This is a genomic window from Psychroserpens damuponensis, from assembly GCF_000826655.1.
GTDB classification, from domain to species: Bacteria; Bacteroidota; Bacteroidia; order Flavobacteriales; family Flavobacteriaceae; genus Psychroserpens; species Psychroserpens damuponensis.
In genome coordinates this window covers 115,344-532,260 of the sequence record NZ_JXJO01000017.1, presented here as the reverse complement: position 1 = coordinate 532,260, position 416,917 = coordinate 115,344, and the positions used below count along the sequence as shown (strand labels likewise).

Annotated in this window: 371 protein-coding genes, 3 tRNA genes and 1 pseudogene (1 of these 375 running past the window's edge); 226 read left to right on the top strand and 149 right to left on the bottom strand. The window is 32.8% G+C overall.

All coding sequences use genetic code 11. From position 1 onward, the window contains the following. Positions 1–3,438 (top strand): GEVED domain-containing protein (locus tag TD29_RS11145; RefSeq protein ID WP_040280675.1); only part of this gene is annotated, 3,438 nt, incomplete at its 5' end. A gap of 407 nt (positions 3,439–3,845) precedes the next feature. Beyond that, a complete protein-coding gene (locus TD29_RS17955) occupies positions 3,846–7,838 on the top strand; it encodes an immunoglobulin-like domain-containing protein (RefSeq protein ID WP_052467081.1) in 3,993 nt (1,330 codons plus the stop codon). Positions 7,839–7,910: 72 nt separating this feature from the next. Here TD29_RS17955 and TD29_RS11135 read toward each other — a convergent pair whose 3' ends face one another. Genes TD29_RS11135 through hemB form a run of 6 tightly spaced genes read right to left on the bottom strand, consistent with a single transcriptional unit; the run spans position 7,911 to position 12,937 of the window. After that, positions 7,911–8,624, bottom strand: a complete 714-nt coding sequence (locus tag TD29_RS11135) for a 3'-5' exonuclease (protein ID WP_040280674.1) — start codon at positions 8,622–8,624, stop codon at positions 7,911–7,913. A gap of 47 nt (positions 8,625–8,671) precedes the next feature. Then, positions 8,672–9,826 carry a serine hydrolase domain-containing protein gene (locus tag TD29_RS11130; protein WP_040280673.1) on the bottom strand — a complete coding sequence of 385 codons (1,155 nt, stop codon included), beginning with the start codon at positions 9,824–9,826 and terminating at the stop codon, positions 8,672–8,674. 14 nt (positions 9,827–9,840) lie between these two features. Next, entirely contained in the window at positions 9,841–10,359 is a 519-nt protein-coding gene (locus TD29_RS11125; protein WP_040280672.1) for a DUF4442 domain-containing protein, read from the bottom strand. After that, positions 10,359–10,832 (bottom strand): methylated-DNA--[protein]-cysteine S-methyltransferase, encoded by a 474-nt coding sequence (locus TD29_RS11120; protein ID WP_040280671.1) that lies wholly within the window; start codon positions 10,830–10,832, stop codon positions 10,359–10,361. Before TD29_RS11120 ends, TD29_RS11125 begins: the two co-directional genes overlap by 1 nt. A 3-nt stretch (positions 10,833–10,835) precedes the next feature. Continuing rightward, positions 10,836–11,918 carry a CNNM domain-containing protein gene (locus TD29_RS11115; protein WP_040280670.1) on the bottom strand — a complete coding sequence of 361 codons (1,083 nt, stop codon included), beginning with the start codon at positions 11,916–11,918 and terminating at the stop codon, positions 10,836–10,838. A 29-nt stretch (positions 11,919–11,947) separates the two neighbouring features. Continuing rightward, on the bottom strand, positions 11,948–12,937 hold the full coding sequence (gene hemB / locus TD29_RS11110; RefSeq protein ID WP_040280669.1) for a porphobilinogen synthase: 990 nt from the start codon (positions 12,935–12,937) through the stop codon (positions 11,948–11,950). A gap of 216 nt (positions 12,938–13,153) precedes the next feature. Here hemB and TD29_RS11105 point away from each other — a divergent pair, with 216 nt between their 5' ends. After that, complete coding sequence (locus TD29_RS11105; RefSeq protein ID WP_040280668.1) at positions 13,154–15,790, top strand: DEAD/DEAH box helicase family protein; 2,637 nt, start codon at positions 13,154–13,156, stop codon at positions 15,788–15,790. A gap of 19 nt (positions 15,791–15,809) precedes the next feature. On the opposite strand, the gene TD29_RS11100 is transcribed toward TD29_RS11105, so the two are convergent. From TD29_RS11100 to hemA, 8 genes and pseudogenes are all read right to left on the bottom strand, one after another. Beyond that, positions 15,810–16,196 (bottom strand): YchJ family protein, encoded by a 387-nt coding sequence (locus tag TD29_RS11100; RefSeq protein ID WP_040280667.1) that lies wholly within the window; start codon positions 16,194–16,196, stop codon positions 15,810–15,812. Between the two features lies 1 nt (position 16,197). Beyond that, positions 16,198–17,100 (bottom strand): oxygen-dependent coproporphyrinogen oxidase, encoded by a 903-nt coding sequence (hemF, locus tag TD29_RS11095; RefSeq protein WP_040280739.1) that lies wholly within the window; start codon positions 17,098–17,100, stop codon positions 16,198–16,200. 214 nt (positions 17,101–17,314) lie between these two features. Further along, positions 17,315–17,851, bottom strand: coding sequence for a GNAT family N-acetyltransferase (locus TD29_RS11090; protein ID WP_040280666.1), 537 nt, complete (start codon positions 17,849–17,851; stop codon positions 17,315–17,317). Further along, positions 17,851–18,618 carry an EI24 domain-containing protein gene (locus TD29_RS11085; protein WP_040280665.1) on the bottom strand — a complete coding sequence of 256 codons (768 nt, stop codon included), beginning with the start codon at positions 18,616–18,618 and terminating at the stop codon, positions 17,851–17,853. Before TD29_RS11085 ends, TD29_RS11090 begins: the two co-directional genes overlap by 1 nt. A gap of 136 nt (positions 18,619–18,754) precedes the next feature. Continuing rightward, the gene (hemE, locus tag TD29_RS11080; RefSeq protein WP_040280738.1) at positions 18,755–19,786 is read right to left on the bottom strand and encodes a uroporphyrinogen decarboxylase; all 1,032 of its coding nucleotides are present in this window, start codon (positions 19,784–19,786) and stop codon (positions 18,755–18,757) included. A 57-nt stretch (positions 19,787–19,843) separates the two neighbouring features. Next, positions 19,844–20,200, bottom strand: a pseudogene (locus TD29_RS11075) (four helix bundle protein). 94 nt (positions 20,201–20,294) lie between these two features. After that, positions 20,295–21,878 (bottom strand): hydroxymethylbilane synthase, encoded by a 1,584-nt coding sequence (hemC, locus tag TD29_RS11070; RefSeq protein WP_040280663.1) that lies wholly within the window; start codon positions 21,876–21,878, stop codon positions 20,295–20,297. Then, entirely contained in the window at positions 21,871–23,133 is a 1,263-nt protein-coding gene (gene hemA / locus TD29_RS11065) for a glutamyl-tRNA reductase (protein ID WP_040280661.1), read from the bottom strand. The genes hemC and hemA overlap by 8 nt, the downstream gene beginning before the upstream one ends. A 196-nt stretch (positions 23,134–23,329) precedes the next feature. Here hemA and TD29_RS11060 point away from each other — a divergent pair, with 196 nt between their 5' ends. Then, complete coding sequence (locus TD29_RS11060; protein WP_040280660.1) at positions 23,330–24,223, top strand: helix-turn-helix transcriptional regulator; 894 nt, start codon at positions 23,330–23,332, stop codon at positions 24,221–24,223. Positions 24,224–24,341: 118 nt separating this feature from the next. On the opposite strand, the gene TD29_RS11055 is transcribed toward TD29_RS11060, so the two are convergent. Continuing rightward, positions 24,342–24,764 carry a DUF6705 family protein gene (locus TD29_RS11055; RefSeq protein ID WP_316931855.1) on the bottom strand — a complete coding sequence of 141 codons (423 nt, stop codon included), beginning with the start codon at positions 24,762–24,764 and terminating at the stop codon, positions 24,342–24,344. A gap of 276 nt (positions 24,765–25,040) precedes the next feature. On the opposite strand from TD29_RS11055, the gene TD29_RS11050 reads away from it, so the two are divergent. From TD29_RS11050 to TD29_RS11010, 9 genes are all read left to right on the top strand, one after another. After that, the gene (locus TD29_RS11050) at positions 25,041–25,637 is read left to right on the top strand and encodes a hypothetical protein (RefSeq protein WP_040280658.1); all 597 of its coding nucleotides are present in this window, start codon (positions 25,041–25,043) and stop codon (positions 25,635–25,637) included. 24 nt (positions 25,638–25,661) lie between these two features. Further along, a complete protein-coding gene (locus TD29_RS11045) occupies positions 25,662–26,237 on the top strand; it encodes a hypothetical protein (RefSeq protein WP_040280657.1) in 576 nt (191 codons plus the stop codon). Between the two features lie 28 nt (positions 26,238–26,265). Beyond that, positions 26,266–27,312: a ferrochelatase gene (hemH, locus tag TD29_RS11040; protein WP_040280655.1), complete on the top strand. Its 1,047-nt coding sequence runs from the start codon at positions 26,266–26,268 to the stop codon at positions 27,310–27,312. Next, a complete protein-coding gene (locus TD29_RS11035) occupies positions 27,312–28,664 on the top strand; it encodes an MATE family efflux transporter (protein ID WP_040280654.1) in 1,353 nt (450 codons plus the stop codon). The genes hemH and TD29_RS11035 overlap by 1 nt, the downstream gene beginning before the upstream one ends. A gap of 48 nt (positions 28,665–28,712) precedes the next feature. Then, positions 28,713–31,811, top strand: coding sequence for a VPS10 domain-containing protein (locus tag TD29_RS11030; RefSeq protein ID WP_040280737.1), 3,099 nt, complete (start codon positions 28,713–28,715; stop codon positions 31,809–31,811). Next, complete coding sequence (locus TD29_RS11025; RefSeq protein WP_040280653.1) at positions 31,811–32,362, top strand: CopD family protein; 552 nt, start codon at positions 31,811–31,813, stop codon at positions 32,360–32,362. The genes TD29_RS11030 and TD29_RS11025 overlap by 1 nt, the downstream gene beginning before the upstream one ends. Before the next feature lie 72 nt (positions 32,363–32,434). Continuing rightward, positions 32,435–33,889 carry a sensor histidine kinase gene (locus tag TD29_RS11020; RefSeq protein ID WP_040280652.1) on the top strand — a complete coding sequence of 485 codons (1,455 nt, stop codon included), beginning with the start codon at positions 32,435–32,437 and terminating at the stop codon, positions 33,887–33,889. A 12-nt stretch (positions 33,890–33,901) separates the two neighbouring features. Next, the gene (locus tag TD29_RS11015; protein WP_040280651.1) at positions 33,902–34,684 is read left to right on the top strand and encodes an enoyl-CoA hydratase/isomerase family protein; all 783 of its coding nucleotides are present in this window, start codon (positions 33,902–33,904) and stop codon (positions 34,682–34,684) included. An 87-nt stretch (positions 34,685–34,771) separates the two neighbouring features. After that, positions 34,772–35,845, top strand: coding sequence for a PA0069 family radical SAM protein (locus TD29_RS11010; RefSeq protein ID WP_040280650.1), 1,074 nt, complete (start codon positions 34,772–34,774; stop codon positions 35,843–35,845). A gap of 58 nt (positions 35,846–35,903) precedes the next feature. Here TD29_RS11010 and TD29_RS11005 read toward each other — a convergent pair. The 3 genes from TD29_RS11005 to TD29_RS10995 all read right to left on the bottom strand — a co-directional run bounded on the left by TD29_RS11005 (position 35,904) and on the right by TD29_RS10995 (position 39,387). Continuing rightward, positions 35,904–35,977, bottom strand: a tRNA-Asn gene (locus TD29_RS11005). A gap of 88 nt (positions 35,978–36,065) precedes the next feature. Continuing rightward, positions 36,066–37,391 carry an RIP metalloprotease RseP gene (gene rseP, locus TD29_RS11000; protein ID WP_040280649.1) on the bottom strand — a complete coding sequence of 442 codons (1,326 nt, stop codon included), beginning with the start codon at positions 37,389–37,391 and terminating at the stop codon, positions 36,066–36,068. Positions 37,392–37,449: 58 nt separating this feature from the next. After that, a complete protein-coding gene (locus tag TD29_RS10995; protein WP_040280647.1) occupies positions 37,450–39,387 on the bottom strand; it encodes a M1 family aminopeptidase in 1,938 nt (645 codons plus the stop codon). 124 nt (positions 39,388–39,511) lie between these two features. On the opposite strand from TD29_RS10995, the gene TD29_RS10990 reads away from it, so the two are divergent. The 4 genes from TD29_RS10990 (at position 39,512) to TD29_RS18370 (ending at position 42,752) form a co-directional block, all read left to right on the top strand. Continuing rightward, entirely contained in the window at positions 39,512–40,180 is a 669-nt protein-coding gene (locus TD29_RS10990) for an SCO family protein (RefSeq protein ID WP_040280646.1), read from the top strand. 71 nt (positions 40,181–40,251) lie between these two features. After that, positions 40,252–40,485: a FeoA family protein gene (locus TD29_RS10985; protein ID WP_040280645.1), complete on the top strand. Its 234-nt coding sequence runs from the start codon at positions 40,252–40,254 to the stop codon at positions 40,483–40,485. Next, complete coding sequence (gene feoB / locus TD29_RS10980; RefSeq protein WP_040280644.1) at positions 40,478–42,577, top strand: ferrous iron transport protein B; 2,100 nt, start codon at positions 40,478–40,480, stop codon at positions 42,575–42,577. Before TD29_RS10985 ends, feoB begins: the two co-directional genes overlap by 8 nt. Positions 42,578–42,608: 31 nt before the next feature. Next, positions 42,609–42,752: a FeoB-associated Cys-rich membrane protein gene (locus TD29_RS18370; RefSeq protein ID WP_152611501.1), complete on the top strand. Its 144-nt coding sequence runs from the start codon at positions 42,609–42,611 to the stop codon at positions 42,750–42,752. A 48-nt stretch (positions 42,753–42,800) separates the two neighbouring features. On the opposite strand, the gene TD29_RS10975 is transcribed toward TD29_RS18370, so the two are convergent. Then, the gene (locus TD29_RS10975; RefSeq protein WP_040280643.1) at positions 42,801–43,457 is read right to left on the bottom strand and encodes a metal-dependent transcriptional regulator; all 657 of its coding nucleotides are present in this window, start codon (positions 43,455–43,457) and stop codon (positions 42,801–42,803) included. A 99-nt stretch (positions 43,458–43,556) separates the two neighbouring features. On the opposite strand from TD29_RS10975, the gene TD29_RS10970 reads away from it, so the two are divergent. The 5 genes from TD29_RS10970 to TD29_RS10950 all read left to right on the top strand — a co-directional run bounded on the left by TD29_RS10970 (position 43,557) and on the right by TD29_RS10950 (position 50,018). After that, positions 43,557–45,809, top strand: coding sequence for a TonB-dependent receptor (locus tag TD29_RS10970; protein ID WP_040280642.1), 2,253 nt, complete (start codon positions 43,557–43,559; stop codon positions 45,807–45,809). A 41-nt stretch (positions 45,810–45,850) separates the two neighbouring features. After that, on the top strand, positions 45,851–46,759 hold the full coding sequence (locus tag TD29_RS10965) for a metal ABC transporter solute-binding protein, Zn/Mn family (RefSeq protein ID WP_040280641.1): 909 nt from the start codon (positions 45,851–45,853) through the stop codon (positions 46,757–46,759). 99 nt (positions 46,760–46,858) lie between these two features. Further along, entirely contained in the window at positions 46,859–47,596 is a 738-nt protein-coding gene (locus tag TD29_RS10960) for a metal ABC transporter ATP-binding protein (RefSeq protein ID WP_040280639.1), read from the top strand. Positions 47,597–47,755: 159 nt separating this feature from the next. Next, on the top strand, positions 47,756–48,865 hold the full coding sequence (locus TD29_RS10955) for a metal ABC transporter permease (protein ID WP_394331535.1): 1,110 nt from the start codon (positions 47,756–47,758) through the stop codon (positions 48,863–48,865). Continuing rightward, positions 48,858–50,018 carry a metal ABC transporter permease gene (locus tag TD29_RS10950; protein WP_040280637.1) on the top strand — a complete coding sequence of 387 codons (1,161 nt, stop codon included), beginning with the start codon at positions 48,858–48,860 and terminating at the stop codon, positions 50,016–50,018. The genes TD29_RS10955 and TD29_RS10950 overlap by 8 nt, the downstream gene beginning before the upstream one ends. A gap of 83 nt (positions 50,019–50,101) precedes the next feature. Here TD29_RS10950 and TD29_RS10945 read toward each other — a convergent pair whose 3' ends face one another. The 3 genes from TD29_RS10945 to TD29_RS10935 all read right to left on the bottom strand — a co-directional run bounded on the left by TD29_RS10945 (position 50,102) and on the right by TD29_RS10935 (position 54,269). Beyond that, a complete protein-coding gene (locus tag TD29_RS10945) occupies positions 50,102–51,271 on the bottom strand; it encodes a hypothetical protein (RefSeq protein ID WP_152611500.1) in 1,170 nt (389 codons plus the stop codon). Between the two features lie 271 nt (positions 51,272–51,542). Continuing rightward, the gene (locus tag TD29_RS17950) at positions 51,543–53,714 is read right to left on the bottom strand and encodes an energy transducer TonB (RefSeq protein WP_052467080.1); all 2,172 of its coding nucleotides are present in this window, start codon (positions 53,712–53,714) and stop codon (positions 51,543–51,545) included. A gap of 12 nt (positions 53,715–53,726) precedes the next feature. After that, complete coding sequence (locus tag TD29_RS10935; protein WP_040280635.1) at positions 53,727–54,269, bottom strand: RNA polymerase sigma factor; 543 nt, start codon at positions 54,267–54,269, stop codon at positions 53,727–53,729. A gap of 169 nt (positions 54,270–54,438) precedes the next feature. Between TD29_RS10935 and TD29_RS18530 the strand changes: the two genes are divergently transcribed. Continuing rightward, positions 54,439–54,594 (top strand): hypothetical protein, encoded by a 156-nt coding sequence (locus TD29_RS18530; protein WP_161792619.1) that lies wholly within the window; start codon positions 54,439–54,441, stop codon positions 54,592–54,594. Here TD29_RS18530 and TD29_RS10925 read toward each other — a convergent pair. Further along, entirely contained in the window at positions 54,591–55,379 is a 789-nt protein-coding gene (locus TD29_RS10925; RefSeq protein ID WP_040280633.1) for a DnaJ domain-containing protein, read from the bottom strand. The two genes, TD29_RS18530 and TD29_RS10925, sit on opposite strands and share 4 nt — an antisense overlap. Positions 55,380–55,501: 122 nt before the next feature. Between TD29_RS10925 and TD29_RS10920 the strand changes: the two genes are divergently transcribed. From TD29_RS10920 to TD29_RS10900, 5 genes are all read left to right on the top strand, one after another. After that, positions 55,502–55,918 (top strand): hypothetical protein, encoded by a 417-nt coding sequence (locus TD29_RS10920; RefSeq protein ID WP_040280632.1) that lies wholly within the window; start codon positions 55,502–55,504, stop codon positions 55,916–55,918. Between the two features lie 138 nt (positions 55,919–56,056). Then, entirely contained in the window at positions 56,057–56,467 is a 411-nt protein-coding gene (locus TD29_RS10915) for a BrxA/BrxB family bacilliredoxin (protein ID WP_040280631.1), read from the top strand. Between the two features lie 124 nt (positions 56,468–56,591). Continuing rightward, entirely contained in the window at positions 56,592–57,332 is a 741-nt protein-coding gene (locus TD29_RS10910; protein ID WP_040280630.1) for a lysophospholipid acyltransferase family protein, read from the top strand. An 18-nt stretch (positions 57,333–57,350) separates the two neighbouring features. Continuing rightward, positions 57,351–58,340 carry an acyl-ACP desaturase gene (locus tag TD29_RS10905; RefSeq protein WP_040280628.1) on the top strand — a complete coding sequence of 330 codons (990 nt, stop codon included), beginning with the start codon at positions 57,351–57,353 and terminating at the stop codon, positions 58,338–58,340. Between the two features lie 72 nt (positions 58,341–58,412). After that, positions 58,413–59,069, top strand: coding sequence for an HD domain-containing protein (locus tag TD29_RS10900; protein ID WP_040280627.1), 657 nt, complete (start codon positions 58,413–58,415; stop codon positions 59,067–59,069). A gap of 57 nt (positions 59,070–59,126) precedes the next feature. On the opposite strand, the gene TD29_RS10895 is transcribed toward TD29_RS10900, so the two are convergent. Both TD29_RS10895 and TD29_RS10890 read right to left on the bottom strand, forming a co-directional pair. Beyond that, on the bottom strand, positions 59,127–59,900 hold the full coding sequence (locus TD29_RS10895) for a hypothetical protein (protein WP_040280626.1): 774 nt from the start codon (positions 59,898–59,900) through the stop codon (positions 59,127–59,129). A 90-nt stretch (positions 59,901–59,990) separates the two neighbouring features. Further along, complete coding sequence (locus tag TD29_RS10890; protein WP_040280624.1) at positions 59,991–60,863, bottom strand: AraC family transcriptional regulator; 873 nt, start codon at positions 60,861–60,863, stop codon at positions 59,991–59,993. Between the two features lie 201 nt (positions 60,864–61,064). On the opposite strand from TD29_RS10890, the gene TD29_RS10885 reads away from it, so the two are divergent. Next, entirely contained in the window at positions 61,065–61,643 is a 579-nt protein-coding gene (locus TD29_RS10885; RefSeq protein WP_040280623.1) for a hypothetical protein, read from the top strand. A gap of 74 nt (positions 61,644–61,717) precedes the next feature. Here the strand turns inward: TD29_RS10885 and TD29_RS10880 are convergent, their stop codons facing one another. After that, a complete protein-coding gene (locus tag TD29_RS10880; protein WP_040280622.1) occupies positions 61,718–62,680 on the bottom strand; it encodes an NAD-dependent epimerase/dehydratase family protein in 963 nt (320 codons plus the stop codon). A gap of 153 nt (positions 62,681–62,833) precedes the next feature. On the opposite strand from TD29_RS10880, the gene TD29_RS10875 reads away from it, so the two are divergent. The 4 genes from TD29_RS10875 to TD29_RS10860 all read left to right on the top strand — a co-directional run bounded on the left by TD29_RS10875 (position 62,834) and on the right by TD29_RS10860 (position 67,014). Continuing rightward, complete coding sequence (locus tag TD29_RS10875) at positions 62,834–63,358, top strand: hypothetical protein (RefSeq protein ID WP_040280621.1); 525 nt, start codon at positions 62,834–62,836, stop codon at positions 63,356–63,358. Between the two features lie 111 nt (positions 63,359–63,469). After that, complete coding sequence (locus tag TD29_RS10870) at positions 63,470–65,533, top strand: M13 family metallopeptidase (RefSeq protein ID WP_040280620.1); 2,064 nt, start codon at positions 63,470–63,472, stop codon at positions 65,531–65,533. A gap of 263 nt (positions 65,534–65,796) precedes the next feature. After that, a complete protein-coding gene (locus TD29_RS10865) occupies positions 65,797–66,360 on the top strand; it encodes a DUF6705 family protein (protein ID WP_152611499.1) in 564 nt (187 codons plus the stop codon). Between the two features lie 78 nt (positions 66,361–66,438). Further along, complete coding sequence (locus tag TD29_RS10860; protein WP_040280617.1) at positions 66,439–67,014, top strand: hypothetical protein; 576 nt, start codon at positions 66,439–66,441, stop codon at positions 67,012–67,014. 78 nt (positions 67,015–67,092) lie between these two features. Here the strand turns inward: TD29_RS10860 and TD29_RS10855 are convergent, their stop codons facing one another. Together TD29_RS10855 and TD29_RS10850 are read right to left on the bottom strand one after the other, a co-directional pair. Beyond that, the gene (locus tag TD29_RS10855; RefSeq protein WP_040280735.1) at positions 67,093–67,803 is read right to left on the bottom strand and encodes a tetratricopeptide repeat protein; all 711 of its coding nucleotides are present in this window, start codon (positions 67,801–67,803) and stop codon (positions 67,093–67,095) included. A gap of 71 nt (positions 67,804–67,874) precedes the next feature. Beyond that, a complete protein-coding gene (locus tag TD29_RS10850; protein ID WP_040280616.1) occupies positions 67,875–68,681 on the bottom strand; it encodes a Rossmann-fold NAD(P)-binding domain-containing protein in 807 nt (268 codons plus the stop codon). 120 nt (positions 68,682–68,801) lie between these two features. Here TD29_RS10850 and TD29_RS10845 point away from each other — a divergent pair, with 120 nt between their 5' ends. After that, positions 68,802–69,269 carry a CBS domain-containing protein gene (locus tag TD29_RS10845; RefSeq protein WP_040280614.1) on the top strand — a complete coding sequence of 156 codons (468 nt, stop codon included), beginning with the start codon at positions 68,802–68,804 and terminating at the stop codon, positions 69,267–69,269. A gap of 1 nt (position 69,270) precedes the next feature. Here TD29_RS10845 and TD29_RS10840 read toward each other — a convergent pair whose 3' ends face one another. The 4 genes from TD29_RS10840 to TD29_RS10825 are packed head-to-tail and all read right to left on the bottom strand — an operon-like array spanning position 69,271 to position 71,241. Then, on the bottom strand, positions 69,271–69,609 hold the full coding sequence (locus TD29_RS10840; RefSeq protein WP_040280613.1) for a hypothetical protein: 339 nt from the start codon (positions 69,607–69,609) through the stop codon (positions 69,271–69,273). 6 nt (positions 69,610–69,615) lie between these two features. Further along, the gene (locus TD29_RS10835) at positions 69,616–70,305 is read right to left on the bottom strand and encodes a GIDE domain-containing protein (RefSeq protein ID WP_040280612.1); all 690 of its coding nucleotides are present in this window, start codon (positions 70,303–70,305) and stop codon (positions 69,616–69,618) included. Between the two features lie 53 nt (positions 70,306–70,358). Beyond that, positions 70,359–70,709 carry a hypothetical protein gene (locus tag TD29_RS10830; RefSeq protein WP_040280611.1) on the bottom strand — a complete coding sequence of 117 codons (351 nt, stop codon included), beginning with the start codon at positions 70,707–70,709 and terminating at the stop codon, positions 70,359–70,361. After that, entirely contained in the window at positions 70,690–71,241 is a 552-nt protein-coding gene (locus tag TD29_RS10825; protein WP_040280610.1) for a GNAT family N-acetyltransferase, read from the bottom strand. Before TD29_RS10825 ends, TD29_RS10830 begins: the two co-directional genes overlap by 20 nt. A 164-nt stretch (positions 71,242–71,405) precedes the next feature. Between TD29_RS10825 and TD29_RS10820 the strand changes: the two genes are divergently transcribed. Then, entirely contained in the window at positions 71,406–71,738 is a 333-nt protein-coding gene (locus tag TD29_RS10820) for a single-stranded DNA-binding protein (protein ID WP_040280609.1), read from the top strand. Between the two features lie 73 nt (positions 71,739–71,811). Here TD29_RS10820 and TD29_RS10815 read toward each other — a convergent pair whose 3' ends face one another. The 9 genes from TD29_RS10815 to metG all read right to left on the bottom strand — a co-directional run bounded on the left by TD29_RS10815 (position 71,812) and on the right by metG (position 84,602). Further along, positions 71,812–72,198 carry a cupredoxin domain-containing protein gene (locus tag TD29_RS10815; protein WP_040280608.1) on the bottom strand — a complete coding sequence of 129 codons (387 nt, stop codon included), beginning with the start codon at positions 72,196–72,198 and terminating at the stop codon, positions 71,812–71,814. 39 nt (positions 72,199–72,237) lie between these two features. Further along, positions 72,238–72,786, bottom strand: a complete 549-nt coding sequence (locus TD29_RS10810) for a carboxymuconolactone decarboxylase family protein (RefSeq protein WP_040280606.1) — start codon at positions 72,784–72,786, stop codon at positions 72,238–72,240. A gap of 378 nt (positions 72,787–73,164) precedes the next feature. Next, positions 73,165–73,998 (bottom strand): helix-turn-helix domain-containing protein, encoded by an 834-nt coding sequence (locus TD29_RS10805; protein ID WP_040280605.1) that lies wholly within the window; start codon positions 73,996–73,998, stop codon positions 73,165–73,167. Between the two features lie 43 nt (positions 73,999–74,041). After that, a complete protein-coding gene (locus tag TD29_RS10800) occupies positions 74,042–76,429 on the bottom strand; it encodes a hypothetical protein (RefSeq protein ID WP_040280604.1) in 2,388 nt (795 codons plus the stop codon). Positions 76,430–76,446: 17 nt separating this feature from the next. Further along, positions 76,447–78,849: a carboxypeptidase regulatory-like domain-containing protein gene (locus tag TD29_RS10795; RefSeq protein ID WP_040280603.1), complete on the bottom strand. Its 2,403-nt coding sequence runs from the start codon at positions 78,847–78,849 to the stop codon at positions 76,447–76,449. 140 nt (positions 78,850–78,989) lie between these two features. Next, entirely contained in the window at positions 78,990–81,107 is a 2,118-nt protein-coding gene (locus TD29_RS10790) for a Tex family protein (protein ID WP_040280602.1), read from the bottom strand. A gap of 85 nt (positions 81,108–81,192) precedes the next feature. Continuing rightward, the gene (locus tag TD29_RS10785) at positions 81,193–81,900 is read right to left on the bottom strand and encodes an OmpA family protein (RefSeq protein ID WP_040280601.1); all 708 of its coding nucleotides are present in this window, start codon (positions 81,898–81,900) and stop codon (positions 81,193–81,195) included. A 2-nt stretch (positions 81,901–81,902) separates the two neighbouring features. Next, positions 81,903–82,376, bottom strand: coding sequence for a lipocalin family protein (locus TD29_RS10780; protein WP_040280599.1), 474 nt, complete (start codon positions 82,374–82,376; stop codon positions 81,903–81,905). A 123-nt stretch (positions 82,377–82,499) separates the two neighbouring features. Continuing rightward, on the bottom strand, positions 82,500–84,602 hold the full coding sequence (gene metG, locus TD29_RS10775; protein ID WP_040280598.1) for a methionine--tRNA ligase: 2,103 nt from the start codon (positions 84,600–84,602) through the stop codon (positions 82,500–82,502). Between the two features lie 248 nt (positions 84,603–84,850). On the opposite strand from metG, the gene TD29_RS10770 reads away from it, so the two are divergent. The 3 genes from TD29_RS10770 (at position 84,851) to TD29_RS10760 (ending at position 87,060) form a co-directional block, all read left to right on the top strand. Continuing rightward, a complete protein-coding gene (locus tag TD29_RS10770) occupies positions 84,851–85,861 on the top strand; it encodes a S66 peptidase family protein (protein ID WP_040280597.1) in 1,011 nt (336 codons plus the stop codon). Positions 85,862–85,867: 6 nt separating this feature from the next. Next, positions 85,868–86,632, top strand: a complete 765-nt coding sequence (locus TD29_RS10765; RefSeq protein ID WP_040280596.1) for a HEAT repeat domain-containing protein — start codon at positions 85,868–85,870, stop codon at positions 86,630–86,632. A gap of 68 nt (positions 86,633–86,700) precedes the next feature. After that, complete coding sequence (locus TD29_RS10760; protein WP_040280594.1) at positions 86,701–87,060, top strand: YraN family protein; 360 nt, start codon at positions 86,701–86,703, stop codon at positions 87,058–87,060. On the opposite strand, the gene TD29_RS10755 is transcribed toward TD29_RS10760, so the two are convergent. From TD29_RS10755 to TD29_RS10740, 4 genes are all read right to left on the bottom strand, one after another. Next, positions 87,057–87,395 carry a hypothetical protein gene (locus tag TD29_RS10755; protein ID WP_040280593.1) on the bottom strand — a complete coding sequence of 113 codons (339 nt, stop codon included), beginning with the start codon at positions 87,393–87,395 and terminating at the stop codon, positions 87,057–87,059. The genes TD29_RS10760 and TD29_RS10755 overlap by 4 nt on opposite strands. Before the next feature lie 125 nt (positions 87,396–87,520). Next, positions 87,521–88,099, bottom strand: coding sequence for a nicotinate (nicotinamide) nucleotide adenylyltransferase (nadD, locus tag TD29_RS10750; protein ID WP_040280592.1), 579 nt, complete (start codon positions 88,097–88,099; stop codon positions 87,521–87,523). Between the two features lie 3 nt (positions 88,100–88,102). After that, complete coding sequence (gene gmk, locus TD29_RS10745) at positions 88,103–88,693, bottom strand: guanylate kinase (protein ID WP_084203453.1); 591 nt, start codon at positions 88,691–88,693, stop codon at positions 88,103–88,105. 16 nt (positions 88,694–88,709) lie between these two features. After that, positions 88,710–89,567, bottom strand: a complete 858-nt coding sequence (locus tag TD29_RS10740) for a YicC/YloC family endoribonuclease (protein ID WP_040280591.1) — start codon at positions 89,565–89,567, stop codon at positions 88,710–88,712. Between the two features lie 105 nt (positions 89,568–89,672). On the opposite strand from TD29_RS10740, the gene TD29_RS10735 reads away from it, so the two are divergent. Continuing rightward, positions 89,673–90,149: an acyl-CoA thioesterase gene (locus tag TD29_RS10735; RefSeq protein ID WP_040280589.1), complete on the top strand. Its 477-nt coding sequence runs from the start codon at positions 89,673–89,675 to the stop codon at positions 90,147–90,149. Here TD29_RS10735 and TD29_RS10730 read toward each other — a convergent pair. Together TD29_RS10730 and TD29_RS10725 are read right to left on the bottom strand one after the other, a co-directional pair. Continuing rightward, positions 90,146–91,039 (bottom strand): DMT family transporter, encoded by an 894-nt coding sequence (locus TD29_RS10730; RefSeq protein ID WP_040280588.1) that lies wholly within the window; start codon positions 91,037–91,039, stop codon positions 90,146–90,148. The two genes, TD29_RS10735 and TD29_RS10730, sit on opposite strands and share 4 nt — an antisense overlap. Continuing rightward, positions 91,032–91,391: an arsenate reductase family protein gene (locus tag TD29_RS10725; RefSeq protein WP_040280587.1), complete on the bottom strand. Its 360-nt coding sequence runs from the start codon at positions 91,389–91,391 to the stop codon at positions 91,032–91,034. The genes TD29_RS10730 and TD29_RS10725 overlap by 8 nt, the downstream gene beginning before the upstream one ends. Positions 91,392–91,492: 101 nt before the next feature. On the opposite strand from TD29_RS10725, the gene TD29_RS10720 reads away from it, so the two are divergent. Then, complete coding sequence (locus TD29_RS10720) at positions 91,493–92,740, top strand: cation:proton antiporter (RefSeq protein WP_040280586.1); 1,248 nt, start codon at positions 91,493–91,495, stop codon at positions 92,738–92,740. On the opposite strand, the gene TD29_RS10715 is transcribed toward TD29_RS10720, so the two are convergent. Further along, positions 92,737–93,459, bottom strand: a complete 723-nt coding sequence (locus tag TD29_RS10715; protein ID WP_040280585.1) for a DUF3298 and DUF4163 domain-containing protein — start codon at positions 93,457–93,459, stop codon at positions 92,737–92,739. The genes TD29_RS10720 and TD29_RS10715 overlap by 4 nt on opposite strands. Before the next feature lie 106 nt (positions 93,460–93,565). Here TD29_RS10715 and TD29_RS10710 point away from each other — a divergent pair, with 106 nt between their 5' ends. Further along, a complete protein-coding gene (locus TD29_RS10710; protein ID WP_084203451.1) occupies positions 93,566–94,753 on the top strand; it encodes a cystathionine gamma-synthase in 1,188 nt (395 codons plus the stop codon). Between the two features lie 69 nt (positions 94,754–94,822). Here the strand turns inward: TD29_RS10710 and TD29_RS10705 are convergent, their stop codons facing one another. After that, positions 94,823–95,641, bottom strand: coding sequence for a THC0290_0291 family protein (locus TD29_RS10705; RefSeq protein ID WP_040280584.1), 819 nt, complete (start codon positions 95,639–95,641; stop codon positions 94,823–94,825). A 224-nt stretch (positions 95,642–95,865) separates the two neighbouring features. Between TD29_RS10705 and gdhA the strand changes: the two genes are divergently transcribed. From gdhA to TD29_RS10685, 4 genes are all read left to right on the top strand, one after another. Further along, the gene (gene gdhA, locus TD29_RS10700; protein ID WP_040280582.1) at positions 95,866–97,209 is read left to right on the top strand and encodes an NADP-specific glutamate dehydrogenase; all 1,344 of its coding nucleotides are present in this window, start codon (positions 95,866–95,868) and stop codon (positions 97,207–97,209) included. Between the two features lie 127 nt (positions 97,210–97,336). Beyond that, entirely contained in the window at positions 97,337–99,706 is a 2,370-nt protein-coding gene (porZ, locus tag TD29_RS10695) for a type IX secretion system anionic LPS delivery protein PorZ (protein WP_040280731.1), read from the top strand. A 13-nt stretch (positions 99,707–99,719) separates the two neighbouring features. Next, a complete protein-coding gene (gene recO, locus TD29_RS10690; RefSeq protein WP_040280581.1) occupies positions 99,720–100,439 on the top strand; it encodes a DNA repair protein RecO in 720 nt (239 codons plus the stop codon). 4 nt (positions 100,440–100,443) lie between these two features. Next, positions 100,444–102,852: a TonB-dependent receptor gene (locus TD29_RS10685; RefSeq protein WP_040280579.1), complete on the top strand. Its 2,409-nt coding sequence runs from the start codon at positions 100,444–100,446 to the stop codon at positions 102,850–102,852. 60 nt (positions 102,853–102,912) lie between these two features. Here TD29_RS10685 and TD29_RS17945 read toward each other — a convergent pair whose 3' ends face one another. Next, positions 102,913–108,576: a GEVED domain-containing protein gene (locus TD29_RS17945; RefSeq protein ID WP_052467079.1), complete on the bottom strand. Its 5,664-nt coding sequence runs from the start codon at positions 108,574–108,576 to the stop codon at positions 102,913–102,915. A gap of 113 nt (positions 108,577–108,689) precedes the next feature. Here TD29_RS17945 and TD29_RS10675 point away from each other — a divergent pair, with 113 nt between their 5' ends. After that, complete coding sequence (locus TD29_RS10675; RefSeq protein WP_040280578.1) at positions 108,690–109,163, top strand: regulatory protein RecX; 474 nt, start codon at positions 108,690–108,692, stop codon at positions 109,161–109,163. Between the two features lie 51 nt (positions 109,164–109,214). On the opposite strand, the gene TD29_RS10670 is transcribed toward TD29_RS10675, so the two are convergent. From TD29_RS10670 to TD29_RS10610, 13 genes are all read right to left on the bottom strand, one after another. Next, positions 109,215–109,703 (bottom strand): DUF6646 family protein, encoded by a 489-nt coding sequence (locus tag TD29_RS10670; RefSeq protein ID WP_040280576.1) that lies wholly within the window; start codon positions 109,701–109,703, stop codon positions 109,215–109,217. Between the two features lie 58 nt (positions 109,704–109,761). After that, the gene (locus tag TD29_RS10665) at positions 109,762–110,622 is read right to left on the bottom strand and encodes a cupin-like domain-containing protein (RefSeq protein ID WP_040280575.1); all 861 of its coding nucleotides are present in this window, start codon (positions 110,620–110,622) and stop codon (positions 109,762–109,764) included. A 142-nt stretch (positions 110,623–110,764) separates the two neighbouring features. After that, complete coding sequence (locus TD29_RS10660; protein ID WP_040280574.1) at positions 110,765–111,079, bottom strand: DUF3784 domain-containing protein; 315 nt, start codon at positions 111,077–111,079, stop codon at positions 110,765–110,767. Further along, complete coding sequence (gene bioB / locus TD29_RS10655) at positions 111,080–112,174, bottom strand: biotin synthase BioB (RefSeq protein WP_040280573.1); 1,095 nt, start codon at positions 112,172–112,174, stop codon at positions 111,080–111,082. 34 nt (positions 112,175–112,208) lie between these two features. Further along, a complete protein-coding gene (locus TD29_RS10650; protein ID WP_040280572.1) occupies positions 112,209–113,177 on the bottom strand; it encodes an alpha/beta fold hydrolase in 969 nt (322 codons plus the stop codon). 298 nt (positions 113,178–113,475) lie between these two features. Next, entirely contained in the window at positions 113,476–114,903 is a 1,428-nt protein-coding gene (locus TD29_RS10645; protein WP_052467078.1) for a flotillin family protein, read from the bottom strand. After that, a complete protein-coding gene (locus TD29_RS10640; RefSeq protein ID WP_040280570.1) occupies positions 114,875–115,504 on the bottom strand; it encodes a hypothetical protein in 630 nt (209 codons plus the stop codon). The genes TD29_RS10645 and TD29_RS10640 overlap by 29 nt, the downstream gene beginning before the upstream one ends. 60 nt (positions 115,505–115,564) lie before the next feature. Beyond that, the gene (locus TD29_RS10635) at positions 115,565–116,728 is read right to left on the bottom strand and encodes a beta-ketoacyl synthase N-terminal-like domain-containing protein (protein ID WP_040280569.1); all 1,164 of its coding nucleotides are present in this window, start codon (positions 116,726–116,728) and stop codon (positions 115,565–115,567) included. 103 nt (positions 116,729–116,831) lie between these two features. After that, positions 116,832–118,097, bottom strand: a complete 1,266-nt coding sequence (gene bioA, locus TD29_RS10630) for an adenosylmethionine--8-amino-7-oxononanoate transaminase (RefSeq protein WP_040280568.1) — start codon at positions 118,095–118,097, stop codon at positions 116,832–116,834. Between the two features lie 156 nt (positions 118,098–118,253). Next, positions 118,254–118,871: a dethiobiotin synthase gene (gene bioD, locus TD29_RS10625; RefSeq protein ID WP_040280567.1), complete on the bottom strand. Its 618-nt coding sequence runs from the start codon at positions 118,869–118,871 to the stop codon at positions 118,254–118,256. A gap of 6 nt (positions 118,872–118,877) precedes the next feature. Continuing rightward, on the bottom strand, positions 118,878–119,318 hold the full coding sequence (locus TD29_RS10620) for a putative signal transducing protein (RefSeq protein ID WP_040280566.1): 441 nt from the start codon (positions 119,316–119,318) through the stop codon (positions 118,878–118,880). A gap of 20 nt (positions 119,319–119,338) precedes the next feature. Next, on the bottom strand, positions 119,339–120,490 hold the full coding sequence (locus tag TD29_RS10615; protein ID WP_040280565.1) for an aminotransferase class I/II-fold pyridoxal phosphate-dependent enzyme: 1,152 nt from the start codon (positions 120,488–120,490) through the stop codon (positions 119,339–119,341). Positions 120,491–120,498: 8 nt separating this feature from the next. Continuing rightward, positions 120,499–121,026 carry a hypothetical protein gene (locus TD29_RS10610; RefSeq protein ID WP_040280564.1) on the bottom strand — a complete coding sequence of 176 codons (528 nt, stop codon included), beginning with the start codon at positions 121,024–121,026 and terminating at the stop codon, positions 120,499–120,501. A 143-nt stretch (positions 121,027–121,169) separates the two neighbouring features. Here TD29_RS10610 and TD29_RS10605 point away from each other — a divergent pair, with 143 nt between their 5' ends. The 3 genes from TD29_RS10605 to TD29_RS10595 are packed head-to-tail and all read left to right on the top strand — an operon-like array spanning position 121,170 to position 122,670. Further along, positions 121,170–121,646, top strand: a complete 477-nt coding sequence (locus tag TD29_RS10605; RefSeq protein ID WP_040280563.1) for a DUF2975 domain-containing protein — start codon at positions 121,170–121,172, stop codon at positions 121,644–121,646. Next, complete coding sequence (locus tag TD29_RS10600) at positions 121,643–122,461, top strand: DUF2975 domain-containing protein (protein ID WP_040280561.1); 819 nt, start codon at positions 121,643–121,645, stop codon at positions 122,459–122,461. The genes TD29_RS10605 and TD29_RS10600 overlap by 4 nt, the downstream gene beginning before the upstream one ends. A gap of 2 nt (positions 122,462–122,463) precedes the next feature. Next, positions 122,464–122,670 (top strand): helix-turn-helix domain-containing protein, encoded by a 207-nt coding sequence (locus TD29_RS10595; RefSeq protein ID WP_040280560.1) that lies wholly within the window; start codon positions 122,464–122,466, stop codon positions 122,668–122,670. Here TD29_RS10595 and dinB read toward each other — a convergent pair whose 3' ends face one another. Both dinB and TD29_RS10585 read right to left on the bottom strand, forming a co-directional pair. Then, positions 122,671–123,888, bottom strand: coding sequence for a DNA polymerase IV (gene dinB, locus TD29_RS10590; RefSeq protein WP_040280559.1), 1,218 nt, complete (start codon positions 123,886–123,888; stop codon positions 122,671–122,673). Next, positions 123,885–126,896 (bottom strand): DNA polymerase III subunit alpha, encoded by a 3,012-nt coding sequence (locus TD29_RS10585; RefSeq protein WP_040280558.1) that lies wholly within the window; start codon positions 126,894–126,896, stop codon positions 123,885–123,887. The genes dinB and TD29_RS10585 overlap by 4 nt, the downstream gene beginning before the upstream one ends. Before the next feature lie 146 nt (positions 126,897–127,042). On the opposite strand from TD29_RS10585, the gene TD29_RS10580 reads away from it, so the two are divergent. Further along, positions 127,043–127,810: an XRE family transcriptional regulator gene (locus TD29_RS10580; protein WP_040280557.1), complete on the top strand. Its 768-nt coding sequence runs from the start codon at positions 127,043–127,045 to the stop codon at positions 127,808–127,810. Positions 127,811–127,841: 31 nt separating this feature from the next. After that, a complete protein-coding gene (locus tag TD29_RS10575) occupies positions 127,842–128,279 on the top strand; it encodes a LexA family protein (protein WP_040280556.1) in 438 nt (145 codons plus the stop codon). Between the two features lie 69 nt (positions 128,280–128,348). On the opposite strand, the gene TD29_RS10570 is transcribed toward TD29_RS10575, so the two are convergent. The 7 genes from TD29_RS10570 to TD29_RS10540 all read right to left on the bottom strand — a co-directional run bounded on the left by TD29_RS10570 (position 128,349) and on the right by TD29_RS10540 (position 139,343). Continuing rightward, complete coding sequence (locus tag TD29_RS10570; RefSeq protein ID WP_040280555.1) at positions 128,349–128,624, bottom strand: F0F1 ATP synthase subunit epsilon; 276 nt, start codon at positions 128,622–128,624, stop codon at positions 128,349–128,351. 65 nt (positions 128,625–128,689) lie between these two features. Next, positions 128,690–130,198 carry a F0F1 ATP synthase subunit beta gene (atpD, locus tag TD29_RS10565; RefSeq protein ID WP_040280554.1) on the bottom strand — a complete coding sequence of 503 codons (1,509 nt, stop codon included), beginning with the start codon at positions 130,196–130,198 and terminating at the stop codon, positions 128,690–128,692. Positions 130,199–130,400: 202 nt separating this feature from the next. Continuing rightward, positions 130,401–132,020 carry an SGNH/GDSL hydrolase family protein gene (locus TD29_RS10560; RefSeq protein ID WP_040280553.1) on the bottom strand — a complete coding sequence of 540 codons (1,620 nt, stop codon included), beginning with the start codon at positions 132,018–132,020 and terminating at the stop codon, positions 130,401–130,403. An 11-nt stretch (positions 132,021–132,031) separates the two neighbouring features. Next, positions 132,032–134,821, bottom strand: a complete 2,790-nt coding sequence (locus TD29_RS10555; protein ID WP_040280552.1) for a TonB-dependent receptor — start codon at positions 134,819–134,821, stop codon at positions 132,032–132,034. 197 nt (positions 134,822–135,018) lie between these two features. Further along, positions 135,019–136,866, bottom strand: coding sequence for a glutamine--fructose-6-phosphate transaminase (isomerizing) (gene glmS / locus TD29_RS10550; protein WP_040280551.1), 1,848 nt, complete (start codon positions 136,864–136,866; stop codon positions 135,019–135,021). A gap of 6 nt (positions 136,867–136,872) precedes the next feature. Beyond that, positions 136,873–138,522 (bottom strand): DUF4270 domain-containing protein, encoded by a 1,650-nt coding sequence (locus tag TD29_RS10545; protein ID WP_040280550.1) that lies wholly within the window; start codon positions 138,520–138,522, stop codon positions 136,873–136,875. Between the two features lie 11 nt (positions 138,523–138,533). Then, complete coding sequence (locus TD29_RS10540) at positions 138,534–139,343, bottom strand: glycogen/starch synthase (RefSeq protein WP_040280549.1); 810 nt, start codon at positions 139,341–139,343, stop codon at positions 138,534–138,536. A gap of 109 nt (positions 139,344–139,452) precedes the next feature. Here TD29_RS10540 and panC point away from each other — a divergent pair, with 109 nt between their 5' ends. The 12 genes from panC (at position 139,453) to TD29_RS10480 (ending at position 155,946) form a co-directional block, all read left to right on the top strand. Beyond that, positions 139,453–140,304 (top strand): pantoate--beta-alanine ligase, encoded by an 852-nt coding sequence (gene panC / locus TD29_RS10535; protein ID WP_040280548.1) that lies wholly within the window; start codon positions 139,453–139,455, stop codon positions 140,302–140,304. 13 nt (positions 140,305–140,317) lie between these two features. Then, entirely contained in the window at positions 140,318–140,668 is a 351-nt protein-coding gene (panD, locus tag TD29_RS10530) for an aspartate 1-decarboxylase (RefSeq protein WP_040280546.1), read from the top strand. Between the two features lie 3 nt (positions 140,669–140,671). Next, positions 140,672–141,625: a lysylphosphatidylglycerol synthase transmembrane domain-containing protein gene (locus TD29_RS10525; RefSeq protein ID WP_040280545.1), complete on the top strand. Its 954-nt coding sequence runs from the start codon at positions 140,672–140,674 to the stop codon at positions 141,623–141,625. A gap of 36 nt (positions 141,626–141,661) precedes the next feature. Then, positions 141,662–142,804, top strand: coding sequence for an alpha/beta hydrolase (locus TD29_RS10520; RefSeq protein WP_040280544.1), 1,143 nt, complete (start codon positions 141,662–141,664; stop codon positions 142,802–142,804). Between the two features lie 89 nt (positions 142,805–142,893). Next, on the top strand, positions 142,894–144,075 hold the full coding sequence (locus TD29_RS10515; RefSeq protein WP_052467077.1) for an alpha/beta hydrolase: 1,182 nt from the start codon (positions 142,894–142,896) through the stop codon (positions 144,073–144,075). A gap of 196 nt (positions 144,076–144,271) precedes the next feature. Then, positions 144,272–145,630, top strand: a complete 1,359-nt coding sequence (gene radA / locus TD29_RS10510) for a DNA repair protein RadA (protein WP_040280543.1) — start codon at positions 144,272–144,274, stop codon at positions 145,628–145,630. Between the two features lie 425 nt (positions 145,631–146,055). Further along, entirely contained in the window at positions 146,056–149,898 is a 3,843-nt protein-coding gene (locus TD29_RS10505) for a LamG-like jellyroll fold domain-containing protein (protein ID WP_040280542.1), read from the top strand. 88 nt (positions 149,899–149,986) lie between these two features. Then, a complete protein-coding gene (locus tag TD29_RS10500; RefSeq protein ID WP_040280540.1) occupies positions 149,987–150,454 on the top strand; it encodes a hypothetical protein in 468 nt (155 codons plus the stop codon). 3 nt (positions 150,455–150,457) lie between these two features. Beyond that, positions 150,458–151,075 carry a hypothetical protein gene (locus TD29_RS10495; RefSeq protein WP_040280539.1) on the top strand — a complete coding sequence of 206 codons (618 nt, stop codon included), beginning with the start codon at positions 150,458–150,460 and terminating at the stop codon, positions 151,073–151,075. Positions 151,076–151,376: 301 nt separating this feature from the next. Beyond that, entirely contained in the window at positions 151,377–154,781 is a 3,405-nt protein-coding gene (ileS, locus tag TD29_RS10490) for an isoleucine--tRNA ligase (RefSeq protein WP_040280538.1), read from the top strand. A 4-nt stretch (positions 154,782–154,785) separates the two neighbouring features. Then, positions 154,786–155,166: a TraR/DksA family transcriptional regulator gene (locus TD29_RS10485; protein ID WP_040280537.1), complete on the top strand. Its 381-nt coding sequence runs from the start codon at positions 154,786–154,788 to the stop codon at positions 155,164–155,166. Positions 155,167–155,295: 129 nt separating this feature from the next. Beyond that, the gene (locus TD29_RS10480; protein ID WP_040280535.1) at positions 155,296–155,946 is read left to right on the top strand and encodes a lipoprotein signal peptidase; all 651 of its coding nucleotides are present in this window, start codon (positions 155,296–155,298) and stop codon (positions 155,944–155,946) included. Here the strand turns inward: TD29_RS10480 and TD29_RS10475 are convergent. From TD29_RS10475 to TD29_RS10460, 4 genes are read right to left on the bottom strand one after another with little or no spacing between them, the layout of a single operon-like run. Next, complete coding sequence (locus TD29_RS10475) at positions 155,943–156,506, bottom strand: 5-formyltetrahydrofolate cyclo-ligase (RefSeq protein ID WP_040280534.1); 564 nt, start codon at positions 156,504–156,506, stop codon at positions 155,943–155,945. The two genes, TD29_RS10480 and TD29_RS10475, sit on opposite strands and share 4 nt — an antisense overlap. Continuing rightward, on the bottom strand, positions 156,499–157,470 hold the full coding sequence (locus TD29_RS10470; protein ID WP_040280533.1) for a succinylglutamate desuccinylase/aspartoacylase family protein: 972 nt from the start codon (positions 157,468–157,470) through the stop codon (positions 156,499–156,501). Before TD29_RS10470 ends, TD29_RS10475 begins: the two co-directional genes overlap by 8 nt. A gap of 34 nt (positions 157,471–157,504) precedes the next feature. Then, complete coding sequence (gene rimK / locus TD29_RS10465) at positions 157,505–158,383, bottom strand: 30S ribosomal protein S6--L-glutamate ligase (protein WP_040280532.1); 879 nt, start codon at positions 158,381–158,383, stop codon at positions 157,505–157,507. Then, positions 158,380–158,805 carry an ATP-dependent zinc protease family protein gene (locus TD29_RS10460; protein WP_040280531.1) on the bottom strand — a complete coding sequence of 142 codons (426 nt, stop codon included), beginning with the start codon at positions 158,803–158,805 and terminating at the stop codon, positions 158,380–158,382. The genes rimK and TD29_RS10460 overlap by 4 nt, the downstream gene beginning before the upstream one ends. Positions 158,806–158,925: 120 nt before the next feature. Here TD29_RS10460 and uvrC point away from each other — a divergent pair, with 120 nt between their 5' ends. Together uvrC and TD29_RS10450 are read left to right on the top strand one after the other, a co-directional pair. Beyond that, the gene (gene uvrC, locus TD29_RS10455) at positions 158,926–160,719 is read left to right on the top strand and encodes an excinuclease ABC subunit UvrC (protein ID WP_040280530.1); all 1,794 of its coding nucleotides are present in this window, start codon (positions 158,926–158,928) and stop codon (positions 160,717–160,719) included. Then, positions 160,716–162,956 (top strand): patatin-like phospholipase family protein, encoded by a 2,241-nt coding sequence (locus TD29_RS10450; protein WP_316931854.1) that lies wholly within the window; start codon positions 160,716–160,718, stop codon positions 162,954–162,956. Before uvrC ends, TD29_RS10450 begins: the two co-directional genes overlap by 4 nt. Positions 162,957–163,500: 544 nt before the next feature. Here the strand turns inward: TD29_RS10450 and TD29_RS10440 are convergent. Next, on the bottom strand, positions 163,501–164,109 hold the full coding sequence (locus TD29_RS10440) for a glycine zipper family protein (protein ID WP_152611498.1): 609 nt from the start codon (positions 164,107–164,109) through the stop codon (positions 163,501–163,503). 705 nt (positions 164,110–164,814) lie between these two features. Between TD29_RS10440 and TD29_RS10435 the strand changes: the two genes are divergently transcribed. The 9 genes from TD29_RS10435 (at position 164,815) to TD29_RS10395 (ending at position 177,074) form a co-directional block, all read left to right on the top strand. Beyond that, entirely contained in the window at positions 164,815–165,975 is a 1,161-nt protein-coding gene (locus TD29_RS10435) for a homogentisate 1,2-dioxygenase (protein WP_040280524.1), read from the top strand. A 6-nt stretch (positions 165,976–165,981) separates the two neighbouring features. Beyond that, complete coding sequence (locus TD29_RS10430) at positions 165,982–166,485, top strand: CCC motif membrane protein (RefSeq protein ID WP_040280522.1); 504 nt, start codon at positions 165,982–165,984, stop codon at positions 166,483–166,485. A 60-nt stretch (positions 166,486–166,545) separates the two neighbouring features. Then, entirely contained in the window at positions 166,546–167,706 is a 1,161-nt protein-coding gene (gene hppD, locus TD29_RS10425) for a 4-hydroxyphenylpyruvate dioxygenase (RefSeq protein WP_040280521.1), read from the top strand. Between the two features lie 287 nt (positions 167,707–167,993). Next, positions 167,994–168,773 carry a DUF3108 domain-containing protein gene (locus TD29_RS10420; RefSeq protein WP_040280519.1) on the top strand — a complete coding sequence of 260 codons (780 nt, stop codon included), beginning with the start codon at positions 167,994–167,996 and terminating at the stop codon, positions 168,771–168,773. A gap of 5 nt (positions 168,774–168,778) precedes the next feature. Further along, positions 168,779–169,711, top strand: a complete 933-nt coding sequence (locus tag TD29_RS10415; RefSeq protein ID WP_040280518.1) for a tryptophan 2,3-dioxygenase family protein — start codon at positions 168,779–168,781, stop codon at positions 169,709–169,711. Positions 169,712–169,730: 19 nt separating this feature from the next. Beyond that, entirely contained in the window at positions 169,731–171,017 is a 1,287-nt protein-coding gene (locus tag TD29_RS10410) for a M23 family metallopeptidase (RefSeq protein ID WP_040280517.1), read from the top strand. Next, positions 171,017–172,663, top strand: coding sequence for a glucose-6-phosphate isomerase (pgi, locus tag TD29_RS10405; protein ID WP_040280516.1), 1,647 nt, complete (start codon positions 171,017–171,019; stop codon positions 172,661–172,663). Before TD29_RS10410 ends, pgi begins: the two co-directional genes overlap by 1 nt. A gap of 163 nt (positions 172,664–172,826) precedes the next feature. Continuing rightward, on the top strand, positions 172,827–175,409 hold the full coding sequence (locus tag TD29_RS10400; protein WP_040280515.1) for a TonB-dependent receptor: 2,583 nt from the start codon (positions 172,827–172,829) through the stop codon (positions 175,407–175,409). Positions 175,410–175,421: 12 nt separating this feature from the next. Continuing rightward, the gene (locus TD29_RS10395; RefSeq protein ID WP_040280514.1) at positions 175,422–177,074 is read left to right on the top strand and encodes a choice-of-anchor J domain-containing protein; all 1,653 of its coding nucleotides are present in this window, start codon (positions 175,422–175,424) and stop codon (positions 177,072–177,074) included. A 135-nt stretch (positions 177,075–177,209) separates the two neighbouring features. Here the strand turns inward: TD29_RS10395 and gldD are convergent, their stop codons facing one another. The 4 genes from gldD to mutY form a co-directional block, all read right to left on the bottom strand. Beyond that, complete coding sequence (gene gldD / locus TD29_RS10390) at positions 177,210–177,791, bottom strand: gliding motility lipoprotein GldD (RefSeq protein ID WP_040280513.1); 582 nt, start codon at positions 177,789–177,791, stop codon at positions 177,210–177,212. A gap of 15 nt (positions 177,792–177,806) precedes the next feature. After that, positions 177,807–179,114, bottom strand: coding sequence for a gliding motility-associated protein GldE (locus tag TD29_RS10385; protein WP_040280512.1), 1,308 nt, complete (start codon positions 179,112–179,114; stop codon positions 177,807–177,809). A gap of 25 nt (positions 179,115–179,139) precedes the next feature. Beyond that, on the bottom strand, positions 179,140–179,592 hold the full coding sequence (locus TD29_RS10380) for a single-stranded DNA-binding protein (RefSeq protein WP_040280511.1): 453 nt from the start codon (positions 179,590–179,592) through the stop codon (positions 179,140–179,142). A gap of 77 nt (positions 179,593–179,669) precedes the next feature. Further along, positions 179,670–180,716, bottom strand: coding sequence for an A/G-specific adenine glycosylase (gene mutY, locus TD29_RS10375; protein WP_040280510.1), 1,047 nt, complete (start codon positions 180,714–180,716; stop codon positions 179,670–179,672). Between the two features lie 133 nt (positions 180,717–180,849). Between mutY and TD29_RS10370 the strand changes: the two genes are divergently transcribed. Together TD29_RS10370 and TD29_RS10365 are read left to right on the top strand one after the other, a co-directional pair. After that, a complete protein-coding gene (locus TD29_RS10370; protein ID WP_028870804.1) occupies positions 180,850–181,140 on the top strand; it encodes an HU family DNA-binding protein in 291 nt (96 codons plus the stop codon). A gap of 388 nt (positions 181,141–181,528) precedes the next feature. Further along, on the top strand, positions 181,529–183,073 hold the full coding sequence (locus tag TD29_RS10365) for an Rne/Rng family ribonuclease (protein ID WP_040280509.1): 1,545 nt from the start codon (positions 181,529–181,531) through the stop codon (positions 183,071–183,073). 897 nt (positions 183,074–183,970) lie between these two features. Here TD29_RS10365 and TD29_RS10360 read toward each other — a convergent pair. From TD29_RS10360 to TD29_RS10350, 3 genes are all read right to left on the bottom strand, one after another. Beyond that, the gene (locus TD29_RS10360) at positions 183,971–185,008 is read right to left on the bottom strand and encodes an aldo/keto reductase (RefSeq protein WP_040280508.1); all 1,038 of its coding nucleotides are present in this window, start codon (positions 185,006–185,008) and stop codon (positions 183,971–183,973) included. 301 nt (positions 185,009–185,309) lie between these two features. Further along, entirely contained in the window at positions 185,310–186,269 is a 960-nt protein-coding gene (locus TD29_RS10355; protein ID WP_040280507.1) for an OmpA family protein, read from the bottom strand. A gap of 57 nt (positions 186,270–186,326) precedes the next feature. Next, positions 186,327–187,085, bottom strand: a complete 759-nt coding sequence (locus TD29_RS10350) for an exodeoxyribonuclease III (RefSeq protein ID WP_040280506.1) — start codon at positions 187,083–187,085, stop codon at positions 186,327–186,329. Between the two features lie 111 nt (positions 187,086–187,196). Between TD29_RS10350 and TD29_RS10345 the strand changes: the two genes are divergently transcribed. The 3 genes from TD29_RS10345 to TD29_RS10335 all read left to right on the top strand — a co-directional run bounded on the left by TD29_RS10345 (position 187,197) and on the right by TD29_RS10335 (position 192,348). Beyond that, entirely contained in the window at positions 187,197–190,607 is a 3,411-nt protein-coding gene (locus TD29_RS10345) for a hypothetical protein (RefSeq protein WP_040280505.1), read from the top strand. Positions 190,608–191,022: 415 nt separating this feature from the next. After that, positions 191,023–191,808 carry a hypothetical protein gene (locus TD29_RS10340; protein WP_040280504.1) on the top strand — a complete coding sequence of 262 codons (786 nt, stop codon included), beginning with the start codon at positions 191,023–191,025 and terminating at the stop codon, positions 191,806–191,808. 102 nt (positions 191,809–191,910) lie between these two features. After that, a complete protein-coding gene (locus TD29_RS10335; RefSeq protein WP_040280502.1) occupies positions 191,911–192,348 on the top strand; it encodes a hypothetical protein in 438 nt (145 codons plus the stop codon). 120 nt (positions 192,349–192,468) lie between these two features. On the opposite strand, the gene TD29_RS10330 is transcribed toward TD29_RS10335, so the two are convergent. Together TD29_RS10330 and TD29_RS10325 are read right to left on the bottom strand one after the other, a co-directional pair. After that, the gene (locus tag TD29_RS10330) at positions 192,469–194,007 is read right to left on the bottom strand and encodes a glycine--tRNA ligase (protein ID WP_040280501.1); all 1,539 of its coding nucleotides are present in this window, start codon (positions 194,005–194,007) and stop codon (positions 192,469–192,471) included. Between the two features lie 75 nt (positions 194,008–194,082). Continuing rightward, positions 194,083–194,967 (bottom strand): hypothetical protein, encoded by an 885-nt coding sequence (locus TD29_RS10325; RefSeq protein WP_040280499.1) that lies wholly within the window; start codon positions 194,965–194,967, stop codon positions 194,083–194,085. A gap of 69 nt (positions 194,968–195,036) precedes the next feature. On the opposite strand from TD29_RS10325, the gene TD29_RS10320 reads away from it, so the two are divergent. After that, entirely contained in the window at positions 195,037–195,717 is a 681-nt protein-coding gene (locus TD29_RS10320; protein WP_040280498.1) for a ComF family protein, read from the top strand. A gap of 94 nt (positions 195,718–195,811) precedes the next feature. Further along, on the top strand, positions 195,812–197,419 hold the full coding sequence (locus tag TD29_RS10315; protein WP_040280497.1) for an Ig-like domain-containing protein: 1,608 nt from the start codon (positions 195,812–195,814) through the stop codon (positions 197,417–197,419). Here TD29_RS10315 and TD29_RS10310 read toward each other — a convergent pair. The 3 genes from TD29_RS10310 to TD29_RS10300 all read right to left on the bottom strand — a co-directional run bounded on the left by TD29_RS10310 (position 197,403) and on the right by TD29_RS10300 (position 200,037). Next, positions 197,403–198,185, bottom strand: coding sequence for an amidohydrolase (locus TD29_RS10310; RefSeq protein ID WP_040280496.1), 783 nt, complete (start codon positions 198,183–198,185; stop codon positions 197,403–197,405). The two genes, TD29_RS10315 and TD29_RS10310, sit on opposite strands and share 17 nt — an antisense overlap. A 102-nt stretch (positions 198,186–198,287) precedes the next feature. Further along, a complete protein-coding gene (locus TD29_RS17940; RefSeq protein ID WP_052467076.1) occupies positions 198,288–198,830 on the bottom strand; it encodes a BAR domain-containing protein in 543 nt (180 codons plus the stop codon). Between the two features lie 64 nt (positions 198,831–198,894). Further along, on the bottom strand, positions 198,895–200,037 hold the full coding sequence (locus TD29_RS10300) for a methionine aminotransferase (RefSeq protein WP_040280495.1): 1,143 nt from the start codon (positions 200,035–200,037) through the stop codon (positions 198,895–198,897). Positions 200,038–200,120: 83 nt separating this feature from the next. Between TD29_RS10300 and TD29_RS10295 the strand changes: the two genes are divergently transcribed. Beyond that, complete coding sequence (locus TD29_RS10295; RefSeq protein WP_152611497.1) at positions 200,121–200,888, top strand: hypothetical protein; 768 nt, start codon at positions 200,121–200,123, stop codon at positions 200,886–200,888. Positions 200,889–200,936: 48 nt separating this feature from the next. Then, the gene (locus TD29_RS10290) at positions 200,937–203,009 is read left to right on the top strand and encodes a S46 family peptidase (protein ID WP_040280494.1); all 2,073 of its coding nucleotides are present in this window, start codon (positions 200,937–200,939) and stop codon (positions 203,007–203,009) included. 48 nt (positions 203,010–203,057) lie between these two features. Here the strand turns inward: TD29_RS10290 and TD29_RS10285 are convergent, their stop codons facing one another. Further along, the gene (locus TD29_RS10285) at positions 203,058–203,522 is read right to left on the bottom strand and encodes a DinB family protein (RefSeq protein ID WP_040280492.1); all 465 of its coding nucleotides are present in this window, start codon (positions 203,520–203,522) and stop codon (positions 203,058–203,060) included. 116 nt (positions 203,523–203,638) lie between these two features. After that, on the bottom strand, positions 203,639–204,955 hold the full coding sequence (ahcY, locus tag TD29_RS10280) for an adenosylhomocysteinase (RefSeq protein WP_040280491.1): 1,317 nt from the start codon (positions 204,953–204,955) through the stop codon (positions 203,639–203,641). 135 nt (positions 204,956–205,090) lie between these two features. On the opposite strand from ahcY, the gene TD29_RS10275 reads away from it, so the two are divergent. The 8 genes from TD29_RS10275 to TD29_RS10240 all read left to right on the top strand — a co-directional run bounded on the left by TD29_RS10275 (position 205,091) and on the right by TD29_RS10240 (position 212,504). Then, the gene (locus tag TD29_RS10275; RefSeq protein WP_040280490.1) at positions 205,091–205,717 is read left to right on the top strand and encodes a 4'-phosphopantetheinyl transferase family protein; all 627 of its coding nucleotides are present in this window, start codon (positions 205,091–205,093) and stop codon (positions 205,715–205,717) included. Next, positions 205,718–206,443 (top strand): geranylgeranylglyceryl/heptaprenylglyceryl phosphate synthase, encoded by a 726-nt coding sequence (locus TD29_RS10270; protein WP_040280489.1) that lies wholly within the window; start codon positions 205,718–205,720, stop codon positions 206,441–206,443. A 98-nt stretch (positions 206,444–206,541) separates the two neighbouring features. Then, entirely contained in the window at positions 206,542–206,802 is a 261-nt protein-coding gene (locus tag TD29_RS10265; protein ID WP_040280487.1) for a thiamine-binding protein, read from the top strand. Continuing rightward, complete coding sequence (gene pnuC / locus TD29_RS10260) at positions 206,786–207,496, top strand: nicotinamide riboside transporter PnuC (RefSeq protein WP_040280486.1); 711 nt, start codon at positions 206,786–206,788, stop codon at positions 207,494–207,496. Before TD29_RS10265 ends, pnuC begins: the two co-directional genes overlap by 17 nt. Next, a complete protein-coding gene (locus TD29_RS10255) occupies positions 207,457–208,026 on the top strand; it encodes an AAA family ATPase (protein WP_040280485.1) in 570 nt (189 codons plus the stop codon). The genes pnuC and TD29_RS10255 overlap by 40 nt, the downstream gene beginning before the upstream one ends. Continuing rightward, positions 208,023–209,585: a DUF4301 family protein gene (locus TD29_RS10250; RefSeq protein WP_040280483.1), complete on the top strand. Its 1,563-nt coding sequence runs from the start codon at positions 208,023–208,025 to the stop codon at positions 209,583–209,585. The genes TD29_RS10255 and TD29_RS10250 overlap by 4 nt, the downstream gene beginning before the upstream one ends. Beyond that, positions 209,586–209,993 carry an alternative ribosome rescue aminoacyl-tRNA hydrolase ArfB gene (arfB, locus tag TD29_RS10245; RefSeq protein WP_040280482.1) on the top strand — a complete coding sequence of 136 codons (408 nt, stop codon included), beginning with the start codon at positions 209,586–209,588 and terminating at the stop codon, positions 209,991–209,993. A gap of 231 nt (positions 209,994–210,224) precedes the next feature. After that, positions 210,225–212,504: a TonB-dependent receptor gene (locus tag TD29_RS10240; protein ID WP_084203440.1), complete on the top strand. Its 2,280-nt coding sequence runs from the start codon at positions 210,225–210,227 to the stop codon at positions 212,502–212,504. A 106-nt stretch (positions 212,505–212,610) separates the two neighbouring features. Here TD29_RS10240 and TD29_RS10235 read toward each other — a convergent pair whose 3' ends face one another. After that, positions 212,611–213,033, bottom strand: a complete 423-nt coding sequence (locus tag TD29_RS10235; protein WP_040280481.1) for a Rieske (2Fe-2S) protein — start codon at positions 213,031–213,033, stop codon at positions 212,611–212,613. Between the two features lie 339 nt (positions 213,034–213,372). Here TD29_RS10235 and greA point away from each other — a divergent pair, with 339 nt between their 5' ends. Both greA and TD29_RS10225 read left to right on the top strand, forming a co-directional pair. Next, on the top strand, positions 213,373–213,846 hold the full coding sequence (greA, locus tag TD29_RS10230; protein ID WP_040280480.1) for a transcription elongation factor GreA: 474 nt from the start codon (positions 213,373–213,375) through the stop codon (positions 213,844–213,846). 210 nt (positions 213,847–214,056) lie between these two features. Beyond that, entirely contained in the window at positions 214,057–214,446 is a 390-nt protein-coding gene (locus TD29_RS10225; protein ID WP_040280479.1) for an HIT family protein, read from the top strand. A 15-nt stretch (positions 214,447–214,461) separates the two neighbouring features. On the opposite strand, the gene TD29_RS10220 is transcribed toward TD29_RS10225, so the two are convergent. Next, entirely contained in the window at positions 214,462–214,818 is a 357-nt protein-coding gene (locus TD29_RS10220; protein WP_040280477.1) for a hypothetical protein, read from the bottom strand. 3 nt (positions 214,819–214,821) lie between these two features. Further along, on the bottom strand, positions 214,822–216,027 hold the full coding sequence (locus TD29_RS10215; RefSeq protein ID WP_040280476.1) for a sensor histidine kinase: 1,206 nt from the start codon (positions 216,025–216,027) through the stop codon (positions 214,822–214,824). A gap of 149 nt (positions 216,028–216,176) precedes the next feature. On the opposite strand from TD29_RS10215, the gene TD29_RS10210 reads away from it, so the two are divergent. The 3 genes from TD29_RS10210 (at position 216,177) to aat (ending at position 218,244) form a co-directional block, all read left to right on the top strand. Further along, complete coding sequence (locus tag TD29_RS10210; RefSeq protein WP_040280475.1) at positions 216,177–217,046, top strand: flavin reductase family protein; 870 nt, start codon at positions 216,177–216,179, stop codon at positions 217,044–217,046. Between the two features lie 40 nt (positions 217,047–217,086). Continuing rightward, a complete protein-coding gene (locus TD29_RS10205) occupies positions 217,087–217,458 on the top strand; it encodes a DUF3127 domain-containing protein (RefSeq protein WP_040280473.1) in 372 nt (123 codons plus the stop codon). 159 nt (positions 217,459–217,617) lie between these two features. Next, entirely contained in the window at positions 217,618–218,244 is a 627-nt protein-coding gene (gene aat / locus TD29_RS10200; protein ID WP_040280472.1) for a leucyl/phenylalanyl-tRNA--protein transferase, read from the top strand. A gap of 211 nt (positions 218,245–218,455) precedes the next feature. Here aat and TD29_RS10195 read toward each other — a convergent pair whose 3' ends face one another. After that, positions 218,456–219,019, bottom strand: a complete 564-nt coding sequence (locus TD29_RS10195) for a DNA-3-methyladenine glycosylase I (RefSeq protein WP_040280471.1) — start codon at positions 219,017–219,019, stop codon at positions 218,456–218,458. Positions 219,020–219,170: 151 nt separating this feature from the next. Here TD29_RS10195 and TD29_RS10190 point away from each other — a divergent pair, with 151 nt between their 5' ends. Then, complete coding sequence (locus tag TD29_RS10190; protein WP_040280470.1) at positions 219,171–219,791, top strand: thioredoxin family protein; 621 nt, start codon at positions 219,171–219,173, stop codon at positions 219,789–219,791. 34 nt (positions 219,792–219,825) lie between these two features. Here TD29_RS10190 and TD29_RS17935 read toward each other — a convergent pair whose 3' ends face one another. The 5 genes from TD29_RS17935 to TD29_RS10165 form a co-directional block, all read right to left on the bottom strand. After that, positions 219,826–220,575, bottom strand: coding sequence for a hypothetical protein (locus TD29_RS17935; protein WP_052467074.1), 750 nt, complete (start codon positions 220,573–220,575; stop codon positions 219,826–219,828). A 67-nt stretch (positions 220,576–220,642) separates the two neighbouring features. After that, a complete protein-coding gene (locus tag TD29_RS10180; protein ID WP_040280469.1) occupies positions 220,643–221,182 on the bottom strand; it encodes a hypothetical protein in 540 nt (179 codons plus the stop codon). 36 nt (positions 221,183–221,218) lie between these two features. Further along, a complete protein-coding gene (gene truB, locus TD29_RS10175) occupies positions 221,219–221,911 on the bottom strand; it encodes a tRNA pseudouridine(55) synthase TruB (RefSeq protein ID WP_040280468.1) in 693 nt (230 codons plus the stop codon). 4 nt (positions 221,912–221,915) lie between these two features. Then, positions 221,916–222,713 (bottom strand): undecaprenyl-diphosphate phosphatase, encoded by a 798-nt coding sequence (locus tag TD29_RS10170; protein ID WP_040280466.1) that lies wholly within the window; start codon positions 222,711–222,713, stop codon positions 221,916–221,918. A gap of 51 nt (positions 222,714–222,764) precedes the next feature. After that, positions 222,765–223,787: a LacI family DNA-binding transcriptional regulator gene (locus TD29_RS10165; protein WP_040280464.1), complete on the bottom strand. Its 1,023-nt coding sequence runs from the start codon at positions 223,785–223,787 to the stop codon at positions 222,765–222,767. Between the two features lie 121 nt (positions 223,788–223,908). Here TD29_RS10165 and TD29_RS10160 point away from each other — a divergent pair, with 121 nt between their 5' ends. The 4 genes from TD29_RS10160 to TD29_RS10145 all read left to right on the top strand — a co-directional run bounded on the left by TD29_RS10160 (position 223,909) and on the right by TD29_RS10145 (position 230,869). Further along, the gene (locus tag TD29_RS10160; RefSeq protein ID WP_040280462.1) at positions 223,909–226,503 is read left to right on the top strand and encodes a TonB-dependent receptor; all 2,595 of its coding nucleotides are present in this window, start codon (positions 223,909–223,911) and stop codon (positions 226,501–226,503) included. Between the two features lie 80 nt (positions 226,504–226,583). After that, positions 226,584–227,897 (top strand): MGH1-like glycoside hydrolase domain-containing protein, encoded by a 1,314-nt coding sequence (locus tag TD29_RS10155; RefSeq protein ID WP_040280461.1) that lies wholly within the window; start codon positions 226,584–226,586, stop codon positions 227,895–227,897. A 132-nt stretch (positions 227,898–228,029) separates the two neighbouring features. Next, entirely contained in the window at positions 228,030–229,736 is a 1,707-nt protein-coding gene (locus TD29_RS10150; protein WP_040280460.1) for a sodium:solute symporter family transporter, read from the top strand. 11 nt (positions 229,737–229,747) lie between these two features. After that, on the top strand, positions 229,748–230,869 hold the full coding sequence (locus TD29_RS10145) for a glycerate kinase (protein WP_040280459.1): 1,122 nt from the start codon (positions 229,748–229,750) through the stop codon (positions 230,867–230,869). Positions 230,870–230,876: 7 nt separating this feature from the next. Here TD29_RS10145 and TD29_RS10140 read toward each other — a convergent pair whose 3' ends face one another. From TD29_RS10140 to TD29_RS10125, 4 genes are all read right to left on the bottom strand, one after another. Then, positions 230,877–231,131, bottom strand: a complete 255-nt coding sequence (locus tag TD29_RS10140) for a DUF3098 domain-containing protein (protein ID WP_040280457.1) — start codon at positions 231,129–231,131, stop codon at positions 230,877–230,879. A gap of 27 nt (positions 231,132–231,158) precedes the next feature. After that, positions 231,159–231,518, bottom strand: coding sequence for a hypothetical protein (locus TD29_RS10135; RefSeq protein ID WP_040280455.1), 360 nt, complete (start codon positions 231,516–231,518; stop codon positions 231,159–231,161). Positions 231,519–231,609: 91 nt separating this feature from the next. Beyond that, positions 231,610–232,272 carry a hypothetical protein gene (locus TD29_RS10130; protein ID WP_040280453.1) on the bottom strand — a complete coding sequence of 221 codons (663 nt, stop codon included), beginning with the start codon at positions 232,270–232,272 and terminating at the stop codon, positions 231,610–231,612. Positions 232,273–232,282: 10 nt separating this feature from the next. Then, positions 232,283–233,161: a cell division protein FtsX gene (locus tag TD29_RS10125; protein ID WP_040280451.1), complete on the bottom strand. Its 879-nt coding sequence runs from the start codon at positions 233,159–233,161 to the stop codon at positions 232,283–232,285. 235 nt (positions 233,162–233,396) lie between these two features. Between TD29_RS10125 and leuS the strand changes: the two genes are divergently transcribed. The 7 genes from leuS (at position 233,397) to TD29_RS10090 (ending at position 240,282) form a co-directional block, all read left to right on the top strand. Then, complete coding sequence (gene leuS, locus TD29_RS10120) at positions 233,397–236,312, top strand: leucine--tRNA ligase (protein WP_040280450.1); 2,916 nt, start codon at positions 233,397–233,399, stop codon at positions 236,310–236,312. A 3-nt stretch (positions 236,313–236,315) separates the two neighbouring features. Continuing rightward, positions 236,316–236,615 (top strand): DUF6370 family protein, encoded by a 300-nt coding sequence (locus tag TD29_RS10115; RefSeq protein ID WP_040280448.1) that lies wholly within the window; start codon positions 236,316–236,318, stop codon positions 236,613–236,615. Next, complete coding sequence (locus tag TD29_RS10110; RefSeq protein WP_040280446.1) at positions 236,615–236,974, top strand: hypothetical protein; 360 nt, start codon at positions 236,615–236,617, stop codon at positions 236,972–236,974. The genes TD29_RS10115 and TD29_RS10110 overlap by 1 nt, the downstream gene beginning before the upstream one ends. Further along, a complete protein-coding gene (locus tag TD29_RS10105; protein ID WP_040280445.1) occupies positions 236,971–237,339 on the top strand; it encodes a hypothetical protein in 369 nt (122 codons plus the stop codon). The genes TD29_RS10110 and TD29_RS10105 overlap by 4 nt, the downstream gene beginning before the upstream one ends. A gap of 241 nt (positions 237,340–237,580) precedes the next feature. Then, entirely contained in the window at positions 237,581–238,666 is a 1,086-nt protein-coding gene (gene ald / locus TD29_RS10100) for an alanine dehydrogenase (protein WP_040280444.1), read from the top strand. A 99-nt stretch (positions 238,667–238,765) separates the two neighbouring features. Beyond that, positions 238,766–239,461, top strand: coding sequence for a zinc metallopeptidase (locus tag TD29_RS10095; protein WP_040280720.1), 696 nt, complete (start codon positions 238,766–238,768; stop codon positions 239,459–239,461). 95 nt (positions 239,462–239,556) lie between these two features. Next, positions 239,557–240,282, top strand: a complete 726-nt coding sequence (locus TD29_RS10090; RefSeq protein WP_040280443.1) for a Bax inhibitor-1/YccA family protein — start codon at positions 239,557–239,559, stop codon at positions 240,280–240,282. 70 nt (positions 240,283–240,352) lie between these two features. On the opposite strand, the gene TD29_RS10085 is transcribed toward TD29_RS10090, so the two are convergent. The 3 genes from TD29_RS10085 to TD29_RS10075 all read right to left on the bottom strand — a co-directional run bounded on the left by TD29_RS10085 (position 240,353) and on the right by TD29_RS10075 (position 242,860). After that, on the bottom strand, positions 240,353–241,030 hold the full coding sequence (locus TD29_RS10085) for a response regulator transcription factor (protein ID WP_040280441.1): 678 nt from the start codon (positions 241,028–241,030) through the stop codon (positions 240,353–240,355). Further along, on the bottom strand, positions 241,020–241,826 hold the full coding sequence (locus TD29_RS10080; RefSeq protein WP_040280440.1) for a sensor histidine kinase: 807 nt from the start codon (positions 241,824–241,826) through the stop codon (positions 241,020–241,022). The genes TD29_RS10085 and TD29_RS10080 overlap by 11 nt, the downstream gene beginning before the upstream one ends. A 617-nt stretch (positions 241,827–242,443) precedes the next feature. Then, positions 242,444–242,860: a hypothetical protein gene (locus TD29_RS10075; RefSeq protein ID WP_040280439.1), complete on the bottom strand. Its 417-nt coding sequence runs from the start codon at positions 242,858–242,860 to the stop codon at positions 242,444–242,446. A gap of 179 nt (positions 242,861–243,039) precedes the next feature. Between TD29_RS10075 and TD29_RS10070 the strand changes: the two genes are divergently transcribed. The 4 genes from TD29_RS10070 to TD29_RS17930 all read left to right on the top strand — a co-directional run bounded on the left by TD29_RS10070 (position 243,040) and on the right by TD29_RS17930 (position 246,370). Then, positions 243,040–243,588, top strand: a complete 549-nt coding sequence (locus TD29_RS10070; protein ID WP_040280438.1) for a phage tail protein — start codon at positions 243,040–243,042, stop codon at positions 243,586–243,588. Positions 243,589–243,636: 48 nt separating this feature from the next. Next, positions 243,637–244,188 carry a phage tail protein gene (locus TD29_RS10065; RefSeq protein WP_040280437.1) on the top strand — a complete coding sequence of 184 codons (552 nt, stop codon included), beginning with the start codon at positions 243,637–243,639 and terminating at the stop codon, positions 244,186–244,188. Between the two features lie 91 nt (positions 244,189–244,279). Further along, positions 244,280–245,251 (top strand): T9SS type A sorting domain-containing protein, encoded by a 972-nt coding sequence (locus tag TD29_RS10060; RefSeq protein WP_040280435.1) that lies wholly within the window; start codon positions 244,280–244,282, stop codon positions 245,249–245,251. 111 nt (positions 245,252–245,362) lie between these two features. Further along, positions 245,363–246,370, top strand: a complete 1,008-nt coding sequence (locus TD29_RS17930; RefSeq protein WP_052467073.1) for a T9SS type A sorting domain-containing protein — start codon at positions 245,363–245,365, stop codon at positions 246,368–246,370. 69 nt (positions 246,371–246,439) lie between these two features. On the opposite strand, the gene TD29_RS10050 is transcribed toward TD29_RS17930, so the two are convergent. Both TD29_RS10050 and TD29_RS10045 read right to left on the bottom strand, forming a co-directional pair. Continuing rightward, positions 246,440–246,910, bottom strand: coding sequence for an Lrp/AsnC ligand binding domain-containing protein (locus TD29_RS10050; RefSeq protein WP_040280434.1), 471 nt, complete (start codon positions 246,908–246,910; stop codon positions 246,440–246,442). 43 nt (positions 246,911–246,953) lie between these two features. Continuing rightward, positions 246,954–248,318 carry a saccharopine dehydrogenase family protein gene (locus tag TD29_RS10045; RefSeq protein WP_040280433.1) on the bottom strand — a complete coding sequence of 455 codons (1,365 nt, stop codon included), beginning with the start codon at positions 248,316–248,318 and terminating at the stop codon, positions 246,954–246,956. Between the two features lie 79 nt (positions 248,319–248,397). On the opposite strand from TD29_RS10045, the gene TD29_RS10040 reads away from it, so the two are divergent. Both TD29_RS10040 and pckA read left to right on the top strand, forming a co-directional pair. Beyond that, the gene (locus tag TD29_RS10040) at positions 248,398–248,793 is read left to right on the top strand and encodes a DUF423 domain-containing protein (protein ID WP_040280432.1); all 396 of its coding nucleotides are present in this window, start codon (positions 248,398–248,400) and stop codon (positions 248,791–248,793) included. 60 nt (positions 248,794–248,853) lie between these two features. Beyond that, positions 248,854–250,470, top strand: coding sequence for a phosphoenolpyruvate carboxykinase (ATP) (gene pckA / locus TD29_RS10035; protein ID WP_040280430.1), 1,617 nt, complete (start codon positions 248,854–248,856; stop codon positions 250,468–250,470). Between the two features lie 72 nt (positions 250,471–250,542). Here the strand turns inward: pckA and TD29_RS10030 are convergent, their stop codons facing one another. Both TD29_RS10030 and TD29_RS10025 read right to left on the bottom strand, forming a co-directional pair. Further along, positions 250,543–251,295: a uroporphyrinogen-III synthase gene (locus TD29_RS10030; protein ID WP_040280428.1), complete on the bottom strand. Its 753-nt coding sequence runs from the start codon at positions 251,293–251,295 to the stop codon at positions 250,543–250,545. Between the two features lie 15 nt (positions 251,296–251,310). Next, positions 251,311–251,964: a DUF4271 domain-containing protein gene (locus TD29_RS10025; RefSeq protein WP_040280426.1), complete on the bottom strand. Its 654-nt coding sequence runs from the start codon at positions 251,962–251,964 to the stop codon at positions 251,311–251,313. A gap of 163 nt (positions 251,965–252,127) precedes the next feature. Between TD29_RS10025 and TD29_RS10020 the strand changes: the two genes are divergently transcribed. From TD29_RS10020 to TD29_RS10010, 3 genes are read left to right on the top strand one after another with little or no spacing between them, the layout of a single operon-like run. Beyond that, the gene (locus tag TD29_RS10020; protein WP_040280425.1) at positions 252,128–252,853 is read left to right on the top strand and encodes a polyprenol monophosphomannose synthase; all 726 of its coding nucleotides are present in this window, start codon (positions 252,128–252,130) and stop codon (positions 252,851–252,853) included. Between the two features lies 1 nt (position 252,854). Next, entirely contained in the window at positions 252,855–254,201 is a 1,347-nt protein-coding gene (locus tag TD29_RS10015) for a dihydroorotase (protein ID WP_040280424.1), read from the top strand. After that, the gene (locus TD29_RS10010; RefSeq protein ID WP_052467072.1) at positions 254,198–254,614 is read left to right on the top strand and encodes a DUF4296 domain-containing protein; all 417 of its coding nucleotides are present in this window, start codon (positions 254,198–254,200) and stop codon (positions 254,612–254,614) included. Before TD29_RS10015 ends, TD29_RS10010 begins: the two co-directional genes overlap by 4 nt. A 12-nt stretch (positions 254,615–254,626) precedes the next feature. On the opposite strand, the gene TD29_RS10005 is transcribed toward TD29_RS10010, so the two are convergent. Next, positions 254,627–255,643, bottom strand: coding sequence for an NAD-dependent epimerase/dehydratase family protein (locus TD29_RS10005; RefSeq protein WP_040280423.1), 1,017 nt, complete (start codon positions 255,641–255,643; stop codon positions 254,627–254,629). Positions 255,644–255,732: 89 nt separating this feature from the next. Here TD29_RS10005 and tyrS point away from each other — a divergent pair, with 89 nt between their 5' ends. Beyond that, a complete protein-coding gene (gene tyrS, locus TD29_RS10000) occupies positions 255,733–257,037 on the top strand; it encodes a tyrosine--tRNA ligase (RefSeq protein ID WP_040280422.1) in 1,305 nt (434 codons plus the stop codon). Positions 257,038–257,217: 180 nt separating this feature from the next. Here the strand turns inward: tyrS and TD29_RS09995 are convergent, their stop codons facing one another. The 3 genes from TD29_RS09995 to TD29_RS17925 form a co-directional block, all read right to left on the bottom strand. Next, the gene (locus tag TD29_RS09995) at positions 257,218–257,667 is read right to left on the bottom strand and encodes a YHS domain-containing (seleno)protein (RefSeq protein ID WP_040280421.1); all 450 of its coding nucleotides are present in this window, start codon (positions 257,665–257,667) and stop codon (positions 257,218–257,220) included. A 30-nt stretch (positions 257,668–257,697) separates the two neighbouring features. Next, positions 257,698–258,678, bottom strand: coding sequence for a LuxE/PaaK family acyltransferase (locus TD29_RS09990; RefSeq protein ID WP_040280419.1), 981 nt, complete (start codon positions 258,676–258,678; stop codon positions 257,698–257,700). Between the two features lie 68 nt (positions 258,679–258,746). Beyond that, entirely contained in the window at positions 258,747–260,498 is a 1,752-nt protein-coding gene (locus TD29_RS17925) for a T9SS type A sorting domain-containing protein (RefSeq protein WP_052467071.1), read from the bottom strand. 244 nt (positions 260,499–260,742) lie between these two features. Here TD29_RS17925 and TD29_RS09980 point away from each other — a divergent pair, with 244 nt between their 5' ends. Further along, complete coding sequence (locus TD29_RS09980; protein WP_040280418.1) at positions 260,743–261,426, top strand: response regulator transcription factor; 684 nt, start codon at positions 260,743–260,745, stop codon at positions 261,424–261,426. Between the two features lie 11 nt (positions 261,427–261,437). Then, positions 261,438–262,481 (top strand): sensor histidine kinase, encoded by a 1,044-nt coding sequence (locus TD29_RS09975; RefSeq protein WP_040280416.1) that lies wholly within the window; start codon positions 261,438–261,440, stop codon positions 262,479–262,481. Here TD29_RS09975 and TD29_RS09970 read toward each other — a convergent pair. Continuing rightward, complete coding sequence (locus TD29_RS09970; RefSeq protein ID WP_040280415.1) at positions 262,464–263,522, bottom strand: glycosyltransferase; 1,059 nt, start codon at positions 263,520–263,522, stop codon at positions 262,464–262,466. The genes TD29_RS09975 and TD29_RS09970 overlap by 18 nt on opposite strands. 150 nt (positions 263,523–263,672) lie before the next feature. Between TD29_RS09970 and trmB the strand changes: the two genes are divergently transcribed. From trmB to TD29_RS09935, 7 genes are all read left to right on the top strand, one after another. Then, entirely contained in the window at positions 263,673–264,347 is a 675-nt protein-coding gene (gene trmB / locus TD29_RS09965; RefSeq protein ID WP_040280414.1) for a tRNA (guanosine(46)-N7)-methyltransferase TrmB, read from the top strand. A 1-nt stretch (position 264,348) separates the two neighbouring features. After that, entirely contained in the window at positions 264,349–264,984 is a 636-nt protein-coding gene (locus TD29_RS09960; RefSeq protein ID WP_040280412.1) for a LysE family translocator, read from the top strand. Then, positions 264,981–265,310, top strand: a complete 330-nt coding sequence (locus tag TD29_RS09955) for an MGMT family protein (protein WP_040280410.1) — start codon at positions 264,981–264,983, stop codon at positions 265,308–265,310. The genes TD29_RS09960 and TD29_RS09955 overlap by 4 nt, the downstream gene beginning before the upstream one ends. A gap of 289 nt (positions 265,311–265,599) precedes the next feature. Then, positions 265,600–266,736, top strand: a complete 1,137-nt coding sequence (locus tag TD29_RS09950; RefSeq protein WP_040280409.1) for an Mrp/NBP35 family ATP-binding protein — start codon at positions 265,600–265,602, stop codon at positions 266,734–266,736. Positions 266,737–266,739: 3 nt separating this feature from the next. Beyond that, entirely contained in the window at positions 266,740–266,982 is a 243-nt protein-coding gene (locus TD29_RS09945) for a NifU family protein (RefSeq protein WP_040280408.1), read from the top strand. A gap of 229 nt (positions 266,983–267,211) precedes the next feature. Next, positions 267,212–268,279: an NAD(P)/FAD-dependent oxidoreductase gene (locus TD29_RS09940; protein WP_040280407.1), complete on the top strand. Its 1,068-nt coding sequence runs from the start codon at positions 267,212–267,214 to the stop codon at positions 268,277–268,279. 79 nt (positions 268,280–268,358) lie between these two features. Beyond that, complete coding sequence (locus tag TD29_RS09935) at positions 268,359–268,691, top strand: 2Fe-2S iron-sulfur cluster-binding family protein (protein WP_040280406.1); 333 nt, start codon at positions 268,359–268,361, stop codon at positions 268,689–268,691. Positions 268,692–268,785: 94 nt separating this feature from the next. Here TD29_RS09935 and TD29_RS09930 read toward each other — a convergent pair whose 3' ends face one another. Further along, positions 268,786–269,685 (bottom strand): metallophosphoesterase family protein, encoded by a 900-nt coding sequence (locus TD29_RS09930; RefSeq protein WP_040280405.1) that lies wholly within the window; start codon positions 269,683–269,685, stop codon positions 268,786–268,788. A 125-nt stretch (positions 269,686–269,810) separates the two neighbouring features. Between TD29_RS09930 and TD29_RS09925 the strand changes: the two genes are divergently transcribed. After that, on the top strand, positions 269,811–271,229 hold the full coding sequence (locus TD29_RS09925; RefSeq protein WP_161792618.1) for a T9SS type A sorting domain-containing protein: 1,419 nt from the start codon (positions 269,811–269,813) through the stop codon (positions 271,227–271,229). Between the two features lie 96 nt (positions 271,230–271,325). On the opposite strand, the gene TD29_RS09920 is transcribed toward TD29_RS09925, so the two are convergent. The 5 genes from TD29_RS09920 to TD29_RS09900 all read right to left on the bottom strand — a co-directional run bounded on the left by TD29_RS09920 (position 271,326) and on the right by TD29_RS09900 (position 275,454). After that, positions 271,326–272,111, bottom strand: coding sequence for a DUF3050 domain-containing protein (locus TD29_RS09920; protein ID WP_040280403.1), 786 nt, complete (start codon positions 272,109–272,111; stop codon positions 271,326–271,328). Between the two features lie 80 nt (positions 272,112–272,191). Beyond that, positions 272,192–273,370: an acyl-CoA dehydrogenase family protein gene (locus tag TD29_RS09915; protein ID WP_040280401.1), complete on the bottom strand. Its 1,179-nt coding sequence runs from the start codon at positions 273,368–273,370 to the stop codon at positions 272,192–272,194. Between the two features lie 106 nt (positions 273,371–273,476). Next, positions 273,477–274,190, bottom strand: coding sequence for a tRNA1(Val) (adenine(37)-N6)-methyltransferase (locus TD29_RS09910; protein WP_040280399.1), 714 nt, complete (start codon positions 274,188–274,190; stop codon positions 273,477–273,479). A 90-nt stretch (positions 274,191–274,280) separates the two neighbouring features. After that, positions 274,281–274,811, bottom strand: coding sequence for a ribosome maturation factor RimM (gene rimM, locus TD29_RS09905; RefSeq protein ID WP_040280397.1), 531 nt, complete (start codon positions 274,809–274,811; stop codon positions 274,281–274,283). 145 nt (positions 274,812–274,956) lie between these two features. Further along, positions 274,957–275,454: a 30S ribosomal protein S16 gene (locus tag TD29_RS09900; RefSeq protein WP_040280396.1), complete on the bottom strand. Its 498-nt coding sequence runs from the start codon at positions 275,452–275,454 to the stop codon at positions 274,957–274,959. A gap of 176 nt (positions 275,455–275,630) precedes the next feature. Between TD29_RS09900 and TD29_RS09895 the strand changes: the two genes are divergently transcribed. The 10 genes from TD29_RS09895 (at position 275,631) to TD29_RS09855 (ending at position 287,851) form a co-directional block, all read left to right on the top strand. Continuing rightward, complete coding sequence (locus TD29_RS09895) at positions 275,631–276,320, top strand: DUF6252 family protein (RefSeq protein WP_040280394.1); 690 nt, start codon at positions 275,631–275,633, stop codon at positions 276,318–276,320. 190 nt (positions 276,321–276,510) lie between these two features. After that, the gene (locus tag TD29_RS09890; protein WP_040280393.1) at positions 276,511–276,960 is read left to right on the top strand and encodes a ferritin-like domain-containing protein; all 450 of its coding nucleotides are present in this window, start codon (positions 276,511–276,513) and stop codon (positions 276,958–276,960) included. Between the two features lie 219 nt (positions 276,961–277,179). Then, entirely contained in the window at positions 277,180–281,568 is a 4,389-nt protein-coding gene (gene dnaE / locus TD29_RS09885; protein WP_040280392.1) for a DNA polymerase III subunit alpha, read from the top strand. A 150-nt stretch (positions 281,569–281,718) separates the two neighbouring features. Beyond that, the gene (trxA, locus tag TD29_RS09880) at positions 281,719–282,036 is read left to right on the top strand and encodes a thioredoxin (RefSeq protein WP_040280391.1); all 318 of its coding nucleotides are present in this window, start codon (positions 281,719–281,721) and stop codon (positions 282,034–282,036) included. A 227-nt stretch (positions 282,037–282,263) separates the two neighbouring features. Then, positions 282,264–282,806 carry a ClpP family protease gene (locus tag TD29_RS09875; protein ID WP_040280390.1) on the top strand — a complete coding sequence of 181 codons (543 nt, stop codon included), beginning with the start codon at positions 282,264–282,266 and terminating at the stop codon, positions 282,804–282,806. A gap of 150 nt (positions 282,807–282,956) precedes the next feature. Continuing rightward, the gene (locus tag TD29_RS09870) at positions 282,957–283,886 is read left to right on the top strand and encodes a DUF58 domain-containing protein (RefSeq protein ID WP_040280389.1); all 930 of its coding nucleotides are present in this window, start codon (positions 282,957–282,959) and stop codon (positions 283,884–283,886) included. Positions 283,887–283,961: 75 nt separating this feature from the next. After that, a tRNA-Asp gene (locus tag TD29_RS09865) sits at positions 283,962–284,035 on the top strand. 823 nt (positions 284,036–284,858) lie between these two features. Next, positions 284,859–285,029: a hypothetical protein gene (locus TD29_RS18525; RefSeq protein ID WP_161792617.1), complete on the top strand. Its 171-nt coding sequence runs from the start codon at positions 284,859–284,861 to the stop codon at positions 285,027–285,029. 150 nt (positions 285,030–285,179) lie between these two features. Further along, positions 285,180–287,177, top strand: a complete 1,998-nt coding sequence (locus TD29_RS09860) for a tetratricopeptide repeat-containing sensor histidine kinase (RefSeq protein WP_152611496.1) — start codon at positions 285,180–285,182, stop codon at positions 287,175–287,177. A gap of 5 nt (positions 287,178–287,182) precedes the next feature. Beyond that, complete coding sequence (locus tag TD29_RS09855) at positions 287,183–287,851, top strand: response regulator (RefSeq protein ID WP_040280386.1); 669 nt, start codon at positions 287,183–287,185, stop codon at positions 287,849–287,851. Between the two features lie 246 nt (positions 287,852–288,097). On the opposite strand, the gene TD29_RS09850 is transcribed toward TD29_RS09855, so the two are convergent. After that, entirely contained in the window at positions 288,098–288,598 is a 501-nt protein-coding gene (locus TD29_RS09850; RefSeq protein ID WP_040280385.1) for a DUF456 domain-containing protein, read from the bottom strand. Between the two features lie 183 nt (positions 288,599–288,781). Here TD29_RS09850 and TD29_RS09845 point away from each other — a divergent pair, with 183 nt between their 5' ends. From TD29_RS09845 to TD29_RS09825, 5 genes are read left to right on the top strand one after another with little or no spacing between them, the layout of a single operon-like run. Continuing rightward, positions 288,782–289,648, top strand: coding sequence for a DUF4350 domain-containing protein (locus TD29_RS09845; RefSeq protein ID WP_052467070.1), 867 nt, complete (start codon positions 288,782–288,784; stop codon positions 289,646–289,648). 44 nt (positions 289,649–289,692) lie between these two features. Next, entirely contained in the window at positions 289,693–290,055 is a 363-nt protein-coding gene (locus tag TD29_RS09840; RefSeq protein ID WP_040280384.1) for a BlaI/MecI/CopY family transcriptional regulator, read from the top strand. Between the two features lies 1 nt (position 290,056). Next, on the top strand, positions 290,057–292,384 hold the full coding sequence (locus TD29_RS17920) for a M56 family metallopeptidase (protein ID WP_084203439.1): 2,328 nt from the start codon (positions 290,057–290,059) through the stop codon (positions 292,382–292,384). Then, positions 292,384–293,523: a tetratricopeptide repeat protein gene (locus TD29_RS09830; protein WP_040280383.1), complete on the top strand. Its 1,140-nt coding sequence runs from the start codon at positions 292,384–292,386 to the stop codon at positions 293,521–293,523. Before TD29_RS17920 ends, TD29_RS09830 begins: the two co-directional genes overlap by 1 nt. Before the next feature lie 51 nt (positions 293,524–293,574). Next, positions 293,575–294,051 (top strand): hypothetical protein, encoded by a 477-nt coding sequence (locus tag TD29_RS09825; protein WP_040280382.1) that lies wholly within the window; start codon positions 293,575–293,577, stop codon positions 294,049–294,051. Positions 294,052–294,195: 144 nt separating this feature from the next. On the opposite strand, the gene TD29_RS09820 is transcribed toward TD29_RS09825, so the two are convergent. The 4 genes from TD29_RS09820 to TD29_RS09805 are packed head-to-tail and all read right to left on the bottom strand — an operon-like array spanning position 294,196 to position 297,978. Then, on the bottom strand, positions 294,196–294,933 hold the full coding sequence (locus TD29_RS09820) for a Bax inhibitor-1/YccA family protein (protein WP_040280381.1): 738 nt from the start codon (positions 294,931–294,933) through the stop codon (positions 294,196–294,198). A gap of 12 nt (positions 294,934–294,945) precedes the next feature. Then, positions 294,946–295,818 carry an outer membrane beta-barrel protein gene (locus TD29_RS09815; protein ID WP_040280380.1) on the bottom strand — a complete coding sequence of 291 codons (873 nt, stop codon included), beginning with the start codon at positions 295,816–295,818 and terminating at the stop codon, positions 294,946–294,948. A 58-nt stretch (positions 295,819–295,876) separates the two neighbouring features. After that, positions 295,877–297,004 carry a glycosyltransferase gene (locus TD29_RS09810; protein WP_040280379.1) on the bottom strand — a complete coding sequence of 376 codons (1,128 nt, stop codon included), beginning with the start codon at positions 297,002–297,004 and terminating at the stop codon, positions 295,877–295,879. Further along, positions 297,001–297,978 carry a lysylphosphatidylglycerol synthase domain-containing protein gene (locus tag TD29_RS09805; RefSeq protein ID WP_040280377.1) on the bottom strand — a complete coding sequence of 326 codons (978 nt, stop codon included), beginning with the start codon at positions 297,976–297,978 and terminating at the stop codon, positions 297,001–297,003. The genes TD29_RS09810 and TD29_RS09805 overlap by 4 nt, the downstream gene beginning before the upstream one ends. Positions 297,979–298,032: 54 nt before the next feature. On the opposite strand from TD29_RS09805, the gene TD29_RS09800 reads away from it, so the two are divergent. From TD29_RS09800 to TD29_RS09730, 16 genes are all read left to right on the top strand, one after another. Next, the gene (locus TD29_RS09800; protein WP_040280712.1) at positions 298,033–298,665 is read left to right on the top strand and encodes an outer membrane beta-barrel protein; all 633 of its coding nucleotides are present in this window, start codon (positions 298,033–298,035) and stop codon (positions 298,663–298,665) included. Positions 298,666–298,668: 3 nt separating this feature from the next. Further along, positions 298,669–299,223: a crossover junction endodeoxyribonuclease RuvC gene (gene ruvC, locus TD29_RS09795; RefSeq protein ID WP_040280375.1), complete on the top strand. Its 555-nt coding sequence runs from the start codon at positions 298,669–298,671 to the stop codon at positions 299,221–299,223. Positions 299,224–299,246: 23 nt separating this feature from the next. Continuing rightward, positions 299,247–300,968, top strand: coding sequence for a hypothetical protein (locus TD29_RS09790; RefSeq protein ID WP_084203438.1), 1,722 nt, complete (start codon positions 299,247–299,249; stop codon positions 300,966–300,968). Continuing rightward, positions 300,968–302,131 carry a radical SAM family heme chaperone HemW gene (hemW, locus tag TD29_RS09785; RefSeq protein WP_040280372.1) on the top strand — a complete coding sequence of 388 codons (1,164 nt, stop codon included), beginning with the start codon at positions 300,968–300,970 and terminating at the stop codon, positions 302,129–302,131. The genes TD29_RS09790 and hemW overlap by 1 nt, the downstream gene beginning before the upstream one ends. Next, the gene (locus TD29_RS09780; RefSeq protein WP_040280371.1) at positions 302,128–302,877 is read left to right on the top strand and encodes a cyclase family protein; all 750 of its coding nucleotides are present in this window, start codon (positions 302,128–302,130) and stop codon (positions 302,875–302,877) included. Before hemW ends, TD29_RS09780 begins: the two co-directional genes overlap by 4 nt. Positions 302,878–302,980: 103 nt before the next feature. Further along, the gene (locus tag TD29_RS09775) at positions 302,981–303,592 is read left to right on the top strand and encodes a DUF4230 domain-containing protein (RefSeq protein ID WP_040280370.1); all 612 of its coding nucleotides are present in this window, start codon (positions 302,981–302,983) and stop codon (positions 303,590–303,592) included. A 167-nt stretch (positions 303,593–303,759) separates the two neighbouring features. After that, positions 303,760–303,930, top strand: a complete 171-nt coding sequence (locus TD29_RS18225) for a GNAT family N-acetyltransferase (RefSeq protein WP_084203437.1) — start codon at positions 303,760–303,762, stop codon at positions 303,928–303,930. Between the two features lie 56 nt (positions 303,931–303,986). Further along, complete coding sequence (locus tag TD29_RS09770; RefSeq protein ID WP_040280369.1) at positions 303,987–304,346, top strand: MmcQ/YjbR family DNA-binding protein; 360 nt, start codon at positions 303,987–303,989, stop codon at positions 304,344–304,346. A 566-nt stretch (positions 304,347–304,912) separates the two neighbouring features. Continuing rightward, entirely contained in the window at positions 304,913–305,323 is a 411-nt protein-coding gene (locus TD29_RS09765; protein ID WP_040280367.1) for a response regulator, read from the top strand. Next, entirely contained in the window at positions 305,323–305,862 is a 540-nt protein-coding gene (locus TD29_RS09760) for a heme NO-binding domain-containing protein (RefSeq protein WP_040280365.1), read from the top strand. Before TD29_RS09765 ends, TD29_RS09760 begins: the two co-directional genes overlap by 1 nt. After that, entirely contained in the window at positions 305,862–307,463 is a 1,602-nt protein-coding gene (locus tag TD29_RS09755) for a PAS domain-containing sensor histidine kinase (RefSeq protein ID WP_040280364.1), read from the top strand. Before TD29_RS09760 ends, TD29_RS09755 begins: the two co-directional genes overlap by 1 nt. Positions 307,464–307,467: 4 nt before the next feature. Continuing rightward, positions 307,468–308,601: an FIST signal transduction protein gene (locus tag TD29_RS09750; RefSeq protein WP_040280363.1), complete on the top strand. Its 1,134-nt coding sequence runs from the start codon at positions 307,468–307,470 to the stop codon at positions 308,599–308,601. After that, a complete protein-coding gene (locus TD29_RS09745) occupies positions 308,601–309,653 on the top strand; it encodes a sensor histidine kinase (protein ID WP_040280362.1) in 1,053 nt (350 codons plus the stop codon). The genes TD29_RS09750 and TD29_RS09745 overlap by 1 nt, the downstream gene beginning before the upstream one ends. A gap of 1 nt (position 309,654) precedes the next feature. Then, complete coding sequence (locus tag TD29_RS09740; protein ID WP_040280361.1) at positions 309,655–309,972, top strand: hypothetical protein; 318 nt, start codon at positions 309,655–309,657, stop codon at positions 309,970–309,972. A gap of 9 nt (positions 309,973–309,981) precedes the next feature. Next, positions 309,982–310,698: a LytR/AlgR family response regulator transcription factor gene (locus TD29_RS09735; RefSeq protein WP_040280360.1), complete on the top strand. Its 717-nt coding sequence runs from the start codon at positions 309,982–309,984 to the stop codon at positions 310,696–310,698. Positions 310,699–311,015: 317 nt separating this feature from the next. Next, a complete protein-coding gene (locus TD29_RS09730; protein ID WP_040280359.1) occupies positions 311,016–313,613 on the top strand; it encodes a T9SS type A sorting domain-containing protein in 2,598 nt (865 codons plus the stop codon). A 1,038-nt stretch (positions 313,614–314,651) separates the two neighbouring features. Here TD29_RS09730 and TD29_RS09725 read toward each other — a convergent pair. Then, positions 314,652–316,715: a tetratricopeptide repeat protein gene (locus tag TD29_RS09725; RefSeq protein WP_040280358.1), complete on the bottom strand. Its 2,064-nt coding sequence runs from the start codon at positions 316,713–316,715 to the stop codon at positions 314,652–314,654. 153 nt (positions 316,716–316,868) lie between these two features. Between TD29_RS09725 and TD29_RS09720 the strand changes: the two genes are divergently transcribed. The 3 genes from TD29_RS09720 to TD29_RS09710 all read left to right on the top strand — a co-directional run bounded on the left by TD29_RS09720 (position 316,869) and on the right by TD29_RS09710 (position 319,965). Next, positions 316,869–317,150, top strand: a complete 282-nt coding sequence (locus TD29_RS09720) for an STAS domain-containing protein (protein WP_052467068.1) — start codon at positions 316,869–316,871, stop codon at positions 317,148–317,150. Between the two features lie 32 nt (positions 317,151–317,182). After that, on the top strand, positions 317,183–318,430 hold the full coding sequence (locus tag TD29_RS09715; RefSeq protein WP_040280357.1) for an oligosaccharide flippase family protein: 1,248 nt from the start codon (positions 317,183–317,185) through the stop codon (positions 318,428–318,430). A 329-nt stretch (positions 318,431–318,759) separates the two neighbouring features. Then, positions 318,760–319,965, top strand: a complete 1,206-nt coding sequence (locus TD29_RS09710; protein ID WP_040280356.1) for a glycosyltransferase — start codon at positions 318,760–318,762, stop codon at positions 319,963–319,965. Positions 319,966–320,005: 40 nt separating this feature from the next. On the opposite strand, the gene TD29_RS09705 is transcribed toward TD29_RS09710, so the two are convergent. The 3 genes from TD29_RS09705 to TD29_RS09695 are packed head-to-tail and all read right to left on the bottom strand — an operon-like array spanning position 320,006 to position 325,826. Then, on the bottom strand, positions 320,006–321,523 hold the full coding sequence (locus tag TD29_RS09705) for a cellulase family glycosylhydrolase (RefSeq protein WP_040280355.1): 1,518 nt from the start codon (positions 321,521–321,523) through the stop codon (positions 320,006–320,008). Next, positions 321,517–322,737, bottom strand: coding sequence for a hypothetical protein (locus TD29_RS09700; RefSeq protein ID WP_040280354.1), 1,221 nt, complete (start codon positions 322,735–322,737; stop codon positions 321,517–321,519). The genes TD29_RS09705 and TD29_RS09700 overlap by 7 nt, the downstream gene beginning before the upstream one ends. Next, on the bottom strand, positions 322,737–325,826 hold the full coding sequence (locus TD29_RS09695) for a membrane protein (protein ID WP_040280353.1): 3,090 nt from the start codon (positions 325,824–325,826) through the stop codon (positions 322,737–322,739). Before TD29_RS09695 ends, TD29_RS09700 begins: the two co-directional genes overlap by 1 nt. Before the next feature lie 180 nt (positions 325,827–326,006). Here TD29_RS09695 and TD29_RS09690 point away from each other — a divergent pair, with 180 nt between their 5' ends. From TD29_RS09690 to TD29_RS18220, 5 genes are all read left to right on the top strand, one after another. Then, positions 326,007–327,188 (top strand): response regulator, encoded by a 1,182-nt coding sequence (locus TD29_RS09690; RefSeq protein ID WP_040280352.1) that lies wholly within the window; start codon positions 326,007–326,009, stop codon positions 327,186–327,188. A gap of 5 nt (positions 327,189–327,193) precedes the next feature. Continuing rightward, positions 327,194–327,688 carry a hypothetical protein gene (locus TD29_RS09685; RefSeq protein ID WP_040280351.1) on the top strand — a complete coding sequence of 165 codons (495 nt, stop codon included), beginning with the start codon at positions 327,194–327,196 and terminating at the stop codon, positions 327,686–327,688. A gap of 11 nt (positions 327,689–327,699) precedes the next feature. Then, on the top strand, positions 327,700–328,701 hold the full coding sequence (locus tag TD29_RS09680) for a type I phosphomannose isomerase catalytic subunit (RefSeq protein ID WP_052467067.1): 1,002 nt from the start codon (positions 327,700–327,702) through the stop codon (positions 328,699–328,701). A 62-nt stretch (positions 328,702–328,763) separates the two neighbouring features. Beyond that, entirely contained in the window at positions 328,764–329,342 is a 579-nt protein-coding gene (locus TD29_RS09675; protein ID WP_040280350.1) for a PhnA domain-containing protein, read from the top strand. Between the two features lie 4 nt (positions 329,343–329,346). Continuing rightward, on the top strand, positions 329,347–329,610 hold the full coding sequence (locus tag TD29_RS18220; protein ID WP_084203436.1) for a DUF1272 domain-containing protein: 264 nt from the start codon (positions 329,347–329,349) through the stop codon (positions 329,608–329,610). On the opposite strand, the gene TD29_RS09670 is transcribed toward TD29_RS18220, so the two are convergent. After that, entirely contained in the window at positions 329,607–330,932 is a 1,326-nt protein-coding gene (locus tag TD29_RS09670; RefSeq protein WP_040280349.1) for a S28 family serine protease, read from the bottom strand. The genes TD29_RS18220 and TD29_RS09670 overlap by 4 nt on opposite strands. A 340-nt stretch (positions 330,933–331,272) precedes the next feature. Here TD29_RS09670 and TD29_RS09665 point away from each other — a divergent pair, with 340 nt between their 5' ends. Next, a complete protein-coding gene (locus TD29_RS09665; RefSeq protein ID WP_040280348.1) occupies positions 331,273–331,551 on the top strand; it encodes an STAS domain-containing protein in 279 nt (92 codons plus the stop codon). A gap of 9 nt (positions 331,552–331,560) precedes the next feature. Here the strand turns inward: TD29_RS09665 and TD29_RS09660 are convergent, their stop codons facing one another. From TD29_RS09660 to TD29_RS09645, 4 genes are all read right to left on the bottom strand, one after another. Further along, entirely contained in the window at positions 331,561–332,022 is a 462-nt protein-coding gene (locus TD29_RS09660) for a YybH family protein (RefSeq protein WP_040280346.1), read from the bottom strand. Positions 332,023–332,104: 82 nt separating this feature from the next. Continuing rightward, complete coding sequence (locus tag TD29_RS09655; protein ID WP_040280344.1) at positions 332,105–333,205, bottom strand: DUF4407 domain-containing protein; 1,101 nt, start codon at positions 333,203–333,205, stop codon at positions 332,105–332,107. A 130-nt stretch (positions 333,206–333,335) separates the two neighbouring features. After that, the gene (locus TD29_RS17915) at positions 333,336–336,161 is read right to left on the bottom strand and encodes a M56 family metallopeptidase (RefSeq protein ID WP_084203435.1); all 2,826 of its coding nucleotides are present in this window, start codon (positions 336,159–336,161) and stop codon (positions 333,336–333,338) included. 72 nt (positions 336,162–336,233) lie between these two features. Then, entirely contained in the window at positions 336,234–336,605 is a 372-nt protein-coding gene (locus TD29_RS09645) for a BlaI/MecI/CopY family transcriptional regulator (protein WP_040280343.1), read from the bottom strand. 45 nt (positions 336,606–336,650) lie between these two features. Here TD29_RS09645 and TD29_RS09640 point away from each other — a divergent pair, with 45 nt between their 5' ends. Continuing rightward, the gene (locus TD29_RS09640; RefSeq protein WP_040280342.1) at positions 336,651–338,102 is read left to right on the top strand and encodes a M28 family peptidase; all 1,452 of its coding nucleotides are present in this window, start codon (positions 336,651–336,653) and stop codon (positions 338,100–338,102) included. A gap of 67 nt (positions 338,103–338,169) precedes the next feature. On the opposite strand, the gene TD29_RS09635 is transcribed toward TD29_RS09640, so the two are convergent. Then, complete coding sequence (locus tag TD29_RS09635; RefSeq protein WP_040280341.1) at positions 338,170–339,558, bottom strand: dipeptidase; 1,389 nt, start codon at positions 339,556–339,558, stop codon at positions 338,170–338,172. A gap of 192 nt (positions 339,559–339,750) precedes the next feature. Between TD29_RS09635 and TD29_RS09630 the strand changes: the two genes are divergently transcribed. The 13 genes from TD29_RS09630 (at position 339,751) to TD29_RS09565 (ending at position 352,368) form a co-directional block, all read left to right on the top strand. Beyond that, positions 339,751–339,832 (top strand) — tRNA-Leu (locus tag TD29_RS09630). 382 nt (positions 339,833–340,214) lie between these two features. Beyond that, positions 340,215–342,002 (top strand): ParB/RepB/Spo0J family partition protein, encoded by a 1,788-nt coding sequence (locus tag TD29_RS09625; protein WP_040280340.1) that lies wholly within the window; start codon positions 340,215–340,217, stop codon positions 342,000–342,002. Between the two features lie 438 nt (positions 342,003–342,440). Further along, positions 342,441–343,277 (top strand): DUF932 domain-containing protein, encoded by an 837-nt coding sequence (locus TD29_RS09620; protein ID WP_040280707.1) that lies wholly within the window; start codon positions 342,441–342,443, stop codon positions 343,275–343,277. Positions 343,278–343,410: 133 nt separating this feature from the next. After that, positions 343,411–344,178, top strand: coding sequence for a DUF6577 family protein (locus TD29_RS09615; protein ID WP_040280339.1), 768 nt, complete (start codon positions 343,411–343,413; stop codon positions 344,176–344,178). 85 nt (positions 344,179–344,263) lie between these two features. After that, positions 344,264–345,274: a nucleotidyl transferase AbiEii/AbiGii toxin family protein gene (locus TD29_RS09610; protein WP_241485267.1), complete on the top strand. Its 1,011-nt coding sequence runs from the start codon at positions 344,264–344,266 to the stop codon at positions 345,272–345,274. 17 nt (positions 345,275–345,291) lie between these two features. Then, positions 345,292–346,101, top strand: coding sequence for a hypothetical protein (locus TD29_RS09605; protein ID WP_040280337.1), 810 nt, complete (start codon positions 345,292–345,294; stop codon positions 346,099–346,101). Continuing rightward, complete coding sequence (locus TD29_RS09600; protein WP_206539798.1) at positions 346,094–346,633, top strand: adenine nucleotide alpha hydrolase family protein; 540 nt, start codon at positions 346,094–346,096, stop codon at positions 346,631–346,633. Before TD29_RS09605 ends, TD29_RS09600 begins: the two co-directional genes overlap by 8 nt. 67 nt (positions 346,634–346,700) lie before the next feature. Then, the gene (locus TD29_RS09595) at positions 346,701–346,886 is read left to right on the top strand and encodes a hypothetical protein (protein WP_040280335.1); all 186 of its coding nucleotides are present in this window, start codon (positions 346,701–346,703) and stop codon (positions 346,884–346,886) included. A gap of 1,062 nt (positions 346,887–347,948) precedes the next feature. After that, entirely contained in the window at positions 347,949–348,293 is a 345-nt protein-coding gene (locus tag TD29_RS09585) for a single-stranded DNA-binding protein (RefSeq protein WP_040280333.1), read from the top strand. Positions 348,294–348,363: 70 nt separating this feature from the next. Continuing rightward, positions 348,364–348,741, top strand: a complete 378-nt coding sequence (locus TD29_RS09580) for a DUF6876 family protein (protein WP_040280332.1) — start codon at positions 348,364–348,366, stop codon at positions 348,739–348,741. A 600-nt stretch (positions 348,742–349,341) separates the two neighbouring features. Then, complete coding sequence (locus TD29_RS09575) at positions 349,342–349,926, top strand: BfmA/BtgA family mobilization protein (protein WP_040280330.1); 585 nt, start codon at positions 349,342–349,344, stop codon at positions 349,924–349,926. Beyond that, a complete protein-coding gene (gene mobB, locus TD29_RS09570) occupies positions 349,889–350,923 on the top strand; it encodes a MobB family relaxase (protein ID WP_040280329.1) in 1,035 nt (344 codons plus the stop codon). The genes TD29_RS09575 and mobB overlap by 38 nt, the downstream gene beginning before the upstream one ends. Positions 350,924–350,967: 44 nt before the next feature. After that, a complete protein-coding gene (locus tag TD29_RS09565; protein ID WP_394331534.1) occupies positions 350,968–352,368 on the top strand; it encodes a type IV secretory system conjugative DNA transfer family protein in 1,401 nt (466 codons plus the stop codon). A gap of 102 nt (positions 352,369–352,470) precedes the next feature. On the opposite strand, the gene TD29_RS09560 is transcribed toward TD29_RS09565, so the two are convergent. Then, the gene (locus tag TD29_RS09560; protein WP_152611494.1) at positions 352,471–353,034 is read right to left on the bottom strand and encodes a hypothetical protein; all 564 of its coding nucleotides are present in this window, start codon (positions 353,032–353,034) and stop codon (positions 352,471–352,473) included. Between the two features lie 306 nt (positions 353,035–353,340). Between TD29_RS09560 and TD29_RS09555 the strand changes: the two genes are divergently transcribed. The 15 genes from TD29_RS09555 (at position 353,341) to TD29_RS09490 (ending at position 368,965) form a co-directional block, all read left to right on the top strand. Beyond that, a complete protein-coding gene (locus TD29_RS09555; RefSeq protein ID WP_040280326.1) occupies positions 353,341–353,976 on the top strand; it encodes a TetR/AcrR family transcriptional regulator in 636 nt (211 codons plus the stop codon). 133 nt (positions 353,977–354,109) lie between these two features. Then, positions 354,110–356,776 (top strand): hybrid sensor histidine kinase/response regulator transcription factor, encoded by a 2,667-nt coding sequence (locus tag TD29_RS17910; protein ID WP_052467065.1) that lies wholly within the window; start codon positions 354,110–354,112, stop codon positions 356,774–356,776. Positions 356,777–356,969: 193 nt separating this feature from the next. Then, positions 356,970–357,125: a hypothetical protein gene (locus TD29_RS18520; RefSeq protein WP_161792616.1), complete on the top strand. Its 156-nt coding sequence runs from the start codon at positions 356,970–356,972 to the stop codon at positions 357,123–357,125. 35 nt (positions 357,126–357,160) lie between these two features. Beyond that, entirely contained in the window at positions 357,161–358,459 is a 1,299-nt protein-coding gene (locus TD29_RS09545; RefSeq protein ID WP_052467064.1) for an IPT/TIG domain-containing protein, read from the top strand. Between the two features lie 188 nt (positions 358,460–358,647). Then, entirely contained in the window at positions 358,648–359,958 is a 1,311-nt protein-coding gene (locus tag TD29_RS09540) for an IPT/TIG domain-containing protein (RefSeq protein WP_084203432.1), read from the top strand. A 28-nt stretch (positions 359,959–359,986) separates the two neighbouring features. Continuing rightward, the gene (locus tag TD29_RS09535) at positions 359,987–361,279 is read left to right on the top strand and encodes an IPT/TIG domain-containing protein (protein ID WP_052467062.1); all 1,293 of its coding nucleotides are present in this window, start codon (positions 359,987–359,989) and stop codon (positions 361,277–361,279) included. Positions 361,280–361,297: 18 nt separating this feature from the next. After that, positions 361,298–362,344: a S41 family peptidase gene (locus tag TD29_RS09530; RefSeq protein ID WP_040280325.1), complete on the top strand. Its 1,047-nt coding sequence runs from the start codon at positions 361,298–361,300 to the stop codon at positions 362,342–362,344. Beyond that, complete coding sequence (locus TD29_RS09525) at positions 362,341–363,402, top strand: DUF5700 domain-containing putative Zn-dependent protease (RefSeq protein ID WP_040280324.1); 1,062 nt, start codon at positions 362,341–362,343, stop codon at positions 363,400–363,402. Before TD29_RS09530 ends, TD29_RS09525 begins: the two co-directional genes overlap by 4 nt. Before the next feature lie 11 nt (positions 363,403–363,413). Next, positions 363,414–363,869 (top strand): GNAT family N-acetyltransferase, encoded by a 456-nt coding sequence (locus tag TD29_RS09520; protein ID WP_040280323.1) that lies wholly within the window; start codon positions 363,414–363,416, stop codon positions 363,867–363,869. A gap of 21 nt (positions 363,870–363,890) precedes the next feature. Next, entirely contained in the window at positions 363,891–364,619 is a 729-nt protein-coding gene (locus TD29_RS09515; protein ID WP_040280321.1) for a DUF3667 domain-containing protein, read from the top strand. 14 nt (positions 364,620–364,633) lie between these two features. Next, positions 364,634–365,074, top strand: coding sequence for a DUF4395 domain-containing protein (locus TD29_RS09510; RefSeq protein ID WP_040280320.1), 441 nt, complete (start codon positions 364,634–364,636; stop codon positions 365,072–365,074). Between the two features lie 41 nt (positions 365,075–365,115). Continuing rightward, a complete protein-coding gene (locus TD29_RS09505) occupies positions 365,116–366,609 on the top strand; it encodes a serine hydrolase domain-containing protein (RefSeq protein ID WP_040280319.1) in 1,494 nt (497 codons plus the stop codon). A gap of 67 nt (positions 366,610–366,676) precedes the next feature. Beyond that, entirely contained in the window at positions 366,677–367,441 is a 765-nt protein-coding gene (map, locus tag TD29_RS09500; RefSeq protein WP_040280318.1) for a type I methionyl aminopeptidase, read from the top strand. A gap of 14 nt (positions 367,442–367,455) precedes the next feature. Further along, positions 367,456–367,998, top strand: coding sequence for a GNAT family N-acetyltransferase (locus TD29_RS09495; protein WP_206539797.1), 543 nt, complete (start codon positions 367,456–367,458; stop codon positions 367,996–367,998). Between the two features lie 52 nt (positions 367,999–368,050). Beyond that, positions 368,051–368,965: a M43 family zinc metalloprotease gene (locus TD29_RS09490; protein ID WP_040280317.1), complete on the top strand. Its 915-nt coding sequence runs from the start codon at positions 368,051–368,053 to the stop codon at positions 368,963–368,965. Between the two features lie 20 nt (positions 368,966–368,985). Here TD29_RS09490 and TD29_RS09485 read toward each other — a convergent pair whose 3' ends face one another. From TD29_RS09485 to TD29_RS09475, 3 genes are read right to left on the bottom strand one after another with little or no spacing between them, the layout of a single operon-like run. Beyond that, a complete protein-coding gene (locus TD29_RS09485) occupies positions 368,986–369,960 on the bottom strand; it encodes an alpha/beta hydrolase family protein (RefSeq protein ID WP_040280316.1) in 975 nt (324 codons plus the stop codon). Positions 369,961–370,000: 40 nt separating this feature from the next. Then, complete coding sequence (locus TD29_RS09480) at positions 370,001–370,456, bottom strand: BP74-related protein (protein WP_040280315.1); 456 nt, start codon at positions 370,454–370,456, stop codon at positions 370,001–370,003. Positions 370,457–370,467: 11 nt separating this feature from the next. Further along, positions 370,468–371,985: a choice-of-anchor Q domain-containing protein gene (locus TD29_RS09475; RefSeq protein ID WP_161792615.1), complete on the bottom strand. Its 1,518-nt coding sequence runs from the start codon at positions 371,983–371,985 to the stop codon at positions 370,468–370,470. 272 nt (positions 371,986–372,257) lie between these two features. Between TD29_RS09475 and TD29_RS09470 the strand changes: the two genes are divergently transcribed. The 18 genes from TD29_RS09470 to TD29_RS09380 all read left to right on the top strand — a co-directional run bounded on the left by TD29_RS09470 (position 372,258) and on the right by TD29_RS09380 (position 390,996). Continuing rightward, positions 372,258–373,682, top strand: coding sequence for an IPT/TIG domain-containing protein (locus TD29_RS09470; protein ID WP_084203431.1), 1,425 nt, complete (start codon positions 372,258–372,260; stop codon positions 373,680–373,682). Between the two features lie 18 nt (positions 373,683–373,700). Continuing rightward, positions 373,701–375,011 (top strand): IPT/TIG domain-containing protein, encoded by a 1,311-nt coding sequence (locus TD29_RS09465; RefSeq protein ID WP_040280310.1) that lies wholly within the window; start codon positions 373,701–373,703, stop codon positions 375,009–375,011. A gap of 26 nt (positions 375,012–375,037) precedes the next feature. After that, complete coding sequence (locus TD29_RS09460) at positions 375,038–376,345, top strand: IPT/TIG domain-containing protein (RefSeq protein ID WP_052467060.1); 1,308 nt, start codon at positions 375,038–375,040, stop codon at positions 376,343–376,345. 185 nt (positions 376,346–376,530) lie between these two features. Beyond that, on the top strand, positions 376,531–376,839 hold the full coding sequence (locus tag TD29_RS09455) for a hypothetical protein (protein ID WP_040280309.1): 309 nt from the start codon (positions 376,531–376,533) through the stop codon (positions 376,837–376,839). A gap of 277 nt (positions 376,840–377,116) precedes the next feature. Then, a complete protein-coding gene (locus TD29_RS17905; protein WP_161792614.1) occupies positions 377,117–378,355 on the top strand; it encodes a T9SS type A sorting domain-containing protein in 1,239 nt (412 codons plus the stop codon). 333 nt (positions 378,356–378,688) lie between these two features. Beyond that, positions 378,689–380,404, top strand: a complete 1,716-nt coding sequence (locus tag TD29_RS17900; protein ID WP_052467058.1) for a T9SS type A sorting domain-containing protein — start codon at positions 378,689–378,691, stop codon at positions 380,402–380,404. A 26-nt stretch (positions 380,405–380,430) separates the two neighbouring features. Further along, the gene (locus TD29_RS17895; protein WP_052467057.1) at positions 380,431–382,602 is read left to right on the top strand and encodes a T9SS type A sorting domain-containing protein; all 2,172 of its coding nucleotides are present in this window, start codon (positions 380,431–380,433) and stop codon (positions 382,600–382,602) included. A gap of 152 nt (positions 382,603–382,754) precedes the next feature. Then, positions 382,755–383,051 (top strand): Bor family protein, encoded by a 297-nt coding sequence (locus TD29_RS09435; RefSeq protein ID WP_040280308.1) that lies wholly within the window; start codon positions 382,755–382,757, stop codon positions 383,049–383,051. A 248-nt stretch (positions 383,052–383,299) separates the two neighbouring features. Next, on the top strand, positions 383,300–384,034 hold the full coding sequence (locus tag TD29_RS09425; protein WP_052467056.1) for a DUF3784 domain-containing protein: 735 nt from the start codon (positions 383,300–383,302) through the stop codon (positions 384,032–384,034). A 17-nt stretch (positions 384,035–384,051) separates the two neighbouring features. Next, positions 384,052–385,191: an FAD-dependent monooxygenase gene (locus tag TD29_RS09420; protein WP_040280306.1), complete on the top strand. Its 1,140-nt coding sequence runs from the start codon at positions 384,052–384,054 to the stop codon at positions 385,189–385,191. A gap of 194 nt (positions 385,192–385,385) precedes the next feature. After that, positions 385,386–385,574: a hypothetical protein gene (locus TD29_RS09415; protein ID WP_040280305.1), complete on the top strand. Its 189-nt coding sequence runs from the start codon at positions 385,386–385,388 to the stop codon at positions 385,572–385,574. Between the two features lie 56 nt (positions 385,575–385,630). Then, positions 385,631–386,464, top strand: a complete 834-nt coding sequence (locus TD29_RS09410) for an RteC domain-containing protein (protein ID WP_040280303.1) — start codon at positions 385,631–385,633, stop codon at positions 386,462–386,464. A 274-nt stretch (positions 386,465–386,738) separates the two neighbouring features. Further along, a complete protein-coding gene (locus TD29_RS09405; RefSeq protein WP_040280302.1) occupies positions 386,739–387,017 on the top strand; it encodes a helix-turn-helix domain-containing protein in 279 nt (92 codons plus the stop codon). A 6-nt stretch (positions 387,018–387,023) separates the two neighbouring features. Further along, positions 387,024–387,563 carry a hypothetical protein gene (locus TD29_RS09400; protein ID WP_040280301.1) on the top strand — a complete coding sequence of 180 codons (540 nt, stop codon included), beginning with the start codon at positions 387,024–387,026 and terminating at the stop codon, positions 387,561–387,563. Between the two features lie 26 nt (positions 387,564–387,589). Next, positions 387,590–388,252: a P-loop NTPase family protein gene (locus TD29_RS09395; protein WP_040280300.1), complete on the top strand. Its 663-nt coding sequence runs from the start codon at positions 387,590–387,592 to the stop codon at positions 388,250–388,252. 124 nt (positions 388,253–388,376) lie between these two features. Further along, on the top strand, positions 388,377–388,709 hold the full coding sequence (locus tag TD29_RS09390; protein WP_040280298.1) for a type II toxin-antitoxin system RelE/ParE family toxin: 333 nt from the start codon (positions 388,377–388,379) through the stop codon (positions 388,707–388,709). A 13-nt stretch (positions 388,710–388,722) separates the two neighbouring features. Further along, positions 388,723–389,820: a HigA family addiction module antitoxin gene (locus tag TD29_RS09385; RefSeq protein WP_040280297.1), complete on the top strand. Its 1,098-nt coding sequence runs from the start codon at positions 388,723–388,725 to the stop codon at positions 389,818–389,820. 21 nt (positions 389,821–389,841) lie between these two features. After that, complete coding sequence (locus TD29_RS09380) at positions 389,842–390,996, top strand: beta family protein (RefSeq protein WP_084203429.1); 1,155 nt, start codon at positions 389,842–389,844, stop codon at positions 390,994–390,996. A gap of 8 nt (positions 390,997–391,004) precedes the next feature. Here TD29_RS09380 and TD29_RS17890 read toward each other — a convergent pair whose 3' ends face one another. Together TD29_RS17890 and TD29_RS09370 are read right to left on the bottom strand one after the other, a co-directional pair. After that, on the bottom strand, positions 391,005–391,781 hold the full coding sequence (locus TD29_RS17890; RefSeq protein WP_052467055.1) for a sce7726 family protein: 777 nt from the start codon (positions 391,779–391,781) through the stop codon (positions 391,005–391,007). A gap of 188 nt (positions 391,782–391,969) precedes the next feature. Further along, positions 391,970–392,605: an N-acetylmuramoyl-L-alanine amidase family protein gene (locus TD29_RS09370; RefSeq protein WP_040280295.1), complete on the bottom strand. Its 636-nt coding sequence runs from the start codon at positions 392,603–392,605 to the stop codon at positions 391,970–391,972. 186 nt (positions 392,606–392,791) lie between these two features. On the opposite strand from TD29_RS09370, the gene TD29_RS09365 reads away from it, so the two are divergent. The 7 genes from TD29_RS09365 to TD29_RS09335 all read left to right on the top strand — a co-directional run bounded on the left by TD29_RS09365 (position 392,792) and on the right by TD29_RS09335 (position 399,626). Further along, positions 392,792–393,079, top strand: a complete 288-nt coding sequence (locus tag TD29_RS09365; protein ID WP_040280294.1) for a hypothetical protein — start codon at positions 392,792–392,794, stop codon at positions 393,077–393,079. A 270-nt stretch (positions 393,080–393,349) separates the two neighbouring features. Continuing rightward, on the top strand, positions 393,350–395,752 hold the full coding sequence (locus TD29_RS09360; RefSeq protein ID WP_040280293.1) for a TraG family conjugative transposon ATPase: 2,403 nt from the start codon (positions 393,350–393,352) through the stop codon (positions 395,750–395,752). 44 nt (positions 395,753–395,796) lie between these two features. After that, positions 395,797–396,366: a conjugal transfer protein gene (locus TD29_RS09355; RefSeq protein ID WP_040280292.1), complete on the top strand. Its 570-nt coding sequence runs from the start codon at positions 395,797–395,799 to the stop codon at positions 396,364–396,366. Then, positions 396,366–397,205 carry a hypothetical protein gene (locus TD29_RS09350; protein WP_040280290.1) on the top strand — a complete coding sequence of 280 codons (840 nt, stop codon included), beginning with the start codon at positions 396,366–396,368 and terminating at the stop codon, positions 397,203–397,205. The genes TD29_RS09355 and TD29_RS09350 overlap by 1 nt, the downstream gene beginning before the upstream one ends. A 13-nt stretch (positions 397,206–397,218) precedes the next feature. Then, positions 397,219–397,833 (top strand): conjugal transfer protein TraK, encoded by a 615-nt coding sequence (locus TD29_RS09345; protein WP_040280288.1) that lies wholly within the window; start codon positions 397,219–397,221, stop codon positions 397,831–397,833. Further along, positions 397,823–398,800, top strand: coding sequence for a conjugative transposon protein TraM (traM, locus tag TD29_RS09340; protein ID WP_040280286.1), 978 nt, complete (start codon positions 397,823–397,825; stop codon positions 398,798–398,800). Before TD29_RS09345 ends, traM begins: the two co-directional genes overlap by 11 nt. Positions 398,801–398,825: 25 nt before the next feature. Beyond that, a complete protein-coding gene (locus TD29_RS09335; protein WP_040280285.1) occupies positions 398,826–399,626 on the top strand; it encodes a DUF4138 domain-containing protein in 801 nt (266 codons plus the stop codon). Positions 399,627–399,710: 84 nt separating this feature from the next. Here TD29_RS09335 and TD29_RS09330 read toward each other — a convergent pair whose 3' ends face one another. The 6 genes from TD29_RS09330 to TD29_RS09305 all read right to left on the bottom strand — a co-directional run bounded on the left by TD29_RS09330 (position 399,711) and on the right by TD29_RS09305 (position 411,787). Next, positions 399,711–400,925: a site-specific integrase gene (locus TD29_RS09330; RefSeq protein WP_040280283.1), complete on the bottom strand. Its 1,215-nt coding sequence runs from the start codon at positions 400,923–400,925 to the stop codon at positions 399,711–399,713. 438 nt (positions 400,926–401,363) lie between these two features. Continuing rightward, positions 401,364–404,231 (bottom strand): alpha-amylase family glycosyl hydrolase, encoded by a 2,868-nt coding sequence (locus tag TD29_RS09325; RefSeq protein WP_040280282.1) that lies wholly within the window; start codon positions 404,229–404,231, stop codon positions 401,364–401,366. Between the two features lie 62 nt (positions 404,232–404,293). Further along, a complete protein-coding gene (locus TD29_RS09320) occupies positions 404,294–406,120 on the bottom strand; it encodes a SusE domain-containing protein (protein WP_040280281.1) in 1,827 nt (608 codons plus the stop codon). Between the two features lie 12 nt (positions 406,121–406,132). Further along, on the bottom strand, positions 406,133–407,266 hold the full coding sequence (locus tag TD29_RS09315; protein ID WP_052467053.1) for a SusE domain-containing protein: 1,134 nt from the start codon (positions 407,264–407,266) through the stop codon (positions 406,133–406,135). Positions 407,267–407,277: 11 nt separating this feature from the next. Continuing rightward, positions 407,278–408,807: a RagB/SusD family nutrient uptake outer membrane protein gene (locus TD29_RS09310; protein ID WP_241485265.1), complete on the bottom strand. Its 1,530-nt coding sequence runs from the start codon at positions 408,805–408,807 to the stop codon at positions 407,278–407,280. 76 nt (positions 408,808–408,883) lie between these two features. Beyond that, the gene (locus TD29_RS09305; RefSeq protein ID WP_040280280.1) at positions 408,884–411,787 is read right to left on the bottom strand and encodes a SusC/RagA family TonB-linked outer membrane protein; all 2,904 of its coding nucleotides are present in this window, start codon (positions 411,785–411,787) and stop codon (positions 408,884–408,886) included. 316 nt (positions 411,788–412,103) lie between these two features. On the opposite strand from TD29_RS09305, the gene TD29_RS09300 reads away from it, so the two are divergent. The 4 genes from TD29_RS09300 to TD29_RS09285 form a co-directional block, all read left to right on the top strand. Further along, positions 412,104–413,162, top strand: a complete 1,059-nt coding sequence (locus TD29_RS09300) for a LacI family DNA-binding transcriptional regulator (RefSeq protein WP_040280279.1) — start codon at positions 412,104–412,106, stop codon at positions 413,160–413,162. Positions 413,163–413,294: 132 nt separating this feature from the next. Next, the gene (locus tag TD29_RS09295) at positions 413,295–414,680 is read left to right on the top strand and encodes an MFS transporter (protein WP_040280690.1); all 1,386 of its coding nucleotides are present in this window, start codon (positions 413,295–413,297) and stop codon (positions 414,678–414,680) included. Then, a complete protein-coding gene (pgmB, locus tag TD29_RS09290; protein WP_040280277.1) occupies positions 414,673–415,353 on the top strand; it encodes a beta-phosphoglucomutase in 681 nt (226 codons plus the stop codon). Before TD29_RS09295 ends, pgmB begins: the two co-directional genes overlap by 8 nt. A gap of 30 nt (positions 415,354–415,383) precedes the next feature. Further along, on the top strand, positions 415,384–416,917 hold the 5' portion of the coding sequence (locus TD29_RS09285) for a glycoside hydrolase family 65 protein (RefSeq protein ID WP_040280276.1). The gene runs 773 nt beyond the window's last position; the window shows 1,534 of its 2,307 coding nt (coding positions 1–1,534); it begins with the start codon at positions 415,384–415,386; the stop codon falls past the right edge of the window.

The following is a 416,917-nucleotide window of genomic DNA, read 5'->3' as shown; positions in this document are numbered from 1 at the left end:
ACAGATGATGTTGCTATTATCAACTACGCCATAGATATCAATACTTTTAACTGCTCAAACATAGGTGCTCCTGTTGATGTCACTCTAACGGTTACAGATCAAAATAACCAAACGGATACTTGTGTTGCAACAGTGACTATTTTAGATCAAATAGACCCAGAATTTGTTAATGTGCCTTCAGATTTTATTCTCACTTGTGGAGACAACCAACCTACTTGGGTAGATCCAACAGTTACAGATAATTGTGCTATAGGATTAACGGCATCTAGAACAGATGGAACTGGTTTTAATAGTGGAGATGTTTTTCCTGTAGGAATAACAACAATTAGTTATCAAACAAATGATGGTAATGGAAATACTGCTACTACATCATTTACAGTTAATGTAGTGCAAGATGTAGAAAATCCTAATGCTATTTGTCAAAACATAACAGTACAATTAGATAGTTCAGGAAACGCGACCATTACAGCTTCACAAATAAATAATAATTCAACAGATAATTGCGGAATTTCAACGATTACGGCTTCGCAAACATCATTTACATGTGCTAACGAAGGCAATAACGATGTTACATTAACTGTTACTGATACCTACGGAAATGTTAACACTTGTATAGCTGTCGTTACTATCACACTTCAGGATGAACCAGCGACTTTAAATTGTTGGGAAACTACGTCTTATAATACGGCTACCTGTCAATGGGAAATTTTAGGTACACAGCCAGTAGAACCAACAGCAACCAACTGTTGGGATGATTACCAATTTAATACCGAAACTTGTGCATGGGAAAATCAAGTTACACAGCCAGCTGAACCAACAGTAGAATGTTGGGAAACTACAACGTTTAACTCAAACACATGCTCTTGGGATGTAACAGGTACGCAGCCAGTAGAACCAACAGCAACCAACTGTTGGGATGATTACCAATTTAATACTGAAACTTGTGCATGGGAAAATCAAGGTACACAGCCAACTGAACCCATAATCGAATGTTGGGAAACTACCACATTTAACTCAAACACATGTTCTTGGGATGTAACAGGTACACAACCAGCAGAACCAACAGCGATTAATTGTTGGGATGATTATCAGTTTAATACCGAAAATTGTACTTGGGAGAATCAAGGCGTATCTCCATATGAACCAACAAGTTTAAATGCAGAATCAATTACAGATACATCTGCTTTAATTAGCTGGAATGAATCATCTTCTTTTGATTTTGATTTAAGATATCGCGATGCTGGAAGTTCTACATGGCTCGATATCATTGATATTAATACAAATACGCAAGTCTTAAGTGGATTATCTCCATATACCGAATATGAAGTTGAAGTAAGAAGTAAATGCTCGGTATCTGAAACATCAAATTATTCTACCACATTAACTTTTGTGACTTTAGCTGAGTCTGTAGATTATTGTGATTCTGTTAGTAGTGATAATAGTTTTGAATATATAAGTAGGGTAGAGTTAAATACAATAGACAATAATTCAGGAGCCTCTTTCTATTCAGATTTTACAAATATTAGCACTGTGTTGAGGAAAAATCAGAATTATAATATTACTATAACACCAACATTTCTTCAAGGAGTAGATACTGAAGCGTATTCTGTATGGATTGACTTTAATGCAGATGGCGATTTTGAAGATGTTGGAGAACAGGTTTTTACATCAGGTCCAACAACTGATGCCACAGTAACAGGAGCTTTTACGGTTCCAGTAGCTGCTGAAGAAACAAAAACAAGAATGCGTGTTTCAATGCAATGGGAATCCATACCTACATCTTGTGAGGCCTTTACTTATGGAGAAGTTGAAGATTATACAGTGATTTTAGTAGGCTCAAATGACCTAATTTATACTAATAATGCTTGGTCACCTTATGCGCCATCACCAACAACAACTGCAGATAATGCATTTGTGTTAGATGGAATTTATACGGTTACAGATGATATTCAAATCAATAATATGAGCGTTTGTGATGGAGCAGGAATTGTAGTTGAAAAAGCAAAAGCGATGACTGTAAATGGCATTTTAAAAACGGGAGACAATGTCGTTTTAGAATCAGATTCAAATGAGTACTCAAGTCTATTTGTGGAGAACTTTATAGTGGGTACAGCGCAATATAAGCGTCACGTCAATGCTACAGCTAGTATTGGAGGCAATGATTTAATTGCACCACCAGTTTATGGAGAATCCTTTATTGATTTTAGGGCTCAAAACCCTAATATTTTAAGTAACTCAACAAATACATTATTCTTGTTTGGACCTTATGATAAAGCGATGGATGCGTATGTGCTGTATTCTGATATAGAAAATGCGCCATTAAGAGCAGGTATTGGTTACAGAGCAGCTTCAACAGATGCAAGTACTTTTACATTTACAGGTGATGTGAAAATTGGCGATTTAAGTGTATCAGTTGTAAATAATGGACCAACAATTTCAGAATGGAATCTAATTGGTAATCCATATCCTGCATATTTAGATCTTAATGAATTTTTAGCAACTAATAGTGCGCAATTTGCTATAACAAGAGCAGGAATTTATGGTTACGATGGTTATGCGTCTAATGGTTGGACTATTTGGAATCAGGCTTACGCTGATGCAAACCCAAATACGTTAATTACACCTGGTCAAGGATTTTTAATTGCTTCGGCAACTAATTATGGTCAAATTGAATTTACTGCGTCCATGAGACGTACGGGAAATGCTGATGATTTTATCCTTGGAAGAATGAACAATACTTCTACAATTAATCACTTACAATTACAACTAGAAAGTGCTCAAGGTGGAGCATATAAAACAGATTTCTATTTTACAGATAATGCTTCTAACGGACTGGATTTTAATTACGATGCTGCCATCTACGGAAATGTGGCACCTTCAAATTTCGCTATTTATTCACATCTCTTAGAAGAGCATTCCGGAATAGATATGGCAATACAATCGGTTGGGTATGATGCACTTTCAAATGCAATTATTCCCTTAGGAGTTCATGTTTCCGAAGCACAACAATTTACTATTAGTATTGCTGAAAGTGATTTACCTGAAAATATTCAAGTGTACTTGGAAGATACAGTGAATAATAGTTTCACGCTTTTAAACGATGTTGATTATACCATGACGTTAACTGAAAACTTGAACAGTATTGGACGTTATTATCTTCGTTTTGAACAAGAAACGTTAAGTACAGAATTAGAGACCTTAAATGATATACAGATATATACAACAACGCAGCCAGAACTATTATTCGTTAAAGGACAGTTGTTTGAAGATACAAAATTGATTATGTATGATCTTCAAGGAAGGCAAATTAAAACCTTAATTTTAAAGGCTAATGAAGCCACTCATCGTATTGATGTTTCTTCATTTCAAACAGGTGTTTATATGGTGTCGTTAAAAAATCAATTTCAAGAAAAAACTGAGAAAGTGGTGATTAATTAATTTAAAATAAAAGATGTTATGGATTATAAGAAGTAATTGTAATAATCTAAAAACGTTAACATTTATTAAAAGTAAAAAAAGCGACTGTAATAGTGGCTTTTTTACTTTCTATAAATTTGCTCTCCTAATTGTGTTTTTTCGGTTTCAATAGCTAAAACATTAATTTTATATGTTGCATACAAATAGTTAAAAATAGGATTGAAATGTAATAGAGCGCTATTACTAATGCTATATTTATTCTTCTTATTTGTAATCCTTTTCTTCAATAGTACTGTGGTAAAACCGTAACACGTTATAATTTGATTGTTATTTAGCGAAAACGTTATAGTAATATTTTATTTTTAACAATATTTTAATACTTTGAAAGCGTTTTCAGCAATAATTAACCTAAAAAACCATCAATTATCATGAAAAAAATCTATTTTAATAGTATTTGTGCATTATTAATATTGTTACCTTTTCTGACAGTAAATTCACAAACAAAACTTCAGAAAGAACAAATTACGAGTCGATACAACAAACAAGCGATTCAAGAATTAAGTAAAAAGTTAAATGAGCAATCCAAAGCACAAAAAGCCAGAGCTCAACAGATGGCATTAGTCAATGGCTGGCCACTGATTATTAAAACTGAAGATTCTTATATGGAACTTCAAAAAATTTCTTCAGAAGGAACACCAATTTATTACACGACATTTAATGTTGCTGCTGCGAGATCAACTAGAGCTAATCATTTAAATTCTGGTGGCTCATTAGGCTTAAATTTAGATGGTCAAAATATGATAGCTCATGTTTGGGATGGTGGATTAGCTAGAACAACACATCAAGAATACGATGGGCCAGGCGGTAATAATAGATTTTCAATTGGTGATGGTACAACAGCATTGCATTATCATTCTGCACACGTTACAGGAACTATAATCGCCTCTGGAGTTGTAGCTAATTCTAAAGGAATGGCTCCACAAGCAGATGCCGTTGGTTATGATTGGAATAATGACACGTCTGAAGCAACGTCTGCTGCTGGAAATGGTATGTTAATCTCTAATCATTCTTATGGCTATGCTGCTAGAAATTCGGCAGGACAGCCACAATTACCAGATTATTATTTTGGTGGTTATATTACAGATTCAAGAGATTGGGATGACATAATGTATAATGCTCCATACTATTTAATGGTGGTGGCTGCAGGAAATGATGGTTCAGATAATTCGGCAAATGGTGCGCCTTTAGATGGAAACTCATCCTATGATAAGTTATCGGGTCACGCAACTGCAAAAAATAATATGGTTGTTGCAAATGCTAATGATGCCAATATTGATAATAACGGAAATTTAGTAAGTGTAAATATTAACAGCAGTAGTAGCGAAGGGCCAACTGACGATTATAGAATAAAACCAGACATTACAGGTAATGGAACTTCTGTATATTCTACATTTGAATCTAGTAATACTGCATATAATAGTATAACGGGTACTTCTATGGCTTCCCCAAATGTGGCTGGTTCGTTATTACTATTGCAGCAACATGCTAACAATTTAAATGGGAGTTACATGAGAGCTGCTACTTTAAAAGGATTAGCGCTTCATACTGCAGATGACGCTGGTTCTAATGGACCAGATGCTGTTTTTGGTTGGGGTTTAATGAATAGTAAACGTGCTGCTGAAGCAATTACAAATGATGGTAATGAATCTAAAATTGAGGAGTTAACATTGTCAAACGGACAAACATATCAAATTACAGTAGATTCTGATGGTGTAAATGATTTGTTTGCTTCAATTTCATGGACCGATAGAGCAGGTACAGCTACAACTATTGCCAATTCTAATGCGTCAGTTTTGGTTAACGATTTAGATATTAGAGTCTCTAAGAGTGGTACAACATATACGCCTTGGAGATTAACAGGAGTTACTACAAACGGACAAGGAGATAATTCTAAAGACCCATATGAACGAGTTGATGTGGCAAACGCTTCAGGGACATATACAATTACCATAACTCACAAAGGATCATTAACAGGTGGAAGCCAAAATTATTCTTTAATTGTTACTGGATTATCAGGAACTCCAATAGTATGTAACGCTACAACACCAACCGGATTGTCAATTGATGGATTTGGTTCTTCTACAGCAACAGTATCTTGGGATGCCGTAACAGGAGCGTCATACGATTTTAGATATCGTCAGGTTGGAACATCAACTTGGACTACTTCGTTAGTTTCAGGAACATCAACTTCTTTATCTGGTTTATCTTCGGAAACATCTTATGAAGTGCAAGTAAGAAGTAATTGTACAGATGGTTCAACATCTTCTTATTCTAGTTCTGTAAACTTTACAACAACAGAAGTCCAACTTAACTACTGCACATCTACAAGTAGTAATGTTAATGATGAATATATAAGTAGAGTGCAATTAGGAACCATTAATAATACTTCTGGAGCTCAGTTTTATTCAAATTTTACTAATATTTCAACAAATTTAACCCAAGGTCAAAATTATACAATTACTGTAACTCCAACTTGGACAGGTACGACGTATTCTGAAGGCTATTCAGTTTGGATAGATTATAACCATGATGGTGATTTTTCAGACTCAGGTGAGCAAGTTTGGTCGCAAGCTGCGACGCAAACAACACCTGTGAGTGGAAGTTTTACAATTCCTTCTGGTGCTTATACAGGAGCCACGAGAATGCGAGTTTCAATGAGCTATAATGAAATACCTACAGCTTGTCAATCTTTTACTTATGGTGAAGTTGAAGATTATACAGTAAATTTAATAGGAGCTGCTGCTGATACTACTGCTCCAGTGTTAACCTTAAATGGTGCGTCAACAATTAACCTAGAAATTGGAGACACCTACAATGAATTAGGAGCCACTGCTACCGATAATTTTGATGGTAATTTAACCTCAAGTATTGTAATTACAGGAACGGTTAATACAAATTCTGCTGGAACTTATACGAGATATTATGATGTAAGTGATGCTGCAGGAAATGCAGCAGCACAACGTACTCGAACAGTAATTGTAACGCAACCTGCAGATACAACTGCACCAGTAATTACCTTAAATGGCGCATCAACAATTAATTTAGAAGTTGGTGACACCTACAATGAATTAGGAGCTACCGCTACCGATAATGTTGATGGTAATTTAACTTCAGGAATTGTTATTACAGGAAACGTAAACACCAACTTAGCAGGAACTTATACTAGGTTTTATAATGTAAGTGATGCCGCAGGAAATGCTGCAACACAACGTACGAGGTCAATAATTGTAACGCAGCCTTCAACAGGAAGTTGTACAGGTGATATTTCTTCTTTCCCATATTCCGAAAGTTTTGAAAACACATTTGGAGCTTGGTCTCAAGGTTCTGGTGATGATTTTAACTGGGCAACACGAAGTGGAAGTACACCATCTAGTAATACAGGTCCATCTAGTGCTGAATCTGGTTCTTATTATATTTATATGGAGTCATCTTCACCAAATTATTCAACCAAAAGAGCGATTTTGAATTCGCCATGTTTTGACTTAAGTAGTGCTACTCAAGCAACATTTGCATTTAAATATCATATGTATGGTACTGCTGCAATGGGAAGTTTAGCAGTAGAGTTAAGTAATGATAATGGTGCATCATGGACAAGTGTTTGGAGTGAGTCTGGTAACCAAGGAAACTCATGGTTAACAGCTAGTGTTAATTTAGATGCTTACGTTGGTAGTTCGGTTCAATTACGTTTTAATGGTGTCACAGGAACAACGTGGCAAGGTGATATGGCTGTTGATGCTGTAGAACTTACTACGAGTAGTGGATCTAGCGCATGTTCTAATGTTAGTTTATCAATTACCTTTGATAATTATCCAGAAGAAACAGCTTGGAGTATCGTTGATGCATCTGGTACAACTGTAGCCTCAGGAGGAACTTATGGATCTCAAGCAGATGGTTCTACTCTAAATATTAATGTTGGTTGTTTAGATACAGGTTGTTATGATTTTGTAATTACGGATGTTTATGGAGATGGTATTTGTTGTTCTTATGGTAATGGTTCTTATACATTAACCAATTCAGATTCTGGAATTATATTGGCTTCTGGAGGGCAGTTTACTAGTTCACAAACTACTAATTTCTGTTTAGGGAATTCAAGCTCTAATTTTGGTGTTAATTCTAGTACAATTTCAAATAATGAAGATCAATATTTTAAAATACATCCAAACCCAGTTAAACAAACACTTAGTATAGATTTGGTTGGGTATGAAGCACAGACCTTTGAAATTAAAAATATGCTAGGTCAAACTGTACTTAAAGGAAAATATACATCGTCTATTGATGTGTCTAGGTTTGATGAGGGTATTTATATTTTACAATTAAATATTGGTGAGAAAACCAAAACAAAACGATTTATTAAAGGTTAAAAACTTAATAAGTAGTGAACATAAAAAGTCCAGATTTTATATCTGGACTTTTTTATTTTACATTATAATTAATTAAACATGTACAATCTCATTGTCATGTAACAATGCGTCACCACGTAATCTTAAAAATATTTGAGCTACAGCAATCGTATCTTTTTCGCAATACACAATAATACGATCTACTTCTTTTTCTTGATAATATACACGATATACTTCACTACCATCAATGTCATCTTTTGGAGAAGGAATGCCTAGAACATTTGTTAATAATTTTAATGATGTGTAGGTTTTATAGTCTCCAAATTTCCATAGTTCTAAGGTGTCTAAATGTGGGACTTCCCACGGTTTTTTTCCGAAGAGATTCAATTTATAAGGTAATTCTATGTTATGAATTATCATACGACGAGCTATGTATGGGAAATCAAATTCCTTACCATTATGCGCACACAGTAAATGTTTGTTAGAGCTAAAGTGGGTGATTAGCATGTTTTTAAAATCTTTCAAAAGTTTGACTTCATCACCATAGAAAGAAGTGACTCTAAAGGTTCTCACGTCACCTTCCATTTTAAAATAGCCTACTGAAATACATATGATTTTACCAAATTCGGCCCAAATACCAGCGCGATCGTAGAATTCTTCAGCAGTAAACTCATCACGTCTTTGATATTTAGATTTACTCTCCCAAAGTTCTTGTTTAACATCATCCAATTGAGAAAAATGTTCCGTTTCAGGTACGGTTTCAATATCTAGAAATAGAATATTTTCTATATTTAATTTTGTAATCATGCCTTTTCAGTTTTAGTAATTAATCAAATTTTAGTTTACTGGAATTTTTAGTTTAGAGATTGTCCTAACATGTTATACCCTTCGTCAATATACAACGAAATATCGTTGCTAAAAACATGCGTATTATTATCTGGAGATTTACGATGACCTAATCTAACAATAATAACATTGTCTTCGGGTTGAACGATTACATATTGTCCTAAATGACCACGCATCATAAAAAACTCTTTTCCTTTGTAATCATAAATCCAAAATCCGTAACCATACACTGGATTTGCAGGAAAACGTGGTGTGATAGACTTAGCTACAAATGAAGAATCTAGAACTTGTTGCCCATTCCATTTTCCGAAGTCTTTATACAATTTACCAAAGCGTGCAAAATCTTTAGCATTACTACCAATACAACAAAATGCTTTGGCTAATCTATGATCTTCATCGTCTAATTGCCAAATGGCATTGTCCTTTGAGCCTAGAGGTTTCCAGAAGCTCTCAGATAAGTAATTAGACAGTGTTTTGCCTGTTGCTTTTTCAATGACCATGCCTAATAATTGAGTGCTGCCACTTAAATATTCGTATTCAACACCTGGTGTTTTAACCACTTTTTGGTTTAAAATAGTTTCGGCTAGGTCATCGTCATAGTTAGCTCTTGCAGTCACAGAAAACGGACTGGTATAACTTTCTACCCAATCCAAACCAGAGGCCATAGATGCCAAATCACCAACGGTTGTTTTTGCATAGCTATACTCTGGATAAAAATCACTTAAGGGTTGATCTAGACTTTTAATATGACCATCCATGATTGCTTTTCCTAATAAGCCAGACACATAACTTTTTGCCATAGAAAAGGAGTTTGTTTTTGAATTCTCATCAAAACCATCATAGTATTTTTCAAACCAAATACTATCATTTTTAATGATTAAATAAGCTACAGTTCCCCAATCTAGATTAGAAGTTTCTAATGCTGAGGTGGCATCAACTGTATTGTAGTTTTTATGAATTGCCCAAGCATCTGTTTTAGTTCCTTTTTGTATGGTATCATTTTCAAAATAAGGGAAATCATCAATAAATGCAGTGTTATGACCTGTAAAATAAACCACACGAACGCCTTTTAATATGTAATCATAATCAAAAACATAAAGTAATAAGACTAAAGTTAAAATGGTAATTGAAAACCACTTGAGGAATTTTTTTATAAATTTCATAGAGTACTAAGGTATTAATTAGCTTGACGTTGTTTAAGTTTTTCTTTGTAAAATTGTTTTTTGGCGACGTACATGGTTTTGTTAAACGTAGCTATAATTTGGCGCTTGTCGTCAACAAGATTCATCGATTTAACGAGGTCTATTTCATTCTTTTTTTCAAGATCTTGTTTTATAGTTATAATGTCTTCTTCGGAAAAGATAAACTCACCAAATATTTTACTTTTGGCAGGTTTTTTATAGCGTGCTTCAACAGCTTTGTCCCAAACCACATAATCGTCTCCTAATATTTGCATGAGCTGAATCATATAAATAGGATCGGTTGCAGATAACATGCTGCCTCCAAAAATTGAACCTACATAATTACGGTTTTTCCAACTCGGTTTCATTGTAATAACCACTTTATGCAAATCATCACTTACTTCTATAACTCTAGCAGTACTTCTACGATACATTGGTGACCAATTGAGCCCGTATTTATAGATAGTTGCAGGTTTAAAAAAGCGATTTAAAAAATTAGTTAATACTTTATACATTAAAAAAGTGATTGTTGTTTGTACGGGCTTTCATGCTCAATTAGCCATTGCTTTCGATGTATTCCGCCAGCATATCCTGTTAATTTACCATCACTACCAATCACACGATGGCATGGCACGATAATCCATAATGGATTTTTACCGTTGGCATTAGCAACAGCTCGTATGGCTTTAACATCGCCTAAACGTTTTGATAGCTGTAAATAAGAAATCGTTTTGCCGTAAGGTATTTCTTGAAGGAGTTCCCAAATAACATTTTGAAAAGCTGTGCCTTGCGCATTTAGTTTTAAATCAAAAGTGGTACGAGTACCTTCAAAATATTCTCTGAGTTGGATGACACAATCTTCTAATTGAGCGGGAATAATATCGGTTTCTTTGTCTTCAGAATTTAAAATTGTTACCTGAGAAATGCCATCATCATCACCACAAATTTTGGTAAAACCTAAAGGGGATTTAATGATGCAGGTTTCCATTATTTATTCGTTTTCTTCGGAAGGATTCTCGTCAATAATGCCTAGTTTTTTTGCTCTAGCTTCCCAGCTTTTTCTAGCCATATGTTGCAAGTCTGAAACATTATCGCTTTCGTCCATAATCTCCATACCTAATAACGTTTCAATAACATCTTCCATGGTAACAATACCGCTTACAGATCCATACTCGTCTACCACTAAAGCCATATGATTTCTGCTTTCTACAAGCTTTTCAAATAACTTAGGTATAGGTAAATTGCGCTCAACAACTATAATATCTCTTTTGAGTTCAGATAATCTTTTAGACCCATTATTTAAAGCCATTTCTTTAAAGATTTCATCTTTTAAAACAAGCCCTTTGATATTGTCAGGATTATCCACATAAATTGGAACTCTAGAAAAACGCAAATCCATATTTTTGCTAAAAAAGTCGGCAACCGTTGTATTATGATCTTCAGATTTCATAACCGTTCTTGGTGTCATTACATCTTTGGCTAGAACCTCTTTAAAGTTTAATAAGTTTTTAATGATTTTGCTTTCATTTTCTTGAAACACACCTTCTTCATGAGCCATATCTGCCATAACTAAAAAGCCTTCTCTACTTAGCACACTTCCGTGACCTTTACCGCCAATTAATTTTGTGGTGAGTTGCATGATCCATAATAAACCTGTCCATTTTAAAGGGAATATCAAAACCTTTAAGGCTTTGGTTGTGAAGTTAGCTAAGCTTTTCCAGTAAGTGGCACCAATGGTTTTTGGGATGATTTCCGAAGCCACTAATATTAAAATGGTCATCACTGCAGAGACGATAAATACACCATAACCATCACCACTTCCATAAAGACCTTCGGCTTCTTTACCAACGAGTATTGCGCCAACAGTGTGTGCAATGGTGTTTAAAGTAAGGATAGCAATTAAAGGTCTATCGACATCTTTTTTTAAGGCTTCTAAATCGTCTGCGTAGTGTTTGCCTTCTTGCTTTTTAACATTTATAAATGTAGGTGTAACACTTAAAAGAACAGCTTCTAAAATGGAACATAAAAAAGAGAAAAATATGGATATAACACCGTAAAATATAAGTAATCCCATGGATTTGTTTTGGTTTATTTGTGGCTAATTTACGATAATAATTTCACAACATCTTTAGCAAAGTAACTCGCAATTACATCTGCTCCAGCACGTTTAATGGCTGTAATTTGTTCCATCATCACTGCATCATGGTCTAACCATCCTTTTTCGGCAGCAGCTTTAAGCATGGCGTATTCTCCAGAGACTTGGTATACCGCAACAGGAACATCTACGTCGTTTTTAATTTCTCTAACAATATCTAAATAACACAATCCTGGTTTTACCATCACGATATCTGCACCTTCATCGATATCCATTTCGGTTTCTTTAAGCGCTTCAAAACGATTAGCATAATCCATTTGATATGATTTCTTATCTTTAGGTATATCCTTAACATCAGCAGGAGCAGAGTCTAATGCATCACGAAAAGGTCCATAAAATGCAGAGGCATATTTTGCAGAGTAACTCATAATACCAGTGTCTGTAAAACCATCATCTTCTAAAGCTTCGCGAATGGCTAAAATACGACCATCCATCATATCGCTTGGCGCAACAAAATCGGCTCCAGCCTGAGCGTGCGACAGGCTCATTTCAGCTAAAACATCAACCGTATCATCGTTAATTATTTTTCCTTCGGAAATTATACCATCATGGCCAAAAGACGAGTAAGGATCTAGTGCAACATCTGTCATAACTAACATTCCTGGACACACATTCTTTACCGTTTTGATGGCACGTTGCATGAGTCCGTTAGGATTTAAAGCCTCAGTGCCTTTATTGTCTTTTAAGTTATCAGGCACTTTTACAAATAATAAAACAGACTGTAAACCTAGTTTCCAAAGTTCTTTAACCTCGTGTTCTAGTAAGTCTAAACTAAACCGATAATAATTTGGCATTGATGGGATTTCTTGCTTTGTCCCTTTGCCCTCAACTACAAATAAAGGGACAAGAAAATCGTTAGGCGAAATGATGGTTTCTCTAACTAAGTTTCTTATAGATGCATTGGTTCTTAATCTTCGGTTTCTTCTTAATGGATACATTTTTTTCTTACTTTTATAGATTACAAAGTTAATGAATATACCAATTTTAGGATGAAAAGGAGCTAAAAAGAATTTGAATTATATTGTATTCGTATGAAATAGAAAATCTAAGCATAGCTTGGGTTGAGGTTATATTTTATATTGAAATAAGTAAGCAATAGAAACAAATTATTAGATTCTTTTTATTTAATAATTAGTATTATAACCATTTTTAGATTGATTAAATCACTAGATACTCTAGAATTTAAGTTTCCGTGGAGAAGTTATCAAGCCGAACTTTTAAAACATTTTAATAGTCATATTGCCGACAATCATTTTCATGTGATTGCACCTCCAGGATCTGGAAAAACAATTTTGGGCATTGAGATTTTGAGAAAACTTGGTAAAAAAACATTAATCCTGGCGCCAACATTAACCATTAGAAATCAATGGGAAAATCGTTTGCAATCTTTTTTTACTGAAACAGCTCACTTTAAAGCTTTGTCGTTTGATATAAAATCTCCAAGCGATATTACATTTTCTACCTATCAATCCTTACACGCATTTTATAAAACATTTGAAGACAAAAACGACTATTATCAATTTTTTAAAACGCATAATATTGAGACCTTGGTTTTAGATGAAGCACACCATTTAAAAAATGCGTGGTGGACGTGTTTAATGGATTTAAAACGCAATAGCCAATTTTACACAGTAGCGCTCACAGCAACACCACCTTACGATAGCAGTAGGGCTGAGGTGTCTAAATATTTTACATTATGTGGTGAGGTTGATGATGAAATTGCAGTGCCAGATTTAGTACGCGAAAGAGATTTGTGTCCGCATCAAGATTACGTGTTTTTCTCAAAACCAGAAGATTTAGAAATCAACTTTATTGTAGATTATAGACGTCAAATTGCTAATTTTCATGATGAAATTTTACAAGATGAGGACTTTATCTCGTTTATAACAACACATCGCTTTTACAAAAATCCTAATTGGCATCTAGACGAGTTGTATGCTAATACACCATATTTCTCAGCTATTTTGATTTTTCTTCATGCGTGCGGATTCGAAATCGATCATCAAAAGCTCGAAGTTTTAGGATTTGATCAGAGTGAAATGATCCAATTTCCAGAGCTAGATTTAACATGGCTAGCTGTGTTGCTTCAAAATATTTTAGTCACAGATAGAGAACAACTCATAGCGCACGAAGACTATATTTTAACCTTAGAAAAAAGATTAAGACGCCTCAATGTATTTGAGCGAAATACAATAGATTTTGTTGATGAGCAACTGCTTTATAAATCCTTATCAAACAGTCCTAGCAAACTTAAAAGCATTGTAAGTATTGTAAATGCTGAGCGCGAGAGTTTACAAGCAGATTTAAACTGCGTGATTTTAACCGATTATATTCGTAAAGAGTTTTTAAACATCCCTTCGGAAAAGATAAACGACATTAACAAAATAGGTGTCATTCCTATTTTTCAATATGTAAGATTGTATTGTGATCATCCAGAAGAATTAGCAGTGCTTTCAGGTAGTATAGTAATTATTCACAACTCTATTTTAAGTGCTTTTGAGTTGATTACAAGTCTTGAAAATTTTTCATTTTCAGAATTGGAAATTGATAACGCTTTTGTTTTAGTTACAGCGAAAGGAAAATCTAAAAACACTATAGTTAATATCATAACTCAACTTTTTGAAAACGGAAGTATTAAAGTTTTAATAGGTACAAAATCCTTACTTGGTGAAGGTTGGGATGCACCATCAATTAATAGTTTAATTCTCGCCTCTTTTATTGGTTCGTTTGTGTCATCAAATCAAATGCGAGGTAGAGCTATTAGAAAAGATGTAAATGCACCTCAAAAAACTGGAAACATTTGGCATTTAGCTTGTGTGGATCCAACAGATCGAGATGGAGGCAAAGAAGTAGATACCTTAAAACGACGTTTTGAAGCATTTGTTGGTGTAACTAATTCTACAATTCCTTATATATCTAATGGTTTTGATCGTTTAGATATACCTGAAGAAATCACAGTAGAATCTATAGAAACACTTAATGAAACTACCATAAAACAAGCAACAAACCGAAATGTAGTTTCTAAAAAATGGAATAATGCTATTGGTAAAGGTACCAAACTCACCAAAGAAGTCAAAATTATAAAACAGGATAGTTTACCTTTTAAAAAGCAGCACCAAATCTATTATTTTGATGCGTTAAAGTTTTTTATTGCAGAGTTGTTTTTTGCCATGATGCTTTTTTATGTTCAATTTGCTATAGAAAGCTTTCATCTTGTATTGCAGAGAGGAGTTGTCTATTTTATTTATGCGTTATTAGCTGCTTTTGTTGCCACATTTGGCTACAAGTTATTTAAGGCCGTAAAATTGTACATAAAACACGGTTATTTATATAAAAAAATAGGTAAAATGGGTGATGCAATTTTAGACACATTAAATGAGTTGGATTATTTGACGTCTCATAGAGATTCTATTACTGTACATTCTTATTTAGCTAATAAAGGCGATGTTGTTTGTAATTTAGTTGGTGCAAATGCTTTTGAAAACGCTTTATTTTCTAAGGCGCTAACGCAATTGTTAGAACCTATAGATTCGCCTCGATATTTAATAATTAAAACTAATGTGTTTAGAAAGCGTTTAGATCTTGAGAATTTCTATGCTGTACCCGAAATTTTTGGTGACAAAAAAGAAAAAGCATTAGTGTTTCAAAAGCATTGGAGAGATAATCTGGGTAGAAACAAACTAGTTTACACTAGAAGTATAGAAGGTAGAAAATTACTGCTCAAAGCAAGATTGTTTCACGTTTATAATGCATTTAAGGAAGTGACTAAAGAGGTGTTAGTTTGGAAGTAAAATAGAAAAGGGTATAATGTTATGAGCTTAAACCCAAATAAAACCATTGGTTATTTTCTTTAATAAATGCAGATTTTTCATGGATGGTATCTGCTTTACCGTTTTCAAAAAAATAGGCGTTAAAAGTGACTGTGCCTTCTGTGTCTTTTTCAGAGCCTTTAGTGGTTTCGATAACTTCCAATTTAATCCATTGCACAGATTTTGCCCATTTTACAATGGCTTTTTTTTCTTTAATTGGTCGTGTAGAGCTGTGATGTGTTGCCATTAAATAATCACCATCAGCTAGCACGAATGCGCTGTAGCGAGAACGCATAAGTTGTTCGGCAGTTTGTGTTTTTTTAGGATTTAAATGAAATACTTGGCAACAGGTTGTGTAGGTTTTAATATTTCCGCAGTAACAATTCATATTATACCCAATTTTTAGGGTTTTGTAATACTTGTACTAGCTTTTCTTCTTCGCTACCTGCTTCGGGATGATGATCATAAACCCATTGTACGTGAGGTGGTAAGCTCATTAAAATGCTTTCAATACGACCATTGGTTTTTAAGCCAAATAATGTGCCTTTATCATGTACCAAATTAAATTCTACATAACGACCACGTCTAATTTCTTGCCAATCGCGTTGTGATTTTGTGTATTCTAAATCTTTGCGTTTTTCAACAATAGGGATGTAAGCTTCTAGAAAACTATCACCAACTTGAGTGACGAAATCATACCAATTTTGCATGCTCATATCATCTGTTGCTTTGCAGTAATCAAAAAATAATCCGCCAAGTCCACGACCTTCATTTCTATGTGTATTATAAAAATACTCATCACAACGTGCTTTGTATTTTGGATAAAATTCTGGATTATGCTTATCGCAGGCTGTTTTACAGGTTTGGTGAAAATGCTTGGCGTCCTCTTCAAAGAGATAATATGGTGTTAGGTCTTGTCCGCCACCAAACCATTGGTCAACAATATTCCCATCTTTATCATACATTTCAAAATAGCGCCAATTGGCATGTACTGTTGGTACCATTGGGTTTTTAGGGTGTAAGACTAAGCTTAATCCGCAGGCGAAAAAATCGGCATCTTCTACGCCAAAGTAGGTTTGCATAGAATCTGGGAGTTTACCATGTACACCAGAAATATTAACACCTCCTTTTTCAAAAACGTTACCGTTTTCAATAACTCTGGTTCTGCCACCACCACCTTCTGGTCGTTTCCAAAGATCTTCTTGAAATGTTGCTTTACCATCTATTTTTTCTAAGCCAGCAACAATGCTGTCTTGTAACTCGTGTATGTATTTGAAGAATTTATCTTTCATAGTGATATCAAATTTATTTTCTCTTGCAAGGTTTTCAAAACCTTGCAGGATAATCAATTATATTATTCCATATTCAAAGGCGCTTGTTAAAAATCAAATAACCATTGACGCCTTTTATATAAATATGATTGAAATAACTGTTTTTTAAGTTGTTTAACTTTATGTTTTACCTATTTTATAAACCTAAAAGGTTTTTGAAACCTTGCAGGATGTTTTAGTTTTTATGTAATTCATACAACTCCATATCTAAAGGCGCTTCACCAATAGGAGTATATTCGTTCTTTAATGTTTTTTGCCAAATAAAGCCATTGTTTAAAGCTACTTTTGTACTTGCAATATTATCGTTATGCACAATGATTTGTAGGGTTTGAAGTTTTAAGGTTTCAAAAGCATAATGCGATAAATAGTTTATGGTTTTTGATGTTAGCCCTTGGCCTTCAAATGTGTAGCCAATACAGTAGGCAAATTCACCTTGTTTTTTGGTCCAATCTAATTCTTTAATATAGATGATACTTGCGAGTTCTCTCGTTTTTGAAGATTTTAAAGTAAACACAAATTCTTCTTTATTAATAAATCGCTTTACCTTATTTTCAACAAATAGTTGGGACAAGGTTGGATTTAAATTTTGTTCTAATGTCTTCGGAAAATAGCGTTTAAAACGGTCTGCATTAGCTACCATTAAGTTACAGATTTTCCACGCATCGCCTTCATGGATTGCATTAATTTCAAAACCATCAAATTGAGCAATCATTACACTATGGGTTTAGTTGTGTTTAAGAGCTCATCTTGTTTTAATAACTCTACTGTTTTAATAGATGCAGCAGTAACGCTCATTGGTAAAACCAAAATTACACCTATAAACGGTATGAGGAGGAAAAGAATAAAAACTAGACCATTGCCAATAGCAATACCACGATGTTTTCTAATAAATTGAACGCTATCTTTATATTTAAAATGACGTTCTAGTGTATAATCCATATTACCAAAACCTGCGTAGTAGGCTTGTACCATAAATAATAAAACTGTAGAAAAGATATTAACTACAGGTATAAATTTGAGTAATAACAGAGGTACTGTAATTAATAGCTCTTTGGCTAAGTTTCTAACGTTGATTCTAATACCTCTCCAAAGTTGTTCTTTAAAAGAGGTTGGTCGGTGATGATGCTTTTCTATACCTGTGAGATGTGCTTCAATTTTTTCTGAAACCGGACTCATAAATGGTGCAGAAAATGCCATGATGATGTGCTTGTAAAGTATTAAGCCTATAGCGATAACTACGATAGCTCCTATAAAAGTAGAAATCCAAGTAAAGGTGTCTTTTCCAAAATCCCAAGGCCAAACTTGTGCTAAGAAATTCCCGATGTTATCTGATAATCCATAGGCAGATAAGGCAATGACTGAAGCTGTAACCATACTGATAATGATTGGTACTAAAAAGTATTTCCAAAGTTTAAGCTTTGATATTAAAGCTAATGCTCCAGTATAGGCTTGAATTCCTTGTAAAATATTTTTAATCATATCTAAGTTACATAAAAGTGAAAACCTCTTGCTTTTGAGGTTCCCATTTTCAATTTAGTGTCAATTTAAGGGTTTTTAAATAAAAAATAAAATGGTTTAATAACCTGTATCTAGTGTTTACTCTTTGAAATAAGTGTTAAGATGGCACTTTATATTCTTTCACAGCATCAATAAATGCCTTTGCATTGTCTAAAGGTATATTTGGTAAAATACCATGACCTAGATTTACTATATATTTATCTTTTCCGAAGTCATTAATCATTTGAGTCACCATTTTCTTAATTTCATTTGGAGGAGAAAATAAACGGGTTGGGTCAAAATTACCTTGTAAAGTGATGTTTCCGCCAGTTAAATAACGAGCATTTTTTGCAGAGCATGTCCAGTCTACACCTAAAGCTGAAGCACCAGATTTTGCCATGGTATCTAATGCAAACCAACACCCTTTACCAAATGCAATTACAGGAGCATCGTCTTTTAAAGCGTCAATAATTTGCTGAATATATTGCCAAGAAAACTCTTGATAATCTACAGGAGATAACATTCCTCCCCAAGAATCAAACACTTGTACGGCATTACAACCTGCTTTTACTTTTTCTTTTAAATAAGCAATTGTAGTATCTGTAATTTTTTGCAATAATTGGTGTGCTGCCATTGGGTTTGTAAAACAAAACTCTTTGGCTTTATCAAAGTTTTTAGAACCTTGACCTTGTACGCAATAGCATAAAATCGTCCAAGGAGAACCTGCAAAACCTATGAGAGGGATCTCATCATTTAGTTTTTCTTTGGTTGCTTTTATAGCTTGATAAACGTAATTAAGAGATTCCTTGACATCTGGTACAATCACATTATCGACATCTTTTTGTGTACGCACAGGATTTGGTAAATACGGTCCAAAATTAGGTTTCATTTGTACCTCAATATTCATGGCCTGCGGAATCACCAAGATATCACAAAATAATATCGCAGCATCCATACCGTAACGACGAATGGGTTGCACAGTAATTTCGCTAGCTAATTCGGGAGTTTGACAACGTGTAAAGAAATCATACTTAGCTTTGATCTCCATGAATTCTGGAAGATAACGACCTGCTTGGCGCATCATCCAAACTGGTGGGCGCTCAACGGTTTCTCCTTTTAATGCTCTTAAAAATAAATCGTTTTTTACCATTATTAGCTGTTGGCTATTAGTTTTTAGCTGTTGGCTTCGCACCATTGTCTATAAACTCTAGCTCTTTTTAATTTTATTTATTAAACTATTTTTCATTTTTGCCTCTTTATTAAGAAGCTCAAATATATTTTTTAAATTAGAAGCTGTTAGAAACCCTAATTTTTGTGCGATTATCAATTGTGTTTCAACTTCAAAAAGTGAACCCATTGCAATTTCAAGAAAACGCTTAAATTCTATTTCACTATTTCTACTTCAGCCTTCTGCAATATTTGATGGAATAGAAATTGAAGCTCGTGTTACTTGACTTTTCAATCCAAACTTTTCTTCCGAAGGTGGAAAATCCGATAACGAATAAATTTGCTTCACGATTTCAATTCCGTTTTTCCAAATCTCAAGGTTTCTAAAATTTCTCATCCTATAATTATGTATTGGTAACTTAATTTAAATTTTAACCAATAAATGTATTAAAGATGATTTCAGCTAAAAGCTTAAGGCAAAAAGCGAAAGGCTATTTTTCATAATACGCATTAACCAGCTTCACCACACTCTCAACCGTAGGCATCTTAGCAACTCTCACATCTTTAAAATGTTTTTTAGCTTCTTTTGCTGTCGTTTCTCCAATACAAAATGCAATCATATGGTCTTCGGCAACATTTTCTTTTTTGAAACTTTGTACTGTTGATGGACTGTAAAACATAACGCCTTCTATAGTATCTTCTATTTTTTGAGGGTCGTATTTTGTTTCATAAGCAATTACTTCAGTTACATCAATATGATTTTCTGCTAAAATTGTAGGTAATTCATCTAGTCTTAAATCGCTACAAAAATAAGTTGCATTGGTACCATCAATATATTCAACGAGGTATTCTGCTAAGGCTTTCGCGCTTTTTTCGGTATGTTTGACTTTACCAATTTTACGTTCTACAAATCGCTTTGTTTTTCCGCCTACGCAATACATGTTTTCAAATTTTAAGTCTTCCGCAGAAAAATTAGTAAGCAATGCTTGTGCCGCATTTTTACTTGTTATAATGACATTTTTTGGCATTGGTCGTAACACTGTAGGTGTCATACGATTTAGACTAATCTTTATAAAATCTGAACTATTACTAACCACATCATCACAAAACATGTGTTTTTGATCTTTGGTTAGGGATTTAGTAGAATATATATTTGTTTTTTGATCTCCTTTTTTAAGAGCATCCATTAAACGGTTTCCGCCACGCTCAATGATATAATCTGCGCAAAATTGAGCTAGATCATGATGTTTTCCTAGAGCGACAGTTCGCTGTACTTCAATTTTTTTGGTTCCATCAAGGCTTAATAAAATGCCTTGAAAATGAACCTCTTCTTCTTTTATAAATGCCAAAGCTCCAATTGGAGCAGAGCAACCACCTTCTAAAAGGTTCAAGAATTTGCGTTCTATTGAGGTTGCAATTTCTGTTTCTTCGTGGTTTATTTCTTTTAATACAGTTAATGTTTCGTCATCACTTTCTAAAGCAGTTACCATAATGGCACCTTGAGCAGGTGCAGGTATCATCCATTCTAGGTTAAAACTTTCTTCTGGTTTTAGATCTAATCGTCCTAAGCCAGCTGCAGCAAAAATGGCACCATTCCAATTGTTATCTTCTAGCTTTTGTAATCTAGAATTTACATTTCCGCGTAAACCAACCATTGTATGTGTTGGGTAACGATTTAGCCATTGTGCTCTACGACGTAAACTGCCAGTTGCTATTACAGCTTCGCGTTGTGATAAAAATTCTTCGTTAGTTTTAAAAACAAGACAATCTCTCACGTTACCACGTTTTATAACAGCAGCTTGAACGATTCCTTTTGGTAACAGCGTTGGCACATCTTTAAGCGAATGTACTGCAATATCGATATCTCCATTAAGCATTGCGACGTCTAATGTTTTTGTAAAAACACCTGTAATTCCTAATTCGTAAATGGGTTTGTCAAGTACAATATCACCTGCAGATTTTACAGGTACTAAGACTGTTTTATGTCCTAAATGTTCGAGTTGACTTTGTACAATTTTGGCTTGCCATAGCGCTAATTGGCTATCGCGAGTTCCTATTCTAATGAGTTTAGACATTGTCTGTGGTAGTTTCTAATTGAAACACTTTTTTTATGAGTTCTAGGCTATCGTCTGTAGATACATCATCGCCTTTTAAATGATGTGCAAAATGATTGGTGATTTTTTGAATGATTTTGTTGCTAATCACTTCGGCTTGCGCTTCATTGAAATCACTCATTTTTTTGCGTTGCGTATCTAATTCTGCAGTTGCAAAATCGGTTAATTTATGCTTTAAAGCTTTAATGGTTGGCGCGAATTTTCGTGTAGATAACCAAGCGTTAAATTCGGTTTTAATATCTTCTATAATAGATTCTGCAACAGGAATATGTGCTTTTCTGCGTTCTAAGGTGTCATCTGTGATTTGTGCTAAATCATCTAGATGTACTAATGTGACGTTGTTTAATTCTGAAACGTTTTCATTCACATTCTTCGGAATGGAAAGGTCTAAAATCAATAACGGCTTAGAAGTTTGAATGCAATGTTTGTCTACCGTCGGGTTTTGTGCTCCAGTGGCAACAACTAAAATATCACTTGAATTAATTTCTTCTTGAAGTTGAGAATAATCTTTTACTAATAAATTAAATTTACCCGCAATCGCTTCGGCTTTATCTTTTGTTCTGTTTATTAATGTAATGTGTGGGTTTTTAGTGTGTTTTACTAAATTCTCACAGGTGTTTCTTCCTATTTTTCCTGTTCCGAAGAGTAAAATATTTTTTTCTGAAACGTGATCAATCGACTTCATGATATATTGAACAGAAGCAAATGATACAGATGTTGCACCAGAGGAAATTTCAGTTTCTGTTTTTATGCGTTTTGAAGCTTGAATTACAGAATTCACGAGGCGCTCTAAAAACGGATTGAATACGTTGTGTTTTTTAGATAAACGTGCGCTTACTTTTAACTGGCTAATGATTTCAAAATCTCCAAGAATTTGGCTATCTAAGCCAGAACCTACACGAAACATGTGAGAAATAGCATCTTTATTTTTATAGACGTAAGCGACGCGTTGAAATTCTTCTACTGTTCCTTTAGTGTTATCGCATAGCAATTGAATGAGTTGAAAAGGATGCTCTGCAAAACCGTAAATTTCGGTTCTGTTACAAGTAGATGTTACGATTAAGCTTTCGATACCATTTTGTTTGGCTTGCTCTAACACAGCATGTTTTGAATCTTCGTCCAAACTAAAATGACCACGAATTTTAGCATCCGCTTTTTTATAGCTTAGCCCAATCGCATAAAATGTAGTGCCTCTCGACATATTGTAGTGCTCCATACCTGATTTGGAAATTACCAAAGCAAAAATAAAAAGGTAAATCAATAAAAAACAACGCTAGAAGAACTTTTAGTATCGTTTGTGGTTTTTTAGGGCTATTTGTTCTTAAAACATGATAAATGTCATATTTTTGTAGTGATGACAAGGCTTTAAAGTGGTTTTGTTTAGAACGAATCTAAATAAGAGTAAAAATTTTATGGAAACTTCAGACTCAAAAAATATCGCTAGAGGTTCATTTGATGAAACGTCATTAGATGAGGGATTTTTTGTGTTAACGTATCAAAATGAAACCAACGATGTGCAAATTGTTGAACGTGAGATTGATAGTAATTTTATTCAGTTTCACTATTGTATTAAAGGGTCAAGTGAATTTATTTTTAATAATGGTAATTATCGTTTAAAAATTCAGGAGGAGAATTCATTATTACTTTATAATCCACAACGCGATTTACCCATTCATTTAGAAGTGCATTCAAAATCCTGGTTGGTATCTGTTTTGGTATCGATTAAAAAATTTCATGGTCTCTTTTCTCAAGAGGCAGATTATATCACATTTTTGAGTGATGATAATAAAGACAAGAAATATTATAAAGATGGTAAGATTTCACCATCAATGGCCATTGCGCTTAATCAAATTATAAACTACAATCTTAATTCGTCTATTAAAAACCTCTATTTTAAAGGGAAAGCTTTAGAGTTATTAAGCTTGTATTTTAATAGAAGTGAAGAGGCAGATATTGAGCAATGTCCATTTTTAGTTGACGAAACCAACGTCATTAAAATTAGAAAAGCTAAAGACATTATGATTGCTCGTATGGCAGAGCCACCAACGCTTCAAGAGCTTAGTGAAGAAATAGGTCTAAGTCTAAAAAAACTTAAAGAAGGCTTTAAGCAAATTTATGGCGATACGGTTTTTAGTTTCTTATTTGACTACAAAATGGAAGTGGCGCGCAAACTCCTAGAAGCTGGAAATGATAATGTTAACGAAGTGGGTTTAAAAGTGGGTTACAGCACATCGAGTCATTTTATTTCAGCATTTAAAAAGAAATATGGAACAACACCTAAACGGTATTTGATGGGTTTGGGTTAAAAAATAAAAGGCTTAACTTTTTAGTTAAGCCTTTACTAATTATTGTTTTATAAATGTGTAATCTCCATAAGGGATTCTATTCTCTGTGGGAGAGTCAATAGATGGTATGACAGTATAATTAAAAGAGTAAAACACAACATTCATTTTTTTCTACACCGTTATCTACTGTATGTCTCAATACCATGGCAGAATTCAAATACTCACGTTCTGGGTCTGTAAAATATACAAATACTTGGCGTTGGTCATCAGCACAATCTTCGCATTTAGGATATTGCCCTTTGTGTAAAATTGTATTTCCAACTAAATAGCGATCATAAATGTAAAATGAGTTATCATTTAGTTGTGAAAGATTGTCTTGTATGACATTACCATTTACAGTAAATTTATAAGCTCCAACGAGCATATCTTCATACTGATTGGTGTCATCAAAAAATACATCTTCCCATTTTTGGAACTCAATAGTAATAATAGAGTCATTACTTTGCCATTTCCAAGTGCCAACAAAGTCACTCAGATTATTATCTAAGTCTTTAAAATGGATACCTTCAGGATTATCTCTATCTATTCGTTAGAGAGGTGCAGTTTGTGCTTTGCAAGAGCTAATTATTAATGTAAGGATTAATAGAGGTAAATATATTTGTTTCATGTTTTAGATGATACTAATTGCGATATCATAATTCAAATTTATGAGATATTATTTAATTCTTAAAATAGCAATGAGTAATGTGTAGGTTCTGTTGAGCGAAATCCAATTTTCAATTAGGTAACTTATTCTTTAAAAAATTCTATCGTATTTTTGCAAAAACAAAACTACACTATGAAACATTTTAAGATATTATTAGTTGCATTATTTATTTCAGTATCGAGCTTTGCACAGTCTAGCTCAGCAGAAATCACCAAAAATGCACAAACCTATTACGATTACATGACTGCCCAAAACTTTGATGGCGTTTTAGATTATATGTACCCAAAGGTGTTTGAGATGGCTTCAAGAGCTCAAATGAAAGCAGGTATGGAGCAAATGTTTAGTTCGCCAGATATGAAAATTGAATTTCTATCTAATGATGTGACTAACGTTTCCGAAGAAAAAATTGTAGAAAATATTACATATGCAGCAGTATTTTATAATAGTAAAATGAAAATGACCTTTTTGTCTGAAAAAGATAAATCTGCTGAAGATCAGAAATCATTTTTAGGGTTTATGGAAGTTACAATGAATTCTCAATTTGGAGAAGAAAACGTAACTTCAGATCCAGAAACTATGTCATTAGTTATTAATATGGATGCAACTATGTTTGCCATAAAAGATCCACAATATGATGGTTGGAAATTTCTTGGTAATGACGATGCCATGAAACAATTAGTAGATTCTATCATTCCTGAGAGTGTAAGAACAGCGTTGATTAAAAAATAATCAAATACATAATCTGAAAACGTTATGAAAAAACACGTTGTATTAGGCCTTATTTTAGCGTTAACATTAACTGTTAGCTCTCAAACTGATGCCACAAAACAAAGTGTTGAGAAATCTGTTTTTGGAATCCAAACAGGATTTTTAGGCATTTGGATTCATAACGAATCTAGATTGTCAAATACTATTGCTTTAAGAAGTGAAATTGGGCTCGATACAGGAATATCAGGAGGAGATGTTTATGGAGATGTTTCGGTTTTTTATGGTCCAGTAATTACTTTAGAGCCTCGTTGGTATTATAACCTTAATAAGCGAAAAACAAAATCTAAACGAACTGATGGTAATAGTGGAAATTTTATTTCCATTAAAACAAGTTATCATCCAGACTGGTTTACTATTAATAAACCTAATAACGTTATATTTTTAAGTGATATCTCAATTGTTCCTACGTGGGGAATTAGACGTAATATTGGTAAACATTTTAATTATGAAACTGGAATTGGAGTTGGTTACGCTCATGTGTTTAAAAAAGACAATGTCGTACTTCACGATGATCCAGATGTCGCTGTAAATTTACATCTTAGAATAGGGTATCGATTTTAAATTTATACCTACGGAAATATAAAAATACATGAAAAAAGGAGTTTTACTAGTAAATTTAGGCTCGCCAGATAGCCCAACACCTAAAGATGTTAAAACCTATTTAGGTGAATTTTTAATGGATGAGCGTGTCATTGATATTCCGTTAGTAGCAAGAACAGCACTTGTAAAAGGAATTATATTAAATACGCGTCCTAAACAATCGGCTGCTGCATACCAAAAAATATGGTGGGACGAAGGGTCGCCTTTAATTGTCTTGTCTGAGCGGTTACAAAAAGGCATTCAAAAAGAAGTAGACATACCTGTAGCATTAGCAATGCGTTATGGTAGTATGACCATTAAAAAAGGACTTCAAGAATTGGTAGATAAAGGTGTTGATGAGGTGTTTCTTATTCCGTTGTATCCGCAATTTGCAATGGCAACAACTGAGACTATTTTAGTGTTAGCAGAAGAGCTTAGAGCAGCTCATTTTCCGCAGTTAAAAATAACAGATTTAAAACCGTTTTATAACAATCCAGATTATATAGAAGTGCTTTCAAATTCTATAGCAAGACATTTGCAAGGTAATGATTATGAGCACTTACTGTTTTCTTATCATGGTGTGCCAGAGCGACATATTAAAAAAAGCGATATTACAAATTCACACTGTAAGCCAAGTGATAAAGAAAACTGTGTATGCTGTAAAACGCCATCTCCAGCTCATGAGTTTTGCTATAAACATCAATGTAAAGAAGTCACAAGATTGGTTGGTGAAAAGCTAAACCTTAAAGAAGGTACCTTCTCAACCTCCTTTCAATCGCGTTTAGGGTTTGATCCATGGTTACAACCTTATACAGATCGTACTATTGAGCGTATGGGTAAAGAAGGTCTTAAAAAAATGGCAATTGTAACACCTGCCTTTGTAAGTGATTGTTTAGAGACACTTGAAGAAATCGCTATGGAAGGTCAAGAGATTTTTCACGAAATGGGAGGACAAGACTTCACAACAGTCCCTTGTTTAAATGACGATAAGGAGTTTGTAGACTTACTCTCTAACTGGATTAACGATTGGGCAAAAGCTGAAACCGTTACTGTATAATGGCAAAAACATCATCAAAAGATTTAGGAACCCAACCCATAGGTTCACTGCTTATTAAACAAGCCGTTCCTGCATCTATAGGTATTTTGGTGATGTCACTCAATATTTTGGTTGATACAATTTTCGTCGGAAATTGGATTGGTTCAACAGCAATCGCAGCCATAAATGTTGTGCTTCCTGTTTCCTTTTTTATAGCAGCATTAGGTATGGCAATTGGTGTTGGAGGATCGTCAATTATTTCTCGTGCTTTAGGAGCTGAAAATAAACCCAAGGCGTTAACAACCTTTGGAAACCAAATTACACTTACATTTTTATTTACAATTTCATTTGCTGTTTTTGGACTCTATTTTGTAGAGACGCTTATTCCTGCTTTTGGTGGTAAAGGTTCTATTTATGATCCTGCAAAAATTTATTATGAAATTATCTTATATGGCGTTCCTGTTTTGGGCTTTGTCATGCTAGGAAATAATGTGATTAGAGCCGAAGGTAACCCTAAATTTGCGATGTATGCCATGTTAATTCCTTCCGTAGGAAACTTACTGTTAGATTATATTTTTATCAATGTCTTAGACTATGGTATGGCAGGTGCAGCTTGGGCTACAACTGGATCTTATATCGTTGCTTTTCTTTTTATTCTATGGTATTTTTTATCTAAAAATTCCGAATTAAAAATCAATACCGCTCACTTTAAATTAGATAAAGCCATTGTTTCAGAAATTGGTTCTTTGGGTTTTGTAACCTTGGCAAGACAAGCCGTTGTAAGTGTGACATTTTTGCTTGTTAATAATGCCCTTTTCGATTTTGGAGGCGAAACTTCAGTAACTGCTTATGCTATTGTTGGGAGGTTGAGCATGTTTGCTTTATTTCCAGTTTTTGGGATTACCCAAGGGTTTATTCCAATTGCAGGCTTCAATTTTGGTGCCGAGCAATATGATCGTGTTAAAGCAGTTATTTATACCGCAATTAAATATGCAACTGTGCTTGCAGCAATTGTATTTATTGTCTTAATGATATTTCCAGAGGTTATTACTAAATCGTTTACAACAGATATTGCTGTTATAAATGTAACTCCAAACAATATGCGTTTAGCCTTTGCGGCAATTCCTATTTTAGCAATTCAACTTATTGGTGCAGCTTATTTTCAGGCCGTTGGTAAAGCATTACCGGCTTTAATATTAACATTGACAAGGCAAGCAATTTTTTTCATACCCTTAATGTATATTTTGCCACTTTATTTTGGCGAATTGGGTATTTGGATGTCATTTCCAATAGCAGATGTATTGTCAACCATTGTGACGTGGTTCTTCTTGCGTCGTGAAATGAGGTTAAAATTGAATCCGAGTATCACATAGTATTTTTTTATGCTTATTTTTAAAGCAATCAAAAAAATCAACCACACCATGAGATTATTCACGACACTTCTATGCCTTTTTCTCTTCGGAAATGTAACCACTCTAGATGCTCAATCTTTTAAAGAAACCCAATACGATGCACTAGAATATAGACTACTTGGCCCTTTTCGTGGTGGTAGAAGTGCTGCAGTCACAGGAGTGTCAAACAAACCTAACTTATACTATTTTGGCGCTACAGGAGGAGGTATTTGGAAAACGCAAGATGGAGGACGTTCTTGGGATAATATTTCTGATGGTTTTTTTGGTGGAAGTATAGGCGCAATTACGGTTTCAAAAAGTGATCCTAATGTGATGTATGTTGGAGGTGGCGAAAAAACCGTTCGTGGTAATGTGTCTTCTGGTTATGGGATTTGGAAAAGTGTTGATGCTGGTAAAACCTGGTCTCAAGCAGGACTAAAAAACTCGCGTCATGTACCAAGAATTGCAGTAGATCCTACAGATCATAATGTCGTTTATGCTGGTGTCCTTGGGAATATCTACAAACCAACTCAAGAACGTGGTGTTTATAAAAGTACAGATGGTGGTAAAACTTGGAAAAAAACTCTTTTTGCCAATGACAATGCTGGAGTAGTTGATTTATTAATTGACCCAACCAATCCTAGAATTTTATACGCATCTACTTGGAGAGTGCAACGTACACCTTTTAGTTTGAGTTCTGGAGGCGAAGGTTCTGCGCTATGGAAAAGTACAGATAAAGGTGAAACGTGGACAGAAATTTCTACCAAAAAAGGATTCCCAGAAGGCACACTTGGTATTATTGGTGTGACTGTGTCTCCAGTAAATAACCAACGTGTTTGGGCTATTATTGAAAACAAAGATGAAGGTGGTTTATACCGTAGTGATGATGGAGGCGAGACTTGGAAACAGGTGAATAGTGAGCGTAAACTGCGCCAACGAGCTTGGTATTATACACGAGTTTATGCAGATACTAAAGATGTTGATGCGGTTTATGTATTAAATGTGAGATATCACAAAAGTACAGATGGCGGAAAATCTTTCAGTACACACAATGCACCACATGGAGATCATCACGATTTATGGATTGCTCCAGATGATCCTAAGCGTATGATTATTGGAGATGATGGAGGTGCGCAAGTGACTTATGATGGTGGAGACACTTGGAGTGCTTATCACAACCAACCAACATCACAGTTTTATCGTGTTACTACAGATAATGCGTTTCCGTATCGTATTTATGCTGCGCAACAGGATAATTCGACAGTACGAATTAGACATCGTACCGATGGACGTTCAATCTCTGAAGACGATTGGGAAAGCACAGCAGGAGGAGAATCGGCTCATATAGCTGTAGATCCTGAAGATGATGATATTGTTTATGGCGGAAGTTATGATGGTTTTTTAACAAGAAGAAATCATAAAACAGGAACGGTTAGAGCCATCAATGTTTGGCCAGATAACCCAATGGGTCATGGCGCAGAAGGGATGAAATATCGTTTTCAATGGAATTTTCCTATTATATTTTCTAAACACAACCCAAACCGATTGTACACATTTTCACAACATGTGCATGTGACAGAAAATGAAGGTCAGAGTTGGGAAATTATAAGTCCGGATTTAACAAGAAACGATCCTGAGAAATTAAAATCGTCAGGAGGACCAATTACTCAAGATAACACATCTGTAGAATATTATTGTACCATTTTTGCTGCTCAAGAATCTCCTATAACCGAAGGTTTGCTTTGGGTTGGTAGTGATGACGGATTGATTCATGTCACCAAAGATGGTGGTGAAAATTGGGAAAACGTCACACCTAAAGGGATGCCAGATTGGATGATGATTAACAGTATTGAGCCTAGTGCTTTTGACTCAGGAACCTGTTATGTGGCAGGAACAAAATATAAAACAGGTGATTTTACACCTTATTTGTATAAAACTTCCGATTACGGGAAATCTTGGAAAAAAATCACAGATGGGATTAGTGAAGAACATTTTACAAGAGTGGTAAGGGAAGATCCAAAACAAAAAGGATTACTCTATGCAGGAACCGAAACTGGAATGTATATTTCGTTTAATGATGGAAAGCACTGGAAACCGTTTCAATTGAATTTGCCAATTGTACCAATTACAGATTTAACTATCAAAAACAATAACTTAATTGTAGCCACCCAAGGACGAAGCCTTTGGATGATAGACGATTTAACGGTGTTGCACCAATTGTATGGTCAGGATATTTCCGAAGAAAAAAATAATATTTTTAAACCAAAAGATACGTATAGAATGCGTGGAGGAAGTAGAAGTGGTAGTAAAACCTCAGGAACCAATCATCCTAATGATGTTATGACGTATTTTAATTTGAAAAGTTTTGATGAGAAAACTGATGAGATTGCTTTAACTTATTTTGATGCAAAAGAGGATACGATAAAAACGTTTTCAACTAAAAATAAGACAAAAGATAGACTAGAAGTTAAAAAAGGAATGAATCAATTTAATTGGGATATGACTTACGATGGAGCCGAAAAACTTAAAGGCATGATTTTGTGGTGGGCAAGTCTAGATGGACCTCAGGCAATTCCTGGTGCTTATAAAGTGACTTTAAATGTTAATGGAACAAATTATTCTCAGCCATTTACCATCTTAGCCGATCCTAGAGCAGAAAGTACTCAGGCAGATATGCAAAAGCAGTTTGATTTTATAACAGATGTGAATACAACCATGGATGATGCGCACAAATCCATTAAAAAAATTAGAAAAATTAAAGCGCAATTATCTGCTTTTGAAAAGCAGTATAAAGGTAATGCTAAATTAAAATCGCTCTTAGAAGATGCTAAAAAATTAAAGGACGATTTTACTAAAATTGAGGAGACTTTGTATCAAACTCAAAATAAAAGTGGTCAAGACCCTTTAAATTTTCCAATACGATTAACTAATAAACTAGGGCATTTAAATGCGTTGGTTGGTATGGGAGATTTTGCTCCTACCAATCAGGATATTGAGGTTAAAAATGAACTGATAGCACAGATTGAGGTGCAACTACGAGATTTTAATACAATGATTTCAGAGAGAATTAGTCAGTTTAATAAAGATTTTAATACTGAAAATTTAAACTATTTATTTATTGAAGATTAATGGAAGAATACTATAACTACATAAAAGCCTTGCACCTCATTTTTATTGTGACATGGTTTGCAGGATTATTTTACATCCCGAGATTATTTGTGTATCAAATTGAAGCCTATCACAAACCGTCACCAGAAAAGGAAATTCTAGGTAAACAATTAAAACTTATGGCAAGACGGTTATGGACGATCATTACATGGCCATCAGCTATTTTGGCTACCACTTTTGCAATATGGCTACTTTTACTGCATCCGTTTTTGCTACAATTACCTTGGATGCATGTAAAACTAGGTTTTGTGGTGTTGCTTATGTTGTACCATTTAAAAACGCATCATTATTATAAGCAGTTGCAGAATGACGATGTTAGAAAAACATCTAATTTTATGCGTCTTTGGAATGAAGGTGCTACTTTTATATTATTTGCTGTAATATTTTTAGTACTACTAAAAAGTGCTATTAATTGGGTTTTTGGCGTTATAGGTATTGTTGTGTTAGGTGTTTTATTAATGCTAGGTTTTAAGATGTACAAACGAATGCGAGAGAAAAATCCAGATGCTTAATAATGGCTTAATTATTGTTACACATATTGAAAATCATTTCTAATTGAGGTACTCATTTTTACGAGCGTTTTTATGAAGCTAAACAAACTATCTTTACGAGTTCGCATATTTTTTGCCATGATATTGTTGGTGCTTATTGCGTCTGTATTAATTGCAGGAGTAACCATATACCAATATAATGAAGAAGCAATAGATTATCATAAAGAACGATTAGAACGTAAAGAAACAGCCATTATAAGTGATCTAAATTACGTTATTAGAGAAACAACCTATTTAGTAGAAACAGAAAAAGTTCCTTTAATTTTTAAGGAAGAAATTTATAGAATTTCTGAGATTCATGGTCTGAGAATTAATTTGTATGACATGGATGGTACGTTACAAATTACCTCTAAAGCTAGTTTTGTAAATGACTCGATTACGAAATGTATTCCTACAGATATTTTAAATGAAATTTCTAATAATGCGGTGCATCGATTTGTAGTAAAAAACGAAAAAAATGGAGAAACCTTTCAGTCTTCTTATATCTATATTTTAGATACAAAATCTAAACCTCTAGCTATTTTAAATTTACCATATTTAGAGAATGATGATTTCCTAAATAAAGAACTCAATGAGTTTTTAGAGCGCTTGGCTTATGCGTACGTTTTTATGATGCTAATTGCTATTTTATTAGCCTTATTATTATCAAAATACATTACACGAACTCTTAAAACGATTTCAGATAAAATAAATGAAACACGCTTAGATAAGCGTAATAAGAGAATTGATATTTCGTCGTCTAGTGAAGAGATTTCTACTTTAGTCAACTCCTATAATAGTATGATTGATGAGCTTGAAGAGAGTGCAGTAAAATTAGCAACCAGCGAAAGAGAACAAGCCTGGCGAGAAATGGCAAAACAAGTGGCGCATGAGATTAAAAATCCACTAACACCAATGCGATTAAGTGTTCAAAGTTTTCAGCGTAAGTTTGATCCTCAAGACGAGAATATTCACCAAAAAGTAGACGAATATAGTCAAACCTTAATACAGCAAATTGATACATTAAGTTCAATTGCTTCTGCATTTTCAAATTTTGCAAAAATGCCTGCACAACAAAATGAAACTTTAAATGTTGTAAATATCGTTAAGTTAGGATTAGATATTTTTAGTGAAGATTATATTATTTTTTCTTCGGAAGAAGATGAAATACTCGCTAATTTTGATCGTACACAATTAATACGTGTCGTCACTAACCTGGTAAAAAATAGCATTCAGTCTATAACAGATGAACGTCAAAATCCTCGAGTTGAGGTGAAGGTAACTGCAAATAATGATATGGTTTATATTTCTGTTTCTGATAATGGTGTGGGAATTTCAGATGAAAATAGAATAAAGATCTTTGAGCCTAAATTTACTACAAAATCTAGCGGAATGGGATTAGGGCTTGCCATGGTAAAAAATATCGTTGAAACTTACAAAGGAAATATTACCTTTACAACTCAACTAGGTATTGGAACCACTTTTACGGTTACATTTCCGAAGCAATAAAAAACAAACAGCATGAGTTATCAAAATATTTTAAGTACTACAAATAACAGAATTACTACAATTACAGTAAATAGACCAAGTAAACTAAATGCATTAAACAAAGACACTATTCAAGAATTGCATGAGGCTTTTAAAGCTGCAAATAAAAGTAAGGATACTAAAGTTATAATCATTACAGGAAGCGGTGAGAAAGCTTTTGTTGCAGGTGCAGATATTAGTGAATTTGCAGATTTTGATGTAAAAAATGGAGGGAAATTAGCAGCCAATGGCCAAAAGATTCTTTTTGATTATATCGAAAATTTAGGAACTCCAGTGATTGCTGCTGTAAACGGTTTTGCTCTTGGAGGTGGTTTAGAATTGGCAATGGCTTGTCATTTTAGAATAGCAAGTGATACTGCTAAAATGGGATTACCAGAGGTGTCGCTAGGTGTTATTCCTGGTTATGGTGGTACGCAACGATTGCCACAATTAATAGGTAAAGGTCGTGCTATGGAACTCGTAATGACTGCAGGTATGATTGATGCGATCAAAGCCTTAGATTACGGATTAGTAAATCACGTTACACCTCAAGAGGAATTAATGCCTTTAGCCGAAAAAATTGCTGGTAAAATAATGCGCAATTCATCGGTAGCAATTAAAGGAGCAATTAAAGCTATTAATGCCAATTATACCGATGGTGTTGATGGTTATAAAGCCGAAATTAAACAATTTGGTAAATGTTTTGGTACTGAAGATTTCAAAGAAGGAACAACCGCATTTTTAGAAAAACGAAAAGCAGACTTTCCAGGAAAATAATTAAAAATTTTGTAATTTGTTTATAAGTTGTGATTTTGCTTAGTTTTTCATTTTAATATTTTTGTAATTTTACAAAAACTTGTTAATATGTTTGAAAAATCTAGCGTAAAAGGTCGAGGTGCTCAAAGCAATGTAGATAATCGCTTTTTTGAGCTTAACCACGAACAACGTGATGATTTTTTAGAATATTGTGCCAAGGAAGGCGAAATACCTGATAATAATAAAACATTATATCTTCCTGTATATCCAAAAACGATAGTTAATAAAGTAAAGAGTCCAGATGTTGGTATGGCATATTCTATGAATATGTATCAAGGTTGTGAGCATGGTTGTATTTATTGCTACGCTAGAAATAGTCATGAATTTTGGGGGTTTAGTGCTGGTTTGGATTTTGAACGTCGCATTTTAGTAAAAAAAGATGCGCCTCAATTATTAGAAACTTTTATAAAACGAAAAAGTTGGAAGGCACATCCAATTGTGATGTCTGGTAATACAGATTGTTATCAACCAGCAGAGCAACAATTTAAAATCACACGGCAATGTTTAGACGTGTTTTTAAAATATAAGCATCCTGTTGGTATTATTACTAAAAACGCATTACTACTTCGAGATTTAGACGTGCTAAAAGCTTTGGCTAAAGATGATTTAGTAAGTGTTAATATATCAATCACTTCTTTGTGTGAAACCACACGACGCATTTTAGAGCCAAGAACAGCAACCATTAAAAAACGGATGGATACTGTGAAAATTTTAAGTGATAATGGAATTCCTGTAAATGTGATGTTGGCGCCAATAATCCCTTCAATAAATAGTCATGAGATTTTACCATTGGCAAAAGCAGTTTCAGATGCTGGAGCATCGAGTATATCACATACCATTGTGAGGTTGAATGGTGCTATTGGAGCAATTTTTACAGATTGGATCTATAAGGCAATGCCAGACAGGGCAGATAAAGTATTACATCAAATCCAAGAGTGTCATGGAGGAACACTTAATGATTCTCGTTTTGGTCAACGTATGCGAGGTGAAGGGCAAATAGCAAAACAAATTAATGATTTGGTAGCACTAGCACGTCTTAAATACTTTAAAGGTAAAAGGATGCCTAAATTAAATATTGAGCTTCATGAGGACTATAAGGAAGGGCAGCTGCGCTTATTTTAACAATTTCGAAATATTGTAAAAAACAAAAAAGTCCAACATTTCTGTTGGACTTTGTATGCTCCTCTTCAAAGACTCGAACTTTGGACCCTCTGATTAACAGTCAGATGCTCTAACCAACTGAGCTAAAGAGGAAGGTTATTTTTCGCGTTAGCGAGCGCAAATATAATTCATTTTTTAAATCCATCAAAGAATTTTTAAAAAAATTTTATATTTTTTTTATTTAAATCCAATCATTGATATTAGCTGACAGAACCATCGCAATTAATAGTATGAATCCAACCAACTGCGCACGTTCTAAAAATTTCTCGTTTGGTGCTCTCCCAGAAATCATTTCATAGAGTAAAAACATAACGTGTCCTCCATCTAAAACAGGTATAGGTAATAAATTAAGTACACCTAGCATAATAGATAGAAAAGCCGTTAATGCCCAAAAGGCTTCCCAGCTCCATTCACTAGGAAAGATGCTATAAATGGCTTTAAAACCACCTACGCCTTTATAAGCACCTGTACTTGGAGTAAATATTTTTTTGAGTTGTACGCCATAAGAGGCTACAGTTTCTGTAAACTTATCAAAACCTACAACAACACTTTCTCCAAACCCGTATTCTCTTTTTACGATATCATAATAACCAACCTTTTCAAGATCTGTTAGTGTGCCTCCAGGCATGATGCCTAGTTGCCCGTTAGAATCTACATTTAATTCCATTGGGATGGTTTTACCGTCTCTTAAAATTTCTGCAGAAATTTTAGTATTCGCTAAAGGTTTGGTTCTGGCTTCTATTTGATCAAAATACTTTAAAGGTTCGTTATTAATAGACATTAAAATATCTCCAGATTTTAGATCTGCACCTTTATTAGACATACTATCAATTACAAAGTCAACTACAAAAGGATAGCGTAAACCAAAAAAGCTTCTACTTTCTCCTGTGCTTAATTGTCCTAAGAAATCTTCAGGAAGAGTAATTTCTTTTGTTTGGTTATTGCTTATTACGGTTAATTTTTCGGCCTCTATAAGTTTCTTTCTTATTTCAGAATACATGGTAACTTCTTCACCATTTATAGACACGACATTATCTCCAGTTTTTAAACCAAGATCTTTTAAAATAGGGTTGTTTACGGTGTAACCATCTTTTACACTATTTGTTGTGATATCTGTATCACCATAACCAAAAGCTAAAAACACATAAATGATATAAGCGAGAATGAAGTTTACTGTTACACCACCAAGCATGATGATTAAACGTTGCCAAGCTGGTTTTGATCTAAACTCCCAAGGTTTTGGCGGTTGAGCCATTTGCTCCTTATCCATACTCTCATCCATCATACCAGATATTTTCACGTAACCTCCTAGCGGTAACCATCCAATACCATACTCTGTATCTCCAATTTTCTTTTTAAATAAAGAAAACTTGACATCAAAAAATAGATAAAACTTTTCTACTCTAGCTTTAAATAGTTTTGCTGGTATAAAATGACCTAATTCGTGTAATACGATTAGTAGTGAAAGGCTCAGTAAAAATTGAGATATTCTAATTACAAACTCCATGTATTTTATTTCAAAAAAATTCTAAGCGACAAAAATAGTGTTTTAGCATGGTTTATACTTATTTTTTTAACACCGTTTTAGTAATGACACCATCTTTGGTTTGAAATTGTATAAAGAACATGCCTGAAGTCCAAGTTGTGGTGTCTAAAGTCGTGCTAAATTGTGACTGATTAACAAGTTGACCTAAGGTGTTGAATATTTTTACTTCGGAAATATCCAAGCTTGACGGTTTGTCTATAAATAAAATTTCAGTCGTTGGGTTTGGGTAGATCAACAACGCATTTTTAATGGCTAAATCATCAATACTTAAAAGGACATTGTTGTTTCGTGAGATTAAATCAGATTCTGGATCAAATATGATGTTTTGTACATTAAAATTCACCGTTTCTAAAAAATATTGTCCGTTAGTTGTATTATCTAAAACAAGATTTAAAGTTTCACCAAGTGAGCCTATTAAACGTATGGGAACAGGTGCTTCAAAAAAGGAAACCGATGTATGACTTTGCGCTTGATTAATAGTAATTGCGACTTCGTTTGTTGAAGGTTGATTCCAGTTAATCGTATAACTTGGATAGCCTTGGTTGTATAGCCAATCATTAAAAAACTCGGTTAAATTTTCACCAGTAGATGTTTCTACTATAGATATAAAATCTTCAGTTTTAGCATAGTCATAGGCATGTTCTGAGCTTGCTAAATAAGTTTGCATGGCTTGAAAAAATGGCGTGTCTCCTAACTTTTTCCGAAGCATATGTAATACCATAGATCCTTTATTGTAAGATAATCTACTACTAAATATTCTACCTATACTTGTGGTATCTTGATCTGTAAGATAAACGGCTCCATCAGGTTGAGAGGTAATAGAGTTGTTTCGTTGTTGTTTCCATAACCTGAAATCATCATTGCCATCAAGATTTTCAATAACGATACCTGAGAGGTATGTGGCAAAACCTTCGTTAAGCCAGATGTCTTTCCAGCTTCCGCAGGTAATTTTATTTCCAAACCATTGGTGTGCTAACTCGTGAGCAACAAGATTACGACTAAAATTTCCCATAAAGGACACTGTGGTGTGTTCCATGCCGCCTCCCCAACCAAATTGGGCATGACCATATTTTTCGTCAGCATAAGGGTATTCTTCAAAAAGATTACTGAAAATATTCATAATATCTACAGTAATAGGTGTGCTAACTTGAGCATTTGCTAAGCTCTCTGGATACACATAATTGACGATGTCAAACGGATTTCCATTATTGGGTACAGTATGAGAATAAACTTCATAATTAGTAGCGGCAATTGCAATTAAATAAGCTGGTATTGGATGACGATGTTTAAAATGGGTTGTTTTTTGTGTTCCATTAACAATTTGACTTTGTTCTAGGCCATTTGATACGGATATGTATTCTTCATTTGATGGATTAAATTGAGGCGTTGTCATATAAACATCTACAGAATCTATTTTGTCAATTAAATCTTGCTTGCAAGGCCACCACGCTTTTGCTCCATAGGGTTCAGAAAGTGTCCAAATCACAGGATCTCCATTATGTTGGTTTTGTGCAAATGAGCCTAAACCAGAACTTATTGGGTTGCCAGAATAACTTACGGTTAAGGAATCTAAAACACCTGTATTTTGAATTGTTGGTAAGGTGATGACTAATTCATCATCGGTATTTTGGGTAAAGGTTAAGGCATTGCCTCTTTGTAACACTTGAGAGACGATCATATTTGAAGATAAATCAAATGTTATCGTTGATAAATCACTTTTTGCTTCAAAGTAACTTGTTATAGCTCCAGATATAAAAGCGACTCCAGGATCTACCTCTAATTCTAATCTATGGTATTTTAAGTTATAATTTCCTGTGTTGAGATTAGAACGTTGCATCATTAGATTTAAAGCAGACTTAGCTTCAGACTCGCTAATGGCATTTAAAGTTTCGTTATAATCTTGAGAAAAGGATAAAGTAGAGCAGAGACTAAAAAAAAGGAGTAGTCGTAATTTCATGATTGTATGTTTTTCTTTTTATTAAAATATAGCATGTTAAAAGTAGTCAATTTGTAGCTATTGTGTCGTATTTTTGCATTTCAAACTTACAATTGGAAGTCTGTAAAGTCCTAATTATCAATTTATGTTGAGATATCTAAAACAGCTAAAAGTATTTTTTATCATATTTGCTATAGTCTCAGTAGTCATTATTTATTTGATTTACTCTGCACTAGCTATAGAACAACCGTTGCCAATTTATCAACCAAATAGGGTAGATGCTTCATTGGTAGATAGCACTATTCAGCATAAAAAAAAGTATCATAAAGTGGCTAATTTTAAGCTTGTTAATCAAAACGGTGATACCATTACACAGGATACTTACAAGGATAAAATTTATGTCGCAGATTTCTTTTTTACGACCTGTCAAACCATTTGTCCAATAATGACACATGAAATGAGCCGTATTCAAAATGAAATAATGAATGATGATGAGGTAATGTTATTATCACATTCTGTTACGCCAGAAATAGATTCTGTAGCACAATTAAAACGCTATGCGATTAAAAAAGGAGTTAATGATAAAAAGTGGAATCTCGTAACAGGTGATAGAAAACAAATTTATGACCTTGCCCGAAAATCTTATTTAGTTGTTAAACATGACGACTCTGAAGATTATGGAATGGTTCATACCGAAAACTTCGCGCTTATAGATAAAAAGAAGCAAATTAGAGGGTTGTATAATGGAATTAGCCCAACTTCGGTAGATTCGTTGATTCAGGATATAAAAAGACTCAAAAAGGAATACCAATAAAAACCGACCACAATTTTTTTACACTAAATTTTTCCTTTACTTTTGCTTACTTAAAATCAATCTAAATAAGCTTGAAATATACTTTAGCAGATATTAAACGAGGACAATTAGGCGTCATTACTGATGTTTCCTCAGTCCACATACCTCTTAAACTTTTAGAAATGGGATGTTTACCTGGCAACGCTGTTGAGCTTGTGCAAGTGGCTCCTTTTGCAGACCCAATGTACCTTAATATTAATGGGACGCATTTGGCCATAAGAAAAGAAACGGCTATTCACATTTTAATTGATATTGCAGATGTCTAAACAAATAAATGTAGCACTTATTGGTAATCCAAACACAGGTAAAACATCTGTGTTTAATGCACTAACAGGTTTAAATCAAAAAGTAGGTAATTATCCAGGGATTACTGTAGAGAAAAAAGAAGGTATTTGTAAATTACCAAGAGGTGTAAAAGCACATATTATTGACTTGCCAGGAACCTACAGTTTAAATGCATCTTCTCTTGATGAAAACGTAGTTATAGAGCTGCTCCTTAATAAAAATGATAAAGATTATCCAGATGTCGCAGTGGTAGTAAGTGACGTTGAAAATTTAAAACGAAACTTACTTTTATATACGCAAATAAAAGATTTACAGATTCCTACAGTATTAGCTATCAACATGTCAGATAGAATGTCTTATAAAGGTATTCATTTAGACATCGCTTACTTAGAGCGCGAATTAAAAACCAAAATCGCACTTATTAGTACACGAAAAGGAAAAGGTATAGATCAACTTAAAGAGTTAATAACCAATTATAAAGAGTTATCTACAGAGCCTTGTGTTAATGCTTCCGAAATTGATAAAGACTATTTTAATAAATTACGTACAGCATTTCCAAATCAACTATTGTATAAATTATGGTTGGTAATCACGCAAGATGTTAACTTCGGAAATGTTAATAGAAACGAAGTTGATGCCATAAATAGTTTTAAAACGAAAAGTAAAACAGACCTTAAACGATTACAGCAAAAAGAAACGATTAAACGATATCAGTTTATAAATAATACCTTAAAGAAAGGTCAAACCATAGATCTTAAATCAGCTAAAGATTTAAGGATTAAACTGGATAGAATTTTAACCCATAAAGTTTGGGGATATTTAATCTTTGGTTTTATCTTATTACTCATCTTTCAAGCTATATATGATTGGTCTAGTGTACCAATGGATTTTATAGACTCTACCTTTGCATCATTAAGCGAATGGACAAAAAACGTCATGCCAGAAGGTGCATTTACAAATTTATTAGCCGAAGGTATAATTCCTGGGTTAGGAGGTATTGTGATTTTTATTCCGCAAATCGCCTTTTTATTCCTATTCATTTCGGTGTTAGAAGAAAGCGGTTATATGAGTCGCGTTGTCTTTTTAATGGATCGTATCATGAGACGATTTGGTTTAAGTGGTAAAAGTGTTGTGCCATTAATATCTGGTACAGCATGTGCGATTCCTGCAATTATGGCAACTCGTAATATAGAAAGCTGGAAAGAACGTTTAATTACTATTTTAGTAACACCGTTCACCACCTGTTCCGCTAGATTACCAGTCTATCTAATTATTATTGCTTTAGTCATACCAGAAGGTCGATTTTTAGGCTTAAGTTATCAAGCATTAACCTTAATGCTGTTATATCTTATAGGTTTTGGTGCAGCCGTAGGTTCAGCTTGGATATTAAATAAGGTTTTAAAAATAAAAAGTAAAACCTTCTTTGTGGTAGAAATGCCAAATTATAAAGTGCCTTTATTTAAAAACGTTGCGCTCACAGTTTTAGAAAAAACTAAATCGTTTGTATTTGGAGCAGGTAAAATAATTTTAGCAATCTCTATTGTACTTTGGTTTTTGGCCTCTTATGGACCAGGAGACGATTTTAATAATGCTGAAGAGATCGTGACCACACAATTTTCTTCGGAAAATTTAGCACAAGAAGAATTAGACCAAAAAATTGCATCACATAAATTAGAACACTCCTTTATTGGTATTGCAGGTCATGCCATTGAACCAGCCATTAGACCATTAGGTTATGATTGGAAAATTGGTATAGCTATTGTAAGTTCATTTGCTGCTCGAGAGGTTTTTGTTGGTACTTTAGCAACAATATATAGTGTAGGAAGTGATGAAGAAGAAACCATTAAAAATCGAATGGCAGGAGAGGTGAACCCAATTTTGGGCGGACCATTATTTAATTTTGCTAGCGGTATTTCGCTCTTGCTATTTTATGCCTTTGCAATGCAATGTATGAGTACTTTAGCCATTGTGAAACGAGAAACAAACTCTTGGAAATGGCCAGCCTATCAATTGGTAATTATGAGTGCCTTTGCTTATGTGGTAGCCTTAATAGCTTATCAATTATTAAAGTAAAGTATTAATTTAAGTTACGACCAAACAACATATGAATACTATCATTCAAAATATACTCGTCTTTATAGCAGTAGCGTTAGCAATTTTATTTTTGCTTAATAAGTATGGTGTGCTTCCAAAGAAAAAAGCCTCAAAATCTAAAGCTTGTGGTCAAGATGATTGTGGTTGTCATTAGTCATTAAAAGTCTTATTATACAAACCTATTTTTTAGAATATCTAAATTTTATAATACTTTTAGATACAAGTTTTTAGCTACATTTTGAGATACAACCATTTCTTTAGTGTGTAATTTTATTTTAACAGAATTATCAAAAGGTTCTTTGTGTAAAACAGTAATGGTAGTGCCTAAACCTATATTGTTACTATCTAAATATTGTAAAAAATTGGTAGATGAATCTTCAACACCAATACATTTATAGGTGTTGCCAATATTGGCTTGTGATAACGATATTTTATCAATGGTATTAAATATTCCGTTTTTATCTGGTATCGGGTCTCCATGAGGATCATGCGTAGGAAATTCTAAAAAAGAATCCAATTCATTAATAAGTTTATCCGATTTAATATGCTCTAAATGTTCAGCAACCTCATGAACTTCATCCCAAGTAAAATTTAATTTCTCTACCAAAAACACTTCCCAAAGTCTATGTTTTCTTATAATGTTGACAGCAACTTGGCGTCCTTTTTCGGTTAAAATAACTCCTTGGTATTTTTTGTAATTAAGATAATCTTTCTCTGCCAGTTTCTTAACCATATCTGTAACAGATGATGCTTTAGTTTCTAAAGACTCTGCTATAGCATTAGTGTTTACCATGTTTTTACCATGTTTTCCTAGGTGGTAAATAGCCTTAATATAATTTTCTTCTGTTAACGTAATCATTCAATATGTATCTGTTACAAATATACAACTATTAATATTTGAAACTAATTTTTAGACTAATCTAAAAATTAGTTTATATTTGCATAAAATTATATTAAGATGAAACTAATTAATGTGCTAGTACTATGTTTAGGATTGTATGCTCAAGGGCAAAATTCTTATGAAATCACAGGGCGTGTGTTGTCCGAAAATCAAGGTTTACCTTATGTGAGCGTTTATATTAGAGGCAGTAGTTTAGGAACCACGACAGATGATAACGGTTATTTTCAATTATCAAACGTTGCTCCAGGTTCACATGATATTATGGTATCATTTGTGGGTTATAAAACTATTAAGAAATCAGTTGATATTTCCGAAGACACAAAAAACCTAACTTTTAATATGCAGTACGATGATTCTTTAGATGAAATAGTGGTTACAGGAACGCTTAAATCTGTAAGCCGATTAGAAAGTGCTGTACCTGTAGAAGTATATTCTCCCGCTTTTTTTAAAAAGAATCCTACTCCAAACATTTTTGATGCCCTTCAAAATGTAAATGGAGTGCGTCCACAACTTAACTGTAATGTATGTAATACTGGTGATATTCATATTAATGGTTTAGAAGGTCCATACACCCTAGTTTTAATTGATGGTATGCCAATAGTAAGTGGGCTATCAACAGTTTATGGGTTGTCTGGTATACCAAATTCTTTAATTGAACAAGTAGAAATAGTTAAAGGTCCTGCATCATCACTGTATGGTAGTGAAGCGGTTGGTGGCTTAATAAATATTATCACAAAATTACCAGAAAATGCACCTATTGTTTTTGCTGATACGTTTGTAACAGGTTGGGGAGAACTCAACGTAGATGCTGGTTTTAAAACCAATGTAGGAGAGAAGGCAACAATGCTATTTGGGACTAATTATTTTACGTACAACAATAAAATAGATAATAACAATGATAATTTCACCGATTTAACCTTGCAAGACCGTATTTCTATTTTTAATAAATGGGATTTTAAAAGAGAAGACAATAAAAAGTTTTCTCTTGCTGGACGTTATTTTTATGAAGATCGTTGGGGAGGAGAACTTCAATGGAACAAAAGCTTTAGAGGAGGCGATGAGGTTTATGGTGAAAGCATTTATACGTCACGCTTTGAGCTTCTTGGAGACTACGAGTTGCCTATTGATGAAAAAGTAAATTTTCAATTTTCATACTCAGATCATGATCAAAATTCGGTCTATGGCAATATACCATATTTAGCACAACAGCGTATCGGCTTTGGGCAATTTATTTGGGACAAACCGCTAGAAAAGCACGATCTATTATTTGGTGCAGCCTTACGTTATAATTATTATAATGATAACACAACTGCAACTTTACGTCCAGATGAGGTGACTATTCCTTCTCTTTTTGTACAAGACGAAATTGAGCTTAGTACAAAGCAAAATCTCTTGCTTGGGTTGCGTTATGATTATGATAATAGACATGGCTCTATTATAACACCTCGTGTAGCATATAAATACAAACCAACTGGTGATGATATTATTAGAGTAAATGCTGGGACAGGATTTAGGGTAGTTAATCTATTTACAGAAGAACATGCTGCACTTACAGGAGCAAGAGATGTTATTATCGAAGAGGCATTAGAGCCAGAACAATCATACAATGTTAACATTAATTATCTCAAAAAATGGTACACTAAAAAAGGGATGATATTTACCTTTGATACCTCTGTATGGTATACACATTTTACCAATGCCATTATACCAGATTACGATACTAATCCTAACCAAATTATCTATGATAATTTAGATGGTTATTCAACCTCAAAAGGTATAAGTTTAAACCTTGACGCACTTTTAGCAACAGGTATTAAAGGTAGTATTGGAGCTACAATACAAGATGTTTCGCAAACCGAAAATGACGTACGAACACGTCAAATATTAACTGAGCGTTTTACAGGTACTTGGTCGTTGTCATACAAACACTATCCTACAAATATTACGGTAGATTATACAGGTAATTTGTATGGACCAATGCGATTACCTCTACTTGGCGATTTAGATCCTAGGCAAGAATTTTCGCCAACTTGGAGTATTCAAAATATACAATTTACTTACGACGGATTTGAAAACTTTGAATTATATGCAGGCATAAAAAACCTACTAAATTGGACTCCAAATCGTGGAAACCCCTTTATTATTGCCCGAGCAAATGATCCATTTGATGAGAATGTTGAGTTTGATAACGACGGAAATGTGCTAGCTACACAAGATAATCCATTTGCGTTAACTTTTGATCCATCATACGTTTATGGACCTAATCAAGGCATTAGGGCGTTTTTAGGATTGCGTTATTCATTGAATTAACATGCTAATTTTTAGTATCTTCGTAATTAAAATTTAGAGTAATGAAAAAACTGATAACTATTCTTGTCATTTTCGCATGTTTTAGTTGTAAAAACGAAACAAAATCTAACGGTAAATTAAATGTTGTTACAACTACTACAATGATAACCGATTTGGTTGAAAACATTGGTGGAGAATTCGTTAACGTTCAAGGGTTAATGGGTAGTGGAGTAGATCCTCACCTCTATAAAGCCAGTGAAGGCGATGTGACAAAATTGGTAGAAGCCAATGTGATTTTTTATAATGGTTTACACTTAGAAGGCAAACTCGTTGAGGTATTTGAGAAAATGGGAAGCGCAACCAAAACACCAATCGCATTAGGTGAAGAGTTGGATAAAAACACCTTGATAGGATCAGATTATTTTGCGTCAAATTATGATCCGCATGTATGGTTTGATATCGAATATTTTAAGCAATTTGCTAAAAAAGTAACGCAAGTACTTTCAGAAAAAAATCCAGAAAATACCGATAATTTTAAAGCAAATGAAGCTAAATATTTGGCGCAATTAGATGAACTTCAAAAAAATATAAAAGCGACTATTGAGACACTTCCGAAGGAAAAAAGAATATTAGTAACTGCACATGATGCGTTTAATTACTTCGGAAAAGCTTACAACTTTGAAGTTGTAGGCTTACAAGGCATATCTACAGCTACCGAAGCAGGAGTACAAGACGTACAGCAATTATCGGCTTTTATTATAGAGAAACAAATTAAAGCTATTTTTGTAGAAAGTTCAGTTCCAAAACGAACCATTGAAGCTTTACAGGCTTCAGTAAAATCTAAAGGTCATGAGGTGGAAATTGGAGGTACATTATACTCTGATGCATTAGGAAGTACTGGCACTCTAGAAGGCTCTTATATTGGTATGTTTGAGTATAATGTGAACACGATTGTAAATGCACTGAAATAAGGCTGAATGTTATTTAGGGCAAAGCGAAGAATCTAAGAAAATAAAACAAAAGATTCTTTAGTCATACCTCCTTCTATATGACACAAAAGATGATTTAGTATGAAACAAAACATAGCAGTACAAGTAGACGATTTAACCGTAGCCTACAACTACAAACCTGTACTTTGGGATATCGATTTAGAAATTCCAGAAGGTGTTTTAATGGCTATCGTTGGACCAAATGGCGCAGGCAAATCCACACTTATTAAATCTATTTTAGGCATTTTAAAACCTATTGCTGGTAGTGTGAGAATCTACGGTAAATCTTACGAAAAGCAACGGTCATTAGTCGCTTATGTACCTCAAAAAGGAAGTGTAGACTGGGATTTTCCAACAACAGCTCTTGATGTTGTTACTATGGGAACTTACGGTAGTTTAGGTTGGATAAAACGTCCACGCCAAAAACAAAAAAAAGCAGCTTTAGAAGCGCTAGAAAAAGTTGGGATGTTGGCTTTTAAAAGCAGGCAAATTAGCCAATTATCTGGTGGGCAACAACAACGTATATTTTTAGCTCGTGCTTTAGTACAAGATGCTGCAATTTATTTTATGGATGAACCCTTTCAAGGTGTTGATGCAACTACCGAAATTGCCATCATAAACATTTTAAAAGAATTGCGTAAAGCAGGTAAAACAGTAATCGTTGTACATCATGATTTACAAACAGTACCCGAATATTTTGATTGGGTAACCTTTTTAAACGTTAAAAAAATAGCAACAGGTCCTGTTAGAGATATTTTTAACGATGATAATTTGACGAAGACTTATGGGATTAATTATAAAGTGAGTATACAGGAATAATATTGAGTTTGTAGTAGGCAGTTGCAATTTTTAGTGCTTACTCTGATTAATAAATTCCTTTCCTTTTTTTAAGGGAAGGTGGATTTAAACTCAATAAAGAGTTTAAAGACGGAAGGGTTATAAAAAATAAAATAAAACAAAATCGATTTAAAAGACTACATAGAACTAGTTTTCACAGACTATACGCTTAGAACCATCACCTTAGGTACTGCAATTCTTGGTGCAGTCACAGGTATGTTAGGTAGTTTTGCGGTACTTAGAAAACAGAGTTTACTTGGTGACGCCATTTCTCATGCTGCCTTACCAGGAATCGCTATTTCGTTTTTAATTACTGGAGCAAAAGACAGTCATACATTATTATTAGGAGCCTTAGTGAGTGGTTTGATTGGAACCTTCTGGATTCGTGGAATTATAACAAAAACCCACTTAAAATCTGATACGGCTTTAGGTTTAATTCTATCGTTGTTTTTTGGCTTCGGAATGCTCTTGCTTACTTTTATACAAAAACAACCCAATGCCAATCAAGCTGGACTAGATAAGTACTTATTTGGTCAAGCAGCAACACTGGTAGAAAGTGATGTGTGGATGATGGCTATTGTAACAGGTATTTGCCTTTTTGTATTATTACTTTTTTGGAAAGAATTTAAAATTTTACTCTTTGATAAAGACTATGCTAAAACTCTTGGATTTAATACAAAATTGATTGATATTTTAATTACGAGCTTTATTGTTTTGGCTATTGTTTTAGGGTTGCAAACCGTTGGTGTTGTATTAATGAGTGCTATGCTTTTGGCACCTGCAGCTGCAGCACGACAATGGACAAATAGTCTCGCAACAATGGTGGTTTTAGCTGCGATTTTTGGTGCGTTTTCGGGTGTTTTTGGCACAGCAATTAGTGCGAGTCAAAATAATTTATCTACAGGTCCTGTTATTGTGTTAGTAGCAGCGGTTTTTGTACTCATCTCTTTTATATTCTCTCCAAGTCGCGGTTTGTTATTTAAACAAATTCGATTTATAAAAAATCGACGCGATTTAGAATTGCATAAAACTTTAGCGTTTATGTATCATATTGCAGAGTCGCATGCAGACATTACTCATCCACACGAAATTAAAATCCTAAATGGGTTTCAAGGGTATACCAAAGGGACTCTTAAAAAACTGGTAGAAAAAAATTACGTGACATTAAAAGGGTCTACTTGGAGTTTGACAAACGAAGGGTTTGAATCGGCTTTAAATTTATATAATCAATTATCCAAGAACGATGAGTAGTGCACAAATAGAAATACAACTTATAGCGAGTCTAGTAGCTGTTGCTTGTGCTATTCCTGGGACGTTTTTAGTACTTCGTAAAATGGCCATGATAAGCGATGCCATTAGTCATTCCATACTTCCTGGAATTGTAGTTGGTTTTTTTATTACCCAAGATTTAAACTCGCCTTTATTAATTTTATTAGCTGCTTTAACAGGAGTTGTAACTGTTGTTTTGGTTGAGTATATCCAAAAAACAGGATTGGTAAAAGAAGATACAGCCATTGGTTTAGTGTTTCCTGTGTTATTTAGTATTGGAGTATTAATGATTGCAAAAAAAGCAAATGATGTGCATCTTGATATTGATGCGGTTTTAGTTGGAGAGTTAGCATTAGCGCCTTTTGATCGTTTACTAATTTCTGGTGTAGATGTTGGTCCTAAAGCACTTTGGGTGATCGGTGTCATTTTAATTATTACAATTGTATTATTACTAGCGTTTTTTAAAGAGCTAAAACTTAGTACGTTTGATAAAGGCTTAGCAGCATCCTTAGGGTTTTCTCCTGTGATTATTCATTACGGATTAATGACAGTATCATCAATAACCACTGTAGGTGCTTTTGATGCTGTTGGTGCAATTTTAGTTGTTGCGCTCATGATTGCTCCAGCTGCAACGGCCTATTTGTTAACAACAGATTTAAAGAAAATGTTGTCACTTTCAATACTCTTTGGGGTTTTTAGCGCAATCGCAGGTTATTGGGTAGCACATCAATTAGATGCGTCTATTTCGGGTTCAATCACAACAGTATTAGGATTTTTATTTTTGTTAGTTTATTTATTTGCGCCAAGTAAAGGTGTTTTTGCAGTGATGTATCGAGAAAAACAACAACGTACAGAAGTATCCTTACTCACTTTTTTGCTGCATTTAAAAAACCATGATGAAGAACGAGAACGTCATGTGAATCACTTAAATGAACATATCAATTGGCAAAAAGTGCGCTCTAAAACGGTTTTAGATTTAGCTCTAAAAAATAATATGATTGAGATTAATAAAAACATCGTGTCCCTCACTGTAAAAGGTAATGCTTTTACAACGCAAGCCATTGATTACATTATTACTAATGAAGATGCTCAAATTGAAGATATGAAGGACGATTTCTTTTTGTTTAGAGGGTAGAATCTTCAGTCTTTATTTTTTCTGAACGACAGTATGAATTTCAGTTGTTAAGGCGAAATGTCACACTGAACGTATTTGTAACATTACTCCACATAAGAAATTACAACACCTGAGACATACATTTGATTTTCCCAATTGGTTGAACGTACTTTCATTATATAGGTGTATGTAGAATTATCTATATTAATAAACCCTAATGGAGCAACTGTAAAAAATCGATGTGCAGAGCTACTTCCTAAAGACGTACCATCAACAACTAAAACCGAAGTATTGTTATTTACAGGTCTTCTTTCTAGTTGGAACGTCATATTTGAGGTTGGTGAATTATCAACATAATGTACCGTAACACCAGTTAGGGTAGCTCCATGTGGAATGTTTAAGTTGGTTTGAAAAAGTTTATCTCCAGACTGTCCTGAGAGTCCGTTGCCTGTAATAACGGTTGATGATACTTCTACTCCAAGTGGCGTTTTAGCATGAAAAGCTACTGGATTAATAGAGATGTATTTTGTTTCAGAGCTTATAACAAGATTTCCTTGTGCGTCAGCAACAACATTTCGCGAGCCTGTACCAGCGAGATCAGATGATCTAATAGTTCCTGTGACATCAAGTTCTTCGATAGGATTGCTGTTGTTTATGCCTAAACGACCGTCTTTATGAAAAGAAAATGCAATACTAGTATTTTGAAAATCACTTTCAGAAATTAATAAATCTAACCACGTGTTAGAATTTTCTATTTTCCAATCTGTACTCGATCCAGTTCTTAAAAATTCTAATGAAGTGAGGTCGCCATCATTAGAATTAATGCGTAATTTTTGTTCTCCAACTCCAGAGATTTCTAGAGTTCTCGTTGGGATGTTAGCAATTGATGAAGCTACTTGTGAAAATGGTACCGAATTAAAAGAGCTCGTTCCCATATCTATATAACCTGAGCCATCATTAAGATTTACATGAACGGTTAAAGCATACAAATCTCCATTGTTCCAATTAATATTCTCAAAGAAACCGATGGATGGATTACCTTCTCCTATGTCTAAAATGATAAGTCCATTCTCGTTTGTGACTACCGATAAAAACTGCTCTTGATACACTGTTGTAGATTCAGATTCATTAATAATACCGAATCTAACTGCTATGGTTTCGTTATTTACAACATTACCGTTACTGTCTTTTATGATTGCTTTATAGTTTATGGAGTTTTGAGTAAAGGTTAATCCAGACATTAGAAGTCCTATAAAAAGTAAGAGTGATTTCATCATCATATTGTTTTAAGGTTTAAATACCTGATTTGTAGATGATAAAAATAATTGAAGCCTTTATTTATACTTAAAACTATTGTAACAAAGTATGCGCTATATGTAACATAATGTTGCTTTTACGAGAATAGTGTTTGTATTAGGTAAAGTTTTAGTTGGTTTAAAATGATAAAAAATGAACTATTAATGTAGTCCTAAAATTTCCGAAGTAAAAAAACGACTTCATAATACTAAAACTGGTCGCTTGAGTTTTAGACATTCCTTAGATGTCTTATTTAGAATTACGAGTTAGTTTTTCTAATTCTATTTTTAAATCTTCAAGGTTAACTTCTTTAAAATTAAAATTAACGTTTGGATTAGATGCTGTTTTGGTATCAACAGTATCGTAATAAAGTTTACCGTTTTTACGTTTTATGGCAACTAAAATAACATTTTCGTTTGCTCCCACAGTTCTAAAATCATAAACATCATTAGTGTGCCAGCTTGGTAATACTGAATTTAAAGATTTAAAAACCATATTAATACTGGCTTCTTCAGCATTTTTAATTTTGAGTTTGTATTTAATTCGAGTGGTACGACCGTTAATAAAACGATCACAGTTAATCCAACCCAATTTTGATGTTTTTAAAACGTAATTACCAACATCTCTTGATGAAATACTTGTATTTGTAACATCGTCTAAACCTTCTTCAAACTCTGATTTTGTCACCATTTGACGTCCTGCTTGATATAATGGTTTTGGTACAAGTTTATAGCCTCTAGAGCTTGACGGAATTTTAGTTTTGTCCCAAGGCACTCTAATAATATGACCACCTCGTGTAATAGAATCATCTTCTAGAATTTTAAATTTGGTGTTTGCCATGTCTAACAATGGTTTTCTTAAAATGATGGCGCTTTCAATATAATTTGGCTTGGTTTCTAAACTAATACGTCTAATTAGTTTTTGTTTTTTGTATTGTTCCCATTCACTTATAAATTGAGCATCTACAGGAAAATCTTTGTCGTGCATCACTTCTCTAATAAATTCAACCATACCACGTTTGTCTTCGTAAATGGTATCCATTTCTCTAGCGCTTATTAAGCGACTATCAAAAGCGATACTCGTAGCCATTGATACAGTATCTTTATTAATTAAATTACCAGTAATGGTATTGTCACCTTTAATATCAAAGTTAATAGGCAGAGAGTAAGGTACAATAACGGCTTTACCGCGTTGCTTACCAGGAATCATTTTTGGTAATAATGAAATAATACGATCAGCCTCTTCGCTTAATCTTGGATGTGAGCCTCTAGATTGAATAAAAACAATATTTCCTTCGGTATCAATCCTGAAAATGGAATTGATTTGTTGTCGTCCTGATAATCCTAAATCTGCACCAAGGTTGGTGTTAAAACGTCTTTTTATAAATTTAGAAATCGCATCTTTCATGCATCGTTTTCTAGCGTCATTAGTGGTTTCATTTTCGCAACCAGGAAATATTGGAGCTTGCTCTACCACATTAAAAGGTACTTCTACGAGTTCTTCAATATGTTCTTCGGAAATCAATATATCATCAACACTAGCGTCATTTTGAAGTGACCAATTGATGTTTTCACCTTGCCATTCTCCTGAGAATAATTGCATTCCTGGTTTTTTATTTTTCGACGGAAATGAAACTTCAATAGGTAAATCGTCTTTTAATTCTAAATCAATAGAGCCTTGCTTAGCTTCAATAAATAACATACCACCAGTTTCTAGTTGTTTACCATTAGAAACTGTGGAAAGGTTTGCCAGTAATATATCGGATAGTTTATAATACTCAGTAACTTGTAATTCTATTGTTCCTGATACCGATTTTTTTGACTTTGGATTGATAAAAGCACCTTTAGTAATGGTTAGAATAGTGCCTTCTTTGCATCTAATTATGGTGTCTTTATCTACATTAATTTTGAGTAGTTGTGGTTGTTTTGTTATATCCATTTTGGTAGATGAAACGCTTCCAAATTTTCTCTGATTTGTGGTTGTAGAAAAGCTAATTTCATGTTCAGGCGTTGTTTCAATAGTTTTGATTTTTGAGGAATCTGTAACCTTTTTAACTATTGATGTTTGGGTTGTTGTAGAGTCTACAATTATTGAATTAAACGTATTAGAGTTTGGTGTTGGTTCCTTTTCCGAAGTATTAAAAACTAAGGTGTATAACGTAATTATTACTCCAATAATTATGATGGAAATCCCAGAGATTTTCAACCACTTTTCAGTATAATATGTTCGTTTTGCGTTTTGAATATCGCTTTTAATATCAATGCGTTCTAATCCATTTATGAAAATAATATGTTCTTGGTAAATGGTATTAAATTCGAGGTCGTTTTGAAGTTTAGTTTCAAACTCTAATCGTGCCTCTTTAGAGAGCACATTATTTAGGTAATCGTTTATGAGTGCTATATATTGCGTGTACGTGTCCATGCGATTTCGTTTTTAGGATTGAACCTGTTTTAATTTGGTTTGATAGATGTCTTTTGCTTTTTTTAAGCATTTATACTTCTGGTTTTTTGCAACTTTTGAAGATTTAAATTGCATCTCATTTGCGATGTCTTTAAACGACATGGCTTTGTGATAAAACAGTTGTAATAGTTGTTGACATCGTTTTCCTATGTCTAGAAAAGCATGTTCGGCAAGTTGATATTTTTTTTCTTCAATAACATTTTGAAAAATCTCAACCTCTTGCGCATTAAGTTCTTGTAATTGTTGTTTGGAGTAACTTTTTTGAATATCTGACCATACAAATCGTGATACCGAATATAGATAAGTATAAAACGATGAGGTGAGTTTAAAATGTGAGGTTTGCAGGTTTCGGTTTAAAATAATGAGTGCTTCTTGAAACACATCACTTGCATCATCTTTATTGCCTCCTTTTGAGAGTATCAATGTCTCAATTCTAGGGTAGAGGTAGTAAAGTTTTTGGAACGCTTTCTCGCGTTGACCGTTTTTAAAAAGTACTAAAATGTCTTGATCGCTCATAGAGGTTTTTTTAGTCCAATTAATCTATAAAACTTAATTGGCTTTACTTATTAATGGTCAAAAGTCAAAAAGGTCTCCTAAAATTTTTATAAAATTGTGCAATTATAATACCAAATTAGATTTGAAAGGTGAAATTATAATTAACGACTATAGGTTTTTATTTAATATCATGGACATACTTAATTACATCACAGGACAAGGCGGATTTATGATACTTGGACTTATCGTAATCTCTGTTTTTATCTACAGAAAATATAGAGAAAAACGCTATTTTAAGCACATTGAAAAGAAAATAAACAATAAAAATAAATTGACTAAAGATTAAAATCCACGTTCTTTTTGTAATTGTTCATAAGCCATTTGCACTTGTTTAAATTTTTCTTCGGCACCTTTTTGATGTTCTTCACCTAAATGAATAACTTTATCTGGATGGTATTTTTTAGCCATTTTTCGGTACGCTTTTTTAACATCATCATCGGTGGCCTCTTTTGTGATTTCTAAAATTTTATAAGCATTATCTGAGCTGTTATAAAACATGGCTTTGATACTTGCGTAGTCGCGAGAACTAATACCTAAATAACCAGAGATCATATAGATTTGAGACACTTCATCATCAGTTACCATACCGTCTGCTTTAGCTATTCCGAAGAGGAAATGAAGCAATTGTAACCGTGAAGAGTGATCCATCATTTCACGTATTTGCAAACATACTTTACGTACAGGTATTTGTTGTTTACTTACATTTTTAAAAAGCTTAAACGCATGATTAGCTCGATCTTTGCCATACATGCTCACAAATTGTTGACGTACAAAATCTAACTCGCTTTGGTCTTGTTTACCATCTGCTTTAATCACTACTGAGGCTAATATTAAAAGACTTACTTCAAAGTCTCCCGATCGCGTTTGTGTACGAGTACGAGTATGAGTTCTAGATTGAGAGGTGTTTTGCCTTGAACGTCTTTGCTGCTGCGTATCTCCATCGCCTAATAAAAAACCGCCACCTTTTGTAGATCCATCAATTAAACTTCCAATAGCCAAACCTATGATGGCTCCAATTGGTCCACCAAAAGACCAACCCAAAGCGCCTCCTATCCATTTTGCAAAACTCATGTATGTAATGTATTTATTGTGAATTTCAAATATACCATTTGTTAGTAGAATTATTTTGATTTTGTTACGTATACATACAAGCTTTTTAAAATTTTGTATCTTATGTTTTCAGATTTAATTGCATGATAAAAAAGATTGTACTTTTACTCGTATTGGCTTTGGCCGTGTTTACATTTTCTTGTGGTAGCGATGATGATGTCTTAAATATTAATGAGCCTACCTTAGAAGGATCATGGTCATTAGTTAACGTTTTTGGTGGCTTTGCAGGTATTGATGATGATTATGAAAACGGTATCATTGTTTGGGATTTTAATCTAGAAACACAGCAAGTAACAGTGACTAACACTAATATGGAAGTAGTCATTTTTGATGGTTTACCTACAGGAGTTTACGATTTTGAAGTATTGATAACAGAAGAAGACAGGATATTGGTGATCGATTTTTTTAGTTTCAATCTTTCGGTACTTACAGCGCATGAGTTCATATTAGACCAAGGTGCTTATACAAATGATGGTTTTCAACTAACTTTTAATAGGTAGTCTTTTGTTCTCTTCGGAAATATCTCACTATAGAAAATTCATATCTACCCATTGAAACTGCTAACTGAATACTTTAAACAGACTACTTATTTTGCGTATCTTTGCATTTCAGAATAATAATTTAAAACATTAAGATATATGTATCCAGCAGAATTAGTAAAACCTATGCGTGAGGATTTAACCAAAGTTGGTTTTGAAGAATTGCATACAGCAGATGCCGTAGAAGTTGCATTAGCAAAAGAAGGCACAACCTTGGTTGTTGTGAATTCAGTTTGTGGTTGTGCAGCTGCAAACGCACGTCCAGGAGCGAGACAGAGCTTACAAAATACAAAGCGTCCAGATCATATTGTGACTGTATTTGCAGGTGTTGATAAAGAAGCAGTTGATGCTGCAAGAGGTCATATGGTACCTTTTCCTCCTAGCTCACCAAGTATGGCTTTGTTTAAAGATGGAGAATTAGTACACATGTTAGAGCGTCATCACATTGAAGGTCGTCCAGCAGAATTAATTGCAGATAACCTTATGGATGCTTACAATGAGCATTGTTAATAGATTGTGTTAAGCAATTTGTAGAATCTCTACATTTGAGATAAATTATGTATATAATTACAAAAACCACGATTTTTAATCGTGGTTTTTTTGTGTTTTATATGCATTGGGCTAATTTTGTTATATGAGAAAAATTTTAGCATATCCTTTATCGGTCATATACTACCTTGTGTTTGGAGCGACTTTAGTGTTTTTTCATCCAATACAATGGTTTTGCTACAATGTTTTTGGGTATGAGGCTTTAAAAAAAGCTGTAGATGCATTGCAACTTTGTATAATGCGTTGCTTGTTAATTTTAGGCACTCGTGTGAGTTGGGATAATCCATATGAGATATCTATAGATAAACCCTTGATTATTGTGGCTAATCATCAAAGTATGTATGACATTTCTCCAATAATGTGGTATTTACGTAAACATCATGTCAAATTTGTTTCAAAGCAAGAATTAGCTAAAGGAATTCCAAGTGTATCCTACAACCTACGTCATGGAGGATCTGTTTTAATTGACCGCAAAAACCCTAAGCAAGCGTTGCCAGCAATGATGAAGTTTGGAGAATACCTAGAAAACACAAAACGAGCAGGTGTTATCTTTCCTGAAGGCACGCGAAGTAAAAATGGTTTACCTAGACCTTTTAAAACGAAAGGGTTGGAAATACTCATGAAAAAAACACCGTCAGCATTAATTGTACCAATAACCGTTAATAATTCTTGGAAAACATTGCGATATGGAACTTTTCCTATGGGAATAGGAAATCATATAAAATTTACCGTTCATAAGCCTTTAGAAATGGCTATATTTACAGATAAACAAGCTTTGTTAGCTACTGTAGAAAAAACAATTACAGACGCTATTATCGTTAATTAACCATTAAAGAGCATTGATATGTCGTTAAAAAACATACGATTAGAAGTAATGAAACATCTAGAAAAAGATGTGGATCAACTTATTGATAAGTACTTAATTCCTATAGAGAAAATTTGGCAACCAACAGATTTTTTGCCGGATTCTCAAAGTGAAAATTTTCATGAACAGGTCAAAGAAATTAGAGAGCTTTCTAAAGAATTACCATATGATTTTTGGGTAGTTTTAGTGGGAGATATGATTACAGAAGAAGCATTACCGTCTTACGAATCTTGGCTCATGGATGTAGAAGGCGTTGATCAAGTAGGTAGAAATAGTTGGGGAAAATGGGTGAGACACTGGACAGGTGAAGAGAATCGTCATGGTGATGTCCTCAATAAATATCTATATCTATCTGGTCGTGTTAATATGAGAGAAATAGAAAAAACGACGCAATACTTAATTGCCGATGGTTTTGATATTGGTACAGATCGTGATCCTTATAAAAACTTTGTTTATACAAGTTTCCAAGAATTAGCAACTTATATTTCTCATAATCGTGTGGCTAAAATAGCAAAACAAAAAGGCAATAAACAACTCGCAAAAATGTGTAAAATTATCTCTGGTGATGAGATGAGACATCATCATGCATACTCAGAGTTTGTAGAACGTATTTTTGAAGTCGATCCAAGTCAAATGATGATGGCTTTTCACTATATGATGAAGCAAAAAATAGCTATGCCAGCACATTTCCTTAGAGAATCTGGTAATAAAATTGGCACTGCTTTTGAAGAGTTTTCTAATACCGCACAACGTATAGGTGTTTATACGTCTAAAGATTATGTTGATATTCTTCAAAAATTAATTGACCGTTGGGATATTGGTAATATTAAAGATCTTAATGATGAAGCCGAAAAAGCAAGAGACTATTTAATGAAATTACCACCAAGAATGCTACGTTTGGCAGACCGTATGAAGATACCAGAAAACTCATTTCAATTTAAATGGGTAGAGCCTGCAACTTTAAAATAAGCCGTAATAAAATAGAATTAATTCCTTTCAGTTTCTGAAGGGAATTTTTAATTTTAAATCAAAATTAGTGTCATGCAGACTTCCGAAGATATCATAGAAAAAACCAAACTATTTGTACAAAAAGAATTAAAAACAGCCGAAGGTGGTCACGACTGGTTTCATATTTTAAGAGTCTATAATAATGCATTGCTAATAGCTAAAAATGAGGATGTAAATCTTTTTGTAGTTGCATTAGGAGCTTTACTTCATGATATTGCCGATAGTAAATTTCATAATGGTGATGAGACCGTTGGACCAAATGTGGCGCGCAAATTCTTATTTGAAAATAATGTAGATTCTATTGTGATTGAACATGTGGTGAATATTATTAAACACATTTCGTTTAAAGGCGGAAATATCAACCAAGCATTTACGTCATTAGAATTGAGTGTTGTACAAGATGCAGACCGTTTAGATGCTATTGGAGCAATTGGTATTGCTAGAACGTTTAATTATGGAGGTTTTAAAAACCGAAAACTTTTTGATCCGTCTATAAAAGTAAATTTAGATATGACCAAAGAAGCATATAAAGCATCAACAGCACCTACAATTAATCATTTTTACGAAAAATTACTCCTTTTAAAAGATAGAATGAATACAAAAACGGGTCGAAAAATTGCTCAAAAAAGGCATCGATATATGGAGCAATTTTTGGAACAATTTTATGCCGAATGGGAGGGAGAAAAATAAGAAAAGCCTGTTTTTAAACTATTAAAAACAGGCTTTTTTAAACTTAACAAATGAGTTTTAGTTATTTGCTTGGTAGGTGTATGCTACTGAGTAAACACTTACATCATCACCATCTTCACTATCATATTCTGTTCCGGTAATAGAACCAGATGTTGGGTAGTTGTCTGAGTTGTAAACAAAATCTGCAACAACGTCAAATAAGATATTTCCGTCTAAATCTTTGTACGTTATTTTCTTTATATGTTTTGAAGGAAATAATAAGCGTGCTTGAACAATCTCTGGAGCATTTATATCTGCACTAAAATTTAATTCTACATTATCTAAAACAGCAATAGCTCCTGCAGCTTGTAAAGTGTAAAAATAAGGATTTGGCTTGTTGTCATATTCAATTTCAGCTCTGTATTCTGTAGTAATTTCGCTATCAGTTTCCCAATCGTATTCAGTTTCAAAGAATCTTAGATTTTCTGGGTTTCCATCTGAGTTATAATTAATAACCTCACCAGTTTCAAAAGCATCGTATGGAGATTCATATAATTCTTCAACACTTAAATTCTCATTTTGATCTGTAACGTTGCTTAAGTTTCCGTTTTCATAGGTTAAAAGACTAGTGTCTTCGCCGTTTGAAATGCTTGTTACGCGGTTTGCACTATCATAGTTAATAGTAATAGTTGTGTTCTCATTTGAATCTTGAGCCGAAATGACATCAATATTAGTAATATAGCGTGCTACAGCATCTGGGTTGTTGTCATTAAATTCTTCTGATGTAGAATCACTACAATTAGTGAAAAACATTAATGATAAAATAGCAATGGTTAAGATTTTAATTTTCATAATAATTTAGAGTTTTTTGTGAGCTGGTAAAACTAATAAAATTATTTATGTACCATAGAACGTATTTACTCTAAATATCTCAATTAAACTCTAAAACATCATTTGCGTTAATTCTTTACGATATTTTAATGCACTCTTTCCTGTAAATTCTTTAAACAATTTATTAAAGTGAGAGAAGTTGTTAAAACCGCAGTCAAAAGCAACATCAGCAATACTCATTTGACTTTCAGATAATAGTTTGGTGGCATGTACAATTCTATATTCATTAACTAATTTAGTAAAAGTTTTACCTGTAGCCTTTTTGAAATAGCGACAAAAAGCAGGAACAGTCATGCTTACCTTATCTGAAATCTCATCTAATGAGATATGATTTTGAAAGTTATTATTAATGTGTTTGTAAATAATATCAATTTTGGCACTATCCTGTAGTTCGGTTTCAAAAACAAAACCATCAGCATTTAAAATCTCATAATCTTTTACTTCGGCAAGCTTTTTTAATATTTTTAATAGGAGCATGATACGATCAAAACCTTGAACTTCATCTAATTTCTGAATTTTTTTACCCAAACGACGTTTGGTTTCAGGTTTAAACAAAATACCGTTTTTTGAACGCTCAAATAACGCGTTTACATCTGCCATTTCAGGAATATCAAAAAAGTAGGCACCTAAAAACTCAGGTTTAAACTGTACTAAAACTTCAGATCCATGCTGTGTAAGACGATCTGTAAACCCATTATGAGGTAAGTTGGATCCTATAAGTATGAGCTGACTGTTATTAAAGTAAGATAAATGGTTGCCAATATGACGTTTTCCTTGCCCTTTATTAACATAAATTAATTCAATTTCAGGATGAAAATGCCAATATGGTTTATGGTCATTATCATTTGAGGTGCTTTTTTTTACAAAAACAGAACTTCCAAAATTTGGGCTAATTTTTTCTAAAGTAGGTTTTCTTTTTTTCATGATGTACTGTTATATACAAAATTAATATAAAAGAAATTAAAAACCTATATAGAATTAGCACTAAACTATACTATTTTAACATGTTTGTTTTTGTGAAGATAATTTTTTGTTAAAATAGAATATAAATATGCCAAAATTGATGTTTTCTTAGAGCGTAATGCAGCCTATCTTTGTAGTATAAATCATTAAAACCAAGAAGTGATGAAAACAATTAAAACATTATTATTAGTAGCAATCATGTTAACGATGGTAACAGGCTACGCAAACGAAAATGTAATTGATGCACCTTCAAAAGCAATTACTGTACTTAAATTTTCTAATGTAAAGAAAGGACACCAATATACAATTATTGATAATGAAGGCGTAACCCTCTATACCGAAACAATCAAACGAAATGGTACGTTCTTAAAGAAGTTTGACTTTACAGCTCTAGAAGATGGTTCTTATACAGTAGAGTTAAGCAAGGACTTTGAGATTGTTATTACACCTTTTATTATACAGTCTAGAAACGTTGTCTTTTTAGACAGTAAAGAAAAGATAGTATTTAAACCTGTGGTAAGAACAAAAGATAATCAATTATTAATTTCGCTTTTATCAATGGATGTAGAGACGTTAGATATTGAGTTATTTTATAACGGAGTTAGTATCCTTAAGGATGAATTAACAGGAGATCAAGTTTTAAATAAAGTGTATAAATTATCTGATCATGAAAAAGGTGATTATTATTTACATATGACCTCTGGAGATCGCGTTTTTAATAAAAGTTTCAAACTCTTTTAAAGCACATTTTGCCTTAAATTTAAAAAAAGCACTTTCGTAAAGAGAGTGCTTTTTTTTATCATATAAAACTGCTATTATACAGGTATAGAATTTTTATATTTATTTCGTAATTGGGTAATCATTTCCTCGGTCATTTTTTCTAAACTAAAACCATGAGACCAATTCCAGTCTGTTCTTGCAGATGAATCGTCAATAGTTTTAGGCCAGCTATTAGCAATATCCTGTCTAAAATCTGGTTCGTAAGTTATTTTAAACTCTGGGATATGTTTTTGTATCGCTTCGGAAATCTCTTTTGGAGTAAAACTTATAGCTGCCAAATTATAAGAAGATCTTATTTTTATAGCTTCTGAAGGTGCTTGCATTAATTTAATCGTAGCATCGATAGCGTCATCCATAAACATCATTGGTAGCTCTGTATTTTCAGTTAAAAAACTTTCATATTGTTTATCTAGTATGGCTTTATGATAAATTTCTACCGCATAATCTGTGGTGCCTCCTCCAGGCATGGTTTTCCAACTTATAATTCCTGGATATCGCAAACTTCTCACATCTACACCATACTTGTTATGGTAATATTCACACCAACGCTCACCAACTTGCTTTGTAATTCCATACACTGTAGTAGGTTCTGTAACTGTATGTTGAGGTGTGTTTAAAACAGGTGTTGTTGGTCCGAAAACAGCAATGCTCGAAGGCCAAAAAAGTTGTTTAATAATCCCATCTTTAGCTAAATTTAAAACATGAAAGAGCGAATCCATATTTAAATCCCAAGCTTTCATTGGGTATTTTTCTCCTGTTGCACTTAGCATAGCAGCTAAAAGGTAAACGGTATCAATATTGTGTTTTTCAATACACACTTTTACAGATGAGTAATCTTGAGCATCTACTATCTCAAAAAGACCTGAGTTTACAATATGAGTATTGTGATACCCAATATCACTAGCTACAACATTATCAGAGCCATAAAGGTCTCTTAGTTTGTAAGTGAGTTCAGATCCTATTTGACCACCTGCACCAATAACTAAAATTCTAGACATATTATTACGTTTAATTGAATAGTCAAAAATAAAAAGAATAACAGCAGTTTGTTCATATTTTATGAAAATTATAATGTCTTTATTTATTTTGTTAATTCCATTTAAGATGTTTTCACTTTGCTTATATTTACTTCAAATTGTAGAGTTATAATTATGCGTTTATTAGTGTTATGTTGTTTTAGTTTTTTTATTGTAACGACGAGTTGTAAAAGTGATAAAGTTTCCGAAGTTATTGTAGAAACACAAGAGCAAAAAGATGCTAAAACGATATCTAAAATCGATATAGATGGTATTCGTTTTGATGATTATGGTTTAAGTGCAGAGTCTAAAAAAGCAGTAACCGATTGGCAAAAATTTCAAGAATTGAATCACCATACCGAAGCTTTAAAAACAGCAGACCTAACCTTTTTTGTAGAAGACCCTTTAATTGTAAAAACGCTTATGCAAGAACTTAGAGCAGAAATGCCTAAGACATTACAAACCAATGAGATTTTAGCTAGAATTACTGCCTTAAATACAAAATTGCAAAAGTTAAATAGCTTACTAAGAATTTCTAATATTGATAAAACCCAAAAAATTCAGGCTATAAGGGAATACTTTGTGACAATGTCTAACCTTAATTTGCAAATGAATAAGAAATTTGAATTTGAAAAAAACAATGTTTTAAAGCCACAATAGCAATTTTTTAAGCTATGAGTTTCTTAATATTTTGTTAATATGTAACAAAATGGCCTTTCAGACTTCTAACTAATAACTAATTTTAATCAAATAACAATTTAAAAGCACATTATGAAAACCAATATCAAAAGTATTTTGATGGTTTCTGTATTTGGCCTTTTTGCATTTTTAGGATGTAAAGAAGAACCTAAAGAAGAGACTGCAATGGTTGAGAAAATTCCTGGAATTAATCTCGACAACATGGACACTTCGGTGAGTCCAAAAGACGATTTCTATAACTATGTTAATGGAAATTGGGCTAAAACAACACAAATTCCAGACGATGAAACACGTTGGGGAGGATTTGGCGTATTACGTAAAGACACAAGAAAAGATGTTCTAGACATTATGAATACGTCTAAAGAACTCGGTAAATATGAAGAAGGAACCGATCAAAAAAAGGCACTTCTCATTTTTGAAACCGAGTTAGATACTATTGCTAGAGACAAAGCTGGTATTGCACCATTGCAACCTATGTTAGATAAAATTGATGGTATTAAAAACCTCAATGAAATGCAAACTGTTTATGCAACAACAATAGGAGTTGGAGCACCTTTTGTAGGTATTGGTGCTAATGCAGATTTAAATGATAGTAGCATGAATGTAGCTTGGGTTTATCCTGATGGATTAGGATTACAGCGAGATTACTATTTAGATCAAGATGCAAAATCAAAAGAAATTAGAGGTCAATACACAGATCACGTATCTAGAATGTTACAATTCATCAACTATAGTAAAGAAGATGCAGATGCGGCAGCTGTAAAGATTTTAGCCATGGAAACGCAACTTGCAGAGCCTAGATTAGATAAAGTAGCTATGAGAGATGCTCGTAATTATAATAATCCAACCTCATTAGAAGAGTTACAAGATATGGCTCCTGCTATTGATTGGACTAAAATGATTAAAGATTTAGGGATTACTGCAGAGATGGAAACCCTAAACGTGATGCAACCAAAATATATGGCTGCTATGAATGACTTTTTAAAGTCTACGTCAATTGAAGATATTAAAACCCTAATGGATTGGAGTACAATTAATGGTGCTGCAGGTTTTTTAACTACGGAAATAGAAAAAGCAAACTGGGAGTTTTACGGAAAAACTTTAAACGGCTCTAAAAAAATGCGTCCAGCAGATGAACGTGCCCTTGGTACAGTAGATGGAACCGTTGGAGAAGCTATTGGTAAATTATATGTAGATGCTAAGTTTCCACCAGAAGCTAAAGCAAAAGCAGAAAAAATGATTGCTAATGTGATTACTGCGTTTCAAAATAGAATCCAGAAGTTAGAATGGATGACTCCTGAAACAAAAACTAAAGCTGTTGAAAAATTAGATAAATTCACTGTTAAGATTGCATATCCAGATGAGTGGGAAGATTACTCAACAATGATGGTAAAAGAAGGTAATACCTATGCTGAAAATATGATGGCTGTTGGTAAATGGGCTTCAGAGAAAAATTTAGCAGAAATAGGAACTCCTGTAGACAAATCAAAATGGGGAATGCCACCACAAATGGTAAATGCTTATTTTAACCCAATGAATAACGAGATTGTATTTCCTGCAGCCATTTTACAACCGCCTTTTTATAATTGGACAGCAGATGAAGCTGTAAATTATGGTGGAATTGGCGCTGTAATTGGTCACGAGATTTCTCATGCTTTTGATGATAGTGGAGCGCGTTTTGATGGCGACGGAAACTTAAAAAACTGGTGGACAGACAAAGATCTTGAAGAATTCACAAAACGTGGAGATGCATTAGCTGAACAGTATAGCGCTATTGAGGTTTTAGATAGTGTTAACATCAACGGTAAATTTACTTTGGGTGAAAACATTGGAGATCTTGGTGGAGTTCTTGGAGCTTATGACGGTTTACAATTATACTATGAAGAAAACGGAAGACCAGAAAACATTGATGGTTTTACACCAGAGCAACGTTTCTTTATGTCTTGGGCTACCGTTTGGAGAACATTAACAAGAGAAGATGCTTTGAGAACTCAAATTAAAACAGATCCTCACTCTCCAGGAATTCAAAGAGCAACACAACCTCTTAAAAATATAGATGCATTCTATGAAGCGTTTGATATTAAAGAAGGTGATAAAATGTGGCTAGCTCCAGAAGATAGAGTTAGAATTTGGTAATACAAGTCAAAGAAATATAAATGAAAAAGCACCCAATTTGGGTGCTTTTTTTATTACGTAAAAGTTGTTTTTTCATCTTAAAGCACAGGCTATACCTACAGACTACGGAAAAACCGTAACTCAAAACCGGTTTTAAGCTAAATTTTAACAAACGCTTTAATAATATTTCCGTAGAATATGTTCTATATTTGAAAATATTTCTCCCTCGATTAGTAGTTGATTTTTATTAAAAGCAATCCATGTTAATAACACATAAGAACATTATGAAAAACATACTATTTACAATACTATTTATTTTATTCACCTCAACTCTATTACCTCAAACAATAGTAGATATGGCAGGAGAAAGACTAGGCACTCATAGGAAAAATGGTGCATATTACATTAAGGATATTAATAATTATATGCAACCCTATTTAGGTACTTGGAGTTATACAAACGGAAATAATGAGTTTAGAATTACTCTAACTAAAGATATTATGTATCACGACGTTTATCCAGATTACAATATTGATTATTATATAGACGGTTTAAGAATTCAATACCAAAAATACGATAATGGAGTTTTGACTTATACTTCAAATTTTGATGAATATCCTACTGGTATTATAAAACAGTTTGGAAAACTTAATATGTCTTTTACAGACAATGAGAGAAATAATGAAAGTTTTCCTCTTGATTTAATATTAATATCTACAAGTACAGTAAATACATACAACTTAAGATTTAAGCTAGATAAATTTGAGAGAAGAAATACATATTATGAAGAACATCCAGATGAACCTTACTTTAGTGTTCCAAATGATATAATTATGACAAAGTTATAAAGCAAAAACTCCCAAATCAATAGACTTGGGAGTTTTAATATAACTCATAAAGTCCATATATCATATATCATATGTCAAATGATACAGCACCATGTAATTAAATTGCTTTTTCTTATTTTTATTTGTTGTGCTTGTAACACAAGTAAACAAAACATATCAAGTGATAGTTATACAATTATAGAAACTCAAGTTAAGCGTAGTTTTGCTTTATATGAAAAAGAAACTGAACTTAATTTTGATAAGAACAGTTATTTAGATGCTTATATCAATCAAATTGATACAGATAATTTTAAGAAATCTGCGTTAAGAAATAAATTAGGAGATTCTCTTTTCAAAATGATATTTAATAATAATGGGATTAAATATTTAAAAAACATTGAAAATCAAGAAGATATTGATGTTTCTAAATTAAGTTTTAACGATAAAATTAAATTGGTAACAAAAACTAAAGTTGAAAATGAGGATTTATCTTTTCTAAATAATTCTAAAATCATAATTAGTTTATCATTGCCAAGATTTACATCTAACAATAAGTATTGTTTTATTGCTTTTTCCCATGGACAAAAAGGAGCAATGCAAGGAGGCGTAAATCTATATGTTAGAGATAACGAGGATTGGAAGTTTTATAAAACCGTAGATTCTTGGATTGAATAAAATACAAAACTCCCAAATCAAAAGACTTGGGAGTTTTTTATACGTTACATTTCCGAAGAAAATAATAGTGCTCTTTTATTAATTCTTTTTTTCAGGCGTCTTTGTGCCTTCTGTTTTTCTAGCCACAAGCGCATCTTTACTTAATTGAGCTAAATTAAAATTAGCATCTAAAGCAATAGCTTCATCTAGTAACCCAATAGCTTGGTCTAAATTATCAGTTTGGTTCATATTAAAAACAATCAATGCTTTCATGTAGGTTAATGCTCCTTTAAGAGAAACTTCATAAGGTTGTTGAGATTCGTAAAACGCACGTTTCATATCTGGTTTTACGTTTGTTAAACCGTAATCAACACTTGCTTTTGCACCACCTAAATCTTGTAATTGTGTTTTTAAATCGGCAATTTCATAAGCTAAATAAGAATTTGCATTTCTTTTAAATAATTCTTCATAAAAAACAACGGCACGTTTAGGTTGATTCAATGCTTTTAAAGCAATGGCTTTAACCTCTGTGTTAATATCTGAGTCATTAGCGTTTTTATCAATTCCAATCGTGTTTAAAGCTTCTAGGTTTCTACCTTCAGACACATAAATATAGGCTAATGTATCTAAACGTTGTGCATTTGGTTGTAACACATTAAGGTGCGTCATAGCATTGATAACACCTTGCACATCACCTTGACCTTTCATTTCTTTATGGTAGGCTTCAAAGTGTTTAAAGAGTTCAGATTTTGTTTGTGCAGTCGCGTTAAATGTTGCGACGATTGCTAATAGAAAGATAATTTTTTTCATTGTTTTCATTAATTAATTGCGCCAAAACTAAAAAAATAATTGACGTTAGTTCGTTAAATGTCTGCTAATTGTTAAAGTTTTACGTTGAATTCGTAATCCAAAAGTTGTACCAATTTTGAAGAATCAATGATTTTTCCTTTACTCATTGTTGCATTATCAAATTTTGGAATTGGTAGTTCAAGCGCTTTACAAATTGACGTATAATAGTCTTTTTTGGTTGGGTGAGAAGGTGTAGAAGCATTTATAACAGTACCCCAAATATTGTTTTTCACTACGGAAATGATAATACCCACACAATCTTCTCTATGAATTAAGTTTACAGGAGCGTCTCCATTTTTAAGGTTTGTTTTTCCAGAGAGATATTTGGCAGGATGTCTATCGTTAGCAAATAAACCACTAAAACGTAAAATGGTGGTTTTAAAATTGTTGTTGTTGCTAAAAAGTGCTTCGACCGCTAATAATTGCTTTGGGATATTATCGCTTGAAGTTGGAGAGTTCTCAGTAATTATCGGGAAATCTTTACTATCATCATAAACCGAAGTAGAACCAATAAATAATATGTTTTCTACGGAAGAATTTTCTACATAATCGATAACATGTGTCATTTGTTTCACGTAATCATGTTCAGGGTTTTTACGCAAACCAGGCGGAATATTAATAATGAGCGTTTGGCAATCTTTAAGACAATATTTGAGATTACCGCTTACACCTTCCGAAGAAAATTGAATTAAAAACGGATGAATTTGAGCTTCTTCTAGCGTTGATAATTTGTCTTTTGAGGTCGTAGAACCATGAACAATATTGCCAAGTTCTATAAATTTTTTGGCCAACGGTAATCCCAACCAACCGCAACCTATGACACAAATATTAGAATTCAATAATGTAGTTTTTAAGTGTTTTCAAAGTTACAAATTAATGTATTAGTTAATGCGATAGTTAAAGTGTTGGTTTAGTTCGCTAATTTTCAGTAACTTTAAATTCACACTAAAAAATTGATTATGGCAATTAAAAGTTTTCAAGGTGCTAGAAAGCAACAACAGAATACAACCGAAGTTAATGCGTTTAAAGTAAGTGATTTTATGACGCGACAATTAATTACGTTTAAACCTGAGCAATCTGTAGATGAGGTGATAGAATCTTTAATTAAAAATAAAATTTCGGGAGGTCCAGTGGTTAATGCTAGCAATGAATTGGTTGGAGTGATTTCTGAAGGCGATTGCTTAAAGGATATTAGTGAAAGTCGTTACCACAATTTACCAATGGAGAAACATACAGTTGAGACTAGAATGGCAAAAAACGTAGAAACTATTGATGGTAATATGAATGTTTTTGATGCTGCAAATAAGTTTTTAGAATCTAGAATACGACGTTTCCCAATTGTTGAAAACGGAAAATTAGTTGGGCAAATTAGCCAAAAAGATATTTTAAAAGCAGCACTGCAATTAAAAGGACAAAACTGGAAATAATTTAGCCACTAGGCAAACTTCTAGTTACGCCTTCTATGTAACTTGTATAGGCTATTTTGGCAGTATTGTAGCAATAATTTAATTCGCTTTTTGTTAGAAAAAAACTCGTCTCTTTAATAGAATCCTCTGCCCAATGACCACCATTTCTAAAATAGGTGTAAAACCGATTATAGAATACCATTTTTGCGAACTCTTTAAGCACATCCTTAGTTTCATTTTTCTCTTCAATTAAGGTTTTGCAATAACGTATAACGTCAGGATTGTAACGATGAGGTTCTTCTATAACTGTTACAAGCGCTTGAGTACTTAAGTATTGATAATGTTTTTTAAAACGACTCATTTTACGTTATCTTAAACGTTTACGTGCCATAGTTTCGGGCATATCTGTGATTATTAATTTTTGTTCACCTTCACTTTCTAAAGTTGCAATTTTAGAATATGGATACTCTGGTAATGGCTCGCTTAAAGACTTCCATTTGGCAATACCTGCAACGGTTATGCGTTCTCCAATTGCTATAATGCCTTCTTCATACCTTAGCGTTTTATTAAAACCAAAAAAGGTTTCGGGTTCAATATTATAACGTCTTAAAAGGGCTTCAAATTTTGGTGTTGGATCGTTAAAGGTACCAGATGATTGACTTTTATCTTTTACTAAACGGCAAATAAAATTTCTTGGGTGATCACTTGGTTTTATGATCACAAAATCACCATTAGTATCAATAAAAAAATCTTGAAATTTTTCTTCAGTAACAATCGTTTTCCAATGTGAGCTTTTGCCATTACTAACTCTTTTTTGAATTTTTATTTGATAAAACACACATTCTCTACCAGAATATGGCGCTTTTAAAGGTTTTTCAACATGTAATGCTTTACCTATAACTTTAGATAGTTCATTTGTTTTTAAACTAGACGTTGGCTTATGAGGTATTTTAGATAAGGTTCTTATAATAACTTGCTTGCCATTAAAATAATAAGCTAAAAAGGGGATTAGACCAATTACTAAAAAAATAAGAATTATGATTAAAGGCGCTGCCATAGTTGAGGTGGTTACAATATATGAGTCCTAAAATACATCAAAATGTTACAGGTTTAATGTTCTCGTTTTACTAAGGCATAGTAATCACCTTCTAATGGTAAATAGCCTTGGTCATACACAAAATAGTAGATGTTACCTGCTTTTGTAGTGTAAATGCTGGTGAAGTAATTAAAATCAAATCCTTTTTCTACAAGTCGCGCTCTGGAGATTTTTTTCTTTTGATCTGGATTGAGTTCTTCTAGAATACGGTAGTTTTTTCTCAGTCGATTGTTGGTATTTCTAATAAGGTTTTTACTGTCTTTATTAATTTTATTATTATATGCATTTCTACAACCATCGCTACAAAATTTCTTATCAATACGACCTACAATTTTATCACCACATTCAGGACACTGTTTTTGCATAGTCTTCTTTGTTTAGTTTATACCAATTTATAAGTTTGCCTTCTAGTTCAAATTGCTCTGTGTGGTTAAGGCCTATTTTTTTTAAAACAGCATTAGATGCGATGTTTTCTATTTCCGCAGCACCATAAATTGTAGGCAAATTAAGGTTGTTAAAACCATAGTTTAATATAGCAATTGAGGATTCTGTTGCGTAGCCTTTTCCCCAAAATTCTGGAATAAAACGGTAGCCAATATCGTAAAAATCTCGTTTGGTACCAATGGTTTCTTTATCACCTGTATTATATTTTAGACCAGACCAACCTATAAATTGTCCTGATGATTTTTCAATAGCTGCAAATCTAGCAATACCACGTTCTTTATATTGCCTATTAATAAAAGTAATATTATCTCGTGCTTGTGCTTTTGTTGTAATTGGGTTGTTTCCTAAGTATTTATGTACATGTGCATTTGAATCTAATTCAAACATGCCATTAACGTCTAAAGGTGTGATATAGCGTAAGATAAGACGTTTTGTTTCTAAATGAAATTTCATGAGTGTAATATACAAATTTTCCGTTTACAAACGACTACAAATATTTACAAACGAATTTAAATAGGTAACTACCGACTAATATTTGCATCACCTCTCATCTTTGCAGTGTTGAATCAATGAAGGTTCAATAGTATTAACTGTTTAACACATAAAATTTAGAACACATGAACACATTAAGAAACAAAGTACAGTTGATTGGGAGATTAGGACAAGATCCAGAAATTATCAACTTTCAAGACGGAAACAAAATGGCAAAATTTTCTTTGGCTACAGATGATAGCTATAAAGATAAAGAAGGCAACAAAGTAGAGCGTGCGTATTGGCATAATATTGTTGTACGTGGCGGACTTGTAAAGGTTGTAGAAGAGTACATTACTAAAGGTAAAGAGATTGTTATAGAAGGTAAATTAACAAACCGCTCTTGGGATGATAAAGATGGGACCAAACGGTACACAACCGAAATTGTTTGTAATGAATTATTAATGTTAGGGAAATAGAACTATATAAATGTTTCAAACATAAAAAGGCTTCCAAATTTGGAAGCCTTTTTGCTATTAATAATTAGGGTATTTATTCTACCGTCAATGCATATTGAGGTGTAGGATTCAAAGGGCAAAAATATAAGTACTCACCTTTTTGTAAAGCGGTAACTTTAGATTTTTGAGACGTGTTGTTTGCTACAGCTTTAGTAACATAAGCTGTTTTGATGTGATTTTCAGGGTTTGAAGCATCGGTTCCTTTTTTAATTAAAACAAATCCTACATCATGACCAACATTGTTATTGGCAATCTCAAAAATATATGAACCTTCTTTAAGTGTTACTTTTTGTTGTGTAAACTCACCCTTGGTTTGTTCTAGAGATACGGTTGTTACAGCTGCTGTATTCATTTTATCTTGAGCATTTGTTGTTAATGTAAATGCGATAACCATTACGAATATTGAAATTACTTTTTTCATCTTTTTATTGTTTTTTAAAATTATATGTTTTTGATTGTGTTATGCTACGGTTTCTTCTAATGAAGGTGCTATTGGGAAATCTACTGGTACTTTAGTAGTGCTGTGTACATAGTTTGAAATGGTTTTGTCACCAACTAATGAAATGGTATCGATTAAATTTCCTTCTGTATATCCAGCTTCAAAATAGTTGTCTAATACATCTTGGTCTGTATTACCTCTGTTTTCAGTAATGTTTTTTGCAAGTTTTGCTAATGCATCTAACTTATTGTCAAATGATGCTTTACCAGCTCTTAATTCTAAAATTTGAGCATCGTTAAAGCCGTTCATTTTTCCAATTGCTGTATGCGCAGATAAACAGTAAATACAATTATTAACTTGGCTTACTGCTAGGTTTACGACCTCTTTTTCTTTTGCAGATAATGATGTTTTTGCGTTAGCAAAAGTTAAATAGTTTTCTAATGCAGTATCACTATTTGCATAGGTTGCATATAAATTTGGTACAAAACCTAAAGCTTTATTGAGGTTGTCAAATATAGCTTGGTTGTTTTCGCTTACGTTGTCTCTTGTTGGTACATTAAATGTTTTCATGTATATATTTTTAAATGTTTAGTAATTATTTACACTGCAAAGATGCGATGTGTCTTGTGGTTTTAAAAGGGTAGTATTTCCTTTTGAGTTGTCAATTTTTCCCTTTAGTATTTTTACTTCGGAAATATTAATTCACGTGAGGTCTCTCTGCATCACAATAAAAATCGTGAATATGCTTTTGCTCACAATGTGTATTTGGGATTACTCTATCAGCAATTTTTTTCTTACTAGTTCTAAATATTTCAATTAAATTGAATATTGATACGTGTTTTAAATTCATCTTTATAAGTGTTTATGTTTAACACTGCAAAGATGCGGTAGAAGTACGTGTGAAAAAATGGAGGTTATTCCTTAGTAGTTGTCAATTTTTCCCTTTGTTTAGATTTTGCTATTCTTTTTAAACTCTGAAGGTGTTAAAGCGGTCTGCTTTTTAAAGAGTCTGCTTAAATGTGACGCATCATCAAAACCAATATCATATGCAATTTCTTTAGACGATTTATCTGTATATAATAATTGACGTTTGGTTTCTAGTACAATACGATCATGTATAATTTGTAAAGGACTTTTTTTGTATTTAGAAAAACTGTTGGACAGTGTTTTGGGAGATTTATGAAGTAAATTAGCGTAGAACGCTACACTATGTTCTGTTTTGTAATGGGTTTCAACCAATAAATTAAATTGCCTTAAGGTATCATTAGTCCCTTTTAAAGTTGGCCTATCACCTATTTTAGTTTTAAGAAGTCGTGTTGTTTTGATGATAAATCTAGCCATGAGCATCCTTAACATTTCTGCTTGGATTGTATCTGTGGTATCTACTTCATCTAAAAACACCTCATGCAGTGTATTAAATTTATGTTGCTCACTTTCACTTATTGAAATTACTGGTATATGCTCATTTCCGAAGAACAATAAACCTACACATCCAACTTCTTTATCATGATCTTTAATACAATAAAATTCTCTATTAAATTGATACACAATAGCATCGTTTCCTTCTATAAATTGAAAGTATTGAATGGCTGTTAGCGACAAAATTTGATGCGCCTCAATAGTAAGCGGTACACCATCTACTAACACTTTTATAGGCGATTTTGTAGCCCAAATAAACGTGTACAAACCAATGGGTTTAGAGGTGCTAAATGGAGTTAATAAAGATTCGTTGCCAATATTAAGAATCGCATTTGTAGAAAACTCTGTGAATGTTTTTATCATGAGTTGTTTGTCCTAAAAGATTCAATAACATTACAAAAACACGTTAATCAAGCGTAATTATTTTTTCTTCGGAAATGAAACTACCTTCATTTGCAGTCCCTTCAATGTATAATGTAATTTGATCAATTCCTTTATCAATAATTGTAAATGTAAAGTTACCATTAGCATCAATTTGCCCTTTTGGAATCCAATCAATAACGCCGTATTGCTTAAAGAAATCACTACGATAACTAGAATATAAAGGTGCATAAAAGGTTTTAGCAGACGTAAATGTTAATGGGATTTTAGACTCTTGAGAGATGTTTTTGGCTTCAGTAGTGCCATATTTTAAACTAGGATCGGTAAATATTTTAATAACACCACCTGCACCTCTCATACCTTCTCCTGCACCAGATTTATCAATGACGATATAATCTATATTTCGCATGTCTAAAGATAATAAGATACTAAAATCTGAAAGCAACATCTTGTCTAAATACACTAATGGAGATGATTGGCCAAATGTAGTTCTTCTAGAATTAACAATAGATAAACTAGTGCCACTTTGTCTTGATACAAACCCTTTTGAACTCAGGTATGATGATAAATTAATATATCTATTTCTATCGTTTTCATCAAATATATCAATGCTTCCTGTGGGTTGTCTACGCGATATTTTATCAACTCTTGCTTTTTCTTTTATTGCATTAACAACAACGACATCTAATTCTTCGGCATCAGATATGGAGTTTTTATACAGGGTTTCTTCAATTTTAGAATCATAAATAGATTTTACCTTAAGTGGTCTAGTTTTTATAAAATGATCTATTGTAGGTATAGCCGATGGTGTAAATTGTAAATAGAGATTAGGTTTCTCAACATCTTGCTTTTTGTCTATAGACCCAAAAGCAATATGCTCATTATCCATAGGTAACAAGCCAACAATATTAAACGCTTTTTCATTTTTTGGAACTTCAACGGTTTGAGTTGAGCTATTAGCCATAGGATACATAATAAATGTATTGCTCTTTGATTTATTTATATGAGCATTGACAGAAATGCCTTTTTCAAAATTATATTTAATTTCTGGTGTATTCTTGAATATAGAATTCCATTCGTAGCTACTCCAACCTTGAGTTAGTAGTAAATTATCAAGTTCAAATTTTTTCTTTCTATTAATTTCGGTAAAATAATAACGTGCATTTTCAATATAACCTTTAACGTAAGGCTGTAAAAAAGTATAGGATATTACATTGTGGTCTGTGTCATAAGATGTTGTTTTAGATGGGAGTATAGAGACACTTAAATTATGTGAATGGGCAGCTTTAATGTTTTTAAATGGGACTGAAATGGTTATAGAATCTGTAGTTTTAGTGATACTCTCTTTTTCAGAATTTACAATAGAAATCCCATCATAATTAAAAAATAAGCGTTCTAAAATTGGTTTATCCTGCTCATCAAACAATGTGAAGATATTAATACCAGGATATAAGTCGCTATAATTAATTAATTTGGTGATGTCTTGAGCGTCATTAAAACTAATATCTAGAGACTTAATTACACTTCCATTATGAATTACAATTTTAAATTTTTTATCCTGTATACGTTGTAATGTTTGAGCATTTGTTCTAACCGTTAAAGCAATTTTAGAGCCTAAATCATTAAGGCTTAGATTTAAGCCAGAGGGTTTTGCAGGTTCAATTTTAATTGTAGACGTGAGATCATTGTACGTGATTTCGGCAGTGTAATCTTTCCCTTTTTCTGGTGTCAACATAAATCTTCCAATACCAAATTGATTGGTTTTAAAATTTGTAATCACCAAGCCGCTTGCATCTTTAATTACACCTTCGGCTGCATTAAGTCCGTAACCAGAATCGTCCTTTATCACAACGCCAACTACATTTTTAATAGTTGAAATTAGGTGACCACCTTCTGGTAAAAACTGAGCGTCTAAACGTGGAGCATCCATTCGTGTAGAGAGATCATTTTCTTGATCTGTATTTATAATTTTAATGTTTTGTATGTAAAAATTTTGTTCATCAAAATTTTTCATCCAATTGGTATATGCTTTAAAGGTGTAATTGCCAGTTGCATATGTGCTGTCAATTGTAAAATTGCCATTTGCAACACCTTTTTCGGCAAGAATAAGTGTTTTATTTAAGATGTTGCCTTTACTGTCTTCAATCGAACAATACACGTTTGTGGTGCTATTGGAGTGTTTTTTACTGTTTTTATCAAACACATACACACTAAAACCAATAGTTTCATCTTTTAAATACAGTGATTTATTGAGGTGAGCGTAAGTCACTTCACGTGGTAATTTCACATATTCACTATAAGCTGTTGACAATTTATCGTCGTTTTGACTTTCAGCATTAAAAAATGAACAGACACATAAAATAATAATTGTAAACTTTAAATGTGATAATTTGAGGTTATAGGTTGTAATCATAATTTTTAGTAATACTTCTAGTTAATAGTTACTATTTTTTCTTCGGAAATGTAAGCGCCATCATTAGCAACGCCTTCAATAAAAAGCTTTATCTCTTCATTCTTGGTATCTAAAATTTTTAATGTAAAAGTCCCATTGTCACTACTTTTACATTTTGGGAACCAATCAATAACACCATATTTTTGATAAAAATCATTCAAATACGTAGAATACGTAGGTGTGTAAAAGGTTTTAGAGGTAGCGAATGAGAGTGGGAATTTAATGGTTTGACCTGGTTCTCTATCGTTACTATACTGCGCAGTTTTTAGTAGAGGATTTGTTACAATTTTAATCACACCATTTCCACCTCTATTACCTTCATCCAAACCTTGTTTGTTTATGATGATGTAATCAACAGTAGACATATCAAAACTTAGCAGCAGATTGAAATCTGAAACTGGGATATTATCAATGTATATTAAAGGAGCAGTACTACTGTTAATGGTGTTAGTTCTAAGTGTTTCAATTTTTAAATTTGGATGTTCACCAGGAGGATATACAATTCTTGATAAATAACCTTTAGTATTAATATATGCTGAGAAATCAGTAATATTCATTCGCTGTTCATTGGTAAACACATCAACGCGACCATAATTGAAACGTTTGATTTTTTCAATGCGTTCTTTTTCTTTTATTACACTTAGTAAAACAGTGTCTAAGGCCTCTATTTTATTCCACGATTCATCTAGTATTGGTAGTGAACCATCATATCTAAATGCAACATTGTTTTTATATTTGAGAGACGCATATTTTTGATCAAATTTGGGAATTTCGGAAGGCGAAAACTGAACATATAAGTTTGGTCTCAAAACCTTGTCTTGCTTGTTTATCAATCCTATTTTTAAAGTTTCCTTTTCTAACGGTAAAAACCCTCTTGCCGAAAAATTACTTTCACCATCTTTAACGGTAGCAGTCACTGTAGGAGAGTGTTGTAAAGGGTAGATCAAAAATTTATCACCTTTAGTATTGTTTACATTTGCATGAATTGAAATACCGTCTTCAAAATCATATTGATGTGATGGCACATTTTTAAAAACATTAGTCCAGTCATAACTACTCCAACCTTGAGTCATAAGTAAATTATCTAATTCAGCCCTTTTTTGCCTATCTACATTTGTGAAATAATAGCGTGCATTTTCAATACGACCTTTAATATATGGTTGTAAAAAGGTGTAAGAAATGATATTATGATGGTGATTATAAGATTTTGTTTTAGAGGGTAAAACCGAAACGCTCACATTGTTAAATTGCTTTGAATTAATGCTAGCTGAAGGTATTGAAATCATTAAAGAATCATTTAGTTTTTTAACACTTGGCACTCCAGTTATAGCAGCTTTGATACCGTCATGTTTAAAATACAAGCGTTCTAAAAGAGGCTTATTATTTTCGTCAAACAGTGTAATAATATTAATTCCTGTGGTGAAATCTTGATGACTAACGTAGGCTTTAATTTCTGTATTATCTTTAAAAATAATATCAGATATATTTAATTGGCTACCATTACCAACAGCGAGTTTAAATGTTTTGTTGGCAATATCTGGTAAAGTGCTAGCATTGGTTCTAATAACTAAAGCTACTTTGTCATTTAAATCTTGAAGCGTCATATTTACACCTTTAGAGTCTCCAATGTCTAATGTAATTTCCGTTTGCTCTATATCACTAAGTTTTACTGTATACACGGTTCGAATTACTGGTGTAAATTCAAATTTTGAAATACCATGACTATTGGTTTCAAAGTGGGTAACTTCCTCACCATTACTATTTAAAAGTTTGCCTTTTAAATTAGGGACTCCAAAACCGTAATCATCTTTAATAACGACACCAACTGTATTTTTAGTGTCTAGTAGTAAGTGGCCACCTTCTGGTAAAAATTGGGCATCTAAATCATAAAGCTCATCATCATCTGCTTCTATAAATGGATCTTCATCAGGATTAATAACTTTAAGATGTTGCACATAAAAATTTTGCTCTTCAAAATTACGCATCCAATTAGTGTAAGCTTTAAATACGTAGTTGCCCGAGGTAAATAGGCTGTCAATTTCAAACACTCCTGAAGCCACACCATTTTTGGCTAAAAGCATTTTTTTCTTTAAGATTTTACCAGATCTATTTTGAATCGTGCAATACACGTTTTTGGTTTGTATAGACGATTTTTTAGTGTTTTTGTCAAAAAGATATATAGAAAAGCCTAGAGTTTCTCCTTTAATTAATGTGGATTTGTTAAGATGACCATAAGCTGTTTCTCGTGGTAGTTTAGTATAATTTTTATAAGCTTCAAAAAGAATATCTTCAGGTGACGATTGAGAATTTCCGAAGAGAAAACAAAGACTAAAAAATGCTAATACTACATACTTAAATTTTTCAATATTAGAGTTCTTCATGATTAGTTGGTTAGAAGCGAGTCTAAATTTACTTTAAATTGTTCTATTTTATAACATGAAAAGAATTAATTTAAAGTTAAAATAAAGCACTTAATTACAGCTAATTGCATCAATAATCATGCCTCGATGTATTCGCTTTATTAGTTGTGTAATTTCAACTGAATTCGTTTTCTAGCCACATCAACATCTAAAACCTTCACAATAATTTGTTGGTGTAAATGCACATGTTCATTAACATCTTTTACAAATGAATCTGATAAATTAGACACATGAATCAAACCACTTTCTTTAATTCCAACATCAACAAAACACCCAAAAGCGGTTATATTATTAACGATTCCTGGTAATAATTGATCGTTTCTTAAGTCATTTATTGTTTTAATATTTTGATTAAATGTAAACACTTTAGCCTGCTCTCTAATGTCTAAACCAGGTTTTTCTAGTTCTTTAATAATGTCTTCTAAGGTGAGTAATCCAACCGATGTTTTGACGTAATTTTTTAAATTTATTTGTTGCAGCAATGTGGTATTTCCTATTAATTCGGAAATGGATACACTCATGTCTTTTGCCATTTGTTTAATGATTGTATAGCTTTCGGGATGCACCGCAGAATCATCTAACGGATTTTTTCCATCCTTAATCCGCAAAAAACCTGCACCTTGTTCAAAAGCTTTGTCGCCTAACCTTGGCACTTTTTTGATGTCTTTTCTTGAGGCGAATGCGCCTTTTTCACTTCTATAGTTTACAATGTTCTCAGCAAGTTTTGGTCCAATACCAGAGACATAACTCAATAAACTATGACTCGCAGTATTAATATTAACACCAACCGAGTTTACACAGTTTTCAACAACCACATCTAATTCTTTCTTGAGTTTACTTTGGTCTACATCATGTTGGTATTGACCAACACCAATAGATTTTGCATCAATTTTTACGAGCTCAGCCAAAGGGTCTTGTAAACGTCTTCCGATAGAAACCGATCCTCTAACGGTGACATCATAATTAGGGAATTCGTCACGAGCAATTTTTGATGCCGAGTAAATACTTGCTCCAGCCTCACTCACCACAAAAACCTGTACGTCTTTATTAAATCTTATTTTTCTAACTAAAGCTTCGGTTTCTCTTGAAGCTGTACCATTGCCAATGGCTATAGCTTCAATTTTATGTGCTTCGGTTAAAAAACTAATTTTTTTCATAGCTCCAATTTGGTCATTTTTTGGAGCATGCGGATATATAGTTTCGTTGTGTTTTAAATCGCCTTTTTCATCCAAACAAACCACCTTACAACCCGATCTAAATCCTGGATCAATAGCTAAAACACGTTTTTCACCTAAAGGCGAACCTAATAAGAGTTGTTTTAAATTTTTGGCAAAAATGGAGATTGCAGCTTCATCTGCCTTATCTTTTGCTTTCTGTAGAGCTTCATTGCTTAATGAAGGGTAAAGCAAACGTTTGTAAGCATCTGTAATAGCAAGTTCAATTTGATCTGCACAAGTATTATCGCTTTTTATAACTTTACGATCAATATAATCTAAAGCACGTGCTTTGTCGATATTTATTTTTATACGAATAAACCCTTCATTTTCTGCCCTCAAAATGGCTAGTAATCTATGTGAAGGAATTCGGCTTAATGCTTCTTCCCAATCAAAATAATCTCTAAATTTTTGTGCATTTTCTTCGGAAATTTTAGACTTCACAACCTTTGTAGCAATCATCGCATGCCGTTCTAATTGAATTCTAAGGTTGGTTCTAATATCTGAACGCTCATTGATCCACTCAGCAATAATATGTCTGGCACCTTCTAGAGCGTCTTCCGTAGAAGAAATAGTTCCTTTTACATAACGTTGTGCTGTAGAATCTAGATCATTATTATTTTGAGCCATAATAATTTTGGCTAACGGTTCTAAACCATTTTTACGAGCAGTTTCGGCCTTAGTTTTTCTGCTTTTTTTATAAGGTAGATATAAATCTTCTAGAGTTATACTGTCCTTACAAGCATTAACTTTAGCTTTTAATTCTGATGTTAAAACGCCTTGTTCTTCTAAGGCTTTTAAGATGGCCTTTTTACGTTTTTCTAAGGTTTCAAATAGCTCTTTATATTTTACAATGTTTCCAATTTGGACCTCATCTAAATTTCCTGTAGCTTCTTTTCGATATCTAGAAATAAAAGGAATAGTACAGTCTTGGTTTAATAAATTGACTGTGTTTTTAATACTATTTTCAGAAAGTTGAGTGTGTTTAAGTATATAGTGTATCATAAAAAAAGACCTCATACAATTTATCTGTATGAGGTCTGTAAGATATTTATCTCAACGCTAATTGCCGAGAGATTTCTTTAAAATTTTAGTTTTCTCCTGCTCGCTGTTGTGCTTCATTAATCATGGTTTGATTTGGTAAAATAGCAACATTGACTCTTCTGTTTTTTGCTCTACCAGCTTCGGTATTATTATCGTGCATTGGTTGAGATTCTCCAAACCAATTTGTGGTAAATCTACCGCTAGATAACCCTTTGTTCATGAGGTAGTTTGTGACAGAGTTTGCTCTATTTTTAGATAACGTCATATTGTAGTCTTCGGCTCCAACGCTATCAGTATGACCTACTACTAAAATATTAGTGTCTGGATATTCAGAAAAAATTCCAGCTAATTTGTTTAATGTCTCTTGAGACATGGCATTAATATTTGATTTATTTGTATCGAAATACACACCACTGTTTTCATCAAAGGTGACAACTATACCATCGTCAACGCGCTCTACAACTGCTCCTGGTATTTCTTCTTCAATTTGTTGTGCTTGTTTATCCATTTTATCTCCAATGAGTACACCAGCTCCTCCACCAATAACGCCTCCAATAACAGCTCCTAATTCGCCATTACCACCTTTGCCAAGATTATTTCCTATGATAGCGCCTAAAATTGCGCCACTCGTTGCACCTATAACACCTCCTTTTTGTTTGTTGTTAGCATTTTTTACAGCTTTACAACTTGTCATACTTATGGTTAAGAGGATTGTAAAACTAATGATCGCTATTCTATTTATATGTGTTTTCATAATTACTGAGTTTTGGTAAAGTTCATGTTAATAATAAATGGTACTCCATCTGCATTTATGGTTTGTTGCCATTGCATTTGGTTCTCTGATAGTGACGTCAAATTGAGGCGAAATCCAGCGTTGGATTCTGATTTTCCTTTGGCATTGGTAGGTTTTAATAAAAAATCATATAAGCCAGTGTCTTCGTTAACTTCTTGAATTGTAAAATTGAAATAGCGTCCACCTGTAGTGCAGTTGTTTTTTGTGATAGTGTAAATTCCTGTGTTGTTGTTTGGTATGAATTGCCAATCACTCCCTTCAAAGCAGTTTTTACTAGCATCGTTAAAAAGCGTAACATTATACGCTCCCGATTTACTGTAGGTAATGTTATTAAGTGTCCAATTACCTTTGATAACTTTTTTTGAAGTTCTTACTGTTTTTGATGCTCCGCAGGATAGTAAACATACTGCGAAACAGATTGTTATAAGTTGTTTCATGATTTGTTTTTAGTTTATACTAAAGTAATCATGTTACAGCGCCTTAAATGATGCAATTCATTTAATTATTGCTTCATTTACAAGTGTTGTATTAATGTTTTGTTAATACCCAGTATTTAATAATTAACTTATCTGTAATCCATTTTTAACAGCAGTATCAGGATTTACAAACACCAATTTACCCTCAGGAGTTTCGGTCATTAAAATCATGCCTTCACTGTCTACACCTCTTAATTTTCTTGGTGCTAAATTGACTAAAACGGTGACTTGTTTGCCAACCACTTCTTCTGGAGAAAAGCTTTCAGCGATACCAGATACAATGGTTCTTGTATCAATACCTGTGTCAACTTTTAAAATTAAAAGCTTCTTGGTTTTAGGCATTTTTTCTGCTTCGAGAATTGTACCAACTCTCATATCTAGTTTCGTGAAGTCTTCAAAAGTGATGAGGTCTTTTTGAGGCTCAATAACTTTATTTGCAGCTTCATTTGCTTTTTTACTGGCTTCTAGTTTTTCTAATTGTGCGTCTATGGTTTTATCTTCAATTTTAGAGAATAATAATTCGCCTTTACCAATTTGATGTCCTGATGAGATTAAGATGTCTTTGGTTGAAATGTCGCTCCATTTTTGAGATTCCTCGTTAGTAGTACCTCCTTCTGTTGAAATGACATTGTTATTTAGAGCAATGCGAAGAATCTTTTTTAGTTTAATAGAAGTAAACGGTAAAAAGGGTTCACTCAACGTTGCTAATGCACTCGCAATTTGAAGTGCTACAAACATGATTGTTTTTGTACGAACTTCGTCTGTTTTAATGAGTTTCCAAGGTTCTTCATCTGCTAGGTATTTATTACCTAAACGTGCCAAATTCATTAATTCTTGACTTGCTTCTCTAAAACGATAACGTTCTATTGAACTTTCAATTACTGCAGGATAGGCTTTGATGGCAGCCAAAACCTCATTGTCAATGTCTGAGAACTCTGAAGCTTTAGGCACGACGCCTTCGTAATATTTGTTGGTAAGGACTACTACTCGGTTTATAAAATTTCCGAAGATAGCTACCAACTCATTATTATTTCTTGCCTGGAAATCTTTCCAAGTAAAATCGTTATCCTTAGATTCAGGTGCATTTGCAGTTAACGCATAACGCAACACATCTTGCTGATTTGGGAAATCCTCTAAATAATCTGGTAACCACACAGCCCAATTTTTAGAGGTCGATAATTTGTTGCCTTCTAAGTTTAGAAACTCATTAGCAGGTACGTTATCTGGCAAAATATATGAGCCTTCGGCTTTTAACATTGATGGGAAAATAATACAGTGAAACACAATGTTATCTTTACCAATAAAGTGAACGAGTTTGGTGTCTTGGTCTTTCCAATAAGGTTCCCAATCTTTACCTTCTTGTGCAGCCCATTCTTTAGTTGCAGAGATATAACCAATTGGAGCATCAAACCAAACGTAAAGCACTTTGCCTTCGCCTCCTGGAGCAGGAACTGGGATTCCCCAATCGAGATCACGAGTCACGGCTCTTGGTCGTAAACCATCATCAATCCATGATTTTACTTGTCCGTAAACGTTAGGTTTCCAATCTTTTTTATGACCTTTTAAAATCCATTCTTTTAAAAAATCTTCGTGTTTATCTAAAGGTAAAAACCAGTGTTTTGTTTCTTTTAACGTAGGTACATTGCCAGTAATAGCCGATTTTGGATTAATTAAATCTGTGGCATTTAAACTAGAACCACAACTTTCGCATTGGTCACCATAAGCCTCTTCGTTTCCGCATTTTGGGCACGTTCCTGTTACAAAACGATCTGCTAAAAATTGATTCGCTTCTTCGTCATACAATTGCTCTGTAGTTTCTTCTATAAATTCACCTTTATCATTAAGGGTTTTAAAAAATTCTTGAGCAGTATCATGATGAATTTTTGCTGAGGTACGTGAGTAATTATCAAATGTAATCCCAAAGTCTACAAACGATTTTTTTATAATCGCATGATATTTATCAACGATATCTTGAGGTGTTACACCTTCTTTTTTAGCTTTGATAGTGATTGGAACTCCGTGTTCATCGCTTCCGCAAATGAAAGCCACATCGTTGCCAGTTAATCTTTTGTAGCGTGCATAAATATCTGCAGGCACATACACACCAGCTAAGTGGCCAATATGGATTGGACCGTTAGTATATGGTAATGCAGCTGTAATTGTATATCGTTTAGGATGTGTAGACATAAAGTGTTTCAATTTGAGTGCAAAAATAATCATTAAGTTTTTATTAGTTAACTCTTAACTCTCCAAATGATAATTGGTTCTGTTTTTTTACTAGATTTGGTGAAAAAGCGATGAAAAAGTACTATCATTTTATGTTAGTGTTTTTTTGTACAGGTTTGTGTTATAATTAAAAGTGGCAAGGCTTAGATGAACATAAAACGTATTAATTATCACTTTTTATATTTATCAATATCGTGTACATTTACATTATGTCTAAAATCCATACTCTTTTAATCTTGATATGCGTGTTGTTTTTCTTCGGAAATGTAAGCGCTCAAGATAAATCTGTCCAAAAAAAACAAACTGCTTTGATACAACCACCATTTTTAAAAGCTGGCGATACTGTTGCTATTGTAGCGCCTTCAGGAATATTAAAAAACCGAAATGATGAAGTAGCTCAAGCTGTTGCATTAATAGAAAGTTGGGGATTACATGCTGTTGTTGGTAAACATGTGTTTAGTAAAGACAATCATTTTGCAGGAACAGATGCTGAACGTTGTGAAGATTTTCAAAATGCTATGGATGATCCCACTATTAGTGCGATTTGGTGTGCAAGAGGTGGTTATGGTACGGTTAGAATTTTAGATAAATTAGATTATACAACGTTTAAGAAACATCCTAAATGGTTAATTGGGTATAGTGATATTACTGCATTGCACAATCAATTTCATAATGCAGGATTTCAAAGTATGCATGCTTTGATGTGTGTAAGCTTACCAAAAGATATAACAGATATAAAAGAAACTGTAGCAACTTTTAAATCTACAATTTTTGGGCAACCCGTAAATTATACGCTTAAAGGATCTACCTACAATAGAGTAGGAGAGGCGCATGGTCCTTTAGTTGGCGGAAACCTTACCATACTCCATACCATGTTAGGCTCTAAAGAAAGTATAGATACAACTGGTAAGATTGTATTTATAGAAGAAATTGGAGAATACAAATATCATATTGACCGTATGCTTCAAAGTATGAAACGTGCAGGTTATTTTGATAACTGTGCAGGTGTTTTGGTTGGTGGTATGAGTAAAATGCGTAAAAACACCACACTTTGGGGAACTTCTATTGAGCAATTAATTTTAGATGCATTAGCAGATTATGATTTTCCAATTGCCTTTGGTATGCCTGCAGGTCATGAGAAGGATAATCGTGCTATGATCTTTGGACGTAACGTTAATATGAACGTTAGTAAGGATGCATCTACTGTTGTTTTTGAATAACTATAAATGGCTTTCTACGATCTATCAAAACCAGAACGAGAACAACTAGTTCAGCAAATCAACCAAACGGTTTTTAACGATATATCTCAACATAATATCACAAAAATTTATACCTACTTTTCAGATGAAGACACGTATATTAGAAAAACAGCTTATCTAGCTATTGGCAAGATATTCTATTCACAGCCAGAGTTTCAAGTCAGGATTTTTTCAGTATTAAAACAATTAATGCAATCTCACGATGAGTTAGTGCGTCAAACTGTTGTTAATGCAGCTGGCGAGATTGGGAAGTTTCATTTTGATAAAATTCAATCTTTTATGGATACAGGTTTGTTTGATGACCATCATCGCGTTAGAAATGCTGTGATTGGTTCTATCAAAAAAATGGGAGAGAAAAATCCTGTTCCTGTTTTGGCTTGGTGTCGTACTTATCTTAATCATCCAGATAAAGAGGTGAGGCGTGAGATTTGCCATGGCATTGAGCTAAGAGGTCGTACACATCCTCAAGATGTTCTACCACTTTTAAAAACATTAGAGCATGATAAATACAAGCGTGTTACAGATACTTTAATTCATGTGCTTGGTCAAATTGCTTATAAAAATGGATGCTTAAAAACTGTCATAACACATCTTAATAGTTGGGAGAATACAGCTTTAGTAGAAAAGGCTTTAGATGAAATTGTAGATGTGCATCATCGTTATAAAAAGTTTGCGGTTTTAAGTCAAGACCAAGCAATTGACTATATTGATAAAAATTACATCGTAAAGTAATTGATGATTAATGAAGGGTTTGTAATTTTTGAGGTTAAGCATTAAAGACCAAAATAGACTATATATGTATGGCAAATCATAACGACTTAGGTAAAAAAGGAGAGGAAATAGCTGCAGATTTCCTACTTAATAAAGGCTATGAAATTATTGCTAAAAATTATGTGTATCAAAAAGCAGAGGTAGATATTATTGCTAAAAAAGACGATGTTTTAGCTGTAATAGAGGTAAAAACAAGAACTAGTAAAGATTTTGGTGACCCTCAACAATTTTTAAAACCCAAACAAATGCAACGCATCATTAAAGCTGTTGATTTTTTTATAAATGATAATCAATTAGATGTTGATGTGCGTTTTGATATTATCGCAATTGTGTTGAATAAAAAAGGAATGAGTTTAGAGCATTTAGAAGATGCTTTTTATCATTTTTAAAAAATTATTGAAATGCTAACAAGAGCTAAAGTATAGTATATGGCGTTTATTACTTTATCTTTATTACTTAATGCTAAATAGCGTTTAAATTCTTCCCTAACTAATTTTGAAGATAAACTAAATGACAATATAATTACTGCTAAAAAGATAAACCAATATAAAGAGTCTGGGTAATTTAAAAAGTAGCCTGTAGAAATGTAAGCCGCAATTAATAATGATGAAACTGAAAATTTAATTTTATCTAATTTGGTGAGATTGTTGCGCTTAACACATTCGAACAACTTATATAATAAGAGCGAAACGAGAGAAAATCCTATGATCAGTGTTGTACTCATTTATAATTAAAAAATTAGATAATAAAAGTAAAGTTTTTTTTTAAATGGCTAAAATAATTTTGAACAATAATTCTGAATTTTAACAAAAAATTAAAGCAATGCAAGTATTGAAAATATATTGCATTTTACCTGTAAAAATTCATTTCGTCTAAATATTCCCAAACGTTTTCTGGCAACATTGGTCTCACGTTTTTACCGTCTTTAATAGATTTACGTAAAAAGGTAGAAGACAGTTCCATAATTGGAGCATTTATTTTATGAATCTTATTGTGATTATCAAATTGAGTCTCTATTTTTCCTTCGGAAATTCTAGGATACACATATATATCATGATGATTTAAGATGAGCTCATAGTTTTTCCATTTATGAAAGCTTTTTAAATTATCCTCTCCCATAATTAAAGCGAACTCATGATGAGGATACTTTTCTTGAAGGTAAGTTAATGTATTTATAGTGTAGTTTGGTTGCGGCAAATTAAATTCAATATCACTTGGTTCTAGCTTTTTGTACTCTTTAGTTGCTCTGTAAACCATTTCGTAACGCTGTCGATTATCTAATAACGTACTTTTCTTTTTAAAAGGACTGTGAGGTGTTACAACAAACCAAATTTTATCTAAATCACTATGCTCTGCAAGATGATTTGCAATTGTTAAATGTCCAATATGAATTGGATTAAACGTCCCAAAATACAAGCCAATCTTCATGGTTTAGTCTTCGATAAAATTAGAAACCAAGTGGTATGCGCTTTCTAGTGCTTTATCTAGGTCTTTATTTACAACGATGTCATCAAAAAGAGGAGCTGTAGCCAATTCAGAAGGGGCTTTAGCAACACGCATGCTAATTTTGTCTTCGCTTTCTTCTCCACGTTCTTTTAATCTTATAATAAGTTCATTAAGATCGGGTGGTTTTACAAAAATAGCAATGGTTTCTTCGGGGAATTTTCGTTTAATTCTCAATCCTCCAGAGACGTCAATATCAAAAATAACGTTTTTGCCTTTGCCCCAAATTCGTTCAATTTCGGTTTTTAATGTGCCGTAGAAATTGTCACGATACACTTCTTCCCACTCTAAAAACTCGTCGTTTTTAATTCTGTTTTTAAAATCCTTCAGGTCTAAAAAGTAATAATCTTTTCCATGCACTTCGTTACCACGCTTTTCTCTAGATGTAGCTGAAATTGAAAATTCTAAATTGAGTTCTTTTTGTTTTAATAAATGTCTAACAATAGTCGTTTTACCAGATCCTGAAGGTGCTGAAAACACAATTAATTTACCTCTTTTTTTGTTCTTTATTTTTGACACAAGCTTAGTTTGATAATTACAATACGTTTAATAATTGTTCTTTTATTTTTTCTAGTTCATCTTTCATTTGAACTACCAATTTTTGCATTGGTGCATAGTTAGATTTTGAACCTATAGTGTTAATTTCTCGTCCCATTTCTTGAGAAATAAATCCGAGTTTTTTACCATTAGAATCCTCACTTTTTAATGCTTTTTGAAAATAGTCTAAATGATTTTTTAATCGTACTTTCTCTTCTGTGATATCAAATTTTTCGATATAATATACAAGTTCTTGTTCAAAACGATTTTCGTCAACTTTTTCTTTGATGTCTGCAATACCCTTAGTTAATCGCTCTCGCACACCATCAATACGATCTGGATCCATAGCAATAACATCTTCTAATAGGTTAGAGATACTGTTAACACGATTTACAAAATCGGCTTCTAGTGTTTGACCTTCATCCAATCTATATTGTTCAATTTTTTCTAAGCTACTATCTATAACTTTGGCAATGTCTTTCCATTCATTCTCATCAATCTCTTCACGCTCGGTAGTTAAAGCGTCTGGCATGCGCACTGCCATTTTTAACATTTCGGTATCATCTCCATCAACAACGTCTTTTAGTTGTTTTATGTATTGCTTAACTACTGTTGTGTTGATTTGCGTTGAGGTTTCTTCTCCAGTGATTTCCATATAAAGTGAAAAATCTACTTTACCTCTTATCAATTTTGATGCAATTAGTTTTCTAACACTTAATTCTTTTTCACGATACATAGATGGCATGCGTGTATTAAGATCTAAGTTTTTACTGTTAAGGGATTTTATTTCAATAGATATTTTTTTCGTTGGAAGCTGTATCACAGTCTTTCCATATCCTGTCATTGATTGTATCATGAACAATTTTTAAAGTTGTGCAAAGGTAACTAATTTCATAAAGTTATTAAGCGCATCGTTTGGGTTTATAAAAAACAATAACTTTACAGTCTTAAATACGAAAATATGTACAAAAAAGATTTTGAAATTAGATGGAGTGATGTTGATGCTAATGGTCATTTGGCTAATTCGGCTTATTTAAATTTTATGAGCCATACGCGAGTAGGGTTTTTAAATGAGAATGGATTTTCTATGAAGCAGCTCATAGATTATGGGATTGGTCCTGTTGTGTTTTCAGAACAAATTCATTATTTTAAGGAGTCTTTTTTAGGGCAAACTTTAACGGTAACACTTACTGTTTCGGGATTAAGTGATGATGGTATGTTTTTTAAATTTGAACATAACTTTTATAATCAAAAAGGAAAGCATCTGGCAACTTGTGATATTTCTGGTGCTTGGATAGATTTAAAGACCCGAAGTTTAACTAGTTTGCCTGAGCAGCTAGTGAGTCTAGTTTTAAAATTTCCGCAGTCATCAAAGTTTAAAGTACTGACTAAAGAGGACACGAGATTGTCTGGTAAAAAACCACAAGATTTAGTTTAAGTGGTTGCTTTAGGTTTTTTTGATACCAAATAAACACCTGCAAAAATCAAGGCCATTGCTATAACTTTTACGGGACTAACGTTATCAATTCCCATTAATATGGCAAAAACACCTGCAATTACGGGTTGTAAATAAATAAAAACGCCTACTGTTGAGGCTTTGAGTGATTTTAATGCCAATGGGTTTAAAGCGTAAGTTCCAAATGTGGCACCAACGATTACAAATATGATAGAAAACCATATGTATGGTGTAAAGGTATGCCATTCAATTTCGGCTACTTCGGTATATCCAAATGGTAATATTAAAATTATACCAAATAAAAACAGCCATTTTATAAATGTAAATGGATGATATTTAGCGGTAAGTTTTTTGATAATTATGATGTAAATACCGTAAGAAATACAATTTAAAAAGATAAAGGTATTACCAAGAAGTACATTGTCGCCTGTTCTTGTAGATTTGCCTAAAACAGTTAATAAAATTCCACCACAAAAACCTAAAAAAACACCTAGAATTTTAAGTTTGGTGACTTTTTCTGAAAGGAAGATAGAGGACAAAATAAGAATGATGATAGGTGTTGTGGTCATGATAACCGAAGCATGAATTGGAGAGGTGAGCTCTAATCCTTTTAAAAATAAAAGCATATTTATACCCACTCCAAAAATGGCACCTAAAAAAAATGTAAAATAGTCTTTACGGTCAATTTTTTCTTTTTTCAAAAAGAGGCTTAACACCCAAAATAGAATAGCAGCACCTGTTACGCGTAAAAGGCTAAATCCAAAAGATTTAACAAACCCTTCATTAATTACAAATTTGGCAATTGTATAGTTTAATCCATACAGTAATTGCACCGTGAACACAGCGAATATTGCAAATTTTCTACTATTCATTATCGTGAATAAAAGTTTTAGCAGCTTCTACAGTTTTAGCACTATTGCCTATAAAAATTGCATTGTTATAAACGATCACTGGTCGTTTTAAAAAGGTATAATGCTCGAGGATGTAGTGTTTAAATTCGTCATCGGTTAAGTTCTGGTCTTTGAGACCCATTTCTTTATAAAGTTTTGCTCTTTTGCTAAATAAAGCTTCGTAGCTTCCGGCCATTTCTGCAAGTTCTTCGAGTTGCTTAACGGTTATTTCTTCGGTCTTAATATCTTGAAATATAACATCACTAGGTAAATCCAATGATTTAATAATTCTTGCACAAGTACTACATGTTTTTAGAAAGTATATTTTTTTCATTATGGTTTAACTATTTGTGAGGTCAGATTTTAATTTACGTAATGCAAAGTAAACGGATTTAAGAAGAAAAATAGTTACTTTTATCTAAAATTTAAACACCTATGGGTTATTATGAAATTGCATCTGTATTAATTGTACTGTCTGCGCTTTTTGGTTATATCAATGTAAAATATTTAAAATTACCAATTACTATTGGTTTGATGCTTATTACCATTGTTTTTACGATGGTTGTGGTGGCTATTGGTCAATTTGATGATACACTTTTGCAAAGTGAAAAAGAGCTTATTTCTCAAATAGATTTTAAAACGGTACTTCTAGATATTATGTTAAGTTTTTTGCTGTTTGCAGGTGCTTTACATACTAATTTTAATCAGCTTAAAATCCAACGTTGGCCAGTTTTAGTGTTTGCAACCTTGGGTGTTCTCGTTTCTACATTTTTGGTTGGTATATTAACCTTTTATCTTTTACAATTGTTAGGTCTAGACGTTGCCTTTATTTACTGTTTATTATTTGGTGCATTAATTTCTCCTACAGATCCTATTGCAGTGTTGGGCATTTTGAAAAAAGCTGGAGCGCCTAAAAAACTAGAAACTAAAATTGTTGGAGAGTCTCTATTTAATGATGGAGTTGGTGTGGTAGTGTTCTTAACTATTTTTGCAATTGCAGCGAAACCAGATGCAGCTATCGAGTTAGGTGAAATCGCAAAATTGTTTGGCCAAGAAGTATTAGGAGGTATTGCATTAGGCCTTATTTTAGGGTATATCACATATAAACTATTAAAATCTATTGATGATTATGAAGTTGAAGTTATAATAACCATAGCAACGGTTATGGGAGGAAGCTTGTTGGCACATCAATGGCATTTATCTGCGCCTTTAGCCATGGTTACAGCAGGATTAATTGTTGGTAATGATACCGTTAGAAAAAACTCTATGTCTAATGTTACCGAAGTGTATGTAGACAAGTTTTGGGAACTTGTAGATGTATTACTTAATACCGTGCTTTTTGTAATGATAGGTATGGAAATGCTAGTGTTAACCTTTCATACAACGTATATTTTAGCTGGTATTATAGCTATTCCGTTAGTGTTGTTAAGCCGTTATGTATCGTTGTGGTTACCTATAAAATTCTTCGATAAAAAACTAGAATTTGTAAAGCATACCAATTTAATTATGACTTGGGGAGGATTAAGAGGAGGTATATCTATTGCACTCGCTCTAAGTTTAACTACCGAAATGCATCGCGAATTATTTTTAGTGATTACCTATGTGATCGTCGTATTTTCAATAATAGGGCAAGGGTTAACAGTTGGACCTATTATTAAAAAGTTATCTAAAGATTCAGACTAGTTAATTTTTAAAAATGAAGTAACAGCTTCATAAGGGATTGTAAACTCAACAATACCTTGAGAATACGATGCAATTTCATAAGGGTTATATAATATAATAAGCCCTTCATCGCTGTAGCCTAAAGTTTCAGGAAGCTGGAAATCTTTTCCAAAGAACACATCTTCCATTGTGGTGCTATTTGGTTCAGCTTTAATTGCTGTGATTAGTTTTTCTTTTATCACTTCAGAAATTCCTTTTGTATTTGCCAAGAGGTCATTTGTGAGCAATTGTTCTCCAGTTTGCGGATTGAAATTAAAAAATCGAACACTAGAATTACCATGCGCTCCACCTGTATCTAAATATGATGTTATGGCAATACTAATAATTTCAGGAGAACGATACGTTATTTCGCCATCTATAAAAGCTTCCCACGGCTGTGCAGCCTCAGGGAAATTATTTTTAAAACGTTGATATTCGTGGTTAAATTGAGCTACAGCATCATATAAATTGCCATCAAAAGTCTCACTTTCTGAGACGTTAATTTGTTTTACGATATGGTTTTCAAGAGTTTGGTTAATACGTTTGGTCACCTCGGCTGTACCTGTAGCTTTAGGGAAATTAAATGCTATGTCTGCACCTTCAGACGTTTCTATTATTTCTTCGGAAAAATCAACTTTAACCTCCTTTGTACAAGATATTAATAGGAGTAAGGTGAATAATAAAAGACTTGCTTTTTTCAAAATTTAAGGGATTTTGTTAAACATGAGATAAAGGTATTACTAAGATTTGAATACACGCCATTAAACCTTAAATTTGTGTAAAACCTTAACAGTTTCCATTTTAAAGATGAGGTTTGAGTCTGGGATATTTCAGAAAAAAAATAACAAAAAGCTCATGAAATTCAATACAAAAACAATACATGGTGGTCAAAAACCAGATGCTGCTTATGGTAGTGTAATGCCTCCAATTTATCAAACATCAACCTATGCTCAAACTACTCCTGGCGGACACAATGGTTATGAATATTCTAGAAGCGCTAACCCTACGAGAACAGCATTAGAAAATGCTCTTGCCAGTATAGAAAATGGACATTTTGGTTTAGCTTTTGGTTCAGGGTTGGCTGCTATTGATGCTGTGATTAAACTGCTAGAACCTGGAGATGAAGTGATTTCTACAAATGATTTATATGGAGGAACCTACCGATTGTTCACTAGTATTTTTGAAAAATTTGGGATCAAGTTTAATTTTATAGGTATGGCAAATGCTTCAAACATAGAAAACTATATTACTAACAAAACGAAGTTAATTTGGGTTGAAACTCCTACTAACCCAATGATGAATATTATAGATATTAAAACTACGGCCAAAATAGCCAATGAGCATAATATTCTGCTAGCAGTTGATAATACGTTTGCAACACCTTACCTTCAACAGCCTTTAGATTTGGGTGCAGATATTGTTATGCACTCTGTGACAAAGTATTTAGGAGGACATAGTGATTTAGTGATGGGAGCTTTAATTGTTAAGGAGAAAGCACTGGCTGATAAATTGTATTTTATACAAAATGCAAGTGGAGCGGTTTGTGGACCTCAGGATAGTTTTTTAGCATTAAGAGGTATTAAAACCTTACATGTAAGAATGCAACGTCATTGCGAAAACGGAAAAATAGTTGCATCGTATTTGGCAAGTCACCCAAAAATTGAAAACGTGTATTGGCCAGGATTTGAAAGTCATCCAAATCATAATATTGCTAAAGCACAAATGAGGGATTTTGGTGGCATGGTATCTTTTACAACTAAAGGCAATAATTATGAAGAAGCTATTAAAATTGTTGAACAGCTTAAGGTATTCACTCTTGCTGAATCCTTAGGAGGTGTGGAGTCATTGGCTGGACATCCTGCAAGCATGACACATGCTAGTATACCCAAAGAAGAAAGAGAAAAAACTGGTGTTGTAGACTCTTTAATTAGATTGAGTGTAGGTATAGAAGATGAAGCAGATTTAATTAATGATTTAAAACAAGCTATTGGATAGTATTACGTAGCATCAAAAATAAAAAAAAGACCAAACGCTAGTTTGGTCTTTTTTTTATGAGAATTGGTATTAATCTAAGTAATAAATATAACCAAAGTTTAACCAAACTAGCCAATCGTTAGCTTTGTTAGAACTTAAATTATGATCTAAACCATCTACTTTATCATTGAAAAAATATTGCCACCTCAAATCAATCATTAAATCTGAAAGCACTGTCAATTTGTAGCGCGTTCCTACACTCCCAACAACAGACCATGTGGTTTCATTTCCGTTAAATAAAAACGGATCTTCATTTACATTAGGATTTGCTGCATCAACCCATGGTTGAAAAAAGTTATTAGAATCGTTTATATTAGTAGATCCATTATAGTTGGTTTCTACTTTAGGATTAGAAGAAGTTAAATGAACACCAAGACTTATAAACGGTGCAAATGAATATCCAAAGCCCTGAAATTCCCTAATACTTTTAGGGAAAAATTCTATTTGAGTTCCTATATCTAAATTTTGTGCAGTACCAGAATGACTTCTTAAACGTTGTGCGTTTTCGCTTGTTCTAGAATCGTCCACCCAAGTGCCAAAGTGATTGAGTTTAGTTTTGTTCCAAGAAATTTCGTTACGTAATTTAAAATGATCGTTAAAAAAGGTGTCTGTAGAATAACAGTTACAATCTGCTCTGTAAGCAAAGTTTATATAATGTACAATACCAATACCTATACCAGTGTTTCCAGAATTTGTTTCAAAGTTTCTTCGTTCACCAAAGTCAGATTGAAAAGCAACTGGACCAGCAATTACGCCAATTTCGTGAGAAAACCCAAGTTGAGAATAACACTCGTTTATACCTAGTATAAAAACGAATATAAATGTTAATTGTTTAAAATTAAGCTTCATAGGTATTATGTTATTGAGGGACTTAATACGTTAACAAATATATAAAAAGTAGTTTAACTACCAAGTGATTAAACGAATTGTAAAATTATAGGAAAAACAGTACTTTATAAAATTAACACTATATTAACTTTTCATTGAGAATATAAAAAAATATGTACGTACATTTTAAAGATAATGTATCTTTGTGTAACAAAAATTAACATTGATTATTAATACTATAATAGATGAAAGAAAAAATTGACGCTTTTTTGAAACTTGTAAAAGACAAAAACAGTCATGAAACTGAATTTTTACAAGCTGTACACGAAGTTGCAGAAACAGTTATTCCTTTTATTGAGGACAATCCTAAATATCAAGGAAAAATGCTCTTAGAGAGAATGGTTGAGCCAGAACGCACCATAATATTTAGAGTGCCTTGGATTGATGATCAGGGAAATACTCAGGTTAATAGAGCATTTAGAGTTGAGTTTAACTCAGCAATTGGACCTTATAAAGGAGGAATGCGTTTTCATCCATCTGTAAATTTAAGTATTCTTAAATTTTTAGGGTTTGAACAAGTGTTTAAAAATTCCTTAACAACTTTGCCAATGGGTGGAGGAAAAGGAGGATCTGATTTTGATCCTAAAGGTAAAAGTGATAATGAAGTCATGCGTTTTTGTCAGTCATTAATGTCTGAGTTATTTAGACACATTGGCCCAAATACTGATGTTCCAGCTGGAGATATTGGAGTAGGAGGACGTGAGATTGGATATTTGTTTGGACAATATAAAAGGCTACAAAATGAATTTACTGGTATTTTAACTGGTAAAGGTATTTCTTATGGAGGTTCATTAATTAGACCTGAGGCTACAGGTTATGGATGTGTGTATTTTGCTAAAAATATGCTAGCTACAAATGGCGATTCATTTGAAGACAAAACTGTTGTTATTTCAGGGTCAGGAAATGTAGCACAATATGCTTGTGAAAAAGCAACGCAATTAGGTGCTAAAGTAGTAACTATGTCTGACTCTTCAGGATATATTTATGATGAAGATGGTATTGATGCAGATAAGTTAGCACATATTATGGACATTAAAAATGTAAAACGAGGAAGAATTAGTGAATATCTAAATACCTATAGTTCGGCTACTTTTCATAAAGGAGAAAGACCTTGGTCTGTTAATTGTGATATTGCTTTGCCTTGCGCAACTCAAAATGAATTGAATGGAGATGAAGCTCAGCAATTAATTGATAATAAGGTAATAGCTATTGCAGAAGGTGCTAATATGCCTACAACTCCAGAAGCTATTGAAGCGTTCCAGAAAGCAAAAGTGTTGTTTTCACCAGGAAAAGCGTCTAATGCAGGAGGTGTTGCTACCTCTGGATTAGAAATGAGTCAGAATTCGTTAAGACTAAGCTGGACGAGAGAAGAAGTTGATGAAAAACTTAAAACTATAATGGATGATATTCACGCATCTTGTGTAGAATATGGAACCAGAGAAGATGGCTATGTTGATTATGTCAAAGGTGCCAATGTTGCAGGCTTTGTTAAAGTAGCAGATGCTATGCTTGCTCAAGGAGTCGTTTAATGCATTCCGAAATTTTATAAAAAAGAGCTTTCAAATGTTATTTGGAAGCTTTTTTTATGTGTTCGCGTATATGATATTAGTTAAAAAGTCGTTAGATATAAATATATTTGTCAAAAACAACATTCATATGTTTAAAAGAATAGTATTTATCCTTTTAATTTTAGTATCGTTTAAAGGTGTTTCTCAAGATTTTTCTACACTTTGGGAAGGCTATTTTTCATTTTTCGATGTTAAAGATGTCACTAAAGGAAATGATAAAATTTTTGCAGCTTCAGAAAATGCTATTTTTAGTTATGATGTGTTTTCTAATGAAATAGGAAAAATCACCACTATTCAAGGACTTTCAGGAGAAACTATTTCAACTATTAAATATAGTGAAGACAATGATTTTTTAATAGTAGGATATGAAACAGGGTTAATTGAGATTGTTTTTGATGGTGATTCTGAAATTTTATCCATAGTAGATATTCTTGAAAAAGAAAGTATTTCTCCAGTAATGAAAAAAATAAATCATTTTAACGAAAGCAACGGACTGTTATATATTTCTACAGATTATGGTATTTCTGTCTATGATTTAGACCAATTACAATTTGGTGACTCTTATTTTATTGGAAATGGAGGCAGCCAAATAGGGATCACTCAAACAACAGTAATAAATGATTTTATTTATGCGGCTACAAATGCAAATGGTATAAGGAAAGCTGATTTAACTAATACTAATTTAATTGATTACCAACAATGGACTACTATAGTAAATGGAAGTTTTATAGCTATACAAACATTAGGTAGTCAACTGTATGCTGTAGATCAAAATAATGTTATTTATGACATTGTAAATGATAATCTTAATTCATTATTTACCTACCCATCTTTACCTGAAGATGTGAGATCTGTAGATTCAAATTTAATAATTACCTTAAAAGAAAATGTTTACGTTTATGATGAAAATTTCAATCAAATACTAACAGCTTCTACAAATTCAGATTTTGATACAGATTTTACTTCTGCAACGATATCTGAAGATGATGTTTATATTGGCACTACAACAAGTGGTGTATTGAAAACGATTTCAGGAGATTCTCAAACATTTGATGTTATACTACCAGAAGGACCATCAAGCAACCAAGCATTTAAAATTGAAGCTGGAGATGGCGAATTATGGGTGACTTATGGAGACTATACAGTGTCATTTAATCCATCACCTATTCAATCTAGAGGAATAAGTATTTTAAGAGATCAAGAGTGGAAAAATATACCATATGATAGCTTATTAACAGCTAAAAATTTAGTAGATATTGCTATTAACCCATTTAATCCAAGTCAGGTATATATAAGTTCTTTTCAAAATGGAATTTTAGAATTAAATGATGATCAGGCAACGATACTATACAATCAAAATAATAGTGGTTTAGAATCTTTGGTGTTTCCACCAGCTCCAAATTTTGTTAGTATACGTCAATCTGCTTCTAAATTTGATAGAAATGGGCTTATGTGGACAATTACTTCAAAAGTTGATCGTGCATTAAAATCTTATGATCCTGCTACAAACGAATGGGAAGGTTATAGTTTTTCAGAAATATTACCAGACGCATTAAATGATGATGCAGGTTTTGGTGATCTAGAAGTTGGCAATGGTGGTATGAAATGGGTAAGCTCTTTTCTTAATGGTGTTATTGGTTACAACACTGAAACTCAAGAAATGAATAATATATATTCCGAAGAACAAAATATGCCTTCTACTTTGGTAAGAGCTTTGGCATTAGATAGTAGAAACCAACTTTGGATAGGGACTATTAAAGGTATAAGAGTCTTGTATAATACTTCTAATTTTATTGATGATCCCAATCCTACAGTTAGTACTATCGTTATTCTAGAGGATGGGATACCAACAGAGTTACTTTCAAATCAATTTATAACCGATATTAAAGTTGATGGATCAGATAATAAATGGGTTGGCACGTTAGATTCGGGATTGTTTTATTTTTCTCCAGACGGTCAAGAAACAATATATCAATTTACTACAGATAATTCTCCTTTACCATCAAATACAATATCAGATATTTCAATTGATCCTCAGTCTGGTAGAGTTTACATCGCTACAGATAGAGGTTTGGTGTCATTTTCTTCGGGTGGAACTAAACCAAAAGAAACATTAGAAGAGGCGTATGTATATCCAAATCCAGTTAGACCAGAATACGATATTTTAGGTTTTGATGATTTAAATAATATTAACAATGGTGTAAAAGTATCGGGTTTAACAGATAATGTTAACGTTAAAATTACAGATATTGAGGGTAACCTCGTTGCCGAAGCGCAATCTGGAGTGAATCAACGATCTTCAAAACAAAATTATAATTTTGCTATTGATGGAGGTACAGGAGTTTGGAACGGTAAAAATTTGAGAGGTAATATCGTGGCTTCTGGAGTGTATTTGTTTTTAATATCCGATTTAGATTCATTTGAAACGAAAGTTTTAAAATTATTAATAGTTAGGTAACCAACTTTTTAATATGCTTAATACCTCTAAAGTTATTGTGCTTTCTAAACTTAAGTATAGAGATAATGACCTCATAGTTAAATGTTTTACCCAACATAGAGGTGTGGTTAGTTACTTGCTTAGGGGAGTTTTAAATAGTAAAAAGGGTCGTTCAAAAGCCGCTTATTACCAATTACTTTCTCAACTTCAAATTGAAGAAAATTATAGGCAAAACCAATCTTTACAATCTATAAAAGAAGTTCGTTTAGATTATAATTTTGCAACGCTCCATACCAATTTATTTAAAGGATCTATAGTCATGTTTCTTTCTGAAGTATTATCATCGGTATTACGAGAAGAGGAAGAAAATAAACACTTATATTATTATTTAGAAACTACTTTTAGGTGGTTAGATGCCAAAGACGAATTTTCAAATTTCCATTTACTTTTTTTATTAAATTTAACAAAGTATTTAGGGTTCTATCCAGAACTTTCTCATGAAAACCCACTATATTTTAATTTAAATAATGGACTTTTTGAGTCCAGAAAAGAGGATGTTTATAGTATTTCAGGTGAAAATTTAACAATCTTAAAACAGCTCTTAGGCACAAATTTTGATGCATTAGAGTCTATAAAACTAAATTCAAAACAAAGACAGTCATTTCTGGCGATGCTGTTATTGTATTTTGAATTACATTTGGGCAGTTTTAGAAAACCAAAATCATTAAAAATTTTTAATCAAGTATTTAATTAAGTTTATGAAGTTTAGATTTTCAGTTCTTCTTTTGTTTTCATTTTTTATAAGTAACTCTCAAACTGTAACAGTACTTGAAGAGGGTTCTAACGAACCTATATCTGGAGTAGCTATATTCAATTTGAAAAAAGATAAATCGGTTATAACCGATTTAGATGGTAAGGCATCAATTGCACTTTTTGATACGAATGAAACCCTATATTTTCAAAACTTATTATACATTCAACGCACTATTAAAATAGCTAAATCTGGTGTTGATTTTACTGTGTATCTCGTCCCTAAAATTGAAGACTTAAATCAAATTGTTATTTCTGCATCTAAATTTGAGCAAAGTAAAAGAGATATTCCTCAAACGATAGTCAATATTAATGCTAAAGACATACAGTTTGAAAATCCACAAACTAGTGCAGATCTTCTAGAAAGTACTGGTAATGTATTTGTTCAGAAAAGTCAATTAGGAGGAGGGAGTCCTATGATTAGAGGGTTTTCTACAAACCGATTACTCATTACTGTAGATGGTGTGAGAATGAATAACGCTACTTTTAGAGGTGGAAATCTACAAAACGTCATATCTATTGATCCCTTTACAATTCAAAACACAGAAATAACATTAGGTGCTGGCTCAGTAGTATATGGTAGTGATGCTATTGGTGGTGTCATGAGTTTTTATACTAAAAAACCACAGTTGTCGTACAAAGATTCATTGTTTTTTAATGCTAATGCGGCAGTTAGATATGCATCTGCTAATAAAGAAAAAACTGGACATCTAGATTTAAATTTCGGATTAAAAAAATGGGCCTTTTTAACGAGTTTTAGTTATACAGATTTTGATGATCTTAGAATGGGTTCACATGGTCCTGACGACTATCTAAGACCTGAATATGTTCAAACCATAAATGGCGAAGATATTATTGTTCAAAATGATAATCCTCGTATTCAAAATCCAACTGGCTATGATCAAATTAATGTATTGCAAAAAGTAAGATATGAACCTAAAGAAGATTTAAGCTTTGATCTAGGATTGTATTATTCTACAACATCAAGCTATTCAAGGTATGATAGGCTCATACGATATCGAGGAGACGATTTACGTTCTGCAGAGTGGGATTATGGACCACAACGTTGGTTTATGGGTAATTTTCAAATGACTAAATTAAGTAGCAGCTCTAATCTTTACGATAAGCTCCAAACCACAGTTGCCTATCAAAATTTTCAAGAAGGTAGATTTGATAGAGATTACCAATCTACAGATAGAAGTATTAGAGAAGAAGCAGTAGATGCCTATTCTTTTAATGTTGACCTAGAAAAAGATCTTAGTGAAAAAAGCACCTTATTTTATGGGTTAGAATATGTATATAATCATATTAATTCAACAGGAGAACAATTTGATATAGAAACGAATACCAGCTCTCCAACCGTGTCTAGATATCCAAATGGTTCAAATTGGCAATCTATGGCAGCGTATTTAAGTTATAAATATAAACCAAATTCCAAATTTGTAATTCAATCGGGTTTAAGGTATAATCATGTGATAGCAAATGCCGATTTTACTGAAAATAATCAGTATCTAAATTTACCATACGATTCTACCAAGCTCGATGCAGGAGCGCTAACAGGAACCGCAGGTATAAGTTGGAATCCTAGTGAAATGATACAATGGAAATTAAATGCATCAACAGCCTTTAGAGCTCCAAATATCGATGATTTAGGTAAAGTTTTTGATTCTGAACCTGGATCTGTGGTTGTGCCTAATCCAGATTTAAAACCTGAATATGCCTATGGAGGAGAATTAGGGCTAAGATTAAATTTCGATTCTATTTTTGTTATTGACCTTGCAACATATTACACGTTTTTAGATAACGCTTTGGTGAGACAAGATTTTACCGTAAATGGAGAATCAGAAATAATGTACGATGGTGAGTTAAGCAACGTACAAGCCATTCAAAATGCTTCTAAAGCTTGGATTTATGGTTTTGAAGCTGGTTTTCAGTTTAATATTAGTAACAGTTTAAAACTCACATCTCAATATAACGTCATTGGAGGAACAGAAGAAGACAATGGTATAGAAGTGCCAGTAAGACACATAGCTCCTAATTTTGGAAACACACATTTTTCTTGGAAACAAGGAAAGTATCAAATTGATGCTTTTGCTGAATATAATAGCGAATTGTCATTTCTAAATCTAGCACCTTCAGAGCAGGTTAAGGATTATATTTATGCCTTAGACTCTAATGGGAATCCGTATTCGCCTTCTTGGTACACGTTAAATTTAAGAACCAAGTACCAATATTCTAAGTCACTTTCAATAACAGCTTCGTTAGAGAATGTTACAGATCAACGTTACCAAACCTACTCATCTGGTATTGCATCACCAGGACGAAATTTAATTCTGTCTTTAATGTATAGCATATAAAAAAAAGAGATTAAGGCATGGCGCCAAAATCTCTTTTTTTAATACATTCCTTTTGTTTTATTAATTCCTTTTTATAGCTTTTTTTGTAATAACTTGTCCGTTAGAAAGTGTCACTCTAGCAATATAAGTCGCTTGACTTAAGTTAGATAAATTATAAGTTTCAGTACTGTTTTGACCGCTTAACTTATAAATAGTTCTACCCAATACATCTATGATTTCAACAGTGTTGATTGTTATATTTTTTTCTACGGAAAATCTAACTTCTCCACTACCTAGTTCTATTATAGTTAAATCGTTAGGCGTTAACTCCTGCTCGTTAACCGAAAGTGTTTCTGGTTGAAATACAATATCGAAACGGTTGTTGAATTCTCCAATTTCCGAAGTAAACGTATAATCATTAGCACTTAAGTTATGTGTAATATTCATAAGTTTATCCTTAAGGTATACTGTGTTTTCATTCATAAAGTCACCTTCAAGTTCTGCAATAGATAGTTTGTATAGTGTTGCTTCATCTATTGAGGTGTAGAATCCTAAAGGTATCACCTCTTCAAGAGTTAAACTATTGACTTCTTTACCTTGTATGGCTAATTTTATATCACTAGTATGATTTATTAATGAATAGAGTAAGGAACTAGCGTTGTTAGATAAATTTCTTTTAGCATCGTAATACATCCCATCATCATTGTTGGTTGCGCCATTTACATAGCCTACAAGTATTTGGTTAAAAATTCCATTATCTGAAGTTAAATCTAAACGTATTTTATTGTATTGAACAATGTTTGAAGTTCTAAAGAATTGATCGTTATTACCAGTAACTCTCATGCTGTTATTAAAAACCACATCAGTTGTGCGTATTGATCCACTTACAGCTGTAGAAGTTGACGCATCACTCATAGAAACAAAAAATCCTTGCCCAGACGGGATGTGTCTAGTTGGAACTACACCATCACCTCCAGCATTTTGTCCTGTGCCATTAATAATTGCATAATCACTTTGAGTATAGTTTAAGTTTTCATTACCGTTTGTATCTCCATCTGCAGCTGTATTGTGTGACCAAAAGTAAATGGCTCCATCTGTTCCATTAACATTTTGATCAATACTCGTGTTGGTGGCTAAAAATGCATCTGCATCAATTGCAGAAGGGTAAGGGTTACCAATAAAGTTCCAGTTGTTATCATTAGTTTCAGAATCATTTCTATAAATAGGAACATTGATTACACCATTATTAAATGGACCTTCAAAAACGTATATATATTGTGCAGGCATAAATCCAATACTATTGTGGGTTGACGCATATCCAACACCAGGTAACATTGGGTCTGTGCCTGTAGCTGTTATCCAATCGTCAGCATTATCATCAATATCATCTTGTCCTGCATTGGTAGCATCATCATTCATGTTTTCTTGAGTAGCATCTAAATAATTTTGAGCATTATACCAAAAGCGTCTTGTAGTAGAGGCTTCGGAAAGTCCATCATTTAAAAGCTCACCAAAAACAGGAGAACTCCAATAGGTATATTCTTGATACGTAGCCATAGGAGCCGTTTCCTTTTCTACCATAATTTTATTTCTCGTACTTAATACATCACCATTAACAATGGCTAAATCATCAACTTGTACAAATGAACCGTCTGTTGAAACAACAATGTTTCCGTTAACTGTAACATTGTTTTGTACTTTAACAAACGTATTGTTTGCAATATCTAAAGTGTATGTTGGATTTACTATAAGTTGACATGCTTCAAAACTTGTTTGGCCATTGGTACCAATACTAGTATTGTAATCACCATTTATTATCGCAATCTTATCAATTGTTGGTGGAGTAGACCAGTTGGTACCATCCCATACTGCACCATCTGCGACTAACTTAACTGCGTTACTAGCTGTATAACAAGTGGCAGTATTTTCACGTACTTGACAATAAAATTGATATTCATTGTATGCCAAATTATTTACAATTTCCAAAGTATCTGTTGTGACATTATTAAAATCTGCATTGTTAGGTACAACAACAAAAGCTGTTGCATTAGGAGCTAAATAATACCATTGGTATACTAAACCAAATCCTGAAGGTACACCTTCAGTAGCTGTTATAGACAATGAGGTAGATGTTGCACAGCTAAACGTTGGATCACTTAGTATTGAAACTGTTGGTGGTACTCCAAGAGAAAAATCATAAAGCCCAAAATTACTATAATCAGAGTCTCCACAAGATGTCCAATCAAATTCGTCCCATTCTGTAATATCAAAAGTTGTCGTTGGTAATGTAGCAGCAGTATTTTGTCTTCTATAGTTAACACCATCACCATTAATACCTAAACCGTTTGCCCAAGTTGAACTTCCTATTTCTCCAAATGAATCAATTGGAGTTCCTCCATTAAAGAGTTGTATGGCATCAGAGCTATTATTATCAAAATTAATTCCACCAGCACTATTAAAACTTTGATCAGGTAAACCACTAGCAAGTCCTGTTGCAGATAAATCACATGATGTTGTCCCTATACTTATAACATGAAGTTCTCCAGGAGCTAAACTACCTACAAGAAATGATGTTGTTGATGGTGTTGCGTTTCCGTTATTAAAAACTCTAATGCTATAATTGGCTAAGTTGATTGTACTTGCGGTTCCATTAAAAATTTCTAAGAGTGAAGAACTTCCAGTCGAAGCATCAGAAATTTCACTAATAAATAAATCTGAAGGAACAGTTGATACAGCAGCAGTTTCACAGCCACCAATTACAGAATCAATCACTGTAAATGAATTTGAAGAAGAACAACCCGTAGAAAATAAAACTTCTAGACTCCCACTTATAGCACCAGCAGGAACTAACACAACTAATTCTGAAGCACTTGTAGATACTATGGTCATGGCATCACCATTAATTGTTGCCGTAGCACCAGTTAAGTCATTTGCAGATGTGATGGTCACCTCAGTATTTTCTGGACCTTCGGTTGGCCACATAGAACTGGTTAAAACTGTTGAGCAAACCGCATTTCCTTGAATATCAAATTCGTATGTGTTTTCATCACTATCTGAATTTAAAATTCTCACAGTAGCAGTTCTTGTGCCATCTGCTGTTGGTGAAAATACAATTCTAAATTCTGAATCAGCTAAAGAACCAATAGTTGCTGCAGGTTGTTGTACGACATTAAAGTCTCCAGGATGTGCACCAATAATTTCTACTCTAGGAGCACCAGTTAAATTAAGTGTTGTTGCACCAATATTCTCGACAAAATAACTTTTAAAAGCACTTGTTGTTGAAACGTCTTGAGCTCCAAATAAGGTGTTATTTAAACCATAAGGCGCATTAAAACCATTTGCAATAGTTATATTGTTTCCTTTTACATTAATTTCTGCACCTGAAGGTTGTTGTACAATAACAGTATAATCTTCTACTTCTCCATCAAAGCCATTTTCACAGGATGTAGAGTAGTTGTTATATTTTGACGCAACTCTCATTCTTGTAGCTCCAATAGCAGCATTTGTTGGTATTTCAATTGATAATGGAGAGTTATCAGTAACCACTGAAGGATTTGTTCCAGAAGGATCATCTGCTAAACCTAAATCATATTCTTCTCCAGAGTCATTAAAATTTCCGTTTTGATTCCAATCTATCCAAGCACGATTATAGTTAGTATAATCTCCATCTGTATTTACAGATACTGTTAGATCATAAGAATCTCCTAAATTAACAGTAGTAGATATGGATGTAAAATTAGAATAATCATTATCTTCAATAGGTGTTGTATTGTCTATAGTGTTAAACTGAACACGTCTTATTCCTGTTTCGTAACCATCAGTTCCGTCACCACTAGAAGGACAATACGTCAAAGAAGGTACTGCGCAAACTTCAACACCTTCAGACCAATTTGAGCCTCTACGTATAAAAACTTTAAAGCAGTAGTTAGTTCCATTAGTTAAGCCACTTAAACCTTTAGAGCTAATTGTTGAAGTGGTTGCGTACATTATTGAATTTGGTCCAGAATAATTTACATCAGTATTTGGATACGTTCCAGATGGTGTAAAAACTACTGCACCTTCATTGGCTACGATTATTAATTGATCAAAACACGATGTTGGTAATGGGTTGTTCCAACTTAAATTCACTTGATTGGTTAGGGGTGTAGCGGCTAAGTTACTTACATCTCCTTGAGCAGTTTCATTCGTTACAGTGCTTCCACCAGTTCCTCCTCCAGACCATCCTGTCAGAGCTTCACCTACATAGGAATACACGGTAAAAGAATAATTGTTGTCTTCAATTAAACCTGTTATTGTAGCAGTAGTTGCAGTGCCTTTATACACAACGCGTCCTAAACTCGCAGGAGTTACAGGAGTTGCAGCAGAAAAATCTGAATTAGCTGTATAAGTATTAGCATCTGTTTTTGTACCTGCAGGATCTGTTCCGCCATCTAAAGCAAAAATCATGTACCCTGTTGGTGTTCCAGTTCCTGGAGCATTCCAACTTAATATTACACTATCGTCATCAAAACATCCTTCAGCACTAGTGACATTACTAGTTGGCGTATTAGAAAGCGTTAGCGTAGCTGCATTAGAATTTACAGTTCCACAAGTATTAGTCACCACACAACGGTATTGATTGTTATGCATTGCAGCAGCTGTTGCTCCAGTGGTATATGAGTTTGTTGTTGCTCCTGTGCCTCCTGTCACATTTGCCCAAGTGCCTCCTCCATTTGTAGAAACTTGCCATTGGTATGTTGGAGTAGGAGAGCCAGAAGCTGTCACTGAAAATGTTGCCGTATTTGGGATGACTCGTATAGCATTTGCTGGTTGTGCAGAAATTGTTGGAGCAGAATTAATAACAACAGCATAACTTGCAACTCCTGTAGACCAACATGACGTTGCTGTTAAAAATGTTCTCACATAATAGGTTCCTGTTGCGGTGGCATTAAATGTTCCTGTTGCATTATTAGCTGTAGAAGTTCCTGTTGCAGTGGTTTGCCAGTAGTTAACTGTACCTGGTAGTGCTGCTCCTGTATATGTTAATGTTGTATTATCACAAGCAGGAGTTGTTCCTGAAATTGTTCCTGTTGGATCAAGAGGAGGTGTGCAAGATGAAGTGCCATCTAATACAATATTGTCTAGACCAAAAGCTTCGTAATTTGCATTTGAATTACATACAATTCTTATGTTTAAATTAGTCCCAGTTCCTGTAAAATTATCTGTAGTAATAGTTTGTAATGCATATGTAAGCACTAATCCATTTGCTGTATTAACTCCTCCTATGGCATTTCCAGAAAGTTCTAATGGGTCATTTGTTACTGGACTAGATAAACTGTAAAGTGTTGACCATGTACCAGTGCTGTCGTAACGATATTCAACAGTTATTTCATCACTAGCATCCCAATCGTTTGGCACTCCTCCAAAATCTATACTCAATTCTAAGTTAGAATAACCAGTAATATTTATAGGGTCCAAAGTCAAAACTCCTGAATTACCAGAATTAAAAGCTTTAGGATTTGAACCAACAAACATCCAATTTCCAGTAACATTAGTATATGTTCCTCCACTTTCATAAATTGTTCCATCTCCAGGCATTGCTCTATGGAAATATTGATCACCAGGATCTGCAGAAGGTAATTGAGAAGGTGTATGCGAATAACCAGATAAATTTGTTTCAAAATCTATTGTTGTGGGAACTTGCCCAAAACCAGACAGAATTGCGCATAGAAATGCTATAAAAATTAGGGAGTAATTTTTCTTCATAGGGATACTAATTAATTAGGTACTTTAAAACCAGTCACCTAATATACAAAATTACTTTTTTGTGAGCCATTGAAAGTCACTGTTTTATTAACAAATTGTTATACTTTTGGTAAATGAATCCATCAAAAACATATACTATCGATGAAGCGCAAAAACGTTTAGAAAGTTATTGTGCTTATCAAGAACGTTGTCATAAAGAAGTCACTCAAAAATTGTATGATATGAAGATGATCCCAGAAGCAAGAGATCAAATTATTGTGCATTTATTGCAGCATAACTTTTTAAATGAAGAACGTTTTGCTAAGGCTTTTGTGAGAGGTAAATTCAGAATTAAAAAATGGGGAAAACAACGTTTGCAATTAGAGTTAAAACGAAAGGATATTAATAAAACTCTAATTTCTATTGGATTAAAAGAAATTGATGAAGATGAGTATATAAATACTTTTAATGCGCTTGCTGAAAAAAAAGTAGTCACAATTAGAGAGTCTAACGTACAAAAGAAAAGAAAAAAACTAGCCGATTACCTGTTTTATAGAGGTTGGGAAAGTCACTTAGTTTATGATAAAATACGTGAATTGATTCCATAAAAAAAGCATCTTAAATTTTAAGATGCTTTTTTTATATGGTATTTGATTTGCTTATAAATTAAAAACTGCTCCAATATTTAAAGCAAATTGATTGTGAAGATAGTAACCAATATCTGATTTGTCATCGCTGTACTTTGCTAATGGGAATGTTGCTTCTGTAAAGATTCCAAAACCATTAGTAAAGAAATAGCGTGCACCTACGTGACCACCAAAATTCTTTAAACTTAAGCTTAAACCAGGATATAAATCGAAATTATCATCAATGTTTAATACGTTACCTAAGTTAGCATTGAAACGTGCTTTTAAATCAAAACGGTCTCCAAAATTAGCATCTAAACCATCAATACCTAAGGCATAAGCTGAAGAAATTCCTACCGAAATATTTTCTCCTAACCCATAGTCAAAACTTGCATTAATTCCTGTAGCGTGATCTTGGATATTAGCTCCAATTTGAAATTTTTGATCTCCTTTTCCTTCATATGCCTGAGCATGAACTAACGACACTGAAACCAATGCAATAAGTAAAAATAATTTTTTCATTGTTTTTATTAATTTTATGAATGTGCAAATATAAACGTTTTGCACATTTAGACATGATTTAAGTTTTATTATTCGTTCTAACGATGGCTTGTTGGTTTTTCCAATCAATCCATTGTTGACCTTTTAAACGTCTCATGAGATTATCATAATTGCGCATTATTAATACGTTGTAAACTGCTTTTCCAAAATTTTTGGGATGTCTTGCAATAGCTCTTAAACTCATTGAGAAACCAGGAGTAAGGTATTTCATGTAGTGCCAATATCCTTCTGGCATGTATAAAACTTCACCATGTTGTAATTCGCATTGCCAACCTTTAGCTTTTTTTAATGCCGGCCATTTTTCAAAATCTGGATTAGAAAAATCAATATCTTCTCGTGTAATTAATGAATGCGGAATGTGATACAAATAGTCATTTTGGTCTTGGTCAAACAAAATACATTGCTTTTTGCCTTCAAAATGAAAATGGAAAATATTAGCCAAATCAATATCGTGATGCATGAAGGTATGAGAATCTTTTCCTCCAAAAAATAGCATTGGCAATCGTTTCATGAGTTTTAACCCAAAATCAGGAAAGGTATAATCTTTTTGTAACTGCGGAATTTCTTTCAACACATTCCATAAAAAAATACGGTATTTGGTAGGCTCATTTTTTAAGAGGTCTACATAATCACTCATTTTCATTGTTGCATGTGGTTCATTAAAACCATCTTTATAGTCTACAGGACGATCATCATACAAGGGTACAATTTTATCACCAGCAACAGTTTTCATATAATCAAGATTCCATTTTTTATAGGCAGGCCAATCATTGATATATTGCTCAATCACCACAGGTTTTTGTGGCTTAAAGTACTGTTTTATAAAGTCCTCTTTGCTAATGTTTTTAACGCGAGGAATATCTTGAAGGTTGAGTTTCAAAAGTGAAAAAAATTTAGGTTTAAAGTTAAGAAAACGTTACCAATTGAAATTAATTGTTTGTTAAAGTTATACGTTTAAAAAACGATAAGGGTTTTGGAGTTGTCACATTTCCGAAGAAAAAAGAAAATGTTATTATGGCTTTTTAGCGCTTGTCAATTTTGTATTTACTCGAGTTTGAAACGATTAAAAGATAAGGGATGCCAATAACAATGGCTCCAAAAAACAGGTAAATTTCAATCTTTGGTAGTTCTAGCCAATACGAAATGGCGTACCCAATAATCATGAGTATAGCCATGCCAAACATGGTGTTTCTAAATACTGTTGCAATGCCATTGATATCATATTTTTCTTGATTTGTTTTTGACATGGTATTGTAGCCAGCAATTAAAAAATAGAGTTTAAAATTCTTGATGAGAACACCAAGAATTATAAATATGATAGCAACAGATAGGCTCATTTATTTGAGAACTTTAGACTTCTGTTTTGCAACTTCATTACGTTCAATTTTGTGCTCTGGTCGTGTCCATTTTGGCTTTTCGCCTAAAGCTTCATATTGAGAATCTGTAGCTTCTACAGTTTCTGGCTGCATTTTTTTAATGAATGGTTTTTGAGGGTTTAAACCTAAAAGTTTAAACATGTCCATGTCTTCGCTAACATCTGGATTAGGTGTTGTTAATAATTTGTCACCTGCAAAAATAGAGTTTGCACCTGCAAAGAAACACATAGCTTGACCTTCGCGAGACATTTCTGTTCGTCCTGCACTTAAACGTACTTGCGTTTCTGGCATTACAATTCTTGTTGTGGCTACCATTCTTACCATATCCCAAATTGAAACTGGCGTTTGGTCTTCTAGAGGTGTACCTTCTACAGCAACTAAGGCGTTGATGGGAACTGATTCTGGTTGCGGATTTAAAGTTGCTAAAGCCACTAGCATTCCTGCTCTATCTTCTGGTGTTTCTCCCATACCAATAATTCCGCCAGAACATACTGTAACATTAGTTTTTCTAACATTATCAATGGTTTCTAAACGGTCTTCATAACCACGAGTAGAAATAACCTCTTTATAATATTCTTCACTAGAATCTAGATTGTGATTGTAAGCGTATAAACCAGCTTCGGCTAAACGTTGTGCTTGGTTTTCTGTAATCATACCAAGTGTGCAACATACTTCCATATCTAGTTTGTTAATGGTTCTTACCATTTCCAACACTTGATCAAATTCTTGGCCATCTTTTACATTTCGCCAAGCTGCTCCCATACACACACGCGAACTTCCTGATGATTTAGCACGTAAAGCTTGAGCTTTTACTTGTTGAACGGTCATCAAATCATTACCTTCAATATTGGTGTGATATCTTGCCGCTTGCGGACAGTAGCCACAATCTTCAGGACAACCGCCTGTTTTAATAGATAATAAGGTTGAGACTTGAACTGTATTTGGATCATGATGCTCACGATGAATTGTGGCAGCATCAAAAAGTAAATCCATTAAAGGCTTATTGTAAATTTCTAATATGTCTTCTTTAGTCCAATTATGTTTCATCTCGCTCATAGTATTTGCTTAGTCATTTAGAGGTCAAAAATACTTATTTTAGACCCATAAACTCGTCAAAAATTTCATAAAATTTTTGTGGTTCTTCAAGGTATGGATTGTGTCCGCTTTGCTCAAACATTTCAAACTGAGCCTCAGGCATAAAGGTTTTGTATTGCACAGCAAATTCTGGAGTAGATACACCATCATAACGTCCTGCAATGATTAAGGTTTTTGCTTTTACATCTTTTAATTGTTGTCTATAATCTTGATTTATCATACTGCCAGACACATCAAAATCACCATCTTTACCAATAATTGTAGTGTATACATCTCCTGCCCAACCTCTATATGTTGTCTTCGGAACTTTAGATCTAAGCGTCGTATTATGATAGTAAATATACTTTGTTGGGAAATTACCATACACCGTTTTTAAAGGCTCTTGACTGGAAAGGTAGCCCAATTTCCGAAGTGAATCTACAGCCACCCATTTCTCTGGAAAATGTGTTTTCGCATAATGGTTATAACTATCGCAATTGGCTTGCCACATGGCTCCAGAATGAAACCCATTGATTAAGACCATAGTTTTGACCTTGTTTTTATATTTGATGGCATAGGCTTGTGCAGGAACGGTTCCGTAGCTATGACCTACAAGAGAGATGTTGTCAAATTTTAAGAGTTTACGCAATTTTTCAATAAGTTCAACATCGGCTTCAACGCTATATTCATTAACGTTTTTAGCATCATCACTCTTGCCACGACCTAACCAATCAAAAAACACAACCGTATTGGTTTTGTAATAGTGACCAAAAGCACCTTGCATATAATCATGAGAATTTCCTGGACCTCCTGGTAAAAAGAAAATGGGATCACCTTCACCCAAAACTTCTACATTGATCTTGTAACCATCAATTTCATAGAATTTTGATTCAAATTTTTCAAAGATGTTTGGGTCTGTTTGAGAATATATTGTTGACCATGTAAAACATGCAAAAACAAGTAACGCTTTTAATGTAGAGTTCATATGGATGAATTTATTGTAAATATAAAAGAAAAATGGCTGTCTATAAACTTGTTAAATTCTAAATGGATTGTGTAACGACAAAGAAATTGTCTAAAATAGTATCAATCTTAATATACATGAAGATTCTTCACTGCGTTCTGAATGGCATTTCGATTTTTTTTTAAAACTAGTCTTTAGTTTATTATCATATAGAAGAGAGTATGACGTAAGAACCTCTTAGAAGCAGATAATACATGCATAAAAAATAAAAGGGAAACAAAAAATCCGCCAATTGGCGGATTTTCAAAACTCTATACGATTAGCTCTTATCGTCTTCTTTTTTCTTCGGAAGAATTTGAGCGTCTTCAGCTTGTATTTTGTCTTTACCTTTTAAATACTCAGGTAAATCCATACCAGCCATGTTAAACATTTCTTGAAGTGGTGGCACTGATTTATACATTCCTGATAAGAAATTTGCGGTTGATGATTTTCCATCTTCGCCATTTCCACCTTGATCCCAAACAGTTACTTTATCAATTTTGATGTTTTTAATAGCTTCGGCTTGTGTTTTCACCAATTCTGGTAATTTATCTGCAATTAATAATAGTACAGCATCACGACTAGAATTTCCGGCAGCTTTAACAATTTGTTCCATACCAGCAGCTTGCTTCGTTAAGATTTCAAATTGACCTTGTGCTTCGGCTTGTGCCTTAAATAATATCGCATCGGCTTCACCTTTTGCTTTACGTCTTATACGCTCAGCTTCAGCTTCTGCATCGATCTCTACTTTGCGTTTATCTATTTCTGCAGGTACAATAATATCTGCCATTTGAGACGAACGCTCACGCTCAGCCCTTGCAGATTCTGCTTCTTGCTCTGCAGCATACGATTCTTGTAACGCTTTTGCACTTTGTACTTTCTCTGAGGCGATTGCCACACGCTCAGCTTCTGCTTCACGTTGACGACGTAACGAATCTGAATTTGCAACGGCAATTTTTGCTGTATTTTCTCCTTCTACAGCTTGTGCATTTGCTGCAGCAACTTGTGATCTTTCATCTTGTACAGCATTTGCTTCACCAATAGATCCATCTCTAGTTTTCTCTGCAACCGATTTACGTGCTGCGTTAATGGCATGTGCTGCAGCTTCTTTACCAAGTGCTTCAATATAGCCAGACTCATCAACGATATCTGTAATGTTTACGTTGATTAACTTAAGACCTACTTTCTTTAATTCAGTCTCAACACTTTGAGAAATATTGGTTAAAAATTTATCTCTATCGTTATTAATTTCTTCAATATCCATAGAGGCAACCACGAGACGTAATTGACCAAAAATGATTTCTTTGGCTAATTCTTGAACATCTTGAGCGCCTAAACCTAAAAGACGTTCGGCAGCATTTTGCATCACACCAGGTTCTGTAGAGACACCAATGGTAAAACGAGAAGGTACGTTTACACGAATGTTTTGTTTAGATAAAGCGTTTACAAGATTTACCTCAATAGAAATTGGTGTTAAATCTAAAAATTCATAATCCTGAAATACAGGAATTATAAAGGCTGCTCCACCATGAATACATTTGGCCGATTGTCCGCCTCCTACTTTTCCGTAGACCACTAAAATACGGTCAGAAGGACAACGTTTGTAGCGTTTAATTAAAATGATAATAAAAACAAAGACAAATAATATGGCAGCAATGGCTGCTATAGGAAAGCCTAAATCAAAGTTTTGTGTCACTAGGTAGTTCATATGTTTTGGTTTTAATTGGTTCTATTGCTTTTTTTGTAGGTTCTACTATGAGTATGCCATTAGTAGTGATATCTACCACTTCAATAATGGTTCCTGTTTTTAATGCTGTAAGCGAATCTGATAATGCTTCGAGCTCTCGTAAAGTCCCTTGAACTCTAACGCTTACTTTACCCATGCTTTCACGATTTGCGCCAACGGTAAGATAAATTTCTCCAATGGCACCAATAGCATTTTTGTATTCTAAAGTTCCGCTATTGGTTAATTTACCCATGGCATAAAACATGGCAGCCATGATGGTCATCATTAACAATCCGCAAAATAAGGCGATAATTACAGTTACGGGTTTTGAAAATCCAGCATTGATACATGCAATGCCAATCCATCCAAAAATGGTAAAGAAACCAACAAGGTTTTTAAAGGTGATAAATTGAAAGCCAATACCTGCATCACTTTCTATTTCAGAATCTATACCATCAAAATCATCTCCACCATCCATTCCTAAAAATGTTGTTATGATTACAAAAACAAAAATTAGAGAGCCAATGAGCGCAATAATCCAAAAGAATTGTGAGAATCCATCAAGTGCTGAAAACCATTCCATAGTCGGTTAGTATTAAAAATTAATAGTTAAAGGTAATATGTTTAAAACTGCCTTACAATTTTATTTTGATAGTAAAATAGATACTGCATTGCTACCAAATCCTACTGCATTTACAAGTATGTATTTGATGTGTTGCGGTGCGTTGGCTTTTAGGTAAGGTACTGAGATGAATTTTTGATGTTGTAACATCATAACTGCCATTTCAATATTTAAAAGTCCGGAAGCACCAAGGCTGTGACCTATCTTCCACTTATTAGTAGTTAATGAAGGAGTTTTGTTACAAAAAACCGTATTAATTGCATTTATTTCTGCCTGATCACCTTTAATAGTTCCTGGTGTATGTGTAACGATAACATCAATGTCATCTGGGTTTATGTCGCCTAAAGCCATTGTCATAGACCGTTGAAAACAAATAGCATTTGTTGATAAGGATGCGTTGTGTTTTAAAATTTCGGTAGCATAACCTACACCAATAATTTTTGCTAAAGCATTGTTGTGTGCTCCCAATTCTAAACAAGCCATAGCTGCACCTTCACCAAGAATCATGGCGTTTTCGGTTTTATTTGGGTTTAGGGCTTGGTTTGGGTAAATGGATTTTTCGCTTCGCTCTGATTGACAGTTTGCTCTAGAATAAATTTTTAGGGCTTGCATTTGTGCAATAGTAAAAGGCGTTAAAGGCGCTTCGCTACCACCAACTAAAAATTTGTTACACATACCAGATTTGATCCAAGCAACGCCATTAAGCATAGCATGTAATGCGGTAGAGCATGTTATTGAATGCGAAATTTCTGGGCCTTTGGTTTGTAAATCATGAGCCACCCAAGAGGAGATGTTTCCTAAAGTTGTGGTTGGTGATGATAAGGTATTAGCTTTATCATTTTTTAGAAACTCCTCATGGTAATGTTCAAACAGAGCTGTTGCACCTCTTGACGATCCAATATTGATTCCAAAATTATCGGTAGATGACCATCCTGCGGTTTTAATGGCTTGTCTTGATGCGAAAATGGCAAATAACACCGAGTTGTCTAGCGATTTATACTTAACGTTAGATTGTCGTAATGTGTCTATAACTGCTTTTAATTTCTTCGGAAATGTGGCTACTAAAACTCCGTCTTTTTTAGTAAAACAATGGGAATCATTTAGATAGTTATTCCAGATACTGTCAGGTGTATTACCTAACGGAGAAATAGATGATAATGCAGTTATAGAAATTGGGTGTTGCAAGTAAAATTGTTTTGAGCAAAGATATTAATCTCGATTAGTTTTTTAGCAAGGATTAAGGTCTATCCTGCAAGGTTTACAAAACTTTGCAGGATGTATGAAAATACTAAACAATCTCCAAAGCCTCTTCAATGACTTGATATACTTTGTTAAGTTCTCCTGGAGAAATAATATAAGGCACTTGTATATAAATCGTATTACCAAGAGGTCTTAAAAACACACCTCTATCCATAAAGAATTTAAGAAGCTTCTCTCTTAAATCTCCATAACGTTCCATTTTAGTGTTGAGATCTAAAGCAAAAATGACGCCTAGATGTCTTGTGGCTTTTACTTTTGGATGGTTATTTATGTGATGAGAGAAATCTTGGTGTGCTTTAGAAATACGTTTGATGTTTTGTTGAATTTCCGAAGATAATAACAGCTCAATCCCAGCAATTGCGGTAGCACAAGCAATTGGATTTGCAGAGTAAGTATGGCAGTGAAAAAAACCTTTTGCCATATCATTACTTAAAAACGCATCATAAATATTTTGAGTACACGATGTAATTGCCATTGGTATTAATCCTGCGGTTAGCGCTTTACTCAAACAGATTATATCAGGTTTGGTCTCTATATGATGTGATGCAAAATGTTGTCCTGTTTTGCCAAAACCCGTCATGACTTCATCTGCAATGGTTAAAATTTGATGTTGCTTGCAAAAGGATAGAATGTCGTTTAAACCCTTGGCATCATGAATTTTCATTCCTGCGGCACCTTGTACTAAGGGTTCGTAGATAAATCCTGCGATGCTATGTTTTGTATTGAACGTTTTTAGGAGGTCTAAAATTTGTTCTGTATTTGATCCGTTTGGTGTTGGTATGCGCTTAACGTCTATTAAAAACTCCTCAAAAGGACCGTTATATACTGATAAACCCGAAACACTCATGGCACCAAAGGTGTCGCCATGAAATCCGTTTTCAAAAGCGATAAAAACAGAACGTGAATCATTATTATTAAAGTGAAACTGTAAGGCCATTTTGATGGCAGCTTCTACAGCAGTTGATCCATTATCATTAAAAAAAATCTTGTTTTGACCTTTAGGAAGTATTTTTATGAGGTCTTCAGATAATTTTATGGCAGGTTCATGGGTGAAATCACTAAACATGATTTGATCCAGTTGCTGCATTTGTTTATACGTCTGCTCGATAATATAATCATTGCAATGTCCATACATAGATGTATACCATGAAGAAATAGCATCTATATACTCGTTACCATTTTCATCGGTGAGAATGCATCCTTTTGCTTTTACAATGGCCAAGCTTTCTGGGTGTAGTTGGTGTTGTTTTAATGGATGCCAAAGGTGTTTTTTGTCTCTTTGTTTTAAATTCATATTCTACATCATGCTGAACTTGGTTCAGTACCTCAATATTTAATTATTTAAAGTTTCTAGATTTGGGTTTGTCTTTATACTACTTTTTCACTCTTACTTTCTGGTAACAAAATTAATTGTTTTTGTCATTCTTGAGAGGACCATCTTTTGTGATTGCTAAAACGATTTTAAATGACCTCTAAATTTATCAGCATACTCCAAAACTACGTTTTTATCAAAATAAGGTTCTTCATCAATACGACCAATGATAGTTACGTTTGTCATTTTTTTAATAATAGCTTCGGTTGTTTTGTGCTCATTTCCAGAGAATATAAGAGCCACTTCAAACCCTTTGTTTTTTAGTAAATTAATGGTTAATAAAGTATGATTGATACTGCCTAAATAATGTCTAGAAACGACAATAACTTTATAATTAGGTTTAATGAGGTCTAAGATTGTGTCTTTATCATTTAGTGGTACTAACAAACCTCCAGCACCTTCTATTACCAAATTATTTTTGGTTTTGGGCGCTTTTATATTGTTTAAATTTATGGTGACTCCATCAATATTAGCTGCAGCATGCGGACTCATGGGTGTTTGTAACGCATAACTGTTTTCATGGAATTTGGTGGTTGTGCTAGTAATTAAATTTTGGACTTTTTTGCTATCGCTATGTTCTAACTCTCCTGCTTGGATAGGTTTCCAATAATCGGCCTCTAAGGCTTGAGTTACAATGGCAGCCGCTATTGTTTTACCAACTTCTGTACTAATACCTGTAATAAAATAGGTGTTCATTTTGTTTTAAATGTTAGGACTCATGGGTTTAATCTCTTCTTTTGTAAATTGTGTTTTACAGGTTTCACATTTGTATTTATAACGTGTGTGAAATGGTAAGGTGCCAAACAGAAAACCAGCTAGAAAGGCGAAAAATGATTTAAAATTGGTTATTGTAGAGTATAATTCTATTTTGCCACTACCACAATTTGGGCATTCAATTTGGTTGCCATCATCATCTAATGAATACCTATTTATGGTACTCAAAATATGTTTGGCCTTCATGGCATCTCGTGATAAAACTTGCAGTTTTACACCGCCAATTGCATTACTAACCAAAGGATCTGTGTCTATGGTAAGGTGGTCTTTTAAAAAGACTTCAATACCATCTGCCTCGAGGCGTCCTTTTATAATTTGCGCTTCGGTAGTGTATTGATATCTTGCTATGGTTGTAAACGTGTTGCTCATTTTTTTCCGAAGAAAATAATTTAAAATGCAAAGGTAGTGAGTAACTCTAAAACATTAGTTATTTGTTGGGTTGTATTATAGCTATGTATGCAAAAACGTAAGCGTTCTTGGTTTTTGGGTACCGTAGGAGAGAGGATGGCTTTGACGTCAAACCCTCTATGTTTTAATGCTTCGGAAATGTGCTTGACTTGCTCATTTCCGCAGATAATACAACAATGGATCGAAGAATTACTGTCTATAAATAGGTGCTGAAGTTGTAGTCGTTTAATTTCAGAATTAAAAAATTGAATGTTTTTTTTAAGGTGCTCTAATTGAGATTCTTTTCCAGCGCTCTCGATGACAAGTTCATTATACGACGCTTTAATAGTTGCCAAACTATGAGGAGGCAATGCTGTTGTATAAATAAAAGGTCTCGAAAAATTGATGAGGTAATCTTTTAACTCTGTACTGCCTAAAATTGCTGCGCCATGACAACCCAATGCTTTACCAAAGGTGATGATTCTTGCAAAAACTTGATTTTCTAATTGTAGTTCACAAACTTTTCCGTTACCAATATGTCCAAAAACACCAATGGCATGAGCTTCATCTATAATAAGGTTTGCCTTGTATTTTTTACAAATTGTAGAGAGTGTTTTGAGATCTGGAGAGTCGCCATCCATAGAAAAAACAGATTCTGTGATGACGTACATTTCGTTGTCATTGAAACCTAAGCGAAGAATCTCTTTCTCTAAACTATCTACATCATTATGTTTAAACTTATATGCTTTTGCATTGCTCATTTTGATCCCATCACGAATGGAGGCATGGCAATATTCGTCGTAAAAAATAATATCGTGTCGTTGAGGTATGCATGAAAAAAATCCTAAGTTAGCATCGTAACCAGAATTAAAAATAAGTGCGTTTTTAGCGTTATGATATGTACTTATTTGCTGTTCGACTTTGTGGTATAAACTGTGGTTTCCAGATAATAAACGCGAACCTGTGGCTCCGTTTTGACTGAGATTATTATCTAATAGATAGTGATGAGCATTATTAAAAATAGGTTTTGATTTAGAAAACCCTAAATAATCATTTGAAGAAAAATCAACTAAGGTGTTGGCTTGTCCCAATTGCCTAAATGCATTTTCATTTTTGCGACTGTCGAGTTTGTTTTGAAGTTTTTTAGGAATCATATTTAAAGTTAATCGGTGTAAATAATGTCTCCTTTTTCTCTCAATATATCTTTATCAACCCATTTGTAATCGTTTTTTACTGTAGCATCTAAAAGATCTATTGATAAAGCATCTGCTATGTGAGAAGCAACATCAAAAGCATTTTTAATATCCTCTGTTTTGTAAATGGTTATTTTTTTATTTCTGTCATAAAAAATATTAAGAACTATAATGGGGAACGTGTTAGTGGTTTCTGCCGTTAGTGCTCTTACTGTAATATCCTCTGTGGTATTAAATACTGAAATGTAATCTGGATTTTGAAGCGTTTGCCATTTTCCTATACGATATCCTAAAATAGAGTTTGTTTTTCTGTAGGTTTTTGATTCTAGATCTATTTCTGAGCCTTCAGTTTTTAGCATCATCATGCCAAAGAGCAATGGAACTACAGCTAAATACACTAATGATATTATGCCGAGTAGTCCAACAAATATTGCAGCAAGACCTAAAATCATTTTCCAAATAGGTACTTTTCTAGTGTATCTAATAATTGCATCCATAACTACAAATATAATTAATGAAATGAGTAAATCATTACAACCTATAACACAATATATGTTATTGATTTTAATAAAAAATTATTGTTTATCGATAATTTATGTATATTTGTTATTGTTAAACGATAATAATAAATAATGTTTTCATGAAAAAAATTCAATTTTTGAATGGTTTTGTATTACTATTAATCATTTTATATGTTATTAATTTTTTAGGTAATGCGTACCTCACATGGTTCTCAGATTTTTTGACACAGTTTGAACATCTTTATGAAAACTTCATATTTGGGTATTACACACAATTTGTGGGATTGGTGTTTTCTATAATTACATTTATAGGGCTTTTGAGTGTTAAAAGCGGTTTAAAAGAAATCATAAAACAAGGTTTTTTTAATAGTATAAGTGCAGGTAAGTTTATAATTGGAGGGAAATTGTTTTTGATATCTGGTTTATTAAATTTCATATTTAATTTGATACTACTTTTTAGGTCTGAAGAGATGTTGTTTGTAGGTGAAATAGGACAGAGTTTTCTATTAATGATTATAGGGTTTAGCCTTTATATTATTTCTGATATTTTACAAAATGGAAACCTCTTAAAACAAGAAAACGAATTAACGATATGAGAAATAAGAATTTTTTAGTAATTGGTTTGCATGCTTTTTTTGCAATGTTATTTTGGATATTGATTATTGTTTTAGGAACACAAATTGCATTTGAAGCGTTTACTAATGATGGTAAAATAGGTAGTTTTTCAGTAAGTCATCATCACTCAAAAGGATATAGTTTGCCAGTTTATTTGAAAGTAAAAGCGCCAAATGCTGTTTTTAATAATAGTTGGTTTAATATCACTAAAACTGAAACTAATTCAAATGGTTTGAATTGGTCTGCTGGTACATCTGAACGATTTAGCGAGTTAACAGAAAACGATAAGATTGGAGTTAAAAATATTATAGATATTAATTTTCCAAATAATGAAGAGGTTTTTACTACAAATGAATCTGTTAATTATGCAAATAGTGAATTAGTTGTGAAATCAAAAAACTTTAGTTTTTTATTCATCCAACTTTTAAAGGCTTATTTTGGAACAATCATTTTTACATTAATTATTTATTTTTTGATGAAGATTTTTGGACATCTAAAAAGAGATCTAAATTTTACTCCCAAACTATTCAAAATGATAAGAATTATTGGAGCTATCATTATTTTAGATACTGTTTTTGAATTAATTATGAGTTTTATTATTGGTAAGAAGTATGATTTAATTAAAACTGAAACCTTAGTCGATAATGACACATTTGTTGGAGCAATTAGATTTTCTATGAACCCAAGACTAGAGTTTGACTTTATGTTTTTTATTATTGGTTTATCTTTATTAGTTCTTGCTAGTTTATTAAAAAGGGGTAGTCAAATCCAACAAGAAAACGATCTAACCATATAAGTATGCCTATAGTTGTAAATCTTGATGTAATGCTTACTAAGCGCAACATGAAAAGCAAAGACTTGGCAGAGGTTATTGGAATCACTACCGCGAATCTATCTATTTTAAAATCTGGTAAAGCTAAAGCAGTTAGGTTTTCTACTTTAGAAGCTATTTGTGATGCTTTAAATTGTCAGCCAGCAGATATTTTAGAGTATATTAAAGACTAATTACCGTCGTCTATTTGCTAAAAGTGGAGGCGGTTCTCCTGTAAAGGGATTCCATCTGCTTATTGATTTTGCTTCCATACCTGCAGCATTAATAACGGCTCTATCTCCATATCGTTCGCGCATTTTATCTATAGCCTGACTAAGGTGTAAGAGTTTTTCATCGTCTTCAAACAAATCAATTTGATGACCACCTTCTACTAAGTGACTAAACTTTACACCAATTAATCTTACTAATAATCTGCGATTATAAAGTTTGTTATACAATTCTAAAACAATAGGTAAAATATTGTGATCCATTGAACTATATGGAATGCGTTTTTGCTGTGTATAGGTTTGGAAATCTGAGTATCGTATTTTAAAAGTCACACAAGCAGTTAGCTTTTTACCACGACGTAGTTGGTAGGCTAAGTTTTCGGTCATAGCAATAACAATCCCTTTTAATTTAGCAACATCAGTCGTGTCTTTATTAAAGGTGCGCTCTGTAGAAATTGATTTGCGTTCATGATATTGTACAACAGGACTATTATCAATGCCATTGGCTTTTTTCCATATTGAAAGTCCGTTTTTACCCAACACTTTATGCATCAATTCCATGGGCATTTCTTGTACAGTTTTAATCCGTTTTACACCTAAATCACATAAAGCTTTGTAAGTAACATTTCCTACCATGGGAATTTTTTTTACCGAAAGAGGCGCTAAAAATGGTTTTTCGGTACCCGAAATAATACGTATTTCATTATTAGGTTTAGCTTCGCCTGTAGCTATTTTTGAAACGGTTTTATTAAGTGATAAGCCAAATGAAATAGGTAATCCAGTTTCTTTAATGATGCGTTGCCTTAACTCTGATGCCAATTGATGGCAACCAAAAAATTTGTCCATTCCTGTGAGATCGATATAAAATTCATCAACAGAAGTTTTCTCATACAAGGGTACACTTTCTTTGATGACCTCAGTAACATCTTCAGAAAACTTGGTGTAAATACCAGAGTTCCCTCTAAGCACAACCGCTTCAGGGCACAGTTGTTTTGCCATACGCATTGGCATGGCAGAATGCACACCAAATAACCTAGCCTCATAACTGCATGAAGCAACCACACCACGATCACTTGTACCACCAATAAGTACAGGTTTTCCATTAAGGCGACTATCGAGCAAGCGCTCGCATGACACAAAAAATGTGTCTAAATCCATGTGTACTATAGAACGATCATAACTCATAATACTTTAAGGTCTTTAAAACTTTTTTTATTCTGAAATGTGGGATTTGAAGAGTTTACCGTATAACGAGGGTCTTCAATAATGGCAGCACGTTCCATTTGAGAAACTTCAATAGTTACGCAATCAAACTCTACCATTACTTTTCCTGTAATGATATAAATACCTTGACCTCGAAACGGGTATTTTGAAGCTATTGGAGGAAAATGTACTGTATCAATAAAGTCACCATCATAATCTAAAAAGGTTCCAAAATACATACGTTTTCCGTTAGAGGTACTTGTGTTTTTAATGGTTACCAAATAGCCTTCAATACAAATTGTTTTATGCTGAAAATTTATAAGTTGTTTTGCTCTAGTAGGATTTGATGATGCTGTTTGTAACAATTGAAATGGATTACAAAGCGGAAACCCTAACAGCTCTATTTCGTCAAAAGCATTTTCTAGATCTGTACTCGACAGTTTAGGTGTTTCATAATGAATTCTCTCTGTTTTAAATAAAGTCATAATATGCTCTTCAACCACAGTTTTACTAATTTTTAAATGGGCTTGCCATAGTAATTCTCGTTTGTTGATGTTCGTAAATCTAAACGCATTAATTTTAATTAGTATGGATATTTGTTCTACGGAAATTGGCACGCGTTCAATAAAGTCATCTAAACTTAAAAATGGGCCATTTTGCTTGCGTTCTAAAACAATATGTTTGATTGTTTTAGATTCAAAAGCGTGTAAAAACATAAACCCTAAATACATAGATTTGCCTTTTATAATAGCTTGTGAATAACTTGAATTTATGCAAGGTGCTTCTATAATTGCGCCATGCATTCTGGCTTCATGAACGTATAATTCTGTTTTGTAAAAACCACCAAAATTATTAATAGTAGCAGTCATATACTCTAACGGGAAATAAGCTTTTAAAAACAAACTCTGATAACTTTCTACAGCATAAGATGCACTGTGACCTTTAGCAAAAGCGTAACCTGCAAAACTTTCTATTTGTCGCCAAACATCTGTTGTAAAAGCTTCTGGTTGTCCGTCATTTTTACAATTGTTAAAAAACTGCTGTTTCACTTTTAAAAATTCGTCACGCGATCTAAATTTGCCAGACATCCCTCGACGTAACATATCGGCTTCACCTAAGGTGAGTCCGCCAAAATGATGAGCCACTTTAATAACATCTTCTTGGTATACCATCACGCCATAGGTTTCTGGCATTAATTTAAATAATACAGGATGCGCCTCTTTTCGTTTTTCAGGATAGCGATATCTTAAAATATATTCACGCATCATGCCGCTTTTAGCAACACCAGGTCTAATTACAGAACTTGCAGCAACTAAACCTAAAAAATTATCTACTTGTAGTTTTTTAAGCAGCATTCGCATTGCAGGAGATTCAACATAAAAGCAACCAATAGCTTTTGCATTACGAAGTAGGTTTTTAATACGTTCGTCTTTTTTAAAACGTTTGATGTCGTGAATGTCTATTGGTACTTTTTTAGGATGATTATAACGTACAATTTCTACAGCTTCTTTGATTTTTCCTAAACCACGCTGACTTAGGATATCAAACTTATATAAGCCAATATCTTCAGCAACAACCATATCAAATTGCGTTGTAGCAAATCCTTTTGGAGGCATGAAAGTTGCGCAATAATAATGAATGGGTTTTTCAGAAATTAAAATTCCACCAGCATGAATACCTAAATAATTTGGGAAACCTTCTATGTACCTACTGTATTTAATAACAAGCTGTGACAATTGGTCAAGTTTTTCAATGTCGTACTTGCCTTTGGAGAGTATATCCATTTCAGATTTAGGTAAGCCAAATACTTTACCTAGCTCTCTAATAGATGCTCGAAATTTAAAGGTGTTATAAACCGTTATAAGTGTTGTGTTTTTAAACGTTTTGAAAATAAAATTGGTAATATCATCACGATCTCTCCATGAAAAATCAAGATCAAAATCTGGTGGGTTTTGACGAAAAAGATTAATGAAACGTTCAAAATACAAATCGAGTTCTACAGGATCTACATCTGTAATACGAAGTAAATAGGCAACAATGCTATTGGCTCCACTACCACGACCAACATAGAAATAGTTTTTGCTTCTTGCGTATTTGAGAATTTTCCAATTGATTAAAAAATAAGACACAAAGTTTTTTTGTTCAATAATTTTTAATTCTTTTTCAATACGGTCAAAAACACGAGTGCCTGGTTTTTTGTAGCGATAATGTAAACCTTGATATGTGAGTTTTCGTAATAATCTAAAATCTAACTGTTCGTTACTAGTATATGTTTTTTGATTATTTGTTGTTTGCTGTGAAAAATCGAAATCTATACTACATGATGTTATTAGCTTGTTTGTGTTTTCTATAAGTTTTGGAAACTCTTGATAGATGTCACATAATTGTTGAACAGGCAGTAACATATCATTTTTATCGCCTTCTTCAGTGTTTGAAAGTTTACTTAGTAACGTATTATTTGCAATAGCTCTTAATAGTCGATGTGTATTAAAACCTTTTTTATTTTGAAAAGAGATTGTTTTTAAAATGACGAGTTTATGTTGTGAAGTTTTCCATCTTGAGAATTTTAATTCGTTAAGATCTTTTGGTGTAACACCTAAAAACTCATGTTGTTTTAGCTGAAAATGTTTTCCTTTTTGAAATGGATAAATGGTATAAGAGTCCTTTATATTAACTTCTGGTTGCTCAGGAATTTTTAAGGTTTGGTTGTGTAGAAATGTAGATAAGTATGTATTTATATGTTGAAAACCATTATTGTTTTTAGCAATGACTATAAATTGCTGTTGTGCTCCATTTCTAAAATCAACACCAAGAATAGGTTTGATGTTGTATGTGTTTGAAAGTCTTACAAACTCTAAACAAGCAGAAGTGCTATTGATATCAGTAAGAGTTAGGGTGTTTATGCTATGTTTTGACGCTAATGCAAGTAATTGTTTTGGCGATATTGTGCCATAACGTAGACTATAATATGTGTGATTGTTGAGGTACATGAGTTTTTGTATTTCCGAAGAAAACCTCAAAAAATAGATTGGTTTGTATTAATTATTCTGAAATTTTAACGGATTAACAAAATTAACTACTATATGTAGTAGTTGTTGCTTATATTTGTAGTAAATAGTGTTAAAGTCAATTTTTAATGAAAAACATACAAGTAAATATTAAGCATTTGCGATCGCTTAAAAAGTTGTCTCAAGAGCGATTTGCAGACGATTTGGGTTGGTCTCGCTCTATAGTTGGCTCATATGAAGAAGGTAGGAGTGAACCTCCAATAGAGCGTTTGATTGACTTGTCTAACTACTTTAATATTCCCATTGATATTTTGGTAAAAAACGATTTGAGACTTGCTAAGGATACATCGTTTATACAAATAGGGAATAAACGTGTGTTGTTTCCTGTAACAGTAAATGATGATAATGAGGATTTAATTGAGATTGTGCCTACAAAAGCTTCGGCAGGTTATTTGTCTGGCTATGATGATCCGGAATATATAGAGCAATTGCAAAAAATAAAATTACCTTTTTTACCTACAGGTACACATCGTGCTTTTCCTATTAAAGGAGATTCTATGCTTCCTGTAAAAGATGGCGCTTATATTGTTGCCAAATTTGTAGAAACGGTTAACGATGTTAAAAATGGAAGCACTTATATTGTGCTTACTAAAAATGATGGATTGGTGTATAAGCGTATTTATTTACCAGAGCATGATGCTGTGAATTTAGTATTAAGTTCAGATAATAAAGCTTATGAGCCTTATATGGTTTCTAAAGAAGATATTTTGGAACTTTGGGAATTTGCTTGTTGTATCAACACGCAAGAATACGATGAAAAAGAACTTAAAATGAGTAATATTATGGCTATGTTTCAAGACTTAAAAATAGAACTTGAAGCTGTAAAAAATATGTGATATATTGAGAAACCTTTAATACCTAAAAACTATGACTAACAAATTTGATACATTAACATTTTTTTCGCCAAAAGCTATTGAAGGTTCAGCAGCACAATTTTTTGATGCAGGTATTTCGGCAGGATTTCCTTCACCAACAGAAGATTTTAGTGACCATCCATTTTCATTAGATCAAGAATTAATTAAGAATAAGGAAACCACTTTTTATGCCAGAGTGAGTGGGCAATCTATGATTGGAGCAGGATTAAATGATAGTGATTTACTGGTTATTGACCGTAGTTTAGAGCCAACAAATAATAAGATTGCGGTTTGTTTTTTGGATGGAGAATTTACTGTTAAGAGGTTAAGAGTGGCTGATAATCAAATGTGGCTACAACCAGAGAATCCAAATTACCCTATTATAAATATCACAGAAGACAATAATTTTTTAATTTGGGGTATTGTAACCAATGTGATTAAGAAAGTATAATATAGATTTATAAAAAAAACGCCAAACAATTAAGTTTGGCGTTTTTTATATGTTTAAATAAAGAATTACTTAGTCTGCTAATATAATTACTTTATTATCTTTCATTTCAAGTGTTCCAGAAGATATTGGTAACCAAAATCCTTTGTCAGATTTGTTGAATAATTTTTCAACAGTTTCTTCTAAGGTAATATTACCATTAATTTTAACGTTACCTTCTTTTAATAATGAAATTACAGGAGCGTGATTATTTAACAATTCAAACTCACCCATAACTCCAGGAAGTGTTACGCTAGTAACTTCTCCGCTAAATAATGTAGCTTCTGGTGATACAATTTCTAAGTGCATAGTTTTTTAAATTTGCAGTTTACAGTTTTGCAGTCGCTATGAGGACTTGCATACTGAATACTGATTTACGCTTCTGCAAGCATTTTTTCTCCAGCTTCAATAGCTTCTTCGATAGTTCCTTTAAGGTTAAACGCAGCTTCTGGTAAGTGATCTAATTCACCATCCATAATCATGTTAAATCCTTTAATTGTTTCTTTAATGTCAACTAATACACCTTTAAGACCAGTAAATTGTTCTGCTACGTGGAAAGGTTGAGATAAGAAACGTTGTACACGACGTGCACGGTTTACTGCCATTTTATCTTCTTCAGATAATTCTTCCATACCTAAGATGGCAATAATATCTTGTAATTCTTTATAACGTTGTAATAACTCTTTTACACGAGTTGCACAATTGTAGTGCTCATCACCTAAAATATCTGCTGCTAAAATACGAGATGTAGAATCTAATGGATCTACGGCAGGATAAATACCAAGCTCAGCAATTTTACGAGATAATACAGTTGTAGCATCTAAGTGAGCAAAGGTTGTAGCAGGAGCAGGATCGGTTAAATCATCTGCAGGTACGTAAACCGCTTGAACAGATGTAATAGATCCTTTTTTAGTTGAAGTAATACGTTCTTGCATTGCACCCATTTCGGTTGCTAATGTTGGTTGGTAACCTACTGCAGAAGGCATACGGCCTAATAATGCAGATACCTCAGATCCAGCTTGTGTAAAACGGAAAATGTTATCTACGAAAAATAGTACATCTTTTCCTTGTCCTTCACCAGCACCATCACGGAAATATTCTGCTATAGTTAATCCTGAAAGTGCTACACGAGCACGAGCTCCAGGAGGCTCATTCATTTGTCCGAAAACGAAAGTTGCTTTAGAATCTTTCATTGCTTCTTTATCAACTTTAGATAAATCCCATCCGCCTTCTTCCATAGAGTGCATGAAGTCATCACCATATTTGATAATTCCAGATTCTAACATTTCACGAAGTAAATCGTTACCCTCACGAGTACGTTCTCCTACACCAGCAAATACAGAAAGTCCACCGTGACCTTTTGCAATGTTGTTAATTAATTCTTGAATTAATACTGTTTTACCTACACCAGCACCACCAAATAAACCAATTTTACCACCTTTTGCATAAGGCTCAATTAAATCGATTACTTTAATACCAGTAAATAAAACTTCTGTAGATGTTGATAAATCTTCAAATTTTGGTGCTTGTCTGTGAATTGGTAAACCGCTATCACCAGATTTTGGTAAATCTCCAATACCATCAATTGCATCTCCAATTACGTTAAAAAGACGTCCGTAGATATCTCCTCCAATTGGCATTTGAATAGGTGCACCTGTAGCAGAAACTTCAGTTCCTCTACTTAGACCATCAGAAGAGTCCATCGCAATTGTACGAACTGTATCTTCACCAATGTGAGATTGTACTTCTAATACTAAAAGAGATCCATCAGCTTTTTTAATTTCTAAAGAATCATAGATTTTTGGAAGTTCAGTACCAGCTCCGAATTCTACATCGATAACTGGACCTACTATTTGTGCAACTTTACCTGTAACTTTTGACATTACTTATGTGTTTAATGTTTAGATATTTCAATTGAAAAAACGTTTAATACTCAATCAAGTTAAGCACTCCGTTTTCGCGCTGCAAAGATATATTTTTTAATTTAAAACTAAAGTCTATTTTTCGGCTTTTTTCAGTATAAAAAAACACCACCTTTTAATACTTCAAAAAGATGGTGTTTTATGTCTATATGTTAACTAAGAGTTATTGCAGTGTAGGCGAGTAATTAGTTGGGTAGTTACCAACATCTACAAAATTACCTGAAGCTTCAAAATTAGAACCATAAGTTAAATCAATTGCTCTCATAAATTCATTTGCAATTAGTGCATAGCCTCTAGCATTTGGGTGTACACCATCTAAAGAGAACGCACCACCTGTTACTAAATTTCCAGTAAGTGTAAAATCTCCAGTCATGATTCCGCCATTTGCTAGTTGTGTCATTAAGCCGTTAGTATCAACGAATGCTAAGCCAGCTTGACTTGCACTTGCAGAGATTGTTGCATTGAAACCTGTAGTTGCTTGTGCTATTTCAGCTTGTTCTGTAGGTAAAAGTACCCATTTGTCTTCTAAAGGTAATGAAACACCTTCAACAGAAAATTGACCTGCTAATGCAGGAGGCAGACCTTGAGTTCCTAAAAACGTAGCAAAATCTTCATTTACTGTTCCAATTATAGAAGAACTTGGTAATACTAATAAATCATTTGCTGTAGCTTGTCTTGATTGGCCATAAACAAGACCTAATAAGTTAGCAACTGCTGGAGCAGCTGAAGCAGGCAAACCGAAAGATTGGATAAATGCTGGAAATGTTGGACTTGCATTAAATACTGCAGCCATTTCAGTAGATAAATCCATTAGGCTCTCATCATGTATAACTACAGGACTTGCAGCAGTTTCAGAAAAAACAATTTGACGATCTGTAGCATTTGGCACGCCTTGACTTTCTAAAAAAGTATATACATCGTTGATTTGTCCAAAAATTCCATTTAAAGTTGGAATTAATGGTCCAAAGTCTTCGTTGGTTGGGTCTAATGGTGCATGTGGCACTGTTGTGAAATAAGGAATCGTGGTTACATCTGGAATATTAGCAACAACACCTTGAGCACCTTGAGATGTCAATGTAGTTATTAATGTACCGTAGGCAAAATCAAAAGTAGCTTGATCTGTTAATGCTCCAGAAGCTCCTCCAGACGTTGCGTATCCTAATACGTCATTATTACCAATCCATAATGAAAAAAATGAAGGCGTTTGAGCCATCGCTAATTCTATAATAGAGGCATCAGTATTTCCTGATACTCTTATAGCATATGGATTTGCAGCAGCAGGGAAATTAGCTAAGTTACCATAGCCATTTCCTAATAAGTGAAAGCTTAATGCTCCTGGCACTCCTAAATTACTAAATGGTCCAGAAGGAGGATTTGTTAATTCGGTAGAAACAGAAACAGGACCAATAAGAGATTCTAATGCCACAGGGCCAGCTCCTCCAAAAACGAGTCTAGGTTCAAGTATTCTTGTACCTGATAGTGTCATACCACCAAAATTATCATTCATTAATGGTTGTGTAAATTCACCACCACCAACTAGAGCAAATTTTTGAGATAAGGTATTTGGAAATGAGTTTTCTTGACCTGCTATAAATAAGGCATTATCTGTGAATCCTGCTGTTAGAGAATTTCCTAATGATACATACTTAGAAAAGTCTGCAGATCCTGCTGTTAATGTGGGCAGTACAACTTCAGGTTCTGTCATCTCATAATCTTCTTCGTCGTTACAAGCTGTAAAGCCTATAAGTACGGCAGATAGTAATATATATTTTATAGTTTTCATTATTGTAAATTTTATAAGTTATTAATTGTCCAAGATGCATAATACATAGAACCTATAAATCCAGTTCCAAAAGCTGTAAAGTATTCATCTCCTGTTAAGTTAGTTGCACCAACTTTAAATGAAGATTTTAAACTTGGAATTCTGTAATTAATTTGAGCATCTAAAACGTGGAACTCAGGAACTACTCCGTCTCCAAAAGTTGCTTCCCAGAAATAATCATCACTAAATCTATAAGCGATATTAAATCCGAAGTTTTTGAATACGTCTGTATGACCAAAATTAGCTTTAAACTTATGTTCAGGAGTATTAAAGTTTGTTATAAAATTTGGATATTTATTTTCATCAAAATCTAATTTTGAATAGGTGTAACTACCTCCTAAATCAAAACCGCCAAATACTTTGGTAGAAACTCCAATAGCAGCACCATAAGAATTTACTTCTGCTTTTGCATTTGTATAAGCACTGTAGCCTTGAAAATCACCATTCACTATTGCTAATACTGATAATGAACCGTCACCAGCTGTACCATAAAGAGGTGAAGCTACACGTTCTTGAGAAATGAAATCTTTATAGCTGTTATAGTATACACTTAAATCAATGATAAACTTCTTTACTTTACCTCTATATCCTATTTCTGCGGAAGTAACTTGCTCTGGTTTTATTAATGCAGAGTTTGCAACTTCTAGTACAGTTGGGTCTCCTGTTGCGGCAAAATCTTCTAATGAACTAGCAGAGTATGAATTAGTATATGGAGCAGCACCTGTTTGTGTAACAGTTGCAGGTTGTCCTAACTCTTGTCCTGCAGCACTAACCGCTAAATTTCTTGACCATCGGTCTAAGTTTGTAGGAGCAGAACCAACTAAAAAGCCTTGACCAGAATCTAAACCAATAAATAAATCTTGAGTTGTAGGGTTTCTAAATCCTTTTTGCACAGAAGCTCTTATGTTGTGATTTCTATTTACTGATAAACCTGCAGATATTCTAGGAGAAAAGAAACCATCAAAAAATTCGGATTTATCATAGCGAACAGAACCTGTTAATTTCAATTCCATATCATCAGTTAATTCTAAGTTTTTTTGAACTTGCGTATACACACCAAATTCAGAATAATCAATAGGACCATCAGTATCTGTATAGATAGTACCACCAGAATTTAAGCTGTATTGTCTATAAGAACCACCAACTTGAATATCGGCAAAGTCAATAAGATGACTAAAATTATAATTTGCATCAGAGTGGTAATATTTTGAAGCATCTTGAAATTTAGAACCTGTTAATAGATTTGGATCATTAATACTTCTATTAAATGCTGCATCGTACTCAGGTGTTCCTGGTGCAAAACGCCCAGATTCTGCTTGAGCTCTTGCTATGGCATGAGCTTGTTCATTAGTAGCTCCACTTAATGTTGATTGAACATAAGCACCAGTATATTCTCCAAAATACGTGCTATGATCTTTCCATTCATTTAAAATTTGAATACCTGTAAATACCATATCGTATGATTTTCCAGCTTTATCAGCTACTACGTAACCTCTAACGAAGAAATTATCATTCTTAACTTCTAATTTATGCTGTTCTTGAAAGAAACCATCAATATTATATCTATTTAAACCTTGATAAATTGTTGTACCTGTACCTACTTTACCAACATATGATATTTCTAAACTATTATCTTCAATAGGACGGTAATATAATCCCCAATCTGCTTTAATACTTTCAGCATTATAATCGGTTAAATCACTTTCATTATACCCTATTCTTGTGACTCTTTGCGAAGGTACTAATGCATTTGCGCCTGCTGGTAAAACACCTAATCCCTCTAAGGTTAATGCAACATCTTTAATGTTTGCACCTACTTCATCACCATAAACGTTAACACCATTATAGCTTAAATTTGACTCTCTAGTTCCACCTTCTAAGTCTTTATCAACAATACTTGTTGCAGCCCAATCGGTACCTTGTAAGAAGCCGAAATTTGCTTTGGCAGCAAACTTGTCACTGAATTTATAGGCCATTCTAACACCTATATCTGTATATTCATTTTCGCCAGCTGCTTCTTGAGATGTAATACCTCTTTTTATAGAAACACTTATGCCTTGATGATCAAAAGGATTTTTACTACGCATAAATAAAATACCATTAAACGCGTTTGCGCCATATAGAGCAGATGATGCACCAGGTAATAATTCTACACTTTGAACATCTGTTTCTACCATACCTACTAAATTTCCTATAGGAAAGTTTAATGCAGGTGTCGAGTTGTCCATTCCATCAACCAATTGCATGAATCTATTATTAGCGAATGTTGCAAAACCTCTTGTGTTTACTGATTTAAATGTTAAACTGTTTGTATTAACGTCAACGCCTTTAAGGTTTTCTAAACCATCATAAAAATCTGCAGAGGCAGTATTTTTAATTTCCTTTAGACCAAATCGTTCAACGGTAACAGGAGATTCAAATATACGTTCTGGAGTTCTTGAAGCAGAAATAACGACTTCATCAAGAGCGCTACCCTCTATCATGGTGATATCAATAGTTTGTGGATTGGTAGTAACTTCTTTTGTTACGCTTTCAAAACCTACACTACTGACTTGGATAGAAAAAGGAGGTGCTTGGTTTACCACTAGCGTATAATTACCATCGAAATCTGAAATAGTACCTGTAGTTGTTCCTACTACGATGATATTTGCACCTGGTAATGGAACACCATTATTATCGATGACTTTACCTTTTACCGTTGTTGTTTGTGCAAAAGTTAGAGCACAACAAAACAGCATCATAATCTTGAAAATTGTTTTCATTTTAGAGAATTAGTTAAATTTAGTAAAGCAATATAAATAATTTAATGACACTGAAATGAAAAAAAGTAAAAAAATTATGCGTGCATAGTAATTTTTAACAAAAATCAAGGCAAATTCTTGAGTGATTCATAAAAATAAAAGCTGAAAATATGATTTCCATATTTTCAGCTTCATTTTTAACACTTATTAAGATGTGGTTATTCCACCGTAACTGCCTTTGCAAGATTGCGAGGTTGATCTACATTTTTACCTAACATTAATGCGATGTGATATGATAAAAGTTGTAAAGGAATAGTGGTTAATAAAGGAGTTAAAGACTCTATAGTTTCTGGAACTTCAATAACATGGTCTGCTAATTCTTTAACTTGTTTGTCTCCAACAGTTACGATTCCAATAATTTTACCTGATCGAGACTTTATTTCTTGGATATTACTCACAACTTTTTCATAATGTCCTTTTTTAGTGGCGATAACTACTATTGGCATATTTTCATCAATTAATGCAATAGGACCATGTTTCATTTCTGCAGCAGGATAGCCTTCAGCATGAATATAGGAAATTTCTTTAAGTTTTAAAGCGCCTTCTAGAGCGACTGGAAAATTATAACCTCTACCAAGATATAAGAAGTTTTTTGCATCTTTATAAATATCGGCTACAGTTTTAACATAAGCGTCAGATTCTAATGCGGTTTTTACTTTACCTGGAATCAATTCTAATTCTAATAAATGCGTTCTATAATCTGAACTTGAAATTGTTCCTTTTGCTCTTGCTAAACGTAGTGCAATTAATGATAAAACAGTAATTTGAGTGGTGAATGCTTTTGTTGATGCTACACCAATTTCTGGTCCAGCATGTGTATAAGCTCCTGCATCTGATTCTCTCGCAATAGATGATCCTACTACGTTACATACTCCAAATACAAATGCGCCTTTAGATTTAGCAAGTTTAATTGCGGCAAGCGTATCTGCTGTTTCTCCCGATTGAGAAATTGCTATTACGACGTCGTTTTCATTAATGATTGGGTTTCTGTATCTAAATTCAGAAGCATATTCAACTTCAACAGGAATACGAGCTAGATCTTCAAAAATGTATTCTGCTACTAATCCTGCATGCCAAGATGTACCACATGCTACAATAATAATTCTATTGGCATTAAGGAATTTTTTCATGTTATCCTCTACGCCAGCCATTTTAATTATGGCTTCATTTGATAACAAACGACCTCTAAAAGTATCTAATATAGCACTTGGCTGCTCATATATTTCTTTAAGCATAAAGTGTTCATAGCCTCCTTTTTCAATTTGTTCTAAATTTAATTGAAGTTCTTGTATATAGGGAGCAACTAAAGAGTCGTCTTTAATTTTTCTTATTTTTATTCCTTTATGACGTCTTACAACAGCCATTTCTTCGTCTTCTAAATAAATAGCATTTTTAGTATACTCAATAAAAGGTGAGGCATCACTAGCAATAAAAAATTCATCTTCACCAATTCCAATGGCAAGTGGACTTCCTAATCGTGCAACAACAATTTCATTTGGTTTGTTTTTGTCAAAAACAGCAATAGCATAGGCACCGACAACTTGATTTAGTGCTATTTGAACAGCTTTGCCTAATTTTGTTTTTTCTTTTTTCTTAACATCTTCAATAAGGTTGACTAAAACCTCTGTATCTGTATCTGATTTAAATGTGTAGCCACGTTTTATTAATTCTTTTTTTAGAGATTCGTAGTTTTCAATAATACCATTGTGAATGATAACCAAATCTCCAGAATTAGAATAGTGTGGATGAGAGTTAACATCATTTGGCACACCATGTGTTGCCCAACGTGTATGACCAATTCCTAGAGTTCCTGTAGTCGATATTTCTTTTTCAAGGCGTTCTTCTAAATCTGCAACTTTACCTTTTGTTTTTGATAATTTAATATCTGTGCCATCATAAAGTGCAATACCTGCACTGTCATAGCCTCTATATTCTAAGCGTTTTAACCCTTTGAGAATTATTGGGTATGCTTCTCTATGGCCAATATAGCCTACAATTCCACACATATTATTTTAGTTGTTTGGTTCTGTGAAAAATATTTCTAAATATAATTTTTTGTCTTCGTCGGTAGTGTTATTACCGTACAAAACGGTTCCTCTTGGTGACAAGATGGAGCTCGAAGGAACCTTGTCATTATCATCGCTAGGATTTAGGATGTCGTATTGTATAGAGTTACTTTCTAAATTAACATTAGCAGATACGGCTAAACCTAATTTAACATTTGTTGAGTCTCTAAGAATAAGATTGTTTAAGTGCTCTGTTATTCTTACTTTGTATCGTATGCCATCACCAGTTGCTTCACCGTTTTCTCTTTCTAATGGTACCAAATGAGAAAATATTGATACTTCTGGATTTGTTGTGTTGGAGTTGTCAAAGAAATAGTCTGTTAATGCAACGTTGTTATTCATATCATACAAGAATACGCGATTTGGTTCATCTCCACTTGCATTAACCTCATCTTGTTTTACATAAAAAACGAGATTAGCTTCATTGATAAGTTTCTTAGAACTTACAAAATTACCGTCATCATCAGTTTCAACAAATTCTTTCTTAAACAATTCAAAAGCGTTGTCTGTTAGATTGTCATCATCAATATCTTCTCCATTAAATAATTTTATTTCAGCAACAGAACCTTGACCACCTTTTAAGTATAGACTGGCATCACCAGTAGTTTCATTTCCGCTGGTTATCGAAAAATCATTTGATAAAAAGTTGACTCTATTACCGGTAAAACTATATGTGTAAGTTGTTTGGACTCTGTCTAATCCTTCTGTGAATGGATCTCTAGTGTAATAAATTGTAATGTTAGAAGAACTAGATGCCATGTTTAAAAGTATCATTTTACCTTCGGAAATATTTTGTTCTGCTTTAAAATAAAGTCCTCTAAAATAATTATTAAAATTATTGATGTTACTTAATTCACTCTCACCTGACATATCGATAATTTTTTCCTGCCAAAAAGTGTTGTCTTCAAATTTAATTCTAAAGGATGGAGCTAATCCATTGGTGACTTCAGTTTCTCCATCTTCTGTAGTTTCAGTTAAAATAATTTGATCAGCACTAGGATTAAAAAATATTTCTTCATGTAATAAGTTACTTTCTAATTGTGAAGCACTTATCATATCTGTACCAGTCGACATGTTGGCATAAAAACTCTGAGGCTCATTAATGGTTGATGCAGATGGGTCAAAGTCTCTTAAGAAATAATTGCTCTCATAAATTGATAAGTTCATTGTTCCTGAACCATATACTGAATCTAATTCGTATTGCGTTATTCCATCTTCATCAATGCCAATTGCACTACTAAAATATGGAATTGTCATAATTACTGAGTCTATCACTGGATTTCCCCCAAAGTCAGGATCTTGGAGGTTACCTCTTAATTGGGTTACAAAACTTGCTGTGCTAGTTCCGTAGCTAACTGTGGGATCTGTGTAAACACCTAAAAGGTTAGTAGGTAGTGCATTTGTTTGAACGGGATCTAATGCTTTAGTATAAGCAATCACGTCAAACAAACGTGAATTTGTATTAAAATGAGTTGCATTGCCGTTATTAATTATATCAGAGTCGATATTAGCAAAATCCTTGTCACAAGCAATAAATGATAAAAGCAAAACAGCAAGTAATGCTATTTGTCTCAGGGCAATTTTTATTTTTTTCATAAATTTATTTACTATTCTAAAACTTTAGTAGTGTAAAATTCGGTGTATTGATCTGCAAAATCTTCAATTGGAAAATAATCTAATACTGGTTTATCAGAAGCATCTAGATATTCGCTTAATTCTTTTGGTAAGTCGTTTGAACCTTTAATAAGGGCATCAGAGTTATCAATTGCAATCTTCATAAGATTGTTATAAGTAGGCTTGTCTAGATCTTTAATTTTGTCTTCATCAATGTTGTCAAATTTCACTTTATTAATCATGTTCTTATCTAACGCACCTTCAAAGGTTTGATTGTATACAGAGGTCACAATTTTACTTTCAGTAAATAATGGCTCGTTTTTGTAGAATTCTTTTAAGTATAACGGAAGTAAAGAAGCTAACCATCCATTAACATGAATAATATCTGGTGACCAATTCAACTTTTTTACGGTTTCAATTACACCTTTAGCAAAAAAGATGGCACGCTCATCATTATCACTAAAAAGCTTGCCGTCTTCATCAGTAAGCGTTGCTTTTCTTTTAAAGTATTCTTCGTTGTCAATAAAGTAAACTTGTATTCTTTCCTTCGGAATAGAGGCCACCTTTATAATTAATGGCATATCTAAATCATTGATAACTAAATTAATACCTGATAAGCGAATAACTTCATGAAGTTGATGTCTTCTTTCGTTAATGTTTCCGTAGCGAGGCATAAATATTCGTATTTGTCCACCTTGTTTGTTTACCATTTTTGGAGCTTCAAATGACATTGAAGAAATCTCGGTTTCTGGTAAATATGGTACAACTTCAGATGACACATACAATATTCTCTTATCTTTCATAAATCTTTCGTTTTAGGAATTAACGGTAAAAAACATGCAAAATTACAAAAATTTATGCTAATTGTCAGTAAAATATTAAGTTTGCACGCTGTTAAACTTTTGTTAGTGTATGAGAATATTTAAAAATAAAACAGACTTAATCGCTTACGTAGATACATTAAAGTCTAAAAAGAAAACCATTGGTTTTGTGCCAACTATGGGAGCGCTACATCAAGGTCATGCCTCATTAATTAATACAGGTTTGAGTGAAAATGATATTACTGTTGTGAGTATTTTTGTTAATCCTACACAGTTTGACAACCAAGAAGATCTTGTAAAATATCCAAGAACTTTAGATGACGATGTTGAGTTGTTGATGGCTATTTCCGAAGAAAAAATAATAGTTTATGCACCAACAGTGGAAGATATTTATGGAGGTAATGTTGCTTCTGCGTCGTTTTCCTTTAATGGTTTGGAGCATGAAATGGAAGGTCGTTTTAGAGAAGGTCATTTTGATGGTGTTGGTACAGTAGTGAAACGTCTTTTTGAAATTGTGAGACCTGATAAGGCTTATTTTGGAGAAAAAGATTTTCAGCAGTTAATGATTATAAAAACTCTAGTTGAGAACTATGATATCCCTGTAAAAGTTATTGGTTGTAAAATACACAGAGCAAAAGATGGCTTGGCTATGAGCTCTCGCAATGCAAGATTAAAATCAGAATATCGAGAAGCAGCTCCTTTTATTTATAAAACGCTTAAAATAGCCAAAGAACAATTTGGCACAAAAAGTGCTATTAAAGTAACAGAATGGGTTACTCAACAGTTTGCTGAGCATAATTTGTTAGACTTAGAGTATTTTATAATAGCAGATATTAAAACCCTGAAAACAGTAAAACGAAAATCAAACAAAAAATCATATAGAGCATTTATTGCTGTATATGCAGACGATATTAGACTTATAGATAATATCGCATTAAATTAATTATCTTTACCTCATGCAAATACAAGTTGTAAAATCGAAAATTCACCGTGTAAAAGTTACTGGTGCTGAGTTAAATTATATTGGTAGTATTACTATTGATGAAGATTTAATGGAAGCAGCAAATATTATACAAGGTGAGAAAGTTCAAATTGTTAATAATAATAATGGTGAGCGCCTTGAAACTTACTGTATTCCTGGTCCAAGAAATAGTGGTGAAATCACTTTAAATGGAGCAGCTGCTCGAAAAGTTGCTGTTGGAGACACGCTTATTTTAATCACTTATGCTTTTATGGATATTGAAGACGCTAAAGTGTTTAAGCCTTCATTAGTATTTCCTAATGAAGCTAACAATCTCTTGAATTAAGCTTTGAATACAAAGTCTGTAAAAATCCTAAAAATAATACTCCCTTTAGTGTTAGGGGTTTTGTTGATATGGTATTCTTTGTCTAAAATTTCAATTCATGAACTAATTGCTTATTTTAAAAATGCAAATTACACGTATATAGGTATTGGATTGGTTTTTGGGCTTTTAAGTCATTTATCTAGAGCTTATAGATGGAAGTTTATGATTGAGCCAATGGGTTATACCTTAAGATACCCAAACAGTATAATGGCTGTTTTTGCAACCTATTTAGTGAACTATACGATACCACGAGCTGGAGAAATTACAAGAGCAACTATTTTAACTAATTACGAGGGTGTGCCTTTTGAAAAGGGTTTTGGTACCATCGTAGCCGAACGAATTGCTGATATGGTCGTTATGTTAAGTATAGTAGCGGTTACATTGTTTTTAGAGTTTGATTTTATATATCAGTTTTTTACTGAAAGATTTGATCCTTTTAAGATAGTTATAGGTATTGTAGGCTTATGTGTTATGGCTTTACTTTTTTTCTTGTTTTTAAAAAAGAGTCAGTCAAAAATTGCATTTAAAGTGCGTTCATTTGTTACCGGAATGATTGAAGGTGTTTGTAGCATATTTAAGATGAAAAATAAATGGGCTTTTATTTTTCATACATGTTTTATTTGGGGCATGTATATTTTGATGTTTTATGTGACAACTTGGGCAATACCAGAAACTTCTAATTTGCCTTTAGCAGCTATTTTAATTGGATTTATATCAGCTAGTTTTAGCGTTGCGGCTACTAATGGAGGTATAGGTTCATATCCTGTAGCTGTATATGCTGCATTTTCTATATTTGCAATTGCTAAAGAGCCTAGTATTGCTTTTGGTTGGATTATGTGGTCATCACAAACGCTAATGATTATTGTGTTAGGTGGTTTGTCTTTAATTTATTTACCAATCTATAATAGAATTAAATAATTTTTTACCTTGCCTTAGTAATAAACTTTATACATCATGAATAAAATATTAATATTAATCTGTTTTGGGCTTTGCTTTCAAATAGCATCTTCGCAAGTGATTTATGAGACTATAGAATCTTCAAAACTTGGAGAATCAAGAGAGATTAAAATTCAACTGCCAAGAAATTATGATCCTGAAGGTGATATTTTATATCCATTAGTTGTTGTCTTAGATGGTGATTATTTGTTTGAACCTATGATTGGTAATGCAGATTATCATTCGTATTGGGGAGATATGCCAAAATCTATAGTTATAGGTGTTAACCAAGCAAAAACACGAAATGCAGATCTATCGTATAGTGATACTACTTATTTTCCGTCAGATGAAGGAGGCTCTCAGTTCTTTGAGTTTGTTGGTATGGAGTTGGTTCCTTTTATCAATGATAATTATTTGACGTCAGAATTTAGAATTGTAGTTGGACACGATCAAAGTGCTAATTTTTTAAATTATTGGTTGTTTAAAGAGGACCCTTTATTTAGAGGGTATATCGCTTTTAGTCCTGATTTATCGCCAGAAATGGTAAATCGTTTAAATGAAAAGCTTAGCATTACAACAGAAGATACATTTTATTATTTAGCCACAGCAGATAATGATGTTAGCGTTTTGAGAGAAGATATTGTAGCTTGTAATACGGCTTTAAGTGCTATAGATAATCCTAAGTTACATTATAGGTTCGATGATTTTACAGATGCAGATCATTATTCTCTTGTTGGTTTGGGGATACCTAAAGCTATTAATGAAATATTTGGTTTATATAAGCCTATTAATAGGCAAGAATATAAAGAAAAGGTTCTTACTTATGAAGAGGGTCCATTTGCCTATTTGATGAAAAAATATGAAGACATTGAATTTTTCTATGGGTTTGAAAAGAAAGTAGTTGAAAATGATTTGAGAGCTATTTTAGCAGCTGTAAAGAAAAAGGATGATCTAGAATCGATGAAAAGCCTCTCAAAACTTGCAAAAAATGAATATTCAGAATCTATGATTAGTGCCTACTATTCTGGGTTGTATTACGAAATGGCAGGTAATGATAGAAAAGCCTTGGTGCAGTATCAATCTGGTCTACTTTTAGAAGCCTCAGAATTTATTAACAAGGATATGCTTCTTGATAAAATTTACGACCTCCAAGAGAAATAATACCGCAATTTATGTATTTCATCGAATAAATTAGTATTTCAGCTTATTTTTAGGTAGTTTTACAGTCCCTTAATCAAAACCTACTTAAGATGAAGAATGCCTTACTTCTTGTCTTCTCAATATTATGTTGTGCGCAATCGTATGCACAAGTTACCTATGAGAAATTTGAATCACGACAGTTAAACTCAACAAGAGAATTAAAAATTAAATTGCCTGATAATTATGATCCTGAATCAGATTTAAAGCATCCAGTAATTATTGTTTTTGATGCCGAATATTTATTTGAGCCTGTTGCAGGACAAGTAAGTTATCAAACCTATTTTGATGAGATGCCAAAATCAATAATTGTAGGTATTATTCAAGGTGAAGAACGTTTTTATGATAGTTATTACGATGAGGTGTCTGGTCTTCCTTTTGAGTCTGGTGACCGTTTTTATAAGTTTATAGATCAAGAATTAATTCCATACATAGATTCTCAATACAACACTAGTAAATTTAAAGTTGCAGTTGGCCATGACTTAATGGGTAACTTTATTAACTCATTTTTGTTTCAAGACACTCCAGTATTTCAGGCTTATATAAACTTAAGTCCAGATTTTAAAGGTACAATGAACAAGAATGTAGCGCAACGATTAGAGTGGTTAGAAAATGATGTGTTTTACTATATGGCTACAGCAGATAAAGATATCAAGCCTATTAGAGATCGAATTAGAAACACTAACATCGATTTAAAAGTGCTTGATAATCAATACTTGACCTATTATTTTGATGATTTAGTAGGAGATTCTCATTACACATTGGTTAGTGGAGCTTTGTCTAAAGCTTTAGATAGAATATTTGAACTGTATAAGCCACTTGATGAAAAAGAATTGAAAGAAAAGGCGCTACCATATGAAGGTACTTTAGATACTTATATTGTAGATCGTTATAAGCGTATTGATGATCTCTTCGGAATTTCAAAGCCTATTTCCGAAGCAGAATTACAAGAGTTAATTAATATTGCCGATCAACGCGAAGATATCGAATCGGTCTATAAAATTGGAAAATTAGCCAATAAATTAAATCCAAGTTCTTCCTTTGGCACCTATTATATGGCACTTCATGCCGAGAAATTAGGTAAAACAAAAAAGGCTGTGAAACTATATGAATCTGCACTTACTTTAGACGAAATGTCTCATATAAATAGAGAATTTATCATGTCTCATGTAGAAGGTTTGAAGGTTGTAGAGGATGATACAGAAACTGAAGATGACGATGATGAAGAAAACTAAACTAAGCATATACTCGACAGATTATTTTTTTGTATTCCTATTTAGGAAAGTCAAAGTGTTATTTGGATCCAATTTGAGATCAAAATTACTTACGCTCAAAATATTTTCTATACTAAGTTTGTTCAAGGATATCAATTAAAAAATCTTAATTTAGCTGAAATTTTAACTGCGGAAGCCTATTTCCGAAGAACAAAAGATGGCTAAACTTAAAACAACATTTTTCTGCCAAAATTGTGGCACCCAATATTCTAAATGGCAAGGTCAATGTACAGCTTGTAAAGAATGGAATACAATCACAGAAGAGGTGATCCAAAAACCAGAAAAAAGTGATTGGAAAACACCAACCAATGTCACAAAAAGAACCTCAAAACCATTACTTATAAATGAGATTGATACCTCAAAAGAGGCGAGATTAAATACCGAAGATGGTGAATTTAATCGTGTGCTTGGAGGAGGTTTGGTTCCTGGATCATTAACACTTTTAGGAGGTGAACCAGGTATTGGGAAAAGTACATTATTACTTCAAATCTCATTAAAATTACCCTACAAAACGTTATATGTTTCTGGAGAAGAAAGCCAAAAGCAAATAAAAATGCGTGCCGAACGTATTGACTCTAGTGCAAACCATTGTTACATATTAACTGAAACTAAAACTCAAAATATATTTAAGCAAATAGAGACGCTAGAACCAGATATTGTGGTTATAGACTCTATTCAAACACTTCATAGCGATTATATTGAGTCGTCATCAGGAAGTATTTCTCAAATTAAAGAGTGTACGACAGAGCTTATAAAATTTGCGAAAGAAACAGCAACACCTGTAATTTTAATTGGGCACATTACAAAAGATGGTCATATAGCTGGACCAAAAATTTTAGAACACATGGTCGATACTGTGTTACAGTTTGAAGGAGATCGTAATCATGTATTTCGCATTTTACGAGCTAATAAAAACCGTTTTGGCTCTACTAATGAGCTAGGAATTTATGAAATGCAAGGGTCTGGTTTGAGAGAGGTTTCAAACCCTTCCGAACTTTTAATCTCTCAAAAAGACGAAGATTTATCTGGTAATGCTATTGCTGCGACCTTAGAAGGTATGCGCCCTTTAATGATTGAAGTACAGGCTTTAGTAAGTACAGCGGTTTATGGTACACCCCAAAGAAGTGCAACAGGTTTTAATGCTAAACGGCTTAATATGTTATTAGCAGTGCTTGAAAAACGTGCAGGTTTTAGGTTAGGAGCAAAAGATGTATTTTTAAATATTACTGGTGGTATAACGGTTGATGATCCTGCAATAGATTTGGCTGTAATTGCTGCCATTTTATCCTCAAACGAGGATGTTGCACTACAAAAAGATTTTTGTTTTGCTGCAGAAATTGGTCTATCTGGAGAAGTGCGTCCAGTTCAACGTGTTGAACAACGCATCTTGGAGGCTGAAAAACTTGGCTTTTCAACTATTTTTGTGTCTAAATACAACAAAATTTCTTTAAAAAATACAGCCATTAAAATTCAATTGATTTCTAAAATTGAAGATGTCGTTGATTTGATAATATAAATCAAATATTAGAGTTTGAAGTTTTAAATTAGGCTTTATAAAAGCACGTGTTTTCAATCATGATTAACATTGGTTTTATTATTTGCATAATAAACTATTTTAGATTTTACTTTGAGCTTGTTTTTTGATGTGTTATCGTTTATATAAAACTTCTCTCAGAATTTTATAACATCCCTTTTATTAGTTAATTCACCTCGCATTCTAGCGTGTTTTTTAGCATTTTGATTTTTACAATAGGCAATTCAACTGATTTCCTAAACATTTTATCTAATATACATATTGTCTAATATTCATACTAACAACTAATGCGTAATATTGTATGTGTTATGAGATGAATTGCACGACGTAATTTGTTACATAACAAGATGTCCCTCTCAAAAATCTACCTGGCTAATAAATTGGTCATTAAAATTAACCATTGCATAATGAAGCAAAAATTACTACATATAGTATTTTTTCTAATACTTTTTACGATACCACAATTTTCTTTTACTCAAGATACAGATGGTGATACTATTGTTGATTCTATGGATGAAGATTCAGATAATGATGGTATTCTAGATAGTCTCGAAAAAGGAAACTCTACAGTGACTACTAACGAGTGTGGTAGTGAAGAGAATTTTGATTTTAGTAATCTACCCACAGAGATAGTAGGTGATAATAATATTAATACATTATTAGATGGTGAGGTTTTTAGATTTGCCGCTATCGCACCAGGAGTAGATGGTCTTCTGTCAATAAACTCTAGAGTAAATGCTACCTGTCCTTTATTAGATGATAACTCATCTCAAGTAGAATATTTAAAACCAGGTGTTACCTGTGGTAGTTTATCAAATGGCCAAGAAGGATATATTGAGTTTAATCTGGAGTTTGTATCTGCAGGAACAACCAACCCTATTGTTATACCTGAGTTTTTCATCAATTTAAATGATATTGATGGTGATAGTCAAAAGGCTGAAATTATTAGAATCCCAGTGCCTTACAGTTACGTTGTTGATAATCCAACAGATGTGACTATAACTCAAGAAAACGATTTTTTAATCGCTACCTCAGGTTATACGAACTACCAAGGGACTTCTAGTGCATTTTCTACAATTAATGTAAAAGCTCGTTATTTTGATAAATCTAATTTGACCTTTCAAATGGGAATTTTGGCTAGAGCTAATATTAATAACTTAGTAAGATATTTTAGTTTAGAATTCTCATGTGTTAATAATTTTACAGACCCTCAAATTTCGTTTAGTGATGCAGATAACGATGGTATTTCAAACTATAGAGATATTGATAGTGACAACGATGGTATACCAGATAATGTAGAAGCGCAATCTACTGTTGGGTATGTACAGCCTTCTGGAACTTTTTCAAGTACAGGAGTAGATGCTAACTATACAGGAGGTTTAACTCCTATAGATACAGATGGTGATGGAATTCCAGATTTTCTCGATACAGATTCTGATAATGATGGTACACCAGATATTTTAGAAAACGGATTAGCAAACTCAGTTTCTGGAAATGATGACGATAACGATGGATTAGATAATAATTTCGAAATTGGCAGTCCAAATGATCCTGTTTTTGATGTTAATGAAAGTATTAGCAACCCTTCAACTCAATTACCAGATGCAGATAGTGATGTTTTAGCAGGAGGAGATGTTGATTATCGCGATTTGTTTGATGTCAATCCAACATCAAATGCACAATTAGATTTTGATGGTGAAGATGATTATCTAACCGTAGATGGTTTTGTTGATGGGTTAGATCAAGTTACAATAATGACTTGGGCTAAAATTGATAATACAGCTTCTGGTACAATGACAATAGCAGGAGAAGACCTCAGTTGTAGACTATATATTGAGAATGGTAATACCATTGGGTTCTTAACAAAAACCGTAGGAAATACAACACGTTCGGTAACAAGTGCAACAATAAACAAAGGCGAATGGCATCATATAACAGGTGTTTTTTCTTCCTTAACTGGACGAAATGAGTTGTATATTGATGGTGAGTTAGTAGGTTTTAATACTGGATCTACTGGTGCAAATATTGAGGTCACTTCAAATACTAATGGCGCTTTTGAAATTGGACGACGTTCAAGTAATTTAAGTAATAAAGAATATTTTAAAGGAGAATTAGATGAGGTAAGAGTTTTTAATAAAGCGTTATCTGCTACTCAAATTCAGCAAATGGTGTTTCAAGAGATTTCTAATGTCTCCGGAAATCTTAGAGGGACATTAATAGATAAAGACATTATAGATTATTCTAATTCAAACAATGTGTTATGGTCTAACCTTTTAGCGTATTATCCAATGTCTGAAATTAAGGGTAATACTATTGATGATTATTCTGCATACGGAAGATCACTTAAAGTTACCAATATTTCATCTGTACAATTGCAAACGGCTCCAATGCCTTTTCAAACAATTGCTAATGGAGATTGGAGTGCTCAAAACACATGGTTACATGGTGATATTTGGGATATTGAAAATGCTGTAACAAATAAAGATTGGAGTATCGTTCACATTAAAAATGAAGTTACATCTACAAATTCTCATACCAACCTAGGGTTGTTTATTGATGCAAATCAAAAATTAACAATTAATGGAGACCACAAAGTTGATAATACGTGGTATTTTGAACTCAATGGAACTTTAGACTTACAAGATGATTCACAATTAATTCAAGGAAATCATAGCGATTTAGTAACATCATCTGTTGGTAAAATATTAAGACGACAAGAAGGTGCGTCTAGTGTTTATTGGTATAATTATTGGGCTTCTCCAGTTGGCGCTGCAAGTGCATCAACATTAACAGATAATAATACAAGTTCAAGCAATACTAACAACTCCAATTATAAATTAAACTTACTCAAAAAAGGTGATGGTAGTAACATCCAATTTACTACGGCACATGATGAAGTTGGTAAAGTAAGTACACGATGGACTTATCTCTACGAAAACGGAGTGACTTATAATGACTATGTTTCAATAGATGGCAATACAAATATCCAACCAGGAGTAGGATATACACAAAAAGGAACAGGAAACTCTGGTAGTGAGCAACAATACATTTTTGAAGGAAAGCCAAATAATGGAACCATACTAGTAAATGTTACAGACACTGGTGGAAGCGGTTCTGTTCCTGGAGTTTCTAGAACAGATTATCTGCTAGGTAACCCATACCCTTCGGCAATAGATCTAGATAAATTCATTTTAGATAATGCAGGAATAACCATTGCTGGTCCTATTAATTTATGGCAACAATGGAGTGGGAACTCACATTATTTAGATGAATATAATGGTGGTTATGCAACATATACATTATCAGGCTCAGTCAGAGCATCACAATTCGTAGGTTTTGATGGTGGAAACAGTGGTGGAGAAGAAGGGACTAAGTTGCCAACAAGATATCTTCCGGTTGGTCAAGGTTTTACAACCGAAATAATTGCTAATGGAAATGTGATATTTAGCAACAGTCAACGTGTTTTTGTTAAAGAAGCAGATGCAGATGGAACTTCAGATAATGGCTCAGTGTTTTTAAGAACCAGCGAGAATACTCAAGACGGTTCAATTTCCGAAGAACATGTGATGCAAAAAATACGTTTAGAGTTTAATTCTGTTAATGGTCCTGCAGCTAGACGAGAATTACTATTAGCGTTTAGTGATATTACAACAGACGACTTTGATTACGGTTATGAAGCAGGAAATTCTGGTGTAGGTGATGATGATATGAGTTTAGTTTTAGATGATCAACTTATGCTCATACAAGCTTATGCTCCAATTGTAGATGATAAGGTTGTACCATTAGTAATTAAAACCTCGGGAGCTTACAATTACACTATAAAAATTACAGATCTTGTTAATTTTGATGACGATCAAGATGTATATATAAAAGATAACGTCACAGGAGAAACGTTTGACTTAAGAAACAATGACGCTTATGAGTTTTCTTCGGAAAGTGGAACTTTCAACAACAGGTTTGAAATTGTATTTCAACCAGGAGAAGCATTGTCTACAGTAGATCAAGATTACCAATATAACTTGATTTATTTCAATACAAGCACCAATAAATTGTATGCAAAAGGACTTCAAAAAAATGTTGAGCATGTGCAAATTATTAATATGTTGGGACAAACCGTTCAAGAATTTAGAGATGTAGATTACCAAGATTTAAATAATGGTTTACAACTTAATACATTATCAACAGGAACTTATGTAGCGTATTTTAAAACCGAAAACGGCATAAAAACCAAAAAGATTTTAGCGCAGTAAGTTGATAATTATAAAACATAAAAAAAGCCTATTCTGTTTTTACAGTGTAGGCTTTTTTATTTGGAAACCATTTTATTAACTTCGTGATATGAGAAATACAATTGCAATACTAGTACTTACATTGATTTTTGTTTCCTGCGGAACAAAAACTAAAAAATCAACTGATACGATTATCAATACAACAAAGATTTATGTCTCTAAAATTGATAATAATAAAACTTTAAAAGAAGAATTTACCGAAGGTGCACTCACCGATGAGAAAGGATTTGAAGATATTGGTACATTTAAATACTCAGTGCTTTTTGATAAAGATAGCAAAGAGCTTTTCAGAATAAAAAATGTTGAAATATCTAAAAACACAGTTACAGAATATTATTATTTTCAAAATCATAAATTGGTTTATATAGTCTCATCAACTCCCAATCAAAACGATAAAAAAATCTATACAAATGGCGATAAAAAAGTAGTATCATCATCTAATGCAAGTGATGATGAGGTGAAATTGCTTTTACAAAAAGCAAAGCGTTTTAAAAAATCGTTTTATAGACAAGAGTAACACATGAAGATATTTTTATTATTTCTATTCATACTAGTACCAACAACGATTTTTGCTGAAAATTCAATTAAAGCATTAGATGCTTACGAAGAGGCAACTATTCATTTTCATGATGGGACTTCTATAAGAGGTTATGCTAAAATCACATTTAATTCATCTGTTAAGTTTAAAGTTACCGAAGACAGAGAACCAGAAGCATGGACAGAGTTAATGATAAAAGGCGTTACTTTTCATAGAGCGATTGATGATATTGATTTTTTATATGTAAAGCTTGAGAAAGTAAAAACACCTTTGCTTTTAGAAGTTATAGAATTAGGAGAAATATCAATTTTTGTAGATGTAAGCTCTAATTGGATTTCAGCAAATCATTCTACAAACGAAACAGGTATGTTGCATACAGTTACTAGTATTCAAAATACAACCTATAGTTTTTTTCTAAAAAAAGAAAGTGAAAAGGAGGCTATTAGACTTTTTGGGATATTCAATTTCAAAAAAAAGGCAATAAAATTTTTTGAAAATTGTCCTCAAATCGTAGATCGGCTTAATGAAAAAAAATACAAACGAGGAAATATTATAGAAATGGTCTATTACTACAATGACTATTGTGCAGCTCTTGATTAAACACAAAAAATAATTTCAAATTTTATGTGACTTTTTAAAGATATCTGTGTCCTAATATTGAACACAAAAAGTCATATAAAAAATGAAAAACACCAAAAGAATTATATCTTTAATTGCACTCCTAATAGCATTAAAAATAATTTTCTTTTAATAAATTTTAAACGATAGAATGACACAAATTAAATCTATCGTTATAAACAACAATTCCTTGTTCCCTACGCATCGCCTTTTTTGCCTTAAATAACCTCAATAATTTTACCAAAATTCCTTAATTTCGCGACTCGACTAGAATATAGATATCATGAGCGCGAAATTTACTGAATATAAAGGACTTGACTTGCCAAAAGTTGCAGAAGACATTCTTAACTATTGGGAAGAAAACAACATATTTGAAAAAAGTATTTCCACTAGAGAAGGCAATGAGCCTTACGTGTTTTTTGAAGGACCACCTTCAGCAAATGGATTACCTGGAGTACACCACGTTTTAGCACGTGCTATCAAAGATATTTTTCCGCGTTACAAAACCATGAAAGGATTCCAAGTAAAGCGTAAAGCAGGTTGGGATACTCATGGATTACCTATAGAGCTTGGAGTTGAAAAAGAATTAGGTATTACCAAAGAAGATATTGGTAAAACCATTTCTGTAGAAGACTACAACGCAGCGTGTCGTAAGGCAGTGATGCGTTATACAGACGTTTGGAACGACCTCACACAAAAAATGGGCTATTGGGTAAATATGGACGATCCATACATTACCTACGACCCAAAATACATGGAAAGCGTGTGGTGGTTGCTCAAAGAAATATATAACAAAAGCTTACTTTATAAAGGCTACACCATACAACCATACTCGCCAAAAGCAGGTACTGGTTTAAGTTCTCATGAGTTAAACCAACCAGGAACCTATCAAGATGTTACAGATACAACGGTTGTCGCTCAATTTAAAGCTAATGCAGATTCGTTACCAGACTTTTTACAAAACGAAGGTGATATCTATTTCTTAGCCTGGACGACAACACCTTGGACCTTGCCAAGTAATACAGCGCTTACCGTTGGACCAAAAATTGAATACGTTTTAGTAGAAACCTACAATCAGTATACGTTTAAGCCAATGAATGTGGTATTGGCTAAAAAACTAGTGAATTATCAATTCTCCGGAAAGTTTAATTTAGTAGACGATAAAGCTGCTTTATTAGACTATAAATCTGGTGACAAAAAAATACCATACTACGTTGTTAAAGAATTTGTAGGTAACGATTTAGTTGGCATTACTTACGAACAGTTATTGCCTTACGCACTTCCAAACGATAACCCTGAAAATGCATTTAGAATCATTACAGGAGATTTCGTAACAACCGAAGATGGTACAGGAATCGTACACACAGCACCTACTTTTGGAGCAGATGATGCCTTGGTTGCAAAACAAGCCACACCAGAAATTCCGCCACTTTTAGTAAAAGATGAGAACGATAACTTGGTGCCTCTTGTAGATTTACAAGGTCGTTTTAGACCAGAACTAGGTGAGTTTGCTGGTAAGTACGTAAAAAATGAATACTATAATGATGGTGAAGCACCAGAGCGTTCAATAGATGTTGAGCTTGCCATTAAATTAAAAGAAGAAAATAAAGCCTTTAAGGTTGAAAAATACAAACACAGTTACCCAAATTGTTGGCGTACAGATAAACCAATTTTATACTATCCGTTAGATTCATGGTTCATTAAGGTGACAGATGTGAAAGAACGTATGGTTGAACTAAATGATACCATAAACTGGAAACCAAAATCTACTGGTACTGGTCGCTTCGGAAATTGGCTAGCAAATGCCAATGATTGGAATTTATCAAGATCTCGTTATTGGGGAATTCCGTTGCCAATTTGGAGAACAGAAGATGGAACTGAAGAAATTTGTATAGGTTCTGTAGAGGAATTAAAATCGGAAATGGCAAAAGCCGTTGCTGCAGGAGTACTAGATAAAGATATTTTTGACGATTTTGAAGTTGGCAACTTTTCCGAAGAAAACTATGCGAAAATAGATTTACATAAAAATATTGTTGATGATATTATTTTGGTGTCAACAAACGGTCAACCAATGACACGCGAGAGCGATTTGATTGATGTATGGTTTGACTCTGGTTCTATGCCTTATGCGCAATGGCATTACCCTTTCGAAAATAAAGAATTAATAGATGATCATAAATCGTACCCAGCAGATTTTATAGCAGAAGGTGTAGATCAAACTCGTGGATGGTTCTATACATTACATGCTATTGGTACTATGGTTTTTGATTCTGTAGCGTATAAAAATGTAGTGTCTAATGGATTGGTTTTAGATAAAAACGGACAAAAAATGTCCAAACGTCTTGGTAACGCAACAGATCCATTTACAACTTTAGATACTTATGGAGCCGATGCTACACGTTGGTATATGATCATGAATGCCAACCCTTGGGACAATTTAAAATTTGATCTCGATGGTATTGAGGAGGTAAAACGTAAGTTTTTTGGGACATTATATAACACGTATTCATTCTTTACGTTGTACACCAATTTAGATAAATTTACTTACAGTGAAGAGGATATTCCTCTAGCTGAACGTCCAGAAATTGACCGTTGGATTTTGTCAGAATTACATACATTAATTCAAAAAGTAGATGCTTTTTATGCTGAATACGAACCAACAAAGGCTGCGCGAGCAATTTCAGAATTTACTCAAGATTATGTGAGTAACTGGTTTGTGCGTTTAAGTAGAAGACGTTTCTGGAAAGGTGATTATGAAACCGATAAAATTTCGGCATACCAAACACTCTACACGTGTATGGTAACTATTGCTAAGTTAGGAGCACCAATTGCACCTTTCTTTATGGATAGACTTTACTTAGATTTAACACAGGTGTCACACAAAGAAAACTTTGAGAGTGTACATTTGGCTGACTTCCCAGTGTATGATGAATCATATGTGGATAAGAGTTTAGAACGTAAAATGGAAAGTGCGCAAACCATTTCTTCTTTAGTGTTGTCATTAAGAGCTAAGGAGAAAATTAAAGTGCGACAACCATTACAAAAAATCATGATTCCTATTGATTCTAATGAGCAAAAGGAAGAGATTATGGCAGTTGCAGACTTAATTAAGTCTGAGGTTAATGTAAAAGCAGTTGAGGTTTTAGAAGATGCAAGTGATATATTAGTAAAACAAATAAAACCTAATTTTAAAGTATTAGGACCTCGTTTTGGGCAAGATATGAAAGCTGTGGCTCAGGTAGTTAACAGTTTTACGGCTGATGATATTAAAAAAATCGAGCAAAACGGTGTTTTAGATGTTGAAATCAACGGAAAAAGTATTACATTAGAACTGTCTGATGTTGAGATCACATCAAAAGATATTGAAGGATGGCTCGTGGCAAGTTCAGGAGCATTAACAGTAGCTTTAGATGTTACATTAACAGAGGATTTGAAAAAAGAAGGAATTGCAAGAGAGCTCGTAAATAGAATTCAAAACTTGCGTAAAGATTCTGGATTTGAATTAACCGATAGAATTAGTGTTCAGTTTCAAAAAGATGCGCAGATTGAAAATGCTATAGAAACTAATATTGATTATATCAAAACCGAAACTTTAACCGATAAGTTAGATATTTTAGAAACTTTAGATACTGGTATAGAAATTGCTTTTGATGATGTAAATACCAAACTATCTATTCAAAAATTATAAAATTATGGCAAGCGATAACACAGTTAGATATTCCGATAAAGAACTCGATGAATTTAAAGTTCTTATTTTAGAGAAGATAGAAAAAGCAAAACACGATTTAGATCTCATCAAAAGTTCTTATATGAATGATGGAAACAACGGTACAGATGATACTTCTCCAACATTTAAAGCCTTTGATGAAGGTAGTGCTGTAATGAGCAAAGAGTCTAATTCTCAATTGGCAATACGACAAGAAAAGTTTATTAGAGATCTTAAAAACGCTTTAATTCGTATAGAAAACAAAAGTTATGGTGTGTGTCGAGTTACAGGTAAACTCATTAATAAAAAGCGCTTAGAATTGGTGCCACATGCCACTTTAAGTATCGAAGCCAAAAATATGCAGTAGTTTATTTTCTTCGGAAATGAACACATAAAATACAAAAACGTCTTAATCATTAAGGCGTTTTTTAGTTTTAAAAACCAAATTTTCCATTCATAATTTTAACACTATTTTTGTTTCGAATAAAAAATTACTATGTCTTTAAAAAAAGCTACAATTTTAATAGTGCTAATTTTACTTATAGATCAAATAAGTAAAGTCTATATCAAAACACATTTCGCTTTAAATGAGAAAATTATAGTTTTTGATTGGTTTCACATTGCTTTTGTAGAAAACGATGGTATGGCTTGGGGAACAAAAATTAGTGATTTTGTTTCCTTTATTTCAGATAGAACAGCTAAAGTTTTTCTAACCGTTTTTAGGGTTTTAGCCGTTTTCGGAATTGGATATTGGTTGAAAAAATCAATACTAGATAAAAGTTCTAAAACTTTAATTTTTGCAATTTCTCTAATATTAGCAGGTGCTTTAGGTAATATTATTGATTCTGTTTTCTATGGTGTCATCTTTGATTCTAGTTTAGGGCAAGTTGCTACCTTTATGCCAGAGCAAGGTTATGAAACAGTACTTCATGGTAGTGTTGTAGATATGCTGCATTTTCCAATTTGGAGTGGAGAATTACCAAATTGGTTACCAATAATTGGAGGCAAAACTTTTAGCTTCTTTGATCCTGTGTTTAATATTGCCGATATGGCAATAAGTACTGGTATAGGGATTTTAATTTTCTTTAATAAACGTGCTTTTAAAACAGCAACATCAAAAAAAGAAAATACAATTATTGACAATTAAAACGTGTAGGTTTTATTTGGTGTGACGCAATAATTTAAACGAATGTCACTTTCTAAGACATTAGTAATTTTTTCTTCGCTATTAAAAAAAGAGAGTCCAATTTTAATGGTTTCGGGTTTACATTTGCTTAAAAATCGATCGTAAAACCCTTTGCCATAACCAACTCTGTGACCAGTATTATCAAATGCTAGTAATGGTATAAAAACGACGTCTATTTGCTCTGTACCTATTGAAATTCCTCCAATGGGTTCAGGGATGTTCCATTCGTTTTTTTTGATTTTAGTACTATCTGTAAGTAAAAAGTGTGTCATGTCTAGAGTAGAAAAATCACTTTTAGCAATGACGATGTGTTTATCTTTTCCGGAGAGAATATTTAAGATGTAGTCTGTATTAACTTCGTTATGCTCTGTAATAGATAAATAGATATGATAGCACTCATGATTCCAAATTGGAAGTTGCAGTAGTTGGTTAGCGATTTTTAAACTTAAATCTTCTATGTTTTCTTCGGAAAGCGATTTCCGAAGTAATTTATATTGTGTTCGTAATTGTGCTTTAGTCATCTTGTAATGCTGTTGAGATATGAAAAATGGCATCACCTTGATAAATAATTGGAGATTCATTTACATTAAAAATATAACCTGAATTTGGTGCTTTTACAAAGTGGTTAAAACTTCCGTAGGGATCTGTAATATTACCTAAAACAGCATCTTTTTCTACATAAGAATTTATAGTTGCTGTGGGTTTAAACATCCCAGAAAATTTAGCTCTTAGCCATCTACTTTCTTCTATAATTATAGCTTCAGTTTTAGGTTTAGAGACTTTAAATTTGGATGTTAGCATGCCAAAATGATGTAAAACGCGTTTGGCACCATTAACACCAGTATTAGTGATGTTATCATGGATATTAAAGGATTTTCCACCTTCAAATAAAAGCATTGGAACACCAGATTTGCTACATGCATTTCTAAATGACTTATTTAAATTATTAGAGTAATAAATAAAAGGTGCTCCAAAAACATGGGCCAAATTTAAAAGTTTTGGGTCTTCTCTAACAATGCGAATTTGCGCTGCATTAAAACGACCAGATCCTCCTGTGTGAAAATCCATTGCAAAATCTACATGTGGCACTAGTTCTTTCATTACAAAATTTGCAACTCTACTCGCTAGCGATCCATTAGCACTGCCTGGGAAAACACGGTTAAGGTCTCTGCCATCAGGAAATAACCGATCCATGTTTAAAAAACCAAATACATTAATTACAGGTACACAAATTGTAGTTCCAACCTTAGGTTTATTAATGCCTTTAGCTATAATTTGTCTAACAATTTCTACACCATTAATTTCATCACCATGAATACCAGCTGTGATTAATAATGTTGGTCCAGGTTTTCTAGAGCGTTCTATAATAATAGGGATTTCTAAGGTGTTGCGTGTGTGAAGTTTAGCGACTTCGTAGTTAACAATGGCACTTTTACCTAAAGCAATTTTTTCGCCTAATATTTCTAAAACGTCTTTATTACTCATTCTACTTTTAATTATATACTGTGTTGCGATTTAACTATGATTTTCTATTGCGTTCAATAAAAGTGATGATAGCTTTTGCAATATTTTTTCCGGTTGCGCCTTCAATACCTTCTAATCCAGGAGTAGAATTTACTTCTAGTAAAAGCGGTCCTCTTGCAGATTGTAACATATCAACTCCACATACAGGAAGTTTTAAGGCTTTTGATGCATTTGTGGCTAGTTTTAATTCATCTGCATCTAACTTAATAATATTTGCGCTTCCACCTCGATGAAGATTAGATCTAAACTCGCCTTCTTTACCTTGACGTTTCATGGCACCTACTACTTGACCGTCAACAACTAAAGCTCTTAGATCTGCACCTTTAGCTTCTTTAATAAATTCTTGTACAATTACTCTAGCTTGGAGCCCATTAAAGGCTTCTAGCACAGATTCGGCTGCATTTTTACTTTCAGCTAAAACAACACCTAGGCCTTGTGTGCCTTCTAGCAGTTTGATAATTACTGGAGTTCCACCTACGTGCTCTATGACTTCTTCTACATCACGAGAATAGTTGGTAAATACTGTTTTTGGCATTCCAATTCCTGCTTTGCTTAAACGTTGCAAACTTCTCAATTTATCTCTAGAACGTTGAATAGCATCTGAAGTGGCGATAGTAAACACACCCATTTCTTCAAACTGTCTAACTACTGCACAACCGTAAAAGGTAACTGAAGCTCCAATTCTTGGGATAATAGCGTCAACATAATCGAGGTAGCGATCATTATAATAGATGGTAGGCTTTTCTTTTTCTATAATGATGTCGCATTTAAGAGGATCAATAATTTCTACTTTATGACCTCTAGATCTTGCTTCTTGCACAAGACGATCTGTTGAGTATAAATTGGCATTTCTGGATAAAATTACTATGTTCATGAGTTGGAATTGTTAAAAGAAACATTTTCTAAATTGACATCAACTAAAAATTTCTTACTTAGAAATTGTCGTCCTATTAATACAGGGAATTTCATGTCGTCTCTAGTGCTTAAAGTTAAGTTAATCTTATACGTTTTACCAAAGAATATGATATCAGATTTGATTTTATAACGGTTTTCTTTAAATCCGTTACTACTTTTTACATCAGTATGTGTATAGGTGTCAAAGACTATATGTTCGCTTTTAAAGTTTGGATGGCCTTTGCTTTCAAAAGTACAAATGAGTTTTCCATCTTGCTCTTTTATTTTTGAACAATGAATTGCAGAGGTGTAAGCACCTGTGTCAATTTTTACATCTATGTGTTTGAGGTGGAGTTTAGGAAAATCGACTTTATCAATTCTGCCTATTACTTTTTTGGTCATTTTTATAGTTTGATAAGAGGCGAAAGGTAAACAATAAGTGTATTTTAAAAATAATTTTCAGCTCTAATTTTTAGCACATAACAAATGAGTTTTAAATAGGATGTATTAACTTTGATAAAAATGGATAAACCTACGCTAGAAATACAAATTAAAACACTGCCTCACCAACCTGGTGTGTATCAATATTTTGATGCTGAGGATAAGTTAATCTATGTAGGAAAAGCAAAAAATATTAAAAAAAGAGTGAGTTCTTACTTTACAAAAACTCACGACAACGGTAAGACTAGAGTCCTTGTAAAAAAAATAGCAAGTATAAAGCATATCGTAGTAGAGACAGAAACCGATGCGCTTTTACTCGAGAATAACCTTATAAAAAAATATAAGCCACGCTATAATGTATTGCTAAAAGATGATAAATCTTACCCTTGGATTTGCATAAAAAATGAACGATTTCCTAGAGTATTTAGTACGCGTCGTATGTTTAAAGATGGTTCGGAATATTTTGGACCATATACAAGTATGAAAACGGTTCATACGTTGTTAGATTTAATAAAAGGGCTTTATAATCTCAGAACGTGTAATTATAATCTTTCCGAAGAAAAAATTAACTCAGGTAAATATAAAGTTTGTTTAGAATATCATTTAGGAAACTGTAAAGGTCCTTGTGAAAACTTACAAACAGAAGACGAATACAATGCGCATATTGTTGCTATACGCGAAATTTTAAAAGGAAATTTTAAGGATTCACTATCTCAATTTAAAGCCCAAATGAACAGGTTTGCGCAACATATGCATTTTGAAGATGCACAGCGAATTAAAGAAAAAGTTGAGGTTTTAGAAAACTATCAAGCAAAATCAACAATTGTTAACCCTAAAATTAGCAACGTTGATGTGTTTAGTATTATGAGTGATGAAGGTTATGCATATGTTAATTTTTTACAATTGTCATATGGCAGTATCATTAGGTCGCACACGCTAGAAATTAAAAAGAAACTAGACGAAACCAATTTACAATTATTAGAATTATCTATTACTGAAATTAGACAACGTTTCAACTCCACATCTAAAGAAGTTTACGTCCCATTTAAAGTTGATTTAGGTGAAAATATTAAGGTGACTGTGCCAAAATTGGGTGATAAAAAGAAAATCTTAGATTTATCACTTCGCAATGCAAAATACTATCGTATGGAGCGATTTAAGCAAGTCAAAATCGTGGATCCAGACCGTCATGCAAACCGAATTATGGCGCAAATGAAAGTTGATTTGCGATTAACAGAAGAGCCACGTCATATAGAATGTTTTGATAACTCAAACATTCAAGGTACAAATCCTGTAGCTGCTTGTGTTGTTTTTAAAGATGGAAAACCAAGTAAAAGGGATTACCGTCATTTTAATATAAAAACGGTTGTTGGGCCTGATGATTTTGCCTCAATGGAAGAAGTGGTTTATCGTCGTTACAAACGATTATTAGACGAAAAACAGCCCTTGCCACAACTTATTATTATTGATGGAGGTAAAGGCCAATTGTCATCTGCTTTAAAAAGTTTGGATGTTTTAGGGCTTCGCAATACAATAGCCATTATTGGAATTGCAAAACGTTTAGAAGAATTATTCTATCCAGACGATCCAATTCCCTTATATTTAGATAAAAAAAGTGAAACCTTGAAAGTCATTCAGCATTTGCGAAATGAAGCACACCGTTTTGGTATTGAGCATCACCGAAATAGACGCAGTAAACAAGCGTTAAATACAGAGTTAGAAACCATACCTGGAATTGGTGAGCAAACAGTTGTGGCATTGATGAAACAATTTAAATCAGTAAAACGAATTTCTGAAGCTAAAAAAGAAGATTTAGAAAAAATTGTAGGACTATCACGAGCACAAAAAATAATTGACTATTACAGTAAAAAGTGAGATATAAAATAGGTATCATATTTATTCTATTGTGTGCGTTTTCTATGAAAGCGCAAACCACCGTAGATGATCAAAAACCTAAAGTAGGTTTAGTTTTGAGTGGTGGTGGTGCAAAAGGTTTTGCCCATATTGGAGTTTTAAAAGTTATTGATAGTCTTGGAGTTAAAGTAGATTATATTGCTGGTACAAGTATGGGAGCAATTATTGGGTCATTATACGCTTCGGGATATTCTGGAAAACAATTAGATTCTATTTTTGAAAGTCTAGATTTTGATGCTGTAATCAGTGATGATTTACCACGATCGTCAAAATCTATTTATGAACGTAATAATAACGAGAAGTATGGTGTAATACTTCCGTTTAATCATTTTAAGCTCAAATTACCATCGGCTTTATCGAGAGGTCAAAATGTGTTTAATTTACTAACTAAATTAACATTGCACGTTAGTGATGTAGATAAATTTGAAGACTTGCCTATTCCGTTTTTTTGTATTGCAACAAATATAGAAACCGGTAAACAAATACTTCTAGATTCTGGAAACTTACCGCTAAGCATTTCAGCGAGTGGTGCATTTCCTTCCTTATTTCAGCCTGTACCTATAGGTGACGATTTGTTAATTGATGGTGGTGTAGTAAATAATTACCCAATTGATGAGCTAAGAGCAAAAGGTATGGATATTATTATTGGAGTAGATGTGCAAGATGATTTGGCAACTCGAGAAGATATGATCTCTGCTCCAGATGTATTATTACAAATTAATAATTTTAGGACCATAAGGGATATGAAAGTGAAGTCTAAAAAGACAGATATTTATATCAAACCAGATATTGAAAACTTTACAGTAGTGTCCTTTAGCGAAGGTAAAGACATTATTAATAATGGGAAATTAGCAGCTTTAGTGCACGTGTCGGCATTAGATCAACTTCCAAAGAAACCAATCAATGCTGTAACCAATCAAGAATTAAATTTAGCATCTAAAGATAGTATCATTATAAACGGCATCGGTTTAAACGGTAATAATCGCTATACACGATCCTATATAATGGGTAAATTAAAACTCAAAGGGAATGAAAAAATTAGTTATGATGATTTTAATCAAGGTGTCAATAATTTGATAGCAACTAATAATTTTGATTCGTTTCAATATGGTTTTAAGCATTCTAGAAATAGGGAAGGATATGATTTTAAAGCAAATCTTAGAGAATCTAAAATCACTACTTTTTTAAAATTAGGATTACATTATGACGATGTTTATAAAAGTGCTGCACTTGTAAATTTGACTAAAAAAAGACTGTTATTTAATAATGATATCGCATCCTTAGACCTTATTTTAGGTGACAACGTGCGCTTTAATTTTGAGTATCTTATTGACAAAGGGTTTTATTGGAGTGTAGGTATTCGTTCTAGATATAATCAATTTGAAAGAGGAGTTAATAGTGAATTACTCTTAGATGAAGTTGAAATAAATGTTACAGGAATTAATAAGCTAGACGTTAAATTTAGGGATCAAACTAATCAATTTTATTTACAAACATTGTTTCGAAAAGATTTTGCACTTAGTGTTGGAGCAGAGCATAAGCGTTTGAATGTCAAATCTGAAACCATTACAATTAACTCTGAAACCGATGAGTTTTTATTTGAAAATACAGATTATGTAAGTGTCTTCGGAAATTTAAAACTAGACACTTATGATAGTAAACATTACCCATCGTCTGGTGTCTATTTTTGTGGAGATCTACACAATTATTTATTTGCTTCAAAATTTAATAACGGTTTTGATCGGTTTTCCATTGCAAAAGCCGAACTGGGTTATGCATTTAAAATTTCAGAAAAAATTAGTTTTAATTTAGAATCTGGAGGTGGTTTTAAGTTTGGCGACAATTCTACCAATACTTTAGATTTTGCCTTAGGAGGCTACGGAAATGACTTTATAAACAACTTTGTACCATTTATAGGTTATGATTATATTTCACTTACAGGTAATAGCTATGTCAAAGCTTATGCTAGTGTCGATTATGAGATTTTTAATAAAAATCATATCACTTTAGAAGGGAATTGGGCAAATATAGATAACGATATTTTTGATACAGGAGAGTGGATTACATTGCCAGATTATAGAGGTTATGCTTTAGGTTACGGTTTAGAAACATTTTTAGGACCCATCCAAGCAAAATATAGTTATTCACCAGAGCAGCACGAAGGCATTTGGTATTTTAATATTGGGTTTTGGTTTTAAGAAAAAAAGCAGTAAGAAATTTTCTTACTGCTTTTAAATTTTAAAACTATTGTAAATACTATTCTTTTTTATTAGCCTTTAAATAACACACACTATACCAAACAAAGAAAGCTAGGCAACTTATTTGTAATGAAAAAGAATGTATTGAAAATTCATTATTGTTTATAATATCATCAACAAATCCTGCAGTCATTATAAATATACCAATAAAGCACCAAATAAATATGAATATGGATTTAGGAATCTTTAGTGAATAGGATAATATGTTTATATTTAATGTTTTCATGTCCAATTACAAAAGTAAAAGCCAAGCAAGAAGTTTTATTTTCTTGCCTGAACTAATTCTTTATGTTTATAATTTGTTTTTTTTACCACCTTTAATAATAACACTTAATATTATACCAAAAGTTAAAGAGATTAATATTTTTAGATAAAATTTTAAACTATAAAAATTGAAAAAGGATTCTTCTGAAAAATCCATACCAATATAATATATTAATGAGGTAATAATTACTAATAAAACTTTTAATCTAGAAGACATAATTTAAAATATAGAATCAACAAAAGACCATACAGCTGCGCCAACAGCTCCAACAGTTCCAGCAGCTGCTCCACTAGCAATACATCCTGCCACAGCACCAGTAACTGTACCTATAACAGGTACTGTGACTGTACCTATTGTAGCACCTACAAAAGCACCTTGCGCACAACCTGCTAAAAATCCCCATGCCAATCCTCTACCTATATTTTTTCCAGGGCTATTGTCTCTATTTGTTTGATTAATAAATGCATCACTAGTTAGGACATAATTACTGGCTTCTTTAAAACTAAAGAGTAAGAATCTCAAATTCTCTTTATTTACTTCAGTCATATCAGCATTATCTACTAAAATTTCATATTCCTCAATCTTATTAATAACTTGGTCATCATTTGTATCTATTATTTCCAATAGAAAAGGCTCAAGAAGATCTTTATAATCTGTTGCGCATTCTGAACAAGTTCTATAGTCTTCTATTAAAACATTCAAATCTGCGTCTTCAATGGTGCTTCTGGAAAAATTATTAGAATTTTTAAATTTTTCTACCTCTGTTCTTAGTAATTTTTCGTCCTTAAATAGCTTTTGGATACTTTGTCGATTTTCAATTGTATTCAAGTTTTCGACTATTAATTCTTGAGATTTTGTTGTTTCTTCGGACTCTATACTGCTGCAGCTCATTATATTAAAAACAGAGTAAAATATTAACGTGTATGCAATTAGAGTATTTAATTTAATTTTTTTCATTTTAATTATTTTAATGATTAATTTTATAAAAGAAGCATTAAATTAAGAAGCTAAATAAAAGAAGCGAAAAATAAAAAACAAGCACTTGTTTAAGTTGCAACAGTTGTTAAAAAATCAAAAGAGAAAGAGCTTCTTAAAAACTAACTCCTCATCATTTCCAACACTCAAAGAAATAGAAAATACTCTATATTTCAAAATTTTTTTATCAAATAAAAAAGAGTTGAACATTTGCCTAATATAGAGATTATGGAAAAACTGTAATAAAATGACTTAATCCAGACCAAACTTTAATATTTGGTGTTAAAGTTTAAATAAATTAGTTCTAATTATTTTTTCAAAAATTGAGTTAGTTTTATAAAGTCTGGATTTAATATTGGTTTTTGGTTTTAGGTTATTAAAATTTTCCCGATATTTAACCCATGTTAAATCTCATCTTCAAAGATTTATTAAGTTATCTCCAGTTTCTTATAAAAAGGAATCCCGAATAAGCCTACATATTTGTATCTTTATATCAAGTCATAAAAGTTGAGTTTAAAAACTACAAACTTTTAATTTCTAATAGTTAATATTTCAAATATGCCTTTTTATCATAAATTAGGAAAAATTCCACCAAAACGACATACCCAATTTCGAAAAGAAGATGGAAGTTTGTACGCAGAGCAACTCTTTGGTACTATAGGTTTTGATGGCATGTCCACAAATAGTTATCACGAGCAAAGACCAACACAAGTAAAAGCAATTAAAAAACAATACAGTGTTGCTCCAAAAATTGCAAAAGCAAATCATATTCAATCCTATCGTTTGAGAGGGTTTCAAGTTAAACCAGAACCCGATTATCTAGACAGCAGAAAAGCGGTACTTACCAATAGCGATTGTACTATTATTTTAGCAGCACCAAAAAATAAAAGAACAGATTACTTTTATAAAAATTCAGATGCAGACGAACTTATTTTTATTCATAAAGGTTCAGGAAAACTGAGAACACATCTAGGGAATCTAGATTTTAAATATGGAGATTATCTAGTTGTACCTAGAGGCATCATCTATAAAATGGATTTTGACACAGAAGATAACAGACTATTTATTGTAGAATCTCGCCGACCAATTTACACACCAAAACGCTATAGAAATTGGTTTGGTCAACTGTTAGAGCATTCGCCTTTTTGTGAGCGAGATATTCGTCAGCCATACGAATTAGAAACCAACAATGAGTCGGGAGAGTTTTTAATGAAAGTAAAAAAACAAGGTGATATTTTTGAAATGGTTTATGCCTCACATCCTTTTGATGTGGTAGGTTATGATGGTTATAATTATCCATACGCTTTATCAATTCATGATTTTGAACCCATAACTGGTCGTATTCATCAACCGCCTCCAGTTCACCAAACGTTTGAAACAGATGCTTTTGTTGTGTGTAGTTTTGTACCACGTTTGTATGATTATCATCCAGATAGTATTCCTGCGCCTTACAACCACAGTAATATAGATAGTGATGAGGTGTTATATTATGTAGATGGTGATTTTATGAGTCGTAATGATATAGATGCAGGACACATAAGTTTACATCCAGCTGGTATACCTCATGGTCCACACCCAGGAGCAACAGAGCGTAGCATTGGTAAAGTAAAAACAGATGAATTGGCAGTCATGGTAGATACTTTTAAGCCCTTGCAACTAACAGAAGAAGCTCTAAAAATAGCCGACGAAGATTACTTTAAATCATGGTTGGAGCATTAAATACATATGGAAAACAATAAATTATCTGCAGATCCTTCTGCGCTCATTCTAGGTGTTATAGCAATAACAATCTCAGTTGCAGGATGCTGTTGTGGTGTTTTTGCAGTTGTACCAGTGATTCTCAGTATTATCGGTTTGGTAATTGCAAATAAGAGCTTGCAAGAATACAACACAAATCCAGAAGCGTATAACCCAAATAGTCGCAGTAACGTATCTACAGCAAAAGTGTTAAACATTATCGCTTTAGTTATTAGTTCATTAGTGACACTATTTTACATCGCTTATTTCATGATTTATGGTGTGTTCTTATCAGAAATTTTTAAAGAAGTATACGAAGCCAGAAATTATGAAGACGATTATAATTATGAATGGAAAAATGATTCTATTTATGAGTATAACGATGATGATTTCGAAATAGAAGAAGATACCATAAGTATCGATTCAATCCAAATAGAAGAGTTCATTGAAAAAGAACTCATAGAAACAGAAATAGACAGTTTAAACAATTAAAATAAATTTATTTTCTTCGGAAATATTAATACTCCAAGAAAATTCTAAAATACATTCATTATGGCAAAAGAAGTAAAAAGTGTTGATTACGGATTAGAAAAAATCTTTGAAGGTGCACAAGATTTTTTACCATTATTAGGTACAGATTATGTAGAGTTTTATGTAGGTAATGCAAAGCAATCTGCTCATTTTTATAAAACCGCTTTTGGGTTTCAATCCTATGCGTATAAAGGCTTAGAGACAGGGTCTAAAGACTCAGTAAGTTATGTCTTAAAACAAGATAAAATACGATTAGTACTTACCACACCTTTAAATAGTAAATCACCAATTAATGATCATATTGTAAAACATGGCGATGGTGTAAAAGTAGTCGCACTTTGGGTAGATGATGCACGAAAATCATACGAAGAAACTACAAAAAGAGGCGCAAAATCTTACATGGAGCCAACAGTAGAAAAAGATGAGCATGGTGAAGTAGTTAGAGCAGGAATCTATACTTATGGAGAAACAGTTCATATGTTTGTAGAACGTAAAAACTACAATGGTAAATTTATGCCAGGATTTGTAGAGTGGAAAACCGATTATAACCCAGAGCCTGTAGGGTTAAAATATATAGACCATATGGTTGGTAATGTAGGTTGGGGACAAATGAACACATGGGTAAAATGGTATGAAGATGTAATGGGATTTGTAAATTTCTTATCTTTTGATGATAAGCAAATCCATACAGAATATTCTGCACTCATGAGTAAAGTGATGAGTAATGGCAATGGTCGTATCAAATTTCCAATAAACGAACCAGCTAAAGCAGCAAAAAAATCACAAATTGAAGAGTATTTAGATTTCTATGAAGATTCTGGTGTGCAGCATATTGCAGTTGCTACAGATGATATTATAAAAACAGTCTCTCAGTTAAAGGCTAGAGGTGTAGAGTTTTTACCACCTCCTCCTCAAGCGTATTATGATGATATTCCTAAACGTTTAGGAGCGCACATGGATATGATGAAAGAAGATATTAATGAGTTGCAAAAATTATCTATCATGATAGATGCAGATGAAGAAGGATATTTGTTGCAAATATTTACAAAGCCAGTAGAAGATAGACCAACCTTATTTTTTGAAATTATTCAAAGAATGGGAGCGCAAGGGTTTGGTGCTGGTAATTTTAAAGCCTTGTTTGAATCTATTGAGAGAGAACAAGCAAAACGAGGTACACTTTAAATCAACTCATTGTCTCAAAACAATATAGATCTGCAAAGTTGTATAAGCTTTGTAGGTCTATTTTAATACTCATTTTAAAATCTCTACTCTTATACGCCATTTTTCTGCTATCGATATCTTTTAAGTACAGCACATTTCCGAAGAAAAAATAATAAATCTATCACAACTATAACGCCTTTATACATAAAGGTTTCAATAAAATTTATATTTTTGGAATAGTAATTGTAATTCTACCTACCAAATAATAAAATGAAACTTCAAAAGTTTCATTTATAATAATTACGATAATGAAAAAAGTGCTACTTATATTTACGATTCTGCTTTGTACGCAAGCTTCTTTTGCCCAAAAAGAAAGTGCGTTTAAAGATGGAGAATGGTTTAAATTTGAAATGAGTTATAGCGGTTTTTTAAAAGCAGGGAATGCTACACTCTCTGTAGATGAAACGACTTTAAAAGGAAAACCTGTGTATCATGTGGTAGGTAAAGGTTGGACAACTGGAGCAATTAAGTGGTTTTTTAAAGTGAAGGATAGATATGAAAGTTATTTTGATAAAGAAACAGGAGTACCTTATAAATTTATAAGAAAAATTGACGAAGGTGGGCATACAAAAGATATTGAAATAGCCTTTGATCAAATTAAAAACGAAGCATTTGTAGAAAATAAGAAATACAAAACATCAAAAACAGTTGCAACAGAACCAAATGTTCAGGATATGGTATCTGCGTTCTATTACCTAAGAAATAATTATGAAACAGATGATATTAAAGTTGGTGATATTGTAGAATTAGATATGTTTTTTGATGAAGAAAATTTTGGTTTTAAATTAAAATACTTAGGACGAGAAACTATAGAAACAGAATTTGGGAAAATAAAAACCTTAAGGTTTAGACCATATGTTATGGCTGGACGTGTGTTTAAAGAACAAGAAAGTTTGACACTTTGGGTTAGTGCAGATGACAATAAAATTCCGCTTAAAATTAAAGCAGATCTAGCAGTTGGTTCTTTAAGAGCCGAATTGGTAGAATTTAAAGGATTAAAACACTATTTTCCTATACAATTTGATTAATTAAAATGGATGATTTACGAAAGTTTGACGAGATCGTTGAACAAATACAAGAGAAATACACAAATATAGATCAAAATACAGATGATCACCTTTATGGCTTGCTTTACAGCAAGCCAATTACATATTGGGACTATATACAAACCGATGCCTTATTAAATCTTCAAATTCAGCGTACAACACTACCAGATGAAATGGTGTTTATTGCTTACCATCAAATCAATGAACTTATTTTTAAGATGATTTTATGGGAAATTCAACAAGTTGCCGAGAAAGAAGAACTTAATGTTGCTTTTTTTGAAGAGAAGATAATGAGAATTAGTCGGTATTTTGATATGCTCACAACTTCCTTTAATATTATGAGAGAGGGCATGTCTATTGAACAGTATATGAAATTTAGATACACGTTGACACCTGCTAGCGGATTTCAAAGTGCACAATATAGAATGGTAGAATTTGCGTCTACTGAGCTTATCAATTTAATTGATTTTAGGTTTAGAAAAACCATAGATCGTGATACACCTTTTGAACATGCTTTTGAGCATTTATATTGGCAAGCAGCAGGTAAAGATTATAAAACAGGTAAAAAATCAACGTTATTAACTAATTTTGAAAAACGCTACAAAGGTGATTTTATTCGTTTTATGCAAACGTATAACACAAAAAACTTGTGGTCTAGATTTAAAGAACTGCCCGAAAAAGATCAAAAAGATAAAGATTTAGTTAAAGCAATGCGTCATTTTGACTATACTGTAAATATTACATGGGTAATTGCTCATTATAATGCAGCACGTCACTATATAGAAAGCGGAACAGGTGATGGAGAAGCTACAGGAGGAAGCGATTGGAAAAAATACATGCATCCCAAATATCAAAAACGTATCTTTTTTCCTGAACTTTGGAGTGAAGAAGAAATAGAAAATTGGGGAAACGACTTATAAAATAACAATTTATCAATTAATGCAACTAAAACAATTATTAATAGCACTTACAATATGCATCTGTTTTTTTTCATGTAAAGATGATAAAAAACAAGACGAAGCACCATTACAAACCATAGTAGAGCCAGAATCAATTAAAGAATTTGGATTTGTTCTAGAAGATTACATCGTAAAACGTGATACCATAAAAAGTGGCGATAGTTTTGGTGAAATTTTAGAACGAAATAATATTGGCTATCCAAGGATTTTTAATATCGCAGAGAAAATTAAAGATAGTTTTAATATTAGGAATCTTAAAGCAGGTAAGCCTTATACACTTTTATGTGCTAAAGATTCATTGCAAACTCCAGAATGCTTTATATATCAGCCAAATAGTATAGATTATGTGGTTATTAAGTTTGCTGATACCATTGTCACCTATAAAGAGAAGAAGCCTATTAGCCTTGTTCAAAAAGAAGCCTCTGGTATAGTAATGAATAACTTGTCTGAAACCATGGAGCAACAAGGTTTGCCTTATGAGTTAATTAATGATATGAGTGATATTTATGCTTGGACAATTGATTTCTTTAGACTCCAAAAAGGCGATCGCTTTAAAATTGTTTACAAACAACGGTTTATTGAAGATTCTATACCTGCAGGAATAGAAAGTATAGACGCAGCTTATTTTAAACATAAAGATGAGCCGTTTTATGCATTTAATTTTGAAGTAGATAGTACTAAAAATATTTCCGATTATTTTGATGAAAACACGAAGAGCTTAAGGCGAACCTTCTTAAAAGCTCCTGTGCAGTTTAGTAGAATATCATCACGTTATAATTTAAATCGTCGAATTAAATATTATGGTTATAAATTGAGACCTCATAAAGGTACCGATTTTGCAGCACCAATTGGTACAGAGATATTAGCAACTGCAAATGGTACAGTAACAGAGTCTACGAGACGTGGTGGAAACGGGAAATATGTAAAAATTAAACACAACGGAACCTATAGCACACAATATTTGCATATGAAAGCTCAAAATGTCAAAAAAGGCGATTTTGTAAAGCAAGGTGATGTGATTGGTTGGGTAGGTATGACAGGTAATACAGGTGGACCACATGTGTGTTATCGTTTCTGGAAAAATGGTAAACAAGTAGATCCATTTAAAGAAAAATTACCAGCAGCAGAGTCCATCCCAGATTCCCTAAAAACAAACTATACAGAGTTTATCAAGCCTTTAAAAATCCAATTAGATAATATTCAATTTAATGATAATACAATTGATATTCCTTCGGAAGAAGAAACGCTAACCTCTAAAATACAATAATGGCACTTAAAACAATCAACCCAACTAAAACTGCAGCTTGGACTAAATTACAAGCACATTTTGAAACGATAGCGCATACACATATGAATGATTTATTTGCTCAACAAGCGAATCGAGCAGATGTTATGACAATTAAATGGGAAGATTTTTATGTAGATTATTCAAAGCATCGTATTTCTGAAGACACAATAAAATTACTTTTAGAATTGGCGGAAGAAGTCGATCTTAAAGATGCTATGAGTAAATATTTTGGCGGTGACACCATTAATAAAACTGAAGGTCGAGAAGTATTACACACGGCATTAAGAAATCCTGAAAATGCTCAAGTACATGTTGATGGCAAAAATGTAATGTCAGACATTTATAAAGTCAAGCAAACAATAAAAGAATTCTCCAACAAAGTAATAGAAGGAGAATTAAAAACCTACAAAGATCAACCTTTTACAGATATCGTAAATATTGGAATTGGTGGTTCAGATCTTGGACCAGCCATGGTTGTAGACGCGCTTACATATTATAAAAACCATTTAAACACGCATTTTGTGAGTAATGTAGATGGTGATCATGTCAATGAAGTGATTAAAAATTTAAATCCAGAGACGACACTTTTTGTAATTGTTTCAAAAACATTTACAACGCAAGAAACACTATCAAATGCTAATACGTTAAGAACGTGGTTTTTAAAACACGCTCCCAAAACTGCAGTATCTAAACATTTTGTGGCTGTGTCTACGAATATCGAAAAAGTGAAAGCCTTTGGAATTGATGAAAACAATATTTTTCCAATGTGGAACTGGGTTGGAGGACGATTTTCATTATGGAGCGCAGTAGGCCTATCTATTAGCTTGGCTGTTGGTTTTGATCACTTTGATAAACTGCTTTTAGGAGCGCATAAAATGGATGAGCATTTTAAAACCGAAGATTTTGATAAAAACATTCCAGTAATTACAGCGCTTTTAAGTGTGTGGTATAATAATTTTTTCAATGCTGAAAGTGAAGCAGTCATTCCATATTCGCAATATTTGAACCAATTTGCTACCTACCTTCAACAAGGCATAATGGAAAGTAATGGGAAAAGTGTTGATAGAAATGGAGCTAAAGTAAATTACCAAACGGGTACCATTATTTGGGGAGAACCAGGTACAAACTCTCAACATGCATTTTTTCAATTGATACATCAAGGTACTAAATTAATTCCTGCAGAATTTATTGGTTTTGCAAAATCACTTCATGGAGATCAAGGTCATCAAGATAAATTGATGTCTAACTTTTTTGCGCAAACGGAAGCCTTAATGAGTGGTAAATCTCAAAAATCCGTTATTGATGAATTGAAAGCTCAAAACGTTTCCGAAGAAAAAATAAAAGAGTTAACACCATTTAAAATATTTGATGGCAATAAACCTACAACTACCTTTTTAATCGAAAAGTTAACTCCAGAAAGTTTAGGGAAACTCATTGCCATGTATGAACACAAGATATTTGTTCAAGGCATTATCTGGAACATTTTTAGCTATGATCAATTTGGAGTAGAATTAGGGAAGCAACTTGCAAACACGATTTTAGAGGAGCTAGAAGATGACAATGTTATGAACAATCACGATCAATCTACTAAAAATCTCATTAATTACTATAAAAAACAAAAGTAATTAATGTTAATTAATTAGTTGTAAGTCAGCGGTGTAATTTCAGTTTTTAAGATAATTTTAAGTGAATTTAAGTGTTAATAATTCTTAACACTATGGTAATATAGGATCGTTTTAACAGACGTATTTTTGCCAAAAATTAAAACTCTTAATTAAATCTTAAACAATGAAAAAATTTTCAAAATGTTTATTGGTTCTTGTAGTATTTTTGTGCACTACAATCGCCTTTTCTCAAAGCACAATAACTGGTAAGCTCATAGGATCTGATATGAATGAGCCTTTGCCTGGAGCTAATATTGTAGAAAAAGGAACGTCAAACGGAGCAGTTACCGATTTTGATGGAAACTTTTCTATTAAAACAAATGCAACTTCTGGAGAATTAGTGATTTCATTTGTAGGTTACAATTCTCAAACAATTTCGTTTTCAGGAGACCAAGATTTAGGGACAATCACATTAACATCTAGTGAAGTTGGGTTGCAAGAAGTGCAAATTATCGCATCGGTTGCAGTAGACAGAAAAACACCTGTTGCCGTATCTACAGTTAGAGCTGCCGATATCGAATTGAAATTAGGAACACAAGAATTTCCTGAAATCTTAAAATCAACTCCTGGTGTATATGCAACTAAAGCTGGTGGTGGTTTTGGAGATGGTAGAGTTAATCTTAGAGGTTTTCAGTCTGAAAACGTCGCAGTTATGATTAACGGTATTCCTGTAAATGATATGGAAAACGGAGCTGTATACTGGTCTAACTGGGCAGGATTAGGTGATGTTACAAGCTCTATGCAAGTGCAAAGAGGTTTAGGAGCTTCTAAAGTTGCTGTGCCTTCAATAGGTGGTACTATTAATATTGTGACAAAAACAACAGATGTTGAAGAAGGTGGTAATGTGTATACAACTCTAGCAAATGATGGGTATCAAAAATTTGGTTTTACATATTCTACTGGTTTATTAGAAAATGATTTCGCTGCAACTGTGTCTGCAGCAAAAACAGAAGGTGATGGTTATGTTGATGGTACAGAGTTCAATGCTGTATCTTATTTCATTAATTTATCAAAAGAAATTAATGATAATCACAAATTATCTTTTTCAGCTTTTGGTGCTACTCAACGTCACGGTCAAAGACAAAACAGACAATTAATTGAAACTTATAATGAAAGTGAAAGAGGAAGAAAGTTTAACGCTGATTGGGGTTATAAAAACGGACAAGTAACTCATGTTGAAGATAACTTTTATAACAAACCTCAAATATCTTTAAATCATTACTGGAATGTTAATGATAAGACCTCTATTTCAACTGCAGCATATGCTTCATTTGGAACTGGTGGTGGTGGAGGAACTGCTGGTTCTTTAAGCAGTAAATTTAATCTCTCTAGTACAGATTATAGAATTGGAAACTTAGGTCCAATTGACATAGATAAAATTGTAGACGAAAACATCGACAATGGTGCAAACGGATCTACAGCAGCATTAAGAGCATCTAGAAATGACCATATTTGGTATGGAATTCTTTCAACGTTAAAAACAGATTTATCTGACGAACTTGTATTATTAGGTGGTTTAGATTTTAGAGATTATACGGGAATACATTTTCAAGAAGTTACAGATTTATTAGGTGGTCAATTTTTGGCAGATGATAGTAATGTAAATAATCCAAATGCAGCATTGCAAGTTGGTGATAAGAGAAGTTATTATAATGATGGTAAAGTTAATTGGTTAGGTTTATTTGGTCAATTAGAATATTCTAAAGATCAATTAGCAGGATTTGTGTCTTTATCTGCATCTAATACAAGCTACAAAAGAATTGATTATTTTAACTATTTAGATAGTGATCCTTTACAAGAAACAGATCGTTACAATTTCTTCGGTTTTGGAGCAAAAGGTGGTGCTAACTACAATATTGACGGTAATCATAATGTATTTGCTAACTTAGGATACTTTGAAAAAGCACCAGATTTTGATGCAGTATTCACACAATTTGATAACGAACATATTATTGAAGATGCTGAAAACGAAAAAGTTTTAAGCTTTGAATTAGGTTACGGTTATAGAAGCGATAAATTATCTGCAAACGTAAACCTTTACAGAACGACATGGAAAGATAGAACAGAGACTGTTGGGTTTCAACAACCAGATGGGACCTTTGCTTCTGCAAATGTTTTAGGCGTTAACGCCATACACCAAGGTATTGAAATAGATTTCGTTTATAAGGCTACGGAAAAGTTAAAACTAACAGGTATGGCTTCTTTAGGTGACTGGAGATGGCAAAATAACATTGAAGGTGTAACTATTTTAGATGAAGATCAAAATGTGATTAGAACAGTTAACTTGTTTATCGAAGATTTACATGTTGGTGATGCTGCTCAAACAACATTTGCATTAGGAGCTAACTATCAAATAGCACCAGAAACAAGATTAACTTTAGACTATAACTACTTTGATAATCTATATGCTGATTATGATCCAAGTAGACGTGGTGATGAAGGAGCACCAGATGCTTGGAAAGTTCCTGCATATGGTACATTTGATACCGCTGTCTCTCACGGTTTTAAATTTGGTAACTTTGATGCTATATTAACTGCTAGAATTAATAATATTTTAGATACTGAATACATATCTGATGCAAACGATGGAGGTGAAGTAGGTACACCAGGTGACGCTGGATATATTCCACCATCAACATCAAAAACTGCGTTAGTGTACTACGGTTACGGAAGAACATTTAGTGTAGGTGCAAAACTTAAATTTTAAAAAATTAAGAAAATGAAAAGAATAATTTATTTATTAGCCATTATTTTAGGAACAGCCATTGTAGGTTGTAATCCTTTAGAAGATATCAATAATGAAATTGATGCACAAGACAACTCAATTGTTGGAATTGATGAATTTACAATGACAACAGAAGATTATGCTGCTATTATAGAACAAGGAGAAGATGATGATCCAGATTATTACGAAACTTTTGAAGCATTTAGTGATGTAGAGGATGCAAAACTTATGTTGCCAGATTTTTTAAGTGATAAATACCCATATTGGGGAGAAGGTTCTTCAGTAACTGTAAATTATAACTTATACGATGGAAACCCTGCAGATGTAGGTGCTTATGTAAATGCAGATGATTATGAGTTAGCGAGTAGTGATTACCCAACTGGAGCAAGTAATGCATTTTTTCCTAATGAAAATCCTGCAGACTTTTTAGAAGACATATTAGATGCTCAAATCGCAAGTCCTACTCTAGGTCAAATAGTTTTAGTAGAATATGATCAATATACTCAAGAGCCTGTTGTTGGTTTTGCACCATTAATAACATATGATTTCGCTGGAAGTTTTGAAGGTTGGTCTGTTGTTGAAGAATTTGGAGATGATGATGCTTGGACATCTTCAGATGATTACATTCAAGGTAATGGTTTCTTTGGCGGACAAGTTGCTAATGTAGAATGGCTAGTGTCTCCATCAATTGACTTATCTGACGAAACTGACCTAAGATTTCAAATAACTCACGCTATAAAATATGCTGCTGATGCATCTTTACTTAAAATATTAGTATCTACAGATTATACTACAGATGTTGATACTGCAAACTGGGATGAAATTAACTTAGCAACTACAGCTGGAGTAGATACTTTAGATCCATCAGAAGATTATGATTTTTCTGCTTACGAAGGAGAAACAATTAATATCGCATTTAAATATGAATCTACAGATGATGATGCTGGACGATGGAGAATAGAAAGTGCTGTTATTAAAACAGTTGGTATTACTGGGCCTACGGTAACAAATACTGATTATTATGAGTATGATGGTTCTTCTTGGAATCTTGTAGATGGTGCTTATTATTTAACGACTGCAGATTATGATTCTATGGGTGAAGGTTCTAATCAGCCTGGTCAATATAATAACTTTGGTAGTTCTACTTTACCATCAAATTATTTACCACAGTTTTTAAGTATTAAATTTCCATTCGCTCAAGAAGAAGACGAAATCTTTATTACGTATAAATATTATGGTGGATCTGACGTTGGTACAGTAGTTAAAGGAAACCTTTACACGTTTACAAATGGAAGTTGGACTCCTAATGTATCTTCATTACAGTTTGGTTATGAAAGTGGTGTTTGGGTTCCAGATAATACCATTAGATATACTTTAACAAATCCTGATTATGAATATATTGGTAACACTTTAGCTTCAGATCCTGAATATGCTGATATCGTTAATACACTTATCGAATATCATGATTATGATTATAACTGGACATCTGCTCAAGTTACTTATTCATTGACTGTATTTTTAGATTATTTAGATCCGAGTGCTGTTGAAGGACAAAAATATCAAGTAACATACTTACTTTATGATAATGGCTTACAAGTGTTAACTGAAAGCTTTATAAAAGAAGGTGGAGAATGGGTTGTTGATTAACAACAATAGTTCTAACATATAAAAAATGCCTATCGCTTGCGATAGGCATTTTTGTTTTTTCAAAGTAAAAGAAATTAAATGTAGTGTTAGTTCAAAAGATGAAATTGTTTTCACTGAATACTGAACACTAAACACCTACTCTTTCCACTCTACAGTTTCCATAATATGCTTTATATCGTTTTTTAGATATGCTGCTGCTGGTAATATGGAGTCATAGTTAGGTTTAGCATAAAAATATAAAGAACCAGTTAAAAAGTGCTTTGTGCTATCTGTAACATAAAATTGCGATTGTGACGCAGCGTTTCCTCCTACTGCATAGAACATTCCAAAGACATTATGCTCAGCGTTTTCAAATAGAACGCTTTCAATTTCATCTGCTTTTAATGTGTGTTTTTGAGTTAGTGATTGCGCATCTATTAATAGTGAATCTAGATTGGTATCGTTAACCGCTTTGTAAGTGAGATAAATTGTGCCTTTCATTTTAGGGTAATTAATATTTACTCCTAACAGGTTGTTGATACCATCTAATTTAATACTAGAGATTTTTTCAGCATATTCATTTTTTTCAAATGTAAAAGGAAGTCTTACATCTACTTGAGAATATTTGGGAGTTTCATAATCTAATCTTAACATCGCTTTTGGTTTTGGTAACGGATCATTTCCGCAGGAAAAACAAGCAAGTGCTAACAATGGGAGAATTATTTTTTTAATTGTCATAATAAATGAACAGCTTTAGTGTAATATGGTAAACTTAATTTGTTTGATGCGCTTTTTGTCTAAAGCTTCTACAGTAAAAACGTAATTTTTGAAATTTATTTTACTTTGACGTCTTGGGAAAATTCCAGAAATCTCTAATACAAAACCTGCAATGGTTTCGGCTTCGCCTTTATGATCTTCAAAATCTGTATCGTCATCAAGCTTTACAATTTTATAAAAATCTTTTAGGGTTGTTTTACCTTCAAAAGAATAGTTGTATTCATCTATTTTGGTGTAAATAACGTCATCATCATCAAATTCATCACTTATGTCACCCACAATTTCTTCAATAACATCTTCTAAAGATACGACGCCAGATGTGCCACCATATTCATCTACCACGATGGCAAGATGTACTTTTTTCTCTTGGAACTCTACCATAAGGTCATCAAGCTTCTTATTCTCTGGTACAAAAAATGGGTCACGCAATAAGGTGGTCCAATTAAAAGTGTCTCTATCTATATAAGGTAGTAAATCTTTAACATACAAAATACCAATAACGGTATCTATACTATCTTTATAAACCGGTATTCTAGAATAACCGTTATTAATGACCTCAGTAATTATATCGGTATAATTTGCGTCTTCGCTTAAAGCAAAAATATCCATTCTTGGTCGCATGACCTGTTTCGTGTCTGTATTACCAAAGGAGACAATTCCTTTTAAAATTTTATGTTCTTCATCTGTAGTATCACTATCTCCTGTAAGTTCTAAAGCTTGGGATAATTGATCTACACTAAGGTTTGATTTTTGTTTCCCTAATTTATTGTGAATGCCTACAGTTATTTGTCGCATAGGTAAACTAATAGGTGAAAAAATAACATCAAGTATTTTGAGAGGTATGGCCATAAATACAGCAAACTTAACTCGGTTTCTACTTGCATAAATTTTAGGGACAATCTCACCAAATAGTAAAATTAAAAATGTGATTACTACAACTTCTAAAAGAAACCTAACCCAAGTGACGTCTACACTAGCAAAAAGTGTTTCGCCTAAATACGCAAAGAGGATTACAATCCCAATATTAATAAAGTTATTAGCAACCAATATTGTTGCTAAAAGTTTTTTAGGACGCTCTAAAAGTTTAGAAATTATATTGAATTTTTTTGAATTCTCCTCAAGACCCAAATCAATATCAGATTTGCTCAATGAGAAAAAAGCAACTTCTACACCAGAAATTAATGCAGAGCAAAATAGTAAAACAAAAAGCAGTATAAGCCCAGAAACGAAAGATACGTTTGTGTTGAGCATGGTAATTATTAAACTCGTGGGTTCAGGATCCAATTTAGGTGTTTTTAGTTTATTTTAATTAAAACGGAAGATCATCAGTACCCTCAGTTTTAGATTGAGTTGCAGGATTACTAGCTGGTTTTTGCGCAGCTTGTTGAGGGTTTGGAGTTGGCACATTTCCGCCTTGATTATCATTTTTTGCAGATAAAAACGTGAAATCTGTACACTGGATCTCTGTAGAGTAGCGATCCATACCTTTGTCGTCTTGCCATTTTCTAGTTTTAAGTCGCCCTTCAATATATACCTTATCGCCTTTAGATAAATATTTTTCACAAATCTCTGCCGCTTTATTTCTTACAACAATATTATGCCATTCTGTATTTGTAACACGCTCGTTAGTTTGTTTGTTGGTATAGGTTTCATTGGTTGCTAAAGGAAAACGGCCAACACAATTTCCACCATCAAAATAATGCATCTTTACTTCATCTCCCAAATGCCCAATAAGCATCACTTTATTTAATGTTCCTGACATAATCTATTTTGTTTAAGCTTACAAAATTAAGCAATTTGTAATCATGGTATTAAAAGTATGAAAAATATATGTAATTTCTAAAATGGGAAATTAAACGTCGTAATAAAATTACTAATTAAAATAGGTGTTGGATATGTTTTTACTTCGGAAAATGGAACACTATCTCCATTGATCGTTTTCACCTCAATAATCCAAAATTTAGTATAAAGATGTTGATGTGATAATTTATGGACTATAGGTTCTGGATTAAAAATGCTAAAAGTAAAATCTTCAGTTTTAAAATACGCTTTAATCAAAGCATGGTTTTCAAAGTTTGCAGCAGTAATTTCTGTGTCACTTTCAATTAAAGGAAATTGATATAGGTTTTGCCAAATCCCTTTTGAAGTACGTTTTTCAAATAAGGTTTTTTTATCTTCGGAAATGAGCACTAAAAAATTAAAGTGCTTTTTGGTGACTTTCGTCTTTTTAAGTTTTACAGGTAATAGATCTACTTGTTTTTTTTGCACCGCAACACAACTTGCATTTAAGGGACACACGTCGCAATTTGGATTTTTAGGTTTACATTGTATAGCGCCAAACTCCATAAGTGCTTGATTATAATCACCAGGATTATTGGTGTCAAGAAGTTTTGTAGCCAAGGCTTTAAACTCTTTTATACCTGGAGTACTATTAATAGGAGTAGAAATTCCAAAAAACCTAGAAAGCACACGATACACATTTCCATCAACAACAGCATGAGCTTCATTAAAGCAAATAGACGAAATAGCACTTGCTGTATAATCACCAACACCTTTTAACTTTATGATATCATTATAAGTCGTAGGAAACACACCCTGTAATTCATTGCAAATATATTTTGCAGATGCATGTAAATTTCGAGCCCTAGAATAATATCCTAATCCTTGCCAAAGCTTTAAAACGTCTTGTTCATTGGCATTTGCTAAGTCAAAAACTGACGGAAAACTGGTAACAAAAGCTTCATAATATGGTAACCCTTGCTTAATTTGGGTTTGCTGCATAATTATTTCACTCAACCAAATATGATAAGGATTTTTGGTGCTTCTCCAAGGTAAGTCTCGCTTATTAACTGAGTACCAATATGTTAAAATTGTGGTAAAATTCATTTAGAATATTCAATAAATACAAAAGTAAATCTTTAGTAGGTTAAATTTTAATTAATTACGCTTGAAATATTGAAATTAAATTACATATATTTGCATCCCTTATAATTAATAGATAACCCTAAAATTAATAACAATGACAAAAGCTGATATAGTAGCTAAAATTTCTGATAAATTAGGAATTGAAAAAGGAGATGTTCAAGCAACAGTTGAAACATTCATGGAAGAAGTTAAATCTTCATTAGAAGGTGGAGACAATGTATACCTTAGAGGTTTTGGAAGTTTTATTGTAAAAACAAGAGCCGAAAAAACTGGGCGTAACATTTCAAAAAACACAACAATCAAAATACCTGCACACAATATTCCTGCATTTAAACCTGCAAAAGTATTCGTAGAAGGTGTTAAGACAAACGTTGAAGTAAACTAAAACACAGGTATCGAAAAGGTTTCGGTATTTAAACGAATATTAATTTAAAAAATACTTATTTATGCCAAGTGGTAAAAAAAGAAAAAGACACAAGGTAGCGACGCATAAGCGTAAAAAACGTAGACGCGCTAATCGTCACAAGAAAAAATAAATTGAAAAAGTAGTTTTATAACTACTTTTTCAATTTTAGCTCATCTTGATTTTTTTTGCTTTTTACAAAACAGAAAAAATCAAGAAGAGTTTATTTATAACAACGTTCTTTGATATAAAATTCATGAGTTATTTATGTTTTACCAACATAATACATGAGTTTGCTGGATTAAATATCCTGTGTCAAAATAATATCCATCTGTTTTGAAATGAATCAAAATAGATTAAAATTAACAAAATGGAAAAAGAATTGATTATTAGATCGAGTTCTGATGTTGTTGATTTTGCCTTATTAAAAGATGGAAAACTTATCGAATTACACAAAGATGAAGATGATAACAACTTTGCAGTTGGTGATATATTTATTGCCAAAACACGCAAATCTGTTCCTGGTCTAAATGCTGCATTTGTAAATGTAGGTTATGAAAAAGATGCGTTTTTGCATTATCATGATTTAGGACCAAAATTACCGTCACTTTTAAAATTCGTTAAACGTGTAAGCGCAGGTAGACATACCGATTTTTTACTGAAAAATTTTCAGTTTGAGAAAGATATAGACAAAAACGGAAGCATTGCTAACGTCTTAAAATCTAATCAATCTCTATTAGTACAAATTGTAAAAGAACCAATTTCAACCAAAGGCCCTCGTATTAGTAGCGAGTTGTCAATTGCAGGCCGTTATATAGTTCTTGTACCATTTTCTGATCGTATTTCAATCTCTCAAAAGATTGATTCTAAAGAAGAAAAAGAACGTTTAAAACGTTTGGTAAAGAGTATTACGCCTAAAGGTTTTGGTGTTATAATTCGTACAGTCGCACAAGGCAAAAAAGTTGCCGAACTCGATAAAGATTTACAAAATTTGCTGAGTAGATGGACAGCAATGTGTAAAAAATTAAATAAAGCACATCATCCTAGTAAGGTGTTAAGTGAAATGAATAAAGCCTCTTCAATATTAAGAGATATTTTTGATGATTCATTCTCTAGCATTACAGTAGATGACGAAGTGCTTTATGAACAAATTAAAGATTACGTGCAAGAAATTGCACCTGCTAAAGAATCAATAGTGAAAATGTACAAAAATGGCGTACCACTTTATGAAAAGTTTGGAATAGAACGTCAAATAAAAACCTCCTTTGGTCGTACAGTATCTATGGCAAGAGGCGCTTATTTGGTAATAGAACATACCGAAGCGATGCATGTTGTTGATGTTAATAGTGGTAATAGATCTAACAAAGAAAAAAATCAAGAAGACACTGCATTAGAAGTCAATATGATTTCTGCTTCAGAGATTGCTCGTCAATTACGTTTACGTGATATGGGAGGCATTATCGTAGTAGATTTTATTGATATGAATAAAGCAGAGAATCGAAAAAAATTGTACAATCATCTTCGTGACGAAATGAAAGATGATAAGGCAAAACACAAAATTTTGCCTCCTAGTAAGTTTGGTTTAATACAAATTACCAGACAACGTGTTCGCCCAGAACGCAATATTAAAACAAAAGAAGAAAATCCAAATGGTATTGCAGGTGAAGAAATTGAAGCACCTATTAAAGTGATTCAAAAAATTACTCAAGACCTAGAGAGACTCTTTAAAAAAGACTATAAAAAGATAACGCTTAATGCGCATCCATTTATAGCAGCCTTTATAACCAAAGGGTTTCCATCAGTACGTTCTAAGTGGTTTATGGAACACAAAAAATGGGTAAAAGTTTTACCTAGAGATGCTTACACATATCTTGAATACCATTTTATTGATAAAAATGGTAAGGAAATCAAATAATATCTAAAGCCCCTTTTCGAAATGCGAAAAGGGGTTTTTGTTTTTAATAGGTTTTATTTTTCTTCGGAAATCATCTAGACAAAGCCAATTGGTCTTAACACTATCGCTAAGCATTTTAAATATGCTTTCGCATCATTATAAATTACTAGCAAGTTTGTCATTCAGAAGGAGGCACGACTGAAGAATCTTTTAATTAAAGAAGAGATTACAAGATTTCGCTCGCAGTGACAGAATACTATAACAACCATCGCTAGTGTTTCATTATAATTAGTGCTTTAGGCACGCGTTGCAAACGAACGCCATCGCAGATTTTTGTTTTTAATAGGTTTTATTTTTCTTCGGAAATCATCTAGACAAAACCAATTGGTCTTAACACTATCGCTAAGCATTTTAAATATGCTTTCGCATCATTATAAATTACTAGCAAGTTTGTCATTCAGAAGGAGGCACGACTGAAGAATCTTTTAATTAAAGAAGAGATTACAAGATTTCGCTCGTAGTGACAAAAAACTATAACAACCATCGCTAGTGTTTCATTATAATTAATGCTTTAGGCACGCGTTACAAACGAACGCCATCGCAGATTTTTGTTTTTAATAGGTTTTATTTTTCTTCGGAAATCATCTAGACAAAACCAATTGGTCTTAACACTATCGCTAAGCATTTTAAATATGCTTTCGCATCATTATAAATTACTAGCAAGTTTGTCATTCATAAGGAGGCACGACTGAAGAATCTTTTAATTAAAGAAGAGATTACAAGATTTCGCTCGTAGTGACAGAAAACTATAACAACCATCGCTAGTGTTTCATTATAATTAGTGCTTTAGGCACGCGTTACAAACGAACGCTAACGGAAGCGTGTTTTTAATTAAAGCACATTTCCGAAGAAAAGAAATCAAGGCGCAGGATTAGGAATATCTGCATGCACTTCATTTATCGCTTTTAAAATCTCGTCACTTAACGTAATATTCACACTCTCAATATTTTCTTCTAATTGCTCTAAAGAGGTTGCTCCAATAATATTACTCGTTATAAAAGGTCTATCGGTTACGAAAGCCAAAGACATTTGTGCTAAGGTCATATTGTGATCTTCAGCAATTTTAAGATAACGTTTTGTAGCTTCTGTACAATTGTCACTGCTGTATCTTGCAAATCTTGGAAATAACTTCAATCTTGAATTATCTGGTGCTTTACCATTGAGGTATTTTCCTGATAAAACACCAAATGCCATAGGAGAATAAGCCAACAATCCAATGTCCTCACGAATAGCAACTTCTGCCATATCTCCTTCAAAAACACGATTAAGTAAAGAATAGGCATTTTGTATGGTCACCATTCTAGGCAAATCATTTGTTTTTGATTCTTCTAAATAACGCATCGTTCCCCAAGCTTTTTCATTTGAAATACCAACCTGACGAATTTTTCCAGATTTTATGATGTCATCTAGATTATGAAGAATCTCATTAAAATTATCTGTCCAAGGATCATTAGTAATATGATTGTAATCCCTTACGCCAAATGTGTTAGTTTGACGCTCAGGCCAATGTAATTGGTATAAATCTATATAATCGGTTTTTAAACGCTTTAAGCTATTGTTAACGGCATCGTTGAGTGCGTCTTTACTAAATCCGTTAGTTCTAATATGTGCTGTGTAATCACCTGTGCCAGCAATTTTACTAGCTAAAACGACTTTATCACGATTGCCAGTTTTTTCAAACCAGTTACCAATGATTCTTTCGGTTTCTGCATAGGTTTTTTGTTCTGCAGGAACTGGATATAACTCTGCAGTATCAAAAAAATTAATGCCGTTGTCTAACGCTAAATCCATTTGAGCAAAGCCTTCGTCTTGGGTGTTTTGATTTCCCCAAGTCATGGTGCCTAAGCAAATTTTACTAACTTTTATATCTGTTTTAGGTAAGGTTGTGTATTTCATCTTTAGTTCCCATGAAAATGGGAATCTCTTTAGTTAAACTTAAATGTATGTAAATATAAAAAGACCTTTCAGCTTTTTAAAGCTAGAAAGGTCTAAATGTATGTTAAGGTTTTGTAATCTTTCCGTCTTTGATTTCTTTATTAAAATCAAATCTACCTTCCCTTGTACTTTGACTAGGCTCAGCAATCAAGAGAAGTATTTCGTATGAGATTCTTCGCTTTGCTCTGAATGACAAAAAAAGTTTAATGTCATTCAGAAGGAGGTACGACTGAAGAATCTAGAGATGAGAAATGTCTATGAGTTATATATCATTTAGCAGCTTAGAAATTTCATCCAACTTAGGCGTTAAAATGACTTCTATACGTCTATTTTGTGCTTTTCCAACCGAAGTTTCATTACTAGCTATTGGAGCAAATTCGCCACGACCTGCAGCAGTTAGGTTCTCTGGTTGTATGGATGGGTTTTCTCTTAATATGTTAACGATAGCAGTAGCACGTTTAGCAGATAAATCCCAATTTCCACTTAATTGATTATTTCCTTTATAAGGTACATCATCAGTATGACCTTCAATTAAAATAGCAATTTCTGGATTTTCGGCTAATACGTCTCCTAGCTGTTGCACAGCTTGTTTACCTTGAGATCCAACTGCCCAACTTCCCGATTTAAAAAGGAGTTTATTTTCCATAGACACATAAACTTTCCCGTTGCGTTGTTCTACTGTTAATCCTTTACCTTCAAAATTGGTTAAGGCTTTAGATATAGCATCTTTAAGTTTAGTCATTGCAGCATCTTTACTCGCTATGACGTGTTCTAACTCAGCAACACGTTGAGATCTAGATTCTAATTCTTTTTTTAGTTTTTCTAGTCGTGCGTTTTCTGCAAGTAAAGCTTGCTCTTTAGCTTCGAGTTCAGCTAATAATTCTCTATTCTTTTTAGAATTTTCGGCAATTGATGCACTACTGTTTTTTTCTAATGCGTTATAAGAGGCTTCAAGATTTTCTTTTTCTCTTACTAATGCTTTGTATTCTCCTTCCCAACGATTACGATCGGCAATAGCATTATCGTAATCATCTTGAGATGCATTTAAATCATTTTTAGCTTGGTTTAAAGCGGTTTCTAGATCACGATTACTATCTGCTAATTTTCTGTTCTCTTTTTTTAGATTAGCATACTTACTTTCTAAATCTGTATAGATTTTTTTAGAAACGCAGGACGTTGTTAGTACTAATGTTAGTGCTATTAATGACAATTTTTTAAGCATAGGTATTTGTATTTCGATTTGTTTTTATTCTAATATTTTTTGCTAACTGTGAACTAACTATTCCATCTCTACTAAAATAGGACAATGATCGCTATGTACAGCTTCGGTAAGTATAACGCTTCGTTTGATATTATCTTGTATTGCTTCACTTACCATGGCATAATCTAATCGCCATCCTTTATTATTGGCACGAGAATTTGCTCTATAACTCCACCATGAGAATTCCTGTTTTTCTGGATGTAAATGTCTAAATGAGTCTATAAATCCGCTATCTATAAAATTCCCCAGCCATTCACGTTCTTCTGGTAAAAAACCAGATACACCTTTCATTTTAGGGTTATGAATATCAATTGCCTCATGACAAATATTATAATCGCCAAGTACAATGAGATTTGGGTGTTCTGCTCTCAAATCGTTCAAATACTGATGAATCATATTCATGTATTCAAATTTATGAGCCAAACGTGCATCGTTTGTTCCTGAAGGTAAATACATACTCATAACTGAAACTCCGTCAAAATCTGCTCTAATATTTCTACCTTCAAAATCCATTGATTCTATTCCTGTGCCATACTCCACATGCTTAGGTTCTATTTTACTTAAAATAGCGACACCACTGTAGCCTTTTTTTTGCGCACTAAACCAATAGTTGTATTTATATCCAGCATTTTCAATGGCTTCAATATCAACTTGCTCTTTCATAGCTTTGATTTCTTGAAGGCAAATCACATCAGGATTTGCACTTATAAGCCAATCAACAAAGCCTTTTTTCATTGCTGCTCTTATGCCATTAACGTTGTAGGAGATGATTTTCATAGTTGTATTTTAACATTTCAGCTAAAATAAATAATACTGTACTTTTACACGACTATTTTAAGGGCATTTTAACCATAAAATAATTTCTGCCTTTTAAAGTTAATATACTGAATGAAAATTGCTATTTCTCTTATTTGTTTTATGCTGTCCTTTTGTGCTTTTGCACAAGAGCCAACATCTAATTATAGAACAAAAAAAGTGGTGGTTAGAGATTCTGTTAAAATTGATACCGTAAGCATTAATTCTAGCTGGTTTTTTCTTAGAAAAACAAACCAAACATTAATAGATACATCCTTTTACAAGGTTGATTTTACTAAAGCTATATTAACGTTTAAGAAACCTATTGAAGTAGATTCTATAGAAATTTCCTATTTACGCTACCCAGATTTTTTAACGCGGAAATACGCTCAACTCGACAAAAAGATCATTGTAGAAAATACAGATAATTTACAGAGACTCTATAAACTCAATCAATCTAATATTCAGAAAAACTACACGCCATTTGGAGGTTTAAGCACATCGGGAAGTATTTCAAGAGGTGTTACGTTGGGAAACAACCAAAACTCAGTTTTAAATAGTGAGTTAGATTTACAAATTTCTGGGAAATTAAGTGATAAAGTCTCGCTGAGAGCATCAATACAAGATGCAAATATTCCGTTGCAAGAAAGTGGGTATTCACAACGCTTAGATGAATTTGATCAAGTATTTATAGAGCTTTTTAGTGACCGTTGGAATATAAGAGCAGGTGATATAGATTTAGCAAACACCAACAGTTATTTTGCCAATTTCACCAAACGAGTACAAGGGTTACAAGTGGCTGCAAATTTTGGAGATGACGACTCAAAAACTACACTTTTTGCATCTGGAGCTTTGGTGAGAGGCCAATTTACAACCAGCCAATTTACTGCACAAGAAGGTAACCAAGGTCCTTATAAATTGACAGGTCCCAATAATGAATTATTTGTTTTAATTGTGTCTGGCAGTGAAACCGTTTACGTCAATGGTCTCCCAATTGAGCGTGGCGAAAACAAAGATTATATCATAGATTACAACGCAGGAGAAATCATTTTTAATGCTACATATCCTATCACTTCGGAAATGAGAATTACCGTAGATTATCAGTTTAGTGAACGTAATTTCTCTCGATTTACCATTTTTGGAGGAGGTGCTTATGAATCTGAAAAATTAAAACTTGGCGTTTCTGTCTATTCTGAAGCAGATGCTAAAAACCAACCCTTACAGCAAAATCTTTCGGCAGAACAAGTAGAGATTTTATCTAACGCAGGTGATGATGAAACGCTAATGATTGCACCTTCAGATGTTTCCGAAGCCTACGATGAAAACCGAATTTTATATAAAAAAGAAATTATTGGAGGTATAGAACGTTTTGTGTTTTCAAATAATGAAGATGACGATTTGTTTAGTGTGCGTTTTACCTTGGTTGGTGCTAATCTTGGTAATTATGTGTTGATAAATAGTAACGCGATTGAAAACATTTTTGAATATGTAGATCCTATAAACGGTGTTCCGCAAGGAAATTATGAACCTATTGTTCGTTTAATTGCTCCTGAAAAATTACAAGTTGCCGTTGTTAATGGAAGCTATAAACCTACCGAAAAAACCGATGTGTTTTTTGAACTTTCGGGAAGTAAAAATGATGAAAATTTGTTTTCTAGTTTTGATGATGGTAATAATGATGGTTTTGCTGCCAAGCTTCGTGTTAATCAAAATATTATCAAATCTGATAGTCTTTGGAGTCTTAATGTTAATATTGACGCAGACATTATTAATAAGAATTATGAAACTATACAGCGTTTGTATAGAGCCGAATTTAATCGTGATTGGAATTTAGAAAACCCATTAGGTAATCAAGCTTTATTATCGTCTGGTTTAGAATTGGTACATCCTAAAAAAGGATTAGCATCGTATCAATTTGAGCATTTAAATTACTCTGAGAATTTTAATGGAAATAAACACAATGTCTTTGCTAATTTACAGTTTAAGGATATCAATATTTTTTCAAACTCCAGTATTTTAAATAATAAAAGTAGTCTCTCAACGTCAACATTTGTGCGTACTTTTAATCGTGTCACTTATAATTTTGCCAAGCAATGGGTTGGGACTAGAATCGCTTTAGAAGATAATGAGCAACGTGATAGGGAAACCGATTTGCTAACCAGCTTAAGTCAGCGTTTTAACTCCTACGAAGTATTTACGGGAATAGGAGACAGTACAGGCGTTTTTGTAGAAGTTGGTTATAAACATCGTGTTAATGACAGTTTGCGAGACAACCAAGTGAAGCGTGTTAATACCTCAAATACGTATTATATAAAGTCTAAAATTATTCAGAATAAAAACACAAATTTGGGCATTTATGCTAATTACCGAAAACTAAAAAATGAAGACGAAACCATAGAAGATGAAAATTCTTTAAATTCTAGATTGAATTTTAATCAGAAATTATGGAATAACCTCGTGCTTTTAAACACTGTTTTTGAAACTAATTCAGGAACTTTAGCGCAACAAGATTTTACCTATGTTGCTGTAGAACCTGGACAAGGTGCTTATACTTGGATTGATTATAATGACAACGGAATTCAAGAACTCAACGAGTTTGAAGTTGCTCAATTTACAGATGAAGGCGAATATATTAGAGTATTGCTACCCAATCAAGTGTTTGTAAAAACGCATCAAAATAGATTTAGTCAAACGGTGACTATTAATCCGCAACAATGGGCAGTTTCCGAAGAAAAAAGTAAGAAATTCTGGTCTCATTTTTACAATCAAACCTCTTATTTGGTAGATAGAAAAAATAGGAGAGAAGGCGAGGAGTTTGATTTAAATCCGTTTTCTACCTCTGAAGAGAATCAGCTTGCGCTAAACAAAAGTATTCGTAACGTATTGTTTTTTAATAGAGGGAAACAAAAGTATACAACTTCATATACGTATTTGGCAAATACCAATAGAACGACTTTATCTATAGGGTTTCAAGAAAATTCTATTGAAAGTCATCAATTACAGTTTAATCATAAATTTTGGACCAATTGGCTTCTTAATTTACAATCTAGTTTTGAAATCAATGAAAGTTTAAGCGAGAACTTTTCATCACGTAATTACAATCTTGACGAGATAAGATTTCAACCTAAATTATCATATCTTTTTAGTGAAAATGCACGTTTTGATGTGTTTTATCAATACACTTCAAAAGATAATACTATTGGCAGTATGGAGCAATTGTTGCAAAATAATTACGGATTGTCATTTACCTTTAACAAGGCAAATAAAATGGCATTAACAGGAGAAGTTAACTTTTTTAAAAACGAATTTACAGGTAATGCAAATACACCTGTGTCTTATCAAATATTAGAAGGTTTACAGCCAGGAAATAACTTTACTTGGAGTTTATTGGCTCAAAGAAAACTGACTAAATTCTTGGATTTAAACTTTAATTACTTCGGAAGAAAAACAGAAACCAGCAAAACAATTCATACAGGAACTGTGCAATTGAAGGCTTATTTTTAGTGTGTTCAGCGTAGGCTATACTTGTATACTGCGGAAAAACCGTAATTCAAAACCGTTTTAAGCCAAATTTTAACAAACGCTTTAATATATATTTGTAGTATATATTCTATATTTGCAAATAATTCTCCCTCGCTTGAAAGTTGATTTTGATTAATAGCAAATCATCAAATATTAATTTATACTATTTTATACACTTCTGAAAAATTATTTTAAACTTATCCTATTTGCTTTAGGACTCTTCCTTTTCACTTTTAGTTGTGAAAAAGATGATAATCTAAAACCTGATGAAACTACTAGTAAAAATATAAACGAAATTAGTATCACTATTAATAATTGGCCTCACATTAAAGCTGAAAAACCAAAACTATCTCAACGCATAGAAGAAATTAACCTCCCAAAGCGTTCATCCAGATTTATGACTTCCTCTATTTATGGATTTACAATTGATGATTCTAAAGTACAAATTATAGAACAAGAGGGTTTTACCACCTATACTTTTTTTGCTTTTAGAGAGCAAACAGATTTACTGGATTACAGCATCTTAGAAAATTATGTATATAAAGAATTTGCAGATGGAAGCTATTCGCAATTCTTGATATCCTACGTAAATTGTGTTATTCAAGAAAATGGAGTTATTAATTGTGATGATACTGGTCAAACCATTATAACTATTAGTGATGATGATTTAATGCATGGTAGAGGATGCGAACCTGAGTTTATTGATTTGGCGACTACTATAGTTTGTTATGATGTCCCTTGCACTGGAGGCGATAATCACGTACTAGGAGACGAAGATTACAGTAGTTGTGCTTTAGTTTTAGTCCATGAGTCAATACATGCTGAACTTTTAGAAAGGTGTATACAGTTAGGAATTATAACTAGTGCTGGATATGGTGCTAGTAACTGGCAAGTTTTATTTAATTTTTCTAATGGACAAATAATTCAATCTGATTTAGGTGATATATTGTTTGCAACTCTAGTTGATCAATACAGTTCATATAATGGTGGGCCATTAAATTCCAATTGGCAACATGACATGTTTAATGTACTTGGTTATAGGGATAGAATAATAGAGGATCTAAACTCTTACCATTTATTACTGGATGATCCTCTAAACCCTTTTGAAAATCACTTAAATAATAATGGTATTTTAATATTAGTATGTCAGAATATTTTGAATTATTTGCGTGGAAAGGTTTAGCTGGAACAATTGCTTTTTCCAATTTGACACCTACTGAATTTACTAAGTTAAATTTAATAAATAATTTAACTGCTCAATTTTATAACGATAATTGTAATTAATATGAAACATTTTATTTATTTGTTAATGATATTATTTAATTTCTCCTTTTGTCAGGGACAAAGTGAAGAACCTACATATTTATTATATGAGAAAGATATGAGGATAGAAAATACTAATAATCGAGTTTTGTTAAGCTTTGGTTTACAGGCTAGTGACGGTAGAGACTGCATATATAATTTTGAGTTAGATAACTTGTCAAAAGATTTTGAGTATTTGGAATTTGAAGAAATGAAAGATGAATTATTGAATTTTGATTACAAAACAAATACTATTTTAAAGTTGGATGAGCTTTCTAAGTATGACTTTTGTGATTTGCAAATTTTATTAGCTGATACAAAGCCTTTATTTTTATTAAAGAAAGTTAATGGGAAACTATATAAATATAGATTGGTATTTATGAGTTCTCAAAGAGGCTGGAGTAGAGTTGATACTAATTAATTTTTGAAGATAAAAAACTCCCAAATCGTTTAGATTTGGGAGTTTTTAAATTCTTGATACTTCGACACTTCGACTACGCTCAGTGCAGGCAAGCTCAGCACGAGCGAAAAAATAATTGAATTACATTTTCTGTAACCAATGCTTAACATCCACTTCTTTTTTGATAATATCTTTTAAGTCTTCAATCTTAACGCGTTGCTGCTCCATGGTATCACGATGACGAATGGTTACTGTATTGTCTTCTAAAGTGTCATGATCTACAGTGATACAAAATGGTGTACCGTTAGCATCTTGTCTTCTGTAACGTCTTCCTACAGCATCCTTTTCATCGTAAGTGACATTGAAATCCCATTTTAAATCGTCTAAAATTTGTTTTGCCACTTCTGGTAAGCCATCTTTTTTAACCAATGGTAAAATTGCGGCTTTTGTTGGTGCTATAACTGCTGGTAATCTTAAAACGGTTCTGGTTGTATTGTTTTCTAATTCTTCTTCAACTAAAGCATTAGAGAATACAGCCAAAAACATACGATCTAAACCAATAGAGGTTTCTAAGACGTAAGGTGTGTAATTTTCTTTGTCTTCATGATCAAAATACTGTAACTTCTTACCAGAAAATTCCTCATGTTGTTTTAAATCAAAATCTGTACGTGAGTGGATTCCTTCTAGTTCTTTAAACCCAAATGGGAATTTAAATTCTATATCTGTAGCAGCATCTGCATAATGTGCTAATTTTTCATGATCATGAAAACGGTAATTGTCTTGACCCATACCTAAAGATAAGTGCCATTTCATTCTAGTTTCTTTCCAGTGTTCAAACCATTCTTTTTGAGTACCTGGTTTGATGAAAAACTGCATTTCCATTTGTTCAAACTCACGCATTCTAAAGATAAATTGTCTTGCTACGATTTCATTTCTAAAAGCTTTTCCTGTTTGAGCAATCCCAAAAGGAATCTTCATGCGTCCCGTTTTTTGAACGTTTAAAAAGTTAACAAAAATACCTTGAGCAGTTTCTGGACGTAAGTATAAATCCATTGCGCTTTCTGCGCTGGCTCCTAACTTAGTACCAAACATTAAATTAAATTGTTTGACTTCTGTCCAGTTTTTAGAGCCTGTTAGTGGATCTGCAATTTCTAATTCTTCAATTAGCGCTTTTACATCTGCCAAATCTTCTTTTTCTAAAGATTGACCTAAACGTTTTAGAATGGTATCTATTTTTTCTTGGTAGCCTACAACTCTTCCGTTGGTGCTTACAAACTCTTCTTTATTAAAAGCGTCTCCAAAGCGTTTTTCGGCTTTTTTAACTTCCTTATCTATCTTGTTTTCAATTTTAGCACAATAGTCTTCTACTAAAACATCTGCACGATAGCGTTTTTTAGAATCCTTATTATCAATTAAAGGATCATTAAAAGCATCTACGTGACCAGAGGCTTTCCAGGTTGTTGGGTGCATCAAAATTGCAGCATCAATACCTACAATATTGTCATTCATTTGTACCATGGCTTTCCACCAGTAGTCACGAATGTTTTTTTTGAGTTCTACTCCATTTTGAGCATAATCGTAAACTGCGCTTAATCCGTCGTAAATTTCACTACTTTGAAATACGTAACCATACTCCTTTGCGTGCGAGAGTACTTTTTTAAATTGATCTTCGTTTGCCATACTGCAAAAATAAAAAACCGCTCCAATAAATTGTGCGGTTTTTAATAAATTATAAGGTTGATTTTAAACTATTTTTTAATTCAATTTTACTTCTGTACTTCCTAGTCTTCTGTCTTTGTGAAAAATAGAGATGTAATACATTCCTTTTTCAAACGGTTTATCATTTACATCACTATCGACATCAATACAAACTTCTACAACTTCATTATTGTAGTTTATGATTTCTTTAGCGCTGTAAATAAGGCTTGAGTTTCCAAAATTCACAGAGCCTTTGTCTGCAACCACATTATTTCTAGGATTTAAAATTTGTATGTAGAGTTCTTTTTCTCCGGCTTCTGTTAAAGCGTTTTCAGCAAGAATAAAACATACTTCAATACTTTCTACTTTTTTAGCTTTGTTGCTTGATGCTTTAGCTCCAAATAGGTTTTCAAAACCTTCTGCTTTAAAAGAATTGGCAGTTAATAATGCGCCTTTTTCTATACTTTTATTTAAGTTTTTGTTTTGTTGAAGTAAGGTTGAATTCTCGTTTTGCTGTTTGCGCAATTCACTGTAAGCAAGCAGTTTTTCTCTTTCTAAACCTTTATTAACTTCGTCTAAAGAGTCTATAGTATTGAATAAAACCTTATTTTTAAGTTTTATGTTAAAGAGTTGTTGTTTGAATTTTGCAAGTATAGAAAGATCGCTACGTACCATTTTAAGAGAATCCAAAGTTAGTATGGTTGCTCGTTTAGCGTCTTCCAGTTTGGAAGTAATCAGATCATTGGAAATTGAAACGTCATCATAGCGTGTGATCATTTGGGACAATTCACTTTCAACTAGCTTCTTTTCTTGTTCTAAAAATTGCTGATGCGATGCAATGGATTTGTAACTTGTAAAACTGTAAACAGTTAAAGCTGCAACGGCAATAATTAAAGAACCAATAATTAATCTGTAGTTAAATAATTGAGGGTTAACTATCATTATTAATTTCGTTATTTAATCGTGCGAAACTAAAGAATATGTTAGCAATAAATAATTTTAATCGTTGAAATGATAAAAAACTTGTTAAACTTGTTTTTTCCTGAAGCTTGTAATGCTTGTGGCAATCATTTATCTGATAATGAACAACAAATTTGCACACATTGTAGACATAATTTGCCACTAACAAATTTTCATGATGATCCTGATAATGCTGTTCATAAAATACTCTATGGAAGGGTGAAATTAGAACAGGCCACTGCATTACTTCATTTTTCTAAAAAAGGTATTGTACAACAACTCATGCATAATCTCAAATATAAAGGCCATGAAGAAATTGGTCAATTTTTGGGAGAATGGCTAGGTGAAGAATTGAAGACGATTAAAGGCTACTCAAACATAGATGTCGTTATACCTGTGCCATTACATAAAAAGAAACTCAAATCTAGAGGTTTCAATCAAGTTGATAAATTTGGTATTGCAATAGCAAAGGCTTTAAATGCAGACTATAATACGTCGGTTTTAATAAAAACTACGCATACTAAAACACAAGTTTTTAAAGATAGATTAAAACGAAATTCGAGAATTCACACCAATTTTAAAATTGTAAATGGAGATAGTTTACAAAATAAACATATTCTTATTGTAGACGATATTATTACTACAGGAGCTACAATAGAAGATTGTGCCAATGTATTATTAGATATTAAAGGGATTACACTAAGTTTGGCTACAATGTCAATTACAGATTAATTCTAGCAACCTTTTAAATCTAAGGTTAAACTGATATTAAATTGTTTTGAAGATACATAGGTTTATTGTTAATTTGTTGAAATTAGAAGTACACATGCGTAAACACATTTTACAAAGTTTAGTTATACTTATTATTTTGTCGCTAGTAATAAGTTGCGCCAATAGAGGCACACCTTCTGGAGGAGACAAAGATGTAGATGCACCTGTGATTATAAAATCTTTGCCAGAGAATATGACGACTAATTTTAAAGGCAAGGAAATTAAAATTTATTTTGACGAATATGTTAAAATTAATAACCTTCAAAAACAACTCATTGTTTCTCCACCAATGGATCCAGAGCCAACAGTAACTCCTCTAGGTACAGCAAGCAAATACGTTACTATTATTATAAATGACACCTTAGCAGATAATACTACATATGCGTTTAATTTTGGACAAAGTATTGTAGATAATAATGAAGAAAACCCTTACGATTATTATAGATACGTGTTTTCTACAGGAGATTATATCGATTCACTATCTGTAAAAGGCCAAATTTTAGATGCCGAAAATAGAATTCCCGAAGAATTTGTTTCTGTCATGTTATATGAGAAAGATTCTACGTATACAGATTCTATTGTGTATAAAAGCAAACCCAAATACATTACCAATACATTAGATAGTCTCACCACTTTCAGTATAGATAACATTAAACCTGGAACCTATAAATTGGTTGCTTTAAAAGACGATAATGGGAACTTCACATTTCAGCAAGACAAAGATAAAATAGGGTTTTATGAAGGTTTTATTACCGCTCCAACAGATTCTCTTTTTACGATAAAATTATTTAAAGAAACTCTTAATTTTGATGCTAAAAAACCGCGTCAAGCTGCTGGTCAAAAAATAGGATTTGGCTATGAAGGAGATTATAAAACAATGGCAATTGAGTTGTTAGATAATAAACCAGAGGGATTTACAACCGTAATTACAAAAGATCCCAAGGCAGATACTTTATATTATTGGTATAAACCAAAGTTAGCATTAGATTCTACACAATTTATTGTTAGAAATAAAACGTTTATTGATACCCTAAAACACAGGTTTAGATCTATAGATAAAGATTCTTTAACCATAAATATGCTATCGCCATCAACATTAGGTTTTAATGATGATGTGCAAATTACTGGGTCAATACCTTTTACGAAATTTAATGAAAAACAAATTCAAATTTTAGATAGAGATTCAGTGATTGTACCATTTAAAACAACATTCAATACCATTGATAATTTGTATAGTTTACAATTTGAGAAGCAAGAAAAACAGCAGTATAATATGACGATGTTACCAGGAGCTATTGAGGATTTCTTCGGAAATGTAAATGATACACTTAAATTCGCTGCTAAAACAAAATTATACTCAGACTATTCTAACATTAGAATAACGTTAAGAAACATGACCTATCCTGCAATTGTTCAACTCATAACAGATAAAGATGAGGTTAAATATGAGCAATTTGCTACAGAAGACCGTTTGTTTGATTTTAGAAACCTAACACCAGGAAATTACTTCTTAAGAGTGGTTTTTGATACTAACGGAAACCAAAAATGGGATTCTGGAAATTATTTAGAACAACGACAAGCCGAGCGCATAAGCTACAAAACCGAAATTATTGAAGCTAGAGCTAATTGGGATCCTGTAGAAACGTTTACGCTTTTAGACTAAACGAATCTCTATCGTTTAAAAATCCAAGTTTTGCTCTATATTTAGAAATGTGCTCTTTTTTAAGTGTTACAATTTCTGTAACTTCTTTACTTGGTGTAATGGTATCTATACGTTCACCAAGCACATCATATGCTGCAGAGTTACCAGAATAGTCATAGTTGTTTGCATCTAATCCAACACGATTAACTCCAATACAATAACTCATGTTTTCTATAGCACGCGCTTTTAATAAGGCATCCCAAGCACCAACCCTTATTTTTGGCCAATTAGCAACATATAGTAAAACATCATAATCTGTTGTGTTTCTTGCCCAAACAGGAAAACGAAGATCATAACATACCAAAGGACAAATTTTCCAACCTAAATATTGAACCATCAAAATATCTGATCCAGCACTGTAATATTTGTGTTCACCTGCTAAAGTAAACGTGTGTTTTTTGTCGTAATGTTTAATTTTACCATCGGGAAATACAAATAGTAGCCGGTTGAAATAGGTGTTATTTTCTTTAATAACCACGCTGCCTGTAATTGCTGCTTGTTTTATAGCTGCTAATTTTTGCATCCAAGAAACGGTATCTCCTGTCATGGTTTCTGCAACTAGATCTGGCTGCATTGTAAATCCAGAAGTAAACATTTCGGGAAGTATAATAAGATCAACAGGTTCTAAAATGGCACTAATTTTACTAGCGAAATTAATTCTATTTTGCTCTGGATTTTCCCAAGCCAAATTTGATTGTATAAGCGCAACTTGTAATTCTTTTTGCATGTCTTAAAATTACAAATTTTAAAATGTATTCAACAAAAAAATCCATTTTAGTAGTTTAAAACCTACTACAATGGATTCTAATGGTTTGAGCCTAAGTTTTTTTTAGATTTTATTTTTAGCTTTACTTATAGATTTTTGCAGTTTTTCTAATTTATCAAGCCATTTTGTGTTATCCTCAGGAGATAATTTTCCTTTACTTTTAAGCTTTTCATATTTTTTCTGCGCAGCATCAAGTTTTTTATTTGCCTTGTCTAAATTAGCTTGAGCTTTCTTTTGTTTTTTTAATTCCTTTTCGGCCTTTTTTTGAGCTTTTTCAGCTTTTTTCTTCTCTTTTTCGAGTTTTTTGGCTTCTTTTTCGGTTTTTGTAATGTTTTTTTGCTTTGCCTTTTCAAGTTTTTCAGCCTCTTTTTTAGCTTTTTCTTTTGCTTTTTCGGCAATTGCTGTTGTTGCTAGTTTCTCATTAATTAAACGAGCAGATTCTAAAATAGAAGCCGTTTCTTCGATACTTAATGTTTCAGTAACATCTTTGCCATCTAAGAAAATTTTGTCTTTTTTAACGTCGTAAGTTTTTCCGTCTTTTTGTACTTCTTGAGCATGCATTGTGATACTAAAAACTAACACTAAAAGTGTGATAATATATTTCATAAATTTATTTTATTGGTTCTATTTATAAGACACAAGTGCTACTGTAAAGTCACTTATAATTACGTTAAATTCTGTTCAATATATCTGCAGCCATTTTTAATGTGTCTCCTGTTTTAGCAAAACAAAAGCGAAGTACTTTGTCATCTCTTTCATGGGTATTAAATACTGATAAAGGAATAGAGGCAATACCTTTTTCTACAGTAAGCCGTTTTGCAAAATCTGTATCTTTTTCCGAAGTAATATCCGAAAAATCTAACACTTGAAAATACGTTCCTTTTGAAGGTGTCCATGTAAATCTAGAATCCTTGATAAGCTTTAAAAAGGTATCGCGTTTATCTTGATAAAAGCTAGATAAAGTTTGATAATGACTATGCTCAGCTAAATAATCTGCCAATCCTTTTTGTGTTGGGTGGTGCACAGAGAATACATTAAATTGATGTACGTTTCTAAAGGCCTCCATTAATTCTTTTGGAGCACAAGTATAACCCACTTTCCAGCCTGTATTATGAAATGTTTTTCCAAATGATGCCGTTATAAAACTACGTGCTTTTAGCTGCTTAAATAAGCAGACACTTTGGTGTTGCGCACCATCAAAAATAATATGCTCATAAACTTCATCACTCAAAATGATAATGTTTGTGTTGTTGGTGAGCTCTTGTAATTTAAGAAGATCTGTTTGGCATAAGGTCGTTCCGCTAGGATTGTGAGGCGTATTTATGATAATCATTTTAGTGTGGTCATTAATAGCTTGCTCGACAAGGTTCCAATCTATATTATAACTTGGTGCTTTAAGCGGTATTGTAATTGGTTTTCCTCCATTTAATGTTATAGCAGGTTCGTAACAATCGTATGCTGGTTTAAAAATAATGACCTCATCACCAGGTCTTACAAACGTTGAAATAATTGTAAAAATGGCCTGAGTAGCACCAGCAGTTACTGTGATTTCGACCTCTGGATGGTAAGATGTGTTGTAAAGTAATTCAAATTTTTTAGCAATGGCTTTGCGTAATTCTAGATTACCAGCCATTGGTGCATATTGATTATAGCCAGAATTCATAGCTTTTGAAACTGCATCAATCAATTTCTGATCACTTTTGAAATTTGGGAAACCTTGAGATAAATTAATCGCATTGTGCTTATTTGCTAAAGCACTCATGACACTAAATATCGAAGTTTCGACATTGTTAAGTTTTGGAGATATTTGCATCTTGTAAAGATAATAATTAATAGAAAAAAGAGTTGTAGTGCTAGAATCAAACGCTACCAACTATCAACAATTACTATCTTATCGTGTTCGTTTTATTATTTTCATGCCATAGATCTGCGGAAAAGAGCAAGATCGAAGAGCAGGCTAAAATAGGCGTTATTGAAGCTATAGAAATTCCGGTTGCACCTATGGAGCCTTCTCTAGATTCTATAAAACTGAATCTTAACTTTAAGCCAAAAGAAAATTACCAAACTATTCTAAATACCATCGCAACCGATAGAGCTTATTTTAAAGCGCTATACCAAACACATCCTGCAAAAGCGATTGATAGTGCTTCTCACTACTTATATTCAAAATTACTAAATGATATTGTACCTCATTGGTATGGGACCGAATGGGATTTTAATGGGCACACCAACATACCAAATGATGGCGACATTGCTTGTGGTTATTTTGTGTCAACAACCTTAAAACATTTTGGTTTTAATCTAAATCGTTACAAAATGGCGCAGCAAGCAGGACTCACTGAAGCCAGAATGCTGCAAGCAAATGCAAAACTAAAAACGTTTAGAAATTTGAGCTTTGAAAATTTAAAAATCAAAATTAACTCTGTTTATAAGGATGGAATTTACTTTGTAGGTTTAGACAATCACGTAGGTTATGTTGTAATAAAAGACAAAGAACTTTATTTTTTACATTCTAGCTATTGCGATGATAAAGTGGTGATAGAATTGGCAGAAAGATCACCTTGCTTTACTTCAAATATTTATGTTTTTGCCGAAATATCAACTAATAACGATTTGGTTAAAAACTGGATCTTCAATACGCGTTTGAACGTGCCGATAAATTAAATTTATTTTAAGTATTTTTTTATCTTTACGTACACTAATAATTGTACTATGAAATACTTAAAAATTATATTCTTTTTGATCGCCTTTCAATTGTCTGCACAGCAAGGAGGCATGTGGATTCCTTCTCTTTTAGAAGGGATGAACGAAACCGAAATGCAAAGCCTTGGTAGCAAATTAACTGCTAAAGATATTTATGATATCAATAACTCTAGTCTTAAAGATGCCATTGGTCATTTTAATGGTGGTTGTACTAGTGAGGTGATTTCTCCAAAAGGATTAATATTAACAAATCATCATTGTGGTTTTAGTCAAATACAGTCCCACTCGTCATTAGAAAATGATTATTTAAAAGATGGCTTTTGGGCAATGTCTCTAGATGAAGAATTACCTAATAATGGCTTATTTGTTGAGTTTATAGTTAGTATTCATGATGTTTCTAATCAGGTGCTTGCAGGTTTAAACGATACAATGACTGAGACAGAAAAACAATCTCAAATTTCTAAAAACGGAAACGGTATTTTAAAAGACTGGACTAAAGAAGTATGGCAAGATGTTAAACTAAAATCTTTTTTTAAGGGTAATCAATATTTTCTATTTGTGACAGAACGTTTTGAAGATATTCGTTTGGTTGGAGCACCACCAACAAGCATCGGTAAATTTGGAAGCGATACAGATAATTGGGTATTTCCAAGACATACAGGTGATTTTTCGTTGTTTAGAATTTATGCAGATGCTAATAATCGACCTGCAACATATAGTAAAGATAACAAGCCATACAAGCCAAAACACTTTTTACCAATCTCCCTAGACGGAATTGAAGAAGGTGATTTTACCATGGTTTTTGGTTTTCCAGGAACTACAGATGAGTACTTGCCTGCAGTTGCTATTGAGCATATCACTCAAGAATATAACCCTACCAATATCGCTATTCGTGAAGCGGCTTTAAAAGTGATAGACGCTAAAATGAAAACCAGTGATGATGTACGAATTAAATACGCATCAAAGCAAGCAAGAATCGCTAATGCATGGAAAAAATGGATTGGAGAAAACTTAGGGATTAAAAAAAGTAATGCCGTAGCCAAACGTCGCGAATTTGAAGCCACGTTTACCAAAGCACTTAAAGAACAAGGTATGGAAGATACCTACGGAAATATCTTACCAGAATTTGATCGCTTATATAAAGACTTTTCGGCTATAAATATCAAACGTAGAAACTTTATCGAAGTCTTTTTTATTACCAATGAATTAATGAATATGACCATAAGAGCATATCAAATGGAAAATTCTCAAGATCTAGAAGCTGCTATAGAATCTATGAGAAATCGATTAAAAGGCATTCATAAAAATTATGATGTTACTGTTGATAAAGGTGTGTTTAAAGCTGTCATGCCATTTTACACTAAAACTGTAGATGCTAGTATTTATGATACAACTGCGTTTACTAATTTGGATAGTGCCTTAAAATTATTAGAAGGTGAGCCAAGTGACGTGCTTGAAAAGTTGAATAATGATTCGGCTTATAAATATGCTAAACCGATGATTGAGGAGTTTTATAGAGATATAAATGCTGAGTTTCAACAAAAAAATGAACCCATCACTGCCTTGCAAACTACTTACATGACAGCCTTGATGAAAGTACTGCCAGAAGAGCGTTATTTTCCAGATGCAAATAGTACGCTTCGTGTGACGTACGGACAAGTGAGAGGGTATTCTCCAAGAGATGCTGTGTATTACAATCCGGTGAGCTATTTAGATGGTGTGATAGAAAAATATGTGCCAGGAGATTATGAATTTGATGTCCCTCAAAAGCTCATCGATTTATATGACGCTAAAGATTACGGTCAATATGCTGATGCTAACGGAAAAGTGCCAGTATGTTTTCTAGGAACAAACCACACTACAGGAGGAAACTCAGGTAGTCCAGCGATTGATGCCGAAGGAAATTTAATTGGTTTAAATTTTGATCGCGTTTGGGAAGGTACGATGAGTGATATGAATTACGATCCAGAAATTTGCCGAAACATTATGGTTGATTTGCGTTATGTACTCTTTATCGTTGATAAGTATGCAGGCGCAAAACATTTAATTGACGAAATGAAATTGGTGCATCCTAAGAAATAAATAATTAATCCATTTTTGAAAAGCCTTTCTTATCAAGAGAGGCTTTTTTTAGTTTCCAACAATCTCACCAATAATTTTGACATGGTGATTGGTATGAAGTTCTAAAAATCTATAAATTCTTGGAGTATTTACATTTCCGAATAAAGGATGCTTAAAATAGGCATTTTTATCTAAGTTAGATAAGGTTTTAATGTTAGCCTTTGCTAGTTCAATTTGCGATATCAAATCGGCTTTTAAAATGGTTTCTGGTGGTATAACATGTTTGGGAGCTTTCGCTTTTCCGCGAGGAAAAAAACCTAGGAAAAAAAATACTTTTCCTAAAAAACTAAAGTTGTTTTTATACGTTTCTGGTTCAGATTTTTGAAGTGTTTCACACACCTTGTTAATCACTTTTAGACTATGGTCTATATGCCAAGCTACATTACTTTTTGATACTTCAGGATTAGAGATTTTATAGTGTGCTATCTCTGCTTCAAGGGTTGTGATTAAGCTATTAATTTTATCTGAATTCATAACATTTATTTGTGTGAAGTTAAGAACTTTTTATGCTAAATAAGAAAACCCAAACTCTCTTTTGAAAGTTTGGGTTTTTTGTATGTGAGATTCTTCGCTTGCGCTCTAAATGACAATTAGTATCTGTAATGTTCAGGTTTGTATGGTCCTTCTACAGTTACACCAATGTATTCTGCTTGGTAAGGTGCAAGCTCTGTAAGTTCAACACCAATTTTTTCTAAGTGTAATTTAGCCACTTTTTCATCTAAATGCTTAGGTAGCATGTATACCTCATTTCCGTAGGCATCAGCGTTTTTCCATAACTCGATTTGAGCTAAGGTTTGGTTAGTAAATGAGTTACTCATTACAAAACTAGGGTGACCAGTTGCACAACCTAAGTTGACTAAACGACCTTCGGCTAAGATGATAATATCTTTACCATCAATAGTATATTTATCTACTTGAGGTTTGATTGTATCTTTAGTATTACCGTGAGTTTTGTTTAACCAATCCATTTGAATTTCGTTATCAAAATGACCAATATTACAAACGATAACTTTGTCTTTCATAGCTTCAAAATGCTCAGCACGAACGATATCTTTATTTCCTGTTGTAGTAATTACAATATCAGAGTTACCAACAACGGTTTCTAGTTTTTTAACCTCAAAACCATCCATTGCAGCTTGTAACGCACAAATTGGGTCAATTTCGGTAACGGTTACAATAGAACCTGCTCCTTTAAAAGATGCAGCCGTACCTTTACCAACATCACCATAACCACAAACAGTTACACGTTTTCCTGCTAACATAATATCTGTTGCACGACGAATGGCATCTACAGCACTTTCTTTACAACCGTATTTGTTATCAAATTTAGATTTAGTAACAGAGTCATTAACATTAATTGCTGGCATTGGTAATGTTCCGTTTTTTACACGTTCGTATAAACGGTGAACTCCAGTTGTTGTTTCTTCTGAAAGGCCGTTAATACCTTCAGCTAATTCTGGATATTTGTCTAAAACCATGTTAGTTAAATCACCACCATCATCAAGAATCATGTTTAATGGCTTACGATCTTCTCCAAAAAATAACGTTTGCTCGATACACCAATCAAATTCTTCTTCGGTCATATCTTTCCATGCATACACAGCGGTACCTGCATCAGCAATAGCTGCAGCAGCTTGATCTTGTGTAGAGAAAATATTACAAGAACTCCAAGTAACTTCTGCACCTAAAGCTTGTAGTGTTTCAATTAAAACAGCGGTTTGAATTGTCATATGAAGACATCCAGCAATACGAGCACCTTTTAACGGTTGTTCGTTTTTGTACTCTTCACGAAGACTCATAAGTCCTGGCATTTCAGCTTCAGCCAATTCAATTTCTTTTCTTCCCCAAGCAGCAAGAGACATGTCTTTTACTTTGTTAGGCACGTAAGTCGTTGTTTTTGTATCCATCTATATTTTTACTTTGTTTATTAATTTAAGATTTGCCTTTGGCTTAAGCGCTTAAAATGGTTAAATTCGCCAGTGTAAAAATGCCAAATCAGCCTAAGGCTGTGCAAAGATAATCATTAAGTTTCAGATATTTAAATGCCACTTTATAAAACTATAGAGCCAAACTCACAAACTACTGTTAAAATCTGGAAGATTACAGAGACTTATGATGAGTTGCTACAACCTTTAGATTTAAAACCTAATAGTTTAGAACGTGTTTTAGGGATGAAAAGTGAGTTGCATCAACGTGGTTTTTTAAGTGTTCGTCATTTATTAAGAGCATTTGGGTATACAGATCAAGATTTGTTTTACGATGCTAATGGGAAGCCTCATTTAAAAGATGGGAAGCATATTTCAATCACACATTCATTTACATTCTCGGGTGTTATTATTTCTTCTTCGGAAATTGGCATAGACATTGAAAAGCAGAGAGACAAAATTGCCATTATCGCCAAGAAGTTTGTAGATTATGAGTTAAAATATTTGTCTAAAACAGATGAAGATTATATTAAGATGCTAACCGTTATTTGGGGAATTAAAGAGTCTTTATATAAACTGTTTGCAACTCCAGGTATGTTGTTTAGAGAACATTTTATTGTAATTCCGTTTATGTTACATGATGCTAAAACTGTGGCTTGGATAGATTATGAAGGCAAAAAATATAGATATAACACGCATTTTTTAGAGTTTGAAGGATTCTCTTGTGCTTTTGTAACCACCTAAATGAAAGTGACCTACAGTAATATATTGCGTTCCATTTCTGAAGAAAAAAAACAACTAGCAGTTTTAATAGATCCAGATAAAATGGCTGTTAAAAATGTATCTAGTTTTATCAATAAAGTAAACCTATCTATTGCAACCCACATTTTTGTTGGTGGTAGTACGGTTGATGATCAGGCTACAGAACATGTAGTTATTGAAATTAAAAAACATACCAAATTACCTGTTGTGCTATTTCCTGGTGATGTGACTCAAATTACAAATCATGCAGATGCCTTGTTGTTTTTGTCATTGATTTCTGGTGATAACCCAGCGTATTTAATTGGAAAGCATATAAAGGCAGTTTCAAAATTAAGAGGTTCTACTTTGGAAATTATACCAACAGGTTATGTTTTGATTGAAAATGGAAAACAGACTATGGTTGAAAAAGTAACCAAAACTGTACCTTTATCTAGAGATAATATACAACTTGTTGCAGATACAGCTAAAGCTGGTGAGTTGCTGGGAATGAAACTTATATATCTAGAAGCTGGTAGTGGAGCTAAGCATCCTGTGCCTTTAGATGTTATAAAGTTTGTAAAACAAGAGTTGCAAATTCCACTCATAGTTGGTGGCGGAATTAGAACCAAACAACAACTAGAGAATGCATATAACGCAGGAGCAAACCTTGTAGTTATTGGGACCGCTTTTGAAGATGATGAACGTTTTTTTGAGGAGTTGCGTAAGTAATTTGTTATGCTGAATTCATTTCAGCATCTCATTATTTAAGAGGTAGAAAATAAATTAAGTATAACTAAAAAGTATGACCGCTTTCGCGGTAAGTAAACATGAAGATATCAGTAGAATTAACATTAACACCATTGCATGATGATTATGAACCTGCCATCATACATTTTATAAAAAAATTGCGTGCATCAAATCTTAAAGTACTCGAAAACCCATTAAGTACTCAAGTGTATGGAGATTATGATGAGGTCATGAAGACATTAACTTTCGAAATAAAAGAAGCTTTTGACCTTATAGAACGCGGCTTGTTACATATGAAAATTGTAAAATCTGATCGTCACGATTATGAACCACATTTTTGATTTCTTTATAGAACCTTATAAAACAGCAACTACATTTAATATTGTTTTAGAAATAAGTGCGATGTTGTTTGGTGTTGTTGGTGTTTGGTATGGGAAAAGAGAAAGTATTTTAGTCTATCCTCTGGGCATTCTAAGTACTATTATTTATGTGTATATATGCTATAAATTTGTGCTGTACGGTGATTTTATAATAAATATATATTATACGTTGATGAGTCTTTTTGGTTGGTATATGTGGGGCAAAACGATAGATGATAACAATACGCATATACCAATTTCTAAAACCTCAATAAATGATAAAATAAAAGCTTTTGGGATTTTTATTTTTACATCTGTATTTGTAATTTTTGTTTACAGGCATTATAATGTAATGCCAAATAATTTAAATTTTTCAGAAAGTATAGAATATGCGTATTCCAACTTAACCTCTGGTAGTATTGTAAGTTTTAGAAAAGCAACACCTTATCTCGATACGTTTACAACGGGAATATTTTTTGCAGCTATGTGGTTAATGGCACTAAAAAAGATCGAGCATTGGTTACTGTGGATTATAGGAAATATAATATCAATTCCGTTATATTTTGTGAAAGGGTTGGGGTTTACAGGAATTCAATTTTCAATATTATTAATTATTGCATTTTTAGGGTATAAACAATGGAGAAAAAGCTTAAACAACAACCGGCTAACTGCATAAAAGTAGTTTTGTTTGGCCCAGAATCTACAGGGAAAACGACCTTGTCGAGGCAATTAGCACGACATTATAATTCGGTTTGGGCACCTGAATATGCAAGAGAATACTTGCAAGATAAATGGAATAACGAACGAAAAACTTGCGAACCAGATGATTTGTTGCCAATTGCTTTAGGGCAAATGAAAATTGAAAATGAATTGGCAAAAAAAACCGATTCTGTCTTAATATGTGATACAGATTTATTAGAAACTAAAGTATATTCAGAAACCTATTACTCAGGAGTATGTGATCCGCTTCTAGAAAAATATGCCTTAGAAAATAAATACGATTTATACTTTTTAACGTATATTGACACACCTTGGGAAGCTGATGACCTACGTGATAAACCTGAAGAACGTTTAAGTATGTTTCAAAGTTTTCAAGAAGCATTAATTAAGTATAATAAACCATATGTTTTGCTTAAAGGTGATAAAAAAACGCGATTAGAAACAGCTATTACGCATATTGACGAATTACTAAATAGAGAAAGGTGAAATTTACAGAGAAAGATATAAAACAAATTGAATCAAAAGGGTTAACAGTTGAACAAGTTAATGCGCAAATTAGGCTTTTTGAAAATGGTTTGCCTTTTGCTAATCTAGTGTCTGAAGCAACCATTGGTAACGGTATTTTGAAATTATCACAAGAAGAAACTAATCATTTTATTTCAAAATTTGATGCTGAAAGAAATAAGTATTCCATTCTAAAATTTGTTCCAGCTTCTGGAGCTGCCACCCGAATGTTTAAATTTTTATTCGCTTTTTTAGATGCGTATAATATTGATCAAGGAAGTATCAATTATTATATCAATAGAACTAAAAATAAAGATCTTTCACTTTTTTTTGTAGGGCTAGAAAAGTTTCCGTTTTATCATATTGTAGTAGATAAATTAAAAGATACATATTCAGATTTTGAAGATAAATCTATAAACGAGCAAGGACTTAGGTTTGTGCAAATGATGCTTCATAGTGATAAGCTAGATTACGGGAATTCTCCAAAGGGATTATTACCGTTTCATCAATATAAAAACCAAACGTTATCTACTGCTTTTGAAGAGCATTTGTATGAATCTGCATTATATTCATCGAGTTTAGAATCGGCTAAATTGCATTTTACAATTTCAGAAAAACACAAACATAGATTTGATGAAGAATTTGCTAGAATTGAAAAGAAAGTAGAAGCTAAATCAGGTTCTGCATTTGATATTTCATTTTCATATCAAAAAGAATCTACAGATACTATTGCAGTAAATTCTAAAAATAAACCATTTAGAGAAGAAGATGGTTCGTTACATTTTAGGCCTTCTGGTCATGGTGCTCTAATCGAAAATTTAAATGATTTAGAGGCCGATGTTGTTTTTGTAAAAAATATAGATAACGTCGTAACAAATAAATTTAAAGATGAAGTTGCTAAGTATAAAAAAGTATTAGGCGGTATTTTGTTAGAAGTACAAGAGCAAGCATTTAATTATCTAAATGAGTTAGAAACTAATGAGTCTTCCGAAGAAAAACGCATTGAAATAGGTGAGTTTTTAGTCAATAAAATGAATGTAAAAATAAGTCCTGAGTTTGAGAAATATTCACGTAAATATCAAATTGAGTATTTAGCTGAAAAGTTAAATCGCCCAATTCGGGTCTGCGGAATGGTAAAAAATGAAGGTGAACCAGGAGGAGGACCATTTTGGGTTAAAGACGAAAGCGGTAATATTTCACTTCAAATTGTTGAATCTGCTCAAATTAATAAAAAAAGCAGGCGTCAAAAAGAAATCCTTAAAGGAGCAACGCACTTTAATCCTGTAGATTTAGTTTGCGGTATTAAAAACCATAAAGGCGAAAAGTATGATCTTAAAAAGTTTGTTGATCATAAAGCCGCTTTTATTACTATGAAAACAAAAACAGGAAAAGATTTAAAAGCATTAGAACTTCCAGGATTATGGAATGGTAGTATGGCTAATTGGAATACAATTTTTGTTGAAGTTCCTTTAATTACATTTAATCCTGTAAAAACGGTTAACGACTTACTTAAAGCACCACATCAAATTAAATTGGTATAAATGTTTGATGAAAATGCAATATTAAATGAGTTAAAATTTAAATTTATTAGAAGTTCTGGAGCTGGTGGACAGCATGTCAATAAAACAGCTTCTAAAGCAGAACTAACTTTTGATCTAGAGAACTCGCAGGTTCTAAATAATGATCAAAAAGTAGTGCTCAAAACCAATCTCAATACACGGCTTACTAAAACGAGTTTACTCATCATGCAATGTGGCGAGAGTAGAAGCCAACATAAAAATAAATCTATAATTATACAACGGTTTCTAGATTTAATTAGTGACAATCTAATTGAAGAGAAAGATCGTATTCCTACAAAAATCCCCAAAGCGGTTATTAGAAAACGATTAACTAATAAACGCAAAACTTCAGAAAAAAAAGCCAACCGAAAACCGCCTAAAATAGATTGAAAAATTTTTTTGTGATTCGTGATGTACAAACGAAAAATCTATTTTACCTTTGCAGCGTTCTCAAAAAAGGGGTGCCAATTATCGGCTGAGATCATACCCATTGAACCTGAGCAGGTAATGCTGCTAAGGAATTTTAACGTTGTGTTAGACTTGTTCTAGCATGACACAAACTAATTATTAACTATTTAGAATAATTACCTCTTTTTATTCGATTATTAATACATAATCGTAATGAAATCCACTATTCTTAAACTTGAATTAACAAGTTCAAATCTCTCTTTAAGGAGACTTAGTTTCGACTCTAAAAATAAAGTCAGAGAAACTAAACGCAATTTTCTTTTTTTAGTACTACTCGTACTATCGTCAACCGCATTTGCGCAAGACAATCAAAAACAACAAGATTCTACAACAACTGAAAAACTAGATGAAGTCTTAGTAAAAGCCGTTAGAGTAGAAGCTACATCGCCAATTACGCACTCAAACGTGACAAAAAAACAATTGGCAAAACGTAATTTAGGACAAGATATCCCTGTGCTCTTAAACTTTCTACCTTCGGTTGTCACAACTACTGATGCTGGAGCTGGAGTAGGTTATACAGGTATTCGTGTTCGTGGTATTAATGCGCAATCTACCAATGTAACTATTAATGGAATCCCGTATAACGATGCGGAATCCTTAGGTACATTTTGGGTGAACTTAGGTGATTTTGCCTCATCTGTTGAGAGTTTACAACTGCAACGAGGTGTTGGGACATCAACCAATGGATCTGGAGCATTTGGAGCTAGTATCAACGTATTAACAGATGCCGTTTCTAAAGAAGCAAACGGTGAAATTTCTAATTCCTTCGGAAGTTATAATACGAGAAAACACACGGTGAAATTTAGTTCAGGATTGCTAAATGATCACATTGAAATTGCTGGTCGTTTATCTAATATTTCTTCAGATGGATATATTGATAGAGCTAGAACAGATTTAAAATCTTACTTTCTTCAAGGGTCTTATGTTGATGATAATACGTTGATTAAAGCTATTGCTTTTGGAGGTGAAGAAGTGACGTATCAAGCTTGGAATGGTATTGATGTGCAAACTTTAAATGATGATCGTACGTTTAATCCATCTGGTATGTATACAGATGCTAATGGTGATGATCAATTTTATGACAATGAAGTTGATAATTACAATCAAGATCATTATCAATTGCATTGGAACCAACGTTACAATAATAGATGGTCTACAAATGTTGGACTTAATTATACCTACGGAAGAGGATATTTTGAGCAATATAAAGAAAACGAAGACTTTGGAGATTATGATCTAACACCAATCACCATTGGTGGTGAAACAATTGAAACTACTGATCTCATTAGACGTCGTTGGTTAGATAGTGATTTTTATGTAGTAAATGCTAGCGCTAACTATAAAAATAATGAAATTGATATGATTTTTGGAAGCTCGTATAGTCTCCACGATGGTGACCATTTTGGTGAAATTATTTGGGCTGAGTTTGCTAGTGATAGTGAGATACGAGATCGCTATTATGAAGGCAACGGAAAGAAATCTGATTTAAGTTTTTTTACAAAAGCAACGTATAGAGTAAATGATAAAGTAAGTTTATATGGCGATTTACAATTACGTTTGGTAGATTATAAAACAACTGGGTTAACATCTGATAGAGTCCCTTTAAATGTTGATGAAAATTATAGTTTCTTTAATCCAAAAGCAGGAATTACCTACAAGCTTAACACAAAAAATAGCTTGTATTTTTCATATGCTAGAGCAAATAGAGAGCCAAATAGAAGTGATTTTGAAAACAATGCAACCGTAAAACCAGAGCAACTTAATGATTTTGAATTAGGTTGGAGGCATGATGCTCAAAAATTTAGATTAAATGTTAACGGTTATTATATGTTGTATAATGAACAATTAGTCTTAACTGGTCAAATTGATACTACAGGAGATCCAATTAGAGCAAATAATGGAGATAGTTATCGTTTAGGTTTAGAAGTAGAAGCTGCAATTGCTGTGACAGATAAATTCACTGTACAACCCAACTTTACTTTAAGTTCTAATAAAAATAGAGAAACCTTTAACTCTGTTAATGGAGAACTTTTAGATTTAGGAAAAACTGATATTTCATTTTCTCCAGAAATCGTCGCAGCCAACGCTTTCGTATTTCAACCAAAAGAAGGATTTCAAATCTCATTGTTAAGCAAATTTGTTGGTGAACAATTCATGGGAAATACCGAAAATGAAGACTCGAAGTTAGATAACTATTTTGTTAATGATTTAAACTTTACTTACGAATGGCAACCAAAATCAATATTTGAATCTATAGTGTTTTCAGGATTAGTAAATAATATTTTTAATGAAAAGTATGTGTCAAATGGATATTTTGGATCGTTTGATTATGCTGATGATACAAGCCCAACAGGAACCACAACAGGGTATTTTGCAGGCTATTATCCGCAAGCAACAACTAATTTTTTATTAGGAGTTACCTTGAAGTTTTAAAATTTCCGATACTTCGACGACGTCAAGCATTAGCGAAAAATAAAGCAAAACAAAACTCCCAAGTCAATGGATTTGGGAGTTTTTTTATAAATTAAATGTGCAGCACCTAGTTGCTAACTACAATAGTAGAACCAGAAACCGTAACGCGATATTCTTTAAGTCCAAATGGAAGCGCAGTTCCTAACGATTGCCCAGTGAAAAGGCTGTAACTATTTTCATCTGTACAACCGCAAGTTATTGTGGCATCAGTACGTTGTAAAAATGAGCATGTATCTGGAATATGATTGGGATCTGCCGCATCCCAAGCACGATAACCACTACCCACATTCATTACGTATATACCAAGATTACCTTGATTAGGGATGTATACAGAATTACTAGTAAACATTAAGTGACTGTATTCTGGTAAATTGAGATTGATGGAAGCATTTACACCAACATTTAATAAAAAGTTGTTTGTATTTACATCATCACCACCACTACAATTCGTTAAAAATAAGAAAGGTAGAACTAAGAAAAGCTTTTTCATAAAGGCGTTAATTTTTTGTTGCAATTTACATATTTTAAACCCAAATATATATTTTGGGCTAACACTTGAATTAAATATTTTGTATCTTTGTATTGAATCTCGTTATAGCGAGATTTTTTCATTAATCCCGAACTGGTTTCGGGATATTTTGAATAAACTTATCAAAGCTTTTTACATTTAAGCGAAAACTATTAGTTTTTCGATCAGTTGGAGTGTCTTTTTTGGTGCACAGTAGTACTACGACACTAAAAAAGACCAATAATGGGCGGCAAAGAACAATTTTCTAGCAAATTAAAAAGTTTAAACGAGTTGTAAAGCTATTAAGTAAACGAAAATATTATGAGTAAAGTATCTTATTATACTCCAGAAGGGTTAAAAAAACTTAGAGACGAACTTAGGCAATTAAAAGATGTAGAGCGTCCTAAAGCATCTCAAGCCATTGCTGAGGCTCGAGATAAAGGAGATTTGAGTGAAAATGCTGAATATGATGCAGCAAAAGAAGCTCAAGGTATGCTAGAAATGAAAATTTCTAAATTAGAAGAAACAATGGCAGGAGCTCGTGTGATTGATGAATCTCAAATGGATACGTCAAAAGCATTAGTACTATCTACGGTAAGAATTAAAAATCAAACCAATGGTATGGAAATGACTTATACGTTGGTTGCAGATGGTGAAGCCGATTTAGCGACAGGTAAATTATCTGTGAATTCTCCTATTGGTAAAGGGCTTTTAGGAAAGTCTGTAGGCGAAGTTGCTGAGGTGCAAGTGCCAAACGGTATCATGAAATTTGACGTTTTAGAGATTACGAGGTAGAATACTTACTTCGGAAATGAGCATTACTCAACTAATTGTCCTTTGATAAACAATTGATAAAACACAAAATTATAAATAAAAGATTCCTACAATAAAGGAATCTTTTTATCTTTATAATAACCTTGTCAGGTTGAGCGCAGTCTAAACCTATTTTAATCATAATTGAATAAGTTTTCGACTGCCTTCAAGGTGACATTTAGAAGAAAAAACATGGCATCCATATTCACAAAAATAATCTCAGGTGAAATACCTTCTTATAAAGTAGCAGAAACCGAAGACTATTTGGCCTTTTTAGATATCAATCCCAATGCCAAAGGTCATACACTTTGTATCCCCAAAAAAGACGTTGATAAAATTTTTGATCTCGATGAACCTACGTATCATGGTTTGATGGAGTTCTCTCGTCAGGTTGCTATTGCGCTAGAAAAAGCGGTACCATGTAATCGTGTTGGAATGACTGTAATTGGATTAGAAGTGCCACATGCTCATGTGCATCTCATCCCATTAAATTCAATGGAAGATGCTCGCTTTATCAATAAAACAAAATTGGAGAAAGAGGAGTTTGAAGAGGTTGCTATTAAAATTGCTTCTTTTTTATAGCTATTAAAATTGGTGTTAAAACTTCAAAACACCAAAAGCAAATAATAAGCCTATAATTAATAAAGCTACTTCAATACTGATAATAATCCAAGCTAGTTTTTTTAGTTTGAGCGATTTAGGTTTTGGGATGGCTGCACGTTTTTGGTAGTCAACAACGCGATCTATTTCATCTGTCCATCGTCCTGGGAAAATATCAGTTTTACAAGTATTGCAGTGCATTTCAATAAAGGTCTCTTTTGTAATGGCTTTGTATAATTTGTTTTCTTTAAACTGTTGTTTAAAGGTGAGTTGTAAACCGTTGTTAGAATAACATTCTGGGCAGTTATTGTTGAGCTGCACTTCTTTTAATGTGAAATATTGGTTTGAAGCCATTGTTTAAGCTATTAATTTCAATGAAATTTGCATGGTTGTGCCTTTTCCAATTTCCGAAGAAAGGACTTTTATTTTTCCGTTGTGGTAATCTTCAATAATGCGTTTTGCTAAGGATAATCCTAATCCCCAACCTCTTTTCTTTGTTGTGTATCCTGGTTGAAATACTGAGTTAAAACTTTGTTTAGAAATTCCTTTACCTGTATCTGAAACAGTAATTTTTACGTGTTTATCATCATTTGTAATCACTAATTTTAAAGAGCCTCGTCCTTTCATGGCATCAATGGCGTTTTTTACTAAGTTTTCTATGGTCCAACTAAATAATTGCTCATTTAAATTTACGTATAATTTTTCTTGAGGTGCAACAATTTCAAAGTCTATTAATTTTGAAGATCGAGATTTTAGATACTCATAAGACTCTATAGTTTCCTGTACAATATCACAACGCTTTAAGGTTGGTAGTGAGCCAATTTTACTAAAACGATCTGTGATGGTTTGGAGTCTTGTGATGTCTTTTTCAATTTCTACCAGATAATCTGGGTTAACGTTTTCACCCCTTAATATTTCTGTCCAACCTACCAAAGACGATAAAGGCGTACCAATTTGATGCGCTGTTTCTTTTGCCATACCTGTCCAGAGTTTATTTTGATCTGCGGTTTTGGTACTTTTATAAAAGAAATAGGCGACTGCTGCAAATAAGAAAATAATGAGTACTAAGGCTAATGGGTAATATTTTAAATTGTTGAGTAGTGGCGAATTTCCGTAGTAAAGTGTTTGACCTAGGTTTTTAAGCATTACGGGTTCATTCTCTACGCTAAATGTGGTGATTAAGTTTTTATAATTATCATAGACATAGGTTGAATCTTTTTTTAGCTCTAATGGGTTAGTACTGTTTCCAAATGGAGTTATATTTCTATGACTTATAATTTTATTATTAGCATCTAAAAGTAATAAAGGTGTCGTTAAAGTTGAATCTGTTACAATATCTTCAGCAACTTTATTAATTACAATATCATCAGAGCCAGCAACAATTTGGTTTACATCATTTGAGAATTCTACATAGGCATTGGTCCATATTTTCATTTTTGCTCTTTCTTCAGATTTGAAGTATTGAAAAAACACGTAGGTATTCCAAAGAATGAGTGAAATAATAATAAAGGAAGCCACGATGACAATCCATCGTGTCATATTACGGTTTACGGTTAATGCCATTAATTGATTTTTTGAGTTTTAAATATAAACGAATTATGTTGATAATATTGTCTTGTTAGTAGGTGAATTCATTTTTATAGCGTTTACAATAGTGTTACCTTTGCATTTCAATATCTTGAAACGGTAGTATTTAACCATTAATCAAACACATGGCTTCATTTAATCCAAAAGACATTTCTACAGGTAAATTGCATGGCTACTTGCTAAGTGCTGTGGCTCCAAGACCAATAGCTTTTGCGAGTACTATGGATGCTGATGGAAACCCTAACTTATCACCTTTTAGTTTTTTTAATGTGTTTAGTGCAAATCCGCCAATATTAATATTTTCTCCAGCACGTCGTGTAAGAGATAATACTACCAAACATACATTAGAAAATGTTGAGGCTACAAAAGAAGTCGTAATAAATGTTGTTAATTATGATATTGTACAGCAAATGTCATTGAGTAGTACAGAGTATGCTCAAGGCGTCAATGAGTTTGATAAAACAGGGTTAACAATGTTATCTTCGGAAATTGTAAAACCGCATAGAGTTGCAGAATCTCCAATACAATTAGAATGTAAAGTTAACGAGATTGTTCATTTAGGAACTGAAGGTGGTGCAGGAAACCTAGTTATTTGTGAAGTTGTAAAATTACACATTGCAGATGAGGTTTTAGATGATAATGGAGTTATTGATCAAAACAAATTAGATTTGGTTGCAAGAGCAGGTGGAAGTTATTACAGTAGAGCAAATAAAGGCTTTTTTGAAATCCCTAAGCCATTATCTAAATTGGGTATTGGCGTTGATAATATGCCTCACGAAGTTAAAAACAGTATGGTTTTAACAGGTAATGATTTAGGTATGTTAGGTAATGTTGAAGCTTTACCAAATCAAATTGACATTGATGACTTTATAAAAAATGTGAGTGAGCGTTATCCTAATATTAGAGAAAAATCGCATCACGAAAAGCATAAAATTGCCAGAAATTATTTGAGTTATGGTGATGTAGATAGTGCATGGAAATTGCTCTTATCGTAGAAAAGAATAGAATTAAATATTAAATATAAGTAATACAACAATGGAAGTACAAGGAAAAATCAAGATGATTGGAGAAACTCAAACATTTGGAAGTAATGGGTTTAGAAAGAGAGAATTAGTAGTCACTACAGAAGAGCAGTATCCACAACATATTTTAGTAGAGTTTGTTCAAGATAAAACAGATTTGTTAAACAACTACCAAGTTGGTCAACCAGTAAAAGTAAATATCAACCTTAGAGGAAGAGAATGGGTTAATCCACAAGGAGAAACTAAATATTTTAATTCTGTACAAGGCTGGAGAATAGAAGGAGCTCAACCAGCAGGAAATAATGCGCCTCCTGTTGCACCAACTGAAGCTTTTGAACCAGCAACAAATTTAAAAGAAGAAGATCACGACGATTTACCATTTTAAAGTCCTGTGATTTGTCACTATGATAACGCTTAATGCTATCAATTTTAGTGCTCTAAATAAAACAATAACAGAAGCCTCAATTTTTATTGAGGCTTCTGTATATAATACTTGTTGTAATAATTTTTTTTAATGCTGTGAGCGTCTTTTTAACCAGTACTTATGCACATTCTAAATAAGGATATCGTATTTCCAGATGTGAGCTTAGCTTCCAAAGAGGGAATTCTAGCTATAGGTGGTGATTTATCTTCAAAACGCTTGTTATTAGCATACAAAAGCGGAATTTTCCCATGGTTTGATGATGAAGAACCATTAATTTGGTGGTCGCCAGATCCTCGATTTGTCCTATTTCCGGAGCAATTAAAAGTTTCAAAAAGTATGAAACAAGTGCTTAGAAATAGTGATTTTGAAATTACCGTAAATAAAGATTTTGAAGCTGTAATTAAGCACTGTTCAACTATTAAAAGAAACGGACAAAAAGGTACTTGGATTACTGAAAACATGACAAATGCCTACATACAATTACATGAGTTGGGATACGCAACATCTGTTGAGGTTTGGTTAAATGACAAACTTGTTGGTGGCTTGTATGGTGTTGATGTAAATAATGGTGTGTTTTGTGGAGAAAGTATGTTTAGTTTAGTAAGTAATGCTAGTAAAGTAGCATTCATTACATTTATTCAAAACACCAATTATAAGCTTATTGATTGTCAAGTGTATACCAACCATCTCGAAAGTTTAGGTGCAAGAGATATATCTAGAGATGAGTTTTTAACTTATATAAATTAAAAGTATAAACTATTAATTTCCTACCTTTTTTCAATGCAAGGTGGTTTGATTTTTTAAAACAGACATCTAAAACAGAAGGATATAAATAAAAAGCACATTTTTACAACGAGCTTTTCTTCGCTTTTTTCTATGAAAGCCAATTTACTCCTTTTTTAAAGGAAGATTACTAATGGAGTTAGAATAATTTAGAGGTGTTTTTTTAATAATAACATTAAACTTCATCATACCTAAAACAGTTAATCTCATGATCGTTAACCATTCCTGTGGCTTGCATGTGGGCATAGACAACGGTAGAGCCTACAAATTTAAATCCGCGTTTTTTTAAATCTTTACTCAATACATCACTCAAAGGTGTGTTACCAGGTGCATCCCTATAGTTTTTTACACTATTTTTTATTGGGTGTCCATCAACAAAACTCCAAATGTATTTTGAAAACGAGCCAAACTCTTTTTGAATGTCTATAAAAGCAAGGGCATTTGTAATAGTTGCCTTAACTTTTAGTTTATTTCTAATAATACCTTTGTTTTGTAGCAGCTCATCTATCTTTTCTTGATTGTAAGTTGCAATTTTTTTATAATCAAAATTATCAAAGGCTTTTCTAAAGTTGTCACGTTTTTTTAAAACGGTAATCCAACTTAAACCAGCCTGAAAGGTTTCTAGTATAAGAAATTCAAACAAAGTATCATCATCACGAACAGGAACTCCCCATTCTTCATCATGATATGCTTCATAAAGTTCATTGCCTGTGCACCATCCACATCTATGCTTTTCCATAATAACTTTAGTTTAAAACTAACTGAATTTAAAAATAGTAAGTTTCTAGTTAATTTTTCGTCTTAGAATGAGAAATTAATTTAAGTCATCATTCTATGATTAAAGTCATTTTCATTATTGAAGATTAATCTTAAATTGCAAATCTAATACTATGAATACAGTGGAACATACATCAGTAAATAATATCATAACAAATAGCTTAAAACAAGCAATTAATTATCAAGACTATCGTGCTTTAGTACAGCAGCTTGTGCTTGAAGAGTCTTCAACAGGAAACGATAAAACCGAAGCTTTAGCAAATTATACCATGCTTAACGACAGGAGAATGAAACGTTGGGATAAGACGCTTAAAGTTTCCGAAGAGACTAAAGAAAAAGCATTCAATTTTAAAGGAGATGTAACTTGGTTAGTCATTACCGAAAGTTGGTGTGGAGATGCAGCTCATGTTATTCCTGCTTTAAACAAAATTGCCGAACTCTCACCAAACATAGATTTAAAATTAGTATTTAGAGATGAAAATGAGGCTTTAATGGATCAATTTTTAACCAATGGTGGTAGAGCAATAGCTAAATTAATTATGATTGATAATACCACTGGTAATGTATTGGCTAGCTATGGTCCAAGACCAACTGAAGCTACAAAAATGGTGAACGATTATAAAGCTGCTCACGGACAATTAACACCAGAGTTTAAAGAAGACTTACAAGGTTGGTATAACAAAAATAAAGGTCAAAATGTGATGCAAGATGTTATAAGTTTATTGGACCTCTAGATGTAGGTCGTAAAACGTGAAAATCAAATCAAACTTATTTTTCTTTAAAATAATAGGTAATAGATCCAATTTGACTTTTGCGCTCAGCATCACTAAAAATAGCATTGTTTGCATAAGTTAAAGCAGCATCAATTAAGCATTGGTTTTTGCTAGAAGAAGATGAATTTATATAAGTATCAATAACTTGACCTTGAGCATTAACGGTAATATTAACTACAATTTTACCACCAGTTTCGCACAAATATACAGGAGGCGGTAACTTTACTTTTTGTCTGTTTTTTAAAGAAAAAGCCACGCTACTATTAGCATTACTCATGCTCGTTTTTTTAGAATCTTTTGGTGCGTGCATGGCAAGAACATCATTTGCTTTATTAAAGCGTTGTCGTTCCTTGTCATTAAGAGCGTATTGTTGAGACGTTTTATTAGAGGAGTTAGACGTTAAAATATCTTCAGGGTTTTGAGAGCTGTTTTCATTTAAATTATCGTCTTGAGTTTGCTCTTTATGGGTTGGTGCGTTATGCATTGTTTTGAAGTTTCGCATCATTTCTTTAAACGCTTCGTCTTCGTTAAACGCTTCATTAGTATTAGCTTGTTTGCTATTTTCAAGGTCACTAAGTTCTTCTAATTCTTTTAATTCTTCTTCGGTTTGAGGCTCAATTTCGTAATAACTTTCTGTAATTAATTCTGAATGCTGAGTTAAGTTAAAACTAAACATACCAATAATAAGCGTACCTGTAATTAAGGACGTAAAAAGGAGTGCTTTATGTTTTTCAACAAAGTTCAAGTAGGCGAATTTATATTAAAGTAAGTTTGATGTGATAAACTATATACGTTCAATATACTAAATTGGATTAAAAAAACATAAACTCTAAAAAAATAGCAAAGCTAGAAAGTTTATCATTTTGCCTATAACCAAACCGTTTTCGGCTAAAATCGAATCCTATTAAACAAGAGCTTTTAAAGTCATCATCATAGATGCGATAACCAACTCCAGCTTTATATAAAGTCCCGTTTTCAAAAGATTTTCCTAGATCTAATAGTTTGCCGTAGCCACCACGAATAAATACTTGGTCGTCAAAATCTAAAATATTATATGTAAAATCTAAATAGGCAGGAAAAAAGTTTAAGTTTTGATCTAAATAGTGATCATACTCTAAGTTGAGACCAATACTTGATCTAGAATCAAATTGATAACCAATTGTATTGTTGATAAAAATGCCGTTGAGATTTATAAAAGTATCACCATAATCGTTGGCAATTGTATAATCTTCATTGGTTGTTAATGTCGCAGATACAGCTATTTTATAAAAAAGACCGTTAATTTTGTCTTCAGATTGAGCAGAAAGTGTTACAAAAAACAATAGCACGAGACAAGTTAGAAAAGACTTCATAAGTGATGCGTTTAGAAGCAAAACAAGCATCAAGAACTATTCCGAAGAAAGCGAACTAATAAAATCTTCTGGAGACACTGCATTTGCAACATCATAGTCTCCAATTTTTGTACGACGAAGTACAGAAAGATGTGCGCCAGAGTTGAGGGCTTTTCCAAAATCATGAGCCAACGACCTAATGTAAGTCCCTTTGCTACAAACCACTCTAAAATCAATATTTAAGCCATCAATTTTGGTGATTTCAAAAGTAGAAATGCGCACTTGTCTAGATTTAATTTCAACCTCTTCTCCTGCGCGAGCGTACTCGTACAAACGTTTTCCGTCTTTTTTTAATGCCGAAAACACTGGTGGAAATTGATCAATCTCTCCAATAAATGATTGAGTAGCATTATGAATATTCTCTTCGGAAATGTGCTCAGTAGGAAACCTTTGGTCTATTTCAGATTCTAAATCGTAAGAAGGTGTTGTACTTCCTAAAACGAATGTACCTGTATATTCTTTATCCTGACCTTGAAATGTATTGATTTGCTTGGTCATTTTACCAGTGCATATAATCAATAATCCTGTGGCTAAAGGATCTAGCGTGCCAGCATGACCAACCTTTATTTTTTTGATGTTATAGGCTTGTCTAATTTCCCAACGTAGTTTGTTGACAGCCTGAAAGGATGTCCAAGTTAAGGGCTTGTCTATAAGTAAAACTTGACCAGCTTGAAAGTCTTCTGCAGTCATAAGGTTATCGGTTTAAAAGCGCAAAGATTATGGCAATAACACCAACAACAACGCAGTATATAGCAAAATATGAAAGCTTACTCTTTTTCACTAATGCAATCATCCATGTACATGCAAATAAACCTGCAACAAATGCTGCAATAAAACCAGCACCAAGACTTGTGAAGTTGGCACTTTCATATGATATTTCTCCACTTAAAATATCTTTAGCGATCTTTCCGAAAATTAAGGGTACAACCATTAAAAATGAAAAGCGAGCGGCTTTAGTTTTATCATTTCCTAATAACACAGAAGTAGAAATTGTTGCTCCAGAACGAGAAATTCCAGGAAGCATTGCAATCGCTTGAGAAATTCCAATCACAAATGCATTTGAGAATGTTACTTTTTTATTGGTGTCTTTTGCTCTATCTGCTAAAAATAATAAAGCTGCAGTCACTAAAAGCATGCAACCTACAAGTAGAATATTACCACCAAATAATTGCTCTAATTGCTCTTCAAAAAAGAGACCAACAATAACAGCAGGAATCATAGATAATGCAATTTTAGATACAAATTGTAAATCGTCGTTCCATTCTAATTTTAAAATTCCTTTAATGATGTCAAGAATATCTTTTCTAAAAATAACAATGGTACTTAAAGCTGTAGCGAAGTGAAGTACAACGGTAAATAAAAGACTTTCTTTGGGTAAGGATTCGTCACCTAAAATAGCTTTTCCTAATTCTAAATGACCACTTGATGATACAGGTAAAAACTCAGTTAGACCTTGTATAATTCCTAATATAATTGAATCGATGATATCCATGGAGCAAAAATATCAAAATTACAGTTATAAAGTCTTTTAAAAGAGACAGATTTAATTCGAAAAAGTAGAATCTCTAATAATTAAGGTGCTTTTGATTTCTACTGTTTTGATACCATTAAATTCACTAGGATTATCAATTTCTTCAATAAGATATTTAATGGCAGTAGCTCCTATTCGTTCACCAGGTTGGTCTATTGTGGTAAGCATTGGTTCAATAATCGTTGAATGTATTGAATTGCTAAAGCCAATAACTGCGATGTCTTCTGGGATTTTAATTTTGAATTTTTTCAATGTTTGTACAACTCCAATTGCAGCGCTATCTGTTATTGCAAATATTGCATCAGGTCTATTTTTTAAGCTCAATAATATATTTGTCATACGTCTGCCTTGTTTTAATGTGATATCTTCTACACTTAAAACTATTTTTTCGTCAAAAGTGATATTGTGCTCTTTTAGCGCTCTTAAATAGCCAGCGTATCTTTTTTCTGAATTGTAGGAAAGTTCGGTTTCTTTGATTATGGCTATTCTTTTTTTTCCAATATTTATGAGGTGTTCAATAGCATCAAAAGCAGCTTCCTCCTCATTAATAACAATTTGTGTACAAGGAATTTTACTAGACACTTTATCAAATAAAATCATAGGCACAGTATTCATTGTTTTAATAATATTCTCTATGTTTTTTGTTCTTTTTGTGAGTGACATTAAGATGCCGTCTACTCCAAATTGCACCATAGTTTTGAGCATTTCCGTTTGTTTAATAATATCATTATCAGATTCTGAAATAATAATCCTATAACCTTTTGTGGCTGCTTCATCCAAAATACCTTTAAGTATTGTAGATGTGAAATAATGAGTAATACTGGGAACAATCACACCAATAATATTAGATTTATGAGATCTGAAACCTTTTGCGAAGATATTTGGTACATAACTGAGTTCGTTTGCTAAACGTTCTACTTTGTTCTTCGTTGATTCACTAATGTCAGGATGACCATTTAATGCTCTTGATACTGTTGAAATCGATAAATTAAGTTGTTGAGCAATCTCTTTAAGGGTGGTTATTTTCTTTTTCACAGTATTTTTTTAAAATGCAAACGTTTTCGCAAACGTTTGCATAATTATTTATTAATATTTGAGATATAAATTTAACAAAATGATAATAAGTTTATACAAATATTAACTAATTAACAATCCAATGAAGAGAATTTTACTAATGTTTGCATTTTTTACAGGCACTATCGCTGTTTTTTCGCAAACCGAAATTAAAGGAAAAGTAACTGATGATTCTGGAGTTCCTATTATAGGTGCTAATATAATTATCAAAGAAAGTACATCTGGAACAAATTCAGATTTTGATGGAAACTATAGTTTTTCTACAACTTTAACTGGCAGTCATGTAGTTCAAGTTTCTTATTTAGGTTATTTAACCTTTGAACAACAAATTACTTTAGAAGGAGCAGTGCTAACATTAAACTTCACCTTAGAAGAAGGAGGAAGTGCTTTAGATGCTGTAGTATTAACCGCAACATCAACAAAAAGATCCCAAAAGGAAACACCTATGTCAATTACCTCTATTGGAGCTAAACAATTAGCTTCGGTTAATACAAGTAGTCAGGCTGATGTGTTAAGAAGTATTCCTGGAATTACGGCCGAAGGTGGTGGTGGAGAAGTGGCTTCAAATATATTTGTAAGAGGTTTGCCTTCAGGCGGACAATATCAATTTAATCCCTTACAAATTGATGGCATGCCAGTGCTTAGTACGTTTGGACTCAATTCTTCTGCTCATGATGTTTATTTTAGAAATGACATAGGAATGAGAAGTTTAGAATTTGTTCGAGGAGGTTCTTCTATTCTTTATGGTGTAGGTTCTGTTGCTGGAATAATTAATTATACTAGTGTGACTGGTTCTCAACAATCAAAAACAACAATCAAAACTGAAGTAGCTTCAAATTCTAGATACAAAGCAGATTTTGTTACTAGTGGTCCATTAGGAGGAGAAAATTCTAATACGTTTTATGCATTATCTGGATTTTATAGATATGATGAAGGACCTATAAAAACAGGTTTGCCAACTGAAGGTTTTCAACTACGAGGAAATATAAAACATGTAACCGATAAAGGATCAATCACATTCTCAGGACAATGGATTGATGATACAGTACAATTCTTTTTGCCATATCCTTTAGAAGGCGGATCTCGAAAACGTCCTACAGGTAATGACGGAGAAGAGATATTTACATTGCAAACTGCTGCAGCTTCTGATATTTCTTATGCCACACCAGATGGTATTTATAATTCACCTATTGAAGATGGAGTTGCCACTTTAGGTGGATATCTTTTGACAAACTTTAAGCATCGCTTTTCCGAAGATTTAAAATTAGATGCAAAATTTAGATATTCTAAATATAAACATCAATTTAATCTTTTTCTTGATGGAAGTGGAGTAAGTGGAGCTAAAGCAGTAGAAACACAACAAGAGTTTTTAGAAGCAAGAGGGTTAACTTCTGGAGAATTTACATACTTAAATGGACAGCCTTTGGCTTCAGACGCCTTGCTGTTTGAAAACAGAATATTAGATCGGAGTAGACCGTTACAAGAGTTAATGGCAGATATAAAGTTTACTAAAACCGCTGGAAATCACAATATCACTTTTGGAACCTTCATGTCTAGATCTGAAGGAGGTGATTTTAATGTCATTACTAATTATCTTGGTGAATATAATGATAGACCAGAGTTAATAAATGTTTCTGGATATACCGTAAATGGTGTTACTAATAGAGGTACGTCATATACAAATAGAAATATTTCGAGTAATAAAATTGCTGTTTTTGTAGCAGATGAATTAAAGCTTGATCGATGGAATTTGGATTTTGGTGTAAGATATGAAAGGGCTTCGGGAGATATTGAAGTAGAAGGAGTGCAATCTTATGTGGTTGATAATACAGGTATAGCAAATTTAGACAATGTAACTTGGGGTAATGGAAGTTATACAAGAGGTCATGTGTCTGCAGATGATTTTGCAGTTGTTGTTGCTGGATTGTACAAAATTAATGATGACTTAAGTGCTTATGGTAACTTCTCAAGAGGTTACTTTTTTCCTGAGCTTAGAGGTACACAATTTGATGATTTAGGCAACCCTTCTTCATATGATACTGAAAAAATACTACAAGGTGAGTTAGGTGTAAAATATGCTAAAAATTCGTTTTCAGGTACAGCTGCGCTTTATTCCGTAGGACTTAAAGATAGACGCTCAATTAGTTTTGTTAATGCACCTGGAGGTGGGTTTGTCGAAGAAGTAGATACACAAGACACTAGTACATTTGGATTTGAAGGAACTTGGAACTGGGAATTTTCAGATAATTTTAATTTTGGAGGTTCACTTACTTATCAAGATCACGAAATTTCAAAATCTGAAGCTGATCCAGAACTAGAAGGCAACGAGTTACGAAGACAACCAAATTTACTAACAACACTCTCTTTAGATTATGTGTCCTCTAAATTTGACGCTGGTGTGGTTTATAACTATACAGGTAAAAAGTTTGCTAATGACGCAAATACTATAGAATTAGATGCTATTGGATTAGCAAACTTAAATCTAGGGTATACGTTTTCTCTAAGCGAAGATGATGAAACATTGCGTTTAGGAGCCCAAGTATTTAACCTGTTTAATTCTGAGGGTGTTACCGAAGGATCACCAAGATTAGGTAATAATCAAACAGAAGAAGAATTTTTCGTAGGAAGACCAGTACTTCCAACAAGAGTTTTCTTGAATGCAACATTTAATTTTTAAGTTTTAATTTGATTTAGTTTCACTAGAATGCATTGATATCATCAATAGATATCAATGTATTTCTTATTTATTTTTCCTCAATGAAAAAAACATTACAACAAAAAGCAGAACATATTCTAAACTCAAACTTCAAATCTGAAGGAGAGTTTACCATTCCTTGTGAAAATTTATATCCTTTTCAATGGTTTTGGGATTCAGGTCTTATTGCTATTGGCTTTGCGCATTATGACATGCAAAAGGCTGAAATGGAAATAAAAACCTTACTTAAATCACAATGGGGAAATGGGTTTATACCACATATTATTTTTCATACTGAAACTGATAGTTATTTTCCTGGAGCAAACTTTCATCGCTCAGATTTACATCCAGAGTCAAACCCTAAGTTTAAATCAACAGGAATGACTCAACCTCCAGTGACTGGTTTTGTGTTAAAAGAATTGTATAGAATAAGTCAGGATAAAACAGCAACATTAGAATTTATTGAAACACAAATTGACAAAGTTTATAATAATCATAAGTATTTTTACGACAACAGAGATCCACAAAATGAAGGCTTAGTTTATATCTATCATAATTGGGAATCAGGAACAGATAATTCGCCTATTTGGGATGATATTTGGGAAACTATGAATCCGCCAGAGTATGATTTTGAAAGACGTGACACTACACATGTTGATCCTGAAGAACGACCAAGTAAGAGAGAATATGATCATTATTTACATATTATAGAAATTGCTAAAGCAAATAATTATGATGATGAAAAAATAGCAGAGTTATCTCCTTTTTTAGTACAAGATCCTCTTTTTAATGCCATGTTGATTAAATCTAACGAAGCTTTAATTGAGTTGTATGAGCTTATTGGTGGCAATGAAAATAAAATTAAACAATTAAAAAAATGGCAACAAAAAAGTATTACTTCGTTTAATGATAAATTATTTGATGAAGAATTAGGGGCTTATGTTCATTATGATTTAAGAAATGAAAGGCCTTTAAGATATGTGTCATCATCATCATTTGCTCCATTATTTGCAAACATTCCAGATCCCGAAAAAGCAGAAATAATGGTTAATGTAATGATGGAAAAATTTGGTAATGAAAATCAATATTTATGCGCTTCCTTTGATCCTACTAGTGATCGATTTAATCCAAAAAAATATTGGAGAGGTCCTGTTTGGATTAACCTCAATTGGATGTTATATAATGGGTTAAAACAGTATGGATTTGATACGATTGCTCAGCGAGTTAAAGAAGATACTGTCACTATGATTGAAAACAATGGATTTTATGAGTATTTTGATTCTAGAAAAGAAATGCATCATAACAATGATGCTGGTTATGGAGGGAATAATTTTTCATGGACAGCAGCTTTGTTAATAGATTTATTAAATGATTAACGTAAAACTAAATGAGTAATGTTTTTCTAAGGAATTAGATATAGCTTATTTGTTAGATTTAAAGCTAAATTAAAACCTACATCATTAGTAAGTACAATGATTTCACTAACCTAGAATTAAACGATAATTAATATGAATTGGCTAGACTATACAATAATTGGTGTTTACCTCATTGGTTTTATGGCCATGGGTTATTTCTTTAAAGAAAATAAAAATTCAAAAGATTATTTTTTAGGTGGAAAAAGTCTAGGTTGGTTTCCGTTGAGTTTATCAACTATGGCAACTCAATTATCTGCCATAAGTTTTATTTCGGCTCCAGCATTTGTTGGTTTAAAGGCTAATGGAGGCATGAAATGGCTAACATTTGAATTTGGCGTGCCTCTAGCAATGATTGGTATTATGTTTTTCATAATACCACCTTTATATAAATCGGGTATTGTGAGTATTTACGAATATTTAGAACGTCGTTTTTCGCCTTCAACTCGAAAGTTAATTAGTGTTGTTTTTCAAATTAGTAGAGCATTAGGTACAGGAGTTATGGTGTTTACAATGGCACTAATTATTCAAGCTGTGGCAGGTATAAGTTTTCATTGGACGCTACTCATTATAAGCGTGGTAACACTCGTTTATTCTTATCAAGGTGGCATGAAAGCTGTTGTTTGGGGAGATGCTATTCAAATGATAATTTTATTTTTTGGGCTCATCATATGTTTAGTTGTAGGCTATTCTTTAATGAAAGATACTGGAACTTTTACTGGTTTTGATGCAGAGCGACTTCAGGTTATAGATGTTTCCAATCTTGGTTTTTTTAATGGAGAAGAGTATGGGTTTTGGCCAATGCTTTTAGGTGGCTTATTCTTGTATTTATCATATTATGGAACAGATCAAACTCAAGCTCAACGTTTATTGTCGGCAAAAAATGAAGGCACAATAAAAAAGTTATTAATGGCTAATGGCTTATTGCGTTTTCCTGTGGTTTTTGTGTATTGTATTATGGGATTGGTCATAGGCTATTTAGTGACTAATATTCCTGAGTTTTATGAAAGTATTAAAGAAACCACTCGAATACATTATCCGGTCGAGTATGCAAAGTCTGGTATTAAACCCGATTTAATGATGCCTGTTTTTATTACTAATTATTTACCCAACGGACTTATAGGTATTTTAATGGTTGGAATCATGTCTGCAGCAATGTCTTCTCTTAGTTCAACAATCAATTCATTAAGTGCTGTTACTATAGAAGACTTTTTTAATAGTGGTGAAAAGAAACTGTCTGAAAAGAAATATATGTTCTTGTCTAAAGGCCTCGTTATATTTTGGGGAACGGTTTGTATTTTGGCTGCTTATCTTTTTGGGAATAGTGAAAGTACAGTGATAGAATTGATTAATGCGATTTCTTCACTATTTTACGGACCAATATTAGCGGCCTTTGTGATTGCTATATTTTTTAAGAATGTCAATCATGTAGGTATGAATTCAGCCATAATAACTGCTGTAGCTGTAAACCTCATATTTAAGTATTTGCCAGAATTGGTTTACTTTTTTAGTCAAGGTCATTTTTATTCTGGTGATGTTTCAATTCATAATGCTTTAGCAGAAATTGGAATTCATAATATTCTAGATCTATTCTGGATTTGGTATAATTTAACTGGTTTTATCATTGCAGTTATGGTGGCAGTTATAGTGAGTAAATTGACCTCTAAAACTCCAGCTAAACAACTAGAAGTGAGTTATACGTTTAATAAAAAAGATTTACTACAAAAAGAGAGTGTGATATTAATCTCATTTTTTATCTTAATTCTTTTAGTGAGTTATGTATTGCCTAGTATATTAAATTAATTCTCATTTCAATGAAAATAGTTCTTGCTCCAGATAAGTTTAAAAATTCTCTAACAGGAATGGAGTTTTGTGATGCAGTTGAAGAAGGTTTTAAAGCCGAGCATAGAAACGTTGATATGGTGAAATTACCACTAGCAGATGGTGGAGATGGTACTATTGAAGTTGTGAATTATTATCTCCAAGGTAACGTCATTAAAATTGAAGTTAATAATCCTTTTTTTAAACCTGTAGTAGCATCGTATTTATATTCTGAAATATCTAAAATTGCATTTATAGAAATGGCAGAAGCATCTGGAGTTAAACTCTTACAGAAAGCACAGTTTGATTGTGTTCATGCAACCACATTAGGTACAGGTGAAATGATTGTAGATGCTTTAAATAAAGGTGCTAAAACAATTATTCTAGGTATTGGTGGTAGTGCAACTAATGACTGTGGAATAGGTATGGCTACTGCATTAGGCTATAAATTTTTAGATGATGAAGGACATGAGGTGAAACCTATAGGTAGAAATTTATCAATAATAACCACCATTGATGATAGTAAAGTGAACCAAAAACTCAAAGGTGTTAGCTTTAATATTGCCTGTGATGTTTCAAACCCTTTGTATGGTAGCGAAGGAGCGGCTTATGTTTATGCTCAACAAAAAGGAGCATCAATTGAAGATATAGCGTTTTTAGACCAAGGGTTAAAGGATTTTTCAAAAGTGCTGTCTAAAAAATTTAGTATTGATCCACAAACAATTAAAGGTGCTGGAGCAGCAGGTGGAATGGGAATAGCTTCAAAACTGTTTTTAAGTGGCCTATTAAAACCAGGAATTGAACTTATAAAATCTCTCGCAAATTTTGATTCTAAAATTGAAAACGCAGATTGGATAATCACAGGTGAAGGTAGCCTTGATGAACAAACATTTTCAGGAAAAACTATAAATGGAGTATTAACTTCAGCTAAAGAAAAACAAATTAAAGTAGCTGCTCTTTGCGGTACATCAGAATTATCTAATAAGAGTGCAAAAGCAAGTGGAATTGATTACGTAGATACCGTAATGAATTATTCAAAAGGTATGGACGATGCTATGAAAAATAGTACATACTACGTAAAAATGATGGCAAAAAAGTTCGCTAAAGAACTCTAAGTAGAAGCTATTTCTTATTAGGATTTAATAAAATAGCATAAACCTGAATCCCAAAACCTAATAATACCAAAGTAGGAGCAAGTCTAATACGAGTCCAACTAAATATAGAAGGATCAAATACATTAGGGTCATCGCTTCCGCCTCCAGACATAAAAATAAAACCAAGAACGATTGATGCTAAACCTATAAGCATAAACTTATAATTCTTTTTTCCGAAGATAAACTCGTTTTTAGAGGTGTCTTTACGTTTCTGTTCTCCCATGATAATATATTAATCCTCTATGTTATTTTATATAGAGGAAAATTCTGTAAAAATAATCTCATCATCAACTGCTAATTGCGCAATATGTTTTGAGGTACCATAAATTAATATTGGTAGGTGCAAAGTAACAGTTTTATTTAAAACTTTTACGTTAAGAGAATCTAAATTTAATCCGTACTCAATCCCTCTATTGATGTAAAAGGAGTGTGTCTCATCAACATGAAAGACGATATCATAGGTGGACCCTTCAGTTATTTTGGTGATTTGAGCTGTTACAATATCACATTCTTCTAATTTTGGGTTTTGAATACCACAGGAAAAAAGTGATACACAAATAATAAAAATAATGCTTAGTGCTAGAGCAAGATAAAGTTTTCGCTTTGTCATGACCAGGTTATTGGTTGATTACAACCATAACGAAGAAAATCATAAAATATTGCCTTATGTTGTGGAATCTTTAAGACATAAATATGTTTGCTTATGATGCTTTTTTCTTCGATTTTCCGTCGTAAAATGAAATGCCGTTTACAAGGTGTTCGAGCTCTTTAAGTTGCTCATCTGTATTGTAAGAAATGATTATAGAGAGGCTAAAACCATTAATAACTGTAGTCATGTATTGTTGGTTAAAAAAAGCTCCCATATAATTGCCGCTAACATTCATGATATCAAATGTTTGGTTGTCAATAGTTTTTGTTGTAAAGGTCTCTTCAAACTCATAATCAATCATAGTTTGAGACATTATTTTTTTTGCTTCTATTAAATAATCACTCCCACGTTGAACATGAGGTGCTAGCTTCGTGTTTTCGGCAACTATGGCTATGGAGTAATTGTAAGCTTCCTCAAATCCAGGTTTGTATTTAAAAGCTGTAAATAGGTTTGCATTATTAATTTCAGAGGCTTTAACAGCTTGTTTGGTACTTTCGTTGGTCAGTAATTCTGTGCCAGATTTTGATAAAGCATCCATTTGATCTCGAGATTGAACGTCCCAATCTGTATTAAACGGAATGGTCATTTTAAAGAAATCGTTCGTGTAAATGCCGTTTTCTATGCTTCCGTAGTCAAAATCTTCTGGCATTTTTTGTTCGGTGTTACAAGTAAAAAATGACGTTACTACAACAAATAGTATGAGTTTTTTAATCATAGAAAGTGATTTAGTAATACAGTTGATCGGTTTTTAAATTCAAGAAGCGTTGCGTTGCAATAAACGTACTAATCCAAGTGATGAGAATTCCAAGTAAGAAAATGCCACCAAATAAAACACCAATAAGTATTGGGTTTTGTAGGAGCTCTAATTCTGGAAAATTAATATCCAAATAATACAAAACGATTCCCATGCCAATTAATGCTACAATAGCTCCAATAATGCCTAATTGAATACTTTTAGAAACAAAAGGTCTTCTAATAAAGCGTTTAGTTGCTCCAACCATTTGCATGGTTTTAATAATAAATCGTTTGGAGTAAACGGCTAATCTAATTGAGCTATTAATTAACAACACAGCAATTAATGTAAAAATAGCACTCAAAATAAGCACCCAAAACGTGATTTTTTTAACATTATCATTCATGATTTCAACCAAATCATTATCGTATTTGATATCTTCAATAAAGGCTTTGTTTGATAACTCGGTAGTGATGCCATCTAGAGTTTCATTAGTAACAAAATCGGCTTTAAGGTAAACATCAATCGAGTTTTGTAATGGGTTTGTTCCTAGAAACTCCATAAAATCTTCACCAAGATCAGACTTTACAATTTGAGCAGCTTCTTCTTTAGACACATATTTGGCTTCTTTGGTATAATCTGCCATGGCTAAACTTTTTTGAAGCTGGTTAACTTCAACCTCTTTTGCAGAGTCATTTAAATAGATAGTCACAACCACCTGTTCTCTAAAATGATCTGCCAATTTTTTAGCGTTTAAAACCAATAACCCTAAACATCCCAATAAAAATAGTACCAAAGCAATACTAATTACTACAGAAAAATAAGATGAAATTAACTTTCGTTTTTGATATTGGTCAAAAGATGATGCCATAAAATGTATAGATTAATGCTGTAAAAATATAAAAGAATAAGAACAAATACTTCAAAAGATTTAAGTCTTTTGTTTTCAATTTATTTGTCTTTCTATTGTTAACGAGAATTGCTTTAAAAATAGTATAATTTTTAAGAACCTCAAGACGTGAAATTTAAATATACAATTACATGACTTAAACTTTTAAATGTGTTGTATTACCTTTAAATTTGCGGTCTAAACTTGCAATTATATCATGAGTTATCATTTTAATGAGATTGAAGCCAAATGGCAAAAATATTGGGCAGACAACCAAACATTTAAAGCTGCAAATAACAGTAAAAAGCCTAAATATTATGTATTAGATATGTTCCCTTACCCAAGTGGTGCAGGACTACACGTTGGTCATCCCTTAGGTTATATTGCAAGTGATATTTATGCACGTTATAAACGTCATAAAGGCTTTAATGTGTTGCATCCTCAAGGGTATGATAGTTTTGGTTTGCCTGCAGAGCAATACGCTATTCAAACAGGTCAACATCCAGCAATTACAACAGAAACCAATATAAAAACATACCGTCGTCAATTAGATCAAATCGGTTTTTCATTTGATTGGAGTAGAGAGGTGCGTACATCAAATCCAGAGTATTACAAATGGACACAATGGATTTTTATTCAGCTTTTCGAATCTTGGTATAATAATGATACCAACCAAGCAGAAGCTATCGAGACCTTAATTTTAAAGTTTTCTTCGGAAGGTAATGCGCACATCAACGCAGCTTGTGACGATGATATAACTATGTTTTCTTCGGAAGAATGGAATGGGTTTTCTTCTAAAGAACAACAAGACATCTTATTACAATACAGATTAGCCTATTTAGCCGAAACAGAAGTTAACTGGTGCCCAACACTAGGAACCGTTTTAGCAAATGATGAAATTGTAAATGGTGTGTCTGAGCGTGGAGGACATCCTGTAATGCGTAAAAAAATGACACAATGGAGTATGAGAATTTCTGCTTATGCCGAGCGCTTACTTCAAGGATTAGACACGATTGATTGGACAGATTCCTTAAAGGAAAGTCAGCGTAACTGGATTGGAAAATCGGTTGGTGCTTCTGTGACTTTTAAGGTAAAAATGACGAGTGAGATGCTGAAGCAAGTTCAGCATGACGACAATGAGGAATGTCATTCAGAGCAAAGCGAAGAATCTCATCAAATTGAGGTTTTCACAACACGTCCTGATACCATCTTCGGAGTGTCATTCATGACCTTAGCACCAGAGCACGAACTCGTCTCAAAAATTACAACACCAGATCAAAAAGAAGCAGTTGAAGCCTACATCACAGCTACAGCAAAACGTAGTGAACGTGATCGTATGGCAGATGTAAAAACCATTTCGGGAGCATTTACAGGTGCTTATGCAGAGCATCCATTTACAAAAGAGCCTATTCCAATCTGGATTGGTGATTACGTATTAGCTGGTTATGGTACAGGAGCAGTTATGTCTGTACCATGTGGAGATCAACGCGATTATGATTTTGCCAAGCACTTTAATATCCAAATTCCTAACATATTTGAAGGCGTAGATATTTCCGAAGAAGCATTTGCATCTAAAGACAATGTAAAAATTTCAAACAGTGATTTTCTTAACGGTTTAAACTATAAAAAAGCAAGTAAAACGGCTATTTACGAATTAGAAAAACTAGGTCAAGGTGTCGGTAAAACTAATTACAGATTGCGTGATGCTGTCTTTTCTAGACAACGATATTGGGGAGAACCATTCCCAGTGTATTATGTAAACGGTGCACCACAAATGATTGCTAAAGAGCACTTACCAATACGTTTGCCAGAAGTAGAAAAATATTTACCAACCGAAACAGGAGAGCCACCTTTAGGTCGTGCCGATGTTTGGGCTTGGGACACAAAAAATAACAAAGTAGTCTCCAACGACCTATGTCATTCAGAGCGCAGCGAAGAATCTCATAATGGAGTTTACCCTCTAGAGCTCAACACAATGCCTGGTTGGGCAGGAAGCTCATGGTATTTCTTTAGATATATGGAAGAAGCTGCCAATAGAGGCGAAGACTTTGCCAGTGAAGAGGCGCTTAACTATTGGGAAAACGTCGATTTATACATTGGAGGTAGCGAGCATGCCACAGGACATTTACTCTACTCACGTTTTTGGGTGAAGTTTATGAAAGATCGTGGTTTTGTAAATGTAGAAGAGCCTTTTAAAAAGTTAATTAATCAAGGGATGATACTTGGAACTAGTGCTTTTGTTTATAGACAAGATGGTACGAATACTTATATTTCAGAAGGATTAATTAAAGATAAAAATGTAGTCGCTATTCATGTAAAAGTTCAGTACGTTAATGCTTCAGATGAATTAGATATCGAAGGATTAAAGCAAGATGGAGAATTTGGTGAAGACTTTAAGGATGCCGAATTTATTTTAGAAGATGGCGTATATAAAGTAGGTCGCGAAGTCGAAAAAATGTCTAAATCTAAATATAACGTCGTAAATCCTGATGCCATTTGTGAGCAATATGGAGCAGACAGTTTACGTTTATACGAAATGTTTCTTGGTCCTTTAGAACAAGCAAAGCCTTGGAATACTGCAGGAATCACTGGTGTTCATGGTTTTCTTAAAAAACTTTGGAAACTCTATATTGATGACAACGGTTTAAAAGTTAATGACGCAGAGCCAACAGCAGATAACTTGAAAACGCTTCATAAAACCATCAAAAAAGTAGAAGATGATATCGAGAATTTCTCGTTCAACACATCGGTTTCAACTTTTATGATTGCTGTTAATGAGTTTACGGCTCAAAAATGTACGAGTAAAGCTATTCTAGAACCATTTTTAATTCTATTATCGCCTTACGCACCTCATATTGCTGAAGAATTATGGCATAAACTTGGAAATGCAACCTCTATCTCAACAGCAACATTCCCTGAGTTTGAAGGCAAATATTTAGTAGAAAGCAGTAAAAATTATCCAATTTCATTTAACGGTAAAATGCGTTTTACACTTGAGTTACCTATGGATATGAGTAAAGATGATATTGAAAAAACGGTTATGGCTCATGAAAAAACCATAGCGCAGTTAGACGGTCGTACACCCAAAAAAGTGATTGTGGTTCCTGGTAAAATTGTGAATATAGTGGGTTAAATTATGAGAAAAGTAATACTTGTTTTTGTTCTAGTTTTAAGCGCAGCTTGCTCTTCTTCGGAAACTCAAACGGTTCAATTGTCTTGCGGTCAATGTCAATTTGGTCTCACAACCCAAAAGGGATGCGATCTAGCCGTTAAAATTGACGATAAAGCCTATTTTGTTGATGGTGCGCATATTGATGATTTTGGTGATGCTCATGATAAACATACTGGTTTTTGTGAAGTTATTAGAACTGCTGAGGTGTCTGGAGAAGTGATTGATGATCGTTTTAAAGTAAACACCATAACACTTAAAGACTAATGCTTTTACATCTCAAAAAATATGATAAGGTTCTTCTTGTGTTTTTTGGAGCAGCACTAATTGGTTCTTTTTTAATTTGGACTTTTGAGGAGCGTTTTGATCAAAATGATTGGCAAACGAAACCAGAAAAGCGATATCAAATGGCAGATCATATCATTAATAGCAATATGCTTGTTGGTAAATCTAGAGAAGATATCATCCAATTATTAGGTTTGCCATATAAATCTAATCTCTACGATAAAGATAATATAGCATATCGATTAGGAAGGCCACCAAGTTTTTCTGAATCTAAACGCACCATCTTAATAGTTGATTTTAAATATGATAGTGTTGCTAAAGTAATACAAGATTTTGAATGAAGCGTCTTATACCAGGAAAATACGATATTGTTGTCTTGTTTTTTTTCGTAATATTCTCCCTTGGCGCTCTTTATTCTTGGGTGTTTGAAGAGCAATTTAATGCAAAAGAATGGCATGCTCGTCCGTCAAAACGTTATAAAATTGTAGATGATTTTATTAATGACGAGATATTTATCGGGAAATCTAAAGCCGATATTATTAAAATTTTAGGCACACCTGTTGATCCTTTAATTTCTAAAAAAGACCTTTTAAATTATAAAATTGGTACACCTCCAAGCTTTAAGGAGCTTAAGCGAGAAGAGCTCATTATAATCTTTGAAAACGATGTTGCTACCGAAGCCTTTCGGGTAAGAATGGAAGAGTAATTTTATACCCTTAAATGAGTTTAAGTTCGAAGCTATTTTAAAAACAAATCACCTGCTTTTTTAGACCAATTTTACAAGGTTCCAATTTCAGAATCGTCAAAAAAATGAATTTCAAATTTCGTTTTCATAAAATACATAAAGTCAAATTTCAATATTCTCAAAAATATATTTTGATCTACATTTAAGTCGTAAGAACCCAAGTTTTCAAAGTAAATTTAGGATAAATGTAACACGACAAATTATGGTTATTGGGATTCCTAAAGAAATTAAAAATAATGAAAGCAGAGTAGGTATGACGCCTTCAGGTGTTTATGAACTCACAAAAAACAATCATACAGTTTATGTGCAATCTATGGCTGGTTTTGGTAGTGGGTTTTCAGATAAAGATTATCGAGACGTTGATGCCACAATTGTAGATACAATTGAAGATGTGTACGCTAAAAGTGATATGATCATTAAGGTTAAAGAGCCTATTGCTTATGAATATCCTTTGATAAAATCTCATCAAATAGTATTTACTTATTTTCATTTTGCTTCTTCGGAAGCATTAACCATGGCAATGATGAAAAGCAATGCTATTTGTATTGCTTATGAAACTGTAGAAGATCATGATGGCAGTTTGCCATTGCTTACACCAATGTCTGAAGTTGCAGGACGTATGGCTATACAACAAGGTGCAAAATATTTAGAAAAACCCATAAAAGGACGTGGTATTTTATTAGGAGGTGTTCCTGGTGTTGCTCCAGGAAAAGTTTTAATTCTAGGTGCTGGTGTTGTTGGAGTGCAAGCTGCTAAAATGGCTGCAGGTTTGGGAGCACATGTGACGATTATGGATGTTAATATGAAACGTCTTAGGTATGTTAATGATATTATGCCAAGTCATGTAATTACAGAGTTTTCAAGCGAATATAATATTAGAAAGCATATACAAACTCATGATTTAGTTATTGGAGGTGTTCTTTTAAAAGGTGCAAAAGCTCCAAAATTGATTACAAAAGATATGTTGAAATTAATGCGTCCAGGAACTGTTGTGGTTGATGTGGCAGTAGATCAAGGTGGCTGTTTTGAAACAACAAAGCCTACTACTCATCAAGATCCTACGTATATTATCAATGATGTTGTACATTACTGCGTTGCAAATATGCCAGGCGCAGTTCCTTATACATCTACAATTGCCTTGACAAATGTGACCTTGCCTTACGTTTTAAAATTAGCAAATAAAGGTTGGAAAAAAGCCTGTAAAGATGATGTTGTTTTAGCCAAAGGTATCAATATCCTCAATGGAGAAATTGTTTGTGAAGGTATTGCAGAGGCTTTTAATTGGTAATAAAAAGTTAAATACAACTGACAAATTTTCTGATATCCAAAATGGCTTGCTTTTTGCTATCTTTAGCATAACAATTTAAGTCAAAAAAATATGAATGGAATGATAGGATATTACATACTAATTGGTGCTATAGCATTGGTGAGCTCGTTAGTAAGTGGTCAATTAAAACGAAAATTTGCAAAATACTCTAAAATACAATTGCGCAATGGGCTAAGCGGACGAGAAATTGCAGAGAAAATGTTAGCCGATAATGGAATTACCGATGTAGAGGTGATATCGGTTGCTGGGCAATTAACAGATCATTACAATCCAAAAAATAAAACGGTAAACTTAAGTGAAGTGGTTTATAATCAACGAAATGCAGCTGCAGCAGCAGTTGCAGCACATGAAGTTGGTCACGCTGTACAACACGCACAAGCTTATAGTGCTTTAGGTATGCGCTCTGCATTGGTGCCAATCGTAAGTGTTACTTCAGGAATGTCGCAATGGCTTGTTATTGGTGGTTTGCTTCTTGGAGCTGCTGCAGGTGTGGGATTAGGCTATTGGGTCTCGGTTGCCGGATTAGTGTTCATGGGATTTGCTACGTTGTTTAGTTTTATCACACTACCAGTAGAGTACGATGCTAGTAATAGAGCTTTAGCTTGGTTAAAAAATAAAAACATGGTGACTCCAGAAGAATATGCAGGTTCTGAGGATGCACTAAAATGGGCAGCAAGAACTTATTTAGTAGCTGCAATTGGAGCTTTAGCATCACTTTTATATTGGGCTATGCAAGTATTTGGTGGACGCGATTAATGCTTCCGAAGAAAAAAGAATAAACCGAATGACGTTTTTTATGCGTGGTTCGGTTTTGTTTTAGTATTTTGTTAGAGCTAAATTATTTTAAACTTATGGAAAATTTAAATCAAGATCGTTTCGGTATAAACGATGATAAAATGGTACTTAGCAGACTTGCAGTATCAGATCGTACGGCATTTTATAAAAAGACCTATGCACATGTTGCTGGAGGTGTTCTCGTGTTTATTTTGTTTGAGTGGTTGCTCTTACAAAGCGAAACTATTGTCAATTTTGCAATGTCAATGACGCAAGGTTGGCGTTGGTTAATCCTGCTTGGCGGTTTTATGTTTATTACCAATTATGCCGAAGGTATGGCTCTTAAAACAAAAGATAAGAATAAGCAATACTTAGCCTACGGACTTTATATTTTGGCAGAAGCTTTCATTTTTGTGCCTTTAATTTATATCGCTGCAAATTTTATGGATTCTGGACCAGAAATATTAAACCAAGCAGCCATTGTAACCTTATCATTATTTACAGGATTAACAGCAGTAGTCTTTGTCACTAAAAAAGATTTTTCTTTTCTAAAAACAGGATTAACCATTGGTTTTTTTATCGCTTTAGGATTAATTATCGCTGGTTCATTGTTTGGTTTTAACTTAGGGCTTTGGTTCTCTGTTGGGATGTGCTTATTAGCAGGAGGATCCATTTTATATCAAACGTCTAACTTAATTCATAAATATACCGAAGATGACTACATACCTGCCTCATTAGGTCTATTTGCATCATTAATGCTCCTTTTTTGGTATGTATTACAGATTTTTATGTCTAGAGATTAGTTTTCTGCGGAAATATTATAAACAACATACATCGTTAAAAGCATTCTAAAATAGGATGCTTTTTTTATACTTAGAATTCTTCTTCTAGATTTACTATTTTATTCTGAATGGCATACACGACTAAGCCAGCTAGGTTTTTAGATTCGGTTTTTAACAATAAGTTATTACGATGACCATCTACGGTTCTTGGGCTAATGAAGAGTTTTTCTCCAATTTCATTAGTTGTAAATTGTTGGCAAATAAGCTCTAATACTTCCTTTTCACGTTTGGTGAAATAGGTCGTGTCAAAGTTTGATTTTTTAGCTTGATCATTCGTGTTTAACAGTCCTTCATGAATAAATTTCATCACTTGTGTGTCATAATAAAACCCCTTATCTGCTACTTCATTAATGGTGGTTAACATTAATTTAGGTGTGCTATTTTTTGCTAAATATGCAACAGCACCAATAGAAATCATATTAATAATAAATGGTTTACTAAAGTAACTTGTTAAAGCTATAATTTTAATGTCAGGAAATTCTTTCCGAATTAATTTGGTAGTTTCTACACCATTAAGTCCTGGCATTTTTAAATCTGTGATAACAATTTCTGGTATCTGTTTTGTAGCTCTTAATTGAGCCATGAGGTCATTACCATCTTCGGCATCAAAAATAATTTCTAGATTTTTTTCCTTACTTAAAATAGACATAAGTCCTTGTCTAAATAGTAATTCGTCATCTGCAATTGCAAGGGTAATTTTAGTATCCATAAGAGTGAAAATTAATGGTAAATGTGCTGCCTTCATTTTTAGAGCTCTCAACAAAAAGCTGTCCATTTAAAATGGCAACTCTACTCTTAATGTTTTGTAATCCTATTCCTGTCTTTTTTTTGTATTCATTGATATCAAATCCTACACCATTATCTTTAAAAACGAGCTCAAATCCTTCTTTGTTTTTTTTCAATTCCATTTGTAAGCAATCTGCTTTGCCGTGTCTTAAGGCATTATTTATAAGTTCTTGTGCTATTCTAAAAACATGTAATTCATTGCTTTTTTCTAATTGCTCTAGGGTTTCAATATGATGTTTTATTTTAATAGAAGTATTAGATGTAAATTCATCAAACAATTCTTCTAAAGCGACTTTTAATCCAAATTTATCTAAAATAGGAGGCATTAGCTCATGAGCAATTTTACGAGCACTTTCTAAAGTACGTGTTGTAATATCTAAAATATGGTTGAGTGCATCTTTCTGTTCAGTATTCATGGAGTCATCGTCTAATAATACATTGGTAGTTAAACTCACAACGTTTAATTTAGAACTAATAGCATCATGTAAATCCTGTGCGATACGATTGCGTTCCTTTTCTTGAACTTTAATGGTGGTTTGTAGTATCTTTTTTTGGTGGTCTAGTTTAATGTTAACTTTCTCAACTTCCTTTTCAATTATTTTTTTTCTTGAGTAATAGAAAAACAAAATCAATCCTAGTGTAACTAACACTAAAAAAATGATGCTATACGCTAAGGCTCCTATGATTTCACTTTGAGAGGCCAGATGCTTGTCTTCCATTCTGCTAAAATTAATAATAAATAAATAACATATAATACTTTATTAATAAACCATATATAAACACCAGTCTCTTTGTCTATTGATGTATGTAAATAGTTGCCAAGTATAAAGATTAAAGTACTAGACGTTATATATATAAGAACACCAGCGTTTACAAACATATATTCTCCTTTTTTGCTTAATGAATTATATAAGTGAACAATTGAATAAATAACCAATGGAAATGAGGTTATAAATATTTCAAAAAGATTGAAACGTTCTATTAAGTTTATATTGTTATAGTATTGTAGCGCTAATATGCTAAGGACTATTACTAAAATTGAAGTCACTACTTTTTTTTGAAATGAATTAAAAAGTGTTCTATAAAACAAGGATAAAAATACAAACTGAAATATAAAGTATAAATGTGCTAAGTGTAAATTGTTTGTTTTGTAATGTGCTAAATAGGAGCTGCTAATCATTATGATTACTCCAAAAAACAAATACAAAAAAAGATATAAAAGAGTTACATTCCTTTTGTTTGATATGTAACTCTTAGTATATAAAAAGGCATTTGTAATAATTAAGATTAATCCTAAGTATTGAAAAAAGTTATCAATCTTATTCATTTAATATATTTATTTCGAATACTCAATCGCAATTTTATGGTAAAGTTTACTGTGTTCATCGCAGTTGTTAGGACAAGGTTTTGTGAAATCATAAACTAAGCTTTCACCACCTGGTGTTTCTACGATGTCTTTATATTTTTTACCATCAGTAGTTGTGGTGCCAACTAATAAAAGATGGTCTTCTGCTGGTGAGCTGTCATCAGTTCCCATATAAGCTCTAATGTTTAAGTCGAAATCGCCTGTAGACGCTTGAATTTTCCCAGAACTATCAATTGTAAATTTTGCACCCAATTCATTTAAACATGCAAGTATATCACCCATTGGGATTAAAAATGCTTTAGCATGACTTTTATTGTTTTGTTGCCAATTATTTGTCCAAGTAATGGCATCAGCTAAGGGTCTTGTTTGTGGTGTTGTTGCACTCATAATTTCTAATTTAAATTGATTAATATACCCTAAAACTACTCAAATAGATTTAATTAAAAAGCCACAATTATAAAAATAGGTATTTCTACCTGATTTTTCATTGTAGTGCTTTTGCGCTAAAATATTTATAACATTCTATTGAAATTTGACATAATTATTAACCAATTAAATTATAGATTATGAATCCATACATGGCTCAAATTATCATGTTTGCTGGCAATTTTGCTCCTAGAGGTTGGGCATTTTGCAATGGTCAATTATTAAACATTAATAGCTACTCTGCATTATTCTCACTTATTGGAACTACTTATGGTGGAGATGGAAGGACAACATTTGCCTTACCAGATTTAAGAGGTAGAACACCTAAAGGTATTGGACTTGGAGCAGGACTTCAAAATGTGACTTGGGGAGAAAGAGGAGGTAAAGAAAATACGATTTTAACTGTAGCCAATATGCCATCACATAGTCATGATGGTAGCGGTTTAAGTGTGTCATTAGCATGTAATGAAGATGATGGTGATAGTAATGAGCCTTCTGGTAATAATTTTGGTATTGCAGGCTCAGGGTCACCATATAACTCGTCATCTAATGATGCTACTTTTGGAGGAGCAACCATCTCTGGTAGTACAGCTAACCAAGGAAATGGTCAATCACTTGACATACAAAACCCTTTTTTAGGTATTAATTACATTATAGCGCTTCAGGGTGTTTTTCCTCCAAGAAGCTAAATTATAACAAATTAAAAATTATTAATCAACTTTTAAAAATATAATATTATGGATGATGCATATATAGGAACAGTAATGATGTTTGGAGGTAATTTTGCTCCAAGAAATTGGGCATTTTGTAACGGACAATTACTGCCAATCTCAACTAATTCGGCTTTGTTTTCAATTCTAGGAACCACTTATGGAGGAGATGGTAGAACTACCTTTGCCTTACCAGATTTAAGAGGGCGTGTGCCAAAGCATCCTGGAAATGGACCAGGACTTCAACCTGTGACTTTAGGAGAGAGAGCAGGACGAGAGCATGTAACACTTACTACAGGTCAATTGCCATCTCATAGCCACGATGGTAGTACATTAGCAGCTACGTTATCATGTAATGAAGATGATGGAGATAATAATGAGCCATCTGGAAATAATTTTGGTATTGCAGAATCTGGTAAACCCTATAACTCGTCTAATAATGATGCAACATTTGGAAGTGGCTCAGTATCAGGAAATACAGGCTTGCAAGGCGGCAACCAACCCTTTGATATTCAAAACCCGTTTTTAGGGACAAACTATATTATTTGTATGATGGGGCTTTATCCGCCAAGAAGCTAAACCTGTTATTCATCGAAAATCATTTAAAAACCTAAAGTACTGAATATGAATTTAGTACTTTGGGCTTCTATATTAATTAACAACAAAAAATATGAAAAAACAACTACTTTTATTTACTTTTTTAGTATCAGCCATGACCTACGCTCAAGTTGGTAATGGTTTTGAGAATTTAACCGGTATTACCTTTGACGGTGGAGTTTGTAGGTATTATGATGCAGATAATACTACAACTCATGAACTACAAAATTATACAGCACCTTGTGGTGTGATTTTTGTTAAAGAAGATAGTTCTGGAAGCACGCTAGGATATAGCATTGTTTTAGATCCAAGTACCCCAAACGGACCAAATGGTTTTACAGATGGAGATGCCTTTGGAGTTGCTTCATCTATTCATCTTATTAATGATTTCGATATATCAGCACCTGAAGGGTCACAAGCTTTTGTAATGGAAGATCCAGATGGTACTGTAACTATGAGTTTTGATGTTGTAGATTTAGGAGGTACAGGCAACCCGCAATTTAGTATGCAATATCTTTTAGAATCTACAAGTTGGGAAGCTTCTGACTTCTTAAAAATCACAATTGAATTTACAGATTGCGCTAGTCCAACTTTAACACTTCTTGATACGTCTGGTTTTGATATTAACAATCTTGGAATAGAAGATACTTGGAATACATTAAGTGCTGATTTAACTGCATACGTAGACTGTAACGCACAATTAATAATAGAATTTTCGTCAAACTCAGCTGCAGAAGAACTCGGTCTTGATGCGATTGCATTCTCGTCTGGGATGACCTTATCAAATGAAAACCTTAACGTTAATGAGGCTACTTCAGTAGTTCCAAATCCATCTAATGGTATGGTAACTATTAAAAATACAGTTGTAGCTCTAACGCAAATTACGCTTACTGATATTAACGGACGTCATGTTGCAAATTATGACTTAAACCGAATCACTCAAGACCAGCAATTAGATTTAAGCAGTGTAGTGACAACAGGTTTATATTTCATGATAATTTCTTCGGAAAATGGCTCAACGGTAAAAAAGATAATTATAAAATAAATATATAAATACCAACCACTTTTAAAACATATATAAGTTTTAAAAGTGGTATTTTCAAAACTAACTAATTGATTTATAGCACTATTAATTAATCCAAAACATTTAGTTATTATGAAAACAAAATTACTTTTTACAATTTGTTTGATGAGTGTAATGCTGAGCATACAACAAGCTCAAGCCCAAACTATTTTGGCACCAGGAGATATTGCGATAATATGGTATCAAGCTGACACTCCAGATTCTTTTGCATTTACAACATTTGTAGATCTAGAAGCAGGCACCGAAATCATGTTTACAGACTGTGGAGCTGTGCCTACAGGTACATTTGATCCTGCAGGCTGTGGAGAAGGAGCAATTGTGTACACTGTGCCAGCTGGCGGACTAGAATTAGGAGAGATTATTACTCATAACGATTTGGCGCCAACAGCAGATTTTGTAGATTATTCAGGAGACTCTATCATCCTTGGTACTTCTGGTGTATCACTTTCAACAGGAGGTGATTCAATTACAGTATTTCAAGGAACAGGCGAGAGTCCATCATTTATTTTTATGTTAAGCGGTTCTTCTACCACATTTTCTGGAGATGATAGTGAAAGTACAACTCAAACCAATTTGTTTAATGGTTTAATTGATACAGGTTTACCAAGAACAGCTGTAGCGGTAGGTTCTGGCCCTGAGCCTTCTCAAGAATTTGATAATGCTGTTTACAGTGGTTCTTATACATTTGCAACTGTACAAGACGCTAAAGTTGCACTTACTGATCCTGCTAATTATGTTGGAGCAAATATTACTACTGAGGAACCTTATAATGCTTTAGTAGCTGGAATACCCGAAAAACTTTTTATATCAACGCTATCTACCAATACATTTGATATTGGTAATAAACTATCAATGTATCCAAATCCATCAAATGGTATTATTACCATTAAAAATGCAGGTGTTGTATTGGATAAGGTTGTGATATCAGATCTAAACGGTCGTCAAATTCAAGCGTTTGATCTCAACGGAATGACGCAGGATAAAGATTTAGATTTGCGATCTGTTGTGTCTTCTGGGATGTATTTTGTTACAATTTCTTCGGAAAGTGCTTCTACAGTTAAAAAGATCATTATAAATTAATTATAACGGTAAGTAAAAGAAAAAGCTCCTTAATTACATAAGGAGCTTTTTCAATTTTAGTGATTTATTTTAAATTTTAATTTGTCGCTCAATTTGTTGATCTAAGGAGATAAAGGTTTCTGTTCTAGAAACTCCTGTTATGGATTGGATATCTCTATTTAAAACATGCATTAAATGTTCATTATCTTTACATAATATTTTACAAAAAATACTCCAATTACCTGTGGTGTAATGACATTCTAAAACTTCAGGGATTTTTTTTAGTTGTTTTACAGCTTCAGGATTGCTAATAGCTTTATCTAAAAAAATTCCAATAAAAGCCATAGTTGTATAGCCTAAAACTTTAGGGTTAATTACAAATTTTGAACCTGATATCAATCCAGATTTTTCTAGCTTTCGTAATCTTTGGTGAATAGCTGCTCCAGAAATACCTACACCTCTTGCTATTTCTAGTATAGGTGTCCTGGCATCTTCCATAAGAGCCCGAAGAATTTTTTTATCGATGCCGTCAATTTGTATGTTGTGATTTACTATTTTCATGATATAGACTTAGTATTGAGCGTGGCACATTTCTGAAGAAAAACTATATATTTAAAGGGTTATAACCTAAATAAGGTACTTCTTTCTCGGTAAATTTAATGCCGTAGTCTTCCAACTCATTTAAAATAGGTTCGTAAACTTCTTTTTGTATTGGAATTTGAACTCCAGGAGTAGTAATTTTTTCATTTAAAATGGCCATTGTCGCTATAGCCACAGGTAATCCCACGGTTTTTGCCATAGCTGTATATGTTTGGTCTTCGCCTATAGTAACCATGGTTGAATCTATTTGATACATTTTACCATTGAGCTCATAACCAAATTTATGATACATGACAATCATGTCTTTATCATGCTCTTCTAAGGTCCAGCTGTCCATTAATATTTTTTGAAGAATTTGTGCTGGCGACGCATTTTTGAGATCTACCATTTTGTCTTTATTAAAGAGATCTAGTTCTTCTAATTTGTCCCATACAATATCATCTTGATCTATTTTTAAGGCAAGCCTAAATTTAAGTTCTACAGAGTCTGTTGGGCTATAAGGTAAAAATGAATTAACATAATCGCGATAGCTCATATTTTCGCTATCTTCTATAGTGTAACTGTCATCGGTCATCCCTAATTGTACAAACATATTCCATGCACGACTAAAACCAACACGACGAATTGTACCTCGATATAAGGTTTTTATAGAGTCTAAACTGTAAACAGATTGATATTTTAGTGAGTCTCTGTTTGCGTATGCTTCAAAACGACCGTAACCTTCAATTTCTAAGAATTCTGTTCGTCTAAATAATCTATTATAAGGAATATATTTATAGGAATCTTCTTGAAGAAATTTTGCTGCACTACCTTGACCTGCAACAACAACATTTCTTGGGTTCCATGTGAATTTGTAGTTCCATAGGTTGTTATCACTCTCTGGAGCAACTAGTCCGCCTGTAAACGATTCAAAAAGTACCATTTTGCCACCTTTTTCTCGAATATAATCAATTACTTTCATGGCACTCATATGGTCAATGCCAGGATCTACACCTATCTCGTTCATAAACACGAGACCTTTATCGGTTACAGTTTTGTTTAGTTTTTGCATGTCTTCACTAACATATGAAGCTGTTACCATGTTTTTGCCAAGCGCAACACAATCTTTTGCAACTTCTAAATGAAATCTAGCTGGTAGCATAGATACGACGATATCTGCGTTTTCAATTGCTGCTTGTCGTGAAGACTTATCAAAAACATCTAATGTAATAGCATTGGCATTTTCATGGTCTCCAATGAGTTTTTTGGCATTACTAATATTAATATCTCCAACAATAATATGGAGTTCTTCTTGTATAGATTTATCTAATAAATATTTGATGAGGTATGAAGTTGATTTTCCTGAACCAATGACTAAAATCTTTCGCATAATGGGTTGAGTTGAGTAAATTTGTAATTACGAAATTACTAAATACAAAGGGTTATAAAAACCTAAATCTAATTTATCTATGAACAAAAAAATTCTCGTTTTAGGAAGCGTATTAGGTATTATAGCGATAATTCTTGGAGCTTTTGGAGCTCATGGGTTGAAATCGTTAGTGTCTTCAGAGTCTATACAAACGTTTGAAACAGGTGTGCGATATCAAATGTACCATGCAATATTATTGCTGTTTGTTGGTGGTTTTTCCTCGATGTCTTATAAGTCTAAAACCTTGATTTTCTTTTTGGTTTTGATAGGTGTAGTGTTCTTTTCGGGTTCTATATATGGGTTATCAACAAATGAACTCACTAATTTTGATTTTAAAAGTATTGGTTTTATCACTCCAATAGGAGGATTATTGTTAATATTTGCTTGGATTGTATTGTTAATAGGCTTTTTGAAAATAGATAGGGATAAATCTTAAAATAAGTACGCTACTTTAAAATATTGTTTAATTTTGTAGTCTAAACAACATAAACAAATTATGGTAGACCATACAAAAAATACGAAAACGATTGCGTTAGAAACTTATGGCATTAAAAATGCTAAAGTCAACTATCAATTATCTCCTGATGAACTTCATAGAACAACTATTGAAAAGGGTCAAGGTGTAGAGTCATCTTCTGGTGCTTTAGCAGTAAACACTGGTGAATTTACTGGACGTTCTCCACAGGATAGATTTATTGTTAAAGATGATATAACAAAAGATCGCGTTTGGTGGGGAGATATTAATATTCCTTTCGAATCTGATAAATTTCAAAAGTTATATGATAAGGTTACAGACTACCTATCAAATAAAGAGCTTTTTGTAAGAGATAGTTATGCTTGTGCTGACGAAAATTATAAGTTAAAAATTCGTGTTATTAACGAATATCCATGGAGTAACATGTTTGCTTATAATATGTTTTTACGCCCTACGGAAGAAGAATTAAACGATTTTTCGCCAGAATGGACTATTGTTAACGCACCTGGATTTATGGCAGACGCTGAAGTTGATGGAACAAGACAGCATAATTTTGCCATTTTAGATTTTACACGTAAAATCGCTTTAATAGGTGGTACAGGTTATACGGGAGAAATTAAAAAGGGAATTTTCTCTGCTCTTAATTTTATACTTCCTGTCTTTAAAAATACATTGCCAATGCACTGTAGTGCAAATGTTGGTAAAGATGGTGATACTGCGATCTTTTTTGGGTTATCTGGTACAGGTAAAACGACATTGTCTACAGATCCAAATAGAAGTTTGATTGGTGATGATGAGCATGGTTGGACTAAAGAAAATACTGTGTTTAATTTTGAAGGTGGCTGTTATGCCAAAGTGATTAATTTATCACAAGAGCAAGAACCAGAAATTTTTGATGCGATTAAAAAAGGAGCTATTCTCGAAAATGTCATTATGGATGATAATGGAGATGTGCAATTTGAAGATACATCGATTACCCAAAATACAAGAGTAAGTTATCCAATTTATCATATTGATAATATTAGAAAACCATCAATAGGAGAAAATCCTAAAAATATTTTCTTTTTAACGGCAGATGCCTTTGGTGTATTGCCTCCAATATCAAAATTAACACCTAACCAGTCTGCATATCATTTTATTTCTGGATATACTGCTAAAGTAGCAGGAACAGAAGCTGGTGTTGTAGAGCCTGTACCAAGTTTTTCAGCTTGTTTTGGCGCGCCTTTTATGCCATTACATCCTGCGAAGTATGCCGAAATGTTAAGCAAAAAGATGAAAGAGTCTGGAGTTAATGTTTGGCTTGTTAATACGGGTTGGACTGGAGGACCTTATGGTGTTGGTACACGTATGAAATTAAAATATACTCGTGCCATGATTAATGCAGTGCTTAATGGAGACTTGGGAGCTTATACTTATGAAGATTACCATATTCACTCAGTGTTTGGAGTAGCACAACCAAGATCTTGTCCTGGTGTACCAAAAGAAGTGTTAAGCCCAAGAACAACATGGAATGATGACGAAGCTTACTATAAAACAGCTTTTAAACTATCTAATGCATTTAGAGAGAACTTCAAGAAATTTCAAGATGACACAAATGAAGATATACGACGTGGCGGACCACAACGTTATGCGCATTAAAAGCCTTCATTAGAAAACATAAAAAAAGCGATTTCAAATTTGAAATCGCTTTTTTTATACTTTAATCTATTCTTATTTACCTTTATTAACTAAGTCAATATACTTTTTTAAAGCCATTGTCATAGATGGTGTCTCAGGAGTAGGAGCCGCTATATCAACTCTCAAGCCATGAGATTCTACGGCTTTGATAGTCGTATTTCCAAACACAGCTATACGTGTTTCGTTTTGTTTAAACTCAGGGAAGTTATGAAATAGAGATTCAATTCCTGATGGACTAAAGAATACTAAAATATCATAGTACACATTAGCAAGATCAGATAAATCACTAATCACAGTTTTATAAAAAACAGACTGTTTCCATTTAACACCTAAACCATCTAAAATTTCAGGTACTTCAGGTTTTAATTTATCTGTAGTTGGGAGTAAAAAAGATTCATCCTTATACTTTTTAATCAAAGGAGATAAATCTGAGAAGGTACGCTTGCCAACATATATTTTACGTTTTCTATAAACTACATATTTTTGAAGATAGTAAGCAACAGCTTCAGATTGACAAAAATACTTCATTGAATCAGGCACTTTAAAACGCATTTCATCAGCCACTCTAAAAAAGTGGTCTACAGAGTTTCTACTCGTAAGAATTATGGCAGTATAATTTGCTAGATCAATTTTTTGTTGTCTTATATCTTTAGCATCGACTCCTTCAACATGGATAAATGGTCTGAAATCAATTTTTACTTTTTGCTTTTCTTGAAGATCAAAGTAAGGCGAATTTTCTATTTTAGGCTCTGGTTGAGATACTAAAATCGTTTTCACTTTCGTCATATTACTTAAAGTGTTTTAAGCGTTGAAATCTTTAATTAACTTATATAAAATCAGATAGGGTCCAATTTCAAGTGCGCAAAGATACAAAATAAAATAGAATATGTTGTTTAATAGTAATTTTTGATGATTCTTAAATGAAGAAGCAAATCCAATTAGATTAATTAAAATTAACAACCCTATAATTACATAGACTATTGTTTTAGTAGGTTCTATGGTATAAATTAAGATACAATTAATAGGAAATAATAAGAATCCTGAATAATTTTTAAAAGTCGTTTTTTGAAATAAATAAGAATCAATAAGTTCATCAATATCAAAAAGACTAGCTATCAAACGTTCTAATAATATCTTTATTAAGAATAAAACTCCAATTCCAAAAAGTAATTTAAAAAATTGATTCACATTAAATTCTGAAGGATGAACTAAAGTGGTATAGCTAATAAATGAGAAAATAGAGACTGATAACATGCCATTAAAAAAGAATAACGCATCAAATCCATCTATGAATTTTTGGTCTCTTGCATATATTTTTAAATATTTTGAATTACCAATAACGGCTAAAAAATCTTTAAATCTATGAGCAAATAAAAATTTAGATACAGTAATACACCCTAAGCCTAATACTAGAAAAATAGTAAACCAATCATTAGAAATTACGTCTCTAAGCATACTACAAAATTATGAAGAATATTTGATGAATGTAAACGTTATTTCATTCAACTAATTTTCATTACGCTAAGATTAACATTGTTTATGATTTTTACAGCAAGTTTTAAATGATAAATCACTTATTTTTGTCGGTAACTAACACGATAAGCTTGAATAATATTCTATGAGAGATGCAATTGTCATCATACCAACTTACAATGAAATAGAAAACATTGAAGCAATTTTAAGAGCAGTCTTCACACTGGAGAAGAACTTTGACGTTCTAGTTGTAGATGATAATTCACCAGATGGCACTGCTACTCAAGTGAAAGCATTGCAAAAGGAATATAATACAAGATTACATATATTAAATAGACCTAAAAAAACGGGATTAGGAACTGCGTATATTGAAGGTTTTAAATGGTGTTTGTCTAAAGATTATACCTATATTATTGAAATGGATGCTGATTTCTCTCATAATCCGAGTGATTTAACACGTTTATACAATGCTTGTGTGAGCGAATGTGCAGATATGTCTATTGGATCGCGTTATATTAATAATAGAGTTAATGTGGTTAATTGGGATATGAAACGCTTACTCATGTCTTATTTTGCTTCTAAGTACGTGAAGTTAATCACAAGAATGAAGATTGATGATACTACAGCAGGATTTGTGTGTTATCACAGACGTGTTTTAGAAACTATTGATCTCGAAAAAATAAAATTTGTTGGTTATGCTTTTCAAATTGAAATGAAATTCAATGCGCATTTGAAAAAATTTAAGATTGTAGAAGTACCAATTGTTTTTACCGATAGAAAAAAAGGAAAATCCAAAATGAGTGGAGGCATTATTTCTGAAGCCATATTTGGAGTAATTAATATGAAATTTAAAAGTTTATTTAGAACATAAGATGCAAAACAAAACCATACTTATTAAAAATGCTAAAATCGTAAACGAGGGATCGGTTACAGAAGGCGATATTTTAATTGAAGGTGACTATATTAAAGAAGTTTCAAATTCTATTAGCGCAAAATCTGCCGATGTTATTGTTGTAGATGCAGAAGGTAATTATGTGTTTCCTGGTGTTATTGATGATCAAGTTCATTTTAGAGAACCTGGATTAACACACAAAGGAAATATTGAGTCTGAGTCTAGGGCAGCGATAGCAGGTGGAATTACATCGTTTATAGAAATGCCAAATACCAATCCTCAAACGACAACCGTAGAAAAATTAGAGGAGAAATTTGAAATCGCTTCAAAAACATCATATGCCAACTATTCATTTATGTTTGGTGGGACTAATGATAATTTAGCTGAAATATTAAAAGTAGATCCTAAATCTGTTGCAGGATTAAAATTGTTTTTAGGCTCATCTACAGGGAATATGCTCGTTGATGACCCACAAGTTATTGAGAAAATATTTAGCAGTACAGATATGGTTATTTCTGTACATTGTGAGGATGAAGCAACGATTAGAAAAAATTTACAAGCACATATTGATGAGTTTGGAGAAGATATACCTATAGAAAAACACCCTATAATCAGGAGTGAAGAAGCATGTTACTTATCATCATCTAAAGCCATCGAGCTTGCTAAAAAAACTGGAGCTAGATTACATGTGTTTCATTTATCTACAGGTAAGGAAACTAAACTTTTCAGTAATAAAATACCTTTAAAAGATAAAAAAATTACAGCAGAGGTATGCATTCACCATCTTTGGTTTAGCGATGAAGATTATAAGAAAAAAGGCACACATATAAAATGGAATCCAGCTGTGAAAACAGCTCAAGATAGAGATCTTCTTTGGAAAGCACTTCTAGACGATAGAATAGATGTTATAGCTACAGATCACGCTCCTCATACCTTAGATGAAAAAAACAATGTATACACTAAAGCGCCTTCTGGAGGGCCTTTAGTGCAACATGCTTTGGTTGCAATGATAGAAATGTTTCATAAAGAAAAAATTTCACTACCTAAGATAGCTCAAAAAATGGCTCATAATCCTGCCATATTATTTCAAGTAGAAAAGCGTGGCTATATTAAACCAGGTTACTTTGCAGATTTGGTAATTGTTGATATCAATAACCCATGGACAGTCAATAAAGATAATATTTTATACAAATGTGGCTGGTCTCCATTTGAAGGCACAACATTCAAATCTAGAATAACACACACCTTTTTAAATGGGACCTTAGTATATAATAATTTCAAGGTTTTAGATGTAAAAGCAGGAAAACGATTAACGTTTAATAGATGAGACCTTTTCTAGTCTTTTTAATAATGATTTTGGCTTTTGGTTGTTCTTCTCAAGTACAACCAAAAGAGCCAGATCATCTTATTTCTAAAGATAAAATGGTAGATATTCTATATGATGTGTTAATTCTTAATGCAGCCAAAGGAACAAGTAAAGCGAGTCTCGAAAACCAAGGGGTTTATCCCGAAAACTATATTTATAAAAAGTATCATATTGATAGTTTACAATTTGCTACAAGTCATTCATATTATAGTTATCATATAGAAGACTATGAAATTATCATGTCTAAATTAGAACAGAAATATAATTTAGATAAAGAGATGTTTGAGTCTAATATTAGTAAAGAAAATTTAAGTCAACAAAAAAAGAAAGACTCTTTACGTATGTCAAAAAAGGCCTTTAACAACAAGAATTAAACGTAGTTTCAATTATTTAATATCTTCTAAATAGTATGTTGAAACTTGAGCTATAGACTCATCTATAGCTGTAAAATTAAAATCTAAATCTTCTTTTAATTTTGAATTATCAAAAACTGTTTTGCTAGAAATTGAATGCACCATTTGTTTAGATAATTTACGACGTTTACCAAATAGGGTATGACTCAACCAATCTAATCGCCATGCTATTGCCAATAACATTGGAGTTGCCGCTTTTCTAGGAGGTTTTACTTGTAGCGCTTTTGCTACCTTATCTAGAAAGGTTCTTAATGGTAAATTTTCAGCAATTAAAATATAACGTTCATTCTTTAAGTCGCTGTCCATTAATGCTATCATGCTATCAACAACATCCCAAACGTCAACATAAGCCGATGTGCCTTTTGGGAAATATCGTAATCCGTTATGAATTTGCCTAAACAAACTGCCACTTCCATTACCTTTCCAAAAACCAGGACCTAATATAATTCCAGGATTTACTATTACGGCATCTAAACCTTCTTGAGTCCCACGCCAAACTTCCATTTCTGCGCCATATTTTGTAATAGCATAAACACTATTGTCGGCTTCTGGGTTCCATTCAGTTTTTTCGGTAATTAAAGTGTCTTCATGTGGTTCTTGACCAATAGCTGCAATAGAACTTATGTAACATAGTTTTTTTATGTGATTTGAAATGCAAAGGTTAACAATGTTGGCGGTACCTTTAATATTAATTTTTCGAAGCTCTTGGTATTTATTTGGTTCAAAACTTATAAACGCAGCGCAGTGATAGACGTGTGTGATACTTGTAAATGCAGCTTCTAATGAAGGGATATCATTAATATTAGCCTCAATCCATTCAATTTTATTATACAGTGTTTCCGCTTCATCCGTATAATAGGCAAATACTTTTTTTACGAATTCTAGCTTATGAGGTCTTCTATACATTGCTCTAACAGAAGCACCATTACTCACTAATTTATACAATAAATGAGAGCCAACTAAACCTGTACCACCTGTAACTAAAATCATAAAAACAAAAATAGTCTTTTTTGAGAATAGCTTTTCTCTTTTAATTGATAAACATATCTTTGTTGCACTTAAGAATAATACAAAAACCAATGAACTATAACTTAGTAGAAGAATTAACGTGGCGAGGAATGTTACATGATATCATGCCTGGAACAGAAGAGCAATTACAAAAGGAAATGACCACAGCTTATATTGGTTTTGATCCAACATCAGATTCGTTGCATATAGGAAGTTTGGTGCCTATTATTTTATTAATGCATTTAGAGAAATCTGGTCACAAACCCATTGCCTTAGTTGGTGGTGCAACAGGTATGATTGGAGATCCTTCAGGTAAAAGTGATGAGCGTAATTTATTAGATGAAGCCACTTTAAACAAAAATGTTGAAGGCATAAAAAGTACGTTAAGTCGATTTTTAAATTTTTCTTCGGAAGAAAATAATGCTCCAGTACTCGTAAATAATTATGATTGGATGAAAGAGTTTTCATTTATAGAATTTGCGCGTGATGTAGGTAAGCGAATTACGGTTAATTATATGATGGCTAAAGACTCTGTAAAAAAACGTCTTTCTGGTGAAGAAGGAAATGTAGGGATGTCATTTACCGAGTTTACTTACCAACTTATTCAAGGTTATGATTTTCATCATTTATACAAATCTCACAATTGCTTATTACAAATGGGAGGAAGCGATCAATGGGGAAATATCACCACAGGAACAGAATTGGTAAGGCGAATGAATGTTGGCCAAGAGGCTAAAGCTTACGCAATGACTTGTCCGTTAATCACAAAAGCAGATGGTTCTAAATTTGGTAAAAGTGAAGGCGGTAATGTTTGGTTGGATGCAGATAAAACCTCAGTGTATAAATTTTACCAATTTTGGTTAAACACAAGTGATGAAGACGCCGAAAAGTATATAAAGATTTTTACATTTTTAGATAAAAAAACAATAGAAACGCTAACTGCCGAGCATAAAGAAATGCCACATGCACGACTCTTACAAAAACGATTGGCAGAAGAAGTAACCACTCTAGTGCATTCAAAAGAAGAATTTGAAAATGCGTTAAAAGCCTCAAATATTTTATTTAGTAAAAGCTTTAAAGCAGATATTAAAACACTAGACGAAAAAACCTTTCTAGATGTATTTGAAGGTGTACCGCAAGCAGAAATATCTAAAGAAGAACTCTCTCAACTTAATATGATTGGAGCTTTAGCAGCACAAACAAACTTCTTAGCTTCTAATAGCGATGCACGTCGTGCATTAAAAGAAAATGCAGTGTCTGTCAATAAAGAAAAAGTAAAAGAAGATTATCAACTCTCTGAAGATGACTTAATTAATAACAAGTACATCATTTTAAATAAAGGGAAAAAGAACACCTATATTATTAAAGTGTCTTAAATTAAAGGTTGTTGCGGTTCAATTGTAACTATCTCGTCATTTTGAACTTGTTTTAGTATGACGCACAAGAAAATACAGTTAGCTTAAATAGAAAAACGTCCCGTAAATTACGGGACGTTTAACAATTAACCAATCAACTATTTATTAGAAGCTAATCTTTCTTTTTCATAGAACTCTAAACTATTTTAGATTCATAGCTTCCCAGTTTTTGTCGGCTTTAATTTGTAAACCTTTCACATTATTTTCTCGCCACGTTTTTAAAGTGTTATTTCCCCAAGAATTATAGAACAAATAGAGCTTTTCATCTCTGATTTCGAACGTTTTAGGGTTAATGTCAACTTTTTTAGATTTTTCTGCAATAGCATAAGCACAATAGCCTCCATATTGCGGAATGTATTTCTCTGGATTACTACTAAATGTCTTCAAATTATCTTCCGAAGAAAACTTATACTTAACGCCATAATGCATGGTTGTAAATTCGGTTTCTCCTTCAATAGCTTGATTGTCAAAGTAAGCAACAACATCATAGCCTTTGGCTATATAGCCTTTTTGTGTATTATAATCTACGTTTTGTGCGGTTGTGATTAACATTCCGAAGAAAAAAATCACACTTAATAGTCTTGTTTTCATACGTTGGTAGTCGATAAAAAAAGTAGATAATTACAAGGCCATCAAATTACAGCCTCTAATATCACTAGAATCAAACCTACCAATAATTTCAAATGTGTGATCGTTGTGCACACGACCTAGATCTTGTGTTGCAATAAAAGAGCAAGAATTAATATTGGCTAAATCTATAACGTTTATTCCACCCGTTTTTTGAGTGGTATGAATGGTAAGCGCATCTTCAGGGTCACGCGTTAGAATTCGCATCCAATTTGGGCATTCAAAAATGCCATCACCTAGAGAATAAGCCTGGCTTAAGAGTTCTGTCATGCCATATTCGCTATGAATTTTTGAAACCCCAAAACCCGATTTTAAAATCGAATGTAACTCTTCTCTTATAAGTTCTTTTCTGCGACCTTTCATTCCACCAGTTTCCATAACGATGGTGTTTTTAAGATTGAATTGATACCGTTCTACCAAATCTAAAAGCGCAAAAGATACACCAATGAGTAGCACTTTTTTTCCCTCGGAAGCTAAAGCACACAACTTAGTTTTTAGAGCTTCGAGATCGTTGAGATAAAATCCGCTATCAGGTTGTTCAGATTGTTGGATCATATCATTAACCATATAAATTAATGAAGAGCCTTTACGCTCTAAATAATTTGGTAATAATGCGAGAATGGTATAATCTTTAATGTTTCCGTAGATATTATGAAAGCCTTTTCTAAAACTCTGCTCGTAAATACTTATGTCTGTAACATAATGCTTGCTCGTAATAGAACCGGTTGTTCCACTACTAGAAAACGTATCTTGAATGTCTTTACTTGAACTAAGTACGTGATGACTTTTAAAGAATTGAATGGGTAAAAAAGGGATTTCCTCAACTCGTTTTACATCACTTGGGTGTTTATATAATAAATCACAAAACGAGCGATACACAGGATTGTTTTCAAACTGAAATTTGAAAACTTCTAAAGCCATAGTGTTAAATTCATGTCTTGAAGACATTGAAAAAATAGCATTGGTGTGTATCATAAGTACAAAAATAAAAAAAAGCGCTGTCAAAAATGACAACGCTTTTTAATACTTTATGTAAAAAAGGATTACTTGATTACTAATTTTTTAGTAACCGAAGCACCGTTTTGAGAAATCTTTACGATATAAAGACCTGTATTTAAAGCAGACACATCAACACGGTTGTTTGATAATGTTTGGTTGATAACTTGCTTTCCTAAAATATCATAAACTGATACAGAAATAGCGTTATCATTTGTAGCCAAGATATTTACATATCCTGTAGATGTTGGGTTTGGATACATTGAGAATGTATTGTTTTCGACATCTTCAACAGATAATGACGATCCTGCAACATCTGTTACATATCTTGGTAATACTTGGTATAAACCATTAAATTCACTACCTAAACCAATTACAGAAGACATGGTTGTTGGGATACTTGCTCCAACTAAATTTTCATCTCCAAAAGTAACTCTCATTTCTGTCGCATCAGCTCCAGCAGTAATAACGTAATTTGTGTTGTCTTCAAAAGCACCTGTATCTGAGAATGTTACTCCTGTAATTCTAATTAACTCACTTTCGTAAGATTCACCAGCTGCTAAATATTGAGTAACAGTTACATCTTCTGGAGTAATTGTTGTTCCTGTAGATGAAGGTCCTGTAATATCTGCAACAGGTACAAATTGTAATACACCGTTAAATTCTCCTAATTGACCTTCTAAACCAGTAAGACCGTCACCAATATTTAATGTAGGAGTTAATGTTCCTGGCGCATCGTCAATTAAAATACCACCAGTTGCATCTTGTATGTATCTTTGGTTTCTTCCGTTATCTGTTACATTGTATGTAATGATAGCTTCTCCTGATAATAAGTAAACTTGACCAACAGTACCAGCTCTTAACTCAGCTACTGTTGCAACAGTGCTTGAAGATAATACGCTAAAAGAAATCATGTCAGAATCAATTGCACCACCATCAACAAGTTCTACAGTGACATCATAAGTTTGACCATCTGCTGTTACAATGTTAAATGGGCTAGTTACTCCATTAGTAGTTGTACCATTTACTGTAATATTTACAGTTTCACCACCTGCTAAATTTGTAGTTTCAAATGTAACGTCAACAGATGTTGTACCTGGAGCTAATTCTGCACCGTTAGAAGGAGATGTAATAGCAACACTAGGTGATGCAACAAAACCATTTACAACTCTAATGTTATCAAAAGCGATATCTTCATCACCAGAGTTTAAACTCATTTCAATTGTAAAAGTAATAGACGTGTTTCCTGAAAGCGCAATGTTACGAGCGTACTCAGTAAAAGTAGATGTAATTTCTGCACCATCACCAACACCATCAAAATCGGTATCAATTTTTGGTGTAAAGTTAGTTCCTGAAGCTTCACTTCTAATCCAGATTAAATTTTGTTCTGCTCCACCATCTAAAGAATAAGTAATGTTTACAAAGTCTGCATCATCCCAATCTTGGTTAGTTCCATCATCATCTTCAGCAAGTAAAATTGCAAAATCAACATCAGATAAACCGGTAACATCAATTGCAATTGTAGATAAAGAAACAGGTAATGCAGCTCCTTCTCCATCTATATCTTGTGCAGCGAATGTAAAAAGACCATCAACACCATTAACTTCGTAAAAAGATCCAATATCACTACCATCTGTTCTTAAAAAGAAATCTCCAGCACCATCACTAAACTCAGCAATTGAGGTTGTGTAGTTTGTTCCATTTGTGTCTGTTTCAAAACTTTCTTGGTATAACGTCGTTTGTGCAAACGAAGAAAAACCAATTAAGGCAGTTAAACATAAAAAGTAAAGTTTTTTCATAATTATTTTGTTTTAAAATGTTTTAAAAATTAACCAAACAAATATAGGTAGAATTTAGAGTTTAAACGAATAATTTTTGAGCTATATAGCTATTTAACAATAGTATAACATTGGCTCTAAAAAGTACTAATAATCAATTTGATAGCAAATAACTAAGTTAATTTAACGTTATCAATTTAAACACTCTATCAAATTTTTGTTATTAATATTATCTTTACCACACAAAGGTTTTCAATATATAAAAATGAAAAAAAAAGATATAAAAATATTATTAGTTGATGACGAACCAGATATTTTAGAAATAGTTGGCTATAATTTATCTAATGAAGGTTATCAAGTTATAACTGCCGAAAACGGTGTTCAAGGTGTTAAAAAAGCTAAGAAAGAAAAACCACAACTCATTATCTTAGATGTAATGATGCCAGAAATGGACGGCATTGAAGCCTGTGAGCAAATTAGAAAAATACCAGATTTAAGCAACACTATTGTAACATTTCTTACAGCTAGAGGTGAAGACTATTCCCAAATGGCTGGTTTTGATGCTGGAGCAGATGACTATATTACAAAACCAATTAAACCAAAAGTTTTAGTAAGTAAAGTTAAAGCGCTTTTAAGACGTTTAAAAGAAGATGAAAAAGCCGATGACATTATAAAAATTGGAAACCTAACTATTAATAGGGAAGAATATAAAATTATAATTAAAGGAGAAGAGCTTATATTACCTAGAAAAGAGTTTGAATTATTATCTTTACTTGCTACAAAGCCAAATAAGGTGTTTAAACGAGAAGAAATACTAGACAGAGTTTGGGGAAATGAAGTTATTGTTGGTGGACGTACAATAGATGTTCACATTAGAAAACTTCGAGAAAAAATAGGAGACAAAAAGTTTAAAACCATTAAAGGTGTTGGATATAAGTTTGTAGATTAAACAATTTGCTAATGCAAAATAAATTAAAAAAAACATACAAGTTTGCCTTTAAAACATCCTTGTATATTACGATTTTTTTGACGCTCTTATCGAGTGTCTTTTTGTATGTGTTGCATTCTATTGATATTGTATATCTGGTTTCATTTGCAATATTAACTTATGTGCTTTCATTTATAATTATTCAATATCGAGTAGAGCGTTTTATATATAGAAGAGTGAAAAAAATCTATGACGATTTAACACTCTTAGAATCTGCTTCTTTACGTAAACAGCCTATCACAACAGATATGGCCACACTTACACAAGAAATAGATAAATATGCTAAAGACAAAAAACTCGAAATAGAAACGCTCATCGTAAGAGAAGAATATCGTAAAGAGTTTTTAGGTAATGTATCTCACGAATTAAAAACACCATTATTTACAGTTCAAGGCTATTTAGAAACCTTACTTGATGGTGCCATTCATGATGAAAACGTAAGCGAAAAATACTTAAATAGAGCCAATAAAGGTTTAGAACGTCTTATTTATATCGTTAATGATTTGGATATGATTACCAAATTAGAAGTAGGCGATTTACAACTTAATATTGCAGAGTTTGATATTGTCGAACTCGTTGAGAGTGTCTTTGATTTGCTAGAAATGAAAGCTGCTAAGAAAAAAATCTCTTTAATTTTTGATATTGACTATAACGAACCTATAATGGTTTGGGCAGATAAAGAACGAATTCAACAAGTGTTATCTAACCTTATCGTTAATTCTATTAAATATGGAGAAGATAAAGGAACAACTGAAGTAAGTATTGAAAATCTTATAAAAAATAAAGTGATTGTAAGAGTGACAGATAATGGTGAGGGTATATCTAAAGCTAATATTCCACGTTTGTTTGAGCGATTCTTTCGTGTTGATAAAAGCGGTAACCGTAAAGTTGGTGGTTCTGGCCTTGGCTTATCTATTGTAAAACATATTATAGAAGCTCACGATGAAAAAATATATATAGAAAGCGAATTAGGCGTAGGAAGTGAGTTTTCATTTACGTTAGAAAAGACTAAATAATCTATTATAATTTACTTCATAATCCATGGCGCTTAACCCTTTATAATTAGATACGTCATTTAATTTTTCTATACTAAACTCATCTTGTTCACAGCAAGGAGCAAAACCTAAAGCTGTTAAACGATTTGCCAAATATTCCTGTTCATATTGGCCAGGAGTTGGTACAAAAAATGCATTTTTACTCAGCTTCGTTAAATCCATTAATGTGGTATAACCAGATCTAGAAACCACCATAGCACTTTCATTTATGGTAGTTTCTAATTCCGAACTCTTCATGTAATTGTAAATGACCATATTATTTTCTTCGGAAATGTGCTGCTCATTCTCAATAATGCCTTTTACAAATACAACTTTGCCGTTAAAACTTTTAAATGCTTTTAATAACTTTTTTTCAAAAAGTGAACGTTGAGGTTCTGGTCCAGAGAGTAAAACCATAACGTCATTTTTAATAGGAAGCTCTTTTTTAGAAAACCGACTCAAAGGCCCAATGTATTTTATAGGTATATCGTAAATTGAGGTATGACCTAATTTACCACTAAGATTTATATCACCTAGATTATCTGGTACCCAACACTCATTAAATTGCTTAATTATTTTTTGATGTAATTTAGTACTTAGCCAAGTAGTGTTTCCACTTAACACCTGAAGTTGATGCGTTATGAACACACATGGTAAGTCTTTATAATGAACACCTAAGCGGTTGTCAGAAATAATACCATCAATTTGATACGCTTTAACAATTGAAGCAATAGCTTTTTTTTCAGCCTTTATAGCCTTAGCCATTTTAGGAGAACTTTTTAGCATTTTTAGTTTAAAATGCTTACCTTTTTTTGGATAAGTTATATCGTATGATGGCAATTCTAAGCACGTTAACTCAGGAAATTCTTGCTTTAATAAAGCCAAAGCAATTCCGTCACTAGCAATAATTGGGTTAAAATTATGGTTAATTAAAGCTTTAATAATTGGGATACATCGTGTCGCATGACCCAAACCCCAATTTAATGGAGCAATGAGTATTCGTTTATGTTGCTGACCTTGCATATGCTGAAAACGTGTTTAAGCTTAACTGTTTTAGATTATAACTCTCACAATTTTAATGCGTCTATTTGTGAAAATAAAGTTAAAGCTAAAAATCTTTCCTTAATTTTACGACTTCATAATTAAAAAATAACAAATTGTTAAAATAAAGTAGTGGGAAGTAAAAATAAACTCAAAAGATTTAAAGAAAATGAAACATTTGATAATGTGTTTCAGCCAACTAGAGAAGAATTAGTAGATGCACAATACAAATTTAAGGGCAATTGGAAATCTTCCGTTTTTAAAAACGATAATCCGTTAGTTTTAGAATTAGGTTGTGGTCGTGGTGAATACTCAGTAGAGTTGGCACGCAAATTTCCGAAGAAAAACTTTATAGGCATAGATATCAAAGGCGCACGTTTTTGGAGAGGAGCCAAAACAGCAATAGAAGAAAATTTACCTAACGTCGCTTTTATACGTACTCAAATTGAATTAGTTGATGTTGTATTTGCAGAGCACGAAGTTGATGAAATTTGGATTACCTTCCCAGATCCTCAAATAAAATATAAGCGTACCAAGCATAGAATGACAAACTCTCAATTTTTAAAACGCTATAAAACCATTTTAAAACCAGAAGGTTTTGTAAATTTAAAAACCGATAGCGAGTTTATGCATGGGTATACTCTAGGTCTTTTACAAGGAGAAGGTCATGAGATTTTATATGCCAACCACAATGTGTACAAGCAAGAAGGTAGCCCAAAAGAGGTAACGAGTATTCAAACCTACTATGAATCTCAATATTTAGAACAAAACAAACCAATTACGTATATTAGGTTTAAAATAAAATAATTTGAGTACCACTGTTATTTTTTTTTTAGGATTAGTTATTGCACTCGTAGGTGTGATTCCTCCTGGCTTACTTAATATGACAGCTGCAAAAATTAGCTTGAAAGAAGGTCATAACCGCGGCTTTGTATTTTCTATAGGTGTTTGTTTAATTGTTTTTTTACAAACATATATTGCTGCCATGTTTGCACGATATTTAAGTAACCATCCACAAACTGTAGAAGTGTTAAGAGGTGTTGCTTTTGTGATTTTTGTGTTGCTAGCTATTTATTTTATTTTTCTAAGTAAGCCAAATCCTAAGCCAAATATTGAGCCTCATGCTAAAAGTAAAAAAAGTAGGTTTTTTCAAGGTCTATTTTTATCTGCAATAAATGTATTTCCAATTCCGTATCAAGCTTATATGACCATCACAATTGCTGGTTTTGGTTGGTTTGCGTTTGATGCAATGAGCATTATTACGTATTGCTCTGGAGCTGTAACTGGCACCTTTGTAATGTTGTATGTTTATATTTTCTTTTTTGATAAAATCAGTAATAAAAAAATGACATCTCAAAAAAACATGAACTATATTATAGGAGCAATAACCGCAATTGTAGCCTTAATTACTCTTATAAATATTTTAATCGATCAATTAAAATGAAGCCAGAAACTCTAAATTTTTTTGATCGCGTGTATGAGGTTGCTAAGTTGATTCCCTACGGAAAAGTAACTAGCTACGGTTCTATAGCTAATTATTTAGGAGCTAAGCGTAGTGCTAGAATGGTAGGATATGCCATGAACGGCTCTCACGGAAAAGATGTACCTGCACATCGTGTCGTCAATAGAAAAGGATTACTCACAGGAAAGCATCATTTTGATGGCACCAATCTTATGCAACAGCTTTTAGAAAGTGAAGGCATTGTAGTTATAGACAATCAAATCCAAGACTTAGAGTCGGTGTTTTGGGATCCAATGACAGCGTTGTAAGTCTTTATGATGAACTCGTATATAGAGCAAAGTTTATCTAAAATTCTATATCTCATTTTGTTTTATCCTAGTATTTCCCAATTATTTAAAAATTAGGAAATATTAGTCAATCCATAGTGCCATAATCAATACAAATCCACCCATAATAAATTGCAATCACAACACTTTAAACTTCAACCTTTATTAAGTATCTTTGCATTTAGAATAAATCTATATAAGAATAGACCTCATAATTGATTACAATCGAAATCTATTCTAGTTTAAGACTATTTTCTATTAAATTAAACTTATGAAACTTAACAAACAAGATATACTTAAAGCATTAGAAACCATTTCTGCTCCTGGCGAAGGACAAAATATGGTTGAGAGTGGAGCAGTAACCAATGTTGTAACATTTGCAGATGAGGTTATTGTTGATATAACTATTACAAACCCGAGTTTACAAGCCAAGAAAAAAACCGAAGTTGAAATCATGCAAACCATTCATAAATTGGTGTATGAAAAAGCTAAAATTAAGGTCAATGTAAAAGTAGATGCTCCGGCTAAATCTGCACCAAATGTCATTAAAGGAAAAAATATTCCTGGTATTAAAAATATAATTGCTGTAGCCTCAGGAAAAGGAGGAGTTGGTAAATCAACAGTGACTGCAAATCTTGCAGTGACTTTAGCAAAAATGGGATTTAAAGTAGGTGTGTTAGATGCCGATATTTATGGTCCATCAATGCCAATAATGTTTGATGTAGAACTAGAAAGACCTTTAGCCGTAAATATTGAAGGGAAATCTAAAATGCGTCCTGTAGAAAATTATGGAGTTAAAATGTTATCCATAGGCTTTTTTACAAAACCAGACCAAGCTGTTGTTTGGCGAGGTCCAATGGCAGCAAAAGCATTAAACCAAATGATTTTTGATGCACATTGGGGAGAATTAGATTTTATGCTCATAGATTTACCTCCAGGAACAGGAGATATTCATTTAAGTATTATGCAATCCCTTCCAATCACAGGATCGGTTGTTGTAAGTACACCTCAAAATGTAGCTTTAGCTGATGCTAAAAAAGGAGTAGCAATGTTTCAACAAGACAGCATTAAAGTACCAGTTTTGGGGATTATAGAAAATATGGCTTATTTTACACCAGAGGAGCTTCCAGACAATAAATACTATATCTTTGGGAAACAAGGGGCTAAAAATCTTGCAGAAGATTTAGGTGTCCGTTTCTTAGGTGAATTACCTTTAGTACAAAGCATAAGAGAAGCAGGTGATGTTGGTAGACCAGCAGCACTACAAACTGCTACAGAATTAGAAAAAGCATTTGAGATCTTAACTCAAAATGTAGTTGAAGAGGTCGTTAAGCGTAATGAAAATTTACCGGCAACCGAAGCAATTAAAATAACGACTATGGCTGGATGTTCAGCAGTAAAGAAATAATATATGAGTACAGAAGACCTTAGACTGAATGTCGAAAAAGCATTAGACGAAATTCGTCCGTTTTTGCAAAGTGATGGTGGTGATATTTCATTACTATCTATCGAAGATGATAAACTTGTGAAAGTACAATTATTAGGTGCCTGTGTTGGGTGTAGCGTTAATCAAATGACACTAAAATCTGGTGTAGAAATGACGATTAAAAAATATGCACCTCAAATTGAACAAGTTATTAATATTGAAGCTTAGTTGGGCGTGACCACAAGGGTCAGGCTTTCACTACTCGCTCTCTAAGAGGAGCTCAAACAGGCCATTCAATCCTTCACGCGAACTGATAAATATCATAAAATTTTGTAAACGTGTTATCTAATTTTGTGATTAATTAAAATAAAAAGAATACAACCTACAACGTTTAATAACCCGAAGTTTTGGGAGTAGGTTTTAATATAAAGAGATACTCACTGTCGTGGGCATTATTATGATTACAACAGATATACTTATAATTGGAGCAGGACCAACAGGATTGTTTACTGTTTTTGAAGCAGGTTTATTGAAATTAAAATGTCATTTAATTGATGCTTTACCGCAAGCTGGCGGACAATGTTCGGAAATATACCCTAAAAAACCTATCTACGATATTCCTGCCTATCCAGAAATTTTAGCTGGCGATTTAACCCATAAACTGTTAGAACAATGCAAACAGTTTGAACCAGGATTTACACTTGGAGAACGTGCAGAAACTATAGATAAACAAGAAGACGGATCATTTATTGTGACCACGAATAAAGGAACAAAACATCATGCTCCTGTGGTTGCGATCGCTGGTGGTCTAGGGAGTTTTGAGCCTCGTAAACCTTTAATTGATAATATAGCATCGTTTGAAGATAAAGGTGTAGAATACATCATTAAAGATCCCGAAATCTATAGAGATAAAAAAGTAGTTATCGCTGGAGGAGGAGATTCTGCCTTAGATTGGAGTATTTTTCTAAGTGATGTTGCTAGTGAAGTGACCTTAATTCATAGACGTAGTGAATTTCGTGGACATCTTGATTCCGTAGAAAAAGTACAAGAGTTAAAAAATCAAGGTAAAATTAAATTAATTACACCAGCAGAGGTGATTAATGTAGTAGGTCATCATAAAGTAGATGCGGTAGTTGTTAAGGAAACTAGTGATAAACATATTCATAAAGAATATGAAATAGTCTGTGACCATTTTATTCCACTTTTTGGACTCTCACCAAAATTAGGACCCATTGCAAATTGGGGACTAGAAATAGAAAAAAATGCCATCGTAGTTAATAATGCCTTAGATTATCAAACAAACATTCCTGGAATTTATGCCATTGGAGATGTCAATACATATCCTGGGAAATTAAAATTAATTCTCTGCGGTTTCCATGAAGCAACATTAATGTGCCAATCTGCGTATCAAATTATAAACCCAGGAAAACGTTATGTATTGAAATATACAACTGTTGCTGGAATTGATGGATTTGATGGTACACGTAAAGAAGCACCAAAAGCGGTTGTTAAAAAGATAGATTAAGTTAACTTACAGGCTTTTAAAACCTTGTAGGTGTTAGTTACAATAAACTAAAAGCGTCCCATTTTCATGGGAACTAATGATGGAACAAGATATAAACATAAAAATCACAGATAGAGAAGGCGTTATTCACGAGATTTTAGCACCAACTGATATGGCCATGAATCTCATGGAAGTAGTACGTTCGTATGAAATTGCTCCTGAAGGAACCATTGGTATTTGTGGTGGAATGGCAATGTGTGCTTCTTGTCAATGTTATGTGCTAAGTGATACCAAATTACCAGAAATGCAAGACGATGAAGAGGCGATGCTTAGTGAGGCATTTGACGTTAAAGATAATTCGCGTTTAGGATGTCAAATTCAAATGACACCAGACATGGAAGGCTTGGAGGTTGAACTCGCTCCCGAATCGTAACATTAATAAAATTGCAATGGTCTTTAAAAGGATGTACCACTAAAGAATTTATCAATGTTTGATACTTCGCATTGCTGTCAATGTGAGATCTAATTCACTCCGTTTTATAATCCAGTAACTTTCTAGGGCCTTCTAATAAAACCCTAACAATTTTTAAGGTGCCATCATCAGTAGTTGCAATTTGCCATTTGATGAGTGATATCTCTCCATTTTCAATTTCAATACCTGTGATACTTCTTGGGTGAACACAACTACCATCATTAAAAAAAGCAATATCTCCAGGTTCTGGAAAACGAGGTCTATGGGTATGACCAACTATGGTAATTAAATTATTGTTTTCAGTGATCCAATTTTTGGTTCGTCGCTCAACTTTAATTAACTCTTTGTAATTTTTTGCCGGACTAGTAGGATCTGCAATTCCCATAACGTTTAGAGGCTTCCATAGAATGCGAACTAGAAATCTGCTCCATTTCCAAAAGTTGTAATTCCACCAATCTGCTTGATGGCCATGGGTTAAAAATAATTCTTGACCAGTTTGAGAATGTTTTAAAATAACACCTTCATGATATTTAATATTACAGAATAAATCAACGTCTTCTCCTAGTTTTTCATCAAAATAAGTTGACAAATGCTTTTCAACATATTTGGGATCACGATACACCATATCATGATTGCCCCAAATCATATGCAATCTATCTTGCTCATGAAATAACTTCATTAGCATATAGACATTTTTATGAGCGTTTAAGATAGACTCAAATGATAAATTTTCCCAAAGCTCATCGCCATCTCCAATTTCAGCATAACTAAAACCTTCAGCATAATAATGTTTGAGTGCATGAAAATAAATGTTACGGTTATTGGCAAAATCATCTGCAAAACTATTATCACCTCTATGGCAATCGCTAAATAAAATATACTTACTGTCATTGTCAAAGTTGACAATATGAGCATTTTGGTAAGCGCGATCTAATCTCTTTTTAGCAGAAAACATAGTCGCAAATTTACATAAAATGTAGGGATTCTTTATTCATGGTTTTAAATGGGATTTTTAATTTAAAATTATTATTTTTATTTAGTCTAAATAAATTATATTTGCTGAAACAAATAATTAATAACATGAAAAAACAAATACTTATAGTAACATTGGTTTTAATAGGCCTTACTACAACAGCGCAAAACATAACAGAAATTAGTCTTGATAATTCCAATATCGACAATGTTATATATGGAGAATCTATATGGTTAGATAGCACTAACGATAATATTTATGAGTTTTTAGTTTCGGGATCTGGTAGTGCCAATGCAGAGTATACTGCGATTGCAAAGTATGAAGAAAACGTATTCTTAGAAGATATTAATAATTCATTATTAGCGCTATCTAATGCATCTGCAGATAAAGCAGATTTTAATAACGACGGCTTTATAGATTTTATTATTACAGGTAGCGATAGTAGTGGCAATGCCATAACTAAATTATATATTAATGATGGTTTTGGCGTTTATAATGATTTTTCAACAATTATTGTTGGAGCCACTTTTGGTAAAATTAGAGCTGTAGATTTAAATAAGGATGATTTAATGGATGTTGTTGTTACAGGTTTAATGGGTAGTGCTTATGGAGCAAAACTTTATTACCAAAATGAATATGGAGAATTTATTGAATCCTCGACGTCTTTAATGGCTAATTATTTTGGTGACATTACACTAATAGATGTAAATAAAGATACATATATGGATGTAATATTAACAGGGTTTGATAGTTCTTATGCTCCAAACACCAAATTATATATAAATACAAACGGAGTTTTATCTGAAGCTTCGATACAAAGTATTGATGCTTATTATTTTACGGGAACTGGTGTGTTAGATGTTGATAACGATGGTGATGATGATATTATTATTAGCGGAACTAATAGTAATTATGTAGGAGAGACTACACTTTATATTAATGAGGATGGCGAGTTCACAAAAGATACAAATTCTACAGCACTCTTTGATCAAGTTTACTTTGGAGATTTAGAAATTGTAGATTTTAATAATGATGGGTTTGATGATATTTTTAGTACTGGTCAAGATGATAATGGATATTATATTTCTAAATTATACCTAAATAATGCTAATGGGAGTTTTACTTATGATGAAGTCAATAGTAGCGTTATTGAAGGTGTAGCGATAAGTTCTGCAGATTGGGAAGATTTTGATAATGATGGTGATAAAGACTTATTATTAATAGGTTTTGGTAATGATGGTAATAATAAAACAAAAGTGTATAGAAATGAAACTACGAGTTTGTCTGTAACTACACTTTCAGAGAAAAATATTACTGTTTATCCTAATCCTACGAATACTGTTTTACATGTAAAAGGTTTAGAAACAACCGGTGAAATTTCAATACAAAATTCATTAGGACAAACAGTTTTAAAAGCAAATGGATTAGATATAATTAACGTAAATACCTTAGAAAGTGGAGTATATATGCTAAGCATTGAAACCGCTTTAAATAGAAAAGAAACAATAAAGTTTATCAAAAATTAAATTTATTGTAATCTATATTGCAAAAATGCTCATCTAATTAGGTGAGCATTTTGTATTAAGTTATACACATAAGGTTAGAGTTGTAACGATCTCTATTTAAATAGTAAACGATTTGCTTTTAATTATTTCGGCTTCAATACTATTCCACAAATTAATTCGTACGGTTAAAGCTTCTTTAGAAATAGCTATTACTTCTTCCCATTTTTGAGCATCTTCACCACAAAGTTCCTCCATCATTTTCATAGCCATTGGACCGTGCTCATCTTCATCTAATTCAATATGTCTTTTAAAGTAATACATCAGTTCATCTAATTTTGTTTCAGGAAAATTAGCTTGCAATTTACTTAAAATCTCGGTAAACATATTAGGTATTAACTCTTCTCTGCCAAAGGTAAAAGCCGCAGCAATTTCATGAGCTTCTTTGTGGTGTATGGTTTTAAAGGTAAAGTTTAAAAAGGCTTTTAAAGCATTGTTTAAATTACTGTTTTCAATGGCATTAATTACATTTTTAGATTCTAAAACATGTAATAAAAAAGTATCTATTTCTGTAGTAGATGTATCGCTTTCTTTCATAGCATCTAAATACATTTCAAAATGACTTTTGCGTTCTCCTTTTAAAGTAATATCGGTTTCTTCAGCTAAAACAATTTCATTTATGAGATAACGAGTTTCTGGATTCCCATTTGGCATCCAAGGCGTGGTAGTGCACGTTAATGTTTGTTGTAACGCTTTTAATAAGGACATAAAATCCCAAACAGCAAAGACGTGTGATTTTAAAAAAACCGATAAATCCTTAGTAGTTGCAATAGTGCCATATAAATTATGGTTTATTAATTGTTGTTTTAAATTTAAAAGTTGAGAGTTAACTTGGTTTATGCTCATTAATTTCCTTTTTGCAAAAATAAAAAATGCGTTTCTACATAGAAACGCATTTTAACACTTTTAGTTTTATTATTCTTTACTTATTTAAAGGCATTTAAACCTGTGACATCTAAACCAGTTATTAGTAAATGAATATCGTGTGTGCCTTCGTATGTTATAACACTTTCTAAATTCATAGAATGGCGCATTATAGAGTATTCTCCACTAATTCCCATGCCACCAAGCATCTGTCTAGCTTCTCTAGCAATATTTATTGCCATCTCTACATTATTACGTTTAGCCATAGAAATTTGAGCAGAGGTTGCAGTACCATTTTCACGCATAACACCTAAACGCCAAGCTAATAATTGTGCTTTGGTGATTTCGGTGATCATTTCAGCTAACTTTTTTTGTTGTAATTGAAATTGACCTATTGGCTTACCAAATTGCATACGTTCTTTACTATAACGTAAAGCAGTATCGTAGCAATCCATAGCTGCTCCAATAGCTCCCCAAGCAATACCAAAACGTGCAGAATCTAGACATCCAAGTGGAGCACCAAGTCCAGATTTGTTAGGTAATAAATTTTCTTTAGGTACTTTAACATTGTCAAATATAAGCTCACCAGTAGCAGAAGCTCTTAATGACCATTTATTATGGGTTTCAGGAGTAGAGAAACCTTCCATGCCACGTTCTACAATAAGTCCGTGAATACGTCCTTCTTCATTTTTTGCCCAAACTACTGCCACTTGGCAAAAAGGTGAATTTGAAATCCACATTTTAGCACCATTTAAAAGATAATGATCTCCCATATCTTTAAAGTTGGTGACCATGCCTCCTGGATTAGAACCATGATCAGGTTCTGTTAAACCAAAAGATCCAATCCATTCTCCAGACGCTAATTTTGGTAAGTATTTTTGGCGTTGTTCTTCATTACCATATTTCCAAATTGGATACATTACTAACGACGATTGTACCGAAGCAGTACTGCGCACTCCAGAGTCTCCTCGTTCAATTTCTTGCATGATTAGTCCGTAAGAAATTTGATCTAATCCAGCACCACCATATTCTTCTGGGATGTAAGGACCAAAGGCTCCAATTTCAGCTAAACCATTAACGATTTGAGTAGGAAATTCTGCATTTTGAGCATACTCTTCAATGATTGGTGAAACATCACGTTTTACCCATTCTCTAGCAGCATCGCGTACTAATTTATGTTCTTCGGTTAGTAATTCATCAAGATTATAATAATCAGGAGCTTCAAATAAATCTGGTTTCATTTGTTGAATTTTATAGATTTTAACGTTCAAATGCTGTCGCTTTTGCTTGAGACATTAGAAGGTATTTTGTTTGGGTAACAAAAATAACGAAAACGTTTTCTTAAAACTACATTTTCAAATAAAAATCCTTCGTCAAATTGATGTAATCTTCTGTGTAGTTGTGTCTGGAAGTTTCTATTATTAATTCTGAAATGTCAACATCTTGCTCTCTAAATGAAAACGTAATTAAACTACGCTTTACCTTAGATGTAAGTGCGCCTTTAATATGGGTTTTTTTCTTCGGAAATAGGCCAACTTGACTCGCTAGAGCTATAAAATTTTCTGCTTCGGAAAAAGGAATAACTACTGAAAATAAACCTGCTTTAGACAGTAAAGTAGCCACACTATCTAATAAATGATTAAATGGCATTGCATCTTGAAATCGTGCGAGATCGCGCTGCGAATTGTCGGTTTTATAATCTTCAGAATAAAATGGCGGATTACAAATAATCAAATCATATTTGTCCTCAATTTCTAGAGCAAACTCTTCTAATGATGCGTGGTAACAAAATAAACGATCATTCCATGGTGATTGTTCAAAATTCTCTACACACTGTTCATAAGCTTTGTCGTCTATTTCAAGTGCTTCTATTACTTGAGCATCACAGCGTTGAGCCAACATTAAAGATAAAATGCCTGTACCTGCTCCAATATCTAATATAGAAAACGGACGATGATCAATAGGAGCCCAAGCTCCTAATAAAACACCATCTGTACCAATTTTCATGGCACATTGATCTTGATGAACTGAAAATTGTTTAAATCTAAATGGTTTGTTCATAATACTAGGTTTTGTCAGTCAGTATAAAGCGAAGATTCTCATTATTAAAATGTAAACTACTTTAGTTATTCCTTCGTTTGAATGACAGGATCATTCTTCCAAATACAAATCTATTAAGCCTTGGGGAGTAGTTACAAAAATCGTTTTATTTTGTTTATCAACTTTAGAAATAAACTCATCATTCATTGGTATTAAAATTTCAATACCATCTCTATCTATTTCAAAAAGCGATTGTGCTGTAGAATCATTAACTGATTTTATGATTCCAACATGACCAAAATTTTTATCTTCTACCTTAAACCCTATGATTTCATGAAAGTAAAATTTATCATCATCTAGCTTAGGTAAAAATTCTAAGGGCAAATACAATTCACATTTCATAAGAGCATCAGCATCGTCTTCTGTATCTACATCTTCAAATTTAACTCTTAATAATTCAGATTTATGTAATTGAGAGGATTCAATAAAAAACGGAATTAGATTATTACGAACTTCTATAAAAACAGAATCCATGTTTTCATACAGAGCAGGTTCATCTGTATCTAATTTTACCAATAATTCACCTTTAAAACTATATTTTTTAACAATTTTTCCAAGGAAAAAGCAGTCTTCTTTTTTCATAATTATAATTACTTTGGTCAGTTTGGATGTGGTCGAGAACTAGTATTAATATCAATGACTTTGATCATTTCTACTACGCTTGATAGTATAAACTAAAAAACTCCGATACAAGGTATCGGAGTTTAAAAGTATAAAAAATAATTTTCTATTCTTCTTCGTTAGAAGCTTCTGCTTCTTCAGCTACTTCTTCTACAACAGGAGCTGCTGCAGCTATTCTAGCTTCATTTACTGCTTTTTCTGCTGCTAATGCATCAGCCTTAGCTTTTGCTTGAGCTTCAGATAAGCTAGCTTCTTTAGATTGTACTTTTCCAGCTTTTTCTTGTAACCAAGCATCAAATTTAGCTTCTGCTTGCTCTTCAGTTAAAGCACCTTTAGAAACACCTCCAGCTAAATGATTTTTTAGCATAGCACCTTTATAAGATAAAATTGCTCTAGCTGTGTCAGTAGGTTGTGCACCATTCTGTAACCATTGTACTGCACCATCAACATTTAATTCTATAGTTGCTGGATTAGTGTTTGGATTGTAAGCACCTAATTTTTCTAAGTATTTACCATCTCTTTTTGCTCGTGCATCTGCTGCAACGATCCAATAATAAGGTTTCCCTTTTTTACCGTGTCTTTGTAATCTAATTTTTACAGGCATATTTTATAATTAATTTGTAAGGTTCGCGACCTCTATTATTAATGAGGCGCAAAGATAATACAATAATTTAATTCTCAACATTTTATTAGTAATTAAGTAATATTGAAAAATTATTATACTTTTGGGAACACTAAAACGTTATATTTTATACCTATTGTATATTGAAAATTGATCACATGAAAAAAATAGCCTTAATTCTTTTCGCCTTAGTAACAATACTTAGCTGTGGTGAAGAGCTACAATTCAATTCTCCTGCTATTCAAGGGAATTATAATGGTAACCTCTGGAAAGCATCGTCTTACGCTGCAGATATAGATTTTGGAGGGTTTTTAGTTCAAGGAACTAATAATATCGAAACCGTACAATTAATTACTAGTAATGATACAGCAGGTGTGTATGAATTAGGAGGTGAAAATCCTAGTATAGCAGTAGTTAGAGATCAAAATGGTGTAGTATATTCAACAGGAAATGATCCTGATCCAGGTTTTTCTTTATATCCTGTAGAAGGACAAATTATTGTAGAAAGTGTTCAAGATACAAATCCTAAAACAATGACAGGTACATTTTGGTTTTATGCGTTTACAGATGATGGTATGCAAACCGTAAATTTTAATGAAGGTGTATTTCATAACGTACCAATTGTTGGAGGTTTAGTTGCCTTAGATAATAGTACGAGCTGTTTGCAAGCGACACAACAAGTTAACATTGCATTAGCTGTATTTAATACGACTGATACTACAATGCCAGAGTATACAGATGCATGTAACGCTTATAAAACAGCTTTAATAGACAAAATTGATGTTTGTGGAGATCCTGATGGAAGTCAACAAGTTATTATTGACGATTTAGGAGATTGTATCCCATAACGCGTAAAACATATCAAGTATTTAAGGCAACCTGTTGAGGTTGCCTTTTTTGTTAAATATTATTAAGTCTTTGTTAAAGATGTTAATTTGTTCGATTTTTCCTACTTTATCTTTTATATTAAATACAGTTGGATGTGAAACAATACGCATCCTAAAATAAAGTATTGAAATTTAAAATGTAAAAGATATAATGAAGTATTCAGAAGAAATTTCAAACAAGTTAAACGAATTACTAGTAAAAAATTATGATGCCGAAAAAGGCTATTTAAATTCAATTGATAATGTTGATAGCGATAGGTTAAAAATGTTTTTTAAACGTCGCGCATCAGAGCGCAGTGAATTTGCTAAAGAATTAAGAACCGAAATCTTACAATACGGTGAAATACCAGAAGATTCAGGAAGTTTTAAAGGTGCTATGCATCGTAATTGGATGTCGTTAAAATCGACCTTCACGTCAAATAATGAAGAGGCAGTATTAGAAGAAGCCATTAGAGGCGAGGAAGCTAGTTTGGAAGAGTATAACGAGCTTATTAAAGAGCGAAATTTACCACCTACAATAGATGCATTATTATTAAAACATAGAAATGCAATTAGATCGGCAATTAATACCGAAAAAGTACATGAAGAATTAGTATCATAATTGATACTAATTTATGTAAGAAAAATCAGCTTTTATAGCTGATTTTTTTTGTTCAAAAGTGTTCATAACTTCACTTTATAAAAAAGGAGTTTCTTCGTAATTTTATACACTAGCTTTTTTTTGAAAAAATTCAATAGAATAAGCCCTTTTGTACAAAAATATACTTTCAAAGTTTTGCAATTCTGCGGCTTTGTGAGATAATAAATAGCTCAAAATCGTATGTATTTAATTTTTGATACCGAAACCACTGGTTTACCAAAACGTTGGGATGCTCCAATTACAGATATTGATAATTGGCCAAGATGTATTCAAATTGCTTGGCAATTACATGATGAGATGGGTAAATGTATCGAACATCAAGATTATTTGGTGAAACCTGACGGATTTAATATCCCGTATGATGCTGAGAAAATTCATGGGATTTCTACCGAATTAGCCCAAGAGCAAGGTGTCTCACTTCAAGAGGTTTTAGAGAAATTTAATGCCGCACTTTCAAAAACCAAATTTGTTGTTGGTCAAAATGTGAAGTTTGACCTCAATATTATGGGAGCCGAGTTTGTAAGAGGTGGCCTTGATAATCAACTTCAAGAGCTCCCGGTTTTAGATACTTGCACTGAGCACACTGCATCGCTATGTCAAATTCCTGGTGGTCGCTACGGAAAGTTTAAACTACCAACCCTTACCGAATTACACCAATTTTTATTTGATAAGCCATTTTCCGAAGCACACAATGCCACGGCAGATGTTGAAGCAACCACACGTTGCTTTTTTGAATTGGTACGTTTGGAAGAATATACACAGGAGCAACTAGACGTTCAGCCTGATTATTTTCAAAATTTTAAAGAGTCGAATCCACAAACGATTCAGCTTATTGGTTTAAAGCATATCAATCTTAAAAAGGAAAGTGCTAAAATTAATGAGCGACTCCAAAAGTTACAAGCAGTTGATATTTCCGAAGAGAAAATAAAAGCAAACATTTCGGGTCTAGCAGATGTTGACTTTGTTCACCTTCACAACCATTCGCAATTCTCGGTATTACAGTCTACTATTAGTATTTCTGATCTTGTTAACGTGGCTGGTTCACACAATATGCCAGCTGTGGCACTGACAGATCATGCCAATATGATGGGTGCTTTTCATTTTGTTAAAGCGGTAAATAATTATAATAAAGCCGTAAAACCAAAAATTGACGAGGCCAAAGAAAGAGGAGAAACAACGGTTTTAAAAGAAATTAAACCCATCATAGGTTGTGAGTTTTTTGTGTGTGAAGATCATACCAATAAATCTAGAAAAGACAATGGCTATCAAATTGTTTTAATAGCCAAAAATAAAGCAGGATATCACAATCTTGCCAAATTATCGTCGCATGCTTTTGTTGATGGATTTTACTACTTACCACGAATTGATAAAAAGCTTATACAACAATATAAAGAAAACCTCATTTGCTTAACAGGAAACCTTTATGGTGAAGTACCAAGTAAGGTGTTAAATGTTGGAGAAAATCAAGCAGAAGAAGCATTATTATGGTGGAAACAGGAGTTTGGTGATGATTTGTACATTGAATTAATGCGTCACAATCAAGAGGATGAAAATCGAGTAAATCCTGTGTTGATTGAGTTTTCTAAAAAACATGATGTCAAATTAGTTGCATCAAATAACACGTATTATTGCAAAAAAGCTGATGCCAATGCACATGATATTTTGTTGTGTGTAAAGGATGGTGAAAAGCAATCTACTCCTATTGGTCGTGGTCGTGGTTATCGCTACGGAATGCCAAATCAAGAATATTATTTTAAGTCTTCAGATGAGATGAAATCTCTATTTAAGGATGTGCCTGACGCGATTTCTAATATACAAGAAGTTGTTGATAAAGTTGAGGCATATCAATTAGCTAGAGATGTTTTATTGCCAGCCTTTGATATTCCTGAAGAGTTTAAAGATATTGCAGATGAGGCAGACGGTGGAAAACGAGGCGAAAATGCATTTCTAAAGCACCTTACTTTTGAAGGTGCTAAAAAAAGATATGGTGAAGAGCTTAGCGAAGAAGTTGTTGAACGACTAGATTTTGAGCTGAGTGTAATCGAAAACACAGGATATCCAGGTTACTTTCTAATTGTAGAGGATTTTATTAGAGAAGCTCGTAAAATGGATGTTTCTGTAGGTCCTGGTCGTGGATCTGCAGCAGGATCTGTAGTCGCTTACTGCCTTTGGATTACAAATATTGATCCCTTAAAGTACGATTTACTTTTTGAGCGTTTCTTAAATCCAGATCGTGTGAGTATGCCAGATATTGATATCGATTTTGATGATGAAGGTAGAAGTCGTGTCATGGATTATGTGATAGATAAATATGGCTCTAGTCAAGTGGCTCAAATTATTACCTACGGTACAATGGCTGCAAAATCATCAATTCGTGATACAGCACGAGTTCTAGATTTGCCATTATTTGAAGCCGATCGTATTGCTAAGCTTATTCCTACCATGTCAAAACTGAATAAGATTTTTGGCCTATCGGAAAAAGAACTGGGAAGTAAATTTAGAGCAGAAGATTTAGAAAAAGTTAATGAACTACTCAATATTGCAGATGGTGAAGGTCTTGATGCCGAAACAGTAAACCTTGCAAGATCATTGGAGGGTTCTGTTAGAAATACAGGAATACATGCTTGTGGTGTAATTATTACACCAGATGATATTACCAAGTTCGTACCTGTTTCATTGGCAAAAGATTCAGATTTGTATGTCACACAATTTGATAACTCGGTAGTAGAAGATGCAGGTTTGCTTAAGATGGATTTCTTGGGATTAAAAACCTTGACCTTAATTAAAGATACCGTTAAAATTGTTAAGGCAAAACATGATATTTTATTAGATCCTGAAAATTTCCCATTAGACGATGAAAAAACATATGAGCTATTTCAAAGAGGAGAAACGGTTGGTGTATTTCAATATGAATCACCAGGAATGCAAAAACACCTTAGAGAATTAAAACCTACGGTTTTTGAAGATCTTATTGCAATGAATGCCTTGTATCGTCCTGGTCCAATGGAGTATATACCAAGTTTTACAAGACGTAAACATGGTGACGAAGATATTGAGTACGATTTGCCAGCCATGGAAGAATACCTCAAAGAAACCTATGGTATTACAGTCTACCAAGAGCAAGTAATGCTCTTGTCACAAAAATTAGCAGATTTTACCAAAGGTGAAGCCGATGTATTGAGAAAGGCTATGGGTAAAAAGCAAATTGCAGTTTTGGATAAAATGAAACCAAAATTTATTGAGCAAGCAAGTGCAAAAGGTCATGATGCTAAAGTTCTAGAAAAGGTTTGGAAAGATTGGGAAGCCTTTGCAAGTTATGCCTTTAATAAATCTCACTCTACTTGTTATGCATGGATCGCTTACCAAACTGCGTATTTAAAAGCTCATTATCCTGCAGAATATATGGCAGCAGTATTATCTAATAATATGAATGATATCAAGCAAGTCACCTTTTTTATGGAAGAGTGTAAACGCATGAAACTTCCTGTGCTTGGGCCTGATGTCAATGAAAGTTATTATAAATTTTCTGTAAACAAAGATAATGCAGTGCGTTTTGGGATGGGAGCCATTAAAGGTGTTGGTCATGGAGCCGTAATGACCATTGTAGATAACAGAAAAGAAGATGGAAATTACAAGTCTATTTTTGATATTGCAAAGCGTATTGACTTACGTGCTGCGAATAAAAAAGCATTTGAAAACTTGGCGTTAGCAGGAGGTTTTGATTGTTTTGCAGAGACACATCGTGCACAATATTTTCAAAAAGAAGGTAGTGATTTAACCTTTTTAGAAAAGGCGATAAAGTATGGTGCTAAACATCAAGAAAATGAAAACTCAGCACAGGTAAGTCTATTTGGCGCTGCGAGTAATGTTGAAATTGCAGAGCCTTTAGTGCCACCTTGTGAAACTTGGGGTACTATGGAAAAATTAGCCCAAGAACGGGAAGTTGTAGGTGTTTATATCTCTGGTCATCCATTAGATGATTTTAGAACAGAAATGAATAATTTTTGTACAGGAACTATTGCCGATTTTAATGATTTAAATACGCATGTTAATAAAGAAATCATATTTGGTGGTGTTGTCACAGATGTGATACATCGTGTAAGCAAACAAGGTAAAGGTTGGGCAATGTTTACTATTGAAGATTATACAGATACCTTTGAGTTCCGCATATTTGGTGAAGATTATCTAAAACACCGTATGTTTTTGGTTAAAAACACATTTGTTTATGTCAAGACTTTCGTTCGTGAAGGTTGGGTAAACAGAGATACTGGGAAAAAGAGTGACCCTAGGTTGCAATTTAATAGTTTTCAATTGCTACATGATGTAATGGAGAAAAGTGTTCGAAAAATTTCAATTCAGCTCAATATAAAGGAGTTAGAGTCTGAAAAAATTCAACAGTTAAAAGATTTAATGTCTATGCATCCTGGAAGCCATTTATTAAACTTTGTAGTGTATGATAATAGAGATAAAATTAAACTAGAAATGTCTAGTAGAATGCAAAAAGTTAAGGTAACTCAAGAATTGTTGAGTGCCTTAGATGAAGATCATATTTATTATAAGTTGAATTAATGATGTAGACGTTTTTTATTAAACTATATAATATATCCAATCAATAGCCTCATAATCAAAACAAATACTGCTACTGTAAGGTTTGGTAAAATTTTTGACTAATTTTGTGTAATAAATAAAACTGAAGTTAAACAATAAGACAATATAATTATGGCATTAGAAATAACAGATGCGAATTTTGAAGAAACAGTATTAAAGAGCGATAAGCCAGTAATGGTAGATTTTTGGGCTGCATGGTGTGGACCATGTAGAATGGTTGGACCAATCATTGACGAAATTAGTACAGAGTATGACGGTAAAGCTGTTGTAGGTAAAGTTGATGTTGATGCAAATCAAGAATTTGCTGCCAAATATGGTGTTCGTAACATCCCAACAGTATTAATTTTCCAAAATGGAGAAGTAGTTGGTCGTCAAGTAGGAGTAGCACCAAAAAATGCTTATTCTGAAGCTATCGACGCTTTACTATAAAATATAATTCATAAAGAATTGATAAAAGGTTTGTCAGTATGGCAAACCTTTTTTTATTTTTATACTCATGCTAATTAGGTTTCAGGATAATTTCACTCCTTTATGTTGTCTAGGCACAACTCTATTTATGGTTTTAACTTTAAACCAAAAAAGGAAAGATAAATTTAAAACTCAAGAAAGCTAATTAGATGCAGTATATTTAATATTAAGACATAAGACAAACATATATGAGTAAGCAAGCAAAAACGCAAGACTTAATTGACAGTAAATTATTAGAAGAGCGCAAAGTATTTCTTTGGGGAATGGTAGATGATAAATCGGCAAAACATGTGATAGACCGTTTAATGTATTTAGACTCGTTAGAGACCAAGGACATCCATTTATACATAAATAGTCCAGGAGGTTATGTAACATCTGGTTTTGCAATGTACGACTGCATTAAATCACTCAACAGTGATGTCTCTACAATATGTACAGGTTTGGCCGCATCAATGGGATCTATATTATTATCTGTTGGTACAAAAGGAAAACGCTTTATCCAACCACACGCTAGAGTAATGATTCACCAACCAAGTGGTGGAGCACGTGGTCAAGCCAGTGATATTGAAATTACAGCTCAAGAAATTTTAAAAACGAAAGAATTAAGTGCTAAAATTTTAGCAGATAATTGCGGTCAAGATTTTGACAAAGTCATGAAAGATTTTAATCGTGATCATTGGATGGGAGCAGAAGAATCTAAAGCCTACGGTATTGTAGACGGTATTATCTAAACTGTTTTTTTTCTTCGGAAAGTTTAAAATTCACAAAGTAGCGTCAGGAATATAAAAAAGCCGGCCAGATGCAGTATTAATTAATAAGAAATGGATTTTCTCTATGGAGAAATTGACCTTAAAAGGTTTCCGTTTCTACGGGAAATAAATATGAACCTACAAGCAGAACTCAATAAAGCAGGAGGCTTTAAAAACCTAGAATTACTCGCAAAGCAAGTGGTTGAAGGTTTTATTGCAGGTATGCATAAAAGTCCGTTTCACGGGTTCTCAGCAGAGTTTGCCGAACATAAAATCTATAATCAAGGTGAAAGCACACGCCATATTGATTGGAAACTTTACGCAAAAACAGACAAGTTGTATACCAAGCGCTATGATGATGAAACCAATTTGCGTTGTCATCTTATTGTAGATAATAGTAGCTCCATGCATTACCCTGATATTAAAGACTTTGCCATAGGTAATTTAAACAAAATTGGGTTTTCTGCTTTAGCTTCCGCAGCATTAATGCATATATTAAAAAAACAGCGAGATGCCGTTGGTTTAAGCGTTTATAGTGATGCATATGATTATTACGCTCCAGAAAAGGGAAGTGAACGTCATCATCAAATGTTATTGGCAGAGTTGAGTAAAATGGTCGTTTCTAAACCTCTTAATAAGCAAACTGAAACGTATACGTACTTGCACCAAATTGCAGAAAATATTCATAGACGGTCGCTTATTTTCTTTTTTACAGATATGTTTCAAACGTCAACTGATAGCATAAAACTATTTGAAGCCTTAAGACATCTCAAGCATAATAAACACGAAGTTGTCTTATTTCATGTTATTGATAAAAAAAAAGAGTTAAAGTTTGATTTTGATAATTCACCAAAGCGATTTATTGATGTTGAAACCAATGAATTCATAAATTTATATCCTGACACCGTAAAAGAAGGTTATCAAAGTGCTGTGAATGATTATTTTAAGAGTATAAAATTAAAGTGTGGTCAATATCAAATTAAATATGTTGAGGCAGATATTAACACATATTTTGACAAGATTTTGACAACCTATATGGTGGAGCGACAAAAATTTATTTAATTTTTTTTAAAAATCTTTGAAAAAGGTTTGTGATATTAAAAATCAAGTGTATATTTGCCCTCGCAATAAAGCAACGGTCTGGTAGTTCAGCTGGTTAGAATGTCGCCCTGTCACGGCGAAGGTCGCGGGTTCGAGTCCCGTCCAGACCGCTAAAAAAATTGCAACTAAAGCTTCAAGAAATTGAAGCTTTTTTTAAGCAGTTTAAAGACGTTGTGTTGTTCTCAGAGAAATCTGAGAAGTTGTGAGAAACTCATTGTTGTTGAGTTCTTACCAATGAGAAGCTTTCCTTTTTTCTTAATTGAAAATCGGGATGCTTTTTTGTTTTAAGACGGTTTTAAGTGACAGTTTCCAATTAATGAGCTACAACTATGCAAGACTTAATTAAAACCTTTAATTCTATTGATTTTTACTCCTATTTCCTTTTTATTCAATTTTATTTATAGAATAGATTAGCAAAGCGACAATCATATTGTTGTTTACTTCATAATTATATGCATCAAATATTTTAAGATTAAAAGTTTAACTACATCATACAGATTTGCAAATCCATTGTGAAAAAAAAATTTTTTTAGTGCTATGATCAATTTGTCAAACAAAGGGAGTTTAAAACGCACAAATAATTATCGTACGAATTGAAGGTTCGATAATAAGCTTATCAACAAGTTATCAACAGCTTTTAGAGGGCTAATCGTATTTAATCGGTAGAATATTGCATTTTGTCGGATTTTTATTTGCAGGTTTCCAAAAATGTATTATTTTTGAACTCTTCATAAGCCCTAATTAAACTTATAAAGAAATTTTTTTTAATCCATTTTAGCTTTTAAATGTCGTTGACATTTAAAAATCCCTCAATTTTTTTTGCATTATATGCTTAAATATTAATAAGCCTTACATCCCTATGTATTGGTATGATATAAGCATCTAATTATTAACATAACTAAATTGAATATATAATCCCTAAAATTGATTAACATGAAGACCCTTAAAATTACACTACTACTATTAGCAGTATTATTATTAACAGTATCTGGACAAAGCAGTGATGCAATAGCAGATACTAATCAAGAAGATGTACAAACGTATAACAAAACAGATTTGTTAGCGCATACGAGAAAAGGAATAAAATTACCGAATAACGGGTAAAACTTCTTTACTTTAAAAAACTAAAGCCCATATTTAAAATGTTAAATATGGGCTTTTTTAATGGAGAGTTACCTTGTTATAAATCAATAAAATATTCTAACTTTGAGATTATATTGAAATAATCTTTTGAAATACATAACACGATACTTATTGGCTTTTATTTTTTTGTTAATGTGTGCACGTGCATATGGGCAAAAATCTACTATTGATAGTGTTATGAGTATGAGAGAATTATCTGAGGATAAATCGTTGCCTATTGAGGAGCGAATTTCTTTTGGAGTTCAAGCAAGTGAATTAGCGCAACAAACAGAAATTGACTCTTTAATACTAACGAGTAACCGTAATTTGTCATATTTATATCTCCTTTCTGGAGAATATGAAACCTTTCGTTCTTCGAGTGTTATTAATCTTGAATTAGCTCAAAAACTTAAAGACTCTATAGGTATAGCTTCTACAAATAACCAATTAGGTTGGTATTATTACCTTATAAAAGGTGATAATATTGCATCATATAATTACTATTTAAACGCACTTAAGTATTACGAAGCTTTAGGGAAGTTAGAGGAAAAAGCTGGTGTTCTTTCTAGTATCGCTACCATACAAGATGATGAGAAAGATTATTTAAGAAGTGAGCAAAACGCCATAGAAAGTTTAAAAGTAATTCATACCATTAAAGAGACTAAAGGAATCTCGCTTTATGAAGAAGAATATATTTGTTTGAATTTGTTAGGTATAGTGTCTCTAAAACTCGAAAATTATGATAAAGCTTTAGAGTATCATTGGGAGGCACTCGAGTTAACCAAAAAGTTAATAAATAGAGAAGACTTGTGGCTTCAGTCTAAAAATAATTTAGCAATCACGTATCGCTCTAAAGGTGATTTGATAAAAGCTTTAGAGATATATAATGAAATCATTGACGAGAATGATAGTTATAATGAAGATCCATTAGTCATTGTAAATAGAACATTTACCAAATTTATGATTGGTAATTATGATTATATTGAATTAGAAAGTGAGTTTAAGCGAGCTTTAAAAATTTCTAATGATATAGAAGATGACTATTCTAAACTTTCAGCATCAATTGATTTAGCCAAATTTTATATGGCAAATGATAAAAATAATCTTGCCAAACATCATGCGGAGGAGAGTTATCGTATTTCAAAAGAAATCCCGATAAACGATTTATATCTAGAGTCCATGTTGTTATTGTCAAAACTCACCAAAGGAGAAGTGAGTAAATCTTATTTGGAAGATCATATAAAGTTAAACGACAGCTTACTTAAAGTTGAACGCAATGTTAGGAATAAACTGGCAAGAATAGAGTTTGAAACTGATAAGGTAGTTCAAGAAAACCAGAAGATGTCTCAGCAGCTTATTTGGTTATTAGCCATTTTAGGCAGTCTATTTGTGACCTCTGTATTAATCTATATCATCATTACCCAACGTACAAAAAACAAAGAATTGAAGTTTGAGCAAAATCAACAAAAAGCAAACGAGGAAATTTATAACCTCATGTTGTCTCAACAAGATAAGGTTGATGAAGCTAGAGCCAATGAGAAAATAAGAGTTTCAAAGGAACTACATGATGGTATTCTTGGACGATTATTTGGTACCAGGCTCAGTTTGGATAGTTATAATTTTTCCGAAGGTAAAGAAGCCATCCAAAAACGAGCCACATATATTAGTGAACTTAAAATTATTGAGGATGATATTCGCAAAATCTCTCATGATTTAAATACAGATTTTGTGTCGGGCTCTGGATTTATGGACATAGTATCTGAGCTCATAGAGAAGCAAACAAGTGCATATCAATTACAATCGTCTTTTAATTTTACTGATGATATCAATTGGGAAATGGTGTCTAATAAAACTAAAATCAATGTTTATAGGATTATACAAGAGTCACTTCAAAATATCTATAAACACGCCAAGGCTAAGATGGTTAAAATTAGTTTTGAATTAAAAATTAATGTAATTTGCTTATCAATTATTGATGATGGTGATGGGTTTGATGTCAATAAAAGTAAAAAAGGAATTGGCATTAAAAATATTAATTCTAGAGTGAAGGAGGCTGAAGGGACGGCACAAATTCACTCTGTAGTAAAAAAAGGGACTGAGGTTATTATTACAATACCTTACAAAAATTAGACACAATGCAACAAATTCACATTTTAATGGTTGATGATCATCCAATCATTATAGAAGGGTATCAAAATACCTTGATGGCTACCAAAAAAGAAGATCAAACATTGGTTATAGATACGGCTAATACTTGTGATGCCGCTAATATGTTAATGCAAAAAGCTGCAAATGAACATCCTTATGATGTATGTTTTTTTGATATAAGTTTACCGCCTTCTGCTAATGGGAAAATTACTTCTGGTGAGGATTTAGCAAAAATATCGCGAAAAATAATGCCTCATGCTAAGGTGATTATTTTAACAATGTTTAATGAATCGTACCGTATTCATAATATTGTGAAAGAAATCAATCCTGATGGGTTTTTAATTAAAAGTGATTTAACCTCTAGTGAATTGGCTGAAGCCTTTCATCATATTTTAAATGATCCACCTTATTATAGTAGTACAGTGAGTAATTATTTAAACAAATCTGTAGTTAATGAAATCTATGTTGATGAAATAAACAGAAAGATTCTACACCTGCTATCTCAAGGGATTAAAACAAGAAGTTTAACCGAGCATATAGATTTGTCTATGAGTGCCATTGAAAAGCGTAAAAAACAACTCAAAATTTTATTCTCAATAAATGACGGTAAAGATGAATCGTTAATTACTGAAGCTCGAAAAAAAGGATTTCTTTAAAAAATACTGTTAAATTTTGCGTTTTTTCAATTCTTGAGTCGTCCTGAAACTACCGTTATTGCTGTAAACTACGGTTTTTCCGCATCAAGTTTACGGTTTTTCCGTAACAAAAAGTTCTAAACAATAGATATATTTGAACACATCAACAATGATTATTTTAATCCCTTTAAGTAATTTGTTGAATTAATAGCAAAAAAAACTAACCTAACATTTCTCAACAAGTGTTAGGTTTTTTTATGTAAAATGCTATTGAAAAAGGACTTCTTTATAATCAAAAAACTTCGCTATAAATAAACCTAAAAATAGCATTGCTATTACAAATTTAATAAAGGTTGAAGCTATAAACCCTAGAAAGGAGCCAAATGCAGCTTTAAGGGCTTTGTTGAATTCGGCTTTATTTAAAAGCTCTCCAATTAGCGCACCTAAAAAGGGACCAATAATGATTCCGGCAGGAATTGGCGCTATTAAACCTACTATTAATCCTATAGAAGTGCCCATTACTCCAGCTTTTGTGCCACCAAAACGTTTGGTTCCCATGGCAGGAATGATGTAATCTAAAATCCAAATCCCAACAGCTACGACTAAGGTAATGCCTAAAAATGTCCAATTCATTGGGACAACATCGGCTAGGTGAAAAATGAGTAAACCAATCCAACTGGTTAAAGGTCCTGGTAAAACTGGTAAAAAGCTACCTACGATTCCTAAAATCATAAAAAAAGCTGCTAACACAACTAAAAAAATGTCCATTATTAGTATTTAATATTCTATGTATAAGACGCAAAAGTGTTAAAAATGTTACATTTTCAAACTAAAAAATTAGTTTGAACTAAAGTTTTAGTTATATTTGAAACCTAAATACTTATTAAAATGGTCTTTATTAGGATTAAATGTATGCTATGTCTTTGTATATTGTGCTCTTCATATCTTGCTGTGGCTCAACAAGAAGTCGATACTACATTAGTGCCTCAAATAACAACACCGTTTTTTAAAAAAGATGAAGGGCCAACTGTTTTTATTGATGAATTACATAATAATTTTCATACCAAAGAGGACCGTTTTAAACCATTTAGTACGCTTTTAGAACGCGATGGCTATCAAGTAAAATCTTTAACAACCTATAAATTACTTCATAAAACAGATGTTTTAGTCATCTCAAATGCTATCAATTCTCAAAACTTACGCAATTGGCAACAGCCAATTTATGATGCTTTTTCTTCGGAAGACATACAAACTCTAAAAACATGGGTAGAACAAGGTGGACGATTACTCATCATTGCAGATCATATGCCTTTTTCGGGAGCAACAAACACGTTAGCCAATGCCTTTGGGTTTGATTTTTGTGACGGTTTTGCACAATTATCAAAACCAGAAGGAGCATCAGACATTTTTTCCGAAGAAAATAATAGACTACTAGTTTCTAAAATAACAGATGGTACTTATGGCAAATCCATACATAGTGTGACCACATTTATGGGATCTTCATTTCAAAAACCAGAAAAAGCCATTGGGATTTTAAAATTTAAAAAAGGAGATGTATGTGAGCAACCAGAAATTGCATGGCAATTTGAAGACGATACGCCTAGTAAAGATCTAGAAGATAGTTACCAAGGTGCAATTATGAATTTTGGTAAAGGCAAACTCGCCGTTTTTGGTGAAGCCGCACAATTTACAGCACAAACTATTACTAATGAAGACGGAGTATTTCATGTTGGATTTAATTCGGAAACCGCTCCAAATAACATTGATTTTCTAAGGAACTTAATGCTCTGGTTAAGCGCTAGTGAATCGAAAAAATAATAAAGTTTAATTAACAAGATTCCCAATTAAGTTGGGAAATAAATATGAAACAACTCACAAAAGCCGAAGAAGAAATCATGCAAGTCCTCTGGCAATTAGAAAAAGCTAATGTTAAAGACATTATTAATCAACTGCCCAATCCAAAACCTGCATACAATACAGTATCTACAATTGTAAGAATATTAGAAAATAAAGGCTTTGTAGATTATGAAAAACAAGGTAAAGGTCATATTTATTTCCCGCTTCTTAAAAAGCAGGAGTACAGCAATCAATCTATAAACAACCTAGTTGATAATTATTTTCAAGGCTCCTTTAAAAGTATGGTGTCCTTTTTTGTGAAAAAAAATGATGTCGATTTAAAAGATATGGAAGCCATTTTGAAAGACATTAATAAAACAAACCAATAGCATGTTACACTATATTTTACAAGTCGTTGCATTTCAATTACTGTTTTTAATCATCTATGATGTGTTTCTTCGGAAAGAGACGTTTTTCAATCTTAATCGCGTCTATTTATTGAGTACGTCAGTCTTATCTTTAGTCATACCGTTTATAAAAATTGAGCGCATTAAAGAAGTTGTAGCCAAAGATTTTGTGATTAGATTACCCGAAGTTCTTATAGGTGAAGCCACAAAACCAGCAAGTACAATTGATCCAATCATTGCAATGGAAGCAGGCATAAATTTAGAACCAAATTCAATGTCCATTTGGAACATCATTTTAATTTCTGGGATGTGTATGGCAGCACTGTTTTTAATTTATAAAATTGTTAAACTGTTGTTGTTAGTATCAAATAATCCAAAACGTTGGAGTGGTAATGTGGTGATTGTTTGTTTGTTAAATAGTACAAAAGCTTTTTCTTTCTTTCATTATATTTTTTTAGGAAACAGGCTGTCGCCAAAAGAAAGCGCTACCATTTTAGAGCACGAAATGATACATATTAATCAAAAACACTCATTAGACTTACTGTTTTTTGAACTCTTACGCATAGCGTTTTGGTTCAATCCTTTAGTTTATATGTATCAAAATAGAATGGCAACCCTTCATGAATATGTAGCAGACTCAAAAGCAGTAAAAGGTCAAAACAAACAAGCGTATTATGACAATTTACTAACCCAAGTTTTTGAGACCCAGCAGTTCTCATTTGTCAACCCATTTTTTAAACAATCATTAATCAAAAAACGAATAGTCATGTTAAGCAAATCAAAATCTCGCCAAATTAATTTGATCAAGTACGCCTTGTTAATTCCAATTGTATTTACAATGCTCGTGTATACCTCGTCTTATGCGCAGGAACATACAATCACATCTTCTTCGGAAATAGAACAACAAGACACTCAGGAGTTAACAGATGAAGAGTTGAAAGAAAAACTGTATCAAGAGTTAGTTGATATGGATAAAAGTGGAAAATCTTTTAAAGAAATTTTAGATTTTGTAATGTCAGGACGACGTAAATATGTGCAGTCCAAAGTTCAATATTTCAGATTTGAGGTATATATGAAATACTTATCAGATCAATCTATAAAGCGCAAATCTGAAGATGGTTCATTAACTAGTCAAGATTTTGAAAGTGAAGTGAAAGTGCTTTCAAAAATCAGAAAAACCTATAAAGAATATCTTGCATGGAAAAGAACTGAAGATGCTAAACAGATATGGGAAGCTGGTATTAAAGATGGAGCACTTAGATTATTTGTTGAAGACATAAATAATCTAACTTCCGAAGAAAAGAAAAAGCAAGACATACATTTAAAGCAATTAAAAACAGATGATAAGTATCACAAGCTCATCGTTTCAGATTACAACGATTCTAAAATTTATGACTTCGGAAAAGAGAAAGATTCCTTCAAATATACCAACTCAGATGATATCGAAATTATCGAGATTAAGGAAACAGAAATTCTTGATGCTTACTCAGAAGTCCCATTCTCAATCATAGAAGAAACACCAACCTTCGCATCTTGCGACGATTTAGAAACAAATGAAGAACGTAAAAAATGTATGAGTGATAACATTTCTAAACATGTTGCTAAAAATTTCAATACAAAACTTGCAGATAGTTTAGGCTTAGTTGGTAGACAACGTATCAATGTTATTTTTAAAATTAGTAAAGAAGGGCATGTTGTTGGTATTAAAGCTAGAGCGTCACATCCTGCATTAGAAGATGAAGCCGAACGTGTTGTTAAAAATTTGCCGCAAATGATACCAGGAAAACAAAAAGGTAAGGTAGTTACTGTACCTTATAATTTACCAATTGTGTTTCAGGTTAAAGGAGATCCAGTGCAACAAGATACAACCACAATTCAAGAAATAGAACACTTAGAAGATGTAAAAGAAAAACTCAAAAATGAAGATGAAATTCCTTTTGTAGCTATAGATAAAGCGCCTGTAGCTGAAAACTGTGAAAACGAAACAAATTTAGAAGCTGCAAAGAAGTGTTTTAGTAACTATATTTCTAAATATGTGAATAGAAATTTCGATTTAAATATGGCCTCTAAATTGGGTTTAAAAGGAAAACAACGCATCAATGTGATGTTTCAAATAGATAAAAGTGGCTCAATTATTAATACAAAAGCAAGAGCAGCACACCCAGATTTGGAAAATGAAGCAAAACGAGTGATTAATAGTTTGCCTCAGTTTAAACCAGGTGAAATGAATGGTAAACCAGTGATTGTTAATTATTCATTGCCTATAGTATTTCAAGTTCATGAAGACGTCAAAGAAAACAAGAAAAATTAATGCGATTATTTATACTATTTATAGTTGTGCTTTCATTTTTTAAATTGGAAGCGCAACCATCAACAATTAGTCAAGCTGATAGTTTATATAGTAATGGTAACTACAGCAAAGCAATAGACATTTATAAAACGTTCACTAGCCAAGATGAAGTCCATGCTAAAATCGCAAAATCTTATATGGCTTTAGGTAATTATGACAATGCTTTAAACTATTACAAACTAGCAGCAGAAGCCGATCCCAAAAACGGACTCATTTTATACGAATATGCCAGATTATTATCTAAAACCAAGAATTTTGAAACTTCAATAGAGGTGTTTAATCAATTAATGAATATCGATTACCGCAATCCCAATTATCATTACGAAATGGGATTAGCGCTAGAGCGCATGAAAGATGATTCTACTGCATTAAATAGATTTCGATCGGCTTATGATTTAGACCCAACCCATCAAAAAGCAATTTTTAAAATCGCTAAGCATTTTTTAATAAAGCGGAAACATCAAATCTCGCACAGCTATATAGATAAAGGTCTTGAGAGCTATGAAAATAATATAGAACTCATTAGCCTAAAAGCTCAAAATTACTATTACCAAGAGGATTACCACAATGCAAGAGATTGGTTTAAAAAACTAATTGCAATGGGAGAATCTTCTGAGTTTATTCATGAAAAATTAAGTACGCTTCATGCAGAGTTTGCAGATTATGAGTTGGCTATCGAGCAACGTAAATTGGTGTTAAAATACAATCCGTATAGTTCTGATGCCATGTTGTTAATTGGTAGTTATTACAATAGGCTCAAAGATTACATCAATGCCGAAAAATATGTTAAACAAGCGTTAGCGTTAAAAGATGTACCTCTAGATTATGAATATCAACTCTTGGGTACTGTTCTTAATAGACAAGACAAAAACAAAGATGCCATTGCCGCTTTTCAAAAATCGTTAAAAGAAAATCCCGAAAACATTAGCTCAGAGTTTTACATCATTTCTACAAAAGATAAATATTATGCAGATATAGATACGAAGATAAAAATGTACGAAGATTTTAGAGATAAACATCCAGATACCTTTTATTCTCAATTTGCATCAAGACGTATAACAGAGCTCAAAGAGGAGAAATTTACTAAGACTACTGACTAATAGAATCTAGTAGCTAAAAAAATTGTACTTTTCGGTTTCAGTTGTACTGTTATGAACCGCATATTTGCTTTTTTAATCTTAGTGACGTTCTCCTCTTGCGATTTTTTCGAAAAGAAGAAAGTATATTCAAATGATATTTTAGAAGAAGAACTTCAAGCTTTCAACTGGAATGATGTTGATGAGTATCCTTCATTTGAAACTTGCGATAGCACTTTAATCAAAGCAAGTAAAAAAGCCTGTTTTGAAAGTACATTACGCCAAATTCTTAATCAAAATCTAGCCAAATACGAGATTATCGTTTCCGAAGAAATTCATGATACAGTACAACTTAAAATCACAATTGATAGTCAAGGCACGTTTGTGATTAACGATATTATTAGTCATGAAGCTACGCGTTTTGAAATACCGCAATTAGATAGTTTACTTCGGAAAAGTTTAGATTCATTACCAATTATTTATCCAGCCATTAAGCGAAGTCAACAAGTGAAAACGCAGTTTATGTTTCCTGTAATTATTGAGATTGAATAGCGTTTTGAATTCTACTGGAAACATTAATAATTAGAACTGTTGTCATTTCGACAAAGCGAAGCATGAACGAGGAGAAATCTCATGATTATAAGAAGGTAATGTTTTTTATTAAGTGCATTGCATTGAGCTTCCAAAGTGGCATAACTAAAACCGAATAGCAAACTTTTGCATTAATCGTAAGGTTTCAACGTACAACCAAATTAAAGTTGCCAAAAGTCCCCAAGTGGCAAGCCACTCTTTCCATTTAGGCGCTCTATTTTTTTGTCGTTCTATATGATCAAAATCAAGAAGTAAAGAAAATGAAGCGACAATTGCAGCTATACAGTTAAAAGTTATAGCAAACCATGAGGTTCCCCAGATGTAGGTGTTAATTCCGAAGAAACCTAAAATCCAAGAGATTACATACACCACAAAAATACTAGCTGCAGACGTAATAATTACACTTCTCAGTTTTTTTGTAACCGCTATAATTCGGGTTTGATACAGTAGGAGCATTACCAAAAACGTGATAATAGTTACACCTATGGCTTGATAGGGTAACTCAGGGTAATGTTTATGTGCGTATGCTGAAAATCCGCCTAAAAAAACACCTTTTGCAATTGTATACAACGGAACAAGAACTGGAGCCCAATGAAGACGTACAGAAATAATAATGCTAATAATTATGGCTGCTAACATACCTCCAAGTGTAAACCATTTCATTGGCATGCCTGCTTCATTAAGTTTCCATAAATAAGCAGTAATTGCAGCAATAACTAAAATACAACCAAGAGATTTAAAGAAAATACCAGACACAGTCATCTTTTTTGAAGACGATGGAGGGTTGTCCCAAAAATACCCTGTAAACACAGGATTATTAGTTTTGTAATTTGATAATTTCACATGGTATGTGTTCTATAAGTTAAACTTGTAACCTATTGTGAAGTCTTGTGAAAAGTTACCTTGATTGTCTAAAAGTATTGCAAATAGTTCGTTATAAGCGAGTGTGATATAGCTGTTGTTTGTGAGTCTAATATCTGCTCCTACACCAAAAATAAATGGCACATCAAATGCCGTTTGGCTAAAGTCTTGTGTGGTAATAACGTCATCTATAGTTGTAACTACTTTAGCTGTAGTGAAATTTAGAGTTGCAAATTTTACATTTCCGTAGAGACTAAAAGCCGCTTTATTAATAACTCTAAAACGATAACCCAACGCTATTTCTGTAGTAGAATATTGTAATTCGTCTTGCTCTAACACATGTTTTGCTTGTAAAAAAACAGCGTGTCTAGAAATTTGATTAACATCTAAAATTTCTAATTCTCCACCAAACTGAGGTGTTGTTAAGTTATCAGGATTAGTAATAAACGGACTGTTTGTAAGACCTCCAAAAACGCCAAGTCTAAATTGTAATTTGTTTCTAACTGCTGTGCTTTGATAATTAGAATCTGAATTACTATTGTAGGTATCAATAAATTCTTTTAGGCTAAAAAGAGTGAGGTTTAAACGCTTAGTAGATAGGGTTTCACTTGTTAATTCGTTTAAAAGTGTTTTATATTCCTCTTGAAATTTGCCATCTATTTTTGTGTTTTTCAACTCAATGATATTATCGCTTACCGTTTTTACAAAATAACGATACTTGCCGTCAATGACATTCCATAATAGGTCGAGTTTGCCATCAACTTCGGTTTTTAATTCAAAACGTTCTCCATTAATATAGTGGACTTCTTGAGCTTCGGTGAAAGAAAAACTCATGATTAAGCAAAATAAAACAACTATTTTTTTCATTACAATTACGGATTTGGATTTAGTAAATCTAGCAAAAATAATTGATAGTCCACACCAACTATTTCTTAAAGGATCTACCTTTCCATTTGTAACTAGAGAAAATAGATATGAAGGTCACATAAATACTAAAAAAAGGATAGATAAAGCAAGATAAAATATAAGAAGATAAATATTGAGCTTGGTTAAAAAACCGAGCAGATTTAAATAGTAATAGAAAATCTATTAAAAACTTAATAGCACAAGTGTAAACGAGTGTTTTTAAAGTTAAAAGTTGAGCAACATACAATAATGGAAAGCACACCAAAAGTCCATTCATTAATACAACTATTATAGCAGTAATTTTGCTAAATATACTATTGTAATTAGAGGTTTTTGCAGCCCATCTAACGCGTTGCGATTTTAGATTGTTAAAGGTTAATTCAGGTGTCGTGGATACAACAATAGCATCATTTTTTACGTAGTGTACACTGTTTTTGTCTCTTTTAATTATTTTTTCTAGTAAAAAAATATCATCTCCACTTGATATATGTGAATTCCCTTCAAAACCCTTAACAGTATTAAAAATATCTTTTTGGTAAGCCAAATTTGCACCATTACATAAAAACGGTTTATGTATCCCAAAACTACCTATAGTTACACCTTGTAAACTTAAAATATCTAACAGTTGAAATCGTTTAAAAAAAGTATCTACTCCAGTAAAAGTCACAGGTGCAATTAACAGTTTAGGGTTATGATGTTGTATGTAGTTGTCAAAACCATCTAGCCAATATTTTGATAGAATACAATCTGCATCTGTAGTTACAATCCAAGGGTATTTTGATTGACGAATAGCTGTAGTTATCGCATCTTTTTTAGGAGATGATGTTTTTCTAACATTTTTTACTACGGAAATATCAACGTTGAGCTCCTGTAGTGAGCTGGAAGAAATTGTTTCAATAGAATTATCTTCAGAGTCATCATCAACTAAAATGATTTCATACAATGACTTTGGATAATTTAATTTTGAAATAGATGCTAGTAAAGCAGGAAGATGATCGGCTTCATTTCTAAAAGGAATAATCACCGAAAATTTTGTTTTTGGAGAAATGTCTTCCAATTTAAAATCGTTCACTTTGTCAAAGCCATAAACAAAACTCCCAATTAACACGAGGTATAAAAAAGTAATTATAAATACAAGGGTAATCATAACGTGTTATCTGTTTTTGGAAGATTAAAATTTAACACATAATAACTGCCAAAGATACTTGGTAAAACAAAATTAAGCAACCACATAACCATTATTATACTAAGTATAGTTAGCTCATTTACATCAATAATTGAAAATAAATACACGGCAACACTTCCTTTTATAATCACATCAAAAATAAAGATTGACGGTATTATAGAAGATAATATGTACATACTTGTTATGACCATCATAGCTTGTAAATACAAGATGTCAACTCCAAAAATAATTAACAACATGTAAAATTGAAATGAAAACATCAAATACCGCAACATAGATAATCCAAATGCAGTTAATTGAATTTTAAACGGTAGATCTCTAAAAAATGATTTCAATTTTTCTATAGATAACCCTTTAATTTTAAATGTGTTTTGCCGAAATCCTAAAAAAGCAAAACCAATAATCACAACAACGATAAATAGAACTCTAGACATTTTAAAATAGTTTATATCTAAGTTATATGTGGAGTGCATCACATATAAACCAATACAGCCAAAAATCACTGTAATCGTCATTTGCATCATGTTGCCAATTAAATTAAGGAGCATGACTTTTTTTCGCAGGTCAGTTTTGAAATACATAGCCTTAGCGCCATATTCTCCAATTCGGTTTGGTGTAAATAACGATGCGGTTAAAGCACCTAAACTTTGTTCTAACGCTGTTTTAAAAGAAATAGTAGTTAAAAAACTCACTAAATTTTTCCATTTTAATATTTCAAAAAACCAGTTAAAAATGGATAAAAAGAGTAAAATGCTGATGTTTTTAAATGAAAACACATCATTTTTATTTAAAAAGTGTATAAAATCATGAAAGTCTAAATCGTCATTGTGAGTTAATTTATGGTATATAAAATAAAAAGCACCAACAACAATGCTTAATTTAATAAGTACAAAAAAGAATTGTTTAGTTTTGTATGGAAGACCACCAAAATTCATAGATTAATTATGTGTATTTGGTATTTTGTCCACAAATTAAACCATTATAATGATATGACCTCAAATAACAGACTTCAAAACATTAGTATTTTAATAATTGCAATATTATGTTTTTCATTTAGTCATTCTCAAAAAGCTACAAATGAAATCAAAGCACAAATTGCTATTGGTGTTAATAGTCCGTCGCAATCAGGATTTGTAGATGGTTTTCAAGCGAAGTCTATTAACTTTCCAACTGTAAATTTGGGTGTTCAATACATGTTTAAGCGTCAATTGGGAGGAAAACTAGATTTTGGATTTAATCGTTTTTCTAGTGATGATAACTCTGTTGAGTTTAAAGCCAACTATACAAGAATTAATGCGCAATTGGTTTATGATCCAACCGAGTCTATTACCTTTTTGCCTCCTAGAATGGGGATAGTAACTCACGCAGGACCAGGTTATACTTTTGTAAAACCGTTAGGTGATTTTGGGGAAAATAAAAACTCATTTTTAAATTTAATGGCAGGTTTTGAGGTGCATTATGCCATGAGTGAATACATGTCATTATATACAGATGTTTCTTATATAGCAGGACTTGGAGGTGATTTTGATCCCATTACAGAAGGCTTTGGGTCGTTTAATGGAAACCTAATGACTATTACCTTCGGAATTTCATTTTCACTCAGTGGATGTCAATATTGCTAATTAATGAGCCAAGAAAAAATTATATTAGGTATTGATCCAGGAACAACGATCATGGGTTTTGGACTCATAAAAGTAACCGGAAAAAAAATGGAGTTTTTACAACTCAATGAGCTGGATTTAAAAAAGTATAAAGACCATTACTTAAAGTTAAAACTCATTTTTGAACGTACTATAGAATTGATTGATACGCATCATCCAGATGAAATAGCAATTGAAGCTCCTTTTTTTGGTAAAAACGTACAAAGTATGCTTAAATTAGGGCGTGCTCAAGGTGTTGCTATGGCAGCAGGCTTATCTCGTGAGGTTCCAATTACTGAGTACGCACCCAAAAAAATTAAAATGGCAATTACAGGTAGTGGAAATGCTAGTAAAGAACAAGTGGCAAAAATGCTACAAGGTATGTTAGGCTTAAAAACGTTACCAAAAAATCTAGATTCTATGGATGGTCTTGCTGCAGCAGTATGTCATTTTTATAATCAAGGTCGTGTTGAGGTTGGTAAAAGTTACTCGGGTTGGAGTGCTTTTGTAAAACAGAATGAAGATCGCGTAAAAAAATAGTTTTAGTTAATTGTTAAGATGTCATGAAATATTTTCCTATTCTATGTGTATTCCTTTTGATGTCATGTACATCTTTTTTAAGTGATGAAGATTTACAATTGGAGTTTAATACAGCGTATGAGGATAAAGATTGGGAACGCTCAAAAACACTAATCAATGAAATTATAGAAAGAGACACAATTCAAATTGAAAATTATTTAACACGAGCCTTAATTTCTTCACATCAAAAAAAACGAAATAATTTTGACATCATTAACGATTTAAACGTGTATTTAAACGCATTTCCAGAGGATGATGTGATTAAGGTATTTAGATTTCAAACTTACTATTTAAATAATCAGTTAGATGAGGCTTTACAAGGTGTAAATGAGTTAATTAAAATAAAAGGAAAAAATGCATATCTATTAGCTTGGAAAGGGAATATCGCTTTCGCATCAAAGAAATTTAAAATTGCAGAACAAGCTTATAAAGAACGTTTAGCTTTAAACGGTAGTTATGAAGATTTAAAAAACACTTATTACTATTGGGTGTTTTCAAAACATTTTGGAGGCGAAACTGAAAGCGCACTTTGGGAGACGGCAGCTCTAGAAGATAGAGGTTTTGAGCCTAACCATGCCTTGTTAAAACAAATAGAAAATAACGAATTGGTATTTGAAGACTTAGCCATATTTGTTGTGCCTAATGCAAAATTAGAAGATATTAGTGTTGCAATTACAAACCAATGTATTGAACTCGATATTTTTGAAGATAAAGGCTATCATAAATCGGCATTATTAAGTCAATATTTTTATTTAGAAAAACAAGACCATCTAGAATCCTTATTAAGTCAAAAAGATGAGATATATTCTTTAAACTTGAGTTATTCTAAAATAACAAAACTCCCAGAAGCCTTATTTCAATTTAAAAATCTAGAATATTTAAACCTTTCTGGAAACCGATTTAAAGACAATGAGCAATTATTTGATGATCTGGCAAAATTTCCTAATCTAAAAATCTTAGAACTCGATAGGTGTTATTTAAGAACATTACCCGATAATATCAATAAGTTAAGTAATCTACTCATGTTAAGTATGACATTCAATGATTTTAGAGTATTAAATGAAAATTTAGGAGCACTTATCAACTTAAAATATTTAAACATAGGTAGTAATGGTAAGTTAAGAGATTTACCAAAATCTATAGGTCAATTACGTTGTCTTCAAATGCTCAATGTTTCACCTAATGGTTTAACACGATTAAGAGATGAGCTAGCTTCATGCAGCGCGTTAGTTAGTATTGTTGGTAATGCAGGCACAATAAAAACGCTACCAGAACAGATAGACAGATTAATTAATTTGAAATACATTAATCTTGCAGCAAATAAAATAAATGAACTTCCATATTATTTTGGCGAGCTCTCTAGTTTAGAACATATATCATTAGGAAATAATGATATTAAAACCTTACCAAAATCGTTTTCTAAGCTTCATGATTTAAACTTTTGTGGTTTAGCTTTTAATAGATTCAAAACCTTTCCTGAGGAGGTTCTCGGTTTAGAAAACCTACAGAGTTTGTGGCTTCATAATAATAGTTTTACCACAATACCAAAAACGGTTGCAAGTTTGCCGCAACTCACACACTTGTTGGTAGATCATGAGGTGATTTCAGATGAAAACATCACTACACTTCAAACTTTAAATCCAAAACTTTTTGTGGTAAAAGAAGATACGCGTCAATATGTAAAAGGACCTAAACGTAAAAACTAATGAGTGGCATTTACATACATATTCCGTTTTGCAAACAAGCTTGTCATTATTGTGACTTTCATTTTTCAACCTCGTTAAAAAAGAGAGATGAACTTGTAAATGCACTAGCAAAAGAATTATCTCTTCGGAAATTTGAGTTTAAAACCACCATCGTCGAAACCATTTATTTTGGAGGCGGAACACCGTCGCTCTTAACAATAAAAGAATTAGACTTTTTAATTCAGCAGGTATATGCAAATTATAACGTTTCCGAAGCACCAGAAATTACACTAGAAGCCAATCCTGATGATTTAATAAAAGCAGAGCAATCTGTCAAAATAGACTCGGGATCTATTTTTGAAGCGTACAAAAATATAGGTATTAACCGACTTTCAATAGGCATTCAATCTTTTTTTGAAGACGATTTAAAACTCATGAATCGAGCGCATAATGCGAAAGAAGCAAAAGCCTGTTTAGACGAAGCAACGCAGTATTTTGATAATATTTCAATAGATCTTATTTATGGGATTCCAGGATTATCAAACCAACAATGGCAACAAAATATTGATTTGGCTTTAAGTTTTGGGATTCCGCATATTTCTAGTTATGCATTAACTGTAGAGCCCAAAACGGCTCTCGAGAGTTTTATAAAAAAAGGGATTATTGCAAATGTTGATGATGATTTGGCGCACGAGCAATTTCATATATTGGTAGATGCTTTAGAGGCTCATGATTTTGTACATTATGAGTTGTCTAATTTTGGTAAGCACGAGTTTTTTAGTAAAAATAATTCGGCCTATTGGCAAGGGAAGCCTTATTTAGGTATAGGGCCATCTGCACATTCTTTCGTCAGGAATGAGCGTAGTTGGAATGTTCGAAATAATTCAAAATATATCACTGCAATTGAAGCTGGCACATGTCCGAAGGAAACAGAAATATTAAGCGTAACCGATAGTTATAACGAATATATAATGACAGGTTTGCGAACCGTTTGGGGAGTTTCATTGGTAAAAGTAGAAACTCAATATGGATTGGAGTACAAAAAATATCTTTTGAAGCAATCTCAAACTTTTATAAATCAACAATTATTGTATATTGAAGATGAAAAGCTATTGGTCACCAAAAAAGGAAAATTTTTGTGTGATGGGATCGCTTCACAACTCTTTAAAATAAACGAACATTGATTGCAACTATCCAATACAACTCTAGAAAACTTCAAATAGATTTTACGAAACCCCTTGATATTTCGATACCATTACGTGCCTCAAAATCAAATGTAAATGCATGGTATATTGATGAGCCAACAATAGAACCGGTTAAATTTGATGACAACGTTATGCGTGTGGCCGAAGGTGCTGCTGTGAATTTTAATACTATAAATTTTAATCCGCATGGACACGGTACACACACCGAATGTGTTGGTCATATCACCGAAGAATTTCACTCTGTAAATAAAAATTTAAAGCAGTATTTCTTTTTAGCAGAAGTTATAACTGTGGCTCCAGAAGTTTTAAAAGGAGATACTGTAATCTCAAAAGCGCAATTACAATTTGCATTAGGAAACAAAAAAAGAGATGCCGTTGTAATACGAACAATACCTAATACTAAAGATAAATTATCACACCAATATTCAAATACAAATTGGACATACTTACAAGAAGATGCCGTTGCTTTTTTAGTAAAAAAAGGAATTAAACATTTGCTTATAGATTTGCCAAGTATAGATAAAGAAGAGGATGGAGGCGATTTGAAGGCTCATAAAATATTTTGGAATTTCAACGGTAAACTACGAAAAAGAGCTACCATCACAGAGCTTATTTATGTGCCAAATCATGTTAGTGATGGTGAGTACTTTTTAAACCTACAAATAGCCCCTTTTGAGAATGATGCTTCACCTAGCAAACCTATTTTGTATAAAGTTTTAGATTAATTAAAGTATGATTTTTTCTTCGGAAATATCTATAATCCAAAGTATGGCTTAAATTTTGAATACCAGTTCCTAAACATACAATATTGTATAGAAATAACTTACCATGGACACATTTTTTATAATCATATTAAGCATTTTGGTCACCTTAGGTATTGTGACAATTGTGAAACAATTTAGGCTCAAAAAACAAACCAATTCACAATCGGTAATATTATTAGACAAAATAAAGAGAGTCTGTAAATTTATTACCGTTGAAGGTGATTTTGCAGAAATTTACCATTATGAAGATGTAAAAGAACGTTTTTTGAAACTCATCTCCAGTAAAAAGAAAGCGCTAGTCGTTATCAATGCCAAAGCACATGTAGGTTTTGATTTGTCTAAAATACAAATGGATTCTAATGTAAAAACAAAAACAGTAACCTTGTTTCACTTTCCGCAACCCGAAGTCTTGAGTATAGAAACAGATTTGAATTATTATGACAAGTCTGATGGCATGTTTAATAAATTTGAAGCCTCAGATCTTACAGAATTGCACAATGAGGCCAAACTTCATATTATGAATAAAGTTCCAGAAAGTGGGCTTTACGAAATTGCGAAAAAAGAAGCTCTAGACTCCGTTTTACTTATAGAAACTATTGTAGAAACTATAGGTTGGAAATTGGATTATACAGCTTTGCAAATAGAAGATAATGTGCCTAAAAAATTTAAAAACTGATGGTGATATCAAATGTTCAATCTCGTTTAGATATTGAAGTAATTTATGCATTTTTAACACCATCGTATTAGGTAAAGGGTCGTGCTAAAAAAGAGATTTAAACCTCAGTTAATCGCTGTTATTATTTTGGAGATTATATAGGGTATAAGTAATTAGAAGCTGCATGCATGGTTACAGATTATGTGATTTTACCTTATATTATGGATGTGTTTATTCTTACAGAGCATAGAGGCAAAGGATACGCTAAGCAGTTAATGAAGGCTATTAACGAAGAGCCAAGACTAAAGCGATGTAAGGTTTTAATGTTTAAGATTATAGATGCACATAATTTGTACTAGCATTTGGGTTATATTTAATTAAAATATCTAGAAAAAGTTAAGGAAAGACGCTTATAATGAATATAGAAGACTACAGAAATTATTGCTTAAATAAAAAAGGCGTTACCGAGCATTTTCCATTTGATAATGATACCCTTGTTTTTAAAGTTTGTAATAAAATGTTTGCGCTTACATCTTTAAAACGATGGGAAAATGGCGACGCATTTATAAATTTAAAATGTGATCCAGACTATGCGCAAGAACTAAGAGCACAATTCGACAGTGTTAAACCAGGTTATCATATGCATAAGAAGCATTGGAACAGTGTGTATGTGCTCACAGGTGAGCTATCTCCTAAACTAATTATAGATTTAATAGATCACTCTTATTACCTGGTTGTTAGTGGTTTGCCTAAGAAATTGAGAGAACAAATTTAAGGCTTCAATCTCTAGTTTTCGTTTGTAGAAAGATAATTGCCATGCAACATACGATTTCGACCACTCGTCGAAAAAAGCTAAATTCCTTTAAAGTAAATTTTAATTTTGACGTAGTTAATCTATTTATCCCTCAGATTTAAAACTAAGAATTACAAGGTGTTGTGATTCTAATTTTTAAATAAAAAAAGTTCTAAAAATAATAATATATCGTAATGTTTATGCGTTAAGATGACGAATGAAAGTTATTAGGTTTTCTTAATCAAAGTGTATTATAATTTCGATTAAAATTTATTATAAAAATTAGCGTATTTCTAATGTAAGTTGGTCAGTGTCAATTCACTATTAAAAATGTTAGAACAGTAGATTTTACCGTTTATCGATGATATTGTTAATACGTCGATTAGTAAGGTTAAAAAAGCTCTGTAGCCTATGTGAATACAGTAATTTTACCGTTCGTCGATAGTAAATTGCTATCCACCTAAACTAAAGTACGCTCAAACGAAATCTAATTAGATTTAATGGATTTCAAGGTAATTTTGAATTTGAAAAGTAAACAAGACACAATTATGAGTAAGCTAAATATTTTATTAATTGAAGATGATATGATAGAGGTTATGAAACTTAACAGGGCAGTTTCATCGTTAAAACTTCAACATAATATCGTAGAAGCAAATAATGGTGAAGATGCTTTAAAAGTTTTAGAGCAAAAAGATAAACTACCAGATGTTATTTTGTTGGATTTAAATATGCCTAAAATAAACGGTATTGAGTTTTTAAAAATATTAAAGAGTGACGACCGATTAAAATATATTCCTACTATAATATTAACGACATCAAGTAATAAAAGAGATTTGTTGGCCTGTTTTGAGATAGGTATAGCTGGTTATGTGCTAAAACCATTAAAATATGATGATTATGTTTTTAAAATTGAAAAATTATTATCATATTGGAGCATGAATGAGTTAATAACAGCATAGTGAAAGGAATAATATTTACAGAATTCTTAGATTTAGTTGAAGAAAAATTTGGTTTAGGAATGGTTGATGAAATCATCAACCAATCAAATTTAGAGTCAAACGGTGTCTATACTTCCGTTGGTACTTATGAGTTTTCTGAAATGTTACAATTAATTACACATCTAAGTGAAAACACTAGTATTTCTGTAGATGATTTATTAATAGTGTATTCTGAGCACCTTTTTAAAGCCTTAATTAAATCTCATCCTAATTTAGTGGAACACTACAAAGACCCACTAGATCTATTAGCTTCTATAGAAAATCATATACACGTAGAAGTACAAAAAATTTATCCTGAAGCACAATTACCAACATTTATTTTAGAAGAAAAAACCAACACCAAACTGGTCTTGGTGTACAAATCTGAAAAAGCATTGTATATGTTAGGTAAAGGGCTTATGTTAGAAACCTTTAAGCTATTTAAAACTCCAGTTGATATTAAGTTTGAAAAACTAAATGACTCAGGTAGTGAAGTTAGATTCTTTATAGAAAAGATATAATGGAGCAAGGGCTAAAGGACGAGATAGAAATTTACAAAAGAGCCCTAAAAAGGGAGAAAGCAGCAAGAAAAGCTGCTGAAGAAATATTGGAGCAAAAGTCTACCGAATTATATGATTTAACTCAAGAACTAAAACAAGCAAATTCTAAACTTCAAAAAACAGTAAAAGAACAAACCACAGAACTTCAAGGTGTGTTCGAAAACATTATTGATGCTTATATTGTAATGGATTTATGGGGCAATGTTCTTAAAATGAACGAAGCTGCTATAAGTTTGTTAGGCTATAATAATTCTAATAACGATTTTAATTTATTTGCCATTGCAGATAAAGACGAAGTTGAAAATGTGATGAGTACGTTTGAAGTGCTGATGTCTGAAGGTTCAGTAACAGATTTTAAAGTAAAATTAAACACAAAATTTGGAAAACAAATTATCGCTCAGGTAAACGCTAGTGTTATTATAGACGAAAATAATAAAGCGATTGCTGCCCAAGGTATCATTAGAGATGTCACTTTCGAAAACAAATATAGGCAAGCCATAGAGGTAGAAAAGCAAAAATACAGCCGTATTATAGCTAATATGCATCTAGGGTTAATTGAACTAGATAAGGAGGAAAAAATCATGATGGCTAACTATAGCTTTTGTGAAATGGCAGGTTATACCGAAGAAGAACTTATAGGTCAAGTAGGAAAAGAATTACTTCCAGCAGAGGAAGACAAGGAACTCGTGCATGAAAAAAACATTGAAAGAAAAAACGGAAGAAGTAATGCGTACGGGGCTAGAGTAAAAAAGAAAAACGGTGATATAAGATATTGGCTAATAAGTGGTGCTCCTAATTATGATTTAAACGGAAATATTATTGGTTCAATAGGTATTACTTTTGATATCACAGATTTAAAAAATCTTCAACTCCAAAAAGAAGGATTATTAAAAACCTTAGAAACCAGAAACAATGAACTACATGAGTATGCACATATTGTTTCTCACGATTTAAAATCACCTTTAAGAAGTATAAACGCATTAGTAAGTTGGTTAAAAGAAGATAATAAAACCATTTTAGATGAGGTTAGTATGCAAAATTTTGCACATATAGAAACGACCTTAGAAAAAATGGAGCAGCTTATTACAGATATTTTAGCGTACTCAAGTGCTGGCTCTGAAGATAAAGAAAAGGCAGAAGTAGACTTAGATGTTCTAATCACTGATTTAGTTAAAATTTTATACGTACCAGAACATATTACGGTATCTATAAATACTAAGTTACCCGTAGTAAAAGGAGACCAAACCAAATTGCAACAACTGTTTCAAAACCTAATTAGTAACGCTGTAAAATTTATAGATAAACCAGAAGGTAAAATTGATATAAATGTTAAGGAATTACCGAGTTATTATGAATTTTCAGTTGCAGATAACGGCATCGGAATTGATAATAAATTTCACGATAAAATATTTAAGATTTTTCATTCATTAAAGAAAAGTAAAGATTCAACAGGTATTGGTTTATCAATAGTTAAAAAAATTGTTGATCTGCATGAAGGAGAAGTCTGGCTAGAAAGTCAAGTTGATTTAGGTACTACATTTTACTTCACTATAAAGAAATAGCTATATGAAAACAGTTCAGTTAATTAAGCACAAAAATGAAAATTGGAAGTATTTATCTAAAAAATTGGACTTAATTGAGCCTTTAATATTGGTTTTTGGCAATCGCTATCTATTAGAAGAACAAAATGTTTATACAGATTTAAAAGAGAAATTTCCAGATGCTCATATTGTATTTGGTTCTACTAGTGGAGATATTACAGCTTATTTTGTAACTGATGACAGCGTTGTTGCTACCGCTATAGAATTTGAAAAAACAAAATTTGAGATTAAAACGAGTAATGTTTTAAATTCAGATTTAGACAGTTTTGTAACTGGTGAAAATTTAATTAATCAGTTTACAAAAGAAGGATTAAAGCATGTTTTTGTAATTTCCGAAGGAAGTTTTATAAACGGAAGTGAGCTTACCAAAGGGATGAATGCAGCTGCCAAAAATAAAATATTAATAACAGGTGGTCTTTGTGGTGATGATGCACGTTTTGAGAAAACATTAGCAGCTTACAATGAAAATCCAAAGCCAGGCGAAATTGTCGCCATTGGGTTTTACGGAGAAACGTTTGAAGCCTCTTTTGCTATACATGGTGGTTGGTCACCTTTTGGTCCAGAACGCGTGGTCACAAAATCAAAGTCAAATGTTTTGTATGAACTCGACGGTCAACCTGCTCTAGATTTATATAAACAGTATTTAGGAGAAAAATCAAAAGAGTTACCAGGCGCAGCATTATTGTATCCCTTAAATGTGAAAACAGAACAAGAGAAACAATCCTATGTACGTACTATTTTAAATATTGAAGAAGATACTAATGCTATGATCTTAGCTGGTGATATACCAGTGAATTCTAAGGTTCAGTTAATGATGACAAATATTGATAATATTGCAAATGCATCAGAATTAGCAGCATCTCAGGCTAAAGACATTAGAAAAAATGAACCACAATTAGCTATCTTGGTTAGTTGTATTGGTCGTAAACTTGTTTTAGATCAACGTATTGAAGAAGAAATAGAAGAAGTTGTATCTGTTATAGGTGATGACGTTACTGTGTGTGGGTTATATTCTTATGGCGAAATTGCACCATTCAATTCTGAAATCAACTGTCAGTTACACAATCAAACGATGACCATAACTTTAATCAGCGAATAATGTCTTCTTTATTAAATCGACAAATAAAAAAATTTTTAAGTAAAGATGTAGCCGAAAGTAAGTTATTGGTTGATTTTTTAGATGCCGTAAAGCGATCCTATACTAATTTTGAAGAGCAATACATAATGCAACAACGTGCTATGTCTATTAGTTCAGAAGAATTATTTGCGGCAAATAAACAGTTAAGAGAAGAAGCTGATTCTCAAAAAAAAGTTATCGATAAATTAAGACGTGTCGTTAATACTATTACAGATTCTAACTCTAAAGATGACATTGCCATAACTCTAGATAAAGATCTAGATGAATTAAAACTAATTGAATTAATAGACAATCAAACCAAGGAGATTGTAAAAATTAATAAGCAACGAGAAACACTCTTGGCAGAATTAGAACATCAAAATCAAGAATTAAGTGATTATGCGCATATGGTTTCTCATGATTTAAAATCACCTTTACGCAGTATAGAGACCTTAACAACATGGCTAGGAGAGGATTATAAAGATTCATTTGATGATAATGGTAATAATACTTTAAACCTTATAAAGTCAAACGTAGAAAAAATGGATGGTCTCATTACAGGAATCCTAGAATACTCTACAATTGGTAAAAGTAAAATAGAATCTTATAATGTTGATTTAAATAACTTATTAGATAATATTCTCAATATCATTCATATTCCCGACCATGTTTCTATAAAACGATCAAATTTACCAACCGTTTCTGGAGACAAATATAGATTACAACAGTTATTTCAAAATTTAATATCAAATGGTATTAAATATAATGACAAAGAAGCTGGCGAAATTGAAATAGGAGTGACCGAAAAGGGTGAATTTTGGGAGTTTTATATTAAGGATAATGGTATTGGTATAGAAGAAGTTTATTTTGAGAAAATTTTTAAAACTTTCGAAAAACTTGAAAACACTGTTGATTCAACCGGTATTGGACTTTCAATTGTTAAAAAAATAGTTGATCTATATGGAGGAGAAATTTGGTTAACTTCAAAAGTTAACCAAGGAACAGTTTTTTATTTTACCCTAAAAAAACAATAAAATGGAACAACCTAATCTATCTTATATACACAGCATGTCTGGTGGAGACGAAGCTTTTGAAAAGCAGTTAATAGACATTATTAAAGTAGAGTTCCCTGAAGAGAAAAAAGTGTATTTTAAAAACATGGCAGAAAACAACAATAAACTTTCTGTAGATATCGTTCATAAACTTAAGCATAAAATTAGTATTTTAGGCCTTGAGAAAAGTTATGATGTCGCTGTACAATTCGAAAATAATTTAATAGAAGGCAGTACAGAGCTGCAAGACGAATTTGAATTAATACTTGCTACAATGACCGACTTTTTAGAACAGTTTTAAAAAACATGTATGAATTGTATTATTATAGATGATGAAGCTACAGCAAGAGCTATTATTAGGCAGTTGTGTTCTAATGTAGATAGTTTAAATGTTTTAGAAGAATTTCCTAATGCAATGCAAGCTATAAAATACCTCAACCAAAATGAGATCGATTTAGTTTTTTTAGATATTCATATGCCAGACTTTACAGGCTTTGATTTTATTCAAACTATAAAAAATCCACCTAAAACTATTTTAACTACCTCAGATCCTAAATTTGCAATTCAAGCTTTTGAATACGATTGTATTGTAGATTACTTAGTGAAACCAATCACTCCTGAGCGTTTTCAAAAAGCCATTTTAAAAGCAGAGTCTTCAAAAGTAACTACATCAGCAGTCGAAGTGCCATCAGTAGAAAAAGTTGAGGGAAGTTCAGGTAATGATTTGTATGTTAATATCGACAGACGTTTAATTAAAATAGATATACCAAGTATTTATTTGGTAGAAGCAAAAGGCGATTATATTCTAGTAAAAACCGAAGATATCAACTATACTGTACACTCTACACTTAAAAAAATAGAAGAAAAACTACCCGACGATTTATTCTTAAAAGTGCATCGTTCATATATCATTAATGTAGATAAAATTATTGATATTGAAGATAATAGTGTGCTTATTAAAAAAGATGTTATTCCTGTAAGTCGCTCTAATCGTCCAGAGTTAATGAAACGACTTAATTTACTTTAATTTCCAACCGTCGAGCATGCTTGTGTTTTAAAAACTTGAGAACATAGCGAACAAAAAACGATATTACACTGTAATTTATTATCCATATCTGTCAGCAATATGAGTTAGATTATATTTCTAGGACTATTGATTAACAGCTACGTTATAGCGGTGAAAAGAAATTTTATTTTTGCCTTTTTTATTAGATAAATGTATTGTGTTACCGCTCGTCGACACTAAATTGTAATCTAACGTGGCAAGCTAAGTGCCAAACGAAAAATTAAAAATAAAAGCATCTTATCAGGTAATTTTGTCTCAGAATTAAACACCAAATCAAGATGAAAGCACTTTACACTTTTAAAAATTATTTATTATTTTTTGTTTTAACCTTATGTGGTTCAGCAACTCAAGCGCAAGATATTCCATTTAACTGCGACTATAACGCTTATTTATTTCAGCATAATGATGTTTATGCTATTGACTTAGCATCAGGTAACTCTTATCAAGTAGCAGAAGATGTAACTCCTGGTGATATTAATGCAACAGCTTATAATCCTGCTGATGGTTTTATTTGGGGATCTTTAAAAACTCCAACAAAATCTATAGTTAGAATTGGTAAAAACTTTACTACAACCACTTATACCATTGACGAGTTGCCAACAAGTAATAGGTATGTTGGTGATGTTAGTTCTACAGGAATTTATTACTTAAAATCAAGTGGTACTACTTACTATAAAATTGATTTAAACCCAGAGTCTGAAAATTACACAAAGTTCCAAGCTTCAGGAACATTATCGCAAAGTCTAAGCATACATGATTGGGCTTTTAATGCAGTTGATGGTATGTTATATGCTGTTACAAAAAACTCTAATACTCTATACCGCATTGATCCTTCCAACGGAAATGTGCTAGCTATAGGTGAAGTGCCAATATTATCAGGTTTAAGCTATACGTATGGTGCTGTCTATTTTGATTTGTCAGGACGTTTCTATGTATCGGCTAACGAAACCGGAACAATCTATGTTATTCAAAGTGTTCAAAATTTAGCGGCAAACGATCCAATAGACTCAAATTTATTTGCTTTTGGACCTTCAAGTTCTAGTAATGATGGTGCTCGTTGTCCTACGGCTCCAGTATTACAAGAAATTTGTGATAATGGTATTGATGATGATGGTGATGGTTTAATAGATTGTCTAGATCCTTCGTGTTCAGGTTTTGGTGAGTGTGCAGTTATTGTTCCACCAACAACAGGTAGTAATGATGGAGGTTTAGAGAGTAACAATAGACTCTCAGAGCAAATCAACGCACGTAATTTTAATCGAGCAAAAAACAGCTATTCATTTAACAGGCAAACGGCAAGACGTGTAACAAAAAACGTGAGTTATGCACAACGTAATGCGAATTCAGAAATTACTTTAGAAGACTTTATTCCCTTAGATATTATTAATGAAGATGAAGTAATTGATGCGTCACCTTCAGACTTAGTGAGCATTACCAATGCAACAGATATTTATGGCGTAGATTACTTAAAAGATAATACACCTGTAGCTTCTATTCTAGCTATTAAAACAGAAAATGGAGTGTATGAGCACACAAAATACATTTGTGATCGTCTCTTAGGTGCAGAGTTGATTTCTGTAAATACAATTAATATTAACGAACAAACATTTATAAAGTCTATTATAAAAAATGCAGATGGTACTTATGAATTTGTTTTAAGTTTATCTGCTAAAATAATTAATAACGAAGAAAACTTTGCAATTGAAAGTCACTGGAATTTAGATCAATACGAGCAAGATGTGGCTTTTTATAATTTTCAAATATGGTCAAATTCTGTAGATGATTTATACACTCTTGGTCAAGAAGTTTTAAATTTATTAGATGCTCAAAAAACAATTACAGCTTATAATAACTCAAATCCTCCAACAGTTTTTGTTAGAAAAGGGAAATACATCAATGGGTCACTTGATTTGCAAATCATTAATACCAATGCTACAGAAAACGTAACCTTTGATGCAGGTTTTAGATCTACTGAAACGAGTGACTTTGGAGCTCTTAACTCTACAATAAATCTTAATGAAGACTACATCACAAACCTAGAATTAGAAACCGGAAACTTATTTGATATCGGATTTAGAATTGGTGATGGTATCGCAACACCAGACGATCTATTTATGTCTGATGGTCCTTGGGGAATTGATGATAATCAAGCAGATACTACAATAGATACTTATGCTATAATGCTAAATGATTTCACATTTGATCCAAACGATTTTCCAATTGAGCGTAATGTGGTTTTAAAAGCAACAACCAGTAGTTATGTTGCAGCTTATAGAGCTTTAACACCAAGATTTAAAGCAGTAGACTTAAGTGAATATAACAGTTTGAAATTTAGCGCAAAAGGAACAGGGAATTTAGAGGTAACTTTTGTAAAAGCAAGTATTTCTAATTGGGAAGACCAATACAAAACGACTATTGCCTTGAGTAACGCTTCACAAAACTATGTGTTGCCAATAGCAAACTTTCAATCTGTAAATGGCTCTGGTGTATCATTAGATGATGTTGTAACAGTTGTATTTACAATGGTAAGTGAAGATGGTTCTACCACTACTAAGGAATTAACGTTAGAAAACTTGCGTTTGTCTCAAGACACTTTATCTGTAGATGATTTATCTCAAGACACAACACCTCTTAGTGCAGTACCAAACCCAATGACATCTGCAACAACGATACAGTTTTCAACAAATCAAACAGAAACAGTACAATTAGTAATCTATGATCAATTGGGTAAAGTGGTGTATCAAACAACACATAGAGCAACACCTGGTTCAAATGACATTAAACTAAACAGAAATAATTTGAGTGCTGGTATCTATTTTTGTAAAATTATAAGTCAAAACATTGTTTATAGTCCCTTGAAATTAATAGCTAGATAATCCCTAATTATCAATGGCTGCTTAAAATGTTTCGCAACGAGAATTGCAATATGTATTTTAAGTTAAAGGCAAAAGCGAAAGCTTTTGCCTTTTTTATTTGAGTTTAGTGAATTACAATTACATGATGATAAAATTTTAAAATTTATGTTGCTCATTAAATATTTCTATTAAAACTTAATCTTGTTTGATGATCGTTCCTTGAGGTTTGATAAAAATCAAGAACATGTGTGAAATTTTATTACTACTAGTATCAGTTTGGTTTTTTTACATTAGTACTAAACGAAACTAGACGCTATTTTAAATATTGAAATTGCTGATTTTAAAACAAGCGGAATAAATAAAATTGGATACACAACACAGACATGCATAAATTATGGAGTGTACTCAACTACATATTTACTTTACAAAAAAGATAATTTAACAGTTATCCTAAAGTATAAAAACGCTGAATACGATAATAAATCATTTCAAAAAATCAAATCCTTTAAATTTACTGATTCTACCTCTTTTTATATTTTATAGAAAGCATATAGGAAAACTGAATAGTAACAATATTGAACATTTTGAAGATAAACCAGTCTTAGTTCTAGGATATATTAGTTACTAAGGTAGAATAGCAGTTTTTCATTTTTGCTATAAACGTTTCGTCATAAAATTGGGTGAAGACATTTTTTTTAAACAATTTAATTATTTTGATTTGCAGGAATTTGACTAAAAAATAGTAACGCTTTAAAAAGGAAATATACCCAAAGAGGTTAAGAAAAATTCGATTATAGAGGTTGGGAAGTACAGGAGTGTGAAATCATTCTTGAAAATTATCCAAAACGACATTTAAACGTTGAGGTAAATAAAGAATTAAAAATTGTTGAATGGCACAAGATAATGACTAGGTTCAATAAAACAGAAGAGTCGCATAATTACATATAAATTAATTGATATAGATCAAATACTGTTTACCATATTAGGTGAAGTTAATTCACTTTTCGGTATAAAATGTGAACATAAATAATAGTTACATAAACTTGGTTACAGTTTGATCTATTTTTTAAACACAGGACCATCAAATAGTAACCATTTAAATCTCAGGCCAATTTCAGTATATGTAAAACCAGAAGCTGTTGCAGAGGCTATATTGCTTCGTGTTCCATAAAAATTTAATAAACTACGCTCAGAAAACTTATAGCCAAAAGCACCTTGTATTCTGTAGGCTGTTATTTTAGGGTCATCCTCGATAAATTGATAACCAAAAGCGCCTGTTAGGTTGTAAAACCATTCTTTAGGTTTCGCTGCAGCTTCATCTTTAATAAGATTAACAAAGACTTCAAAAGCATGAAATTTTTCTGGGCTAAAATAAATGGTTGGCACTTGCTCTTTAAATGTAATGTTTTGGTAATTAAACCCAACCTTAACTGAGGGTTTTGGCAGTAAGTTATAATACAATGAGGTAAACAATAAATTTCTAGAATTACCATCATTTTGAGAGGTGTACATAAGTTGTGTAAACCATCCTAAGTTAAAATTCGTGTTAAGGTTGTAATTAGCGTAATAATTATTTTGCACTAATTCTCTATCTAATAAATCGGCATTGAAGCTTTCAATTTGTCTTTTATAACCAATATCTAATGATTGAAGTCTAAAGGATTTAATACTTAGAGAGATATCAGTTAAAAGCTGTGCGTAATCTACAGTTTCTGCTGTTGCTGAGGTCAAACCTGCAGTGCCATTAAAAGTGATACTTGGTATAAGTTTATAAGATAAGCCTAATGAAAGGTTATTAGAAGTCGCACTATTATTGGTTATGGTATTATTTGTTGTTCTATAATTATAGTTTCCTAATAAGGCAAACTTGGTAGATAAAGGAAACTTTACATTATTATTAAATGCAAAGGCTTTATTATCGCCATTATCAAAAGTGTGTGAGGCTTTAGATTCTAAAGTGGGTACAAAGCTTTGATTTAATTTATTGATAAAGTTGATAGCATCTTTTTGATTGTCATAAAACTTTAATGTGTTTTCTGCAGATGTATAGGCTTCATCTGTAAATCCTAAGGCCTTAAGGACATTCGCTTTTCCTAAATTACCATCAAAAGACGTACTATCGTTGACTAATATTTGATTATAATCATTTAAACTCTTTTTAAAATTACTTTTGTAAATGTTTAAGGTAGCGCGTAACGATAATACCCAATTTTCTTTTGGGTGTTGTGCATTAAGCTCATCAATAAGGATTGTTGCAGATTTAAATTTTTTGTTCCAAATTAAAGCCTGTGCATAACGCTCAGTAGTTTGTCTGGTAATATCTTTGCTTGTAGTTTCATTAAGACTATTATAGGCTTCTGAACTTATGCTTAGAGCTTTCTTTTCCTTTCCTTTTAAGTGCTCTACTAAGGCTAAACCATTTTGCGCAATGATTTTATGTTCTGGTTGTTCGGCCAATCTATTATAAACAGCTTTTGAGTTGTCTAATTGGTTCCATATTAAATAAAGGTTGGCTAAATTTAAAAGAGTGTCTTTATCGTCTCCAAACAATTCTAGGTTTTTAGTAAGTAATAATTCTGCCTTATCATAATTCTGAGCTTGTTGATTTTGGTAAGCATATCCTAAATAAATATATTTTTTAGAAACCATAGCATTTGGGTTTCCCGGAGATACCTCTAATGCTTTATTAACATTAACTAAAGCTTCATCATATATTTTTAAATTAGATAAAGTGTTTGCAAATCCTAAGAGTGCGGGAAAACTTTTAGGAGCTTCTGCCACTAATGTGCTATAATATTTTTTTGCTTCGGAAAAGCGCTCGCTCCACAATAGAGACTCTCCATAGTTTAGTTTAACTTCAAAATCGTTGGGATAATCGTTTAATAATTTCGTGAAAATTGTATTTGCTTTTTGAGCATTACCATTTAAGCCTACAGCACGTCCATAACATAATCGCGCGGTTTTATTATCTGGATAATTCTCTAATATTGTATCAAAAAAAGTTTCGGCTTTTTCATACTTTCCTGTTTCCAAATAGGTAAAACCTTCTTGCATGTCTTGCGCATTACTTGCTAAAACAAGTAATAGAAAAAGGGGAAATAGTAATGATTTTAAAGTACTCATATTTCTTTGATTTGTATAACTGCAAGTTACGGCTGAATTGCACTTCATTCATCTACAGCAATCTACCATCCGTCGAAATATACTGTAATTACATAGAAGTTGTTTAGATATTTACGTCAGATTTGATCAAATAATCATTTAAAAATAACAATTATGGCTTTACAAATTTTAGAACAAAACGGGATATTTAATTTGCATGGACGATTAACTACAGCAACATCACAATCGTTTCTTAACCATTTTAAAAATATCATTACTTCAGTAAACGATGTTACTATAAATATAGATAAAGTATCAGAAATTGACGCTACAGGAATGAGCGCGATAAGAGTGTTGTATGACAATGCTCTACAATATAATAGAAATTTTTTTATCATAGGAAACGGTTGTAAAGAGATCTACGAAGAATTTAGATATACCGAAGAAGCCGCTTAATACCTTAGTTTAAAAATTTAAAATATCACATCATGCAAATATTAACCGCAATTAAGTCAAGAAGGTTATCGCCAGAACAATTATTTATGGTTAGCGTTTTAGCTGTCAATGGAGGGAATTATTTATACAACCTAATACTAGGTCGTGTTTTGGGACCAACAGCTTTTGCAGATGCAGCCGTACTGATCACGTTTTTATTAGTATTGTCATTTGTTGCAATGACTTTTCAATTAGTAACTGCTAAATTCTCTGTGTTATTTGAAAATCAATTATTTAAAAATTTTATAGCCAAAGTTTACCAACAAGCTTTTGTATTTGGTGTAGGTTTTGGTGTTTTAATTATTGCCTTCGCATCACAACTTCAAAATTTGTTTAATACCTCGTCATCAACGATGTTTGTCATTTTTGGCTGTGGTGTTCCTCTTTATTTTTTAATGAGTGTAAACCGTGGTGCTTTTCAAGGCAAAAAAGCATTTAAGTCTTTGTCTATAACCTATCAATCTGAAATGTTAAGCCGTTTGATTATTACATTAGGTTTAATTCTTTTGTTTAATTTTCAATCTGCGCCAGTAATTGCCGTAGGTATTTTATTATCCTTTGTATTTGGTTTGTTTCCTTTTAAGATGAAACAAATTAGTTTTAAAAAAACCGAAGCGTTAGAACCTAAATATAGCAAACAGATTAGAAACTTTTTTCTACTAACAGCGTTCTATGAACTCACACAGATTATTATTAACAATAGTGATATTTTATTAGTAAAACATTATTTTGAATCTTACGAAGCAGGTTTATACGCATCACTTGCTCTTATTGGAAGAATTGTATATTTTATTGCATGGATGTTTGTAATGTTATTGTTACCAGCTGTTGTAGAATTAAAAAAGGAAGGCAAAGAAACATCGTCAATACTTTTTAAATATGTTGGTTATATAGCTGTGATTTCCGCAGTCATTGTTTTAGGATGTTTAATTCTTCCTGAATTAATAATTAATATTCTCTTTGGTGAGGATTATATTGCAATGGCACCTCTATTATGGAAATATGCCATTGCCACATCAATGTTTGCAATCTCTAATATATTTGCATATTACTATTTATCTTTAGATAGATATGTGCCAGTAATTATTTCTGGAGTGTTTGGTATGTTGCAAATGTTCTTAGTTATTTTTTATCACGATAGTTTAGAGCAAGTCGTACAAATGCAAATTGTAGCTATGTTTTTGTTGCTAGTTATTCAAGTAGGTTTCTTTGTGTTTGATTCTAAATTAAAAAAGAAATAATCTATAGTTTTTAACGTTTCAAAGTTTGTTGTAATTTAAGCATCATATAATATTTTAAAAGTAAGGTTCGTTGTTTTTTAGCACGAACCTTTATCATTTAATAGTTGAAAAAACGTACATTTTGAATGTTTTTATAGGATTTACATATTGTAAATCATGCAATTAGCTGTTTTTTTTGATGCTTGACAACTAAGGTTTTAAAATATTTGTCTAAGGATTATTTCCATTCGTCTACAGTAAAAGTCGTCTTACCGAAGGAGACTCATAATTAGAAAAATAAAACCTCAAATTTGTATTGTATTTAAAAAGAATAGTAAAAATTATCAAACATGAAACTAGCAATTGTAACGGCATATCCACCAAGTAAAGTAACATTAAATGAATATGCTTATCATTTAGTGAAGCAGTTTAGGCAAAACCAAGATGTCACAGAACTTATTTTGTTAACAGATAAAACGGAAGGAGCTAAGGATATTCAGTTTACAGAAGCTGGTTGTAAGATTACGGTCAAAGAATGTTGGTCTTTTAATAGCTATAAAAACATACTATCAGTAACCAAAGCAATTAATCATACAAAACCAGATTCAGTGTTGTTTAACTTACAATTTATGAAATTTGGAGATAAGAAAATTGCAGCAGCTTTAGGTTTAATGTTACCAATGGTATGTAAACTAAAGAAAATTCCTAATATCGTTTTATTACATAATATTCTTGAAGAAGTAGATTTAGGTAGTGCAGGTTTTACCTCAAATAAATTAATGCAAAGCATTTACGGATTTATTGGTACAACACTAACAAAATTAATTCTAAAAGCAGATACAGTAGCTGTTACAATGCAAAAGTATGTGGATATTTTAGAAAATAAATATGGTGCTAATAATGTGAAATTAATTCCTCATGGAACATTTGAAATTCCAGAAGAACCAGATTATACCTTGCCAGAAGGTCCATTACAAATTATGACATTTGGAAAATTTGGAACCTATAAAAAAGTAGAAGGTATGATTGAAGCTGTAGAAATCGTAAGAGCTTCTACTGGCTTAGATCTTGAAGTTGTAATTGCAGGAACAGACAATCCAAATGTACCTGGTTATTTAGCAAAAGTACAAGAAGATTATAAGCATGTACCACAAGTACGTTTTACTGGATATGTAGAAGAAGTAGAAGTGCCAGTATTATTTAATGAAAGTGCCGCAGTTGTATTTCCTTATACATCAACAACTGGAAGTTCTGGAGTATTACATCAAGCAGGAAGTTATGGGAAAGCAGTTGTTATGCCAGATTTAGGTGATTTAGCATTATTGGTAAAAGACGAAGGTTATAGAGGAGAGTTTTTTGAGCCAACAAGTGTAGAGAGTTTGGCAAAAGCCATTGAAGCTATTGTTACAAACGATGCTTATAGATTAGAATTGGCTAAAACAAATTATTTAGCTGCAACAGCACATCCAATGTCTCAAATTGCAGAAATGTATATAGATAGTTTTAAGCAGATTATTGCTAAGAAATCTAAAGGAATCGCAACAGTATCAGTATAACTAAAAATTAAGGAATATGCGATCAAGGTAGTGGCTAAATTTATTGATTAGAAATATATTTAAATGCTTCTTTCTTTTCTCCCTTTGAATTAATAAACCCAAATCGTTTTTGGGTGTTACGACGCCAAGGTCTGCTGCCCACAACATCTGTAGGTACATCTGTAAAATCATACAAAGTCCAAGACATAAATTGTAAGTTATTCGCTGCAATTTGTTCTTGGATTTTTTTGTGATAGTTAGCTTGGTCTTCGTCAGATGATCCAAAAGGTTTCCAAATACCTGAATAAGACGATAATCCAAATTCTTGAAGAACCAGCGGTTTATCTGTTATTTCTGTTTTTATAGCCGCAACTGCTGCATCTAAATTTTCTAAATCTTCATAATAATGAAACGATATAAAATCTAATTTGTCTTTTAATATGGTAGCACTTTCAGTATTCGACCAACCAATAGTTACAGGGTGAATTGAGTCTGTAGATTTTACCAAATCAATCATATTATCCAACCAAGCGATGACATTATCTTTTCCTCGTGATTCAAAATCTAGATTAGGCTCGTTTTTAATATCCCAAGCCAATAGTGCGTTGTGGTCTTTTGCGGCATTAACTACAGCTTCCGCGTGTCGCTGATTTAAGGTCCAATTCATCACGGAATAATCACCAAAAAAATCAAATAACGTTAAAACGACTTTTAGATCATTAGCTTCAGCAGTATCTAAGGTTTGTTTTAATTTTTCAATTTTTTTTGCATCAATATGTTCTTTTCCAAAGTCTTCATACTGTACAAAAAGACGAACCGAGTTTAAACCAGCATCTTTAATAATTTTAAAGTCTTTAGAAATAGTGTCTGTAGAGAAATCATCTCCAAACATATTCCAAGGATTAGCTTGCGGATAGTAATTAATGCCTCTAATGTTCAAGCTATCAACAGCTATTGGTTTTGGTTCTGGTTTAAAAATTTCAGTACTATCTTTTACTAAATGTCTTATGCGCCAAAAGCCATCTTCTAGCAGGCATACCATTTGATAATTTGATTTTTCTTTAGTTTCAAGGATTAATTCTTTAGCTTTAAAAACGCGTTTGTACTCTATAACGTTGCGGTCGGTAATTACTGCTAATTGTCCATCTTGACTAAAAAACTCTAACGTGGGATTATGGCTCAATGTTGTGGCTTCAATGCTAATGTCTTGAGCTTTGTTTAAATCTATAAAGTCAAATAAATTTTTTCTTGCACTGTCTGTGTAGTAATCTTTAATTCCGGCCGTTTTATTACTCTTGTAGGCAATTTGTTTGACGTACCAAGCATCTAAATAATCATGCTGAATAGCATTTAAGGTTTGGTCGTCCATTGGTCTGCCTTCATTTTGCAACGGTTCCCAATCCATTTTTGGTGCGTATTGGTCTACCTTTTTAATTTCGGTATGTAGCATCGTGCTTCGGTCGGCTCCTGTATTTAAATAACTAAATAGTGCGCTAACACCAGAAATTATTAAGGCAACTATCATAATATATGAGGCAATTAATATGGTGCGTAATATGTTTTTGTTAATACTTACCATAGTTTTATTGATTTAAATTCTTTTGATAAGCCAGCAGTTTCAACCTTAAAATTATAACTGCCATTTTCATAAATAGCTGGTTTTAATTTAAAACTAGTATAGCCATTAAATGAGGTTTTAGTTAACGTATTTACACGCAAATTATTATGGTAAATATGAAGTTTAATATGCATTCCATCTGGTATCATTTGGTCCATAAAACTTTGTAATGGTCCAATTTCAACAAGTCTGTTATGCTCTGAGAATTCAACATTAAAATCTTTAATCACTTGTTTATAGCTTATAGAAATACTATTGCTCTCAGACATGCCATCTACGTAAGCTTTAATGCTCCATTTATCTGCAAAATCTGGATGAATAATTTTTGAATTCGCAATACCATCAATCGTGGTTCCTGTTGTTTTAAGAATATGACCTTTTCCGTTTTTAATAAAAAATGTTACAAAAGTACCATCGCTAACTACATTGTTATACTCGTCTTTTATAATGGTAGTCCAAAATGTAGTCACTTGATTTCCGTCTGCATAATCATGTGGTCGTGTTGCTGAAATTTTAAAATTTGTAGGTATCGCTGGCATGACGTTAATAGTATATTCTTTAGAATTGATGCCAATACTTTCTGAAGATACTAACATTCTACCACTTTCTGGTTGTGAATAGATGTTACGATATGCGATTAAATTTTTTGTAAAAATGTCAAAACCTTCTTCTGAATCTAAAAACTGAAATTTAGCATCAACCAAAGTATGTGTTGGTAAAGGATTATCTAATGAATCTGTTGGAATAACCACTAAAGTGGTATAATCTTTTCCGCCAGATTCTATACTTGGTGGGCCAATATACGTTTCCATAGTAGCCACTTCTGGTTTTGGTAAAATGTGTAGTTTTCCTGAAAGTGATTTGTTATCATCTAGTAAAGTCCAGTTTATAGCACCAATTTTTTTAGTGATATTTTCAGGAATAATAAATTCTAATGTATTGTTTTTTAAGCTTGAAGAAATAATTGTAGACCCATAACTATTAGAGCAATATAGATCTAATTGTACTTCACTTGACGTTGAAAATGTAAGCACAACAGGTTGGCCAACTACAAATTCGGTTTGAGTTGATGTTAATTTTATATCAGTTGTAGTAACTTCAGTTTCTTGTATAACAGCAAAGGATGATAATAATATCAACCCTAAAAGTAATAAGTATGTGTGCTTTATTTGCATTAATTAGGACTTCCTATATACGTGTTAATTTCAATTTTAATTCCACTAAAATCGAGATGGTCAATGGGTTGTAATTCCTCATTGGTATGGTTTTTAATTCTATTTGGTACTATTTTATCTGAAATATCTTCGTTTGGTAAACCGTTTACAAAAATGTTTTTCATGTCGTCATTTATAATCTTTACATCGCCATCAATTATAATCGGATATTCAAAATGTTGCTTACGTTGTTGTCGCACACCAGCTTTTACAAACATATGATCTACCCAAACCAAGTTTTGATCTTTATCGTAATAACTTATTAATAATTGAGGAATCGTTATTTCTTGAATACCACTATTAAATAAATTACCGTTAAGCATGCAGTTTTTAATATTCACATCACTCAATACAACGTTTTTATATAAATCAGATCCTGAAACATTTCCGGCAACTTGCAAGTTGAATTTTGTAGGTTGTTCTTCAAATTCAACAGGAGTAAATTCATCTGGATTAAACGTATCTGGAATAGAATCTTGTGTTTTAGACCAGGCAATGCCTTCAAAATTAATTCTAAAACTACTCGATTCCTTTGGCATTAATTTATGTTTTACATGATATTTTGCATTGTACGTAGCTAGTTGCTTATTGTCATCATTGTAAAGTGTGCCTTTTAAAATAACATCTGCAGGTACATTATCTATATTTTGAACTTCGCCAATAATAGCATAACTACCATCAAACTGAACCAATTTTGCCTGAATAACTTCTAAAACGGGCTGTTTTAAAATGTCTTCATGATGTGTGGCTTCAGTGGTAATTCTTCGTCGACCTTGGTTAAAATATTTAGTGACGTTATCAGAATACAACTGGTCTGGTGGTAAATCGTTGTTTAAATCATCGGGTTGTAAATACCATTTGCCTTTAATTTTAGACAACGATTTGTAATCTACTTTTTCAATTTTTTCTAAAGGTGTGATCCATTGGCTAGTTACTTTTGCCGAAACCGTACTATCGTTAAGTGCTGTGATTTCGGTTTCAATGGCATCCATTTTAGCGTAACTACTCAATAAACCATCCGTTACCGAAATCTCTAGCATATATTGCGCAATAGGTATATTGCTATTTGGGTCTATAAGGCTATGAGCTTTTTCAAATTCTTTAAAATCTAAAGCGTCGTAATACGCCACAATAGCGTTTTCTGGAGTAATTTGTGATTCGTTTTTTAGATAGAATAAGTAGATACCATAAAACACAACAATGGCTAAAATTAAAGACCAAAGGTGGGTAATTCGCAATACATTTCTATTAAACTTTTTATATGTTATTGGGAATTTTAGAAAATCTGGTAATGGCTTTATGCGTGTTTTTAAAGCAATAACAAATAGCATTTGTATGTTTAAAACAAAGGCAATTAAAACGGTTAAAAATGGCATAATTCCCCAATGAATTTTCAACCATTTAGCAACATCTTCCTTTGGTAAAATAGCTGAAACTGGCGGAATATTAAGGCGTTCCCAAACCATAATGCCATTTTCTAATTGTCGTAAACGTTGCCATCCGCAGAAATAGAGAATAGGGTCGTAAAATTTATCGTTAGAGAAAATGTATTTCAAATTATATTTTTCTGGTGTGGTTAAAAACTGTTGTAACGAACCAATACCAGCAACACCTTTAAATTTTGAATTTTCTAAACGCTCAATAGGTCTTGTAGTGAGCTCAGGTAATCGTCTTGCCGAATGGTAGTTGCCATCTACAGTCATAGCATCGGTTTGCGCACTAAGCCAAGCCATTTGGTCGCCAAAACCAAGTGTTAAAAAGCGCCATTTATCATGGTCATCCTGATTTAAGAAATTCACAATAGGCAACATTTTTATTTTCTGTGGTTGTGATGGTCTAAAGTAATTTAAGCTCATGGTAAAGACCACCATAAACACAGTCAAGCCTGCAAGTATACCACCAATAATACGATGGTAAACAGCACCAAATTTAGATTGAATAAGTTCCTTTAAATCACCTTCTACAAAACGATAGGCAAATTCACCCATTAAAGGAATAGATAATATAGAAGCCCAAAGTGTAAAACGGTCTAAGGTTAAAATATTAAAAGCTGTTTCGCCTAACATTTTTAAAGGTACAGGTGTTGTTCCGCCAGTTCCTAAAATAGTACAAATAGTAACCGATAAACCAAAAAACAAGTAACGTTTGCTGTAATATCTGTAAAATATATAAGGCAATAATATGAGTAAAATTCCCCAAGGAATTAAAAAGAATACTAAACCAGAAGACGTGATCTCTAAGAAATTATCACGTGAACCATGCGGTATTGGCACTTGGGTAATTGGGTTGGCTTTAGAGTTTAACCAATACGGAAAAATACAACCGATAATTAATACTAAAGACAACATCCCAAAACTTACAATGCGTTTAAAGAGTTTAAAAAAGGTATTCAAAAATATTTTGAAAGTAACTTCTTTCATGGTGTTTACCTGTTCTCGAGATACATCCATTAATACCATGCCTATTAAAGGGAAGATGAAAAATACCATCCCAAAAATTGGTGTTACATGATGTGAGGTGACTGTAACAGCAATAAGAGATAAGCTAGTAGCTAAGTACCATTTACGTCCTGTTTTTAACCACAAATAGATTTCTGGTAGTGCATGCATTAACACCGAAACACCAACTATACTAGGTAATTGACCAAAAATATGTAAGGTCTCTACAAACGAAGATGAAAAAACAGCTAAGAGACAGGCATAACCAGCCACAGTTTTATTGGCTGTCATTAATAGTGAAAATCGATACGTACCAGTAATAAATAATACAATGGCAATAAGCGCTACACTAAACATACCAAACTTTAATCCACCAACCATAGAAAGTAAACCGATAGTTTGGTGCACTAAAGGCGGATAGCTCTGTACTGTAAAACCAGTGTACCATTCATAGTTCCAAGGTTCAAACCAACTATTGGCATAATGATCTGCAAAAAATAAGTGGATTAAAGCGTCATAAGTAGTCTCTAAAGTGAAAAATATAGCACTACCATGAAACGCTAAGCCTAAAAGCAGCGCAGATATTAAATATTTATTCGAGGTTTCCTTCATTTATTAACCTAAGTGATAACATAATGGTAAAGATATATAATTTAACAGAGGTTCAAATTTTAATTATCTACAGCAATCTACCATTCGTCTACACTAAATATTAGATTCAGCTAAATTTAAAATATAAAAGCCTCTTGTCTAGTACTTTTGACTCGTAATTAAAACATAAACCTACTTAATATGAAAATTTTAGCTATAGATGACCAACAATTAGTTTTACTTCCTTTACAAAAGCGTTTGGTAGAATTAGGGTATGAAGTGAAAATAGAAACAGATGCTGTAAAAGGCATAGAACTATATCATTCATATGACCCAGATTTAGTTATTGTAGATGTGAATATGCCAATTTTTTCTGGTTTAGATATCGTTAAGCATATTAGAAGAGTACAAAAGAGAGAAATATCAATTATGGTATTGTCAGGAAATACTCAAGATGATATAATTACAGAGGGATTTGAATTAGGTATTAATGATTACATGAAAAAGCCACTAAGTTTAAACGAAATTAGTGCTCGTGTAAAACGTTTAATTGGAGCTCCAGAAACACAAAACTCTTTCGCTAAAAGTGAAGTGATGATCCAAGAACGTTGCGTTGGTGTTGTTATACCTTGTTATAATGAGGAAGAACGTTTGTTAAGTGATGAGTTTTTAAATTATATAGATAAGAATTCGGGATACCACTTGTGTTTTGTAAACGATGGTAGTAAAGATAGAACCTTAGAAGTGCTTCATAACCTTAAAAAAGGACGCGAAGATTTTATCACAGTTTACGATTGTGAGAAAAATGGAGGAAAAGCAGAAGCTGTGCGTTTAGGAATGTTGCACATGGCTAAAAAAGAAGATCTAGATTATATAGGGTTTTTAGATGCAGATTTATCAACAGACTTAGCAGATTTTGATGATTTGGTTAAAACTATTGAAACGTCAGATTTTAAAATTGTAAGTGGTTCTAGAATCTCTAGAATGGGTGCTGATATCACTAAAGAGTCAGCACGAAAAATAATAAGTTTAACAATTAACTTTATTATTAGAAAGATTTTAAAAATGGATTTTAAAGACACGCAATGTGGTGCTAAAATCTTTCATAAAGATGTGATAAAAATAGCTTTTGGTGAAAAGTTTGTAACCCAATGGATCTTTGATGTCGAAATTTTTAAAAGAATGAGTATTCATTTCGGCTTAAAAAAAGCAAAATCATTACTTTGTGAACAACCTTTAAAAAGATGGATTCATGCTGATGGTTCTAAACTTTCTATGAAAGACTCAGTGAAAATTGTGTTTCAATTAGCTCAAATTGCTTGGGTATACAGAGGGAAAAAAAATAAAAATGCTAAAGTAGATCCAGTATTTAAAGTCGTGTAAAACAAATGAAAACCGGAATTATAATTGTTTTTCATAATTACGAAAATGACATCAATACTAATCAATTAATTAATTATTGTCATGAGCTTAAAAGCATCCAATTCTGTTTCGTAAATAATGATAGTAAAGACAATACATATTTACTTTTAGAAGACATTAAAGATCTATGTGATAATGTGTCAATTGTAAATATCAAAAAATTCAAATCTGATATTTCAGCAGTCAAATCTGGCGCTAGATATATGTTCAATCATTTTAAATTACAGCATATTGGTTATATAAATTCAAATGTATTTAATAAGCAAAGCGAAGATTTAAGCCAAGTAATGAAAACAATTGGTGACCACCAAGAGACCATTATCAAATATGATAAAGAGCAAAATGTTAATCAGCATAAAAGAAAAACTCTGTTTCAAAAATTGTTTTCTGTAGTTGATTACTTAGCCATACTCGAACAAGAAAGACACGTTGAAAATTTTCATTATCAAAGTAAATTATAAACCACAGAAAAATGAAAGTATATCCAATAAAATTCAATCCAATATTAAAAGAAAAAATTTGGGGTGGTAATAAATTAGGCGACTTATTAGCAAAGAATACTGTAAGCAGCAATGTCGGTGAGAGCTGGGAGATTTCAGATGTAAAAGGAAATGTTTCTCAAGTAAGTAACGGACGCTATAAAGGCTCTAACCTAAAAGAACTCATTGAACGATATGAATCTCAATTTATGGGTCAGTCTAATTTTGAACAGTTTGGACATAACTTTCCATTGTTAATTAAGTTTTTAGATGCTAAAACAGATCTATCTGTTCAAGTACATCCAGATAATGACATGGCTAAGTCACATCACAATTCGTTTGGTAAAACAGAAATGTGGTACATTATGGATAGTGATCAAGATGCTAATATTGTTTTAGGCTTAAAAGATAAAACAACTAAGCCAGACGTATTAAATCATATAACTTCTAGTAACGTTGAAACCGTATTTAACAGAGAGACGGTTAAAAAAGGTGATAGTTATTTTATACCAGCAGGTAAAATTCACGCTATTGGAGCAGGAGTTTTGGCAGCCGAAATACAGCAAACATCAGATATAACATATCGTGTTTATGATTGGGATCGTAAAGATGATAAAGGTCAAAAAAGAGAACTACATACCCAATTAGCTCAAAAGGCAACAAAACATTTTCCATCTAACGGTAAAGCAGATTATACATTAGAGACTAATTTAAGTGCCAACCTAGTTGATTGTGACTATTTCACAACTAATATTTTAAGCTTAAAAAATACTTACACTAAAAACTATACATCATTAGATTCATTTTTAATAGTCATGTGTGTAGAAGGTACTGCAAACATCACTGCAGGTGGTGTGACCGAAACTTTAACAATGGGAGAAACTATTTTGCTTCCTGCGATAACTAAAAATGTTGTTTTTAATGCTGATAATGCTAAACTATTAGAGGTTTTTATCGACGGAAATTCTAAAACTTGCAAATTGAAAGCGTCTTAATTCTAATTTTGAACTATTCCCAATAGACAATTCATATATTTGTTGCCCAAACAAATATTCAAATGAGCGTACTCCAAACATTACAAGACAGAAGTAACACTACTTGCGAACTCTGTTCCGCAGAAAAAAATTTAAAACAGTATACCATTCCACCATCTTTAAATGAGAATGTTGCTAACGATATTTTAGTATGTAGCACATGTTTAGACCAAATAGAAGGCAATACAGAAATGGATCCTAACCATTGGAGATGTTTAAACGAGAGTATGTGGAGTGAGCACGTCGCAGTACAAATTATGGCTTGGAGAATGTTGCAAAGACTTCGTAATGAAGGTTGGCCACAAGATTTACTAGACATGATGTATTTAGATGATGAGGCACTCGCATTAGCACGTGCAACTGGAGAGCATGAAGATGAAGCCAATAAAATTATTCATAGAGATGTTAATGGTGTTGTTTTAGCATCAGGAGATAATGTGGTTTTAATTAAAGATCTTAAAATTAAAGGATCGAGCCAAGTTGCTAAACAAGGTACAGCTGTTAGAAACATACGTTTAGATCATGAAAATGATAAGTATATTGAAGGTAAAGTAGGACCAACATTAACAGTTATTATAACAGATTACGTTAAAAAACTATAGGCTTGTGTTAGACATCAGGCCAACTTGCGAGCATTGCAACAAACTCTTGCCTTACAATTCTAAAGAGGCTATGATTTGCACTTTTGAGTGTACGTACTGTAAAGATTGTGTCACCCTATTAAAAGATATATGCCCAAATTGTGGAGGTGATTTTACACATAGACCAATACGTCCAAAACATCTTCTTAAAACCTATCCAGTATCAAAAACTATAATATTTAAACCTGTAGATTTAGAAGCACATTACCTAAAAATTTCAACGACTTAATTTGCAATCCAGCCATCAATAATATTGTAAATAGATTTTTGGTTTTCTAAAGAGAAGCTATTAATTCGAGTTCGGTGATCGCCTTTTGGTTTTACAAATTTGTAGAGTTCTCTATGTTTTGCTGTATCAGTTAATTCAACAGCAGTAGCACTCCAAGCGTCGTATTCTCCATAAATAAATAGTATTTTTTCTGCGGAAATATCTAAATAAGATTTAATACCTTCCATGGCAGTGCGATCATAATCCTTTGTAATACCTTCAGGGAAAGCCCAATCAAATTTGTAAATAGAATCTGTGTTTAGATACGTTTTAAATGGCGCAGTTTCATAACCGTAAATACCTTGTTGTGTTAATGCAGCCCAAAAATAAGGTTGCAAATCATCAACTGCTTTTTCCTCAAAAAAGCCATAACCAACAACATCAATAAGGTGTTTGTAAATCGTCTCTACAGAAGCATCTACCGAAGGAATATTAGTGACAGGAATTCCCCATTGCCAAAATGCAAAGGCATATTCTAAAATTGTATAATCTATAGCCTTTTCAACACCAAATTCCCAGGTCATGTTCTTGTTAGTGCCTTCAATGGTCATCATTTGTAATAAGGTGTCTCTGTTTTTAAAACACAATTTTTGAAAAGCCTCTACTTTATCTCTGTTTGCTTGTGTTGATACATTTTTTAAAAACTGATATACTCTAGGGTCTTCACGTTGGTAATTTAAAGGTCCAACATAACACACGCTTGCATCTACATTATTAGGAAAAAAACGACGATGAGCCATTGTTGTTTGGCAGCCTTTTGAAATTCCTGTGGTTATAAATTTAGCATCAGGATACATGGCCTCTCTTATGGCATTTATTATTGTGGTTTGGTCTTTTGCAGCATTTTCAATGGTTAAAGTGTTCCAGTCAATTTGTTCTGGGCGAGAATTATTGAAATAGCGATGTTCTATAGTTAATTGATTGGCCTTATAATGTGCAGCAAGTTCTCCAGCACGATCAGATCCAATTCCGTAGCCTCTAAGCTCTACAATTACCGGTAAGCTTGCATTTTCAAATCCTAAAAAAACACGTTGTTTAAATGTGCCTTTAGAGGCGTCGTTATAATCAACAGGTTGTTCAAACCAAATTTCATAATTCTCATTAAAATGACTTGTGGGTTTTGTTTTTGCAACACTAGATACATGTGCTATAGATTTTAATTTTTCAAAATTAGAAATGTCTGTTGTTGGTAAGGGTTTTGTAGCAACAACTTCTTGTGTAGATTTACAGCTTACAATGGATATTATTAATAATAGCGTGTAAAATATACGAGTTGGTTTCATAATGGCTTTTCCTTTTTAAAATGAACAGTAATTGAAGGTAAAAGTAACTATTGTTAAATAATAATGCTGGTATTTAAAAGAAAAACAATGTGAAAAAGGTTGGTAAGGCATCTAAATGAGCATGATACGGTTTCGAAAACGTGTATTTTGTCGAATAAAAAAGTCTATTTATAATGTAAAACCAACCAATTATACATTTAAACGGAAATGTATTGATAACCCTTAATTATTTATGATATTTACAATATTGGTGATTACAATTAATTAATAATTGGCACGAATAATGATATTGATTAATAGCAAGCCATAGTTATTAAATATTAACCTAAATCATATTATCATGAACCTAGAAATTACTTTTGCAAACAACTTTTTTAATGTTAAAGGAGCTTTAGATCGCAACAACATTCATGTGTTTAAAAAGCATTTTAAAAATGTATTTGAAAGCACAAATGCTATTACTGTAAGTATTGAAAATTTAACGAGTATTGACCGTTATGGAGTAAGTGCTATTGCACAGTTACACAACGAGGCTTTAGGTAAAAAGAAACGTTTATCTATTGTTGGCCTTGGTCAAAATAGTTTATTTAATCATTTTAAAACTGAAGAAGCTGCATAATTAGAAAAGTTAGCAGGACATATCTGCAACGATTTTCCATTGTCCATCAATATTTTTAAAGATAATCATGAACACACCATTGGCATTACCAACTGGTCGTGTGAGATGATATTCTCCCATGACCCAATACGCTTCGTTTTCAATTTTAGAAATATCATTGATTACAAATTTTAGTGTGCCGCTTTCAGCTGTTGTAGGATATCCTTTTTTATAGTTGGCTAATGTGTTTTTCCAACCTTTTGTAAGTCCGTTGCTACCATAAAATTTTAGATTATCATCCTGCCAATAGCCATTCATGAATCCTTCTAAATCATGATTATTCCAAGCGATTTCTTGTGAAGCCATGACGTTTTTAATTCCTTTGATAGCATCTTCTATGTTTTCTTCGGAAGGTTTTGATACGTCAACCTCTTTAATTTCTGTTTGACAAGAAACGAATAGTAAAATCAAGAGCATGTATGTGTATTTCATAACAACTAAATTTAGTTTTTAAAACTAGTTTAAACATAGCATAATACCTACAAAGTTTTATGAACCTTGCAGAAAATAATAATTATAGTGCGTTTTTTTGATGCTTAAAAAAAGCATCAGCTTGTAATTGCATTAATTCTCGAGCTTTATTGCGTTTATAAGTATAGAGTTCATCTTCTTTGGCAATGTCAGTATAGATTCTGTTATTAAGTGTTTGATCAGTTTTTAGCAATACTTTACGTTCACTTACTTTTTGTTCTACCCAAGTTTTTACAGCAGTTTCGGCATCTTCCAATTTATAGTCATATTCACCTTTAGGAGACATTAGTTTTGCAAATATTGGAGAAGTTTCGATGGCTAAAAACAATAATAAAATAAATAGTGATGGTAAAAATGGTAGTTCTCCTAAGGCGTTGACGCGAGCCATTAAACCATCAAACCCATCAATTATAGGTTGTGTTGACGCTACTTGATCGTCATAATTAGAGTGTAGCTGATTAATTTGATTTTCAATCGCGCTAATTTTAGCATTATTATCAATTTTTAATTGACCTAATTCTGCCAAAGCAGCATCGTGTTTATCGCGTTTTTCTTGATATACTGGTCCTTTGCCTAGTAGATTTGTTCCGGCAGTACCTTCAGCTTCCGAAATATAGATATCATAAAGTGTATTGACTTGGGTCTCTTTAGTAGCAATTTGTGATTGAAGCTTTAAAATTTCCGAAGATAACGCATCCACATTTGGTGTAAATTGTGCAGCTATTTGATTTTGATTAGCGAGTGTTAAATCATTTTTTTGCTCTAATAGCACTTGATTGATTTCCTTTTCAAAAATTTTGAGTTCTAATGGTTTTGAAATCACAATAGCTATGATGATTGCTAGCATTAAACGTGGTGATGCTTGAAGGATTTCATCAATTATATTATTTCGTTTTTTAATAGTAGAGACAATAAATCGGTCTAAATTAAAGATTAATAATCCCCAAATAAAACCAAATCCAATGGCTGCAAATACATTGTCAAACACAGTGAAAAGCGCGTAGCTACAGGCTATAAAAGCCATGATGGCAGTAAAAAAAACAGTGGCTCCAATGCCTGCGAATTTGTTTTGTTCGCCAATGGCGCAATTGTCTAGAATATCTGTATCTGCTCCAGAGCAGATAATGAAGAATTTTTTTAACATGATTAGTGTTGATTTTTGATTGATTGACTATTAGAACGCTAAATCACGTGTTTTGTTACATTTTTTAACATAAAAACCTCTCAAGTGATGAGCACATGAGAGGTCTAATTGTTTAATTATTTGGTCGTGGTTAATTTTTTTTGCCCATTACACCAATAAGTTTATTTGTTATTGTAATAATAATTGGAGGATGTGTATGTCCATCACTATCTTTAATATCATAAAGTTGTATTTGAGTTCCTTCCTTTGCTTGTTTAGCTAAACTTTTTGAAACGCGGTTTAGTTTATTTCCAGTGACGCTACAAGACGGTTTGCCTCTTGTTTTAAATTTAAACCTTACAACATCTGAATTTTTGAGTGTTAACTCAAGATTTAAAAGTTCTTTTTTTGATAAGTTGATTAGATCGTCTTTTGGAGTCTTACCGTTTACCATTACTGGTGTTTCACTTTTTCCTCGATTAAAACTGATAGGTTCTTTTGAAATAAATACTTTTGGTTGTTTGCTTTCGGTTTTTGTAGCTTGAATATTTAATTCTTTATTATTTTTAATGAGTTCAATAGCTTTATCTGAAGTTATTTGTTCTTTTTCATAAAAGAATACGGCATTCTTTTTAGCCAAATCAATTATAAAATCTAAAGATGATATGGGTTTAGGAGGTGATGGGATATCTATGGTATTAGATATGGTGTTTGGTTTGTTGTCGTAAAATTGAGCCACTAATTTACTATCTGAATAAACTTTAGTAATGTATTGACCAGGAACTACATTTGAAGCATTGACTTGGCTTTTACTTATTTTGGTTCCTTGTTTATTGACTTCAAACCCTTGTTTGTTGTAATATTTAGTGAAGTCATTAATAGTTACAAAATAATGTGGAGTGCCATGAATTTTTATGAATCCTGTTTTTACATGGTTATCATTTTGTTTACTAGGACCATACTCTTGATCGTCAACAATCATATTGTAGGTTACTCCACTATCAGACTTTATTTGGTGTACTTTTCGCTTGTATGTTTTTTCAAAATCATCAATTGCAGCTTGCATTTTTTTGCGTTGCTCTGGTGAAGCATTTTCTGGGATTGCTGGTGGAATTGGATAATAATCACTCCCATTTGGACCATTGCCTTTTTTTACAGGAGCAGTTGGAGGTGGTGGTGGAGGTGGCAATGTATCATAAATATTTTTTAATCCATAGGTTTCTATTAATCCATTAACCTTATCTACTAGCTCTTTTTGAGCGTTTTTATCATACTTAAAAACGATTTCTTTTGATTTGGTTTTAGCAATTTTTTGAATCTCTTTTTCAATAGTATCTAAAGAACCCAACTCATCGTTGACGAAAAACTGCCCTTTGCTGTTTAGTAGAATCCATGTGTATTTATGTTTATAAACGGTTTTTGATGGAGCAGGAGGAGGAGGTGGAGGAAACTTAGGTAACGGTTGAGCAGACTTCTTTTGTGAATCACTCATTAGTTTATATAAATACTTTAAGCGTTCATAGTCTTTAAGCTTTATAATGCGTTGTTCTAATGGCTTCTCATTATATTTTTTTGCTAGTTGATTGTACTCTTCTATTTGCTCTGGAGTTGCTTTGTCTTGAGCTCTCAATGGTAATTCTGGTGCTTCTAAAATAGCTTCAGGAATAGATTCAGCAACTTTTCGTTGGTCGTTAGACATTTTATCATAAATAGAATTAAAATATCTAAACTCCACATCATTAAGTATTACAGGGTAGCCTTCAATTTTTTCACTTTCAGGAAGATTTTTAAATTTTTCTTTTAATTTTTTTGCCCAAGCGTTATATGCTGATATCTCTTTGTCTGTTGCTTTTTCTTGACCATAATTTTCAAATTCTGCAGCTCTACTTGTGCAAACCGTCATTTTTTTTATACCTATATTTTTCAATTTAGAAGTAATATTTTTAGCAATGTTTGGCTTTGCATCTGGAAAAATCTTTATTGATATTTGTAATTTAGGGTCCTCTTGATATAATACCTTTATATCTTCAAAAGTTATAACGTCGTTCTCAAGTAAAAGTTCGCCTTTTTTATTAAGGTATAACTCAATAATTCCAGGATCAATCACTTCTTTTTCAATCTGTTTTCTCTCAGTAAAGCTGTATAATAACGTAGCTAATACTGGTAAAATTAATAGGCTTCGTAGCCAAATAGATGTTTTTGATGTGTGTGTGTTCATGACTGTAAATCGTTTTTTGATTGATGAATAATTAATGGCATTTGCCAACTCTTGATGTTGTGCATTTGATGAGAATGCGAGTAAAATAGTTTTATATGTTGATGGTTTAATCCCCTTGTTTAAAACAGCTTGATCTGCAAGATATTCGTGATTAAGTTTGACCTCGCGTTTTAGTAAATAGATTAATGGATTAAACCAAAATATGATTTGTAACAATTCTAATAAAAGGACATCGATACTGTGCTTTTGCTTGGCGTGGGTTTGCTCATGTATGAGTACTTCTTTCGGTATATCTCCTAGCTCAAACTTATGTTTGTTAAAAAATATATAGTTAAAAAATGTATGTGGAATTTTTAAATTTGAAACCAAGACATTTATGAAACTTCCCGATTTTAATTTAGGATTACTCCTAATTCTAGAAATAATATTATTTAGATTGAAACAAAATTTCAGTAGAAAAATTAAAACGCCTAATCCATAGATTGACCATAAAATAATTGGTGTATAATCAACTTCAATAATTTCTGGTGTAGTTTCGGTCATATCAAAATCTGTCACAACATAAGTTGCAAATCCTTCAACATTTACGGGTTCTACGTATTCAATAAATGTTATTGTTGGTATTATAAGAGCAAAAACTAAGGCGCCTAATAAATAAAATCGCTTAAATTGATGTATACTAGATTTTTCTAATATAAGTTTGTATAACACCATGAAAATAGCAAGGCAAGCACTAAATTTTAAAAGATAGATGATCATAACTATTTAATTAGTTGATTTTTATTGTTTTTTAATTACGCTTTAAAGACTCTTCCTTTTTATAGAAATAAGCTACTTCGGTTTGTTTTGAATTTCTTTATCAATTAAAGCTTTTAAGTCTTCTAGTTCTTCTTTAGTTAAATCTGTTTCTTTAGTAAAAAAGGAAGCAAATTGTGACGCACTATCATTAAAAAAGGTCTTTATTAATGTATTTACGTGCTTAGAGAAATAGTCTTTTTTCTTTACCAAAGGGTAATATTCACGCGATTTTCCGTAGAGATTATAGGCAACAAAACCTTTGTCAATCATGCGTTTTAAAAGCGTAGCAACAGTAGTTGTTGCGGGTTTTGGATCTGGATAAGCGAGAAGTAAATCTTTCATAAACGCTTTCTCTCTTTTCCAGAGATATTGCATGAGTTGTTCTTCGGAATTGGATAATTGCATAGCTCTACATGTTTAGAATTAACTCTACAAATGTAGAGTAAAAATATGACTTATCAAAATCCAATTAAAAGGAAATCATTCAAATACACTATATTTGATGTATTATTAAAAGAAAAATTGCCCACAATGAAACCGTTATATGCCTCAATAGTGTTCATTTTATTATGTACATATTCTTCATTTTCACAAAATATTCAAGATATAATTAATCTCGTTGATGTGGATAAATTAACACTTACAATTAATGAGTTTTCTGGAGAACAATCCACAGTAGTTGATGGTAATACGGTAACTATTTTAAATAGGGAGCATGATACTAATGATCTCGCTGGTGATTATTTGATAGAACGTTTAGAAGCGTTAGATAATATTGTTGTGACTAGCCAACCATTTAATACTACTGGTAGAAATATCATTGCCACTCAAATTGGTAAAACAAACCCTAATGATATCTATATTGTTTGTGCACATTATGATACCGTTGCAGATTTTTGTGCAGATGACAATGCCTCTGGTACAGCAGCCGTTTTAGAGGTTGCAAGATTATTATCTACACAATGTCTAGACAATACTATAGTTTATGCGCTGTGGGATGAAGAAGAAATTGGCCTTCGAGGTTCTCAATTTTATGCCAACCAAGCCAATAGTAATGGAGATAATATTTTAGGGGTTTTAAATATGGATATGATTGGCTATGATGGTGATGCTGTTGGCCAACCTGGTGATAATGAGTTTGATATAGATTATAGAAATATTGGAAATTCTGTTGCTATGAAAAATGATATTTTATCTGTTTTAAACACTTATACTTTTGATTTAAATGTGATAGAGGTTAATCCAGGAACTACAGCTAGTGATCACGCTAGTTTTTGGAACGTAGGATACTCTGCAGTGTTAGTTGGTGAATCTTGGGAAACTAATGATGAAACACCATTTTACCACAGTGCTCAAGATCGTTTTGCCACGTTAGATGTAGCATATCTTACTGAAATGGTGAAATTAGTAACTGGTTATATGGTCACTAAAGGTAGTTTAGTTGCTGTTGATAATACGGTGACTCAAAACATGACAATATTGACGTCTAACCAAAATTCTGCAAATTATCAATGGTATAATTGTGATACAGATACAGCTATAACTGGAGCTACAAATCAGTCGTTTTCACCAACATCTAACGGTAATTATGCTGTAGAGATCACTTCTGGTACTTGTGTAGAACGAAGTAGTTGCCTTTTGTTTGATACGCTAGGTCTCGAGTCTTTTGCTACTAATGAGGTCAAAGTTTACCCAATACCAGCACAAAATTTTATTACTGTAGAATTAGCTTCGGAAACATCCACTCAATTAAATTTGTATGATGTTTCAGGGAAATTAGTGCTCAGCAAAACAATAACCGAAAGCTCAAAATTGAATATAAAAGATATATCTCAAGGCATTTATTTCTTGAAAGTAAAAACAGACAAGAAATCGGGTACTTTTAAAATTGTTAAGGAATAACATTTCCGAAGTAAAAGAAGAAAGCCACCAATTTAATATATAAGTTGGTGGCTTTTTTATGATGTAATTATTTACTTAACTCGGTAAAATATTTGTAAAATAAAGGAATAGTTTCAATGCCTTTAAAATAATTCCAAACTCCAAAATGTTCATTAGGTGAGTGTATGGCATCACTATCTAAGCCAAATCCCATGAGTATTGTTTTGCTTTTTAATTCTTGCTCAAATAGAGAAACAATAGGAATACTTCCTCCACTTCGTTGCGGTATTGGTGTTTTGCCAAACGTATCTGTATAGGCTTTACTTGCTGCTTGGTAGCCAATACTGTCTATTGGAGTAACATATCCTTGTCCGCCATGATGCGGATTAACTTTTACTTTTACACCAGCAGGAGCAATGTTTTCAAAATGAACCTTAAATAACTCAGTTATTTCTTCCCAATCTTGATTTGGCACTAAACGCATTGATATTTTAGCAAATGCTTGACTTGGAATGACCGTTTTTGCGCCTTCACCAATATAGCCACCCCAAATTCCGTTAACGTCTAAAGTTGGTCTGATAGAATTTCGTTCGTTAGTAGAATATCCTTTTTCACCATAAACGGCATCTATATCTATAGATTGTTTATACGCTTCTAATGAAAATGGTGCTTTAGCCATTTCTGCACGTTCGGCATCAGATAGGTTTTCAACCCTATCGTAAAATCCAGGAATTGTAATATGATTGTTCTCATCATGTAATGATGCAATCATTTTTGTGAGTACATTAATTGGGTTAGCTACAGCTCCACCGTACAAACCAGAATGTAGATCACGATTAGGTCCAGTTACTTCAACTTCTACATAGCTCAAACCACGAAGTCCTGTTGTTATAGAAGGTACATCTGGCGCAATCATTCCAGTATCTGAAATTAAAATAACATCATTCTTTAGCTTTTCTTGATTGGCTTTAACAAATTTTGAAAGATTAACACTCCCAACTTCCTCTTCGCCTTCAATCATAAACTTAACATTACAAGGTAATTGATTGGTTTTGGTCATAAATTCCATGGCTTTAACATGCATGTACATTTGACCTTTATCATCACAAGCACCACGAGCAAAAATAGCACCTTCAGGATGTGTTTTGGTTGTTTTAATTACAGGTTCATAAGGAGGAGAGTCCCATAACTCAATAGGATCTGCGGGTTGTACATCATAATGACCATACACGAGAATGGTAGGTAAATTTTTATCAATTATTTTTTCGCCATAAACAATAGGGAAACCTTCTGTTTCACAAATTTCTACATGGTCGCAACCAGCTTCTAAAAGGCTATCTTTAATCACTTCAGACGTTTTGAATACGTTGTCTTTAAATGCTGGATCAGCACTCACTGATGGGATTTTAAGAAGATCAATAAGTTCTGATAGAAATCTATCTTTATGTGCTTCAATATAGGATTGAATTTGTTGCATAATTTATGTGTTTTTGGTTTATTTCAAAAATACAAAATCAAAGAGTATATTTTTCTTAAATAAAGTTAATTGAATATAGAAAGTATTTTTTATATTTGCATCCCGTTTCGGGATAATTGCAGGCGTGGTGGAATTGGTAGACACGCTAGACTTAGGATTTAACCAAATAAAAGTTCTTAAAATATTGAAAAAGCGGGCGTGGTGGAATTGGTAGACACGCCAGACTTAGGATCTGGTGCCGCGAGGTGTGGGAGTTCGAGTCTCCCCGCCCGCACTTTTTCAACTACAAATTTGTAGTCATAAAACCTCTCAGAAATGAGAGGTTTTTTTGTATAGGTACAACATAGGTACAACATTTCAGTATTTTTAAGACAACATTTGCATTAATATCAAATGCTATTCTTTCAATTTAATATCTATGAATTCATTGACAAATTAATAGATTTCGCTAAATCACGACCTTAATTCTTAGTAAGGGGAGTTTATTATCATACAATATAACCGCAATTTAAACTCGTAAAATGCTTCCATCAAAAGACTACGGCATAAAGCCAACGCTTTTTCCTTTGCCCATTTATTCCGTTTCCTTTTGAGCTAAGATTTTAGCTTCCGTTTGATTTCTGCTCAAATATTGTTTAATCAAAAATTTGAGTATTATGACAACAAAAGCAAGTACCACAAGAAAACGCAGTCGAACAAGAGTAGCTGCCAAAACAGAAGTAAATGGTAAGAAAACACCAGTACTTCAAATTCAGAATCTGTCCATTGAGAAGGTTATTCCCGACCCAATGCAACCAAGGAAAACTTTTAATGAAACGCTTCTACAACAGCTTTCAGAAAGTATCAAAAAACACGGTGTGTTACAACCGATTACGGTAAGGAAATCTGGAAAAGAATACATCATAGTAATGGGCGAACGTCGTTATCGTGCAAGCAAATTAGCTGGGAAGAAAACGATACCTTGTATAGAAAGAACATACAAGAATAACGAGGTTTTTGAAGTGCAAATCATAGAAAATCTACAAAGACAAGATGTAGAGCCAACAGAAGAAGCTGAGGCTATTGCTTACTTAAGTGAAAAGTATGCGCCAACTGAAATCGCTAAACGATTAGGCAGAACAGATAATTTCATAAGACAACGTCTAAAGTTGGCAGGATTGATTGAGGGTTTTAAGCACTTTGTTCGTAATGGCGAAATGACCATTTCATTGGGTGTAGGTGTCGCACTTTTTACACCAGAAGAACAGCAAATGATGTTAGAAACGATGGGCGAAGATTTTAATGCACATCAGATAAATAGAATGATTGATAATCAGACCTATGATTTAGAAAAAGTATCTTTTGATGTTGCCGATAAGAAGTTAATTCCAAAGGTTGGGTCGTGTGTAGAGTGTCCGTTAAATGCTGCAAATCAAGGCAATTTGTTTGGGGAAGGTAAAATGGTTTGTACCAAATCTGCTTGTTTTGAAACTAAGAAAAACAAATCGTTTTTAAACCTGATAAAGGAATCAAAGAAGAATAACATTTTATTGATTCCTGAAATACGAAAGTATTGGGCAGATGAAGACAGTAATCAGTTAATCATTTCTCAACTGGAAAAAAATGGATTGAAAGTATATCTTCTAGATGATGTTGAAATCATTGAAAAGCCTATTGAACCAAATTTAGAATTAATTAAGGAAGAGTATCGTAATTACGATTACACCGAAGAGGAACAAAAAGTAGAGTTAAATGAAGCTGTCGATACTTACAAAGAAGAATTTGAAAAGTATAATTCAGCTGAAGAAAATGGATTTGTAAAAGGTATCGCGTTCCATCCAAAATCATATATACACAAAGAAGTGTTTGTTAAGGTTATTGAAAAATCTAAGAATAGTTCGGTAACACATTCAGCACCATTGACTAATAGAAAAATGGCTGATTGTACACCTGAAGAACAAATTGTAAAGGTTAATGAGAGAGAAATTCGTAAGAAGCAAATAGAAAACAACAAGCAGTTTGAGGAAGTTGTTTCAATGATACGAGAGACCAAATACATTGACACCAAGAAAGCACTTTCGGTAGATGAAATGGTCGCTTTCTCATTATCGCTTTTTGAGAACAATGTGGATTATATGAGTCAGCAGAAGTACTTTTCAGAATTTTTGGGTGATACATCCAAGATGACGAGGATTGAGATTGTTCAGAATTTCAAAAATAATTTCAAAAAGGAAAATTTTCATAAGTTGATACGCTATATGCTTACTAAGCAAGTTCACCTTGGTGAAAGTAACCATGTGAATAATCTAACGAACATTTCATTCTATAATGCGATGCAAGGCCATTACAAATCTAAAATTGTAGGCATTGAGGAAGTATATGCAGAAAAAAGAAATAAGCGTGAAGAACGTTTGAAAGAGCGAATTACAGCTCTAGAAAAGAAAGTAACAGAACTCAACGAGTAGCTTTTGTTGTTTTGAAGAAGGGTTGGCATTCGTGCTGGCTCTTCTTCTTTTTTATTCTAATACTGTCAGCGGTAGGATATAGTTAAAAAGTATCAATCAATAGTAGCGCAAAGATAAACTCGTAAAATACACCCATCAAAAGACTACGGCATAAAGCCAATGCTTCATCCACTACTTATTTATTCCGTTTCCTTTTGAGCTGAGATTTTAGCTTCCGTTTGGGTTCTGCTCAAATATTGTTTAACTAAAATTTCAACATTATGAAACGAGTATCCGGAAAATCGAAAATTCCATTAAAAGAAGCAAAAGAGCATTATCAATCGAGCTGCGAAAATTACGACATCGAAGGTTCAGAAAGTCATTTGGCTTACTACAGAGAGAAGCATCCGATATACTATTCTCTGCTATTACAAAATGTTTAATCTAAATTCAAAAGCTATGTATTTACAAAATTTGCAACAGGATGAAATCTTTGTTCCATCAGAAATGAAATCCTTAAAAACTTTGACACAGATGGAATCGCGACGAGGACTTGAAAACGTCATCATTTCTAATGGTAAAATTGTTAATGTGGTATCTAACAGTTATGGCCATATTCCTAATCAATTATTCTTTAAAAAGGCTGAGGAAATGCTAACAGATGCCCAATTGAACTTTCATAAACGTACCATCAATAAAAATGACAGGTCTTTTATAACAGACTTTATTATTGATGATAAAAGTCAATTCTCAGTAAAGAATAAAGAGGATTTAATACTGCCGATGCTTCGGTTTAAAAACTCGTATGACGGAAGTGAAAAAACTTCTGGCCACTTTGGATTTTACAGAAAAGTATGTTCTAATGGGTTACACGTTTCTCAGGCGGAAATTGAATTTTCCATCAAACACAGTAAGAACAATACACATCTTATTATGCCGCGACTAAATAATCTGTTTGATAAGTTTTTAGACAACGAGTTCTACACCATTACCAAGAAATTTGATAAGATGAAGGACTTTAAAATCATCGATACTCAAGAGTTTGTGAAAGCCATTTTGGATAAAACAAAACTCTTTAGATACGAGTGTAGTGATAAAAACAGCGACGCTTCAAAAAAGTCTCGTGAAGTAATTGAGATTCTAAATTACGAAGCATTGTTGCTCAACGAAGAACCGAACCTTTGGCTAGGTTACAATGCCTTTAATGCAGTATTGCATAATACACTAAAAAAGAGCTTTGGTCAACAAGAGCGGTTAGATAAAAAGCTGTTTGATGAAGTCTATGAAATGGCTTAAAATCAAAAAGGTTTATCCAGTACCTTAAACTGGATTTTTCCAATTTTTACCACTTAACCTATATAGTGGCAATTATTTGATTTCAAATATTCGCCACTTTTTTGTACTTTTGGCAAAGTTTTGATTTATTAATATGCCAAAAATTATAGAAAATAGACTTATTGAAGCCTTCAAAGACCGCAGTTCTTTTAATAGGGAAGAGCTGTATGACTTCTACCTCGATTTTGAGTCAGACCTAAAAGAGAGCACTTTTAGCTGGCGTATTTACGACCTAAAGAAGAAGGATATTATAAAAACCATTGGACGAGGTCTATACGTTATATCGTATAAGCCCAAATACAAAGCGGTACTGACTGATAACATATTTAAAATTGTTCGTAAAACCAACGAACGTTTTGAGGATATAAAATATGCCATTTGGGAAACCCAATGGCTAAACGAATTTTCCCAACACCAAGTAAACAATCAAATCATCGTGGTAGAAGTAGAGAAAGAGTTTACAGACTCACTCTATTATTACCTAAATGATAACTTGCGTATGGATTTTTTCCTAAATCCAGACGATAAAGAAATAGAATTCTACATTTCAGAAAGCAACGTACCAGTAGTTATAAAACGACTGGTAACAAGAGCGCCTATTCAAAAAGTGAGAAATAAAAAAGCAATTATACCTATTGCAACCCTTGAAAAGATAATGGTGGATTTGTTCGCAGATGAAAACCTATATCATTTTTATCAAGGCTCAGAAATGATAAACATCTACCAAAATATTATAGACAGGTATAATATCAATTTTACAAAACTATTTAGCTACGCTAAACGACGTAAAAAAGAACAGGAAATAAAACAATTTATAAGCAGACACATTCCAAATTTCTTAGAAGACATTCAATATGATTAATAACAAAAGTTTTACTAGGGAATGGCTGGATAGCTTCCGTGCAAAAAGAGAACATAGAGGGATTAATGTAACCATCCTTGAAAAAATGGTACAGGCATTATCGCTGTTGGAACATCTTAAAATTGCAGGACTTGACTTTGTATTTAAAGGTGGAACATCGCTTGTGCTTTTGCTGAAAGAAGGTAACCGATTTTCAATTGATATTGATATTATTTCTAGCATTAAGCGTAAAGAATTAGAAGAAACTTTAGATAAAGTTGTCGAGAATTCACATTTCAAAACACACATACTTAACGAGCGTAGAAGCTATAAGGAAGGTGTGCCAAAAGCACATTATACGTTTGAGTTTGATTCGGTGTACAACCCAAACGTTACAGGAACAATACTGCTAGATATCCTCTTTGATAGCCCACATTATCCAGAACTTATAGAATCTTCCATTGACTCACCGTGGCTTTCTGTTGATGGCACAGCAACAATAGTTGCAACACCATCGATTAACTCAATTTGTGGGGATAAATTAACCGCTTTTGCACCAGAGACTATTGGGATTCCATACTACAAAGAAGACCAATTGTTTGCTATGGAAATTTGCAAGCAGATGTTCGATATTGGGAAACTGTTTGAAAATATTACGGATGTAGCAGTCGTTAAGGAAAGTTTTTCTGCTTTCGCAAAAGCAGAACTTTCGTACCGAAGTTCTGATGAAGAATTTAATAAAAAGGAACTTACTGCAACCGATGTGCTTTGGGATTCTATAGACACTTGTGCCATTATCTCAAGGCGAGAACGCAACACAACAACAGAAGCGAAAAAGAAGTTTACAGATTTAAGTTCCGGCATACGTAGCTTTGGTAGTGCATTTTTAATGACAGGAAATTTCAGGATTGAAGAAGCATTGGCAGCTTCGGCCAGAGTAGCCTACTTAAATGCTATTCTTCTACAAGATGAAGTTGTTGAAATAGAATATTTTAATGACCAGGACATAAGTAAATTGGCAATAACAAATCCTGATTGGGCATATTTAAACAGATTAAAACGACAACCCGATAAGTCTATATTTTATTATTGGTATAAGGCTGTGGAATTATTATAACTATTAAAAAAAGAAGAATGGCTAAATCCAAGATGATAGAATTTAGAAATCCATATCACATAGAGCCACCAGGTGTTTTGCGACAAATACTATCGCACCCAGTAAATGCAACCGAAGCTATTGAACTTGCATTGTTTCAGGAGCATCGTTACGCATTCTTTTATTGGAATAAATGGATGCGCAAAAATGAAGGTTCAAATCCACCGTGTCTAGTTTCTTTAGATTGGCACCAAGATTTATGCTATCCGTGTGTGACGGAAATGGAATGGCTTGACAATTTAGACTTAACAAGCAATGGAGATGTTTCTATATTTTCCTGGGCAAAACTAGCTGGCAATAACGATGGGCATATTCTAAGTGCAGCTTATTTAAATTTAATAGGGAATATTTATGTGCATTGCAGACAAGAAATGGGTCGAGATACTTGGGAAGATGAAGAACTAACTGATAAATACGGAAATAAGCACATCATCAAAAAATTTAATACTTATGAAGGTTTGCAAAATGCACTTTTAAAATCTTCAGAAACCTCTGTTTTTTTCGATATAGACTTAGACTTTTTTTCGGTAAAAAATGGGTTAAGCGATGGTTCTTTTGAATTTACCTATCTATCAGATGATGAAATTCGGAAAATGCTAGATATAGACAACCCTTTAATAAAATGGATTTTTGAAAGGTTAAAAGGAATCACTATTGCTACAGAACCCGAACATTGTGGTGGGCTTTTAAAAAGTAATAAGTTTCTAAACCTAATAAGCGACATCTATTATAAACCTGAATTATTTGCACCTAAGTGTAACTGGAAATGGAAGTCCGAATATGAGTAGCAATTTTCAATACAGACTATCCAAAAATCAAAAAGACGAAATAGCTCAAAACCTTATTGAGATACTAAAGGATGACGCAGATATATCTTACGAAACGAGAGTATTTATTTCTAATTGGATTCTTACTGGACCTGAAGAAAAAAGAAAAGCTTTCTATGATGTATGGGATATTGTTTTAAAGAACTACTTACCAACCGTAAGGCCCATTTTATTTAGGTCGTGTGGAAGAGTTAGTAAAAAAAATAAGATATCAAGTTTTACAGGTCGATTGGAATGTGTAAAAAGATTCAGTCAAGGTAAAGGTGTATTAATAATATGCGATACAGAAGAAAGCCTCAAATTTGAAGATGAATTTTATAAGCCTGGAAATTATGTGCATACATTTTATCCACTTGTTAGTGTTTTAAAAAAAGCAAAAAATTCTGGAGGTTGTGGATTTTCTGAAAGAATTCTTAACAATTACATAGGGGAAGACGAATACATTATGCGATTCGATTCAGAGAATATGTCTAGCTTAAGGTTTATTCAATAGGCTTTCAATCATAATAAACGCACAACCTAATTTGAAACTTTAAAGCTAAATCAATTATACTTTTAAAATGAACCCTAATAAGATTAGAAACATAATTAAGCATTATAAAAAATTGAGACAAGAACAACCAGATACTTGGATTGAACATTGTGTAAATCAAGAAAAATTAGAAGATGCAATAGTTTATGCTGCGTTAGCCGAAAATCATTTGGGAAAAAGGAACAACCATCAAAAAAGACGAAAAAAAACTTAATCTTGAAAAATTTGCAGCTAACTTAGTTGATAAGAAACCCGAAATTCAGAGAGCAAATTCTTTTGATGAACTGTTAATCATTGTTGAAAATTGTAAAATTAGTGGCATTGGTCCACTTACTTGTTATGATACAGCTCAAAGAATAGGAGCGAAAATCAAACTTTTTCCTGAACATATTTATTTACACGCTGGGACAAAAAAAGGAGCAGAAAAATTGTTTGGTAAGCGATTAAAAGTAAAGTTTATTAATAAAACTGATTTACCAAAACCATTTCAGAATGAAAATTTAACTAACGCAGAAATCGAAGATATACTTTGCATCTATAAGGATAGGTTTGACTAGTCCGAGCTCTAACTAATAAAAATAATTTTCAATAACCACTCAGCACATTCCCCTACATTCCACGCTTCCTGTTGAAAAAACAGGAAACACTACATTCCGTGAAAAGAGCTTCATTACAAAGGTCTTGGACACAATCCCCAATTTCAGCTTTCCATTGCGTTAACCCTTCCCGATACTCTGGTAAGGAACACTTCATTCCAGAGCCAAAATTGTGAATTAAGTCCGCTTTATCATCGGAAAGCCATCACTTCGATTTTCTTAACAGAATTTTCGGTAAGCCCTTCTTGAGTGCTTCCTCGAAAATTCCTAAAAACCAAAGCGCTGCCTTACACATTTTAAGGGGTTTATAATAGATAAAGCCTTTATTATTTTTCGGGTCGTCGAAAAACAGGCACGACATAACCACTTCTAATTTAATCACTGCCACTTATTTCGCTTAACTGTCGGTACGCTCAAACGCAACTGCGTTTAAAAGAATTGCTAATGCCCTTATGGAACTTGTCAAGACTGTACGAGTTTTAGTGAAAAATAAGGTTTCTACTTCCTTGAAAATCCAAGGATTTTTCTACGTCGCAAACACACCTGATTTATTCTCTAAAAGTCTTGACAAAACCCACTCTATCTATTGTGCGGTGCACGAAAGAAAAGAACAAACACCCCTTAAAATTTAATCTGTTTTAAATCAATAGGGGAAATATAAATCACTTAAATATTTTATTATGAGTACTATTAAAAATCACGTACAGTTAATTGGAAACGTTGGACAAGAACCAACAATTACGAACCTTGAAAGCGGAAAGAAAGTAGCCCGTTTTTCACTAGCCACAAATGAGTATTACAAAGACAGTAAAGGCGAAAAGCAAACAGATACAAATTGGCATACTGTTGTTGCTTGGGGCAAGACTGCTGAAATTGTAGAAAAGTATGTTGTTAAAGGAAAAGAAGTTGGTATATCTGGAAAGCTTAAAACTCGAAGCTATACAACTGATGATAACGAACAACGATATGTAACAGAAGTAGTAGCCGATGAAATCCTTTTACTAGGAAGCAAAGGCGATAACTAAACAAAATGAAAGAGGGCGTAACCGTCGAAAGATGCGCCCTCTTTAATATTAATCTCTAAAAGAAATTAAGATGAACAAAGTTAACGAAATAAAAGAGGGACTGCAACATTTTTGCGGTTCAGAAATGCTCTATCAAATTCCATTGATACGCACTCGATTTACAGATGGATTGAAATATTTAGCCAACGTAGCAAACTGTTTTTGGCTCATTGTTGATGTTTCCGTAATTGCCAAAAGTCTTTTGAACCGAAGCCATTTTATTACAATAGATTTTAAAAGGTTGTCGGAAGAAAAACAAGACCAAATAGGTTATGAAGCCGAAATAATTTACAGTGATGGAAACGGAGCTGTTTTTGAAACACATCGCTACAATTTTACGGATTTTCCTTTGGAAGAACTGCGTTTGTTTTTTGTAAACAATACGTTGATGCTTCCGAGTGAATACTAAAAGCAAAGGTTATGATTTATCTAAATTATAATAACCTCGATGATGAAACCCAACAACGATTGTTTTTGATATCTAAAGAAGAAGTAGAAAACAAGTTTGGGGAACAATTAAAGAACTACGCCAGGGAACACTATATGAAATACGAAACCCTATTGGAAGAAGAAGCGATACGAAATCTATACAATTTTAAGTATGTTTTCAATATCTAAAACAACAAATAACAGCAAACAAGCCCTTTTATTATGAGGGCTTTTTTGTATGCTCAACAGGTTAAAATTCATACCTTTATATGATTGAAAATTTAGTTTTTTAATGGTCATCACATCTTTTGATTTGACTTTCCTCGATGACCATTTCCGTAAAAATGAAATTTAAAAAGCAACTGACTTTTTGGTCAGGTTGTTTGGAATTTTGTCACGCTAAAGCGTGAGGAAATGGAAAAGCAAGAGGGTAACACGCAGAGCGATGTTACAGACTTTCATTTTTTTTACAATCCCTTTGTTAATAAGGGGTTGAAGCGTTTGATGAATTTGAATGCTTCTTATTTTTCACGGAAAAACGCATTTGGCCCAATAAAATCAACAAATTTTTCACGGAAAAATGGATAAAGGATATGAAAAAGAACGGTTTGAGAGTTTGAGCATTAAAACTTCGGTAGCTCAAAAATTCAGAAAATTTTGCAAGAAATGTGCAAAATCACAGTCCATGAATTTACTGGACATGATTGATTTTTTTGAAGCCAATGAAGTGTCGCCAAATGATAGATTAGGCGAAACCATTACCAGTTTGCGATTTCAAATGAAGAAACGGTTTAATGCTATTGTGGCTATCATTAAGGATATTGAAAAGCATCAAACCAAACCAACAATCGCCATGTTACAAGCATTGCTAGAAGGTAATATCGAAGAGGAAAATAAAGAGGAAGAAACCTATGATTTTGGAACGCCAACATTGATTACGGAAAATGAAGAACTCAATTATTATAGAGAATCTTATGCAAAATATAAAGATTATTATCACAGTATTAATCAAGAACTAGAAACCATTATTGACAGGACAAAATACGTAAAAGGAAATTTTGGTGGTGGCTATCTAAAACTGGAAATGACCAAAGAAGAATTTGAAAATTTAAAAGAAAAACGAAATAATGTACATCACAATAACAGCACAGAAATTAGGCAATAATTTTGCACAGAGTTCACTAGATTTTGTCTCTTACCTCGAAAAAGAAAATGAAGGAAAAACAATTGAAGAACAAGAACATTTTTTCAATCAATATGGCGAAGAGATTTCAGCAACAGAAGTGGTGCAAAATATTGATGGTAATACTGCGAAACTCAAAAAGACCGAACCCAAGTTTTATTCCATAACAGTCAACCCAAGTACTCACGAATTGAAAGGATTGCAAAACCATTCTAAAGAACTTAAAAAGTACACACGAGAAATTATGAAAGATTATGCCAAGGCTTTTAATCGTGAAATAAATGGTCGTGAAGTTACAGTCGATGATATAAAATACTATGCAAAAATTGAGCATCAAAGAATATATAAAGGAACTGACAAACAGATTCAAGAAAACCAACCTTTTGCTACCAAAATACTTCAGATAAAAAACGACATCAGAAAAATTGAGCAAGGAAATTTAAAAGGAAACATCAAAACCCTAAAAGATAAAATCACCAAACTTGAAAAAGAAGCACCGCATCAACTAAACGGAAAACGAGTTGTTAGAGGGATGCCAAAGGAAGGTTCGCAAAGCCATATACATATTATTGTGAGTAGAAAAGATATGACAAACAAACACAGTTTGTCACCAGGAAGTAAACACAAGGCTTCGGAAGTAGAAATGCACGGAAAGGCTGTAAAACGAGGATTCAATAGAGATGCATTTTTTAAAAATTCGGAGCAGACATTTGACAAGTTGTTTAATTACAAACGAAACTATGTAGAAACCTACAAAGCACGAAAAGCATTCGTCAAAAATCCTAACACCTACTTTGCAAGTATTATGGGGTTACCAACAAATGAGAAAGCAGTTGCTTTTAAATTACTGGGAAAGACTGGAGTAAACACCTCGCTAATGAGTATTCCAACTAATAAAGTACAATTAGCTTTAAAGACAATAAAGCAATTGAAAAAAGTTGTGAGCGTTGCCATAAAATCTAGTTCTATTGGGATATGAGTATATCAGTAGCAGAAATAATATTATATGCAGTTTTACCAATCATGGTTATTGCAATCATTGGATATGTGTTTTTGTCTTCAGATACTAAAGCCAATATTCAGAAAAAGTACCAGATCTATTTTAAATTGAAAAGCGGAAAGTTTAAAATCGACAATATCAAACGTGGTGTGTCGATTATTGGCTCTGCGGGAAGTGGAAAAACTGAAAGTGTTATCTACAATTTATTACAACATTTCAGCAAATATAATTTCTGTGGAATCATTCACGATTACAAAGATTTTGAACTTACTGAAATTGCTTATCCGTTATTCAAAGAATCAGACATCTCTTTTTATACCATATCTTTTGATGAAATTTACAGTAGAGTCAACCCAATAGCGCCAAGATACTTACCCAATGAAGAAAGCGTAAACGAAATCTCAAAAGTGTTGATTGAAAACTTATTGGAACAAAATCTATCTGATGCCACAGGAAGTTCTAAATTCTTTGCTGATGCTGTGGAAGGTTTGTTAAGCGGATTGATATGGAAACTCAAAACGGCTTATCCAGAGCAATGTACTTTACCACATTTAATTGCTCTATTTCAATCGATGAATACTAAGAAACTAGTTGCATTTTTAAGTTCAGACTTTACTTCTAAAGCAATGGCAAGTGCTTTTATCAATGGTATAGAATCAGAAAAACAAACTGCTGGTGTAAAAAGTACATTGGCGAATGCTTTTAAAAAAATTAGTACACAAAAAATATTTATGGTTTTATCTGCTGATGAAGTGCCTTTGGATATAAATAATAGCGATAACAAAGCAGTAATTTCAATTGTGAATAATCCAAAGTATGAATCTGCCTATGCGCCAATTATTGCAACCATCATGCATACCGTTATTAAACAAATGAGTGTTAGAAACAGAGCACCTTCATTTGTGTTGATGGAAGAAGCACCAACCATAAAACTACTTAATATGCATCGTATTCCAGCGACATTGAGAAGTTATGATGTTTCAACGATTTATGTGATGCAAGACAAAATTCAAAATGATATGCTCTATGGTGAAAAGGCAAGCAAAGCGATTTTGAGTAACCTATCCTATCAGTTTTTTGGTAAGGTAAACGACCCAGATACTGCCAAATATTACGAGCGTTTTTTTGAACTCGTTAAAAATCCTACCAAAAGTATCAGCAAAGGCACAGGGCTTTCTTGGGATGCTCGTATCACCAAAGGTGAAAAGGAAATCCCAAAACGTAGAGCCGAAATATTTTTCAAGTTAAAACAAGGTGAGTTTATTGCCTTTGCGGATGGGAAGGATAAAAAGGTTAGGTTTAAATTGCAAACTATTGAAAAGGAATTATCAAAAAATAAAATTCAGTTCTCTAGTGAAGATTTACTATTGAATTTTAAAAAGGTTTACAGGGGAATCATGTCAATTTTTCATCAAAACTCATAATATTAATTTGCTCTTAATTAAACCGCTGATATTGACTTCAGCGGTTTTACCTATCTCTATTAAAAATTGTCAACTTATTTTAGGATAATTTATGTAAATAAATTAGTCTAATATGACAGATCCATATCTATTTCCAAAAAAGGAAGCATCTACATGATGTTTATTTCCGTAAAACTGACTAACCAATGTATTGTTGTCAAAAATCAAAGTTAATATAGATGGTTTTGTATTGAAAGAGGAAGACAATAAGGATTGCTGGTTTAGATAATCATAATTAACCAGCTTATGGTCTTTATCAATATACACACGAATCTTCCAATTATGCTTGTCAATATTTGGTTTTACTTGTTTAAAAGTTCCTAAATTATCATAGCATATGGCAACAATTTCAGTGTCATTTGGGAAACTGCCTTTTTCGTTCTCGCTAATTAATTTATTAACATAAAACGCATGTTCATCATTATAAGATTTGATAAACACAACAATTGTTTTTTTAGATTTTATAATGTCTGATGTACTAATGGTTTGGTTGCCTAAAGTTGTTAAATTTGATTTTGATTTCGTCAAATAATTTTCTTGGGAATAACCTAGTGCAGATACGCATAACAGGATTATTAATGAGAGATAAGTTGATTTTGTCATTTTGGTATTTAAAAGTGAATTCATAACTGATTATTTAAATGATTTGTCTTTCAGCTCTTATGAGCTGTTGTTGTTAGTACAAATTAACAACGCATTCCGAATTTTGTTTTTAAAGAATGACCCAAAGAATATTAAAAACGAACCTTTATATTGGTACTATTTGCTTGATATTCAAATTTGATTCAAAAGGTTTTAAAATTGATTCAATTAACTATAATCCTAGTCGTATACCTATATGATTTGAAGACCTCTTTGTATGTTTGAAATGTTTTTTGAGATGATACATACTTAAAAATAGTACAGATGTACTATTTTTTGTAAATTTGTAAAATGAATAAAACAAAAAAGAGAATATTAGAGGTCTCACTTGAGCTATTTAACGCTAATGGAATTTCAAATGTGTCTTTGAGAACAATTTCTGATAAAATGGGAATCAGCATAGGTAATTTGACCTATCATTTTAAGAAAAGAGATGAAATTATTGAAGCACACTACTTCCAACTAGTAGAGGATTATGAAACAAGTATGACTAAAATCAAATTTGCAGATTCTACTTTAATGGTACTCTTACAAATGTCGTATTTATTAATGCGTGATATTTATAGATATCGTTTTATTCTGGTAGACCTTGTACACATTTTACAAGAGGACACAATAATTAGAGAGCATTATATTGAATTATCAAAAAGTAGAGAACAACAATTCGACGAAATTTTTAAAAGTCTAATTGAACAAGGTGAAATGAGAAAAGAGATTCTTGATAATGAATACAAATTCTTTTTTTTAAGACTCAAAATATTAGCTGATTTCTGGATTTCTTCATTAAGGGTTGAAAATAGACCTTTAAATGAGGACGTGATTAGCGAGTATGAAGAAATAATAATACAATCTTTCTTTCCTTATTTAACAGACCAAGGACGCAAGAATTATTTGTTAATAAGGAATAAAAAATTAGTTAGTCATTAATAGATAAGCTAAAAAATCTAAATTCTATTTAGTTATGTTAAGGTATCTGAAATATATAAAAACAAGAAAATATTTAAGCTTTTTTATTGTCTTAATCGTAATATCTAGCTATGGTCAGAGCAATTATCAGAATATGTTAGATAGCTTAAAAGTTTATCCAAAGGCAAGTGTTGAACGTGTAAATTTATTAAATAAACTTGCATATTATAATTGGAATAAGAACCCAAAAAAGACAGATTCTTTAGGTGAAATATCATTAAGATTATCAAATGAAATTAATTATAAAAATGGGATTTGTGAATCTTATTACAATTTGGCTCTAGGTCAATGGATGTTGGGTAATTATCCTCTTGCACATGAATATGCCAATAGTTCTCTCAAAGTCGCTGAAAACAATAATCAACCATCAGATGTTCTTAGAGCTTATTCTATTCTTGCATTAATTTATGATGATCAAGGATTATTGAATAACGCCCTTAATTATCATGAGTTGGTTTTAAAAAAACGTATTGAAAGCTTAGATTCTAGTGCCATTGCAACGTCCTTGAATAATATGGGTTCTGTCTATTTTAAAATGGATAGTTTAGAAAAATCTGTAGAACTATTTAGGGAATCTTATACAATTCGTAAAAAGATTAATTCTAAAAGAGGAATGCGCGAATCATTGTCAAACATTGCTTATGTCTTAAATGAACAAGGCAAGCCAAAAGAGGCTATGCCTTTAATTAAACGTTCCTTAAAAATCGCTGAAGAATTAAATGATATAAACGGTATTGTAAATCTTGGATCTACTTTAGGAACGGTATATATTAATCTAAAACAACTGGATTCAGCTGAACAGATTCTACTCAAAACTCTACCATTAGCAGAGAAAATAGGTGTAAACAAAAGAATTGTTGAAATAAAAGGCTTTTTAGGCGATGTTTATCAAGCAAAAAAGGATTACAAGAGTGCCAATAAATATCTTAATGAGTATTGGGTATTAAAGGATAGTATAGAAGGGCAAGAGGCTACTAATAAAATACTTGAATTACAAACAAAATACGAAACCGAGAAAAAAGAAAAAGAAATATTTGAACTTCAGCAACAAAATGAAGAAAGTGAGAATTGGAGAAATATTTTTGGACTCGGAACTTTAACTATGATTCTTATAGCTGCCTTTATTTATTTGTTTTATCGCTATAGACAGCTCAATAACCTTAAGCTAATTGAAGCTAAAAACATTCAAACGGAGCAGTTAAAGGATATTAATAAAATGAAATCTAAATTTTTGGCAAACATTTCACACGAGTTTAGAACACCATTAACTCTAATTATAGGGCCAGCAAAAGAGCTTTTGGCAAACACCAAAGAAGAAGAAACCAAACAACAATTAAACTGGATTCATAAAAATAGCCAAAAACTTCTAAAATTAATCAACCAATTACTTGAACTATCAAAATTAGAAGCTGGTAAAGAAAAGTTAAAAACCAGTCAAGACGATATTGTTTCTTTTACTAAACATATTTTTAATTTATTTGAATCGCTCGCAATACAAAAGCACTTAAAGACTTCATTTAAAAGTAAAAAAGAGCAAATTTATGTTTATTTCGATTCTGAAAAATTAGAACAAGTCATTACAAATTTACTATCAAACGCTTTTAAGTTTACAGATAAAGGAGAGGTTTCAGTAACCTTAAATGAAGTAACCATCAAAAATAATGACTATTGTAAAATAACTATTCAAGATTCTGGGAAAGGTATTCACGAACAACAATTACCATATGTTTTTGATAGATTTTATCAAGCGAATCAAGATGGGGAAGATAGTTATGAAGGTACAGGAATTGGCTTGTCATTATCTAAAGAACTTATAGAATTACATTCTGGAAAGATTGAAGCCGAAAGTGAATTAAATAAAGGAACAACTTTTCACCTTTTAATTCCTTTAGGCAAGGCTCATTTAAAAGAAGAACAAATTATCCCTAGTATAGAGCATACATTTTCTAATGAAATTCCTCAAGGAATAAATTCAACAGAAAATGATACTGGAGATACACATGAGGGTACTCTACCCCTAGTTTTAATTGTTGACGATAATAGAGATATTGTTGATTACATTCAAGTTTCACTTAATGGTAGGTATAGGTTTTTAAAAGCTTTTGACGGAAATCAAGGATTAGAACTCTCTGAGAATGAGTTGCCAGATTTAATAATTTCTGATGTTATGATGCCAGGTTTAAATGGACTTCAGCTTTGCGAAAAAGTAAAAACCAATGTAAAGACAGACCATATTCCAGTAATTTTGCTAACTGCAAAGGCTGGAGAAAACGATAAATTAGATGGTTTAGAAGCCAAAGCAGACGAGTATCTTCAAAAGCCCTTTAATAAAAAAGAGTTGCAGGTAAGAGTTCATAACTTAATTGAGAATAGAAAACGTCTTAGAAAACGATTTACAAACAAAGTGATATTTAAACCTTCTGAAGTTGCGGAAAACTCGCAAGAAGAATTGTTTTTAGATAACCTTAAAGAAATTGTTGAAAATAATCACACCGACTCGCAGTTTGATGTCAAGAGGTTTTGCGAATTAATACACATGAGCAAGTCGCAACTCAACAGAAAAATGAAAGCTGTATTTAACAAAAGTCCTAATCAGTTTATAAGGTCTTACAGACTAGAAAAAGCAAAATATTTAATAGCACAAGATAGAGGGTTTAGTTTATCTGAAATTGCCTACGAAGTTGGTTTTGCAAGTCCTGCATATTTCTCCAAATGTTTTAATGATGAATTTGGATATGCACCCAGTGAATTGAAGAACTGATAGTGTGTTACTAAACTTAAAAGCTACATTTTGAATCAAATTTGCAAATCATTGAATCAAATTTGAAAGTCTAAAATCTAGACCTCTTTTAATGGTTCATATTTATAAGAGACCAGTTCAATCTTGAAATAGATTGGGCTGGTCTTTTTAGTTATTTGCATAAGACTTTTAGTAACCTAAAACACAAACAAAAATGAAAAAAGTCGTGCATTCAATTTTTGAAAATTTAAAAAGTGCTTTTGAAGAACCAAAAAGCAATCTAGCAATATTACTAGTCTCAATATTTTATGCTAGTGTGTTCCCATTAATTTACCTCATTGGCAGATTAGTAAAAAGTCTATTAGAATAATTAACAATAACCCCAAAATTTAAAAACAAACAAAAATGAAAAAATTAACATTAATAATGCTATCTGTTGTTTTAGCAATAAGTAGCTGTAGCAAAAATGATGATGGAGATAACGTTGCAGCACCAACACTAACAACCATAACACCAAACAACGGACCAAAGGGGACTTTGGTAACTATAAATGGCGATAATTTTGGTGCAGATGCAAGTGCCATACAAGTATATTTTAACGAAATAGAAGCAGAAGTACAATCGGTTACTAATACGGCTATTGAGGCTATAGTGCCATCTAGAGCCTATACAGGTGTTGTAAAAGTAATGGTTAATAATACCGAATTATTAGGGCCAGAATTTAGCTATACCATAACAAGAGCAATTGTAGATACTATGGTTGGAAGCGATTTAGGTAATGCAGATGGACAAGGAGTAAATGTTCAATTTAATAACCCTAGAGGAATTGTTTTTGATTCTCAAGGTCATTTATATGTAGTAGATAACTCTAATCATAGCATACGTAAAGTAACTGCAAGTGGTGTAACAACAACTTTTGCAGGTAGCACACAAGGATTTGCAGATGGTATTGGGACAAGTGCCAAGTTTGATTCGCCTGGTTTTATAGCCATAGATGCCCAAGACAATTTATACGTCACAGATTTATATAATCACAAAATACGAAAAATAACACCAGATGGAGAGGTAAGCACTTTTGCAGGCAGTACTCAAGGAAATGAAGATGGTATAGGAACTGAAGCTAAATTCTTCCATCCAATGGGAATTACAATAGATGCAGATGGTAATCTATACGTATCAGACACTTATAATCATAATATTCGCAAAATTACGCCCACAGGAGAAGTTACTACTTTGGCTGGAAGTGAACAAGGTTTCGCAGATGCTGTTGTTGGAACAGAAGCAAAATTCCAGTACCCACATGGTTTAGCAATCGATAAAAATAATAACATTTTGGTTGCAGACAGAGGGAATAATGGTATTAGAAAAATCTCTGCCATAGGCAGTGTTACTACTATTACTGGTAGTACCCAAGCAGGATATGAAAATGGGCCATTAGGAACAGCTTTGTTTAACGATCCTATTGCTATTGAAGTCGATGAAGATGGCAACCTATATATTACAGACACTGATAATCATGTTATCAGAAAAGTAGATAATTATGGACAAGTAAGCACATTTGCAGGAAGTACATTAGGTAATTCTGATGGCATAGATATGCAGGCAAGTTTTAATCGTCCATTTGGAATTACAAAAAAAGGTAAATACAAAATGTATGTATCAGATAGCTTTAACCACAGAATTCGTAGAATCACACAAGAGTAAAACCTAAATCAACTTAAAAAATAGAATAATGAAAGCCCCAAAAATTGAATCAGTAGTAACCAAAATAGGATACCTCATAGCAGCAATCATAATAAGTATAGCAGCGGTGGTTATATTCGAATTAGCGACCAGCATATACAATAGATTTTAACAGAAAAACAAAAAAATATAAAACTAAAAAGAATATAATGATAAAATCAATTTATAAAATAGGACTAATAGCTATGTTATATTTTATAGTAAATAGCTGTAGTAAGAATGATAATTCAGATAATGATACTTATGTGCCTACTTTATCAGCAATAGCACCCAACAGTGGTCCAAAAACAACAATCGTAACAATTACAGGAACTAATTTTGGTACAGACCTAAATACAGTAAAAGTCTTTTTTAATGAGAAAGAAGCAGTAGTACAATCTCTAACAAACACCGTTATTGAAGCTATAGTTCCAGTAAGTGCTTACACAGGTGTTGTAAAAGTAATGGTGAATGACATCGAATTAATAGGGCCTGAGTTTACCTATATCTTAACAGTGTTAGTAAACACTTTTGCTGGTAGTGATGTAGGAAATATTGATGGGACGCTTGAAAGTGCAAACTTTAATTACCCAACTGGTTTAGCATTTGATTCTGAAGGTAATTTATATGTTGTGGATAACGTGAATCATAGCATACGCAAAATAACACCAAATGGAGTAGTAAGTACTTTTGCTGGAGGTACTCAAGGGTTTGCAGATGACACAGGAACTGCAGCGAAGTTTAATTACCCATATTTTATTGCCATAGATACTCAAGATAATTTATATGTTACAGACCGTGCTAATCATAAAATCAGAAAGATAACCCCAAATGGAGAAGTAACCACTTTTGCTGGAAGTACAGAGGGTAATGATGATGGAGTAGGTACAGATGCTAAATTTTCATTACCCTATGGTATTACGATAGATTCCAATAATACTTTATACGTGTCAGATGTCGATAATCATAACATTCGTAAAATAACATCAAGCGGAGAGGTAACTACTTTAGCTGGTAGTGCTCAGGGATTTGCTGATGCAAATATAGGAACTGAGGCTAAGTTCAATTTCCCGTCTAGTTTAGCTATCGATAAAGATAATAATCTTGTGGTAGCTGATTTCAATAATAACAAAATTAGAAGAATTTCACTATCTGGAAAGGTAAGTACTTTGGTTGGTGGTACAACTGCGGGTCATAAAGATGGTTCTTTAACAGAAGCCTTACTTAATAAGCCTATTGGTATTAGTATTGATATTAACAATGATATTTATATTTCAAGCTACAATCATACTATTCGAAAAATAAATATTAACAATCAGCAAATAAGTACTATAGCGGGTAACCTAGGACAAGGAGATAATGATGGTATAGGCACAGATACAAGTTTTAATAGACCTTTTGGGTTAACTATTGATGAGGACAACACATTGTACATTGCAGATACTTATAATCACAGAATTCGTACGATAACACAAGAGTAAACCCAAACGAATTTAAAATAAATTAAAAATGAAAACAAAAATAAAATCAATAACCATATTATTAACAGCCTTGTTAATAATAAGCTGTAGCAAAGATGATAATATCCCAGACGCTACACTAGTATCAATAAGCCCAACCAGTGGGCCAAAAACAACTGTAGTAACTATTAGTGGTACTAATTTTGGTACAGACCCAAGTGTGGTGCAAGTGTTTTTTAATGATAAAGAAGCCGTGGTGCAGTCTGTTACTAATACAGAAATAATAGCCAAAGTACCCGCAAGAGCCTATACTGGTGCTGTAAAGATAATAGCAAATAATACAGAGTTAATAGGGCCGGAATTTACCTATACCATTACAGAAACATGGGTAGACACATTTGCTGGAAGTACAGTTGGCAATTCAGAAGGCAATTTAGATAATGCACTATTTAATTACCCTAACGGTGTGGTGTTCGATTCTCAAGGAAACCTTTTTGTAGCGGATACTGGTAACCACAGCATCCGTAAAATAACACCAGATGGTATTGTAAGTACTTTTGCTGGCAGTACACAAGGGTTTGCAGATGCTACTGGAACTAATGCTATGTTTAACTTCCCTAACCTTATTACCATAGATTCACAAGACAACCTTTTTATAGCAGACACTTTCAATCATAAAATTAGAAAGATAACACCAAATGGAGAGGTAAGCACCTTTGCAGGAAGTACCGAGGGTAACGTAGACGCTACCGGAGTTAATGCTAAATTTAATTTCCCCAGAGGCATCACAATAGATTCTGAAAATAATTTGTATGTATCTGATACAGGAAACCACACTATACGTAAGATCACGCCAACTAGAGAAGTCACCACTTTAGCAGGAAGCATACTTGGATTCCAAGATGGTGCAGGAGCAACAGCTAAGTTTTCTACCCCTTACGGATTAGTCATTGACAAAGAGAATAATATTTTGGTCGCTGACTTTTTTAACAATCGAATAAGAAAGATTTCTTCAACAGGTATGGTTAGTACTTTTACTGGAAGCTCTGTAGGGTATCAAAATGGGCCTTTAGCTTCGGCAAAATTCAAAAGACCTATTGATATAACCATAGATGCAAATGACAATATTTATATTGTAGATAGTAATAATTATGTTATTCGAAAGATAAGTAATAATGGGCTTGTATCTACAATAGCTGGTAATGTTACGCAAGGAGTAGAAGACGGGGCTGGCAGTGAGGCGAGTTTTATTAGTCCATATGGAATTACAATAGGACCTGATTATAAGCTTTATACAACAGATGCTGGAAGCAATAGAATTCGTACAATCATACAAGAGTAAAAATAAAATTAATTTAAAATGAAAACGATAGTATTAAGTATTATATGTCTGTATTGCAGTTTTAGTGCCCTAGGGCAAGAAAATGAGTTTGCTACAGATTTTAATTACTTAAAAAAACAACTTGAGAGCAACTATGCTGGTTTTAATGATAAAGTCTCGAAAAACCAGTTGGAGTATAACAAATTAGTGAGCCATATTGATACTTTGGTTAAAACGTCAACAGATACGCTACTTTTAGAGTCAAAATTAAAAGAATATGTAGCTTTTTTTAAAGACGATCATCTTCAATATTATGTAGTTGCCGAAGAAATGAAAAAACAAGCGGAATCTGATAATGAAGAGACAACATCTCAAACAATGTCTTTAGAATTACTTCCAGATGCAACCATAATCACGATTCCTTCTTTTGAGAGGGTTTATAAAAAGCGTTTGGATAGTTTGTTAAAATCAAATCATAATGAAATAACATCTAGAAGTACGCTACTTATAGATATAAGAAATAATGGTGGTGGCATTGATGCTACATTTAGAGGACTTTTACCATACCTCTATACAAAACCTTTTAAGTCTTATTCGGTAGAAATAAGAGTGTCTGATGATAACTTAAAGTATTATGAAAACCTTGTGAATGATAAAAGTATTTCAGAAAACGATAAACAAACATACAAGTCGTTAATTACAAAAATGAAGAATACAGAAAAGGACTTTGTAAATATGAATGATTCTATTGTATATCAAGAATCGTTTGATAAAGTATTTGCATTACCAAACAAGGTAGGTATTCTCTTTAATTCAAAAACAGCAAGTAGTGCCGAAGAGTTTTTATTAAGAGCAAGACAAAGCAGTAAAGTAACCTTTTTTGGTAAAGCTACTTCTGGAACTTTAGATTATTCTAACCCAAGAATAGTATGGATGCCATCGGAGAAAAGAGTAATGGCTATGCCAATTTCTCGTAGTACCAGATTACCTGAAAACGGTATTGACGATACAGGTATATTACCAGATAGTTTAGTAAATGACAATAAAGAATCAATTAAAGAATTAATAAAAAAAATGATAAGATGAAAAAAATATTTGTTGCTCTATTTGTATTCAGTACTAGTTTAACTTTTTCTCAAATTAAGATTAACATTGATAAAAGCAATGCTATACATACATATGAATTATTAAAGGAAAAGAAAGGGATTAGTGTAGATAGTTTATTAAAACTCGATGGCACCAAAAAACTTATTGAACAGGCTGTAAAGTTTGATAAAAATGCTAATTATAAAAATTATATTATTGAGTTAAAAAATGTGATAGCGGAAAAATCATCAGATGACAAAAATAGTTTCAGATTCACTCAATTAGTTGAGAAAATCAACAACACAGAGCATTTATATGAATATATTGTTAAGCAAGAAGACGATTTGAATAATTACTTAAATGAGAAACTCTCAAAATTTATACTTCCAAATGAAACTTTGTCAATTAATGCTTATTTACTTCTTGGTGGTACATCAGATGGATTTTCTAATGGTGCTACTTTTTCTATAGACCTTGGTTTTTTTAGTGATGATATAGAGGCGATGAAACAGATAATGTTACATGAAATCTTTCATATCGTACAGACTAAGTTGTACAAAAGGCCTAGTTCTTTTAAAGAAAGCATTGGTAAATCAGACAAAAATTTATTTAATCTACTTGATAAATTATTTAGAGAAGGAAGTGCTTCATATTTAGCTAACCCTTTGCTAATTGATGAGCCTAAAAGCTATACGATTTGGTACCAAAGTAAGTACAATAAAAATCTTAACAGAATAAAATATAATTTCCAATTATTTCAAAGTGTATTTTATAATCTAGAATATGATGGTAATGCAAACTTTGATGATTTATATACGATAGGATTTTCAGGTATGTGGAGCAGCCCATTTTACTTTGTTGGATTTCGTATGTGTGAGCTAATAAAAAAGCACGAAGGTGAAGATTTTTTATTGAAATATTTACGACTCAGTCCTACAAATTTTTTTCTTGCATATAATAATTATGCTAAACTTGAAAACGAGCCTAATACATATCCTGTTTTCAATCAACATATCGAAGAACAGGTTAACTCTATTAATACAAAGATTAACAAATAAAAGGATAAGGAATGAAAACTATAAATTCAAAAATTCAAATTGAACCATATCAAGAAAAGTATAGAGAACAATTACTTGCTGTTTGGGAAGCCTCTGTTTTGGCTACGCATAAGTTTTTAAAACCTTCAGATTTTAAAGCAATCAAGAGCATTGTTAAAACAATTGATTTTAGTGTATTTGGTGTTTTTTGCTTAATGGATGGAAATAAACTATTAGGCTTCATTGGTGTTATAGATGCAAAAGTAGAAATGCTATTCATCTCACCCAAACACTTTGGTCTAGGATATGGCAAAAGGCTTATGCGTTTTGCTATGTCTTTTCTTAATGCAAACAAAGTTGATGTTAACGAACAAAATACATCAGCAGTAGGTTTTTATAAAGCATTAGGGTTTGAAACGTATGAAAGAACAGAAAAGGATGATCAAGGTAAGGATTATCCTTTACTACGCATGAAATTGAGAGCATAACAAAAGTTAATCTAATATTTCATGTCAAAAAAAATATGTTGTAAAAACTGTGATGAAAATTTTACAGGTAACTATTGTTATAATTGTGGGCAAAAGGCTAACACAAATTATATTGACTTGAAATATTTTATACACGAAATTTCTAATGGAATATTCTCGATTGATAAGGGTATACTCTTTACAATTAGGGCACTAACATACCATCCTATACAAGTTGCAGTTGGTTATATTAAAGGAAAACGGGTTAAGCTATTTTCGCCTTATTCCTATCTAATTGTGATGGCGACCGCTATTGTGTTATTAAAAAAAGTTGGCTTACAAATAAATTATGATAAGGCATTGATTAGTGAGGATTTAAACCGAATTAATTCAGAAACACCATTCTGGCTACTTTTTGTTTTTTCAACACCCTTTTTTAGTTTTTTTGCTAAACTCTATTATCGTAAAAGAACACCATATAATATTTGGGAATACATTATAATTCTAACATATTTTACTGGTCATGCTTTGTTTTATTTACTCATTTATAAAATTCTATTTCTATTGTTTCCTAATATACAGGAGCAGGTTACAGTTTTCGTAGTACTTTTAATTTTTGCTTATCTCATTGGCTTAATATATAGTCTTCATTCCAAAAATTATAGTCAAAAGTTATTACTTCTTATTAGAACTATTGCATGGTTTATTACAAGTCTTGTTTTTTCAGTTTTATCAATTGTGTTATTACGAGAATTGTATAATTTAATATAAAAACTCAACAAAAAATGAATACTATTATTTGCCCTATTTCAAAAGAGAAAATTGATAACAATGTAAGTCGAGTAACCATGTTTTTTTCTGTAGTGTTGATGCTTACTTTTATATATACTAAAAATCCAATATATATTTTAGTCGCTACTACTGACACCTTAGTTAGAGCTTGGTTAAATGTAAAATACAGTCCTATAAAATGGCTGGCTACTTTTATTATTAATAGGGCTAAGACCAGTCCTGTATATATTGATTTGGCAAAAAAGGTTTTTGCATCACGTTTGGGCATGTTGTGTGGTGTAGCTTCTGTTGTATTATTCTACCTGAATTTTGAGTCCGCTTCATTTATAATAACAGGTTTTTGGGCATTTTTAGCAATATTAGACTCGGTATTTAACTTTTGTTTAGGTTGTATAATCTATACATATGTTAGTACTATTAAATCAATAAGATAATAATCATTAACAACTTTCATCAATTTAAAAACAATCACATCATGAAACAAATTACCTTTCACTTAATCTTAATTGCTCTTTTTAGTTTCAATATTTATGGGCAAAACACACAAGAGAAGCAAATAGATAGCTTTATAACAAGTACACTTCAAAAATTTAAGGAGATACCAAGTTTAGCAATTACTGTAGTAAAAGACGGAAAGCCTTTTTTTACTAAAACGTATGGTTTATCTAACCTAGAAAATAAAGTTAAGGCTACTAATGAAACATCTTACTACATTGCATCAGTTACCAAATCATTTGTTGGTTTACTCGCTGCAAAACTAGAATCAGATGGTGTTATTGACCTAAATGCCCCAATTGTTAATTTTAAACCCATTAAAGACTTCAAGGATAAGTCCTTATTTGAAAATATTTCGATTAAAGATTTATTGTCGCACACTAGTGGAATTAAAAATGATATGCTTACTTGGAAATTTGCAAGCATAGGAGAATACGATTATGCTTCAATGACAAAACTCTTAGAAGACAAAACAAAATCATTATACAATAATAAAAGGTTTCGTTATGACAATTTCGGGTATAATGTATTTGATTTAATACTACATGAAGAGTTTGGACTTTCTTGGAAAAACCTACTCGAAAAGGAAATATTTATTCCTTTAAGTATGAATCGTACTAGTGCTAATCTTACAACTGCAAAAAAGAAAGATTGGAACCTTGCGATGCCGTATGCTGCTATTAATGATGATAGATTGCCTAAAAAAGTGCTTACTCAAAAAAATGATGACACCTTTCAAGCAGCAGGCGGGATGATTTCTTCAATTGAGGACATGCAAAAATTTCTTTTATTATATTTAAACAAAGGCAAAGTCAATAATAAAAACGTGTTTGATAAGTCCGTAATTTCTAAAACACTTTTACCGCTTGTGGAAAACAAAGGAAGAAAAGACACTTTCATTCCTGAAGGATATGGATTGGGATGGAATATTGGGGAATATAATAATAAAAAAGCGTATTATCATTTTGGAGGTTTTGATGGTTATTTTTCACATCTTTCCTTTCTTCCAAGCGAAAACATTGGGATTTCCGTTTTAAGTAATGAAAATCATTTTGGAGATAATATATCAAACTTAATAGCTTCTTTTATTTATGACTTAATGTTAGGTGAAATAATAAATACTTATGACTATACAAATCAAGTTAATGAAGTTGAAAAAAGAGTATCTCAAATACAGAATTCTTATAAGAGAGACAGGGAAATTAGGGCTAAACGTAAATGGACTTTAATTCATGATTTTAAAAACTATGAAGGCGAATATAAAAATGAGCACATTGGCAACCTAATAATATCTTTAGATAACGAAAAAATTAAAGTCAGACTAGGGATTAGTGAAGCTATTGCGAGTCCATCCACTAATGATGATTCAATAAGAATAGAATTTAGAAATGGAAGTGGAAGAGATATCCTTTTTATTTCTAACACCAAGGGAACTATGGCTGCTGTTTATAATGGCCATGTTTTTATAAAATAAAATATTATGCGAAATTTATTTTTAGCAGCTAAACAAACCATACACATAATAATATAAAAGAGGTATAATGTCAATAACAACTGAAGCAGAATTAGAGGGCATAAAAAAAATTAGCAATATAGTTGGCTTAACATTGAAAAAAATGCGAGAATATGCCAAAGTTGGAATGTCTACAAAAGAACTTGATGACTTTGGTGGAGCTATTTTAGAAAGTTATGGAGCTAAATCTGCACCTTATGCTACCTACGGTTTTCCAGGGTATTCATGTATAAGTATTAATAGCGAAATTGCCCACGGCATACCATCCACGGGTACAATATTAAAGGAAGGTGATTTGATTAATATTGATGTGTCAGCTGAATTGAATGGGTTTTGGTCGGACAATGGAGGCTCTTTTATACTTGGAAAGGACATATATAATCATAACCCATTAGTGGGTGCTTCAAAGCAAATTTTGAGTAAAGCAATTAGCCATATAAAAGGAGGTGTACGAATTTCAGATATTGGGTATTTAATAGAGACCGAAGCAAAAAAAAGGAACTATAAGGTTATTAAAAATCTAGCAGGACATGGTGTTGGCAGAAGCCTACACGAAGAACCAGAAAACATTTTGAACTATAGAGTTAAAAGCAATACAAACAGATTCAAAAAAAACACAACAGTTGCAATCGAAACTTTTATTTCCACAAAATCTACCCAAGCCATAGAATTAAATGACGGTTGGACATTAGTTGGTAACAAAGGTGGCTTTGTTTCTCAACATGAGCACACTATATTGGTTACCAATAATTTGCCAATAATTTTAACGGCATCTAACGAAATTTGGAACTAATAAACAGCACAGTTATGCTTTTATCTACCAAAAGACTGGAGTTAAGAACAATAAAAAGTAGTGATAAGGAAGCGTTTTTTAAGTATCGGTCTAACGCTATTGCCAATATATATCAAGATTGGATTCCTAAAAGCTTAAAAGAAGTAGAAGCTTACATTAAAAACAAGCCAACAGTCCCAAATCAACCAAACACTTGGTTTCAATTTGGCCTAATTGAAAAATCTTCCTGTAAGCTTATTGGTGATATTGGTCTTCATTTTATAGAAAATGATGACAAACAAGTAGAAATTGGTTATACGTTAAATAAAGATTTTCAAGGTAAAGGATATGCTACAGAAGCCTTAAAATGTATTATTAATTACATATTTATTGATTTAAACAAGTATCGTATTTTCGCCTCTGTAGACCCGAGGAACATCCCCTCAATTAAACTTCTCGAAAGGCTGGGATTTAGAAAAGAAGCTCATTTTGAAAAAAGTATTTATTTTAAAGGAGAATGGGTGGATGATATTATATATGAGTTGTTACAACAGGAATGGAGAAACAAAACTGAATAGAGTTTCAACTGTATAAACATCCAGCAATAAAGTTTGATAAAAAATCAATTACATGAAATACCTTTTAAAATATTTTTTGATAAGCATATTCAGCTTTATTGTTTTTGCTTGTAGTGATGATGATACACCTATTCCTGTAAAAATACCAAAACCAGGAATTGATGTAGTAAAACTGCCTGTTGTAATCCATGTTATTCATAATGGAGAAGAAATTGGAGTTGGTTCTAACTTATCAGTAAATAGGATTTTAAGGCAAGTTGAAATATTAAATGAAGATTTCAGGAAAAAAGAAGAGACAAAGGGTTATAACAATCACCCTGATGGTGCAGATGTAAAAGTTGAATTTGTGTTAGCTAAAACAGATCCAGAGTCCAACCCTATTAATGGAATTAATAGAATTGATGCATCAAAACATAGTGTAGAGAATATTGGTTACAATCAAAATCATTATGCTCAATATGCATATTGGAATCCAAGTGAATACATTAATATTTGGATTACACCATTATCACAAGAAAGTGAATGTTTAGTTCTAGGACATTCCACAGGCCCAATAACTGATTTACCAGGAACAGAATTATTAGTTTTACCAAAACAAGGGGATGCTGAAGGCATATTAATAAACTGGATTCATTTTGGTGAATCTAACATTAATTGTCATGCTAAATATGGACGAACACTCACACACGAGATGGGGCATTATCTAGGGTTGCTTCATACATGGGGAGGAGGAGATTGTGAGTTTAACGACTATTGTAATGATACTCCAGCTGTTGATAATGTGGTTTTTGGAAGGACTTCATTTATAGGTTGTGCTGGGGATAACATAATGATTGGTAATTATATGAATTATAGTGATGACGATGTCATGAATATTTTTACGTATGACCAAGCGGCAAGAATTCATTATGTTCTCATCAACCATCAGGGAAGAAATAGCTTAATGACTAGCCCTGCATTAAACTAGGTTTAGTTATACAATTTTGTTTACCTTCCATGATATTTCATGTCAGGAAGCGGAGTATCATTTTTTAAATACTTATTAAACCAGGATATGATTTGTGTATTAACTTCAGTTTTATGTTCAGAAATACCATGGTCTCCTCCTTCAAAAATCACTAACTTGTACGGAACTCTGTATTTCTCAAACGCTAATGCCATTTTTAGACTATGCTCAGATTTTACGCGCCAATCAGCATTGCCATGTAGCATAAGAATTGGAACATTTTTTGGAAACTTATTTGCCCATTTTACCGCAGAACGCTTTGTTAAAGCTTCTTCTTTTTTTATGTTATAATCAGGAACTAATTCCGCAATCACTTGTGTTTCCATTTCTGGTCTCTCAGCTATGGTTTTAAAACTATCTGAGATTGCACCACCAACAACGGCAGTTTTAATTTTATTAGTTTTTGTTAAAGCAATGTAAGTCATCATGCCTCCTCTGCTCCAGCCATACATTCCTATTTTGTCTGTATTAGCTTCTTCTATTTCTTCTAGAACTTTTGGTAAAATTGTAACATCGTTTACATCTGTTCCACCAAATTCTTCTTGCCCTTCACTACCGCCATTTCCACGATACTGACTGGCAATTACAACATAACCTTCTTTGGCAATTTGGCCCATTGGTATTACGCCATGTGCTATTTTTAATGCACCAAAATCCCTGTTGCCACCTCTATTGAAAATGACACAAGGAAAGTTGCCTAGTTGTTTTGGCTTAACCAGTAATCCATTAATTTTTAAACCATCACTCATATAAGTTATTTTATAAATTTCAATACTGTCAATGTATTTGTAAGCTTCTTTCCAAACTATTTTATCATTTATGGTTTCTGTTAAATTCGAATAAATAGGTGTGTTTGATAAATCAGAAATTAGTGTTTTATCAATTAGTAATTCTTGCTTTTGAGCCTGACAACTAAATATTTGAAAGGCAAAAATCATTAAAAATAGAGGCTTCATATTTTTTTTTGATTAATTAATTTTTGAGAGCTTATTAGATTTAATCTACGGTTATTTCTTCTACAATAATATTACTCCAACCGCCATAACTTCCAACGGCATCAACAAAGTTTGTTAATTCTACATCAGAATAGGCACAACCATCATAAATCTCAGCTCCATGCTCTACCAATTCCCAAGATTCTTCATCGAAATGCCAATTAAATTCATGCGATTCGTTAAAATTATATCCAGCACTTCCATGTTTTATTTTTCCTAATGGAAATAATCGTCTATCGTTTTTATTTAAAGCTAATTGGTCTAAACATTGTTGAATAACTTGTGGATTTTTTGTTCCAGCTATAAAATTTGTGTCTTGCCAATTACCATGACTACTTTCTGGACAACTTTGAAATTTAAAATATCGCATTCCGGTTTCAGGTTTGTTATCATCTTTCTCATTACTACAAGCCAATAAGGCTGTTACTGCTAAAATATAGATATAAATTCTTTTCACTTTTACAGGTTTTATTTAATTAATACTTTTTTTGTGATATGGTTTTTATTCTTCAAGGAAATATGCAGTAAGTATAAACCCGAAGAAAGGTTACTGATGTTTAATACATGACTTGGCTCAAAACTTTTAATAGTTTGTCCTTTTATTGTGGTTAGCATTATTGTTGCTATAGTTTCTAAGTTTAATGTGGAATCAAAATATATTTTATTTGAAGTTGGATTTGGGAAAATGGAAAAAGAGGTATATTCTTCTGTAATTATAGATAGAGAGGCATTATATTCATACGAACCAATATCAAAACCTGACCCATTAGGTCTGGGCTCATTCTCTAAATCGTCAATAACAACTGTGTTTACAGCATTAGTTCCTGCGTCGATTGCTTGTGAATTTTCTGCTAAATGAAAATTATTGGTATTATTATCCTCAAAAATTTGAGATAGTGAGTTTGCAATTTGTGAATTAGCATCTAAACCCTGTGTTTGCCAATCACTTAAACTGGTTACCGAGCCATCACCAGAATAACTCATTTTATTATTCAGTATATTATAATTACTGGTTAACTGTGTTGTGCTTTCAGCGGATATACAGCCTCGCCAAGCGTGTTCATTTATTATAATATTATTATATATTTCGGTATTCACATTTGCACCATCCTGTAACAAAATACCCCAACGACCATCACTTGGAACAATAATAGTATTGTTATAAATTTTTGCACCATTGGTAACAATAGCACCATCTATTTGAAATAAAGCGATGCCTTGGGCAGAATGATTATTATAGATAAGATTATTGTACACTTCTGGGTTTTCTAAACCATCCATATTTATGCCTGCGGCCAAATTATTATCGTGAATAATATTTCCATAAATTTGCGCATCACTAATAATACCATCTCCACCAGAAAAGCGGTCAGCATTCATATGAATGCCAATGTTATTATTACCGTAACATTCGTTATAACGTATTATAGGCCTGTCCGAACTGTTAGATACATAAATACCGTGTTCATCAATAGAGTTTGCACAAATGTTATGTTCAATTATAATATCGTCTGTAAAACCAGTAAAAATCCCTCGTTCAGCATTATTGTTACAAAAATTATTTCTAATTATACAAAAGTCAGACAGAACTACTCTAATACCGTTTCCGTTACCAGGAGCATCATTAACTTTAAAACCATCAATTATAATATAATCTGAATTTTCTATATTAATACAATCGTTTCGTATTGGGCCTCTTTGATTAATAATAGCATTATCTCCAATGGCAATAAAGGTAATAGGGTTTGTACTTGTGCCATTAACATCTCTAACATCAAAACCAGCATAAGTGCCATCTACTACATAAACCGTGTCTCCTGCCGAAACAAGGTTTGAGGCATGTTGTAAAGTTAAAAAAGCAGTAGCTAGCGTTAAGCCATTGTTAGCGTTATTTCCTGAATTGGAAACATAATAATCTGTAGCATTAGACTGTAGGCAAAACAACAATGATAATACTAAAAATAGTGTGGATTTTGTAGAATACATAGTAGGCATATTTTAGAAGTTATTTAATCAAGATTTGGAGTTTTAAATTACATCTTATAGTGCTAAACTGCAAAAATTATCGATTAAGAGCAAGTGTTTTTACTATTAGAAACCCAAAAAGAATCAAATTTTAAAGGTTTTGAATCAAATTTGAAAACTCAACTTTAGGTGCGATTAAAAATGTGTCAAAATTGAAAGCATTTGACATAATTGTGAATGATTAACACCTGAGTTTAAGACTATGTTTGCTCCATAATTTTAAACTATATGTTATGAGAAGATATAACACCCAAATGAACCGAAACAGAGAATTTGGCAATTTCCATCAAAAATGGAAAAATAAAAAACAAGCCTTAAAACACAAAACCAGTAGTATTATAGTTGTTGTGCTAGTATGCTTTTCTGTTTTCGCATCATGTAGCAGTAACGATGACACTACAGAACCCGACACAGCAATAACGAGTTATAGCCCAAACCATGGACCAAAAGGCACTATAGTAACTCTTATTGGTGTAAGTTTTGGTACAACTACTGGTAACGTTAACGTTAGTGTAGATGAAATAAATGCAGAAATTATTAGTGTAACCAATACCGAAATAAGGTTTAAAATACCACCAAGAGCATTTAAAGGAGAAATTCTAGTAACCATTGATGGTATAGAATATACAGACTTTGAATTTGAATATGAAATTTCGGATGTACAAGTATCAACATTTGCGGGTTCAACTATGGGTAATTCAAATGGGGCTTTAGCAATAGCAAAGTTTAATGAGCCTCATTCCATAGTATTTGATTCACAAGGGAATATGTTCGTGACGGATTTTAGCAATCGCATTCGAAAAATAACACCATTAGGTCAAGTAAGCACATTAGCTGGAAATCAACAAGGTGGCTTTGCAGATGGAGATGGTACAGATGCTAGGTTTCGTTTTTTAGGCGGTTTTGGTTCTTCAGGTATTACTATAGATAAAGACGATGTTATTTATGTAGCAGACACTGGTAATGGAGCTATTCGTAGAGTAGCACCAAGTGGAAATGTAACTACCATAGCAGGTAATGGAATTGTTGGAGATGTTGATGGTATTGGTGCAGATGCGAGATTCAATTTCCTTAATAGTATAACAATTGACAATCAACATAACCTTTATGTTACAGATTCTGAAAACGAAAAAATAAAGCGCATTGAGTTGCCAAGTAACATGGTAACTACCATAGCAGGAGGTACAAGTGGTTATCAGGACGGTGTAGGTGCCAATGCAAAATTTTCCTCTCTATTAGGGCAATTAGTTTTTAATAATGACAATGCTTTGTATGTTGCTGAATTTGGTACTGGTGGTGGTCTCCATGGTTTACGAAAAGTGACATTAGATGGAGTTGTTACAACAGTTACTGGAAGTACTGAAAACGGTTATGTTGATGGGGCACTAGAAGACGCAAAGTTTGGTACTTTATCAGGTGTTGCATTAGATAAGTTGGGCAATATATATGTGGTTGATCGTCATAACCACTTAATACGTCGTATATCAAAATCAGGTATAGTTACTACACTTGCTGGAGTTGTTGGCGGAGGGTTTCAAGATGGTTCTGGAGATGTTGCTAAATTTTTATATCCAAGTCACATCATCGTAGATGATAATTACAATATTTACGTAGCAGATGGTGGCAACCACCGCATTAGAAAAATTACACAAGAATAAAATTTTAAAATAGAAAAAATGAAAACACTTTTTAAAACATTGGTAATAGTGTGCATTGTTGTGTTGTTTACAGCATGTAATAGAAGTGATGATAACATTAACACTGTCACAACAATAAGTAGTATTAGTCCAAACCATGGTCCAAAAGGTACAGAGGTAACATTATATGGTAATGGATTTGGTAGTGATATTAGCACTGTAACTATAAGTATAAATGGTGTAAGTGCTAATGTGGTAAGCGTTTCAAATACAGAGATAGAATTTATCGTGCCATCTAAGTCATATAATGGAGAGGTTATAGTTACCATAGATGATGTTGAGCACATTGGACCATACTTTGATTATGAGATTTCAGAAGTAAACGTATCTACTTTTGCAGGTTCTACTTCAGGAAATATTGATGGCAATTTGCAAACCGCAAAGTTTGATACTCCTTTTTCAATGATATTCGATTCTAATGGCAATATGTTTGTAGTTGACGAGGATAATTCTAATATCAGAAAGATAACACCTGATGGTATAGTAAGCACATTTGCAGGAAGTATAGAAGGCTTTGCCAATGGCATTGGCACTATTGCAAAATTTAAATCGCCTAATGGTATTACTATAGATGCTGATGATAACCTTTACATTACTGATACAGGAAATCATAAAATTCGAAAAATATCTCCAACAGGTCATGTTACCACTATAGCAGGCAGTTCTATAGGAGACTTTGATGATATTGGTGAGAATGCAAAATTCAAATCACCTAAAGGGATTGCAATTGACGCAGAAGGTAATCTTTATATAACAGACTCTGGAAACCACAAAATAAAGCGTATTACCCCAGATAATATAGTAGAAACCATTGCTGGTAGTGAAGTTGGGCATTTAGATGGAAACGGATTAAACACAAAATTCACGCTTCCAGGTCAGATTACTTTAGGAAGCGATAATGCGTTGTATGTTGTTGATACTGGTGCAGATGTAGGTTTGCATGGCGTGCGCAAAATATTATTAAGTGGAGAAGTTAGCACAGTTGTAGGAAATATAGAAGCAGGCTATGTTAATGGATCTATTGAAGAAGCTAGATTTAATACTCCACAAGGGATAACTACAGATGATTATGGAAATATATACATATCGGATTATAGAAATAATGTAATTAGACGAATTTCAAAATCTGGTAGCGTTACAACATTAGCCGGAAGTGTATTTGGTCTTCAAGATGGAGTTGGAGAAGAAGCCATGTTTAAAACAGTTCTTTATATGACAATCGATTCTGATAATAATCTATATGTAGCCGATGGCTTTAATGATCGAGTTAGAAAAATCACACAAGAATAAAATTTTAAAATAACAAAAAAGAAGAAATGAAAACACTTTTTAAATTAATGATGCTAGCATGCATCGTTATTTTTACAGCATGTAGCAGTAATGATGAGGCACCAGTGCCAGAAAACAAAAACCCAAACATAGCATCTATAAGCCCAACGGAAGGACCAATGCTATCAACAGTAGTAATTTCAGGAGAAAACTTTGGAACAGATGTAAGTAAAGTAGAAGTTTATTTTGATGATATTGAATCTGTTGTTCAAAGTCTAACAGATTCAGAAATTGTTGTAACAGTTCCTTCGAAAGCCTATAATGGCGAATTAAAACTTGTAATAAATAATGAAGAGTTGCAAGGGCCAACCTTTAACTATATTATATCTGATGTAGAAGTAACAACAATTGCAGGTGGTAGCCAGGGCTACCTTGATGCTATTGGGACTAATGCAGAATTTAACGAATTATCGGATGGTGTAATAGATTCGCAAGGAAACTTATTTGTAGTAGATAAAAACAACCATGTTATACGTAAAATGACACCAGATGGAAACGTTGATACCTTTGCAGGGGCAGGAGGTTCTGGTTACAGTGATGACCCAAATGGTGGCGAAGCATTGTTTGATACACCGTATAGTATTGCCATTGATGCTCAAGACAACTTATATGTATGCGATAATTTTAAGGTTAGAAAAATCACTCCTTTAGGTGCAGTAACTACACTTGCAGGAAGCACCGAAGGTTTTCAAAACGGAACAGGTTCAGAGGCGAAATTCAAAAGACTAACAGGTATTTCTATTGATGCTATTGGTAACGTTTATGTTGCTGACCCTCACAATTCGAAAATACGAAAAATCACTCAAGAAGGAGTTGTAACTACTTTTGCAGGCACTACTGAAGGAGACGTTGATGGAGACATATCAGTAGCACAGTTTAACAAACCAACAGATATGTGTTTTGATTCCAATGGAAACCTATTTGTAACTGATGAAGGAAATGATAAAATTAAAAAAATCACTCCTAACGGAATAGTAAGCACTTATGCAGGTAATGCAGGAGAGGGTTTTTTAGATGGTAGTTTAGAGGCAGCAAAGTTCAATCATCCTTATGACATTGAAATAAGTGTGGATGATACTATTTTTATTCAAGATTACCTCAATAATAGCATACGGAAAATCACACCAAACGGACAAATTACAACAATTGCTGGTGCTATAGAAACTGGCAATCAAGATGGAGATAGTAATTCGGCTAGGTTTTTTAATCCTTGGGGAATAACACTTGGTCCCGATTATACCATCTATGTTTTTGATACAAATAACAATAGTATTAGAAAAGTAGTTGAAAGGTAATGGAAGACATTTTATATAGTTTCTCTACATTCATGGTAGAATATAAGGTAAGAATTAGTTTTAAACCTCTTGAAGTATTACCTTGATTAGTAGTGTTCTAAGATAAATTATCTTAGAGCTAATAAAGCCTTTCATATACATGAAAGGCTTTTGTTTTAATACAACCGAATACGCAATATTTGATTATGAAAAATAAATTAAACTGGATATTAACTGCACACAAACCACGAATCGAGGCCGTGGAAGAAATAAAAAAAACCATAGCATCTAATGATGGTTATATTGTAAATTTTAATATGTTTTCAGACCTTGCTATGTCTCTTAGTATTGAAATAGAAGCAAATCAAATAAACAATCTTCATCAAGGTCTAAAAAAAACACTTCAAATCTCTAGTCTTAATTTTGATGAAGAGTGGCAAAATTCAAAAAAAGAATGGCTAATTTTTATCAATATATCCTTTACCAAAGGAAAAGGTAATATGAAAAACAGATGATTATTTGGGTGTTTTAGAACTATATAGTCTAAAATTCAATTCAATTTATTTTTCTTAAAGAAGTACAAATCAAAATGAGGTGATTTAATTGCTAAAACGTAATAGTGTATCATTTTTTAAAGCCTTTGAATCATTCTTTAAAGTTTTAATGTTTTTTATATAAGTATAGATTTTTATGCTTTAAAATTGAAAGTTTTTGGGTCTTTTCTACTCTCACTTGGTTTTGTGTATTAGTACGTTTGCACAGCAAACTTTAATACATATAAACATGAAAAAAATGTACTTACTCTATTTAATTACAAGTCTAGCATTTATAAGCTTAAATGCACAAGATTGTACTATTGGAAATACTATTGTAAATAACGATGGTTCAGGGAATTTTTCAAATTCAAATTTACTTTCAGGAGTTAAATTTACTTTAACCGAAGAAGGGCTCCTAAATTCCATAAACATGATAGGGAACAATACTGGAGCACAAGTTCAAATGGCAATTTATAATGATAATAATGGAGAACCTGACGCTTTAATAGCCACATCTGAAATAGGAGTTGTTACAGAAGGTTTGGTGACTTTAAGTGCTCCTAATTATCGACTTCTTGTTGGTGATTATTGGGTATTCGCTATTTTTGATGAAAATGGTATTCATACCCCTTTTGCTGCCATAGGTAGCCCACGTAGCCAAGTTTATAGACAGGGTCATGTTTTTGGAAATCCTATGCCAAATAGGGGGTCAGCTTTTGTAACCTATGGTTCAGAGCTTGCTTTACCATATTTTGTAGACCTAACCTGTTCATCATCAACACCATCGGCATGTAACATTGGAAATTCAGAAGTTACTCCTGAGTTCACAGGTGGGAACAACTTTGTGGCAAATGTACTTCTTAGTTCTAAAAAGGTAACTCTTACAGAGTCTGGTACTTTAAACTCTATCAATATGATTGGAAATGGTACAGGAGCACAAGTACAAATGGCATTATATGATGATGAAAATGGGGTTCCCAATAATTTAATCGCTACATCTAGTGTTGGTGCGGTTATAGGTGGGCATATTGCACTGCCCGTGACCCCTATTACATTACCCGCTAGTGATTATTGGATTATGGCGGTTTATGATACTGATGGTGATCATGTGCTTAAGAATGAAAATGCAAGAGACAGCAGATTGTATTATCAAAGTGTAACGTTTGGAGACACAATGCCTGTTAATGCTTCAGGCTTTTTTGATTTTGGAGGTGCTGATTATTTATATTATTTAGATATATCATGTTCTACATTATCTAATGATGATTTTAATATAAACGACACCTTATCATTATTTCCAAATCCGTCTTCAACAAACATTTTTATAAGAGGATTAAAACAAAGAGAAGCGTATGTAATGTATAACACTTTAGGTGAAAAAGTACTAGAAGGTTATATAGAAAAACATGAAAGTATAAATGTAGCAAGTATAAAAACAGGATTATACTTTGTAAAACTTAATAGTGGGCAATCTTTAAAATTTATTAAAGATTAGTACATCCAAAATGTAATAAACTATCTCGCGCCTTTTTTTGTTAGTAGCTTTAAACGGGCTGATGCGCATTGAATAACTTGAAGCCTTTCATTTTTATGAAAGGCTTTCTACTATAATTAAAAACTTACAATTATTCTTTTTTTATAAAGCAGATGAATCAATTTTTATAGTTTCTGAATCAATTTTTAAAGCATCAATACTTTTTAGACAAATTAAGAATATCAATGCTTTAAAATTGAAAGCATCTGGTTCTTATGTGAACGCTTTCAAGGTAATTCAAATCTATTTTTGTTAAAAATTTTAAGAACACAAACATAAAAAGCAACTCGGAATATGAAAAAACATTACATCATTTGTTTAATTACAATTCTAGCATTATTAAAGCTAAATGCACAAGATTGTAGTATAGGAAATAATCTTATAACTGAAGAACATCAAAATATAAATTTACAATCTAATAGATTGTATGGGGTTAAATATACCCTTTTTGAAGAGGGGACTCTAAACTCAATTAACTTAATTGGAACTGCTACAAACGCTTCTGTTCAAATGGCAGTCTATGATGATAATAATGGAGTGCCTAATAATTTAGTAGCAACATCCAATATTGGAATCGTTAATGAAGGTTTGGTATCTCTACAAACACCTTCTGTTTTGCTTTCCCCAGGGGACTATTGGGTGTTTGCGAATTATGATGCTTCCGGTACACATACTCTAGGTACTGTAGAAACTTCAGGGAACACATATTATTACTCTGAAAGTATAGCGTTTGGAGATTCAATGCCTTCTAATGCATCTACATTTAATAATGGTACAGATTATGGTTTAACTCTTCTATATTTTTTAGATATAACTTGTTCATCATCAGTGCAAAATGAATGTATTACTGGCAACTTTGAAGTTTCGCCAGAGTTTGACACATTCGGCATATCAGCAAATTACCTATTAGGCACTAAACATACACTTTCGCAACCAGGTACTTTAAATGCCATAAATTATATAGGTAATGGAACTGGCGCACAGGTGCAAATGGTAGTGTATGACGACAATAATGGAGTGCCAAATAATTTAATGCGTGCTTCTAGTGTTAGACTTGTTCTAGGTGGCCGTCAATCAATCCGAGTAATCCCTGTTGATTTACCCGCTGGCGATTATTGGATAATGGCTTTCTACGATGTACCTGGAAATCACAGTAATGTTAATACCAATGCCACAGGAAACGATATATATTATAAAAGTTTAGCATTTGGTTCTCCATTGCCATTTAACGCTTCAGATTTTTCTACCTTTAGTGGTCAAGATTTTTTATATGCTCTAGAAGTAACCTGCATTCCACAAACAGATTGTAGTATAGGAAATTACAATATTACCCCAGATTACACTGAATACAACATAATACCTAATCGCTTTTTAGGTGTTAAACATACACTTACGGAAGAGGGTACTTTAAACTCAATAAACTTTATAGGTAATAACACAGGTGCTAATGTACAAATGGCAGTTTATGACGACCTTGGTAATAGCCCTTATAACCTAGTTGCAACATCTGAAATTGGAACTGTTGGAGATGGTATGGTCGCATTACCTGTAACCCCTGTTGTTTTACAACCAGGTGATTATTGGATTATGGCAAACTACGATTCTGACGGAAACCACTCTAATGTCAATACAAATGCATCAAGTAGCAGACGTGTTTACCATTTCGCACACAATTTTGACGACCCTTTGCCATCACAAGCTATAAACCTATTTACATATACAGGGCAAGATTATCTGTATTACCTAGACATCACATGTGGTTCTACTTTATCTACACCTGATTTAGAGATAAATAACGATATAAAGCTCTACCCTAATCCATCTTCTAATATTATTAAAATATCGGGCTTAAAACAAAAAACGTACTTCAGTTTATATGACCATTTAGGAAGAAAAATTTTTGATAATAAAATTGAGAATAATGAAGCTATTAATATTCAGAATTTAAATACTGGGCTTTATTTCATAAGGTTTGAAAATGGGCAAACCAAAAAATTTATTAAAAAATAATTTTTAAACACATAAATAATTTAATAATGAAAAACAAATACACACTTTTTTTAATTATGCTCTTGGCATTTTTAAATATAAACGCGCAAGATTGCGTTATTGGTAACTCTGAAATCACACCAGATTTTAATGAAGAGACTATACTCTATCAAAATAGATTAAGAGCTGTTAAAGTAAGCCTCAACCACAGAGGAACACTCAACTCAATTAATATGATAGGTAATGGTACAGGTGCTCAAGTAAAAATGGGGGTTTACAGTTCTTATGATAATAGGCCGCATAACTTAATTACTGAATCAACTGTTGGTGTAGTCAATAATGGCGTAGTAGCACTTTCTGTAGTACCTATAACACTTGAGCCAGGGACTTATTGGATTACCAGTATTTTTGATGAAGATGGTGTTCATAGTCTTATGGGGGATTATACAGTTGGAACTTCAGTAAGAATTGCAAATGCTGATTTTGATGCTCCAATGCCTACAGAATTTGAAAATGAAATTGGATATTCTGGTGAAGGTCACTTATACTATTTAGACATAACTTGCCCATCTACGACAGAATGTAATATTGGTAACTCACTTGCGGACTCAAACTATGTTGATGGAAGTTTTTCAGCTAATTTGCTATTTGGTGTGAAATACTCTTTAGATAAACAAGGTATACTAAATTCAATAAACATGATTGGTAATGGCACAGGTGTTAATATAAAAATGGCTGTATACGATGATAATAATGGTGAGCCAAATAATTTAGTAGCCGCTTCTAGTTTAGGTACTGTTGGAGAGGGTTTAATTAGTCTAGACGTCGCACCTGTTGAATTGCCTCCTGGTGACTATTGGATTATGACAGTTTTTAATGCTCCAGGAAGCCATACTAAAACAAACACTTCTGCAACTGGCAACACTGTATATTATAAAAATCATTCGTTTTGGTCTGGAGTGCCACCAGATTTTTCTGATTCTACAAGCTATACAGGCCAAGATTTTCTATTTTTTTTAGAGATGGATTGCATACTAGAATCAGATTGTAATATTGGGGACTCAATAAATACTCCAAATCATGAAAATGCTAATTTTTCACCTAATAATTTATTAGGCACAAAATATACGCTTCTACAAGAGGGTACGCTAAATTCAATTAACCTTATAGGAAATGGTACGTATGCTAATGTTCAAATGGCGGTTTATTCAGATAACAATGGTGACCCCGATAACTTAATAGCCTCTTCAGAGGTACACAAGGTGCGTACGGGTAAAGTCACTTTACCAGTAACACCAATTGTAATTCCTCCTGGAGATTATTGGATTATGGCCGTCTATGATAGCGCTGGACAGCATACAAAAAGAGATGTTACATCAACAGATAATGTAGTGCATTATAAGAGTTTAAATTTTGGTGAGGAAATACCACCAAACGCTTCAGGTTTTAGCTCTTTTATAGGTCAAGAATTTCTGTATTTTCTTGATATTACTTGCGCAACAACCTCTACATGCGGTATTGGTGCATCGGAAATTCCAACTGAAAACCTTGCTGCAAATTTTCCAGCAAACACGCTCTTGGGCAATAGTTATACTCTTTATGAAGAGGGTGTATTAAGCAGTATCAACTTAATAGGCAAAAATACTGGAGCAGCGGTACAAATGGTGGTTTATGATGATGACGGAGGTGCTCCTAATAATTTAATTGTAGAGTCTAGTATTGGAACTGTTGGTGAAGGTCGTGTTACCTTACCAGTGGATCCAATTGTACTACAACCTGGTACTTATTGGGTAATGGCTATTTACGATACTCCAGGAGATCACACCTACGGTACAGAGTCAATTTCAGCAAATGCTATTTCTCATTTTAGCTATACTTTTGGAAACCCTGCTCCAAATAACGCGAGTGCATTTTCAACGATTCCATTTGGAAGAGAATATAACTATTTTTTAGATATTGAATGTGGTGGAGATACTTTATCTACTCCAGAATTTGGTGTAGAAAACAGGATTGTTCTATACCCTAATCCTTCTTCTAACTTTATAAGTATATCAGGTTTAAAACAAGAAATGAAATTTACCTTACATGACCAATTGGGAAGAATAATTATGAATAGTACTATTAACAATAATGAGTCTATAAGTGTACAACACTTAAATACTGGGCTATATTTTGTACGATTTGAAAATGGTAAAACTAAAAAGTTTATTAAAAAATAATATGAGCTTCAGCAATTAAGGGATGTTGAAAACTAGCAGTTTAGGGTGGAGCATATACTTTCTTCTATTCTGCTAGTGCTTATAACATTTCGTTGAAAACAAGACTCAGAAAGAGTATTCTAAAAAAATGTATAACTAAAATTTTTAAAAAAATGATTAAAAAATCAATGAAAATGATGTCAGTTGTATTTGCTGCATCAATGTTGTTAACTTCTTGCTACTCATATACAAGTGTTGTAGGTAGTGGGGCTCAAGGAAACAATGAAACCACTAGTTGGAATCATTATGTAATTTTTGGCTTAGCACCTGTTGGTGTTTCTGATTCAAAACAAATGGCTAAAGGAGCAGAAAACTATACAGTTCGTACAAGGCAAACTTTTGTGAACGGATTAGTTTCAGCCATTACTTTTGGATTATATTCTCCAACTACAACTACAGTAATCAAATAACATTTAATAATGGGAGTTTGTTAAATATCACAAACTCCCATTACCTATATACAATGAAGAAAGTTCTTTTTTATATCTCATTAGGGGTATCGATTATGCTTCTTATAAATATTGCAAATATTTTGATAACCGATTTAAACAGACTTACCGAATATGGGTATGGCTATTTAGTAGGAAAAGTAATTTTATTAGTAATCTTTGGAGTAGTTATGTTTCTAACAAAAAAACATTAGTTAAAATTAAAAACAATGGACATAGTAAATATACTTGTTGGAATTTTTATGATTGGAATAGGCTTCTTGGTAAAATCATCACCAAATCTAATTGCTGGTTATAATGCTATGTCTTGGGAAGAAAAACAAAACGTTAAAATAGGTAAACTATCAACATTTATTCGTAATAGTTTTATTGTAATGGGCACAACAATAGTGCTTGGTTACTACGCTTTTAAGCATGTAGGTTTTTTACTGCTAGCCGACTCAATGATTCTTATAATTACCTTATCTGGAGTTGCTATAATGATTATAAATGCTAAAAAATTTGACACTAATAAAAAAGCTAAAAAGACACAAACTTTAAACAATATAATACTTGCTTTTGTAGTATTGCTTTTAATTTACCCTATTACTTATGGTATAACGCCATCTAAAGCAATTATTACGAATAAAACTGTTACATTTTCTGGGTTATACGGATTAAAAATACCAATTTCCGATATAAAACATATAGAATTAACGGATAAAGTGCCTAGTATAAATTATAGAACTAATGGGTTTAGTTTGGGGAAAATAAGTAAAGGCGAATTTATACTTAAAAACTTTGGAAAATGCCATCTATTAATTAATTCAAGTTATCCTCTTTACATTATTATTTCTACAAAGAACAGAGATAAAATAATTCTAAATTTTGAGGATAATGAAGAAACAGAAAAAAATTACTATAAGATTAAAACTGCACAACAAATAGAAATAGATAGGCTTTAATTAAACATATTCAAATTATGGATAAATCAAAAAAAATAACAATCATCGGTGCAGGAATTGCAGGTTTAACCACAGCAATTGCCTTAAAACAAAAGGGGTTTCAGGTTGAAATATATGAAAGTACAGAAAAATTTAAAGATGTAGGTTCAGGAATTAATCTAGCCATTAATGCAATGCAAATCTTTAAAAGATTAGGTATTTATGAAGATATTCGTACTAACGGACATCATACTAAATCCATGAATATAAGAAGCCAAAAACTTGGGTATTTGGCAAAAGCCAGTCTATTAGATTTTGAAGCAGATTACAACGTTCAAGCGGTGGCAATACATAGAGCAACATTACATAAAATTTTACTCAAACACATTGGTGACACAAAAATTCATTTGAATAAAAAGTTGAAATCCATAATTAAAGATAAAGATAGTACAGTACTTGCATTCGAAGACGATACAGTTCGCTTTACAGATATTGTAATTGGTGCAGATGGTATTCATTCAGCAGTTAGGAAGTCTATTTTTAGAGACACATCCTTAAGAGATGCAAAACAGATATGTTGGAGAGGTATTTCAACTATAAAAATAGATTCACAATTCAACAATGAACTTAATGAAATTTGGGGACAAGGTACACGATTTGGGTTTGTTCATATTAACGACCAACAAGTTTACTGGTTTGGGCTTATGGATAAGAATATGTTTTATAAGAACAAACCAAACGTATCATCGGTTTTTGCCAATTATCACCCTACAGTTCAATCAATCATTCAACATACACCTGAAGAAAAAATCATTCAAGGAGAAATTTGGGATTTACAGCCATTAGAAAAATGGTATAAAGATACCGTTTGTTTGGTAGGCGATGCATGTCATGCCACAACACCAAATCTTGGGCAGGGTGCAGTCCAAGCCATAGAAAGTGCTTATGTTTTAAGCAACTGTTTAAGTAAAGAGCAAAGTCTTGAAACCACTTTTGAAACCTACCAAAGCATTAGAATAAAAAAAGCAAGACACGTAATCGATACAAGTTGGAGAATAGGTAAACTGGCTCAATCAAATAACAAAATAGTATGCTTGATTAGAGATTTTTTAGTAAAACTTACACCAAGTAAAGTCATGAAAAAACAAAACGCAAAAGTGTTTGAATTAGATTATTAATCCATTATCGAAAAGAAACCTTCAAAAAAAATAAGAATAGTTCAATGTATAGAGCTATAAATAATGCTAATATTTTTACATGTCAAGTGTAGAAACATAAAACCCTGTGCCATAAGGGTGAACGCTGGTAGTTTAGGGTTGGGCTAATCAAGTTTGATTCTATTCTACTGGTTTTCATAAAAATTAATGACAAGATGGAAGATACCTTAATATTAAAAATCAACAAGAACCAAGAAATAACAAATCTTAAGTACGTAAAGTTTTATCAAGAAAACAATCAGAATATTGCCGTTTTGATAGATAGCAAAGGATTTGAGATAACTAAAGGTTATGGAAGTTCACTAATTGACGCTATTAATGATTTGCATCATAATTTGGTTTAGTAAACATAGTCTAAAACATTATTGTATTAAAGCTCAAATATTTAACCTTTTTAGAATTGAAAAAAATTATAGAAAACTTAAATGCCGAAATCAATGTAATAGAACTTGATAATAATGATATTCATCTTAAAGCAGAGAAAGGTATAAAAATCACTAAAGGTTATCTTGAAAAGATGAAGAAAACCGTTAAACAAAAAGGCTTTAAAACAAAAAATGCTGAAATAGAATTTTTTAAAGAAACGAAGCCACTGGTATATAGTAAACTTATATATTATATCAAACTTCTCAGTATAGAAAGCAAACGTCCTCGTGGTAGCAATAAATCGCAGATAAAATATTTCAATTTACACATAGAAAAATTACAGACTTTTTTCAACGAAAACTTAGACTTTTATCACTATTACAGAAGACAATCTACTGCTTTTGATGAACAATATTTTATTCGCGGAAAAGCAGATTTTCGTTTATTTCCAGATAATTTTCATTGCTTAACAGACGATGAGTTTTCCACGAGTCACGATAGCACAGTCGCTATTATATTGGCTTATGATTTACTTATTGTCTATCTTAAACAAGAAATTGATAAGTTGGAAAACACTAGCGTAAATCTAAATTCTTTTCACCTTCAAAAAGAATCGAAGATAGTTTGGACAAGTCAAAAAGTGAACCTGATTGAACTCATCTATGCACTTCATTGTACAGATGTTATCAATAACGGCTCTGTCGATATTAAAGATATCGCCCGAGTTACTGAACGCATTTTTAAAATTGATTTAGGAGACTATTATCGTGCGTTTCTCGAAATACGAATACGCAAAAAAGGGAGAACCAAGTTTCTAGACACACTTAAAGAAAGTTTAGAAAAACGAATGGATGAAATAGACGATTAAAAACACCCAAGATACCCAACTTGGGTATTTTGGTTTTTTTAGGCTACCACATTTTATTTGCTGTGTTTTGTTATTTAGAATCATTATACAAGCCATTAAATTATCAAAATTTAATTCATTGAAAATGAGTAAATAAAAACACCCAAGATGACTAATCTTGTGAATAAAACCCAATAAACCACCCCAATTTTGTAAAACGAAAGTCAAATCACGGTAAAGCCGTCATTTAAAAATTAAAAACCTTGACGGCTTTACTATTTTAAATCGTTTTACTATGGCTACAGAAATTATAACAACAGAAGACCTATATGAGTTTAAGGTGGAACTTTTAGAAGAAATTAAACAACTACTCAACCAGCAATCAGGTCAAGTTACTAAAAAATGGCTCAAATCACCAGAAGTTCGAGAACTTTTGGGTATTTCACCAGGTACATTACAAAACTTGCGAATTAATGGTACCTTACCTTATACCAAGGTCGGAGGTGTGCTGTATTATGATTATCAAGAAATCATGCAAGTCTTGGAGAAGAATAGGATTCATAACAAATTCTAATCTATTTTGGAAGACATCAATTACATCAAGCATCTTAATGCTGTATTTGTTCATATTTTCAAAGATTCTCGATTAAATCCAACGCATATTAGTCTGTATTTTGCTTTGTTTTATCTGTGGAATACTAACTTTTTTAGAGATGAATTTTACATTAATCGCGATGATGTAATGAAACTATCAAAAATTGGTTCGCGAACTACCTATCATCGCTGTATAAAAGAGCTGAATTATTGGCGGTATTTTGAATATTTGCCTTCGCACAATTCATTTCATGGAAGTAAAATTAGGATGTTCAATTTTTGTACAAGAGGTGGACAAGCAATGGACTCTAGCCAGACCAAAAATTGGACAAGCGATGGACAAGCGGTGGTATCTATAAACAAACATATACAAACAGTAACAAACCCAAAAAACAATAGCAAACCGAAAAATTTTAAAAATTCAAATTCTGAAAGTTCAAAAAACCAGAACAAACCTAACGAGGTTGACCAATATCAGGACAACCTAAAAACTACTACTGATAAAAATTACAACGAACCGCTATAATGCCATAATTGGCATTTGATAGAAAAATGAAAAACCAAACACCACATATCATAAAAGAGGGAAGCGATCAATACAAGCTCGGAGAACTAAATGGCAATCAAATCAATTATGATTTTGAAAAGATTCTTATATATCTCGATGCCAAAGGCAAATTATTGTTTGGTAACAAGTTCAAGATTTACAAAGAAGATAGAGATATAATCTATAAACTTTGTAACTATCAAATTAAAGATTATCAAGCCTGCAAAAAACTAAATATTGACCCAAAAAAGGGCATTTTACTTTCAGGCCCTGTCGGTTGCGGAAAAACCTCTTTAATGAAACTCATCCGACATATTACACCATACTATCAATCTTACGAAATGATACCTACACGCAATGTAACCTTTGCTTTTAATCATATTGGGTATAAAATCATTGAGCAATATGGCGACAACAGATTCTATTGTTTTGATGATTTAGGCATTGAACCAACAGGAAGATACTTTGGTAAAGACTGCAACGTCATGGGTGAAGTGATACTTTCTCGCCACGAGCTCTTTTTAAAATACAAATTTAAAACACATGGTACCACCAACCTTAATGCTGAAGAATTGGAAGAAAGTTATGGCAATCGTGTACGCTCTAGAATGCGTGAATTGTTCAATTTGATTGGGTTTGATAAATCTTCTATTGATAAAAGAAAGTAATTAATAAAAACTATTTGCTATCTAATTGGGTTTCAAGAAACTTTTAATAATCTAGGTTATTTTCAAAAATAAAATTATATTTGTAAAAATTATTACCCTTTTTCGGTAATAAATATTTTTATTAATGAAAATTGAGTATCAAAAGAATAAGCTAAAAAAGCAATTAAGTAGCGCATCGGAGATAAAAAGAAGCTTTGGTGTGAATGCAAAGAGAATATCTAGCAGATTGGATGACATTAATGCATCTCCAAATCTCTATGTTCTGATGCAAATACCGGCTGCTAATTGTCATAAGTTATCTGGAGATAGAGATGGAGAATGGGCATTAAATATATCTGCTAATCATCGCATGATATTTGAAATAACTCATAACCCGCTTCCAAAAAATGAAGATGGCTCTTTAGATACTAAATCCGTAACGGATATATGTATTAATGAAATAGTTGATTATCATTAGAAAAATTAAGATTATGAGCAAATTAGTAGATGAACGCGAACTTCTTTCTAAACCTGGCGATACTATATTGGAAACAATAGAACATATTGGAATGAGTCAGGTTGAGCTTGCAGAGCGAATGGGTAAAACGCCTTCTAAAATAAATGATATTATATCTAGCAAGGAGCCTATTACTTTGACAACTGCACTCCAACTGGAAAAAGTTCTTGGAATAGATGCACAGTTTTGGCTTAATAGAGAAATGTTATATCGTGAAAAATTATTAAGAATTGACCAAGAAGAAACATTAGAGAAATATATAGATTGGTTAAAAATACAGCCTATTAAGGAGTTGAAAGAATATGGTTATCTAAAAACGAAAAAAGTAAGTTCTGCAATGGCTGAAGAATGTTTAAAGTTTTATGGAGTTGCCTCGCCTGTACAATGGGAATCACTTTATGTAAATCAATATGCAGCATCTAGCTTTCGAAAAAGTGATGCGCATAAAATTACTTTAGGTGGTTTAGCAGCTTTTTTGAGAATGGGAGAAGTAGAAATGAGAAAGCTAAAATTGGGTTCATATAGTAAAGACACATTTAAAGAAGCGCTTAAAGAAATCAGAACAATGGTAAGAATTCATCCAGAAGATTTTGCTTTGCGTTTGCAGCAGTATTGTTCAAATGCTGGAGTTGCTGTTATTTTTACAGCAAATATTCCCAAAGCTCCAATTAGCGGTGTAGCAAGATGGGTAGGAGGTATTCCTTTAATACAGTTAACTGACAGATATAAATCTAACGACCATTTCTGGTTTTCTTTTTTTCATGAAGCTGGACATATTCTATTACATGGTAAAAAAGATGTTTTTATAGAAGATTTAAAAGAATATGAATTGGATACTAAAAAAGAAATTGAAGCAGATAATTTTGCTAGCAAATGGTTATTGCCAGAAAACATTACAGCAGAATTATCAGAAAATATTACAGAAAAAGATATAAGACAATTAGCACGTAAATATAATACACATGCAGCAGTTGTACTTGCACGATTACAGTACCTAGAAATATTACCATATTCGTTTGGTAACAAATTAAAACTTAAAGTTGTGTTAGATAAATATATTAATAGGAATTAGTTCTATTTTAAATGCAGAAGAATGAGTACATTATTAAAATACATGCCAATATTTAGGGTTCGACCACAAGAAACTAAAGTTTTAAAATCCTTTGATTTTGGCGAAAGAATATATCCCTGTCTTGAAATTGTTAAAGAACTAGATAGGGTGAATTCTGAAAAAAAAGAAAACCCTCAAATCTCGCTTTTTGGTTCAAAAAAGGAAAAATCCTTTGAAGATGTTTATATTCCAATTATTAAAAGTATTAAAGCTAATAAGGTTTTTATTGATTTACCGGTTCATCTCCCTCAAAGCAGAAACACAAAACCGCCAACACTACTTTTCTTAAGGACTATAGTAACAAATAGAGAGAAACGAACAGAGTATTTAAAGAAGTTAAAACCCGTTGCTTCTAAAATAATTCCCGTAATATCCTCATATCTACAGATAAACGGAGAGGGCGATTCTATTTCCCTACAAGAAAAAGAAATACGAAATGACTTTAAAACTATTGCTTTTAGGACTTTTATAGAAACTTTTCATCAGGACATTCAACAAATCAAAAAATCTGTAAAGCCATATGATTACATTATTATGGATTTTGAAAACAATGAGTTAGATAAAACAGATGGGGATATTCAAGATATTGTTGAAGATTTCAAAAATCTAAATTGTAACATTGTGATTCATCATAATCAAATTCCAGAAGATATAACAATGACTGGATTAAATCATGGAAACATGATAGATACTATCGATAATAGTCTACCCTACATATTTAAACAGTTTGCTGGTCATTGCTTTTCGGATTATGTAGGTATTAAAAAAGACAACATAACTAGCGGTGGTGTTATAAGTCCAGGTTTTCTTTTCTATGATGCTGTAACAAATAATTTCTTTGGATTTAGATATAAAAATGGAGGACATAAGAAAGGTGAAACAAAACCAGATTTAATAGAGTTTGAAACAACAATAGTTCCAGCAGTTATTGGTTCTAAATCCACAGAAAGAATGCAGTCAGATTCATTAGACTATTTAGGTGTTGGAAATAAAGGTTGGGAAATTATTTCGAACATTCAATTAGGTGAAAATAATGGAGGTGAATCTGGAAAGAGTCCTGCTAAATTCAAAAGAATTAGCATGGAGCATTATTTACACTGTATAAAGCTTAAAATTTCGAATGGAGATTTTGACTAAACTAAAAACTAAAGGTAATAAATATGGCAAGGTTCAATATTAGTATTGAAGAAAAATTGGACATCCATTGGAAATATTTCAGATTTATTTGTCCTCAAAAATTCCCACCTGTTTCGATATCTATTCTTTAATGTTTTTTTAAATCGACTATTAATGTCTTTAGCTGTTAGGCAATCTAAAATATTACTTATTTCACCTCGTGAATTAGGAAAGCTATTAACAAGCTCAGACTTGGTTAACAATTTTAATTGAACTTCAGAATCCATTTTTTCATTAAGTAATGCTTTTTTTAGTTTCTTATATTTTCCTTTTTCATAACTCCAAAGACCATAAGATTTGGGTAATATTTTTTTTGCTTTTTCAATATGCTTTTGGTCAATAACTAAATAGTTGTACTCAAATGCTAACATATAATCAGCCATTTGCTTGCTTAATTTAGATAAATTATCTAATTCTGATTTAATTTCAAAACTAGTGGTATGCCCATTTATAGTTAAAAAATCTAATCGACTATTGTTCACTTTAATTTCAAAGGCAGCTACAATGCTTTTTTTGTTTATGTAGTTTTGAAACAGTTTATACTTAAGTATTTCTTCTCCTTTATAATATTGAAAAAGAGTGTCATTTAGAAGTTTGTGTAGCTCATATTTTGAAAAGTTATCCAAACTTTTAGTTGGAAAAACATTTTTTAATGAAGTAGATAATTTTACAGAATAGTCTAATGCATTATAATTTTTTGCCAATGCATTTATTGTTTTTCCGTCTATATTTTTATCTAAATTCATCAAATGTTTTAATCGTTTGGATGCAAAATTATTATTGGCGCAAAATAAAATTATTTTACCGAAATAATGTAAAATATAAAATTAAACTCTTTTTTTATGAAAAAAGTATTTTTTCAATTGTCTAATTTCATAATGTAAAAATTTAAAAATCTCTTTCAAACTCTTCACAATTTCAACAAAAAACTCTTTCATAACCCCAGTTTTAAATAATTAGTAATTCCAAGCAATGCAGCCAAAGCCATAGCCCTAATGTTTTTAGTTTTCAAAAAATAATCCGCTTCATCGCTATTCGTCATAAATCCCAATTCAACAAGTAGAGCAGGATAATCACCAGCCTCTCGCAATACCTGAAAATCAGCAAACTTTACACCTCGCTTTTTAAAACCTAATTTTTGAGTGGCTTCATTTAAAATGGACAATCCTAAACCTATGGAAGTTTTGGTGTTTTCGCTATCCAAATTATGTATATACACTTCCATTCCTTTAGAAGAGTTTGAAGAAGCATTACAATGTAACGATACAAACACATCAGCATCTAAACGTTTTGCCAATCGACTTCTATCCGTTAAAGAAATTAATGTGTCTTTATAGCGAGTCAAAGACATATCAAATTGATTATTCAAAAGATTTTTATTAAGTCCTAAAATCTCGTTGGCAATTTTCAAAACCACATCCTTTTCTTGGATGCCATTTACACCAATTGCACCAGTATCACTTCCACCATGTCCAACATCAATCACAACCACTTTTTGCTGTGCAAAAACAAAGCACATTTGTAGCAGTAAAATAACAAAACTGACGTTTTTGAGTCGCTGGCTCTTCAAAAATTTTAAGGTTATCAACACAAGCACTTCAATTTTTCATATAATTTGATACCAATTCGCATCAAAGTGATATAATCCTAATTAAATTTTATTTTATTCACAATTTACTGATTATCAGTATTTTGAAATACAATATACAGTATTTTTCACATATCAAAATCAAACAAATTTTTAATCTATTTCGATATGAAAAAATCATTGTATCCAACCGCTTTTTTACTGCTTATTTCAAACGCTCTTTTTGCACAAATTGGAGGAATTGAAGATTCCGTTAACGATGTTTCCGATACCATCAGAACCATTTTTCCAATCATTTTGGGTGTCATTTTCTTAATTGGTTTCCTATTTAATGCAGGTCATTTCTTTGGTGAAAATGCCGATTTAAAAAAGGGAATCACTCGCGTATTGGTATTCGTACTCATTGCTGGTGCTGTAGTTGGAATATTTACCTATTTAATAGGAATCGTAGTATAATGAAGCGATTCGAAATCTATAAAAACATCAGAAAGCGAGCGGTGATTATGGGACTTCCCATTTCGCTGTTCGCCCTAATGATGACTTCGATTCTTGGCTCATTATTGTTGATCATTTTCTCGTTCAGTTTTGCCGTCATTATTTCGGTGTTTGCTATCAATTCCACGCTCTATATAGCCTTAACGCACATCACAAAACATCCTGCTTTACTACATATCAAAAAAATATTTCCTGTAACCATCAGCAACAAAAAAGAGAGTAATCTGTATTATGAAGAAAATTAATCTAGCTACATATCATCCCATTTTAAGCATTGAAGAACATGTTGTGTTTGCCAATAATGGGAATGTGGTTTTATGTTACAAAGGGGATTTGCCCGAAATCTATTCTTTATCCGAAAAAGACTTCGAGGACATTCATGGTTCGTGGTTTCAGGCTTTTAAATCTCTGCCTGTGAGTACCGTAATTCATAAACAGGATATTTATAAAAAAGAAGAATATTCGGCCTCACTATTACCTAAAAATGGCTTTCTAGAGAAAGCCACTTACAACTATTTTAAAGGTCGAAATTACATATCGCACACCTGCTATTTATACTTCATTCTTCCCTTTAATAAAGCCTTAAACGCTTCCAAATTCACTAATCCTTTTAGGAAAGTTGAAAAGGGTATTCATAAAAAGATGGACCACAATGTATCTGAATTTTTTACGTCAGTAGACGATGCTATTTCCTTTATTAATAATGGCAAGAAAGTAAATTTTAGTCCGCTTAAAGACCATGAAATTATTACACTTGCCAATGCTTTTTTTAACGGTTTTAATGATGGTTTTGATACCGATATTCAACTAAAAAAATCAAACATTGAAATTGGTGAAAACTATTTTGATGTACTGGCAATCAATAGTGAACTCTGTTTTGGAGATGTTGTGCAAAGTAGTAAAACTAATGACAAATTTACTTCAGATGATTTTGTGTTTCATCAAGGTTTTATTGATGGATTAGGATTGAATCTAAATGAAAATCATATTGTCAATCAAATCATTTATTTGGATGACAAGCATAAATGGCGAAAACTGCTAGATAAGAAAATTGAAGAACTCAACAAAAGTTCCAATTTCGGTACACAGAACAAAGTCATCTTAAAGAAGATTGAGGACATTGTTGCCAAAATCAATGAAGATGATAGTTCAAGAATTATTAGAGGGCATTTGAATATCATTTTTTGGTCAAAAAATGAAAACGAATTAGGGAGAATTGCATCCAAAATAAAGACAGAGTTTAAAGATCTCGATATTGTGCCCTATTATCCAAAAGGCGAAGAACGTAAAAACTATTTTCTGAATTCGTACTGCTGTTTTTCATCTAACTTTTCAAATGAAGATTTGTATGTAACCGATTTAAAACATGCACTCTGCTTATACCTCAATAACAGCAATTATAAATCGGATGAAGTCGGCATTATTTTTAATGACAGACAGCATAATATTCCTGTTTTAAAAGATGTTTGGGATGAAAAAAAGAAGCGTATCAAAGCCCGAAACTTTGCCATTTTTGCACCAACAGGCGAGGGCAAATCCTTTTTAGCAAATAACATTCTTCGCCAATATTTTGAGAGTAATGTTCGATTGGTGATTATCGATTTAGGTGGCTCGTATTCTAAATTCGCAAAACTTTATCCAGATGACCATATCATTCTTCGGTATGAACAAGGAAAAAACTTGGGGATCAATCCATTTTACATTGCTTCAAAAGAAGATTTAACACCAGAGCGTTTAGAAGATTTGAGTGTGTTTCTATTAGAATTACTCGCTTCAGGAACTGAAACTACCAAAGCTGAAGAAGTCGCTATAAAAAAAGTGCTTCGATACTATTATAAATCCACAAGTAGGAATTATTCCCTGGAATCTTTATACCAATTTGTAGATGCTAAAAAAGACACGCTGATTCAAGAACTGAAAATCCAAGAGGAATACTTCAGCATCTACAACTTTTTGCACATCCTTTCGGAATACGTGGATGATGGATTATACAGTTTCCTTTTCAACGTAAGCGAAGATCAAACTTATAAGATCGAAGACAAACGTATGATTGTTTTTGAACTTGACGAAGTCAAGGACAATAAAGAAATCTTATCTGTTATGTTGAAACTGATAAAATCAGCCATTCAACGCACGATTTGGCGTAACCGTTCCGAACGAGGTATTATCCTTTTTGATGAGTTTGCCAAACAACTCAAATTCGAAAATGTGTTGGAAAGTGTAGAATTCTATTACCAAGCCATACGAAAACAAAATGGAGCGATTGGCATTATTCTGCAATCTATAAATCAATTGCCTAACAATTCCACATCAGCCAGTATTCTTGAAAATACGCAAGTGGTGTATAGCCTTCGGAATGAAAAGGGTTATGCCGAATTGCAAAAACGCTTAAACCTTTCGAGCCACGATCTAAACCAGTTAAAATCCATCAGAAATAATTTAACTGGAGCAAGAAAGTACACCGAAATATTTATCAAAATAGGAAAAGAAAGCAACATTTTCCGTTTGGAAGTTCCAAAAGAAGTTTTCGCAGCATATCTAACCGATGGCAGTGATAGCGAGACCATAATGACCATTTATAAAGAAACAAATGATATGGAAAAAGCCATCAATGAATTTATTAAACAGTCATAGACTGTCATTAGAATAACAATTATTAATCTTTAAAATCAAAAATTATGAAAAAAATCATTTTTACAATTATGCTCATCGGCTTGGTGAGTTTCAAAGGAACAGCACAAGGAATGCCTGTGTATGACAACACCAATTTTATCAGTTTTGTCAAATCACTTTTAGAATCAGGTAAACAGACTTCTCAACTATTAAAAACTGTCAAGTTTTTAAAGAAGCAAAAAGAGAATATTGACAAGGTAAACAATGTGATAAAACAACTCAAAGCGGTTCAAGAACTCGCTAGGAATAATCAACGTCTTTATGATGTTGTACAGGGAGATTTACGTGAGATATTCAACTCGCCTTACATCAAACCGCATGAGGTTAATCGCATATCGGATTCTTTCAATGCCATCCTAGAAAACTCGATGGCAGGTTTAGAATACATAGACAAGATACTTTCTAGCGACAACCTAAAAATGACCGATGCTGAACGTGCCGAAGTACTAAAAACAAAGGAATTGGAATCTAAAGAAATGGTGGCAGAAATTGAAGCTAAAACCAGACGATACCGAGAGATTATAGCCTTTAGAGAAATGCAAGACAAAATAAATAACAGAGAAACCAATTACTAATGGCGGGCATTTTTTTAGGCATAGGATTAGAATATATTGATGCTGTTTTTACGACCATTAAGAATAGTGATTTTTCGCAGTACACTATTACTGGAATGAAAACTTTGGCTATTCTATTCTTCCTTATAAACATTCTAAAAAAATACAATGAAGGTGTTGCAAATAATGAGGGTTATACTTGGGGATTGACACCATCAGAGCTTGCAAAAAACTTTGCGGTCATCATTTTGGTCATTTTCTCAACACAGGTATTGGATGTTTTTGACACCATTTTAGTGGCTATCGAAACCCAATATCGAGACACGGCTCCTGCACTCCTTCCTTTGCAAATGCAAGATATTGATTTGGAACAGGATGTGGGTGCATTGGAAGCCGCCAAAAAAGCATTAGCAATGCTATATGAAGCATTGGTGACACCATTATATGGATTGAAAGTTTTGTCCTTTATCATGGCAATGTTTCTGTGGCTGTTAGATTTGTTTATCTATCCTTTATTTCTCGCAGAGCGTTTCTTTTTACTTGGGATTATGCAAGCATTTTTTCCGTTGGTAATTAGTTTGGCGGTGTTTGAAAAGTTTCGGTCTTTGGCATATAATTTCTTCAAATTGTACGCAGGAGTCTATATGCTGGTACCTGCCTTTTTTCTGGTTAATGTCTTTGTAAATAATCTCTATACCGAAATCAATACCAATTTCTGGGGAGACCTTTTTGGAACAGATTGGGGAAGTAACTTTTTTGCACCACTATTGCAGTTTGGTTCGATAGGATTTATTGTATTGCTAAAATTCAAACTCTATCGTCGTGCGACTTCTTTCGTTTTTAGGCTCTTTAGTACCTGATAAATTTTAAACAATGAAAACACCTTATAAAAATATTTACAATGTTTTGAAACTAAATCGCTTCATTGTTTTGGCTGTGGTTATTTCAGCGACAATTACTTGTATTGTTGCTGTTTTGATGACCATAAAACTTCACAAGGAAACGGTCAATAATGCTTTTGTAGTCAATGTTGATGGAAGTGTTATTCCTATAAAATTAGTGTCACAACAAGAGAATTTAGGCGTGGAAGTTTTGGCTCATTTACAGCTTTTTCACACCTATTTCTATCATATTGATGCTAGCAATTATGAAAAACATTTAGAGAAAGCCCTTTGGCTAGGGAATAGTTCTGTGGACAATCTTTATCGTCAGAAAAAAGCTGATGGTGTTTACAATCGAATACTTCAATATTCGCTGGTGCAACGTGTGGTGAACATTGATTCTAAAATTGACATTCAACAAGAACCTTATCGTTTTGAGACCACAACCGTTTTTGAAATCAATCGAGGGTCTATTGTAGACACATATGAATTGACAACTACTGGAAATTTGATTCATGTGGATAGGAACTTTCCGAATAACACCCATGGATTATTGATTACCAACTTTTTTGAAAACACTCTTAAAAAAATAACTGATGAAAATTGAAAAAAACAAACTCGTTTTTGTTGCAGTCATTATATGCGTGGTGCTTTTTATAGGCTCGTATGCTGTGATTATGATGGGCGAAGATAAAGATCCAACGATTGAAAACAATCAAATTCCTGTTCCCGAATTGGAAGATGAACAAAAGGAATACGAATCAAAACTTGAAGCCGTAGACGATTTGAAAGAGGTTAGAGAAACCAATGCACCAAGCATTTATGATGAACGCTTATTTGATTCTACAGGTTTGTATGATCCAGATTTATTGGATAAGCAAAAAATGCGGATGGTGGATAGCATTTATGAGCAAGGGCAAATTCGATATTCAACAAAAGAATTTGAGAATATCAACCCTAGATATAAGCCTTCAAAACCACAAGTCGAGGCTGAAAAAGATACCATAGATGAGATTGCTGAAAATGAAACCAAAGTTGCAGTAAAAGAACTTGGTTTGGAGCATCAACTGTTTTTTGCTTCGCACCCTATTGAAAATGAAAACATGAATTCACAAAACACGGATGCCTTTATTTATGTGCGAGTGGATGGTACACAGACTGTAAAAATTAATTATAGGTTGCAAATGCGTTTGACAAAGGATGCTACCATTTATGGACAACATTATCCCAAAAACACACCTATTTATGGGTTTGTTAGTTTCAAACCAAACAGAACCATGATAAGCATCGAGAATGTAAATCATCAACCTGTAAAACTAAAGGCATTCGATTTACAAGATGGTAGTGAAGGTATTTACGTAGAAAATAGTTTTAGAGCTGAAGCTACCAATCAGGTTATTGGTGATATGGTGGACGATATTAATATAACCGGTGTTCCGCAAGTAAGTGGTATTCGAAAAATATTTCAACGTAACCATAGAAATGTAAAGGTTACCGTAACCGATAATTATAAACTCATTTTAAAAACGCCAAAGCCATCGTTAAGCCAACTGTTTGGTAAATCGAATCATTAAAAGTCAATAATTAAAAACCACTCTTATGAAAACACTTATCACCATAATATCAATAGCCTGTTCAATCTCAATACAAGCACAAAAATCACTAGACACTATTTATGCCAACGATAAAAAGAACGTCGCCTTGTTTTTTCCAAATCCGATACGTCAGGGAATTACTGGAGCGAATCACTTCATATTTACATACAATCGTGAAAAAGAGCAATATTTTGGATTGTTACAAGCAAAGCCAGGAAAGGAAAGCAACCTATTAACTGTTACAAGTGATGGTAGCGTTTATTCATATATTTTGAAGTATACTGAAAAACTACCGAAGCTTAATTATTTCATCAACAAAAATGAAAGTATAGGGAACGAACTTCCAAAAAAAGCAATTGCCAAACCTATTACAAAACCGTTAAATGATTATGCCAATAGAATAAAACATTTTCAAAAATTTAGTGAATACCTGCTGAATTCAAAATCTGAAAAATTAGCAATCAAACGTAAAAAAGGCGTAAAACTAAAATTGCACAAAGTAGTTTATAATGCTTCTGAAGTCTATTTAGTTTTGGAGGTAGAAAACTATTCTGGAATCAATTTTGAAATTGACTACCTCAATGTGTACAGAGCCAATGGAAATAAGAAACGAAAGTCTTCTTTTCAAAGATTACAACAGAAAGTTATTTATAAACATAAAATGCCTTATTCGGTTTCAGATAAGCAGAACCAACAATTTGTATATGTGCTTCCTAAATTTGTTTTAGGGGATGATGAGCGGTTAATGTTAGATCTGAAGGAGGTTAATGGGAGTCGGAAGATTGATTTGAGAATTAGGCTATGAATGGTTTATGTATTTGCCTTTTAGTAAAACCAAACCAATAAAGTTTGGTTTTTATTATTGATAGTTCCATAGGTTTATTGTTTTTTAAAAATCAAGGACACTATCCAAAGCTTCATCTGCCTCTTTATGAATAAAATTAGCTTGATAATTTAAAGTGGTTTTTAAATCGCTATGCCTGTAAAGCTTTTGTAGCATAAGAGGGTGTATTTTATCTCCAGCAATATTGCCAAAAGTATGTCGTGCAATGTGCATTGTAACTTTTTTTTTGATTTTAGCTTTAACAACAATAACCTTTAAGTTGTCATTGAATCTCTTAGTTGCTACTTTAGTTTTATTGTAAATATCTTTTGCATTATTGAGATCAGCTTTTTTCATTTCTGGAAAAATAAAATCATCATTAGTACTCTTTTCAGCCTTGTAGTATTGGATTAAATCCAATACCTTTTTAGGAACTTTTAAAGAAAGTAATTTGCTATTTTTTCCCATTCTATAATTGAAGCGCCCATCTGTAATCTGTGACCATCTAGTAAATAATACATCAGAAACACGCATGCCAGCAAAATAAAAACTGAATAACCAAACGTTTAAGCTGTGTTTTTCAACTTCTGAAAGATTCTCAATTGATTCGAGTTTTTTGATTTCATTTAGAGTCAATCCGATCTTTACCGTTTCAGGAAATTTGATTTTAAACTTTCCGTTACCGAATGGGTAAAGTTCCTTACTTGCTACTTTGTCTTTAATAGCGCGATTGTATAATAATCGGATTAGAACCATAACATTCATTGCTGATGTTTCCTTGAGTGAAGATGGACCTTTTAGATATACTTTGAGCTTATTAAGAAAACGCTCATCAATTTCTTGAAAAGAAAGTTGTTTAGATTTATGAAACCTCTCTATAAAACTTAACCAGGCTGAGTCTGTATATTTGCGATTGATTTTTTTTTCAGCTTCTAATGCTTCTATATGCTCTTTAGCATAATCAAAAAAAGTTAAAGACGATGTAGGCTTGTATATTTCAGTTTTAATTTGTCTAGCTGAAGCATCTTTAGAATTGCTTTGTAGAGCTATTAGTGACTTTCTTACTTCGGCAATTTTTGTAGAAATTAGCCCATTTAAACTTTTAGCATTTGGATGGGATTTTTTAACCTTAATATTTTGCTCATCCCAATCGACCAAGTCAATATAATGACCTAATTGTTTATATGTAGAACGTCGATTTTTTGTGATGCGAATAGTAAGAGGGTAGAGACCTTTTGCATTCGGTTTTTTACGTAGAACAATTTTTGCACTTGATGACATAACTTACCTGTTTTAATTGCGAAAGTCAAATCAGGTACAGTTTTATGTTAGTAAAGATAACAATTAATAAATCATTTTAGGTACAACATAGGTACAACAAATGTTGATATTAATTGATATTATTTGACTTTAAGCAAAATTACAATAAACATAAATCATTGAAAATGAGTGTATTTATGTTTCTTTGGTGCAATATATACCAAACTTAGGATCTAGTGCCGCAAGGTGTGAGAGTTCGAGTCTCTCCGCCTGTACTTTATAAGAAAGCTAACTTTAACGAGTTAGCTTTTTTTGTTTCATATATTCTGAAATGTTATAGGTTGGAAGATGTTCCTGATTTAAATGGGTTGTTGATTCATTTTATAACGAGACAGAGGCTAAAAAAACCGCCAAGTTTTCACTTGACGGTCTAGACTAATTTAAAATTATTACTGAATGTTAAAGCTTGATAAGCTTAGATGTTAAGGTTTGGCCATTGGTGTTTTCAATCTTAACGAGATATATGCTCTGATTTAAATCTGATATATCATAAGTGTTATCTGTTGTAAATTGTCCTTTGAATACTTTTATCAATTTTCCAGTGATATCATATATCTCTAAGCTGGTTATCGCTTTATTTGTTTTAAACGCTGTGTTTACCGGATTAGGATAAATACTGAAAGCTCCATTATCAACAACATTATCTGTACTTAATGTAGCAGGCATATTTCCGAAGATTCTAAACTGTCCGGCAGGAATAGTAACGGTTGCAGCATTATAAGTTGTATTGCCGGTCTCATCCATTAAATCAAACCAATTTCCACCAATAGGAAAACTAGTATTTACTGTTTGAGATACGACATCAAAGTTTGCTAATACAATAACGTTTCTTAATTCGGTTGTAGGAAGTGATGTATCATAAATATCAATTCTAGGTGTTAATGAACCAGAAGTTATAGTGTAATCACCTTCAAAAACGGCTTCATTAATTTTTAAGTCATTTAGTCGTGCCCAGTCATTATAGATTTGATTTCTATTAGCATCTGCTAACCAATTATTCGTCCATTGAGGTTGAGGTTTAGTATCTAATTTACAACCGTCATCATCTACAGTACCATTAGGGCAAGTAAAAAGTGAGTTTTCCATTCCTAAAGCAGCAAAATGCCAAATCATTTTTGGTCCAGGAACGGTTAAACTAACAGCTCCAATTGCCGACATTCTAGATAAAGCAGTATTTAAATCTCTGACGTTATGAGAGCCAACACTATTATTTCCAAATGTAACTGCTTTATACATTACGCGCTCTTCATCATGACTCTCAGGATAACCCATCACACGAGGTCCATTAAATTGAGAACGCGATTTATGACCAATAGCATCAATATTATTATTAGAATTAAAGCCCATTAAGAGTTGACTATATGGATCTGTCATTTTTCCCCACATCATCACTCCTTTTCCTTCTGAAAGTCTATAATTTGCCCATTCTTTCTCTTCATTTTGACTTCCTAAATGCTCGAAAATCACGTAATGATCTGGATCTAAAGACCAAGAATAATCTGCATATTGTTTAAGAATGTTTACACGATCTTGTTGATAGTTGTTTGTGCAACCTTCATCATTTTGACAATTTTGAGTGAATCCTTTAGTTAAATCCCATCTAAAACCATCAATTTTAAAATCTTCAATCCAATGTTTAACCACACGTTCTGTGTAATCTTGAGTTAAAGTGCTTTGGTGATTAAAATCTGACCCAACACTGTAGCTATGCTGTGCAACTTGGTTAAAATAAGGGTTTTCACTACTTGGTTCTCCCCAACCATCATTATCAGGATCATCCATCCACATACGTACCATTGGGTTTCTTCCGAAGGCATGATTTAAAGCAACATCAAGAATGACTGCAATACCATTTTGATGACATAAATCAATAAACTCTTTGAATTTGTCTTCAGTTCCGTAGAATTTATCTAAGGCTAAGTGGAATGATGTGTTGTAGCCCCAACTTTCGTTACCTTCAAATTCCATTACTGGCATTAATTGAATAGCGTTGACATTAAGGTTTTTAAAATAATCGATTCTATCAATTAAGTTTTGATAGTTTCTATCGGCATCAAAGTCACGTATTAATACTTCATAAACTATTAGATCTTCCTCTTTAGGTGCATTAAAGTTAGGAACTTGCCAGTTATAAGCCGTTTGTCCAGTTTGTAATACAGTAACTTCACGTTCTTGACCAGTAGGATAGGCAGGTAAATTAGGATATGTTACTGTTGGAATATAAGGGTCATCAAAAGGCGATAAGACAAGGGTAGAAAAAGGGTCTGCAGTTTTTACTAAAGCTGGAGAATTTGCAATGGCATTTGTATCAAATACCCAATATTGATATGTTTCTATTTGACCAGGAGTTAAACCTGTAATTTCTAACCAATATTTCCCAGTACTTGGGTCACGTTTCATGACATCAGCGTTACTAGGATTATAATTATTAAAACTACCTGCAATTTGAATAAATTCTTTCCCAGGAGCTGTTAATACTAAAGTCGCTTTAGTGGCATCAACGCCATAATTAATTCCATCTTCTAAACCAGATGGTAGGGCTTGTTCTGTAACAGTAGGAACAACCACGACTTCAAAACTAGCTTCTCCAGTTTCAGAAGAACTAGGAGGTGTACCTACAAATTTTAGTGTACCACTTTCTGTAATATTAGTTATAGTTGAGTTACATGCTGGAAATCCGCAGGATCCAGTTGTAACAGAGACGTCATTATAAAATATTTCGAAGCTACCTTGCACTGTTGCTCCACCTTGAAAAACTATAGTGGCGCTAATATTTAAATCACTACCCGATTCGATGACAACCATATCACTTGTTGGATTTGTGAAATTAATTTGTACACTTCCAATTGGAAATATGAAATCTGTACAGCTATCATCTTTAAATTCTTGAGAACCATCTTCGTTTCTAAAAACCATTCCTATTTGAGTGGCTGTATCAGCTTGGTTTTGTGTTAATCCATAATAGGTTTGAGGTGTAATAGTGATGCTGTATGTACCATCACCATTGCTTAACATTTCACCTACACCATCATCTTGTCCCCAATTTCCAATGGTATTAAAACCAAATGCATTAGAATTATCTCCAATACCAGAATGCATGTAAACTTTTACAGGATTATTATAACCATTACAATTTGTGTCAGAACTATTTGTATCGACAGTTATCGTAACAGGTTCATCAACTTCAATTGCACCAACGCTTAAAGTTACCTGAGCAAATGTGTTTAAAGAAATAAGCGTTATTAAAGAACATAAAATTTTTTTCATAGTGTCAATAGTTTAAAAAAAAGGCTATGTATCATACATAGCCTTTTAAAGAATGTTATAATTTACTCTACGGTAATAGTTAAATTTCCTGTATCTACAGTCACTGTATAAGTTCCAGGTGTACCATTAAAGAAGAAGTTACTATCTCCATCCATAGCATTGATTAAATCGGCATCAATTGTATAGCCATCGGCTTCATATGTTGGGTAGTTTATACCACTGTCCCAATCAGTATTTACGGTAAAAAATCTAAAGGCATCGTTAGTAAACGTAACTTGTCCAGAGTAAATACCAGCACCTGTACATGGTAACGCTACAGGTGAATCCCATGACCAACCAGCATCAACAGCACCTGCGCCTACAATCCATAATTGCTCAAAATCACATTGTAATTGTTCAGGCCCTATAGTGATAGTTTTATTAATGTCATCAACAGTTAAGAAATAAGTTCCAGGAGTACCGACAAATGAAAAGTTACTATCACCATCCATGGCATTTGCAAAATTAGAATCAATGGTATAGCCATTCCCTTCATATGTAGGGTAATTAATACCAGTTCCCCAATCATTATTTACGGTGAAGAATCTAAATGAATCATTTATTAAAGCTACGTTACCTGAGTAAGTTCCATTTCCTGTACAAGGTAAAGCAACAGGATTGTCCCATGACCAACCAGCATCTGCAACACCTGCACCAACTAACCATAATTGATCAAAGTTACAGTTAGGTCCAACAACAGGAGGTCCTAATGTTATGGTTTTAGCTTCTGTATCAATTTCAATGAAATATTGTCCAGGTGTACCCACAAACTGGAAGTTGCTATCACCATCCATGGCATTAACTAGGTTAGAGTCAATAGTATATTGTAGACCTTCGTAGTAAGGGAAGTTTCTTCCAGAATCCCAATTAGTAGCTTCTGTGAAAAACCTAAACGCATCATTAATTAAATTGATGTTTCCAGAATATTTTGTGCCTTGTAAAGGTAATTCAACTGGTGTTGCCCAATCCCATCCTGCGTCAACAGCTCCTGCGCCAACAACATAAAGAACTGGAGGTAGCTCTAAACTGTAAGGTGTCACAGCAACAGGAATAGCATCAGAAAAACGTTCCATATTACCTGCATCCATTTCTATGGTTGCTCTAATTCTAATATCTAAGTTTCCTACTTCTTCTGCAGAGAGGCCTGCATCAATGATTATTTGATTAAAGTTTTCATGCGTGAAAGATTCAGGAGAATCCACCAATAGAGTCTCTCCATTTATTTCTTGCTCAGATACTGTTACTGGGCTAGCAAAGTCAGTTCCAGCTTCAGCAAATTGAATAGCATATAGAACATCTACAGAACTGTTATCTCCAAAATCTGGATCTTCCCATATAATATTAATTGCTTGATCATCTGGAGTGCTTTCAAGCAATACTAAGCTAAATGTGCTGTCTGGAGTTGTAATTACAGGTACAGCTTCAGAATAAGAAGACACACTAAAACTAACGTTGTTAGTTACATTTGCGTCATTTGTTACTCTCATGAATACTGTAAACGGTTCAAAAGCATCCGCACCAGAATTTAAAACAATAGTGTTGAATTCTGCTACTGTCATTGTAAACCTATCTGTAGTAGATGATCCAATTATTAAAGGGCTTTCAAATAAAGCATCGGGTGATAATTCTACCATGTAATTAGCAGAACCTGATAATAATTGATCATTCCAAACGATTGTAAACGCTTCGTTATTTGGTAAGTTGTAATTTAAATTAATATTAGATATCGCAGGTTCCAATAGCGTAAAAGATGCATCAGGAGTTGTGATTTCAAAATTTTCTTCAGTTTCGCACGATATAAATACTAAGAATAAACATAGTATTAACGCACTAATTTTATTGATTTTCATAGTGTTATTTTTTTATAAGTTTAACGGGATCATAATATAATCTCCAGTCAAGTCATTAAACCAAACTTCGTAATCATCTTGCACAACAACAGGAATGGTTCCTCCGCCTTCAGTTGCGACACCCGAAAATGAAGTTGATCCAGCCCAAGAAGAACCTGTATTAGTTGTAAATTGTAAATCTCCAGGTTGAAGGTTTACACTATTAACATACCATAGATGAGAATCAAAACTTGATTGTGTCATTACTGTGTCACCATTGAGGGCATCACCTTGTAGTGTTACACTAGAAAAAGTTGTAGATCCTGAGTCATCATAAGCACTCATAGTGTAAGTGTTTGATGAAAAGTTGATTGTAAACGTATAATAACCATCTGATGCTACACCAAATCGACCTGGATCACTGTCTTGTGTTGTTGGATTTCCTGCAATATCACCAGCGCCAACGATATCATCACTACCTTCAGGAGTTGAAGTTCCCCATTGTGGTTGCCATTGACCTCTTAATTCTAAAATTTTGAATCTACCATCATCAAAGCCACCACCGCCTTTAGTAAAGAAACCAGTATATGTATATAAGTTACCGTTTTCAGAGTCTCTAAATAATGGAGGATTGTTGTTGTTATTGTTCCAATCTGCCGAAGTCCCATTTCCAACTAAATAAAAATCTCTAAAAATATAATTGAAGAATGGTTGTACTTCAAAACTAATAATGTTAGAAGATACAGGTAAACCATTTTGGGTTCCAATTGTACTTACAACTCTAGCATATATTGTACTAAACATAAATGGAGGTAAGCCAGCTGCACCAGCAGATGAATTTAGCTCATTTACTGATAATGTTGCAGAGGTTGTTCCTACAACAGAGGTAGCTAATACAGGATTATTAAATTCAGCATTGGAAGATACCTGAACAGCATAATTCTCGGAAGCTTGCTGATTATAATTAGCTTCGTTCCAATTAAATGTCACCGCTGCATTAGCAGGATTAGAAGGGTCTAATTCTATAGAAGTTATTGGTAACTCTGATAATGTAATTGGAGTCGTTTCTGAGGCTGTAAAAATAGTTTCGTCATTTTCACAAGAAGTTGCGAACAGACCAAAAGTCATTACAGCGATTAGAATATGTATGTTTTTTGTTGTTTTCATTGTTTCTTTTTTTAGTACCCTGGATTTTGAGTAAGATTTGGATTAGCAGACATACTGAAATTTGGAATAGGATATAAATTTAAATGTGACGGTATGGCTATACCATTGCTTCCGTTTCCTTTCCAAGCCCAGTTATAATTACCTCCTGTGAAGAGTCCAAAACGTATTAAATCTTGTCTTCTATGTGCTTCCCAGTGTAATTCTCTAGAACGTTCGTCTAGAATAAATGGTAATGTAAGATCAGAATTAGAAATCAAATTAGGGTTGTTAGCACGTGATCTTAAATCATTTATTAATTGTACGGCCTCATCTAATGAACCTCCTCCACCTCTTAAATGAGCTTCGGCATACATTAAATTGACATCAGCTAATCTAAATAGTGGGAAATCTGTATCAACAAAAGTTTGATCGATCCCTGCTTGTCCTGTAGATGATACATTAGAAAATTTTTGTATAATAAACCCAGTATCTCTGTCTGAGATGTCGGAAATACCTATTGGCCTATCGCCAGATATAATAGTATTTCTATCATCATCACCAAAATTACCACCTTGCCATAATTCTGCAAATTCTTTTCTAACTCTTAGTGCGCCTCCCCAGCCACCTTCAGAAACACCAACTTCTGTTCCATTAACTTCTAAGCTTCCTACAGAACCATTAATCATAACAGTTGTTGGACCATAATTTTGAGTTGTTGAGCCATCTGAAATAATTGAAAAAATGATTTCATTTGTAGCAGAGTTTGTGTTATTATCTGCCATAAAGTTATGTTTATATTCAGTTGCTAATGTGTAACCAGAACCAAGTAATTGTTGGCAATAGTTCATACAATCTGCATATCTGTTTTCTCCAATATAAACTTCTGCGTTTAAGTATATTTTAGCTAAAATCATATAGGCTACTCCTCTGTCTGCTCTTCCATATTCATTAGCACCTGCAGGCACTAAGTCATTTTCTATAGCAATTAATTCGCTTTCTATGAATTCAAAAAGTTGCGCTCTATCTGCGACAGGTAAAACAGAGTTTATGGCATCAGCCTCAGTACCAAAGTTTGCTTTTCCGAAGAGATCCATCATATAGTAATACGATAAAGCTCTTAAAAGTCTTGCTTCTGCACGATAAGCAGTAATGTTTTGACGAACACTTTCTGAAACTCCTCTGCTATCTAATTTATCAACGGTTGTTTCTCTTAAGAAATTGTTTGCTAGCGCTATTGTTAAGTGCGATCTACTGTACATTCCTAAAATTAACGGGTTTTGAGCTGTCCAGATATTACGTTGGATTTCTCTTGTTCCAGGATCATTTTCATATGACCAAATCATTTGATCAGCAGATAGTGTTTGCATATATAATAATACACGACCAAATTGGCTAGTACCTGCATCAATACCTTCAATGTTAGAGGATTCTGCTCCATCTGTTCCTGTTAATGCTAAATTAGCATAAACTCCAGCAATGACTTGTCTGTAGGCGCTTTCGTTTTGAAAAAGGTCTTCGCCTAATAGCGTATCATCATCATTTAATGTAACGTTAAAGATCATCTGTACACGAGAAGAACGTAACGACAACAAGTAATGATAAGATACTAATGTTTTTAATTGTTTTTTTCATAGTCTTTTAAAATTTAATATTAGCACCTACTAAAATATTTCTCGGTCTTGGATATATTGTGTTATCTATACCATTAAATACTTCTGGATCTAAACCGCTGTATTCTGTTAATGTAAATACATTTTGTATCCCACCCCAAACTCTAACAGATTTAATAACGTTAGAAAGTTCATTAAAGGTATATCCTAAAGTAATGTTATCCATTTTTAAGAATGAAGCATTCTCTAAATAAATATCAGAATTTATGACATCTGATGTTCTTTGGAAATTGGTATTTAAAACAGATGTTGGTATGTTTCCTAAAACAGAATTGTCTTGTAATAACTCATACTGTGCTCTTGCAGAATCTACATTGTTATATACATAGTTACCAATGTTAGCTCTTAAGTTAAAAGCTAAATCAAAGTTTTTGTATTCTAAATTGGTTTGAAAACCTAAAATTACATCTGCATCAGGATTAGCTCTTAAGTAACGGTCTTCATCATTTATTATATTGTCACCATTTAAATCAACATAGGCACCTTCAATAGCGTTACCTTGATTATCATATAATTGTTTGTATACATAAAATGAATTTGGTGCTTCACCTTCTCTAAATAATTGAATAAAGTTACCAGTACCACCAGCAATCCCTCCAGTTGTTACATCTTGACCATAAGCCAACTCTGTAATTTCTCTATCTAACATGGTTGCATTAAAATTGAAGTTTAAAGAAAAATCTTCTTTTTGAATTACATCAACATTAGTTGTAAATTCTATACCTTGAATTCTTAAGTTACCAATATTTTGTACAACGCTATTTGAGAAATTACTTGCGTCACCTACAGGTGCATTAAAGAGTAAATCTTCAGAGTCTTTTTGAAATACATTTAAGCTTCCTGATATTTTATTATTAAATAAACCGTAATCTATTCCTACTTCTAAAGTAGTAGTTTCTTCCCATTTTAAATCTGGGTTAATTTCTGAAGGTATTAAACTCGAAATTACTGTATTTCCAAATTGGTACTGTGAATTATCGTTTCCTCCACGGTAACGACTAAGAAAAAGATCTCTTTCTCCAATTTCTTGTTGACCAGTAATACCGTATCTAACTCTAAGTTTTAAGTCTGATATCGTTTTAGAGTCTTTTAAGAAGTCTTCTTCACTTAGTTGCCAAGCTAATGCTCCTGCATAAAAATTCCCCCAACGATTGTCTTCACTAAAACGAGAAGTACCATCACGTCTATAAGTTGCTGTTAAAAGATATTTTTCAAAGAATGTTAAATTAGCTCTTCCGAAGAAACCAATAAGTACAATATCTGGATCGGCAAAAGTATCACTGAAACTTTGAGGGTCATATTGATTACCAGTGAAATATCCACTATTGGTAAAACGTTGGTATGAATAACCTGCTGTAAAATCTGTTTGCACGTCTCCAAATGTTTTCTTGTAATTTAAGAATCCATCAAGAGATTGATTTTTTCGTATTTGATAGCTTATTGATTTATTGGCTGAAACATTATCATTTGTAGCAAACTCTGAGTTGTTATTTGTCCAACCAGAAGTTTCATCAAATCCTAAATTAAGTACCGCTTTTAAGTCTGGTAAAAAATGAAATTTATAATCAAAATTGATGTTTCCGAAAAAACGTTCAGCGTCACCACGATTATCTGTTTGTAATAGAGAAGCTACAGGGTTAGTAGTTCCACTGGATAATACATCTCCATTTCTATGTTGATAATATCCATTAAATGGAGATGTTGCATCATAAACCGGTTGTGTTGGGTCATAACGTAAAGCGGCTCCAATTTGACCAGAATCACCAAATCTATTATCTTCAAAAGAAAGGTTTGCATTAAGACTTACTTTTAAATGATTATCAAACATGGTAGGGTTTAAAGCAAGAGATAAGTTTCGTCTGTCAAATTCTGATGTTAAAATAGCACCTTCTTGTTTGGTAACTCCAAAAGATAAACGTGCAGGTAAAGATTTTAAAATAGAACCTCTTACTGTAATATTATGCATCGCAGATACTGTTTCTCTAAATATCTCATCCTGCCAATTTGTATTAGCTTCACCTAGTAAACTAGTGTCTAAAGTAGTTCCATTAATAGGTTGAGAATTTACAAGTGCTCTAAATTGATCTGCAGAAAATACATCAATACGATCTCTAATTTCACCAAATGTAAATTGAACATCATAATCAGCACTAAAACTTGTTTTCCCCTTTTTTGTAACAATTATGATGACACCATTAGATGCTCTAGAACCATAAATAGCAGTTGCAGAGGCATCTTTTAAAACTGTAAACGATTCAATGTCATTTGGGTTGATTGTAGATAGTATACTCCTAGAACCACCAATGTTATCATTTGAAATTGGTAAGCCATCAATTACAATTAATGGATTGTTAGAAGCATTAATAGATGATCCTCCTCTAATCTTTATTTCAGATCCAGATCCAGGTGCACCACTTGTGTTTACTGTAACACCAGCAACTCGACCTTGTAAAAGGTTTTCAGTAGTTACAATATTACCTTTGGTGAAATCTTCTGACGTGATCGACTCAACAGATCCTGTTGCATCTTTTCTAGTGGTAGTACCGTAACCAATAATTACAATTTCGTCTAGTTTACCTGCGTCTTCACTTAAAGTTACATTAAATGGTGAAAGCCCATTGTAGGCTATTTCTTTTGTTGTGTATCCTAAATATGAGAATACTAAAATATCTCCTTCGTTAACAGCTATTGAATATTTACCATCAAAATCGGTAGATGCTCCGGTTGTAGTTCCTTTAACAAGGATGTTTACACCTGGTAACGGTAATGCGTTAGCTTCATCTGTAACTGTACCTGTTATCTTGGATTGCCCAAAGATAGTCGCAGGTATTAAAAACGTTAGTACGAGTAAGCTATTTAAAAATGTCTTCATAAAAAATTTTTAAAGTTAGTTGCTTTGTTTGTTGCTTATATTTTTCACTTCTTGGGTTAAAACTATGTAAATTTTGTGTAAATTTTAACTTACCACTATTAATTAGAGTTGCGAAAACGTTTTCGTGTTAAGAACTTTTTTTATTTTAATATAAAACCATATAAATACGTGTATTATTATCAGATTTGTAATAAAGTGATAACTTTGTTGTTAACTTCGAAATTAAATGCGGTTAAAATTTTGAATAAAAAGTCGATTTTCGATTCACTTTAACCTAAATTGATACTCCAAAATAAATGTATTTTAAACCTCCTAAATGAAACGAAAAATAACCCTAAAACAAATTGCAAAAGAATTAGATGTTTCCATTTCGACAGTGTCAAAAGCCCTCAGAAATAGCATTGAAATTAGCGAAGATACTCGTCAAAAAGTCCAAGCGTTTGCCAAATTATATAATTATAGACCCAATAACATTGCGTTAAGTTTAAAAAATAGAAAGACAAAAACAATTGGTATCATAATTCCAGAAATTGTACATCACTTTTTTTCTGAAGTTATTACAGGTATTGAGTTAGTTGCTAATAATAGAGGGTATAATGTTATTGTTGGGTTGTCTAATGAGTCTTTTGATAAAGAGGTTATAAACATGCAAATGTTGGCCAATGGAAGTATTGATGGATTTATTTTATCTATAGCAAAAGAAACGCTTCAACAACAGGATTATCATCATTTTACAGAAACTATAAATCAAGGGATGCCAATCGTCATGTTTGATCGTGTGGTTAATGAAATACCATGTGATAAAGTGATTGTTGATGATGTAGAAGGTTCAAAGCAAGCTGTAGAGAAACTAATAGCTAATGGTTGCAAAAATATAGCCATTATTTCTACTAAGGATTATGTTAGCGTCGGAAAATTGCGTACCCAAGGCTATTTAGAAGCGTTTGAAGATCATAAGATAAACGCAAAATCTTCTTTAATTCTTAAAATTGAAGATAAACTTATGTTTGATGATCATCTTGATAAATTGGAACATGAAGTCGAGCAGCTCTTCAAATCAAATAAAAGTATTGATGGGATTTTTGCAGTAAACGAACTCTATGCAGTTACGGCTATTAAAGTGGCTAGAAAATTAGGTTTAAAAATTCCTGAAAATCTTCAAGTCGTTAGTTTTAGTGATGGTGTGCTATCAAAACATTCTACTCCAAGTTTAACCACTGTAAGTCAACACGGTCAAAAAATAGGGGAGAAAGCAGCTAATTTACTGATTAATAGGCTTGAGGCGGAAGAAGTGGCTTATGATGACGAGACAGAAGAAGTCTATGAAACCGTTGTTATAGAAACCAATCTTATTGAACGAGAATCTACCAAATAGTAGATTTAATATTGAAATTTCAAAATCTTTAGTATATTTACACCCAAATCAAAACTTATATTTTTCACTTCTACACATAAGTTTTGATAAGTTTAAACGCTTGTCAATAGTATTAATTTAAATATACTAATGATGAAAAAGCGCGTTTTAGGTTTTTGGGAAATTTGGAACATGAGTTTCGGTTTCTTAGGAATCCAATTTGGTTTCGCACTACAAGGAGGCTTTATGTCTCGAATATTTCAAACACTTGGAGCAGAAAAGGATGCTATTCCGTTATTATGGATTGCTGCACCTTTAACAGGTTTACTCGTTCAGCCAATTATTGGGTATATGAGTGATAGAACTTGGCACTCCAAATTAGGTCGAAGGCGACCTTACTTTTTAATAGGAGCTATTTTAAGTTCTTTAGCCTTATTTTTTGTTCCTTACTCACCAGCATTATGGATTGCTGCTGGATTTTTATGGGTTTTAGATGCATCTATCAATGTATCTATGGAACCATTTAGAGCGTTAGTTGCAGATAAATTAACAGAGTCTCAACGCACTTACGGGTTTGTGGTACAAACTTTAATTATTGGTATTGGTACATGGGTAGCAAGTAATTTGCCATGGATGGTGTCGCAATTTGGAGTAAGTGATTCTGCAGACTCTGGAGTTATTACAGATTCTGTTAAAATTGCATTTGCAATTGGAGCATTTGTCTTTTTACTAAGCATTTTATACACGATTTTTACAACTTCGGAATATCCTCCAGAAGATATGGAAGAATTTGAACGTGAGAAAGCGAGAAAAAATCAATTCATTCCAGATATTTTAAACAATATTGGAAACATGCCTCTTACCATGAAAAAGTTAGGCGTTATTCAATTCTTTTCTTGGTTTGCTTTTTTTACTATGTGGAGTTTAGCAAACCCAGCGTTAACAGAGCATGTTTTTAATACACCAGCTCCAGTGCAATCGGCATATGATATGACGATTCCAGCACAAGCAGAGGCCTTTAATTTAGTAAATACGGCATTTCAAAAATCATCAAATTTGGTTGGGTCTGCTATGGGAATATACGGTTTGTCATCTATGGCATTTGCACTATTACTAGTGCTGTATACTTCAAAGAAAAATATAAACAGAAAGTACGTTCATATGTTTTCTTTAATATTAGGTGGCTTAGGTTTTATACTCATGTATTATACGTCACCAGAACATTTAAAATGGTGTTTTGTGTTAATTGGTATTTCTTGGGGAAGTATTCTCTCTATGCCTTATGCGATGCTATCAAGCTCAGTTGATCCAAATAAAATGGGCATGTTCATGGGTGTTTTCAATATGTTCATAGTTATTCCACAAATAATAGCTGCTTTAGGAGGTATTAATTTTGTTTCAGGACTTCTTGGCGAAGAAGCAATCAATGCCATGACCGTTGCAGGAATTAGTTTAATAGTAGCAGGACTGTGTAATCTTTTAATAACAAACAAACAAGCAATTTCTTATCAACCAGAATTAACTCAAACCAATGACTAAAAAAGGATTCATTTTCGATTTAGATGGTGTTATCGTAGATACCGCAAAATATCATTTCCTAGCATGGAGAAAACTAGCCAAAGGTGTTGGTGTAGATTTTACTGAAATTCAAAACGAACAATTGAAAGGCGTTAGCAGGCAAAAATCGCTTGAAAAAATTCTAGAATGGGGAAACAAGACGCTTCCTGAAGAAGACTTTAATAGGCTCATGGCTCTCAAAAACGAGGATTATTTAACTCACGTTGAAAACATGAAGGAAGATGAAATTCTACCAGATGTGCCTAAAGTATTAAACTATTTAATTAGTAAAGAGCAACCTTTAGCATTGGGATCTGCAAGTAAAAATGCACATACTATTTTAGATAAAGTTAATCTTCTTGAAAAGTTTAATGCAATCGTTGATGGAAATGGTGTTAAAATAGGAAAACCAAACCCAGAAGTGTTTTTAAATGCTGCTAAATTATTAACCGTTAATCCTAAGGATTGCATCGTTTTTGAAGATGCAGTTGCAGGAGTAAAAGCAGCCAATGCTGCTAACATGATTTCTATAGGTATAGGAGAACAATCAGTGTTAAACGAAGCAGATTATGTGTTCAGTGATTTTACTGAAATTTCTCTAGAGTTTCTAGACGACATCATGTCAAATAAAATAACCAAACAAAACAATCACTAATTTATCAATTGATAAATAATACAGAGATATATGAATCATAATTATATCAAACCAGATAACTGGTCAATCATAGAAGAAGGATTTGATGCCAAACGTGTGAAATCTTCAGAGAGCTTAATGAGTATTGGTAATGGAGCCATGGGACAACGTGCTAATTTTGAAGAGCATTACTCAGGCGAAACCTTTCAAGGTAGCTATGTTGCAGGTGTTTATTATCCAGATAAAACGAGAGTTGGTTGGTGGAAAAATGGCTATCCAGAATACTTCGCAAAAGTACTAAACGCTCCAAATTGGATTGGGATTAACGTCACCATTAACGGTGAGCAATTAGATTTAGCTAAGTGTGAAAAAGTAGAACATTTCCGAAGAGAACTCAACATGAAAGAAGGTTGGCTCTCTAGAAGTTTTACAGCAACACTTCAAAATTTTATAGAAATTAAAGTTGAAACTAAGCGTTTTTTAAGCTTAGAAATTGATGAAGTTGGCGCTATAGAATATAATGTGACTCCTTTAAATAATGATGCGCAAATAGATTTTATACCATATTTAGATAATGGTATTACAAATGAAGATTCTAATTGGGATGATAAATTTTGGGATGTATTGAGCGTAAACCATGACGATGATCAAGCGTTTATTGTTTCAAAAACAATGAAAACACATTTTTATGTGTGTACATCTATGCAAACGCAAGTGTCATTAAATGGTAAAGCATTAAAGCAAGACAAGGTTGTTAGTGATGCTATTGATAAAATTGAGTTTACATATAAAAACCAAGTCTCTAAAGGCGATACCATCACAATGACAAAATTTGGTGGTTATACTGCAGATAGAAACCATGATAAAAATGAATTAATTACTGCAGCAAAAAAGACATTAAAAACAGTATCTCAAATGGGATTTGATGGCTTGCTAGAAACTCAAAAAGAGGCTTGGGCTAAAATTTGGGATATGGCAGATATTTCTATCGATGGAGATGTCGCAGCACAACAAGGAATTCGTTTTAATATTTTTCATTTAAATCAGACTTACCTCGGAAAAGATACACGCTTAAATATTGGTCCGAAGGGATTCACAGGTGAAAAATATGGAGGAAGTACCTATTGGGATACCGAAGCCTATTGCATTCCGTTTTATATGGCTACCAAAGATCAAAACGTTGCAAAAAGCTTATTAGAATATCGTTATAACCATTTAGATAAAGCCATTGAGAATGCTCAAAAATTAGGATTCACTAATGGTGCAGCGTTGTATCCAATGGTTACTATGAACGGTGAAGAGTGTCATAACGAATGGGAAATTACCTTTGAAGAAATTCATAGAAATGGAGCCATTGCATTTGCTATTTTTAATTACTACAGATATACAGGAGATTATAGTTACATCCCAGAAAAAGGACTTGAGGTACTTATTGGTATTGCGAGATTCTGGCATCAACGTGCTACATTTTCTACAGCTAAAAACAAATATGTAATATTAGGTGTTACAGGTCCTAATGAGTATGAAAATAATGTAAATAACAACTGGTACACAAATTATATTGCACAATGGTGTATCCAGTACG

Bases quoted from the DNA above. Each gene is read 5' to 3' on its own strand.
- TD29_RS10785 (WP_040280601.1), bottom strand. From the start codon at position 81,900: ATGAAAACACATATAAATAGAATAGCGATCATTAGTTTTACAATCCTC.
- TD29_RS09545 (WP_052467064.1), top strand. From the start codon at position 357,161: ATGAAAAAATTAACATTAATAATGCTATCTGTTGTTTTAGCAATAAGT.
- TD29_RS10950 (WP_040280637.1), top strand. From the start codon at position 48,858: ATGAGTAGTGCACAAATAGAAATACAACTTATAGCGAGTCTAGTAGCT.
- TD29_RS11050 (WP_040280658.1), top strand. From the start codon at position 25,041: ATGAAACATTTTAAGATATTATTAGTTGCATTATTTATTTCAGTATCG.
- TD29_RS10325 (WP_040280499.1), bottom strand. From the start codon at position 194,967: ATGATAGTTAACCCTCAATTATTTAACTACAGATTAATTATTGGTTCT.
- TD29_RS10945 (WP_152611500.1), bottom strand. From the start codon at position 51,271: ATGAAATCACTCTTACTTTTTATAGGACTTCTAATGTCTGGATTAACC.
- TD29_RS09320 (WP_040280281.1), bottom strand. From the start codon at position 406,120: ATGAAAATCAATAAAATTAGTGCGTTAATACTATGTTTATTCTTAGTA.
- TD29_RS09455 (WP_040280309.1), top strand. From the start codon at position 376,531: ATGAAAAATAAATTAAACTGGATATTAACTGCACACAAACCACGAATC.
- TD29_RS09710 (WP_040280356.1), top strand. From the start codon at position 318,760: ATGAAACTAGCAATTGTAACGGCATATCCACCAAGTAAAGTAACATTA.
- TD29_RS09730 (WP_040280359.1), top strand. From the start codon at position 311,016: ATGAAAGCACTTTACACTTTTAAAAATTATTTATTATTTTTTGTTTTA.
- TD29_RS10965 (WP_040280641.1), top strand. From the start codon at position 45,851: ATGAAAAAACTGATAACTATTCTTGTCATTTTCGCATGTTTTAGTTGT.
- bioA (WP_040280568.1), bottom strand. From the start codon at position 118,097: ATGAATTTAAAACAAAGAGACAAAAAACACCTTTGGCATCCATTAAAA.
- TD29_RS10790 (WP_040280602.1), bottom strand. From the start codon at position 81,107: ATGATACACTATATACTTAAACACACTCAACTTTCTGAAAATAGTATT.
- TD29_RS09535 (WP_052467062.1), top strand. From the start codon at position 359,987: ATGAAAACAAAAATAAAATCAATAACCATATTATTAACAGCCTTGTTA.
- TD29_RS10765 (WP_040280596.1), top strand. From the start codon at position 85,868: ATGGCTTTCTACGATCTATCAAAACCAGAACGAGAACAACTAGTTCAG.
- TD29_RS10370 (WP_028870804.1), top strand. From the start codon at position 180,850: ATGACAAAAGCTGATATAGTAGCTAAAATTTCTGATAAATTAGGAATT.
- TD29_RS09855 (WP_040280386.1), top strand. From the start codon at position 287,183: ATGCAACAAATTCACATTTTAATGGTTGATGATCATCCAATCATTATA.
- TD29_RS09305 (WP_040280280.1), bottom strand. From the start codon at position 411,787: ATGAAGACATTTTTAAATAGCTTACTCGTACTAACGTTTTTAATACCT.
- TD29_RS10350 (WP_040280506.1), bottom strand. From the start codon at position 187,085: ATGAAAATCATCTCCTACAACGTTAATGGCATAAGAGCAGCAATGAAA.
- TD29_RS09600 (WP_206539798.1), top strand. From the start codon at position 346,094: ATGAGTAGCAATTTTCAATACAGACTATCCAAAAATCAAAAAGACGAA.
- TD29_RS10130 (WP_040280453.1), bottom strand. From the start codon at position 232,272: ATGATTAAAAAACTCATACTATTTGTTGTAGTAACGTCATTTTTTACT.
- TD29_RS09790 (WP_084203438.1), top strand. From the start codon at position 299,247: ATGAAATATTTTCCTATTCTATGTGTATTCCTTTTGATGTCATGTACA.
- TD29_RS17945 (WP_052467079.1), bottom strand. From the start codon at position 108,576: ATGAAGAAAAATTACTCCCTAATTTTTATAGCATTTCTATGCGCAATT.
- TD29_RS09580 (WP_040280332.1), top strand. From the start codon at position 348,364: ATGAACAAAGTTAACGAAATAAAAGAGGGACTGCAACATTTTTGCGGT.
- TD29_RS10265 (WP_040280487.1), top strand. From the start codon at position 206,542: ATGAAGATATCAGTAGAATTAACATTAACACCATTGCATGATGATTAT.
- hemW (WP_040280372.1), top strand. From the start codon at position 300,968: ATGAGTGGCATTTACATACATATTCCGTTTTGCAAACAAGCTTGTCAT.
- pckA (WP_040280430.1), top strand. From the start codon at position 248,854: ATGGTAGACCATACAAAAAATACGAAAACGATTGCGTTAGAAACTTAT.
- TD29_RS09585 (WP_040280333.1), top strand. From the start codon at position 347,949: ATGAGTACTATTAAAAATCACGTACAGTTAATTGGAAACGTTGGACAA.
- TD29_RS10555 (WP_040280552.1), bottom strand. From the start codon at position 134,821: ATGAAAACAATTTTCAAGATTATGATGCTGTTTTGTTGTGCTCTAACT.
- TD29_RS09490 (WP_040280317.1), top strand. From the start codon at position 368,051: ATGAAATACCTTTTAAAATATTTTTTGATAAGCATATTCAGCTTTATT.
- TD29_RS10570 (WP_040280555.1), bottom strand. From the start codon at position 128,624: ATGCACTTAGAAATTGTATCACCAGAAGCTACATTATTTAGCGGAGAA.
- aat (WP_040280472.1), top strand. From the start codon at position 217,618: ATGCACATTCTAAATAAGGATATCGTATTTCCAGATGTGAGCTTAGCT.
- TD29_RS11115 (WP_040280670.1), bottom strand. From the start codon at position 11,918: ATGGGATTACTTATATTTTACGGTGTTATATCCATATTTTTCTCTTTT.
- TD29_RS09330 (WP_040280283.1), bottom strand. From the start codon at position 400,925: ATGTCATCAAGTGCAAAAATTGTTCTACGTAAAAAACCGAATGCAAAA.
- TD29_RS10355 (WP_040280507.1), bottom strand. From the start codon at position 186,269: ATGCTTAAAAAATTGTCATTAATAGCACTAACATTAGTACTAACAACG.
- TD29_RS10960 (WP_040280639.1), top strand. From the start codon at position 46,859: ATGAAACAAAACATAGCAGTACAAGTAGACGATTTAACCGTAGCCTAC.
- TD29_RS09665 (WP_040280348.1), top strand. From the start codon at position 331,273: ATGAACCTAGAAATTACTTTTGCAAACAACTTTTTTAATGTTAAAGGA.
- hemB (WP_040280669.1), bottom strand. From the start codon at position 12,937: ATGTATCCATTAAGAAGAAACCGAAGATTAAGAACCAATGCATCTATA.
- panD (WP_040280546.1), top strand. From the start codon at position 140,318: ATGCAAATACAAGTTGTAAAATCGAAAATTCACCGTGTAAAAGTTACT.
- rseP (WP_040280649.1), bottom strand. From the start codon at position 37,391: ATGGAGTTTGTAATTAGAATATCTCAATTTTTACTGAGCCTTTCACTA.
- trxA (WP_040280391.1), top strand. From the start codon at position 281,719: ATGGCATTAGAAATAACAGATGCGAATTTTGAAGAAACAGTATTAAAG.
- TD29_RS09475 (WP_161792615.1), bottom strand. From the start codon at position 371,985: ATGTATTCTACAAAATCCACACTATTTTTAGTATTATCATTGTTGTTT.
- TD29_RS10830 (WP_040280611.1), bottom strand. From the start codon at position 70,709: ATGCAAAAACAGTGTCCTGAATGTGGTGATAAAATTGTAGGTCGTATT.
- TD29_RS09815 (WP_040280380.1), bottom strand. From the start codon at position 295,818: ATGAAAAAAATAGTTGTTTTATTTTGCTTAATCATGAGTTTTTCTTTC.
- porZ (WP_040280731.1), top strand. From the start codon at position 97,337: ATGTTTAAAAGAATAGTATTTATCCTTTTAATTTTAGTATCGTTTAAA.
- TD29_RS10435 (WP_040280524.1), top strand. From the start codon at position 164,815: ATGCCTTTTTATCATAAATTAGGAAAAATTCCACCAAAACGACATACC.
- TD29_RS10870 (WP_040280620.1), top strand. From the start codon at position 63,470: ATGAAAACCAATATCAAAAGTATTTTGATGGTTTCTGTATTTGGCCTT.
- TD29_RS10205 (WP_040280473.1), top strand. From the start codon at position 217,087: ATGGAAGTACAAGGAAAAATCAAGATGATTGGAGAAACTCAAACATTT.
- TD29_RS10010 (WP_052467072.1), top strand. From the start codon at position 254,198: ATGAGACCTTTTCTAGTCTTTTTAATAATGATTTTGGCTTTTGGTTGT.
- recO (WP_040280581.1), top strand. From the start codon at position 99,720: ATGCTTAATACCTCTAAAGTTATTGTGCTTTCTAAACTTAAGTATAGA.
- TD29_RS10240 (WP_084203440.1), top strand. From the start codon at position 210,225: ATGAAATCCACTATTCTTAAACTTGAATTAACAAGTTCAAATCTCTCT.
- truB (WP_040280468.1), bottom strand. From the start codon at position 221,911: ATGACTGCAGAAGACTTTCAAGCTGGTCAAGTTTTACTTATAGACAAG.
- TD29_RS10410 (WP_040280517.1), top strand. From the start codon at position 169,731: ATGCAACTAAAACAATTATTAATAGCACTTACAATATGCATCTGTTTT.
- TD29_RS10620 (WP_040280566.1), bottom strand. From the start codon at position 119,318: ATGAGCAACACGTTTACAACCATAGCAAGATATCAATACACTACCGAA.
- TD29_RS17895 (WP_052467057.1), top strand. From the start codon at position 380,431: ATGAAAAACAAATACACACTTTTTTTAATTATGCTCTTGGCATTTTTA.
- TD29_RS09870 (WP_040280389.1), top strand. From the start codon at position 282,957: ATGAACCTACAAGCAGAACTCAATAAAGCAGGAGGCTTTAAAAACCTA.
- TD29_RS10660 (WP_040280574.1), bottom strand. From the start codon at position 111,079: ATGAGCCTATCTGTTGCTATCATATTTATAATTCTTGGTGTTCTCATC.
- TD29_RS10495 (WP_040280539.1), top strand. From the start codon at position 150,458: ATGAAGATATTTTTATTATTTCTATTCATACTAGTACCAACAACGATT.
- TD29_RS09660 (WP_040280346.1), bottom strand. From the start codon at position 332,022: ATGAAATACACATACATGCTCTTGATTTTACTATTCGTTTCTTGTCAA.
- TD29_RS09920 (WP_040280403.1), bottom strand. From the start codon at position 272,111: ATGAGCATAAACCAAGTTAACTCTCAACTTTTAAATTTAAAACAACAA.
- TD29_RS10920 (WP_040280632.1), top strand. From the start codon at position 55,502: ATGATAAAAAAGATTGTACTTTTACTCGTATTGGCTTTGGCCGTGTTT.
- TD29_RS10335 (WP_040280502.1), top strand. From the start codon at position 191,911: ATGAAACATTTTATTTATTTGTTAATGATATTATTTAATTTCTCCTTT.
- TD29_RS10905 (WP_040280628.1), top strand. From the start codon at position 57,351: ATGTCGTTAAAAAACATACGATTAGAAGTAATGAAACATCTAGAAAAA.
- TD29_RS09925 (WP_161792618.1), top strand. From the start codon at position 269,811: ATGAAAAAACAAATACTTATAGTAACATTGGTTTTAATAGGCCTTACT.
- TD29_RS10290 (WP_040280494.1), top strand. From the start codon at position 200,937: ATGAAATACTTAAAAATTATATTCTTTTTGATCGCCTTTCAATTGTCT.
- TD29_RS09485 (WP_040280316.1), bottom strand. From the start codon at position 369,960: ATGAAGCCTCTATTTTTAATGATTTTTGCCTTTCAAATATTTAGTTGT.
- TD29_RS10195 (WP_040280471.1), bottom strand. From the start codon at position 219,019: ATGGAAAAGCATAGATGTGGATGGTGCACAGGCAATGAACTTTATGAA.
- TD29_RS10300 (WP_040280495.1), bottom strand. From the start codon at position 200,037: ATGCAAATATCTCCAAAACTTAACAATGTCGAAACTTCGATATTTAGT.
- TD29_RS09635 (WP_040280341.1), bottom strand. From the start codon at position 339,558: ATGCAACAAATTCAATCCTATATTGAAGCACATAAAGATAGATTTCTA.
- TD29_RS10140 (WP_040280457.1), bottom strand. From the start codon at position 231,131: ATGGGAGAACAGAAACGTAAAGACACCTCTAAAAACGAGTTTATCTTC.
- greA (WP_040280480.1), top strand. From the start codon at position 213,373: ATGAGTAAAGTATCTTATTATACTCCAGAAGGGTTAAAAAAACTTAGA.
- TD29_RS09460 (WP_052467060.1), top strand. From the start codon at position 375,038: ATGAAAACACTTTTTAAATTAATGATGCTAGCATGCATCGTTATTTTT.
- TD29_RS10080 (WP_040280440.1), bottom strand. From the start codon at position 241,826: ATGGAAGACAAGCATCTGGCCTCTCAAAGTGAAATCATAGGAGCCTTA.
- TD29_RS11025 (WP_040280653.1), top strand. From the start codon at position 31,811: ATGGAAGAATACTATAACTACATAAAAGCCTTGCACCTCATTTTTATT.
- TD29_RS10735 (WP_040280589.1), top strand. From the start codon at position 89,673: ATGTACAAAAAAGATTTTGAAATTAGATGGAGTGATGTTGATGCTAAT.
- TD29_RS09470 (WP_084203431.1), top strand. From the start codon at position 372,258: ATGAGAAGATATAACACCCAAATGAACCGAAACAGAGAATTTGGCAAT.
- TD29_RS09805 (WP_040280377.1), bottom strand. From the start codon at position 297,978: ATGAATTTTGGTGGTCTTCCATACAAAACTAAACAATTCTTTTTTGTA.
- TD29_RS10020 (WP_040280425.1), top strand. From the start codon at position 252,128: ATGAGAGATGCAATTGTCATCATACCAACTTACAATGAAATAGAAAAC.
- TD29_RS11135 (WP_040280674.1), bottom strand. From the start codon at position 8,624: ATGATTACAAAATTAAATATAGAAAATATTCTATTTCTAGATATTGAA.
- TD29_RS09595 (WP_040280335.1), top strand. From the start codon at position 346,701: ATGAACCCTAATAAGATTAGAAACATAATTAAGCATTATAAAAAATTG.
- hemA (WP_040280661.1), bottom strand. From the start codon at position 23,133: ATGGAGCACTACAATATGTCGAGAGGCACTACATTTTATGCGATTGGG.
- TD29_RS10795 (WP_040280603.1), bottom strand. From the start codon at position 78,849: ATGAAGAACTCTAATATTGAAAAATTTAAGTATGTAGTATTAGCATTT.
- ald (WP_040280444.1), top strand. From the start codon at position 237,581: ATGGTTATTGGGATTCCTAAAGAAATTAAAAATAATGAAAGCAGAGTA.
- TD29_RS17920 (WP_084203439.1), top strand. From the start codon at position 290,057: ATGTTACACTATATTTTACAAGTCGTTGCATTTCAATTACTGTTTTTA.
- arfB (WP_040280482.1), top strand. From the start codon at position 209,586: ATGTTTGATGAAAATGCAATATTAAATGAGTTAAAATTTAAATTTATT.
- TD29_RS09745 (WP_040280362.1), top strand. From the start codon at position 308,601: ATGTCTTCTTTATTAAATCGACAAATAAAAAAATTTTTAAGTAAAGAT.
- TD29_RS10150 (WP_040280460.1), top strand. From the start codon at position 228,030: ATGAATTGGCTAGACTATACAATAATTGGTGTTTACCTCATTGGTTTT.
- TD29_RS10180 (WP_040280469.1), bottom strand. From the start codon at position 221,182: ATGAAGTCTTTTCTAACTTGTCTCGTGCTATTGTTTTTTGTAACACTT.
- TD29_RS17890 (WP_052467055.1), bottom strand. From the start codon at position 391,781: ATGAATTTAGATAAAAATATAGACGGAAAAACAATAAATGCATTGGCA.
- TD29_RS09310 (WP_241485265.1), bottom strand. From the start codon at position 408,807: ATGATCTTTAACGTTACATTAAATGATGATGATACGCTATTAGGCGAA.
- TD29_RS09620 (WP_040280707.1), top strand. From the start codon at position 342,441: ATGTATTTACAAAATTTGCAACAGGATGAAATCTTTGTTCCATCAGAA.
- TD29_RS10880 (WP_040280622.1), bottom strand. From the start codon at position 62,680: ATGTCTAGAATTTTAGTTATTGGTGCAGGTGGTCAAATAGGATCTGAA.
- TD29_RS10900 (WP_040280627.1), top strand. From the start codon at position 58,413: ATGCAGACTTCCGAAGATATCATAGAAAAAACCAAACTATTTGTACAA.
- TD29_RS17900 (WP_052467058.1), top strand. From the start codon at position 378,689: ATGAAAAAACATTACATCATTTGTTTAATTACAATTCTAGCATTATTA.
- TD29_RS10225 (WP_040280479.1), top strand. From the start codon at position 214,057: ATGGCATCCATATTCACAAAAATAATCTCAGGTGAAATACCTTCTTAT.
- TD29_RS09770 (WP_040280369.1), top strand. From the start codon at position 303,987: ATGAATATAGAAGACTACAGAAATTATTGCTTAAATAAAAAAGGCGTT.
- hemE (WP_040280738.1), bottom strand. From the start codon at position 19,786: ATGGTAAAAAACGATTTATTTTTAAGAGCATTAAAAGGAGAAACCGTT.
- mobB (WP_040280329.1), top strand. From the start codon at position 349,889: ATGTACATCACAATAACAGCACAGAAATTAGGCAATAATTTTGCACAG.
- TD29_RS09755 (WP_040280364.1), top strand. From the start codon at position 305,862: ATGGAGCAAGGGCTAAAGGACGAGATAGAAATTTACAAAAGAGCCCTA.
- TD29_RS09705 (WP_040280355.1), bottom strand. From the start codon at position 321,523: ATGGTAAGTATTAACAAAAACATATTACGCACCATATTAATTGCCTCA.
- TD29_RS17950 (WP_052467080.1), bottom strand. From the start codon at position 53,714: ATGGACACGTACACGCAATATATAGCACTCATAAACGATTACCTAAAT.
- hemH (WP_040280655.1), top strand. From the start codon at position 26,266: ATGAAAAAAGGAGTTTTACTAGTAAATTTAGGCTCGCCAGATAGCCCA.
- TD29_RS10255 (WP_040280485.1), top strand. From the start codon at position 207,457: ATGGAGAAAAAGCTTAAACAACAACCGGCTAACTGCATAAAAGTAGTT.
- TD29_RS10825 (WP_040280610.1), bottom strand. From the start codon at position 71,241: ATGAAATTTCATTTAGAAACAAAACGTCTTATCTTACGCTATATCACA.
- TD29_RS10910 (WP_040280630.1), top strand. From the start codon at position 56,592: ATGAGAAAAATTTTAGCATATCCTTTATCGGTCATATACTACCTTGTG.
- gldD (WP_040280513.1), bottom strand. From the start codon at position 177,791: ATGACAATTAAAAAAATAATTCTCCCATTGTTAGCACTTGCTTGTTTT.
- TD29_RS09970 (WP_040280415.1), bottom strand. From the start codon at position 263,522: ATGCAAGGTCAGCAACATAAACGAATACTCATTGCTCCATTAAATTGG.
- TD29_RS11030 (WP_040280737.1), top strand. From the start codon at position 28,713: ATGAGATTATTCACGACACTTCTATGCCTTTTTCTCTTCGGAAATGTA.
- TD29_RS09575 (WP_040280330.1), top strand. From the start codon at position 349,342: ATGGATAAAGGATATGAAAAAGAACGGTTTGAGAGTTTGAGCATTAAA.
- TD29_RS10860 (WP_040280617.1), top strand. From the start codon at position 66,439: ATGATACAGCACCATGTAATTAAATTGCTTTTTCTTATTTTTATTTGT.
- TD29_RS09540 (WP_084203432.1), top strand. From the start codon at position 358,648: ATGATAAAATCAATTTATAAAATAGGACTAATAGCTATGTTATATTTT.
- ahcY (WP_040280491.1), bottom strand. From the start codon at position 204,955: ATGGATACAAAAACAACGACTTACGTGCCTAACAAAGTAAAAGACATG.
- TD29_RS10725 (WP_040280587.1), bottom strand. From the start codon at position 91,391: ATGAAAAAAATATACTTTCTAAAAACATGTAGTACTTGTGCAAGAATT.
- TD29_RS09935 (WP_040280406.1), top strand. From the start codon at position 268,359: ATGGAACAAGATATAAACATAAAAATCACAGATAGAGAAGGCGTTATT.
- TD29_RS10285 (WP_040280492.1), bottom strand. From the start codon at position 203,522: ATGAATTCAGATAAAATTAATAGCTTAATCACAACCCTTGAAGCAGAG.
- TD29_RS10670 (WP_040280576.1), bottom strand. From the start codon at position 109,703: ATGAAAAAATTATTTTTACTTATTGCATTGGTTTCAGTGTCGTTAGTT.
- TD29_RS10345 (WP_040280505.1), top strand. From the start codon at position 187,197: ATGAAAATTGCTATTTCTCTTATTTGTTTTATGCTGTCCTTTTGTGCT.
- TD29_RS09565 (WP_394331534.1), top strand. From the start codon at position 350,968: ATGGTTATTGCAATCATTGGATATGTGTTTTTGTCTTCAGATACTAAA.
- TD29_RS09510 (WP_040280320.1), top strand. From the start codon at position 364,634: ATGAATACTATTATTTGCCCTATTTCAAAAGAGAAAATTGATAACAAT.
- TD29_RS10500 (WP_040280540.1), top strand. From the start codon at position 149,987: ATGAGAAATACAATTGCAATACTAGTACTTACATTGATTTTTGTTTCC.
- TD29_RS10885 (WP_040280623.1), top strand. From the start codon at position 61,065: ATGAAAACAATTAAAACATTATTATTAGTAGCAATCATGTTAACGATG.
- TD29_RS10415 (WP_040280518.1), top strand. From the start codon at position 168,779: ATGGATGATTTACGAAAGTTTGACGAGATCGTTGAACAAATACAAGAG.
- TD29_RS11020 (WP_040280652.1), top strand. From the start codon at position 32,435: ATGAAGCTAAACAAACTATCTTTACGAGTTCGCATATTTTTTGCCATG.
- TD29_RS10090 (WP_040280443.1), top strand. From the start codon at position 239,557: ATGGAAAATTTAAATCAAGATCGTTTCGGTATAAACGATGATAAAATG.
- TD29_RS10780 (WP_040280599.1), bottom strand. From the start codon at position 82,376: ATGAAACAACTTATAACAATCTGTTTCGCAGTATGTTTACTATCCTGC.
- TD29_RS10675 (WP_040280578.1), top strand. From the start codon at position 108,690: ATGAATCCATCAAAAACATATACTATCGATGAAGCGCAAAAACGTTTA.
- TD29_RS10115 (WP_040280448.1), top strand. From the start codon at position 236,316: ATGAGAAAAGTAATACTTGTTTTTGTTCTAGTTTTAAGCGCAGCTTGC.
- TD29_RS09775 (WP_040280370.1), top strand. From the start codon at position 302,981: ATGGACACATTTTTTATAATCATATTAAGCATTTTGGTCACCTTAGGT.
- TD29_RS10575 (WP_040280556.1), top strand. From the start codon at position 127,842: ATGACTAACAAATTTGATACATTAACATTTTTTTCGCCAAAAGCTATT.
- TD29_RS10560 (WP_040280553.1), bottom strand. From the start codon at position 132,020: ATGAAAACTATAAAATATATATTACTATCTGCCGTACTTATAGGCTTT.
- TD29_RS11130 (WP_040280673.1), bottom strand. From the start codon at position 9,826: ATGAAATTTATAAAAAAATTCCTCAAGTGGTTTTCAATTACCATTTTA.
- TD29_RS09525 (WP_040280324.1), top strand. From the start codon at position 362,341: ATGAAAAAAATATTTGTTGCTCTATTTGTATTCAGTACTAGTTTAACT.
- TD29_RS09640 (WP_040280342.1), top strand. From the start codon at position 336,651: ATGACTTATCAAAATCCAATTAAAAGGAAATCATTCAAATACACTATA.
- TD29_RS09915 (WP_040280401.1), bottom strand. From the start codon at position 273,370: ATGAAACCAGATTTATTTGAAGCTCCTGATTATTATAATCTTGATGAA.
- feoB (WP_040280644.1), top strand. From the start codon at position 40,478: ATGTCTAAACAAATAAATGTAGCACTTATTGGTAATCCAAACACAGGT.
- TD29_RS09895 (WP_040280394.1), top strand. From the start codon at position 275,631: ATGAAAAAAATAGCCTTAATTCTTTTCGCCTTAGTAACAATACTTAGC.
- TD29_RS09605 (WP_040280337.1), top strand. From the start codon at position 345,292: ATGGCTAAATCCAAGATGATAGAATTTAGAAATCCATATCACATAGAG.
- TD29_RS10505 (WP_040280542.1), top strand. From the start codon at position 146,056: ATGAAGCAAAAATTACTACATATAGTATTTTTTCTAATACTTTTTACG.
- TD29_RS09365 (WP_040280294.1), top strand. From the start codon at position 392,792: ATGAAAAAATCATTGTATCCAACCGCTTTTTTACTGCTTATTTCAAAC.
- TD29_RS09315 (WP_052467053.1), bottom strand. From the start codon at position 407,266: ATGAAAACAACAAAAAACATACATATTCTAATCGCTGTAATGACTTTT.
- TD29_RS10820 (WP_040280609.1), top strand. From the start codon at position 71,406: ATGAACACATTAAGAAACAAAGTACAGTTGATTGGGAGATTAGGACAA.
- TD29_RS10995 (WP_040280647.1), bottom strand. From the start codon at position 39,387: ATGAAATTACGACTACTCCTTTTTTTTAGTCTCTGCTCTACTTTATCC.
- TD29_RS10740 (WP_040280591.1), bottom strand. From the start codon at position 89,567: ATGATACAATCAATGACAGGATATGGAAAGACTGTGATACAGCTTCCA.
- TD29_RS10540 (WP_040280549.1), bottom strand. From the start codon at position 139,343: ATGAAAGATAAGAGAATATTGTATGTGTCATCTGAAGTTGTACCATAT.
- TD29_RS10400 (WP_040280515.1), top strand. From the start codon at position 172,827: ATGAAAAAATTTTCAAAATGTTTATTGGTTCTTGTAGTATTTTTGTGC.
- TD29_RS10730 (WP_040280588.1), bottom strand. From the start codon at position 91,039: ATGAATAGTAGAAAATTTGCAATATTCGCTGTGTTCACGGTGCAATTA.
- hemF (WP_040280739.1), bottom strand. From the start codon at position 17,100: ATGAAAGATAAATTCTTCAAATACATACACGAGTTACAAGACAGCATT.
- TD29_RS09495 (WP_206539797.1), top strand. From the start codon at position 367,456: ATGCTTTTATCTACCAAAAGACTGGAGTTAAGAACAATAAAAAGTAGT.
- TD29_RS09945 (WP_040280408.1), top strand. From the start codon at position 266,740: ATGAGTACAGAAGACCTTAGACTGAATGTCGAAAAAGCATTAGACGAA.
- TD29_RS10220 (WP_040280477.1), bottom strand. From the start codon at position 214,818: ATGGCTTCAAACCAATATTTCACATTAAAAGAAGTGCAGCTCAACAAT.
- TD29_RS10875 (WP_040280621.1), top strand. From the start codon at position 62,834: ATGCGTTTATTAGTGTTATGTTGTTTTAGTTTTTTTATTGTAACGACG.
- TD29_RS10845 (WP_040280614.1), top strand. From the start codon at position 68,802: ATGGCAATTAAAAGTTTTCAAGGTGCTAGAAAGCAACAACAGAATACA.
- TD29_RS09560 (WP_152611494.1), bottom strand. From the start codon at position 353,034: ATGAATTCACTTTTAAATACCAAAATGACAAAATCAACTTATCTCTCA.
- TD29_RS10095 (WP_040280720.1), top strand. From the start codon at position 238,766: ATGATAGGATATTACATACTAATTGGTGCTATAGCATTGGTGAGCTCG.
- TD29_RS10210 (WP_040280475.1), top strand. From the start codon at position 216,177: ATGGCTTCATTTAATCCAAAAGACATTTCTACAGGTAAATTGCATGGC.
- TD29_RS10330 (WP_040280501.1), bottom strand. From the start codon at position 194,007: ATGGCAAACGAAGATCAATTTAAAAAAGTACTCTCGCACGCAAAGGAG.
- TD29_RS10520 (WP_040280544.1), top strand. From the start codon at position 141,662: ATGAATAAAATATTAATATTAATCTGTTTTGGGCTTTGCTTTCAAATA.
- TD29_RS10340 (WP_040280504.1), top strand. From the start codon at position 191,023: ATGACTTCCTCTATTTATGGATTTACAATTGATGATTCTAAAGTACAA.
- TD29_RS09995 (WP_040280421.1), bottom strand. From the start codon at position 257,667: ATGAAAACAAGACTATTAAGTGTGATTTTTTTCTTCGGAATGTTAATC.
- TD29_RS10360 (WP_040280508.1), bottom strand. From the start codon at position 185,008: ATGAAATACACAACCTTACCTAAAACAGATATAAAAGTTAGTAAAATT.
- map (WP_040280318.1), top strand. From the start codon at position 366,677: ATGTCAATAACAACTGAAGCAGAATTAGAGGGCATAAAAAAAATTAGC.
- TD29_RS10545 (WP_040280550.1), bottom strand. From the start codon at position 138,522: ATGAAAAAAATAAAAATTGCCCTGAGACAAATAGCATTACTTGCTGTT.
- TD29_RS09645 (WP_040280343.1), bottom strand. From the start codon at position 336,605: ATGCAATTATCCAATTCCGAAGAACAACTCATGCAATATCTCTGGAAA.
- TD29_RS10365 (WP_040280509.1), top strand. From the start codon at position 181,529: ATGGAAAAAGAATTGATTATTAGATCGAGTTCTGATGTTGTTGATTTT.
- pgi (WP_040280516.1), top strand. From the start codon at position 171,017: ATGGCACTTAAAACAATCAACCCAACTAAAACTGCAGCTTGGACTAAA.
- TD29_RS10810 (WP_040280606.1), bottom strand. From the start codon at position 72,786: ATGAAAACATTTAATGTACCAACAAGAGACAACGTAAGCGAAAACAAC.
- TD29_RS17915 (WP_084203435.1), bottom strand. From the start codon at position 336,161: ATGATCATCTATCTTTTAAAATTTAGTGCTTGCCTTGCTATTTTCATG.
- TD29_RS09405 (WP_040280302.1), top strand. From the start codon at position 386,739: ATGGCTACAGAAATTATAACAACAGAAGACCTATATGAGTTTAAGGTG.
- hemC (WP_040280663.1), bottom strand. From the start codon at position 21,878: ATGTCTAAACTCATTAGAATAGGAACTCGCGATAGCCAATTAGCGCTA.
- TD29_RS09350 (WP_040280290.1), top strand. From the start codon at position 396,366: ATGGCGGGCATTTTTTTAGGCATAGGATTAGAATATATTGATGCTGTT.
- TD29_RS10595 (WP_040280560.1), top strand. From the start codon at position 122,464: ATGCCTATAGTTGTAAATCTTGATGTAATGCTTACTAAGCGCAACATG.
- TD29_RS09990 (WP_040280419.1), bottom strand. From the start codon at position 258,678: ATGATACACACCAATGCTATTTTTTCAATGTCTTCAAGACATGAATTT.
- TD29_RS10935 (WP_040280635.1), bottom strand. From the start codon at position 54,269: ATGAGCGATCAAGACATTTTAGTACTTTTTAAAAACGGTCAACGCGAG.
- TD29_RS10125 (WP_040280451.1), bottom strand. From the start codon at position 233,161: ATGGCATCATCTTTTGACCAATATCAAAAACGAAAGTTAATTTCATCT.
- hppD (WP_040280521.1), top strand. From the start codon at position 166,546: ATGGCAAAAGAAGTAAAAAGTGTTGATTACGGATTAGAAAAAATCTTT.
- TD29_RS10705 (WP_040280584.1), bottom strand. From the start codon at position 95,641: ATGAAGCTTAATTTTAAACAATTAACATTTATATTCGTTTTTATACTA.
- TD29_RS10615 (WP_040280565.1), bottom strand. From the start codon at position 120,490: ATGATTCCTAAAAAACTTCAAAACAAACTCGACAGTCGCAAAAATGAA.
- TD29_RS09515 (WP_040280321.1), top strand. From the start codon at position 363,891: ATGTCAAAAAAAATATGTTGTAAAAACTGTGATGAAAATTTTACAGGT.
- TD29_RS10480 (WP_040280535.1), top strand. From the start codon at position 155,296: ATGTCTTTAAAAAAAGCTACAATTTTAATAGTGCTAATTTTACTTATA.
- TD29_RS10600 (WP_040280561.1), top strand. From the start codon at position 121,643: ATGAGAAATAAGAATTTTTTAGTAATTGGTTTGCATGCTTTTTTTGCA.
- TD29_RS09435 (WP_040280308.1), top strand. From the start codon at position 382,755: ATGATTAAAAAATCAATGAAAATGATGTCAGTTGTATTTGCTGCATCA.
- TD29_RS10395 (WP_040280514.1), top strand. From the start codon at position 175,422: ATGAAAAGAATAATTTATTTATTAGCCATTATTTTAGGAACAGCCATT.
- TD29_RS09940 (WP_040280407.1), top strand. From the start codon at position 267,212: ATGATTACAACAGATATACTTATAATTGGAGCAGGACCAACAGGATTG.
- TD29_RS10895 (WP_040280626.1), bottom strand. From the start codon at position 59,900: ATGAAAATTAAAATCTTAACCATTGCTATTTTATCATTAATGTTTTTC.
- glmS (WP_040280551.1), bottom strand. From the start codon at position 136,866: ATGTGTGGAATTGTAGGCTATATTGGCCATAGAGAAGCATACCCAATA.
- TD29_RS10485 (WP_040280537.1), top strand. From the start codon at position 154,786: ATGGCAAGCGATAACACAGTTAGATATTCCGATAAAGAACTCGATGAA.
- TD29_RS09385 (WP_040280297.1), top strand. From the start codon at position 388,723: ATGAGCAAATTAGTAGATGAACGCGAACTTCTTTCTAAACCTGGCGAT.
- pnuC (WP_040280486.1), top strand. From the start codon at position 206,786: ATGAACCACATTTTTGATTTCTTTATAGAACCTTATAAAACAGCAACT.
- TD29_RS10710 (WP_084203451.1), top strand. From the start codon at position 93,566: ATGAGGTTTGAGTCTGGGATATTTCAGAAAAAAAATAACAAAAAGCTC.
- TD29_RS09685 (WP_040280351.1), top strand. From the start codon at position 327,194: ATGAAAACCGGAATTATAATTGTTTTTCATAATTACGAAAATGACATC.
- TD29_RS10835 (WP_040280612.1), bottom strand. From the start codon at position 70,305: ATGGCAGCGCCTTTAATCATAATTCTTATTTTTTTAGTAATTGGTCTA.
- TD29_RS10315 (WP_040280497.1), top strand. From the start codon at position 195,812: ATGCGTAAACACATTTTACAAAGTTTAGTTATACTTATTATTTTGTCG.
- TD29_RS09530 (WP_040280325.1), top strand. From the start codon at position 361,298: ATGAAAACGATAGTATTAAGTATTATATGTCTGTATTGCAGTTTTAGT.
- TD29_RS10050 (WP_040280434.1), bottom strand. From the start codon at position 246,910: ATGAAAATAGTAAATCACAACATACAAATTGACGGCATCGATAAAAAA.
- TD29_RS10380 (WP_040280511.1), bottom strand. From the start codon at position 179,592: ATGTCAGGAACATTAAATAAAGTGATGCTTATTGGGCATTTGGGAGAT.
- TD29_RS09295 (WP_040280690.1), top strand. From the start codon at position 413,295: ATGAAAAAGCGCGTTTTAGGTTTTTGGGAAATTTGGAACATGAGTTTC.
- TD29_RS09875 (WP_040280390.1), top strand. From the start codon at position 282,264: ATGAGTAAGCAAGCAAAAACGCAAGACTTAATTGACAGTAAATTATTA.
- TD29_RS09725 (WP_040280358.1), bottom strand. From the start codon at position 316,715: ATGAGTACTTTAAAATCATTACTATTTCCCCTTTTTCTATTACTTGTT.
- TD29_RS09715 (WP_040280357.1), top strand. From the start codon at position 317,183: ATGCAAATATTAACCGCAATTAAGTCAAGAAGGTTATCGCCAGAACAA.
- TD29_RS09425 (WP_052467056.1), top strand. From the start codon at position 383,300: ATGGACATAGTAAATATACTTGTTGGAATTTTTATGATTGGAATAGGC.
- nadD (WP_040280592.1), bottom strand. From the start codon at position 88,099: ATGAAGATTGGCTTGTATTTTGGGACGTTTAATCCAATTCATATTGGA.
- TD29_RS09355 (WP_040280292.1), top strand. From the start codon at position 395,797: ATGAAAAAAATCATTTTTACAATTATGCTCATCGGCTTGGTGAGTTTC.
- TD29_RS09930 (WP_040280405.1), bottom strand. From the start codon at position 269,685: ATGTTTTCTGCTAAAAAGAGATTAGATCGCGCTTACCAAAATGCTCAT.
- TD29_RS09655 (WP_040280344.1), bottom strand. From the start codon at position 333,205: ATGTTAAAAAAATTCTTCATTATCTGCTCTGGAGCAGATACAGATATT.
- TD29_RS10770 (WP_040280597.1), top strand. From the start codon at position 84,851: ATGTCTAAAATCCATACTCTTTTAATCTTGATATGCGTGTTGTTTTTC.
- TD29_RS10060 (WP_040280435.1), top strand. From the start codon at position 244,280: ATGAAAAAACAACTACTTTTATTTACTTTTTTAGTATCAGCCATGACC.
- TD29_RS09955 (WP_040280410.1), top strand. From the start codon at position 264,981: ATGAAGCCAGAAACTCTAAATTTTTTTGATCGCGTGTATGAGGTTGCT.
- TD29_RS09420 (WP_040280306.1), top strand. From the start codon at position 384,052: ATGGATAAATCAAAAAAAATAACAATCATCGGTGCAGGAATTGCAGGT.
- TD29_RS10855 (WP_040280735.1), bottom strand. From the start codon at position 67,803: ATGAAAAAAATTATCTTTCTATTAGCAATCGTCGCAACATTTAACGCG.
- TD29_RS09910 (WP_040280399.1), bottom strand. From the start codon at position 274,190: ATGAACAAACCATTTAGATTTAAACAATTTTCAGTTCATCAAGATCAA.
- TD29_RS09520 (WP_040280323.1), top strand. From the start codon at position 363,414: ATGAAAACTATAAATTCAAAAATTCAAATTGAACCATATCAAGAAAAG.
- TD29_RS09695 (WP_040280353.1), bottom strand. From the start codon at position 325,826: ATGAAGGAAACCTCGAATAAATATTTAATATCTGCGCTGCTTTTAGGC.
- TD29_RS10650 (WP_040280572.1), bottom strand. From the start codon at position 113,177: ATGAACTCTACATTAAAAGCGTTACTTGTTTTTGCATGTTTTACATGG.
- ruvC (WP_040280375.1), top strand. From the start codon at position 298,669: ATGAGCCAAGAAAAAATTATATTAGGTATTGATCCAGGAACAACGATC.
- TD29_RS09975 (WP_040280416.1), top strand. From the start codon at position 261,438: ATGCAAAATAAATTAAAAAAAACATACAAGTTTGCCTTTAAAACATCC.
- TD29_RS10610 (WP_040280564.1), bottom strand. From the start codon at position 121,026: ATGGATGCAATTATTAGATACACTAGAAAAGTACCTATTTGGAAAATG.
- bioB (WP_040280573.1), bottom strand. From the start codon at position 112,174: ATGAGCGAGATGAAACATAATTGGACTAAAGAAGACATATTAGAAATT.
- TD29_RS18530 (WP_161792619.1), top strand. From the start codon at position 54,439: ATGGACATACTTAATTACATCACAGGACAAGGCGGATTTATGATACTT.
- TD29_RS10800 (WP_040280604.1), bottom strand. From the start codon at position 76,429: ATGATTACAACCTATAACCTCAAATTATCACATTTAAAGTTTACAATT.
- TD29_RS10430 (WP_040280522.1), top strand. From the start codon at position 165,982: ATGGAAAACAATAAATTATCTGCAGATCCTTCTGCGCTCATTCTAGGT.
- TD29_RS09555 (WP_040280326.1), top strand. From the start codon at position 353,341: ATGAATAAAACAAAAAAGAGAATATTAGAGGTCTCACTTGAGCTATTT.
- bioD (WP_040280567.1), bottom strand. From the start codon at position 118,871: ATGAACACCTATTTTATTACAGGTATTAGTACAGAAGTTGGTAAAACA.
- tyrS (WP_040280422.1), top strand. From the start codon at position 255,733: ATGAACTATAACTTAGTAGAAGAATTAACGTGGCGAGGAATGTTACAT.
- rimM (WP_040280397.1), bottom strand. From the start codon at position 274,811: ATGAAAAAAGAAGACTGCTTTTTCCTTGGAAAAATTGTTAAAAAATAT.
- TD29_RS09390 (WP_040280298.1), top strand. From the start codon at position 388,377: ATGAAAATTGAGTATCAAAAGAATAAGCTAAAAAAGCAATTAAGTAGC.
- TD29_RS09325 (WP_040280282.1), bottom strand. From the start codon at position 404,231: ATGAAAAAAATTTTATGTTCTTTAATAACGCTTATTTCTTTAAACACA.
- TD29_RS10865 (WP_152611499.1), top strand. From the start codon at position 65,797: ATGAAAAACATACTATTTACAATACTATTTATTTTATTCACCTCAACT.
- TD29_RS09360 (WP_040280293.1), top strand. From the start codon at position 393,350: ATGAAGAAAATTAATCTAGCTACATATCATCCCATTTTAAGCATTGAA.
- TD29_RS17930 (WP_052467073.1), top strand. From the start codon at position 245,363: ATGAAAACAAAATTACTTTTTACAATTTGTTTGATGAGTGTAATGCTG.
- TD29_RS09735 (WP_040280360.1), top strand. From the start codon at position 309,982: ATGAATTGTATTATTATAGATGATGAAGCTACAGCAAGAGCTATTATT.
- TD29_RS10720 (WP_040280586.1), top strand. From the start codon at position 91,493: ATGGGTTATTATGAAATTGCATCTGTATTAATTGTACTGTCTGCGCTT.
- TD29_RS09765 (WP_040280367.1), top strand. From the start codon at position 304,913: ATGAGTAAGCTAAATATTTTATTAATTGAAGATGATATGATAGAGGTT.
- TD29_RS11035 (WP_040280654.1), top strand. From the start codon at position 27,312: ATGGCAAAAACATCATCAAAAGATTTAGGAACCCAACCCATAGGTTCA.
- TD29_RS11100 (WP_040280667.1), bottom strand. From the start codon at position 16,196: ATGAATTGTTACTGCGGAAATATTAAAACCTACACAACCTGTTGCCAA.
- TD29_RS10890 (WP_040280624.1), bottom strand. From the start codon at position 60,863: ATGAAAAAAAGAAAACCTACTTTAGAAAAAATTAGCCCAAATTTTGGA.
- TD29_RS10990 (WP_040280646.1), top strand. From the start codon at position 39,512: ATGTTGAGATATCTAAAACAGCTAAAAGTATTTTTTATCATATTTGCT.
- TD29_RS10025 (WP_040280426.1), bottom strand. From the start codon at position 251,964: ATGCTTAGAGACGTAATTTCTAATGATTGGTTTACTATTTTTCTAGTA.
- TD29_RS09810 (WP_040280379.1), bottom strand. From the start codon at position 297,004: ATGATTACCCTTGTATTTATAATTACTTTTTTATACCTCGTGTTAATT.
- TD29_RS09395 (WP_040280300.1), top strand. From the start codon at position 387,590: ATGAAAAACCAAACACCACATATCATAAAAGAGGGAAGCGATCAATAC.
- TD29_RS10760 (WP_040280594.1), top strand. From the start codon at position 86,701: ATGGCAAATCATAACGACTTAGGTAAAAAAGGAGAGGAAATAGCTGCA.
- TD29_RS09615 (WP_040280339.1), top strand. From the start codon at position 343,411: ATGCCAAAAATTATAGAAAATAGACTTATTGAAGCCTTCAAAGACCGC.
- TD29_RS09900 (WP_040280396.1), bottom strand. From the start codon at position 275,454: ATGCCTGTAAAAATTAGATTACAAAGACACGGTAAAAAAGGGAAACCT.
- TD29_RS09890 (WP_040280393.1), top strand. From the start codon at position 276,511: ATGAAGTATTCAGAAGAAATTTCAAACAAGTTAAACGAATTACTAGTA.
- dnaE (WP_040280392.1), top strand. From the start codon at position 277,180: ATGTATTTAATTTTTGATACCGAAACCACTGGTTTACCAAAACGTTGG.
- TD29_RS10645 (WP_052467078.1), bottom strand. From the start codon at position 114,903: ATGAACTACCTAGTGACACAAAACTTTGATTTAGGCTTTCCTATAGCA.
- TD29_RS10420 (WP_040280519.1), top strand. From the start codon at position 167,994: ATGAAAAAAGTGCTACTTATATTTACGATTCTGCTTTGTACGCAAGCT.
- TD29_RS09690 (WP_040280352.1), top strand. From the start codon at position 326,007: ATGAAAATTTTAGCTATAGATGACCAACAATTAGTTTTACTTCCTTTA.
- TD29_RS09465 (WP_040280310.1), top strand. From the start codon at position 373,701: ATGAAAACACTTTTTAAAACATTGGTAATAGTGTGCATTGTTGTGTTG.
- TD29_RS10070 (WP_040280438.1), top strand. From the start codon at position 243,040: ATGAATCCATACATGGCTCAAATTATCATGTTTGCTGGCAATTTTGCT.
- TD29_RS10105 (WP_040280445.1), top strand. From the start codon at position 236,971: ATGAAGCGTCTTATACCAGGAAAATACGATATTGTTGTCTTGTTTTTT.
- TD29_RS10075 (WP_040280439.1), bottom strand. From the start codon at position 242,860: ATGAGTGCAACAACACCACAAACAAGACCCTTAGCTGATGCCATTACT.
- rimK (WP_040280532.1), bottom strand. From the start codon at position 158,383: ATGAACATAGTAATTTTATCCAGAAATGCCAATTTATACTCAACAGAT.
- TD29_RS10045 (WP_040280433.1), bottom strand. From the start codon at position 248,318: ATGCGAAAGATTTTAGTCATTGGTTCAGGAAAATCAACTTCATACCTC.
- TD29_RS09720 (WP_052467068.1), top strand. From the start codon at position 316,869: ATGGCTTTACAAATTTTAGAACAAAACGGGATATTTAATTTGCATGGA.
- TD29_RS11125 (WP_040280672.1), bottom strand. From the start codon at position 10,359: ATGTATAAAGTATTAACTAATTTTTTAAATCGCTTTTTTAAACCTGCA.
- TD29_RS09625 (WP_040280340.1), top strand. From the start codon at position 340,215: ATGACAACAAAAGCAAGTACCACAAGAAAACGCAGTCGAACAAGAGTA.
- TD29_RS10515 (WP_052467077.1), top strand. From the start codon at position 142,894: ATGAAGAATGCCTTACTTCTTGTCTTCTCAATATTATGTTGTGCGCAA.
- TD29_RS09335 (WP_040280285.1), top strand. From the start codon at position 398,826: ATGAAAACACTTATCACCATAATATCAATAGCCTGTTCAATCTCAATA.
- TD29_RS09840 (WP_040280384.1), top strand. From the start codon at position 289,693: ATGAAACAACTCACAAAAGCCGAAGAAGAAATCATGCAAGTCCTCTGG.
- TD29_RS18225 (WP_084203437.1), top strand. From the start codon at position 303,760: ATGGTTACAGATTATGTGATTTTACCTTATATTATGGATGTGTTTATT.
- TD29_RS09670 (WP_040280349.1), bottom strand. From the start codon at position 330,932: ATGAAACCAACTCGTATATTTTACACGCTATTATTAATAATATCCATT.
- TD29_RS10190 (WP_040280470.1), top strand. From the start codon at position 219,171: ATGAATACAGTGGAACATACATCAGTAAATAATATCATAACAAATAGC.
- TD29_RS10030 (WP_040280428.1), bottom strand. From the start codon at position 251,295: ATGACGAAAGTGAAAACGATTTTAGTATCTCAACCAGAGCCTAAAATA.
- TD29_RS10585 (WP_040280558.1), bottom strand. From the start codon at position 126,896: ATGTACCTCAACAATCACACATATTATAGTCTACGTTATGGCACAATA.
- atpD (WP_040280554.1), bottom strand. From the start codon at position 130,198: ATGTCAAAAGTTACAGGTAAAGTTGCACAAATAGTAGGTCCAGTTATC.
- TD29_RS09825 (WP_040280382.1), top strand. From the start codon at position 293,575: ATGAACCGCATATTTGCTTTTTTAATCTTAGTGACGTTCTCCTCTTGC.
- TD29_RS10475 (WP_040280534.1), bottom strand. From the start codon at position 156,506: ATGACTAAAGCACAATTACGAACACAATATAAATTACTTCGGAAATCG.
- panC (WP_040280548.1), top strand. From the start codon at position 139,453: ATGAGAATATTTAAAAATAAAACAGACTTAATCGCTTACGTAGATACA.
- TD29_RS10580 (WP_040280557.1), top strand. From the start codon at position 127,043: ATGAAAAACATACAAGTAAATATTAAGCATTTGCGATCGCTTAAAAAG.
- TD29_RS18370 (WP_152611501.1), top strand. From the start codon at position 42,609: ATGAATACTATCATTCAAAATATACTCGTCTTTATAGCAGTAGCGTTA.
- TD29_RS10970 (WP_040280642.1), top strand. From the start codon at position 43,557: ATGAAACTAATTAATGTGCTAGTACTATGTTTAGGATTGTATGCTCAA.
- radA (WP_040280543.1), top strand. From the start codon at position 144,272: ATGGCTAAACTTAAAACAACATTTTTCTGCCAAAATTGTGGCACCCAA.
- TD29_RS09345 (WP_040280288.1), top strand. From the start codon at position 397,219: ATGAAAACACCTTATAAAAATATTTACAATGTTTTGAAACTAAATCGC.
- TD29_RS09300 (WP_040280279.1), top strand. From the start codon at position 412,104: ATGAAACGAAAAATAACCCTAAAACAAATTGCAAAAGAATTAGATGTT.
- TD29_RS11015 (WP_040280651.1), top strand. From the start codon at position 33,902: ATGAGTTATCAAAATATTTTAAGTACTACAAATAACAGAATTACTACA.
- TD29_RS10160 (WP_040280462.1), top strand. From the start codon at position 223,909: ATGAAGAGAATTTTACTAATGTTTGCATTTTTTACAGGCACTATCGCT.
- gdhA (WP_040280582.1), top strand. From the start codon at position 95,866: ATGAAAGAAAAAATTGACGCTTTTTTGAAACTTGTAAAAGACAAAAAC.
- TD29_RS10815 (WP_040280608.1), bottom strand. From the start codon at position 72,198: ATGAAAAAAGTAATTTCAATATTCGTAATGGTTATCGCATTTACATTA.
- TD29_RS10065 (WP_040280437.1), top strand. From the start codon at position 243,637: ATGGATGATGCATATATAGGAACAGTAATGATGTTTGGAGGTAATTTT.
- TD29_RS09675 (WP_040280350.1), top strand. From the start codon at position 328,764: ATGAGCGTACTCCAAACATTACAAGACAGAAGTAACACTACTTGCGAA.
- TD29_RS10975 (WP_040280643.1), bottom strand. From the start codon at position 43,457: ATGATTACGTTAACAGAAGAAAATTATATTAAGGCTATTTACCACCTA.
- TD29_RS10135 (WP_040280455.1), bottom strand. From the start codon at position 231,518: ATGACAAAGCGAAAACTTTATCTTGCTCTAGCACTAAGCATTATTTTT.
- TD29_RS10215 (WP_040280476.1), bottom strand. From the start codon at position 216,027: ATGGCATTAACCGTAAACCGTAATATGACACGATGGATTGTCATCGTG.
- TD29_RS10275 (WP_040280490.1), top strand. From the start codon at position 205,091: ATGCCACTTTATAAAACTATAGAGCCAAACTCACAAACTACTGTTAAA.
- TD29_RS09830 (WP_040280383.1), top strand. From the start codon at position 292,384: ATGCGATTATTTATACTATTTATAGTTGTGCTTTCATTTTTTAAATTG.
- TD29_RS11060 (WP_040280660.1), top strand. From the start codon at position 23,330: ATGGAAACTTCAGACTCAAAAAATATCGCTAGAGGTTCATTTGATGAA.
- TD29_RS10005 (WP_040280423.1), bottom strand. From the start codon at position 255,643: ATGATTTTAGTTACAGGTGGTACAGGTTTAGTTGGCTCTCATTTATTG.
- TD29_RS10605 (WP_040280563.1), top strand. From the start codon at position 121,170: ATGAAAAAAATTCAATTTTTGAATGGTTTTGTATTACTATTAATCATT.
- TD29_RS10145 (WP_040280459.1), top strand. From the start codon at position 229,748: ATGAAAATAGTTCTTGCTCCAGATAAGTTTAAAAATTCTCTAACAGGA.
- TD29_RS10640 (WP_040280570.1), bottom strand. From the start codon at position 115,504: ATGGAATGGTTTTCAGCACTTGATGGATTCTCACAATTCTTTTGGATT.
- TD29_RS09740 (WP_040280361.1), top strand. From the start codon at position 309,655: ATGGAACAACCTAATCTATCTTATATACACAGCATGTCTGGTGGAGAC.
- dinB (WP_040280559.1), bottom strand. From the start codon at position 123,888: ATGAGTTATGATCGTTCTATAGTACACATGGATTTAGACACATTTTTT.
- mutY (WP_040280510.1), bottom strand. From the start codon at position 180,716: ATGAATTTTACCACAATTTTAACATATTGGTACTCAGTTAATAAGCGA.
- ileS (WP_040280538.1), top strand. From the start codon at position 151,377: ATGAGCGCGAAATTTACTGAATATAAAGGACTTGACTTGCCAAAAGTT.
- TD29_RS10235 (WP_040280481.1), bottom strand. From the start codon at position 213,033: ATGAAAAAGCTTTTCTTAGTTCTACCTTTCTTATTTTTAACGAATTGT.
- TD29_RS10925 (WP_040280633.1), bottom strand. From the start codon at position 55,379: ATGAGTTTTGCAAAATGGATAGGAGGCGCTTTGGGTTGGTCTTTTGGT.
- TD29_RS10110 (WP_040280446.1), top strand. From the start codon at position 236,615: ATGCTTTTACATCTCAAAAAATATGATAAGGTTCTTCTTGTGTTTTTT.
- TD29_RS10685 (WP_040280579.1), top strand. From the start codon at position 100,444: ATGAAGTTTAGATTTTCAGTTCTTCTTTTGTTTTCATTTTTTATAAGT.
- TD29_RS17940 (WP_052467076.1), bottom strand. From the start codon at position 198,830: ATGAAATATATTATCACACTTTTAGTGTTAGTTTTTAGTATCACAATG.
- TD29_RS09800 (WP_040280712.1), top strand. From the start codon at position 298,033: ATGACCTCAAATAACAGACTTCAAAACATTAGTATTTTAATAATTGCA.
- TD29_RS10040 (WP_040280432.1), top strand. From the start codon at position 248,398: ATGAACAAAAAAATTCTCGTTTTAGGAAGCGTATTAGGTATTATAGCG.
- TD29_RS10470 (WP_040280533.1), bottom strand. From the start codon at position 157,470: ATGAGTAATAAAGACGTTTTAGAAATATTAGGCGAAAAAATTGCTTTA.
- TD29_RS10270 (WP_040280489.1), top strand. From the start codon at position 205,718: ATGAAAGTGACCTACAGTAATATATTGCGTTCCATTTCTGAAGAAAAA.
- TD29_RS09380 (WP_084203429.1), top strand. From the start codon at position 389,842: ATGAGTACATTATTAAAATACATGCCAATATTTAGGGTTCGACCACAA.
- TD29_RS11045 (WP_040280657.1), top strand. From the start codon at position 25,662: ATGAAAAAACACGTTGTATTAGGCCTTATTTTAGCGTTAACATTAACT.
- metG (WP_040280598.1), bottom strand. From the start codon at position 84,602: ATGTCTACACATCCTAAACGATATACAATTACAGCTGCATTACCATAT.
- TD29_RS10320 (WP_040280498.1), top strand. From the start codon at position 195,037: ATGATAAAAAACTTGTTAAACTTGTTTTTTCCTGAAGCTTGTAATGCT.
- TD29_RS10170 (WP_040280466.1), bottom strand. From the start codon at position 222,713: ATGGATATCATCGATTCAATTATATTAGGAATTATACAAGGTCTAACT.
- TD29_RS10915 (WP_040280631.1), top strand. From the start codon at position 56,057: ATGTATCCAGCAGAATTAGTAAAACCTATGCGTGAGGATTTAACCAAA.
- TD29_RS10085 (WP_040280441.1), bottom strand. From the start codon at position 241,030: ATGGATACTAAAATTACCCTTGCAATTGCAGATGACGAATTACTATTT.
- TD29_RS17955 (WP_052467081.1), top strand. From the start codon at position 3,846: ATGAAAAAAATCTATTTTAATAGTATTTGTGCATTATTAATATTGTTA.
- TD29_RS09415 (WP_040280305.1), top strand. From the start codon at position 385,386: ATGGAAGATACCTTAATATTAAAAATCAACAAGAACCAAGAAATAACA.
- TD29_RS17905 (WP_161792614.1), top strand. From the start codon at position 377,117: ATGTACTTACTCTATTTAATTACAAGTCTAGCATTTATAAGCTTAAAT.
- TD29_RS09980 (WP_040280418.1), top strand. From the start codon at position 260,743: ATGAAAAAAAAAGATATAAAAATATTATTAGTTGATGACGAACCAGAT.
- TD29_RS10460 (WP_040280531.1), bottom strand. From the start codon at position 158,805: ATGACCAAAAAAGTAATAGGCAGAATTGATAAAGTCGATTTTCCTAAA.
- TD29_RS11085 (WP_040280665.1), bottom strand. From the start codon at position 18,618: ATGATTAAAAATATTTTACAAGGAATTCAAGCCTATACTGGAGCATTA.
- traM (WP_040280286.1), top strand. From the start codon at position 397,823: ATGAAAATTGAAAAAAACAAACTCGTTTTTGTTGCAGTCATTATATGC.
- TD29_RS09610 (WP_241485267.1), top strand. From the start codon at position 344,264: ATGGTACAGGCATTATCGCTGTTGGAACATCTTAAAATTGCAGGACTT.
- TD29_RS09850 (WP_040280385.1), bottom strand. From the start codon at position 288,598: ATGGACATTTTTTTAGTTGTGTTAGCAGCTTTTTTTATGATTTTAGGA.
- TD29_RS18525 (WP_161792617.1), top strand. From the start codon at position 284,859: ATGAAGACCCTTAAAATTACACTACTACTATTAGCAGTATTATTATTA.
- TD29_RS10015 (WP_040280424.1), top strand. From the start codon at position 252,855: ATGCAAAACAAAACCATACTTATTAAAAATGCTAAAATCGTAAACGAG.
- TD29_RS11120 (WP_040280671.1), bottom strand. From the start codon at position 10,832: ATGGAAACCTGCATCATTAAATCCCCTTTAGGTTTTACCAAAATTTGT.
- TD29_RS09950 (WP_040280409.1), top strand. From the start codon at position 265,600: ATGAAACTTAACAAACAAGATATACTTAAAGCATTAGAAACCATTTCT.
- TD29_RS11010 (WP_040280650.1), top strand. From the start codon at position 34,772: ATGTTTGAAAAATCTAGCGTAAAAGGTCGAGGTGCTCAAAGCAATGTA.
- TD29_RS17925 (WP_052467071.1), bottom strand. From the start codon at position 260,498: ATGAAAAAACTTTACTTTTTATGTTTAACTGCCTTAATTGGTTTTTCT.
- pgmB (WP_040280277.1), top strand. From the start codon at position 414,673: ATGACTAAAAAAGGATTCATTTTCGATTTAGATGGTGTTATCGTAGAT.
- TD29_RS10840 (WP_040280613.1), bottom strand. From the start codon at position 69,609: ATGAGTCGTTTTAAAAAACATTATCAATACTTAAGTACTCAAGCGCTT.
- TD29_RS10755 (WP_040280593.1), bottom strand. From the start codon at position 87,395: ATGAGTACAACACTGATCATAGGATTTTCTCTCGTTTCGCTCTTATTA.
- leuS (WP_040280450.1), top strand. From the start codon at position 233,397: ATGAGTTATCATTTTAATGAGATTGAAGCCAAATGGCAAAAATATTGG.
- TD29_RS17910 (WP_052467065.1), top strand. From the start codon at position 354,110: ATGTTAGATAGCTTAAAAGTTTATCCAAAGGCAAGTGTTGAACGTGTA.
- TD29_RS10310 (WP_040280496.1), bottom strand. From the start codon at position 198,185: ATGCAAAAAGAATTACAAGTTGCGCTTATACAATCAAATTTGGCTTGG.
- TD29_RS09680 (WP_052467067.1), top strand. From the start codon at position 327,700: ATGAAAGTATATCCAATAAAATTCAATCCAATATTAAAAGAAAAAATT.
- TD29_RS10805 (WP_040280605.1), bottom strand. From the start codon at position 73,998: ATGATAAAAACATTCACAGAGTTTTCTACAAATGCGATTCTTAATATT.
- TD29_RS11090 (WP_040280666.1), bottom strand. From the start codon at position 17,851: ATGATTGCTCAATTTGATGGTTTTGAAATTAATGCAATCCATGAAGGC.
- TD29_RS09750 (WP_040280363.1), top strand. From the start codon at position 307,468: ATGAAAACAGTTCAGTTAATTAAGCACAAAAATGAAAATTGGAAGTAT.
- uvrC (WP_040280530.1), top strand. From the start codon at position 158,926: ATGGATAAACCTACGCTAGAAATACAAATTAAAACACTGCCTCACCAA.
- TD29_RS09505 (WP_040280319.1), top strand. From the start codon at position 365,116: ATGAAACAAATTACCTTTCACTTAATCTTAATTGCTCTTTTTAGTTTC.
- TD29_RS10155 (WP_040280461.1), top strand. From the start codon at position 226,584: ATGAAAAAAACATTACAACAAAAAGCAGAACATATTCTAAACTCAAAC.
- TD29_RS09700 (WP_040280354.1), bottom strand. From the start codon at position 322,737: ATGCAAATAAAGCACACATACTTATTACTTTTAGGGTTGATATTATTA.
- TD29_RS18520 (WP_161792616.1), top strand. From the start codon at position 356,970: ATGAAAAAAGTCGTGCATTCAATTTTTGAAAATTTAAAAAGTGCTTTT.